This is a genomic window from Massilia sp. Se16.2.3, assembly GCF_014171595.1.
In the GTDB taxonomy this organism is placed as follows: Bacteria; Pseudomonadota; Gammaproteobacteria; order Burkholderiales; family Burkholderiaceae_D; genus Telluria.
The window spans coordinates 3,188,767-3,641,338 of the sequence record NZ_CP050451.1; the positions used below are offsets into that span (position 1 = coordinate 3,188,767).

Consider the following 452,572-nt stretch of genomic DNA (forward strand, 5'->3'; position numbering starts at 1 on the left):
TGGCCTGGCCGCTGTCGGCCGGGCGCGATCCTGGTACTGTCGGCAGACGTGCCATGCAGCTCGCCCGTTTGCCATGGATGCAGGGTAAGCGCGCGTGCGACGTATTGCGTCGCACCGCGCTTCCGGCGACGGCCGGTACGACGGCGGGCAATGGGATACTCAACCGTTGAGATACATTTCCGCCGCAATCCTCGCGTATTGCGCGATCTCGCTCCTGGCGAAATAGGTGGTCGACCCGCCGATCCAGTTGGTGAGGACGTCTTCGTTCCCGGTCGTCATCTCGAGCATCGCCGGTCGAGTGCCATCCGAAATGCGCACACCCAGGCGCGACCGGGCGTTGACCAGCATGACGCTGCAGCGCTGTCCTTCCAGGGTCAGCGGAACGACCCGAGTCAACTCGGGACTTTGCAAAAACGGCAGCACCGCGCGCGCGAATGCGAATCCGGACTGCAGCCCGGGTGCGTCGCTCAGCGGTGAGGAGCATGCTTCACTCGCTTCCCGCAGGCTCTTCGCGCTCAGGCTGTGGCGCCCGCCCTCCGGTAGCGGTTGCGCCCTTCCGCCTTTGCCTGGTAGAGCAGGGCGTCGGCGGCACGGATGAGGGTGGCGCTGGCCTCGCGGGCATCGGGCACCATGGCGGCGATGCCCATGCTGAGGGTGAGCACTGGCGCGGTGGGCGAGACCGCGTGCGCAATCGCCAGCGCGTCCAGTTCGGCGAGCAGGCGCCGGGCCACGCCCTCGGCGCCGAACGCATCGACCTGGGGCAGCAGGATGGCGAATTCCTCGCCGCCGTAGCGCGCCACCATGTCCCTGGGCGCGGGCGGCGGCGTCGGTCATCGCGCGTGCCACCTGTTCCGTGCAGAGGTCCCCGCCTGGTGGCCGTAGCGGTCGTTGTAGAGTTTGAAGTGGTCGATGTCGGCCAGGATCAGTGCCACCGGCAGCCCTGCCCGGCGCAGCGGCGCCATTCGGATTCGATGCGCTCGCTGAAGGCGCGCCGGTTGGCGACGCCCGTCAGGCTGTCGGTCAGGGTCAGGGCGCGCAGGGCGTCGGCCTGGCGCTTCACCGTCAGCTGGGTGCGCACGCGGGCGCGCACGACGGCGGCGTTCACGGGTTTACCGATGAAGTCGGCGGCACCGGCTTCGAGCGCCCGGGTTTCGTCCTCGGGCCGCCTCAAGGCGGTCACGAAGATGACCGGCAGGTCCGAGGTGTCGGGATTCTCGCGCAGCGCGCGCAGCACGGCGTAGCCGTCCATGCCGGGCATGGCGGCGTCGAGCAGGACGAGGTCGGGCCGGGCCGTGGCGGCCAGCTCGAGCGCGCGCGGGCCGTCGAGCGCGAACAGCACCTCGTGCTCGTCCTGCAGCGCGCCGTGCAGGATCTGGACGTTCTCCATCGCGTCGTCGACGACCAGGATGCGTCCACTCTGTGCGAGGTCGGTCCAGCTCATGCTTCTCCCTTTGGCTCCAGTATAGCCCGCACCAGCGCGGCCGCGCGCTCGAAACGCAGGCTGCCGACCGCGTCCGCCAGTTCGGTGGCATCGCCGGCATCGAGCCTTGCCGCCAGCGGCGCGCGCAGGGCTTCCCAGGCCGCGACCGCTTTCATGTTGTTATTCTGGGTAGTTCGCAGAGTTGCGCCAACGCGTCCTGCGTCGCCTCGGCGCGGCCGGCGGGCGCCGCCGACTGCGCGGGCGCCAGCGTGCGCGCCACATCCGCCATCGTCGCCAGCGCGGCCTCCAGCGCCGCCAGGTGGGCATCGAGGGCGGCACCGTCCGTGTGCGGCAGGGCCAGCTCGGGGCCAGCGCCACCGCTGCCACATCGACCGCGCCGAGGTTGGCGGCCACGCCGCGCAGGCGGTGCAGGTCTTGCGCGGCCTCGCCACGCTCGCCCCGGTCCAGGCGCGCGCGCAGGGCGGCGGCCGTGCCTTCCTGGCCAGCGGCGAAGCGCTGGAACACGGCGGTGAAACGGGCCAGGTCGCCGCCGAAGCGCGGCAGGGCCTCGGCCAGGGCGATGCCGGGCACGACATCGTCGCGCGCCGCAGGGAGCTGCGCGGACGGCAGGCTTGCGGCCTGCGCCGCGCGCCCGGACACGCGTGCCAGCGTCGCAACCAGGTCGTCGACATCGACCGGCTTGGCCAGGTGCGCGTCCATGCCGGCGGCCAGCGCGGCGCGCCGGTCCTCGTCCATGGCGTTGGCCGTCATCGCCACCACGGGCAGCGTCAAGCCGCGGGCGCGGATCGCGGCGGTGGCGTCGAAACCGTTCATGACCGGCATCTGCAAGTCCATCAGCACGACATCGAAGTCCGCGCCGCGCTCGCCCAGCAGTTCCAGCGCGGCGCGCCCGTCGCCTGCAAAGCTCGGCTGGGCGCCCGCGTGCAGCAGGATGTGGCGCGCCACTTCCTGGTTGACGGGGTTGTCTTCGGCCACCAGCACGCGCAGGCCGGCCAGGCGCGCCGCCAGGGGCGGGGCCGGCAGCGCTTGGGCGGGCGCGGCGCCGGCCAGTTCGGAAAGCAGGGCGTGCAGCGCCGACGGCGTGAAGGGCTTGGCGAGGGTGCCGGCTACTTCCAGCCCTGCCACCGACGCGACATGGCGCGCACATTGCGGCTCGGCGGCGACGAGCACGACCGGTGGCAGCCCGGCCGCGCTTGCCAGCTGCGTGCAGGACGCCGAGGCAGGGGCGGCGAACACCAGGTCGAAGCCCGTCGTCTCGCGCACCAGTGACAGCGCTTCGTCCACGCTGGCGGCGCAGGCCGTCTCCCAGCCGTAGCCTTGCAATGCCGCGCACAGGGCGGCGGCGGCGCTGTCGTTGGCCTCGATCACCGGGGCGCGGCGCGGCGCGGCTGGCGCCAGCCGGCCCTCGATCTCCGCAGCGGCCAGGCCGAACGCGAGCTCGAAATGGAAGGTCGACCCCGCGCCGGGACGGCTGTCGACGGCGAGCGTGCCGCCCATCAGGCCGACCAGGCGGCGCGCGATCGACAGCCCCAGGCCGGCACCGCCGTACTTGCGGCGGGTCGAACTGTCGCCCCGGGTAAAGGCTTCGAAGAGGCGCGCCTGTTCGCCCGCGGCGATGCCGATGCCGGTGTCGCGCACGGCAAAGCGCAGGCGTACTTCAGTTGCCGAGCGCGCCGCGACCTCTACTGCCAGCACGACTTCGCCCTGCTGCGTGAACTTGACGGCATTGCCGACCAGGTTCAGCAGGATCTGCTCGAGGCGGCCCGGGTCGCCGCGCAGCGTGGCGGGCACGCCCGGCGCGACGGCGAAGACCGGCTCGACGCCCTTGTTCCGGGCGCCGGGTGCGCTGAGAATCGCAATGCTCTGCAGCGTGGCGTCGAGACGGAAGGGCACTTGTTCCAGTCCGATCCGGCCGGACTCGATACGCGAATAATCGAGCAGGTCGTTGAGCAGGCCCAGCAGGGATTTGGAAGCGGCCGCGATATGGGCGACGTGGCCGCGCTCGCGGGGAGCGAGCGGCGCTTCCTGCAGCAGGCGCGCCAGGCCGACGATGGCATTCATCGGCGTGCGGATCTCGTGGCTCATGTTGGCGAGGAATTCGCTTTTCGCCCGGCTGGCGGTCTCGGCTTCGCGCAGGGCCTGCACCAGGCGGTCCTCGGTACGCTTCAGGTCGGTGATGTCCAGGTGCAGCTTGTAGGAACCGCGCACGCGCCCGTCCTTGTCGATGTCGGGCAAATAGTTGCCCCAGATGTGGACCGGTTCGCCCGCGGCGTTGCGCAATTCGCACTCGAAACGCTGGGGCTCGCCCGCCATCACGCCGCTGGCATAGGGTGCGAAGGGCAGGCGTACGCGCTCGGGCACGAGCTCGTCGGAGGATCGGCCAAGCGCCTCCTCCTCGCTATGGCCCATCCACTCGAGCAGGGGCCGGTTGGCAAAGCGCAGGCGCTCGTCGGCGTCCCAGTAGCTGACCGGGGCCGGCAGGTTGTCGGTGACGGTGCGAATGAAACGTTCGCGCCGGCGCAACCGGGCACTCGTGGCGCGCAGGGCGGCGTCGGCAGCCACGCGGGCGCTGATGTCGCGCATCGTCACCTGCATCATGCCGGGCCCGCCGATGTTCAGGCTGGAGAGCTTGACGTCGGCGTGGAAGGGGCTGCCGTCGGCGCGCTGGTGCACCCACTCGAACTGGACACCGCCTTCGTCCGGGGCGCGGCGCATGTACTGGGCCGCCAGTTCCGCCGTGGGGGTGCCGCAGGGCTGGAACGGGGGCGAGGCGCTGGCGGGCGAGAGCATCAGCAAGTCCTCGACGCGCGCATAGCCGAACAGCGCGGCCGCTGCCGGGTTGGCGCTGACGAAGTTGGCCTTGTAGGCCAGCAGTGCCTGGGCATCGCGCGAGGCCTCGAACAGTACGCGGAACATCTCCTGGTTGTCGCGGTTCTGCTGCTCGAGGAGCTTGCGCTCGGTAATGTCGATCACGACCGCGTTGATGCCGACCAGCTCGTTCCCGGGGCCGAACACGGGATAGTAGCTCGACAGCCAGTGGCGCATCACGCCCGGGCGCGCCGGCACGTCGCCGGACGCTTCCAGGTCGAGCAGGGGCCGGCCCGTCTCGAGCACCTGCCGGTAGGGCGCCTCGAAGGCGGTGCCGGGCTCGCCCAGCAGTTCGGGCAGGGTGCGGCCGATGTGGCTGCGCGCCGGCACCGCGTTGATCGCCGCCAGGTAGTCGTTGATCATCACGAAGCGCAGCGCCCGGTCGACGAAACAGAGGCCCACCGGCGCCGTTGCATAAACGGTTTCCACGCGCGCATTGAGTTGCTCGAGCTCGGCGGTGCGGGCATCGACCAGCGACTCGAGGCGGCCGCGGTAACCCACCAGCTCGGCTTCGACCTGGCGCAGGGCGTCGCCGACGACGGCTGCCTCGCGGATGGCCGCGGGCGGCAGGACCAGGGCCTCGCCGCGCCCGAGCGCGACGGCCGGTGCGCCGAGCGCGCCCACCGCGCGTGCGATGGCCCCGCCGATGTGCCAGGCCAGCACCAGGCCAAGGGCCAGCAGGGCGCTAGACGCGGCGATCGTCGCCGGCAGCGTGTTGCCAAGCAGCGTGCGGGCCGCATCGTCGGGGTAGCCCGGGGCCACCGTCCAGCCGTGCCGCTGCGATTGCGACCAGGCCGTGTGCCATGGCGCCCCGTTGTCGCCGCCAGGACGGAGCAGGGCGCCCTCGGCCGCGCCGGGAATCGCGGCGGCCAGCCCGGCGTTCATGCCTGCGCCGACCTCGAATAGTCCGTCGTTGCGGGCGACCATGCGCCCTTTGCGGTCGAATACCTCGGCACTCCAGCCCGGCGGCAGCTGTTGCGCCGCCAGCAAGTCGGCCACGCGCCTGGGCCGCTGCTGGACCGACAGCACGTAGGCCACCTTGCCGCCTTGCCATACCGGCACGTCGCTCGATACCACCCGGGGCTGATCGGGACTGCTGCGATACAGGCTGGACGTGCGGCCGTCGCCGTGGCGCAGCACCGCCGCCACCTCTTCGGCATTGCCGGGCGCCGGCACCGCGCTGCCGTAGGGATAGCGCGTGTGCAGCAGGGTTGCACCGTCCCCTGCCGCTGAGGACGAAGGCATGGCCGGTGAATTCCGGCCGCAGCAGCTGGCGTGCGTGTTCATGGAAGCGATCGAGCGAATCCGGCGCCGGGGTCGGCCAGGCGGCGGCGACGCGTGCGGCCGATTCGGCACTGTCGAGTTCCCGGTCGAGGGCGGCCACCGGGGGGCGCGCGTGACGGTGGCGGCATCGCGTGCCACGTGTTCCTGTTCGCGCTGCCCGGCGTCGCGCACGAGGGCGATCGCCCCCAGCATGATCGGCAACATGCTGGCCGGGACAAGGGTGATCAGCTTCGAACGGATCGAAGGCAGGGCAGGGCGGCGGAAGGAAAACAAAGAGGATCCAGACAGGATGGACGACCGAAGGGGGGCGGGCGGCCGGCGTCCATGGTAATGGACGCGGCCGCCCACGGGAAAGCGGCCGGGCCGCGCCGGGCCGCTTTCCTTCCTATCTGTAGACCCTCAGCAACAGGTCATGACGGATGGTCAAGCCGGTTTGGCAAGGTATTTGGCCAGTTCCAGTTTGGCGATGGCATTGCGGTGCACCTCGTCCGGGCCGTCGGCCAGGCGCAGGGTGCGGTTGCCGGCCCACTGGTAAGCCAGCGGGAAGTCGTCCGAGACGCCGGCGGCGCCGTGGGCCTGGATCGCCCAGTCCAGCACCTGCTGGGCCACCGTCGGCGCCAGCACCTTGATCATCGCGATCTCGGCCTGCGCGCCCTTGTTGCCGACCGTGTCCATCATGTAGGCCGTTTTCAGGGTCAGCAGGCGCGCCGCGTCGATGCGGATGCGCGACTCGGCGATGCGCTCGCGCCAGACGCCCTGTTCGGAGACCTTGCGTCCGAAGGCGACGCGGGCCTCCAGCCGCTTGCACATCAATTCGAGGGCGCGCTCGGCCACGCCGATGGCGCGCATGCAGTGGTGGATGCGGCCAGGTCCCAGGCGGCCCTGGGCGATCTCGAAGCCGCGTCCTTCGCCGAGCAGGATGTTCGAGGCCGGCACACGCACGTTCTCGAACAGGATTTCGCAGTGGCCGTGCGGCGCGTCGTCGTAGCCGAACACGGGCAGCGGACGCTTGATGGTGATGCCCGGCGTGTCGCTTGGCACGAGGATCATCGACTGCTGCTGGTGGCGCGCCGCGTTCGGATCGGTCTTGCCCATGACGATGAAGATCCGGCAGCGCGGATCGCCCGCGCCCGAGATCCACCACTTGTGGCCATTGATGACGTATTCATCGCCGTCCTTTTCGATGCGGGTGGCGATATTGGTCGCGTCCGACGAGGCGACGTCAGGCTCGGTCATGGCAAAGGCCGAGCGCATCTCGCCGCGCAGCAGGGGTTCGAGCCACTGCTGCTTGTGTTCTTCCAGGCCGTAGCGTTCCAGGGTCTCCATGTTGCCGGTGTCCGGTGCCGAGCAGTTGAACACCTCCGGCGCCCAGCCGACGCGGCCCATGATTTCGCACAGGGGGGCGTAGTCCAGGTTGGACAGGCCTTCGGGCGCCCGCCGGGACTTCGGCAGGAACAGGTTCCACAGGCCCTGTTCACGCGCGATCGGTTTCAGGCGCTCGATGATCTGCGTCGGTACCCAGCGGTTGCCGGCCGCGCCATTGCGGTCGACTTCTTCCTTGTAGGCCTTTTCGTTCGGATAGATGTGCTCGTCCATGAAGGCGAGCAGTGTGCTGCGGAGTTCCTTGCAGCGGTCGGAGTAGTCGAAATCCATGCTGTCCTCTTATTGGTTGGCGAACTTCCAGGCCATCTCGGCCATGGGACGCGCGGCCTTGCCGTTTTCCAGGGCCTGGGCGCTGGCGGCGGTGCCGTCGACATAGCGCTTCATGATGCCCTGCATGATGCCGGCGAGGCGGAACATGTTGTAGGCCAGGTAGAAATTGAAATCTTCCGGGCGGATCGTCTTGCCGGTGCGTGCGCAGTAACGGGCGATATAGTCCTGCTGCTCGGGAATGCCGAGTGCTTGCAGGTCGAGCCCGCCGATGCCGCGGAACTTGCCTGGCGGGATGTGCCAGCTCATGCAATGGTAAGAGAAGTCGGCCAGCGGATGGCCCAGGGTGGAGAGCTCCCAGTCGAGCACGGCCAGGATGCGCGGTTCGCTCGGATGGAAGATGATGTTGTCCAGCCGGAAGTCGCCATGCACGATGGACGTATCTTCGCCCGGCGGGATGTTTTTCGGCAGCCATTCGATGAGCTGGTCCATTGCCGGGATCGGCTCGGTGATCGAGGCCTGGTACTGCTTCGTCCAACGCTCGATCTGGCGCGCAAAGTAATTGCCGGGCTTGCCGTAGTCGGCCAGACCAATGGCGGCATAGTCCGTCGTGTGCAGCAGCGCGATCACGCGGTTCATCTCGTCATAGATGGCGCCGCGCTCGGCTGGCGTCATGCCCGGCAGGGACTGGTCCCACAGCACCCGGCCTTCGACGAAATCCATCAGGAAGAAAGCGCGGCCGATCACCGATTCGTCGGTGCAGAGCGCAATCTGGCGCGGCACCGGGAAGCCGGCGCCATGCAGCGCGTTCATGACGCGGTATTCGCGGTCGATCGCGTGCGCGGAGGGCAGCAGTTTTGCCGCCGGGCCGGGCTTGGTGCGCAGCACGTACTGGCGCTCGCCCTTCTTCAGCTTGAAAGTGGGGTTGGACTGGCCACCCTTGAACTGCTCGACCTGCAGCGGGCCGCGGCCGATGTCCGGCACATTCGCGTTCAGCCAGGCGTCGAGTGCGTCGACGTCGAATTTCTGGCGCTCGGACACCGGCTTGGTGCCCATCATTTCTTCATACACTGGCGTCTCCTCCTCGTGTGTTGGTCGAATGATTGTAGCCGATGAAACGAACGACCGTACTATTAAATTGGCAGCCAAAACGGCTGGGGTCAGGTCTGACAAATGGACACGGACTCAGCCTTTGTGACCAAAACGGCTGGGGTCAGGTCTGACAAATGGACACGGACTCAGCCTTTGTAAGCTTCCACAGTGGCGAACGGCTGGGCTCGTGTCCGAATGTCAGACCTGACCCCCGCCTTTCAGCGGGTCTGACAAATGGACACGGACTCAGTCTTTGTAAGCTTCCACAGTGGCGAACGGCTGGGCTCGTGTCCGAATGTCAGACCTGACCCCAGCCTTTCAGCGCGAGCGGCGATATTGCGCGAACAGCTCTTCCATGGTCGTACTGCGCACGCCCGGCTGCAGCGGAGCGGGGGGCACGTGGTTGACGAAGCGCACCACCCAGTCGGCCGGCTCCTGCCCGACGTCGAGTGCGTTGATGCAGCCCGCGGACTGGACCAGGCCGCCGAGGAAGGTGCGTTGCCCCGTCAGCGCCAGCGACAGGATGGCGCAGTTGACGCCGCCGTGCAGCACCAGCAGCACCGTGTCCCAGTCAGGGTCGGCGCGCAGGCGGGCGATTTCCGGGTGGACGCGGTCCATCAGTTCGCCGACGGATTCGCCCGCCGGGAAGCGCTGGTCCGGGGACGACGACACCCTCGAAGGCGCCGGTGAAGGCGCGTTTCAGTTCGTCGGTCGGGATGGCGGAGAGGCGGCCTCCCTTGATTTCATGGAGCGCTGGCCAGGTGTCGACGGCGATCTGCTGCCCGGTCGCGGCCAGCACCCGGGCCGCCGTCTCCACGGTACGGGGCAAGCCGGAGACGATCACGCGGTCGAAGCGCACGCCGGCGGCGGCGAAGGCGGCCCCGGCGGCATCGGCCTGGGCGCGGCCGTCGGCGTTCAGGGGCACCTGTTCGGGCAGCTGCGGCTTGCCGGCGGCGTCGAAGTAGGTCACGCTGCCGTGGCGCATCAGGTAGATGCGGCGGCGCGCCGGTGTTTGATCATGCATGGGGTCCTTGCTTGGAAGCCTCGGGTTTCTTATTTATCTTACACGGAAGCCATTGCTGAGCGCGGCCAATCAGCCACATTCGGCGCCAACTTCGGGCCAACAAGTAATGCCGTTGGTCAATATTTGGACTATCTGCCTTAGAATGGATCGCATTTTCACGTCGATTGGCAAGGGGAAGCATGGCAAGGCCAGAAAAAGTCCGGCTCGGGGAAGTGCTGATGCAACAGAAGCTGCTCTCGGAAGAGCAGCTGAACCAGGCGCTCGCCGAGCAAAAGCGCAGCGGGCGCAAGCTCGGGCGGGTGTTCGTCGAGAACGGTTTCGTCACCGAAGACCAGATCTCGGGCGCGCTCGCACGCCAGCTGAACATCCCCTACATCAACCTCAAGTTCTACAACATCAGCGACGCACTCGTGCGCATGCTGCCGGAAACGGCCGCGCGGCGCTTTCGCGCGCTGGTGCTGGAAGACCGCCGCGAGACCCTGCTCGTGGGCGTGTCCGATCCGACCGACCTGTTCGCCTACGACGAGATCGCGCGCCTGCTGAAGAAGACCGTCGAGCTGGCCGTGGTCAACGAGACCGAGGTGCTGCACACGATCGACCGCATCTACCGCCGCACCGGCGACATCACCGACTTCGCCAAGGAAGTGGAAGCCGACATCGGCGACGCTTTCGTCGACTTCGGCGCCATGACGGCCAATCCGGGCCTGGAAGAAGCGCCGGTGGTGAAGCTGTTGCAGTCGGTGTTCGACGACGCCGCCCAGGTGCGCGCGTCCGACATCCACATCGAGCCGCAAGAAGGGCGCCTGCAGATCCGCTTCCGTATCGACGGCGTGCTGCACCTGCAGACCGAAGCCGATATCAAGGTCGCCACGCCCCTGGCCCTGCGCCTGAAGCTGATGGCCGACCTGGATATCTCGGAAAAGCGTTTGCCGCAGGATGGCCGCTTCGCCGTCAAGGTGAAGAACCAGCGCATCGACGTGCGTATCTCGACCATGCCGACGGCCTATGGCGAATCGGTCGTCATGCGACTCCTGAACCAGGGCAATACGACGCTGCGCCTGGAAGCGATCGGCATGCCGCACCGGCTGCTGGAACGCTTCCGCGCCATGGTGCAGCGTCCGAACGGCCTGGTGCTGGTGACCGGCCCCACGGGTAGTGGCAAGACCACCACCCTGTACAGCGCCCTGGCCGAGCTCAATTCGGTGGAAAAGAAGCTGATCACGGTCGAAGACCCGGTCGAATACCGCCTGAAGGGCATCAACCAGGTGCAGGTGAACGACAAGATCGAGCTGTCCTTTGCCCGCGTGCTGCGTTCAGCCCTGCGCCAGGATCCGGACATCGTGCTGGTCGGCGAGATGCGCGACCAGGAAACCGCCCAGATCGGCCTGCGCGCCGCGATGACGGGTCACCTGGTGCTCTCCACCCTGCACACGAACGACGCGGCGTCGACGCCGCTGCGCCTGATGGACATGGGCGTGCCGCGCTACATGGTCGGCGGCTCGCTCCAGGCCGTGCTGGCCCAGCGCCTGGTGCGCGTGATCTGCGAAAGCTGCAGCACGCCGCACGCGGCGACGCCGGCCGAACAGACCTGGCTGCGAGCCGAACTGGGCGACCTGGTCGGCCAGCAGCAGTTCTTCATTGGCAAGGGCTGCTCTCATTGCAACGGTACCGGCTACCGCGGGCGTACCGGTGTCTACGAATTGCTGGAAATGACGCGCGCCGTGACGGATGCGGCGAACCACCCGGACCCGGCCCACTTCCTGAAGGTGGCCCACGCCGAGATGAAGGGCGAAACGCTGCGCCGCCACGGCGTTGCACTGGCCGTGCAGGGCCGCACGACGATCTCCGAAGCGATGCGCATCAGTAACCAGGTCGAGGAATAATGCCCTTCTTTGCCTACAAGGGCCGCAATTCGCGCGGCGAACTGATGCACGGTGTGCTCGAGGGGCTTGACGCCGGCGCGATTGCCGACCAGCTGTTCGGCACGGGCGTGACGCCTGTCGAAATCGTCGCCACCCGGCGCGACCCGGCCGACGTGGCCGCCGGCGGCGGCATGCAGGCCACCCGGGATCGCCTGCGCGAGAAGAAAGTCACGTCGATGGACGTGCAGCTCTTCAGCCGCCAGATGCACACCCTGTTGAAGTCGGGCGTGCCGATCATGCGCGGCCTGAACGGCCTGCAGGAATCGAGCACCAGCCCGGCTTTTGCGCGCGTGATCAAGGACTTGCGCGAGTCGCTCGATTCGGGCCGCGAACTGTCGGCCGCGATGCGCCGCCACAACGACATCTTCTCGAATTTCTACCTGTCGATGATACGGGTGGGCGAAATGACGGGCCGGCTGGAAGAAGTGTTCCTGCGCCTGTTCGACCACCTGGAATTCGACCGCGACATGCGCGACCGCGTGAAGGCGGCGCTGCGCTACCCCAGTTTCGTGATGATCGCCATGGTCGTCGCCATGCTGGTGGTGAACATGTTCGTGATCCCGCAGTTCGCCAAGGTGTTCGACAGCTTCCACGCGACGCTGCCCCTGATGACACGCATCCTGATGGCGACCTCGCGCTTCACGGTCGACTACTGGGGGCTGCTGGCGGGCCTCGGCATCGGCGCCTGGCTGGGCTTTCGCTCCTGGGTGAACACGCCGAAAGGGCGCTATGCCTGGGACCAGCGCAAGCTGCGTTTCCCGATCGCCGGCAAGATCATGCTGAAAGCGACCATGGCCCGTTTCGCGCGCAGCTTCGCGCTGTCGATGCGCAGCGGCGTGCCGGTGGTGCAGGTGCTGACGGTGGTGTCGCAGACGGCCGACAATGCCTACCTGTCCGCCCGCATCGAACAGATGCGCGACGGCGTCGAACGCGGCGAAAGCATCCTGCGTACCTCGACCGCGGCGAACGTGTTCACTCCGATCGTGCTGCAGATGATTGCCGTGGGCGAGGAAACCGGCTCGCTCGACGACCTGATGGACGAGATCGCCCTGATGTACGAGCGCGAGGTCGACTACGAACTGAAAACCCTGTCGAGCCAGATCGAGCCGATCCTGATTACCTTCCTCGGCGTGATGGTGCTGGTGATGGCGCTCGGCATTTTCCTGCCGATCTGGGACCTGGGCCAGGCGGCCCTGCACCGTTGATGCGGACCCTGCGCAGCGACAAGCAGCGTGGCGCCAGCCTGTTCGAGCTGGCGCTGGGCGCCATCGCGGCCTCGCTGCTGGCTGGAGTGTTGTTGAACAGCATCATCACCTACATCGGCGAAAGCGAGCGCGTCGCAGTAAAACAACTCATCGGTTCGCTGCGCACGGCGCTGGCGGTGCGCTCCGCCCAAGTCATTTCGACAAGGGGCGAGGACGGTTTGATAGCACTTGCATATCAAAATCCGATGGATTGGCTCATGAAGCGCCCGCAAAACTACCTCGGCGAGTACTATGCACCCGAAAAGGATGAACTTCCGACAGGGAATTGGTACTTCGACAAGGTGGATCACACCCTTGTCTATCTGCCTAGCGTGGCAAAATCTTTTTCTTGGGAAACATCAAAATTTCTCATGTTCAAGGTAAAATTCATTCGCGTGCCCAGTCCGGTCGATAGCAGTGGACGGAACAAGGTCACCACCGGCCTGGTACTCGATCAGATCCCTGATCAGACAGCCACAACACCTAACCAAGCGGCATCTGATCCGCACTTATCCCTCTCGGAGAACAATCAATGAACAAGAGCATCAAAGCGTCGCAAGGCGGTTTCACCCTGATCGAACTGATCGTCGTCATCGTCATCCTGGGCATCCTGGCCGCGACCGCGCTGCCGAAGTTCACCAACCTGAGCGGTGAAGCCCGCCTGGCCAGCATCAACGCCGCCCGCGGCTCCCTGCTGTCGACCTCGGCCATGATTCACGGCAAAGTGCTGGTCAGCCCGACCGCGATGACCGGTGGCAACGTGACCGTCGAAGGCGTCGTAGTTCCGATGGACACCACCGGTTCGCAATACCCGACCGCATCGGCCAAGCTGGCTGAAGCGGCCGGCCTGGGCGCTGCCGACTACACGATCTATACCAAGGATTCGCCTGCCGGCACCGGCGTTCCAAGCATCTCGGGCGCCAACCAGTTCGCCCTGGTCCCGAACAGCCTGGTGGGCACCACTGCCGCCACCACCTGCTACGTGCTGTACACCGCTGCCCTGGGTGCCAACACCGCACCGACCGCGACCCTGGTCGGCACCGGCACTACCGCAGCAACCGCTGCTTCGTGCCAGTAATTAGTACCTGAGCTAGCGTGGCCGGCCTGCAACTTCGACCCTTCCGTCGCGTTCCCGGCCACCTGGCTCGCCTCCACCATGGCTTCACCATGGTGGAACTCATCGTCGTCCTCATCCTCGTCGGTATTGTCGGCGCCATTGCCGCCAACCGCTTCTTCGAACGCTCCTCCTACGACACCGCCGCCTGGACTGAACAGGTGCGCGCCGTTCTGCGCTACGGCCAGAAGGTGGCGATCGCCCGCAACCGCCAGGTCCATGTCTTCCTTACCGCCGATCGCATCGCCCTGTGCCAGACCGACGTCAGCGGAGCCGGCGGGACCTGCGATGCCGCCGACCGGGTGCTCGCGCCCGGCGGCGGCAACAGCGACAGCACGGCGACCCGCACGGCCTGCGCCTCGACCACATGGATGTGCGAAGGACGCCCGGCGGGCGTTACCATGACGGTGCCGGTCGCCAGCTTCCGCTTCGACGCCCTCGGTCGTGCCATCGGCATCGGCAACACGCGCGCCGCCATCACCATCACCGGCAATGGCACGACAAACGAGATCGGCATCGAACCGGAGACCGGCTATGTCAACTGAATCGACTGTGCGCGCCGCGGCCCCTGGCCCCTGGCGACAGGCCGGCGTCACCATGGTCGAGCTGATCATGTTCATGGTCATCATCGGCATCGCGCTGGCTGGCATCATCCGCGTCATTACCATGACCACCGCCAACAGCGCCGACCCGCTGGTGCGCAAGCAGGCCCTGATGATTGCCGAAGGCCTGCTCGAGGAAGTGCGCCTGGCCCAGTTCACCTATTGCGATCCGACCTCGGCCCAGGCCGATACGGCAACGAGCGCGGCCGATTGCACCGCGGGCAAGGAGCTGTGGGGCAGGGAAGCGGGCACCTCCGCCGTGCGCCCGTATGACAACGTCAACGACTACGTCACCGAGCCGAATACCCCACAAGCCTCATTCAACTTCAACAATGTGCTGACCGACGCCGCCGGCCGTGCGATCGACGTGCGCGGCTATTCGGCCACGGTCAGCATCATCCCCGCCGCCATCGGTGCCGGCGGCATTGCCGCCGCCAACGCGGCCGGTGCCGCCGACGCCGACGCGCTGCGCATCCGCATCACCGTCAGCGGGCCCAGCGGCGACCCCGTCGTCCTCGACGGCTACCGTGCGCGCTACGCGCCGAATTTCCGATGAGCGCGCGCACCATTCGCCGCGCACAGCACGGCTTCACCCTGGTCGAGGCGGTGCTCGTCATCGCCATCATCGGCATCCTCGGCGCCATCGTCGCCGTCTTCCTGCGCGCCCCGATCCAGGGCTATGTGGATTCCGTAGCGCGCGCCGAAACCACCGACGACGCCGACCTGGCGCTGCGCCGCATGGCGCGCGACATTCGCCTGGCCCTGCCCAACAGCGTGCGCGTGAACGCGAACGGCGATGCCATCGAATTCTTGATGACGAGCACCGGCGGGCGCTATCTGGCCGCCGACGAAGGGGCTGCGGGCACCAATCCGCTCGACTTCGAGAACAGCGCCAACCGTGCCTTCGACGTCGTCGGCTGGGTCAGGGCCGATATCAATGTGGGCGACCTGGTCGTCGTCTACAACCTGGGGCCCGGCATCGAGCCGGTCGATGCCTATCAGATCAACGCGGCGGGCGCTTTTCGCAACGCCGCACGCGTCGCCGCTCGTGTCACCAAAAACAGCGACATCGATACCGCGACACGCACTATCCTGCTGGCGGATAACCCATTCGCGCAGCAAAGCGAACCCATGCCTTCGCCCAGCCGGCGCTTCCAGGTCGTCAGCGGTGCGGTGTCCTACCGCTGCGAGGGAACGCCCGGCAACTTCGTGCTGCGGCGCTACGAGGGCTATACGATCACGCCTGCCATGTCCGCGGCGGCGCCAACTGGTGGCCGCGTGGCGACCATGGCCACGCGCGTTTCCACCTGCGCCAACCTGTTCCGCTACGATAACGCCCTCGACAACGCCGACAACCTGCAGGTGCGCGCCAGCGCGCTCGTCATCCTGACGCTGGCCCTGCGTACCCGTAACGGCACCGACCCGGCGGTGCGCCTCGTCCACCAGGTTCACGTCGACAATACGCCATGATCCAGCGCTTTCCATCCCTCATGCGGCGCCGCGCCCTTGGTTCCGGCCTGGTGACCGCCATCTTCCTGCTGGTGGTGCTGGCCGGCCTGGGCGTGGCCCTGGTGTCGGTGTTCACCACCCAGCAGCAAAGCTCGCTGCTGGACGAAAGCGGTGCGCGTGCCTACCAGGCCGCCCGTGCCGGCATCGAATGGGGTCTGTTTCGCAAGCGGATCAACGGCGCCTGCGTGCAGAAATTCTCGTTCAGGCCGCCAGCCGGCTCGGTGCTGAACAACTACACCGTCACCGTCGAGTGCAGGGACGTCGGGGCGGCGCCCTTGCTCCAGACGATCATCACCGCCACGGCCTGCCCGGCGACCTACGCCGAATGCCCGACCGAGCAGAACCCGCTGATCCAGCCCAACAACAGCGCCGACTACGTTCAGCGCGTGATCGAGGTGCAGCTGTGATGTCCATCCTGCGCTCCCTTTCCCGGCGCCTCGGCGCGCTGCTGGCGCTTGCGTTGCTGGCGCTGCTTGTCAGGCCGGCGCATGCCGACACGCCGATCGCCCTGTATGCCGCCTATGACGGCCGCATGAACTTCACCGGCACCCAGGTGAGCTGGCGCGCCTACGCCAACAGCACCCGGGATGCCACGGCCGCCTGCGTGGTCTATACGCCCACTTCCACGCTCACCGCCAACCTGACGATCCCACTCGGGGCGACTATCGTGGCCGCCCACCTGTACTGGGCCGGCTCGGGCACGGGCGACTACAACGTCACCCTGCAGGGCACAGCCGTGAGCGCCACTCGCCGCCACACCTCCACGACCGTCGGGGGAGGACTCAATTACTACGGCGCGGCCGCTGACGTCACCAGCATCGTCAAGGCCAAGGGCAGCGGCACTTACTCCTTTTCGGGCTTGTCGGTGTCCAACGGCGATCCGTGGTGCGGCTCGCAGGCGGTGCTGGGCGGTTTTTCGCTGCTGGTCGTGTATTCGCACCCGCTCGAGCCGGAACGCGTGCTGAACCTGTACGAAGGCTTCCGCTACGTCCAGAACAGCACCGTGAACGTGTCGGCATCGAACTTCCGCTGGGCCTCGCCGGCGATCGCGGTCAAGGAAAAGGCGCGCGTCGGCCACATCACCTGGGAAGGCGACACCACCCTGTCCGGAGGCGGCGAGCGTCTGCTGTTCGAAGGCACCGAGCTGACCGATTCGATGAACCCGGCCGGCAACCAGTTCAACTCGCGCAGCAACATCAACGGCGACAATAATTCCTACGGCGTGGACTTCGACGCCTACGACACGACCGTGACCATCTGGGCCGGCTACGACGCCGTGGTCGACACCTCTTACCAGACTGGGCAGGACCTGGTGCTGCTGGGCGCGGAGGTGCTGCTGGTGCCGACCTTGCCGGTATCGGACATGACGGTGGCACTGACCGGCCCGACGGAGCTGCAGGTGACGGTGCCGGCGAACTACAAGATCGTCCTGTCGAACAACGGGCCGTACACGGCGCCGGGACCGCTGACCGCCACCACCGTGTTGCCGGTCGGCGTCAGCTACACCAGCGCCAGCGGCACCAACTGGTCCTGCTCGGCCGGCGCGCAGACGAGCACCGGCCAGACCGTGATCTGCACCTATACAGGGGCGGTGGCGCCGGGAAGCAGTTCCTCTGAACTGACACTGACGACGGCCGTGACCTCCACGGGCGAAAAGACGACCAAGGTGACCGTCGGCGGTGCGGACGACGACAAGCCCGCCAACAACAGCGCCACGCACACGATTGTCGCCAAGGCGGCGCCGCCGCCCCCATCGACACCGGCCGCGGCGTATGTGTTCACGAAGGGCGTTTGTCCGATCGGGTCGGCGATCGGTGCGGCTACGGACAGTGGACCGTGCTCCATCTATGCCGGGCCGCGCATCGCGGGCGAAACACCGCTGACGTCCCAGCCGATCTACGTGACGGCCGTCGATACCGCCAACCGTGCCGTCGCGCAGAGCAAGACCGTTGCGACGCCGGTGACGATGAAATTTTCGCTGAGCTGCATCGAACCGGTCGCGAATGCCGGTGTACGAGCCAGCTATGCGGGCACCCTGTTACCGCGGTGCACATCCAATGGCCAAATGCCGGCGACGGGCAGCGCGACCGACTGGTCGTCCGACGTCCAGGTCAACTTCCCGATGAACGTGGCATCGGTTCCCTTCAGCTTCACCTATGACGATGTCGGTTCGGTGCAACTGAACCTGTTGCAAGGGACAAAAACGGCCTCGGCCAGCTTCGTCTCGCGTCCGTGGAAGCTGGGCTTCCGGAGCATTCGACGCGAGAGCGACGGCGTGGAAGACCCGGTCGACCATGCGCCAACCGATCCCGGCTTCGCCATGGCCGGCGAACCCTTGTCGGTCGAGATTGGTGTGCTGCTCTACGGTAAGACCGAGAAGGATGCGAACCCGTGGGCACCGAACTTCGGCAACGAAAAGCGCAACGCGGACACCACCTGCAAGCTCGCGCCGACGCTCGCGAGCGTCCAGCAGAACAAGCTCGACACCGCAACGACCTTCCAGCCCAGCGCCGGCGAGGTGCGCGAGAGCGATATCACTCAATGCGGCGGCGGGTCGGCGGTGATGAGCCAGGCCTGGACCGAAGTCGGCATCACGAATTTCATTGCCAAGCTGGACAATTATCTCGGTGTCGGCGATATCGGGCCTACGGCCGAGCGGACGGTCGGCCGCTTCTATCCAGCCTACTACACGACGAATCTGTTCGGTCCTTTCGCCTGTCCTCTCGACGACGGCAATACTTCGACGGAAAAGAAATGCCTGTTCGACTGGAACAGCGAGGCGCCGATGCCGGCAGTGTACGCGGGACAGGACTTCAGGGGCGAAGTCTATGCGCAGAACGTGGATGGCGACCCGGTCAAGAACTTCGTTGGCGACTGGTACAAGCCGGTGACCCTCACGGCCGTGGCGGCCTCGGGCGGCGCAGTACTGCCGAAGAACTTCGCGTCCGCGACCTCGTTCGCCCCGCTGAAGATGACTGACCCGAACACCAAGCTTGTTTCCTATGGCGAGATCGCCGGCACCTTGACCTATGCACTCGACAAGCCCTACACGGCCGGAGATGCGCGGACCACCATCTGGACCGCGCCGAGCCTGGTGTTCCTGCGCGCCAACTCCGACGAGGTACGCCTGACCGGAACGGGCACCAGTGCCAGGGTACAGATCAAGTCCATGCGTGCGCCTGAAGCGGTGAGCGAGGGCGGCATCAACGTCCTCAACGGCCGTACCAGAGTCGCGAACGCGCTCGGCACCGATATCCTGCCGACGCCGCTGGCGGTCCAGGTCGAATATTGGGACGGCAGCACCTGGCGTGCCCACCCCGGCTTCGTGGACCCGACCGGGAGCGCCATGAACAGCAACACCGCAAGCTTTATCGACTGCACCTATGGCCTGGCCAGCGCGGCGTCCAGGCCGAACAACTGCCTCGACGTGCTTGCAGGCGACGGCAAGCCGGTCGACCTCACGCAGGGTAAAGGCACCCTCTGGCTGAAGCGGACCGGCAAGCTGACAAGCGGCCGCAGCCGCGATGGCCAGGTCAGCGTGCAGTTCAAGCTGCGCAGCTGGCTGCCGAGCACCAACGGCCGCGTCACCTTCGGCCGCTACCGCAGCCCTGTGATCTACATGCGCGAAGTGTACTGAGTCAGCATTTGATGCCTCTAAGCATCACTTAATCCAGCAAATCCGGTATTTTTTGTTGCCGACAGGATTTATTCGTCCGTTTTTGCGTGAGCTTGAATATAATCAAGCGCTACGGTGCACATTCCTGTCACCCCACGGAAATCTCGATACGGTCCGCATGCATTTTTTCAGAAAAGCCAAGAAAAGAGAAGGGTGGCTCGCGATCGCGCTGCAGCGCGATGGTCTTTCCGCCGTGAGCATGCAGACCGCGCCGGACGTCCGGCCCCAGGTGCGCCAGGCCGTGTTCTATGCCGGCACCGACCATGCCGAGCTGCTGGAAAAGGCCGGACGCGACCTGCATGCCCATGCCTACCGCGCGATCACCGTGCTCTCGCCCGGCGAATACCAGATCCTGCTCGTCGACGCCCCCAACGTGGCCGTCGACGAATTGAAAACCGCGGTGCGCTGGCGCCTGAAGGACCTGCTCGACTTCCACGTGGACGACGCGACCATCGACGTGGCAGACCTGCCGGTCGACGCCAACGCCGCCGTGCGTGCCCAGCATTCGATGTTCGCCGTTGCCGCGCGCAACAGCGTGATCGGCGCGCGCCAGAAGCTGTTTTCGGCCGCCAAGGTCGACCTGTCCGTCATCGACATTCCTGAAATGGCCCAGCGCAATATCTCGGCGCTGGTCGAACCGGCCGGGCGCGGCGTCGCCATGCTGTCGTTCGGCGAGGACGGCGGCCTGCTGACGGTGTCGTACCGGGGCGAACTGTACCTGGCCCGCCGTATCGACATCGCGCTGGCCCAGCTGCTCGACGAGGACCACGACCGCAAGAACGCCTCCTTCGACCGCGTCACGCTGGAACTGCAGCGCTCGCTCGACAACTTCGAGCGCCAGTATTCCTTCATCAGCGTGGCGAAACTCGTGCTGGCGCCGTCGCCGATCACCGGGCTCGACGAATACTTGTCCAGCAACCTGTACACCCCGGTCGAGACGCTCGACCTGGCCACCGTGTTCGATTTCGCGCGCGCGCCGGAACTGGCGGACGTGGGGCTGCAACAACGCTTCCTGGTGCCGCTCGGCGCGGCCCTGCGCCACGAGGAGACGGTGCTGTGACCCAGCAGATCAACCTGTTCAATCCGATCTTCCTGCAGCAGAAGAAGATCTTTTCGGCGCGTACGATGGCGCTGGCGCTCGCCGTGCTGTTCGTCGGCACCGCGGGTCTCAACGCCTACGGTAACTGGCGCGTGACGAACATGCAGAAGGAAGCCGACGTCGGCGCGGCCCTGCTCGAAGGGCGCAAGGCGCGCCTCGCGAGCGTGACGGCGGAATTCCCGCCGCGCCAGAAGAACCCGGCCGTCGACGCCGAACTGGCGGAAGCCGAAGGCCAGCTGGCCGCGCTGCGCCAGGTCTCGGGTGTGCTCGAACGCGGCGAGCTGGGCAATACCCGGGGCTATGCCGAATACTTCCGCGCACTGGCACGCCAGCACGTCGATGGCCTGTGGCTGAGCTCGGTACAGATCAATGGCGCGGGCATCGACATCGGCGTGCGCGGCCGCGCCCTCGACCCCGAGCGCGTCCCGGGCTACCTGAACCGCCTGACGCGTGAACCCGTCCTGCGGGGCAAGGCCTTCGGCAGCCTGCAGATCGTGCAGGGCGCGCCTACTTCCCGCAGCGACGCCAGCGGCGCCGTTACCAGCGTGCCGGCACCGTACGTCGAGTTCAGCCTGCAGTCGACCCCGGAGGCGCCCAAGCCATGAAAGAACGCCTGATTGCCCTGGGCGCGCGCATCGACGCGCTGACGCTGCGCGAACGCGTGCTGCTGTTCGCGGCGGTGGCCGCCAGTGTCGTCTTCCTGATGTATTTCTTCGGCCTGAAACCCATGTTCGCCAGGCAGGAACAGCTGCGCGGTCAGATCGTCCAGCAGCAGAACAACATCGAAGGCATCGACAACGAGATCCGCCAGAAGATCGAAGCGGCCCAGGTCGACCCGGACGCGCCCACGCGCACCCGCATCGCCACCGTGCGCGCCCAGACGATCGCGCTGGCCGAGGCCCTGCGCGCGATGCAGAACGGCCTGGTGGCGCCCGAGCGCATGGCGCCGCTGCTGGACCAGATCCTGCGTGCCAACGGCAGGCTGCAGCTGGTGTCGATGCGCACCTTGCCGGTGGAGTCGGTGCTGCACGCGGCCCGGGTGTTGCACCGGCCGCAGCCGCGGCCCCTGTCGATGCGAATGCGGTAACGGCGCCGAACGCGGCGGCCAAGCCTGCGGACTTGTTGTATCGTCATGGCGTCGAGGTGACGGTACGCGGCAACTACCTCGACATGATCGGCTACATGGCCGCACTCGAGGCGATGCCGACCCAGTTGTTCTGGGGCCGTGCGCAGCTGGAAGCGGAAACCTGGCCGGATTCGCGCCTGACGCTGACCCTGTACACCCTGAGCCTGGATGCGAAATGGATGAAGCTGTGAAGACCATTGCCCGACACGGTGCGGCGCTGTCGCTCGCGCTCCTGGCCGGCCATGCCGCGGCCCAGCCGCTGCAGGATCCGACCCGGCCGCCGGCCAGCCTGATGGCGGGGCAGGGTACGGCGCGGGCGATAGCCGCCGCGCCCGTCCAGCGCGCGCCGCAGCTGCAATCGGTGCTGATCGCGCGCCAGCCCGGCGGGCGCCATGTCGCCGTGATCGACGGCGAGACCGTGCGCGTGGGCGACCTGGTGCGCGGCGCCCGCGTGGCGCGCATCGATGCGAACGAAGTGGAACTTAGGCGCGGACGTGCGCGCCAGGTCCTCACACTGCACGCGCCGGCCGCGGGAGCTGCACGCTCCGCCGGCGTCGAACGAGTACGACACGAATGACGGGAACGAGAACAACGATGCGACAACCCACCCTCCTGGCGCTGGCCGCAAGCACGGCGCTGTTGCTGTCCGGCTGCCAGAGCACGCCGCCGCATGCCACCTACGACAAGATCAAGCAGGAAGTGGCCACCGCAGGCGCGGCCGGCCGTGGCGCCGCACCCGCCGACGATGCCGTCGCCAATGCGCTGCTGCCGCCCGCCGCCGCGCTGGCGGGGAATTACCGAAGGCCCGCCCGGCCCTGGAGGAGCGCTTCAACGTCGCCTTCAACAACGTGCCGGCGCAGCACTTCTTCCGCTCGATCGTGGCCGGCACCCGCTACAACATGCTGGTCCATCCCGACGTGGCCGGCACCATCAGCGCCAACCTGAAGGACGTGACCCTGGTCGAGGCGCTCGATGCCGTGCGCGACATGTACGGCTACGACTACCGCATCGACGGCACCCGGATCACCATCCGTCCGCTGACCATGCAGACGCGCATGTTCCACGTGAACTACCTGATCGGCAGCCGCCGCGGCAGCTCGAACCTGCGCGTGAGCTCGACCACGGTCGCCAGTGTCGGCACCACCGGCAGCGGCAGCAACAGTGGCGGCGGCAGCGGCCAGGGCAACCAGCCGAACGGAAACCAGAATAGTCCGGGCGGCCAGAACGGCGGCAACCAGACCCAGGTGGACAGCACCGACGTCAACACGCTGTCGAACAACGAATTCTGGACCGACCTGAAATCGTCGATCGAAGCCATCGTCGGTTCGAAAGAGGGCGGGCGCAGCGTCGTCGTCAGCCCGCAGTCGGGCGTGCTCGTGATCCGCGCCATGCCGGAAGAACTGCGCAACGTCGACATGTACCTGAAGGCCACCCAGCTGGCGGTGGACCGCCAGGTGATCCTGGAAGCGAAAATCCTCGAAGTCGAACTCAACGACCAGTTCCAGAGCGGCATCAACTGGGCCAGTTTCTCGTCGATCGGCCACTCCAACAGCAACCGCGTTGCTACCGGCCTGATCGCGCCGGGCGCCGGCCTGCAGCCGCTGCCCTTCAACGGTGGCCAGCCGCCCGTGATCAGCAACGGCAGCGGCCTGGCGGCCAGCACCGGCTTCTCGCTGTCGAACGCGGCCAATGCTGCCGGCGCGCTGTTCGGTTTCGCCTTCCAGTCGAATAATTTTGCAGCGCTGATCTCGCTGCTGGAAGCGCAGGGCACCGTGCACGTGCTCTCGAGCCCGCGCATCGCCGCCGTCAACAACCAGAAGGCGGTGCTGAAGATCGGGACCGACGAATTCTTCGTGACCGGCGTGACGACGACCACCAACACCACGGCCGCCGGCAACACGGTGACCCCGAGCGTGACCCTGACCCCGTTCTTCTCCGGCGTGGTGCTGGACGTGACGCCGCAGATCGATGACCGCGGCAACATCCTGCTGCACGTGCACCCATCGGTCAGCCAGGTGACGACGATCACCAAGGGCATCAACCTCGGCTCGGCCGGCTCGCTGACGCTGCCGCTGGCCGCATCGGCGACCTCGGAACTGGACAGCATTGTCCGCGGCCAGGACGGCCAGGTGGTTGCCATCGGCGGCCTGATGCGCCAGGCCTCGACCGACGACACCAGCCAGCTGCCGGGCGTGGGCCGCGTGCCGGTGCTGGGTAGCCTGTTCCGCAACAAGAACAAGGTCAACCAGAAGCGCGAGCTGGTGGTGCTGATCAAGCCGACCATCGTCGACAGCGCCAACAACTGGAGCCAGGACCTGCTCGACACCAGCCGCCGCATCGAAGAGCTCGATCCGCGCACGCTCGATACCCGCAGCGGGGAGCGCAAGTAATGTACGCAGCGCACTTCGGCCTGCGCGAACTGCCGTTCGGCATCACGCCGGACACGAGCTTCTTTTTCGGCAGTCCGCGCTCGCAGGAGGCGCTCAACACCCTGCTGGTGGCCGCGCGCAGCGGCGAGGGCTTCATCAAGATCACGGGCGAAGTCGGCACCGGCAAGACGCTGCTGTGCCGCAAATTCATGGCGACCCTGGGCGACGATTTCGTCACCGCCTACATCCCCAACCCCTTGCTCGAGCCGCGCACGCTGATGCTGGCGCTCGCCGACGAGCTGGGCCTGGTGCTCGAGCGCGAGGTCGACCAGCACCAGCTGCTGAAATCGATCACCCATCGGCTCGTGGCCCTGGCTGGCCAGGACAAGCGCGTGCTGCTCTGCCTGGACGAAGCGCAGGCGATCCCCGTGGAAAGCCTGGAGGCGCTGCGCCTCCTGACCAACCTGGAAACCGAAAAGCGCAAGCTGCTGCAGATCGTCCTGTTCGGCCAGCCGGAACTGAACCGCAAGCTGGCACTGCAATCGATCCGCCAGCTGGCCCAGCGCATCACCTTTCACTACCACCTGGGTCCGCTTGGCCGCGATGACCTCGACTTTTATGTGGCCCACCGCCTGCGCGTGGCCGGTTACCCCGGCGCGCGCCTGTTTTCGCGCCGCGCCATCGATCGCCTGTACCGCGCCAGCGGCGGCATTCCGCGCCTGGTGAACATCCTCGCGCACAAAGCGCTGATGCTCTGCTATGGCCAGGGCCGGCAGCAGGTGGAAGCGGCACACGTCAACGCGGCGGCGCGCGACACCATCGCGACCCAGCGTTCCTTCTGGCGCTGGCTGGTCGGCGCCGCGATGGCCAGCACCGCGGCCGGCATAGCCTGGACTTTTTGTACGATGAGCCTGATAAACAAGATGCTGCAGGACCTCGATGCGCGCGGCAAGGCGCGCAGCGAGGAGATGCCCCACGAGATCCAGCCTGTACCGCGGGGCGGCGCCCCCATGCCCGCACTGCGGGTCGCCGCGATCGCGGCGGCGGTCATGGTGCTGGCCATGGGTGCCACCGCCCGGTATGTGCTACCGCTCAAAGGCAAGACGTATGACGTGCAGCCCTTGCCGCCGTCACAACCTGTTCCGCAGGCACCGGTGACGGTCGCCGAGGTGGCGCCGCCAGCCGCGCCGGCGGCCGCAACCGAACCTGTCGCAGCCGATACCGCGCCAGCGGCGACTGCTTCAACGGGCGACACCGCGGCGGCGCCCGCGACGACGAGCAAGCCTCCCCGGACGGCCAGCGCTCACCGTGGCGCGGCAAAACCGGCCGCAGGCACGCGCCTCCCGGCCACCCCACGCGCCGTGACGCCCGCCGCCAGCGGACCGGCGCTTGCAGGCGAGGGCCGCATCGAAACGAGCAACCAGGCCAGCGAGAATGCTTACCGCCGCGCCCTTGGCAGCTTGCAGGATGGGCGCGTCAGCGAAGCCATCGCCGGCCTCCAGGCCGTGCTCCGCAACAATCCGAAGCACGAGGCGGCGCGCCAGACCCTGGTAGGCCTCCTGATCGAAGCCAAGCGCGAGGACGAAGCGATGGTCCAGCTGCAGCAGGCCCTGACGCTGGACCCGCGCCAGCCGGCCATGGCCATGCTGCTGGCACGCCTGCAGATCGAGCGTGGCCAGCCAGGCATCGACACGCTGCTGCGCACGCTCCCTTACGCGTCGGGCAAGGGCGAGTACCACGCCTTCCTGGGCGGCGCCCTGCAGCGCCAGGGACGCTACCGCGAAGCGGCCGATCAGTACCAGACCGCCTTGCGTAGCGCGCCGGACAATGCCGTGTGGTGGATGGGCCTGGGGCTGGCACTGCAGGCCGAGAAGCGCAACGCCGAGGCAGCCGACGCCTTGCGGCGCGCGAGCAGCCTGGGTACCCTGAACCCCGAGCTGCAAGCGTTCGTCGAGCGCAAGCTTGCACAGGTAAGCCCCCAATAAGACCTCCGGCGAAGTCGCCCCGTCCCGCCTGGCGTCTTGCGGTTGGGCGCACGCCGTCCCTGGGGGCCTGGCGGCCGCCCAGGGTAGAGGTCAGCGAACGCCGACCCTCAGATCTTCACCAGCTCGACCCTGCGGTTCTTCGCACGGCCCGCTTCCTCCTTGTTGTCGGCCAGCGGCTTCGTAGCGCCATGTCCGGCGGCGCGCAGGCGCCTGGCGTCGATGCCGGCCGCCACCAGGCTCTGCACCACACTGTCGGCGCGCTGGCGCGACAGATCCAGGTTGCGCGCGGCGTTGCCACTGTCGTCGGTGTGGCCTTCGATGGCCAGCTTCAGGCTCGGGTCGCCTTTCAACAGTTTCGCGATTTCATCGACGGTCGGCTTGCCGTCCGGGCGGATGCTCGCCTTGTCGGTATCGAAGTTGACGTAGAGGGCGATCTTGCCTTTCGCGGCGAGCTCCTTGCCCATGGTGTCGGCCGTCACCAGCGACACGCTCTGCTGCATCGCCTTTTCCTCCACCGCCAGCAGGCGGGTATCGCTCTCGCCCGTCATCAAGACCAGCCAGACGTTTTTCTCGGGCGTGCGCACCAGGTAGCTGTCGTAGGACATGCTGAAGTCGTCGACCCGCAGCTTGTCCTGGCGCAGCGTGGTTTCGCTGACTTCCTTGCTGGTGTTCGCTGCAAGCAGGGCCTTGTCCCTGTGGTCGACCGCGTTCACCTTGACGCCGCCCAGGCCCTTGATGGCCGCTTCGTAGTTGCGGCGTACGGCCATCTGCGACATCTTCGCGTGGCGGTTCGAGAAGCTGCGTGTCTCGACCTGGCCTTCGACCGTACGGAGTTCCTTGCCGACGATGATGCCGACGGCGTCGAAACGGCTGTTTCTGGTGCTCTGGAAGGCCTGGTTCAATTCCGGCGGGTAGGCCAGGTAAGGGAAGGACGGCAACGCGGCGGTGGTGACTGGGATGGCGTTGATGTCGACCGGCTGCGCGGCGGTCGGGGGCGTGCCGCTTGCCGTCACCGGCGTCGCCGCCCCGTTGGCGCCGACATAGCCGACCGTCTGGGCGAACGGCTTTTCCTCGATGGCCAGCAGGCGCACCGTGCTGTCGTTGGCCATGACGACGATCCAGTGGCGCGCATCGCCCTTGCGCGCGAGGTAGACGTCGTAGGACATGCGCAGGTCCGGCACGAGCAGCTTGGCCCTGCGGATCTTGTACTCGTAGTCGTCTCCGCGTCCGCCATAGAGCGCTTCCTCGTAGGGGCCCACGGTATTGACCTTGGTTGCGCCCAGCTCGCGCATCGCGTTCTCGTAGTTGCGGCGGATCTCCAGCTCCGACATCTTGGCGTGGCTTGGCGAGAAGCTGCGGGTCGCAACGCGCCCTTCGACCGCATGCAGGTGGTCGCCCAGGATGACCATGACCCGGTCCATCGGCAACTCTTCGGTGCTCTGGAAGGCCTGGTGCACGGTCGGCGGGTAGTCGACATACGGGAAGGGCGCGATCTTCCCGCCCGCCTCGGGCACGGTGTTGAAGTCGAAAGGTGGGTTCTCGCCGCCGTCGGCGAGGTCCGGCGTGGTGGGCTGGGCGGCGGCAGGGGCCGGCGCGGCAGGCGCTGGGGCCGGTGCCTGGCTCGCGGTGTCGACCGCGGCCGGCGTGCTGCCCGCCGCGTCGGCTGCGGGCGCGGTCTTCTTGCAGGCCGCCAGCGGCAAGCTGAGGGCGACGAGTAGCGGAAGGAGGCGCAGTGATGTGGTTTTCATGGGTCCTGGTCGGGAAGTTGAACCAGGAATTCTAGCAGCGCATGTTGATAGAAAGCTATCCGATTCTCACGACGGTTCATGCGCTGGCCCATCCAGGCTTGCTGCCTTGCCGGGGGAGCGGCAACTGCCCTTGTACGGCGTGCGGAGATGCTCCAGGCATCCTTCTATATGTAGTCGCTGCGCGGATTGTAGCCAATCGCCGCGCGCGCGATGGCCGCATCGCCCGGCGATACGCGTGCGAGAACGGGAATCAGCAGATCGAAAGTCTCCTGCCAAAGCGCGGTCCGGTATGTTTCATCGGCCACCTGGCGGGAGCTTTGATACATGGCCGCGGCTTTCAGCGCCTTTCCGGCGGCAGCCAGAGAAGCCGGCATGTGATACGCGAATCGATCGCGCAGGATGCCATGCAGTTTGCGGGTCAGCGCTTCGTTCCAGTGCATGGCGGTGAAGGAAACGAGAAAGCCAAGGGCGTCGTGGGACGTACGCGCCATTGCCCGGTCGAGCGCCGCCTGGACGCAGCGCTCGAGAATCTGCTGCAGCGGGTGGCTTGGATTGACCGTCATCCGGACGTTTCTGAGCGAAATGGCCTTGTCTTCCAGGACTGTCGAGGCATACGCCAGCGCGGAACACATTTCCTGGAGGGCGAAGGACCATTCCTCCGAGACCGCAAGCGCCTCCGTTGCGCAGGCTTCGAACAAAGCGAGCGCTTCCGCTTCCTGTGGCGACCCGCTGGGTGAATATGCCGCCACCTGGGCCATGACGCCGATATTCACGTGTGTCCGCCGGCCATCCGGAGCGAGGCCTTGCAAGATGTCGAGCGCGAAACGGCCGAGTTGGGGCCAATAGTCGTCTTCCGGGTTGCCATGCCTCAGCAGGCAGCGAATGGCCTGCAGCGCAGCGGCCGCGCTCCCGGACCGGAGCATGTCAGTCCAGGAAGCCAGCGTGCGGCAGGATGCATCGATCGACTGGGCAAGCGGGTCGCGCTCGGCGGCCGTGCATTTCGCGAGCATGAAGACCGATTCCTGGATGGATGTCTCCATCATGTCGGCGGCGAATTCGGGACGGTGGGCCTGGAAAGCGAGGGCGAGGCACAGCGCGAGCCCTGGGTTCCCGTGCAGATGCAGCGTCATGAGGACGGGGAGGGAGTCTTTCGATTGCCAGTGGGTGTCGACCAACCGTGCGGCTGCCGCCAGATCCTGTTCGGCCACCTCGAGCAGGATCTTCCAGACGTGGGCACGCAGTTCCCCGTCGAACCCGATGGACCTTGCCTGCAGAGTGCGGATCAGGCTGGCAATGCGTTTTTTCGGGTCGACGGTCGCATCCTGCGCACAGCTGTTGACCATTTCCTCCAGCTGCCTCGCCAGGGAAGGAGAGCCGTTCGTATTGAACTCGACCGGCAGGGAACGGAGATAGTTGGCGACCCCCATGACGACTTCGTGCTCGCCACGACGGCGCATGGCTTCCAGCTGGGCGACGAAGGCAGCCTGCAGTCTCTGGCCATGCCACTTTTCCATGGCCGCGATCTTTACAGACGTTGCCGCAAGTACGCGCACGCCGATGCGTGGCTTGATTCCCGACCAGGGAAAATGACGGCGCTTGAATTCGGTGAGATAGCTCTCGCTGAAGATGTTCGGCGTCGCAAGCAAGCGCTGGCGCCTCCCGCACCACCATTGGCCCAGACTGACCAGGCAATACTGCTCGGCGGGTGTGCAGGAAGCGAACAGCCGGTCCCGTTTCGCGATAAATGCCTGGCGTTCTTGTGCCGACAGGTGACGTTGGGGGACAAATGCTTCGACAGGCAGGGTCAACATGGCGGTTCTCGCGGGTGGCAGGGTTCCGACATCGGAAATTGCTGCACGTCACGAGTATACCCTGCGCGGATCTTGTCAGGCCGCCATGTCAAGAGGATGCTTCCGCGTCAAGGCACCCGGATGTCTGCGAGCCGCATCAATGCCTCGTGCAGCGTATCGTCGTTCTTGGCAAAGCAGAAGCGCACGATGCCCGACTCGCGTGCGCTGCTGTAGAAAGCCGAGACGGGAATCGCAGCGACTTTCGCTTCCGCCGCCAGCCACTGCGCGAACTGCGCTTCCGGCAGGCTCGATATGGCGTCATAGCGCACGCACTGGAAATAGGTCCCGTCAGCCGGCAGCAGGGTGAAGCGGGTCGTGGCCAGGCCGGCGCGGAACAGGTCGCGCTTCTTCTGGTAAAACGCGGCCAGGCCAAGGTAAGGCTCGGGGTCGGCCATGTAGTGCGCCAGGCCGTGCTGCATCGGCGTATTCACCGTGAACACGTTGTACTGGTGCACCTTGCGGAATTCAAGCATGAGCGCGCGCGGCGCGGCCACGTAGCCGACCTTCCAGCCCGTGACATGATAAGTCTTGCCGAAGCTCGAGACGACAAACGCCCGTTCGGCCAGTTGCGGGTGGCCCGCCACCGACAGGTGCTGCTCGCCGTCGTAGACCATGTGCTCGTAGACTTCGTCCGAGAGCAGCAGGATCCTGGTGCCGTCGACGATGGCGGCCAGGCGGTCGAGGTCGGCGCGGCGCAGGATGGAGCCGGTCGGGTTATGCGGCGAGTTGATCACGATCAGCCGCGTGCGGGCGGTGACTGCCGCTGCCACCTTGTCCCGGGGCACGCTGTAGCCGGCCTCCCCGACTTCCATTTCCACCGGCACCACGGTGCCGCCGGCGAGCGCGACCGCGGGCGCGTAGCTGTCGTAGGCCGGCTCGATGACGATCGCCTCGTCGCCCGGGTGCACGCAGCAGAGGATGGCGGTCGTCAGCGCCTGGGTGGCGCCGGCGGTGATGGTGATCTCGCTGCCCGGGTCGTAGCTGTGCTTGTGGAGGGTGGCGATCTTGGCGGCGATCGCCTCGCGCAGGGAACCGGCACGCCGGGCATGACCGGATACTGGTTGTGACCGGCCCGCATCGCCTCGGCGACGTGCTCGACCAGGCGCGGATCGCAGCCGAAATCCGGGAAACCCTGGCCAAGGTTGACGGCGCCGTGCTGGACGGCAAGCGCCGACATGGTCGAGAAGATGGTGGTGCCTACCTGGGGCAGGCGCGATTGCAGTTCGGGAGTGCTCATGGGGCGGCCGTGGCATGAGAGGTGGACGATTCCAACGCGGCCGCTGCGCGCGCCTTGACCCAGGCCTCGGGAAGCATGATGCGGAACAGACCGGCCTGCAGGGTCTTGCGTCCGAGTTTCAGCAAGGCCTTGTCCTTGGTAACCAGTATGGCGGCGCCGGCATCGCGCGCGAGTTCGAGGAATTTCTGGTCGTCGCGGTCGCTGCAGACGGGCAGCCGGATCGGCTTGCTGTCGGGGGCAACGAGGGCGACGAGCGCATCGAAGCGTTCGGCGGCATGCGCGCGGCTGGCCTCGTCGAGCGGCAGGTGCGGGTAGTGCAGCACGATGCGGTATTCATCGCGGCAGTCGGCGCGGGTCACGGCCGCGACTTCGCCGCGCTCGAGCGCGGCCAGCAGCGGCGCCCAGCGCGGGTCGTGGAAGACGAAGAGGTCGAGGCAGACATTGGTGTCGAGGACGATGGGTGGGGCGGAAGCGGGTATCATGTGGGAATTATTGCTCAGTTCTAAATTCAGCGTGCGACGGCGGCCTTACCGCGGTCGCGCCGCTTGGTTGTACTGCCTGTTTGCGCTACCGTCACGCCTTCACGTTTTTATGCTCATCGTCTTATCGCCCGCCAAATCCCTCGACCTCGATACCCCCAGCCCGACCACGCAGCACACGCTTCCGGATTTCGTCGACCGCGCCGCCCAGCTGATCGGCGTACTGCGCGACCTGTCGCCCGGCCAGGTAGGCGACCTGATGCACATCTCGGACCAGCTCGCTAGTCTGAATGTGGCGCGCTATGCCAGCTGGACGCGCGACCATGACGACGGCTACCAGGCTGCCATGGCTTTCAATGGCGACGTCTATGCCGGACTGGACGCGCGCAGCCTGCGGCCGGAGGCGGTTGCTTTTGCCCAGCGCCACCTGCGCATTCTGTCGGGCCTGTACGGCTTGCTGCGCCCGCTCGACCTGATTCATCCCTATCGCCTGGAAATGGGCACGAAGCTGACCAACCCGGGTGGCAAGGATTTGTACACCTTCTGGGGCGAAACCATCACCGCCGCGCTGAATGCGGAACTGGCACGGCTTGGGTCCAGCGCGCTGGTGAACCTGGCTTCGGAAGAATACTTCAAGGCGGTCAAGCCGAAGCTCCTGAACGTGCCCGTGGTCACGCCGGTGTTCGAGGATTGGAAGAACGGCAAGTACAAGATCATCTCGTTCTACGCCAAGCGCGCACGGGGCATGATGGCGCGCTACGCGATCGAGAACGGCATCCTTGAGGTGGAAGCGCTGAAGGCGTTCGACGTCGACGGGTATGCGTTCGTGCCGGAGGCATCGAGCGGGCGCAGCTGGATGTTCCGCCGCAAGGTCGAGGCGTAGGGACACAAAAAACCCGCGCCAGGCGCGGGTATTTGTTTATTGCACCGCATCCTTCGGCGCCGCCTTCGGCCCGGACTTCGCCCAGAACTGCCACCACGGTGCTTCGCCCCGGGCGTTCGGATTGATGAAGCGGCTGTCCGGGTAGTTGCGCTGGAAGACGCGCTGGGTGTCGTCGCGCAGCTCGAACATGCCGAGCTTGTCGTAGGAACGCATCATGATGAACAGCGCTTCCTCGCGTGCCGGCGATTCGCTGTAGTCGGCGACGGTATTCTGCGCACGGTTGAGGGCTGCCAGGTAGGCGCCGCGGCGATAGTAGTAATTCGCCACGTGCACCTCATACGAAGCCATCGCATTGATCAGGTAATTCATGCGCGCGACGGAATCGGGCACGTATTTGCTGTTCGGGAACTTGTCGACCAGGGCCTTGAACGCTGCGAAGGCTTCGCGGGTCGCTTTCGGGTCGCGCTCGGTCGGGTCCTGCGAATAGATCACGGAGAGGAAGCCGATCTGGTCGTTGAAATTGATCAGGCCGCGCAGGTAGTACATGTAGTCCACCTGCGGATGATTCGGGTGCAGCTTGATGAAGCGCTCCACGGCCGCGAGGGCCTCCGCCTGGTCCTGGGCCTTGTAATGGGCATAGGCAATTTCCATCTGCGCCTGAGTGGCGTAGGTGCCGAACGGATAGTTCGATTCGAGGCGCTGGAACAGTTTGATTGCGCTCTCGTATTGGCCGGCGCCCATCTCGTCGCGTGCCTCAGCGTATAATTTCTCCGCCGACCACTTCTTGGTCTCGTCAGACGCCTCCGGCAAAATGCCGCAACCCGACAGACCCAGCAAGACACTCGTAGCCACTACCACCAACAGTTTTTTTTGCATAGCTTTTTGCAGAAAAGTTTTACCGAGATTCAACGAACGGCTGATTATAGCCGATGGGACTGACGTGATATTAACTCCTGCGCCGAATTCGGCGGATTTGCCCCTCGACCCTGATTTCGACGATGAAATCGATGTCGAGTTTCCTGAAGTCGCCGCCCTTGCCAGCGGCATCGACCTGTCTCCGATCAGCCTGCACCTGGACGCCTCCGCCTGCGGCCAGCGTCTGGACAAAGTGGTCGCCGGCCTCGTGCCGCAGTTCTCGCGCAGCCGCCTGCAGCTGTGGTTCGACGGCGGCCACGTGCTGGTCGACGGCAAGCCGGCGCGCGGCAAGGATACCGCCTATGGCGACGAAACGATCGTCGTCACGCCGCAGCCGGCGCCCGAGGACACGGCGTTTGCCCCGGAAACCATCGACCTGAACATCGTCTACGAGGACGATCACATCCTCGTGATCAACAAGCCGGCCGGCCTGGTCGTGCATCCAGGCGCCGGCAACTGGTCCGGCACGCTGCTCAACGGCCTGCTGCACCACGCGCCGCAGCTGGGTTCCGTGCCGCGCGCCGGCATCGTGCACCGCCTGGACAAGGATACCAGCGGCCTGATGGTGGTGGGCAAGACCCTGGCGGCCCAGACCGACCTGGTGCGCCAGCTGCAGGCGCGCACCGTCAAGCGCGAGTACTTCGCGCTGGTATGGGGTACGCCACAGCTGTCGGGCACGATCGACGCGCCGATGGGACGGCATCCGAAGGAGCGCACCAAGATGGCGGTCTCGACCAGCCTGGGCGCGAAGCCGGCCATCACGCATTACACGCGCATCGCCGAAGGCATGCTCGATCGCCGTCCGGTGAGCCTGGTGCAGTGCCGCCTGGAGACGGGCCGCACCCACCAGATCCGCGTCCACATGCTGTCGATCGGCTTCGGCCTGGTGGGCGACTCGGTGTACGGCAAGACGCACCTGAGCCCGGTGTTCCACCGCCGGGCACTGCAGGCCCGCCGCCTCGGGCTGGTGCATCCGGCCACCGGCGAGCAATGCGAGTGGGTGGTGCCGCTGGCCCAGGACTTCGCCGAGCTGATCGCCCGCGCCGGCATCGCCGAGCCGGAAGCGGCGTGATGGAGCAGACCCCGGACGCGGCGCAGCTGATCGTGCCGGACTGGCCCGACGCCCCCGGCAACATCGGCGCGCTGGCCACCACGCGCTGCGGCGGGGTTTCGCTCGGCCCCTACGGCGACGGCCTTGGCGGCGGAGGGCTGAACCTCGGCCTGCACGTCGGCGACGACCCGGCGCTGGTCCAGAAAACCGCGCCCGCCTGCAAGCCTGGTTGCCGGGCCGGCCGGCCTGGATCGCCCAGGTGCACGGCGCCGACGTGGTCGATGCATCGACGGTCGGGCCCGGCCAGCCGACCCGCACCGGTGACGCCAGCATCGCCACCACGCCAGGCGTGGTCTGCGCGATCCTGACGGCGGACTGCCTGCCGGTGCTGTTCGCCGACCGGGCGGGGGGCGCGTGGTGGGTGCGGCCCATGCCGGCTGGCGCGGCCTGGCGGGCGGCGTGCTGGGCCAGACAGTGGCGGCGATGCGCGCGGCCGGGGCGGAAGAGATTACCGCGTGGATGGGGCCGGCCATCGGTCCGCTCGCCTTTGAAGTGGGCCAGGACGTGTTCGATGCCTTTGCCGCGGCGCTGCCCGGCCAGGACGTCGGTTTTGCCTTCCGGCGCCACCCCGGGAACGCGCACAAGTACCTGGCGGACATGTTCGCGCTGGCACGCCTGATGCTGGCGCGCGACGGGGTAATGAGCGTGGCTGGTGGCGTGCACTGTACCGCCACGGAAACGAGCCGCTTTTACTCGTACCGGCGCGATGGCGTGACTGGCCGCCAGGCGAGTTTGATCTGGCTCAAATAGGCCTGCATTCCAGGGCTGCATTCGCACGCGAATACTGTCTAGTTCGCGGTATTGCCTGGCGCTTGCGGGCCCGTCTCGGCGGCCGCTGGAGCGGTGTCGCCAGCCTCGGCAGCCAGCTGCTGGCGCGCCGCCATCTCGTGCCGCGCACGCCGGCGCGCGCCGCCGGTGAGGTAAAAAAGTATAGACAAGGGCAACACGCCATAGCCGAAAAAAGTCATAATTCCGGCAATTATCGAGCTTTCCGTGGCCGCCATCAGGATCACGACATAGCCCCAGCCGATTGCGACGATCCACATGCGTTTCTCCGGTTGCTCGTTTCAAGTAACTATTTCAGCTAGCATTTCAGCTCATAACCGATTCTAACGGATGCCGACATGAACATGCCCGACCCCCAAGCTGTTGCCGCCACCTGGATGAACCAGTTCACCGATCCCGCCGCCTGGCAAGGCTGGCTGAAGATGCCGGCCGTGGAAGGCTTCAACGGCACCGCGGCCAATCCGCTCGCGGGCGTCCTGAAGGACTTCAACGTCGGCATCGCGCCGCAACGCGTGGAAGAACTGCGCAATGACTACCTGCAGAAGGCTGCGCGCCTGTGGCAGGACCTGATGTCCGGCAAGACGCCGGCCTTGCACGACAAGCGTTTTTCGTCCTCGGAGTGGACCGCCAACCCGTTCCCGGCCTTTACGGCCGCATCCTACCTGCTCAACGCCGACTTCCTGCTGGCATTGAGCGACGCCGTCGAGGCGGGCCCGCGCGAACGCCAGAAGATCCGTTTCGCCGTGCAGCAAATGGTCGACGCGATGTCGCCGGCGAACTTCCTGGCGACCAATCCCGAAGTCCAGGCCAAGATCCTCGAGACCAAGGGCGAAAGCCTGACGAAGGGCTTGCAGAACATGCTGGCGGACATGCAGAAGGGCCGTATTTCCCAGTCCGACGAGTCGGCCTTCGAGGTGGGGGTGAATGTCGGCACGACGCCCGGTCAGGTGGTCTACGAGAACGAGCTGTTCCAGCTGATCCAGTACAGCCCGGCCACGCCGACCGTGCGCGCCGTGCCGCTGCTGATGATTCCGCCTTGCATCAACAAGTTCTACATCCTCGACCTGCAGCCGGACAACTCGCTGGTGCGCTACGTGGTCGAGCAGGGCAATACCGTCTTCATGGTGTCCTGGCGTAACCCGGACAAGTCGATGGGCGCGCTGACCTGGGACGACTATGTCGAGCGCGGCGCCATCGAGGCGATCGGCGTGGTGCGCGAGATCAGCGGCCAGGACAAGGCGCACGTGTTCGGCTTCTGCGTCGGCGGCACCATCGCCGCGACCGCGCTGTCGGTATTGGCCGCGCGCGGCCAGCAGCCGGCGGCCAGCCTGTCGCTGCTGACGACCCTGCTGGACTTTTCCGACACGGGTGTGCTCGAGGTCTTCGTCGACGAAGCACAGGTGGCGCTGCGCGAGCAGAATCTGGCTAAGGGCGGCATCATGCCGGGACGCGACCTCGCAACCACCTTCTCGGCCCTGCGTCCGAACGACCTGGTGTGGAATTACGTGCAGCAGAACTACCTCAAGGGCAAGACGCCGCCGGCCTTCGATTTGCTGTACTGGAATGCCGACAGCACCAACCTGCCAGGACCGATGTTCTGCTGGTACCTGCGCAACACCTATCTCGAGAACAAGCTGAAAGTGCCGGGGAAGCTGACGGTCTGCGGCGTGCCGGTGGACCTGGGCCGCATCGATTGCCCGGTCTTCATCTACGGCTCGAAAGAAGACCACATCGTGCCGTGGCAGGCCGCGTTCGCGTCGATGAACCTGCTCAACCCGAAGAAGGCCAAGGCCAACCGCTTCGTGCTGGGCGCATCCGGCCACATTGCGGGCGTCATCAACCCGGCCGCGAAAAACAAGCGCAGCTATTGGGTCAATGACAAGAACGGCAAGAGCCGCGCGCGTACGGCCGAAGACTGGTTCGCCGGCGCCGTCGAGCAGAAGGGCAGCTGGTGGCCGGAATGGGCGCGCTTCCTGCAGGAGAACGGCGGCGCCGAGGTGCCGGCACCGAGCCAGCCGGGCAACGAGCAGTACCTGCCGTCGGAGCCGGCGCCGGGGCGCTACGTCAAGGCGCGTGCCGACTGAGGGCGGCTGCACGCGTGCTGATCTTGCTTGAAAATAAAATGGGTGGTAAAACCGATAATTGCTGCACCTGCACTGCCGACATGGTATTTTCCGCCTTGCCGGTGCTGTAGGGCAGCATTGGAGACCGCAGGAGCCTGGCGCGCCTGCATCGAATCATGTACAAAGCGCGTGCCCACGAAGCCTCGCGCAACCTATGGAACTTGAGATGAGTAGTGCAAAAAACAGTACCGAGCGCCTGATCAAGAAGTACCCGAACCGTCGTCTCTACGACACCCAGACCAGTTCCTACATCACCCTGACGGACGTCAAGCAACTGGTCCTTGACGCCGACGAGTTCACCGTGGTCGACGCCAAGTCCAACGAGGACCTGACCCGCAGCATCCTGCTGCAGATCATCCTGGAAGAAGAGGCGAACGGTGCGCCGATGTTCTCGAGCGCGGTGCTGGCGCAGATCATCCGCTACTACGGCCATGCCATGCAGGGCATGATGGGTTCTTACCTGGAAAAGAACGTGCAGGCGTTCACCGATATCCAGAACAAGTTCACCAGCAATGCCGCCGGTGCCCTTGAAGGCAAGCCCTTCAGCCCGGAAATGTGGACCCAGTTCATGAATGTCCAGGGCCCGATGATGCAGGGCATGATGAACAACTACATCGACCAGAGCAAGAACCTGTTCATGCAGATGCAGGAGCAGATGCAGAACCAGAGCAAGGTGCTGTTTTCCGCCTTCCCGTTCCCGCCTGCGCCGACCGACAAGAAGTAAGGGCAGGGTGGCCGGCGGCAGCGCCTGCCGCTGCTCCCGGCGCGGTTGTCGCAGCTGTATTTCCGAGGCATTTCCTGCGGCCCTAGGGTGGAGTCCCCGACTCCACGCGGTCATGCGCTCGCGGACCGCTCACTTTCCCGTGTTCCCCACCGTGCGAATCCGTTGTGGATTCGCCCAGTGCGGGCGCCAAACCGCCCCCACTGGTGTCTTGCCCGCCCCGCTTCGGGTACAATCGCGGATTGCCCAGAATCTTTTGACGCTCTCCGCCCATGCTCGAACTCCGCCGCAATCCCGCTCCTGTCGCATCCGCCGACGCTCCCGCAGCAGTCCCGGCCGCCGCTTCGGCCGCGCCGCTGGTCCTCCCCGCCGTCGCGCCGGGCGCAGCGCCCAAGGTCGGGTTCGTCTCGCTCGGCTGCCCGAAGGCGCTGGTCGACTCCGAACAGATCCTGACCCAGCTGCGCGCCGAAGGCTACCAGACCGCCAAGTCCTACGATGGCGCGGACCTGGTGATCGTCAACACCTGCGGCTTCATCGATGCCGCGGTGCAGGAGTCGCTCGATGCCATTGGCGAGGCGCTGGCCGAGAACGGCCGGGTGATCGTTACCGGCTGCCTGGGCGCCAAGAAGGACGCCTCGGGCCAGGACATCATCACCAAGGTGCACCCGAAGGTGCTGGCCGTGACCGGTCCGCACGCGGTCGCCGAAGTCATGGACTCGGTGCACCTGCACCTGCCCAAGCCGCACGATCCCTTCATCGACCTGGTTCCCGACCACGGCGTGAAGCTCACGCCCAAGCACTACGCCTACCTGAAGATTTCCGAGGGCTGCAACCACCGCTGCAGCTTCTGCATCATCCCGTCGATGCGCGGCGATCTGGTATCGCGCCCGATCCACGAGGTGCTCATCGAGGCCGAGAACCTGTTCAAGGCCGGCGTCAAGGAACTGCTGGTCATTTCGCAGGACACCAGTGCCTACGGCGTGGACGTGAAATTCCGCACCGGTTTCTGGAACGGCCGCCCGATCAAGACGCACATGACCCAGCTCACCGAAGCCCTGGGCCAGCTGGCGCGCCAGTACGACGCCTGGGTGCGCATGCACTACGTCTATCCATACCCGCACGTCGACCAGGTCATCCCATTGATGGGCGACGGCCACGTGCTGCCTTACCTCGACATCCCGATGCAGCACGCCCATCCGGATGTGCTCAAGCGCATGAAGCGTCCGGCCAGTGGCGAGAAAAACCTCGACCGCATCCTGGCATGGCGCAAGATGAATCCGGACCTCACCATCCGTTCGACCTTCATCGCCGGTTTCCCCGGGGAGACGGAAGAAGAATTCGAATACCTGCTGGACTTCCTGCGTGAAGCGCAGATCGACCGGCTGGGCTGCTTCGCTTACTCGCCAGTCGAAGGCGCGACCGCCAACGAGCTGGCCAATCCGGTGCCGCAGGAAGTGCGCGAAGAACGCCGCGCCCGCGTCATGCTGCTGCAGGAAGAAATTTCGCTCAAGCGCCTGCAGGCCAAGGTCGGCAAGACGATTCGCGTGCTGATCGACGAAGTCAACGCGCGCGAGGCGATCGGACGCTCGGCCGCGGACGCGCCGGAAATCGACGGCGTCGTCCACATCAAGCGCTCGCTCGTTCCCGGCAAGGCCAAGCTGGCGGTCGGCCAGTTCGCCGATGTTGTCGTCACCAAGGCGGACGCGCACGACCTCTGGGCCAGCCTGGCGTGATGCTGTAGGCTTGCGTGCTCGTTGAGGCCGCGCCTCGACGGGCAGCCGAGGCGGGAACGGGTAAAACCGAAATCAAGGGGTGGCGTGGGCTTGCGGCCTGACGCGGTATAGTACGGCTACAGGCTTCCCGGGCCGCTGCGTCACGCAGTGGTCGAGCCGCCTGTTTGCTCGCCACCTTCCGCCCGACATCGCCATGCCCAAGAAATCCCTCCAGACCACCCTCGTCCACACGGACTACACGCCCCCCACCGGCTTCGACGCCTATCCACCTGCCATCCACCACGCCTCCACGGTGCTGTTCAAGGACATGGCGGACCTGCGCTCCGGCCAGTGGAAGGACAAGAGCGCCTACACCTACGGCCTGCACGGCACCCCGACCACGTTCACGCTGGAAGCGCGGCTGGCGGAGATCGAAGGCGGCAGCCACTGCCTGCTGGCGCCCTCGGGGCTGGCGGCCATCTCGATGGTGGACTTCGGCCTGTTGAAGAGCGGCGACGATGTCCTGCTGCCCGATAACGTCTACAACCCGAACCGCGAATTGGGGCGCTGGCTGTCGAACGACTTCGGCATCAGTGCGCGCTACTACGATCCGCTGGTGGGCGCCGGCATTGCCGAATTGATCCAGCCGAACACCAAACTCATCTGGACCGAGGCGCCGGGATCGGTATCGATGGAAGTGCCGGACTTGCCGGCGATCTGCGCGGCAGCCCATGCGCGCGGCGTGCTGGTGGCGCTCGACAATACCTGGTCCGCGGGCATCGCGCTGCGCGGCTTCGACCTCGGCGTCGACATCGTCATGACGGCGCTGACGAAATACCAGTCGGGCGGCTCCGACGTGCTGATGGGGGCCGTCGTCACCCGCGACAAGGCCATCAATGACCGCATCGCCATGGCGCACATGCGCCTGGGAATGGGCGTGAGCGCGGACGACGCCTACGGTCATGCGCGGCCTGCCGACGATGAAGCTGCGCTTCGAGGCCCACGACGCCTCGGCACGCAAGGTGGCCGCATGGCTGCAGGCGCGTCCCGAGATCCGCCGCGTGCTGCACCCGGCCTTTCCGGATTGCCCCGGGCACGAGCACTGGCGCCGCGATTTCACCGGGGCGGGCGGTTTGTTCTCGGTGATTTTTGATGCACGCTACACGGAGGCGCAGACCGACCGCTTTGTCGACGCCCTTGAACTTTTTGGACTAGGCTACAGCTGGGGCGGCGCCAATAGCCTGGTGGTGCCTTATCGGATGGGGACGATCCGGCGCGACTGGCAGGAGCAGGGCACGCTGGTGCGCTTCAATATCGGGCTGGAAGACACATCCGACCTGATCGCCGATATCGAGCAGGCGCTGGGCAAGCTCGGCGCGTAGGCGTACGGGCGGGCGCCCTGGTGCCATGCGGACCGGGACACGAAACGACAAGGCCGCGAGCGTATCGCGGCCTTGTCGTTTTGCCGGTATTAGCCTGCCGGACTTACTGCTTCAGCACGCGGCGCAGCGTAGCGGCCAGGTCCTCGGCCGAGAACTTGGCGACATAGGCGTCGGCGCCGATCTTCTTCACGTGCTCTTCATTGGTCGTGCCCGACAGCGAGGAGTGGATGACGACCGGCAGGTTGGCGAAGCGCGCGTTCTTCTTGACGTTGCGGGTAAGCGTAAAACCATCCATCTCGGGCATCTCGAGGTCGGTCAGCACGAGGGCAACCTTGTCGTAGACGCTCTTGCCTTCGGACTCGGCGGCGTCGGCGATGTGGTGCAGCTGCTCCCAGGCTTCCTTGCCGCTCTTCGTCATCACGAAAGGCAGGCCCATGACCTCCAGGCCCTGTTCGATCAGGGCGCGTGCGACGACGGAATCGTCGGCGGCCAGGATGACCGAGCCCGGCTTGATCGCGATCTTCGCGCCCACGGTCTGGGCGCTGATCTCGGGGCCGGTATCCGGATTCATGTTACGCAGGATGGTCTCGACGTCGAGCACCTGGGCCAGGCGGGCGGGCGCGCCGTTCTCGCCTTCCAGGCGGGCGATGCTGGTGACCATGCCGCTGCCGGCGCTTTTCTCGGCCGACATCACCTGGCTCCAGTCCAGGCGCACGATCTCTTCGACGCTCTCGACGGCGAAGGCCTGGGTAGTGCGGGCGAACTCGGTGACGAGCATGATGTTCAGTCCGGTCTTCGGGATCACACCAGCAATCGCCGGCAGGTCCAGCACCTGGATGATCTGTCCGCGCAGGTTGACCACGCCCAGCACATGCGGCGGCGATCCGGCCACGGCGGTTACCGACGGCATCGCAACGATCTCACGGATCTTGAACACGTTAATGCCGAACAATTCATTGCGCTCGCCGTTGGCGTCGCCGCCGAGGCGGAACAACAGAAGCTCGAATTTGTTGGTGCCGGTGAGGTTGCTGCGCTCGTCGACTTCCTGCTGAACTGATTTCATATTCCATCCCGAAAAGTGATAATGCCATCAGGAAAGTATTCTAGCCGCTAAAATGCCGAAATGCGCAAAAACGTCGTCAAATCGGCATGGCTTTGTTGTTGTTGAGATCCAAAAAACCACGAATTAGACGATACGCCTTCCAGACGATGGCCAGCGGGAACACCGCCCAGGCAAACAGGAGGCCGATGATCGAGAAGATCAGGATCCAGCCGATGACGACCCAGAGCACGTAGTACCAGAAGGAGCGGATCATCCAGCTGTGGTGGGTCTGGACCATGGTGCCTGCCGTCTCTCCGCGCTTGATGTAGTTGAAGATGAGCGGAAGGAAGGAGAGCATGCCAAGCGACAGCACGAGACAGGCCCCGTGTACCAGGTAGAGGATGCGCGCCATCTGCTTGGCGTCATCAAGTTCGCGATCCAGGACGAGCTGCTGCGACATGCGCTTCTCCTTGCGGGACGACCCCGCTTCGGTCCGATTGTAGCAGCGATTCCCGAGCAGTTCCGCTCCCCTGCGTGCTTGCGCGCGGCCCCTGGGCGCGCGGGCAAGGGCGCGGATGTCAGCGCCGATTCCGCCACACTTCTATAGCTGGGAGCGCACCCAGGCTGCGATGCCGCCGGCGTCCATGGCCCCAGCCTGGCGCGCGACTTCGCGCCCGCCTCTGAACAGCGCCAGCGTCGGAATGCTGCGGATGGCAAAGCGCGCGGACAATTCCTGGGCGCGTTCCGTATCGACTTTCAACAGGCGTACATGCGGCTCGAGTGCGCTTGCGGCCCGCGCATAGTGCGGCGCCATCATCTTGCACGGCCCGCACCACTCGGCCCAGAAGTCGACCAGTACGGGAATGTCGTTGCGAGCGATATGACGCTCGAAGCTGGCTGCGGAAACGTCGAGCGGATGTCCCGCAAACAACGGCTTGGCGCACTTGCCGCAGACGGGGGCGTCGGTCAAACGGGCCGGCGCCATGCGATTGACGGCTTCGCATTGAGGGCAGACGATGTGGATGGGGTCGGTCACGTGAATCTCCTCGCACAGTCGATTGTGTTGACCGTATTGTATGTCGTCGGCGCATGCTATCGTCCAGCGCGTGCTCCGTGCGCCTGCGCGTTGACGAGATAGGTCTGGCTGGTGCGCAGTAGTGAGCGTCGGAGTGGTCCTCGTCGGCAGCGATCAGATGAATAGCTAGACCGCGATAGGCTGGCAGGCGCACATCACTGTTCCTCGACGGGCGCGCGACGCACTGGCTTCGGGACCAGGGATGCGCACTTCGCCGCAGTGTGGCAACTGATAGACATCATAATAATACGACCGTCGTCACTGCCGCGATCGAGCCGGAAGTCGACTCTGGCTGCCTTGCTAAATATTCCAACTAGATGGCTTTACGAGCGGCTTCCGAGGGTCATTTCGCGTTTTCTGCTGACGTGTACACCGACATCGCGAAAAGCAGTCATCGCGTTGAACTGGAACCCATCCAGGTCTAGTTGACCGGTGAAAAAAGCGATTGGGATGGTCGTTTCTACTCAGCCGAAGAAGAGTAAGGTGTCGTTCAAGGGGATAGATCTAGAAGGGATGAGGGAACGCGCAAAGCAGATGGACGGCAACGTTGCAATGCCGCCTTTAACGAAACCGTATCCAATTCAGTACCTTTTAGTGGGGCCGCAGTGTGGTTTTTGGTATCAGTGCTCTGCAAGCATCAGTATCCACGCAACTGATCGAAAGTTCCGTCACATGGCCGAGATCATCCCCGCTATCCAACCAGAAGGATAAGTTCGCAGCACTGCTGAAACGCCCCCACGGATGACCACAGTAATGACCCCCACATCGTAACTCTCTTCGTTTATCGGCGCGCATCCCAATATCCCGAAATGAAGTTGTAGAATCGAATGTAAAGCCGTCGAGCGTCAAACGGCCTTGAAACAGTTTCGCAGGAGATGACGATGAGCGCCCCAGCATTTGATCGGACTCATCCCATCCCAATTGGATGTTGACGAACTTCACCTTCGTCAGGTCCCTCCTGTCACTGCCCACTGTTATGCCGAATTCATCCCAAATACAGGTAGTTATGCTTGTGCCTGCCTTGGTGCATCGCGGCTCGCTGGGCAGTACTTTCATCCATGATGAGATTGTGCCGCCAAGCCAGACTGTTGTGCCATTTATCGACAACGATGCGCCGCTTATCGCAACAGAGGGGCCACCCCTGCCCGCAATACTGTTGGCTACGTTGTGCAGTCGTTCTGTTTTCTCAGTGGGTGTGGAAACATGCGCTGCAGCGGAAAAAGGCGGGAAGAATAACAAAAGGATTATCAATGATTGACGAAGGCGCATAGCGTTAGATCCTGCCAAAAATGTCATTGAAGTTTTTCCTTAAATAGATCAGTGACTGTTCCTTAGCCGCGACCAATGTCTTGATCGTCTCCTTGCGGACCTTAGCGGTCTCTTCCATGAAATGCTCTACTTCGGTCGCTGATTCTCCGCGGCGCACCTTTGTCGGGTTTGCTTTGGCCCACGCCAGCACATAGCTGTCCTGCCAACTGCATGCCTTCGGATGGATCAAAAATGCTCTCGCAACGTTCGCTGGGTCAGCGGTCAGATCGCCATTCCAACGGCGCGCGATCGATTTGCCTACCGATTGCACTGCCACTTGTGCGAGCAATGCTGCGAGAGTGTGAAAGTGATGAGTATCGTGGTCTTTGGCCAGCTGGACCAGGACGGGTCACTTCGTCGGCGGCAACCCATGCTTCGACGAGCAAGTCCGAGGCAGCGCCGTTGCTGTCTTCATCGTCCACGCTGATCGCGTACAAGCGGGAATGACTCGAAAACTGCATCAAAGCGGTGCTGACCTGTTGCGTCAGGGAGGGACTCATAGTGGCCTGCACTATCCGGAAAAGAAGAGACGGTTGGGAATGATGCATGCGCCCCGCCGAAGTCCTTGCGCGAGCACAACTTGAACACTGTACGATCCCGCTCGTGCGTACTGTTGTGCCATATCAAGTCTTGAAGTAAAGCAGCGCCGAAGCGCACGCATCGCTGTCGACCCCAAGCATGCGCCGCAGCAAGCGCCGCGGGCGTACAATCGGCCCGACCCTACTTGCCACTTCGTCAATGAGAAAAGCACATGCCGGTAGCGCGCCGCTGATCGGTTGCGCGGGCTGGAATATCCCGAAAGAGGCCGCTGCCGCCTTTCCCGAAGCGGGCAGCCATCTGGAGCGTTATGCCGCCGTGTTCCCGGTGGTGGAAATCAATTCGTCCTTCTACAAGCCGCACCGGCCGCAGACCTATGCGCGCTGGGCCGAGAGCGTGCCGCGCGACTTTCGCTTCTCCGTGAAGGTGCCGCGCGCGATCACCCACGATGCGGCCCTGCGCGATATCGACGAGCCGCTGGCGCGTTTCGCCGGCGAGGTGGGCGAGCTGGGCGACAAGCTCGGCTGCCTGCTGGTCCAGCTGCCGCCCAAGCTCGGTTTCCACGACGAGAGCGCGCGCGAGTTCTTCGTGCGCCTGCAGGAGCGCTTTGCCTGCATGGTCGCCTGTGAAGGGCGCCACCCGAGCTGGTTCAGCGACAACGCCACCGAGTTGCTGCGCGAGCGCGGCGTTACCCGCGTGATCGCCGACCCGGCGGCCGGCCAGCCCGGCCCGCACGTGCCGACGACGAGCGACATCTACCTGCGCCTGCATGGCGGGCCGCGCATCTATTATTCGTCGTATCCGGACGACTACCTGGCCGCGCTGGTGCGCGACCTGCGCGTGCACGGCGCTGCCGGCCGCAAGGTCTGGTGCATCTTCGATAACACCGCGGCCGGCGCGGCCGTGCCGAACGCGCTCGCCGTGCTGGACGCGTGCCGGGACGCGGCGCCACAGGCCGTGTAATACTGCCTCCATGGACACGGCCCCGATGCAAGCCCCGTCCAGGGTGACGGCGACATTTCGTTTCTACGACGAACTGGGCAATTTCCTGCCACGGGAGCGCCGCGGACATGCATTCGCGGCGCCGTGCGCGCGTGCGGGGACGACCAAGCACATGATCGAGGCACTGGGCGTGCCGCATACCGAGGTTGCGCTGATCCTGGTCAACGGCGAGTCGAGCGGACTGGACCGGCTGCTTGCCGACGGCGACCAGGTGTCCGTGTATCCGCGGTTTTCCCGCTTCGACGTGGGGCCGGTCCAGCGTGTGCGGACGCCGCCTCCGGCGCCGCTGCGTTTCGTCGCCGACGCCCACCTTGGCGCGCTGGCGCGCCTCCTGCGCATGACCGGCTTCGACACCCTGTACGACAATGCCTACCAGGACGACACGATCGTCGCGATTGCAGCCGGATCAGGCCGGGTGATACTGACGCGCGATCGCGAACTGCTCAAGCGCCGTGGCGTGCAGCACGGCTGCTACCTGCATGCAATCGCGCCCGACGAACAACTGCGGGAATTGTTCGCGCGCTTCGACCTGGCTGAAACCGCCCGCCCGTTCACGCTCTGCCTGCACTGCAACCTGCCGCTACGCGCGGTCGACAAGGCCAGCGTCCTCGATCGCCTGCCGGAATCGGTGCGCGCGCTGCACCACGAGTTCACGCTGTGCGACGCTTGCGGGCGGGTGTTCTGGAAGGGGTCGCACCACCGGCGCATGGCCGCGATGCTGGCCGGCCTCGCAGCCGACCCGCCGCCCGGGGGAGAGGGAGCATGAGTGAGCTCGCGCCGAACCTGCCGTTTCCGATCCGCACCGAGTGTCCGCCCGGTGCCTGCGTGTGCGAGCGCGCGCGCCTGCTGGCCGATCCGGGCGGCGACTTCCGTCCGCTGGCAATCGACCGCAAGCAGGAGCAGAAGCTGCTGGCACGAATCGAACGCATCGACAGTTATGCCGACCTGCAGCATGTGCAGGACTTGATCCGCAAGAACGTCGGGGCCGAACTGCGCATCGCACCGGGGCCGAACGAAGTGCGGTCGATGCGCGGCATCATCATCGTTCTCGAAGAGAAGCCCGGGCTATGCAAGAAAGTGCGCCAGTCGGTGGCGGCCGCAGTGCGCAAGCGCCTCCAGGAAAAGCCGGAAATTGCCTACGCCATCCTCGATGCGGGCACGCTGTTCGGCGGCACCTAGCGAACCGCGTCCGGCCGACGCTTCGCGCGGCGTGCGACCATCGCCACCATGGCGACAGCCATCAGCCAGGCGGTGGTGGGTTCCGGCAGGTCCGTCCCCGGCGGCGGGTCGAGCGGCGGATTCGACGGCGGGCCTGGCCGGCCGGGATCGGGAACCGGCACGAACGGGCTTGGCTCGGGGAGCGGCGGCTCGCCCTTGTCCAGCGCCGGGGGCGGCATGAAGGCCACGGGCGGCTCGACCGTGACTGCCCCGGATAGCGGCGGCGCGCTGACCGAGGCCAGCAACTGGATGTCCGGCGGGTAACCGTGGATCGGCGGCGGCGCCGGGCGGTCGAAGCCGCCTGCAGGCGGCAGTGACAGGCGTGGCGCCGGCCTGCCGACGACACGGGCCGGAACGGGCTTTGGCGTCGGCGTGCGGACACGGGCAATGAGGCCGGCTTCCCGGGCGGCCCCTTCGAAGACCGGGACGTCGAGCGACTCGGGCTTGGGTGCATCCGGCTCGACCGGCAGGCGCGGAACGGCCGAGATGCGGTTCGCGCAGCGCGCGCGCATCTCGCTACGGCCATCGCTGAGAAGCATTTCGCCCGGCCGCAGCATGACCTTCCTGGCCGTCCAGTACACCTGGTCGCCTTTTCGATAGGAGACATAGACGGCGCGCGCGGCCGAGACCGTCACCGGCTGCGCGCGTCCCGTGTCGAAGCCCGCATAGTGCAGCGCAACGACCTTGTCGCTCCGGACGATTTCCGCAAGTTCGGCCGCATCCGCCACGCCGCCGGGTACGACCGAGTAGCGATACACGGGCCGCCTGGCCGCTGGGGTGCCGGCGGGAGCTACCGGCGTCTCCACGGCCGGGCCTGCGCCGATACTCACCATCGACAACTGCGGCACCTGCGCGGGCATCAGGCCAAACGCGAGGGCACAGCAGGCGGCGCACGCGGACACGAGCTTCATGACGCGCTGCCGCAGCTGGAGTCGTTGCATGTTGCGTCGAACTGATGGGTAGCTGCGGTCCATGTATGCCTTTGGGTAAGATATGTCCCACAGGGTAGAGGAGGCACAAAGGGGAAGCTATTTTTTGAGCGGCAATTTCGTCAAATTTTGCGATAACGCAAACGATCCGTTGGGCATCTGCGACGTAATTCTTTGAGGAAATTGAGTCCTGGAAAAACCCGGTGTATGTTGTGCAAGGGCTTTGAAAGGTGAGGAAGCGCGGTCATTCCAGCTTGTGGCGGCGCGACACTGCCCCTACGCTTTTCGACGCCAGGGGGCCGGGCATCGCCGCGCGGCGAGCCGTTCGGCGCACGGCCTGCAGGCTCATTTGTGCGCGCGAGCGCGTGCAACCTGCAGCCAGGCATAGCCGGCGAAGGAGAAAAAATGAAGCGCTGGCGGACCGTTTTCACCGTGACCATACTCGCGGCCATGGCAACGCTGGCCAGCAGTTCCGTCGGGGCGGTAGTGCTCGCTATCTATCCCGACATCATGGGATGCGAAGCCGGCTGCCCGACCGTCGCTGGCGGCTGGCCGGCGCCTTACCTGATCGACTATCCCGCCATCTCGCCGGTCGGCTCGGTCGCCCTGACCGAAGCGCTGCTGGGCGACGACAAGATCTGGCCGCGCGAGCTGGCCCTGAGCTTCGCTTTCTGGCTGGCCGCCAGCGCGGTGGCGCTATGGATAGGCAGGCGTCTCGCCGCCGCGTCGAGATCCGCACCAGGGAGCTGAGGGCGCCCGGTGGTTGCCCTTTCATCCTGACAAGGGTTTTCAGCACGATCCCGACAAGAAGGCAGCCCGCCATCGCCAGCGACCAGGCGCCGTGCAGCGTGTTCTATCCGATCGACACCCCGCGTGCCATCTCTTCCTTGCCGATCTTCCCGACGCGGCTCGGTAGGACAGGACGCAGCAGGCCCTGGACGCCGAGCAGGAGCAGCCCGCAGCCGATCACCGATTCGCCCACCAGGTCGCCCTGCAGGCCGCCCACAGACTCATCGCACCAGGCCCGCCGCCGAAGAGGAGCCAGAAAACGCGAGAGACGGGGTAGCGCGAGCGTTTCGATGTGCTCATGGCAAGGATGAACTGCTTGAGCCGGCGATGATCGTGTGCATACCCGCGTGGCGGGGGCGCAGCCGGCGGAGGCGAACGAAAAAAAGGCCGCACATGGATGCGGCCTCCCTGCTTGCCTGCGCGCGCGCGGCTCAACGGCGGCGGAAATGCCCGCGATGACGGTGACCACCCCAGCTGCGGCCGAAACTCAGGCCCAGCCCGATCGACACCGGCGGGTACCAATACGGTTCGTAGACCGGCGCGGGATAGACTGGCTGAGGCACATATACCGGCACGCCGACGACCGGCGCCGGTGCCGGGTTGACGAAGACATTCGAGCTGGTGACGACGCCGGCATCGCCGGCACGCGCACCGGTACCGAGCGGCACGGGCGTCACGGACACGACCTGCCAGCCGTTCGGATCGGCGGCCTGGGCGTAGCCGCGGGTGCCGTAGTTGGCGGGACCGGGCCAGGGGCGGCGCAGCCTGCGAGGGTGGCAAGTGCGCCCATAATAACGAGTAGTTTTTTTCATGACGGTCCTCCTGATCCCGCCATGATAGTTTTTCCGTGTCCATGCGACGCCTGCAATTACAGCTTGTTACACCTGCGCTCGCGCCCGTGCATTCGCAGGCCGCGACAGTCGGCGTTCGGCGGCGCAGGGCACCAGACCCCGCACCGTCCCACGGTGGCAAGGGTGCCCTCAGAAGGCTTGTTCGCCGGCGACAAGGCCGCTTGCGACGAAGGGGGCCAGCGGCACCGCGTTGGCGATCGCCAGGTAGCCGGCATCGTTCGGATGCAGGTGGTCGCCGCTGTCGTAGGCGGCCAGGAGCCGCGTACGCCGTGCCGGATCGCGCAATGCCGCTTCCGTATCGAGCAGCGCGTCGAATTCGCCGCTCGCGCGCATCCAGTCGTTCACGCTGCGCCGTACCGCCTCGCGCGCGGCCGTGTAATAGACGAAACCCTCGAAGGGCGGCAGGGTAGCGCCGATGATGGCAACGCCGCGTGCGTGCGCGCGCGCAATCAGTTGGCGGTAGCCGGCGATGAGCTCGCTCGCCGGGATCGGGTTGGACCCGGAGCTGTAGCAAATGTCGTTGATGCCGATGAGGGTGACGAGATAGCGTACGCCGCTCGTCGCGAGGACGTCGCGGTCGAAGCGCTCGAGCGCGGCGCGGCCTGCGAGCAAGGCTGTGGGGTAGTCCTTCAGCATCGAGTTGCCGCTGATTCCACGGTTGACGACGCCGATGCGTCCTGCCGACCCGAGCGAGGCCTGCAGGCGCCGGGCGAGGTAGTCCGGCCAGCGCCGGTTCGTGTTGGCGGGGCTGCCCTGGCCGTCGACCAGCGAGTCGCCCGGGGCGACCAAGCACGGCAGGCTTCCCTCGACATCGACCTCGGTGAGGAAGGGCCAGGAGGCCAGCGTCCGTGCCACCGGCATGGTGGCGGTCGTGCTGTAGTCGCCGCCGGGCGAGAGATAGTTGCTCTGGAGCGCAACGTTGTGCAGCGTCGTGCCTGGCGCGCTGCCGGGCAGGTAGAGGCTGACGGCGAGGTCGGCCTGGGCGGGCACGGCAAGGTCGACGGGATCGGACATGGCCGGCGTACCGGCCGGAATGGTGATTGCCGCCGCGCCACCGAAGCGCAGTTCGCGCAGGCTGCCCGCGTTCACCGAGGCCCCGCTTGCGCGCAGGCCGATGCTGGCGCGGCCGATGCGCAGGGCCGTACTGCCCATTTCGTTCGAAACGCGGATGCGGACCCGCGCGCCACCGATGCTGGCGCGCACGACCAGCCTGAGCGTCGACCCCGAGAAGTTCTGGACGCTGGCCGCGGGGGAGGGCCGGCCGGTGCCGTGCCCCGGTGGCGCACCAGCCTGCGCCGCTTGCGAGCTGGGCGCGTGCGGACAAGGCCGGGGTCGCCAGGGTCAGCGCCGGGGCAGGCCCTGCACGCAGGACGCCACGGCGGGCCGGCGATGGGAGAACGGATGACGCGTGAAGACAAGGCAGCTGCTTGACCATGGCGGAGTTCCTCTCTCGGTGAGCGTCGTCAACGATGGGTTGACGTGACCAATCTAAAGCGCCGCCGCCATGGTGCTCAAGAGCCGCACTGTCATGCATTTGCGCTGGCGCAGACGGTGACGATATTTCGCTTGACCTTGAGAAATTGCTCAGTGCTGGCAGGCCGGCCGCCTCGCCGCGGGGCCAGGGCGGGGCGCCAATCCGCGGGCTCCAGGCGCGCGCATCGAGCAGGGAGGGCATCGCGTCGCCAAACGAGACCGGTCCCGCCGCGATAGCTCGCGCCGGGACCGGAAAGGGTGGTGCTGGACCGCCGCCGGGGCCGAAGGCCGCGTGCGCTAGCCGCCCGGTGTGTGGCGGCGGCCCGGTGCGCGTTTATTTGCGCAGGTTGCGGCGGCGCAGGGCGCCGACACCCAGCATACCGGCGCCGAGCAGGGCCAGCGAACCCGGTTCAGGTACTTCGCCGCCCGGGTTGCCCGAACCGCCCCGTTCGAAGGCGCCCACGTACAGGGTTTCCGGCGTGGCGCCGGTGCTGCCGTTCAGGAACTGGATACCCCCGCCGACGATGCATTGCGACAGGGTCGGGCAGAAAGCCAGCGCCGCGGCGGCCTGGGCATCGTCCAGCACGAAGCGGTGCGTGCCCGACTGGCCGATGCCGCCCGTATCGCTCAGCACCATGTCGAGTCCGACGTAAGCGAAGGTTTCGATCGTATTGCTCACGGTGCTGTACAGGCTGAGGTAGAGGTCGGTCAGGGTAGCGTCATTGCCGGGCCCTCCTTCGCTGATGTTGACCACGAAGCCGAGCTCGGCGGCGCTGGTGATGCCGTCGATATCGGTGAGCAGATAGGTGTTGTTGCCGGCGTTGCCCGCGGTGTTGTCGCCCCCCTCCAGGCCCATCTGGCAGGTCGTCGTCGGCGTTGCAGGATTGCCGCCGAAGGTATGGGTGACGCAACCGGACTCGGTGCCGTTCCGTCGGCGGCCGTTGCCGTTGTCCTGGACGGTGACGACCGTCGAGACATTGCCCAGGCCGGTACCCGTGTTCTGGGTTCCATTGACGTAGACGAGATTGGCGAATGCAGGTGAAGCACCAGTCAGGACTGCCGCGCCGAGCGCGAGTTTCAGGATGGTTCGTTTCATCGCTAGCTCCCTTGTTGAACTTTCGTTCTTATGCGCCTTGGGTTAAGGCGTGACCGAGTTCAAGCAAGTAACAAGCCAGTGTCAATACATTGAGGGATATCAGCTACTTATGGTAAACAAGCAGGCGCCCTCGGCTGGAGGTGTAAAGTTTCTCGACTGCGTGGAAGATGCCAGAAGATAGCGTATGGATGAGCGCATGTTCTCATCAGTTAGGTGCGGATCTCGGCAGTCCTTGCCATCCGCCAGCGCCCGGCACGGAAGACGCGTGACGGCAGCCGCATCCAGGATGACCAATAGTGGCTGCCCATGAAAAGGCGCCAGCTGCTCAAGGCAAGCTGGCGCCCAGGCCGGCCGCGCAGGCGGTCGGCAGCCCGATACGGGATCAGCGCACGCTTACGCTGACGCTACGCGTGCTGGTGTTGCCGGCCGCGTCGCGCGCGGTGGCGCTGATCGTATGCGTCCCTTTGGCGATCTTGCGCGTGTTCCAGCTGTACGACAGCGCGCTGCCGCTACCGCTGGCAACGACGGCGCCGTCGATCGCCAGGCTGTGGCGAATGCCGGCTGCGCCGCTGTTGTCCGATGCGCTGACGGACACCGAGACCGTTCCCGCGACCGTGCCGGTGGTGGGGTTGTCCACGCTCAGCGCAGGTGCCGTCGTATCCTGGGCGACAACGGTCGTGCCGTTGGCAACGTTGACGGACACCGCCGCCGAGCTCCCGGCATTACCGGCGGCGTCGTAGGCGACGGCAACGAGCGAGGCCATGCCATTGGCGACCCCGGCCGAATTCCAGCTGAAGCTGTACGGGGCGGCGGAGTCGGTAGCGACGACGGTACCGTTCACTTTCAGGTCGACCCGGGCCACGCCGACATTGTCGGAAGCATTGACGCTGACGGGAACCAGACCGCTGACCGAACTGCTGTCAAGCGGTGCGCTGATCGCGGCCACTGGAAGCGTCGCGTCGACGGCGCTGGCATAGGCGCGTGCGGCGCTGACGGCGGCGGCTGCATTGACACGGCCATGGCCGAACACGGGATCGCGGCCGGCCGCCCCCAGGTCGACAGCTGTCTTGAACAGCAGGGCTTCGATCTGCTCGCCGCTCAGGTCGGGGCGGGCAGCCATCATCAGCGCGGCAACGCCTGCGCTCACCGGGCTGGAAAAGGAAGTGCCGTTCCACGACGAGTAGCCGAGAGAATTGTTTGTGGTCCAGATGCCGCTGCCGGGCGCTGCCAGGGACACGAAGCTGCCCCAGCTCGAGAAGCTGGACTTGGTATCGCTGCTCGTCGTCGAGGAGACGATGATGTAGGCCGTGTCGGGCGTCACGTTCTCGTTGACGTTGGCGTTGCCGGCGGAAATGAATACCAGGCCGCCCTTGCTCTTCATGTAACGGGCCGCGCTTTTTACGGACGAGCTGGCTGCAATACCCGTATAGCTGACGTTCGCCACGCGTGCGCCGTGGTCGGCAGCGTAGGTGATGCCGTTGGCGATCGTGCTGAAGTAGGCCGGGCAGCCGGTACCGTCCTTGTAGGCAATCCTCACCGGCATGATTCTGGCGGAGCCGGCGACGCCCGCGACGCCAATGGCGTTGTTGGTGCTTGCTGCCGCCGTACCCGCGACGGCGGTGCCGTGGCCGCACAGGTCGCTCGTATCGGTGTTGTTGTTGTACACGTTATAGCCCGGAACGAGGCGCTCCTTCAGGTCCGGGTGCGAGGCGTTGACGCCGGTATCGAGCACGGCGATCGTGACGCCGCCGCCCTGGGTGCTGTCCCATGCCGTCGGCGCGCCGATCTTGTTGATGTGCCAGGCGCTGCCGATATACGGGTCGTTCACCGCCATCGCGAGCTCGACCTTGCGATCCAGTTCCGCGAACTTCAGCTCCGGACGGCGCGACAGCCTGGCGACCGCTTCCTCTTCGGACAGGCCGGGCGGCAGGTCGACGATGTGCATGCGGCTCTGGCCGAGCTTGCGACGCTTGCCGCCATGGGCCTTGATGAGCTGATCGAGGTCGGCGTCGGACAGGCCGGCGCGGGCTTCGATCAGGATGCGGCCGCGAGCGAACTCGCCGGCCGGTTCGGCACTGGCGGCGGCACTGAACGACAGGCTCAGTGCGGCAGCGGCCAATGCGGCGGAGGTTTTACGGAAGGTAAGAGCGGAGAATGCATGCGAAGCGATGTTCATGAGAGCGAGTCCTGCGTAGGGGTAGAGAGCACAGGACTGCCGGCGAGCAGGGACACGCGAAGGCGTGCTCGCAGCTCAGTGGATGTTTGGCAGTCCTGCCGTCATCGAGCCGGGTGGCTCATTAGACCGTTGACTTTGCGTCCTCCGCTTTCGCGAAGTTTGCCCTGTTCAATATCTGAGCCCAGTGTAGAACGTGAATTTCCCCATGGCAACCAAAGCCCGCCAAAAAAACAGGCATTTGTCTCGTTTACGGGAAACTTTGACACAAAGCAAAGACTCGTTTGTTTAGCGTCCGGCAACGCGGCAGGGCTCGAACCGGGGGTGGCGCGTCAATGCGCCGACGGGCGGATCAGGCGGGAAAGCCGACGCAGCGGCGTCGGATTCGCGGTCTGGAGCGGGAAGAATGGGGCGGGAGGAAGAGCTGGTGAAGCGCAAAGGACAAACAAAAAAGGCGGGCAAGCCCGCCTTTGTCGATTTCTGCCGAACCGATCAGCGGCCGTTGCGGCGGCGGGCGGCGAAGCCTGCGCCCAGCATGGCGATTCCGAAGAGCGCCAGCGAACCCGGCTCGGGCACTTCGCTATCAACGGTGCCCAGCTTGATCTGGCCGTTGCCGGAAATGAAGAAGTACTCGCCGGGGGCGTTGGCGTAAGCAGTGCCGTTGCAGCCCGCACCCGTGAAGCCGGCGTACTGGCAGGCGACTTCATCGACGAGCGTCGCGCTTGGGCGGCCCACGGTATTCGCGTTGGTAAAGGCGAAGCCCATGATGGACTCCATCGACAGGTCGTTGCCCTCGCTGTCGAAGAAGTAGCCCGAGGCCAATGCGCCGGCATCGGCGCGGGCGAACACGCTCACTTCGCCATTCCTGATCGGGCTGCCATTCGAGTCGACCTGTCCGCCGCCGCCCGCCAGCACGTCGAACGAAGCGATCAGGTTGCCCAGGTTGGCGCCATAGATGCCGTCCGTGGAGCCGTATTGGCCGTTCGTCGGATTCTGGTACATCCGGATCGTGCCGCCTGCAAAGGTGAACTCACCGCCGAAAGTACCGGTGCCGTTCGCCTCGAACACGGCGGTGATATTGCCCCCAGGGTATTTCACCGGGAAGAGCTGCCCATTCGAGTCCGCCTGGGTGATGTTGAACACCGCGTTCTCGGTAAACGTGAAGCTGCCGTCGCCCGTCGGATTGAGCTTGATGAAGGCGTTCCCGTTCACATCCAGGTATTCGCCGATGGTCTGGCCACCCTCGAAGCCGCCACCTGTCGGGTTGAATACCCAGTCATTCAGGATCGGCTCGGCTTGGGCAAGGCCCATGGCCATGGCAACAGCGCTGGCAACAGCAAATTTCTTCAAAACATTCATGATCATTTTCCTTATTGGCGGTTGATCGGATTGGATACGACCTCCGCATAGTGAGCAAGGTGCGTGCCAGTGCCGCCGATCCTCGTAAAATCAAGGACTTGCATTTTTTTGTTAACTCAGCAGTAAGGAAAATGTAAAGATTGGCGACGCGCGGATCGCTCGGGCGCCTACTTGAAGTTGCAGGGAATCATGCTGCGGACGAGCAAAAGGCCGGCCGGACGGCCCGGAGTCCGGCGGCACGACTGCCGTCGCGCGCCGGATTAGGCAGGCAACAGAGCGGGCAAGCCCGCTCTGTTCCTGACGCGGCGATCAGCGTCCGTTGCGGCGACGGGTCACGAGTCCGGCACCGAGCATCGCGATGCCAAACAGCGCCAGGGACCCGGGCTCGGGCACTTCGCCCAGCTTCAGCTGCCCGTTGTTGGACACGAAGAAGTACTGGCCCGGTTGATTGGTATAGGCGCTGCCGTTGCAGCCTGGACCGGTGAACCCGGCGTATTCGCAGGCCACTTCGTCGACCAGCGTGCTGCCCGGCCTGCCGACGGTATTGGCATTCGTGAAGGCAAAGGCCAGGATCGACTCCATCGACAGGTCATCGCCATTGCCTCGATAGAAATAGCCCGGTGCCAGGTCGCCTTCGCCGGCGCGCGCGAAGACGCTGATCTCGCCGTTTCTCAGCGGGCTACCGTTGGCATCGACCTCGCCGCCGCCGCCGGCGAGCACGTCGAAGGTGGCGATCAGGTTACCCAGGTTGGCGCCATACACCCCGTTAGTGCCGCCGTACTGGCCGTCGGTCGGGTTCTGGTACATCCGGATCGTCCCGCCGCTGAAGGTGAAGTTGCCGCTGAACTGGCCTGTGCCGCTGGCCTCGAAGACGGCCGTGATATTACCGCCGTTGTAATTTATCGGGAACAATTTCCCATTCGAGTCCGCTTGCGAGATGTTAAATACCGCGTGCTCGACGAACGAGAAGCTATTGCCACCCGTCGGCGTCAGCTGAATGAAGGAATTCCCATTCACATCCAGATATTCACCGATCTCCTGACCCGCTTCAAAGCCTCCTCCATTAGGATTGAACACCCAGTCATTCAGGATCGCAGCAGCTTGGACACTGCCCACGGACATTGCGACAGCCGCAGCACAGGCTAGTTTCTTGACTAGTTTCATGATTCTCATCCCCTCGTGTGGTGGTGAATCGATAGGTACAGCGCTGCAAAGCTAAGCAAACTGCATACCAGCGTATTTACACGACTGGTAAACAAGCACTTGTGACTTATCGTTTCCTCAGCAGTCGTGCGAAGTGTAAGTAATCCCGACAGCGAAAACCGTGACTGGAGAGTGAGCGGGAGCGAACTGGCGTGCTGCCGGGGCAGCCCGAGTGTTGCATGTCCTTGAAATTGCTGGGGTTTAGCGTTGCAGGGCGCCGACATGCGCGCCCTTCGGGTGAATACTGCTGAGCGGAAGATTTCTCGACAAACGTCTTGCACTGGCGGCGCGGGCAGGCGGGTACGACCGTCGAGCTGCCTTATGCCAATACCGACAAGATGCCATCCAAGCCACTGAAATTGAGCGCCACATCGGCCCTGGCCTGTACCACCGGCTTGGCACGGAAGGCCACCGACAGTCCGGCGATGCTCATCATCTTCAGGTCGTTGGCGCCGTCGCCCATGACGATCGCCTGGGCGGGATCGCAACCCAGATCCTGGCATACGCGCGCGACCGTACGCATCTTTTCCTCGGCGTCGACGATGCCCCCGACGACGCGTCCGGTCAGCCGGCCTTCCACGACTTCGAGCACGTTGGCGTGGGCGACGTCCAGCCCCAGGCGCGCCTGCAGGCGCTCGGTGAAGAAGGTGAAGCCGCCCGACACCAGCAGCGTCCTCAGCCCGGCGGCCTTGACCGCGGCCAGCATCGCCTCGGCACCCGGCGACAGGCGCAGCCGTTCCTCGTACACGCGCGCGAGCGCCGCCGCATCCAGCCCGGCCAGCAGCGCCACGCGGCGCGTGAGGCTTTCGGAAAATTCCAGCTCGCCGCGCATGGCCGCTTCGGTGATCTCCGCCACCGGGGTTTCAGGCCCTGCATGTCGGCGATTTCGTCGATGCACTCGATGGTGATCAGGGTCGAGTCCATGTCCATCGCCACCAGGCGGAAGTCGGCCAGACTGCGGCCTGCCGCGATGAAGGTCGCGTCGACGCCGGCCTCGAACGCGGCAGCGGCGACGGCCGCGCGCACGTCCGCCGTGGCGCCGACGTCCTCGCAGCGCAGCGCATGCGCGGACAGCCGGTGCACGCGCGCGGGCTTGGCCAGCGCGCCGATTGCGCCGAGTCGTTCGGGCGAGGCGCCGGGCCCCTGCAGTACCAGGTTCATCGTCATCGTTCAGGCCAGCAGTTGTTTGATGGTTTGCTTCACCTGCAGCACGCGGCTGGCGAGGTCCGGCATGCTGGCCGTAAGGCGCAGCTTGTCCTGGCCGGCCAGCTTCACGTGGCGGTTCTTCTGGATCAGCGTGATGATCCTGATCGGGTCGATCGGCGGTTTTTCCATGAACTGCAGGCTGGCCGCTTCGCTGTGGGCGTCGATCTTGACGATGCCGACCTGTTTCGCCGCGATGCGCAGGCGGTGCGTCTCGACCAGGGCCTTCACCTGCTCGGGCAGCTTGCCGAAGCGGTCGATCAGTTCTTCCTGCATGTCGTCGATCTTGTCCTGGCTTTCGCAATTGGCCAGGCGCTTGTAGATCGACAGGCGCTCGTTGACGTCGCCGCAGAAGTCGACCGGCAGCAGTGCCGGAACGTGCAGGTTGATTTCGGTGGTGCTCGACAGCGGGGCCGCCAGGTCCGGCTCCTTGCCGGCCTTGAGCGAGCGGACCGCTTCGCTCAGCATGTCCGAATACAGCTGGAAGCCGATTTCGAGCATCTCGCCGGACTGGTTCTCGCCCAGCACTTCGCCGGCGCCGCGGATTTCCAGGTCGTGCATGGCGAGATAGAAGCCGCTGCCCAGTTCTTCCATCGCCTGGATCGCGTCCAGCCGGCGCTGCGCCTGCTTGGTCAGGTTCTGCACGTCGGAGACCAGCAGGTAGGCATAGGCCTGGTGGTGCGAGCGGCCGACCCGCCCGCGCAGCTGGTGCAGCTGGGCCAGGCCGAATTTGTCCGCCCGGTGCATGATGATCGTGTTCGCGGTCGGCACGTCGATGCCGGTCTCGATGATGGTCGTGCAGAGCAGGATGTTGAAGCGCTGCGCGACGAAATCGCGCATCACCTTTTCCAGGTCGCGCTCGTGCATCTGGCCGTGGGCGACGCCAATGCGCGCCTCGGGTAGCAGCTCCCGCAGCATGGCCAGGCGGTTCTCGATGGTGTCGACCTCGTTGTGCAGGAAGTAGATCTGGCCGCCGCGTTTCAGTTCGCGCAGGCAGGCTTCGCGGATAATCGAGCCGTCTTCGCTGCGGACAAAGGTCTTGATCGCCAGGCGCTTCTGCGGCGCGGTGGCGATGATCGAAAAGTCGCGCAGGCCTTCGAGCGCCATGCCCAGCGTGCGCGGGATCGGCGTGGCGGTGAGCGTGAGCACGTCGACTTCGGCGCGCAGGGCTTTGAGCGCTTCCTTCTGGCGCACGCCGAAACGGTGTTCCTCGTCGATGATGACGAGCCCCAGGCGCGTGAACTTCACGTCCGGCGAGAGCAGTTTATGGGTGCCGATCACGATGTCGAGCGTGCCGTCGGCCATGCCCTTGATCGCGTTGTTGATCTCCTTGCCGGTACGGAAACGCGAGAGCTCGGCGATTTTCACCGGCCAGTCGGCGAAGCGGTCGGCGAAGGTTTGCGCGTGCTGTTCGGCCAGCAGCGTGGTGGGCGCGAGGATCGCCACCTGCTTGCCGCCCATGACGGCGATGAAAGCCGCGCGCAGGGCCACTTCGGTCTTGCCGAAGCCGACGTCGCCGCAGACCAGGCGGTCCATCGGCCGGCCCGAGGTCATGTCCTTGATGACGTTATGGATTGCCTCGGCCTGGTCGGGCGTCTCGTCGAAGCCGAAGCTCTGGGCGAAGTTCTCGTAGTCGATGCTGGAGTATTCGAAGGCGTGGCCCTGGCGCGCGGCGCGGCGCGCGTACAGGTTCAGGAGTTCGGCGGCGGTGTCGCGCACCTGTTCGGCGGCTTTTCGCTTGGCCTTGTCCCACTGGCCGGAGCCAAGCGAGTGCAGCGGCGCATCCTCGGGCGAGGTGCCGGAATAACGCGAAATGACATGTAACTGGGATACGGGAACGTAGAGTTTGGTGTCCTTGGCGTACTCGAGGTGCAGGAACTCGGTCTCGCCTTCGCCCAGGTCCATCGAGATCAAGCCCATGTAGCGGCCGATGCCGTGGTTGATGTGCACCACCGGGTCGCCGATCTTCAGCTCCGACAGGTCGCGCACCATCGATTCGACCTGGCTGGTCGCTTCCTGCTTTTTCTTGCCCGCGCGCCTGCCGGAACCGGCATACAGCTCGGTTTCAGTGATAAAGGCAATGCAGCCGCTGGCTTCCTCGTAGAGCTCGAAGCCCGCCTGCAGCGGCGCCACGCCCAGCGCAAGCCTGGCGCTGCTCGTGCGCATGCCCTCGAAGCCTTCGACCGGCGTCACCGCAAGCCCGTATTCGTTGAAGTACTGCTGCAGGGTTTCGCGGCGGCCGTTCGAGTCGGCGCAGATCATCACGCGGCAAGCGGTCTTCGCGATGAAGGCGCGCAGGTGGGCCAGCGGGTCTTCCAGGCGGCGGTTGACGGCAACGTCGGGGATCGGGCCGGAGAGTTCCGAGGTCGGTGCCTGGGCGTCGCGCGCGATGTTCCAGCGTCCGTGCGGCTTGGCGCAGGTGAAGAATTGTTCGCTCGAGAGGAAGAGTTCGCGCGGCTCCAGCAAGGGGCGCTCGCGGTCGCTCTTGAGGAAGCGGTAGCGCGATTCGGTGTCCATCCAGAAGCGCTGCACGGCCGCCTCGATGTCGCCCACCAGGGCCAGCGGGCCCTCTTTCGGCAGGTAGTCGAACAGCGTCGCCGTCTCGTCGAAAAAGAGCGGCAGGTAGTATTCGATGCCGGCCGAGGCGATGCCGTTGCCGATGTCTTTATACACTGGAGACCTCGACGGGTCACCTTCGAATCTTTCGCGCCAGCGGCGGCGAAAACTCGTCCGGGCCGCCTCGTCCATCGGGAATTCGCGTCCCGGCAGCAGGCGCACTTCCCGGACCGGATACAGCGAGCGCTGGGTGTCGGCGTCGAAGGTGCGGATGGTGTCGATCTCGTCGCCGAACAAGTCCAGGCGGTAGGGCAGTGCGGAACCCATCGGGAACAAATCGATCAGGCCGCCGCGCACCGAGTATTCGCCAGGGGACATCACCTGCGAGACGTGGGTATAACCCGCGAGGGTCAGCTGGGCCTTGAGTTTGGCTTCGTCGAGCTTTTCGCCCTGGCGGAAGAAGAAGGTGTAGGCCGCCAGGAAAGAGGGCGGCGCCAGGCGCACCAGGGCCGTGGTCGCGGGCACCACCAGCACGTCGCACTGGCCATTCTGGATTTCATGCAGGGTCGCCAGGCGTTCGGACACCAGGTCCTGGTGCGGCGAAAACGCGTCGTAGGGCAGGGTTTCCCAGTCGGGCAGCAGGTGGCAGGACAAGGTGCCGCCGGCGAACCAGGCGATTTCGTCGAGCAGGCGCTGGCCATCGCTGGCATTGGCAACGACGACGGTGAGCATTTGCTTGCCGGCCTTGAAGGCAAGGCCGGCAACGGCCAGCGCATAGGCGTCGGAAGAGCCGGCAAGCGCAGGCAGGACGAAGCGTTGGCCGGGTTTGGGGAGGTGCTTGTTGAGATCGAAAGGCATGCAGGCGTGCGTTCGGTGTCTGGCCAAAAGGGTTGTTCATTATAGACGAACGGTCCCTTCCACGCCCCGACGCCACGCGCCCGCGGCCGCTCTCAGCGCCGGCGCATCGAAGAGACGGCCACGCCGGCCAGGATGACGCCGAAGCCGGCCGCATGGTACAGGTGCGGCGCTTCGCCAAGCAGCGGCCAGGCGGCCAGCGTGGCGAACAGCGGAATCAGGTACAGCGACATGCTGGCGCGCGAGGGACCGGCCAGGGCCACCAGGCGGTCGAAGCAGAAGTAGGCGCCCAGGCTGGGCACGACTGCCAGGAAACCGAGGGCCAGGTAGAGCCGGCCGTCGGCGAAATTGGCCACGCTGCCGCCCACCGCTTCCGGGGCGGCGAAGGGCGCCAGCACCAGCGCGCCGCCGCCGCACAGCGCGGCCAGCTTGACCGTGCCGGGCAGTGGCGGCAAGGGCAGGCGCCGTCCCGCCACCGTGTAGAGCACCCAGCCGCAGGCGGCCAGCAGTACCCACAGGTCACCGGTGCCGAAATGCAGCTGGCCCAGTGCCGTGACCTCGCCTTTCGACAGCACGACCAGCACGCCGAGGATGGCCAGCAGCATGCCGCCGGCCTGGCGGCGCGACAGCGGCACTTTCCAGACGACGGTCTCGAGCAGCGTGACCAGTGCCGGGCAGGCGGCGAAGATGATGGCGATGTTGGCCGCGCCCGTTTCGCGCGCGCCGATGTATTGCGGTCCGACGGCCAGGCCCATGCCCAGGCCGGCGAGCAGCAGGATGCGCGGCCAGGCGGCAAGCAGGACCTGGCGCCGTACCCACAGGCGCGGGCCGACGGCGGGCAGCAGCAGGAGGAAGGCCAGCAGCCAGCGTCCAAAAGCAAGGAAGAGCGGGGGAATGGCTGCGCTCTCGGCCCAGCGCGCCACGACCAGGTTGGCGGCGAACAGCAGGGGGGCGATGACCATGAGGGGCAGTTCGGCTTCCAGCGGCGCTGCGCGGTAGCCAAGTCCTGCCCGTGAAACTGCTTCTGACACGGGAACTCCGGATAAGACAATGAAAGATTGCGGATGAAACGGGGTGCGGTTCAGTGAACGCTGCACCGCGCCGCTGTGCTGGGAGGCGCCCAAAGATTTTAATGCGCTGCACAAAAAATATTCTTTCGTTATCGCGAGCGCATAACTGATATTCACGAAGGAATCTCTGTATTTCGATTAAAATGAAGAAGAAATATCTACGCGCACCAATTATGGGAGGAGAAGCACCAAATGAGGGATGGCGAACTGGACGAGATCGATCGCAGGATCCTGCGCACGCTCAGCCGCGACGGCAGGATCAGCAACCAGAAACTGGCCGAGACGGTGAACCTGTCGCCCACGCCATGCTGGAACCGGGTGCGCGCGCTGGAGGAATCGGGCCACATCAGCGGCTACGCGGCCGTGCTCGACCAGCGCACGCTCGGCGTGCCCGACACCGTGATCATCGAGGTGACGGTCGACCGTCACGACGACGATATTTTCCAGCGTTTTTCGGATGCCCTGGCGGAGTTGCCCGAGGTGATGGAGGCCTACCTGCTGTCGGGGGAATACGACTACCTGATCAAGGTGGCGGTGGCCGGCACCGAAGGGTACGAGCGTTTCCTGCGCCAGAAGTTGTACCGGCTGCCCGGCGTGCGCCATACGCGCTCGACCTTCACGCTGCGCTGCCTGAAGCGCATGCCCTCGGTCAGCCTGTAGCGCGGGCGAAGGGGATCAGTTGGACTGGAGCAGGCGGCCGACGCCGGGCTGCTTCGCCAGGTCCATGCCGCCGCCGCCGATCTCGCCGGCCGTGGCCTCGCACCAGGCGCTCTGGCGCGCCGGCGTGGCCGTGCGTACCTGCTGCAGCAGCTGGCGCGCATCGTTGATGGCGCCGTTCCTGATCTGGGCGCGCGCATCGTGGGTCACGCTCGCGGCCAGCACCTGCTCGGCGCGCTCGGTCACTTCGCGGTTGCGCGACTTCCAGCCGTCGAGCGTGTCGCCATAGCGCCGCATCGAGGCCGGCAGGACCTGCATGCACAGGTGCAGCCCCTCGAGCGCGAGCGCATTGTTGTTGAGTACATTGCGCACGGTCGGCAACAGTGGCGCGTTGGCCCGCCGTGCGGCGTCGGCACCCTCGTCGCCGGCCGCCGGCCTGCCGCGGCCGTGCTTGAACAGCTGGACATTGGGCGTGGTGACGCTGGGCGGCTGGTCGGTATAGCTGACCCTGCCACCAGGGCCGATGACCTTGTAGATCTCGGCGCTGGCGGCATGGGCTAGCAATAACAACAGCAGGGCGGCAATCGAACGCGGGTGCATTTCAGGTATTTCTGGTTAGAAATTATCATCATCTTAGCGCAATATATTGACGGGGTCACGTGCCTTTTGCGACCGGCTGTCGCTAAAAGTGCGCGGCTGTGGTAGTCGGGTGATCCGTCCTCACCCCGGGCAAGCGGCTGGGCAGGCGCCGCCAGCGGGCGCTTTGCAGAAGATTCTGCGCCGCGTCACTACAGCGGGCAGGCCCGCAGCGTGTTGCCGGGATTCTATGCTGCGCCGCACCATATCCGATCCCGCTAGACTGCCATTTTGGCGTGCCGACCATGGCGCGCAGTCAATGGAGGTTCAATTGGATATCAGGACGATCATGACACCGAAACCTGTCAGCCTCGGGCTGCAAGGTGGCGGCACCTATGGCGCCTTCACCTGGGGCGTACTCGACCGCTTGCTCGACGAGGAAGCCTTCCGCTTCGACAGCCTCTCCGGCAGCAGCTCGGGCGCCGTCAATGCGGTGGTACTGGCCGACGGCTATGCCGAGGGCGGTGACCGGCGCGGCGCCCAGGCCGCGCTGCGGCGCTTCTGGACCACGCTCGGCACCCTGGCCAGCGTCAGCCCGATGCAGCGCACGCCGCTCGACCGGCTGGCCGGCAACTGGACGATGGAACACTCGCCCGCCTACCAGATGCTCGAGATGCTCGGCGCCCTGGCTGGTCCCGTCATGGAAACGGCGCTTTCCCTTAACCCGCTGCGCAATCTGCTCTCCAGCCTGGTCAACTTCGAACGGGTGCGCCATTGCGAGGAGCTGGAACTGTTCGTCGCCGCCACCAATGTGCGCACCGGCACCGGCAGGATCTTCCGCCGCGCCGAACTCGACGTGCAGAAAGTGCTGGCGTCGGCCTGCCTGCCGACCGTCTTCGCCGCCGTCGAGGTCGAGGGCGAGAGCTACTGGGACGGCAGCTATGTCGCCAACCCGCCGCTCGCGCCACTGGTGGAACGGCCGCCGCGCGACCTGATCGTGGTACAGAACAACCCGGTCGCACGCGCCCGCATGCCCCGCAGCATGGCCGACATCAGCAACCGCTCCAACGAGATCGCCTTCAACATCAGCTTCGTGCGCGAGATCAGCACCCTGCAGTATGTGAACGGCTTGCCGGACGAAAGCCGTGGCGCGCAGATGGCCTTCGCGCCGATGCGCCTGCACCTGATCAGCGGCACGGACACGCTGGGGAGCTACGACATCTCCAGCAAGTTCAACCCCGAACTGGCCTTCCTGAACCACCTGCACGACTGCGGCGTCGCCGCCGCGGAAAGCTGGCTGCGCGAACACGGCAGCAGCGTCGGCGTGCGGTCCACGATGGACACGACGCCCGTCTTTTTCGCCGACCAGGCGCTGCGCGCCTAGGCGGCCGCGCTGTCAGGTGCCGGCGCGGGCACCCTGCGGTTAGCCACCCCGAAGGGCACATGCACCATCGGAATCGTTCCGCCGGGTGTGCTGCGCAGGTGCGACATCTGGTCGTCGAAGAAGATGTGCGGCTTGAACACGGACAGCACGCGCGACTTCTCCATGCCGCCCAGGAAGAAGGTTTCGTCGGCCGAGACGCCCCAGCTTTTCAGGGTGGTCACCACGCGCTCGTGCGACGGCGCGCTGCGGGCGGTGATGATGGCGATGCGCACGATGCGGCGATACTGGGGATCGCGCCGCTGGGCGGCTTCCTCCAGGCGCTGCATCATCGCCAGTTGCTGGAACAGCTTCGCCAGCGGGCCCGGGCTGTGTGGCCGGTCCATGTGCAGGGTCTCGTGGGCGTGGAATTCGTCCAGGTCGTTATTGCGCTTGAAGACGGTTTCCGACTCGTCGTCGGCCAGCACGCCGTCGAAGTCGAAGGCCACGCGCAGCTCGAGGTCGTCGTCCTCGTCGGAGATCCGCGAGGGCAGCACCAGGCCGGCGGGGTAATCGATGGCAATCGCGCTGCTGACGTCTTCCGCGTTGGCGCTCAGGAACAGCGACGCGTTGAAGGCCGGCAGATACGGGTAGGGCGGCTTGCCGGCCATGAAGGCGGCGCGCGAGATATCCAGGCCATAGTGGGCGATCGAGCGCAGCACGCGCAGTCCCGTTTCCGGCGAATTGCGTGAAAACAGCACCACTTCGACCGGCGACTGCTCGGGGAAGCACTTGTTGATGTTGAGGAAGCGCCGGATGAAGGGGAAGGCGACGCCCTTGCCGAGCAGGGTATCGAGGTGCTGCTCCTGGTAGGCGCGGTATTCTTCCGGGCCGCGCTCGAGATAGACCTGGTGCGATTCGGACAGGTCGAACAGGGCGCTCGACGCGACGCCGATTACCAGCTTTTGTTCAATCGGAAATGGCATGGGTCTCCTGGCGATGCGTTGGCGCCACGAGCCCGGTGGGCGCGCGTGGCTGTTCGGTTCAATTCTACCGGACAACAATGCAGGAGAGGAAGCAGGGCGGGGGAGCGCGGCTCGGGCGGGAACAGCAGATGCAGGAAAAGGAAGGCCGGGAAAAATCCCGGCCCCTGCGGCACGCCGGGGCGTGCCGCGCAATGGGTGGCTGGCTTAGCGGCCGGTACCGCCGGTGGTGCCGGTGGTGGTGCCGGTTGCGGTGCCCGAGGTGCCGGTCGTGCCGGTCGTGCCCGTGGTGCCGGTCGTGCCCGTCGTACCGGTGGTGCCGGTGGTGCCGGTCGCGCCCGAGGTGCCGAGGTGCCCGTGCCCCAGCTGCCCGAGGTGCCGCCGGTGGTGCCCGAGGTACCCGAAGCGGCGCCGCTGGTGCCCGTGGAGCCCGATGCGCTCGAACCGGTCGACGAGTCGGTGCTGGTGCCGGTCGAGCTGCATGCTGCCAGGCCCAAGCCCATCACGCCGGCCAGGATAATGCTCAGAGTGGTGCGTTTCATGTTTTTCCTCCTTGGTTTGTAAAGGCCTTCATGATGCGAGCGCTCTCTTCAGTCCACCATAGGGAAGGACGCGATAGCGCGTGTAGGACCAACCGGACAGTTAATGAAGAGTTAAGCCGGCGCGGCCGTGAAAATCAGCGCTGGTCGCCACGGGTCGCGGTGCTTGCGCCCTCGGCCGGGCCGCTCGCGCTATCGACCGCACCGGTGGTGCCGGAGGTGGCGGTGGCGCCGGCCGATCCGGTGCTGCCGCTCGTCATCGAGCCGCTGCGCGCGCCGGAAACGCTGGCATCGACGGGGGTGCTGGTGCCGGTATTGTCGCCCGCGTTGCCGCTCATGCCGGCGCAGGCAGCCAGGCCCGGGGCGGCGGTGGCGCCGACCAGCAGGTTCGAAAGAGTGCGCTTCATGGTCAACCTCGCAAAGTGATGGGAGGTTTCCATGATGTGGCGGCGGCGGGCGCCGCGCCATAGGAAGGCCACCAGCATGGCTGTGGGACATGCCGGACAGCGGCCGTGCGCCGCTTGCAGGCCGCGCCTGGCAGCTCAGCCCGCGCGCACCTGCTCGAGCCAGTCGACCAGCGCGCTCGACACCAGCGGCCGGCTGTAGAAATACCCCTGCCCCTTGGCGCAGCGCAGCGCGCGCACGGCCTCGGCCTGGCCCGCCGTCTCGATGCCTTCGGCCACGGTGTTCATCCCGAGGCTCTGCGCCACCTTGACCGTCGCTTCGATCAGCACGCGGTGGTGGTGGCTGGTGTCGGCCTGGCAGACGAAGGAGCGGTCGATCTTGACCGTGTCCACCGGCAGCAGGTGCAGGCTCGACAGCGACGAGTAACCGGTGCCGAAGTCGTCGAGGGCGAGCTTGATGCCCAGCGCCTTCAGTTCGTGCAGGCGCGTCTGGATCTGTTCGTCCTGGGCCGCCAGGCTTTCCGTCACTTCCAGCTGCAGGCTGGCCGCCGGCATGCCGGTGCGCTCGAGGATGGCGGCCACCTTCGCCGTCCAGTCGGCCTGGGCCAGCTGGGCGCGCGACAGGTTCACCGCGATCAGGCGCGGGGCTGACACTCCCAGCTGGCCGCGCCAGGCCATGAAGTCGCGGCAGGCGCGTTCGAGCACGAAGTCGCCGATCTGGTCGATCAGGCCGCATTCCTCGGCCACGCCGATGAAGTCGAATGGCGGCACCAGGCCGCGCGTCGGATGCTGCCAGCGCACCAGTGCCTCGACACCGGCCGCGTGGTCAGTCGTGCCGGCCGGATCCAGGCCCACGACCGGCTGGTACATCACGAACAGCTGCTCTTCGCGCAGCGCCAGGCGCAACTGCGCTTCGATGTCGGCACGCCGCGCGGCCCGTTCGCGCATCGCCGCCTCGAACAGCACATGGCGGGCGCCGCCGGCGCGCTTGGCTTCGAGCATGGCGATACCGGCGTCGCGGATGGCTTCGTCGGCGTCGACGGCCGCTGCACTGCCGGCCGTGGCGCCGCTCCAGAACACCCCGATACTGGCGCGGCAGGCGAGCTGGTGGCCGTCGACATCGTGCGGCCGCGCGAGCGCGTCGAGCAGGCGCAGCGCCAGGCGTTCGGCTTCTTCGGGGTGGCGCAGGCCGCCCAGCAGGACGATGAATTCGTCGCCGCCGACGCGTGCCACCAGGCCGGCGCCGCCCACACCCGGATCGACCCGGCCGCCCACGGGGGCAGGCCGCCGGCGCGCATGCGGTCGGCGAGCGCCTCCAGCAGGCGCTCGCCGACCGAAGTAAGCAGACGGTCGCCGGCCGCCTGGCCGAGCGTGTCGTTCACCTGGCGGAAGCGGTCGCAGTTCAGGAACAGCAGGGCGAGACCATGTCCGCGCGCGCTGTCCTGGGCGGCACGGTCGAGCAGCAGTTGCACCTGCTCGCGCGCGGCGCCGCGGTTCGGCAGGCGCGTGAGGGCGTCGGTGCGGGCCGCGCTGCGCAGGCGGCGGCGCAGGGTTTCCTGCTCGCGCTCGATTTCGAGGGTGGCGTCGGTAATGGCTACCATCAAGCGCTGCTGGTCGAGCTTCAGGAGGCTGATCGACAGCACTTGCGGCGCACCCGGCGCCCGGGTGCTGCCTACCGGGACGCGCAGCGCCTCGCAGACCACGCCGGAGGGCGCATCGAAGCCGGCGGCCAGCTGGCGTAACTGGGGCGCGTTCGGCTCGAGCAGGGCGAACAGGTTGTCGAGGTCGCCGTTCGGCGCGAGCGGCATCAGCAGGTTCGAGGCCATCGGGTTGAGCATTTCCACCACCCCGTCCAGGCCCGTCTGGACGAGCCCGATCGGCGCCCGGTACAGGAACTGGACGAGCGTTTCGTAGGCATCGATATGGTCAACCTGCATGGCGGCTTCGCTGTGGCGTGTTTTCATGGAAGGTCAGGTCGGCGTGCCAGGCGGCGACGCGGTTGCGTCCGCCGGACTTGGCGTGATACAGGGCCTGGTCGGCCCGCTTGAGGAGGGCGTCGATGCTGCGGGCATCGCTGGCCGCGGCGCCGACAGGGACGGCGTCGAGGACGGCCACGCCGGCGCTGACCGTGTAGGCGATCTCGACGCCGTCGGCCAGTACCAGGCGCGTCGCCACGGCCGCGCGCAGACGCTCGGCAATCGCCAGCGCCTGGGCCAGGCCGGTCGAGGGCAGCAGCACCGCGAACTCTTCGCCGCCCAGGCGCGCCACGGTGTCGACCGCGCGGAAGGTCTCGCGCAGGGCACCCGCCAGGTCGCACAGGACGCGGTCGCCGGCCGGGTGGCCGTAGCGGTCGTTGATCTGCTTGAAGTGGTCGGCATCGAAGACCACCGGGGCCAGCGAACGCGGGTGTGCGTCGCCCGTTCCACTTCGAGCTCGGCGGCTTCGAAGAAGGCACGGCGGTTCGCCAGGCTGGTCAAGTGGTCGCAATAGGCGGCCTGGCGCCGCTTCTCGCTGGCCGCGCGCTTGTCGCTGATGTCGCGCAGGATCAGGCAGTAGGCGGGCGCGGATGGCAGGCCCGCCTCGGCGTCTTCACCGCCGGCGAAGTCCTCGCGCTCCGGCAGCGGCGCAATCAGGGCGCTGCACCAGAACTGGCTGCCGTCGGCGCGCAGGCGCAGGCCTTCGTCCATGCTCCAGCCATTGGCGTCGGCTTCGCGCAGGCGGTCGCGCAGGTGTTCGGCGGTCATGGCGTCGGGCGGATAGAAAATCGAGTAGGGCGCGCCGACCACGTGCTCGCCGAAGCCGGTGACGCGGGCGATGCTGTCGTTCCAGTCGCACAGGCGGCCGTCGCGGTCGAGGGCGGCCAGCGCGTAGTCGCTGATGCGGGAGAGGATGGCATTCAGCCAGGCGTCGCTCTGGCGCAGCTGGCGTTCGCGCCGCACTTCGGCGGTCACGTCCTGGATCACGGCCATGAAGCGCGCGGCGTCGAGCTTGAGCAGGGTGAAGGCGAGGATCTGGGGCGCGCCGCGCTTGCCCCGGGCCGCACGCAGGTGGATGTGCAGGCCCTCGAAGACCATGCCCCGGCGCTCGGGGAAGGCCGCGCACTGGGCGCGCAGGCCGGGCGCCACGCCGTCCGGGACGTCGAACAGGTTGGCCAGGTCACCGTCGGGCGACAGCGGCATCAGGAGCTGGGCCGCGATCGGGTTGATGATGGCGATCTCGCCCTCGGTCCCGGCCTGTACCAGCCCCACCGGGGCCAGGTACAGGAACTGCATCAGGGCCTCGTGTTCGGCACGCAGCTCGTCCACGCCCAAGCCATCCGCCATTGCCGTCACCGCCGCTGCACCAGCACGTAGCGGGTGGCGCTGGCGGTGCTGGCCAGCAGGCGCAGCTTGACTTTCACGGGGCGCATGCGCAGGGTCAGGACGTAGTCGATCGTGTCGTCCAGTTCGCTGGCGTCGTCCGCGGCATCCTCGAAGCGCTGGGCCACCATGAAGTTGTTCAGGCAGGGTGCGACATTGGTGAACAGCGGCTCGCCCAGCACCCGCTGAGGGGACAGTCCGGCGGCCTGCGACTCGAAGGCGTTGTAGCGCTGGACGATGGCGTCGGCATCGAAGCCGATCACGCCGAAGTCGAGCGCATCGAGCTGCTCCTGGCTGCTCGCTTCGAGGGTGGAGGCCAGATCGCGGTCGTCAAAGGATGGGGTGGTCATAAGGGAAAGCCTCCAAACGAAGGACTTGCAATAAAAATTTACACAAAGAAACAAATGGTGGCAGGTGCTGGCGCCGAAGTCAATTGTGAGCAGGGTTTTGCCGGCCATTACGTTACAAATTCTACCGTCTGGTTGACAATCGTGGCCCACGGCTGGCACCATCGCCCGCCTCGATTGCCAAAACTGAAATAATGGACCCAGTTGCGCCTTCTCCGTGGTGGCAGGACGCGCCGGCGCTGGCCCGCGTGGTGCGCGACCTGCTCGCGGCCGAGCTGTCGCTGGCCCGACCCGGGCGGGTGCTGCCGCCCGCGCCCTGGCCGGGCTCGATCGACCTCGGCGCCGATCTCGGCGCCGATTCGCTCGACCTGATGGCGGCTGCCACGGCGCTGGGCGATTTGTTCGGGATGACGAACGATGCCGGCGGAGGCCTGCTGGCCGCGCGCACGCTCGACGGCTGGATCGCCGCGCGCGCGCCGCCCTGTCCGGGGACGATACCCGGCTGACCTTCCGTACCTCGGGCAGCAGCGGCACGCCCAAGCGCTGCACGCACCGTCTGGCCGCACTATGGGAAGAGGTGAACGAACTGGCGCTGCTCGTCCCGGGGCGGCGGCGCGTCCTGTCCGCGGTCCCGGCACACCATGTCTACGGCTTCCTGTTCACGGTGCTGCTGCCCCGGGCGGGTGCCGCCCTGCCCGTGACCGACCTGCGCGCCGCGGCGCCCGGTGCGGTCGTGGCGCAACTGCTGCCGGGCGACCTGATGGTGGCGCACCCCGACTTCTGGGACCTGGCGGCGTCAAGCGAACCGCGCTTCCCCGCGGACGTCGTCGGCATCAGTTCGACCGCGCCGCTGCGCGATGCGAGCGCACGCGCGCTGGCATCGGGCGGCCTGCGGCTGCTGCAGGTGTATGGCAGTTCGGAGACGGCCGGCGTTGGGTGGCGCGACACGGCCGACGCTCCCTATCGCCTGTTCTCGTACTGGCGCCGTGGGGAGGAAGAGGGAACGATCGAGCGCGAGACCGGTGGCGAAGGCGAGCGCTTTGCCTTGCAGGACCGGCTGTCCTGGAGCGGGCCTGACACCTTCCTCCCGGAGGGCCGCATCGACGCGGCGGTACAGGTGGGCGGCACGAATGTGTTCCCGGCTTATGTGGCCGAGGTACTGGCACTGCACCCGCAGGTGGCGCAGTGCGCGGTGCGGCCGATGCGGCTCGACGAGGGCAGGCGCCTGAAGGCTTTCGTGGTGCCGCACCCCGGGAACGATCCGGCAGCGCTGCGGGCCGGCCTGTCGACGTGGATCGGCGCGCGCCTGACGCCTGCCGAATGCCCGGCCGCGTATTCCTTCGGCCCCGACCTGCCGCGCCAGCCGAACGGCAAGCCGGCGGACTGGATCATCGACGCCCGGGATTGAGCCTACTGCTTCGGCACGAACACCGGCGCACCCTCGGGCGTGACCACCGTGTCGGCGCGCGGATGCGCGTCGCCCTCGGGTTCGTCGTCGGTGATCGGCTCGGCGTCGAGCGTCGGCTCGGCACCCGTGCCGCCCAGCGTGGCCGGATCGATGTCGATCGCGCGCAGCTGCGGCATTTCCGCGAACTCCGTGTAGACCCAGTCGTCGTTCTCGCGCAGGATGCCTTCCGGTTCGGGGCGCTCCACCACCGGGCGCCTGGCCGGGGCCACGTCCATGTAGTCGAGCCAGATCGGCAGCGCCGGGGTGGCGCCGAATTCCTTGCCGCCGAGCGAGCGCGGATCATCATAGCCCATCCAGGCCACCGCCACCAGGCCGCCGCCATAGCCGGCGAACCAGCCATCGAAGGCATCGCTGGTGGTGCCGGTCTTGCCGGCGATGTCGGCCCGGCCGAGGCGCTTCGATGCGGCGGCGCCGGTGCCGTAGCGGGTCACGTCGCGCAGCATGCTGTCGCTGACCCAGGCGTTGCGGGCGTCGAGCACGCGGGCGCTTTCCTGGTTGGCCGCCGGCGCTTTTTCCTCGAACAGGGCGCTGCCGTTGCCGTCTTCGATCTTTGAAATCAAATAGGGCTTGACCGCATAGCCGCCGTTGGCGAACACGGCATAGGCGCCGGCCATCTGCAGGGGCGTGACGGCACCGGTGCCGAGGGCCAGCGTCAGGTTCTGCGGGTGGCGCGCCAGGTCGAAACCGAACTTGCCGAGGTAGTCGCGGGTATAGCCCACTTCCAGCGCGCGCAGCAGGCGCACGGTCGGCACGTTCTTCGAGTGCGCCAGCGAATAGCGCATGGTGATGGGGCCGTCGAATTTGCCGTCGTCGTTCTGCGGCGACCAGGTCGCGCCCGCGTTCTCGCCCGGCATGTCGAGGGGCTCGTCGAGGATCAGGGTGCCCGGCGAATAGCCCCTGGCCAGCGCGGCCGAGTACACGAAGGGCTTGATCGCCGAGCCGGGCTGGCGCCAGGCTTGCGTGACGTGGTTGAACTTCTGCAGGTTGTAGTCGAAGCCGCCGACCAGGGCCTGGTAGGCGCCGGTGTTGGCGTCCAGCGCGACAAAGGCGGCAGCCACCTGCGGCACCTGGCTGATGCTCCATGTATCCTTGCCCAGCCTGGTGATGCGGACGACTGCGCCCGGGCGGATGCGCTGCGTCTCTTTCGCCTTGTCCGACAGTCCCGCCGCGGCGAACTTCAGGCCGGCGCCGCTGATGGTGATGGTGTCGCCGTCGATGGTCTCGACCTTCACCGATTTGCCGGAGGCGGACAGCACGACCGCCGGCTCGAGGCCGTCGCTCGACGGCCGCTTCTGCAGGGCTTCGACGATGGCTTCCTCGCGTTCCTCGTCGTTCTCGGGCAGCTCGATGCGCGCTTCCGGGCCGCGGTAGCCGTGACGGCTGTCGTAGGCCAGCACGTTGCGGCGCACCGAGGCATAGGCCGCTTCCTGGGCCTTCGAATCGATGGTGGTGTAGACGCGGATGCCGCGCGTGTACGACTCCTCGGCGTACTGGGCGAACACGACCTGGCGGGCCAGTTCGGCCACGTACTGGGCATGGGCGCCGAATTCCTGTGGGCGCGCATGCACGCGCATCGGTTCGGCAACGGCCTGTGCGTACTGGGCTTCGCTGATGTGGCCCAGGTCGCGCAGGCGCCGCAGCACCTGTTCCTGGCGCAGCTTGGCGCGTTTCGGGTTCACCGCCGGGTTGTGGCGCGCGGGGTTTTGCGGCAGGCCGGCCAGCATCGCCGTCTCGGCAATCGTCAGCTGGTCGAGCTTCTTGCCGAAGTAGCTGCGCGCGGCGCTGGCAAAGCCGTAGGAGCGCTGGCCCAGATAGATCTGGTTCATGTACAGCTCGAGGATCTGGTCCTTGGTCAATGCGTCCTCGATTTTCTTGGCAAGCATGACTTCGTTGAGCTTCCTCGACAGGACCTTCTCGCGCGACAGGAAGAAGTTGCGCGCCACCTGCATCGTGATGGTGGACGCGCCGCCCGAGCCGAAGCCGCCGCGCACGTTCGACAGGAGTGCGCGCGCCGCGCCCGTCCAGTCGATGCCCTTGTGTTCGTAAAAGCGCGCGTCCTCGATGGCCAGCACCGCCTGTTTCATCATCGGCGGAATCTGGGCAATCGGCACGAAGTCGCGGTGTTCCTCGCCGAATTCGCCGATCAGGACTTTATCGGCCGTGTAGATCCGCAGCGGGATCTTCGGCTTGTAGTCGGTAACGGCGTCGATCGAAGGCACCTTGGGCACGATCGCCATCAGGAACCATGCGGCCACGCCGGCGATGACGAGGACGATGGCGGCGAGGATGAAGAAGATGAAACCTTGCTGCTTCTTCATGAGACGGCGGGGCGGCGGCGAGGCGTGGCAGGACGTGTTCAACGGGTGTTCTCCAGCTGGGGGCCGCGCAAAAGGCAGGCCCGGGCGGGGCATTATAATCCTCTTTCATTCCCTGAAAGCATGTGCGATAGTCACGCTTTCAGCCCCTCTTGAGTGAGTATCGCCACCTTGCCCTGCCAAGGGCGCCAGGCAGTACCGAAAGAATCCCTATGCCTTACGATCCGCATCCAGCCGGCGTCAAGCCGTATATCCCGGCGTCGAGCCAGCTCCCAGAAATGACCATCCGCGCCCTCGTCATGGGCGTGGTGCTCGGCATGATCTTCGGCGCCTCCTCGCTCTACCTCGTGCTCAAGGTCGGCCTGACGGTGAGCGCCTCGATTCCGGTGGCGGTGATCGCCATCACCCTGTTCGGCATGTTCAAGAAGATGGGCGGGCGCGAATCGACCATCCTCGAAAACAGCATCACCCAAACGGCCGGTTCGGCGGGCGAGTCGCTCGCCTTCGGCCTGGGCGTGACGATGCCGGCCATCATGATCCTCGGCTTCGACCTGGAGATCTCGCGCTTGATGCTGGTGGGCGTGCTCGGCGGCCTGCTCGGCATCCTGATGATGATCCCGATGCGCCGCACCATGATCGTCGACGCCCACCGCGAACTGAAGTACCCGGAAGGCACGGCCTGCGCCGAGGTACTGAAAGCGGCCGCCACCGAAACCTCGCGCGAAGCGGCCGGCGAGGAGCGCATGCCCGGTTCGGATGCGGCGCGGGATGCCAAGCGCCGCGCGGCCATCATCTTCGGCGGCTTCGGCCTGGGCCTCCTGTACAAGGTGGCGAACGTGTCGCTCAAGGGCTGGAAGGACGTGGCCAACTTCGAATTCGGCGCGCCGTTAAAGGCGGGTTCCGCCGGTGCCGAGATTTCGCCGGAACTGGTCGGCGTCGGCTACATCATCGGCCCGCGCATCGCCTTCACGATGGCGGCCGGCGGCGTGCTGTCCTATCTGCTCCTGATCCCGATGATCAAGTTCTTCGGCGAGCTGCTAACGGTTCCGGTGTCCCCGGGCACGATGCTGATCAAGGATATGTCCCCCGACGACATCCGCGACGCCTATGTGCTCTACATCGGCGCCGGCGCCGTCGCCGCGGGCGGCCTGATTTCGCTGGTGCGCTCGCTGCCGTCGATCTGGCGTGGCCTGAAGGGCGGCCTGGCCGGCATGGGCGCGGCACGTGCTGCCAAAGGTGGCGCGCCAGGCGCGGCGCCGTTGCGCACCGACCAGGACATCCCCTTCAAATGGGTGGCGATCGGCTGCCTGGCCATCATCGCCATCATCACCTTCGCCACGCCCCTGCACATGAACCTGCTGGGTGCGCTGCTGATCCTGGTCTTTGGCTTCCTGTTCGCCACCGTGTCGTCGCGCCTGACGGGCGAAGTGGGTTCCTCGTCGAACCCGATCTCGGGCATGGCGGTGGCCACGCTGCTCTTCACCTGCCTGATCTTCCTCGTGATGGGCTGGACCGGCGGGCGCTACTACGTCACCGCGCTGTCGGTCGGGGCGATTGTCTGCATCGCGGCCAGCAATGCAGGCACCACCTCGCAGGATTTGAAGACGGGCTTCCTGGTCGGTTCGACCCCGCGCCTGCAGCAGTACGCCATCCTGTGCGGCGCCTTTGCCTCGGCGCTCATCCTCGGGCCGATTTTGCTGAAACTGAACGACGCCGGCACCGTGTACGTGCCTGCCGCCCAGGTCGCGCCCGGCATCACGGTCGATGCCGCGACATTGACGGAGACCGCCCAGCTGCAGGGCCCGCAAGCGGCGGGCGACAGCAAGACCTATAAAGTCTGGCGCAAGGTCGGTACCGCCGGCGGCCCGGAAGGCAAGTACCTGGTGGGCGAGGACGGCAAGCTGGCCTACCTGGTCGACCCGGGCATCAACGGCCACTACCACCAGCGTCCGGACGGCACCGAGGTCAAGAAATACGACGCGCCGAAGGCCGTGCTGATGTCCTACATCATCAAGGGCATCCTCGACCAGCAACTGCCGTGGACACTGGTGCTGTTCGGCGTGATGATTTCGGTGGTGCTGGAAATGGCCGGCATCCAGGCGCTGGCCTTCTCGGTGGGCGTCTACCTGCCGCTGGTGTCGACGCTGCCGATCGCGGTGGGCGGCGCGGTGCGCTGGCTGGTCGACCGCCGCAACAACAAGCTGCCGCAGTATGCCTCGCTTAACGAGGAAGAGAAGGTGGCCGCGGGCGACCGCAGCTCGGGCACCTTGCTGGCTTCGGGCTATATCGCCGGCGGCGCGCTGGCCGGCATCGTGATCGCCATCACGGCGGGCGTGATGACCAATTTCGACAGCATGATGGCGAAGTGGGCAGAGACGTCGAATCCGTTCTTTGCGGGGCCGGATGCGGATCTGCTGTCCTTGATACCGTATGCGGCGATCATCCTGCTGCTGTATTGGGTGGCGCGCGAAAAAGCGCAGCAGTAGAAGGAACGGGCGCATTGGGCGCCCGTTTTTTTGCACGCGGCGCATGCTCATCGACTGTGATACAGCGTGGGCTCGAGAGCCCACCCTACGTGTGCGGACGTTCGTAGGGTGGGCACTTGTGCCCACGCGGTTTCACCGTTTGCACGGACGCGGCGGCAAAATCCAGCCGGTTGCCCTCACACAAACGCCAGATCATGCTGGCGTATCACATCGTCGAGCCACTCGTCCGAATGGCTGAACCGATACCCCAGCCCCGCCGCGCGTCCCGTGTCCAGCACCATCGGCTCCGCAAAATCGAAAGGCGACAATACCCCCGGCGCGGCCTGTTCGGTCACGCGGCGGGTCGGCGCAGGCGCGCCCAGTACGCCCGCCACCCGCTGATACAGCCCATGCGCCGACAGCGCACCGCCTGACGCCGCATTCACCGGCCCGGTAAAGTCCTGCGCGCCCACCCAGTCGAGAAAGGCCGCGGCCTCCTGCGTGCCGATGAACGACAGCTTCGCCGCGGCATCGGTATAGGGCAGCGCGCGGCCCGGCGCAGCAGCTCGACATACCAGGCCAGGCGCCCGGTGAATTCCTCAGGGCCGCCCAGCACGTGCGCCAGGCGCACCGCGACCAGGGGCAGGGAGCCGTCGCGGCCGAAATAGGCTTCCGCCTGCAGCTTGCCGGCGACATAGCTCTCGACCGCGCGCGCCGGGTCATGCCGGGGTAGCCGGTGTCGATGCGCTGGGCCAGCACCGGCAGGTCGGTTTCGCGCACCGCGGGGCCGCTGGCATGGATCCCGCGGTAGACGTCGATCGTCGAAGTCAGCACATAGCGCGCCACCTTGCCGGCGAAGGTGCGCACGGCGATCGCCGCATCAAGCGGGCTGTAGCACATCTGGTCGAAGACGAGGTCGTAGCGCGCGCCAAGGAAGGCCGCGCGCATCGCCGTCTCGTTGCGGCGGTCGACGCGGATGCGTTCGATGCGCGGCCCGAAGGGATCGGGCGCGTAGCCGCGGGTGGCGATCGTCACGCGGTGTCCCGCGCGCACCAGGCGCTGCACCAGCAGCTTGCCGAAATAACGGGTACCGCCTATCACCAAAATATTCTTGTGCATGGCTTCTCCTTGACGAATCGCGTATATTTTCTGCTCAGCTGTGCAAACGCACAAACGAGAAAAAACAGGCACTATGAACAAGAAAAACTTAAGCATGGTGAGGCCATGAAACCCCTGCGCAGCCTGTCCGGGCTGATCGACTTCGACTGCGCCGCGCGCTGGGGCAGCTTCAAGCTGGCCGCGCGCGAACTGCACAAGACGCCGGCGGCGGTGAGCCTGCAGGTCAAGCAGCTCGAGGAAACGATCGGCTTTCCGCTGTTCGTGCGCCACCCGCGCCATATCGCGCTCACCGAAAAGGGTGAGGAACTCGCCATTGCCATCGGCCGCATGCTGGGCGACCTGCGCGCGAAAGTGGCGGCGCTGCAGCGCGGCGACGAGGAATCGGTGCTGCGCATCTCGACGACCCATTCGTTTGCCATCAAGTGGCTGGTGCCGCGCATGCACCGGTTTACGAAGCTGTACCCGGAACTGGATATCCGCATCGATTCGAACGACGCGCCGGTCGACCTGGAAGCGGACAGCACGGACGTGGCCATCCGCTACGGCCCGGTGCGCGAGGGCGACCCGTCGACCCTGCTGCGCGAGCGCCTGGTGCCGGTCTACAGTCCCGAGCTGCTGGCCCCCGGCCAGGCCGAGCTGACCCTGGCCGACCTGGCCAGCCAGCCGCTCCTGTGCGAGAAGTCGCCCGAGAGCTGGCTGCAGCTGCTCAACGAGAACCGCGCCCTCAAGGGCAGGCATGCCCACCCCTACGATTTCTCGCGCGGCTACAGCCACTGGGGCGTGCTGGTCCAGGCGGCGGTAGCAGGGCAGGGCGTGGCCCTGGTGCCCTACGGGATTGCCTGCCAGGACATCGCCTCCGGGTCCTTGCTCCGCATTCCCTGCCGCAGCGCCCGGTTCGACAACGGCTACCGCTTCCTCGCCAACCCGCACAAGGAACACATGGGCAAGATACAGCGTTTCCGCGCCTGGATGGACGCCGAGATGGAGGCAATGCGGCGCGAGATCGACGACATCGCCGAACCCGACGCCGCGTGAGTCCGCAGGCCGGGGATGGACATAGCCACCGCCGCCGCGACGATCACGCCTGCGGTGCCATCCAGACCAGGTTCCACAGGTGCCCGTCCAGGTCCTCGAAACCCTGGTCGGCCATGAAACCGTGGTCCTCCAGGGGATGCGGGGTGCGTCCGCCGGCGGCGACGGCTTTCTCGATCAGCCCAAGCAGCTCTTCGCGGCTGTCGCAGTTCAGGCAAACGATGACTTCGTTGGCCTCGCGGGCGCGCACGACGGGCTTGTCGATCAGCGAGGCGAAGAAGGGCTCGCTCGTCAGCATGACGCGGACCGTGCCGTCGGCGATCAGCATGCAGGCGGCGTGCTCGTTGCCGAAAGCGGAATCGAAGCGCATGCCGAGCGCGGAAAAGAAGCCGCGCGAGCGCTCCAGGTCCTTGACCGGCAGGTTGATGAAGATCTCGTTTTTCATGTTGTCCTCGTAGATGCATGGAGAGGTGGATCGGGTCCTGCCTCCCACGACGAAGGGCGCGCCGGAAATTCGACAGCAGGGCGAAAAAAAACGGCAGCCGCGGCTGCCGTTTTCATGAGCGTGTGCGAATTACTTCACGCCGTGCATCAGTTTCTGGATGAGCGGTGCCAGCAGGAACAGGATGCCGCCGCCGATGACCAGGATCCAGAAGCCCGAGGTGTAGCCGGACAGGGCCGAACCGACCGACATGCCGGTGTCGCCCGAGACGTGCGAGGCGAAGATGCCCGACAGGTTGTTGCCGATACCGGTGGACAGGAACCAGCCGCCCATGCCCAGGCCGACCAGGCGGGTCGGTGCCAGCTTGGTCACCATCGACAGGCCGATCGGCGACAGGCACAGCTCGCCGATCGACTGGATCGTGTACACGGCCAGCAGGGTCCAGGCCGGGATGTGGTTCTGGTCGTCCAGCAGCTGCGACAGCGCGTACATCAGGAGGCCGAATGCCAGGCCGTTGAAGATGATGCCCAGGCCAAACTTGCGCGGGATTGACGGGTTGACGTTGCGCTTGCCCATGGCCACCCAGACGGCGGCGATGATCGGTGCGAAGACGATGATGGCCACCGAGTTCACCGACTGGAAGTAGGCCACCGGCATGTCCCAGCCGCCGATGTTGCGGTTCACGATCTCGGACGCGAGGAAGGTGAAGGAGCTGCCGGCCTGCTCGAAGAAGCACCAGAACAGGATGTTGAATGCGAAGATGATCATCATGGCGATGGTCTTGTCGCGCGAGACTTTACCTTCGCGCACGCCTTCGACGATCAGCATCAGCGCCAGGATCACGAACAGGATCGACAGCACGATCTGCAGGTTGCCGGCGCCGGCGGCGAGCAGCAGGTAGAAGACCGGAATCACGACCAGCGAGCCGACGATCACGCCGAGGAGGCGCTTCGGGCTGGCCAGCTCGCCGATAGGCGCGCCGATGCCCTTCAACTGCTTGCGGCCGATGAAGAACCAGACCAGGGCGACCAGCATGCCGATGGCGGCGGCGATGAACACCACCTTGTAGGCCGGGGTGCTGCCGTCGCCGTAAAGCTGGGCGAGCCAGGTCGTCACGATCGGCGCGAAGAAGGCGCCGGCGTTGATGCCCATGTAGAAGATGGTGAAGCCGGAATCGCGGCGGGTGTCATGGATGCTGTACAGCTGGCCGACCATGGCCGAGATGTTCGGCTTGAACATGCCGTTGCCGACGATGATGGTTGCCAGGCCGAGCTTGAAGATGTCCGGGTCGGGCAGGGTGATCATGAACAGGCCTGCCGCCATGAAGACGGCCCCGACAAGGATCGAGCGCTGGTAGCCGATGACGCGGTCGGCCACGTAGCCGCCGAAGACCGCGGCGGCATACACCAGCGCGAGATAGGAGCCATAGGTCAGGTTGGCATCGGCCTGGCCGGCGGCGTTACCCTCGTGGAACTGGGCAACGATGTAGAGCACGAGGGCCCAACGAATGCCGTAGAAAGCGAAACGTTCCCAGAATTCGGTCATGAACAGCATCCACAGCGGTGCTGGGTGGCCCATGATCTGTTTGAATTCCGGTGGTGTCCCCTTGTCGGTTGTAGTAGCTGCACCGCTCATGCGGTTCCTCCCGAAGTATTTTAGAAAAAAGCTGTTTTGTTGGAAGCTTGGGTCGTGCCCGAATTTCCAGTTGCGACGCATTTTAGTGGAAATTGCTGAGCGCAAGAAATTTATTTGCCAATGTGGTAAATAGCCGCGCCGGTCGCACTTGCAGCCGTGCCGGCGCTTCCGGGCACGCATGTCCTCGCCAGTTGTCGTATATTGGCGAAACAGCCAGTCATATTACCGGGAGGTTCCATCCCGGCGTACTTAGAAAAGGACATCCTGCATGAACTACGAAGTCGTCGATACGCTCATTTCTCCAGAAGGCCGGCTGGAAGTCCTGTCCAAGGCCGAGGTGGCCAAGCTGCTCGACACCAGCCAGGGCGGCCTCTACAACATATTCCGCAAGTGCGCGCTCGCGGTCCTGAACTGCGGCAGCTCCATCGACGATGGCAAGGAACTGCTCGAGCGCTACAGCAGCTTCGACATCAAGGTGATCCAGCGCGAACGCGGGATCAAGCTTGACATCCGCGGCGCACCGGCCATCGCCTTTGTCGACGGCAAGATGATCAAGGGCATCCACGAGCACCTGTTTGCCGTGCTGCGCGACATCGTCTACGTCCACTTCGAAGTCACCGACAACCCGCGTTTCGACCTGTTGCGCCCGGAAGGCATCACCGACGCGGTGTTCCACATCCTGCGCAATGCCAACGTGCTGCAGCCTCAGCGCAACCCGAACCTGGTGGTCTGCTGGGGCGGCCACTCGATCAACCGCGTCGAGTACAACTACTCGAAAGAGGTCGGCTACGCGCTCGGCCTGCGCGAACTCGACATCTGCACCGGCTGCGGCCCGGGCGCGATGAAGGGCCCGATGAAGGGCGCGGCCATCGGTCACTCGAAGCAGCGCCTGCACGGCGGGCGCTACCTCGGCATTTCCGAACCCGGCATCATCGCCGCCGAGTCGCCCAATCCGATCGTCAACGACCTGGTCATCATGCCGGACATCGAAAAGCGCCTGGAAGCGTTCGTGCGTACCGGTCACGGCATCTGCGTGTTCCCGGGCGGTGCCGGTACCGCCGAGGAGATCCTGTACATCCTCGGCATCCTGCTGCACCCGGACAATGCCGAGATGCCGTTCCCGCTCGTGTTCACGGGGCCGGCGACGGCGCGCGAATACTTCGAGCAGATCGACGGCTTCATCGCCCAGACGCTCGGGCCGCAGGCGCAGGCGCGCTACAAGATCATCATCGACGACCCGGACGCGGTGGCACGCGAGATGCAGGAAGGGATCAGGAAGGTGCGCGAGTTCCGCAAGGCCAGGAGCGACGCCTATTACTTCAACTGGCTGCTCAAGATCGACCAGGAATTCCAGAAGCCCTTCAAGCCGACCCACGAGAACGTGCGCAACCTGAAGCTGCACAAGAACCAGGAAACCCACCTGCTGGCGGCCAATTTGCGCCGCGCCTTCTCGGCGGTGGTGGCCGGGAACGTCAAGGAAGAGGGTATCCGCGCGATCGAGGAGCACGGCAAGTACGAGATCCATGGCGAGAGCACGATCATGGAGCCGATGGACGCTTTGCTCGCCTCGTTCGTCGAGCAGAGCCGCATGAAGTTGCCGGGCAAGGCGTACACGCCGTGCTATACGGTGGTGCTGTAGGGTAGGCGGGTTCCCCGCCTACGCGTCCAACCGGCGTTGGCACAGGACCTAGGGTGGGCTCCTGAGCCCACGCGGTAGGGCGCCTGCGTGTCGAAACGCTGATGCGGCCGTGCTGCATGACGGTTCCGAACGCTGTCAGGCGGCCTGGGTACGCCGCGGCCGTACCGCGTGGGCACGAGTGCCCACCCTACGCCTGCTGACGGTTCCGGACGCCGTCTGGCGGCCTGGGCGCGCCCCGGCCGTACTACGCGGTATGCGAAGGCAGGACCGCGTGGAGTCGGGACTCCACCCTACGCCACTTCCGAAGCCAACAACGAAAAACGGGGCGCATCGAGCGCCCCGTTTTCCATTCGACCAAGCGAAGGATCAATCTTCCTTGCGCAGGTGCGGGAACAGCAGCACGTCGCGGATGTTCGGCGAGTCGGTCAGGATCATGATCAGGCGGTCGATGCCGATCCCGCAGCCGCCGGCCGGCGGCATGCCGTATTCGAGCGCGCGGATGTAGTCGGCGTCGTAGTACATCGCCTCTTCGTCACCCGCATCCTTGGCTTCCACCTGCGCCAGGAAACGCGCTGCCTGGTCTTCCGGATCGTTCAGCTCCGAAAAACCGTTGGCGATCTCGCGGCCGACCATGAACAGCTCGAAACGCTCGGTGATGCCCGGACGGGTGTCCGAGGCACGTGCCAGCGGCGACACTTCGACCGGATAGTCGATGATGTAGGTCGGCTCCCAGAGCTGGGCTTCGGCCGTTTCTTCGAACAGGGCCAGCTGCAGCGCGCCCAGGCCCGCGTTGGCGAAGGGCTTGACGCCGAACTTCTTCAACTCAAGCTTGATGAATTCCGCGTCCGCCAGCTGCTCGGCAGTGTACTCGGGCGCGAACTTGTTGATGGCCTGGACGATGGTCAGGCGGTGGAAGGGCTTCGACAGGTCCAGCTCGCGCCCGCCGTAGGACAGCACGGCCGTGCCTTGCGCGTCGATCGCAGCCTGGCGGATGACGGCTTCGGTGAAGTCCATCAGCCAGGTGTAGTCGGTATAGGCCGCGTAGAACTCCATCATCGTGAACTCGGGGTTGTGACGGATCGACACGCCCTCGTTACGGAAGTTGCGGTTCACTTCGAACACGCGGTCGAAGCCGCCCACGACCAAACGCTTCAAATACAGCTCGGGCGCGATACGCAGGAACATCTGCATGTCGAGCGCGTTGTGGTGGGTGATGAAGGGTTTCGCCGCCGCGCCGCCCGGGATCGGGTGCAGCATCGGCGTCTCGACTTCCATGAAGCCGTTCTTTTCCATGAAGCGGCGCATCGACGACAGCGCGGCGGTACGCGCCTTGAAGGTGCGGCGCGTCTCTTCGTTCATGATCAGGTCGACGTAGCGCTGGCGGTACCTGGTTTCCTGGTCCGCCAGGCCATGGAACTTGTCCGGCAGCGGGCGCAGCGACTTGGTCACCAGGCGCAGTTTGCTCACCTTGATGGTCAGCTCGTCGACCTTGGTCTTGAAGAGCGTGCCCTCGACACCCAGGATGTCGCCCAGGTCATAGGTACGGAAGGCTTCCATTGCCGCTTCGCCGGTCGCGTCCAGGGTCACGTAGATCTGGATGCGGCCGTCGGCGCGTGGGCCCGAGGCATCCTGCAGGGTCGCGAACGCAGCCTTCTTGCCGGCTTCGCGCTTGAGCATCATGCGGCCGGCCAGCACCACGGGAATCGCTTTCTCTTCCAGCTCTTCACGGGTCAGGCTGCCGTATTGCTCGATGAGCTCGGCAGCCTTGTGCTCCGGCTTGAAATCGTTCGGGAAGGCGACGCCCCCTTCGCGGATCGCAGCCAGCTTGGCGCGGCGCTCGGTCATGATCTTGTTCTCGTCGGCGGCGGGCGCTCCCTGTGCCGGGGCGTTGTTCTCTTGGTTTTCCGTAGTCATGGTTGGTACTCGTTTGATTATTCAGTAGGGCTGCGCAGCGTTCAGGCGAACAGTTCGTCGACCGTCAGTTCGGAGAAATCGGACACGATCTTGACGACGTTGTCGAATTCGGCAAACGCGTCGGCCGGCAGGGTAGTGGTGATCACCACGCAGCGCATGCCGGCGCGGCGGGCCGCTTCCACGCCCAGCGGCGCATCTTCGAAGACGATGCAGTTCGACGGCTCGGCGCCGCAGCGCCTGGCCGCTTCCAGGAAGACGTCCGGATGCGGCTTGCCACGGGCAACATCGGTGGCACCGACGACGGTGTCGAAATGGCGGCGCAGGTCCAGGCCGTCCAGGGTGAACTCGACGTTCGCCGGCGGCGCGGCGGTGCCGACGGCCAGCGCGATGTCCTGCGATTGCGCGTCCGCGATCAGGTCTTCGAAGCCTGCCACCGCTTTCAGGTGCGGCGCATACAGTTCGCGGTAGACCGATTCCTTTTCGCGGTTGAGCGTGGCGACTTCCTCGTCGGCCAGGTGCTCGCCCATATGGGAACGGATGATCTCCTTGCCCTGGCGGCCCGCCGTCGTGCGGAAGAACTCGTCCGCATCGATGTCGCGCCCGCGGCGGGCGAAGAAGGTGATCCACGACCGGGTATGGAAGCCCATGTTGTCGACGATGGTGCCGTCCATGTCGAAGATGAAAGCGCGTTTCGGCAAGCCCATTACACGCCCTGTTTCAGCGAAGCGGAGATGAATTCGTCCAGGTCGCCGTCCAGCACGTTCTTGGTGTTGCCGGTCTCGAAACCGGTACGCAGGTCCTTGATGCGCGACTGGTCGAGCACGTAGGAACGGATCTGGTGGCCCCAGCCGACATCGGTCTTCGAGTCTTCCAGCTTCTGCTGCTCGGCCATGCGTTTGCGCATCTCGAGCTCGAACAGCTTCGCGCGCAGCATGTCGAAGGCCTCGGCCTTGTTGCGGTGCTGGGAACGGTCGTTCTGGCACTGCACGACGATGCCCGACGGGCCGTGCGTCAGGCGCACCGCGGAGTCGGTCTTGTTGATGTGCTGCCCGCCCGCGCCCGATGCGCGATAGGTATCGATGCGCACGTCGGCCGGGTTGATCTCGATTTCGAAGGATTCGTCCACTTCCGGGTACACGAACAGCGAGGTGAACGAGGTGTGGCGGCCATTGGCCGAGTCGAACGGCGACTTGCGCACCAGGCGGTGCACGCCCGTTTCAGTCCGGAGGTGGCCATAGGCGTACTCGCCCTCGACCTTGATGGTCGCGGTCTTGATGCCGGCGACCTCGCCGTCGGACTGTTCCAGGATCTCGGCCTTGAAACCCTTGCGTTCGCAATAGCGCAGGTACTGGCGCAGCAGCATCGAGGCCCAGTCCTGGGCTTCGGTGCCGCCGGCGCCGGCCTGGATGTCGATGAAGCAGCTCGCATGGTCCATCGGGTTGCTGAACATGCGGCGAAATTCCATGCCCTCGATGACGGTCTTGATGCCATCGAGGTCGGCACTGACCGCCTCGATGGTGTCGTCGTCGCCTTCTTCGCGGCCCATCTCGAACAGATCGGCGCAGTCGGCGAGATCCGCTTTCGCTTTCTCGAGCGTCAGCACGACGCCTTCGAGCGCTTTTTTCTCTTTACCGAGGTCGAGCGCCCGCTTCTGGTCGTTCCAGACGGTCGGGTCTTCCAGTTCTTCGTTGACCTGCTCTAGTTTCTCTGCCTTCCGATCGAAGTCAAAGATACCTCCGAAGTTCGGCTTCACGGCTGGTCAGGTCGTTCAGCAGGGCGGAGATGGCGTTGATGCGTTCAGCTTCCATGGTCGTGGCGTCGTGTTTGAGTTGAATCGAACCTTCGATTATACCCCAGTCAGCCTTCCAGGCGGCGCCGATCGCGTACCCGCGGGGGGCGCTCGGCGGTGCGTGGTTGCGGTGCGTCGCGCCACTGCCGTATTATCCCCCGGTTCCCATCCGAAGACTTCCCATGCGCCATTCGATCCCTTGCCAAATCGGCATCGTCCTTCTTCCCGCCGTGCTGGCCGCGCCCGCGCTTGCCGCCAGGCCTGCCGCCCCGAAGGGCGCCAGCACCACCCTTGCCGTGCTCGAGACCACCGACCTGCATTCGAACGTGGTCGGCTACGACTATTTCAAGCTGGCGCCCGAGCCTTCGATTGGCCTGGACCGTACCGCCACCCTGATCGCCCAGGCGCGCGCCGAGTTTCCCAATACCGTCCTGCTCGACAACGGCGACACCATCCAGGGCAACGCGCTGGCCGATTACCAGGCGCTGGTGAACCCCGTGCGCTGCGACCAGACCCTGAGCATCTACAAGGTCATGAACGCACTGAAGGTGGACGGCGCGGCAATCGGCAACCATGAATTCAACTATGGCCTGGGCTTCCTTGGCCAGGTCACCGGCCAGCGCTTCAAGGTGGCGGGCGTCGACCAGCCGAAGCGCTGCGCCGGCCCGGCCTTCCCGCAGGTGCTGGCCAATGTCTACAGCGTCCGGACGAAACAGCCCCTGTTCGCGCCCTGGCGCATCATCGAGAAGCGCGTGCAGGCGCAGGACGCGCGCGGCCGCGCCATCACGGCCGTCGTCAAGGTCGGCATCATCGGCTTCACGCCCCCGGCCATCATGTCCTGGGACAAGCGCTGGCTCGAGGGCAAGGTCTACACGACAGGCGTGGTGGAAGCCGCCGAAAAGTACATCCCCGAGATGCGCCGCAAGGGGGCCGATATCGTGGTGGCCATTTCGCACGGCGGCCTGGACGACAGCCCGTATTCGCCGGCGATGGAAAACGCCAACTGGTACCTGGCGCGTGTGCCGGGTGTGGACGCGATGCTGCTCGGGCACTCGCACCAGCTCTTCCCGAACGCGGCCAGCACGGCGCCCCAGTTCAACCTGGCGGGCGTGGACAAGGCCAGGGGCACGGTGCATGGCGTGCCGACGGTAATGGCCAACCTGTGGGGCAAGCACCTGGGCGTGGTCCAGCTGCACCTGCGTGCCGACGGCAAGCGCTGGACGGTCGAGAAGGACAAGACCGTGGTCGAGGCGCGCGCGGCGCAGGCGGCCGACAAATCGTTTGTGGCAGCCGACCTGCAGGTCCTGGCGCTGATCCGCGCCGAGCACGAGGCGACGATTGCCTATGTGAAGACGCCGGTCGGCAGCACCGAATTTCGCATGGCGACCTATTTTGCCGATGTCGGCGACACCTCGGCGATCGCGGTGGTCAACGCGGCGCAGACGGCCTATGTGAAGAAGTATGTCGCAGCCAACCTGCCGCAGTATGCGAAGCTGCCGGTGCTGTCGATGTCGGCCCCCTTCAAGAGCGGCAACGCCGGCGCCTTCGACTACACCGACGTGGCCGCCGGTGCGCTGGCGCTGAACAACGCGGCGGACCTGTATCTCTACCCGAACGCGCTGTATGCGGTGAAGGTGGACGGCGCCGGGCTGAAGGCCTGGCTGGAGACGGCGGCGCGCCGCTTCAACACGATCGACCCGAAGCAGACGGCCCCGCAGGAACTGGTCGACGCGAGCTTCCCCAGCTATAACTTCGATACGCCGACCTCGCTTGACATCAGCTACGAGATCGACCTGACCCGCGCGCCGGGCGAGCGCATCGTCAACCTGCGCCTGCGCGGCGAGCCGGTGAATGCGCAGCAGGAGTTCATCGTGGCGACGAACAACTACCGCGCCAGCGGCGGCGGCAATTTCCCTGGCCTCGACGGCAGCAAGACCGTGCTGGCTTCGCCCGACACCAGCCGCGACGTGCTGATCGCCCACATCCGCGCGACGAAACAGCTCACGCGCGCCGAACATGGCAGCGTGCGCAGCTGGCGCTTCGCGCGCGTGGCAACGGCGGGACCGGTGGTCTTCCATTCCGCGCCCGGCATGCTGAAGCTGGCGCGCGAGGCGGGGCTGGACAATGTCAGCCTGCTGCGCGAGGACGACGGGGCGGGCAAGGGCTTCGCGCTGTACGCGCTGGACCTGGCGAAATGAAGACCATCGCGCTCGCACTGGCGTGGCTGCTCGGTGCGGGCAGCCACCTGGCGCATGCGCAGGCCGGGATGCCGACGCAGGCGACCGACCAGTCACGGATGGACAACGCGCGTGCGGCCTGGCGCCTGGGGCTTGCCCTCAGGAATGGCGAAGGGATGGCGCGCGATCCGGGCGTGCGGCGGCCTTGATCAGGCAGGCGGCCGAGGGCGGCGTGCCGGCGGCGATGTTCGTGCTGGCGAACATGCTGGCGGCGGGCGAGGGCACATCGCGCGACGAGGCCGCATCGCGGCGCTGGCTGGAAGCGGCCGCGGCGCGCGATTATCCGGAGGCGCTGCAGGGCTTGGCCATGCTGGAACCGGATCCGCGCAAGGCGGAGCTCCTGATGCGGCAGGCGGCGCATGCGATGACACATCGGGGGGCGGATTGACCGTCTTGAGGCGCGTGGTTGCCGGCGTGGTTTGAACGCGTGGGCGGCGCCGGAGCCGCGTTGGTACAGACGGTCGGGTGGAGCCGCTCACCCTACGTTACTGTGACGCTGTGGCTGGGCCGGGCGTGGTTTGAACGCGTGCGCGGCGACGGTGCGGGCGGTCGGGTGAAGCCGACCACCCCGCATCCGTCATCCTTAGGGTGGACGGCTCCACCCGAAACGGTGCGTCATCGAGGCGTGTGCGCCGCTGAGCGTTCGCCGGGCATTCAGCCCGGCTCACCCACGCGTCCAGGCGCAGAGTGCGCGTCCGGCGGCGGGCCGGAGACGCGCTGGCGCTCCGCTTCAGCCTTCGTTCTTCGCGATCTCTTCCGCCGCAATCGCCGCCAGGTCGGTCAAGGCCTGCAGTTCCGACGAGCGCAGCTTGCGCGGCTCGCGGTCGATCACGCACAGCGTGCCCATTGCCTGGCCGGCGCGGTCGCGCAGCGGTACGCCGGCATAGAAACGGATGTGCGGGTCGGCCAGCACCAGCGGGTTGTTGGCGAAGCGCTCGTCGCTCATCGCATCTTCCACGACAAAAGGACCGTCCTGGAGGATCGCGTGGCTGCAGAATGCCCATTCGCGCGGCGTCTGCTGCGGCTGCAGGCCGACGCGGGCCTTGAACCACTGGCGCTTGGCAGTCAGGATCGAGATCAGGGCGATCGGCGACTCGGTCACTTTCGAGGCCAGGCGCACGATGCGGTCATAGCGCTCTTCGGCAGGCGTGTCGACCAGGTGCGCCGCTGCGACCGCCGCCAGGCGCTGGCCTTCGTCGGCCGGCACCGGGAAACGCGCATCGGGATCGGGCAGGTATTCGGGATCGGTCGGCGTCGGCGGAACGCGGCGCTCTTCGAAGCCGGCCTGGCCGGAGACCTTGTTCATCAGGGCCCGGATATGGCTCTCGCGCGTGCGGCGGTGGCCTCCGGGCGTTTTCCACGATTCGATCGCGCCACTTTCCATCCAGAGCTGGACGGTGCTAGTGGCGACGCCGAGCAGCCGGGCGGCCGCGCTCGTGGTCAGGATTGGATCCTCTTCCATCAGATTGCTGTTCATCAATATTCCTACTGTTTAACGAAGTATAGCCGATTTGATGAATCTAGCTAAGCACTGGACTTTCGAAACAAGGAGTTACAGCAAACCGACAGTTCAGGCAAATTGTATTGCCTGTCAGAAAGTTTTAGTGCACAATGCCGTCGATTTCATCAATATGTCACCTTTTGTGTAACTATCTCTTCGATCAGGACCGTCATGCCGCTTTCATCAGTCAGTCTCGCAGCCCGTCTGGGCGCCGCCTTTGCGCTCGTTCTCCTCGTGACCCTGACCCTGGCCATGTTCGCAGTGACGCGTGTCGACAGCATCGAGGCCAGCTTACGTAATGCCGAGCAATTTCGCTCCGGCCAGCTCGAGCCTCTGTACGCGGCACGCGAGGCGCTGGCCCAGACCGGTATCGCAGCGCGCAATGCCTACATTTTCCAGGACGCCACCGCGGCGAGCCGCGAGCTCGACCTGGTCGACGCACGCAAGGCCGAGTACCTGGCGGCACTCGGCCGCCTCGATCCGCTGCTGCGCGGCGACCCCCATTACGACCGCGTCCGCGCGGGAATGGACAGCATGGCGACCGAACTCGAACGCCCGCGGCGTTTTCGCGCGGCGGGCGAAATGGACGCCTTCGGTCGCTTCCTGGTCGAGGAGTGCAGCCCCCTGCGACGCCGTATCGTTGCCGACATCGACGTGCTGTTGACGGAGCTGCAGGCGCGCAGTACCCGCGCGGGCGCTGCAGCCGCCGCCGAGGCAACCGGCGCGCGCTGGTGGATCAGCGGCCTCGCCGCGCTGTCCGCCCTGCTGTGCGCCGTCATCGGCCTGGCGATCGTGCGCAGCCTGACTGGCCAGCTCGGCGGCGAACCGGCCTATGCCACCGCCGTCGCCCAAGCGATCGCCAGGGGCGAACTGCAGCACCGGGTCGAGATCGGCCGCGCCCGCCCGGCCAGCCTGTTGCATGCGATGAGCACGATGCGCGACAGCCTCGGCGGCATCGTCGCCCGCGTGCGCGGCGGCACCGACGCGATCGCCGCAGCGTCGGCCGAGATCGCTACCGGCAATCTCGATCTTTCGCGGCGCACGGAGACCCAGGCGGCTGCGCTGGCGCAGGTCGCCGGCTCGATGAAGGACCTGATCGGCTCGGTACGCGAAAACGCCGGCTACGCCGCCCAGGCCAGCACGCTGGCCGAGGATGCTGCGCGGATTTCGGTGCAGGGTGGCGCCGCCGTCGACGGCGTGGTCGCGACCATGAACCTGATCCAGATTCCTCGCGCCGCATCGAGGAAATCATCGGCGTCATCGACGGCATCGCCTTCCAGACCAATATATCCGCCCTGAATGCCGCCGTCGAGGCGGCGCGCGCCGGCGAGCAGGGGCGCGGTTTCGCGGTCGTGGCCAGCGAAGTGCGCAACCTGGCGCACCGCTCGGCTGCGGCGGCGAAAGAAATCAAGCTGCTGATCGAGGACTCGGTCGGGAAAGTGGACGCTGGCACCGCGCTCGTCGGTGAAGCCGGCGACACGATGCGCCGCGTCGTCGACGGCGTCGGCCGGGTGTCGGCAATCATGGGCAGCATTTCCGCCGCCACCCGCGGCCAGGGCGAAGGCATCGAGCGGGTCGATGCGGCGATCGTGCGCCTGGACGAGATGACCCTGCAGAATGCCGCCCCGGTCGAGGAAGCCTCGGCCGCGGCGCAGTCGCTGCGCCTGCAGGCGGACGAGCTGGCGGCCGTCGTTGGCACCTTCCAGCTGGAAGAAACGGGTGGCGCACGCCGGCCGGCTGCACGGCCCGTCGCGTCGGCGCAGCGCCTGGCCGCCTGATCCGGCACGAAGGGAGGCCAGGTCCGTGGCTGGAGTGGATTGCCGGCCAGGGCCGGCGCGAACCCTCAGTGCAGGGCTTTTTTCTCCGGCTGCACCAGGATGAAGGGGTGCACCACCGAGGCCCAGAGGGCGGCGTCGGCGGCGGTCCAGGTACTTGCCTGCAGGTCCGACACCTTGGCCACCTTGCCCTCGGCCATCCAGCGCGAAATGCTGTCCTTGTCGTCGTGCGAGACGCGCAGGGCGACCTCGATCAGGTCGAGTTCTTCGCTGACGTAGATCACGTTGCCCTGGGCGAAATGGCGCTCCAGCTCGCTCCACTGGATGCGGCCGGTCTCGCGGTTGATCTTGTCATGCAGTTCGGTATCGTTCTCGGGCTTGGTTTTCATGTGTGGCTCGTGTGCTGCAATGTTCAGATGATCTCGACCGTGGGAAGCGGCGAACCCGCCCATGTTAACCGATAGGCCTGCGCCTTGCGTACATTGCCGACCAGCGCGGGCCGGAAGCAGGCGAGGTTGGTGCCGCTGGATGCGCGCACGCTCGGGTAGATGATGCCCATGGAGCCGGCCTCCAGCAGCTCGGCCGCCAGCGCCTGGGAAGCCACGTAGCTTTGCGGGTCGAGGCAGGCGGCCAGGCTGCGTACGCCGCGAATGTCGTGGAAGCTGCCGGAAAAATCGGCCAGCATCGCCTGGTAGGTGACGCTGTCGTCGAAGCGCTTGATTTCCTGGTATTCGACGGCCTTGTGGAAGCTGACCTCGGCCAGGGCCGTCTCTGCCTCGAAGGCGCAGTACCACGCGCCGCGGCTGCCATCGTTGAAACGGCTGCCTTCCGGGCGCGCGTAGGTATAGGCGGCGTTGATGATGCGGAACTGCGGCACGCCGAACACCAGCTCGTCGACGCCGATACCTGGCAGCAGGCCGCTCTCGCCGCGCAGGCGCTCGTTGGTGGCGTTGTCGAGATCGAAGAGGTCGCGCAGGGTGGCGTCGTCGTCGGCCAGCGGCGCCAGCACCGAATCCTCGACGTCGGCAAAGCGCGACGGGATCAGGCGGCAGGTGTCGAACTGGCGCAGGCTCGTCAGTTTGGGAACGACGGCCAAGGTCAGAGGCCTCCGCGGCGCGCGTCGAGTAGCTGGCGCACCGTCTGCATGGCCAGCAGGCCGCCGCCCAGCATGTGGGCCAGCGGGGTGCGACCGCCGAAAATCATGTTGCTGTTCGGGAGCATTACCCACTCGTCGGCGAGCTTGTCGCCATACAGGATGTGCAGGGCCTTGTAGATGCCGAGCAGGTAGGAGATGCGCGTGATGCGGTCGACCTCCAGCACGCGGTCGCTGTTCTTCTTCCAGTCGTAGAAGCTTGATCCGGACAAGCCGCCGAGGAGTTCGCGCGCATCGTCGTCGCGCAGCTGCCAGGCGGCGGCCAGCTTGAAGAAGCCCGTCAGGGCGGATTTCGACAGGCGCTCGCGCTCGGCGCGGGAATTCAGGTCGATCAGCACCGCCGGTTCGAAGCGGCTCCTGGGATAAGAGTAGGCGTGGGCGGGTTTCATCAGGTTCCTCCGATAATGGAGTCGTTATACTCCGTTTTCGTACCTGATGCAACTGATAGTTGTCAAGCCGGCAGCGCCGTGACAGAATCGCTGTCGACTTGTCAATAGGAAATTATTCTATGCGTTGGCGTTCGGCGGGGCTTCTTCTGGTGGCAGCGGTCGTGATAGCGGTGGCCGCGGCGGGCTTGGCACGTGGTTCGCGGGTGCCCGCGGACGCGCTCAGGCAGCAGGTCTTCCAGGCCGAGCGCGGCTTTGCCGCAACGATGAAGGCGCGCGATTTCGACGCCTTCACCGGCTACCTGTCGCGCGAGGCCGTGTTCATGAGCCCCGCGGGCCGCAGCGCGGCAAGGAAGCCGTCGCCGTCGCCTGGCGGCCGTATTTCGACAAGCCGGATGCGCCGTTCTCGTGGGAGCCGGACCAGGTCGAGGTGCTCGATTCGGGCACGCTCGCTTTCAGCAGCGGTCCGGTGCGCGATCCGTCGGGCAAGCAGGTCGGGCGCTTCAATTCCGTCTGGCGGCTGGAAGGGCCGGGAACCTGGCGGGTGGTGTTCGATCGCGGGTGCGATTGCGGGCGCTAGCGGGGGCAGCAGCGAAACGAGGCGCACGGCGAGCAGACGCGTGGTTTCCGCTGCCGGTTGGACGCGTGGGCGGCGCGAGCGTCGCGTGGACGTCGCGGTCGCGGTGGAGCCGACCACCCTACGGTTATGCCGGTTCGGCGTGCTCCACCAGCAGCTGCACTTTAGTGACCCCGTTGTACTCGTTGGCGTCCAGCCTGAACGCCACGCGCGCACGGTCTCCCAGCCCCTCGGTGCGGCCGAACCAGATGGCGTCGTAGCGGCGGCCATTCTTCTCCAGCAGCAGTTTCAGGTGCTTTTCCTTCAGGATGCGCTGGCTCAGCACGCGGAATTCGTCGCAGAACACGGGCGGCGCAAAGCCCTGGCCCCAGACCTGGCCATCGCACAGCTCGATGAAGGCGGTGGAGTAGAACTCGTCCTCGAGCGGGCCGTCGGTCTCGACCACGCGCTCGAGCTGGGCTTCGGTCAGCCAGGCGCGGCCCACGGCCTCGAAGGCCTGGCAGAAGGTGTCGAAGGATTCGTGGCGGATGGTGAGGCCGGCCGCCATCGCGTGGCCGCCGAACTTGTCGATCAGGCCTGGCACGCGTTTGGATACCAGGTCGAGCGCGTCGCGCATGTGAAAGCCGGGGATCGAGCGGCCCGAACCCTTGATGAGGCCCGCGCCGCCCGGCGCGAAGGTGATCGTCGGCCGGAAGAACTTTTCCTTCAGGCGCGAGGCGACGATGCCGATCACGCCCTGGTGCCAGCCTTCGTCGAACACGGCAATCGTGCTGCTGTCCTGGGGCGCGAAGCTGTCCAGGTGCAGCAGGGCGGTATCCTGCATCTCGGCTTCGATTTCGCGGCGCTTGAGGTTGATTTCGTTGAGCTGCTGGGCGATCGCCCAGGCGCGGCCCTCGTCGTCGGTGGTGAGGCACTCGATCCCGAGCGACATGTCTTCCAGCCTTCCGGCGGCGTTCAGGCGCGGACCGAGCGCAAAACCCAGGTCGAACGGCGAGGCGCAGCGCGCTTCGCGGCCTGCGACCCGGAACAGCGCCGCGACGCCCGCATGCATGCGCCCGGCGCGCATGCGTTTGATGCCCGGGCGACCAGGATGCGGTTGTTGGCGTCCAGGCGCACCACGTCGGCCACCGTGCCCAGCGCGACCAGGTCGAGCAGGTTGTCCAGCTTCGGCTGGTTCTGCGCATCGAACACGCCGCGCCGGCGCAGTTCCGCGCGCAGGGCCAGCAGCACGTAGAAGACGACGCCGACGCCGGCCAGGTGCTTGCTCGGAAAGCCGCACTCGGGCTGGTTCGGGTTGACGATCACGCGCGCCGGCGGCAAGGCGTCGCCCGGCAGGTGGTGGTCGGTGACGACGACTTCGATGCCGCGCCGGTTCGCCTCCAGCACGCCCTCGATGCTGGCGATGCCGTTGTCGACCGTGATGATGATGTCCGGGGACTTTTCGCGCGCGGTCAGTTCGACGATCTCGGGCGTGAGGCCATAGCCGTACTCGAAGCGGTTCGGCACGATGTAGTCGACCTGCGCGCCCATCGCGCGCAGCCCGCGCAGGGCCACGGCGCAGGCGGTGGCGCCGTCGCAGTCGTAGTCGGCGACGATGGTCATCTTCTTGCCGGCGCCAATCGAGTCGGCCAGGAACACGGCCGCGGCATCGATATGGCGCAGCGCGTTCGGCGGCACCGGGGCCGCCAGTTCGCTCGCCAGTTCGCGCGGGTCGGTCGGCCGCGCGCGGCGTAGATGCGCGCCAGCACGGGGTGCACGCCGCCCTGGCGCAGCATTTCGGAATGGCGCACGGGGCAGGGGCGGGTGGAGAGTCGGGTTTTCACAGCAGTCGGTCCAGGGTGGGGCGGCGCCAGAACTTGCGTTGCGCCAGGGCGTTGGTGGTGAATTCGGCCAGGGCCTCGCGGTGCCCGAGCACGAGCGACACGCCGCGCAGGCGTCCCTTCATCAAGGCTGCCAGGATGGGTGCGAACAGCCCGGCTTCAAGCATCTGCATCTGCGCGACCCAGCCGCCCCAGTCGGCGGCGCGGGCATAGGGCGCCACGCTGCCGCACACAAGCACGGTGTCGGTTGCGAAGCCGGTCGACAGCGCGGCGATGAGCGCGGCGGGATCGTCGATGCGGACGTCGCTGAGTGCGGCCAGCCATGGCGGCGTGTCGAGCGCTGCCAGGCGCAGGCCAGGTGCGCGCTGGCGCGTGGCCTCGGCGCCGCCCCAGAGCCAGAAGCCGTTCACGGCCGGCAGCCGGCGCGCTTCGCGGGCAGCGTTGACCGGGTGCGCATGCCATTCGATCTGCACCTCGTTCTGCAGGCGCCTGAAGGCGGCAGCCTGGGCGCCTATCGGCATCCAGTCGGTCAGGTCCATGCCCGGGGCCGCGTCGACGGTCGCCGTGTCGAGTTCGCCCCAGCCGTCGGCACGCATGAACCAGGTGGCCGCGTCGCCATACACCAGCGCATGGCCGCGCTCCTCGAACAGGGGGCGTGCGGCGTCGAACAGGGCGCGGCTCTCAGGCTCGGGCCAGGCCAAGGGCGCCGGGGTCGCCCATCATCAGGTGGGTGCGGGCAATCTCGATGTGCACCGGCTGCACGACGAACCAGGTGCCTGCTGCCTGCTCCACCCCGTAGGCGCGCATCGCCGCTGCCGCGACCGCCGGGCGTCCAGCATCCTGCAGGCCGAGGAAGCGCGCCAGCCATGTTTCGTGCGGCAGGGCGCGTACCGCGTCGTCGCCCGGCAGGCGCGCATGGTGCGCGGTCTTCGAGGTCAAGGCGGCGAGGGCGGGAGCCTGCAGGGCACGCACCAGGTCGGGCGCGAATTCGGTGACGGGGAGGGCGTACGGAAGGACGATCGTGAGCTGGGACATCCCATGATTGTAAGTCAAAAGCGCGGCTGGAGCCCGGGCAATGGGCGGTGTTGACGCGTTGGCAAGCGGCCGGGCGTGCGTTCGCTTGCGCGTTTCGCAAGGGCGGCAAACGGTCGCCACGAGTCTGGCTTCCCGGCACGAATGGCGGCGCGCCCTGTCATGGATGAGCTTTGTGTGGCAAACTGCGGGGTCAAAGTTGTCAAACACTAAAATACATGAGCATCATCCACAAGCTGCCGTACGAATGGCTGGTCGGCCTGCGCTACACGCGCGCCGGCAAGCGCAGCGGCCGTAACCGGTTCATTTCCTTCATTTCGCTCATTTCCGTGGCCGGCATCGCCCTCGGCGTGGCCGCGCTGATCGTGGTGCTGTCGGTCATGAACGGCTTCCAGAAGGAAGTCACCGACCGCATGCTGTCGGTGCTGGCCCATGTCGAGATCTACGACCTGCGCGGCGCCATGCCGAACTGGCAGCAAGTCGAGCGTGACGCCCGCCGCAATCCGCAGGTGGCCGCGGCCGCACCCTTTGTCGAGCTCCAGGGCATGCTGCTGCGCGACGGCGTGATGAAGCCGGTGCTGATGCGTGGGGTGCTGCCTTCGGCCGAAGTCACCGTCTCCGACGTCGCGAAGCAGATGCGCCAGGGTAGCCTGGCCAGCCTGCGGCCCGGTTCCATGAATGTTGTGCTGGGCAGTGCGCTGGCGAAGAACCTGGGCGTGCAGCCGGGCGAGCGCATCACGATGCTGCTCGCGAGCGGTTCCGGCAGCGGCGGAGGGACGCAGAACGCGCTGCCGCGTACCCGGACCTTCGTCGTTTCCGGCATCTTCGAGGCCGGCCACTACGAATTCGATTCCGCGCTCGCGTTTGCCCACCTCGACGACGCCGCCATGGCCGCCCAGGTGAATGGCCCGTCCGGCCTGCGCCTGCGCCTGCACGACATGCACCAGGCGCCCCGCGTGGCGGCCGAGCTGCGCCGCAGCATGGGGGGCGAACTGGTGATGCGCGACTGGTCGCAGGTAAACAGCATCTGGTTTGCCGCGGTCGGCTCGCAAAAGCGCATGATGTTCATCATCCTGGCGATGATCATCGCCGTGGCCGCCTTCAACCTCGTGTCGACGCTGGTGATGACAGTAAAGGACAAGCAGGCCGACATCGCCATCCTGCGCACGCTGGGCGCCTCGCCGCGCTCGATCATGAAGATCTTTGTCGTGCAGGGGACGCTGGTGGGCATCCTTGGCGCCGCTCTCGGCGTGGCGATGGGCGTGCTGGTGGCGCTGAACGTCGACGTCATCGTTCCCCTCATCGAACGCGTGCTCGGGGTGCAGTTCCTGTCGAAAGAGATCTACCTGATCAGCGAAATTCCTTCCGATCTGCGCTGGCCCGACGTGCTCGCCATCGGCGGCTTCGCGGTACTGCTGGCCTTCCTGGCGACGCTCTACCCCAGCTGGGCTGCCGCACGCGTCAAGCCGGCCGAAGCGCTGCGCTACGAATGAGCCGCGATCACGAACCTGTTGCAAGAATCGACGAACCATGAGCTTCATCCAGAAACTTCCCTCGCATTTGCCCTATGAGTGGCTGGTCGGCCTGCGCTACACGCGTGCCGGCAGGGGCGCCGCCAACAACGGCTTCATCTCCTTCATCTCGCTGATCTCGGTGGCCGGCATCGCGCTCGGCGTGGCGGCCCTCATCATCGTGCTGTCGGTGATGAACGGCTTCCAGAAGCAGGTGACCGACCGCATGCTGCAGGTGCTGGCCCATATCGAGGTGTTCGACCCGCGCGGCGACATGCCGCAGTGGCGCGAGGCCGAAACCCAGGCACTGCGCCATCCTTCCGTGCGCGCCGCCGCGCCCTTCGTCGAGTCGCAAGGCCTGCTGCAGCAGGGCAGCGTAATGCGCCCGGCCAGCATTCGCGGGGTACTGCCCGAGGCCGAGCGCAAGGTGTCGGATGTGGCAAACACCATGCGCCAGGGCCGTTTCGAGTCGCTCACGCCCGGCAGCTTCCACATCGTGCTCGGCTACGCGCTGGCGGGCGGGCTGGGTGTGCAGACGGGCGACAAGGTCACCATGCTGCTGGCCCAGGCGCAGACGACGCCCGCCGGCATGCTGCCGCGCATGCGCACCTTCACCGTCTCGGGCATTTTTCGAATCCGGCCACGCCGAGTTCGACGCCAGCCTGGCCTTCATCAACATCGAGGATGCCGAGCGCATGGAGCGCCTGTCGGCACCGGCCGGCCTGCGCCTGCGCATCGCCGACATGCGCCAGGCGCCGCAGGTGGCGGCTGAACTGGAAAAATCGATGCCGGGCGACCTGGTCATGCGCGACTGGTCGGCGCTCAACGCGGTCTGGTTCGGCGCCGTACAGACCGAAAAAAAGATGATGTTCATTATCCTCACCCTGATCATCACGGTGGCTGTCTTCAACCTGGTCTCGACCCTGGTGATGACGGTCACCGACAAGCAGGCCGACATCGCCATCCTGCGCACGCTCGGTGCGTCGCCAGGCTCGATCATGAAGATCTTCATGGTGCAGGGGGCGCTGGTCGGCCTGCTCGGCACCGCGCTGGGCGTGGGCGGCGGCGTGCTCGTCGCCCTGAACATCGATGTCATCGTTCCATTCATTGAACATTTGTTGGGAGTGCAGTTCTTGTCGAAGGATATCTATCAATACAGCGCCGTCCCCTCGGACATGCAGTGGCCGGACGTCGTCACCATCGGCCTGGTCGCCGTCGTGCTGGCCTTCCTGGCCACGCTCTACCCGAGCTGGTCGGCCTCGCGCGTGAAACCCGCGGAGGCGCTGCGCTATGAGTGACGCAATGAATACCCCGGTGCTGGCCTGCCGCGGCCTGGGCAAGACCTTCAGGCAGGGCGACTACGAAGTGCAGGTGCTCGATGCGATCGACTTCGCGGTCCACCGCGGCGAGCGCGTGGCCATCGTCGGCGCCTCCGGCTCGGGCAAGTCGACGCTGCTGCACCTGCTGGGCGGCCTGGACACCCCGACCACGGGCTCGGTCACGCTGATGGGCGAGGACTTCGCCACCCTGTCCGAAGCGCGCCGGGGCGACCTGCGCAACTCGCGCCTCGGCTTCGTCTACCAGTTCCATCACCTGCTGCCCGAGTTCTCGGCGCTCGACAACGTGGCCATGCCGCTGATGATCCGGCGCGAGAAGCGCGCGGTAGCGAAGCAAAAGGCGCAGGCCATCCTCGAACGCGTGGGGCTGGGCAAGCGCGTCGTGCACCGTCCGGGCGAACTGTCGGGCGGCGAGCGCCAGCGCGTGGCGCTGGCGCGTGCACTCGTCACCGGCCCCGCCTGCGTACTGGCCGACGAGCCGACCGGTAACCTCGACCAGAGCACGGCCCACAATGTGTTCGACCTGATGCTGGAACTGTCGCGCACCCTCGGCACCGCGTTCGTGATCGTCACGCACGACATGGAACTGGCACGCCGCTGCGACCGCGCGCTGCGCATGACGGAACACGGGCTGCAGCCGCTGGAGGCTTGAGGGCCCCCATGTGGATCGACACCCACTGCCACCTGGACGCACGCGAATTCGGCACCGAGGCCCCGCGGTGGCCGCGCGTGCGGCGGCGGGCGGGGTGGCGATGATCGTGCTGCCCGCTGTCGAACGCGGCAACTTCGCCGCGGTGGCGCAGCTGGCCCACACCCAGCCGAACGCCTGCTATGCGCTGGGCATCCACCCGATCTGCGTGCCCCAGGCGCTTGACGAAGACCTGGATGCCTTGCGCGCGGCGGTACAGGGGGCGATGGGCGATCCGCGCTTCGTGGCGATCGGCGAGATCGGTCTCGATTTCTTCATCCCGCACCTGTGCGAGCCGGCCATGCGCGAGAAGCAGGAGCGCTTCCTGCGCGCCCAGCTGCGTATCGCGCGCGACTTCGGCCTGCCGGTGCTGACCCACGTGCGCCGCTCGCAGGACCAGGTGCTGAAACACCTGCGCCAGATCACGCCGCCGTCCGGCATCGCCCATGCATTCAACGGCTCCTTCCAGCAGGCCGGGAGCTTCATCAAACTGGGCATGCACCTCGGCTTTGGCGGCGCCATGACCTTTACGCGCGCGCTGCAGATCCGGCGCCTGGCGGCCGAGCTGCCGCTCGCTTCCATCGTGCTCGAGACCGACGCGCCCGACATTGCCCCGACGGGTGCACCGGGCCGCAACAGTCCGGAACAGCTGCCGGCCATCGGTGCCGCACTGGCTGCCATTCGCGGCATCCCGGTCGACGAGTTGCGGCCGGCGGCATGGGAGGCCTCGCTGACCGCGATCCCGCGCCTGGCGCCACTGCTGGCGGCTGCGGCGGCTTCCTGAATCGAGGGCAGGCGGGTAGCCGGGCTCTACTGGTCATACATACAGTCGACGCGGTCCTGCGTGCGAAGTTCGCGACAAGCGGCCTGAGCCCGATGACACGGCGCAACTGTGTAATGTCGGGTTCGTGCGACCATGGCGTTTTGGGGTCGGGGAGACGGCATTGGACAGCGCGAGCGCATTCCTGCGGGTGCTACAGCACGAGAAATCGCTCACTACCGCGCACCGCGTCCTGCGCCTGCGCCTGGCCCGGGGCGAAGCCGCCAGCGACGCCGCGGCCGACCGGCTCGACGACATCCTGCTACCGCAGCGCATCGCCGGCAGCGAGTCGATTTGCGGCGGCATCGAGTATCGCGTCTCCTGCGTCGCCAGCGACGCGTCGCTGCCGCTGAAGGAACTGATCGCGCTGCCGGCCGAAATCCAGGTCGTCACCGATCGCGGCGGCCTGCGCAGCATCTGTGGCATCGTCACCGAAGCCCGTTCGGGCGACAGCGACGGCAGCCTGGCCACCTATCAGCTGGTGCTGCGCGACGCGCTCGCCGTGATGGAAAAGCGCGTCAACAGCCGCATCTTCCGCAACCTGAACGAACTGCAGATCGTCCAAGTGCTGTTCGACGAGTGGCGCCATGCCAACGCGGTGCTGGCGGGCGCTTTTGAATACGAGTTTGACGCGCTGCTCGACCTGCGCCAGTATCCCGCGCGCGAGCAGACCATGCAGTACAACGAATCGGACGCCGCTTTCGTGCGTCGCCTGCTGCGCCGGCGCGGCATCTGCTGGTGCGTGCGTCCTGGCCGCGCACGCACCAGCAGCGTGGAGCCGGATCGCGACGCGGTGCCGGCGCACACCCCGGTGCTGTTTGCCGATGCCAGCCACCTGCCGCAGAGCGCGGCCGGCAGCCTGCGCTATCACCGCGATGACGCGACCGGCGAGCGCGATGTCGTCACCACCGGGGCGGCGCGCGCCGCCTGAGCGCGGGCAGCGCCGGCCGCCATAGCTGGGATTACAAGGGCGCCGGTGGCGGCGCCTTCATGGCCAGCACCGCCCGCAGCGCAGTCGACCAGGGCAATCACGGCAATGCCCTGGCCGCCACGCTCGACGACTACCAGGTCGAGGCACCGCACACCGGCAACGACAGCGACGACCACTGGCGGCTTGGCGAACTGCGCATGCGGCGCCACGAGTTCGAATCGAAGTGCTTCCATGGCGAGGGCACGGTGCGCGACCTGCGCGCCGGCGAATACTTCGCGCTGGAAGACCATCCCGAGATCGACACCCATGCGCCCAGCGAACGCGAGTTCGTCGTCACCGAACTGCGGGCGCAGGTGCGCAACAACCTGCCGGGCGAGCTGTCGGCGCGCGTCGAGCGACTGCTGGCGCGGAGCAGCTGGGCCGAGGCCGGCGACGACGATGCCAATGTCCGTATCGGCTTCACCGCGGTGCGCCGCGGCGTGCCGGTGGTGCCGGCTTTCGACGCGCGCACCGACCTGCCGCATCCGCCGCTGCAAAGCGCACTCGTGGTCGGCCCCGAGCACGAAGAGGTGCATTGCGATGCGCTCGGTCGCGTCAAGATCCGCTTTCCCGGCATGCGCAGCGGCGACCACGAACACGCGGGCGGCGCTGGTGCCTCGGATTCCGCGCGCGATTCGGCCTGGGTGCGCGTCGCCTCGAACTGGGCCGGCAACGGTCCCGGCGCCCAGCAGTGCGGCGCACTGTCGCTGCCGCGCGTCGGCAGCGAGGTCCTGGTGGCCTTCCTCGGGGCGATCCCGACAAGCCGGTCGTGCTCTCGCAGCTGTTCAACGGCCGCGCGGTGCCGCCTGCGCTCAGCGCGAACGGCGCGCTGCCGGGCAACCGCTACCTGTCCGGCCTGCGCAGCCGCGAGATCGGCGGACGGCGCGGCAGCCAGCTGCGTTTCGACGACACCCGCGGCCAGATCAGCGCCCAGCTGGCGAGCGACCACGCCGGCACCGAGCTCAATCTCGGCTGGCTGACGCGCGCGCGCGCCGACGGCGAGGGCGAGCCCGGGGGCGAGGGCGCCGAGCTGCGCACCGACAAGGCCGTCGCCGTGCGCGGGGGGCAGGGCGTGCTGATCAGCGCAGAAGCGGGCGAGGGCGGCCAGCTGGAACGCGAGGCCCTGGTTGGCCTGGCCGAGGTCATGCAGGGCGTGCTCGACGAAATGGCGCGCCAGGCGATCGACCACAACGAGGACGAGGAAGCGAAACCGCGCCTGGCCGAACTGGTTGAAAAACTGAAGCGCTGGCATGAAGGCTCGAACCTCGCCGAAGGCAAGGGCGGCGCGCCCATCGTCGCCGCCAGCGGCCCGGCCGGGGTACTCGTCGCCAGCGAAGACAATGTCGCCATCGGCGCCCAGTCGAAGATCGACCTGGTGTCGGCGGCCGACACCGAGCTCTCTGCCGGCCGCAATATTTTTGTGCGCGCCGCCCGCAGCCTCAGCCTGTTCGCCTATTCGCTCGGCATGAAGCTCGTCGCCGGCCGCGGCAACCTGGTCCTGCAGACGCATGAAGGACATATCGAGATCAAATCGTCCGGCCGCATCAGCCTGATCGCCGCCGAAGGCATCGACCTGCAGGCGCCGCATGTGAAGGTGGTGTCCGAGGGTGCGCAGACGGAGTGGCGCGGCGGTGTGATTACCCAGCAAAGCAGCGGCGAGCAGGTGGTCAAGGCAACGCGAGTCGTGCACGGCGGCCCGGGCGGCGCCACGCCGACAGGCCTCGACCTGGCCAATGGCGACCTCGTCGCCGACGAGCGCTTCCTCGTGATCGACCGCCAGACCGGCAAGCCCGCCAAGGGCCAGCGCTACGTCGCCCGGCACCAGGACGGCACCACCATCGAAGGCGTGACGGACGATGAAGGCTTTACGGCGGTGTTGCAGACCTACGCCCTGGGGGATGCGGAGATCCGGTTGCTGGCCGATGAGGATGAGGCGTCGGCTAGCGCGGGCGCGGCATGAGGGCGGCCCGCGTGACAACGGACCTCGGTTATGGTGGCGGCAAACCGCGCGATGCAGTTCGTGTAATCATTTTTTGCGCAGGTGAACATTGATGCTTCGAGTTCGCATGATCGCACCGTGGCTGCTTGCACTTGTTGTGACCGCAAGTGTACTTACGGTAGCCGCCAGGACGTCCCGGACCGCCGAAGACGTGGCGGAGGTATCGGCGCTGACCCGACAGACCAAAACAGTCTGCGTTGGCCGGTTCCTGATCGACGTGCCGGAGCAGGCGCAGGTACGCATCGAACCGGCGATGGTGAGTGGTTTCGACATCACTCGCTCGAATGAAGTAGCGCGGAGTTTCGCTGCCAATCTAGCTGACAGAGAGCAGGTGTTGGCGGCAAAACCCAATATGCTGGGCAAACGGAACATCGAATCCGTGACCGATGTACGTGGCGGCGAATTCACTGGCAAGGTATTTGTTCACAGCCGCTACCGCAGCTACAGTATCGAGAGCGAAAAGCGTGTCTACAGCGACAGCGTTTCTGTGGAAGGGCATGTCCACAAGGACGGCGTGACGCTCAGCTTTGCAGCTGACACTTTCGATCCGGCGCAGACAGACCTCTTACCCCAACTGCTTGCCCGGCTTGTCAGCCGCGGCGACGAGGAAAACCCGGACGCTCGCGGATTTTGTATCAGCGGTGCATTTATCCAGGACAGTAATAAAGAAAGCCGTTCCGAAAGCATATCGATGTCTGCAAGGCTGTCTGGCCATCCCGATGTCGACATGGTTTTGTGGACGAATGCAGCCAGCATAAAAGGACCGATGCTGCTTGCGCGAAATGCTGCGGCAATGGACTTGCTAACGCGGGCACGCTCGCGCACTTTGCGTGAGGGTAGCCGCGTGATCCATCGCATGGCCGGTGAGGAGGTCGCGCTGAAAGTGGCTGAAATGAACCTCGCCACGGTGTACGGCTTCGCGTGGGAGACCCGAGGGACAGATGACAACGTCGCCGTTCCGCATCTGTCATTTGAAATGGATTCTGGTGTCAATCCGCGCGCGGGCGGCAAACCGGTGTCGTCCAGCTTGAGCGAAGATGCCATGCTCATGCTTTGGGGCGCGATTTCATCCAGCATCCGCCCGCGAGCGCAACATGACTGAGCCGACGCGACCGATTCGCCAACCGACAGTCGACGCCGACGGGAGCCTGGTTGCCCGTAGTGTCGTCACGCCCAAGGCCTTTAAGGTTCGCGCGAAGGTGACGGTAGGCTCGCGCAGGGTCATCCCGGTCATCTTCGTTCCCGGAATCATGGGTAGCAATCTACGCGTGCGCGTGGACGCTGATGCAAAGCGCGACGATTCCCGCACGGAGCTGCCGTCAACCGGCCGACCGGGCAAAGGAGCTGCAGACCGAGCGAACAACGACTACGCAAAGGATAAGACGGATCTAACCCAGCCAGGCGCGCCTGCCTGGCGTCCCCCTAACGGTTACATCGACGGTTTATTCGAAGCGTTCGCGTGGAAGCAGCGCAAACCCGACCTGCGTCAGAAGATTCTCCATCCGTCGTCACTCGAGGTCGATGACGATGGCGAGCTCGGCGACGCGCCGCCCGGATTGAGCCAGGAAGAGATGCGCGCGCGCGGCTGGGGTGAAGTGCACCAGGATTCATACGGCGCGGTCCTGATCGAACTGCAGAAGTATTTGGATACTACCTTTCGCCTGAATGTGCGCCGGGAGCGCGAAATCCGGGACCATTGGAAGCGGGTAATGCAATGCGACCCGGCACGCTGGGGCGTGCGCAAGATAGCGCGCATTACCGAGTCCGAACTCGAACACTACGCCGCTTTCCAGTATCCCGTCTACGCCGTCGGCTACAACTGGCTCGAATCATGTGCGGCCTCGGCACAACGCTTAAGCCAACGGATTGACGAGATCAAGCATTTCTGGAATTCACGCAAACATGAGTGCGAACGAGTCATTATTGTTACGCATTCCATGGGTGGCCTGGTCGCACGTGCTTGTGCGCGCAGTCGCGCAAAAGATCGGGATGACCCAGCGGATATCGCCGGCATAATCCACGGCGTGATGCCGGCCTTGGGCGCTCCGGTCGCTTATCGGCGAATTGCAGGCGGCACTGAAGGCGAACGCTACAGCAATGGCTTTATCGATAACCTCAAAGCCAACAGGTTCGTTGATATTGCCGGTACAACGCCAGAGCAGACGACTGCGGTCATGGCGACGTCGCCCGGCGTGCTCGAATTGCTTCCGAACCACCTCTACCCGAGGCCCTGGCTGCTGGTGAAAACCCTCAGTCGTGTAAATAACGAAGATAAAGAGCAACAAGTTTTGGCTTTACCAGCCGGCGACCCGTATGAGATGTATCGCGATACCGAATCTTGGTACCGCGTGATCAATCCCCATTTGGCTGATCCCGCAGGACTTTTCAAGAACCAGCCGGGCGGGGTAGCGGGTGTCATTCGTAAGGCAATCGATGCTGCAGAGCACATGCATCGTGAAATCCTGACCGTCGCCGAAAGTGAAGAGAAAGGCACGGCCGGGTCGCCCTATTACCACCCTAATACCTATGCGTTTTATGGCTCCGATGCCGATCGGCGCGCATACGGCACGGTGTCATGGGCGGCTCGGGTGCCCCCGGCAAACGGAACGGCACTGACGTCTGCCAACACCGCCAACGCGCGCCCGGCCGGATACACACCCAAGGGGGGGCGCGAGGTCGTGATCGAAGGACGGACAAAACTGCGATTCCACATGTGGGGGCAGGATGCGCCCGGTGACGATACAGTGCCACGGCAGTCCGCTTCCGGCGTCGACCAGCACGTGCGCGCCACATTTGCCGCGACTGGATTCGGTCACCAGGAGTGTTTCACAAATGGCGCAATGCTACTGCTTACGCGCCACTTGATCGTCAAGATTGTTCAAGGCATCAAATGATGCGGATCGTCCGGCGTTGTACGAAATGGCTGCTCGCGCTGGCGGTCGTGGCTATTGGCGGGTTAGCCGGCATTCGGGCAGTACACAGCGGTGAAGACATGAAGAAGGTGGCAACCATGACAGAGCGCATGAAAACCGTGTGCGTAGGGCGATTTCTCGTCGATGTTCCGGAGGATGCGCAGGTATCGCTAAAGCCCGCGCGAGTGGGTGGGTTCGACATCACGCGTAACGAAGAGTCAGTGGATCAGTTCACAAACTGGCTGTCCACCCGTGAGGCAAAACTTGTCTCAGCTGCGAATATGCTTGGCCGGAAAAATGTCGAGTCCAGTAAGGAAATCCGCGGCGAGGGCTTCGTCGGAAAAATTCTGGTTCATAGCCGGTACCGCAGCTACAGTGTGGAAAAAGCTGAGCGCAAATATTATGAAACCGTTTCAATAGAGGGCCATGTAAACAAGGGCGGGGCGACATTTAGTTTCAACAGCGAGGGCGACGATCCTTCGCGTGTTCCAGTCGTCGCTGCGCTGATGACCCAGTTGCTCAGTCGAGCCAATGATGAAATTCCAGCCACGCCGGGATTTTGCATTAACCGAGCAGTGCTTGCCGACCCCTCTCAAAAAGAGTTAATTGAAAGCGTACCGATGTTTGCGAGCTTTCCTGGGCATCCTGACCTAGTAATGGCGTTCTGGTCGAATTCAGGTGCGAGTCCCGGCCCGGGTCTATTGGAACGTAGTGCCGCCGCACTCGACGACACGCCGTTCATGCGTGCGCGTTCACGGATATTGCGTGAAAAGGGGCGGATCATTAACGGGCTAGCGGGCGAAGAATTTGCCGTCAAAGGGACGGAATTGAATTTTGCAACGGGCTACAGCTTTAACTGGGAAATGGCTGGAAAAGAAGGTGATCCATACCTGCCGTCCCTGTCGCTTGAATTACGTGCCGGCGTAAACCCCCGCGCCGGCGGCAAACCCGTCCAGTCCAGCCTGAGCGAAGACGCCATGCTCAAGCTCTGGGACAAGATCTCCTCCAGTATCCGCCTGCGCCCGACCAGCGTCGAAAAAGTCGCGAAGGCCGAAGCGCCAGCGATGCCGCTGGGTGCCTATGCCGAAGCAGGGGAACGCTGCCCGCAAAGCGGGTGGTGGTTGTGCACCGATGCCGGCAGGGACGTCGGGGTACTGGGCGGCCAGCGCCAGTACCTGCGCGCCGGCCAGAAGATGCCGCAGGCGCTGTTGCTGCCGCCGCAGACCCTGTGGCAGAAGGTGCGCGGGCTGCAGCCGAGTTACGAAAGCCGCACCCGCACCGCCCGGAAGCTGGTCGACAAGCGCGAGCGCGCACGGGTCGATCCCGTGGTGCCGCTGGCGCAGGCGACGCTGGCGGCGCAGGCCGATGCAGGCAATGCCATCGGCAGCCCGTTTTCGCTGGCGCAGCCGGGTGCGCCCATTGGCTGCTGCGCCAAGACCGGCATGCAGTGCCCGGCGAGCGGCTGGTGGCGCTGCGAGGAATCGAGTGCGCTCGACGGCACGCGCTGGTTCGCCGCCGGCAGCCTGCTGCCTGCGGCAACCTTCACGCTGCCGTCCAGTGGCTTCGGACGCGGGTTCGGCAAGCCCGAGTCGATCCAGCGCCGCAGCCTCTGGCAGCTGGTGCGGCACGCCACGCAGCCGGGGTACGACACCGGCGATCCCGAGCCGGACAGCGAATTCCCGGACAGCGGGTTGCCCGACGCCGGCGACGCGCCCGGCAACGCCTGACGCCAGCAGCGGACAGGCTGACAGCGCGCGATGCGTTCGGCGATCCTCGGCTTCGTCGCCGGCGTGGCGGTCCTGCAAACGCGCGCAAACCTGCCCGAGCTTCCGACGATGCTCGGCTGTGCCGCCGCAGCGCTCCTTCTGCTGTTCGCCGCCCGTGGACGCCTGCGCATCGCCGGCGCGGCCTGCGCAGGCGCTGTTCGGCTTTTTGCTGGGCGGCGCTGCTTGCCCACCATGCGCTACGACCCAGCCTCGACCGGGCTGACGAAGGTCGCGACATCGCACTGGTCGGCACGGTCGAAGCGCTGCCCCACGATTTCGGCCAGGGCGTGCGCTTCCATTTCGCCGTCGAGAAGCTGTTGACCACCACCGCCCGGGTGCCGCCGCTGCTGGCCCTGTCCCGGTACCGCGCGGAAGGAAGCGAGGTGGCACTGCGCCCCGGCGAGCGCTGGCGGCTCAACGTACGGCTGCAGCGCCCGCATGGCAACGCCAATCCGCACGGCTTCGACTACGAAGCCTGGCTGCTGGGGCAGGGCGTGCGCGCCACCGGTTACGTACGCGCAGGCGGCAATCGCCGCCTCGACGACTTCGTCGCCACCCCAGGCCATATCGTCGAGCGCTGCCGCGACGCGCTGCGCAGCCGCATCCTCGCCAGCCTGGACGGGGCGCCCTATGCCGGCGTCATCGTCGCCCGGTGGTGGGCGACCAGCGCGGCATCGGCCAGCCCGAATGGGATGTGTTCAACCGCACGGGCGTAAGCCACCTGGTGGCCATCTCGGGCCTGCACATTACGATGATCGCCGGCCTGGCGGCGCTTGGCGCCTCCTTCCTGTGGCGCCGCTCCTTCTTCAGCCGGGCGCAGTTGCCGCTGCTGCTGGCCGCGCCCAAGGTGGCGGCACTAAGCGGTGCGGGCGCGGCGCTGCTGTACGTGGTACTGGCCGGCTTCGGCGTACCGGCGCAGCGCACCCTCTACATGCTGGCCGTCGTCGCCTGGGGCCATGTGGACGGGGCGGCTGGCAAGCGTCTTCACCGTGCTGTGCCTGGCCCTCGGCCTGGTGGTGCTGCTCGACCCCCGGGCCGTGCTGTGGCCGGGCTTCTGGCTGTCCTTCGTGGCGGTGGCATCCATCCTGTATGCCGGTGTCGGCCGGGCCGGACGCGAGCCGCATGGCTGGCGCGGCGCCTTGCGCACGGCGGCGCGCACCCAATATGCGGTGACGCTGGCGCTCGTGCCCTTCACGCTGCTGCTGTTCGCCCGGTATCGCTCGCCAGCCCCTGGCCAACGCCATCGCCATACCCGTGGTGAGCTTCATCGTGACGCCGCTTGCGCTCGCCGGCAGCCTGCTGCCGGCGCCACTCTGCACGCCGGTGCTGGAACTGGCCCACCTGGCGCTGGCCACGCTGGCGCGCGGGCTCGACTGGCTGGCGGCCACGCCGATCGCCGTCTGGAGCGTGCCGATGCCGCCGCCCGCGCTGTTCCTGCTTGCTTGCCCGGGAACGGCCTGGATGCTCGCACCGCGCGGCTGGCCGCATCGCTGGGCGGGCGCGGCGCCCTGGCTGCCCCTGTTCACGCTGCTGCCCACCCATCCCGAGCAGGGAGACCTGCGCGTCACCGCCTTCGACGTCGGCCAGGGCATGGCGCTGCTGGTGGAAACGGCCAACCACCGGCTGCTGTACGACACCGGCCCGCAATATGCGCCGGGCCAGGATGCCGGCAGCCGCGTCCTGCTGCCGTACTTCCGCGCGCGCGGGATCAAAACCCTGGACGGCCTGGTCGTCAGCCACAGCGACCTCGATCACGTCGGCGGCGCGCAAACCCTGATGCGCTCGCTGCAGGTCGGCTGGGTCGCCAGTTCGCTCGGCCTCGGCCATCCGGTGGTGCGCGCCGCCAAACGCCACACGCGCTGCAGCGCCGGCCAGGCCTGGGACTGGGACGGCGTGCACTTCGAGATGCTGCAGCCGGCGCCGGCCAGCTATGCCGACATGGGCATGAAGTCCAACGCACGCAGCTGCACGCTGCGCATTTCCGCGCGCGGCCATGCGATCCTGCTCGCTGCCGACATCGAAGCGGACCAGGAAGCGCAGCTGGTGCTGGCCGATGCCGGCAAGCTGCGCGCCGATGTGCTGCTGGCGCCCCACCACGGCAGCGGCACCTCGTCCACGCCGGCTTTTCTCGCCGCGGTGGCGCCCTCGATCGGCGTCTTCCAGGTCGGTTATCGCAACCGCTATCGCCACCCCAAGCGCGAGGTCTTCGAGCGCTACGGCGCGCTCGGCATCGCGCGCCTGCGCACCGACGAATCGGGCGCGATCGAGTTTGCGTTCGGCAGCACGATCGGGGTGAGCGAATACCGGCGCACGCATATGCGCTACTGGTACGACCGGTAGCGGGCGTACCGCGCGGCCCGCGGCAATAGGGGTTTCCCTCTAAAGAAGGAACGGACGCGGGCATGTGACATTACAATCGGAGTCCCTTGTCGATGCCCGCGCGCCGTATGACCAAGCCACTCCTGCACTTCTGCCACGGTAACAGTTTCCCGTCCGGTACCTATCGCCAGCTGCTCGACGCCCTCGGCGCGCACTACGAGGTGCGCAGTACCGACATGGTGGGGCATGACCCGCGCTTCCCGGTAGGCGACGGCTGGAGCGGCCTGGTCGACGAGTTGATCAGCGAGCTCGAAGGCTACGGGCGGCCCGTGATCCTGGTCGGCCACTCGCTCGGCGGCATGCTCAGCACGATGGCGGCCGAGCGCCGTCCCGAGCTGGCGCGCTGCGTGGTGATGCTCGATTCACCGGTAGTGGCCGGCTGGCGTGCCCTGGCGTGGCGCCTGATCAAATTGCTGGGCAAGGGCTCGCGCTTTTCGCCGGCGCGCTTTTCCGAGCGCCGCCGCAACGTCTGGCCCGACCGCGAGACCGCCTATCGTCACTTCATGTCGAAGGACATCTTCGCCGCCTGGGCGCCGGGCGTGCTCGACGACTACCTCGACGTCGGCCTGAAGCCGCATCCGAACGGCGTCCAGCTGCGCTTCGACCGCGCGGTCGAGACCACCATCTACAACTCGTTGCCGCACCACATGGGCGAGGTGATCCGGCGCGACTTTCCGGTGCCCGTCGGCTTCATCGGGGCGACGAATTCCGAAGAGCTGCGCCAGGCTGGCCTGGCATCGACGAGAAAGCTCGTCGGCGAGAACTTCGTGATGACGGAAGGCGGCCATTTGTACCCAATGGAGGACCCGGCCCGGGCCGCGCAACTGACCCACGCGATGATCCAGCGTTTGCTCGGCAGCACTGTCAATAGCGGCGAAACGCTGACGGAAGGACAAGTTTGACGGCGACCGGCGCCGCCTTTTCGCGTAAAATCGCGGGAATTTGCAGACTCCCTGACAGCATTCCCTGAAAGAACTCAGCATGGCAATCAAAAGCGATAAATGGATCCGCCGCATGGCGCAGGAAACCGGCATGATCGAACCCTTCGCGCCGGGACAGGTCCGCGAGGCCGACGGCCGCCGCATCATTTCCTACGGCACTTCTTCGTACGGCTACGACATCCGCTGCGCCGACGAGTTCAAGGTGTTCACCAACATCAACAGCACGATCGTCGACCCGAAGAACTTCGACGAGAAGTCCTTTGTCGATATCAAGAGCGATGTCTGCATCATTCCGCCGAATTCCTTCGCGCTGGCACGCACCCTCGAATACTTCCGCATTCCGCGCAATGTGCTCACCGTCTGCCTGGGCAAGTCGACCTATGCACGCTGCGGCATCATCGTCAACGTCACGCCCTTCGAGCCCGAGTGGGAAGGCTATGTGACGCTGGAATTTTCGAACACGACGCCGCTGCCGGCCAAGATCTACGCGGGCGAGGGTTGCGCACAGGTGCTCTTCTTCGAATCCGACGAGGTCTGCGAAACGTCCTACAAGGACCGCGGCGGCAAATACCAGGGCCAGCATGGCGTGACGTTGCCGAAGACCTGATACGGTTTTCGGCACCTGCCCCTGTAATTCGTATCATGTTAGGCGAGGCCAGGCATGGCAGATTGTTGCAGCGGCGGCTGTTCCGCCAATAAGCCACCCGTCGATCCCGCCTACCGCCGGGTGCTCTGGATTGCGCTCGTCGTCAACGCCGCCATGTTCGGCGTCGAACTCGCCGGCGGCTGGGCGGCGGGCTCGGTCTCGCTGCTGGCCGACGCGGTCGACTTCTTCGGCGACGCCGCCAACTACGGCATCTCGCTGTTCGTGCTGGGCCTGGCGCCCCTGTGGCGCTCGCGTACCGCGCTGGTGAAAGGCGCGACCATGGGCGCCTATGGCGTCTTCGTGATCGCATCCGCCCTGTGGCACCTGGCCGCCGGCGTCGTGCCGGTGGCGCAGACCATGGGCACGATCGGTTTCGCGGCGCTTGCCGCCAACCTGCTGGTGGCCGCGCTGCTGTTCGCATTCCGCAACGGCGACGCCAACATGCGCTCGGTCTGGCTGTGCACGCGCAACGACGCAATCGGCAATGTCGCCGTGCTGCTGGCCGCCTTCGGGGTCTGGCAGTCCGGCAGCGGCTTGCCCGACCTGTTCGTGGCTGGCGTGATGGGCCTGCTGGGCCTGAGTGCCGCGCGCAGCGTCATCCTGCAGGCGCGCGCCGAAATGAACGCCGCTCCGCCCACCGTCCCGGCGCCCACCATCGAGTTGAAGCGCAGGTGAAACCCCGCGCGGCGCTCCTCCTCTTCGCGCTGCTCGCAGGCGCCCCGATGCTTCGCTGCCGAGCGCGAACGGACGCAGACCGGAGCGCGGCCTGGCACGTCCATCTCGGGTTCGGCGCGCCTGCGGGCCCATGACGAAGACGCGGGCTTATCGCGAGGCGCATGGCGTCGTGTCCGGCGCGGTGAACGAGCTCCGGCTGGGCGGCGTGCTGTTTCGCTTTCCGCCCGACTCCACCCCGGAACCGTACAGCGCCGGCCCCATCGTCCGTGGCGAGGCCGACAGCGTGCACACCCACCTGGACCTGAGCGGGTGGATCGCACCGCGGCCGCGGATCAGGTCCGAGGCGAACGGCATGGCGGCGGGTGGATGCGTTGATCGTGAAATAAGCCGTAGCGCATCCTGAACTGGATGCAACCGATCGGTCAGCACAAAAAAAGAGGAGCCGGCGGCTCCTCTCTTCACATTGGCGCGGCGCCGATCAGTCCTGGCGCACGCAGTCCACGAAGTAATCGCGCCGGCCATTGACTTCGCGCTTGACCAGGCCGTGCACGTCCGTCTCGAAGCCGGGGAAGCGCTCGTTGAAGTCGCGTGCAAAGCGCAGGTAGTCGACGATGGTCTTGTTGAAGCGCTCGCCCGGGATCAGGAGCGGAATGCCCGGCGGGTAAGGCGTCAGCAGGATCGCCGTGGTGCGGCCTTCCAGGTCCTCGATGGCCACGCGCTCGATGGCGCGGCGCGCCATCTTGGCAAAGGCGTCAGACGGCTTCATCGCAGGCACCATGTCCGACAGGTACATCTCGGTCGTCAGGCGCGCCACGTCGTACTGCTTGTAGAAGTCGTGGATCGAGTTGCACAGGTCGCGCAGGCCGCGGTTTTCGTAGCGCGGATTGGCCGCGGCGAACTGCGGCATCACCTGCCACATCTGCTTGTTGCGGTCGTAGTCGTCCTTGAACTGCTGCAGCGCCGTCACCAGCGTATTCCAGCGGCCCTTGGTGATACCGATGGTGAACATGATGAAGAAGGAGTACAGGCCGCACTTCTCGATGATGACGCCGTGTTCGGCCAGGTACTTGGTGACGATCGAGGCCGGGATGCCGGTTTCGCCGAACTTGCCGTCCAGGGACAGGCCCGGCGTGACGATGGTCGACTTGATCGGGTCGAGCATGTTGAAGCCTTCGGCCAGGTTGCCGAAGCCGTGCCAGTCGTCCTCGGCGCGGATCATCCAGTCCTTCTGCTCGCCGATGCCTTCCTCGCCTTCGACGTCCGGGCCCCAGACCTTGAACCACCAGTCTTCGCCGAACTCGAGGTCCACCTTCTTCATGGCGCGGCGGAAGTCCAGCGCTTCCAGGATCGATTCTTCCACCAGGGCGGTGCCGCCCGGCGCTTCCATCATGGCCGCGGCCACGTCGCAGGAGGCGATGATCGAGTATTGCGGCGAGGTCGAGGTATGCATCAGGAAGGCTTCGTTGAAGGCGTCCTGGTCGAGCTGCACCGATTCCGATTCGCGTACCAGCACCTGCGAGGCCTGCGACAGGCCGGCCAGCAGCTTGTGGGTCGACTGGGTCGAGAAGATCATCGACTGCTTGGCGCGCGGGCGGTCGCGGCCGATCGCGTGCATGTTCTTGTAGAAATCGTGGAAGGTGGCGTGCGGCAGCCAGGCTTCGTCGAAGTGCAGGGTGTCGATCTTCCCGTCCAGCATTTCGCGCAGGACTTCCACGTTATAGACGACGCCGTCGTAGGTCGACTGGGTGATCGTCAGGATGCGCGGCTTCTTGTCCTTGGCTTCACGGGCGAAGGGGTTGGCTTCGATCTTGCGCGCGATCGATTCTTCCGTGAATTCCTCGAGCGGGATCGGACCGATGATGCCGAGGTTGTTCCGGGTCGGCATCAGGAACACGGGGATCGCGCCGCACATGATGATCGAGTGCAGGATGGACTTGTGGCAGTTGCGGTCGACGACGACGATATCGCCCGGCGCGACCGTGCTGTGCCAGACCATCTTGTTCGAGGTCGAGGTGCCGTTGGTGACGAAATAGCAGTGGTCGGCGCCGTAGATGCGCGCGGCGTTGCGCTCGGACTTGGCGACCGGACCGGTGTGATCTAACAGCTGGCCGAGTTCCTCGACCGCGTTGCAGACGTCGGCGCGCAGCATGTTCTCGCCGAAGAACTGGTGGAACATCTGGCCGACGGGGCTCTTCAGGAAGGCGACGCCGCCCGAGTGGCCCGGGCAGTGCCAGGAATAGGAGCCATCGTAGGCATAGTTCACCAGCGCGCGGAAGAAGGGTGGCGCCAGCGAATCGAGGTAGGCCTTGGCTTCACGGATGATGTGGCGCGCGACGAATTCCGGCGTGTCCTCGAACATGTGAATGAAGCCGTGCAGCTCCTTGAGGATATCGTTCGGGATATGGCGGCTGGTGCGCGTCTCGCCGTAAATATAGATCGGTATGTTCGAATTCTTGTGGCGGATCTCCTGCACGAAGGCGCGCAGGCGGGTCAGCGCATGGTCGGTCTCTTCGATCGAGCCGCCGCCGAATTCCTCATCGTCGATCGACAGCACGAAGGCCGAAGCGCGCGACTGCTGCTGCGCGAACTGCGACAGGTCGCCATAGCTGGTCAGGCCCAGCACCTCCATGCCTTCCTTTTCCATTGCGGCGGCCAGGGCGCGGATACCGAGGCCCGAGGTGTTCTCGGAACGGAAGTCCTCGTCAATAATGATGATGGGGAAACGAAATTTCATTGACAGCTCCAATGCGAAGCGCCGTGGGGGCCAGCCGCATCCTGTTGGGGAAGGGCTGGCCTCGCACGGCACCGAAAAATAAGAAGCGGATTTTCGCAGAAATTCCGCTGCCCGGTGAACATTTTTTTATTAGGGTAACGAGTTGGGCACGGGAGCGGCGCGCCGTAGGGTAGGCGGCAGGGCCCGGGCGGCAGAGCGACCCGCGGCAGGCGCGCCGTCCACCCTACGGTTTGCGCAGGTAGGTCACGTAGGCGTAATCGAAGCCATTCGTCTCCGAACGATGCTGCTCGCGCGCCAATTCCGTCCACACGGCCGGGTCGATCGCCGGGAAGAAGGTATCGCAGGCGAAGGTGTGCGCGATCTCGGTAACGATCATGCGGTCGGCCAGGCTTATTGCCGCCTCGAAGATCTGCGCGCCGCCGATGATGCTGGCCGGCTCTTCGCCCACGAGCCCGATCGCCGCTTCCAGCGAGCTCACGGCATCCACACCATCATGGCGCCAGTCGCCGTTGCGGGTGACGACGATATTGCGCCGTCCCGGCAAGGGCCGCCCGATCGACTCGAAGGTCTTGCGGCCCATGATGATCGGCTGGCCCATCGTCACGCGTTTGAAGTGCGCCAGGTCTTCCGGCAGGTGCCAGGGAAGCTGGTTGTCGATGCCGATGCCGCGTTGCGCGTCGATGGCGACCACGAGCGTCAGCCGGGTCATGGCGTCACCACGCGCAAGAGAAGGGTAGAGCAGGGAAGAGCGCGCATGTCGTGGTCCTTGTCACTTGGATAATCGTAAGCCGCGATGGTGTCGCCAGTGAATCTTCCTGTCAAGCCTGCGGGATGAGCAGCCTTCGCTCCTGTGTTATCTCAGCACGCCCGATGGGGCTCCGTGGAAAGCTTACTGCCGGGCTGGCGGCGGTGCCGGCTGGCGCAAAACGGAGGCATGATGGAATCGACGGAAAAGGCGCTGAGCTTTACGAGTGTGCATGAAGAGCACGCGCTATTGCTCGCGGCGGGTGGTCAGCTGCTCTTCGCTGTTCTGGTGGACTGGGAATGGATATCGCTCGAGTCAGCGTTCGCTCCGGTGCTGCCGGCGATTTTTGCGACGCTGATCGTGCGCGAGCTGGTGAAGACCTTGCAGCGGGTGCAGTTCAATGGCAGCACGGTGCGGGTACTCGACGTGACGAGCTGGTATCGCTGGCGCGGTTTCGATCTGGCCGAGGTACAAAGGATCGAGTATTGCCAGGCTCCGTCGGATAAGGGCGGCGCCTACCTGAAGCTGTGCTTGAAGCCGAGCAGCCACCGCCGCTGGGATACGGTCCGTCTTGTCCGCGTCGGCTTGAGCGGCGATGGCCGGCTGCTCGCCGCCCTCAGGGCGCGCCTCCAGGCGCTGCGGCCGGATCTGGAGGTGCACAAGCTGCCGTCGCACTATCGCGACGGGCCCGGGCCGGCGAGTAAACCTGCGAAAGCGGCGAGGAAATCCGCCAGGCGTCGCAAGCCTCCGAAAGCGGGCCGGGCGACGAGGCCCGAGGCTGCTGCAACGACCTGCAACGAGGCGGAGATTGAGTCCTTCTTTGACAGCAGATCGGATGATGACGATTAGGCCTGGTCGAATAATCCACGGCCATCCCATCTTTCCATGACGCTGGCTGACTGCGCGGTGACTGCCTTGCCCGCATACGCTGGCCCCAGTTTCTCCAGCAGCCGCGGGAACGCGCGGCAGTAGCTGGACTGGATACCGGCCAGGCGCGCCAGCTGCGCATACCCGACGACGGCATCGGGCGGCACCGCGCCCAGCACGCGCCGCACCCGCTCACGCCAGTCGTCCGGCCACGTTGGCTGCAGTATGCCGAGGTCCTGTACGGCGTCGCCGCGGCGCAGGAGTCCACCCGACAGTACGCGCGCCAGCACACCACGCCGGGCCCCGATCCTGCGCGCAAGGCCCGGCTGCATGAGGTCGAGCTGGCCGCAGGCTTCGCACTGGAACATCAGGCGCAGGCGCACGTCCGCGCCGACCTGCAGCACGGTGCCGGACGCGAGCGACGCGATGTCGACCAGCAGGTTTTCGCGCAGCGCGTGCGGCGGCAGGGCATAGTCTGCGTAGACGGCGGCATCGGCCAGCAGCAGCTGGCGCGGAGAGTGGACATCCGCGTGGACGTCGCCCTCCAGCCCGAACCCGGCGATCGCATGTGCGCTGTCAGCCTGCTGGGGCGCGCGCTTGCGCGTCGGCCGCAGCGAAATCGCCTGGAGGGTGCCGATGCGCATCCGGACAGGCGGAATCAGGACGCCAGGCCGTCGATGGCGGGAAAGACCTGGAATACATGGCCGGCCTTCTCCCAGGCCGCGTCGCCTTCCATGCGGAAGCTCCACTCGCGCTCCCAGGCGCGGCTGTCGATCAGCGACTGCAGCGCGGCGTGGGCCAGCTCCGGATCGTGCACATAGTAGATCAGTTCACGCTGGCCATTCCAGGTGCTGCGTGCCAGGAACAGCACGTTGGGCGCGTCGTTGTTGGTGCGCGCCGCATGCAGGGCCGCATCGATCTCGTCGCCAATCTCGAACAGCAGCGCGCTGTCGGCCGGACTGGGCATGCCACTGTCGATCAGGTCGACAGCATCCAGCGTCACCACAAGGTGCCAGCAGAATACCTCGGTATGGGGGAAGGCGAGCAGCGCCTTGTTGATCACGATGATCTCCGGCAGGCCACTCCTGGTTGCGTGCACCAGGACCTCCCGCGGCTCGGGGATATCGATCGTGATATCGGCGCCGGCTTCTGGCGCGGTCATACCGCCACCGGCGCCTTGATCCCTGCATGCGACACGTAGTCGACGACCTCGAAATCCTCGAAACGGTAGTCGAACAGCGAATCGGGCTTGCGCCGGATAGCGAGTTTCGGCAGCGGGTGCGGTTCGCGCGACAGCTGCAGCTCCGCCTGTTCGAGATGGTTCGAATACAGGTGGCAGTCGCCCCCGGTCCAGACGAAGTCGCCCACCTCCAGGCCTGCCTGCTGCGCCATCATGTGGGTCAGCAGCGCATACGACGCGATGTTGAAGGGCACGCCGAGGAAGATGTCGGCGCTGCGCTGGTAGAGCTGGCAGGACAGCTTGCCGTCGGCCACATAGAACTGGAAGAAGGCGTGGCAGGGCGGCAGCTTCATCTGCGGGATGTCGGCCACGTTCCAGCTTGACACAATCATGCGGCGCGAGTCCGGGGTGCCGCGGATCTGTTCGAGCACCTGGCTGATCTGGTCGATGTGGCCACCGTCCGGGGTCGGCCAGTTGCGCCACTGGTAGCCGTAGATCGGGCCGAGGTCGCCGTTGGCGTCGGCCCATTCGTCCCAGATCGAAACGCCGTTTTCCTTCAGGTAGGCGATGTTGGTCGAGCCTTGCAGGAACCAGATCAGTTCATGGATGATGGACTTCAGGTGCACCTTCTTGGTGGTCACCAGCGGAAAGCCCTGCTGCAGGTCGAAGCGCATCTGGTGCCCGAACACGGACAGCGTGCCGGTGCCGGTGCGGTCGGTCTTGAGTGTGCCGTGCTCTTTCACATGGCGCATGAAGTCGAGGTATTGGCGCATCGCGAGCCCTTCAGGATAAACGCGCCATTGTAGCCGATGTCAGGGCACCGGCGAATGTCGCGAGGGCCTCGACCAGCCGCGCCTCGGGCATGTCCAGCAGGTTGTCGCCGACGTACAGCTCGAAGTAACTCGTGTCCGGCAGCACGCCGTGACTGACGCGGTTGAACATCCAGATGCCGTGGCGTTCGGCGAGTTCCGCACGGATCGCCAGCGCGCGCTCGCGCGAGACAGGCAGGTGCAGGTGGAGCATGTTGGCGGCAGGCAGAGCCGGGTTGACGCGGATGACCGGATGCGCGCGCAGCGCCTCGTACAGGAACTGGGTGCGGCGGAAGTAGTCGGGCATTGCCGCCAGGCGCGCGTCGAACTGCATCGCGGCGGCAACGACGTAGGGCGAGCGGTGGATCACGTTGCCACCCTGGCGCCGGAACCACTCGGCCGATCGATCGACGAACTCGCGGCTGCCGGCGAGCATGGCGCCACCCAAGCCGCCAATGCCCTTGTAGAGCGACACATACACCGAGTCGAAACCGGCGGCGATCTCCTGCACGCTCTTGCCATAGCCGGCGGCTGCTTCCCAGAGGCGCGCACCGTCCATGTGCAGGTGGGCGCCGCGTGCCCTGACATGGGCCTTGATCGCTTCCAGTTCAATCCAGGGCGTCACCTGGCCGCCGATTTCCCGCATCGGAATCTCGATGCCCACGGCCCCCAGCCGGTCCGGCACGGCTGCGAGGTCGGCGACCATCCATGGCCGCGTGCGCTCGCCCACCTGCAGCGCGTCGAAGTGGCCGAGCAGCTGGTAGTTGGAACGTTCGTGGACGAAGATGTGCGAGGTCGGATGCAGCGCCGCCGGGGCGTTTGCGCGGTCCTGGCAGGCCAGGCGCAGGGCCGTCACCTGCGCCATGGTGCCGCTGACGCAGAACACGGCCGCCTCCATGCCGAGCAGCGCGGCGACCTTGTCCTCGAAGGACTCGATCAGCGCGCCGCTGCCGTAGACGTCGTGCTCGACGCCGTGGCGTTCGCACCAGTCGGCCATGGCGGCGAAGGTCTCGGCGGGGGTGCGGGCGCGATGGCCGGGGAAGACGGTGTGGCAGCGGCGGATCAGTTCAGCATCAAGCAAGATGGGCTCCTCGTGAGGGCTGCAACTCTACACCGAACGCATCGTCTTTGGAATGGTGTGGCATGTGGCATTCGTATGGCCCGGCACGGTTGCATCCGAACGGCCCGCGGCGTGGCGTAGGGTGGGCACCCGTGCCCACGCGGTATCACCGGCCGATCTGCCAATGCCATCGTTGCGGGCCTTGCACCAGGCATGCGCACGACCGCGTGGGCACGAGTGCCGCCGCGGGTTGTGCGAGCAAGGCGGGCGCCGGCCCGGATGTGCGAGGCGCAGCACGCGTGGAGTCAGGACTCCACCCTTCGGTGCGCGATCGATTCTCCTAGTGCTCCACGTGCACGTTATGGAACTGCAGCGCCGCCAGGTTGGCATAGATGCCGCCCTGCGCCACCAGCGATGCATGCGTACCCGTCTCGACCACGCGGCCGTCTTCCATGACGACGATGCGGTCGGCGCGCTGCACGGTCGCCAGGCGGTGCGCGATGATGACGGTGGTGCGCCCCAGCATGGCCGCTTCCAGCGCGCCCTGCACCAGGCGTTCGGACTCGGCATCGAGCGCGCTGGTCGCTTCGTCCAGCAGCAGCAGCGGCGGGTTCTTCAGCAGCGCCCGCGCGATCGCGATGCGCTGGCGCTGGCCGCCCGACAGGCGCACGCCGCGCTCGCCCAGGAAGGAGCGGTAGCCCAGGGGCAGGCGTTCGATGAATTCGTGGGCGGCGGCCATGCGTGCCGCCGCAATCACTTCCTCGTCGCTCGCTTCCGGCCGGCCGTAGCGGATGTTTTCCATCGCGTCGTTTGAAAAGATCACCGTGTCCTGGGGGACGATGCCGATCGCGCCGCGCAGCGTGTGCAGGTCGAGGTCGCGCACGTCGACGCCATCGAGCAGGATGGCGCCCGCCTGCGGGTCGTAGTAGCGCAGCAGCAGCTGGAACAGGGTCGTCTTGCCGGCGCCGGACGGGCCGACGACGGCCACGGTCTCGCCTGGGCTGATATCGAGCGACACGTGCGACAGCGCGGCCGTGTCCTGGCGCGAGGGGTAAGCGAAGGTGACGTCGTTCAGCGCGAGTGCCGCGCCGTTCGACGAACGTGCCGGCAGCGGGCGCGGGTGCGCAGGGTTGCGAATGTCGGAGCGTGCGGCCAGCAGTTCCAGCAGGCGCTCGGTGGCGCCGGCGGCGCGTTGCGCTTCGCCCAGCACCTCGGAGAGGGCGCCGATCGAACAAACCACGATCGAGGCATACAGGATGAACTGGCCCAGGTCGCCGGTGGTCATGCTGCCGCGCAGGACCGCGTGCGCGCCCAGCCACAGCACGAAGACGATGCTGCCGAAGACCAGCACGATGGCGATCATGGTCAGCAGCGAGCGCGCGCGGATGCGCTGCATGGCGGCGCTGAACGCGCCTTCGACGGAATGGCCGAAGCGTTGCGCCTCGATGCCCTCGTGGGTATAGGCCTGCACGGTCGGCATGGCGTTCAGGATTTCGCCGGCGAGCGCCGAGGCGTCGGCGATGCGGTCCTGCGAATCGCGCGAGAGTTTGCGTACGCGGCGGCCGAACAGCACGATCGGCACGATCACGCCGACCAGGAGGCCCAGGATGATGGCGGTCAGCTTGGCGCTGGTCACGAACAGCATCGCCAGGCCGCCGACGAACAGCAGCGTATTGCGCAGGGCCAGCGAGATGCTGGTGCCGACCACGGTCTGGATCAGCGTCGTGTCGGTGGTCAGGCGCGAGAGCACTTCGCCCGTTTGCGTGGTCTCGAAAAAGGCGGGGCTCTGGTGCACCACGTGGCGGTAGACGGCGCTGCGGATGTCGGCGGTGACGCGCTCGCCCAGCCACGACACCATGTAGAAGCGCGCGGCCGTGGCCACGCCCAGCACCGCGGCCACGGCGAACAGGCCCGGGAAGGCGGCGTCGATATGGTGGATGCCGCTACCGGTGGCGGCCCCGCCGAAGCCGAGGTCGATCATGCGCTTGAAGGCGGCCGGAATGGCGAGGGTGGCGCCGGCCGCGAACAGCAGGGCGATCCCGGCCAGGATGAATTGGCGGCGGTAGGGAAGCAGGAAGGGCAGGAGCCCCTTGAAGGCAGCCAGGCTGCCCTTTTCCGGGCCGGCCTTGGCGGGAGCCTTGCTGCCGCCGGCGGCATGTGCCGCTGTGCTGGCAGCCGGGCTTGCTGGAATGGTGGTGCTGTCGGAACGCTTGTTCATCGTGTCGCTGGTTGTCGCGCGCTTGTCGTGTTGCAGTGATATTCGCGTCGCTTGCTTGTTAGTGTTTCAGTCGCTCGGTTCAAAGTTTCATCGGCCGCACATAGCCCGTCATCTCGAGGTAGCCGCGGCCGGCCGGTACGCCCTCGCGCCGCACCGCCACGGCGCCTTCCCAGTAGACGGCGCCGGTCGAGCGGCGCGAGTCGAGTTCCTGGTCCGGCTGCAGCGGGTCGATCTGCCAGCGCGTGCCGCCGAGGGTAATCGTCGTCGCCACCGGATACTCGGCATTGGTGCGCGGGGAGCGCCAGAGTGTGCGTGGCGCGAAGCGCACCGCCTCCGGCGCGTAGCGCGTCACCTTGCCGCCCTTCGTGCGCAGCATGCCCCGGGCCCATAGTTTAGCACCGTCCCCGGCGCGGACCTGGAAAGCCATCAGCGCCGAGCCGTCGTCCAGGTTCGCCCCGATCCAGTCCCAGCCGCTGGCTTCGGGCTGCAGCGCTTCGCTCGACCATTCGTGGTCGAACCAGGCGCTGCCCGTCACGTCCTGTACCTTGCCCGCGCGCCCGGCCTTGCCGCTGACACGCAGCTGCGGCAGGCTGTAATAGTAACTGGCATGCTGCGCGGCCGGCCCCTTGCGCGAGTAGCCGCCTTCGCCCTGTGCCAGCGGCGGCTGGGTCGGCGCCAGCGTGAGTTCCAGCGTCAGTTCCGCCGAGCCCACGCTGACGCGGTAGTTGCCGTCGGCGCCGCGCAGCATGCGCCAGTCGTCCAGCTTCACATCGAGGTCGCCCGGTTTGGCCCAGGCGAGGTTGAAGCCGGCGCGGGCGCTGCGCTGGTCGTGCACGAGGTGCCCCAGCGCGGGGTCGGAAATGGCCGCGTGGCCGATCACCAGCTGGTGCGGCGCAAACGCACTCGGATTGGCCGGGTCGTGTTCGGTGCGGCTGCGGAAGAAGGTCACCTGGAAGCCGAGTGGCTTGCCGCTGGCGGTGGTGAGCCAGCCGGTGACGTACCACCACTCGGTACGAAAGTCCGGATGGGCGCCGAAGTCGCGCGGATAGGCCAGCGCGACACCCGGCTTGACCGGAGCGAAGACCGGCGGCGCGGCCAGGCAGGCTTGCGCCAGCAGGAGCAGCAAAACGAGAACGAAGCGCATCACCAATCCTCCCTGACGGCGCGCACCGGCCCGCCGGACAATGCATAGCGCCCGGAGACGAGCGCAGTCGCCACCGAGGCCCCGACCAATATCGCCGCCACGGTGCCGAGCAGGCCCCGGGGCAGGTGCAGGCTCATGGTCCAGTGGAAGGACTGCGGGTTGACGACGAAGACGAGGATCAGGCTGATGACCAGGCCCAGCGCGAAGCCGCAGGCCACGCCCAGGCTGGTGAGCAGGCCGCCCTCGCAGGCAAGGATGCCCAGCACCTGGCCGCGGGTGACGCCCACGTGGCGCAGCATGCCGAATTCGCGTGCGCGGGCCAGCGTTTGCGCCGAGAAGGTCGCGGCCACGCCCGACAGGCCGATGACGATGGCGATCGCTTCCAGCAGGTAAGTGACGGCAAAGCTGCGGTCGAAGATCTGCAGGCTGGCGGCGCGGATTTCGCCGGGGCGCGCCAGCTGCAGCGCCGGGCCGAACGGCAGGCGGCGCAGCTCGCGCTCGATGCGCGCCAGCGCCGCGTCATTCTCCGCATGGATGGCGGCGTCCGTGACTTCCCGGGCGCCGGTGACGGCGCGGTAGTCCGACAGGCGCACCACGATCGATCCGGTCTGGTTGGCGTAGTCGCGCCAGACGCCGGCGACAAGGAAGGGCGTGGGCTTCCCGCCCAGCGGCACCGTCAGCGGCTGGCCGACGCGCACGCCATACAGGTCGAGCATCGCCTCCGAGACCCAGGCCGGGCGCGCCCCAGGCGGCACCGGCTGCGATTCGCCGACCAGGTAGAGCAGCTTGCCGGGGTCCGTCGCATCGATGTCGCGAGCGATCAGGACCACGTCGGGCCGGTCCGCCGCCAGCGAGACCGGCCGCGTGCGCAGGAACTGCACCGCGCCGCCCCCGGCCACGCGCCGGATCGCTTCCTGTTCGGCGCTGCCGAGGAAACCGGAGCTGCCCGCGGCGGCCGTGCGCACATACAGGTCGGCCGGCAGGATGTGGCGGATCCAATCGTCCACCGACACGCGGAAGCTGGCGACCATGATCCCCATCGCGACCATCAGGCTGAAGCTGGCCAGCACGCCGCCGAGCGCGATCGAGGCCTGGCCAGGAGCATTCGCCAGGCGCGCCAGCGTCAGGGCCAGCACCGGCGAGATGCGCCGGCCCGGTCGCAGGAACAGGCGCTCGAGCAGGCGGAAGCTGCTGCCGGCCAGGCGCGGCATGAGGCCGATGCCACCGATCAGGAGCAGGCCGATGGCGAAGTAGCCAAAGGGGCAGCTCGAATACCGGCGGCGCGAAGGCGCAGGCGGCAGCGGCCAGCAGGCACACCACCGAGGGCCAGGCCCGCGCCAGGCGCGCCAGCGCCACCTCGTCGTTGCCCGACTTGAGGGCGACGGCGGGGCGGGCGCGGGCAGCCTCCAGGGCCGGCACCAGGCAGCCCAGCAGCGCGACACCCAGTCCCAGGCCGAAGAACACGCAGGCGGCCAGCGGCGTGAACACCACCTGCGGCTTGATGCCCGGGAAGTAGCCGGCCCCGAGGTCGCCGCCGAAAAAGCGCAGGGCCAGCGCCGCCAGCGCATAGCCGCCCGCGACGCCGAGGAGTGCGCCGATGATGCCCAGGCTGGCGCCTTCCAGCAGCACCTGGCGCAGCAGGCCGCCGCGTTCGACGCCGAGCACGCGCAGGAGCGCGAACTGGCTGCGGCGGCGCATCACCGACAGCGCCTGGGTCGAAAACACGAGGAAGGCGCCGGTGAACAGGGCCACCAGGGCCAGCACGGTGAGGTTGACGCGGTAGGCGCGGCTCAGGTTGTTGTTGCGGCTTTGCTGTTCGCTGTCGTTCGGCTGGCCGACGCGGAAGCGCCCGGGAAAATCCCGCCCAGGTCGGCGGCCAGGCGGGCCTGGAACTGCCCGCGGTTCACGCCCGGTCGTAGTTTGAGGTCCACGCGCGAGAGCTTGCCCAGCTGGCCGAAGCGCCATTGGAGGGCGCCGATGTCCATCACGCCGAAACGCTGCCCTGGCCGGGCGCGCTGCACGGGGCCGGCCACGCGCAGGGCGAAGTCGCGGGTGCCGGCACGCAGCACCAGCTCGCCCCCGGAGCGGGTGCCGAGCCAGGCCTGGGCGGCCGGCGACAGGAAGACGCTGCGGTCGTCCAGCAAATCGCCGGCGCGCCCGTCGCTCGGTACGCCCAGCAGGTCCGGCGCAATGTAGGGTGCGCGCAGGGCGTCGATGCCGACCAGGCGCAGCGCACCCCGGGCTTTCGGCACCGCCGCCTGCAGTTCGAGCACGGGCGAGGCGATCGCCACGCCCTCGTATCGGGCCAGGCGCGGATAGACGGTTTCGTCGAACAGGGCTTCGCGTCCATGCACCTGGACGTCGGCCTGGCCCGACAGGCTCTTGATCGCGCTGGAGAATTCGTTGAAGGCGGCGGCATTGATCAGGTGGATGGCAAAGCCCATCGCCACGCCGACGGCGATGGCGACCACGGCCAGCAGCGCGCGCACCGGATGCGCACGCCACTCGCCGAGCAGCAGCCAGCGTGAGAGCGGATTCAGCCCGGACATTCCACCGCCAGTGCTTCGGCCTGCCGCCGTGCTTTCAGGCTGAGGACCTGGCCGGCCTGGCCGCCCGTCCGGGCCTGGTCTTCGCGGGCCCAGCGCTGCTTCAGGCGCAGGTGTTCGCACTTCTTGCGCGCCGCCGCATCGGCACGCTGCATCTTCAGGCGCTCGCGCATCTCCTTCTCGAGGCGCACCAGCCGCACCTGTTCCTGCTTGTCGACCTCTTCCAGTACGGCCTTCTGGCGTGCAAGGCGTGCCGCCGCCGCGGCCGGGTCGCCGGGCGTTGGCGACGGCACGACTGCCGTCGTGCCGGCGGCGCAGGGCCGTTCGCCGTAGCTGACCTTGCCGTCAGAGGTGCACTTGTACACCGTCTGCGCCGCCGCGCCGCTACCGAACGCGCACAAAACCAATACCGTCATGAAATTCTTCATCAATGTTCTCCCGGGTTCAAAGGATTTTGCCGGGGTTCATGATGCCGAGCGGGTCGAGCGCGGCTTTGATGGCACGCATCATCTCCAGTTCGACCGGGTCCTTGTAGCGCTTCAGGTCTTCGCGCTTGAGCGCGCCGATCCCGTGCTCGGCCGAAATCGAGCCGCCGAAGGCAACCACGCTGTCGTGGACGATGCGGTTGATATCTGACTGATGGGCAAGAAAAGCGTCGTGCGCCACGCCCTCGCCCGGGGCGACGTTGTAATGCAGGTTGCCGTCGCCGAGGTGGCCGAAGCAGACCACCTGGCAACCGGGAAAGGCGTCCGCGAGTTTTGCATCGGTGGTCGCGATGAATTCGGCGATGCGCGAGATCGGCAGCGACACGTCGTGCTTGATGTTCTTGCCGGCACTGGCCTGGGCCAGCGGAATGTGTTCGCGCAGCTGCCAGAGGCCGCCCGACTGCGCCATCGAGGTGGCCACCACCGCGTCGCCGGCAATCGCGGTCTCGAGCGCCGCTTCGATCGCGTTTTCCAGCATTCCGACCGCATGGCTTTCCGATTCGCTGCTCGACACTTCCAGCAGGGCGTATTGCGGATGGCGCCCGTCGAAGGGGCGCGGCAGGTGGGGAAAGTGGGTGGCGACCAGGTGCAGGCAGAAGTCCGACATCAGTTCGAAACCCGTCAGGCTGGAAGCGCAGCGCTCCTGCATCAGCGACAGCAGGGCCAGCGCATCCTCGGCCGATTCCAGTGCCACCAGGGCGACGGTCGAGGCCTTCGGTTGCGGATGCAGCTTCAGGACGGCGCCGGTGATGATGCCGAGCGTGCCTTCGGCGCCGATGAAGAGTTCGCGCAGCGCGTAGCCGGTATTGTCCTTGCGCAGGCCGCGCAGGCCGTCCCAGACCTCGCCTTTCGGCGTGACGACTTCCAGGCCCAGGCAGAGTTCGCGCGTATTGCCGTAGCGGAGCACCGCGGTGCCGCCGGCATTCGTCGACAGATTGCCGCCGATGGTGCAGCTGCCTTCGGCCGCCAGCGACAGCGGGAACAGCATGCCGGCGGCGGCCGCGGCGTCTGGATGCTTTGCAGGATGGCGCCGGCTTCGACGGTGATGGTGCGGTTGGTGGCGTCCACGGCCCGCACCCGGTTCAAGCGCCGCAGCGACAGCACCACGGCCGCGCCGCTGGCATCTGGCACGCTGCCCAGCACCAGGCCGGTGCGCCCGCCCCGGGGCACGATGGGCACGCGATGTTCCGCGCAGGCGCGCACCAGTTGCGCGACCTCGGCGGTGTTCGATGGCAGCAGGACGGCCCGCGCGCGGCCGGTGAAGCGGCCGCGCCAGTCGGTGAGGTGGGGCGCCATCGCCGCCTCGTCGGCCAGCACCCAGGACGCGCCGACGATGTCGCGGCAGCGCTTGAGCAATTCATCCGTCATGCGTCCTCAGTCATGCGGTACTTTCACCTTGTCGAGCAACTCCTTGGCCAGCTTTTGCGCCGCCTTCTTGTAGGGGCGCAGGTAGAGCAGGGCGCAGGCGAAATAGATGCAGACCAGCGCCACCTCGCCCATCGCCATCATGCGCGAGAGCTCGGTCCTGTCGCTCCAGGCGCGGACGGCGCCTTCCGCGAAATACAGGAGGATGACCATCGACGACCATTGCAGCGTGTAGAGGTCGCGCTTGAAGACACCGCGCAGGGGAACGAGCAGCGGCAAGGCCTTCAGTGCCAGCAGCGAGCCGCCCGGATGCAGCGGGGCGACCCACATTTCCCAGGCCACCAGCCAGCCGATCAGCCAGAGCAGGCTGGCAATGGCACCACCAAGGAAGATCTTCGGGGTTTGCATCAGCGTGGTCCGTGGGGTTGTGGTTGCGATGCGCCTTGCAGGCGCGCGGCGGCGTCGGCCAGGCGGCGTCCAAGCGCGATCGCCAGGCGCTTCTCGTCTTCCGTGACCGGCTTGTCGCCATCGATGCCGGCCCAGTGGGTGGCGCCGTAGGGACTGCCGCCGCTGGAAGTATTCATCAGTTCCGGATGGGTGTAGGGCAGGCCCATCACCATCATGCCGTGGTGTAGCAGCGGAATCATCATCGACAGCAGGGTGGCTTCCTGGCCGCCGTGCAGGCTGCCCGTGGAGGCGAACACGACCGCCGGTTTGCCCGACAGGGTGCCGGCCAGCCATTCGGCCGCGGTACCGTCGAGGAAGTATTTCATGGCCGCCGCCATGTTGCCGAAGCGCGTGGGCGAACCCAGGGCCAGTCCGGCGCATTCGGCCAGGTCGGACAGTTCGACACAGGGGGCGCCGCCGTCGGGAATGCTCGGGGCGGTCGCCTCGGTCACGGTCGAGACCGCGGGCACGGTGCGCAGGCGCGCTTCCGCGCCGGGCACGCTTTCGATGCCCTGCGCGACCAGTTCGGCCAGCTTGCGGGTAGCGCCGTGGCGCGAGTAGTACAACACGAGGATGGTCAGGGTAGTCGGGTTCATCGTTGATATTATAGAATGCTTTGCTTGATGAATCAGGGTGCGCGCCTTGGGTCCAGCGTCGGGGCACGATCAGGCCATCGACGGATCGAACGCGCGGCACTCGCCAAGCTGTATCCGTAAGCCGCATGCACAAGCGGCACGCATAAGCGACCCTGCCGAGGCACATGCTGGAGCACCCCCCGGACACGGGCCCGCACGAATCCTGAAAACGACATGCTTTCCAAAACCGTCAACGCGATATCCCGTTCCACAGCCGGCCTCTTCAAGGGCGTGGATGCCAGCAGCGTCGAGCGCGTACGCGGCCTGAGCGCTCACGAGGCACTCGACCTGGTCCGCTTCGCCCGGCGCCGCCTGCGCGAAGAAATGCTGCCGCAAGTGGCTGGCAGCCTGACCTTTACCACCACCCTTGCGCTGGTCCCGCTGCTGACGATCGTACTGGCCATTTTTACCACGTTTCCGATTTTCGGTCAGCTCCGCACGGCCCTGGAGACGTATTTCGCCCAGGCCCTGATTCCGAAGGCGATCTCGAGCACGATCATCTCGAATTTGACCCAGTTCGCCAGCAAGGCCAAGGGCCTCTCGCTGCTCGGCGCCATCGTCCTGCTGTTCACCACGACGACGATGATGGGCATGATCGAACGGGTGTTCAACCGCATCTGGCGCGTGCGCCGCCCCCGTCCGCTGACCCAGCGCGTGCTGGTGTACTGGGCCCTGATCACGCTGGGGCCGCTGCTGTTCGGCCTGTCGATCACCCTTACCGCCCAGCTGTTCACGGCCACCGACGGCATCACGCGCGCCGCGCCGATGGTTGGCGCCTTCTTCTCGATGCTCGCTTCGGTGGCGCTCACCACGGGCGCCTACACGCTGCTGTACGTGACGGTGCCGAACCGACGCGTGGGTTGGCGCGACGCGCTGTGCGGCGCGCTGGCTGCGGCACTTGCGTTTGAACTGGCCAAGCGCCTCTTCGCGCTCTTCATCCGCCAGTTCCCCACCTACGCCATCATCTACGGCGCGCTGGCGGCGCTGCCGCTGTTCCTGGTGTGGATGTACCTCTCCTGGCTGATCACGCTGGTGGGCGCCGTGCTGGCGGCGGCCCTGCCGATCGTCAAGTACGAGCGCTGGTGGCACGTGCCGGCGCCGGGCGGCGAATTCATCGACGCAATGGCGGTGCTCAAGGTGCTGCATGGCGGCGCGCATGCGACCGGCTCCGCGCTGGTCACGAGCAGCGCCTTGCGCGCGCATACGCGGATCGGCTACGACGAGCTGAGCCTGCTGCTGGAGCAGATGGTTGGTGCAGGCTGGGTCGGCCGGGTGCAGGTCGAGGCGTCCAGCCAGGGCATCTGGCGCGCGACCGCCCGCAGCGGGCAGGATGCCTGGGTGCTGCTGGCCGATCCGGAAAAATTGCGTGTGGCCGAGGTGTATCGCCTGTTCGTGTTCGGTGGGGCGGAAGCAGCGCTGTCGCCGGCGGCCCGGCCGGTGGCGGGTTCGAACCTGTCGCTCGATACGGCGGCGCTGGCACGCCAGGTGGAAACCGCAGTGGAGGAGGGGCTGGAGGAGCCGATTGCCGCCTATTTCGCCCGTGCTTGATGCATGGCCCGGATGATTGTTCGAAACGCCTGATGGTAAGCGCAGGGCCCGACGTTCGTAGGGTGGGCACTTGTGCCCACGCGGGATGGCACGGGTGAGCAATCGAACGGCCCGATCCCGGTCGCGATGCACCCCGACGTCGCTCGCGGCCCGAATTCTCATCGGTACCATGCCGCGTGGGCACGAGTGCCCACCCTACGGTGAACCAGATCGCCGCAAGCCACCCCTACCAGCTCAACTTCCCCGTCAGCATCTCCCAATACATCACCCAATCCGCCTTGAACGACAACCACGGCTGCGCAAACGTCGCGGGCCGGTTGTGCTCGTAGAAGAAATGGCCGACCCAGGCGCCGCCATAGCCGAAGACGAGCGCAGCCAGGATCCACCAGGCGTTGCCGCTCACAGCGGCCGTGACCAGCGCCACCAAGGCGCTGGTGGTGCCGATGAAGTGGGCGCGGCGGCAGCGGCGGTCGGCATGCTGGGTCAGGTAGTAGGGATAGAACTCGGCGAAATTCATGCTGTCGTCTCCTGGGGGCGTGTCGTCGCAAATGCGGCCAGTGCGTCGAGCACGGCATCGGGCTGCTCGCTCATCAACGAGTGGCCGGCGTCGACCTGCACGATGGTGCCACGGGCGACGGCACCCGTGAGCAGCCTGGTCGAGCGGGCCGGGGTCATCATGTCCTTGCGTCCGAAGATGAACAGGACCGGGCAGGCCAGGGCGCGCGCCGCCGCTTCGCCGTTGGCATAGCTGTTGCAGGCGGCAAAGTCGGTATGGAACAGGCCCTCGGGATTGAGCGCCGACATGCGCTGCATCAGCCGGCGCGCGCCGCCCAGCACTGAAAAGCCCGGAGCCGGGCTCGACGGCTTGTGCGCGATGCTCGAGTGCGACCAGATGTTGACCATGTCGATCGCCGCCGGCTCGTCGTCGCGGGCGGTGGCGAGCAGGGCGTCGGACACCTTCATCGGGTAGGTCGTGCCGAGCATGGCCAGGGCCGATGCGCGCGCCGGCTGGCGATGCGCGGCCTCCAGCGCGATGAGCGAGCCCATGCTGTGGCCGACGAGGAGGGCACGCGCCACGCCCGCCGCGTCGAGAAGCGCCAGCAGCCAGTCCGCCATCTCCTCGACGCTGCCAAGTGCCGGCCCGGCACTGCGTCCGTGCCCCGGCAGGTCGACGGCCAGCACGCCATGGCCGTGGTGTGCGAACCAGCGCGATTGCAGGCCCCAGACCGAGTGGTCGTTCTGGGCGCCGTGGATGAAGACGACGGTCGGCAGCGCCGCGTCGAAGGCCCTGCCGCCCGTGTAGCAATAGGCGGCCTTGCCATGGATGTCGAGGATCATGCTCAAGCTCCTTTCTGCGCCGCCTTGAGCGCGCGTGCCAGGTCGTCGATCAGGTCGTCCGCATCTTCCAGTCCGACCGAGAGGCGCATCGTGCCCTCCGTGACGCCGCTCGCGGCCAGCTGGTCAGAGGGGACGCGGAAGTGGGTCGTCGAGGCAGGGTGGATCACGAGCGACTTGGCATCGCCCACGTTGGCCAGGTGCGAGAACACCTGGAGGCTGTCGACGAAACGGCGGCCCGCGGCGCGGTCGCCCTTCAGGTTGAAGGTAAAGACGGCGCCGCAACCCTTGGGCAGCAGTGTCTTTGCCAGCGCGTGGTCCGGGTGGCTGCCTAGCTCCGGGTAGGAGACCGAGTCGACCATCGGGTGGCTCAGCAGGAACTCGACGATGCGGCGCGTGTTGGCGACGTGGCGCTCCATACGCAGGCCCAGCGTCTCGATGCCCTGCAGGATGGCAAACGCATTATGCGGGCTCATGGTTGCGCCGAAGTCGCGCAGGCCCTCGCGGCGCGCGCGCAGGGCGAAGGCGCCGACCGTGGATTCTTCCGTGAACACCATGCCGTGGAAGCCCTCGTAGGGCGCGCACAGTTCGGCGAAGCGCCCGCTGCGTTCGAACGCGCGTTGCCAGTCGAAGGTGCCGCCGTCGACCAGCAGGCCGCCGATCGCGGTACCGTGCCCGCACAGGAACTTGGTAGCCGAGTGGAAGACCAGGTCGGCGCCGAGATCGAAGGGCTTCATCAGCCAGGGCGTGGTGAAGGTGGCGTCGACCATCAGCGGCAGGTCGTGTTCATGGGCGAGCGCGCCGATGCGCGGGATGTCGAGCACGTCCAGGCCGGGGTTGCCGAGCGTTTCGCCAAACAGGACTTTCGTCTCCGGCCGGATCGCCGCGCGCCAGGCATCGATGTCGCGCGGGTCGACAAAGGTCGTTTCGATGCCGAAGCGTTTCAGGGTATAGGCCAGCAGGTTGTGCGAGCCGCCGTACAGGGCTTTCGAGGCGACGATGTGCGAGCCGGCTCCGGCGATCGTGCACAAGCCCAGGTGCATCGCCGCCTGGCCGCTGGCCGTGGCGATGCCGGCGACACCGCCTTCGAGCGCGGCGATGCGTTCCTCGAGCACGGCATTGGTCGGGTTCGAGATGCGCGAGTAGACGTGGCCGCTGCGTTCCATGTTGAACAGGGAAGCGGCATGGTCGGAATCGCGGAAAGCGAACGAGGAGGTGAAGTGGATCGGGGTGGCGCGCGCGCCGGTTGCCGGATCGGGCGAGGCGCCTGCGTGCAGCGACAGCGTATCGAAGCCGGGATATCGTGGACCGCTCATGGATGGCTCATCTAGGCAATAATGATGGCCGGCATCGTAGCATTCTTTCATCTGGCGGCGACAGCTCGCGCTATCCCGGCGCAGGCTGTTCCCTCGCAAACCTGGATTTTCTGCTAGGCTTAGGCTACATTCGTGTTATGCCTTAGACAAAAGTAGATAGAACAACTTACAGTGAATATTCCAACAGAAATGCCAACTGACGCCGGGGTGGCCAATATGAAAGTTTCAGAGATCCTGCAGGTGAAGGGCAACATCCTTTACACGGTGACGCCCGAGACGCTCCTGGCCGATGCCGTGAACACGATGTCCGAGAAGGACATCGGTTCCCTGGTGGTGATGGAGTATGGCGACCTGGTCGGGATGCTGACCTTCCGCGAAGTCATCAAGGTGCTGCACGCGAATGGCGGCGCCCTCGGTGCCGGCACGGTGCGCAAGCACATGGACGACAGCCCGATCACCGTCACGCCCGACACCGAAGTGAACGAAGTGCGGCGCATGATGCTGGAAAAGCATGCGCGCTACCTGCCGGTAATGAATGCCAAGACCCTGCTGGGCGTGATCTCGTTCTACGACGTCGCACGTGCGGTGCTGGAAGCGCAAAGCTTCGAGAACCGCATGCTCAAGGCCTATATCCGCGACTGGCCGGCCGAGCAGGCTGCCGAAGACTGAGGCAAGCCAGGGTGGGCTGCTCGTCAATCAGGCCCGCGCCTGGTTGACTCGACGCGGTCGAACGCCGTTTGCCTCGCCGCGGCTCGCATGCGCGCCGCGGCCACCCGTCCCCATCAAGCCGCGCGCTCCACAGGCTGCTGTCCCAGCCACGCCAGCAAGTCCTGCGGCGCCAGCGGCCGCGCGAACAGGTAGCCCTGCGCCAGCGGGCAGCCCAGCGCATGCAGGATCTGCGCCTGGCGCTCGTCCTCGACCCCTTCGGCAACGATCGACAAGCCCAGGTTGCGGCCCAGCTGGATCACCATCTCGGCAATGCTGCTGCCGCGTGCCGAGCCCGTGATTTCGGTGACAAAAGCGCGGTCGATCTTCAGGCGGTCGACCTGCAGGCGCTGCAGGTGCGACAGCGACGAGAAGCCCGTGCCGAAATCGTCGATCGCGATCGACACGCCGGTGCGCTTGACCTGGGCGAGCAGGTCGGCGAGCTGCTGCGGCTCTTCCATCGCCATCGATTCCGTGATCTCGAGCTCGACGTATTCCGGCGGCGCGCCGGTCTCGTCGAGGGCGCGGCGCAGCACCTCGACGAAGTGCGGATGGCGGAACTGCACCTGCGAGACGTTGATCGACATCGTGAACGCCTCATGGCCTGCCTGGTGCAGGCGCACCAGTTCGGCGCAGGCTTCGCGCAGCACCCAGGCGCCGATCTCGACGATCATGCCGGAGTACTCGGCAATCGGAATGAAACGGTCGGGCGGAATCATCCGGCCGTCGGCCGTGCGCCAGCGCAGCAGCGCCTCGGCGCCGAAAGGACGATGGGTGGCCAGGTCCACCTGGGGCTGGTAAGCCAGGTAGAGCTCGCCGCCCTTGAAGCCGCTGCGCAGCGCATGCATCAGGCGCACGCGTTCGCGGATCTCCACGCCCATGCCGCGCGAAAAATAGAAGTGGCCGCCGCGCTGCTGGGTCTTGGCACGCTTGAGCGCAATATCGGCGTCCTTCAGGGCGTCGGCGCCGCTGCCGTCATGTTCAGCCAGGCGCACCAGGCCGAAGGTGCCCGAGACCTGGACGTCCTGGCCGTCGATCGAGAAGGGGACAGCGAACAGGGCGTCCAGCGCTTCCGGGGTGTTGAGGGCGCTGTCGCCGAGCACGGCGAAGATGTCGCCGCCGATGCGCGCCACCGTCAGGCGAGGGTCGAGCTGCTGCTGCAGGCGCTGGGCCACCGCCACCAGCAGCAGGTCGCCGAAGCCATGGCCGAGGGCGTCGTTGGTTTCGGCGAAATGGTCGAGGTCGACCAGGGCCAGCGTGGCGTCGTGTTCGCCCGCGGCGGCGACGGCGGCGTCGAGCGCCTCGACCAGGCGCGTGCGGTTCGGCAGGCGCGTCAAAGGGTCGGTAAAGGCGGCCGCGTTCAGGCGGCCCACCAGTTCGACGTTGTCCAGGCCCACCGAGACGACGCTGGCAAACACGTTCAGGAGGCGCCTGGCGCCTTCGCTTGCCGGTGCGGCGAGGTCGACGGCGGCAACGAACTCGCGTCCCGACTTGCCGGCGAAGTAGAGTGCCGGGCAATCCGGCGCGAAGCGAGCCTTGCGCGCCGCCAGCGCTTGCTGCGCAAGCGCGGCCAGGCGGGGTGGGCGTGGGCCGCGAGCGTCGTTCCTTCCAGCGAACGGGCCTCGCCCGCCGCGCCGATCACGCGCAGCTGGCCGGCGTCGTCGAAGCACAGCACGCCACCGGGCTCCTGGCCGAGCAGGGCCGCGGCCTGGGCCAGCACCGAGCGCGCCACGTCGCGGGCGCCGTGCAGCGTCATCAGCTCGGCCCCGGCATGGACGATGCGTTCGAGCCCGGCACGGCCATAGCCGAGCGCCTGCAGTTGCTGGTAGCAGCGCACGGCCGCGGCCACGGTCGTATAGAGCTTGGTGCGGGTGAGTTCGGACTTGGTGCGGTAGTCGTTGATGTCGAGGTCGCGGATCGCGTCCATCTCCGGCGCGTACCCGGGTTGCCCGGTGCGCAGGATGATGCGCACGTCGGCGAGGCCCGTGGCTTGGCGCACGTGACGGACCAGGTGCAGGCCGGCGTCGGGCTGTTCCATCACGACGTCGAGCAGGATCACCGCGATGTCGGACTCGCGTTCGAGCAGGGAGCGCGCCGCGCGGGCCGAATAGGCGTGCAGGAATTCGAGCGTGCGGCCCTGTACCTCCAGGCCCGCGAGGGCGAAGGTGGTGGTCGAGTGCACGTCGGCGTCGTCGTCGACGATCAGGATGCGCCATGCCGGCCGTTTGCCGGCCACGGGCATGCCTTCTTGTGGCTCGTCCAGGAATACCAGGTGGTCGTGCGCGGCGGCGTCACCCGGCGGTATCGATGCGGGCATTGTTCTTGCGTCTCCAGGATGGGCTCGACATACTTTACTGATCCAGTATAGCCGGAATTGCCGAGTTGATAGGTCGAATATTGCGCTACGGCAAAAATATGCCGGATTTCGGCAACAGCCCCGCTTGCCAGCCCGGCGAGCGGCCCCCATACCAAGCCCCGCGCCGGCTGGTAAAATGGATTTTTTCACCCTACTGCGCCTACCATGTCCGGCAATACTTTCGGCAAGCTGTTTTCCGTTACCACCTTCGGCGAATCGCATGGTCCCGCGATCGGCTGCGTCATCGACGGCTGCCCGCCGGGCCTGGCCCTGTCCGAGGCGGACATCCAGCCGGAGCTCGACCGCCGCAAGCCCGGTACCTCGCGCCACGTGACCCAGCGCCGGGAAGCGGACCGGGTGCAGATCCTGTCGGGTGTCTACGAAGGCGTCACCACGGGCACCCCGATCGCGCTCCTGATTGCCAACGAAGACCAGCGCAGCAAGGACTACGGCAACATCGTCGAGACCTTCCGTCCCGGCCACGCCGACTACACCTACTGGCACAAGTACGGCGTGCGTGACCCGCGCGGCGGCGGCCGTTCGTCGGCGCGCCTGACGGCACCGGTCGTCGGCGCCGGCGCGGTGGCCAGGAAATGGCTGCGCGAGCGCCATGGCGTCGCCTTCATGGGCTGCATGCGCCAGCTCGGCGAGATCGAGGTGCCCTTTCGCGGGTGGGAGCACGTGGCCCATAACCCGTTCTTCGCCGCGACGGACGACGCGGCGCTGCTGGCGCGGATGGAAGCCTATATGGATGACCTGCGCCGCGCCGGCGACTCGATCGGCGCGCGCATCGACGTCGTGGCATCGAACCTGCCGGTGGGCTGGGGTCAGCCGATCTACGACAAGCTCGATGCCGACATCGCCTACGCGATGATGGGGATCAATGCGGTCAAGGGCGTCGAGATCGGCGCCGGCTTCGCCTCGGTCGCGCAAAAGGGTTCCGAGCATGGCGACGAACTCACGCCCGAAGGCTTTGTCGGCAACCATGCCGGCGGCGTGCTGGGCGGGATCTCGACCGGCCAGGACATCACGGTCTCGCTGGCGATCAAGCCGACCTCCTCGATCCGGGTGCCGCGCCGCTCGATCGACAAGGCCGGCGTGCCAGGCCTGGTGGAAACCTTCGGCCGCCACGACCCTTGCGTGGGCATTCGCGCCACGCCGATTGCCGAGGCCATGCTGGCCCGGTGCTGATCGACCACGCGCTGATGCATCGCGCCCAGTGCGGGGACGTGGTGGTGGACACGCCGCGCATCGGGCCGCACGGCGCCTGATCCGACAAGGAAGCGGCGCGGGTCCTGTCGGGGGCTTGAGCGCCGCGACCTCGACCTGGGTACGGCGCTCGACCGCGCGCACCACCAGTGCACGCAGGTCGTTCAGCAGCGAGAACTCGGCCTGGCTCAGGCTGACCGACGGGAAGCTGTCGTCCCAGTCGCCATAGATGAAGCCGACCGGCTGGCCACCCATGCACAAGGGGATGACGACGAAGCAGCGCGCGCCCGTCAGACCGGTCTTCCACCACGCCGGCAGCTTGGCGGCGAATGTGGGATCGCGCGCGTTCTCGATGAAGATCACGCGGTCGCTGGCAAGGGCCGCGTGGAAGACGTCGGCCGCATAGCCGTCCGCGAAACCGAGTTGCGGCATCAATGCCCGTGCGCCTTCGCCGAAACCCATCTTGGCCAGATACTTGCCCTCGCGGCGGTTGCGCAGGAAGGCAAAGGCACGCGTGAACGACAGGCCCCGGTAGATCGTCTCCAGCGCCATCGATGTCATCTGGCCGGGCGTGACGTCGATGCCGGCGTCGCGCATGTCGGCCACGCCGCTCATCAGGATGCGGTTGCCCGCTTCGCGCTTGCGCGTCACGGCCTCGGCCTGCGCGCGCTTCACGGAAGGCCTGGCCAGCGGCGCGATCGTCAGGTCGGCGGCCGCCTCGGTCTTGGCCTGGTTGACCGCGTCGAGGATGGCGTCAAGCTCCACGCCCAGCATCGGCGCGAATGCGCTTGCCAGGTCGCGCACGCGCGCGGCGCCAGGCGCGTCGTCGTGCCACAGCGAGTCGGCGCAGCGCGTGGACATCGTTCCCAGCGCCGCCAGCCAGTCGTCGTGGCGGAATGCGGCATTGCGCTCGCCGGGTTCGAGCGTGCGCATGCTCGCGACCAGGTTGCGCGGCAGCCCCAGTGTTCGGCGGCGGCCCGTCCCAGCTCCCTCCAGGCTCAGGCCCAGCACGCTGCGTTCGCCGCCCCCAGCGCCGGGCGCCTGCAGGCGCGCCCACGCTTCCGGCAGGTAGAAGGTCACCATCATGCGTCCCAGGGAATGCAGGATGGAGCAGACCACGGCTTCCTCGGGGTCGCGGGTGGCCGCGCGCGCCGCCACCTGGTGTGCCACCATTCCGGCCAGCACGGCTTTTTCCATCTCGACGTGGGCCGGCGCGGAGTCCGGCCTGTTCCTGGACAGTTCCTCGATCAGCTTCAGGCCCAGCGCGAGGTGGCCGATGGCCTCGGTACCCAGCACCAGCACCGCCTTCGAGACGGTATTGACCCGCTGGCCGAAGGCCGAGTACATGCCGCTGTTGGCAAGGCGCAGCACCTTCTGGGTGAGCACCGGGTCCGACAGCACGGTCTGGGCCATCGAGAATTCCTGCTCGTCCTCGCCGCGCATCGACGCCAGGATGGCATTGATCGCACGCGCAAAGCCCGGCATGTCGCCCTGGCGGCGGGTGCGCTCCCACAGCAGGGCGAGGGTGGCGTCGGCCGTGGCCGGACGGTCGGTGGAGGGCGAGATGCCTGGTTGCGTCATGGTGTGCTTGCCCGTGGTTCGGACGGCGGCAATGCCGTGTAATGCTTGTCTTCGAGGGCCGCGAGCGCGACATCCGCCGGCATCGGCTTCCCGGTGAGGTAGCCCTGCACGTAGCGGCAGTCGCGGCCCTGCAACCAGGCCAGCTGCTCCTCGGTCTCCACGCCTTCCGCGACGACCGCGAGGTCGAGGTGGCGCGCCATGTCGAGCACGGCGCTGCAGATGGCCGCTTCCTTGTGCGCGCCCGGCAGGTCCTTGACGAAAGCGCGGTCCACTTTCAGCACCGAGATCGGGAAGCGCTTGAGGTAGGCCAGCGAAGAATAGCCGGTGCCGAAATCGTCGATCGCGATGCGCGCGCCGCGCGCGGCCATGCGTTCGAGGATGGTCTCGGCATGCACCGGGTCGACCATCAGGGTGCCCTCGGTGATCTCGAGCACGAGGCGGTCACCCGGCAACTCCGAGAAGGCCAGCGCCTCGTCGAGCACGTCGAGGAATTTGTCGTTGCGGAACTGGCGCGGGCTGATGTTGACCGAGATGTAGAGCGGCCGCCCCGCCGCTTCCTCGAACTGGCGGATCTGGGTGCAGGCCGCCTTCAGGGCCCAGGCTCCCAGCAGGGTGATCAGGCCGTTGGTCTCGGCGATCGGGATGAAGCGCACCGGCGGCACCATGCCCAGGGTCGGGTGCTTCCAGCGCATCAGCGTCTCGAAGCCCTCGATCAGGCGTGTGCGCGCGTCGACGATGGGCTGGTAGTAAAGCAGGAATTCCCCTTCGCGCACGGCGCTGAACATGGCCGCCTCGAGCGAGATGTCGTGCTGGGGCGCGCCGCCTTCGCGCGCGCTGTAGACGAGGGCGCGGCCCTTGCCGGTTTCCTTGGCGCGGGCCAGCGCCGCACCGGCCAGGGCCAGCAGGGTGTTGTCGTCCTCGGCATGCCCGGGACAGAGCGCGATGCCGATCGAGGCGCCCAGATGGATCGTATGGCCGTCGACCTCGAAGGGCGTTTGCAGGGCCGCGAGCAGGCGTCCGGTCACGAGCTTGATCTGCGCCTGGCTGACCGTGCCGGGCAGGATGGCGACGAACTCGTCGCCGCCCAGGCGCCCTGTGGTATCGCTGTCGCGCAGGGTCTTGCGCAGGCGCGCCGCGGCCTGGCGCAGCACGGCGTCGCCCACCGGATGGCCGGCGCCGTCGTTGACTTTCCTGAAGCCGTCCAGGCCGACGGTGGCGAGCGCGAAACCCTGGCCGGAACGGCGCGCGTTGGCAACGACCACGCGGATGCGGTCGCCCAGCAGCAGCCTGTTCGGCAAATCGGTGAGCGCGTCGTGGGTCGCCATGTGGCGCAGGCGCTCTTCGGTGGCGAACTGCGCACTCATGTCGCGCCCGACGACGAGCAGGCTGGCGTCAAGCTCGCCGGTCGCCGCGATGCGCAGCTCGAAAGGTAATTCGCGCCCCGGGCAGCGCAGGCGTACGCGCAGCTGCACCGGTTCAGAAGTGGCGCAGGCGTCGACGATGGCGGTGCGCAGCGCCGCGCTGTCGGTCTCGGCGACCAGGCTGGCAAGCGGCAGGTCTTGGAGCCTGCCTTCCAGCCCCAAGAGGCGGGCAGCGCGGCGGCTGGCCGTGCGGATCTGGCCCGAGGGCGCGAGACGAAAGACGGCGTCGCCCGCCGCTTCCATCAGGCCGTCCAGGCAGGTGGCGCCGTGCGCCTGGGCTGGCAGAGCGGACGGCAGGGCGGTAGGGGAACGCATTGTCGAATATCTGCCTTCTTGCTGGCTTGGGAGCGAAAACCGCGCGACTTGTGCAAGCGCAGGGAACTGTATCACCGAAAAATTCTGAAGGGCATTGCAACGCGCCCCGCGTGGACATCGTTTGCGCTAGCGCAGGGTTGCCTTGCTTGACGCCGCGCTTTGCGCTAGCCTGTTGCCGAAACGAGTTGTCGATCGATCAACTGCGCTGCGTCTGGTTGCCCATCAGCATTGTCGCCGATGGAAGCGAGTGGAACCAGCCGCTTGGCTCGTTTTCGATGCTTTTGCGCAACATAATCACGAAATATCACATCTGGAGCGCCGCGTGCGCGAGGAACCGCGATGAATCCCTTCGACACCCATGAAGTCCTGAACCAGGCGCCGCCCTTTGGCGACATCAACCTGTTCCGCTGCGACCCGGCCCTGCAGGAAGCCCTGGCGCGCGAGGGTGCAGGCTGGGCGCTCGACGCCCTGGCTTCGCTGGGCGAGCGGCTCGGACGCGCCGAGGTGCTCGACCCGGCCCGGCTGGCCAATGCGAACGGCCCGCGCCTGGTCAGTTTCGACCGCAGCGGACGCCGTGTCGACGAGGTGGAGTTCCATCCGGCCTGGCACAACCTGATGAGCCTGATGATCGGGGCCGGCGCGCACTCGGCGCCCCTGGCGCGACCCACGTCCCGGTGCCCAGGTCGCGCGCGCCGGCGCCTACCTGCTGTTCGGCCAGGTCGAGAACGGAGCGCAGTGTCCGGTGACGATGACCTATGCCTCGGTGCCCGCCCTGCGCCGCGCCGGCCGCCTGGGCGAGCGCTGGCTGCCGAAGATCCTGTCGAACGAATACGACCCGCGCTCGCTGCCGGTCGAGCAGAAGCGCGGGGCCCTGATCGGCATGGGCATGACCGAAAAGCAGGGCGGCACCGACGTGCGCGCCAACACGACGCGGGCGCGGGAGATCGCCCCGGTGACGCGCGGGCGCGCTTCGGCGAAGAAGGCGAGGGCGCCTGGCAGATCGTCGGCCACAAGTGGTTCTTTTCGGCGCCGCAGTCGGACGCCCACCTGATCCTGGCGCAAACCGGCGAGGGCGGCAGCGCCGACGGGTCGCCGCCCGGACTCTCATGCTTCTTCGTGCCGCGCTACCTGCCGGACGGCAGCCGCAACGCCATCCGCGTGCAGCGTTTGAAGGACAAGCTCGGCAACCGTTCGAACGCCTCCTCGGAAGTCGAGTTCTGCGACGCGGTCGGCTGGCTGGTGGGGCCCGTCGGGCGCGGCATCCCGACCATTCTCGAGATGGGCGGCTACACGCGCCTGGACTGCGTGGTCGGCACGGCCGGCATCATGCGCGCGGCGCTCTGCCACGCGCTGCACCACGCGCGCGGGCGCAGCGCCTTCGGCAGGCCGCTGGCGCAGCAGCCCCTCATGCAGAACGTGCTGGCCGACCTTGCCCTCGAATCGGAGGCGGCCACCGCTTTCGCGCTGCGCCTGGCGCGCTGCTTCGACAGCCTGGACGATCCGATGGAAGCGGCGCTGGCCCGCATCCTGACTCCGGCCGGCAAGTACTGGCTGTGCAAGCGCGGCCCGGCTTTTGGGGCCGAGGCGATGGAGGTCATGGGCGGCAACGGCTATGTCGAGGACGGGCCGCTGGCGCGCCTGTACCGCGAGTTCCCCGTCAACTCGATCTGGGAAGGCTCGGGCAACGTGATGTGCTGGATGTGCTGCGCGCGCTGGCCAAGTCGCCGGAGAGTGCGCGCGCCGCGCTGGAGGCGGAACTGGCCCCGACCGCCGCGCTCGACCCGCGTTTTGGCGCCTACGTGGCGCGCCTCGGCCAGGACATGGCCCGGGCTGGCGAACTCGACGGTCGGCGCCTCGCCGAGCGCCTGGTCATCGCGGTCCAGGGCGCCTGCCTGCTACGCCATGCGCCGGCGTTTGTCGCCGAGGCCTTCGTCGCATCGCGCATCGCGCAAGACGTCGGCGGCGCCTTTGGCCGGCTGCCGGCAGGGCTCGACCTGGACGCCATCCTGGGGCGGGCTTTGGCGGTTTAGGGTGAAATTTCTACAGCGGGGCGCGACAAACCTGCGCGCTACTGGGATAATGGCGGGTTACGATCCACAGGCAGCCTGGCAACAGTCCATCGTAGCGGTGCATGCGCCGTCCCGTACCCGCGTACGGCACGGCGAGGCACCGGCGATGCGGCCGCAGTCCGGCGCTCCACACACCAGAACAATTCCATGTCGATAATGAAACAAGACCCGCGCTTTCCCAGCCTCTTCATCCTGAATCACCCGCTGATCCAGCACAAGCTGTCGCACATGCGCGAGCACGACACCTCGACCCGCACCTTCCGCGAACTGCTCAAGGAAATCACGCTGCTGATGGGCTACGAGATCACGCGCGACCTGCCGCTGACGACGCGCCCGGTCCAGACCCCGCTGGTCACGATCGACGCACCCGTCATCGCCGGCAAGAAGCTGGCGATCGTGCCGATCCTGCGCGCCGGCATCGGCATGAGCGACGGCCTGCTGGAACTGGTGCCCTCGGCACGTGTGGGCCACATCGGCGTATTCCGCGACCCCGAGACCCACGAGCCGGTCGAGTACCTGGTGCGCCTGCCCGACACCACCGACCGTACCTTCATCCTCTGCGATCCGATGGTCGCTACCGGCAACTCGGCGGTGCACGCGATCGACGTGCTGAAAAAGCGCGGCGTGCCGGACGAGCAGATCCTGTTCCTGGCCCTGGTTGCCGCGCCCGAGGGCGTGAAGGTCTTCCATGACGCCCACCCGAACGTGAAGCTGTATGTGGCCTCGCTCGATTCGCACCTGGACGCGCACGCCTACATCGTCCCTGGCCTGGGCGACGCCGGCGACCGCATCTTCGGCACCAAGTAAGCGGTGGCGGGAGCGATGCAAGCGGGCTTCTTTGCCCGCCTGATGCAGGCGAACGAGACGTTCCGCGCCGGCCTGCCGGGCACGTTGCGCAGGCTGCAGGACGTGCGGGCCGGTCTCGATCCGGCGGCGCCCGCGGCCGACCTGGTGGCCGAGCTGGGTGCGCTGCTGCACACGCTTGCCGGCGCGGCCGCGACCTTCGGTTTTTCGCGAGATGGGGCAGGGTGCGCGCAGCCTGGAGCAGCGCCTGCGCGTGCTCACCGCATTCGATCACGTCGGTGCAGGCGACTGGTCGGCCTGGCTGGCGGGCGTGGAGCAATTCGCACAGGCGGGCCTGGCAGGCTCGCGCTCTGCGTAGCACGGCCCGCCTCCGGGCGTGTTGCCTTGAGCAAAAAATCTTGCATGAAGCCGTTTGATCCACCGCAAACTTGCCACCCTTCGATCGCCTATATTCTCCTTACTGCCGACGTAAAACCGTTAGCGTGAAAGTTGGCTAGCAGAAGCACCTTATACCGGGTCAATACTGCCTTCAAGCAATGTTATTCGACATCCTCAGGTACTGCTTTCCAGCAATGTAACGCGCCTTGTTTTTTTATTTTGCGAAAATTGGGTGCACGCGGTTTTATTCGGTATAATACGGGATCGTTGGGTTCGAGCTAGTAGTGCAGTCTGTCTGTCATTTCTTTCTTGCTACTTCAAACGATCATAAACGGGCGTAAGCCCACTTAACTGAAATAGGAAATTGTAATGGCAACTGGCATCGTTAAATGGTTCAATGACTCCAAGGGTTTCGGCTTCATCACCCCTGATGAAGGCGGCGAAGATCTGTTCGCGCACTTCTCGGCTATCCAGAGCCAAGGCTTCAAGTCCCTGCAAGAGAACCAGCGCGTCTCGTTCGACGTGACCTCGGGTCCTAAGGGCAAACAAGCATCGAACATTCAGCCGATCTAATCGTCGCTGAGTTACGATGAAAAATCCTCGGCACTGCCGGGGATTTTTTTCGTCTGTTGGTTTCAAAAGATTGTTGACGGAAGTTAATAAGCTGGGCCGCCCTGCTGTTTAATTTCCGTTCGCCAATAATCAGGCTGGGCATAGGCCCGCCGGAGAAAGTCGACGAAGGCGCGGATACGCAGCGGCAGGTGGCGCCGCTGGGCAAATACGGCATGGATGTCGTTGCCTGGCGCCGCGTATCCGTCGAGCACCGTCACCAGTTCGCCCGACTCGATTTGCGCGGCGACTTCCCACATCGAACGCCATGCCAGGCCGCGGCCCCTCAAAGCCCATTCGTGCAGCACGGCGCCGTCGTTGCACACCATATTGCCGGCCACCCGCAGCGTCACCGTCTTGTTATTCTCGCGAAAGGTCCAGCCGCGCTGGCTGCCTTCGCTGCTGATCGCCAGGCAATTGTGGCGCGCCAGGTCGGCCAGCGTGACGGGCGTGCCATGACGCTTCAGGTAGCCCGGCGCTGCCACCACCACCCGCGCATTGTCGGCGAGCTTGACGCCGACCAGGTTCGAGTCGCCCAGGCTGGCGATGCGAATCGCCACATCGATGCCTTCACCGACGACGTCGACGACGCGGTCGTTCAGGTTGAGGTTGACGGTCACGTCGCGATGTTCGGCAAGGAAGGAGGGCAGCAGGGGTGCCACATGCTGGCGCCCGAACCCGGCCGGAGCCGATACGAGCAGGTGGCCACGTGCATGGGCGCTGCGTTCCGACACTGCGGTTTCGGCGTCTTCCAGTTCGCCCAGGATGCGCTGGCAATCCTCGAGAAAGGCCGCGCCTTCATCGGTCAGTACCAGGCGCCGGGTCGTTCGCTGCAGCAGCTTGACGCCGAGCCTGCTCTCGAGGGAGTCGAGGCGCCGGCCGATCATTGCCGGGGCGATGCCTTCAGCCCGTGCCGCGGCCGACAAGCTGCCGCGCGCCGCCACCTCGACGAAGGTGGAGATCTCCTTGAACTTGCCCATGGTCTTGCCTCATCTGTGACAAATACGCACAGATGATGTGCATAAATGTATCGTTTAGCTACTTTCTGTTGACTATACTTGATGATATGACAAACGCCAAGCTTGCCTCTGCCCGGCGTTCGCGACACGATTTTTGACATCACAGCAAGGAGTTTCACCATGACCATCGCTCTCCCACCAGGACTCGACATCCGCGCCGAGATCAAGCCAGGCTACGAACAGATCCTCACGCCCGAAGCGCTCGCGCTTGTCGCCAGCCTGACGCGCCAGTTCGAGCCTCGCCGCCAGGAACTGCTCGCCGCCCGCGTCGAACGCGCGCGCCGGCTCGATGCCGGTGAGCGTCCGGATTTTCTGCCGGAAACCGCGCACATCCGCGCCGGCGACTGGACCATCGCGCCCATCCCGCAGGCACTGGAATGCCGCCGCGTCGAGATTACCGGACCGGTCGAGCGCAAGATGGTCATCAATGCGCTGAACTCCGGTGCCGACAGCTACATGACGGACTTCGAGGATTCGAATTCGCCCAACTGGGACAACCAGATCACGGGCCAGATCAACATGGTCGATGCCGTGCGCCGCACGATTTCGCTCGAGCAGAACGGCAAGACCTACAAGCTGGGCGACAAGGTCGCGACACTGGTCGTGCGTCCGCGCGGCTGGCACCTGGACGAAAAGCACGTGCTGGTCGACGGCAAGCGCGTCTCGGGCGGCATCTTCGACTTCGCGCTGTTCATGTTCCATAACGCAAAGGAACAGCTGGCGCGGGGCGCCGGGCCATACTTCTACCTGCCGAAGATGGAATCGCACCTGGAAGCGCGCCTGTGGAACGACATCTTCATCGCCACCCAGGAAGCGCTCGGCCTGCCGCGCGGAACGATCAAGGCAACGGTGCTGATCGAAACCATCCTGGCCGCCTTCGAGATGGACGAGATCCTGTACGAGCTGCGTGAACACAGCGCTGGCCTGAACGCGGGCCGCTGGGATTACATCTTCTCGTGCATCAAGAAGTTCAAGCTGGACAAGGACTTCTGCCTGGCCGACCGCCCGAAGGTGACGATGACCTCGCCCTTCATGCGCGCCTACGCCCTGTTGCTGCTCAAGACATGCCACAAGCGCGGTGCGCCGGCCATCGGCGGCATGTCGGCCCTGATTCCGATCAAGAACGATCCGGAGAAAAATGAGGTCGCGATGGGTGGCGTGCGTAACGACAAGGCGCGTGACGCCAGCGACGGTTACGACGGCGGCTGGGTTGCGCATCCCGGCCTGGTCGAACTGGCGATGACGGAATTCAAGAAGGTGCTGGGCGACAAGCCGAACCAGATCGAGAAACAGCGTCCGGACGTGGAGGTGACTGCCGAGCAGCTGCTCGACTTCAAGCCGGAGACGCCGATCACCGAAGCGGGACTGCGCTACAACATTAACGTCGGCATCCATTACCTTGGCGCCTGGCTGGCAGGCAATGGCTGCGTGCCGATCCACAACCTGATGGAAGACGCGGCGACCGCGGAGATCAGCCGCTCCCAGGTCTGGCAATGGATCCGCTCGCCGAAGGGCGTGCTCGAGGACGGCCGCAAGGTCACGGCCGAGATGGTGCGGGCGATGATCGGGGAAGAGCTGGTCAAGGTGAAGGGGGACGCGCCGAACGGCGACAACCCGAGCTACGCGCGCGCGGCCGTCATCTTCGAGGAAATGTCGACGTCCGAGCAGTTTGCCGAGTTCCTGACGCTGCCGCTGTACGAAGAAATCTGAGTCGCCCCCTTGGCGCGAAATGACGCCGTCCTCCGGGCGGCGTTTTTTTTGCTGCGCCATTGGGCTCGACCAGCCTGCTGCGCCCGGGCGCCAGGATACCCGGCAGTTCCGTAAAAACGTAACTAACCAACGGGAAGCGCACTGCGACAAGCAATGCGCGGCTGCGCACGCGCCAGGGCGAGGCCAGCAAAATGGGGGGGCAGGGTATTCGCGCGAGCCTGGCGCTGCTGGTTCAGAACACGTTTTTCCACTCGCGCAGGACGGCAAACGCCTCTACCGGCGCGGCGCCTTCGCCTAGCTTGCCGGCCGCCACCAGCGATGCCACGATCGCAGGATCGCGGTAGCGCAGGAAGGGATTCGTGCTGCGTTCCAGGCCGATGCTCGAGGGCACCGTCGGCAGGCCTGCCGCACGTTTCGCGCTCTCGTCGCGCATGCGTAGCGCCAGCGCCGCGTTGTCCGGATCCACGGCCTGGGCAAATCGCAGGTTGGACAAGGTGTATTCGTGTGCGCAGTAGACTTCAGTATCGCCGGGCAGGCGTGCGAGCTTGTCCAGCGACGCCGCCATCTGCGCCGGCGTGCCTTCGAACAGGCGGCCGCAGCCGCCGGCGAACAGCGTATCCCCGCAGAACAGCCAATGCAGCCCTGGCGTGCGCCGCACATAGGCGATATGGCCCAGGGTATGTCCAGGCACCTCGAGCACTTCCAGTTCCAGGTCCAGCCCCGGCACGACCACGCGGTCGCCTTCGCCCAGCGGGTGCTTCACTTCGTCGATGCCATCGTTGCGGGGGCCGTACACCGGAACCGGAAAGCGCGCCAGCAGATCGCGCACGCCCCCGATATGGTCAGCATGATGATGGGTGAGTAGAATGGCGGTGAGGCGCAGGCCGTGGTCGGCGAGGCTGGCAAGGATGGGGCCGCTGTCGCCGGGGTCGACCGCCGCGGCATGCACGCCGTCGTGGATCAGCCAAAGGTAATTATCCTTGAACGCAGGTACGGTCAGGACAGTCAAATCGTTACGACTGCCGGCAGGGAGGGCGTCGCGTCCAGCTGCGTTGCCTGGGGGAGGGGTCATGGGTTCCACGCAAAAGGAGTGTGATGGATAGCGCTGCATCGGAAAAATCCATTATAGCGCTCGACGAATGGCTGCTTTCGCCGGCGGGTGCCTACGTGCGCGCTTTCGAACAAGCCTGCCTCGACGAGCTGACGGCCGACATCTTCGGCTTCAATGCCGTGCAAATCGGCGTGCCGCAAATCGATGCGCTTGCCGCCAACCGCATGCCCAACAAATGGCAGGCGGCCACGCGCACGTCCACCTTCGACGAACTCGAATTTGCCGCCAGCGGCAAGCAGATCGCGGTCGCACTGGATTTCTCGGAATTGCCATTTGCCTCGCAAAGCCTGGATTTGGTGGTGCTGCCGCACGTCCTGGAATTTGCGGCCGAGCCCCACCAGGTACTGCGCGAGGTCGAACGCGTGCTCATCCCCGAAGGGCAAGTCATCATTTGCGGCTTCAATCCGGCCAGCCTGTGGGGCATGCGCCAGGGGCTGGGCAAGGTAACGCGCAGCGGCTACCTGCCGTCGGCGGGCGAATTCATCTCTATGCCGCGCATGAAAGACTGGTTAAAATTGTTGAATCTTGGCGTAACGCGCAGCCATTTCGGCTGCTACGCGCCACCGTTTCGCACGGCACAGTGGCTCAACCGTTTCACCATGATGGAAGGGGCGGGTCAACGCTGGTGGCCCTATCTCGGTGCCGTCTACATCGTGCACGCGATCAAGCGCGTGAAAGGCATGCACCTGATCGGGCCGGCGTGGAACAAGAAAACAAGCCGGGCGCCGCAGGCGGTGCCGGCGACGAATCGGCATCATCGAAAATAATTGGAACAGGAAAGACCAGGCGGCATGACGAAAGTGGAAATTTTTACCGATGGCGCTTGCAAGGGCAATCCCGGCGCCGGCGGTTGGGGCGCGCTGCTGGTCGCTGATGGACACGAGAAAGAAATTTTTGGTGGGGAACCGAACACCACCAATAACCGCATGGAACTGAAGGCCGTGATCGAGGCTCTTGGCGTGCTGAACCGTCCGTGCGAAGTCGTACTGCACACCGACAGCCAGTATGTGCAGAAGGGGATCTCGGAATGGATCCACGGCTGGAAGGCGCGCGGCTGGAAGACGGCCGCCAAGGAACCGGTCAAGAACGACGACCTGTGGAAGGCGCTCGACCTGGCCCAGCAGCAGCACGCGGTCGAATGGCGCTGGGTGCGCGGCCACAACGGCCACCCCGGCAACGAGCGCGCCGACGTCCTGGCGAACCGGGGTGTGGCGACCTTGCGTCGTTGATTGTCGCATGCATGCGCTATACTGCTGACTTGCCGCGATTCAATAATTTCGCTCAACTCAGACCACAGTAGACCCCATGCGCCAGATTGTCCTCGATACCGAAACCACCGGCCTGAACCCACGAACCGGCGACCGCGTCATCGAAATCGGCTGCGTCGAGCTGGTCAATCGCACGCTGACCGGCAATAATTTTCACCGCTACATCAATCCCGAGCGCGACTCTGACGAGGCCGCGCTCGCGGTCCACGGCCTGACCACAGAATTCCTGAGCGACAAGCCGAAGTTCCACGAAATCGTCGAGGAACTACGCGAGTACATTCAGGGCGCAGAAGTCATCATCCACAACGCGCCCTTCGACCTGGGCTTCCTGAACCACGAGTTCCAGCGCCTCGGCCTGCCGCCTTTTGTCGAGCATTGCAGCGGTGTGATCGACACCCTGGTCAACGCCAAGGAAATGCACCCAGGTAAGCGTAACTCGCTGGACGCGCTGTGCGACCGTTACGGCGTCTCGAACGCCCACCGCAAGCTGCACGGCGCGCTGCTCGACTCCGAGCTGCTGGCGGATGTGTACCTCGCGATGACGCGCGGCCAGAACTCGCTGTCGATGGATGTCGAAGTGGAAGTCAGCGATGGCGGTGTGCTGCTCGATGCCGTGCCGCTGGGTGATATCCTTGTCCTGCCTGCCGGCCCTGATGAACTGGCGGCGCACGACGAGGTGCTGGCTGGGCTCGACAAGGGTGTCAAAGGACAGTGTGTTTGGAGAAATTATTCTCTTCAGGGGTGACGGTAGAGAAATCTTGTGGCATAATACGCCTCGTTGTCAGGGAGGTTAGCTCAGGGGTAGAGCACTGCATTCACACTGCAGGGGTCGCAAGTTCGAAACTTGCACTTCCCACCAGAATTGAGTTTTTCTACACAAGCGCATGCGCGCACCAGATCACCGCGGCAAAAAGCTCGCAGGGATGGGGAAAGAAAAGCGAACACAAGAGGCCAGCTGGCAAAGCTGGCCTTTTTTGTTTTCGTCGCCATAAAAAATGGAACCGGTCGCTCGAGCCCCATGTCCACGCTTGCGAATCGTCAATGGCCCGCCGCGTCACGACCAGCTCCGCCACTACTGTTCGCAGCAAGGCTCTGGCGTCACATAAACCTCATCCAGACGTGGTCGAGAGACCTTCCAGAGCCCGGAGACACCGCCACAGAGGAGGGCAGCTGCGGCGAGATGCCCGACGGCAGGGACGAGGGCACTGGCCATTGCCGAGCAGACGCGGGGGGAATCGCGATTGTCCGACAGGGCGAGATGCCCTGTCGTTGACGATTAGCCGGCCAAATCTTTCAGGACACCGGTTACGGCGCTTCTCCAGGCATATATCCGAGCGACTCTGCGGTCGTCGTGGTTCTTGCGCGCGGCAGGGGCAGCTTGACGCTGATCAGTGGGAACATCATCTGGTACTCAACCGGTTCGCACGCGATCGCGGTTCCCGGATTGCAAACCTGTGCCCGGACCAGTCTGATACACGTCGACGCATTCGGGTTTGCATCGCAGGTATGGCGGTTTGCCGCGGGATCCGCCGGCAGGAGGCCGGGTTCGATTCTCGTCTCCGTCAGGCTTCCGTCGGCATTGCGTACGAGCGCGAGGTAATCGATCCGTACATGCAGGTCGGTAATCGGCGCACCCAGCGGCAGCTCGCCAGGCGCATTACGAAGTACCGAAAAGTAGCGTAGGCGATCGAGCTCTGCCGGGTCGCGGAAGTTTGTCGATGCTGCCGCGGTCGCCGCCCGCCGTGTTACCTCCTGGAGCGTGTTGTAGAGATACATGATGCGGGCGAGCTCGATAATGCCGAACACGAAGGCAAGGAACACGATGACGAGAAGCGCGAATTCAACGGCGGCGACACCGCGCTGGCGCTTCGGCGACGGCATTGTGCCGAAAGAGCGCTTAGTTACTGACATAGGGCACCGTGGCGACTGCAGAAACAGACCAGCCATATCGGCCGGTGTCGACAAATCCGAACAGCTGGTCTTTCAGGCGGAATTGAATGCCGACATCGACGGACTCGGGCAGCGGACCGTCTTCGACGCCGGTGCAGAGGTTGATCATGCCGGTCCCTGAGGTACCACAATGCAAAATCACCGTGATGCTGCCTTGATCGGGAATGAGTTCGACGAGCTCCCCCCTGATGATTTCCCGGGCGGTGTTTGCGGCCGCTAGCGCCAGGGCTGGGTCACGCATTTCCTGTTCGGACACGGTCGACAGGTAGCGTGCGCCGTCCTGTGCGGCTTTCTGGACCACCGTGTAGTGCCAAAAAAAGATGGCAAAGAATAGCGGGGCCGTAAAAAAGACGACCAGGATCGGCAGCACAAGGGCAAGCTCGACCGCAGCGGCACCATGTTGCCGGTGCGATGGCTTGTTGAGGTATCCGCTCATAGGAAGAGCTCCACTTTGCCGACCAGTGCCGACTCGGGAACCACGCCCGCGAATTCCGCACTGATCTTCGTATTGGTGGCCGGTACGGTCATGAAGAAACGCCCTATGCCCAGGACCGTGGCGGTCACATCGGTTCCCGCCGGAACAGGACAGGCGAGCAAGGGGATGTTCAGGACGCGGCGTCCCGTTTGCGATATCGCCAGGTGGGCGGAAGACGGAGCGCTGTAGTTGCTGCCGCCCGTTGCCTGGTAAGGGGTCGCCGATCCGCCCGGATAGCTGGAAACACCCGGCTTTGGCTTGTACAAGCTTGCCCAGTCGCCGGTGCCGAATGTGGCGTAGCCCTCCTTCGGTTCCCTGGCGCCGGGCGCGTAAGCGTCATACCTCGCGGCCTTGGCGTACGACCACAACACGCCGTAATTGTCGGCGGTCGTGCCGCTAGGCGCCGTGAGCGGATCGGCCACCGTTTCCGCGCGCCCTGCGTCGGTATAGGGCTTGGCCGTCTGTTCGCCGGTATGGCCCATCCAGGCAACGGTGGCCCGGGCGAAGGACTTGACGTTGTAGTCAGGGGGTGCCCCGTTTGCGTTGCAGTTGCCTGTTGTGTAGTCATCGAAACGCGAGTTCAGATGATTGAAGAGGGACGCAAGCGGGAATGGCCGGGAAACATGGATCGGCGCGCCCATGACGCCCGGCGCCCAGATTTTTCCTGCGCACACTGAAGGGCCCACTTTCGAGACGGTCGTGTTCGCGCTCGAGTAGGGCTTTCCAGGCAAGGTGAAGGGGTCGACAACAAAGGTTTCGCCAGCTGTGCCGTTCGGGTTCAGTGCCATCAGGTCATAGCTGACACCGCGGCGGAATCCGAATTCGACCAGTTCGGCTACCGCGGGGGGACCTGGATTCGTCCGCAGCGCGCCGGCCGCCGGCGACATCGCGCAAATGGCCAGCGGCGTAAGCTTCAGATTTGCGCGTCCTGCTATTGCACGGTCGGCGATGGTGAAGGACGCAAGCGCAGGGGAAATCACCCCGGCCATGAAGGTGGTACCGCTCCCTGAGCCGTCCTCGAGGCGGGTCGTGTCGACTTCGACGTAGTAAACACCTGCGGGCTGGGCTTTTGCGCCTTCGGCGCTGGTCCAGTCGCTGGCGAGAGCCGGCGATTTGCTGAACCGAATCGCCGAGTTCGACCATGTGTACGAACGGCCGTAGGTGTGACGATAGGTATTTGCGATTGCGGCAGCCTTCGCCATCGCATTGGTCACCCCCGCAGCGGTCCCATCAAGTTGGCCAGCGGCCGCCAGCGCCACCGCTTTCGCCATGCCATGCAGTTCGGCCTTTCGGTTATACATTTGCCCAAGGTCGATGGCGACAGCGCACATACCGAGCATCACGACCAGGGCACCGCCACACATGATGGCGAAGGCGCCATCCTGCCGGCGTGGGGGCAGCCGAAGTGAACCCGGGTGCCACCGCCCGGCGCTGTCGATATGACTAGGTCTTGCCCTTGCCTGCCCACGCGTGAACATATGCCTGCCTCTCGGTCGCACAACTGGAGCGTCGTCTTGACCGATTTTAGGGGCATCAACTGCTGTGGGATTGATCATGAGCAACGACATCGCGTAAGGCGGGCGTTGGCCGATTCAAATTGGCGGGAATTGCTACCGCCAGGATGAACGAGCAACCGCAGCCTCGCCGGAGCGGTGGCCGCCACCGCAATGGTGTCGTCATTGACGCCGTGTTGTTGCATACTGAAATGCATACGACACGGCGCCGAGCCGATGCCTCCAGTGCTTACCCGACCATCACCTCGCTGATCTGCATGACCGGCGTCTGGTTCGTGTAGTTGGGGATGTCGGCCATGATGGCCTTCGAGTGCGGACCAAAGCCAGCCTGGAACGCATCGAGCGAATCGCAGTACAGGTGGCCCATGGCTATGTAGGGCGTGTTCGCGCCCGGCGCGCCGCCCGGGAGCGCCCTGTCAACCGTGTAGAACTTGCAAGAGTCGCCCATCAATTCCTTCACCATCGGCATGTGCCGGTCCCGGTAATAGGTGTCGTCGAAGCGGGCGTCCGGGCCGTTCGGGTACATCACGCTTACTTTGATCATCGATTGTCTCCCTGTCCTGGTTGGCGCGAGAATGCAGCCTCATCCTGCGCCGGGGGACGGCGCTTTGCAAGTCGGCGTGGGTAAGTCGAAGATGCCTGCGCATGCGCCGGCTGAGCCGTGGCGCGAGCCGCGCGAGCACCGATGGGCGATCGGCGTAGCATGGGCGCGACCCGCCGCGCAGCAGGCGCGGCGGCGCATCCCCTACCGCTTCCACCCCATTGTCAAAGGAGAATCGCATGGCGAAAGTACTGGTTCTGTATTACTCCACCTACGGTCACATCGAACAGATGGCGAACGCCATTGCAGAAGGCGCCCGGAGCGGCGGTGCCGAGGTGGTGATCAAGCGCGTGCCGGAGACGGTGCCCGAGGAGGTGGCACGCAACGCCCACTTCAAGCTGGACCAGGGGGCGCCCATCGCCACCGTCGACGAACTGCCCGGCTACGACGCCATCGTCATCGGTGCGCCCACCCGCTACGGCCGCATGCCTTCGCAGATGGCGGCCTTTCTCGACCAGACGGGCGGCCTCTGGGCGCGCGGCGCCCTGCACGGCAAGGTCGGCGCGGCGTTCACCTCGACGGCGACCCAGCATGGCGGCCAGGAGACGACGCTGTTCTCGATCATCACCAACCTGTTGCACTTCGGCATGGTCGTGGTCGGCCTGCCGTACAGCTTCGCGGGGCAGATGACGCTCGATGAGATCACCGGCGCCAGCCCCTACGGCGCCAGCACCATCGCCGGTGGCCAGGGGCAACGCCAGCCCAGCCAGAACGAACTGGAGGGCGCGCGCCACCAGGGCGAGCTGGTGGCAAGGACAGCGGCCAAGCTGTTCGGCTGAGTTGTCCGGGTCCCAGGCCCCGAACCCCGACCCGTCCACCATGGGAGCCGTCAGGAGCTTGACGGGATTGAGGATGGTCCAGTAACTGCTGCCGACGCCGCGGGTCGAAGGCTTGTCGGTGACGTGGAAGCCCGTCATTCCAGATGCTGCACCCACGCGTCCATACGGTAGCAGTACCCGGCAATACCGGCCACGCGCTTGCGGAACTGTTGCGGGAGTGTCGCGGCAACCATGGCGGGCGTCTTCGCATCCGGCGAACGGCTTCCCGGCAGGCAGCGCCGGTCAACCGTGCCACCCTCGGCCGGGAATATCTCTATCATCGAGCGGACCCCGGCCCGGCCGGACTCTTCCCTGGGCCGCCGATGCGGCCGGTTTTGCAGAAGGCTTGACGATATGGACGACCTGAGCGACCTGAAACTATCGCGGCGCGACCTGTTGAAGAGCGGTGCCGCCGCCGCGACCAGCGTCGCGCTCCCGGCACGGCCGCCGGGACTGCGGCCGACGCCGCGGACGCAGTCCCGGCGGCCAGCACGCCGCCGCCCCAGCATGCCAGGTGCACGCTGCGGGTCAACGGCCGCACCCACGCGCTGACCCTCGACACCCGCACCACGCTGCTCGACGCACTGCGCGAACACCTGCAGATGACCGGCACCAAGAAGGGCTGCGACCAGGGGCAGTGCGGGGCCTGCACCGTGATCGTGGCGGGGCGGCGCATCAATTCCTGCCTGAGCCTGGCGGTCATGCACGACGGGGACGAGATCACCACCATCGAAGGCCTCGGCAGGCCGGGCAAGCTGCACCCGATGCAGGCCGCTTTCGTCAAGCACGACGGCTACCAGTGCGGCTACTGCACCCCGGGCCAGGTCTGCTCGGCCGTGTCGGTGCTCGAGGAAATACGCCAGGGCATCCCCAGCCACGTCAGCGCCGACCTGAACGTGCGCCCGCTGCTCAGTGCCGAGGAGATCCGCGAACGCATGAGCGGCAACCTCTGCCGCTGCGGCGCCTACTCGAACATCCTCGACGCCATCGTCGAGGTCGCCGGAGGCAAGGCATGAAGGCATTCACCTACCAGCGCGCCCGTACGCCCGCCGAAGCGGCCGCAGCGGCAGTCAGCCACCCGGGCGCACGCTTCGTTGCCGGCGGCACCAACCTGCTCGACCTGATGAAGCTGGAGATCGAAACGCCGCCGCACCTGATCGACATCAACCACCTTGGCCTGGACCGCATCGAGGCCGCGCCAGGCGGCGGCCTGCGCATCGGCGCCCTCGTGCGCAATGTCGACCTCGCGGCGAACATGGCAGTGCGGCGCGACTATCCGGTGCTGGCCGGGGCATTGCTCGCGGGCGCCTCGGCCCAACTGCGCAACAAGGCCACCACCGCCGGCAACCTGCTGCAGCGCACCCGCTGCCCCTATTTCTATGACCCCGACCAGCCCTGCAACAAGCGGGTGCCAGGCAGCGGCTGTTCGGCCATCGGCGGCTACAACCGCAACCACGCCATCGTCGGCACAAGCGAGGCCTGCATCGCCACCCACCCGAGCGACATGGCCGTGGCGATGCAATTGCTCGACGCCGGCGTTGAAACCGTGCGCGCAGACGGTGCCACCCGCGTCATCCCGATCGCCGACTTCTACCGCCTGCCGGGCAAGACGCCCCACATCGAGCATGCGCTGCACAGCGGTGAACTGATCACGGCGGTAACGCTGCCGCCGCCGCTGGGCGGCTACCAGACCTACCGCAAGGTGCGCGACCGCGCCTCCTATGCGTTCGCCCCGGTGTCCGTGGCGGCGGTGGTGCAGCGCGACGGCAGCGGCCGCGTGGCCCTCGGCGGGGTCGCCCACAAGCCCCGGCGCACGGCTGCGGCCGACGCCGCCTTGCCGCGCGGCGCACGCGCTGCAGTCGACAGCCTGCTGGCGGGCGCCACGCCGACGCAGCAGAACGCTTTCAAGATTCCGCTGGTCCAGCGTACGTTGGAAGCGGTACTGGCCGACGCCAGGAAAGGCCAGGCATGAAATTCACTACACCCGCCACCACCAACCCGATCGACCGGGGCAAAATCGTCGGACGGCCGCACGACCGCATCGACGGCCCGTTCAAGACGACCGGCACCGCCACCTATGCCTACGAGCAGCACGCGGCCGCGCCGAACGCGGCCTACGGCTATGTCGTCGGAGCGGCAATTGCCAAGGGACGCATCGCCGCCATCGACCTGGCCGCTGCCAAGCGCGCGCCCGGCGTGATCGCCATCGTCACCGCCGATAACGCCGGCAAGCTCACCAAGGGCAAGTTCAACACGGCACGCCTGCTGGCCGGCCCCGAGGTGCAGCACTACCACCAGGCCGTGGCAGTGGTCGTGGCCGAGACCTTCGAGCAGGCGCGCGCCGCGGCGCGCCTGGTGCGCGTCGACTATGTCAAGGCGCAGGGCCAGTACGACCTGATGCAGGCCAAGAACACGGCCCAGGTGCCGAAGAAGGAAGAAAAGCCGGAAACGCGCGCGGGCGACTTCGACAAGGCTTTCGCCGGGGCGCCGGTCAAGCTGGACGCCACCTACACCACGCCCGACCAGTCGCACGCGATGATGGAACCGCATGCCTCGGTGGCGGCCTGGGAAGGCGGCAAGCTGACGCTCTGGACCTCGAACCAGATGATCAACTGGGGCCGCGAGGACATGGCGCGCACCCTCGGCATCCCGAAGGAAAACGTGCGCCTGGTGTCGCCCTACATCGGCGGCGGCTTCGGCGGCAAGCTGTTCCTGCGTTCGGAGGCATTGCTGGCGGCGCTGGGCGCACGCGCGGCCGGACGTCCTGTGAAGGTGGCGCTGCAGCGGGCCCTGATGTTCAACAACACCACGCACCGCCCGGCCACGATCCAGCACATCCGCATCGGCGCCACGCGCGAAGGGCGCATCACGGCCATTTCCCACGTCAGCACATCCGGCGACCTGCCGGGCGGCCAGCCGGAGACGGCGGTACAGCAGACCCGTCTGCTGTACGCGGGAGCGAACCGCTTCACCCAGCTGCGCCTGGCCACCCTCGACCTGCCCGAGGCGAACGCGATGCGCGCGCCCGGCGAGGCGCCCGGCATGATGGCGCTCGAGATCGCGATCGACGAGCTGGCGGAAAAGCTGAAGATGGACCCGGTCACCTTCCGCATCGTCAACGACACGACAGTCGACCCGGAGAACCGCACGCGGCCGTTCTCGCAGCGGCGCTTCGTGGAATGCATGCGCCAGGGCGCCGAGCGCTTCGGCTGGAAGGGTCGCAAGGCCCAGCCGGGAAGCGTGCGCGAGGGGCGCTGGCTGGTCGGCATGGGTGTGGCCTCGGCCTTCCGCAACAACATGCTGATGAAGTCGGCGGCGCGCGCGCGCCTGGAAACCGATGGCACGGTGACGATCGAAACGGACATGACCGACATCGGCACCGGCAGCTATACCATCATCGCCCAGACCGCGGCTGAGATGATGGGCTTGCCGATCGAACGGATCGCCGTGCGCCTGGGCGACTCCCGCTTCCCCGCCTCGAGCGGATCCGGTGGGCAGTGGGGCGGCAACAGTTCCACGGCCGGCGTGTATGCCGCCTGCGTCAAGCTGCGCGAGAGCGTCGCGACCAGGCTCGGGCTGGACGCGGCCAGCGCCGAGTTCAGCGACGGCCAGGTGCGTGCAGGCGGACGGGCGCTGCCGCTGGTCCAGGCCGCGGCGGGCGGCGCGATCGAGGTCGAGGACATCATGGAATACGGCGACCTGGAAAAGAAATACCAGCAGTCGACCTTCGGCGCGCATTTCGTGGAAGTGGGCGTCGACGCCGCCACCGGCGAGACCCGCGTGCGGCGCATGCTGGCCGTGTGCGCGGCAGGGCGCATCCTCAACCCGAAAACGGCGCGCAGCCAGGTGATCGGGGCGATGACGATGGGGGTGGGCGCGGCGCTGATGGAAGACCTGGTGGTCGACAAGCGGCGCGGTTTCTTCGTGAACCACGACCTGGCCGGCTACGAGGTGCCGACCCATGCCGACATCCCGCACCAGGAAGTGGTGTTCCTCGACGAACTCGACCCGATGTCGTCGCCGATGAAGGCCAAGGGTGTGGGCGAGCTGGGCATTTGCGGGGTGGCGGCCGCGGTGGCCAATGCCATCTACAACGCGACGGGCGTGCGCGTGCGCGACTATCCGGTCACGCTCGACAAGCTGTTGCCGGGCATGCCGCCCCTCGTTTGACCCGGACAGGCGTGCCGGGAGCCCGGCGCGCCACCGCGCCGGCTGGCACCCGTGCGCCGCGCAAGTGCGCGCGGCCTTATCTTGTCGATAACAATTAGCTCTACTCGAGGCACGACAATGGAATGGTTATCCGATCCGGGCATCTGGATAGGCTTCTTCACGCTGGTCGTGCTGGAGATCGTTCTCGGCATCGATAACCTGATCTTCATCGCCATCCTGGCCGAAAAGCTGCCGCCCGAGCAGCGCGACCGCGCGCGCCTGCTCGGCCTGTCGCTGGCGATGCTGATGCGCATCGGCCTCTTGACGATGATCGCCTGGATCGTCTCCCTGACCGAGCCCCTGTTTTCGATCGGCAGCCTGTCCCTGTCCGGGCGCGACCTGATCCTGCTGCTGGGCGGCCTGTTCCTGCTCTTCAAGGCGACGATGGAACTGCACGAGCGGGTCGAAGGCGCCACCCACACGGGGGGCGGGCAGGTGGCCTACGCGGGTTTCGGCGTCGTCGTGGCCCAGATCATCGCGCTTGACGCCGTGTTTTCGCTCGATTCCGTCATCACGGCGGTCGGCATGGTCGACGAACTGGGCGTCATGATGGCGGCCGTGGTCGTCTCGATGGGCGTGATGCTGTTCGCTTCGAAGTCGCTCACCCGCTTCGTGAACGCCCACCCGACCGTGGTGGTGCTGTGCCTGGGCTTCCTCCTGATGATCGGCCTGTCGCTGATTGCCGAGGCCTTCGGCTTTCATATTCCGAAGAGCTACCTGTACGCGGCGATCGGCTTCTCGGTGATCATCGAAGCCCTGAACCAGCTGGCCAGGCGCAACCTGGCGCGCGAGGAGGCGCTGGTGCCCCTGCGCGAACGCACTGCCGACGCGGTGCTGCGCATGCTCGGCGCCAAAGGGAGCGAGCGAGGGGCGCGGTGCTTGCGCCCAGTTCGTCGCGCCAGCCTCCCGAGCCGGCCTTCGATCCGGCCGAGCGCAATATGGTCAGCGGCGTACTGAGCCTGTCGCAGCGCTCGATCCGCTCGATCATGACCAACCGCTCGGACATTTCATGGATCGACATCGACGCCGACGCCGACACCATCCGCGGCCAGATCATGGAAACCCCGCACAGCTTCTTCCCCGTGTGCAAAGGGCAGCTTGACGAAATCCTCGGCGTGGTGCGGGCGCGCGACCTGATGGCCGACCTGGCCCTGGGCGGGCGCATCGACCCGGCCCACCTGCGCAGTCCCATCATCCTGCCCGAGTCGGGCGACGTATTGAAGGTCATGGAAACGCTGAAGCGCTCGCATGGCCAGCTGGTGATGATCGCCGACGAATACGGCACCCTGCAGGGCCTGGTCACGCCGATCGACATCCTGGAAGCCATTGCCGGCGACTTCCCCGACGAGGACGAGCAGCCGGCCGTGGTGCAGGAAGGCCCGGGCCGCTGGCGCATCGACGGCGGCGCCGACCTGCATTACCTCGAGCAGGTGCTGGAAACGGATGCCCGGTGAGCGAAAGCGACGACTACACCTCGCTGGCCGGCTTCATGCTCGAGCGCTTCGGCACGCTGCCGGCCGCCGGGCAGGCTGTCGAGCTCGACGGCCTGCGCTTCGAGGTGCTGCGGGTGGCGGACCGGCGCATCGCCGAGGTGCTGGTGACGCGCGCCGCATCCGGCAGCGCGCGCGCCCGCAGCGCCTGAATGTCGCCCGCGGCAAATGCGCCAGGCCGCGACCCTGCGCCAGCGTGCCGCCCGGTGCCGCTGGCGGCCGCTTCTCAGACCGGGATCGACGAATTGCCGCCCGCGGAGGAACCGTAGTTCTGCAGCTCGCCGAAGGGCAGGCGGCGGTCGTTCAGGGCCGCGAGGATGGCCTGCAACTGCGCTTCGTCCGGATGGATGTAGACCATGACCTGTTCCACCTGGTTCTCGAAGTAGGGGGTGTAGGGCACGTCGGTCTCGGGCATGACCTTGGCCGCGAAGCTGCCGTCCTGCAGTTCGCCGAAGAGGGTGACGATGGTGGCTGGTGGTGCGCTGTTCTTGACTGTCAGTTCCATGATGCTCCGATGGTGAGATGGATGAGCGCGCGCCCGGTGCGCGCGGTTCGGGAACATGATCGCGCGAAATCGGCTGAGGCGGCGCAGCCTTGCGGTGCGCGAGTGCGCGAGTACGCGGCAAGGACTGCGCGATCCGTGCGGGGCGCCTCGCGCGCCCGCCGGCATGCTTGCGCACTAGCGCGCGCCGCCCTCCGGCACTGCAATGTTAGCTTGATCGCCACGCGAGCCCGTCGTTGGGCTCCGGCGCGCCGCGCTCCAAGGCCGCGCTGTTCGAGCAGGGCTCACGCCCCGCATGCCCGTCCACGCGGGCCGGGGCTGCACATTCCACCACACAGGAGGTCATCATGCCGCAGGGAGACAAGTCGTCGTATACCGACAAGCAGAAGCGCCAGGCCAAGCATATCGAGCAAAGCTACGAGAAGCGCGGCACGCCGCCGGCGGAAGCGAAACGGCGCGCCTGGGCCACCGAGAACAAGGTGTCCGGCGGGGGCAAGAAGCATTGAACGGCCCGCTAGCGGCGCGCCGTCTCAAGGCTGGAGCGTCAGCCCGTTGAGCCGCAGGTAGTCGTCGAGCAGGGCCGCGCTCGGCGTGCCTGCCGCCAGGCCGACATAGGTGTCCGGTCGCAGCAGGTAGAGGGCGTCGCGCGCCAGGCCGGCACCCAGGCAGGCTTCGCTCCAGTCGAAGCGGCGCAGCGGCACGCCGTGCAGCGCGCACCAGGTGGCCAGTTCCGCGCCGGGCGTGCCATACACGTGCGCCTGCCAGCCCGGCCTGGGCAGCGGTGCGTAGTTGTCCGCGCCCCGTCCGTTGCCCGTGTCCGCCGTGGCCGCTGACCCGCTGGCAATCACGCTGGCTACCGCATCGTCGGCGGCGCGGACCGCCGCCTCCTCGTGTCGCTCGCTGCGCTTGCCGGCGCGCCGCCCGGGAACCTCGACACCGCTACCCATGGCCACCCGGGGTAGCCGGTCTCCCCATGCACCTTGCCCGCGCTGCCCATGTTGAGGGGTGCATGGCGGTAGCGCAGCGCCGTCTGCGACACGACGCGGAAAAATCCCCGGCGCGCACGCGGAAAGCGTGCCAGCAGCGGCAGCACGCGCGGCACCAGGCCGGTGCGCACGACCTCGGCCAAGGGGCCATCGGCCGTGATCACGCTGAAGGCGCGGTCGGTGGTATCGACCAGGCGCCGGGCGAAGGGCAGGCGCTCGGCCTCGTAGCTGTCGAGCAAGGCCTCGCCCGCCTGCCGCCGCAGCACGGCCGCCAGCTTCCAGGCCAGGTTGAAGGCGTCGCCGATGCCGGTGTTCATGCCCTGGCCGCCGGCCGGGCTGTGGATATGCCCGGCGTCGCCGACGAGGAAGGCGCGCCCGCGGCGGAAACGGCTGGCTACCCGGTGGTGCACGTGGTAGGTCGAGAACCAGTTGAGGCGGCGCACGTTGATCAGGAGGTTGTCGATGGCGCGCTGGCTCACGTCCGCGACCAACCCAGCGTGTCGGCGCGCCCGGCCCGTTCGTCGCGCACGGTGCCCACCAGGCGCGCGGCGCCGCTCGGCCCCAGCGCGAACACGGCCAGGATGTCGGACTCGTCGAGGTCGATGTGCAGCTCGCCGTTCAGGGCCGGGCTGTCGCCCTCGATGTCGGCCACGTAGAACACCGGCGATAGGTCCCGCCCGGAAAGCCGGCGTCGATCAGGTGGCGCACCACGGAGCGCGCGCCGTCGCAGCCGACCAGCCAGAGCGCGCCGCAGGTTTCGGTTTCGCCCGATGCCCGGCGCAGGCGGGCCAGCACCTCGCCGCCGTGCTCCTCGAAGCCGAGCAGGGTGCAGTTGCGTTCTACCTCGATGCCGGCTTCGCGCAGGCGCTCGACCAGCATCGCTTCATGGCGGTCCTGGGGGTAGACGTGGACGAAGGGGTGGGGCGTGAGGCCGCCTCCGAGCGCGCCAAGTTCCACGCGGGCCCGGTGTTCGCCCTCGGCCCAGAGATTCAGGGCCAGGATGGGATGGCCGGCGTCCAGCACCTGCCGGTCCAGCCCAAGGGTGCGGTAGAGTTCGAGCGTGCGGGCCTGCACCACCAGCGCGCGCGAGGTGGTACCGGGCCCGCTTGCCGCGTCGACGATGCGCACGGCCACGCCCAGCCGGTGCAGGCACAGGGCCAGCACCAGGCCACTGGGGCCAGCGCCGACGATCAGTACCTCGGTTTGCGCCATCGGTCACTCCGGCTCGTCATGCGTCAGCCCCCATCCTACGCCAGTCTGGCGCCCGACCGCCAGCGGTCAATCGTGTCGCCGCCAGCGGCGCGCCCAGGCCGCGAAGCTGTGGCGGCGCCGACATTCGTGCGCCGTGCACGCCCCCCGCGCTTGCATCATGAGAGAACAGGCGAACAGGGAGGACGGCCATGGAGACTAGCGGCACGGACGCGCCAATCCGGCGCATCGGCATCCTGACCGGCGGGGGCGACGCGCCCGGCCTGAACGCGGTCATCCGCTCCTGCGTCCTCGCGGCGAATGGCCTCGGCTGGGAGTGCCACGGTATCCGCGACGGTTTCGATGGCCTGCTTGCGCCTGAACGCTGCGCCGGCGAGCCGGTCTGGCGCCTGGAGAGCGAGGACGTTCAGTCCATCGGCCACCTGGGCGGCACCATTCTCGGCAGCACCAACCGCGGCAATCCGCTGCATTACCCGGTGCGCCTGGCCGATGGCAGCATCGGCGAACGCGACCGGATCGGCGAGGTGGTCAGCCTGTGCCGGGAGCGCGGGTTCGACGCCCTCGTCATCGTCGGCGGCGACGGCTCGATGGGCATTGCCCAGGCCCTGCATCTGGCGGGGCTGCGCGTGGTCGGGGTGCCGAAGACCATCGACAACGACCTGGCGCATACCTTTTCCACCTTCGGTTTCGATAGCGCCGTCGGCTTTGCGACCGAGTGCATCGACCGCCTGCACACGACGGCGCACAGCCAGCACCGGGTGATGGTGGTCGAGGTGATGGGGCGCTACGCCGGCTGGATCGCGCTCCATGCCGGTATCGCGGGCGGCGCCCACGCGATCCTGCTGCCGGAAATCCCATACCGGCTGGAAGCGGTGGCGGCAGCGATCGCCCGGCGCGACGCCGCCGGCCACCACCATTCGGTGCTGGTCGCGACCGAAGGCGCGGCGCCGCTGGCGGGCAGCTTGGCGTTGCGCGCAGGGGCCGAGCCGGGCCGCGCCGAACGCCTGGGCGGCATCGGCGCGCGCCTGGAGCACGAACTGGCGGCGCTCACGGGCAAGGAATGCCGCGCGGTGGTCCTGGGCCACCTGCTGCGCGGCGGCAGCCCGTCGGCCTTCGACCGTGTCTGCGCCTCGCGCTTCGGCGCGGCCGCGGTGCGCGCCCTGGCCGGCGGACGCGCCGGCGTGATGGTTGCGCTCGGCTGGCAGGCGATCGAACTCGTGCCGCTGGACCAGATCGCCGGTCGCACCAGGAGCGTGCCCGTCGATGGCGACACGGTGGCGACGGCGCGCGAACTGGGCATCTGCCTCGGCGACAGCTGAGCATGGGCATCGCGTCCCCGATGCGCCCGTCAATAACAGTGCATTTTTGTAATCCCTGTCCGACATGCTGTGAGGGTGCGTGCCGATGGGCGCGGCTGTGCCCAGGTTGGATAATTCTGGTAATCAATCAACAATAAACCGACACGTTCATGACGCCACCGCTCGTTACCGCTGTTCCCGCAGTCGCCCAGGCAGAAGTTGCCGGGGGTGCCGCGGCCACACGCCCTTCCGCCCCGCCTCCCGCGCCCGCCCGCAACCTGTACTTCGCGCTGTACGCCGACCCGCTGGGCAATGCCAGAGCCGGCGAGGAATTCCTGCGCCAGCAAATCGCCGCCGTGCAGGGCATCCCGGCCGACCTGCCGCCCACGCTTGCGCAGCTGGAGGACTGGATGGAAGCGCGCACCGACGCGGTCGGCGCCGAGTACCGCGATTACCTGGCCGCGCGCAAGAGCGGTGCGCCGCGCCGCTATTTCCAGAACCAGGCGCATGCGCTGTATTTCCTCAAGGCCGCCGCGCCCACCAAGCTGGTCGACGGCGCCTGGCTCTACGGCATGCTCAAGCACTGGGACAGCCCGGATTTCCACCCGCTGATCAAGACCTACCTCGAAGAGCTGGGTGGGGGCGCACCAAGCAAGAACCACGTGACGATCTACCGCAAGCTGCTTGCCACCCATGGCGTCGAGGGCTGGGAGAGCCTGAGCGACGACCATTACCTGCAGGGCGCGATCCAGCTGGCGCTTGGCCACAATGCCGAACGCTTCCTGCCGGAGATCATCGGCTACAACCTTGGCTACGAGCAGCTGCCTCTGCACCTCCTGATCACGTCGTATGAACTGAACGAGTTCGGCATCGATCCGTATTATTTCACGCTGCACGTCACGGTCGACAACGCCGCCAGCGGCCATGCGCGCAAGGCCGTGCAGGCCCTGCGCGACCTGATGCCGCGCGTGGGCGACCGCGCCGCCTTCTACCGCCGCGTGCTCGACGGCTACAAGCTGAACGAACTGGGCGCGAGCACCAATTCCGTGATCGCCGAATTCGACCTCGAGACCGAACTGGTCGACATCCTTGCCCGGAAGAGCGGCGTCGGCAAGAACATGCACTCGGATTACTGCCGCGTGGCGGGGCGCTCCGTCAACGACTGGCTGGGCGACCCGGCGCAGATTCCGGGCTTCCTCGGCGCGCTGGAAAGCGCGGGCTGGATCAAACGCGGCGAAGATGTCGAGCACAGCCGTTTTTGGCGCCTGATCCACGGAGAGCGTGCCGAGATGTTCGGCGTCTTCTCGGCCTATGAGCAGCAGGTGCTGCGCGACTGGATCCTGCACCCGCCGGGGGCACCCGCGCGCCAGGAACGGGTGCTGACCCACCGCGCGCGCCAGCGCACGCTCGACAACCTGGGCCAGCATGCGGACCGCAGCAGCAGCTTCCCGGGCGGGGCCTGATTCGCCGCCGCGCCGCCCGCGACACCGAGAACGACAACGAACTTGGCCTGCTGGAGCGCCGTGTCGCAGCGGCGGCCGGCAAGCCGGACGCGATGGCGCTGCTGGCCGAACTGATGGGACCCGGCGGCCACCACAGCGCGACAGGCCTGATGGCCACCCGCATGTACACGCAACTACTGGATATCTGAACGCGTTGGAATCAGGGCAAGCTTCGGCGGCGCCTGCCGCTGTCGCCGTTTGCCGTTCCGAGCACGACCAGCCAGACCATACCAATTCCAACGATAGGGACTTCTGTGTATATCCTCGAACAACGTTTTTTGCGCGGCCCGAACATCCACGCCGACACGCCCTGCATCCTGAGCGTGATCGACCTGGAAGACCTCTACGGCATCTCCTCGAAAGACTTGCCCGGCTTTAACGACGCCCTGCTGGCGGCGCTGCCATCCCTGCAACAGCAACTGCTGCCGACCGGGCAGCCCGGCGGCTTCGCCCAGCGCCTGCGCGCCGGCACCTATCTCGCGCGCGTGGTCGAACACGTGACGCTGGCGCTGCAGTCGCTAGCCGGTCCCACCGTCGGCTATGGCCGCACCCGCCCGGCCACGGGCCGGCCCGGGAGTACCGCATCGTCTGCCAGTACGCCATCGAAAAGCTGGCCGAACCGGCATTCCGGATGGCGGTGGACCTGGTCACCGCGCTTGCCCATGGCGAAGAATTCGACGTCGACGCGCGCCTGGAGGAACTCCGTTCGCTGGGGCACCGCTATGCCATCGGCACCAGCACCGCCGCCGTGCTGGCCGCCGCCCACGAGCGCGGCATCCCGAGCATGCGCATCACCGAAGAAGCGAACCTGTTCCAGCTGGGCTGGGGCTCGAAGCAGAAGCGCCTGCAGGCCACGACCACGGGCGACACCAGCTATGTCGCGGTGAAGATCGCCAGCGACAAGCAGCTGACCAAGGCGCTGCTGCAGGAAGCGGGCGTGCCCGTGCCCGAAGGCGGCACCGTCACGACAAGCGAGGAAGCCCAGCGCGTCGCGCGGCGCCTGCGCGTGCCCGTCACCGTCAAGCCGCTCGACGGCAACCGGGGCAAGGGTGTCACCACCCGCTGCAGCACGCCCGAGGAAGTCGCGCGCGCCTTCGAGTTCGCGCGCGAGTACGGTCGCCGCATCATCGTCGAGCGTTTCGTGGAAGGGCGCGACTACCGCGTGCTGGTGGCCGGCGGCCGCGTGGCGGCGGCCTCGTTCCGCCGTCCCGCGCACGTGATCGGCGACGGCGTCAGCACGATTGCCGAACTGGTCGAACGCGAAAACGGCAACCCGGCGCGCGGCAGCGGCCACACCAACATCCTGACGCGCATCGCGCTCGACGCCCATGCCGAAGACATGCTGCGCCGCCAGGGCTACATGCCCGACTCGGTCCCCGCCGCCGGCGTCGCCATCGAGTTGCGCAGCAATGCCAACCTGTCCACCGGCGGCACCGCCGAGGACGTGACGGACCTGCTGCCCGAGACCACGCGCGCCCTGCGTGCGCGCGCGGCCAGCAAGATCGGCCTGGACGTGGCGGGCATCGACATCGTCTGCCAGGACATTGCGGTGCCGCTGATCGAGCAGGGCGGTGCCGTCATCGAAGTCAACGCCGCGCCGGGCATCCGCATGCACCAGCATCCAAGCAAGGGCGAAGCGCGCGACGCGGGCGAAGCCATCATCGACGGCCTGATGGGGTCTTCGAACGGCCGCATTCCGGTCGTTGCCGTTACCGGCACCAACGGCAAGACCACCACCACCCTGATGATCGGGCATACGGCGCGCGTCGCCGGACTGGGCACTGGCGTCACCACCACCGAGGGCGTCTTCGTCGACGGCCGCCGCCTGGTGCAGGGCGACTGCACCGGCTACTGGTCGGCGCGCACGGTGCTCACCGCGCCGGACGTCGACTTCGCGGTGCTGGAAACGGCGCGCGGCGGCATCCTGAAGCGCGGCCTCGCCTTCGACTACTGCGACGTCGGCGTCGTGCTGAACGTCTCGCCCGACCACCTGGGCCTCGATGGCATCGACACCATCGAGGACCTCGCCCAGGTCAAGGCCGTGGTGGCCCAGTCGGCCGCCCGTGCGGTGGTCCTGAACGCCGAGGATGCGCTGTGCGTCTCGATGGTGCGCCGTGCCAAGCCGGGCGCGGAAGTCATCTTCTTCTCGATGAACCCGGACAACCCGATCCTGCTCAAGCACCTGGAGGACGGCGGCCGCGGCACCTATGTGCAGGACAACGCGATCGTGATCGCCGACGGCACGCGCCAGCAGGAACTGATGCGGGTCGAAGCCATGCCGGCTTCGTACAACGGGCTGGCGCGCTACAACATCGCCAACGCCCTGGCCGCGGCGGCCGCGCTGATGGCTGCGGGTTTTTCGAATGTCCAGATCGCGGACGGGCTGTCGACCTTTGTCTCCGACAGCAAGACCAATCCGCTGCGCACGAATGTTTTCGACGTGCGCGGCGTGACCGTCATCGTCGACTACGCCCACAACCCGGCGGCCTATGCGGCCCTGGCGGAGATGGCGCGCGCGCTGCTGCCGGGTCAACTGGTCGGCATCGTCACCGCGCCTGGCGACCGCCGCGACAGCGATTTGATCCAGGTGGGCGAAATCTGCGGCGAGCGCTTCGACGAGCTGGTGGTCTACGAGTCGCAGAGCCGTGGCCGGCCGACGGGCGGCGCGGTCGACCTGATCCTGGAAGGGGCGGAGAACGTCGTCGGACCGTCGGATACGCTGCACCGCGAGATCGAGGTCGACAAGGCAATCCGCCTCGGCCTGTCGCTGTGCAGCCCGGGCGACGTGCTGGTATTTGCATGCGGTACCTCGCTGCAAACCTTCATCGACGCGCTGCGCGTGGACGATCCGGAGAGCGCGGCGAAGATCGAGGCGCAGACGGCGTAAGCCAATCGCACTTCGAGATACAGCCCCGCCAGGTGCGGGGCTTTTTGTTTCTGGTAGGGTGGGCGCCCCGTGCCCACGCGGTGACAGGTTCCGCACCGCCTCATGGCTCGGTCCCGCGTCGCACGGGCGCCCACCCTACGGTTGCCCGCGCCGATGCGCACACCGCGGGACCGCGTGGAGTCGGGACTCCACCCTACCGTTGCGGTGCGGATGCTCACATGGTGATCCCGCGTGGGGTCAAGACCCCACCCTGCGGTGCGCCGCCGCTGCTGGCCCGTGCATGAGGATCGGCCAGCTGCCCCAACCGGCCGCATGGCCTCGGCGGCCCCGATGTATCGCAGGGTGGGCACCTGTGCCCACGCGGACTCGCCATTGGTTCATATGCACCGCTATCGCAAGCCCGAAAAGCAAAGCGGCCCCGCAGGGCCGCTCGCGAACACACGACGCGAAAACTTACGCCGCTTCCATCTCGATCCGCTGCGCGATCTCCGGCTTGGTCGGACGCAGCGCCTCGGTCAGTTCCGAAATCGACGAACCGCAGCCGAACACCAGCACGTCGCCGGGCTGGCAGAGCGCGAGGCCGGCGCGGATCGCGCTGTGCACGTCCAGCTCGGTCTGCAGGTGCTCGCCCGGGAAGCGGCCCAGGCGCGCGCCTTGCACCAGCAGGGCGGCGACGCTGCCGGACACGCGGCCGCGGTTCTCGGTCTCGTAGACCACCAGGTCGTCGAAACCGGCGGCGCAGGTGCGGCCGATGTCGACCAGGTCGGCGTCGCGGCGGTCGCCCGGCGCGGCCACCACGCCGACCACGCGTCCCGGCGTCATCGCGCGCGCCGTTTCTGCCAGGGCCGCATAGGCGGCGCAGTTGTGGGCATAGTCGACGATCACCGTCACGCCTTCGACGTCGAACACGTTCGAGCGCAGCGGGTTGTGCTTGCTGTCGGAAACGAAGCTGCGCAGGCCGGCGCCGATCTCGTCGTTGCCGAAGCCGCTCGCGGCCAGGGGCCGCGGCCGCCGCCAGCGCGTTGGCGATGTTGTAGCGCGCGCAGCCGCCGAGCGACACCGGCATCTGGCGCACGTCCAGCAGCGCTTCATGGCGGGCGCCCGTGGCCAGCACCAGGGTGTTGTCCTGCAGGTAGGCACCTCGCCCGCCCCGTTCCAGGTGGCGCAGCAGGACGGGGTTGTCGGCATCGAGGGCGAAGTACAGCACTTCGACGGTGTCCTGCAAATCCTTCGCCATCGCCACGCAGTAGTCGTCCTCGGCGTTGAGCACCACGGCGCGCGAGGCACGCTGGGCCACCACCGCCTTGACCTTCGCCAGTTCCTCGACGGTTTCGATGCCGTCCAGGCCCAGGTGGTCGGAGGACACGTTCAGCACCACCGACACGTCGCAGCGGTCGTAGGCCAGGCCGCGCTTGAGGATGCCGCCGCGGGCCGTTTCCAGCACGGCGAAGTCGACTTCCGGCGAGGTGAGGAGGGTGCGCGCCGAGCGGTAGCCGGTGCAGTCGCCTTCCATCACGCGCTGCCCGTTCATGTAGACGCCCTCGGTGGTGGTCACGCCCGTGCGCAGGCCGGTCTGGCGGACCGCGTGCTCGATCAGCAGCGAAGTCGTGGTCTTGCCGTTCGTTCCCGTGATCGCCACCGTCGGGATGCGGCCATCGTCCTGGCCGAACAAGGCCTCGACAATGGCGGCGCCGGCGTCGCGCGGGGTGCCGCGGCTTGGATACTGGTGCATGCGGATGCCCGGCGCGGCATTGACCTCGATGATGCCGCCGCCCTGTTCGCGCAATGGCTGCGCGATGTCCTCGCAGATCACGTCGATGCCGGCCACGTCCAGGCCGATCGTGCGCGCGGCGCGGATGCAGATGGCGCGGGTTTCCTCGGGCAGCAGGTCAGTGACGTCTTCCGCGGTGCCGCCGGTGGACAGGTTGGCGTTGCCGCGCAGGTCGACACTGACGCCGGCCGGCAGCACGGAGTCGAAGCCGTAGCCCTGTTTCGCCAGGACGTCTTCGGCGATCGCATCCATCGGGATCCTGGTCAGGATATTTGGTGTGGCCGTCGCCGCGCGCCGGGTTGCGGTTCTCGATCTCGACCAGCTCGCGCACGGTCGACCTGCCATCGCCCGTGACGCAGGGCGGACGTCGCCAGGAGGCGGCGGCGATCTTGCTGCCGGTGACGAGCACGCGGTAGTCGCGCCCGCGCAGGTATTCCTCGACGATCACGTGGCGGCCGTACTTGCGCGCGTGGTTGAACGCGGCTTCGACTTCCTCCGGCGTGGTGCAGACCGTGGTCACGCCCTTGCCCCGGTTGGCGTCGAGCGGCTTGATGGTCGCCGGGCCTTTCAGGCGGCGTGCCACGCGCTGCGCGTCTTCGAGCTTGCTGACGGTGGCGCCGCCCGGCACCGGCACGCCGGCCTGCTCGAGCAGGGTCTTGGTCAGCTGCTTGTCGCTGGCGATGCCCACCGCGATCGAATTGGTCGCGCCGGTAATGGTCGCCTGCAGGCGTTTCTGGCGGCTGCCCCAGCCCAGCTGGAACAGGTTCGCCTCGTCGGTGATGCGCAGCGCCGGGATGCCGCGGCGCAGGGCCGCGTTCACCACGGCGCCGGTGCTGGTGCCGATCGCATAGTCTTCCGCCGTCTCGTGCAGGGCCGCCACCGCGGCATCGAGGTCGAAGGCGTCGCCGCGGCCGAGCGCGGCGATCATCTCGAGGGCGACGTCCGGGGCCTGTCCCGCCACCTGTTCGGTGCGGTAGCCGCACACGGCACGGCGCGCGTGTGGCTTGCGCGGAATGTCGATCGTCGTGCTGAAGTCGCCGGCGGCACCCGCCAGGCGCTGCAGCTCCATCACGACCGGTTCGACGGCGTCAACGGCGCAGGCCAGGTTGGCCAGCCGCGCGGACACCTGCGGCGCCAGGCCGGGCAGCAGGGCGACCAGGCGCGAGCCCGGGTGCGGCGCCACGGCCACGCCTTCGGTATCGATGACTGCCATCAGGCAGGGGGCTGCGCTGTAGAGGTTGGGGCCGCGCAGGAAGCGTTTTTCGATGGTTCTCATGAGATCGGGTTCCGTTTCGTTACATTTTCCAAAAATTCGCGCAGCGAGGAAGACATCGCTTTTGCATTCGGGTCCTCGTCGGTCGGCAGGTACCAGCGGCTGCCGGCCGGCAGCAGGTGCAGGCGCACGTCGATCAGTTCGGGAGTGGCGCGCTCGCGGATGTCGGCCATGTTGGTGTCCATCGTGCGGCCATCGACCACGGTGACCGAGCCTTCGCCCAGCACCTCGATGCCGCGCCCGCGCTCCACCACCGGGGCCGTGTCCTCGTCGATGCCGATGCCCATCAGGTAGGGGTTCTGCGCCACCACCGAGAGCAGCCGCGCCAGGCGCTGGCGCTCGGAGAAGTGCTGGTCGATCACGACCTTGTGCAGGAAGCCGAGGCCCGCGCCCAGGCTGACCGCGCCCTTTTCCGGCAGCAGGTCGGTCTTGCCCGGGCCAGCATGTGCCCCGACATGGCCGAGGCGCCGGCGCTGGTGCCGCCGATGCAGGCGCCGCGCACCTTGAGCGCCGTGTGCATCTCGGCGTCGAGCGCCGTACCGCCGATGATGGCCAGCAGGCGCTTCTGGTCGCCGCCGGTCATGAAGATGCCGTCGGCCTCGGACACCATGCGCAGCTTTTCTTCGTCGTTGGCGTCCTGGCGGCTCTCCAGGCGCAGGTGGGCGCGCTGTTTCACACCCAGGTCCCCGAAGGCCTTGTCGTAGACTTCCCACATTTCGTCGGCGATCTGGCTGGCGGCCGTGATGACGACGATGCGGGCATGCGCGCCGCCGGCAAGTTCCACGAAACGGGTCAGGATGGCCTTGTCGTGCTTGCGGTCTTCGCCTCCGCCGATGATGACGAGGTGGCCGTGCGATGCGGTCCGGTGCGGTTCGGTTTTCATTTTTCTTCGATGGTTGCAGTTGGCATCTGGGTATTGCTGCACGAGGCAGCTTCGGTTTTGGTGACGGCAATGAGGCCCGTGTCCACGTCCTTGTCGATCAGGTCGATGCCGCGCTGCAGCGCGGCCGAGAGCGGCATGCCCTGTTCGAGATAGCCATAGACGGTGCGCGCCAGCATGGTGCGCACGATGTGCTCGCCGACGCCGGTAGCGGCGATCGCGCCCAGCGGTCCGGCATAGAAGCCGCTGCCCATGACGGCGGTGTCGCCCACGCGCCCCAGCAGCGAGGGTGCCGAGCCGCCGGTGGAGCCAGCCACGGCAAAGTGGCCGTCCGGGCCGCGCACGACGGCGCCGACGGTGTCGTGGGCGGCGTTCGGCGGCAGTTGCAAAGGGCGTCTTGTAGTTCCAGAAGCGTTCGAACATGCGGTTGTCGATACCGGGCATGGCGGGCACCGAGCCGGCCAGCTGCTTGAGCAGCTTCTCGTGCTTCTCGCGCTGGCTGGGCAGGATGGGTTTTGCCGGTTCCAGGCCGAGGGCGCGCGCCAGGCGGTCGGCGCCTTCGCCGGCGATGAACACGTGCGGGGTGTCGGCAATGGCGCGTGCCAGCAGGATCGGGTTGCGCACGTCGCGTACGCCCGCAACGGCGCCGAGGCGTCCGCGCGTATCCATGACCGAGGCGTCCATTTCGATCGTGGCGCCGTCCAGGCACAGGACCGAGCCGGTGCCGGCGTTGAAGCGTTCGTCTTCTTCGAACACCATGACGGCGGCGATGGCGGCATCGAGGGCGTCGCCTGTTTCGAGCATGTGCTCGCGGCCGCGGCGGGCGGCGGCTTCGCAACCGTCGGTGTAGTCCAGCGGTTCGCCGGCACCACCATGGGTGACAATCGCAAAACCTTTTAACGTGTTACTCAAAGCAATTCCCCTCGAAATGTTCTTGCCATCGCGCTCGTGACGTGTGGCATATCTGATAGAGGATTATGCAAAATGAGATAGAGAACACCTATCGGTACAGCCGCTGTGCCAATGTAAGAAGAAACTTACATCGGAGACAACTTTTCTTAAGGCAGCAGTTTGGCTGGATGATGGCGAATGGCGCGCAGCAGTTCCTGCGCTACCTGCAGGCGGATGGGTTCCGAGACATAGCTGCCGATGTCGACCGTGCGGTCCGGCGCTTCCAGCCGGATCAGCTTGCGTTCGCGCGGGCGCGGCGGCAGCACGCGCGTGCGTACCGGGTCGAGCCGGATCTGTTCGCGCCGCCCGCAATCGATGCGCTCGACCAGCAGCCAGCGTTCGGTCAGCGCGATGTGTTCCACGTCGAGCGCATGGCGGGCGTAGTGCAGCAGCGCCCAGCCCACAGCGGTCATTTCGAGCAGGGCGAATGCGAGCACGATCCAGATACCCTGCAGCAGGAAGACAAGGGCGATGCCGAAGGAGCCGCAGCACAGCAGCGCATAGACGAGCAGCGACTGGCGCGGCGTCAGCGAGCAGTTGCGCTTCAGTGTCCAGGTGCGTGGCATCGTGCGGCCGTGGGGGAAAGGGCAGAACCCGATGGATGCATTATAGATAAGAGCACGCCCAGGGCCCGCGCGGGTTCGCGCACTCCTGTCGGGCAGCGGACGTGACTGCCATGCAACGCTGCGGCGGCAGGGATCGCCTGCCTGAGGGGATTCTGGTACTATTTCGCCCCTTCAACGAAAGGCTCACATGACGAAGGCTTGCGGCGTCGACTTCGGTACGTCAAATTCAACGGTCGGCTGGCTGGGACAATCCGCCGGCGGGGGCGGGGCGGCGCACAGCCTGCTGGCCCTGGAGGATGGCAAGGCAACGCTGCCTTCGGTCGTCTTCTTCAATGCCGACGACGACGAGGTGCGCTATGGCCGCGCCGCGCTGGCCGACTACCTGGCCGGCTACGAGGGCCGCCTGATGCGCTCCCTCAAAAGCCTGCTCGGCACCAGCCTGATGGACGGCCAGACGGAAGTCGCGGGGCGGTCATTGCCGTTCCGGCTGCTGCTGGCCCAGTTCATCGGCGAACTCAAGCGTCGCGCCGAAAGCCAGGCAGGGCGCCGCTTCGAGCACGCTGTCTTCGGCCGTCCGGTCTTCTTCATCGACGACAACCCCCAGGCCGACCGCCTGGCCGAGGATACCCTCGCCGAAGTGGCGCGCAGCGTGGGTTTCCGCGAAGTCGCCTTCCAGTACGAACCGATCGCCGCCGCCTTCGATTATGAATCGACCATCGCCCGCGAGGAACTGGTCCTCATCGTCGACATCGGCGGCGGTACCTCGGACTTCTCGCTGGTGCGCCTCGGTCCCGAGCGCGCCGGCAAGCCCGAGCGCCGCGATGACATCCTGGCAACCGGTGGCGTGCACATCGGCGGTACCGACTTCGACAAATACCTGAGCCTGGCCGCAGCCATGCCGCTGCTCGGCTACCGCGGCCTGTTGCGCTCCGGTGCCGAGATCCCGTCGAGCTATTACTTCAACCTGGCGACCTGGCATACCATCAACCAGGCCTATACCCGCAAGAGCATCGCCCAGCTGGAAGACCTGGTGCGCGACGCCAGCGAGCCGGGGCCGCTGAGGCGCCTGCAGGGCCTGATCGACGAACGCGCCGGCCACTGGCTGGCAATGCAGGTCGAGGGCGCGAAGATCGGGCTCTCGTCGGAGGAAACGGTGGTGCTCGACCTCGACCGCCTGCGCCCGCCCGAGAAGCTCGTCGTGACGCGCCCGCGCTTCGAGGAAGCGATCGGGCCGCTCTGGACAGCATCGACGCCACCGTGCTACGGTTGCTGGCGGACGCCGGCGTGACGGCGAGCGCTGTCGATACCGTCTTCTTCACCGGCGGCTCGAGCGGCGTGGGCCTGCTGCGGGCACGCGTCGGCGCCCCGGTGCCGGATGCGCGCAAGGTCGAGGGCGACCTCTTCGGCAGCATCGGCGCCGGCCTGGCGCTCGACGCCCGGCGCAAATTCGGCTGACCCGGTCGGCACACCCCAGTTTCCACACCAAGGACCGCCATGTTCGAACGCCCCATCGTGATGCTCGACTTCGAGACCACCGGCCTGTCGCCCGACATGGGCGACCGCATTACCGAAGTCGCCGCCCTGCGCATCGAGGACGGGCGCGTGACCGAGCGCTATGTCTCGCTGGTCAACTGCGGCGCCCGCATCCCGGCCTTCATCACCGGCCTGACCGGCATCACCGGGGACATGGTCGACAGCGCGCCGCCGGCCCGTCAGGTGGTGCCGGAGCTGCTCGACTTCATCGGCGCCGATACCCTGTCGGCCCACAACGCCAGCTTCGACGAGAAATTCCTGGCGGCCGAGAGTGCGCGCCTGGGGCAGCAATGCCGCCACGTGGGCCTGGTCTGTTCGCTCAAGCTGTCGCGCCGCGTGTTTCCCGGCATGGCCAGCTACAAGCTCGGGCAGCTCTCGCGCCAGCTCGGCATTGCCTTTCGCAGCGCCGCGCACCGCGCCGAGGCCGACGCCGAAGTGGCCGCCGAGGTGCTGATCCACATCGGCCGCCACCTGGGACGCTCCTACGACCTCAAGTTCATGACGCCCGAACTGCTGGTGGCGATCAACAAGCTGGCCGCGGCCAAGGTACCGGGCTGGTTAAGCAAGAACGCCAACCAATTCTCAACGGAAAAAGGTGCGACAGCCCTGCCTTGAAAAGCATTACAATGCCGCCATCATGATGCGTCGTTGTATTGTCCACGTCCTGCTGTCGCTGCTTCTGCTGGTCTCCCAGCAGATGGCGCTCGTGCATGCGATGTCGCACTGGACCGGCAAGCTGGGCGCAGGCAACCCGGCGGCGCAGCAACTGGAACGCGACGCCGACCTGTCGAGTGCCGTCGCCCAGGACCAGAGCTGCAGCCAGTGCCTGGCGTTCGCCCAGATGGCCGGCGCCATCGGCAGCAGCACCCGCAGTTTCGTCCCCCTCGACCTGCGCACCGAGCGCGTCACCGCGTTCGCCTTCGTCGAAGCTTCCCCCAGCACTGTTCCCGTCTTCCATTCGCGCGCACCGCCGCGCTTCGTCTAGGTCCACGTCGTCCGCCATGGCCTGCCGTCCCCGACGGCAGCTGCCCTGTATTCCCTATTCGAACTGGAAGAACACGATGTCGAAACACACCGTCCTGGCCGCGGCGATTGCCGCCGCCTTTGCTTTGCCCCTGTCCGCCCACGCGGCCACCAACACCGCGACTCCGGCCGAACTGGATGCCATCCGCGCCCAGATCGCCGAGATGAAGCAGTCCTACGAAGCGCGCCTGCAGGCGCTCGAACAACGCCTGCAGGATGCCCAGGCCGCCGTGGCCGAGGCCCAGAACGCGGCGGCCGCCGCCCAGCAGGCCTCGAGCCAGCCGGCACCAGGCCCGGCCGCCGTCCCGGCGCCGGATGCCCAGGCTGCACCAGGCGCCCGCGCCGCAGGCGACAACAGCTTCAACCCGAGCATCTCGCTGGTCCTCGGCGGCACTTTCAGCAAGCTGTCGCAGGATCCCGAGACTTACCGCTTCGGTGGCTTCATGCCGCCAGGCGGCGAAGTCGGCCCCGGCAGCCGCAGCTTCAACCTGGGCGAGTCGGAACTGACGATGTCGGCCAATATCGACCCCCTGTTTGCCGGCCAGCTGACCTTTGCCCTCAGCGGCGAGAACGAAGCCGAGGTCGAGGAAGCTTTCGTGCGTACCCGCGAACTGGGCGGCGGCTGGAACCTCAAGGCAGGGCGCTTCCTCTCAAGCGTCGGTTACCTGAATGGCCAGCACAGCCACACCTGGGACTTCGTCGACGCGCCGCTGGCCTATGGCGCCTTCCTCGGCGGCCAATACAAGCCGGACGGCGTCCAGGCGCGCTGGCTGGCGCCGCTCAACACCTTCCTGGAAGTGGGCGCGGAACTGGGCAGCGGGCGCAGCTTCCCAGGCAGCGACCGCAACAAGAACGGCTTCAACGCCACCAGCGTGTTCGCCCACCTGGGCGACGACATCGGCGATTCGGGCAGCTGGCGTGCCGGCCTGTCCTGGCTGCGTACGGGTGCGGCCGGCCGCGCGTACGAGGACATGGAAAGCGGCATCCCGACCGCGTTTGGCGGCCGTTCGACGCTGTGGATCGCGGACGCCGTCTACAAATGGGCGCCGAACGGCAATCCGACGCGGCAGAATGTCAAGCTGCAGGGCGAGTACTTCCGCCGCAAGGAGAGCGGCAGCCTGTCGGTCGAGGACCTGTCCGACCGCTATGCGAGTTCGCAGTCGGGCTGGTACCTGCAGGGCGTCTACCAGTTCATGCCGAACTGGCGCGCGGGCCTGCGCTACGATCGCCTGGCGTCGGGCACGCCATCCATCGGCCTGGTCGACGACGGCGCTTTCGGATCGGACGCGTTCCCGGCCCTGGCACGCTACAACCCGAAGCGCGCGAGCGTGATGCTCGACTGGAGCCCGTCCGAATTCTCGCGCCTGCGCCTGCAGTTCGCGCGCGACGAGGCCCGTCCCGGCGCGCTTGATAACCAGCTCTTCCTGCAATACATCATGAGCCTCGGCGCCCACGCCGGCCACACGTTCTAAGGAGTACGACATGACACCCATCTCTACCAGACTGCTCGCCCTCTGCACGCTGGCCCTCGGCATGCTCGCCCTGCCTGCGCAGGCTGCGCTGAACGTGCTCGCCTGCGAGCCCGAATGGGCCGCGCTCACACAGGAAATCGGCGGCGACAAGGTCAGCGTCTCGAGCGCGACGAATGCGCTGCAGGACCCGCACCGCGTCGAAGCCCGCCCCGACCTGATCGCCCGCACCCGCAATGCCGACCTGCTGGTCTGCACGGGCCTGGACCTGGAAGCGGGCTGGCTGCCGCTGCTGGTCCAGCAATCGGGCAATGCGAAGATTGCCAAGGGCCAGCCGGGCTATTTCGAAGCGGGCAGTTTCGTGCCGCGCCTGGAGGTGCCGGCGAAACTCGACCGCGCCGAGGGGGACGTGCATGCCTTCGGCAATCCGCACGTGCACTTGAACCCGCACAACATCGCCCTGGTCGGCAGCCAGCTGGCCAGGCGCCTGGCCAGCATCGACCCGGCGAACGCCGCGCTGTACGCATCGCGCCAGGCTGACTTCAGCGCGCGCTGGGCCCAGGCCATGCGCAAGTGGGAAGCCCGGGCGGCGCCCCTGCGTGGCCTGACGGTGGTCGAGCATCATCGCAACATGGAATACCTGCTGGCCTGGCTGGGCATGCGCCAGGTCGGCACGCTGGAACCGAAGCCGGGGATCGAACCCTCCGCCGCCCAGCTGGGGCAATTGCTGGCAGGGCTCGAGCGCCAGCCGGCGAAGATGGTGCTGCGCGCGGCCTACCGGGACGAACGCGCCTCGCAGTGGCTGTCGCAGCGCGCACGCATCCCCGCGGTGGTGATTCCCTTCACCGTGGGAGCGGACGCCCGGAGCGGCAACCTGTTCGCCCTGTTCGACACGACCGTGCAACGCCTGGCGGAAGCGGCCAAGTGAACACCGAGACCTTCGACTTCCTGATCGTCCTCCCGGCCTTCGTTGCCGGCCTGCTGGTACTGGCGACCCACATTCCCCTCGGCGCCCAGGTACTGCGCCGCGGGATCGTCTTCATCGACCTGGCGATCGCCCAGATCGCCGCGCTGGGGGTGATCCTGGCCAGCACCGTCGACCTCGACCCGCATGGCTGGACCATCCAGCTGGCGGCCGGCGGCGCCGCGGTGCTGGGCGCCTTGCTGCTGACCTGGACCGAGAAGCGCTGGCCGGACGTGCAGGAAGCGCAGATCGGCGTGCTGTTCGTGCTGGCTGCCACCGCCGGCCTGCTGCTGGTTGCCCACAACCCGCACGGCGGCGAGCACCTGCAGGACCTGCTGGCCGGCCAGATTCTCTGGGTCAGCTACGACCAGCTGGTCATCCCCGCGCTGGGCACGGTGCTGATCCCGGGGCTGTTGGCAGCCTTCCGCAACCGCTTGCGGCGCCCGGGCTTCTACCCGGTGTTCGCGCTGGCGGTGACGGCCTCGGTGCAGCTGGTCGGCGTCTACACCGGTCTTTGCCAGCCTGATCGTGCCGAGCCTGGCGGTGCGCCATTATCCCGAGTCGCGCAAGCTGCCGGTGGCCTACCTGGTCGGCGTGGCCGGCTACGCGGTCGGCCTGGTGCTGTCGGTGGTGCTCGACCTGCCGTCCGGCGCGCTCATCGTCTGGTGCCTCGCGCTGCTGGCGATGCTGGTGTACGCGCTCGGACCGAAACGGGCCATGCAGGCCTGAACCGCCGAACAGCACGCGCGGTCCGGCCGCACCAACCACCCGCCCGGCAGCGCCGCGGCGGGTTTTTTCATGCCCGCGCCACCGGCACGATTGTGCCCAGTCAAACGGATGCAGACTCAATTCATTAAAATTTTGTTAATACTTATGAGGCCGCTTGTCCGCCTTATTCATGATCGCCGGCGCTGCGGAGCTGCGGCCCATCCTTGAGAGCATCCGCGCGCCTACACGGGGGAACAGCATGAACCGGCAGAAGCTCGGGCAGGAAAACCAGCAAACCTACCTGTGGTTCCGCGAAGCCGCTGAACGCGGCAATGCCTACGCCCAGTTCAACCTCGCATTGCTCTACAAAAAGGGTGAAGGCGTCCCCCGCGACGACACGCGTGCCGTGGCCTGGCTGCGCCTGGCCGCCATGCAGGGCCTGGCTTTTGCCCAGAACCACCTGGGCGCGATGTATTACCACGGGCGCGGCGTGGCACGCTGCGATACCGAAGCCGCGCGCTGGTTTCGCCGCGCCGCCGAGCAGGGCGATGCGTCGGCCCAGCAGAACCTCGGCCACATGTGCCGCCAGGGCCGCGGCGTCGCCCACGATCCCGAACGGGCCCTGTCCCGGTATTACCGGGCGGCCGAGCAGGGCATGCCGGGCGCCCAGAACCAGCTCGGCGAATGCTACCTGGAAGGCATCGGCACCGCCGTCAACCATCCGCTGGCAATGGCCTGGTTCCGCAAGGCGGCACTGCAGGGCGATGCCCCCGCGCAGCTGAACCTGGGCCTGATGTACCAGCGCGGCCAGGGCGTGGACGCGAACGACAAGCAGGCCCTGTACTGGTTCCGCAAAGCCGCAGCCGCCGGCGAGCGCGGCGCCCAGCGCCAGCTCGGCATCGCCTACGCGGAGGGGCGCGGCGTGCGCGCCGACCCGCGCCGCGCCTGCGCCTGGTTGACGCGCGCGGCCGACCATGGCGACCGCGAAGCCCAGTTCCTGCTCGGGAACATGTACGCCAGCGGCGCGGGCATCGAAACCGACGAGCGGCGTGCGCTCGACTTGTACACCGGGGCGGCGCGCCTGGGCCACGTGGCGGCCCAGTACAACCTGGCCAACATGCATGCCCACGGCCGCGGCACCGAGCGCGACCCGAAGCAGGCCTTCGAGTGGTACCGGCGCGCCGCCGAGCAGGGCGCGGCGAATGCGCAGTTCAACCTGGGCGTGAGCTTTGCCAACGGCCAGGGCGTCGAACGCGACGAGGCGCGCGCCGCGCACTGGTACCGGCTGGCGGCCGAGCAGGGCGATGCCAGCGCCCAGAACAACCTGGGCGTCATGTACGCCAGCGGCCGGGGCCTGCCGCACGACGACCGCCTGGCCGTGTACTGGTACGAGCAGGCGGCCGAGCAGGGCCATGCGCTGGCCCAGTACAACCTGGGCGGCATGATCGGCAGCGGGCTGGGAGTTGCGCGCGATCCGGTGCGTGCCTACATGTGGATGCTGCTGGCGGCCGAGGGCGGAGACGCCACCGCCAACGTCAACAAGTCCATCGTCGCGCGGCGCCTGTCTCCCTCCGAGATCGGGCGCGCGCTCGACCTGTCGCACAAGTGGCAGCTGAGCCACCGCGAAGGGCGCAACCGGCAGGAGTGACCGGTGTATTGCCCCGTATTGACGCGCGCACCGATGTCGCTTACGGCCGGGTTTCGCGTTATGATGCCTTTCGGCACATTTCGCCTACCACGACTTTTCGTCCCGAGAACAATATGCACATGAGACACGCAACACTGGTCGCCGTCCTGGCGACGCTGTTCGGCGCCGCCCACGCCGCCCCACCGGCAAGCTGCCCGGCCGGCACCCCGACCTATCCGCTCACCCAGAAGGTCGACCAGGTCGACAATTACCACGGCACCACGGTCGCCGACCCCTACCGCTGGCTGGAAGACGCCAACAGCGCCGACACCAAAGCCTGGGTCGATGCCCAGAATGTCGTCACGCAAGCTTACCTGGGCCAGATCCCCCAGCGCGAGGCGATCCGCCAGCGCCTGACGAAACTCTGGAACTACGAGCGCTACTCGGTGCCTTCAAAAGACGGCGGCCGCTACTTCTACACCCGTAACGACGGCTTGCAGAACCAGTCGGTGCTGTTCACGATGAAACAGCTCGGCGACGCGCCGCGCATGCTGCTCGACCCGAACACCCTGGCCGCCGACGGTACCGTCGCCCTGGCAGGCGCGGAGGTCAGCCCGGACGGCAAGCTGTTGGCCTACAGCACGGCCGCGTCCGGTTCGGACTGGAACGAGATCCGCGTGCGCGACATCGACACCGGCAAGGACCTCGACGACCACGTCAAGTTCGTCAAGTTCTCGAACACGTCCTGGACGAAGGATGGCAAGGGCTTCTTCTACAGCCGCTACGACGAGCCCAAGGAAGCGACCAGGCTGGCCGACGTCAACTACTTCCAGAAGCTGTACTACCACCGCATCGGCACCCCGCAAAGTGCGGACACCCTGGTCTACGACCGTCCCGACCAGAAGGAATGGGGCTTCGGTGGCCAGACCACCGACGACGGCCGCTACCTGGTCATCACGACGACCAAGGGCACGGCGCCCAAGTACCGCGTGTCGTACAAGGACCTGTCGACACCCGATTCCAAGGTCGTCGACCTGATCGACAACTTCGACGCCGGCTACACCTTCATCGACAATGTCGGCAGCGTCTTCTACTTCAGCACCGACCGCAACGCGCCGAAGAAACGCATCGTCGCCATCGACGTCAGTAAACCAGGCGAGTCGAACTGGAAGGAAATCGTCGCCGAGGGCGCCGACACCCTGGCCGGCGCCGACATCATCAACAACCAGCTGGTGCTGGAATACCTGAAGGATGCGAAGAGCGTCGTGCGCGTGCATGACCTGAAGGGCAAACCCGTGCGCGAGATCGCCTTGCCGGGCATCGGCACCGTGGGCGGCCTGTCGGGCAAGCGCGGCGAAACCGAGACCTTCTATTCGTTCACCGGCTTCACCACGCCGACCACGATCTACCGCCTCGACATGAAGACGGGCAAGAGCAGCGTGTTCCGCCAGCCGAAGGTCGATTTCGACCCGAACGCCTATGAAACGCGCCAGCAGTTCTTCACCAGCCGCGACGGTACCAAGGTGCCGATGTTCATCGTCTCGAAAAAGGGCCTGAAACTGGACGGCAGCAACCCGACCTACCTGTACGGCTACGGCGGCTTCAACATCTCGATGACCCCGGGCTTCTCGCCGGCCAACCTGGCCTGGATGGAGATGGGCGGCGTGTATGTGGTGGCCAACCTGCGCGGCGGTGGCGAGTACGGCGAAGCCTGGCACCAGGCCGGCACCAAGCTGCAGAAGCAGAACGTGTTCGACGACTTCATCGGCGCCGCCGAATGGCTGGTCGCGAACAAGGTGACCTCCCCAAGCAAGCTGGCGATCGGCGGCGGCAGCAACGGCGGCCTGCTGGTGGGCGCGGCGATGACCCAGCGTCCGGACCTGTTCGGCGCCGCCATCCCGATGGTCGGCGTGCTCGACATGCTGCGCTTCCACAAGTTCACCATCGGCTGGGCATGGACCTCGGACTACGGTTCGGCCGACAACGCGGACGAGTTCAAGGCGCTGGTGAAGTATTCGCCGCTGCATAACCTGAAAGCGGGCACGCAGTATCCGGCGACGATGGTCACCACCGCCGACCACGATGACCGCGTGGTGCCGGCGCACAGCTTCAAGTTCGCCGCCGCGGCGCAGGTCGCGCAGGCGGGCTGCGCACCCGTCATCATCCGCATCGACACCAAGGCCGGCCACGGTGCCGGCAAGCCGACCGCGAAGCAGATCGAGGAGGTGGCGGATCGCTGGGGCTTCCTGGCGAAGGCGCTGAAGATGTAAGGGAAGGGCGGGCGGACTCCGCCCGCGTTGCACGGACGTCGGGCCAGCGAATCAATCGATTCGGCTGGCCCGATTTGTTTTCAATGCCAGTTGTTCGGCGCCGCGCATGAGTTCCACGCCGCCGCTGCACATGTTCTCTACCGCGTGGAGTCAGGACTCCACCCTACGAACCGCGGCTCACGTAGGGTGGAGTCCTGACTCCACGCGGTACGGCGCCTCCATGCCGAGGCGTAGCGTGGGCACCCCATGCCCACGCGGAAGTCAGCGCCGTGTTTGCAGATCAGATCGTGACCCGTTTGCTCATCGTTCCGCGCGGGCGCGGGGTGCCTCGGCGGCCCGCCCCTACCGATGCACGACAACGAGCAAGGCCTTCGCCTCGGTCTTGCCCAGATTGCGAATCACGTGATCCTGGTCCGCCGGATACCGCGCCGTCCCGCCCGCCTTCACCTTGCGCTTTTCCAGCCCGACCTCCACTTCCAGCGTCCCATTAATCACCGTCATGTGCTCCTTGGTGCCCGGATCATGCGCCTGCGAAGCGAGCGCGCCGCCCGGCGCGAGCGTCAGCTCATACCATTCATACTGCCCGGCCAGCTCCATCGGGCCCAGGATGCGCAGGATATAGCCGGCATGGTTGCCCGGCAGGGTAGGCGTCTCGTGGGCGTCGACGACGCGGATCGCTTCGACATCCCGGGTTTCGGAAGCCAGCAGTTCGCCGATCTGCACGCCGAGCGCGTTGGCGAGGCGCCAGGTGATGGCGATGGTAGGATTGGCCTTTTCGCGCTCGATCTGCGACAGCATCGATTTCGAGACCCCCGCGATACGCGACAGGTCCTCCAGCGTCAGGCCGCGCGCCAGGCGCAGGCGCTGCAGGGTGGCGCCGACTTCGGGCGGGGCATTGTTGGTCATGACCGGGGTTTTCATCTCGATAAAGGCAGCACTGGTGTTGGAGTCGGCCGCAGCTTGCCAAGTTCGACAGGTGGGCGTAATATTCATTATATTGAATTTTAGTTCGAGATAGCGAAAAAGCAGCAGGGCACTGAAATCGAACGGGTTCGGAACAACGGTACAGCATAGTCCGGCGGACGGTCAAGCCGCCGCCAGTCATTCGCACAGACAGCACAGACAGGGAAATCACATGAGCGATCAAGGGAAAAACGCGTTTTACACGGGGCTGCAGCAGAATTTGTCGACGCTGCGCGAACAGGGCCTGTTCAAGCCCGAGCGCGTACTGGCCTCGCGCCAGGGCGCGCAAGTGCAGTCCGATGACGGCCGCACCCTGATCAACATGTGCGCGAACAACTACCTGGGCCTGTCGGGCGACCCCGAGACGCAAAAAGCGGCGGAAAGCGCGCTGGCGAAATATGGCTACGGGCTGTCCTCGGTGCGCTTCATCTGCGGCACCCAAACCGTGCACAAGGAGCTCGAACAAGCCCTGTCGACCTTCCTCGGTACCGAAGACACCATCCTGTATGCCGCGGCGTTCGACGCCAACGGCGGCGTGTTCGAGCCGCTGTTCGACGAGAACGACGCCATCATCTCGGACGCCCTGAACCACGCGTCGATCATCGACGGCATTCGCCTGTGCAAGGCGGCGCGCTACCGTTATGCCAATAACGACATGGCGGACCTGGAAAAGCAGCTGATCGCCGCCACTGAAGCCGGCAAGCGCCACAAGGTCATCGTCACCGACGGCGTGTTCTCGATGGACGGCACGATCGCCCAGCTCGATAAAATCGTCGCGCTGGCCGAAAAGTACGGCGCGCTCACGCTCATCGACGAATCGCATGCCTCGGGTTTCATGGGCGCGACCGGCCGCGGCACCCACGAGCACTGTGGTGTCATCGGCAAGATCGACATCATCACCGGCACCCTGGGCAAGGCCCTGGGCGGCGCGATGGGCGGCTTCACTTCCGGCCGCAAGGAAGTCATCGAGACCCTGCGCCAGAAGTCGCGTCCTTACCTGTTCTCGAACACCCTGGCGCCGATGATCGCCGGCGCGTCGCTGTCGGTGCTGGAACGGATCAGCAAATCGACCGAACTGCGCGACCGCCTGCATGAAAATACCGCCTACTTCCGCAAGGAGATCGAGCGCATCGGCTTCACCATCAAGCCGGGCACCCACCCGGTGGTGCCGGTGATGCTGTTCGACGCCCCGGTGGCGCAGAAATTCGCCGCGCGCATGTTCGAACTGGGCGTGCTGCTGTCGGGCTTCTTCTATCCGGTCGTGCCGATGGGGCAGGCGCGCGTGCGCGTCCAGATATCGAGCGCGCACACCCGCGAGCAGCTCGACACCGTGCTGAAGGCCTTCGAGCAGGCCGGGCGCGAGCTGGGCATCATCAAGAATAACTAATCAGGCATTACGACAGGAATACAAGAATATGGAACGCATCCTCATCATCGGCGCCAACGGCCAGATCGGCAGTGAACTGGTCTCCGCACTGGCGCAGCAGCACGGCGCGGACAACGTGCTCGCCACCGACATCGGCGCCACCAACGTGTACGGCGCGGCGCGCTACGCCCAGCTCGACGTGCTCGACAAGGCGCGCCTGGCGGCCGTGATTGCCGACGAGGGTGTGACCCAGGTCTACCAGCTGGCCGCGCTGCTGTCGGCCACGGGCGAAAAGGCGCCACTGAAGGCCTGGACGCTGAACATGGATGGTTTGCTCAACATCCTGGAAGTCGCCCGCGAACGCCTGGAAGCGGGCAAACCGCTGAAGGTGTTCTGGCCTTCGTCGATCGCCGCATTCGGCCCGAACACGCCGAGCGAGAACACGCCCCAGTACACGGTCATGGACCCGACCACGATCTACGGCATCAGCAAACTGGCCGGCGAGCGCCTGTGCGAGTACTACCACAGCAAGTACGGCGTGGACGTGCGCTCGATCCGCTACCCGGGCATCATCAGCTTCAAGTCGCCTCCGGGCGGCGGCACGACCGATTACGCGATCGCCATCTTCCACGCGGCGCTCAAGGGCGAGACCTACGAGTGCTTCCTCGGCCCGGAAACGACGCTGCCGATGATCTACATGCCCGATGCCATTCGCGCAACGATCGAATTAATGGACGCGCCGAGCGAGAAAGTGGCGATCCGTTCGTCGTACAATGTGGCGGGCGTCTCGTTCAACCCGCGCGAACTGGCCAGCGCCATCAAGCGCGCCGTGCCGCATTTCGAGATCGCCTACAAGCCCGACAGCCGCCAGGCGATTGCGGACAGCTGGCCGAAGAGCCTGGACGACAGCCGCGCCAGCGCCGACTGGGGCTGGAAAGCCAGCATCGGCATCGAGGAAATGGTGGCGAGCATGCTCGAGAATATCGACATCAAGGCCGCTGCCTGATCCGACCCTTTTATCACCATAATAATAAAAACGCGCAGAGAGACAAATCCAGATGGACATGAGTGTTTTCGATCTGTTCAAGATCGGTATCGGGCCATCGAGCTCGCATACGGTGGGCCCGATGGTGGCGGCACGCCGCTTCCTGCTCGAATGCGGTTCGCTCGAGGAAGCGGTCGGCGTCGAAGCCCACCTGTACGGGTCGCTGGCCCTGACCGGCGTCGGCCACGCGACCGACAAGGCCGTCATTCTCGGCCTGATGGGCGAGACCCCGCAGGACATCGCTCCTGATACGGTCGAGGACAAGCTCGCGGAAGCGGAACTGGACGGCGTGCTGCGCCTGCTGGGGACAAAAGAAGTGCCGTTTTCCGCCAAGACGGGCCTGGCCTGGCACATGGCCTCCACGCTGCCGGAACACCCGAACGGCATGCGCTTCGTGTTGAAACTGCGTGACGGCAGCCATATCGAACGCATCTATTATTCGGTCGGCGGCGGCTTCATCACCGCGGCCGGCGAAGCCCAGGTGCGCGCGTCCGAGCCTCCTGGCACCCAGGCCGTGTCCGTGCCGTTCCCCTTCGACACCATGGTGCAGTTGCTCGAGCAGGGCAAGCGCCACGGCCTGTCGATCCCGCACATGCTGCGCGCGAACGAACTGGTGCGCATGACCGAGGCCGAGCTGGACGCTGGCCTGGACCGGATCTGGAACGTGATGCACGACTGTATCGCGCACGGCCTGGTCACCGAAGGCCAGCTGCCCGGCGGCCTGAACGTCAAGCGGCGCGCGGCCAAGCTGTGGAAGCAGGCGCATTGCGTCGAAGGCAAGCGCGTCAACGAATTGCCCCACGATTCGACCCACCACGTCACCTTGTACGCGATGGCCGTGAACGAGGAAAACGCGGCCGGCGGACGCGTCGTCACGGCGCCGACGAATGGCGCGGCCGGTATCATCCCGGCGGTGCTGCGCTACTACGCCGAGGACTGCCGCCCGAGCAACGCCGCGCGCGGCATCCGCGATTTCCTGCTGACCTCCAGCGCGATCGGCATGCTGTGCAAGAAGAATGCCTCGATTTCCGGTGCCGAAGTCGGCTGCCGGGGCGAGGTCGGCGTCGCTTGCGCGATGGCGGCGGCCGGCCTGGTGGCGGCGCTCGGCGGCAGCAACGAACAGATCGAGAACGCCGCCGAAATCGGCATCGAGCACCACCTCGGCATGACCTGCGACCCGATCGGCGGGCTGGTGCAGATCCCCTGTATCGAGCGCAACGGCATGGGCGCGATCAAGGCCATCACTGCCGCTTCGCTGGCACTCAAGGGCGACGGTACCCACTTCGTCAGCCTCGACAACGTCATCGAGACGATGCGCCAGACCGGGGCGGACATGCAGGCGAAGTACAAGGAGACCTCGCTTGGCGGGCTGGCGGTGCACGTGGTAACGGTGAATCACGCGGCTTGCTGAGCTAAATATCGTCGCTTTCAGGGTGGGCGGGGCCGCCGAGGCGCCCCGTGCCACGCGGTGGGGACATGCCATCCCCGCTGCACCAATCTCGACCGCATCCGCAGGATTCCCCGGCCCGCACTATAATAAAAGAATCAACGCGAGCCCAACCGGATCATCCTACGTATGCACTATGTCTCCACCCGCGCGACGAGCGCGTCCGCTTCCCGCAATCCGGAAACCTTCTCGACCATCCTGCTGGGCGGCCTGGCCCCTGACGGCGGCCTGTACATGCCGGCCGAGTACCCGCGTGTGACAAGCGAGGAGCTCGACGCCTGGCGCCGCCTTTCCTACGCCGAGCTGGCCTTCGAGGTGCTGCGCAAATTCGCCACCGACATCCCTGACGACGACCTGCGCGCGCTCACCCGCAAAACCTATACGCCCGAGGTTTACCGCAACGCTAGAAACGACGAGTCCGCGGAAGACATCACGCCCCTGCGCACGCTGGAGGACGAGGGCGGGCGCAAGCTGATGTTGCAATCGCTGTCGAACGGCCCGACCCTGGCCTTCAAGGACATGGCGATGCAGTTGCTGGGCAACCTGTTCGAGTATGCACTGGCGAAGAATGGCGATGAGCTCAACATCTTCGGGGCCACCTCGGGCGACACCGGCAGCGCCGCCGAATACGCGATGCGCGGCAAGCGCGGCGTCAAGGTGTTCATGCTCTCGCCGAGCGGGAAGATGAGCGCCTTCCAGACCGCGCAGATGTTCAGCCTGCAGGACCCGAACATCTTCAACATCGCCGTCGACGGCGTGTTCGACGACTGCCAGGACCTCGTGAAAGCCGTGTCGAACGACCTGGCCTTCAAGGCGCGCCACAAGATCGGCACCGTCAATTCGATCAACTGGGCGCGCGTGGTGGCCCAGGTTGTCTACTACTTCCGCGGCTATCTCGCGGCCACGGCGAACAACGAGCAGAAGGTCTCGTTCACGGTCCCCTCGGGGAACTTCGGGAATGTCTGCGCCGGCCATATCGCGCGCATGATGGGCCTGCCCATCGACCGACTGGTGGTGGCCACCAACGAGAACGACGTGCTCGACGAGTTCTTCCGCACCGGCGTCTACCGCGTGCGCAAAAGCGCGGAGACTCTCCACACCAGCAGCCCGTCGATGGACATCTCCAAGGCGTCGAACTTCGAGCGCTTTGTCTACGACCTGGTCGGGCGCGACAGCGAGCGTACCCACGCCCTGTTCCGCAAGGTCGACACCCACGGCGGCTTCGACCTGTCGGGCAGGCCCGGCGCGGACGGCGACGAGTTCGCGCGCGTGGGCGAGTACGGCTTCGCTTCCGGCAAGTCGACCCATGCCGACCGCCTGGAGACGATCCGCATGGCTTTTGATGACTACGGCATCGTGGTCGACACCCACACCGCCGACGGCATCAAGGTCGCGCGCGAGCACCTCGAACCGGGCGTGCCGATGATCGTGCTGGAAACCGCGCTCGCGGCCAAGTTCAACGAGACCATCCTCGACGCATTGGGCGAGGACGCCCCGCGTCCCGCCGGCTTCGAGGACATCGAGTCGCTGCCGCAGAAGTTCGTGCTGATGCGCCCGAACGTCGACGAGATGAAGACCTTCATCGCCGCGCATACCGGACTATGAGGGGACTGTGAACATGGGTCCGAACGACAAAGCCGCAGCGCGGCCGATGCTGAGCGTGCGCGAAGCCCTCGATACGCTGCTGGCCGCGGCGCGTCCGGTAGCGGAGGTGGAACAGGTGCCGACATTGGCGGCGAACGGCCGCGTGCTGGCGCAGGACGCCGCATCGACCATCGCGGTGCCGTCCGCCGATAACACCCAGATGGATGGCTACGCCGTGCGCGCGGCCGACTGCATCGATGGCGCCGCCACCCTGAAGGTAAGCCAGCGCATCCCCGCCGGCACCGTCGGCGAGCCGCTCGAACCCGGTACGGCAGCGCGCATCTTCACCGGCGCCCTGATTCCGCCGGGTGCCGATGCGGTAGTGATGCAGGAGCAGTGCGAAGCCGCCGGCGACATGGTGACGATCCGCCATGCGCCAAAGGCCGGCGAATGGATCCGCCGCGCCGGCGAAGACATCCGCGCCGGTGCGACCATCCTGTCGGCGGGCACGCGCCTGCGCAGCCAGGAGCTGGGCCTGGCCGCATCGGTTGGACTGGCGACGCTGCCCGTGCACAGGCGCCTGCGCGTGGCGGTCTTCTTCACTGGCGACGAACTGACCATGCCGGGCGAAGCACCCGGCGGGCAGCTGCCGCCGGGCGCGATCTACAACTCGAACCGCTTCACCCTGCGCGGCCTGCTGGAGAACTTCGGTTGCGAGATCGCGGACCTCGGCATCGTGCCCGACACGCTGGACGCCACCCGCGCGGCGCTGCGCGAAGCGGCGCGCACGAACGACCTGATCATCACCTCGGGCGGCGTGTCCGTCGGCGAGGAAGACCACATCAAGCCTGCAGTGGAAGCGGAAGGGTCGCTGAACATGTGGCAGATCGCCGTCAAGCCGGGCAAGCCGCTCGCGTTCGGCGAGGTGCGCAAGGAAGGCGGCGATACCGCGTTCTTCCTCGGCCTGCCGGGCAATCCCGTCTCGAGCTTCGTCACCTTCCTGCTGTTCGTGCGTCCCTTCCTGCTGCGCCTGCAGGGCGTGAGCGGGCCGGTCGAGCCGCGCGCCTGGATGGTGCGCGCAGACTTCAACCTGCCCAGGGCCGATCGCCGCAACGAATTCCTGCGCGCGCGCATCAATGCCGGAGGAGGCCTGGACCTGTTCCCGAATCAGGGCTCGGGGGTACTGAGCTCGACCGTCTGGGGCGATGGCCTGGTCGACAATCCGGCCGGACGCACTATTCAAGAGGGCGACATGGTGCGCTTCATTCCCTTCAGCGAACTGCAGCACTAAGAGCGAGAGCATGGACATCGAATTGCGGTTTTTCGCCTCCGTGCGCGAGGCGCTCGGCACCAGCAACGAAAAGGTGGCGCTGCCGGAAGGCGTGGAGACGGTGGGCGCCGTGCGCGCGCACCTGGTCGAGCGTGGCGGCGCCTGGGCGGCGGCGCTCGGGCCGGAGCGCGCACTGCGCATGGCCTTCAATCATGTGATGTGCGGGCCGGAGACGGTAATCGAGGAGGGCGGGGAAGTGGCCTTCTTCCCGCCTGTGACCGGGGGGTAGACCCGACGCCGCTTGCGGACAGGGTTTGATCCCGCAGGGTGGACGGCTCGCCATTCAGGCCCACGGCCTGAATGGCTCCACGCGGTCAACGCACGGGTGCAGGCCGACATCCGAGGGGAAGCGCGATGCGTACGCGTGGACGGGAAACCCGTCCACGCTACGGCCATGCCTACAGCGCTGCGATCGACTTTTCGGCCAGCGCCAGCAGTTTGGCGCAATTGTCGCTGCGCGCACCGAAGTCGCGCCAGGCCGTCGTGCGCGCCATCTCCTGCCACTTCTTCAGCGTTTCAAGGTCCATGTCGACCACGCGCGCCCCGACGCGCGAGTAGACGCTGGCGACCGCCGCATCGTCGGCCTGCGCCATGCGCAGCGCGAACTTTTCCAGGTCCGCACCCACCTTCAGGATGGCCGCCTGCTGGTCCTTGTGGAGGCGGTCGAACACCGTCTTCGACATCAGGAGCGGCTCGAGCATGAACCAGTAGCCGCCGCGCGGCGTGGTCAGCGCGCCCGACACGTCCTGCAGGCGGAACGAGATCAGCGAGGTCGAGGACGTGAAGGCGGCGTCGAGCGCGCCGCTTTTCATGGCGTTGTGGATTTCGTTGGACGGCACGTTGACCACCACGCCGCCGGCTTCCTGCAGGACCAGGTCCATCTCGCGCGAGCCGCCGCGCACCTTCAGGCCGCGCACGTCTTCCGGTGCCGGGATGGGCGCGCCGCGCGACGCGACGCCGCCGGCCGCCAGATCCAGCTGACGATGACGAGGCCCTGGTCGGCCAGGATGCGGGTCAGCTCGCGCCCGACCTCGGCGTTCTTCCAGCCATAGCCCTGGGAGTACGAGGTGACCAGGCCCGGCATCAGGCCGATGTTCGCTTCCGGCGCCTCGGCGGCGGCATATGACAGCGGCACCAGGGCCAGGTCGAGGCCGCCCTTGCGCAGTGCGCTGAACTGGCTGTTGGCCGGCATCAGGGCAGAATTCGGATAAATGGAAAACTTCAGGCCGCCGCGGGTGTGCTTCTCGACCTCGGTGGCGAACATGCGGCAGAGGCGGTCGCGGAAGTCGCCTTCCGTGATGCTACCGCCGGGGAACTGGTGCGAGATCTTCATCGATTGCGAAGCAGCCCAGGCGCTTTGCAACCAAAAGGGGCTGGACGCGATCGCGCCCAGCACGGTCCTGCGGGCCAGGAGCGGCCCTGTCTTCAACGACATATTCATCCTCCAAGATGAGCAAACGAACTACCGGGCGAATCGTGGGCACATCGGGGTGCCCATCGTTCACATGTGTGCAGAGTACAGACTGATCTTATGCACTTTGGTGCATATAAGAATATTCTTTCGAGAATGCTTGTCAAGCAGAATATTGTTGTCTTAACAAATGCACCGTGAATAACTCGGCAGTATCGGGCCTGTCGCACCCGCCACGCTTAAGACCCGTCAAGGAGGAGGGCTTCCTACTTCTTGTCGAGGCGATCGCACACACCGCAGGCGATGCCGCGCCTCATGTTGCGGTAGCGCGTGCCGACAAACAGGGCCGAGGCGACGAGGGCCCAGGCCAATGCATAGGGCCAGGCGCGCGCGAAGAGCTCGCCGCGCGCCATGTCGACGCCGAGCAACAGGCCGAACATCGAGCAGGCAGCGGCACAGTACTGGACGATCCAGTGCGAGAGTGGGGGCATGGCGGACTCCTTCACAGTTTGTCCAGGAAGCGGCGCAGGACGGCGTTCGTCGCCTGCGGCTGGTCGATCATGGCGAAGTGGCGGGCGTTGTCGACGGGCTCGACCTGGAGCCGCTGCGTGCCCGTCATCAGCTCCCGATAGTAGGCCAGCTTGTCGGCAGCAAGCATGCCGCCCGCCGTGGCGGCGTCGGGGCCGTACCGGGCGCCAGCACCAGCACCGGCGCCGTGATCCGCGGCAGGCCTGGACGCAGGTCGCGCGCCAGCACGGCACCGACCCAGCTTGCCACGGCCGCCGGGTCGCTGCGCGCGGTGAGCTGGGCCAGGTCGTCGGCCTTGCCCATGTCGACCGCGCCGATGCTGCGCATGTACTGGCGTTGCTGGGCCGCGAAGGCGGGCGGCGGCGTGGCAGCCATGCGCTGGCGCATGTTCTCCGCCATGGCCGCGCGTTGTTCGGGCGGCGTATCTTCGCTGCGCGGCATCACCGGCAAGCCATCGATGCTGACCACGCCACCAATGCGCGCGCCCATGTCCTCGGCCAGCGCAATGGCCAGGGTGCCGCCCAGGCTGTGGCCGACAAGTACCGGCCTGGACAGCTTGCGCGAATCGATCAGTTCCGCGAGCGCGGCCCTGGCCGCATCGAACGGTCGCCATTGACGCCCGGGCGGCCGTCGAAGCCCGGCAGCGTCACGACGTAGAGGGCGCGGGTGGGTGCGAATTCGCGCACCACTTCCTGCCACACCCATCCGCCGGTCGCCAGGCCGGGAATCAGGATCATGGCCGGTCCGTTGGCGCGGCCGTGGCGCTCGACCAGCATGCCCGGAGCTCGAACTGTTCGGCGGGTGCGGGGGCTGCTGCAAAGCGGTTCGGCGCGGTCGCGGAAGCTGCGGGAGCGAGGGCTGAGGCAACCGGGGCGGCGGATGCGCTTGCAAGGCCGAGGACAACTGCGAACGACAAGACTGCTTTCATGCTGGCTCCTGGTCGGGGTGGAAGATGGTTTCGATCGGTTGCTGGAACAATGTGGAAATCGCGAAGGCAAAGGGGCAGGCTGGGGTCGTAGCGCCCGGTCTCGATGGCGATCACGGTCTGGCGCGACACGTCGAGCAGCTCGGCCAGGTGGGCCTGGCTCCAGCCCCGTTCGGCGCGCAGGTCGCGGATCAGGTTCTTCATCGGCCTGCCAGCTTGCGTACGATGCCGACGACGCCGGTGCCTCCGCAGAGCACGCACCAGACGCTGAACATCGAGAGTTTCGGATAGCCGGCGATTTCGAGAAAGCCGTAGCTGAAGGTGAGCCCGGCCGTCAGCGCCGCGCTGAGGGCCACGTTCTCCAGCAGGCGCATGCGCACGAATTCGTCCACGCGTCCCACCTGGCGCACGATGGCCCAGATGGCGGCGGCGAAGCCGATCATGGGGCTGAGGAGGATGAGCGTGCGCAGGGCGCCGGGCGCCATCGGGCGGCCGACGTGGATGGCCACTCCCAGGATCAGCGCATACAGCGCAATGGCGCCGAACAGTTCGCGATGATAGATCCGGGCAACGCGTTTTTCGTGCATGTCGAACTCCGTGGTGTAAAGGATGCTTTACATCGTAGGCGCACCGGCGCCCGATGTCAAGCGACCTTTACATCTGTCTCGCACACCGCAAACTCGTCTACAATGCGCCTCCGATTCCCGCGCACCAGCCAGCATGCCAGCTTCCTCGCCACCTCCACCCCGCGTCGCCATCGTCGGCGCAAACCCCGCCGGCCTGATGGCGGCCGAAGTCCTTGCCGCGGGCGGCGCCACGGTCGACGTCTACGATGCGATGGCCTCGAGCGCGCGCAAGTTCCTCCTGGCCGGGAAGGGCGGCATGAACATCACCCATTCCGAACCGCTGCCCGATTTCACGGGGCGCTACGGGTCGCGCACGGGCGAAGTGGCGCGCTGGCTGGAGGGCTTTGGCCCGGCCGAGGTGCGCGCCTGGATCCATGCGCTCGGCATCGATACCTTCGTCGGCAGCTCCGGCCGCGTCTTCCCGGCCGACATGAAGGCGGCGCCGCTGCTGCGCGCCTGGCTGCACCGCCTGCGCGAAGCGGGCGTGCGCTTCCATACGCGCCACCGCTGGCAGGGGGCTGGCGCGAGGGCCAGCTCGTCTTCGCAACGCCCGAGGGCGAACGGCTCGAGAAGGCCGACGCGACGGTTCTTGCGCTTGGCGGCGCCAGCTGGGCGCGCCTCGGTTCGGACGGGGCCTGGGTCCCGCTGCTGGCCGAACGCGGCGTGGAAGTTGCGCCGCTCGTGCCCAGCAACTGCGGCTTCGACACCGACTGGAGCGCGCATTTCAGCGAGAAGCACGCCGGCAGCCCGCTCACGACGGTGGCGATCGCCCATGAGGATGCGCATGGCGCACGGGCGCGCCGCCAGGGCCAGTTCGTGGTGACGGCGACCGGCATCGAGGGCAGCCTGGTGTATGCCTTATCGGCGCCGCTACGCGAGCAGATCGCCGCACGCGGCAGTGCCACGATCTGGCTCGACCTGCTGCCGGACCTGGCGGCCGCACGCGTGATGGATGAGGTGACGCGCCCGCGCGGCTCTCGCTCGATGGCGAGCCACCTGCAAAGCCGCCTCGGCATCAAGGGCGTGAAAGCGGGCCTGCTGCACGAATGCCTGACGCGCGAGCAATACGCCGACCCGACCCGGCTGGCGCAGGCGCTCAAGGCGCTGCCGCTGGTATTGAAACGCACGCGCCCGATCGACGAAGCCATCAGCAGTGCGGGCGGCGTGCGTTTCGAGGCGCTCGACCCCAACGGCATGCTGCGCGCGCTGCCTGGCGTATTCGTGGCCGGCGAAATGCTCGACTGGGAGGCACCGACCGGCGGCTACCTGCTGACCGCCTGTTTCGCCAGCGGCCGCGCGGCCGGCAGGGGTGTGTTGGAATGGATGGGCGCCTGAGCGGCATCAAGCCGGCTCACTGCTCGAAGCGCACGTCCCCGCTGCCGGTGCGGCTGACGCTGCGCTGGGACGGCTCGCCATACACTTCCACATCGCCGCTGCCGCTGACCGAGGCGGCCAGGGGTTTCGCGCGCGGTGACACTGGTGTTGCCCGATCCCGTCTGGCGCACCTTCACGCGTTCGGCGCGCAGGCGCTGGGCATCGAGGGTGCCGGAACCGTCCGATTCGACCGAGACGCTGCGTGCGGCGCCGGCCAGCGTGAGCGAGCCTGAACCGGAGAGCCTCGCCTCGATCTCGTCGCCGTTGCCGGCGTCGAGTGTCAGGTCGCCGCTGCCCTGCACCGCGGCGTGGGCCTGGCGGTAGCGGCCATTGAAGACGATGCTGCCCGAGCCATTGAGCTCGACCTCTATGCGTTCTCCAGAGAAGCCGTTGACGACAGTGTCGCTGCTGCCGTCGACGGCCACGCGGTCCAGCGCCGGCAGCGTCAGTTCCACCGCCAAGGGGCCCGCGATGGCGCAGCACGATGCCGCGCGTGCCGATATGCAGCACCCGGCCGTCCTGCACCGTCTCGATATTGGCCAGCAGGCGTTCTTCGCCGCGCACGACCAGCTGCGGCTGGGCGCCATAGCGCAGGGTCAGGTCGATCGGGCCGGACAGCTCGACCGCGCGCACGTCGTGCCCGACCGTGCGGGTCTGTTCGTCCATCATGCGGCCTTCGAGGCGTGCCGGGCCGCCGTGCGTGCGCAGGGCGCCGAAGGCGAGGCCGATCAGCACGAAAGCCAGCAGTAGCAGGCCCAGGCCCACCCGTAACAAGGCGCGCATCGATTTTCCTTATCCGCCCCGCAGCAGGGCCATGTTCATTTGCAGGTAGCGTTTCGCGCCCAGCCCCGCGTAGCGGGTGATCACGATCGACAGCAGGAACAGCAGGATGCCGCCGACGACCATGGCCAGCCCGAGCGCGGCCTGGGTCATGCGCGACTCTTCGTCCATGTCGGTCGAAATCTCGATGGCGCTGCCGGCCACGCGCTCCGCGCCACGCACCACGCGCGAGGGCGACACGGCGCCGTCTTCGGCCTTCTCGTCGACCACCTCGATGCCGTGCTCGCCGATCGTCACCCGGGTGCGCGCGCTCGGTGCCGACTCGACGGCGACCCGCGCAGCGGGCCGTCCAGCACGAGTTCGTTGGCACCGGCCAGGCCGCTGGCCGTGAGGGCGATGCCGCCGATATAGAAACCGAAAGCGCCCACGTACAGCGCGGCCAGGAGCGCACCGAACACCGCGGCGGGAATGACCATGAACAGATTGAAGATCAGGAGTCCGACGACCGACACGAGCATGCGCAGCAGGTTGGCCGGGTTCTTCTGCTCGGCGAAGGCGTTCATGTGGGTGTTGGCGCGCAGCGTCAGCGCGACCTTCTTCGGGTCGTCGAGTTCGCGGCCAATCTCGTCTTCGCGGCGGCCGCTATTGACGCCGTCGACGAAACGCTGCTCGTACCAGGCCAGGGTCTTGGCCTGCAGCTCGGGCGGCAGGCCGAGCATGGCGCGCTTGAGCTGGTCGAGGTATTCCAGTTTGCCCATGGGTGCTGTGGTCTCGTCAGGCGTGGCCGAGGGCGAACATCGAGAGCAGGGCGGGCGTATGCGCGCCAGCGCGGCCGCCGAACAGTTCCGGCAGCACGAGCGCCGCCGTACTGGCCGCAACCGGGGCGAGGGACGGCGATGGCCGAGAGGCCCAATCTGTAGTGCAGGTTCCAGCGCATGTGTGTGTCTCGCGTGTGCCGCGTGCGGCGAAGTGGGGTAGTGCTATCGGATGCTGCTACTGTACGGATCCGGCCGGCCCCTGGCCAGGGGCGTGCGACAAACTGTCGTTTTGAGGGGCCGGGCTGCGCCCTTCGATGATGACCGCGGCGGCGTCCTGGCCGCTGCGCACCGCCGACTCGAGGGTGGCGGGGTAGTCGCCGGCCGTGTAATCGCCCGCCAGGGCGAGCCGGGAAGTGGCGTGGCGTTCGGCGGACGCACCAGGCCAGGCGTGCAGGCGAAGGTCGCGCGCTTTTCGGTGATCACGCGGGTCCACAGCGGCTCGGCCAGCGCCGGGTTGCCGAAGGCCTCGGCCAGCTGGGCGGCGACCAGGCGTGCCAGCGCTTCCTGCGGCAGCGCGGCGGCAGCTGCCGCGGCGCTGATCACGACGGCGACCAGGCCGGCCTGGCTGGCATCGAGCTGGCCGCGGTCGAACGCGAACTGGCCATGGCGGCCTTGCGCGGCATCGTCGAGCAGGGCGCAGAAGGGCAGCGGCAGGCGCAGCGCCGTATCGTATTGCAGGTAGCAGGTGGCGATCGGCTGGTAGTCGAAAGCCTGCAGCTGGCCAGTCAGCGTGGCGGCTTCGGGGAAGGGGACCAGCAGCGCCGCGGCCCCCGTGGGCGGCAAGGCCAGCACGACGGCATCGAACACAGCGGCGCCCTGGCGCTCGACCCGCAGCTCCCAGCCGGCGGCCAGCCGTGCCAGCCCCGCGACCTTGGCGCCATGGTGCACGACGCCGCCCGGGCCGCCAGGTGGCGCGCCGCCGCCTGCGGGAACAGGGCGCCCAGTTCCACGCGCGGGATCAGCATGTCGGACGCGGCGCGGCGCGCGCCCAGGCTGTCGCGCAGCACCGCCGGGAACACGTTGGCCGAGGCCTCCTCGAGCGGGGTATTGAGTGCGGCCAGGCACAGCGGGCGCCACATCAGCGCAACCAGGCGCGGCGTCTGCTCGAAGCGCTCCAGCAGCTCGGCGACGGGAACATCCGTGTTCAGGCGCCAGCCCATCCAGCGTGCGCTGGTGGAAAAGCGGCCCAGTGCCAGCTTGTCTTCGCGGCCCAGGCCTTTGGCGCGCAGCAGCCCGACGATCATGTGCCAGGGCGCCGGCAGGCGCGGGGCGACCAGGTCCATGCCGCCGCTGCCCTGTGGGTAGCGCATCTGCAGCGGCAGGCGCAGCAGGGCCCGGTCCCGGTCGACCTCGAGGCGCTTCAGGAGGCGCAGGGTCTGGTCGTAGGCGCCGAGCAGGATGTGCTGGCCGTTGTCCAGCATGCGGCCTTGCAGTTCGACGCCGCGCGCGCGTCCGCCCAGGGTGCGGCTGGCTTCGAACAGCGTGACGCGCTGGCCCTCGCGCGCGAGCGCCAAAGCCGCCGCGCAGCCAGCCCAGCCGCCGCCGACGACGGCGACCGAGCGGGCGCCAGCCGTCTTTCTAGTTGCGAACATAGGTCTTCCACGCCAGCCAGAGTTTCCTCAGCGGGGTGAGCGAGATGCGCTGGTTCAGCACGTGGAAACCGTCGCGCGCGATCTCGTCGAGCAGCGTGCGGTAGATGGCCGACATCATCAGCCCCGGACGCTGGGCGCGCCGGTCTTCCTTCGGCAGCAGCGCCAGCGCCTCGTCATACATCTTCTGCGCGCGCTCGGTCTGGAAACGCATCAGCGCCTCGAATTTGTCGCTGTGGCGCGCGTTCAGCAAATCGGCCGCCGTCACGCCGAACTGCTGCAGCTCGTTCACCGGCAGGTAGATGCGGCCCTTGCGCGCATCTTCGCCGACGTCGCGGATGATATTGGTCAGCTGGAAGGCCAGGCCCAGCTTCTCGGCGTACTGCAGGGTTTGGGGATTGGTGACCCCGAAAATGCTGGCCGAGAGGATGCCGACCACGCCGGCCACGTGCCAGCAGTACTTGCGCAGGCCCGCATAGTCCAGGTAGCGGCTCTGGTCGAGGTCCATCTCCATGCCGTCGATGATCGCCTGCAGGTGCTGCTCTTCCAGGTGATAGACCTCCAGGTGGGGCTTGAGGGCCTGGGTCACCGGATGCGTCGGCGTGCCTTTGACCATGCTCGACACTTCCGTGCGCCACCAGGCCAGCTTGATGCGTGCCAGCGACGCGTCGGTCGCCTCGTCGACCGTGTCGTCGACCTCGCGGCAAAAGGCGTACAGGGCCGTGATGGCGCGCCGGCGCTCCGGGGCGAGGAACAGGAAACTGTAATAGAAGCTGGAGCCGCTCTGGACCGTCTTTTGCTGGCAGTATTCGTCAGGAGACATGTAAAAATGACAATGTTAGGCGTTGCGAATGCGCTATCTTAGCCGATGGCGGGCTCCGCGCGGGCGGCGCGCCGGCTTTTTCGCGGGTGTTCAGCGCATGCGCAGGGCGCGCCACAGCATGACGAGGTAGTCCGCCTTGCCCAGTACGGGGCGCTGGCGGTAGACGTCGAAGCCGGCGCGCTCGATGCGTTCGAGGATACGCAGGCCGCCCTGCACGACCAGGCGCAGCTCCCAGCCGATGCGCCCGGGCAGGCGCGCGGCGAGGGGCGCCCCCCAGCATCAGGGCGCGGGCGCGCTCGACCTCGAAGGCCATCAGGGCGCGAAAGGCCGGCGTGTCGGCCTGCGCCAGGATATCCGCCTCGTCTACCCTGAAGCGCGCCAGGTCTTCCCGCGGCAGGTAGATGCGCCCCTTGGCGATGTCGACGCCGACGTCCTGCCAGAAGTTGATCAGCTGGAGGGCGCTGCAGATGGCATCCGAGTCCTGCAAGTCGCGCTCGTCCTGGATGCCATACAGGGCCAGCATCAGGCGCCCGACCGGGTTGGCCGAGCGCCGGCAATAGTCGAGGAGCAGCGGATAGTCGGCGTAGCGCGTGGTGACCACGTCCTGGCGGAAGGCCGACAGCAGGTCGCGCAGCGGCTGCAGCGGCAGCCTGAATGCGGCGACGGCAGCGGCCAGGCGCGCGAATACCGGATCGGAAGGGACCGCGCCGGCAGCGATCTCGTCGAGCCCGGCCTCGTAACGGACCAGGCCGGCCAGCCGTTCGGCGGGCGTTGCGTCGCCTTCGTCGGCGACGTCGTCGGCGCCGCGCGCGAACGCATAGATGGCCTCGACGGCAGGCACGAGGCGGCGCGGCAGCAGGATGGAAGCGACAGGGAAGTTTTCGTAGTGGTCGACGGGCATGGGGTGGCGCGACGCATTTGCGAGCGTCGCGTCATATGAAATGCGGGTTTGCATGAATATCATGATTATAATTGTCGGCTTGGCAGTATGCGGACCCGGCTTGCAGCTTTGCTGCTGATCATCCTTATGCAAGCTGCTGCCAGCGAACGTTTCAAGACCGAACAATAAAGGATACGCCCCGTGAGCATGCCGACCCACTCTTCCGCCCGCCTTCCGGTTCGTGGGCCTCGCCCGATCACCGTCCTGGCCATGGCGCTGAGCCTGCTGCTGGCCGCCTGCTCGAAGGACGAGCCGCCGCCACCGCTGCGCCCGGTACGCGCCGCCGTGCTGACGCCCGCTGCGGGTGGTGCCAGCACCGAGTTTTCCGGCGAGGTGCGCCCACGCATCGAGTCGCGCCCGGGCTTTCGGGTCGCCGGCAAGATCACCGCGCGCAAGGTGGATGTCGGCGCCCCGGTGAAAAAAAGGGGGACGTGCTGATGCAGCTCGATCCGCAAGACCTGCGGCTGGCGGCGGCGGGCGCCCAGGCCAGCCTGCGCGCGGCCGAGACCAACCGCGACCTGGCCAGCGCCGACTTCAAGCGCTACCAGGAATTGCGTGCCAAGAACTTCGTCAGCCAGTCCGTGCTCGACTCGAAGCGGGCCGCCCTGCGCGCCGCCCAGGCCGAAGCCGACGCCGCCCGCGCCGCCTACCGCGGCCAGTCGAACCAGGCGGGATATGCCAGCCTGGTGGCCGACATCGACGGCGTGGTCACCGGCATCGACGCCGAGGTCGGCCAGGTGGTGAACGCCGGCACGCCGGTGGTGCGCGTGGCCCGGACCGACGAGATGGAGGTCGTGATCGGGATCCCCGAGGACCAGGTCGGCGGGCTGCGCAATGTGACGGCCGTGCTGGTGCGCCTGTGGGCGAACGGGGCCAGGCGATTCCCTGGCCGGGTGCGCGAGGTGTCGCCGGTGGCCGACCCCGCTACCCGCACCTATGCGGCGCGCATCGCGATCCCGCCGCGTGCGGACGTACGCCCGGGAATGACAGCCACGGTGCAGTTTGCTTCCAGCAGCGGGGGCAGCGGCCTGCGCGCGCCCCCTGACCGCGCTGTACCACGAAAAGGGTGCGACGAGCGTCTGGGTGGTGGAGAACGGCGCCGTGCGCCTGGTTCCGGTACAGGTCAATGCCCTGGTCGGCGGCAACGACGTGCTGCTCGGCGGCGGCGTCAAGGCCGGCCAGACCGTGGTCACGGCCGGCGTCAACATGCTGCGCAATGGCCAGAAGGTGCGCATCCTCAGCGCCGATGTCGCCCGCCGCGGCGACACCGAGGCGGCCGCCACGGGTGGCGCGGCCGCGGGCGGGGCCGCAAGCGGGGACGCAAATGAGGGGCTTCAACCTGTCGCGCTGGGCGCTCGAGAACATCCCGCTGACGCGCTACCTGATCGCGGCGCTGCTCATCGGCGGTATCCTCAGCTACGGCCAGCTCGGCCAGGACGAGGATCCCCCCTTCACCTTCCGCGCCATGGTCGTGCGTGCCGTCTGGCCGGGCGCGACCGCGGTGCAGATGGCCGAGCAGGTGACCGACAAGCTCGAGAGGAAGCTGCAGGAAACGCCCTATATCGACCGCATCCGCAGTTTTTCGAAACCCGGCGAGACGACCATCATCCTCGAGCTGCGCGAGTCGACGCCGCCGAAGGACGTGCCCGACTCCTGGTACCAGGTACGCAAGAAAATCGGCGATATCCAGGGGACGCTGCCGGCCGGCGTCATCGGTCCCTTCTTCAACGACGAGTTCGGCGACACCTACGGCTCCATCTTCGCGCTTTCGGGCGACGGCTTCACCTATGCCGAAATGAAGGATTACGCCGATTTCGTGCGCCAGCAGCTGCTTGGCGTGCCGCTGGTGGCCAAGGTCGAACAGTTCGGCGTGCAGAACGAAAAGGTCAACATCCTGTTCTCGAACAAGAAATTCGCCCAGCTCGGCGTGCCCTTCGAGCAGATCGTCAACCAGCTGGCGACGCAGAACGGGATCGAACCGGCGGGCGTGCTGGTCACGCCCACCGACAACCTGCAGGTACGCGTGACCGGCGCGATCCGCAGCGTGCGCGAGCTGGAAGACCTGCAGCTGCGCGCCGGCTCGACCACATTCCGCCTGGGCGATTTTGCGGTCGTCAAGCGCGCCTACCAGGATCCTCCCGTCGAGAAGATGCGCTATAACGGCAAGGAGGTGATCGGCCTGGGTGTGTCGATGGAGAAGGGCGGCAATATCATCAAGCTGGGCAAGTCGCTCGACGAAACGGCGGAGCGCATCCGCGAGCAGCTGCCGGTAGGTATCGAGCTGGAACGGGTGTCGAACCAGCCGCTGGCGGTGACGAGTTCGGTGAACGAATTCATCCGCACCCTGATCGAGGCGGTGTTCATCGTGCTGGCCGTCAGTTTCGTGGCGCTGGGCCTGCATACCAGGCCCAAGCTGTCGATCGATGTGCGCCCAGGGCTGGTGGTGGCGCTGACCATCCCCCTGGTGCTGGCGATCACCTTCCTCTTCATGCGCATGCTCGACATCTCGCTGCACAAGGTGTCGCTGGGCGCGCTGATCATCGCGCTCGGCTTGCTGGTGGACGACGCGATCATCGCCGTCGAGATGATGGTGCGCAAGATGGAGGAGGGCTTGTCGCGCTTCGAGGCGGCCACCTATGCCTACACCTCGACCGCGATGCCGATGCTGACCGGCACCCTGATCACGGCCGCCGGTTTCCTGCCGATCGGGTTGGCCAAGTCGGCCGCAGGCGAATACACCTTCTCGATGTTCTCGGTGAATGCCATTGCCCTGCTGGTGTCGTGGATTGTTGCCGTCACGTTCACGCCCTACATCGGCTTCATCCTGCTGAAAGTGAAGCCACACGCGCCCGGCCACTCGCACCACGACGTGTTCGATACGCCGATGTTCCAGCGCTTCCGCCGCCTGGTTACCTGGTGCGTGGAATTTCGCATGATGACGATTGCCTTGAGCCTGGCCGTGTTCGCGCTGGGCGTGTTCGGCTTCAAGTTCATCGAGAAGCAGTTCTTCCCGGACTCGAGCCGGCCGGAACTGATGGTCGAGATGTGGCTGCCGGAGGGCACGAGCTTCGCCGCCAACGAAGTGCTGGTGAAGAAGTTCGAGGCTTTCGTGCGCAAGCAGGAGGGCGTGGAGAGCATCACGAGCTATGTCGGCACCGGCAGCCCGCGCTTCTACCTGCCGCTCGACCAGATCTTCCCGCAGTCGAACGTGTCGCAGTTCGTCGTGCTGCCGGTTGACGCCGCCGCGCGCGACCGACTGAAGGCCAGAATCGAAGACGTGTTCCGCAACGACTTCCCGGAAGCACGTGGGCGCGTCAAACTGCTGCCGAACGGGCCCCCGGTGCCGTATCCGGTGCAGTTCCAGGTGGCCGGTCCCGATATCGGCGTCGTGCGCGGCCTGGCCGACCAGGTGAAGGACGTCCTGCGCGCCAATCCGAATGCGGTGGGCGTGAACGACAACTGGAACGAATCGGTCAAGGTGTTGCGCCTCGACCTGGACCAGGACAAGTTGCGCGCGCTCGGCGTTACCTCGCAATCGGTGCGGCGGGCGATTGCCACCGTGCTGTCGGGCACGACCATCGGCCAGTTCCGCGAGACTAACGAGCTGATCGACATCGTCGTGCGCCAGCCGGTCGAGGAGCGTTCGACGATCTCGGTGTTGCAGGAAACGAATATCCCGACTGCTTCGGGGCGCTCGGTGACGCTCGGCCAGGTGGCACGCGTCGAATTCGTCTGGGAGCCGGGCGTGATCTGGCGCGAAGGGCGCGAGTGGGCGATCATGGTGCAGTCGGATGTGGTGGCCGGTATCCAGGGGCCGACCGTTTCCGGGCAAGTGAGCGACAAGCTGGCCGGCATCCGCGAGAAACTGCCGGCGGGTTACCGCGTGACGCTGGAGGGCGCGGCGGCCGACAGCTCGGAAGCGGAAGCATCGATTTCCGCCAACGTGCCGCTGGTATTGTTCATCGTCTTCACGCTGCTGATGCTGCAACTGCACAGCTTCTCGCGCGCGCTGCTGGTGTTCCTGACCGGGCCGCTGGGCGTGGCGGGGGCGGCGATGGCGCTCCTGATCCTGAACCGTCCTTTCGGCTTCGTCGCCAACCTGGGCGTGATCGCCCTGTTCGGCATGATCATCCGCAACTCCGTCATTCTGGTCGACCAGATCGAGCAGGACATCAAGGCCGGCGCCGAGCCCTGGGACGCGATCGTCGAGGCCGCGGTGCGCCGCTGCAGGTCGATCCTGCTGACGGCCGCCGCCGCCGCGCTGGCCATGATCCCGCTGTCGCGCTCGGTGTTCTGGGGGCCGATGGCGGTGGCGATCATGGGGGGCTTGCTGGTGGCGACGGCCTTGACGCTGCTGTTCCTGCCTGCGCTGTATGCGGCGTGGTTCAGGGTGAAGAAGCCGGTGCGTTGACGGCGGGTGCATGAATGCGCGTTAGTGGCCGGCGTCGGTGCCAATTCGCGTGGGCTCGAGAGCCCACCCTACGAAACCAGCGATACGTAGGGTGGAGTCCTGACTCCACGCGGTCCACCGGTCGAGTTGACGCGCCATCGTTGGCAACGTGATTTCGTAGGGTGGGCTTTCAAGCCCACGCGGTCTCACCGCCGGATTCCGCGCGGCGACTGACGGCAACCGGGCCGTCCGCACGCCCCGCCATATATGCACACCACCTACGCCCCGCACTCCATCAAATTTCATACTGTAGTGTCAGAAAATCCAGTAAAATACCGGGTTGAAGTTGTAGCCCCTAAACAATGGAGTGCAAGGGCGGCCGGTTTGACTCTCGGGCGCCCTTTGTTTTTGTGGCAATATGCAATCCTGCGCGAGGATGGCGAAATTGGTAGACGCACCAGGTTTAGGTCCTGACGCCAGCAATGGTGTGGGGGTTCGAGTCCCCCTCCTCGCACCACGAATAATTATTTTTTTGGACGATTTTTACGATGGCAACTGCAGTCGAAACCCTGGGTAAACTCGAGCGTCGCTTGACGATCACTTTTCCGCTGAGCGACGTCCGTACGGAAGTTGAGAAACGCCTCAAGAAGCAGGCCAAGACCGCCAAGGCACCTGGTTTCCGTCCAGGCAAAGTGCCGCTGAAGATGGTCGCTGCCCAGTACGGCTACCAGATCGAATCCGACGTGCTCAACGACCGCGTCGGCCGCGCCTTCAACGACGCCGCCAACGAGAACGGCCTGCGCGTTGCCGGTTTCCCGAAAATCGAGCCGAAGCAGGACGCACCGGAAGGCATGCTGGCCTTCGACGCGACCTTCGAAGTTTTCCCTGAAGTCAAAATCGGCGACCTCGCCGGCGTCGACATCGAAACCGTGTCGGCCGAAGTCACCGACGTCGAGATCGACAAGACCATCGACATCCTGCGCAAGCAGCGCGTGCACTACCACACCAAGGGCGAGGCAGGCGAGCACGGCGACGGCGGCGAAGCCGTGGCTGCCAATGGCGACCGCGTGACGGTCGACTTCGTCGGCGTCATCGATGGCGTGGAATTCCCAGGCGGCAAGGCTGACGACTACGCCTTCGTGCTCGGCGAAGGCCGCATGCTGCCGGAATTCGAAGCCGCGACCGTCGGCCTGAAAGTGGGCGAGAGCCGCACCTTCCCGCTGGCTTTCCCTGAGGATTACCATGGCAAGGACGTGGCCGGCAAGACCGCTGAGTTCACCATCACTTTGACCAAGCTGGAATGGGCGCACATGCCCGAAGTCGACGCCGAATTCGCACGTTCGCTGGGCATCGAAGACGGCTCGATCGAAAAAATGCGCGCCGACATCAAGACCAACCTGGAGCGTGAAGTCAACGCCCGCGTCAAGGCCCGCAACAAGGAAGCCGTGATGGACGCGCTGGTGAAGGTCACCGAGATGGACGTTCCGACCGTCATGATCCAGCAGGATTCCGAGCGCCTGGCCGAGCAGACCCGCCAGGACATGGCCCAGCGCGGCATGGACGTCAAGAACATGCCGTTCCCGACCGAACTGTTCGCCGAGAAGGCCGAGCGCCGCGTGCGCCTGGGCCTGATCCTGTCGCAGCTGGTGAGCGAAAACAGCCTGGAAGCAACGCAAGAGCAGGTGAAGGCGCAGATCGAAGACTTCGCACAGAGCTACGAAGATCCGAAGGAAGTGCTGAAGTACTACTACAGCGACCGTCGTCGCCTGGGTGAAGTCGAAGCCCTTGTATTGGAAGAAAACGTCGTTAACTATGTACTTGGCAAGGCGAAGGTCAGTAGCAAGGCCGTCGCTTTCGATGAATTGATGGGCAGCAACCCACAAGCTTGAGCGAAGTCGTAAGCTCGGCGACTGGACCCTCAGGGGACGGTCGCCCGGCCGCTTCACCAGGCACCACTTACAAGGAACGAGACAGGTATGAACCGTAATCCGGCATTGGACACCCAAGCACTCGGCCTCGTGCCGATGGTAGTTGAGCAAAGCGGGCGCGGCGAGCGCGCGTACGACATCTACTCGCGCCTGCTGAAGGAACGCGTGATTTTCCTCGTCGGTCCTGTCAACGACCAGATGGCGAACCTGATCGTGGCCCAGATGCTCTTCCTGGAAAGCGAGAATCCGGACAAGGATATTTCGCTGTACATCAACTCGCCGGGCGGTTCGGTGTCTGCGGGTCTGGCGATCTTCGACACGATGAACTTCATCAAGCCGGACGTCTCGACCCTGTGCACGGGCCTGGCCGCGTCGATGGGCGCCTTCCTGCTGGCCGCTGGCGCCAAGGGCAAGCGTTTCTCGCTGCCGAACTCGCGCGTCATGATCCACCAGCCTTCGGGCGGCTCGCAGGGCATGGCGTCCGACATCGAGATCCAGGCCAAGGAAATCCTGTACCTGCGCGAGCGCCTTGCGCGCATCATGGCCGACAACACCGGCCAGACGATCGAACAGATCCACAAGGATACCGACCGCGACCGCTTCATGTCGGCCGAGGAATCGGTCGATTATGGCCTGATCGACAAGGTGTTGACCAACCGAGCTTGATGCAACCCACAAGGTGTTGCTGAAAAACGCCCGGGCGCCAACACGTTCGGGCGTTTGTTTTTTATTTCGGGTAGCATGGCGGTGTACGTGAGCTCTTGTTGCGTGCTCCGTGATCGCACTATATTGGGGAAGTTCGAGGCGAGCTTCCCATCCATAGCAATTCATTAGAAACCTGCCCCATGTCTGACAAAAAATCTTCCAGCGGCGAAAAGCTTCTGTACTGCTCGTTCTGCGGCAAGAGCCAGCACGAGGTCAAGAAACTGATTGCGGGACCCTCGGTCTTCATCTGCGACGAGTGCATCGACCTGTGCAACGACATCATCCGCGACGAGACCTCGAACGTGGAATCGGTGAGCGGCGCCAAGTCCGACCTGCCGACGCCGCACGAGATCGCCGAGCTGCTCGACCAGTACGTCATCGGCCAGCAGACCGCCAAGCGCATCCTGTCGGTGGCTGTCTACAACCACTACAAGCGCCTCAAGCACCTGGGCAAGAAAGACGACGTCGAGCTGGCCAAGAGCAACATCCTGCTTGTCGGCCCGACCGGCTCGGGCAAGACGCTGCTGGCGCAGACGCTGGCGCGCATGCTCAACGTGCCTTTCGTGATTGCCGACGCGACCACGCTGACCGAAGCCGGTTATGTGGGCGAAGACGTCGAGAACATCATCCAGAAGCTGCTGCAGAGCTGCAACTACGAGGTCGAGAAGGCCCAGCGCGGCATCGTCTACATCGATGAGATCGACAAGATTTCGCGCAAGTCCGACAACCCGTCGATCACCCGCGACGTGTCCGGCGAAGGCGTGCAGCAGGCGTTGCTGAAACTCATCGAAGGCACGATGGCCTCGGTGCCGCCACAAGGCGGGCGCAAGCACCCGAACCAGGATTTCGTCCAGATCGACACGACCAACATCATGTTCATCTGCGGTGGCGCTTTCGATGGCCTGGCGAAGATCGTGCAGAACCGTTCGGAAAAGGGCGGCATCGGTTTCGCAGCCAGCGTGAAAAGCAGCACCCAGCGTTCGAACAGCGAAATCATGATGGAAGCCGAGCCGGAAGACCTGATCAAGTTCGGTCTGATTCCGGAACTCGTTGGCCGTCTGCCTGTCGTTGCTACGCTGAATGAATTGACGGAAGAAGCACTGATCCAGATTCTGATCGAGCCGAAGAATGCGCTGATCAAGCAGTATTCGAAACTGCTGGAAATGGAAGGCGCGGAACTCGAAATTCGCCCAGCCGCATTGCACGCGATTGCCAAGAAAGCATTGGCACGCAAGACCGGCGCACGCGGTCTGCGTTCCATTCTGGAACACGCGCTGCTCGACGTGATGTACGAATTGCCTAATCAGCAAAACGTCGTCAAGGTCGTGATCGATGAAAATACGATCACAAATGGTGCCAAACCTTTGCTGATTTACAGCGAAACCGCAAAAGCCTCCGGAGAAAATTAAAAAATTCCGCGCGGAAACCACAAAAAGGCTTGTGCGCGGGATGCTTGGCGGTACAATTTACCTCAATAAAAGCATCCGGCTTCAACCGAAAAGCCACTCGTGACGCCGCGTCACGCAGTGGCTTTTTTATTTCAGAACGGGGCTTTTATTGGAACGACCAGATTGCATTTGCGACTTAAGTTTTTTACTCGCAGAAAATATCTTTGGCCGGTCTTGAGATTTAACCGTGTACGCCCAACATCCGTTACACGATTTTTATAAGGTATGCCATGACAACTTCGAAATTAACCGAGCAAACGACGCTGCCCCTCCTGCCGTTGCGCGACGTGGTCGTGTTTCCCCATATGGTGATACCGCTGTTCGTTGGCCGCCCGAAATCGATCAAGGCGCTTGAAGCTGCGATGGAGCAGGGCAAGAGCATTATGCTGGCCGCCCAAAAAGCTGCCGCCAAGGACGAACCTTCCGCCGCGGATATTTACGAAATCGGCTGTGTCGCGAACATCCTGCAAATGCTGAAGCTGCCCGACGGCACCGTGAAGGTGCTCGTGGAAGGCGCCCAGCGTGCCCGAATTGACAGCATCAGCGATGGTGCCACGCACTTCGTCGCCGAGCTGACCCCGCTGCATTCGGAAATCGGTGACGATTCCGAAGTCGAGGCGATGCGCCGTGCGATCGTCCAGCAGTTCGACCAATACGTCAAACTGAACAAGAAGATCCCGCCCGAGATCCTCGCTTCGCTCGCTGGCATCGACGACGCCGGCCGCCTGGCCGATACCGTTGCGGCGCACCTGCCTCTGAAGCTCGAGCAAAAACAGGTCATCCTGGAAATCTTCAACGTCGCCAAGCGCCTCGAGCACCTGCTCGGCCAGCTGGAAGGCGAACTCGACATCCTGCAAGTGGAAAAGCGCATCCGTGGCCGCGTCAAGCGCCAGATGGAGAAGTCGCAGCGCGAGTATTACCTGAACGAACAGGTCAAGGCGATCCAGAAGGAACTGGGCGAAGGCGAAGACGGTGCCGATATCGACGAGCTCGAGAAGAAGGTCATCGCCGCCAAGATGCCGAAGGAAGCCCTTGACAAGGCCACCGCCGAAATCAAGAAGCTGAAACTGATGTCGCCGATGTCGGCGGAAGCCACCGTCGTGCGCAACTACATCGACACCCTGGTGTCGCTGCCATGGAAGAAGAAGTCGAAGGTCGTCAACGACCTGTCGAACGCCGAAAAAGTGCTCGAAGCCGAGCACTATGGCCTGGACAAGATCAAGGAACGCATCCTCGAGTATCTCGCGGTGCAACAGCGCGTCGACAAGCTCAAGGCCCCGATCCTGTGCTTCGTCGGCCCTCCGGGCGTGGGTAAGACCTCGCTCGGCCAGTCCATCGCCCGCGCGACGAACCGCAAGTTCGTGCGCATGGCGCTGGGCGGCGTACGCGACGAAGCCGAGATCCGCGGCCACCGTCGTACCTACATCGGCTCGATGCCGGGCAAGGTGCTGCAGTCCCTGGCCAAGGTAGGCGTGCGCAATCCGCTGTTCCTGCTGGATGAAATCGACAAGATGGGTGCGGACTTCCGCGGCGACCCGTCGTCGGCCCTGCTCGAGGTGCTGGACCCGGAACAGAACCACACGTTCTCGGACCACTACTTGGAAGTGGACTTCGACCTGTCGGACGTGATGTTCGTGGCCACCTCGAACTCGTTCAACATCCCGCCGGCACTGCTGGACCGGATGGAAGTCATTCGCCTGTCGGGTTACACCGAAGACGAGAAGACCAACATCGCCCAGCGCTACCTGCTGCCGAAGCAGGTCAAGGCGAACGGCCTGAAGGAAGGCGAGATCAAGGTGGAAGAGTCGGCCATCCGCGACATCATCCGCTACTACACCCGCGAAGCCGGCGTTCGTTCGCTCGAGCGTGAAATCTCGAAGATCTGCCGCAAGGTCGTCAAGATGCTGCTCCTGAAGAAGAGCGAAAAGGCGGTGGTCGTCAACGGCAAGAACCTGGACAAGTTCCTGGGCGTGCGCCGCTACGACTTCGGCGTGGCCGAGAAGGATAACCAGGTCGGCCAGGTGGTCGGTCTGGCGTGGACGGAAGTCGGCGGCGACCTGCTGACGATCGAAGCCGTGAACGTGCCTGGCAAGGGCGCCATCATCCGCACCGGTACCCTGGGCGACGTGATGAAGGAGTCGATCGAAGCGGCACGCACCGTGGTTCGCAGCCGCGCCCAGCGTTTCGGCATCAAGGCGGAAGCCTTCGAGAAGAGCGATATCCACATCCACGTGCCGGAAGGCGCGACGCCGAAGGACGGTCCGTCCGCCGGTATCGGCATGACGACGGCGCTGGTCTCGGCCTTCACCGGTATCCCGGTGCGCGCCGACGTGGCGATGACGGGGGAGATCACGCTGCGCGGTGAAGTGCTGCCGATCGGCGGCCTGAAGGAGAAACTGCTGGCGGCGCATCGCGGCGGCATCAAGACGGTCTTGATCCCCGAGCAGAACGTGAAGGACCTGGCCGAGATTCCGGACAACGTCAAGAACAAGCTCGAGATCGTGCCGGTGCGCTGGATCGAGAAGGTGCTGGAAGTGGCTCTGGAACGGCAGCCGCAAGCGCTGGTCGAGGTACCGGCCGTATCCGTTGCCCCAGCGCCTTCGAGCGAAGGGCAGGGCGACGTCGTCAAGCACTAATCGACGTTGGTACCAGGAATGGAAAGGCGCCTTCGGGCGCCTTTTTTTGTCTCTCCCGTTTGGAAAACCTGGGGTCAGGTCTGACATTCGGACACAGACTCGACATTAGGGGCATGACAACGGATCACGACAGTGCGTGACGGCTCGCGTGCCGTTCGCAAGACGCTTTGATAACTGGTCGCCAGGCATCGACGAAAGCGTGCAATAGCAGAGTTCGTGTCCAAATGTCAGACCTGACCCCAGCTTTTCTTGCATGCCAATTGCCAATTATTTGGCCTGCATGGAGTACCAGAGCCGCAACGTGTAAGCAGATCGGTAACAATGTTGCTTGACAGAAGCAAATCGCCCTTGTTTAATACGCCGTTGCAGTTTTTTGCAGGAAGGCGCAGCGCCGCCGCGCCAGAACGACAAGAGGATACGAGTGAACAAGACAGAACTGATCGAAGAAATCGCGAAGTCCGCGGACATTACCAAGGCGTCGGCGACGCGCGCCCTGGACGCGATGATCGAAGCGGTGACGAACACCCTGAAGAACAATGACAGCGTGACCCTGGTCGGTTTCGGCACGTTCACTGTTGGCGAACGCGCTGCCCGTACCGGCCGCGATCCGCGCACCAAGGAACCAATCAAGATCAAGGCAGCAAAGGTTCCAAAATTTAAGGCTGGTAAAGCGTTAAAAGATGCTGTAAACTAATGCCTTCTCTGCGATGACACGCAGAGGAAACATCCTGGAAGCGTATGCCGCCAGGATGAGGTAATACCAAGTATTTGTGGAGCGGTAGTTCAGTTGGTTAGAATACCGGCCTGTCACGCCGGGGGTCGCGGGTTCGAGCCCCGTCCGCTCCGCCACCGATTTGGAAAGACATGTGTTCCCGTGCAGGGTGCTTTGTCCGCTCCGTCGAAAAATACACAGAATTTGGAGCGGTAGTTCAGTTGGTTAGAATACCGGCCTGTCACGCCGGGGGTCGCGGGTTCGAGCCCCGTCCGCTCCGCCAGATTCAAAGTGATAAGCATGTTGTCCCGGCGGAAGGTCGGCGAGTCCATCTTATCGCTTCCGGAATAGTAGTGTGTGGCGCCAGTGTGGCGCCTCAGAGAAGAGGCGAACGCGAGTTCGCCTTTTTTTTTAACTTGTGCTTTGTAGCCATTGCCAAAGTGATTGGTTGACCATGTTTGATTTCGTACGTAATAACAAGCGCGTGTTGCAGCTCCTGCTTCTGCTGCTGATCATTCCCTCGTTCGTGCTGGTCGGCGTCGAGAGCTACCAGAACCGCGGCGACAGCGCTGCCGGCGTCGCCACCGTGGAAGGCCGCAATATCACCCAGCAGGAGTGGGACGAGGCCCAGCGCGCGCAGATCGACCAGGCGCGCGCCCAGATGGGCGCGCAGTTCGACCAGAAGAAGTTCGACACCCCGCAAGCCAAGCGCGACGTACTCGAAAACCTGGTGGCCGAGCGTGCCGTCGGCGCCGAGCTGGCCCGTAGTCACCTGACCGTGACGGACCAGGCCCTGGCGAAGCGCATCATGGACTTGACCGGATTCCGCAAGCCTGACGGCAGCTTCGACACCGACCAGTACAAGGCGGCACTGGCCGCCCAGAACATGAATCCGGTCGTGTTCGAAGAGCGCATGCGCCGCGACATGGCGATCCAGCAGCTTGCCGGCTCCGTTCAGTCCACGGCCTTCGCGCCACGCTCGGTTGCCGCGCGCGTCTCGAGTATCAACGACCAGGAACGGGAAGTCCAGGAACTGATGTTCCCGATCGCGCAGTTCCTGCCGCAGGTGAAAGTCACCGACGCCATGGTCAAGGCCTTCTACGACAAGAACGCCAACCTGTTCGCCATTCCCGAGCAGGTGAAGGCCGAATACGTCGTGCTCGACGCGGCCGCCGTCGAAAGCCAGGTCGCCGTCACCGACGCCGAAGTGGCCCAGTTCTACAAGGCCAACCAGAAGCGTTTCACGACGCCTGAAGAGCGTACCGCCAGCCACATCCTGATTACCAAGGCACAGGGTGCCAAGCCCGCCGAAGAAGCCGCTGCCCGTGCACGCGCCGAAACCGTGCTGGCCGAGGTGCGCAAGAACCCGGCCGACTTCGCCGCCATCGCCGCGAAACAGTCGCAGGATCCCGAGTCGGCAGCCCAGGGCGGCAACATCGGCGTCGTGAAACCTGGCGAAGGCGTCTTCGGCAAGGCCGTCGAAGAAGCGATCTATGGCCTGAAAGAAGGCGAAGTCAGCGGCATCGTCGCTTCCGAATTCGGTTTCCACATCCTGAAGGTCACCGCCATCAAGCCGGCCGCGCAGAAGCCCCTCGAGGCGGCACGCGAAGAAATCGCCGGCGAACTCAAGAAAGCCAGGCTGTCGAAGAAATATGGCGAACTGGCCGAGCAGTTGAACGACATCGTCTACGAGCAGTCCGATAGCCTCAAGCCGGCGGCGGACAAGCTGGGCCTGAAGATCCAGACCGTCGAGAACCTGACCCGCAAGCCGAATCCGGCCCTGGGCGAGGCGCCGTACAACAACGAGAAGTTCCTGAACGCGCTGTACTCGGCCGATTCGATCAAGAACAAGCGCAATACCGAAGCCGTCGAAGTGGCGCCGGCTGTGCTGATCGCCGGCCGCGTGGCCGAATTCAAGCCGGCGACGAAGCGTCCGCTCGCCGAAGTCGAGCCTGCAATCCGCCAGCGCGTGACCATGGAAGAAGCGCTGCGCCTGGCCCGCCAGGCAGGCGAAGCGAAAATGGCTGCCGCCAAGGCGTCCGGCGACGCAGCCGGCTTCGGCGAGGTCAAGGTCGTGTCGCGCACCAAGGAGCCGACGATCAACCCGGCAGGCGCCATGGCCGTCTTCAAGGCCGACGTGACGAAGCTGCCGGCCTATGTCGGTGTCGACGTGCCGGGTAGCGGCTACGCCGTCTACCGCATCGGCAAGGTGTCGCAGCCGGCCCAGCCAGACCAGGCCCGCCGCGCCCAGGAAGCCGAGCAGATCGGCCGCCTGATCGGCGAAGCCGAGCTGTACAACTTCGTGGAAGCGATCAAGGCCAAGTCCAAGGCGAAGATCAATGTCGCTGCCGGCCAGGAAGCGGCGAAGACCGAGTAAGCCCAGGCCCGCTCGAAGAAAAACCCGGTTGCGCGAGCTGCCGGGTTTTTTTACGTTCTACAGCGCCATGATGGACAGCGACCTGCCGCAGGGTGGACGGCGAAACCGCCATCAGCTGCGTAGAGCAGACGCTTGCGCCGTCCACGCGTTCAATCGGGCCCGATGGGCTGCGCGGCGCGCGACGGGGATTGCCGGAGAGGGAGAGCAGGGAGGAAGGCCGCTATTGCGGCCCGGCTTGCCTACGCGGCATCCTTGACGCCGATGGTTTCAATCAGGACCGGTTATCCAGGGCGAGCGCGCAGGGACGGCGCCGGCGGCCTGCGCCGACGCCGTTTTAACCGGCGTGCAGCGTTCTTGCAGCCGCAAGAAAATCCGCGGGCGCGATGTCCGCCAGCGCGAGCACCTGCGCGCGCCCAACCTGCACGAAATTGCGGTCGATCGAGCGCAGGTAGGCCGGATCGTAGTGCTCCACCAGCAGCTGGTCCACCAGTTCCGGCATGGCGCCGCTGTTGGCGAGCGCATGCCAGGCGTCGATGCGGGCGCGGACCATGCAGCTGCACCGGTGATCGAGCTGGCCATTGAGCGCCCGGGCGTCGCCCGCGAAGTGGCTGTAGTCTTCCATCAGCAGCCGCACGCGGTTCGGGCGTGACAGCTGCAGGGCGATGCAGGGAGAGGCGCGCATGCGTTCCATCACGGCGTCGGGCACGCGCAGGTTGCCGACCTTCTTGCTCTCGGACTCCACGAACACGGGCTTTGCCGGATCGAAGTGGCGCAGCTTGTCCCAGATGCGCGTTTCGAACATCTTCTGGCCAGGTTGCGGCTCGTTCGGCAGGTGTCCCAGCACCGAGCCGCGGTGGGCCGCCAGCCGCTCGAGGTCGAGCACCCGGGCGCCGATGCCGTCCGGGGTCTCGAGCAGCCGGCTCTTGCCGCTGCCGGTGGTACCGCAGATGACGCGGTAATGCAGCGCCGGCGGGTTCTCCAGGGCGCCGCTGACGTGGGCCCGGTAGGCCTTGTAGCCGCCATCGAGCTGCACCACCGGCCAGCCGATTTTCGCGAGGATATGCGCCAGCGAGCCGCTGCGGTTGCCCCCGCGCCAGCAATACACCAGTGGCTTCCAGTCGCGCGGCTTGTCGGCGAACTCGGTCTCGAGGTGGCGCGCGATGTTGCGTGCCACCAGTGCCGCGCCGAGCTTTTTCGCCTCGAAGGATCCAACCTGCTTGTAGAGGGTGCCGACGCGAATGCGCTCCTCGTTGTCGAGGACCGGGCAATTGATCGCGCCGGGCAGGTGGTCGAGGGCGAACTCGCCTTCGCTGCGGGCATCGATGATGGTATCGAACGTGCCCAGGTCGGGCAGGATGTCGGCGAAGCTCAGTACGGCAGGGTATTTCATCGTGATTTGATCAGGTTCGAGAAGGTCGGCCAGATGTTATTGAGGATAATCGGGTGCGCCTGCGCGGTCGGGTGCAGGCGGTCGGCCTGGAACAGCGCCGGCTTGTCGGCCACGCCTTCGAGCATGAAGGGCACCAGCGGCGCCTTGTATTCGGTGGCCAGCACCTTGTACATGCCGAAGAAGCGTTCGGTGTATGCGCGGCCATAGTTCGGCGGCATGCGCATGCCAACCAACATGACTTTCGCCTCCTTCTTCTGCGACAGATTGATCATCTGGCGCAGGTTGTTTTCTGCCGCCGCCACGGCCAGGCCGCGCAGGCCATCGTTCGCCCCGAGTTCGATGACGACGATCTGTGGCTTGTGCTGATCGAGCAGGGCCGGCAGGCGTGCGCGTCCGCCGCTGGTGGTTTCGCCGCTGATGCTGGCGTTGACGATGCGCGCGTCGATCTTCTCGCGCTGCAGCTTCTGTTCGAGCAGGGCGACCCAGCCCGCGCCCCGTGCAAGGCCATATTCGGCCGAGAGGCTATCGCCCAACACCAATACGGTTTTTGGTGCAGAATAAGCGCTCGCCGACGCGGCCAACATGAGCGCACCGACAGACAATTTCTTGAAAATGGCAAGCATGCGTGATAATCCCGAGGGCTATAAAAATACGACCACCGCCGCGGCGGGCCAACCGGCCGCGATCGAGGTGGCGGGGCTGTCGAAGCGGGTGGCGGACGCCAGCGGCGAACTCACCATCCTGCACAGTGTCGATTTTACCGTGCAACCGGCCGAGACGCTTGCCATCGTGGGCGCGTCCGGTTCCGGCAAGTCGACGCTGCTCGGTTTGCTGGCCGGGCTCGACACGCCCAGCAGCGGCCGTGTGCTGCTCGATGGCACCGACATCTTCGCGCTCGACGAAGACGACCGCGCCGCCTTCCGCATGGCCAAGCTCGGCTTCGTGTTCCAGTCCTTCCAGCTGCTGCCGCACCTGACCGCGGTTGAGAACGTGATGCTGCCGCTTGAACTGCGTGGCGACGGCGAGGCGCGCGCCAAGGCCGAAGCGATGCTCGGCCGGGTGGGGCTTGCCAGCCGCCTGCGCCACTATCCGAAATACCTGTCCGGCGGCGAGCAGCAGCGCGTGGCCCTGGCGCGTGCTTTTGTTACCGAGCCACCCTTGCTGTTTGCGGACGAGCCGACGGGCAGCCTGGATGCCACCACCGGCGAAGCGGTCATCGGGCTGATGTTCGAGCTCAATCGCGAGCGTGGGTCGACCCTTGTGCTGGTGACGCACGATCCGGCGATGGCGGCACGCTGCGGGCGGACGATTACGATTGCGGCGGGGCGCCTCGTCTGAAGATGGTGGTGCCGGGTTGTTCCACCCGGCGTCGTGACAGGGCGCCGTAGCGCGGGCCGTATTGAACGCGTGAGCGGCGCGTACGGTGCGTAGATGCGGACGGCCGGGTGGAGCCGCGCACCCTACGCCACCGGCAAGCGGCCTGCCACGAGGTCGTTCAGGGTCTGCCTGACGGCGGCGGGCAATTCGCCGGCCGTCATCCCGATCGGGCCGACGCCGGCGTCCACCAGGCGGTCAGCCGCCGCGCCATGCATCCAGACCGCACCCATTGCCGCCTCCCAGGCGGGCCACCCTGCGCCAGCAGGGCGCCGCAGACGCCTGCCAGTACGTCGCCGCTGCCGCCGGTCGCCAGGCCGGGGTTGCCGGTCGGGTTGATCACGACTTCGCCATCCGGCCGCGCCAGCACCGTTCCCGCACCCTTGAGCACGACGACGGCCTGCATGCGCCGCGCCAGGTCGCGCGCCGCGGCCAGGCGGTCGGCCTGCACCTCGGCGGCGCTGCTGCCGAGCAGGCGCGCCGCTTCCAGCGGATGGGGCGTGAGGATGGTCTCGGCGCGGCGGCGCGACACGCGCGTTCCCAGCTCGGCGCTGGCGGCGATCAGGTTCAGGCCATCGGCGTCGACGACGATCGGCTGCGCGGCATCGATGCCGTGGCCCAGCACGCGCATCGCTTCGTTCGAATCTCCCATGCCCGGCCCGAGTACCAGCACGCGGCCGCCGATGTCGAAAGGAGCCCGAGGGACGGAACATCAGTTCGGGCTGGCTGCTGTCCCAGAGCGGCATTGGCACCGGGTCTGCAGCATCGATCGTCACCGCGAACACGCGGCCGGCGCCGCCGTACAGCGCGCCGCGCGCGGCCAGCACCGCCGCGCCGACCATGCCATGCGCGCCGCCAAGCACGGCGACGTCGCCATACTCGCCCTTGTGCGCGTTGCTCCGGCGCGGCACCAGCTGCGCTGCAAAGAGGCCAGGGCTGGCCAGGCGCGCGCGCGGCAGCTCGAACGCTTCCGGGTCCGTCCCCAGTGCATCGACCACGACCGCGCCCGCGTGCTCGCGTCCTTCAGCCGTGTGCAGGCCAGGCTTGTCGGCGATGAAGGTGATGGTGTGGGTCGCGCGCACGGCCACGCCTGCGGGGCCGACCACGGCGCCGGTATCGGCATCGAGCCCGCTCGGCACGTCCAGCGCCAGCACCGGGCAGCGCAGGAAGGCGACCGCGAGCACCAGCTCGCGGTAGCGGCCTTCCAGCGGACGCGCCAGGCCGATGCCGAACAGGCCGTCGACCACCAGCGCCCAGTCGCGCACGTCGGGCGCCACGTCGGCGAAGTTGGAATTGCTGGCGCGGGCGCGCGTCAAGGCCTGCGCCGCTTCGGGAGTCGGCGTGCCGCTGCCGGCCAGGTGCAGCACCACGACGTCGACCCCGGCTTCGCTCAGGTTGGCCGCCAGCTCGAGGGCGTCGCCGCCGTTGTTGCCGGGACCGGCCAGCACCAGCACCGGTTTGCTCTTCACGTCCCCGAAGCGTTCCAGCACGAGGCTTGCTGCGGCGCGCCCGGCCTGGCGCATCAGGCTCCCCTGTTCGACCTGGGGCGCGAGGCCCGCTTCGATTGCGCGCACCTGGGCCACGCTGTATAGACTACTTCCCATCCTCACTCCGATTCACATGGCTAGGCATGCATTCTCGCCAATTTTGGGCCTCAGCGTGAATACAATTGGCAAAAACTTCAGGCCCGGGCAACGAATGCGGAAGCGGACGCATACAATAAGCGCACGCAATTTCTACTTTCCACCAGCACGAGGATACACAATGGATTGGCAGTTCTGGATCGACCGCGGCGGCACCTTTACCGACATCGTGGGCCGGCGCCCCGACGGGCAGCTCGTGACGCACAAGTTGCTGTCGGAAAATCCGGAACAGTACCGCGACGCGGCCGTCGCCGGCATCCGCCACCTGCTGGGGGTGTCCGAGCAAGAGCCCGTGCCTGTGGCCCGCATCGAGGCCGTCAAGATGGGGACCACCGTGGCGACGAATGCGCTCCTCGAGCGCAAGGGCGAGCGCACGGCGCTGGCGATCACGCGCGGCTTTCGCGACGCGCTGCGCATCGCCTACCAGAACCGCCCGCGCCTGTTCGACCGCCACATCGTGCTGCCCGAATTGCTTTACGGCGAGGTAGTGGAAGTCGACGAGCGCGTCGGCGCCCATGGCGAGGTCGTGCAGGCACTCGATGCCGCCGCCGCGCGCCGCGCTGCAGGCGGTGTACGACGGCGGCACGCGCAGCCTGGCCATCGTGCTGATGCACGGCTACCGCTACACCGCCCACGAAAGGGCGCTGGCGCAGATCGCGCGCACGATCGGCTTTACGCAGGTCTCGACTTCGCACGAGGCGAGTCCCCTGATGAAGCTGGTCGCCCGCGGCGACACCACCGTGGTGGACGCCTACCTGTCGCCCATCCTGCGCCGCTACGTCGACCAGGTGGCGCTTGAACTGCCCGGGGTGCGCCTGCAGTTCATGCAGTCGAACGGCGGCCTGACCGACGCGCGCGCCTTCCGGGGCAAGGACAGCATCCTGTCCGGCCCCGCCGGCGGTATCGTCGGCATGGTGCGCACGGCGCGCCTGGCGGGCTTCGAGCGCGTGATCGGCTTCGACATGGGCGGTACCTCGACCGACGTCTCGCATTTTGCGGGTGCGCATTTGTCAGACTATGAACGGGTGTTCGAGACCCAGGTGGCGGGCGTGCGCATGCGCGCGCCGATGATGAGCATCCACACGGTAGCGGCCGGCGGCGGCTCGATCCTCCACTTCGACGGCAGCCGTTATCGGGTCGGCCCCGACAGCGCCGGCGCCAACCCGGGGCCGGCCTGCTACCGCCGCGGCGGCCCGCTGACCGTCACCGACTGCAATGTCATGTTGGGCAAGATCCAGCCGCGGCACTTCCCGCACCTGTTCGGACCGAACGGGGACGAACCCCTTGATGTCGCCGTGGTGCGCGAGCGTTTCGCCGCCCTGGCGCGCGAAATCGAAGCGGCCACCGGCGACGTACGCTCGCCCGAGCAGGTGGCCGAGGGCTACATCCAGATCGCCGTCGGCAACATGGCCAACGCCATCAAGCAGATTTCGGTCCAGCGCGGCCACGACGTCACCGACTATGCGCTCACCAGCTTCGGCGGCGCCGGCGGCCAGCATGCCTGCCTGGTGGCCGACGCCCTCGGCATGAAGACCGTGTTCGTCCACAGCCTGGCCGGCGTGCTGTCGGCCTACGGCATGGGCCTGGCCGACCAGGGCGCGATGCGCGAACAGGCGGTGGAGGAGACGCTGGGCGAGGACACCGTCGCGTCGCTGGCACGCCGCCTCGATGCGCTTGCCGCGGGCGCGCGCGAGGAACTCCTCCAGCAGGGGGTGGACGCCGCCCGCATCGAGGTCCTGAGGCGCGCGCACCTGCGCTACCGGGGCACCGACTCGGCGCTCATCGTGGACTTCGGCAGCGCGGCTGCGATGGCGGCGCAATTCGAAGAGGCTTACCGGCGCCGCTTCTCTTTCCTGATGCCGGGACGGGCATTGATCGTGGAGGCGGTATCGGTGGAAGCCACGGGCCGCTCGGATGCGCCACCGGAGGGCGTCGCCCCGGCGTCCCGACGCAGCGCCGCGCCGCAGGCAGCCGAGCGGGTGCCGATGTTCGGCGCCGGCGCCTGGCAGGGCACCGCCATCTACCGCCGTGCCGACCTGCGGCCGGGCGATTGTGTCAAGGGACCGGCCATCGTCGCCGAGAAGAACGCCACCACCGTGGTGGAGGCGGGTTGGCAGGCGCAAGTCACGCCCTACGACCACCTCGTGCTCACGCGCGTGGAAGCGCTGCCGGCAAGGCAGGCCATGGGCACTACGGCCGATCCGGTCATGCTGGAGATCTTCAACAACCTGTTCATGTCGATTGCCGAGCAGATGGGCCTGCGCCTGCAGAACACGGCCTACTCGGTCAACATCAAGGAGCGCCTGGACTTCAGCTGCGCGATCTTCGATGCGGCCGGCAGCCTGGTCGCGAATGCCCCGCACATGCCGGTGCACCTGGGCTCGATGGGCGAGAGCATCAAATCCGTGATGCGGGCGAATGCCGGCCGTATGCGCGCCGGCGACGTCTATGTGCTCAACGACCCCTACAACGGCGGCACCCACCTGCCCGACGTGACGGTAATCTCGCCCGTGTTCGACGAGGCCGGACAGGAAATCCTGTTCTACGTCGGCTCGCGCGGCCACCACGCCGATATCGGCGGCACCACCCCCGGTTCGATGCCGCCCGATTCCACCCACATCGAGGAAGAGGGCGTTTTGCTGGACAACGTCAAGCTGGTCGATGGTGTCGACGGCGTGCTGAAGGAAGACGAGATGCGCGCGCTGTTGACGGGCGCGCGCTACCCGGCGCGCAACCCGGACCAGAACCTGGCGGACCTGCGCGCCCAGGCGGCGGCCAACCAGAAGGGCGTCGAAGAGCTGCGGCGCATGGTCGCGCATTTCGGCCTGGACGTGGTGCGCGCCTACATGGGCCACGTGCAGGACAATGCCGAGGAGGCGGTGCGGCGCGTGATCACGGCACTGCAGGACGGCGCCTATACGGTGGAACTCGACAACGGCGCGCGCATTGTGGTCGCCATCACGGTAGACCGGGAAGCGCGCAGCGCCCGCATCGATTTCACGGGCACGTCAAGCCAGCTGCCGAACAACTTCAACGCGCCCTCGAGCGTGTGCATGGCGGCGGTCCTGTACGTGTTCCGCACGCTCGTCGACGACGAGATCCCGCTCAACGCCGGCTGCCTGAAACCCCTGGAAGTGATCATCCCGCCCGGCTCGATGCTCAACCCCCATTATCCGGCCTCGGTGGTGTCGGGCAACGTGGAGACCTCGACCTGCATCACCAACGCCCTGTACGGCGCGCTCGGCGTGCTGGCCGCGTCCCAGGGCACGATGAACAACTTCACCTTCGGGAACGCGCGCTATCAGTACTACGAGACCATCTCCGGCGGCAGCGGTGCGGGACCAGGCTTTCACGGCACCGACGTCGTGCAGACCAACATGACCAATTCGCGCCTGACCGACCCGGAAATCCTCGAGTTCCGCTTCCCCGTGCGCCTGGAGAGCTACGCGATTCGCGAAGGCTCGGGCGGCGCCGGGCGCTGGCATGGGGGCAATGGCGGCGTGCGCGCATTGCGCTTCCTGGAACCGATGACGGCGGCCATCCTGTCGAACAACCGCATTCACGCGCCCTTCGGCATGGCCGGCGGCGCGCCGGGTGCGCGTGGCGTGAACAGGGTCGAGCGCGCGGATGGCCGGGTCGAGCAGGTGGACCACATTGGCAAGGTCGAGATGGCGGCGGGCGATGTGTTCGTCATCGAGACGCCGGGCGGGGAGGATACGGAGAGCCCTGAGGGGGCGCCGCAGGGGGAGCCCGCCCCTGCCCCAACGGGGGATGGGCGCCCCGTGCCCCGCGCCGTGCCGGCGTCGCCGCCAACGCCGTTCAGCGCTTCGCCGCCGCGCAGCTCATCTGCGTCACCTTGTCGACGCAGGCGCCGTACTGGTTGATCCCGCTGAAACCATACACCGTCACCCCGGGCGCGGCGGGCGGGGCGGCGAACGCAGCCTTGCCCTCGGCCACGCGCTGCTGCGCCCCGGTATCGACCCGCTGCACGCACACGAGCTTCGCCGGCAGCCTGGCCAGGAGGATGCTGCCATTGCTGCCGACCGTGCATTGTGCGGACGCGGGCGGCGCACTGCAGCTGTCGGCGACGGTCTGCCAGCTGCCCACGATCCAGCCGCTGCCGACGCAGCTGGCACGCCGTTCTGGGCGATGCCGCCGGCCTGTCCCGCCGGGCAGGCCAGCTGGCGCGTCTGCGCCGCCGGCGCGCTGCCCGTGCATTCGCCCGGCAGCAGGCGGGCATTCGGGTCCTTGCCGGCGTCGTACAGGAAGCCGTGCATCGCCACGTTCCAGACCATCGTTTCCCAGGTGCTGAACTCGTTGCCGTTGATGAGGGACCAGCCATCGGCCCAGCGTCGCAGCCCGGGCAGCGATTCCCAGCGCGGATAGACCTTGTTGCTCACCGCCGTCTGGTAGGCGGCGCCGCTGCGCCCTTCGGTCGGGCCGAACACGACGATGCCCGGCACGTTGCCGATCGGTTTGCCCACATGCTCGGACGAGACGCCATCGGACAGGCCGGCCTTCGTGAAATAAGAGTCGAGGTGGGTCGGGCTTTGCACGACGTCGGCGCCCAGGCCGGTGACAAAGGAGCGGCCCAGGGGATTGAGGCCCAGCGCGAAGTCGGCGTACTGGCTGACCGCGTCGAGGTAAGCCTGGCGCTTCGCCGCGTCGTTCGTCAACAGCGAGGCGAACGCATACACGTCGGCATACTTGCCCTGCGTCGTCGCCGCGCCCCAGGCGATGAAGCGGGTCGCGCCCTGCGGATAGGCCTGGGTCTCCGGTGCCGGCCCCGCGTAGCTGCCGCTATCGGCGAAGTGGAGGACGCGCCCCTTGAGCGCTGCCGCCGGGGACGCGTCGACCGGCCTGCCTTGCTGCAGGGAGGTAGCTGCTGAAGTGCGCGGTCTGCGCGCTGGCCGAGCTGTTGCCGGGCAGGTACTGCTCGGGCCATGCCCCGGTGCCGGCGACGATGGCTTGCGCTGAGGCCTTGAACAGCGTGTGGTAGCCGGTCTCTCCCGTGGCCAGGTAGAGCTGCAGCGCCGGGTACATGAAGCGCGTGCGCGCCGCCTTGACGTCGGCCGTCCTTGCCAGGTAAGTCCAGGCGGCGCGGGCGCGCGCCAGCAGGGCATCGGCACGCGCGGGGTCATACGGGCGCAGCATGCGTGAGGCGTGCGCGAAGATCCCCGCCGACAGTGCCGTCACTTCCTCGGTCACGCCCCGGTGCCGTAGCGGCCCGGGTCGTTCGCGGCGCTGTGCAGGCCATAGGCCGGATGCCCGTTGGTCTCGGTGCCGGCGCGTACGCCGCCGTATTGCGGATCGCGCGGGTCCGACACCTGCAGGTTTTCCCAGCCCAGCACGGCCCACAGGGCTTCGTCGAGGAAGTCGGGGATGCCGTTGCCCGATTCCGGGATGTTGTACTGGCGGTCGATGAAGTGGCCAGGCACCGCTTCGAAATACGACAGCATCAGGATGGGGATGATGGTGTGCATTGGCCGCCGGTCGAAGTCGCCGGCGTCGTGGTGTCCGCCCTTTATCGGCGCCATCGCCATCGCCGGCGGCACCGAAATCGACGGCGTCGCCACCCACGGCGTGCGGGTATCGGCCACCTGCGCATGGCAGAGCGCGCGCGTGAACCGGGTGTAGGGCGCGGTCAGCGCCATACCGCAGCGCTGGTGGTACATCCCGCGCGCCATCACATAGGCGATCTTGCGGCTGGCCTCGTCGCCGACGGCGAAGGGGCGCGAACGTCCGCAGCCCGGCACCGCGACGAAATAGGGGCCGCCCTCCGGCACGGCGTCCAGGCGCAGGCGATACACGTGCTCGCCCGAGCTGGCCGGCGTCACGGCGGTGTCGTCCTTCATGTAGACGCCCTGCGCGCCGAGGATCACCCGTCCGCTGCCCTCGTCGACCACCTCGTAGCCGGGTGCGCTCGGCAGGCGCAGCCCACCGGCGTCGCCCAGCCAGGCGCCGAAGTTGGCGAAGCGCGAAGTGGCCAGCCGGCTGTAGCCGACCTGGTTGACCTTGATCGATTCGCAGAAGGTGCTGCGCTTGCCGAACACGAAGCCGGTGCTGCCGTAGGGCGTGAGGATGCTGGCCTGCTGGCCTTCCCGGAGGGCCTTGGCGATCCGCAGGTAGACCTTGTGGCGCACCGTCACCGGATACAGGTTCGGGCTGGACTTGGCGAGCGCCGCCGCCTCGTCGTGGGGCGCGGAGCCGTGGCTGATGGCGAGCGGCGCCTCGGCGTTCACGCGCCAGTGCGCCGGCGCCAGGTCCAGGCTGTCGGGCCCGGTCGCGGCGCCGCCGGCCTCGTTGGCGGGACCGGTCTGCAGTTCGACCACGAGCACGCCGGGGGCGGCCATGTGCGCGCCGACGATGGCGGGGGGGCGGCCTGTACGGCTGCGGCGAACAGGAACGCCACGCCCGCTGCGGCGAGGCGCCTGGCGGAAGGGAAGGTCATCGGTATCCTTTGCTTGTGAGACCGCGGGCAGCGGGGCCGCGGCGCGCCGGGACGCAGGGCGGGAGCCCGCTCCATACGCTCGGCCCGCACTCTACCGGGGCCTGGCTTACACAAAGGATTACGGATCGGGAAACGGGGTTTCTCCGGCGTTCACTGCCGCCGCGGCAGGCCATCCGTGGGGAGCAGGGCCTCGGCCTCGAGCGCAGCCAGTCGTTGCCGGGCCGCTTCGGCCTGCGTCAGCAGGGTAGCGATCGCCTCGGGCAGCGTCGCAATGGCGGCGCGCAGCGCTGCCTGGTAGGCCGCCCGGCAGCGCTCTTCCTCGAAGGCGGCCACCGCGCAGCGCACTGCCAGCAGGAAGTCGCCGGCATCGAAAGGCTTGGCGATGAAGCGGTAGATGGCACCCCTGTTGATCGCGTCGACGATGGCGTCGACATCCATATAGGCGGTCACCAGCACGCGCCGGGTGGCCGGCTGCAGCGCGAGCGTGCGCTCGAACAGCTGCACGCCCGACATGCGCGGCATGCGGTGGTCGCTGACGATGCAGGCGAGCTGCTCCCCGGCCGGCAGCTGCTGCACCAGGCGCAGCGCTTCTTCGCCATCGCCGGCTTCGACGACGTGGAACCAGGGACGCAGGATCGCCGTCATGACCGAGACGTTGGCCCCCATGTCGTCCACCACCATGACGGTGTGCCGCTCGTCCTGGGCGTGGTCATCCTTGCCCGCGCGGGCCAGGTTCTCTTTCTTGAAAATTGCCATAGGTTCCGTCAATACAATGGTGCGAGGGTGGCCCTGCATCGTGTATTGTATACACAACTTTCGCAAGACTATCCCACGCAGGTACGCATACCTCCCAGTATGCATGACCCGATCCGACGGAGCGACAGAGGCAAACATGGACAGGCGCGCGACCCTCACGACAGCCAGGCCGCGGCATCAGGACACGAGGCAGGACACGCGGCAGCAGCGCCTGCCGGCCTACGCCAAGCTGACGCCGCCGCGCCTGCACGCGGCGCTGCCGCGCCCACGCCTGTTCGCCCTCCTCGACGACTTGCGCCGCGACCATCCGGTGATCTGGCTGGCCGCGCCGCCCGGCGCCGGCAAGACCACGCTCGCCGCCAGCTACCTGGCGCGCATCGCGGCACCTGCGATCTGGCTCCAGGTCGACGCCGGCGACGCCGATCCCGCCACGCTGTTCTTCTTCCTCGACGAAGCAGCGCGCGGCCTGGCGCTGGCGGGACCGGTCCGGACGTACGGCCATCGTGCGGACAAGGGCGGGAGCCTCGCACGCGCGTACTTCCGCACTTTCTATGCGCGCCTGCCGCCCGGCACCGTGCTGGTGCTCGACAATCTGCACGAGGCGGACTGGGACCGCGCCGGCGAACTGCTCGCATCCGCCCTCGCCGAAGTGCCGGCGCAGGTGACGGTGCTCGCGCTCGGGCGCGAGGCGCCGCCGGCACGCCTGGCGCGCATGGAACTCGAAGGACGTCTTGCGCGGCTGGGCTGGGACGCCTTGCGCCTGGACGAGGACGAAGCGCGTGCGCTGGCGGGGCTGGGCGCGCACGAATCGGCCCCCGCACAGGAATGGCTGCGGCTCGCCGACGGCTGGGCGACCGGCATCGCCATGCTGCGCAGCCTGGGCGCCAGCGGCTGCGAGCCGGGCCTGCCGCTTGATGGACGCGATGCGCTGTTTCGCTACTTTGCCGGCGAAATCGTCGATCGCCTGCCGGCCCGATCCCAGCACCTGCTGCTGCAGCTGTCCTGCCTGCCCAACTGCCCGGGAAGCGATGCCGCGCAGTTGACCGGCGACCCGCCGCCGCGCGCTTGCTGGAAGACCTGTACCGCCGCAACCTGTTCGTCGAGCGGCGCGGCGCCGATGGAGGCTATGTGTTCCACCCCTTGTTCGGCGAATTCCTCCAGCACCGGGCACGGGCGCTGCTGGGCGAGGCCGAACGCCGCGCGCTGATCGAACGCGCCGCCGGCATCGCCGAGGGGCACGGCCGGTACGACGAGGCCGCCGCGCTGTACCGCGATGCCGATGCCCATGCGCCGCTCGCCCGGCTGCTGCTGCGCAGCGCTCCCGCCATGATGCGGTGCGGGCGCGCGCAAGCCTGGCGCCTCTGGATGAGCTGGCTGCCCACCGGCCTGGTCGACGCCGAGCCCCTGGCTCTGGTACTGGCATGGCATATCGCTGCGCGAGGTGCGGCCCCTGCATGCGCGCAGGATGCTGGCGCGGGCCGAACGTGTCTTCGAGGAGGCCGGCGCCCGCGAGGCCTGCCTGCTGGCGCTGGCGGCAATCCTCGACAGCTACGAGGACGAATGGTCGGACTGCAGCGCGTTGCCGCACTGGGTGGCCCGCATGGTGGACAGCCTGGAGCGGATCGACCTCGGCTGCCTCGACCCGGGCATCGATCTGACCCTCCATTCGCGCCTGCTGGCGGCGCTCCTGCACGCGGACCCCGCCTCGGCGCTGCTGCCCCCTTGCGCGCGCCGTGTCGAAGCGACCCTGCCGCTGGTCGAGGATGCGTCCACGCGGCTGGCGGCAGCGGCCTGCCTGCTGCGCTATTTCGATGCCGAAGGCGGCAGCGCGCGCGCGCATGCGCTGGTTGCCGCGATGAGCGGGCCGGCGGAGGACGCGGGCGTCAGTCCGCTGGAGCAGGCGCGCTGGTACGCGCGGGTGGCGCGCTGGTACGGCCGGGCGGGCGACATTGACCAGGCCCGGCAGGCGGCCGGCAGCGCGCGGCGCATCGTAACCGAGGGCAGCGTCGACCCGCTGCTATGCCAGGCGCTCGAGATGCACCACCTGCTGGGCACAGGCGAACTGGCGGCCGCGCGCGCCCCCGGTGGACGCCGTGCGGCCCGCGCTGGCAGCGGCGCACCTTTCCGATCGCGTGGAGTGGAGCGCGCTCGACGCCCGGTGGCATGCGCTCTCCGGCGACCTCGCGGGTGCGCAGCACAGCGCGCGCGATACCTTGCGCCTGAGCGTGGACGCGGGCTTGCCGGCCGCGCAGCGTGCACGCTTCGAGTCCTTCCGGGGGGCTGCCATGCCGCCGCCGGGGAGTTCGCCGAAGCGGCGCAATGCTACGAGCGCGCCCCCGGGCGCCGCCATCGGCCTGCACGGCCTGCTGCTGCGCGAGGAGCGCGGGTTCATCGACGCCTGCGCCGCCGACGCGCAGGAGCAGGCCGACCAAGCGCGCGCGCGCACATGGCCGCGGCCATGCGCCAGCACCGCACGCGTGCGGCGACGGCGCTGTTTCCGATGTTTGCGGGCCTGGCTGCCCGGGTGGCAGCGCTGGCACTGGAACACGGCATCGAGCCTGCACACGTGCGCGCCATCGTCACGCGCCAGCGCCTGGCCGCGCCGCGGCGCGCGCCGGCAAGCTGGCCCTGGCCTGTCACGGTACGCACGCTCGGCCCCTTCGAACTGGCGCTGCACGGGACACCCGTGGCGTCCGGAGGCAAGGCCCAGCAGCGGCCGCTGGCACTGCTGAAGAACCTGGTGGCGGCCGGCGAGGGCGGCAAGGCCCGGGCGCGCTGGTAGCGCAGTTGTGGGGCAATGCCGACATCGCCAGGTCGGCACTGAACGTCACCGTGCACCGGCTGCGCAGGCTGCTGCAAAGCGACGAGGCGGTCGTGGTGTCGGGCGGGCGCATCGTGCTGGCGCAAACGCAGGTGTGGTCCGACCTGGCGGCGCTGGCCCGCCTGTGCGAGGAGCTTCCCGCGCTCGGGGCCGCGACCCCGCCCGCCGACCTGCGGCAGCGTGCCCGCGCACTGCTCGACCTGTACCGCGGCCCCTTCTGCGAAGGAATCGACGACGCCTGGACCCTGGTGCCGCGCGAGCGGGCGCGCAGCCTGTTCCCGGGTGCCGTCGCCAGGCTCGGGCAGCAGCTGGAAGGGGCGCGCGAATGGGAGCTGGCACAGGACCTGTACGCGCGCGCGCTGGCGGCGGAGCCCCTGGCCGAAGCGAATTATCGGGGCGCGATGCGCTGCGCCCATGCCTGCGACGGCGCCGCCGCCGCGTTCGGCGTCTACCGGCGCTGCCGGGAAACGCTGTCGATCGTGCTGGGACTGGCGCCGGCGGCGGAGACGGAACAGCTTGCCGTCTCCCCGGGACTGAAGGGGGCGCGCGCCGGCTAGCTTCAGGCCGCGTTCTTCAGGCCCAGCACCTCGAGTGCCTCGATCTGCGGCAGGCGCATGAACAGCGTCTCGGCCTGTGCCATCAAGGCCTGGGCGATCGGGCCGTTCAGGTGGGCCTGGCGCGCGCCTTCCGTTTCGAATGCGTCGAATACGCCGAAGGCGCTGTCCGACATTCGGAGGGCGAACCAGACCGGCGTGCCGGCCTCGGCGTTGGCCATCTCCAGCGCCTTGCGGAGGAAGGCGGCCACCTCCGCTTCCTTGCCGGGACGTGCTTCGAGGCGGGCGAACAGTGCGTGCTTGATCATGCTTGTTTCCTTTCTTGTAGGCTCATCGCGAAGTGCGATGTGTGCACTGTACTGGCCCAGCGCTCCCCGCGATATTGGCATGATTGACATCTTCGGTAGCGATCCGGCCACGGCCCTCTGGAGTGGCGGCGCGGCGCGCCAGTCATCGTGCGCGCCGCAAGGCAGCCGCTTACCAGGAAGCCCGGTAGGAGTTCACGTTGAAGTTCGGATTGCCCGTGATGGTGCGCGTGTCGACGAACTCGAAGGACGCCATCTGGATGCGTTGCAACTGCGCGATCGTGTCCTGGCTCCAGTTTGCACTCGGCTCGCCCGTCAGGTAGGCATTGCTGCCGATGTCGGCCACGTACACGCCATAGCGCTTCATCGCCGTGGCGATGGCGCGCGCCTGGGCGGTCCAGGTGGCGGGAATGGCGAAGTCGCTGCGCAGGCGCATGACGGCGCCGAAGGGAATGCCGCCCGCGGTCGGCCCACCGGCGGCGTGGGTGGCCGGCCATACGAAGGATTTGTCGAGCACGCTGTCGCGGAAAGTCACGCGCAAGGCATGGCGGATTTCGCCGGTACTGGCTTCGTCGGCGCGCATCAGGAGCGGCAGGATCGGCAGGCCGGCGGCGTCGGCCGAGGTCCAGGTCTTCGGACGCATGGCGTTCGAGCGAAGGTCCCAGGCGGCGGTGGAGTAGGCATGCCACTGGCCGTTCACCTTGTAGGTGAAATAGCTTTCCCACAGGCGGCAGGCGTTCTTCTCCACGACCAGCACGTGGCGGTCGCCGCACTGGCTCGGGTCATTGCAGCTGCCGTATTCGGCCTTGACGATGCTGTCGTTGGGGTAGGGGAAGCGCCTGTCGGCGGCGGCCAGCTTGCCGCACGAACGCGTGATCGCATGGCTGGCGTCGGGCGTTGCGCAATCGCTTTCGGCTGGTACGCCGGCGCCATTGCCGGAATTCGGGTCGACGATGGCGAACGACACGGCCGGCCAGCGCGTTGTCGTGCTTGTGCCGTCGACGACATTGTAGGGAATCCCGTAGTAGGTCGTGTAGTCGGCCTGGTTGACGTTGCGGCCGAAGTCCATGTGCAGGGCGCGCGTGCCGCCGATGCTGGCAATCCAGGTGCTGCTGCGCGGGTGCGCCGGGAAGCGGTTCAGGTCGTCAATGCGGGTATTGAAGACTGCGTTCGAAGGAAAGACCGGGCAGGCGGCGATTTCCGGGCTCGTGCCAGGCGGCGGCGGGGTGGTGCTGGCAGCGACGAACGGCACGGTGACGCTGCCGGATTGCGGCGGGTCGCCCGCCCAGGTGGCGCTGATCGTCACGGCATTACCTGCCGGCATGGTCGTGGGCGCGTGGTATTCGCCGTTTTGCGAGTTGATCGTGCCCACGGTCTCGTTCCCGCCCGGGATGCCGTTGACCGAGAACTTCATCGACTTGCCGACGCCGTCGAGTTTGCCGACGAAATAGATCCTGCTGCCAAGTAGAAAGGGCGCGCGGCCGCTGTATTCGACCGTGACGGTGGCGAACGCGGGCGCGGCCACTACCGTCGTACAGAGCGCTGCCAGGATGATGGTGTGCGAAAGACGCATGGATTCTCCGTTCATTTGTTGTGGTTGAGGGGCATGCCGGGTGCGCGAAAGCGCAGCCCGGCAGGCCGTGCCCGGGCACCGCTGGCCGGGGCGGGCGCCACGATAAGCCAGCCGCGCTTACGGATCGGTTACGGATACGGGTGCCGTGCGCGCCTGCGCCAGCTGCGCCCGCGCCCGGCTGCAGACCCGGCGCGGGCGGCGGTGTACTATCCGGGGTTGTCGTCGAACCCTGCTGTTTCCGCAGCGCCCGCGAAGGACCGTTCATGGATTTGCCCACGCTTTCCCGTGCACCGGCACCGCGGATTGCCACTTTGTGCCAGCTGCTGGCCTGCCTGTTCCTGCTGCTTTCCAGCCTCGTGCATGCGGCGGCGCCCGGGCAGCTGCGCTTCGAGCAGCTCGGTGTCGAACGCGGCCTGCCCCATCCATCGGTGAGCGCGATTCTCCAGGACCGTGCCGGCTTCATGTGGTTTGCCGGGCAGGGCGGCCTCTCCCGCTACGATGGCTACCGCTTCGTCACCTACAAGCACGATCCGCTCGACCCGCGCAGCCTGGCCGACGATTCGGTGCAGGCGCTCATCGAGGACCGTACCGGCCAGCTGTGGGTCGGCACCCGCAACGGCCTGCAGCGCTTCGACCGCCAGCGCGAGGATTTCACGCCCTACCGGGCGCCGCGCCCGGACTGCAGCCGGGCGACTACCTCGACGTGCGCGCCATCGCAGCCGACCGTTCAGGACAGCTATGGCTGGCCACGCGCACCGGACTGGTGCGTTTCGACCCGGCCAGCAAGCGCGTCGAGCTCCTGCGCCACCGGGAAACGGACCCAAGCTCGCTGGCGTCCGACGAGGTATATGCGCTCGCCTTCGACGCGGCGGGGGGACTCTGGGCCGGTACCGCCGCCGGCGTCGACTACCTGGCGCCCGGCAGCCGCCGCCTCGCCCACTTTCCGGTGGAGGCATCGGCGCAGGCCGATCCCCAGCGCAAGCAGGTGCGCGCGCTGGCCTTCGACGCCGCGACGCTCTGGGTCGGCACCGCGCGCGGGCTGGAAGCATGGAAGGCCGGCGGCGGCCAGCCGCGTGCGCGCCGTCATTTCGGCGCGAAAGAGGGCATCGGCCAGGGCGCGGTCACCACGCTGTACCGCGACGGGCAAGGCAGGCTCTGGGCAGGCACCCAGAACGAAGGCCTGAAACGCTGGGACGAGGCCACCGGCCGCTTCGACGGCTTCGCGCACGCGGCCGGCAATCCGGCCACGCTGGCCGACGACCATGTCTCCAGCCTGTACCAGGACCGGTCCGGCAGCCTGTGGGTCGGCACCTGGTTTGCCGGCATCAGCCGCGTCGACCTGCGGGGCAGCGGCTTTGCGCACGTGGCCGCGGCGCAGCCGGGCGCGCCGGGTAGCCTCAGCAGCAACAAGATCACGGGCATCCTCGGCGACGGCGTCGACGGCCTGTGGCTGTCCACCTACGGCGGCGGCCTGAACCGCCTGGACCTGCGCGACGGCAGCGTGCGCGTGGTGAGGCACCGGGCCGGCGTGCCGTCCAGCCTGAACGACGACCTGGTCAGCTGCCTGGCGCGCGACCGCACCGGGCAGCTCTGGGTGGGCACGCGCAGCGGCGGCTTCGGCCGTTTCGATCCGGCCAGCGGGCGCTTTACCGCGCGCGCCCTCGGCGGCGGTGGTGCCGATTTCGTCCAGGCCATCGTGCCGGACCGCGAGAACATCCTGTGGATCGCCACCCGCGGCGGACCTGTACCGCTTCGACCCGGCGACAGGCGCGCTGCGCAGCTACCGTCACGATCCGTCCGACCCGGCCAGCCTGGCAGACGACTTCGTCTGGAGCGTGCTGGAAGACCGCGCAGGCAGGCTCTGGGTCGGCACCTCGAACGGCCTGGACCTGCTGGATCGGGCCAGCGGCCGCTTCAGTCACGCGCGCCACGATCCGCGCGATCCCGCAAGCCTCAGCCACAACCGGATCTCCTACCTGCTGGAAGCGCGCGTCGGCACGCTGTGGGTGGGCACCGGCGCCGGGCTGAACCGGTTGACGCTGGACGCCTCCGGCATGCCGAGCTTCCGGGTGGTCGGCGCACGCGAGGGGCCTGGACAACCCCACCGTCAACGCCATGCTGGAAGACGGGGCGGGGCACCTGTGGATCAGCACCGGTGCCGGCATCAGCGACTTCGACCCGGGCAGCGGGCGCTTTCGCCACTACACGGCGCGCGACGGCATGGCCGAGGGCGACTATTTTGTCGGCTCTGCCTATCAGTCGCCGGATGGCAGCATGTATTTCGGCAGCTTCAACAGCGGCCTGACGATGTTCCATCCGGCGACGGTACGCGGCGACCCCCACCCGCCCCGGTGGCGCTGACCGGCCTCATGGTCGACAACGTCCCGGTGCGGGCCGGCAGGCTGCCGGCGGGCGTCGGCCTGGACGGGCCCATCTCGCAAGCGCGTGAGCTGATTCTGCCCTGGCGGCACGCGGTGTTTTCGCTCGAGTTCGCGGCCCTGCATTTCGCCGATCCGGCCCGTAACCGCTATGCCTACCGCCTCGAGGGTTTCGACCGCGGCTGGGTCGAGACCGGCGCGGACAAGCGCTTCGCCACGTACACGAACCTCGACCCGGGCCGCTACACCTTCCGCGTCAAGGCCAGCAACAAGGACGGCGTCTGGAACGGGGAAGGCGTGGCGCTGGCGATCACGATCACGCCGCCGTACTGGAAGACATGGTGGTTCCGGGTGACGGCGGCGGCGCTCCTGCTGGCCATGGGCGCGGCGGCCTACCGCCTGCGTGTTCGCAGCCTGGTGCGGCGCCAGGTCCTGCTCGAGCGCGAAGTGGTCCAGCGCACGGCCGAGGTGGTGCGCCAGAAGGAGCAACTGGCCGAAGCGCTGGGTGAATTGCGCCGGGCGCAGGACCAGCTGGTGCTGAACGAAAAGATGGCCTCGCTCGGCACGCTCAGCGCCGGCGTTGCCCACGAGATCAACAACCCGACCAATTTCGCCCACGCCGGCGCCCGGGTGCTCGAGATCGAGCTCGAAGCCTTCCGTGCCTACCTGGCCGCGCTGGCGGGCCCGGATGCCGACGGCGACGTGATGGGCGGCCTGCACGCGCAGATCGACGCGCTGCGCGAGCGTGCCGCCACCATCCTCGAGGGTACGACGCGTATCCGCACGCTGGTGGCCGACCTGCGCACGTTTTCGCGTCCCGATGCAGCGCAACGCAGGACCATGCCGGTCGGCGCGATCCTGCGTTCCACCGTGCAGCTGGTACGCACCCGCTATGCGCAGGCCGCCGTCATCGAATGCGACCTGACGGCCGACCCGCCGCTTGCCTGCTGGCCGGCGCAGCTGGGCCAGGTCTTCATGAACCTGGTCGTCAACGCCTGCCAGGCGATCGAGGCACGCCGGGCGGGTGGCGACGACCCGGGCCCGGGCCTGCTGGCGATCCGCAGCCGCGCCGACGCGCAGTTCCTGTACCGGAATTCGAGGACAGCGGCTGTGGCATCCCCGAGGCTGCCGTCGGCAGGATCTACGACCCCTTCTTCAGCACCAAGCCGCCCGGCGAAGGCACCGGGCTCGGACTGTCGATTTCGTTCGGGATCGTCGAGCGCCACGGCGGCAGCCTGCGCGTGCGCTCGACGGTGGGCGCGGGTACCTGCTTCACGGTGCAGCTGCCGCTGGCGGCGCCTGGAGGGGCCTGACGCCGCGCCCTGTGCCTATTGCAGCGTGTAGGGCGACAGGCTGATCACGGCGTTGCCGGCGGCGCCGCCGTAGTTCGTGTAGGTGCGGCCTTTTTCCAGCGTGTAGAACGAGTCGACGTAGTCGTCGTCGTTCGAAAACCAGCCGGCCGGCATGACCTTCAGGATGGCCGTGGCCACCTGGCCGATCACCGCGTACTGGGGCGCGAAGGCACCGAGCAGCGTCGTCACGCCCTGTGACAGGGCCACGGCAAGTTCCTGGTAATTGGTGCTGTCGTCATGCTCGAACAGCTGGATGTTGGCCGCGCCATAGCGGTAGCTGCTCCAGAAAATCATGATCTGGTTGGGCGCATAGGTGGTGCCGTCGTTGTCGAGGTAAGGCATGTCGACCACCGTCAGCTCGGCCTTGGCCTGGTCGGGCTGGACGCCGGAGACGACGGCGAAGATTTCCGCGCCGCCGGACACCCAGGGCTCCTGGTCGTTCTTCAGGGAGACGTGGGTCAGCTTGCTGGTCTCGATACCGCCGGCCATGGCCTGGACGCCACCGGCCAGGCTGTGTCCTGCGATCGCCGGTGCCGACTGCATGCCGGCCGCGCGCAGGCGGCGGTTCAGGTAGGCGATGCCGGCGCGCATGTCTTCACGGCCGTTGATGCCGGCGATGAGCACCGGATACGCGGGGGCGACGCGGGCGTCGAGGCGATGGCTGCGGCCCAGCTTGTCGAAGGCTTCCACCTCCATCCATTCGCGGCGCTTGCCGGCGGGCGCATACGCGACGAGCAGCTTGTCCCAGTCGACGTGTCCGCTGTAGCCTGCCGGTGTGTAGAGGCGTAGCTGCATCAGGCTCCTGCTGTCGGCGCCGATGCCCTTGTGCTCGCGCAGGCGCTGGTCCACGACGCGCAGCTGCTCGGCATCCGCGCGCACGCTGGCGGACATGCCAGCGACGCTGCCGCCGGCAGCGTTGGCCGCACCAGCGCGACGGGTCAGGTCGCTGACGATGGTGTCGAGCATGACCGGCTTGCCATCCAGGCTCACGCGCCGGGCCAGCACGCTTGTGGCCTGCGGGTCGGCAAGGAGGCGCGCCACACTCCAGGCGCCCAGGCGCTTGGCCTGGTCGACCACGGCGGCCTGCTGGCCGGGCACTTGCCGGGTGCCGGGCCCGCCGGCGCCGTGGGCGGTGGCCATCATCGCGCCGCCGATCGCCAGTGCCAGCACCAGCTTGTTCAGTACTTTCATGTTTTTCTCCGTTCTTGTTGTGGGCACGGTCCGGCCGCGCCGCGGGCGCGATGGACGTATTCCGGGGACGGAAACGGTCCACCCGCGCCGTACTGGCGGTCGCGCCAGTGGACACTGGTGCCCGGGCGCGGCCAGAGCGTGGTTCTCGGTGATGGAAAGAATGCGCCGGCGGCGGCCGCGTCTTGCGGCCACTACCGACGAGTTCAACGGTAGCACCCGGAGCAGGGTGGGCTGTACTAGTATTTCTGATATGTATGCGATGTGTAAGCACACGCGATGCGCCCGCCGGGCAGGGGACGGGCGGTCAGCGAAACGACAGTTGCGGCACTGCCGCGGGCTATCCCTGGCAGAGCCGCCAGGGATAGCCGCCGCGCAGGCGCTAGGTGGAAATACCGTACTTGCGGCGCAGGCCCCGGTATTCGTCCGTCAGCGGCCCCAGCCGCGGGTGCTGCGGGTCGAGCGCGCGGATTTTATCGAGCTGGGCAACGCACACTTCGCCCAGCGGGTGATCCCAGCCGAGCTCGCCGATCTGGCGCAGCACGCCGCCGGCCGCGGCGATCATCATCACCTGCAGGTCGTTCGGCGCCAGGTGCAGCGCCTCCAACAGGCTCTGCACGGCGCCGCGCACGTCGCCCATGTTGCGCTTCTCGTCGGCCACGCCCAGCAGGATGCGCGCCTGTTCCCTGAGCTGCTTGTGGACGCCGTCGGCCAGTTCGCGCCGGCCGGCCTCGGCGAAGACGCGCTCGGCGTCCTCCGGGGTGACGCCGCTGCCGGCATCGTTCATCACCGCCAGCATCACTTCCGGGCCTGCGCGTCGAGCCGGTGGGCCAGGCAGGAGCGCACCAGGCCCAGTTTCAGCCCGGTCGACAGCGTCGTGGCACTGCGCACGGCGGCGACGGCCGCCTGCAGGCCGGCGAGTGCCGCGCCCTTGTTGCCGGCGGCCTCGTGCAGGGCCGCGTTGGCGATGTTCAGGCAGGCGTCGAGCTCGGGCCCGGCGCGCAGCGAGCGCTCCAGGTCGCGCACGACGCCGGACGCCTGCACCGCGTCGCCGCGCCGGACGAGGGCCTGCACCAGGCGCAGGTGGTCTTCCGGATCGCGAAATTCCGAATAGCGCGCGCGAGCGACGACCTGCTTGAAGGATTTTTCGGCGCTTGCCGCGTCGCCCGCCGCCAGCGCCACTTCACCGAGTTTGCGCAGGCGCCGTACCAGGTGGGGCGAAATTGCCACCGCTTCCTCGAGCACCTTCTGGGCGCCGGCGGCGTCGCCCGCGGCCTCGTGGCAGCGCGCCAGCAGGTCGTAGGCAGCCATCAGGCGCGGATTGGCGCCGATCAGCGCCCCAGCGTCGCGCGGGCCGCATCGAGACGGCCCCTGGGCGAACTCGGCGCGTGCCAGGCCCAGCCCCGCCCAGCCGAGGCTGCGGTGGGCCAGCACCTTGCGATAGGTTTCCTCGGCCTGGGCGTGCTCGTCCAGGCTGGCGTGCAGCTCGGCGCGCAGGCGTGCCAGGTCGAGCGCATGGCGCGGATGCGCGATCTCGGCCGCGGTGGCCGAGCGGATCGCCTCGCGCAGCTTGCCACCTGCTACCAGCTGGTAGGTGGGCAGCAGCACCGCGCGCCGCTCGAGCGCGCGCCCGATGCGGGCGCCGAGGGTGTCGGCCGTGAAGGGTTTCAGGACATAGTCGGTCGGCGCCAGCTCGGCCGCGCCGATCACCTTGCCGTAGACGGCTTCGGAGGTCAGCATGATGAAGATCGTCCAGGGGCTCAGCAGCCGATGGTGGCGCAGGTCTTCGAGCAGCTGCTGGCCGTCCTGGCCGTCGCTGCCGCCGACACCGCCGCCGAGGTCGTATTCGCACAGCACGATGTCGTAGGCGCGCCGCGCCAGCTGGCGGATCGCGGTGCCGGCATTCACGGCGAACTCGATCTTGTGAATGCCGGACAGGTTCAGCATGTTCTGCAGGTTGCTGCGCATGCCGGGATTCGGGTCGATCACCAGTACCGACAGCTTGCCATGTTCTTCCATCGTTTCTCTCGTCTGCCCGAGGCCAGCCGGCCCTCTCGTCACGCTACGATACCGCCAAGCGTGGCGCTGGGCAACAACTGCCCGCCTCCGGCGAGGGCAATATTGTCAACCCTGTATAATAGCGGGCTATCTTCCACCCGCAGCCACGCTGCATCAACCGACTTCAAAGCCATGTTGATTCTGCCGGGTTCCAACGCCCTGTCCGTATTTCGTAGCCAACGCCTCCTGAGCCAGCTGCAAGCCGCCGCGCCGGCCATTGCCGGGGTCCAGGCCCGCTTCTACCACTTCATCGATACCAGCGCACCGCTGTCGACGAGCGACACCGAGCGCCTCGGCGCGATGCTGACCTACGGCGAACCGGTGCCGGAAACGCTGTACGAAGGGGCGACGGAGGAATTCTTCGTCATCCCGCGCCTGGGCACGATCTCCCCCTGGGCATCGAAGGCGACCGACATCGCCCACAACTGCGGCATGACGCATGTGCACCGCATCGAGCGCGGCGTGGCCTACAAGGTGGTCCTCAAGAGCGGCATCCTGGGCAGCAGCATTGGCGCACCGAAGAAGCTGTCGAACGAGGAAACCGAGGCGGTAGCGGCCTTGCTGCACGACCGCATGACGGAAACGGTGCTGCGCAGCGCCGAAGGAGCGGGCGCGCTCTTCGACGAGCTCGCGGGCAAGGGGCTGGAATCGGTCGACGTGCTGGGGCAGGGCCGCGAAGCGCTGCTGCGCGCGAACAAGGAACTCGGCCTGGCGATGTCGATCGACGAGATCGATTACCTGTTCGAGGCCTTCACCAGGGCGGGACGCAACCCGACCGACGTCGAGCTGATGATGTTCGCCCAGGCGAACTCGGAACACTGCCGCCACAAGATCTTCAACGCCGACTGGATCATCGATGGCGTGAAGCAGGAGCGCTCGCTGTTCCAGATGATCAAGAACACCCACCAGCTGCAGCCCAAGGGCACGATCGTCGCCTACAGCGACAATTCCTCGATCATGGAAGGGGCGCTTGTTACCCGCTTCTATCCGCAAGGCGCGAACCAGGAATATGCGCCAAGTACGCAGCTGACCCACACCCTGATGAAGGTCGAGACCCATAACCACCCGACCGCGATTTCCCCGTTCCCGGGCGCCTCCACCGGCGCCGGCGGCGAGATCCGCGACGAGGGCGCGACCGGCCGCGGCGCCAAGCCGAAGGCGGGCCTGACCGGTTTCACGGTGTCGAACCTCATGCTGCCGGGCGCGCAGCAGCCCCGGGAGAACGCGGCCGACGTCACCGCCACGGGCGACAAGGGCACGGCCGCCGTCTACGGCAAGCCGGAGCGCATCGCTTCGCCCCTGCAGATCATGATCGATGGCCCGCTCGGCGGCGCCGCCTTCAGCAACGAATTCGGCCGTCCCGTGCTGGGCGGCTACTTCCGCACCTATGAACAGAACGCGGGCGCCGCGGGCGGCGTCTACGGCTACCACAAGCCGATCATGATCGCCGGCGGCATCGGCAACATCGCGGACGAACACACCTTCAAGAACGATATCCCGCCAGGCAGCCTCCTGATCCAGCTGGGCGGACCGGGCATGCGCATCGGCATGGGCGGCTCGGCCGCGTCCTCGATGGCAACCGGCACCAACACGGCCGACCTCGATTTTGACTCGGTCCAGCGCGGCAACCCGGAGATGGAACGCCGCGCCCAGGAAGTCATCAACGGCTGCTGGCAGCTGGGAGCTAGCAACCCCATCATCTCGATCCACGACGTCGGCGCCGGCGGCCTGTCGAACGCCTTCCCCGAGATCGTCAACGATTCCAGGCGCGGTGCGATCTTCGACCTGCGCAAGATCCAGCTCGAGGAAAGCGGCATGGCGCCGAAAGAAATCTGGTCGAACGAATCGCAGGAACGCTATGTTCTCGCGATCGCGCCGGAAAGCCTGGACGTGTTCAAGGCCCTGTGCGAGCGCGAGCGGTCGCCCTTTGCCGTGATCGGCGTGGCGACCGAGGAACGCCAGCTGAAGCTGGTCGACCCACAGAACGGCAACAACCCGGTCGACATGCCGATGGACGTCCTGCTCGGCAAACCGCCGAAGATGCTGCGCGACGTAGCGCACGTCGAGCGTACGCTGCCGGCCGTCGACCTCACCGGCATCGAACTGGCGGAAGCGGCGCGCCGCGTGCTGCTGCTACCGACCGTGGCCGACAAATCCTTCCTGATCACCATCGGCGACCGCTCGGTCGGCGCCATGACTGCGCGCGACCAGATGGTCGGCCCCCGGCAGGTGCCGGTGGCCGATTGCGCCGTCACCACCATGAGCCATGAAGGCTACCGGGGCGAAGCGATGGCGATGGGCGAGCGCACCCCGCTGGCCACCATCGACGCCGCCGCTTCGGGCCGCATGGCCGTCGGCGAGGCGATCACCAACATCGCAGCCGCGTCCATCGCCAGTATCGAAGACATCAAGCTGTCGGCGAACTGGATGGCCGCCTGCGGCCAGCCTGGCCAGGACGCCGCCCTGTTCGATACCGTCCGGGCCGTCGGCATGGAACTGTGCCCGGCGCTGGGCATCAGCATCCCGGTCGGCAAGGATTCGCTGTCGATGCGCACGACCTGGCGCGACGAGGGCCAGGACAAGTCGGTGATCTCGCCGGTGTCCCTGATCGTCTCGGCTTTCGCGCCGGTCCCGGACGCGCGCCGCGTGCTCACGCCGCAGCTGCGCCTGGACAAGGGCGAGACCGTGCTGGTGCTGATCGACCTGGGCCGCGGCAAGAACCGCATGGGTGCATCGGCGCTCGCACAGGTCACCCAGCAGCTCGGCGACAGCGTGCCCGACGTCGATTCGCCCGATGACCTGAAGGCCTTCTTCGCCGCCATCGGGCGCCTGAACCTGGACGGCAAGCTGCTGGCCTACCACGATCGCTCGGACGGCGGCCTGTTCGCCACCCTGTGCGAGATGGCTTTTGCCGGCCGCGCCGGCGTATCGGTCAACCTCGACATCCTGGCGATGGAAGGCGAGCATGCCTCCGACTGGGGCGATGCCAAGAACTGGGCCAGCCAGGTGGGCGAGCGCCGCAATGAGCTGACCCTGCGCGCACTGTTCAACGAGGAACTGGGCGCTGTCGTGCAGGTGCGCCAGGAAGACAAGAGCCTGGTGATGAACGTGCTGCGCGAGCTGAACCTCGGCGCCTGCAGCCACATCATCGGCAAGGTCAACGACCGTGGCACGATCGAGTTCACGCGCGACGCGAAGGTCATCTACAGCGAGCGCCGCAGCAGCCTGCACCGCCTCTGGTCCGAGACCAGCTGGCGCATTGCGCGCCTGCGCGACAACCCGGACTGCGCCGACCAGGAATACGAGCGCCTGCTCGACGAAAGCGATCCGGGCCTGTCGCCCAAGCTCAGCTTTGATCCGGAAATCGACGTGGCCGCGCCCTTCATCGCGCTTGGGGTGCGTCCGCGCGTGGCCATCCTGCGCGAACAGGGCGTCAACTCGCACGTCGAGACGGCCTGGGCGATGCACCGCGCCGGCTTTGCGGCGGTGGACGTGCACATGAGCGACCTGATCGCCGGCCGCGCCACATTGGCCGACTTCCACGGCGTGATCGCGGTGGGCGGCTTCTCCTACGGCGACGTGCTGGGCGCCGGCGAGGGCTGGGCCAAGACCATCCTGTTCAACAATCAGCTGGCCGACCAGTTCGCGGCCTTCTTCGCGCGCCAGGATACGTTCGGGCTTGGCGTATGCAACGGCTGCCAGATGCTCGCCAACCTGAAGCCCATCATCCCGGGCGCCCATGCCTGGCCGAAGTTCACGCGCAACAAGTCCGAGCAATTCGAAGCGCGCTTCGGCATGGTCGAAGTGCTGGACTCGCCGTCGATTTTCTTCGAGGGGATGGCCGGGACCCAGGCACCGCTGGCGATCGCGCACGGCGAGGGCTACGCCGACTTCTCGCTCACCGGCGACCTCAACCAGGTGGTGCAGTCGCTGCGCTACGTCGACAACCGCGGGCAAGCCACCGAGACCTATCCGTTCAACCCGAATGGTTCGCCTGGCGGACTCACCGCGGTGACCACGCCGGACGGGCGCTTCACCGCCATGATGCCGCACGCCGAGCGCGTGCTGCGCACCGTCGTCCATTCCTGGGCGCCGGAAGGCTGGGGCGAAGACGGTCCGTGGATGCGCATGTTCCGCAACGCGCGCAAGTGGGTAGGCTGAGGCCGCCCGCGACCAGGTAGTTTCCCGGCAAAAAAGCGCTTCGTCCCGAAGCGCTTTTTTTTGTTCAAAAATTTCCTGGCTCAGATTCAGCGGCTTACGCGGCTGAACTCGCACAAGCGGGCGCCGCGCGTCACCGACACGATCGGGCTTTTACCACGGGAGACGCATCGTGAAGACCGGCACCTGGCCCCTCCAGGCACCGCCACGGGCAAGACTCGCAGGCACCCTGGCGCGCCTGGACATTGCAAGCAAGGGAAGGGTGCCGCTGCCCGGTACGATGCGCAGTGCCGGGCGAGGGCCCGCTGCGGACGTAAAAAAGGCGCTTCCGGGGAAGCGCCTTCGTTCCGGTGGCACGGTGCGGAAGATCCGCGCGTCGCCGCCGCCGGGCCCGCGTGATTACTGAATCTTGGCCTTCTTCATCAGCGACTGCTGGAATTCTGCCACTTTACGCTGCGCCACCTGTTCGCCGAGCTGACGCTTGACCTGTTCGAGCGGCGGCAGGGTCGGCACGCGGCTGTCTTCCAGCTTGATCACGTGGTAGCCGTGTTCGGTCTTCACCGGCGTGTCGGTGATCGCGCCTTTTTGCAGCGCAAACAGCGCCTTGTTGAATTCCGCCGCGAAAGGACGCACGTCGACCCAGCCACCGCTCTGCGGCGAACCCAGGTCGCCGCCCTGGGCTGCGGAGCCCTTGTCCTTGCTCTGCTTGGCCAGTTCCTCGAAACGGGCGCCGCCCTTGAGCTTCGCGATGATGGCCTTGGCATCGGCTTCGTTTTCGACCAGGATATGGCGCACGCGATATTCCTTCTCAGGCGCACCGGCCTTGATCCGGTCGTACGCGGCCTTGATCTCGGCGTCCTTGACCGGATTCTTCTTCAGGAAGTCGCTCACCATTGCGTCGAACATGATCTTCAGGCGCATGTTCTCCAGGGCAGACTTCACATCAGGGCGGGTAGCCAGTTTCTGCTTCTCGGCTTCCTGTATCAGTACTTCGGCGCTGATCAGGTCCTGCTTGATCGCCTGGCGCACTTGCGGCGAGTCTTCGGCACCCGAAGCGACTGCGCGCTTGACTTCCTGATCCAGCCGCGATGCCGGGATCGGCTTGCCATTGACGGTCGCGACATTTTGCGCGAATACGGGCGCAGCCAGCATGACGGTCATGGCGAGCAGGAGGCGGGTTGGCTTCAACATCATCGTTCAGATCCTATAAAAACTCAAAAGTTGCCCGAGGGCGAGGCTCCCGGCACCGCGAAGATGCCGGCAGACATTAATTTTACTGCACCTTTGCCTTCTTGATCAGCTCGCCGTAGTAGGCAGCGACTTTCTGCTGCACCAGCTGGTTGCCAAGTTCCTGCTGCTTTTCCTCGAACTTGCGCACCACGGTCGGGCGCGAGTCGTCGACCTTGAACACATGGAAGCCATAGGGGCCGCGTACGGGCGTATCGAGGAAGCCGCCTTTTGGCAGCTTGGCCATCGCGGCAGCGGTTTCAGGTGGAAGGAAGCTGCTTTCCTGCCAGTCGAGATCGCCGCCTTTGCCGGCAGTGCCGGTATCCTTGCTTTGCTTGACGAGGTCCTCGAATTTCGCGCCGCCCTTGAGCTTGGCGATGACGGCCTTGGCTTCGTCTTCGGTGGCGAGCAGGATATGACGGAGGTGGAAATCCTTCGATGCCGCCGTTTCTTTCGCGTAACGGTCGTAGGCTGCCTTGACATCGGCCTCGGAGACCGGATTCTTCGTCAGGTAGTCGCGTCCGAGCGCCTGGATGAGAATCGCGCGGCGCGCGTCGTCGACTGCGGCCTTGACCTGGGGCTTCTTGTCGTAGCCGCCCTTGAGCGCTTCCTGCATGACCACTTCGCGGAAGATCAGCTGTTGCTTGATGTCTTCGCGCAGTTCCGGGCTGTCCGGGGCGCGGCCGCCGGCCACGATCTGCTTGACGGCTTCCTCGACGCGGGCGCTCGGGATGGCCTTGCCGTTGACAACGGCAGCGTTCTGGGCAAATGCGGGTGCTGCGACCACAGCGGTCAGGGCTAACAGCAGGCTGGCTGGCTTCAAAGTCATTATGTGTTCCTGTGGAGGAGTTGCTAAGTTACGTGTTAATTATTGTGTAGAGCAATTCGATTGTGCGACAGAATTCTTAAGCGAGCCTGATAGAGGCGCACCGGCGGCAAGGCAGCCGTGCCGCTTGCCGCCGACTGCGCGCCTCGATCATCCCGCCTGCGCTTTCGAACCGGCCTCAGTCCAGTTCCGAAGGCGCCAGCGCCGTGATCGCAAGCGCATGGATCTCGGCTGCCATCATATCGGCCACGGCATCATACACCAGACGATGTCGCATGACGAGCCTCTGGCCGGCGAAGCGGTCGGACACGATCTTGACGCTGTAATGGCCCCCGCCCGAGGCAGCGCCGGCATGGCCCGCGTGCAGGTGGGAATCGTCGCCGACCTCGAGCAGGGTGGGCGCGAGCGCCGCCTGCAGGCGTTCGCGGATGCGTGCGGGACGAGAGTCGACAGAAATGTCCGGGTTCATGCTTCCTCCTGCGGAACGTGTTTGACGAGCAGCAGCGAGAGTGCCACCGTGAAGATGAAGAAGATCGCGGTCATGCCGTACATCTTGAAGTTGACCCAGGCATTGGTGTCGTCCTTCAGGACCACGAAGGCCATCAGGAGGTTGAGCGCGCCCAGCAGGATGAAGAAGCCGATCCAGATGAAGCCGACGCGCGGCCACAGCGCGTCCGGCAGGGGCAGGGCTTCTTCCATGGCCTTGCGCATCAGGTTCTTGCCGAAGAAAACCTGGCTGACGAACAGGATCACGGCCGAGGCCCAGTACAGGATGGTGGGCTTCCACAGCATGAAGGTCTTGTCGTGGAAATAGATGGTGGCACCGCCGAAGACGACGATGACGACGAAGGAGACCCAGAGCATGCCATCGACCTTGCGCCGGCGCGCCACCAGGTAGCCGATCTGCAGGACGGTGGCGAGGATGCCGACGGCGGTGGCCAGCATGATGGCGGCCTGGTCGGCGGCGACGGTACCCCCCGATACCAGGCCGCCCAGGTATTGCTGCACGAGCGCGGCGGCGGCCGCCTCGTTTCCGTTCCCCCATTTATAGGCGATGAAGAAGAGAATCAGGGGAAAAAGGTCGAACAGGAATTTCATGTCGCTCCAGGTGCGGGCAAATAAAGTGGGAAATCAGATTGCCTCGAACCGCAGCGCGGCCGAGTTGATGCAGTAGCGCAGCCCGGTCGGCGGCGGGCCGTCGGGGAACACGTGGCCGAGATGGGCGTCGCAGACGGCGCAGATGATCTCGGTGCGCACCATGCCGTGGGTACGGTCGGTCTTTTCGATCACGTTCTCGGGGTCGAGCGCCTTGAAATAGCTGGGCCAGCCGCAGCCGGACTCGAACTTGGCGTCCGACTCGAACAGGGGCGTATCGCAGCAGACGCAGCGATAAATGCCGTGCTCGTGGTGGTCCCAGAACTTGCCGGTGAAGGCGCGTTCGGTGGCCGCATGGCGCGTTACCTGGTATTCCATCGGGTCGAGCTGGGCACGCCACTCGGCGTCGGTCTTGGTCAGTTTTTCGGTCATGATGGTTTTTCCTGAATGATTCAATCGAGCGGCTCACGGCGCACGAAGCAGGGCTCACGAAGAGCAGCTTACCTCGAGGTGCGTAGCCCAGTCCGGCGGCAGCGCGGCGTAGGCCTCGCGCCCCGGCTGCTCGTCGAACGGTTGTTCCAGCACGGCGAGCAAGTCGCGCACGCCGGTATAGTCGCCGTTCTGCGCCTGTTCGATGGCTTGCTGGGCCAGATAGTTTCGCAGAACGTACTTGGGATTGACGCGGTTCATGGCCTCGCGCCGGCTTGCATCCTGGCTGTTTTCCTGGCGCAGGCGTTCGCGGTAGCGCAGCGCCCATTCGTCGAAGGCGGGGCGGTCGATGAACAGGTCGCGCAGGGGCGCGTCGCTCTGGGCAAGGTCACCGTCGGGCGCGATGCGCAGGTCTCCCAGGCGCCGGAACAGCTGCGTGAAGTCGACGTGGCTCGCCTGCATGATGGTGAACAGGCTGTCGAAGAGAAGCCGGTCGCCTTCCTGATGCGTTGCCAGGCCCAGCTTGGCATGCAGGCGCTCGTCCAGGGCACGCTCGAATTCCGGCATGTAGACGTCGAGCGCGTCCTGGGCAGCGTCGACGCTGTCGATCAGCGGCAGCAGGGCATTGCCCAGCGCATAGCAGTTCCAGTGGCCCACCGGCACCTGGTTGGCATACGAATAGCGCCCGCCCTGGTCGGTGTGGTTGCAGATGTGGTTGACATCGAAAGCTTCCATGAAGCCGAAGGGGCCATAGTCGAGCGTCAGGCCGAGGATGGACATATTGTCGGTGTTCATCACGCCATGCATGAAGCCGACCGACTGCCAGCCGGCGATCATGCGCGCCGTGCGGCGGGTGACTTCCTTCAACAGCGCGGCATAGGGATTGGCATCAAGACGCAGCGCCGGATAGAAGGTCGCGATGACGTAGTCGGCCAGCTGGCGCAATTGCTCAGGCTGGTCGCGGTAGTGCCAGTGCTCGAAGGAGCCGAAGCGCACAAAACTGGGCGCCATGCGCGTGACCACGGCAGCCGATTCGACCGACTCGCGCATCACGCGCTGGTTCGATCCCGTCACCACCAGCGCACGCGTCGTCGGGATGCCGAGCGCGGCCATCGCTTCGGAACAGAGGAATTCGCGGATCGAGGAACGCAGCACGGCGCGGCCATCTCCCATGCGCGAATACGGGGTCTTGCCGGCGCCTTTCAGCTGCAGTTCCATGCGCCCCTCGGGGCCGTCGAGGTCGCCGATCAGGATGGCGCGGCCGTCGCCGAGCTGGCCAGCCCAGACGCCGAACTGGTGGCCCGAATACACGGCCGACAGCGGCAGCGATCCGCTCGGCACCCGGTTGCCGGTAAAGGCGGCCACGTAATCCTCGCGCTCGAGCAGCTGCGGATCGATGCCCACGAGCGCGGCCGCGCGGCTGCTGGCGGCCACGAAATAGGGCGCGGACAGCGGCGTCGGCATCAGGCGCGTGTAGAACGCGGGCGGCAGCTCGGCAAACGCGTTGCCGAATGGGAGTTCGTCGGGCGTAATGGCAGCTCCAGTCAGGGTAGATATGGCTTGGACAGCGATTCTACCGTACCGGGCCAATTCTATCGGCGCACGCCTGCAGCGCAACCGCGCTTGCACCCGGTAAGCGAAGGCCTGGGCGATCATGCTGCACTGCGACATCGAAACATGTTGACGCGCTGCATTACGGCGTTTCACACTCGTTGCGACAGTTGACAATTCGATTACAGGAGACCTCCATGACGCCGTATCCGCAGAGCCCCGTGATGGGCCAGATGATGGACCAGCCCCTGCTCATTTCCAGCATCATCAGCTTCGCCGCGCGCCACTACGGCAACGGCGAGATCGTGTCGCGCCGCGTCGAAGGCGACATGCACCGCTACACCTACCGCGACTGCGAAGCGCGTGCGCGCCGCATGGCGAATTGCCTGCAAGGCCTGGGCGTGGCCATGGGCGACCGCGTCGCCACGCTGGCCTGGAACGGCTACCGCCACATGGAGCTGTATTACGCCGTCTCGGGTTCGGGCGCCGTGCTCCACACGATCAACCCACGCCTGCACCCGGAGCAGATCGCCTACATCGTCAACCATGCCGAGGACCAGTACCTGTTCTTCGACCTGACTTTCCTGCCGCTGATCGAAGCGGTGGCGCCGCACTGCAGGAGCGTGAAGAGTTTCGTCCTGATGAGCGACCGTGCCCACATGCCGGCGGAAACAAAAATCCCGAGCCTGCTGTGCTACGAAGACCTGGTCGCCTCGAGCAGCGACGATTACGCCTGGCCGCAGTTCGACGAGAACTCGGCCGCCTCGCTCTGCTACACCTCGGGCACGACCGGCAACCCGAAGGGTGCGCTGTATTCGCACCGCTCGACCATCCTGCATGCCTATGCCTCCTCGATGCCGGGTGCGCTGAACGTGTCCTCGCGCGACGTCGTCGTGCCGGTGGTGCCGATGTTCCATGTGAATGCCTGGGGCCTGCCGTATTCGGTGCCGCTGTCCGGCGCCAAGATGGTGTTCCCGGGCGCGGCCCTGGACGGCAAGTCGCTCTACGAGCTGTTCGAGGAGGAAAAAGTGACCTTCTCGGCCGGTGTGCCGACGGTCTGGCTGGGCCTGATCAACCACGCGCTGCAGAACAATCTGCGGTTCTCGACCTTCCGCCGCACGGTGATTGGCGGCTCGGCCTGCCCGCCGGCCATGATGGATACGCTGATCGACAAGCTCGACGTGCACGTCATCCACGGCTGGGGCATGACGGAAATGTCGCCGCTCGGCACCACTGGTGGCCTGCAATCCAAGCACCTGGCCATGTCGAAGGAAGCGCAGCGCAAGATCCTGCAGAAGCAGGGCCACGCCATTTTCGGTGTCGACATGAAGATCGTGGACGACGACGGCAAGGAGCTTCCCTGGGACGGCCAGACCTATGGACACCTGTATGTAAAAGGGCCGTGGATCGTCTCGGGCTACTTCCGCGGCGAGGGCGGCGATGTGCTGCAGGACGGCTGGTTCCCGACAGGCGACGTCGCCACCATCGACGCCGACGGCTACATGCAGATCACCGACCGCAGCAAGGACGTCATCAAATCCGGCGGCGAGTGGATCGGCAGCATCGACATCGAGAATATCGCGATGGCGCACCCGGCCGTGCTGCAGGCGGCCTGCATTGGCGTGGCGCACCCGAAATGGGACGAGCGGCCGATGCTGGTGGTGGTGCGCCGTCCGGGCCAGGAAGTCACGCGCGAGGAGCTGCTCGCCTTCTTCGAAGGGAAGATCGCGAAATGGTGGCTGCCGGACGACGTCGTGTTCACCGAGGCGCTGCCGATGGGCGCGACCGGCAAGATCCAGAAGAACCGGCTGCGCGAGCAGTATCGCGAGCACAGGCTGCCGACGGCGTGACCGCGGGCTGATAGCGCGACCTGGCGCCGCCGGCTGTGGCGGCCAGGCGTGGGGCGTCAATGCCGAACGGACTCGAGCGGCAACAGGTGGCGGAAGGTCGGCTCGATCCCGCGTGCATGCAAGTGGCGCACGATATCTTCCAGGGTGGCGTCGCGCAGCAGCAGGCTGTCGTTCGGGCTTGCCCCAGGAGCGGCCTGCGTCGGGAAGGACGCGGCCTTCGGCTCCGGCGCGCTCGTCGCCGCGATGGCCGGCCCTGGGGCGCGCAGCGCACCCTCGAACTGCGCGGGGCGATGCATTCGAGGCCCTCCGGGAAAGCGGCCTGCGCGCTTGGGGGCGGCGCCATCTCCAGTCCCGTGTCGTCGATGAAGGAAGCGCCCATGCCGGGATGGATAAAGGCGGCCCAGCGCCCGTTCGCCGTGTTCAGGCAGGGCGGCAGTTCGACCGGCGCGGCGGCGGCGCCGGGCGCGACGACGAGATCCGGAAGCACGCTGTCGCGCAGTCCTTCGAGGAAGGCCTGCGCAGCCTCGAGCGTGACCGGTGCGGCCAGCGATAGCCACAGGCGAAATCCTCCGTTGGCGGAAATGCTGACCGCCGGCGCGGGAAATCGTACCGCGCTTGCAGCAGGTTGGCCGCTTCGCACAAACGGCGCCAGTGCGCACCGGCGTCGCCGGCGCGGTCGTCGGCCCTGTTGCGCGCGAACGGCAGGACGATGGCACGCGTGCGGCCGGCCTCGTGCAGGGCCAGGGGCTCGCCATGGGCTCCGGCAATGCGTGGACCGAGCAGCGCGGCCGACAGGCCGGCCGGGAAGTACAAGCGCATCAGTTCGTGAATCAGTTTTTCCATCATGGTCCTCGTTGGCACTTCGCAGCCGTTCCGCCGGCCAGGCAGGAGCGCGCCGTCGTGTGACGGGCGGCGCCTGCACGCTAACCCGGTATTCTGGCACAGCGCCTGCCTATCGTGTGGGGTACCCGGTCAGCCGCCGCCTCGGGTGAAGGAAATAAGACGATCGTACTTTTTTCGGTTATAGTTGAAAGAGCCAACCCAACTACTACAAGGAAGAGACATGAGCGCAGACTACGTCGTGCATGGCAGCGTTGCCGTCGTCACCCTGAACAATCCGCCGGTCAACGGCCTGGGTCTCGTGACCCGTACGGCGGCGGTCGAGGCCCTGCGCCGCGCCGAGAGCGACGAGGCCGTGAAAGCCATCGTCATCACGGGCGCCGGCAAGGTGTTTTCGGGCGGCGCGGACATCCGCGAATTCAATTCGCCCAAGGCACTGACCGAGCCGACCCTGCACACCCTGATCGCCACCGCCGAGAATTGCAGCAAACCGGTGGTGGCCGCCATCCACGGCGTCTGCATGGGCGGCGGCCTGGAAACTCGCTCGGCTGCCACTACCGCGTCGCGCTGCCGGGCGCGCAGATCGGCCTGCCGGAAGTCAAAATTGGGCTGGTGCCGGGCGCCGGCGGTACCCAGCGCCTGCCGCGCGTGGTCGGGCTGGAGCAGGGCCTGAACATGATCGTCTCGGGCAACCCGGTGCTGTCCGAGCAGCTGGCGCAGACTGCGCTGTTCGACAAGGTGTTCGACGCCGGCGCCGACCTGGTGGCATCGAGCGTCTCCTTCGCCGAAGGCATCGCCGACGCCCGTCCGCTCCCCAAAGTGCGCGAGCGCAAAATCGACTACCCGAACCACGAGGCCTTCCTGCAATTCTCGCGCAACACCGTGAAAGCCGCTGCCGGCGCTTTCCCGGCGCCGCTGGCCTGCGTCGAATGCGTGGCCGCCGCCGTCACCGAGAAGTTCGAGGATGGCCTGAAGTTCGAACGCGAGCGCTTCCTGGCGCTGGCCCAGACGACCGAATCGAAAGCCCTGCGCCACGCCTTCTTTGCCGAGCGCGCCGCCAGCAAGGTACCGGACGTGCCGGCCGACACGCCGACGCGCAGCATCGCTTCGGCGGCAGTGATCGGCGCCGGCACCATGGGCGGCGGCATCGCGATGAACTTCGCCAACGCCGGCATTCCTGTCACCATCCTGGAAACGAAGCAGGAAGCGCTCGACAAGGGCCTGGCGACGATCCAGAAGAACTACGAAAACACGGTCAAGAAGGGCAAGCTGAGCCCCGAAAAGGCCGGCCAGCGTATCGGACTGATCAAAGGCACGCTGTCCTATGAGGAGATCGCGCAGGCGGACATCGTCATCGAGGCCGTGTTCGAGGACATCAGCGTGAAGGAAACCGTGTTCCGCCAGCTGGACGCGGTGATGAAGCCGGGCGCGATCCTGGCCTCGAACACCTCGACGCTGGACCTGGACAAGATCGCCGCCTTCACGCAGCGCCCGCAGGACGTCATCGGCCTGCACTTCTTCAGCCCGGCGAACGTGATGAAGCTGCTCGAGATCGTGCGCGGCAAGGAAACCGGCAAGGACGTGCTGGCCACCGCGCTGGCGCTGTCGAAAAAGATCAAGAAGACCGGCGTGGTCTCGGGCGTGTGCGACGGCTTCATCGGCAACCGCATGCTGGAACAATACCTGCGCCAGGCCTTCTTCCTGCTGGAAGAGGGCGTGCTGCCCGAGCAGGTCGACAAGGCGATCGAAAGCTTCGGCTTTGCGATGGGCCCGTTCCGCATGAGCGACCTGGCCGGCAACGACATCGGCTGGTACATCCGCAAGCGCCGCTATGTCGAGTCGCCGGAGATCGAATACTCGAAAGTGCCGGACCTGCTGTGCGAACAGGGCCGCTTCGGCCAGAAGACGGGCGCCGGCTGGTACGACTACAAGCCGGGCGACCGCACCGCCTACCCGGCACCGAGCGTGCACGAACTGATCGCGCAGAACCTGGCCGCTACCGGTGTGGAGCGCCGTACCGTGCCGGAACAGGAGATCGTCGAGCGCCTGGTGTACGCGCTGGTGAACGAGGGCGCGCGCATCCTGGAAGAGGGCATCGCCCTGCGCGCGTCCGACATCGACATGGTCTACCTGACCGGCTACGGCTTCCCGCTGCACCGCGGCGGCCCGATGCTGTATGCGGACACGGTGGGACTGGCGAACGTGCTCGAGCGCATCCGCGGCTTCGCGCGCGGCCGCCATGGCGACGCCTGGCAAGCGGCGCCGCTGCTGGAGCGCCTGGCGGGCGAGGGCAAGGGTTTCAACGGCTGAAGTAGCGGCCGGGGGGATGGTGCGGGGCCTCGCTCGCCGCACGGGAAGGCCTGTCGGTGGTGCCGGGCTCCGCCCGCCAGGTCGCCCGCTGTCCGTCGCCCCGCCAGGATAGCCTTGCAAGACGACACGACGCCGCTGGTTTCAGCGGCGTTTTTTTTCGTGGCTCAGGCTGAAGGAAGGGGTTTCAAGGCTGTCCGCCGGGGCGTGTGGAATAAATAAACATTTTGGTTTACTTATTGTCGAGCCGCTTTTAGGATGCTGGTAGTGCTTCCTTCGGACTCGCCATGAAACACGCCTTGCTGATCGCCAGTGCCTGCCTGCTCGCCTTGTTGTCGACCGTCGGTGCTTCGCTGCCGTATCCGATTCTCGCGCCCCTGTTCGGTGCCGGGGGCGCGAACGGCTTGACGGGCTTTCTCGGCCTGCCGCCGGAACTGCTGCTGGGCCTGGCCCTGATGGTCAATCCGCTGGGACTGCTGCTCGGCAGCGCCGTGCTGGGGCCGGTGTCGGACCGCCTCGGGCGCCGCCGGGTGCTGCTGGCAACGGCCATTGGCGGCGCAATCGGCCACGCCCTGACCGCGGCGGCGCTGGCACTCGAGTCCCTATCCGCTGTTCCCGGCGGCGCGCTTCGTCACGGGTTTGCTCGAAGGGAACGGCGCGATCATGCGGGCGATGCTCGCCGAGCGCATCGAGGGGCCCTTGCGCAACCATGCGCTGTCCTGGCTGAACGGCGCCTTCAACCCGGGCTGGCTGGTCGGGCCACTGCTGGCGGGCCTGACGGTGGATGCCGGCATCACGCTGCCGTTCTACATCGCCGCCGGTGCGCTGGTGCTGGGTGCGGCGCTGGCGGCCCGGGCACTCGAACGCGAGCCCGTGCGGGGCGGGGGCGGCAGCTGGTGGGCGCATGCACGCGAACGCCACGCGCTCACGCTCTTGCGCCAGGCCCCGCTGCGCATGCTGTTCGGCGTGCATTTCGCGTATGCCTGCGGGGTTGCCGCCTTCTACGAATTCTTCCCGCTGTGGCTGGTGGACGTGGGCCGCTACGGCACCCGCGACATCGCTTTCGTGAACATGGGCATGTGCGCACTGATGACCTGCGCCGCGCTGTTTGCCGGCCGGGCCAGCCGCCACGAGCCGCGCCGTAGAGCCGCCGCCCAGGCCGCGCTGGCGGCGCTGGCGATCCTGGCGGTCGGTTTCGGCAGCCCGGGAATCGGCCTGGTCGCGATCGTGCTGTTCGGCCTGCCGCATGCCTACTACAACGCCACCATCCGGGGCTGGGCAGCCGACCAGTTTGCCGCCTACGGGCAGGGGGCGCAGTCATGGGCTTGCTCTCGACCACCTTTTGCCTGGCCAATATCGTGATGGCGCTCGCGGGCGGGGCGCTCTCGGTGATCGACACGCGCATCGTGCTGGTCGTCGGCGGCTTGCTGGCAATCACGGCGGCGCTGGCGCTGCGGCGCTGGAGCGGCCAGGCGGTCACGGCGCCCGCCAATGCGGCATCCGCCGCCGCTGAGGAGAGACGATGAATACCCATGACCGGTGCTGATGTTGCTCAAGACCCGCGGGCCGCAGACGGCGCAGGTCCTGGCCAGCCTGCTGGGCCTGACCGCGATGGGCGTACGGCGCCAGCTGGAAGCGGCCGTCGACGCGGGCCTGGTGAGCTACCAGGACAGTCCGGGCAAGGTCGGGCGGCCGGTGCGGCGCTGGCTGCTGACGGAAGCCGGCAATGCGCGCTTCCCCGACCGGCACGCGGAGCTCACGCTGGACCTGATTGCCGGCGTGCGCACGCTGTTCGGCGAATCGGGCCTGGAAAAACTGATTGCCGCGCGCGAGGAAAGCAGCGAGCGCGCCTACCGCGAACGCATCGGCCCCCATGCGACGCTCGACGACAAGGTGGCGGCCCTGGCCGCGGCACGCTCGCTGGAAGGCTATATGGCCGAGACCGAGCCGCGCATCGACGGCAGTGTGCTCCTGCTCGAGAACCATTGTCCGATTTGCACGGCGGCGCGGGCCTGCCAGCAATTCTGCCGCTCGGAGCTGGAAGTATTCCGCCGCGTTCTCGGCACCGGCGTGAGCGTCGTGCGCATCGAGCACCAGCTCGAGGGGCGCGCGCCGCTGCGCCTACCTGGTCAGCGAGCCGCCTGCCTCGCTCCCCTAGGCCAGGCGCAGGCGCCTTGGCTCGCCGCCGGCGGCCATGCCGGATCAGTCACCATGTCAGAGCGACCCCAGATCACTGCGCCGTCGATGCCCGGAGCCCTGCTGCCGGCCCATCTGCCGGCTCGGCTGGACGCGCGCTTTGCCTCCCAGTTCGGCGCCCAGTACGCCGGGCCGTTCGCGGCGGAGGGCGCCGGCACCGATGGCGGGCTGGCACTCTACCGGGCGATTGCCGAACAGTTGCCGCATGGCGCGCTGTTCGCGGTCGACCGCGACCTGCGCTACCTGCTCGCGCGCGGCGCCAGCCTGCGCGAAGCTGGCCACGAGCCGGCCGACTTCGAGGGGCCGGCTGCTGCACGAAGCGCTGCCGCCGGAGCTGGTCGCGCACTACGAACCTGACTACCGCAGCCTCCTCGCGGGCATGCCCCTGGAGCGCGAGCATGGCGTCAACGGCCGCGCATTCGCCTCGCAGGGCATCCCGATCGCCGCCAGCGACGGCACGGTGCATGCGGCGCTCGTGGTGTCCCTACGATGTTACCGAGCGCCGCCTCGTCGAGAACGCCTGGCCCTCCTCGATGCATTCGCCGACGCCCCGGGCGTGGCACACGAGGCGGTGGACGTGGAACGCGCCGCCACGGCCATGCTGGAGGAATACCTCGGCGCGGTCTGCTGCCGCATCGCCCACGACCCGTCCCGGCCTTTCGTGATCGGCAAGGCCACGCTGACCCTCGACGATGTCGGTGCGGACAGCCTGACCCGCCTGGCCCAGGCCATCGGCAACATCCCGGCAAATGCGGTCAAGTACACGCCGCCGGCGGGCACCATCCGCGTGCGCGTGGCGCGCGAAGATGGCCACGCGCTGGTGCACGTCGACGACGACGGCCCCGGGATGTCGGCCGGGACGCTGGCGCAGCTGTTCGCGCTGTTCGTGCGCGGCAGCGAGCGTGCCGCGGATGCGCCGGGCCGGCTCGGCGTGGGCATGTGGATCACGCGCCAGCTCGTCGAGGCGCATGGCGGCTCCGTGCGCGCGGCCATGGGCGGCCCCGGACCGGGAAGCGCGTTCACCATCGTCTTGCCGCTGGCGCCCGGCGCCCGGCGCCTGGGCCGTGCCGGGACGGCGCCTGGACGGCGCCTGGTGAGGTCCGTCCGCGCCGCTGCCCTGTTCAACAGCGACCCGCTTTGCTTCCAGCGTCCGGTACGCATGGCCTGCAAAAGAACATGCCGCCCTCTCGGGCGGCATCGTCATGCGGACGGAGAACGCCGCGCAGCAGCGCCTCCGGGGTGGGGCAGGCCGTCTCAGTCGGCGGCGTAGATGTTGTTGTCTTTCGTTTCGCGGACGAACAGTCCACCGATGACCACCGTAATCAGCGCGATGATGATCGGGTACCACAGGCCATAGTAGATGTTGCCGTTTGCCGCCACCAGCGCGAAGGAAATCGTCGGCAGCAGGCCGCCGAACCAGCCGTTACCGATGTGGTAGGGCAGGGACATCGAGCTGTAGCGGATGCGGGTCGGGAACATCTCGACCAGCATCGCGGCGACCGGACCATAGACCATGGTCACATACAGCACCAGGATGAACAGCAGCAGTACCACCATTGGCTTGTTGATGCGCGCCGGGTCGGCTTTTTCCGGGTAGCCGGCCGTCTTCAGGGCGCCGACGACTTCCTTGTTGAGGGCAGTCTGGCGTGCCTTGTCGGCGGCGACGAAGTCCAGGCCGTCAGGCGTCATGGTCGCGTTGAACGAGCTGATCACCTTGTCGCCCACCTTCACCTGGGCTACCGATCCGGCCGGGGCGTCCACGGTGGTGTAGTTCACCGAGGCGGTGGTCAGCATGCGGGTGGCGATGTCGCAGGACGAGGGAAACTTCTTGGTGCCGGTCGGGTCGACCTGGAAATTGCAGGTGGCCGGGTCGGCGACGACGACGACAGGCGAGTTGTTGATGGCGGCCTCGAGCGCCGGGTTGCCGTAGTGGGTGATCGCCTTGAAGATCGGGAAGTAGGTCGCGGCGGCGATCACGCAGCCGCCGAGGATGATCCACTTGCGGCCGATTCTGTCGGACAGCGAGCCGAAGATCAGGAAGAAGGGCGTGGCCAAGGCCAGCGCGATGGCGATCAGGATGTTGGCGGTAGGGCCGTCGATCTTCAGGATCTTCTCGAGGAAGAACAGGGCATAGAACTGGCCCGTGTACCAGACCACGGCCTGGCCCATCGTCAGGCCGAACAGGGCCAGGATGACGATTTTCGCGTTCTTCCAGTTGAGGAAGGCTTCCGACAGCGGCGCCTTCGAGGTCTTGCCCTCGGCTTTCATCTTGGCGAACGCGGGCGACTCGGCCATCGACATCCGGATCCAGACGGAGACGCCCAGCAGGATCACCGACAGCAGGAAGGGAATGCGCCAGCCCCAGGCCGTGAAGGCTTCTTCGCCGACGGCGGTGCGGGTGCCCAGGATGACGAGCAGCGACAGGAACAGGCCCATGGTGGCGGTGGTCTGGATCCAGGCGGTGAAGGCGCCGCGCTTGCCCTCGGGAGCGTGCTCGGCCACATAGGTGGCTGCGCCGCCGTATTCGCCGCCCAGCGCCAGGCCCTGGAGGATGCGCAGGGTGACGAGGATGATCGGCGCCGCGATGCCGATCGAGGCATGGCCCGGCAGCAGGCCGACGATGAAGGTCGAGCCGCCCATGATGAGGATGGTGACCAGGAAGGTGTACTTGCGGCCGATCATGTCGCCGAGGCGGCCGAACACGAGCGCGCCGAAGGGGCGCACGATGAAGCCGGCGGCAAAGGTGAGCAGGGCGAAGATGAAGGAGGTCGTGGGGTCGCCGAGGAAGAACTGCTTGCCGATGATGGCGGCGAGCGAACCGTAGAGGTAGAAGTCGTACCATTCGAAAACGGTGCCGAGGGAAGAGGCGAAGATGACCTTGCGTTCCTCTTTCGTCATTCCCGAGGAGGCAGGCGCCGCCTTGCCCCCCGCGGCCATGCCGGGTGTGATAGCCATGTGTGTGTCTCCGTATAGTCTAGTTTATGTCGTCGGATAGCCGCTCCACGCCCATGCAGGGCGAGTAGTTGGCTCGGACGCAGTGTGGACCGTTAAACTTACGTCATGCTTGCTCCAAACTTACCCGAAACTTACTGACCCTTGCCACGACGGGTTGCGCGCGCACGCCGTCTTTCACGCTACAGGTTTCGACAGCGTCCTCCACCGGAAAATCCCGGACGCATATGAGCGGGCGCAAGCGCCAGGTTTTGCGAACGACCGTTCTTATCTTGTGCTATTCTCGATCGATACCAATGAAAAAGGGGGAGACACCATGCAGGATGCCGTCATCGTATCCACCGCCCGTACGGGCCTGGCCAAGTCGTGGAAGGGTGCCTTCAACATGACCCATGGCGCCACGCTCGGCGGTCATGTGCTCGCGGCCGCCATTAGCCGTGCCGGCATCGAGCCGGGCGAGGTCGAGGATGTCGTCATCGGCTGCGCCAATCCGGAAGGCGCCACCGGTGCGAACATCGCGCGCCAGATCGCGCTGCGCGCCGGCTGCCCCGTCACCGTCCCTGGCATGACCGTCAACCGTTTCTGTTCGTCGGGGCTGCAGACCATTGCGACCGCGGCCCAGCGCGTGCTGGCCGGCGAAGGCGAGATTTTCGCCGCCGGCGGCGTCGAGTCGATCTCCTGCGTGCAGCAGGAAATGAACACCCACATGCTGCGCGACCCCTGGCTGCGCGCGCACAAGCCGGAAATCTACTGGTCGATGCTGCAGACGGCCGAAATGGTGGCCAAGCGCTACGGCATCGGCCGCGATCGCCAGGATGCCTACGGCGCCGCGAGCCAGCAGCGCGCGTTTGCTGCCCGCGAAGCCGGCCGCTTCGACGCCGAGATCGTGCCGATGACGACCGTCATGGGCGTGGCCGACAAGGCGTCGGGGCGCCTGCTGACGCGCGAAGTGACGATTGCCGCCGACGAGGGCATCCGCGCCGATACGACCCTGGAGGGCGTGGCGAAGATCCGCAGCGCGCTGCCGGGCGGCGTGATCACGGCCGGTAACGCCAGCCAGTTCTCGGACGGCGCCTCGGTGGCGGTCGTGATGAGCGCGCGCATGGCGCAGGCGAAGAACCTGGCCCCGCTGGGCGTGTTCCGCGGCTTTGCCGTGGCCGGCTGCGAGCCCGACGAGATGGGCATCGGCCCGGTATTTGCGGTGCCGAAACTGCTGCGGAAGGCCGGCCTCACGGTCGACGACATCGGCCTGTGGGAACTGAACGAAGCCTTTGCCGTGCAGGTGCTGTACTGCGCCGACCGGCTCGGCATCCCGATGGAACGCCTGAACGTGAACGGCGGCGCGATTGCCGTCGGCCATCCGTATGGCGTGTCCGGCGCGCGCCTGGTGGGCCACGCGCTCATCGAGGGCAAGCGCCGCGGCGTCAGGTATGTCGTGGTGACGATGTGCATCGGCGGCGGCCAGGGCGCGGCCGGGCTGTTCGAAGTGCTGTGATTCGCAAACGCACTCACAGCCATCCCTGTCATTCGAGAACCATATGATCAAGCACATCGTGATGTGGAAGTTGAAGGAACACGCCGAGGGCGCCGACCGCCTGAGCAATGCCCGCGAGATGAAGCGCCGCCTCGACGAGTGTGCCGACATCGTCCCCGGCATCCGCACTTTCGAGGTCACCCTGGCCCAGCCCGGCCTGGAGGCGACCTGCGACCTCATCCTGTATTCGGAGTTCGACAGCCGCGAAGCGCTCGCCGCCTACGCCAGCCACCCGACGCACAAGGCACTGGTGCCCTTCATCGGCGCCATCCGCGAAGGGCGCCAGTGCATGGACTACGAAGTCTGAACCCACGCCAACCACCCATCAATAACAACGGAGACAGCATGCGTACGACCCAGGAACTCTTTTCATTGCAGGGCAAGACCGCACTCGTGACGGGCGGCTCGCGCGGCCTCGGGCTGCAGATGGCCGAGGCGCTCGGCGAACAGGGCGCGCGCCTCGTCATTTCCTCGCGCAAGCAGGAAGAACTCGACGCGGCGGTCGCCCACCTGGCGGCGCGGGGCATCGAGGCCAGCAGCATCGCCGTCGACCTGTCGATCGAGGCGAACGTGCAGCCTTTCGTCGAGGAAGCGCTGCGCCGCCTCGGGCAGATCGACATCCTGGTCAACAATGCCGGCGCCAGCTGGGGCGCCCCGGCCGAGGACCATCCGCTGGAAGCCTGGGACAAGGTCATGAACCTGAACGTGCGCAGCATTTTCCTGGTGTCGCAGGCCGTCGGCAAGCTGTCGATGATTCCGCGCCGCTATGGGCGCATCGTCAACATTTCCTCGATCGCGGGCCTGGCCGGCAACCCGCCCGGCACCATGAGCACCATCGCCTACAACACTTCGAAGGGTGCGCTGGTCAATTTCACGCGCGCACTGGCTGGCGAATGGGGCCGCCACGGCATCACCGTCAATTCCATCGCGCCGGGCTTCTTTCCGTCTAAAATGACCAAGGGCGTGCTGGCGACGATCGGCGCCGAGAACCTGGCCAAGGATGCGCCGCTCGCGCGCCTGGGCGACGACGAGGACCTGAAGGGTGCCGTCGTGCTGTTCGCCTCGGACGCCGGCAAGCACATCACTGGCCAGATCCTGGCCGTCGACGGCGGCGTGTCCGCGGTCTGAAGGGGAGAAGCGCATGAAGGATTTCAGCGGCAAGGTGGCCGTCATCACCGGCGCGGCCAGTGGCCTGGGGCGCGAATTCGCCGACATCGCGGCCGGCCTGGGCATGAAGCTGGTGCTGGCCGACGTGCAGGCCGACGCGCTCGAGCGCACCACCGACGACATGCTGGCCAAGGGCTGCGAAGTGCTGGCCATGGTCTGCGACGTCAGCAAGGGTGCGCATGTGCAGGAATTGGCGGACGCGGCGATGGCGCGCTTTCACGCCATCCACCTGGTATTCAACAATGCCGGCGTCGGTTCGGGCGGCCTGATCTGGGAAAACAGCGAGGCCGACTGGGAATGGGTGCTGGGCGTGAACCTCTGGGGCGTGATCCACGGCGTGCGCGTGTTCACCCGCGCGATGCTCGACTGCGCCAGGCGCGACCCGGCCTACCAAGGACATATCGTGAACACCGCCTCGATGGCGGGGCTGCTCAATGCCCCGGCGATGGGCGTCTACAACGTCTCCAAGCACGCCGTGGTGTCGCTCTCGGAAACCCTGTACCACGACCTGCAGCTGGTCGATGCGCCGATCGGCACCTCGGTACTGTGCCCTTACTTCGTTCCGACCGGCATCAGCCAGTCGCACCGCAACCGTCCTGACGAACTGAAACCCGACGGCGGCCCGACCCCGAGCCAGATGGCGGCCCAGGTGCTGACCCACAAGGCGGTAGAGTCCGGCAAGGTGTCGGCGGCGGACGTCGCACGCATCACATTCGACGCGATCCGCAACAAGCAGTTCTACATCTTCTCGCACCCGCATGCGCTGGGCGGCGTGGCCGAGCAGATGGACGCTATCCTGCACGGCAAGAACCCGCCGGATCCGTACGCGGCGACGCCGCACATCCGCGAGATGCTGCGCTCGCGGCTGTAAGACCGCTACTTGCCGTCGGCCAGGCCGGTGCTGGCCGCCGTCGGATCGTTGCGGGGCAGCTCATCGGTCGAGCTGCCGCGGTTCGGGGTCTCGCAGCCGAGCAGGGCGCCGGCAAGTCCGGCGGCGAGCAAAAGTCGGGAGAAGCGCATGGGAGCCTCCGTGCGGTGATCGAGTCGCGATGGTGGCGCTGTGGTGCGGGGCAGGTTTGATCTCGCTCAAACCGTTCGATGGAACGCAAACCGTAGCGTGGGCACCCCGTGCCCACGCGCTAGAACGGTCGCTTTCGTAGGGTGGGCTCTCGAGCCCACGCGGTCACCCGGTAGCGAGCCGCTGCGCTCGATCTCGCCTGGGGCGAGCTCCACACTGGACTTCCAAAGGCCGTTTCGACCATCATGCGCTCTACAGCGTGGGCTCGAGAGCCCACCCTACGAAGAGCCACGGCCAGCACAACCTCAGGGCTGCACCGTCCGCTCCTGCAACTCCGGCGGCGCATGCTCATACAGCTTCACCACCGTCGACGTGCGCGTGCCGTACCCGGGCGTCTCGATGCACACGGCCGACAGCACCCGCTCGAGGTCAATTGGCACACCGGTTTCCGGCAAACGCGTATCGGGCGCGCGGGTAGTGTCGGCCAGCATCTCGAAATAGGCGTCGTCCGGCGCGCCCTGGCACAGCAGGCTGGCGAACTGGGCCTTGGTGCGGGTCACCTTTGGCCAGGGCGCGTCCAGCAGCCCGTTCGAGACACCATAGATGCGGCCCGGTTCCAGAGGCTTGCCGTTGCGCTCGTCGCCCCCGGCGCGGTTCGAATACCAGTACAGGGCGCTGGCGTCGCCCAGCACCAGGTTGTAGCCATTGTAGACATCGCCGCGCGCGGCCACCAGATCCAGGTAGTCGGCTGCCGACAGCGAACCCTTCAGGAAGTCCGCCACCAGTTCTCCCCGCGACGGCGCATTCGCCCGGCCTTCGCCGGGCGCGCGGATATTGGTCAGGGGCGGCGAAACGGGGGCCGTTCGGCCCCTCGCGCGTGATGCCCATCCAGCTGCCGCCGTGCTCGAGGTCGCGCCCGGCGATGACGTTCGGCTGATCAAGCCAGGGTGCGGCGGGCGCGCTGGGACGGTCATAGAATTCGTCGCGGTTGGCGCAGGCGACCACGGGCACGCCGGGGATGACCCGCCAGGCAAAAACGATCAGGCACATGTGGTCAGCTCCATGAAGACTTCGGCGCGGCGCGGACCGGCGATCAGGCCGCCGAACCCGTCGGCCACGGCGGCCGCTTCCAGGCGGGCGGCGAAGGATTGGAGCACGCCGGGATAGACTTCCATCCAGGTCTGGAGGCCATCCTTGCTGCCAGGACGGCGCATGAGCTGCCTGCCGGCGACGTCCGCCGCGGCGGCCGCCGGGAAAGCGCGCACCAGCGGCGCCAGACGCGCGGCATCCTCGTCGCGCACCTTGTAGTACACGTAAAGATCGATCATCAGAGATCGAGCGCGTCGAGGGAATACGGCAGCGGCGCGAACCGCAGCACCGCGCCGGCGGCCGAACCCAGGCGCACGTCTTCCTCGAGCGCGCCCAGCTTGACCTCGACCAGGGCGTCGGCCCCGCCCAGGCCATTCGGCGCGGCGTTCACGACCATGCCGCAGGGCTGGTCCGGGTCGTTTGTCGAAAACACCTCGTCGCCGGCGCGGGCAGCGGCGTTCTCGATGCTTGCCAGCGCGGTGCGGCGCTTGAGCTTGCCCAGATACTGGCTACGCGCGACGATTTCCTGGCCCGGATAGCAGCCTTTTTTGAAATTCACGCCGCCCAGCAACTCCAGGTTGACCATTTGCGGCACGAACTGTTCCTGGGTGGCAGGGAGGATCTGCGGCACGCCGGCGTGGATGGCCGCCAGCTGCCAGGCGGCATTCCCGCCCAGTGCCAGGTTCGCCCCCAGGCCCGGCAGGGCGGCGATCGCCCGCTCGCTTGACGTCAGCCAGAGGTAGCGCGGCGCGCCAAAGGCGTCGTGCAGGCGGACCAGGGTGCCGTCCGCGCCGCTTGTCATGCCCAGCGTCGCGCCCGGCAAGGCCAGCCCGGCCGCGCGCAGGGGCCGCTTCGCCGGCCGCGCCGCCGACACCGAGCACCGCGGTGACTGGCGCCTCGTCGGTGGCGTCGCGCAGCTTGGCCCCGGCACGCAGCACGAACATCGACAGGCGCTTTTGCAGGGGGCGCCTGCAGCGCGCGCGGCAGCTGCAGCCAGACCGTGCCTTCGCTATCGCGCCAGATCAGGAAGGTGGCCTGCAGCCGGCCCTTCGGGGTGCAGAAGCCGGCGAGGCGCGCTTCACCCGTGCCCAGGTGCTCGACGTCGTTGGTGAGCTGCTTGTGCAGGAAGGAGGCCGCGTCCTCGCCGGCGACGGCGATCAGGCCAAGATCGGTGACGGGTGCGACGAATCCGGCCGAAAGGTCGGCAGTGGTGAGCGTGCGGCCGAAATCCTCGACCTGGCTCGCTTCGTCGATATGGAAACGGGCGCCGTGCGACGCCAGATATTCTGTCCAGTTGCTCATAAATGGAATATGCTTTGCGGTTTAGGCTTTAGAATGACGGCCTCATTATAGAGTTGTCGAGCATTTCGCGCCGGAGACGGCGCGGACGCGGCGAAAACCCGCGCGCGCCCTCGGGGCGATCAGGGTCGCCACCGCGTCCATAACCAGAAAAAAGAGAATGGCACTGATTAAAAAAACCATCGTTGTCGGCGTGATCGTGTCAATCGCGGCCGTCGGCGGCTTTTCCTGGTGGTCCAGGCTGCCGCTGACCACGACCGAGCCGCCCATCGACTTCACCATCGCCCCAGGCAGCGGCGTGAATGCCGCGGCCCAGCAGATGGCCAAGGCAGGCGTACCCATCAATCCCTTCCTGTTCCAGGTGCTGGCGCGCCTGACCGGCGACAGCGCACGCATCAAGGCCGGCAGCTACGAGTTGAAACCCAACACCTCGCCGCGCGGCCTGCTGCGGCAACTGGTGCGCGGGGAATTCGCCCAGGAAGCGCTCACCATCATCGAAGGCTGGACCTTCCGCCAGATGCGCGAAGCCATCGCCGGGGCCAAGACCCTGCGCCACGACACCGACAAGCTGTCCGATGCCGAGCTGATGGCGAAGGTGTCGCCTGACTTCAAGCAGCCGGAAGGACTGTTCTTCCCGGATACCTATCTGTTCGCCAAGGGCGCCAGCGACCTGCAGATTTATAAACAGGCGCACCAGATGATGCTGGCGCGCCTGAACGCGGCCTGGGAAAAGCGCGCGGCCGACCTGCCTTACAAGACCCCCTACGAAGCCCTGATCATGGCCTCGATCGTCGAAAAGGAAACCGGCCAGAAGAGCGAACGGGGAATGATCGCCGGCGTGTTCGTGAACCGCCTGCGCACCGGCATGATGCTGCAGACCGACCCAAGCGTGATCTATGGCATGGGTGCGCGCTACGAGGGCAAGATCGCCAAGAAGGATTTGCTCACCGACACCCCGTACAATACCTACACCCGCTACGGCCTGCCGCCGACGCCGATTTCGCTGCCGGGCCTGCAGTCGCTGAGCGCGGCCCTGGCGCCGGCAAAGACCGAGGCCCTGTATTTCGTCTCGCGCAACGACGGCACCAGCCAGTTTTCGGATAACCTGAACGACCACAACCGCGCCGTGAACCAGTTCCAGCGCGGCATGGCCGGTAATGCCAGCAAACCATGACCGAGCGCGGTAAATTCATCACCTTCGAGGGCATCGACGGGGCCGGCAAGTCGACCCATATCGGTTTCGTCGGCGAGTTTCTGTCCTCGAAGGGCAAGACCATCGTTTCCTCGCGCGAGCCGGGCGGCACGCCGCTGGGCGAAAAGCTGCGCGACCTGCTGCTGCACGAAAAGATGCACCTGGAAACGGAAGCGCTGCTGATGTTCGCCAGCCGGCGCGAGCACATCGCCCAGGTCATCGAACCCGGCCTGGCCGCGGGCAACTGGGTGCTGTCCGACCGTTTCAGCGACGCCAGCTTCGCCTACCAGAGCGGCGGACGCGGCATGGACCGGGTCAAGATGGAAGCCCTGGAAGCCTGGGTGCACCCGGCGCTGCAGCCGGACCTGACCCTGCTCTTCGACGTGCCCCTGGAAGTGGCGCGCGAGCGCCTGGACGCGACGCGCACGCTCGACAAGTTCGAACGCGAACAGGAAAGCTTTTTCGAACGCTGCCGCGCCGAATACCTGCGCCGCGCCGCCCAGCATCCCGGCCGCTTCGCCGTCATCGACTCGACGCGCTCGATCGAGGAAACCCGGCATACGATCGCCGCCGCCCTGGAGACCCTGTTGTGACGATTTACCCCTGGCAACAATCGGCATGGGAGCAATTGCAGCAGATGCGCGCGCGCCTGCCCCATGCGATCCTGTTCCATGGCCCGGCCGGCATCGGCAAGGCCGATTTCATCGAATCCTTTGCCCAGGCGCTGCTGTGCGAGCGCGTCCAGCCCGACGGCCGCGCCTGCAGCAGCTGCGCCTCCTGCGGCTGGTTCCTCCAGCACAATCATCCGGATTACCGCCGCGTGCGGCCGGAAGCGCTCGAAGACGAGGCGCCAGATGAAGAGGGCGAGGGCGAGAAGAAGGCCAAGGCCAGCAAGACGCCTTCGAAAGAGATCAAGATCGAGCAGATCCGGTCGCTGGCCGACTTCATGAACATCTCGACCCACCGCCAGGGCCTGCGCGTGGTGGTGCTGTACCCGGCCGAGGCGCTGAACATGCCGGCCTCGAACGCCCTGCTGAAAACCCTGGAAGAGCCGCCGCCGGGCACCGTGTTCCTGCTGGCCTCGAACGGCCTGGACCGGCTGCTGCCGACGATCCTGTCGCGCTGCCGCAAGTTCGCGCTACCCATGCCCGACCATGCCGCGGCGCTCGCCTGGCTTGCCGGGCAGGGCGTGCAGGATGCGGACAGCTGGCTGCGCGAGGAGGGCGGCGCACCGCTCGCCGCGCTGGCCCAGTCGCAAGGCGGCAGCCGCGAGGAACTCGACACGCTGCTGCAATTCACGGCACGGCCCAGCGTCGAGGGCGCCCTGCGCCAGGCCGAAAAACTGGCCAAGGGTGCGCTGGCGCCGCTGGTGGCCTGGCAGCAGCGCTGGCTCTACGACCTGCTGGCGATGAAGCTGGCCGGCAGCCTGCGCTACTATCCACGTTACCAGAAGGAACTTGCAGCCTTGGCCGCCAAGGTGCACACTGCGAATCTGTTACGTGCAATCAAGTCGACCAACGAACGGCGCGCTGTCGCGGACCATCCGCTGTCAAGCAAGCTGTTCATCGAGGACATGCTGCTCGACTATACGGCTTGTTGCAGCCCCGCTTGAAAGGATTACGATGTCCGGCAATATTCCCGACCCCAACTCCGTGCTCGTTCCCAGGCCGTCGGTCCTGTCGCTCGCCATCAAGGAAAAGGCCGCTCTGTACGCGGCCTACATGCCCTTCCTGAAGAACGGCGGCATGTTCGTGCCGAGCACCAGGCAGTACAAGATCGGCGACGATATCTACCTGATCCTGTCGCTGATGGACGACCCGAACAAGTATCCGATCGCCGGCAAGGTGGCCTGGATCACCCCGGCGGGCGCCAACAACAGCAAGGCGCAGGGCATCGGCGTGCATTTCCCGTCCGACGAAACCGGCCAGCGCGCGCGCGCCCGCATCGAGGAAATCCTGGGTGCGGCGCTGCGTTCCTCGCGTGCCACCCATACCCTGTAATCCGCCTATCTCCCGCTTGCGTTCCATGCCGTCCTACGTCCACCGTCTTGCCCGCCGCGTCGACTTGCCCGTCATCGTCGACATCTACAATTCGACCGTCGCCTCGCGCGAAGTCACCGCCGACACCGAGCCGGTCTCGGTCGCCTCGCGCGAAGCCTGGTTCGACGAGCACACGCCCGAGCGCCGTCCGCTGTGGGTCATTCATGATGCCGAGGATCGCTCGGACAATCCGGCAGTCATTGGCTGGATGTCGTACTCGAATTTCTATGGCCGCCCGGCCTATTCTGGCACGGCCGAGCTGTCGATCTATATTGCGGAGAACTGGCGCGGCCGCGGGATCGGGAAGTATTGCCTGGAGCAGGCGATCGCGTTTGCGCCGGAAATCCGTGTCCACACCCTGCTCGGCTTCATCTTTGGCCACAATGGGGCAAGCCTGGCACTGTTCCGCAAGTTCGGCTTCGATACCTGGGCGCATTTCCCGCGCGTGGCGAACCTGGACGGGGTCGAGCGCGATCTGATTATCCTGGGCAAGCGCGTCGTCGATTGACGTGGCTGTGAACAGTCGAGCGTCCGCTGCGTTCACAATTGCCTCCGTGATACCTCGCATGTGTGCCCGCACGGATTGAACGCGTGGGCGGCGTACCCGCAGCGTCTGCTCATCCCGTAGGGTCCAGCCGCACACCCTACGTGACGCATCGAGGCGCATGCCCGTACAATATCGGCATGTACATCGATTCCCATTGCCACATCAACTTCCCCGAGCTGGCCGCACGCATGCCCGAGGTGCTCGCCAAAATGGCCGAGAACCGCGTCACCCACGCGCTCTGCGTCTCGGTCGACCTGCCGGACTTTCCTTCGGTGCTCGCGCTGGCCGAGCAGTATCCGCACATTTACGCCTCGGTCGGGGTCCACCCGGACTACGAGGACACACCCGAGCCGACGGTCCAGCAGCTGGTCGACCTGGCCCGGCACCCGAAGATCGTCGCCATCGGCGAGACCGGGCTGGACTACTACCGGCTGCAGGGCGACCTGGAATGGCAGCGCGAGCGCTTCCGCACGCACATCCGCGCCTCGCGCGAGAGCCGCAAGCCCCTGATCATCCACACCCGCGCCGCCAGCGAAGACACCATCCGCATCATGCGCGAAGAGGGCGCGGGAACGGGCGACGGCGGCGTCGCCGGCGTCATGCACTGCTTCACCGAGTCGCTGGCGGTGGCCGAGGCCGCCATCGAAATGGGCTTCTATATCTCGTTTTCCGGCATCGTCACCTTCAAGAGCGCAAAGGAGCTGCAGGCGGTGGCGCGCGCCGTGCCGCTCGAGCGCATCCTGATCGAGACCGATTCGCCCTACCTGGCGCCGGTGCCTTACCGCGGCAAGATGAACGAGCCGGGCTACGTGGCCCACGTGGCCGAGTTCATCGCGACCCTGAAGGACCTGCCGCTGCGCGAAGTGGCCGACCGTACGACGGAAAACTTCTTCAACCTGTTCCAGCACGCGCGCGCCTAGCATGGATCCACGCCGCCGCATCGTCCTGCTTCGTCTCCTGCAAGGCTCCCTGCTGGTCCTCGGCGCCCGCGCCGGGCTGCTGCAGGCGGCGCCCGCTGCGCCGACCGCCGAACAACTCACCACCTTCTTCCGCGCAGTGCAGCTGGACGACGCCAGGACCGTGCAGGCCATGATCGGCAAGGTGGTCAACGCCAACCAGCGTAACCCCCTCGGCGGCGAGCCGGGCCTGGTGCTGGCCCTGCGCGAGGACGCGATGCGGGTGTTCCAGGTCTTTCTCGACCATCCCGGCACCGACCTGGAAACCCGTGCGGCCAACGGCAATACCGCCCTGATGATGGCGGCGTTCAAGCGCCAGCGTGCGGCCGTGGATGCGCTGCTGGCCAGGGGGGCGAAGGTCAACGGCGCCGGCTGGACCGCCCTGCATTATGCCGCTGCCGCCGGCGACGACGGGATCGTCGAACTGCTGCTGGCCAGAGGGGCAAAGATCGACGCCGTTTCGTCCCTCAAGAGCGGTGCCTACACGCCGTTGATGATGGCCGCGCGCGAAGGCCAGGACGGCACGGCGCTGCTGCTGCTGAAAAAGGGTGCCAACGCAGGCCTGAAGAACAGCGAAGGCTTGAGCGCGGTGCAGATCGCGGAACGGGCCGGCAAGTCGCGCGTGGCCGAGGCGATCGCCCGCGCCCTGCGCTGATTCTCCGATCGCCGCATGGGCAGTCCCGCGGCCGCGTCGTCGGGCGAACTGACAGGTGTTCCCCGCCTTGCTCTTCATTTCGTTTGAGCAACTCGCACAGCATAATCTCCTTACCGTATCGCTGACTCTATCGATTTGCGGCCGGGCGTCGATCGCCAACCGGCCGCCTACCAAGGACATCCCATGCTGAACGAACGCGAAATCGAAAGCTGCTACCTCGGGCAATTCATCCCGGTCCACTATCACCACAACATGCTGATGGACCCGAAGCGCATGGATGCCTTCCAGGCAGCCATCGCCCACGCCGTGCGTCCCGGCATGAAAGTGCTGGAACTGGGCGGCGGCACCGGGGTGCTCTCGTACTTCGCGGCCCAGCAGGCCGACAAGGTGTATTGCGTCGAGTTCAACCCCGACCTGGTCGTCGAGGCGCGCCGTTTCCTGGCGAAGAACCCGAACGGGCACAAGGTCGAGGTCATCCACGCCGACGCCTTCGACTACCTGCCGCCGGAGCCGGTCGACATCGTCATCTGCGAAATGATCCACGTCGCCATGCTGCGCGAAAAGCAGGTGGCCGTGATCGAAGCCTTCAAACAGCGCTACCTCGCACGTTTCGGCGGCCCGCTGCCGGTCTTCATGCCCGAAGCCGTGGTGATGGCGGTGCAGCCCATGCAGCAGGACTACAGTTTCCACGGTTACTACGCGCCGATCGTGCAGTTCCACGACACCGAGACCGCCTATCCGGGCACGGTCGGGCTGGCCCAGCCGGCCGTCTACAGCGTGCTCGACTTCGCCGGGCCGGTCGACAGCCTGATCGCCTGGCGCGGCAGCTTCACGGTCGAGCAGGACGGCGTGCTCAATGCGCTGCGCTTCGTTACCAAGAACGTACTGTCCATCGTGCAGGAGCAGGGCGGCACGATCGACTGGCTGAACCATTACATGAGCCTGCCTTTGGTGCGCGAGCTCGAGGTGGTGGCCGGCGACGTCGTCGAGGTGGCGTTCCAGTACCGTGCCGGAGCCTCGATCCCCAGCCTGCAGGCCTCGCTGCGCGCGACGCTTGCCTGCGAGGACGATTTCGCGGCCGAGGCCGTGGCCACCGCGCCGGCGCGCACGCTCGCCTTCGCCTGAAGGGCGAGGCGCAATCCCTCATCGGCACATTGCGCATCCTGGCCCCGCCAGGATGCCATTCGTCGCATCCGGCTGGAAACGGGGCAGGGAGACGCCCTAGACTGGCGCTTCATCTTCAACGTGGAGCGCATCATGTTCGGTTTTCCTGCTCTGGCTGCTGCTATTGTTCCTGTGCTGGCCCATCGCGCTGCTGGCCCTGGTGCTGTACCCGCTGGTCTGGCTCTTGCTGCTGCCGCTGCGGCTGCTGGGCATCGCCGTCGACGGGGTGTTCGAGCTGCTGCGCGCCGTCCTGATGCTGCCGGCCCGGGTACTGGGAAGGAATCCGCGCTAGCGATGCCCTGGCCAGCTCTGCCCGGCAGAGTGTGGGGCAATTAACAGACGCGGGGCGCATGATCCCCTACTGTGGAGTCGAACGCTTTCACCCGAAAGCGCGCTTTGACTGTAAGGAAAAGATTATGCGCCTGGACATTTACCGCAGAGCCGAAAGCGACGGCAAGTTCTCCTACTTGGTCGTTCCGGAAACCCGCAATATCCCCGAAGAAGCGACGAATACCGACTGGGAAGTGGAGGCCCGCGCCTTCGAGATCGACGACAATGCCGACCAGCTCCCCGACTACGACATCGCCAACCTGAGCGGACAGCTGGCCGAAAAGGGCTATGCGATGACGGCATTGCACTGATGCGGCGCTGACACCGCATTACCACCGCGCCGGCGCCATGCTGCCGGCGGCGAACTTCGGCATGCGCGCGACATCCTGCCGGGTTTTCGCCGGGGGCACCGACGAGTCCCTGGCGGATATGCTATTCTTGCGCCCTATGTAAATCGACGACGGCCTGCGGGCGCGTTCGGGGGAGGGCGACATGAAGTGGACAGTGGTGGGTTTCTATTTCCTGACGGTTCTCCACATTCACTTCCGCGGCAAGGTGCGCCTGCCATTCGGCCGCCAGTTGTTCGACCACTCGTCGTTCATGGCCCCCATCAATTTTTTCATGCACCTGTTTTCGCGGGTGCCGAGCACGCCCTACATTCCCGTACAGGATTTCGCCGAGCTCGCGCCACTGCAGCAGAACTGGCAGATCATCCGCGCCGAGGCCGAGCAATTGTTGGCCATGAAGAAGATCAAGGCCGCCGAAAAGAACGACGACGCCGGCTTCAATTCCTTCTTCAAGACAGGCTGGAAACGGTTTTACCTGAAATGGTATGACGCCAGCCATCCTTCGGCCGAGCGCCTCTGCCCCCAGACCTACCGCCTGCTGCAGTCGATTCCCTCGGTGAAGGCCGCCATGTTCGCCGAGCTGCCCCCGGGCGCCAGGCTCAACCCGCACCGCGATCCCTTCGCCGGATCGATGCGCTACCACCTGGGCCTGGCCACGCCGAACGACGACCGCTGCTTCATCGAGGTCGACGGCGAGCGCCACAGCTGGCGCGATGGCCAGGGCGTCATCTTCGATGAAACCTTCATCCACTGGGCCGTGAACGGCAGCGAAACCGACCGCATCATCCTGTTCTGCGACGTCGAACGTCCGCTGCGCTTCCGCTGGATGGGGGCGATCAACCGCTGGCTGGGTCGCACCATGATGACGGCGGCGAGCTCGCCCAACGAAACCGGCGACCAGACTGGCCTGGTGAGCAAACTGTTCCGCATCTCACACGTGATGGGCGGCTACCGCCGGCGCTACAAGGCCTGGAACAAGACGGCCTATAAGGTGACGAAGGTCGCGCTGATCGCCGGCCTGGCGGCGCTCATCTACTGGATCTGAGCGGCGGATTGTCGTCATCGGCACCCGGACTTTCGGGATCCGCGCTGTCGGGATCCGGTATGACGCGGGTGAGCTTGTAGTCCTCGACGGAGCGGGCCAAAGCCAGGCCGAGCACGTCCTTTAACTCCTCGGGCTGGGTGCCCTTGTCGAGCTGCTGCCTCGCGAAGGTGTTGCGCAAGGTCCGGCCCCCGGAGCGCGCCAGGTCCATGCCCGCGCGTTCGAAGGTCGCACGCATCTGCATGTAGACGGTCTTGCGCGTCATCCGGCCGCCGCTCAGGTTGGCCGGGAACACGAACTGCCCAGGAATCGCCATCGCTTCGCGCTCGGCAAGCCAGGCGCGAAGCTCCTCGGCCCCACGACGGGGGAGATTCACCTCGTGTTCATGGCTGGTATCGTGCTTTTCCTCTGGGGTGATCGCCAGCATGATCGACCCGTCGAGCGCGGCCTGCCTGCCCACTTCGGGTACGAGCAGGCCGACCGCTTCCGACACCCGCAAGCCCGCCAGCGCGATGACGACCTGCATGACCCGGTCGCGCCGGCGCTTCCAGCCAGCGAACGCGCTGGTGCGTCCCGGGTGGGGAGCCTGCGCCGTCAGGGCGGCGAAAAAGCGCTCCAGTTGTTCGTCGGACAGGGTACGCCCGGCCTCGTCCTTCGTCATGTGGGCGCGGTCGATGGCGAGGATCGCCTGCTGTGCCGGGTTGGGCGTCACTTCCAGATGTTCATAACACCGTTCCAGCAGGCGAAGGTAGCGATAGGCGATCTTGCTGTTGAGGACACGCTTGCCCTTGACGGTACGGTTCACGAAGCGTTCCAGGTCAGCCTGGGTGAGGGTGGAGAAGCTGAGCCTTTGTTCGGCCATCCAGTCCGCGAAACTGCCGAACATGAAGACATAGATCTTCGCCGACGCGGCCGAGAGCAAGCGCAGGGTGCCGTCGGCGCGCGTACGGCGGCCAGTCTCGGCAAAGGCCTCGGAGGTAAGGAACTGCTTGAATGACCGGATCGGGTCGGCATTCCACGACGTCAGGGTGCGCATGGCGAAATGTGTCGGATGGGGATGGCATACCTTAACATAAAATGGTAACTAACCCACGAGACGCCCGATACACACCTATATCCTGACGGATGCGGACTACCGGATAAACTGACTCTACACAAGGCAGGCCAGCAAAAGCGGGGGCGGCCATTCGTCGACCCGAACCAGGAGCGGAAACGCAAGGAACGCAACCTTCGCAGACGTGTAACACTGGCGTCTCTGCAGCGGCAAGGCTTGACGGGAGACGGGCAGGGCTGTGCAAATCGAGGAGGGTGGTCGACCGGCGCAATGCGGCTCGGTCAGTCTGCACGGCCCGTCTCCTGGCAGGCATGTTCGCCGAAACGCCTCCGATCCCAGCCGCAACCGGCGCCGCGCCGCCACGGCCGGACTGCCTGAAGTTGAGAGGAAGGGTACAGCGCCTGTCAGCGGTACACCAGCACCGGAATGGCGCTGTGCACCAGAACCTTCTGCGTCTCGCTGCCGAGCAGCATGGCGCCAACCCCGTGACGCCCGTGCGAGGCCATGATGATCAGGTCGCAGGCGCGTTCGCGCGCAACGCGCAGGATTTCCTCGTAAGGCCGGTCCGACCGGGCGAGCAGCGTGCTGCACGGCACATCAACGGCGCGCGCCGCGTCGGCCAGGACCGCCAGGTAGCCGGCACCGCGCCGTTCGCTGTTTGCGAGGTAATCCGTTTCGGTCATCTCGATCGATTCGGCGTCGAAAGTGAAGGTGCGAAATGCCGGCAGCACTGTGATGCCGGTGAGCTCGGCACCGACCTCCTTCGCAAAACTCACGCCCGCGAGCAGGGCGCGCTGGGACAGTTCCGACCCGTCCGTCGGTAGCAGGATGTGCTTGAACATGGCCGCTCCTCAGTGGCTGCGGCGGCGGGCGCCGCGTCGTCGCCAGTCTCGCGCCGGTCGGTGCTCCCGGTTTGATCGCGCTCAATCGAGTGCGCATGGGGGCGTCAGCTTGTGTTGACGAAACATCAAGGATATCCTGTAGCGCTGCCTGCTGTGATGCGTCGGACTTGCCTGCGCCGCGCGCGCAAGTCCACAGTCACCGCCATTTCACAGGGTCCCATGTTCATCCTGAACCGCTCTCATGCCGACGACATCGACCAGGTGCTCTTCGAACTCCACCGGAACCCCGCGGCGACGACCGAGCTGGAGCGGCTCGGCAACCTGTTCGCCCAGCGTGCTTTCCTGCGCAAACTGGCAGCCATCCTGCGCGCCGCCTCGCAAGCGCACCGCACGCCCGGGACGAGGGTCACGGTCCAGCTTGACTGGATCGACAAGCGTCCTTACCTGGCTTCCATATCGACGCCAAAGGTCTGGCACAACAAGGTGGAAGTAGGGGACGCGGCGGTATTTTTCATCGATGAAATCCGCGCAAGGCCATCGTCGCCCGTGCCCCGTACCGCAGTGGCGGCGTCCGGCCTGATCCTGCAGGCCAAGCGGACGACAGCCTTCAGTGCGCAGCTCCCGACTGTGCACGTCCACAATAACGCGTCCTCGCGCAAGGAATACGCGCTGCTGTCGGCCTGGCCGCCGGCGGATTTGTACCTGTCGACGCATCAGTCGAGTCTGCTGCTGTCGGGCCTCGACTTCCAGACAGGTTATCCTGCGCTGGACCAGGCCAACACCCGTGCCCGGGGCTGGTACGTCGTCACACCGAATTCGCAGCCTGCGCAGATCGTCGGGACCGCCGGCAGCTACGGGTTTGTCCCTCCGTATGACCGCGACTGGCGTTCGCCATGGATGGGGGCACCGTCCGTGTTCGGCCGGCGCTGCGGCCTGACGCTGGGAAGGATGCTCGTCGGATTCTTCACGCGCGCGGCAGCCCATGCACGGCCCCAGCCTGGCGCCATGTTATTTCCGCGCATTGGGCAGGCGTTCGATCTCGTGCGTGGTTGGACGCCGGCCCAGGCCACCGGTTCGGGTTGGGACGACCTGTGCAACGCCTTGCTGTCCTTGAAGAACAAGCGGATCGGAGGACACGGCGGCCCCGGCGCGCGCAGCCATCGCAGCCAGCGCATCCTGGCGTTCTGTTACGAACCGTCCAGGCACGAGGGCTTCGTTGGCGGCATTGCGAAGGCGGCGGACATGGACGAGGAATCAGGCGGCGAGCACGCATATCCGATCCTGACTGTCAGGCGCACGGGATTCTCGGACTGGACGCCCAATGCCCGTGATCGTGACAGGTTTGCGGATGCACGCCATGCCGACGGCGATGGTTGAGGGAAAAGCCGGGAGTATCTCCAGCCTGCCATAACAGCGCATAATCTATATTATGTTAAATGCGCTATGCGGGCGTGGGACTGGTTATGCCCTGTTCGCCAAGACGGGACGCTTGCCGCGAGTGGCGCCTTGCAGGGATGGACGCCGGGCCGCTTCCAGGCCTGGTCTCGACCTGGCAGTCGGCCGATCCCTCGGGTGTTCCCGTCCGCCGCCGTGGACGTGCCCCGCCTTCCCGATTTCGCCTGGCGTTCGCCTGCGGATGAACTCCCCGGGACGATCCACCAGCGCGTGTCGCACCTGTCTTCTGCGCGGACTCGCGAGCGCAACGGGCTGCACACGGGTCGATGCTCGCGTTCGCCACCAGAGGTGGTCGTTACCGCGACAGCCCGGCGTGCATCACAAGACACGGTCCCTGGCGACGCGATCGACGACGCAAGTCGTGCTCGCGTTGCGTGCCGACCGTCCCGTGGGCACGCCGTGGTGGCCAGGTTTCGCGGCGTTCGCGCCGGCGCACGCGGCCGAAGCGATCGGCCGCCGAGGCGCTGCGCCGCCCGACAAGGGAACCACAATGCGCCCGCCGCGTAGCATGGGCCCGGCTGCAAGGACATGATCGCTTGCGCGCACCAGGGAGCACTGACATCCGCCACCAGCCTGGACCGCACGGCTCCCTCGACGACCGAACCGGAGCGCTAGTGACTCATCGGGCCCCGCCCGATGCGCGGCAAGGCGTTTCCGCCAGCCTGACTTGCAGCCATTCCGAGAGGACGATAAGCGTTGTCGTCGCGGCCCGGAGGACCGAACACCGGGCAAAGCGGGTGCCAAGGAGTTGCCGCAGGCTGGATCGACCCGCCAGATCAGGGTGACGGCAGCGCCTGCATGGCGGATCGACGCACACACCCAGTTCTGAACGCGGCTGCTTCACGTCCGGCCCAGGCAAGCGGGAAGGTCGAGCGAACCTCGCCTTCCTGGCACCATTCCGGGCGCCGCTACAAAACTCGACAATATATTTGCTAATGTCGAGTTGGAGAAACCGGTTTCACAAGCGCGGTGGCTGGAACGGTCGCCCGGTGTTCAACGAGCACGAATGTCAGCGCTATTTGCGAAGCGGATGTCCGGACCTCAAGCAGTGCCGACGCGACGCACGCAATGCAGCCGCGATTCCATGCCGCGTACCCGGATCTTCCGGGCACTTCCGTCCGCTCCTGCGGCGATGGGATGGGGTATCCGCAGGGAGCCGCACACCGGCAGACGCCCTGCTGCGCGCATAGGTTCCTCGTCCAGGGACGCTAGCAAACCAGGCCGGTCCGCGCGTGCGCAGCCGGGACATCGATGCAATCGCGCCGCCCTGCCCGCCGCTCACGCAATCCTGCGCACCGACTCCCGCACCACCAGGCTCAGCGACGGCAATTCCACTTCTCCGCCCTTCTGCCCCACCATCCCCAGCATCATCCTGCCGATCCCCATTCCTACGTCGTAGAGGGGCTGGCGCACGGTCGTCAGTGGCGGCGTCGTGTACATCGAGCTGTGCAGATCGTCGAAGCCGACGATGGAAATGTCTTCCGGCACGCGGATGTTGCGGCGGTACAGGGCCAGGCGCGCGCCATAGGCACTCAGGTCGTTGCTGGCGAAGATGGCGGTGAAGCGCTGCTGCGAGGCCAGCAGGCCATTCACGGCCAGCAGCCCGCCGGACTCGTGGAAGTCGCCCGGCACGATCAGGTTCGGATCGATATCGATCTTGTGGCGCGCCAGCGTGTCGCGGTAGCCGGCCAGGCGTGCACGCGCGTCCTCGTGGTCTTCCGGACCGGCAATGAAGGCGATGCGGCGGTGGCCCTGCTCCACCAGGTGTTCGACGGCGTCGCAGGCGCCGCGGTAGTTATCGAGGGAAAAGCCCATCAGGCGCTCGCCCGCAAGCTTGCGGCCGAAAGCGACAATCGGCACGCGCTGCGAATAGCTGCGGATCTGCTCGTCGCTGAGTTTGCCGGTGAGGATGACCACGCCATCGACGCGGCGGCCGATCAGCAATTCGACCCGCTCGGCCTCCTCGTCCGCATGCCAGTGGCCGCTCATGATCAGGAGCGCGTAGCCGGAGCCCTTGACGGCATCCTCGATGCCGATCATCGCCTGGTTGAAGTAGCCACTCTCGAGCGACTGCGTCAGCACGCCAATGGTGCGGGTACTGCCCATCTTCAGGCTCTGGGCCAGGCGGTTCGGCTTGTAGTTCAGTTCCTCGATGACGCGTTCGATGGTACGGCGCTTGTCGTCCGAGACCTTGGCCGTGCCATTGAGGAAGCGCGATACGGTGGCGGGCGACACGCCGGCAATGCTGGCGACTTCGTACAGGGTGGTGGTGCTGTCGTCGGTTTTCATGGGGCTGTAAGCGGCGCCTTCAGGGGTAGGTCGAGTATAGCACGCAGGGTTTTATCACTTTGCCATCACGGCGACGGCTGCGGTCGACACCGGAGCAGCCGACACGCCGGGCCGCATCTCGGCACAAGCAACATGAAAGCGTTTCATAACGGGGTCGGGATAACCTGCCGAAAATTCGTTGTAAAAATTGTTTGACTTCCAAACGAGACGAAATGTACCATGAAATCGTTTTCACGGCCAATGAAACCGATTTCTTAGAAAAGTGGCCGGTCAACCAGTCATTCAATAATTCCAATCGGAGACACGCATGGAAACCTCTGCACCGCAACGCGGGCGGCACGCCAACGCCCAGATCCAGTTCGCCATCCTCACTCTGCTGGCCGGTATCGGCAGCGCCCAGGCACAAAACGCCGACACGCAAGCCGCTGCCCAGTCCCCGGCGGCAGGCAACGCCCAGCCAGCGGTGGCCAGCTCCGATTCGAAGGTCATTCCCGAAGTACGCGTTACCGCGACCAAGCGCAGCACCCCGCTGCAGAAAACGCCGATCGCCATCACGGCGCTTTCCGCCGCTAACCTGGCCGACAACCACGTCCAGACCATGCTCGACGTCGTCGCGCTGGTGCCGGGTTTCCAGGCCACGGCCCAGGGCGACCATGGCGTCACCACCATGACGCTGCGCGGCATCGGCAACGACAGTGCCAAGACCCAGTACGCCGATCCGGAAGTGGCCTCCTTTGTCGACAACGTCTATTCGCCGCGTGCGGAAGGCGCCACCGCGCTGATGTTCGACGTCGCGGGCATCGAGGTGCTGCGCGGCCCGCAGGGCACGCTCTGGGGCCGCAACTCCACGGTCGGCGCGGTCAACATCCAGACGGTCAAGCCGGAACTGAACAGCCGCAGCGGCTACGTCGAGGGCGGCATCGGCGACTACCACCGCTTCGGCGCGCGCGGCGCCGTCAACGTGCCGCTGTCCGATACCGCCGCGCTGCGCTTCGCGATCGTCCACGAGCAGCACGACGGCTATGTCGATTACCAGAACTTCCCGGGCGTGCCGATCGAGAGCCAGCGCGCCGCTTTCGTGGCCGCCGGCGGCGACCCGGCCGCCTTCCGCCCCATCAACGGGAACAACTACGTCATCGGCGGCGACAAGTACAACGCCCAGAACCAGACCGCTGCGCGCGTCAGCCTTCTGTGGAACATCACGCCCAGCGTGCACTGGAACGTCGCCTACGAAAACTTCGCCGACCGCGGCACGCCGAGCGCGAACCTGATGCAGCAGCCGCGTCCCGGCCAGGACCACTGGTCGATGCTCTCCGATAGCGCGCCCTGGATCAAGCGCGACAGCCATAACATCCGCAGCCGCCTGAGCTATGACCTGAGCCCGGACCTGGCGCTGCATTATATTGCCGGCGTCTCGGCCTACCGCGGCTCGATGCGCTTCGACCAGGATGGCGGCTCCGTGCTGCCGACTTCCATCCGCTCGGGCGGGGTCTGGCAGGAGCACACCACGACCGACTCGCATTACCGCAGCCACAGCCACGAACTGGAACTGCAGTCGCTGGGCGCGCGCACCGTCGACTGGCAGGCGGGCCTGTACTACGCCGCGGAAAAGAACGACATCCGCTTCGACATCCCGATCATGAACGGCACCGAGGACGGCACCGTCGTCTGGCAGGGTTCCTTCATCCAGCCGAAGGAGACCGTGGCATCACGCGCTGCCTTCGGCCAGGCCACCTGGAACGTGAGCGATGCCCTGCACCTGACGGGCGGCCTGCGCTACACCCACGACCGCCGCGAAAACGTCGGCGGGCGTGCCTATACCTGGGCCTACGATGCGACGGCGCCGCAGCTGCCGCTCAACCCGTCGATGGACCCGCGCCTGCCGGGCCAGGGTTTCAAGGAAGACGTCCCCGGCAACGATGGCGTGTTCAAGGGCAGCAAGGTGACCGGCCTGGTGCGCGTGAACTACGACCTGGACCGCAACAACATGGTCTATGCCAGCGTCGCCACCGGCTACAAGTCGGGCGGCACCCAGGACCGCGGCCTGACCTACCAGCCCGAGACCCTGACCAACTACGAGATCGGCTCGAAGAGCACCTTCATGGGCGGCGCCGTGCGGGTCAATAACGCCCTCTTCTACTCGAACTTCAAGGACTTCCAGTTCAACTCGCCCGTCAACTTCTCCGACGGCAGCCGCGGCCTGGCGATCGAGAATGCCGAAGGCGCCAAGGTCTACGGACTGGAATCGGAAATCGCGGCGCGCCTGTCCCCAAGCGACCGCCTCTCCATCACGCTCGCCTTCCTCAAGGCGGAGCTGGGCCGCCTGGTCGCCGGCTCGAACGACTACGCACTGCCGCCCTGCACGGTCGACACCCGCATCGCCACCTGCCTGGACGTCAGCGGCAACAAGATGCCGCATGCGCCGCGCTTTTCCACCACCATCCAGTACCAGCACACCTTCCGCCTGGCCGACGGCGCCAACCTGGTCCCGCGCATCACGGCGCACTACGAGACCGATGCGGAACTGTCGGTGTTCAACCTGGGGCCGGAAGACCGCCAGGAAGCCTATGCGACGGGCGACATCGGCCTGCGCTACCAGAACGGCAAGGGATGGTGGATCGATGCCTGGGTGCGCAACGTCAACGACAAGAAGATCAAGACCAGCGCCTTCAACGGCTTCGGTCCCTGGCTGGCGCAGTACAAGCCGCCGCGCACGATCGGCCTGAACACCGGCTTCGATTTCTGACGCCGCGGGCCAGTCACCTGCACCACGCTTGCCCCGTCCATGCCTCGCGCCATGGACGCGGGCCGGCACCCGCCTTCACCAACCAGAGCATTCATGAATACCATATCTGCCTCAAGCCGCGCCGTCGCGGCCAGCGCTTTTCCGCCGGGTTTCACATGGGGCGTGGCCACGAGCGCCTTCCAGATCGAGGGGGCGGCAAGGAGCGACGGCAAGGGCCCGTCGATCTGGGACACCTTCTGCGCCAACCCCGCGAATATCCTCGACCGCAGCGACGGCAGCGTCGCCTGCGACCACTATCACCGCTACCGCGAAGACGTGGGGCTGCTGGCCGGCCTTGGCGTGGATGCCTACCGCTTCTCGATGGCCTGGCCGCGCGTGCAGCCGGCCGGCAAAGGCGCGTGGAATCCGGCCGGCTTCGGTTTCTACGACCGCCTGCTCGACGAACTGGCGCGCCACGAGATCCAGGCCCACCTCACCCTGTACCACTGGGACCTTCCCCAGGGCCTGCAGGATGAAGGCGGCTGGCTCAATCGCGATACCTGCGCACGTTTTGCCGACTATGCCCAGGAGGTGATGCGCCGCTTCGGCGACCGTATCGCGACGATCGCGACCCACAACGAACCCTGGTGCACGGCCAACCTCGGCTACGGCAATGCCCAGTTCGCGCCGGGCGTGGCGGACCTCAAGCAGAGCGTGCAGGTGTCGCACCACCTGCTGCTCTCGCACGGCCTGGCGATGCAGGCGATGCGGGCCGCCGGCGGCAAGGCGAAGCTGGGCATCGTGCTGAACCAGTGGACCGCCGACCCGGCCACCGATTCCGCAGCCGACCGCGCGCTGGCCGAATGGGAGTATGCCCGCTCGGTGCAGTGGTTCATGGATCCGATCTTCAAGGGCCGCTATCCGGAACTGGCCCTGCGCGGCCACGGCGCCAACGCCCCCGTCGTGCACGCGGGCGACTTCGAGACCATTGCCCAGCCGCTCGATTTCCTGGGCTGTAACTACTACTTCCGCAGCTGGTGCAGCGCCGAGGGGCTGCCCCCGCCGGCGCCGCACGGCACCACCGACATGGGTTGGGAAGTCTACCCGCAGGGCCTGACCGAGCTGCTGCTCAAGCTGCGGGGCGAATACGACCTGCCGCCCATGTACATCACCGAGAACGGCATGGCCAGCGCCGATAGCGTGGTCGGCGGCAGCGTCGATGACGCGGCGCGCATCGCCTTCCTGGAAGCACACCTGGACGCGCTGCGCGCAGCCATCGATGCCGGCGTCGACGTGCGTGGCTACTTCCTCTGGAGCCTGCTCGACAATTTCGAATGGAATTCCGGTTACAGCAAGCGTTTCGGCATCGTCCACGTCGACTATGCCACCCAGCAGCGCACGCTGAAGGCGAGTGCCCACTGGTACCGCGATTTCCTGGCCGCGCGCAGCCGCGCCTAGACATGGAGGAAGCATGGATACGCTGATGGACTCTATCTACACGGACGGACCGCGCCTGGTGGCCGACATCGGCGGCACCAACGCCCGGTTCGCGCTGGAGCGCGCGCCGGGCAAGCTGTCGCTGGCGCGCACGCTGGCCTGCGCCAATTATCCGCGCTTCGAAGACGCCGCCGCGGCCTACCTGGCCGGCGCCGGCGCCGGCTTGCAGCGCGTGCGCCACGCGGTGGTGGCCATTGCCAACCCGGTCGATGGCGACGCGGTCCGCATGACCAATCACGACTGGGCGTTTTCCACCCGGCTCGCGGCGCGCGAACTGGGCCTGGACACGCTGCTGGTGGTGAACGACTTCACGGCCCCTGGCGATGAGCCTGCCGCGCCTGTCCGGCGCCGAGCTGGCCCGGTGGGCGGCGGCGTGGCCCGTCCCGGCTGCGCAATCGGGCTGGTCGGCGCCGGCACAGGGCTCGGTGTCTCGGGCCTGGTCCCGGCGACGGACGGCTCGTGGACGCCGCTGCACAGCGAGGGCGGGCACGTCTCCTTCGCGCCGGCCGACGAGCGCGAAGTGGCGGTGCTGCGCCATTGCTGGGAGCGTTACGAGCACGTGTCGGCCGAGCGCCTCGTGTCGGGGCCGGGCATTGCCCTGATCCACGAGGGCCCTTGCGGCCGGCCGCCCCGGCAAGCCCGCACTCCCGCTCGACACGCCGACGATCGTCGCCCATGCACTCGACGGGCGCGACCCGCTCTGCCTCGAGACCCTCGAATGCTTTGCCGGCATGCTCGGCACGGTGGCGGCCAACCTGGCGGTGACCCAGGGGGGCACGCGGCGGCATCTATATCGGCGGCGGCGTGGTGCCGCGCCTGGGTACCTGGTTCGCGCGTTCCCCTTTTCGCGCGCGCTTCGAGCACAAGGGGCGTTTCACCGGCTTCACCGCCGCCATCCCTACCTGGGTGGTGACGGCGCCCTACCCTGCACTGACTGGCGCGGCCGCCCTGCTGGCGGCCACACTGGAAACCAGCGCCACGCGGGAGATCGCACATGCAGGCTAAGCCCATGCGCTCGCCCTTGCTGTGGGTACCGAGCGGCTACTTCACGATGGCGCTCGGCTATGTGATGCTCACCAGCGTGACCGCCATCATGTTCAAGAACCTGGGCATGGACAACGGCCGCGCAGCAGGGTATTCGAGCCTGCTGATCCTGGCCTACACGATCAAGCCGCTGTTCGCGCCTTTCGTGGAGATGTACCGCACCAAGAAGTTTTTCGTGCTGTGGGCCCAGGTGCTGATCGGGGCCGGTTTCGCCGGCGTCGCCCTGGCCTTCAGCCTGCCGGGATACATGACTGTGCTGATGGCGGCCTTCTTCGCGCTGTCCTTCGTCGGCGCCACCCAGGACGTCGCCAGCGACGGCGTGTATGTCACCTCGCTCGATGCCCGCGCCCAGTCGCTGTACTGCGGCATCCAGAGCCTGTCCTGGAACATCGGTCCGATCGTCGCTTCCGGCGGCATGGTCTACCTGAGCGGCTACCTGCACAGCCATGTCTACGGCCACGACGCCAGGGTGTTCGGACCGGACTGGATCGATGCCTGGCGCGTGATCTTCCTGCTGGTGGCGGGCGTCACGCTGCTGATGGCGGCCTGGCATGCGCGCACCATGCCCGATGGCGCGCGTGCTGCCGACACGCCATCTTCCGTGCGCGACGCCGGGCGCATCCTGCTCGACGCTTTCGTCACGCTGTTCAGGAAGCGCGGGATCTGGCGCATGCTGGCCTTCGCCTTCCTGTTCCGCCTCAGTATCGGGCTGCTGGAAAAGATCGGGCCCTTCTTCATGGTCGACCCGGCTTCGAAAGGCGGACTCGGCATGTCGAACGAGTTGCTTGGCCTCGTCTATGGCACCTACGGGCTGGCCGCCGTGCTGGTCGGCTCGCTGCTGGGTGGCTGGTACGTGGCCCGGCGCGGCCTGAAAGCCACGCTCTTCGTGCTCTGCTGCGCAGTGAACATTCCGAACGTGACTTTCCTCCTGATGAGCATTTACCTGCCATCGAGCCTGTTCGTCATCGCGGCCGGCGTCGTCATCGAGAAGTTCTTCTTCGGCTTCGGTGCGGTCGGCTTCATGATCTACCTGATGCAGCAGCTCGCGCCGGGCAAATACACGACCACGCACTATGCCTTCGGTACCGGGGTGATGGGCCTGTGCGGCATGGTCACGGGCGTCGTCAGCGGCCACCTGCAGGAGATGCTGGGCTATGTCAGCTACTTCGCTTTCGTCATGGTGGCGACCATTCCCTCGTTTATCGCCACCTGGTGTGCGCCTTTCCATCAGGCCGATCCGGGCGCGGTCGCGATCGACGCCGACGGCAAAGCGGTGGCGGCATGAGGCGCTTCCTCTGCCTGCTGTCGCTGGTGGCCGGACCAGCTGCCGCCGCGCCGACGGTCGCGCCGATCAAGGTGAACGGGCTGGGCTTCCTGCCTGGCGCGCAGAAGCTGGCGGTGCTGCCGGCCGGCGCGGGCGACCGGTTCGAGGTCGTCGGCGAAGACGGCAAGCGCGTGTTTGCGGCCGCCTTGTCCGCGCCGGTGTCGTGGGCGCCCTCCGCCGAGCGGGTACGCGTGGCCGACTTCAGCGGGCTCGCGGCGTCGGGCAGTTACCGGCTGCGCGTGCCCGGGCTGCCGCTGTCGGACCGGTTCGTCGTCGCCCCCGATGCCTATCGTTCGCTTGGCGCGGCGGCCCTGAAAGCCTTCTACTTCAACCGCAGCGGCATCGCGCTGGACGTCCGGCATGCCGGGGCATACGCGCGCGCGGCCGGGCACCCTGACGACACCGTGCTGGTGCACGCCTCGGCGGCCTCGCCAGGCCGCCCGGCCGGCACCGTCATTGCCGCGCCGCGCGGCTGGTACGATGCAGGCGACTACAACAAGTACGTCCCGAGCGCCGCCATCTCGACCTGGACGCTGCTGGCCTTGCTCGAGCATTTCCCGGACGCCTACCGCGGCGAGGACGTCAACATCCCTGAATCCGGCGACGCCGTGCCCGACCTGCTGGATGAGGCCATGTGGAACCTCGACTGGATGCTGGCGATGCAGGATCCGCAGGATGGCGGCGTCTACCACAAGCTCACCAACCTGCGCTTCGACGCCATGGTGCTGCCGCACGAAGCGATGCGCGAACCGCGCCATGTGGTGGCCAAGAGCACGGCGGCGGCGCTCGACTTTGCCGCGACGATGGCGGTGGCCAGCCGTGTCGTGGCCGCTTACGAGGGGCGCTGGCCGGGGCTGTCGCAGCGCATGCTGGCCGCTGCCGAAGCGGCATGGCGCTGGGCGCAGGCGCATCCCGCCGTCCATTTCAAGAATCCTCCCGACGTGCTGACCGGCGAGTACGGCGACACGCAGCTGGCCGATGAACGCGCATGGGCGGCGGCCGAGCTCTACATCACGACCGGGAAGGACAGCTATGGCGCGGCGATGCAGCTGGACCCCCTCCCACCACCGTGCCGACCTGGGACGACGTGCGCGCGCTAGCGTGGATGTCGCTCGCCCACCACCGCGCGCGCCTGGGCCGTGCGGAGGACCGCGCCCTGGTCGCCCGCGGCGTCGATGCGCTGGCGGCGCGCCTGGCACGGCAGTCCAAGGCTGCCGGCTACCGGGTCTGGATGGAAGGACCGGACTTTGTCTGGGGCAGCAATGCCGTGATGCTTAACGGAGCGATGCTGCTGTTGCAGGGCTACCGCCTGAATCCGAAGCCGGAATACTTGGCGGCGGCCCAGTCCGGCCTCGACTGGGTCCTGGGACGCAATCCGACGGCCCGTTCCTTCGTCACCGGCTTCGGTGCGCGCCCCTCGCTGCATCCGCATCACCGGCCCTCGATCGGCTACAAGCTGGCGGCGCCCGTGCCCGGCTTCGTCACCGGCGGACCCAATCCCCTCCAGCAGGACAAGGCGGAGTGCCCGCCCTATCCATCGCGCCTGCCGGCACTGTCCTATCTCGACCACGCCTGCAGCTATGCCAGCAACGAGGTCGCCATCAACTGGAACGCGCCGCTCGTCTACGTGACGGCGGCCCTGCGGGCCCTGACGCCGAAGGAAACCACGATGAAGCCACCCCTCGCGAACCTCGACGACCTGCTGCGCGAAGAAGAACAGCTGCGCTTCGAACGCTTCAGCAATGCCGACGCGCTCGACATCGGCATGCGCCTGGTGGCCCTGGCGCGAGAGGCGGGCAAACCGGTCACGATCGAAATCCGCCGCAACGGCGCGCTGCTGTTCGCGCACGCGACGGACGGCGCGCCGCCCGACCACGCCGAGTGGATCCGCCGCAAGGCCAACCTGGCGAACCGGCTCGGACACAGTTCGTATTACGTGCATACGGAGGTGCTGGCGCGCGGCGGCGACATCGATGCGATGCCGGGGTTCGATGCGCGCGACTATGCCGCCCACGGCGGGGCGTTCCCGATCGTCGTGGAGGGCAGCGGGCAGATCGGCACGATCACGGTCTCCGGTCTGCCGGGGCCGCAGGACCATGCACTGGTCGTGTGCGCCCTGCGTGCCTGGTTCAAGCGCGGCGCCTGAGGAGATGCACATGGACACACTGGTACATTGGGGCATCCTCGGCACGGGCGGCATCGCCCGCGCCTTCGCGCTGGCCCTGCGCGATACGCCGGGTGCGTGCCTGGCGGCGGTGGGTTCGCGCACACTCGCCTCGAGCACGGCATTCGTCGCCGAACTGGGCGCCCCGGCTGGCGCGCGTGCCTGCGGCTCGTATGAGGAGCTGGTCGCCACACCTGATGTGGACATCGTCTACATCGCGACCCCGCATCCGCTGCACGCCGTGAATGCCTTGATGGCCCTGGACGCAGGCAAGCCGGTGCTGGTCGAAAAACCGTTCGCGATGAGCCTGCGCGAGGCCGAGGCGGTGGTTGCCAAGGCGCGGGACAAGAAGCTCTTTCTAATGGAAGCAATGTGGACGCGGTTCATGCCGGCCTTGGAGGCGCTCAAACGCGTCGTCGACGCTGGCGAAATCGGCACGCCGACCCTGCTGCAAGCGGACTTCGGCTTCTCTGCCCCGCTCGACCCCGAGCACCGCGTCAACAAGCGCGCACTGGGCGGCGGCGCCTTGCTCGACCTCGGCATCTATCCGCTGTCGATCGCCAGCGCCATCCTGGCCAGCCCGCGGATATCACGGCGCAGGCGACATTCGGTCCGACCGGCGTCGACCTCACCACGGTATTCAGCCTGCGCCACCCGGGCGGCGCGCTCTCGAGCTGCAGCTGTTCGCTGCGCGCGCAGCCCGTCCGAGCTGACGGTGTCCGGCTCGCTGGGGAGCGTGCGCCTGGAATCGATGTTCCACATGGCGCAGGCGGTCGTCGTCGCCAACGCAAGCGGCGCCACGCGGCGCATCGACGCGCCCTTCCTCGGCAATGGCTACGTGCACGAGGCGCTGGCGGCGGGCGAAGCGCTGCGTGCGGGTCTGCTCGAACATCCTGTCATGACCCACGCCGATACCCTGGCTACCATGCGCGGGCTCGACACGATCCGCGCGCGCATCGGGCTGCGCTATCCGGGCGACTGAGAGCGCCTGACCAAACCTCCGGGCGTATCCCTGGCAGTGCAACCGGAGACCTTCGTTGAGACCCCGAGGACTATCTGATGAACGTCCGCAGTCGACCCGAAGCGGACGGTCACCTTCTAGCTTCGAAGCTTAGTTCTCCGTCAAGGTCAACGCCATAGTGGCCAAGCGGAGTTCCAAAGGAATAGCAATCTTCGTAGTCCCTTCCAATCGCGCTACAGTGGATGACGAGTGAGTGCTTGTTTTCGAAGTCGAGGCGCAGATCAAACGCCGGAATGGAACAGTTCACTGCCGTGATCCGTTGTCCACAAACGGTTTGGCTGCCGTTGACCATCGGGCCATCATTGGCGTTTGACATATGGCTTCCTGCAATGACTTCTGATTCAGCGTCGATTCGCCATGGGCACCAGATCAGCATTGAAAAGGCACCGTCATATAGCCGGACTAGCTCACTCAAACAAGGATTGTTCGTAGGCTTTCGTTTGAGCGTCCGAACGCCAATGCTTAGGCCGAGGACAGACCCTGAACCTTCACCGCAAACGGCGCCCCAACATTCTTCGCCGACCAATGCTGACAGATCGCGCAGGAGCGCATCGCGTAAGGACATGCTGACTTCCTAGTTAATTGTTGAGGTGTCTGTTGTCACAGTCCGCTCTTGGCCGAAAGCGGCCGGTCGTCAGGCGGTCAGTGTACCGGATCAGTTGTCAGTCAGGAATTTTTTTGAGGTCCGGCTTGCGTTTGGCGAGCGTCCGCTGCCGCCTCTCAGCGCACGGTCGAGTGCCGACTGCGTGCTTCTCAAAGAATTGATCCTAGCTAGTTATTCGCGTCGGATATGCTCGTCATCAGAAGATACATTTGGACTTATATTTGGGTAGCGACTAGAGTACAACGGAATTCGGGCAATATTGCTGCGACTCGGCTTGTAAGAATTTCCTCAGCTTGTTCTATCGAAGAGCGGCAAATATGCGCACTCCACTCCCAGATAACACTAGTCGTAGAGTGATCTCATCCTATGAAAACAATGGGCTGTTGTATGGCACTCTGCTCGGTGTTCTTGTAGGCGTTCTGATAGCGGGACCGCACTTCAACGACTGGGCGATTGAAAAAATCCTGGCAGCTATCGCTGTGTCATCGGCTGTGATCGGGAGTGTAGGCCATTTTGTGATTTGGATTGTCTACGTCGCTATGAGTGAAGGACCAGGTTCCGATGATGATAGTGAGGTGCAGGATGGTTCCTCGACGAATGGCACTTACCAAATCGAAGACTGACAAACGGCGCCGCGTCAGAGAAGGTAGGGTGAAGGACTGCTCCTGGCCGATTGCAATGGGATGGACTCCTCCTCCCCCTGAGGGCACGTTAGTGCCAAACTGGAGTTTCCACACAACCGGTTTGGAAAGAAGGAGTCCGCCATGAAGATTATGCGCGTTGGGGTCGATTTGGCAAAGAATGTCTTTCAGTTGCACGGTGTAGACCGCTCGGAAAAGCTGGTCTGGCGGTGCAAGCTGGCCCGGGGTGACTGGATCAAGGTACTGCTCGCGAGGATTGAGCCGGGCTGCGAGATCGGTATGGAAGCGTGTAGCGGCGCGCACCACTGGGCTCGACTATTGCAGGCAGAAGGTTTTACGGTGAAGCTAATTGCTCCGCAGTTCGTAAAACCCTATGTCAAGAGCAACAAGAACGACGCCAACGACGCCGAGGCAATATGCGAGGCGATGAGCCGGCCGAGCATGCGTTTCGTAGCCGTCAAAACCGTCGAGCAGCAGGATATCCAAGCTACACACCGGGTGCGCTCGGGTTTGATGGATCAGCGCAAAGCGAAAGCCAACCAGCTGCGAGGTCTGGCGTCTGAATATGGGTTGGTAGCGCCGAAAGAACTGGTGCACTTGAGGTCGGCAATCCCGCGCTGGCTTGAGGATCAGGAAAACGGGCTAAGCGAACGCTTTCGTCGGCTGTTGCGTGGCCTGTGGCGAGATCTGCTCACTTTCGACGAGCGTATCGAAGAACTCGACCGGGAGATAGAACAGCTTGCTCGGCAAGACCCAGCAGCTGTACGTTTGCAGCAAGTGCGTGGCATCGGGCCGCTTACCGCGACGGCATTGCTGGCAACGGTTGGAGACGCGAGTCAGTTTTCCAACGGTCGAGAGATGGCTGCTTCGTTTGGGCTGACGCCCAAACAAAACAGCTCTGGAGGAAAGGAGAGATTGCTCGGCATTAGCAAGCGAGGCGACGCTTATCTGCGCAGTTTGCTCGTGCATGGCGCCCGAGCGGTTATCCGAACGGCTCAAGCGAAAACGGATCGTTTGAGCACACGGGTAATGCGCATCGCGACGACGCGACACCCGAATATTGCCGCGGTAGCGTTGGCGAACAAGATGGCTCGCATAGCCCGGGCAATGCTCACTAAAGGAACCGATTATCAACCTCAAACCGCGTAAGCACAGCACTAGAAGTACCTGAAGAAGTCTCTGAACCACGATTGCATGACAAGCCGCGTGATGGCCAACAGGTCGAACCGGCGCTGGCGAAACCCGATAACGTCTGAGGCCTTCGAGCCCGTGATAGCAATAGGGAGTCAGCGCGCGAATAGCCCATCAGGGTCTAGCACCTGTGACAGGTGCAGCGTTACGAGACCGGATATACGTGAGCAGTCGTACCTCACGGCCTGAAGACGGATTGTTTGCAAACGAGGAGGAGTCCATATACAGACGTTCAGAATGACCCAGTGTATGGCGTTGTCTTAAGGACAAGCAAGGGTTTTTACTAGGATTCCAAGTCCCTATTCGGTCAACTTGCGATTCCCCGCCGACGAGACGATCTCGTCGTGCCGCTCGTTGTCGGTCTTGTGCAGGTAGGCCGCCGTGGTGGCGATGTTGGCGTGGCCAGCCGTGTCCTGCAGGGTTTTCAGCTGCACGCCATTGTTGGCGTGGTTGGTCAGCATACTGTGGCGCAGCCAGTGGGCCGAGGCGTGGCGCAGCACGGCGGCCGTGTCGCCGTCGCCCGCTGCTGCGGCCACGGCGGCCGCCTCGGCGAAGATGCCTTTCAGCGCTTCCGAGGCGGCTTCGTCGGTCAGGCGGGTGATCGCCCGGCTGCGGCTCGACAGCACCAGCGGCGTGCGGTCGGCGCGCGCAACCTCCGGCGGAAACCCGAAGGCGACGCGGTAGCTGCGAAAGGCGTCGAGCATCTCCCCCGGCACCGGCAGGCGGCGCGGCTTGTTGCCCTTGCCGACCACGTCGAGCCACCAGCGCTCGTTGCCTTCCGTGTAGATCGAGCCCATGCTGGCGCCGACGATCTCGTTCAGGCGGGCACCCGTGTGGGCGAAAGCGATCAGGAGGAAGCGGTCGCGCTCGCGCCGGCGCAGTGCGGCAGGCGTGTCGGCGGGCCGGCGCGTGGCGGTGGCAATGGCCAGCGCGATCGCGTCCAGCGTCAGGTAGCGCGTGATGCGGCTGGCGGCCGGGGTACGCACATTGCGCACCAGCGCGCCGGGATTGCGGCGCAGGTAGCCGGTCTGCTCGGCAAAGGCCATCAGCCCCTTGACCGCGATCATCGCCTGGCGCCGGCTCGGATCGGACAAGGGCCCGGTGAAGGGCCGGTAGCGCGGGTCGTTGCGCGGCCATTTGGTCGTCGAGATCCAGTCCGCCGGGGGATTCCTGAGGAACTCCTTGTAGGCATTCAGGTCGGCCACGTTCAGGCTCGCCAGGGACTTCTTCGCCTCTTCCCGGCACCAGGTGAGGAAGCGGTAGAGTTCCTTCTGGGTGTTGGCGACGGACTTGGGACTCAATTCGCCGTTGGCGATGAATTCCCTGGCGATCTCGGCATCGGTCTGGGCCTCGGTGATGGGATCGTCGGCCACGCGGAACATCTTGACGCCGAGGCGGCCGCTGGGCGCGGCTGCGCCGGCGTCTGCCGGGGTAGGACCGAGGTCGATGGGAATGAACTTCGTCATGCTGCATGGATTGATACTGTATGGGCATACAGTATATCATGGCAATCGGTCCGGGTTGCAGCATTCGCAACTGCCCCATGCTAAGCTGTTCGCATTCGATCCAGATCAACAGGAAGACCATGAATGCGATTCAACTCGACACCGGCGACGCCCTCATCGTCGTGGACCTGCAAGTCGATTTCCTCCCTGGCGGCGCGCTTGGCGTGCCGCGCGGCGACGAGGTGATCGAACCAATCACGCGCTTGATCAACCTGTTTCGCCAGCAAGGCTTGCCCATCTACGCCTCGCGCGACTGGCACCCCGAGAACCATGTCTCCTTTGCCGAGCGCGGCGGGCCGTGGCCGCCCCACTGCGTGGCCGGCACCGCAGGCGCGGCCTTTTCCGACCGGCTCGACTTTCCGCCGGAGACCGTGATCGTGTCCAAGGCCGATACGGCCGACGCCGATGCCTATTCCGCCTTCAACGGTACCGGGCTCGCTGCGAAGCTGCGCGAGCGCGGCGTGGAACGCGTCGTGGTCTGCGGGCTGGCGACTGACTATTGCGTGCTGAACACGGCGAACGACGCGCTGGAAAACGGCTTCGCCGTGCTGGTCGTGCCGGAGGCCGTGCGCGCGGTGGATGTGCAACCGGGCGACGGCGAGCGGGCGCTTGCCGCGATGGTGGCGCGTGGCGCGCAGCAAGTAGGCCTGGACGCACTGGCAACGGCCGCCACGCCGGCTTGAGTTCAGCCGGCCGCGCGGCCGCCAGCAATGAAAAACCCGGTCACGGCATCCGCCGGACCGGGTTTTTTCATGGGCGCCCGCCGGCGCCCTGCCGTGCAATCAGGATTGCACGCCGTTCAGTTTCGAACGCGAACGGGCGTAGCCGAAGTAGACAACCAGGCCGAGCACGAGCCAGACCAGGAAGGCGACCCAGGTGGTGAGGCTGAGGAAGGACATCAGCGCGAAGCAGAAGATGATCGCCAGTGCCGGGATGACCGGCACGCCCGGGCAGCGGAAGGCGCGGTGCAGGTCCGGGCGCTTCTTGCGCAGGATGATGACGGCCAGCGACACCAGCGAGAAGGCTGCCAGCGTGCCGATGTTGACCAGCTCGGCCAGCACGTCCAGCGGCACGACCGCGGCGATCAGGCCGAAGATGATGCCGACCATCCAGGTGGCGAAGAACGGGGTGCCGTATTTCGGATGCACGGTCGACAGGCGTGCCGGCAGCAGGCCGTCGCGCGACATCGCGTACAGGATGCGGGTCTGGCCGTAGGCCATCACCAGGATCACCGTGCTCATGCCCAGGATCGCCGCCAGGTCGACGAAGCCGGCGACCCAGTCTTGTCCGGCGAACTGCAGGGCCAGCGACACGGGGTGATCGACGCCCTTGAACTGCATGAAGGGCACGATGCCGGTCATGATGGCCGCAACGACCACGTACAGCACGGTGCAGATGCCGAGCGAGCCGATGATGCCGATCGGCAGGTCCTTCGCTGGATTCTTGACTTCCTCGGCGGCCGAGGTGACGGCATCGAAACCGATGAACGCGAAGAACACCAGGGCGGCCGCGCTCATCACGCTACCCATGCCAAACGGCATGAACGGCTGCCAGTTGTCCGGTTTGACATACTGCACGCCGACGAAAATGAACAGCAGCACGACGCCAGTCTTGATCAGCACCATGATGTTGTTGATGCGGGCCGACTCGCGCACGCCCAGCGAGAGCATGAAGGTCAGCACCATCATGATCAGGAAGGCCGGCAGATTGAACACCGTCTGCACGCCCGGAATGGCACCGGGCGCGGCGCGCAGGGCTTCCGGCAGGACGACCCCGATGCCCTTGAGCAGCGACTGGAAATAGCCCGACCAGCCGACAGCAACGGTCGACGTCGCCAGGCCGTATTCGAGCAGCAGGTCCCAGCCGATCATCCAGGCGACGATTTCGCCCAGGGTGGCGTAGGAATAGGTATAGATGGAACCGGCGACCGGCACGGTCGAGGCAAATTCGGCATAGCACAAGGCGGCGAAACCGCAGGCGATGGCAGCGATGACGAAGGACAGGGTCAGCGCCGGGCCCGCGGTGACGGCGCCGGTGCCGGTCAACACGAAGATACCCGTGCCGACGATTGCTCCGATACCCATCAGGATCAGGTCCATTGGACCGAGCACCTTTTTAAGGCCGCCAGGCTTGTTGCTGGCCGCGACCATGGTATCGAGATTTTTCGTTCTAAAAAGACTCACTGCGTGTTCTCCTGTTTTTCATTATCTTTCTCCTCCAGGAACGGCGCCGTTGCCGGCTCCCCTCCCCGCTTTCCCGCTTTGCTACTTGCTGCCGGCCCTGCCGCTGGCTTGCATGCGACCGCGAGGCGGCAACATCGTTCAACGCCGACGGAATCGGGTAGGAGCTGCACGAAGGTATGCACTACCAGGGGAAACACGCCCGTGTTCGCAGACAGGAACGCGCTCGACCGCGCTGACAGCGCCGGGCAGCGATACGCCTGCGCTGCCCGCCGTAAATACGCGATAACAAAAAGCCAGCACGGTATTATTGCTCCGGCAACCCCTGTTGAGCAAGCGCCCGTCATCGCGCGCCGCCCCACCGGAGCGCTTTTTTCCGTTCCGCGTCGTATTTTTCGCTCTCCGGCGGGAAGCGGAGACGGCCGCGGCGCCCTTACGCCCGCTGCCGACGCCTTCGCTGCGACCACAGGCGCCAGTACAGCGCGCCGTTCACGGCCAGCACCAGCGCCGCCAGGACCAGCTGGTGCGTGCGCGTCAAGCCGCCCGGGTACAGCAGGGACAGCAGGTAATGTTCGACAAAGCCGCCACCGTAGCCGTCCAGGCCCGCACGCAGGCGCAAGTCGTTTTCAATCGTGGTCAGCGGACAGATCCACCCGTTCAACTCGATCAGCACGCCCCACGCCGCTGCCGGCAGGTGCAGCCGGGCCAGGTGCGGGCGGCGCAAGACCAGGAAGGCGCCGAGGGCCACGAACAGCACGAAGGCGGCGTGCAGCACCGGGACCAGCGCGGCGCCCGGGGCGGCCATCATGGCGCCGGCACCTCGGCCGGGGATGTCGCCGCCGCCGCCGCCGGGGCAGGCGCTGCGCCATCGACGCACTCGCGCGCGAAACTGCCCAGCATCGCGATCGCCGTGGCCGCCGTGCGCAGGTAGAAGGCCTGCAGGTGGAACACGTGCCAGCGGCGCCGGTGCACCTCCAGGCGCGCGTTCACCCCGCAGGCGCGGGCGTGCGCTGCCAGCCGGGTGGCGTCGGCCAGCATGATTTCCTCGTCACCGACCTGCACCGGGAACGGCGGCAGCCCGGCCAGGCTGGCCTGTAGCGGCCGATGGGCGTCGATGCCCGGCGGGCAGGCATACCAGTCGATGCCCCGGCGCACCCAGCCGGCGCGCACCATCGGGTCGCGCGCGGCATTCCCCCCTCACGCAGGGGTCGCCCAGCGTGGGGTCGGTCACCGGGGAGATCAGTGCCAGGCCCGCGGGAAGCGGCGATCCGCCGTCGCGCAGGCGGATCGCCACGGCCAGCGCCGGGGCCGCGCCGGCCGAGTCGCCGGCCAGGACGATCTGGTGCGCCGCCAGGCCACGCGCGCGCATGGCGCCGTAGCAGGCCAGCGCGTCTTCCGGGCTGCGGGATAGGGGTGCTCGGGCGCGAGGCGGTAATCCGGCACCCAGACCGGCAGGCCGGCGCTTCTCGCCAGCCGCGTGGTGATGCTGCTGTGGGTCGCCGGGTTGCCCGGGCAGAAGGCACCGCCGTGCAGGTAGAGGATGGCGCCGGCGCCAGGCTGCGCGCCCTGGGGTGACGATCTCGGTCGGCACCCCGCCTGTCCGCGCACGGCGGCGCATGACGCCGCCCACGCCCGGCATCAGCGGCGCCAGCAGGTTCACAGCGAAGCGCTGGGCGCGCGCGCCGAACGGCGGCCCGATCAGCGGCTTGAAGCAGGCGCGCAGGAAGCCGCGCTGGAATGCGGCGGCGAAGCGTTCGCGCCGGGACGGGTGGTCGGCCACGGCGAGCGCACCGGGCTGCCCGGGCAGCGGCAGGGTAAAACGGTAGGCGAGCAGGCTCGCATGGCGGGTCAGCCAGCGGTAGCTGAAGGTAAACCCTGGCCAGTTGGCGCTGTTGTGGCCGTTGCGGTCGAGATACCAGCTGCGGCAGCCGTTCCAGACGCTGCGGCCCAGGCGCCGGCGCAGGCCGGCGTTGAAGCGGAAATGCACGCTCGGGTCGACCTCGATCGCGCTGGCACCGGCACGGCGCAGCGCATTCATGCAGCGCACCACGTGTTCGGCCTGGCTCTCGAGCATGTAGACGATGGAGTTGTGGCCGAGGTTCGTGTTCGGGCCATACAGCATGAAGAAGTTCGGAAAACCCGGCACCGTCATGCCCGGGTAGGCGCTCGCGCCGTCCCGCCAGGCGGCGTTCAGGTCGCGCCCGCCCCGCCCGCGAATCGTCATGGGCGCGAGGAATTCGGTGGCGGCAAAGCCGGTGCCGTAGATGATGGCGTCGACTTCGACGTGGTGCCCGGCCGCGGTCTCGATGCCGGACGGCGTAATGCGGACGATCGGGTCGGTGACCAGTTCCACGTTGGGGCGCGCGAAGCAGCCGAGGTAGTCGTCCGACAGCAGGATGCGCTTGCAGCCGACCGGGTAGTCGGGCTGCAGCTGCGCCCGCAGCGCCCCGATTCCACCTGCCGTTCCAGCATGCGCCGGAATGGCAGGCCGACCGCGAACCACATCAGGCGTTGCAGGCGCGTGAAGGCCAGCGCGCGCGCCTCGTATTTCGCGTAGATCAGGCCTCGGTGCAGGCGCATCAGCACAGGCAGGCGGCGAAACAGCGTACGCCGCCAGGCCGGATAGGGGCCGGTCGGCGCGCGCTTTCAGCCAGGAGGCCGAACGCTGGAACACGGCCAGCCGGGCGACTTGCCCGGCAATTGCCGGGATGAACTGGGTGGCCGAGGCGCCGGTCCCGATGACGGCGACGCGCTTGCCCGCGAGCGCGTAGCCATGGTCCCACTCGGCCGAGTGGAAGGCGCGGCCGCGGAAACTGCCGGCACCGGGGATGTGCGGCAGCGCCGGACGGGAAAGGAGCCCCGTGGCGCTGACCAGGATGCGCGTGCGGAGTTGCCCGCCGCCGGCCAGGGTGATGCTCCACAGGTCATGTTCGTCGTCGAAGGAGGCGTTTTCGACCGCGGCGGCGTAGCGGATGTGTCGTTCGACATCGAAGCGCCGGGCGCAGTCGCGCAGGTAGGCGTGGATCTCGGCCTGGCCTGCGAAGTGGTGCGACCAGTCGGGATTGGGCGCGAACGAAAAGGAATACAGGTGCGAGGGCACGTCGCAGGCGGCGCCGGGGTAGGCATTGTCGCGCCAGACGCCGCCCAGGTCCGCTTTCTTTTCCAGCAGCAGCAGGCGTTCGATGCCGGCGCGTTTCAGCGCGACCGCCATGGCGATGCCGCCGAAACCCGCGCCGATCACGACCGCTTCCAGCGGTGGGTCGGCCTCGCTGGTTTCGCGGGCGGCGGGTCGATCGGGCGCGCTGGTCATCTGGGCTTCCTCCCGGGGGAGACGGGTAAGCGAATGATTCTCGCATGCAACAATCACGGCGACAATGCGCTGGGCATGGATTCGTGGATCGGGCCCGGCACTGCATCGTCCCCTTGCCCGCTGTTCGCCGCTGTGGCGTGTCGATGCCGCGTGCATGACGCCGGTCCATGCGGCGCTGGTGTAGCATGCGCGGACGCACGCGGCTCGGCAAGCGCGGCACACGTACAGGGAGAAGCACATGGCGGGACCATCGAAGTGGCTGGCTGCGGGACTGTTCGCGTTCCCGCTGCTGGCGGGCGCGGCGCAGCCGATCGTCGAGGTATACAAGAGCGCCAGCTGCGGCTGCTGCAAGGGCTGGATCAGGCATCTGGAGGAAAACGGCTTGAGCGTGCGCGCGCATGACGTGCCCGACACAAGCGAATACCGGGCGAAGTTCGGCATCCCGCAGGCGCTCGGCTCCTGCCACAGTGCGCGCGTCGGTGCCTATGCCATCGAAGGACACGTGCCTGCGAGCGAGATCAAGCGCCTCCTGGCGACAAAACCGAAGGCGGCCGGGCTGGCGGTGCCGGCGATGCCGCTCGGCTCGCCCGGCATGGAGGGACCGCGCAACGATCCCTACGACGTGCTGCTCGTGGCGAAAGACGGCAAGACGAGCGTGTACAGACACTACGACTAGGGTCGCAGGCCAGGCGTGCTCCTACAAGGTCTTGCCAGTGCTGCCGATGGCGCGTCCGGCGCGGCCAGGCGACAATCGCGCCATCGATATCGACAACGCAGACAGGAGAGCACCATGGGGACGGAAGCATCGAGTACCTCCGGCAACGCGCCGGGACCATCGGCGACGCTTGGCGTCGGCGGCGCGACGAGCGGCCAGGAAGGAGCGACGCCCACGCACGAAACGCAAGCCGAGACCGGCGGCAGCGGCGGCGCGCAACTGACCCAAAGCCAGGGCGAAGGCATCGGCGCGCCTGCCGGCCAGGCCGGCGTCACGGCAGGGAACCCAGCCCCTTCAAAGGACAGCGCGATGCAGAGCGGCGCGACGGGCGCGCAGGATACGCGCGCGCGGCAAGCCGGCGGCACCGGCACCGGGCTCGGCTCGCCCGAATCCGGTGCCAACCAGTCGGAAGACGATTTGCCGCCGACGCCGTAACGGGTGCCGCGGGCGGATCGGTTCAGCCCACCCGCCCGCTGCTGCCGCCATCGAGCGTGATCGTGCCGTGCTCGCCGGGGTCGACGTCCGGCGTGGTGCCGGTCATGGCCGCTTTTGCCATCTGGAACAGGCGCACCATCTTGCTGTCGTTCGAGTCCCAGTACTCGGCGCTGTGCGGCGCCACGCGCACCAGCACGACGTGCTCGTCGTCCGGGCCGTGCGGGAACCAGGCCTGCACCATCGGGTTCCACAGGGCGCGGATGCGCTCGCGGTCGACCACGCGCTCGGCGGTGCCGCTGATCGATACATACAGGCTGTCGTCCGGCTGGGCAAAGCTGACGTTCACCTCCGGCTGCATCGCGATGTTCTGCCACAACGGTGTGTGGATCGAGGTGTAGAACCACAGGCCGCCCTCGGTGTCGGTTTCCTGGTTGGTCATCGGGTGGCTGATCAGGTGGCCGTGCTCGTCGACGGTGGTAAACATCGCGAAGCGCATCGAGCGGATCTTGTCGGCCAGCGCGGCCGCCTGGGCGGTAGCGTTCGTCGTGGACATGTTGAATCCTTCTTCGTACGTTGATCGAAGCGCCAGCCTAGCGCGAACTGTCGCGCGGCTCGGTGCGGCGCCGAACCGAGTCCGCGCCGAACTCGGAATCAGCCGCCGGCGCGCGCCGGCTCGTAGCGACCAGGCGCGAGCGTGCCCAGCGGATCGAGCGCCCCCTGATGATGCGCGCGACCGTGCGCCAGTAGCTGTCGCTGCCGGGGTCCAGCCTGCCCATGGCGTGGTTGCCGACACGGTAGGGAATGTAGCCGGCGTCGAACATCCGGCCGAAGACCTCGTCGTGGCAGGCGCGTGCACGCGCCGCTTCGTGCGGGTCGTGCTTGTCGTAGGCGACCGTGAGCACACCGCCCAGCGTACGCTCGTTGATCATGCTGAAGGTGGCGAACAGGTCGAAGCCGTGGCGCTCGAAGCTGGGGCGCGCCAGTTCGTGCACGGCCAGCATGTCGGCGCCGCGCAGCGGCAGCACCGGCGACACCCACAGCAGGCCGCAGCCGTCGCGTGCGGGGTCGGCGGCCTCGGGAAAGGCGGCCGGCAGCCCGGCCAGGCGGCGCCAGTAGGCACCTGCCGGGAAGCGCCCGTCGGGCACGCCCCGGTTCATGGCGAACAGCGATTCGCCGAGCGCCACGCGGGCACGCAGGCGGCGCCCGGCGCGGCTTTCGCCCAGGCAGCGGCCGACCAGGGCGCCAAGGCGCAGGCTGCGCTCGCTGACGAAACGCAGCCGTCCCGGCAGGCCGCGTAGCGCGCGCCGCAGCGCCGCACGCGCGGCCGCCACCGGGCATCCGATCCATAGAGCGCGCCGGACACGGTCCAGGGGGCGATGTCGCCGCCGGCGCAGAGCGCGGCGCGCGCGGCCTCCGGCAGGCGCGATCCCTGCGGCACCTGTGCGCGCGGGAATACCATGCCGCCCGAGATCACCCGCATGTCGTTGCCAATGTGGACGATGCTGCGCAGGGTACCGTCCAGGCGCAGCGGGCGCAGCGCGTCGACGACGGCGGCAATGTCGGCGTGCTCAGGCACGCTGTAGAGGAAATGGTTGACGCACGCCGCCTTCGGCATCAGCCAGATGCCCAGGCGCGTGACCACGCCCAGATTCGACTGGGTGAACAGGCCGTCGAGGAAAGGCCCGACGCCGTAGGGGAACAGATGGGTGGTTTTCGCTCCGTGATAGTGGCCGAAACCGGTTTCCAGCAGCTCGCCGTCGGCCATCACGATCTGCATGCCGGCCACGTGCTGCAGGCGATTCCCATGGGGGGAATGGCCGAAGCCGCGCTCCATGATGTTGCCGATGTAGCTGGTGTCGGGGCCGGCGCCGGTGCAATCGGCCCACAGCAGGTCGCCATGCTCGCGCAGGTAGCTTGAAAGCTGGCGCTGGGTGACGCCGGGCTCGATGACGGCATAGGCCAGCTCGGTGTCGACGTGGTGGATGCGGTTCATCCGCGACAGGTCGAGCAGCACCTGGCCGGCGCCGACGGCGCAGGCGTCGCCATAGCCCCAGTTCTTGCCGGTGCTGATCGGATAGACAGCCAGGCCGTGCTGCGCGGCGAGGCGCACGACCCCGGCCACCTGGCCGGCATCGGCAGGGCGCACCACGGCCAGGGGGCCGCATCGGACGCCCAGCGGTGCTGCGCGCATAGCGCTCGCGCGTGGCATCGTCGCGCAGCACGTGCTCGTGGCCGACCAGGTCTGCCATCGCCGCGAGGGGCCAGGTCGGCGCCGGCGCGCAGGTCGGAAAGGTTGGTCATGCCGCCTCCTCCATGCCGCACAGGCGCGCCAGGCGGCGCGCGATGCCGGGCTCGTCCTCCCGGGCGAAGAAATAGGGATAGAAGGAACGTTCGGCGCCGTCGGCGAGAACACCGCCGCCCCAGCGCGCGATCTGCGTCGCCATGTGGTCGAGCGGCAGGCGCAGCAGGACGGCCGGCGCGCCGACCCGGCTGCAGGGCCGTTCGCCGCCGAAATCGGCGAAGCCGAGCATGCGCTGGTAGAAGGCGACATGGCGCGGATTGACCTCGATGACGTAGTCGGTATAGCCGTGCAGCCGGTTCGCGTACAGGTAGGAGATATGGATCAGGGCGGCGAACACGCGCCTGGACATGCCTGGGTCGATCGCCAGCCGCGAAGGCTCGCACAGGCGCCGTCCCCTGGCGCCGCAGGAGCACAAGGCGGTCGCCAAAGTTCTCGTCCGCCGGCAAGCGGCCGCGCATGTCCAGGCACAGGCTCATGGTGCCGACCAGTTCGCCGGCGGTTTCGGCGTACAGCGTGATCCTGTCGCCCGTATCGGGATCGAGGCCGTCGCCCCCTCGCTGGCATAGCCGCGCCAGGCGTACATGCGATCGAGCAGGACGCGCGCCTGGCCGCGGTCGCGCGGCGAGTCGGCCAGGCGGACGTTGAAGACCTGGTCGTCGGCGGGAATGCCGCCAGGGCGTGGGGCGGTAGCCGCGCTGGCACGGGCGCGGGCTGCCGCATGGAAGCTTGCGATGGGCATGTCGTCTGCTACAGGTGTTTCATCTACCAGCATGCTTGTTCTCCAGTGATATCGTCCCGCCCCCGGCGGAAACGTGGCGAAAATGTGGCAAAGCGTGCGGCTCAGCCACGGGACTGCCAATGAGACAAGGTCAGCAGTAGGCAGGTTCCCGGCTTTGCGGCAACTTCTTTGCGGTATGAACATGCATCAAGCTTCGGAGCAATTTGCCACAAGCATGCGCTGGATGGTTTCGTGGCCTCGCTGGGGGATGCCGCGACGCATTTTTGAGCGGCATCAAGGGCAAAAAGGGGTGGCGAAACGGGCGTCGTACGCGGCCATATAATCGCTGGGCGGCCTGCCGGTCCGTGCCGTCCGCCAGTTCACATCGAGGACTCCCGAATGCCGCTCGCTCACCGCCGCCTGTCGCCCCGGCCGCATGCTCCCCTGCCCTGTCGCGCGTCGCCATGAGGGCGCATCCTGTATGCGTTTCCGGTGCTCGCCCGCTGCCGCCCGGCGAACGCGAACCTGCGCCGTGCGGCCCTTCGTGTGCGCTCTGGCCTGCAACACTCGGCACCGCGCAGCGGTGCAAGCGCCATGGGTAGCCGGCCCTGCCCAGGCGGGCCGCCTTCGGGTGCCGCACCGCGGCTGGTCGCCCATGTGGTCAGCCGGCTCGATTCTGGGGGAGCGGCCTGCTCGACCTGATCGCCCACCTGCCGGGCGACCGTTATCGCCACGCCGTACTGTGCCTGCGCGACCACGGGGTCCTGCACGCCCAGCTGCGCGAGCGCGGCGTCAACGTGATCGACCTGAACCGCAGCGAAGGCGCCTATCCCGGCCATTTCCTGCGCCTGGTGCGCGCCCTGCGCGGCCTGCGTCCGCACCTCGTGCATACGCGCAACCTGGGCGGCCTGGAAGGCCAGCTGGCAGCGTTTCTCGCCGGCGTGCGCCTCCGGGTGCATGGCGAGTACGGCCGCGAACCGGCCGAGCCCTGCCGTTCGCGCCCGCCCAGCCTCGTGCGGCGCGCCATGCGCCCGCTGGTCGGCCACTACGTTGCGAGCAGCATCGAACAGGAGCGCTGGCTGATCGAGCAGGTCGGGGCCGAGCCCGCGCGCGTCTCGCACATCTCGAACGGGGTCGACAGCCTCGAATTCCATCCGCGCCACGGGGCCGCACGCCGCCATCGGTCCCGAGGGTTTCATGTGCCATGACGCGTTTGTCATCGGCAGCGTCGGGCGCATGGACGATGTCCAGAACGATACGACCCTGGTCGAGGCATTCCTGCGCCTGATCGCTTCGCCCCACCCGGCGCATGCGCGCCTGCGCCTGCTGATCGTGGGCGACGGTCCGACGCGCGCCGAATGCCAGTCCATGCTCGACCGCGCAGGCGCCGCCGGACGCGCCTGGCTGCCGGGCGAGCGCGCCGACCGCGCGCGCCTGATGCGGGCGATGGACCTGATGGTCTTGCCGGCGCTGGCCGAAAGCAGCGGCAACGTGCTGCTCGAAGCCATGGCCAGCGGCCTGCCCGTCGTCGCCACCGCCGTCGGTGCGCACAAGGAACTGGTGCAGCCGGGGCTGACCGGCATCCTGGTGCCGCCGATGTCGCCCGACGTGATGGCCGCCGCGATTGCCGATTACTGCCGCATCCCCGACATGGTGGCGCGCCATGGCGCCCGCGCCCGCGGCAACGTCATCGCCCACCACAGCCTGCCGGCGATGGCGCGCGGCTACCTGGCGGTGTACGACGCGCTGGCCGGCGCGGGCGCCGGCTCCTGAGACGCCCTGGCTTGCCCCGTGTTCAGGCGGGCAGGACGAGCGCCTCGTGCGGCGGTTCGATCCGCGCCCGGGTGTCCCCGGAGCGTTGCGCCAGCCACCGTTCCAGCATCATGAGCTGCCAGACGGTCTCGCCGTGCAGGCGCGGATCCTCGGGCACGCGGCGTGCGAGCAGCAGGTCGAGGAAGTCGCGGCGCAGGATGCGGCGCCGCGCCAGGTCCGACAGGCTGTCGCCGGCCAGTGCGCGCAGGCGCGGTTCTTCCTGCAGCCAGCGGCCGAACGGCAAGACCGGTGCGCTCTCGTGGGCAGTGCCACGTCCTGCCTTGAGCGCACGCAAGGCCTGGTCGAAGAGACGCCGCGCGCCCGCCTCGCCTTTGTGTCGCGGGCCCAGCCGCGCCGCCATCGACAGCAACGCGTCATCGAGATAGGGCAGCACCGGCCGCAGTCCAGCCGCGGCGCATGCCGCGCTGAACGCGGGCAGTACCCGCAGCGGCAGATCGCCCTGCAGTTCCAGCTCGATCGCGCGGTTGACCGGGCTGCGTGCCTGGGCCGACCACCATGCCTGGTCCAGCGCGGCGGCCGGCGCTTCCGGGTCGACCAGTTCCGGGAAGGCCGGGTCGACGACGCCCGCCGCGCCCTGCCGGAGCAGGCGGTTGCGGCGGCGCAGGCGTACCGGCGCCGGCGCCAGCGAAGCCTCGATGCGCTCGCGCATCCGTGCAAAAGGCGCCCGGCAGCCGGCCGCCAAGGCCGAACAGCACCGGCTCGACCAGCAACTGGCGCAACGCGCCTGGCAGGCGCTCGTAACGGCTGACTTGCGCCAGGGCGCCGTAGCGGCGCCCGCGTCCAAAGAGCGCGGCGGCACCCATGGCGCCATGCAGGCTGCGCAGGCCATCCTCGCGCGCCATCTGCGCGCCCAGCAGCATGGTGATCGCACGGGGGGTCGGCACAGGGGCCCGTCGCCCGTGCGCGCAAGGGCGACGACGCCTGCTTCGATGTCGTCCGGGCCGACCTCGCGTTCGCGGTGGTGGCTGCCCAGCCGGCGCGAGGCGGCGCGGACCTGGGCAAGGATATCGCGGTCATGTGCGCCGAAGCCGAGTGCGTAGGTGCGCACGGGTGCCGCGCCGACCCGCGCCAGCATGGCCGCCAGCAGCGCACTGGCCGGACCGCCGGCGCAGAGCAGGCCTGCGCCATCGTCCCCGGAGGTTGCCAGCGCGCTGGACAGGCCGTCGATGAGCCGCTCGTGCGGATCGCTCGCGCTTGCGTGTTCGGCGAAGCGCATGCGCCAGTAGCGCACCCGCTCCACGCGTCCGCCGCGCAGGTGCAGGCATTCGCCCGGTGCCAGCCGGCGCTGGCCGGAAAACATGGGGCGGGCGCCACAGCCGCCCAGGTAGAGGTAGTCGAAGATGGCTTGCGGATCGATTGCGCCGGCCGCTGCGGGATGGCGGGCCAGCGCCGCGCTGCTGCTGGCAAAGAGCAGCGCGCGCCCCGCGCCCCGGTAGAACAGGGGCCGGCTGGCGCACCGGTCGACCGCCAGCAAGGCTTCGCCACGGACCGCGTCGAACAGCGCGAAGGCAAATTGCCCGGCGAGCGCGGCGCAGGCCTGCGCCCCCTGGCTGTGCCACAGGCGCGCGAGTCCGTCGGGACGGGGACCCCAGCAGGCGATCAGGAGCCCGTCCTCCTCATGGAGACTGCCTTCGTCGGCCGCGGCAACCAGGGCGACCGCGCCGAGCGCGTGCGCCGTGCTGCGCATCGGCTCCCCCTTCCCCGAGGGCCCCGGCCATGGCGGCAATCGGCCAGCCGTTCGGTTCGTGCGAGAACCAGCCGCACAGGCCGCTCACGGCGCCACCTCGGCAAACACGGGTGCCAGCTCGCCTGCCAGGCGGGCGCGGTCGATCTGGCCGTCGCCGGCACGCGGCAGCGGCGCGCGCGCGGCGCACGTCGATCATGGCCGGTAGCATGTGCCGGGGCAAACGGGCGCGGCAGGCGCCGAACAGGATGTTCGAATCGAGCCGGGCACCCGGGCGCGATGTGGCGAGGAGCGCGATCACCTGGCCCAGCACTGGATGGGCGATACCGACGGCAGCCGCCTCGAGGACCAGGCCGGTGCCGACGACGATCTTTTCGACCTCGCGCGGGCTGACGCGATAGCCGCCCGTCAGGATGGTGTCGCCCCGCACATCGGCCGGATACAGGTAGCCGTCGGCATCCCTGCGCGCGCTTGCGCCCGGAAAATGCCCGGTCTCGCGGTTCGACAGTCCCGCCATCGACGGCAGCAGGCGCAGCTGGCGGGCGCTGGCGCGGGCATCGTTCCAGTAGCCGAGCGGCACGAGGTCGCCGCGCCGCACCAGCTCGCCGGTTTCGCCCGGCGCACATTCGCGTCCGTCCGGGCGCACGACGCGCAGGTCGGCATACGGCAGCGCGCGGCCGATGGAGCCGGGGTGCGCGTCGAGCTGGGACGGCATCAGGCTGGTCGCGCGGCAGGCGTCACCGATATCATGGAGCAGGTGGATGCGCGTGCGCGGCAGTGCGGCCCGCAGCAAGTCCAGGCTGGGACGATCGAGTCCGCCGCCGGCGCAGGCGAGAAAGCGCAGGCGGTCCGATGCACCGCGCGGCATCGCACCCGAGAGCGTGCGCAGGGTGTCGGCGGCGGCCAGCAGGCCGGTTGCCTCGCCCCGCTCGAGCAGCCGGGTCAGCGCGGCCGGGCCGGATCCGCTGTCGAGCACCGCGGTGGCGCCGGCGGCCAGGGTGGCCAGGAGCGCGTTCAGGCCGTAATCGCGGTGCAGGCCGATGGTGCAATGGATTCGGTCGCCGGGCGCCATGCCGAGGCAGCGCGCGCTGGAAGCGGCGCCCGCGACGAGGTTGCGGTGCGAGAGCGCCACGCCGCGCGGTTCGCCGGCGTCGCCGGCACCGGAGTACGAGCGCGGCCAGCGAGGAACTGCCGGGAAGCGCCGCCGGGGCGGCCGACAGCCCGGCAAAGGCGTCCCAGGACAGCACCCGCAGCGCGCCCGCGGCCGGTGTCGCGGGAACGGTATGCTCGACGTCCGCGCCGCCGAGCACGACCACGGTGCGCAAGGAGGGGCAGCCGCGTACGATCTGCTCGAAACGGGCGGAGTCGGCCTGGTCGCTGCTGGCAGTGACGAGGATGCGCGCGCCGCAGTCGCGCAGCAGCGCGGCGCATTGTGGCGGCGCCATGGCGGGGTCGACGAGCACGAAAGCGCAGCCGGCCGCGCCGGCACCGAACAGCGCCGTCACCGCCTCGATGCTCGCCGGCAGGCGCACCGCGACGCGCTCGTCCGGTCCGCAGCCGCAGGCGCGAAGGGCCGCACCGAAGCCGGCGACGGCCGCAGCCAGCGCCGCGTAGCTGAGCCGGTCGGCCCCGTGGCGCAGTGCGGTTGCGGTCGGCAGGCGGGCCGCGGCCTCTTCTACCAGTTCATGGGCCAGTTGGGCCATCGTGTTCTCCGATCATGCTCAAGAGCGCCGGACAAGGTGTCGATAGCCGGGTTTGCGGCTCTTCCTCGTACCGGCGTACTGCCTTCGTCGCCGCGCCTTGTGCTGAAACGCCGACAGGCGCGCTGAGGTAAAGAGCCATGATTGAGAAAAACTGACAGCGGGTTATTGATAACGATCAATAGTTCCGGAGAGCTTCACCCTGTGGGCGCGCAAGACGGGCCCAGCGGACGCGGGTCTAATTGACATAAATACATGATCGTGCCAACGATTAACCGGGTTCGACACGCCAGCAACGCGGGGCGAGCCCTCGGGCCCTCGAGCCCGATTACGCAGGAGATGCCCGCGCCATGAATGCTCCGCTGCTGACCACGCCCCGCGTGGAGCCCTTCTTCTTCGATGCCGCGCCGGGCACGCGCTTCAGCCTGTATCACGCCCCCAACCCCCAGGTGGCGCCACGCGGTGCCATCCTCTATGTCCATCCCTTCGCGGAAGAACTCAACCGTACCCGGCGCATGGCGGCATTGCAGTCGCGCGCTTTCGCCGAACTCGGCTACGCGGTCCTGCAGATCGACCTCTTTGCCTGCGGCGACAGCTGTGGCGAATTCAACGCGGGCCGCTGGGAAATCTGGCACGAGGACCTGGCCCTGGCCGCCAACTGGCTGGCGGAGCGCGATACGGGCCCCCTGACCCTGTGGGGCCTGCGCCTCGGCGGCCTGCTCGCGCTCGACGCCGCGGCGCGACTGCGTCCGCGCCGGGTGCTGCTGTGGGAGCCGTTCATGAGCGGACGCGCCTGCATGAACGGTTTCCTGCGCCTGTCCGAACAGCTGCGCGACCCGGCCCCCGGCGCCCCGCGCAGCACCGCGGCGCTGCGCGCGCAGCTGGCCGTGCATGGCGCCATCGAGGTCGGCGGCTACGAGGTGGCGGTGCCGCTCGTCAAAGCGGTGGATGCCTGCGACGCCGCCCACGTCCAGCTGCCGCCCTGCGCGGTGCACTGGTTCGCCCTCGGCGGGGCAACCCCGGCAAGGTGGCCGCCAGCGCGGCGCGCCTGGCGCAGCGCTGGGCCGGCGACGGCGTGGCGCTGCACTTCCATCCGGTCGACGGCGCCCTGGCCTGGAATGGGCAAGGGCCGCTCGATTGTCCCGTCTTGCGCGAAGCGACCTGCGATGTGTTTTCTGGAGACCCGGCATGAAACTCGAACAGCGCGCACTGCGCTTTCCCTCCGGCGGCAACGCCCTGATCGGCATCGTCGACGTGCCGGAACGCCCGCTGGCGCGCGGGATGCTGCTGCTCCACGACAGCCTGCAGTACCGGGCTGGCAGCCATCGCCAGTTCACCCTGCTGTCGCGGCTGCTGGCCGCACGCGGCGTAGCCGTGATGCGCTTCGATCGCGGCGCCAGCGGCGACAGCGCCGGGGGAGCCGATGCCGGCGCACTGGAAGAGCGCGCCGACGTGTCGGCGGCAATGAAAGAATTTTTCACGCATGTGCCGGAGATGAAAGAATCTGTCATCCCGGCGACGGGCGACGCGGCTGCCTGCGCGCTCGGCTACGCCGCGAGCGATGCCCGGATCACCGGCCTGGCCCTGCTCGAGCCGGAATGGGATGCCGCATCGCCCGGTGCGGCGCCTGCGTCCAAGCCGCCCTATTCCGCCGCCGACCGCCTGTTTCGCCGCGCCGCCGCCTTTCGCCATGCCGCCACCCGCGCCCGTGCGCCGGCAGAGCCCGCGCCGCCCGCTGCTTCCGTGCTCGACGGGGCGCTGCGCGACTACGAAGGCCAGGTGCTCGTCGTCGGCAGCTCCCGCGCCGGCCGGCGAGCCGGCGCGTGCCCGCACCCGCCATGTCGAACTGACGGGCAGCGAGCTGCGCCTGCGCCGCAGCGCCTGGCGCGACGCCGTCGCCTTTGCCTGCGCAAGCTGGCTGACGTCCTGGTAGCGCGCCATCCCGCCCACGCGGGATAAAGCCGGCAGCAAGCCCGGCGGCAGCGGACGCATCGGGCCCAAATCGTCTATAGTGATGCCTCTTTGAAAATTTTAGGGCGCCCAACAAGCGCTCCATGCAGTCGCAGCGTGCGAACCGGTCCATTCCGGCTCCAGGCTGCAAGCGGCCATGGAGCGCCTGGCTGGCGCCCGTAGACTTGCCATGAAATTTGACGTCGCAATCGTCGGCAGCGGTCTGGCCGGCCTCTCGGTGGCCCTGCATCTTGCCCAGACGCGCAAGGTCGCCATCATCTCGAAACGCGCGCTGCAGGATGGCGCCAGCAACTGGGCGCAGGGCGGCATCGCCGCCGTCCTCGATTCCGGCGACAGCCACGACCAGCACATCGCCGACACCCTCGTCGCCGGCGCCGGCCTGTGCGACGAGGCGGCCACCCGCTACATCGTCGAACACGGCCGCGCCGCCATCGAATGGCTGATCGAGCAGGGCGTGCCCTTCACGCGCGACGCCTCGGCCGAACTGGGCTTCCACCTGACGCGCGAGGGCGGCCACAGCCAGCGGCGCATCATCCACGCGGCCGACGCCACCGGCCACGCGGTGCAGGTCACGCTCGAACAAAAGGTACGCGCCCATCCGAACATCTCGCTGTTCGAACACCACTGCGCCATCGACGTCATCACTTCCGACAAGCTGACCGGCAAGGGCGTGCACAGTGGCGCTCCCCACCTCGTCGGCCAGCCGCGCTGCCACGGCCTCTACGTGCAGGACGAAGCGAGCGGCAAGGTACTCACCTTCGAAGCCGAGCACACCGTGCTGGCCACCGGCGGCGCCGGCAAGGTCTACCTGTACACCACCAATCCCGACACCGCCACCGGCGACGGCATCGCCATGGCCTGGCGCGCCGGCTGCCGCGTGTCGAACATGGAATTCATCCAGTTCCACCCGACCTGCCTCTACCACCCGTACGCGAAATCGTTTCTCATCACCGAGGCGATCCGCGGCGAAGGCGGCTTGCTGAAGCTCCCTCCGGAAGCGGGCGTGGCCGCCGGCACGCGCTTCATGCCGGCCCATGACGAGCGCGGCGAACTGGCCCCCGCGCGACGTGGTGGCGCGGGCGATCGACTTCGAGATGAAAAAGCGTGGCCTCGATTACGTCCACCTCGACATCAGCCACCAGAGCCCGGAATTCCTGAAGGAGCACTTCCCGACCATCTACGCGCGTTGCCCGGAACTGGGCATCGACATCACGAAGGAACCAATTCCCGTCGTGCCGGCCGTGCACTTCACCTGCGGCGGCGTGGTCACGGACCTCGCCGGCCGCACCGACATTCCGGGCCTGTACGCCGTGGGCGAAACCACCTGCACCGGCCTGCACGGCGCGAACCGCCTGGCCAGCAACTCGCTGCTCGAATGCGTGGTCGTCGGCCGTGCCTGCGCCAGCCAGATCGCCGCCGCGCCGCGCATCGAGAACCCGCCGCTGCCGCCCTGGGACGAAAGCCGCGTCACCAACGCCGACGAGGAAGTGGTCATCGCCCACAACTGGGACGAACTGCGCCGCTTCATGTGGAACTACGTCGGCATCGTGCGCACCACCAAGCGCCTGGAGCGCGCGCAGCACCGCATCGCGCTCTTGAAGGAAGAGATCGACGAGTACTACCGCAACTTCCGCATCACGCACGACCTGCTGGAGCTGCGCAACCTGGTCGACGTGGCCTCGCTCATCGTCAACAGCGCGTTGTCGCGCCACGAGAGCCGGGGGCTGCATTACTCGCGCGATTATCCGGACACGCTGCCCAAGGCCCTGCCGAGCGTGCTGACACCGGCGCGCCGCTAGGCCCAGGCGCGCGCGGGACACGCTCCCGATTGCGCTATCCTGTGACCGTCATCGCAGCCCGCCCGTCCGGCGGGCTGCTGTTCATTCCAGCCCATGAAAACGAAGCTGTCCTTTTCCACCGCCCTGCTGCTGACCGTACCGCCCGTGCTCTGGGCGGGGAACGCCATCGTCGGGCGCATGGTGCGCGATGCCGTCCCGCCCATGACCCTGAACCTGCTGCGCTGGGCCATCGCGCTGCTGATCCTGCTGCCGCTCGGGCGCGCGGCCCTGCGCCCCGGCTCCGGAGTGCTCGCCAACTGGCGCCGCTACAGCCTGCTCGGGCTGTTCGGCATCGGCCTGTACAACTCGCTGCAATACCTGGCCCTGCAAAGCTCCACGCCGATCAACGTGACCCCGGTGGCCGCGGGCATGCCGGTCTGGATGCTGCTGGTGGGCCGGCTGTTCTTCGGGGCCAGGGTCAGGCGCAAGCAAATCGCCGGCGCGCTGCTGTCGATCGCCGGCGTGCTGGTGGTGCTGTGCCGGGGCGACCTCGGGCAGCTGGCGGCGCTGCGCCCGGTGGCGGGCGACCTCTATATGATCCTGGCGACAATTGCCTGGTCCTTCTATAGCTGGCTGCTGATGCAGCAGGGATGTGCCCGGCTTGCGCGCGGACTGGGCCGCTTTCCTGCTGGCCCAGGTCGGCTACGGCGTATTGTGGTGCGCCGCGCTGAGCGGCGCCGAAGCGGCCAGCGCCGGTATCGACGTCGCCCGGAGCTGGCCGCTCGCCGCGGCCCTCCTCTACGTGGCGATTGGGCCGGCCATCGTCGCCATGCGCTGCTGGGGCGCCGGAGTCATGCGCGCCGGCCCCACGCTGGGTTCCTTCTTCATCAACCTGACGCCCCTGTTCACCGCACTGCTATCCTCGAGCTTCCTGGGCGAGCCGCCCCACCTGTATCACGCGCTCGCCTTCCTGCTGATCGTGGGCGGCATCGCCGTCTCGGCGCGCTGAGTCGGCCACACACCAACGAAAGGCCACAACAAAGCGCTGTGCCACGCCGTCGCGGTCGGTCGGCGGTGCTCGCCCTGTTTTTTCGCCGAGGCGCGGCAAGACGCGCGGGATGCTCCCGTCCCGCTGTACAATCAGTATTTCCTTTTGGTAAGTTGTACACGTGCCCGGCGCCGCCTCCACGACGCGCTTGCCGGCGTCGCCCTCCTGACATCCGCTCACAACATCATGAAAAAAACGATCACGAGACTTGCCCTCACCCTCAGCATCGCCGCCGCCATGTCGGCATGCGGCACCACCGCGCCGGTGCAGCAGTCCGCCGCGCAGATGCGACAAACCCACGGCTACGTCGCCGTTGCGCTGCCGCGCCTGCTCGGCGTCGGCGCACCCGAGATCACGCTGCGTCCCGTCGGCGGAGGCGCCGAGTACGTCCTTGCGCCAACGGCAACGGACAGCGAAGTGCTCGGGCTGTGGGTGCCGCCGGGCCAGTACGAGATCGTGCAAATGCGCGGGTCAAACAAGGACAGCTACACACCGGTCGAGGTCAAGGCCGGCCACGTGACGGACATGGGCGGTATCGCATGGGCAGGCATTGGCGACAATGAACAGGTGCTCCTGCCGCTGCGGCACAAGGACTTGAGCGCCGCGGTCGATGCGGCAACCCGCTCCTTCGACGGCTTGGGCCTGGGCGAGCGGATCGAATGGAAGCCGACGGCGCCACCGCCGGTCCAGCACGTACCGACGGCGAACAACCTGCCGGCTGGCGGCATGCTGGTCCAGGCGATCGCGGCTCACGTCGACTACGCGAACAGGACGCCTCTACGCACGCAACTGCGCAGCGCGAAGAGCCTCGAGGAATTCACGAAGCTGTATCTGCCGTCGGCGGCGCCCGTCATGGGCGGTTCCAGCGCCGACGCCGGGGGGGCAGTCTACCGGGCGGCAACTTCGGCCAGCTTCGGCGCCGCGACGCCGCCGGCAGCTGGCGCGTGATCGACACGGGCACCATCTCGCCGCTGACCGCCGTCGAAGCGGCCGGGCCGAGGGTGCTGGCCGGTACCCACGACGGCGTGCTGCTCGCCAGCGCCGACAAGGGACAGACCTGGTCCCGGGTGCATGGCTTCGATAAAAAAGAAAACGTCATCAACATTCACTTTGCGGGCAATGGGTACTTCGTCCTCACCGGCAAGTTTGCCGGAGCGGCGACGGGACGCACGGCCGAGATCGAAAGCCTGCAGGTGTATGTCCTCGACCCGTCGACCATGGCACCGACACTGTTGCGCAAGATCGATTTGCCGAAAAAGCTGAACTGGTTCCAGATGGGTTCGCTTGGAGCCAGCGTGGCCGGCAATTACTATCTGGTCAATACGCTGGCGAGCATCGAACGTTACGACCTGGGCGCGCGCACCTGGAAAACCGTGTCGGCACCGCATGACGTGACCCATCTGCGCAGTGCGAAGAACGGCGCGATCCTGACCGCCTTCAAGGCGCAGGGCGGTTTCTCGAAGCTGAGCGTGTCCCTTGATGCCGGCAACTCGTGGAAAGCCATGGAAACCCCGCCCTATCCGGTCAACGACATCCAGATGGAAAGCCTGGAGGCCGGCCACGCCTCGCGCTGGGATACCGGCGCCTTCACCTCCGCCATGCAGTTGACGCAGTACGACCCTTCCTCCAAATCATGGAAGGCGACCTGGACCGCACCGCCGGCGACCTGCACGAGGACGGTGCGCGATGCCAGCGGCAAGGAACAGCTGTGCGTGACGGGCGGCGGCAGCATCTTCCGCATCGGCGCGGGCAAGATGGTGCCGGAGTTGCTGGCGGAGTGATGCGCCGCTGATCGCTGCTCGCCTCCCCCGAAAAGCCCGCTCCCGAGCGGGCTTTTTTACGCCCATGCCCGACAGCCGGGCCAGCCCCGGTAGCGCCGACGCCGCATGACCGCCCGGAATCGTGTGTTGGCCGCCCCGGCAAGAATGCTACGATCCCATCCGAATGGAGGATGGAACACGATGGCTGAAGGATTCACGCAACACGACGGGGCGGTGCAACTTGCCGATTTCCTCGAACGCCATCCGAAAACGCTCGTGCTGACCGGCGCGGGTTTGTCGACGGCATCTGGCATTCCCGACTACCGCGATCGCGATGGCGTACGGCGCGGCAAGCTCCCGATCCAGGGACCCGAATTCCGGCGCTCGCAAGCGGTCCAGCGGCGCTACTGGGCCCGCAGCATGGTCGGCTGGCCGACCCTGGCCAAGGCTTGCCCGAATGCCGGGCACGCAGCGCTGGCTGCGCTGGAAGCGGCGGGACGCATCGGTTCGCTCCTGACGCAGAACGTCGACGGCTTGCACCAGCAGGCCGGCAGCCACGCCGTGCTCGAGCTGCATGGCAACATCCACTCGGTCATCTGTCTCGACTGCGGGGCCCGCATGCCGCGCGCCTTCGTACAGACCCAGCTGGTGGAGACGAACCCGGCGCTTGCCGGCGCGATGGCGAGGCCCTTGCCCGACGGCGACGCCCAGCTGGAACCCGGCGCGCTCGAAGGTTTCCAGCTGCCCCGGTGCGATCACTGTGGCGGCACCCTGATGCCGGACGTCGTCTTTTTTGGTGACAACGTTCCGGCGGCACGCACAGCGCTCGCCGTGGCGCAAATGGAGGCGGCCGATGCGCTGCTGGTGGTGGGTTCGTCGCTGATGGTGTTTTCCGGTTTCCGCTTCTGCCGCATGGCACGCGCCGCCGGCAAGCCCATCGCCGCCGTGAACCTCGGCATCACCCGTGCCGACGAACTGCTGAGCCTGAAAATCGAGGAATCGGCCGAAAGGCTGCTGCCCGCGGCGGCAACCCTGCTGGGCGCCGACGCGGCGCCGGTTCCCATCGACCTCATCAAGGAAAGGGGAATACTTTGACGATACAACGCGATTCATTCGGCCGCACCTCCAGTGGCGCCGGCTCCGGCTTGCCCCGCGCCGCGCTGCTGGCAGGCATCGGCCTGGCCGCTTCCTCGGCTCTACGTGCGCAGCAAGACCAAACAGGCCGAGACCGACAATCCGCCACACGGCAAGTTCGTCGACGTCGACGGCGTACGCCTGCATTACCCGGAACGGGGCAGCGGCCCGGCGCTGGTGCTCCTGCACGGCAACGGCGTGTATGCGAGCGACTTCGAATACAGCGGGCTGGTCGGCCAGCTGAGCGAGCGCTACCGGGTGATCGCCTTCGACCGCCCCGGCTACGGCTACAGCGCGCGTCCGCGCTCCACGGTCTGGACACCCGACGCCGGGCACGCCTGCTGCACCATGCGCTGCAGGAAATCGGCGTCGATTCCGCGATCGTGGTTGGCCACTCCTGGGGCACGATGGTCGCGCTGGCGATGGGCTTGCAGGTGCCCGACGTGGTCCGCGGCCTGGTGCTGCTGTCGGGCTATTACTATCCGACGCTGCGGTTGGACGTGACGGTCCAGGCGCAGCCGGCGATTCCGCTTATTGGCGACCTGATGCGCTACACGGTGTCGCCGCTCATCGGGCGTCTGCTGTGGCCGCTGCTAGCGAAGCGGGTGTTCTCGCCGCAGCCGGTGTCCGAGCGCTTCCGCCGCCTCGACCCGTGGATGGCACTGCGGCCCGGCCAGCTGCGCGCCGCCGCGGCCGAAGCGGTTCCGATGGTGCCCGCGGCCGCCTCGCTATCGAAGCGCATCGGGCGCCTGCGGGTGCCGGTGCAGATCGTCACGGGGACCCGGGACAAGATCGTCTGGCCGGGCAACGAGTCCGAGCGCTTGCACGAAACGCTGCGGGAAGGCGAGCAGTCGAGCGAGCTGCACCTGATGCCCGGTGTGGGGCACATGGTGCATTACGCGCATCCCGAGCAGGTGGTGACGGCGGTCGACGCGATCGCCGCCCAGGTGGGCGAGCCGCCGGCGCTGCGCAGCCCACGGGCGGAAGCCCCGGCACGGGCCAGCGAAAGCGGCGTGTAACAGCAAGGTGGAATGGACGGGCCGCCGAGGCGTCGACGTTGACGGCGTGGGCACGGGGCGCCCACCCTACGACACAACGGTAGGGTGGGTGCTCCGTGCCCACGCGGGAAAACCGCGTTACCCGACAATCCGCAACGAATAATCCGTCGCCCGCACGTCCTTCGTCAGGCTGCCGATCGAGATCCGGTCGACACCCGTCTCGGCAATCGCCCGCACGGTACCCATGTTGATGCCGCCGGACGCTTCCAGCAGCGCACGCCCGGCATTCACCCGGACTGCCTCGCGCATCATGTCCAGATTGAAGTTGTCGAGCAAGACCGACTTGACCCCGGCCGCCAGCGCTTCCTCCAGCTGGGCGATCGTTTCGACCTCGATCTGCACCGGGACGCTGGCAGCCCGGCTCGCATTGAGCGCCGTCGCATTCGCCAACGCCTGGGTCACGCCGCCAGCCGCCGCGATATGGTTTTCCTTGATCAGGATCCCGTCATACAAGGCCATGCGCTGGTTCTTGCCGCCGCCAACGCGCACCGCGTACTTCTGCGCCAGGCGCAGGCCCGGCAGCGTCTTGCGGGTATCGAGAATCGCGGCCTGCGTGCCCGCGATCACGTCGACGTACTTGCGCGTCGCGCTGGCCACGCCCGAGAGCAGCTGCATGAAGTTCAGCGCGGCGCGCTCGGCGGTGAGCAGGGAGCGTGGCGAACCTTCGATCGTGCAGACCACGGAATCGGCGCTCATCAGGTCGCCCTCGGCATATTGCCAGTCGATCTCGATGTCCTGGTCCACCGCCAGCATCACGCCCTCGAACCAGGGCGCGCCGCAAAGCACGGCTTCTTCGCGCACGATCACGCGTGCCCTGGCGCGCGGCGCTTCCGGTACCAGCTTGCCGGTCAGGTCGCCGCTGCCGACGTCTTCCAGCAGCGCAGCCAGGATGTTCTGCTCGAAAGCGGCTTGCAGCTTGTCGTCGAAAGCGGCGTGAGGGTTCTTCGGAGTCGTCATGCGGGTCCCACGTTCGAATACAGGTTGGCGTTCTGCTCGAGCGCGCCGCTCGGCAGCGCTTTTGCCTTCTTGGCGGCGGCGAAATCGAGCATGCGGTCGATCGCGCGCACGGCTTCGCGGCCGATGGCGGGGTCGACAAACACTTCGTTGGCGCCAGACTCGAGCACCTCGGCCAGATTGCGCAGGCCGTTCATCGCCATCCACGGGCAATGCGCGCAGCTCTTGCAGGTGGCGCTGTTGCCGGCGGTCGGCGCTTCGATGAAGTGCTTGCCCGGGGCAGCCGCGCGCATCTTGTGCAGGATGCCGTTGTCGGTCGCGACGATGAAGTGGGTGGCGTCGAGCGTGACGGCGGCGTTGATCAGCTGGGTGGTCGAGCCGACCACGTCGGCCTGGGCCACGACGTTGGCCGGGGACTCGGGGTGCACCAGCACCTTGGCATGCGGGTACTCGGCCTTGAGCAGGTCGAGTTCGATGCCCTTGAACTCGTCGTGCACGAGGCAGGAGCCCTGCCACAGCAGCATGTCGGCACCGGTCTGCTTCTGGATCCAGGAACCGAGGTGACGGTCCGGCGCCCACAGGATCTTCTTGCCCTCTTCGTGCAGGTGCTTGACGATATCGAGGCCAATCGAGGAGGTCACCATCCAGTCGGCGCGTGCCTTGACGGCGGCGCTGGTGTTGGCGTAGACGACGACGGTGCGGTCCGGGTGCTGGTCGCAGAAGGCCGCGAATTCGTCGGCCGGGCAGCCCAGGTCGAGCGAACAGGTCGCTTCCAGGTCCGGCATCAGGATGGTTTTCTCGGGGCTGAGGATTTTCGCCGTCTCGCCCATGAAGCGCACGCCGGCCACCACCAGGGTCCTGGCCGGATGGTCGCGACCGAAACGGGCCATCTCCAGCGAGTCGGAGACGCAGCCGCCGGTTTCCTCGGCCAGGTCCTGCAGTTCGGGATCGACGTAGTAGTGGGCGACCAGGACCGCTTCCTTTTCCTTCAGCAGGCGGCGGATGCGCTCTTTCAGGACGAGCTTTTCGTCGGGCGACGGTTGCTCGGGGATGCGGGCCCAGGCGCGCGCGGTGCAGGCGGCGCCGTCTTGCGGGTGGTCGTATTCGTAGGTCTGGATGGGCAGGATGTTCATGCGCTGTCGATTCACGTTAATGGCGGAATACCGGCGCGCTTGTGCCGCAGCCGGTTGAACGCGTGGGCGGGAGACCCGCCCACCCTACGGGGTCATGCCGGCGAACTGTCCGCGCGATGCCCCGTACAATCAGACGACATCAGGCGATGCCCTGGCTCGTCAGGTACTCTTCGTAGGTGCCGCGGAAGTCGACGACTTCGTTCGGCTTCACTTCGAGCACGCGCGTGGCCAGCGAGGACACGAACTCGCGGTCGTGCGAGACGAAGATCAGGGTGCCTTCGTATTTGTCGAGCGCGATGTTGAGCGACTCGATCGATTCCATGTCCATGTGGTTGGTCGGTTCGTCCAGCAGCAGCACGTTGTGGCGGCCCAGCATCAGCTTGCCGTACATCATGCGACCCTTTTCACCACCGGAGAGCACCTTCACCGACTTCTTGACCTCGTCGCCGCCGAACAGCAGGCGGCCCAGGATCGAGCGCACCGCCAGGTCGTCGTCGCCCTCTTTGGTCCAGCGTCCCATCCAGTCGGTCAGCACGTCGTCCTTCTGGAATTCTTCGGTTGGATCCTGCGGCATGTAGCCGACATTGGCGTTCTCGGCCCACTTCACGCGGCCCTGGTCGGCCGACAGGCCGGTGATGTCTTCGCCGCCGATGCAGCGCAGCAGCGTGGTCTTGCCGGCACCGTTGGCACCGATGATCGCGATGCGCTCGCCCGCCTCGACCATGATCGAGAAGTTGCGGAACAGCGTACGGTCGTAGGATTTCGTCAGGCCCTCGGTCTCGACTGCCAGGCGGTGCAGCTTCTTCTCGCCTTCGAAGCGCACGAACGGGTAGGCGCGCGAGGACGGCTTGAATTCCTCGATCTTGATCTTCTCGATCTGCTTGGCACGCGACGTCGCCTGGCGTGCCTTGGACTTGTTGGCCGAGAAGCGGCGCACGAAGTCCTGGAGTTCGGCGACCTTTTCCTTGGCCTTGGCATTATTTGCCAGCTGCTGGTTGCGCGCCTGGGTGGAGGCGAGCATGTAGTCGTCGTAGGAACCCGGGTACACCTTCAGGGTGCCGTAGTCCATGTCCGCGATGTGGGTGCAGACCTGGTTCAGGAAGTGGCGATCGTGCGAGATGATGATCATCGTCGAGTTGCGCTGGTTCAGGACGTCTTCCAGCCAGCGGATCGTGTTGATGTCGAGGTTGTTGGTCGGTTCGTCGAGCAGCAGGATGTCCGGATTCGAGAACAGGGCCTGGGCCAGCAGCACGCGCAGCTTCCAGCCTGGCGCCACGGCGCTCATCGGGCCCTGGTGCAGGTCGCTGGCAATGTCCAGGCCCAGCAGCAGTTCGCCGGCGCGCGCTTCGGCCGAGTAGCCGTCGTATTCCGCGACCTTGCCTTCCAACTCGGCGGCGCGCATGTAGTCGTCGTCGGTCGCTTCCGGATTGGCGTAGATGGCGTCGCGCTGGGCGATCGCCTCCCACAGCTCGGTGTGGCCCATCATGACGACGTCGAGCACGCGCACGTCTTCATACGCGAACTGGTCCTGGCGCAGCTTACCCAGGCGCTCGCCCGGGTCGAGGCTGACGTTGCCTGCCGATGGTTCGAGGTCGCCACCGAGGATCTTCATGAAGGTCGACTTGCCGCAGCCATTCGCGCCGATCAGGCCGTAACGATTTCCTTCGCCGAACTTGACGGAAATGTTTTCGAACAGCGGCTTGGCGCCGAATTGCATCGTGATATTTGCTGTAGATAGCATGCTGGAATGGCTGTTTAGGCCAGGAAATCAGAGGTTTATCGAATGGCGGGCATTATACAGCACGCCTTGGCGGCGGGAGGCGAATCGCCCTCTGCCCGGGGCCCGCCCTAGCCGGCGCCGCCGCGCAACCGGCGGGGTCGCCTCCGCTTAACAAATTCGTAACAAATTGCAATTTCGAATAGAAACTCAAACAAGCCCTGCCTACACTGGCGGTGTTCGTGACTCCTGTCCCTGCCGCCTTGACGCCATCCACACCGCCCCTTCGCCGCCCCCTTCGCCGCCCGCCCCGCATGCGCCGCGCCACGTTCCCGCCCTCGACGGCTGGCGTGGCCTGGCCATCGTCTGCCTGCTGCTCGGGCACTTCTTCCCTGTGCCGGGCATCAACCTCGGCCTGGTCGGCGTGCATCTGTTCTTCGTGCTGTCGGGCCTCCTGATGACGCGCATCCTGTTCCTGCAAAAGGCGCCGCTGCCGCTGTTCTACCGGCGCCGCATCGCCCGCATTTTCCCATCGGTCTATTTCTACCTGCCCGTCGTGACCGCTGTGTACCTTGCCTGCGGGCGTCCCGTCGACCTCTTCGAGCTGGCCACCGCCGCCAGTTTCACCAACAATTACCTGACAAACGGCACGCCCTGGACCATGCCCTTCGGCCATATCTGGTCGCTCAGCGTGGAAGAGCACGCCTACGTGCTGCTGTCGATCGTCGCCATCGCCAGCCGCGCCACGCTGGCGGGCGGCATCCGCGCCGTCGGCATCGCGACCGCCGCCATCGTCCTGGTCGCCTGCGTGTACGCCACCGTGTTCGCCGGGCGCTGGACTGGCCTGTGGGACAACTCGGAAGTGGCTGCCTTCGGCATCTTCGCTTCAGGACTGCTGCTGTTGCTGGGTGCCCGCGGCCGCCCCGGTCCATCGTCCCGGGTGCTGCCCGCCATGCTTGTCCCGGGCCTGATGCTGCTCGGCCTGGCGGCACACTGGTGGTCGCTGCCGCGCGTGGTGCACCTGCTCGCCGGCTGCGGCGCGTTCGCGCTGGCCGTCAATGCACTCGATCGCGCCCCTTCCTTCCTGCGCAGCGTCCTCGAATGGCCGCCCTTGCGCCAGCTCGGCACCTGGTCGTTCTCGCTCTACCTGTGGCAGCAACCTTTCTACCAGCTGGTGCGCCACGAAGGCCTGCATCCTGCCCCGGGCCTGGGTCTTTCCCTAATCGTTGGCGTGGCCGCCTTCCACCTGGTCGAGCAGCCTGCCCGCGACTACCTCAACCGGCGCTGGTCCGCCTCGGCGCGCCGCAGCGATGACGCGCAAGCCAGCCCGCTGGCCTGAGCTGGGCGCGCGGCTCAAGGAAAACGCAAGGTGGGGTAATCGCTCAACAGGAGCGTGAAGCCCTCTTCGTTGCTGCGCAGGCGCGCCTGCGCGCCGAACGGAATCGTCACCCGGCGCGGCACGTGGCCGAAGCGCAAGCCGGTCAGCACGGGAACGGGGAGCACTTCCCGCAGATAGGCGAGCATGGTGTCGAAATCGTAGCCATTGTCCAGGTGCCCCAGCCTGTATCCGGAAAAGTCGCCCAGGATCACGGCCTGCTGGCGCGCCAGGACGCCGGCCTGGTGCAGCTGCAACAGCATGCGCTCGACCCGGTAGGGGTGCTCGCTGATGTCCTCGACAAACAGGATGCCACCGTCGACGCGCGGGAACCAGGGCGTGCCGATGAGCGAGGCCAGCATCGCCAGGTTGCCGCCCCAGATCGGGCCGCTGGCATCGAGCACCGGGTTGCCCGGGGCCTGCTCGGTGATCAGGTGGGTGGGCCCGGCCAGGCAGCGCCAGAAACTCTCGATGGTGAAGGCGTCTGGCTCCGGCGCGCCGAAGTCGCCCGCGAGCAGCGGCCCGGCGTAGCTCGGCGCGCCCGCCTTCGCCATCAAGCCCATGTGCAGCGCCGTGATGTCGGAATAGCCGACGAAAATCTTGCCGCTGGCCGCCAGGCGCTCGAAGTCGAGCGCGGGCAGCAGGCGGGTCAGGCCGTAGCCGCCGCGTACCGCCAGCACGAGCTGGACGTCCGGATTGTCGCTGGCGGCATAGAGCTGCTCCAGGCGCGCGGCGTCGGTGCCGCCGAAGCGCTCGTGCACCGCATCGGGATCGTAATAATTGAAGACGCGGCAGCCGCGTGCGGCGAGACGGGAAATGCCGCGCTCGACGGCAAGCCGGTCCGGCGTATAACCGGCGGGGGCGACGATGGCGACGCCAAGGGGGGAAGTGCTCACTGTCTGACGAAAAGGCGCGGTGTTGAGTCCGGCGCCATCTTACCCCGCGCATGGAAGTCGATCAAGGTAAGCAAGCGTTCGTTCAGCTGGGCTGGCAGGTCGTGCCCCATGCCTTCGATGACCTCGAGACGCGCTCCCGGCACCGGGCCGCGACGTCCTCGCCGCAGGCCAGCGGCACCAGGGGGTCGCTGGCGCCGTGGATGACCGGGGTCGGCACCGTAATCGACTGCAGCAAGGCGCTGCGGTCGCTTGCCGCGGCCACCGCCAGCATCTGGCGCATGGTCCCGGCCGGACAATGGCTGCGCCGCAGGGCCCGTGCCGCGCGCCGTCGCAGGTGCTTTTCCGGAGTCGGATAGGCCGGGCTGCCGATGGCCTGCTGCAGGGCGACCGCCTGGTCGATGAGCGACTCGATATCGTTCGGGCTGGCGGGACGCCGCAGCAGCGCCTGGCGCGCGGCATGGCTCGGGCCCGGCAGGCCCCGGCGGCCGCTGCTGGACATGATGGAAGTGAGGCTGAGCACGCGCTGCGGGTGCTGCGCGGCCAGGATCTGGGCGACCATGCCGCCCATCGAGACGCCGACCACGTGGGCCTTGGCCACGCCGAGCGCGGAAAGCACGCCGAGCGCGTCCTCGGCCAGGTCTTCGAGGCGGTAGGCCGGGCGCAGCGGGAGCTTCAGGCGCGATTTGAGCCAGCTCCACCACAGGTTGGGCTTGCCGGCACGGTCGAACTTGGTCGACAGGCCGCAGTCGCGGTGATCGAAGCGGATGACATAGAAACCGAGCTCCACCAGTCCTTCGACGAATTCGTCGGGCCAGCTGGTCAATTGCATGCCGAGGCCGTGCAGCAGCAACACCGGCGTCGACTTGGCGTCTCCGGCGGTGTCGAAGGCGATGCGGAGTCCGTTGGCGGTCAGGGTCGGCATGGCGACTGGACCGGCTGCGCGGGGCGGCATCGATGTGTGGATGGGTACGGCAAGAGAGGCCTCCTGTACGGTGAAGGCCAGCATAGCATTTTCGCAGCGTCTGCGGCGCCGCCCCGGCGTGCGTGCGGCTAGCCGGCCACGCTTCGGCGGGCAGCCTGCCGGCGCTCGGCAAAAAAAAGCCCTTGAGCATGCTGCTGGCTTCCTCGGCCAGTACGCCGCCGCTCACTTCGGCATGGTGGTTCAGCACGGTGTGCGCGAACAGGTCGAGCACCGAGCCGCAGACACCGGTCTTCGGGTCGCGCGCCGCGAACACGACGCGCTGCAATCGTGCATGCATCATCGCGCCCGAGCACATCGCGCAGGGTTCCAGCGTCACGTACAGGGCGCAGCCCGGCAGGCGGTAGTTGCCGAGCTTTTTTCGGCGGCGGCGCGCAGGGCGACGATTTCGGCATGCGCCGTCGGGTCGTGGCGGCCGATCGGCTGGTTGAAGCCGGTGGCGATGACTTCGCCGTCCTTGACGACGACCGCTCCCACCGGCACTTCGCCGGCCGCCCGCGCCAGTTCGGCCTGGGCCAGCGCCAGGCGCATGAAGTGTTCGTCCTCTGGCGTGGCGGCCGTGGCGCCAGCCGCCGTGCCCATGTCGTCCGCCACGGGCGCCAGCTCGGGGAACTGACCCGGCATCGTCTCAGTCATCCGTGATTTCGGCCCAGCAGTTCGGCGTTTCGTGCAGCACCAGCTTGTGCAGGTGCAGGCCGGTGCCGAAGCGGTCGGTGTAGGCCGCTTTCAGGATGCCGAAAGCGACGCGCGCCAGGTTCTCCACCGTCGGGATGCGGTCGATGACGACGGTCTTGTGGCCGGGCAGGCTGGCGAGGAATTCGCGCACCTTGTCGTCCTTCTCGTAGACGAGGAAGGCGTGATCCCAGACGTCGACCAGGTGCTCCTTGGCGAGCGCCTTGATATCGGAAAAGTCCATGATCATGCCGTTGTCCGAGTTGCCCTCGGCTTCGATGACGGCGCCGACCAGGGTGATCTCCAGGGTGTAGCGGTGCCCGTGCAGGTTGCGGCACTGGCTTTTGTGGTCGGGAATCCGGTGGCCGGCATCGAATTCGAGTTTGCGGGTAATGGTCAACATCTGCGTAATTGGAAATTGCTGCTCAGGGAATCTGGAGCAGTTTGTGGGTCTGGAGGCTGAGCTTCCATTTCGGGTTGTTGCGGCAGGTTTCGATCGCCAGGCGCGTGTTGTGCGCGGCCAGCGGACCATCCATCGGCTGCACGAAAAAGTTCTCGAAGTCGAGGTGCTCGTAATGGGACAGGTCCTGCAGCGCCTGCGGAATCACGACCTTGATTTCGTTGCCCTTCTCGACCACCAGCTTCGAGCCCATCTTCGGGCTGACGCAGATCCAGTCGACGCCGGCCGGCACCGGCAGGGTGCCGTTGGTTTCGATGGCGATCGTGAAGCCGTGCGCATGCATGGCCTCGATCAGGGCGGCGTCGAGCTGCAGCAGTGGCTCGCCGCCGGTGAAGACGACGTACTTGCTCGCGGCGTAGCTTGCCGGCCACAGGCCATTGATCTCCGCCGCCAGGCTGGCCGCGTCGCGGAACTTGCCGCCACGCTCGCCGTCGGTGCCGACGAAATCGGTGTCGCAGAACTGGCAGACCGAGGTGGCGCGGTCGGCCTCGCGTCCGCTCCACAGGTTGCAGCCGGAAAAGCGGCAAAACACCGCCGGCCGTCCGGCATGGGCGCCTTCGCCCTGCAAGGTGTAGAAGATCTCTTTGATGCTATAGGTCACGGTAAGCCTCTCGTCAACCTTCCATTATAACCGCCCTGCACCACCTTGCCGACCCGTGGCTGGTCGCGGGCCGCCATTCCTAGCAATTGCCACGCGGCATAGTTGTTGACTCCCAACAAGAACCCCCCCTTGGTCCTGGGCTAACTTTACTGGAGGAAATTTCTTATATCCGTAAGAAGGAGCGACATGACGACCGCACTGGCCCGCACTACCGGCAGCATCCTGGCGCTCGCGATCCTGCTTGCCTGCATGCTCGGCGCTCTCGGCGCGATGGCTCCCGAAGGCGGTGCCGGCGCCCCCGGCCTGGGCATGCTGGCGACGATCCTGTCGCTGCTCGGCGCCGGCGGCGCAGTCTGCCTGTTACTGCGCCGGGTGATCGACGCCGACGACTGCGCACGCGAGATCGGCACGCGCCTCGCGCGCGAAAGCACGGCGCGCCAGCAGCTCGAAAACATGCTCGCCGAAACCCAGGCCGTACTCTCGCGGGTGGTGCGCCAGCAGGAAAACGCGCGCGACGGCGAGCGCGGCCGCATTGCGCACGAGATCCGGGACGAACTCGGCCAGATGCTGCTGTCCCTGCGCATCGAACTGTCGCTGCTGCAGGTCTCGAGCAACGGCATCCATCCTGCCGTGCACCAGAAGAGCACGGCGATGATCGTCACCCTCGACCTGGCACTGCGCTCCCTGCGCGCGGTCGTCAGCCAATTGCGCCCCCTGCCCCCGGGCGAAGGCCTGGACGCGGCGCTGGCACGGCTGCTGGCCGAGTTCACCGACAACAGCGGTATCGCCCATTATTTCGACGCGGCGCCCCTGCCCGTCGGTGCGCCGGGCACGGGGCCCGATGAAGACGCCCTGCTCTACCGCGTACTGCAGGAAGCGCTCGCCGACGTCGCCCGCCAGGCCAGTGCCACCGAAGTGCACGTTTGCCTCGGCCGCGGCGGCGAGCGCCTCAGCCTGCGACTGGACGACAACGGCGTCGTGGCGCCCGACGGCCGCAGCATGGCTTGCGGTTGCGGAATCGAGAGCCTGCGCGAGCGGATCGACGCGCTGGGCGGACAGCTGCGTATGAGCAACACTCCGGGTGCGGGAAATGCCCTGCTGCTCAGCCTTCCAGCGCCCCGTGGGCTGGTAGCCGGCTGAGAAGTCAATCCTGTGACGTTTGCTGCAAATCAATAGCGAGCACCCCTCGCGGTTGCAGAATCGGGCCTTGTCAGCAATCAATAGATTGCTCCACGGATAGTAAAGGCCCCTCGATGACCAGCACAAGCACGCAGTGTTCCTCCCATCCGGTGCCGGATGCCCCTGCCGCCAGCACGGGCGCGGCCGGGATGCGCGAACTCGCCGCCTCGGTCACGGCGCCGCTGGCCGGCATGGGTGCCAGCCTCGGCTTTGCCCACCAGCTGATGGAAATGCTCGCCATTCCCGTCTTCGTGCTCGACAGCCAGGGCCAGGTCCTGATCTGGAACCGCGCCTGCGCGCGCCTGACGGGTGTGCCGGCGGGCGAAATCATCGGGACCGACAACCACTGGCACAGTTTCTACGAGGAGCCGCGCCCGACGCTGGCCGACCTGGTCATCCAGAACCGCACCGACGAGATCCGCCACATGTATCCGCGCCATGGCAAGCCGCAGCCGGCCTGCGGCCACTTGTCGGTAGAGACCTGGTGCGACATGCCGCGCGTCGGCAAGCGCCGCTATCTCGGCGTCGACGCCAGCCCCATCTTCGACGAGCACGGCCACCTGAAGGCCGTCATCGAGAGCCTGCGCGACCTCACCGACGAAAAGATGGCGCAGATCGCCCTCGAAAAGCTGGCCACCCGCGATGGCCTGACCGGCCTGGCGAACCGGCGCTGCTTCGACGACACGCTTGCCGCCGAGTGGACGCGCGCGCTGCGCCAGTGCCAGCCGCTGTCGCTGCTGATGGTCGACGTCGACAACTTCAAGGCCTATAACGACGCCAACGGCCACCTCGGCGGCGACGAATGCCTGAAACGCATCGCCACCGCCGTGGCCAGCGAAATGCGTGCCAACGACCTCGTGGCCCGCTACGGCGGCGAGGAATTCGCCGTGATCCTGCCGAACCAGTCGCTCAAGGGCGCCGCCATCGTCGCCGAACGCATCCGCCGTCGCGTGGAAAGCCTGGAGCTGCCGAATGGCCTGGCGCCGGCGAAGCGGGTGACGGTGTCGATCGGCGCCGCCACCGCCATTGCCGGCCCGGACAACAACGCGAGCGAACTCGTCGCCATTGCCGATGCCGCCCTGTACCGGGCCAAGCATCTCGGCCGCAACCGCATCAGCCTGCCGTCCGCGGAGGGCTGACGGCCGGCCTGCCGTCAGCCGGGCCGCTGCGTCCGAAAGTACCTACATTTCCGCGCTGTTCATTCCCTGGGGAATATCTTATGCTTCGCGCTAGAATTTTTCCCAAGGAGACAGTGTGTCCAAACTCATCCCGACGGCGCTCCTCGCGCTGTCCGCGCCGATCCTGGCCCTCCCGGCGACCGCCGCCCCGCGCCAGGCTGCGTCCGCCGCGTCCGCTTCCAGCAGCGACGTGTTGCCATTCAAGGCGACCGAGAAAACCCTGGCAAACGGACTGAAGGTCATCGTCGTTCCGACCGGCTTTCCCAATCTGGTGTCGGTGACGATTCCGGTGCAGACCGGTTCGCGCAACGAAGTCGAGCCCGGCAAGTCGGGCTTTGCCCACTTCTTCGAGCACATGATGTTCCGCGGGACGAAAGCCTACCCGCCCGAGAAATACCAGGAAATCATCACGAAGTCGGGCGCGCGACAGAACGCCTACACCAGCGACGACCTCACCAATTACTACACCACCTTCGCCAAGGAAGACCTGGAGACGGTGCTCAAGGTCGAGGCCGACCGCTTCCAGCACCTGGACTATCCGGTCGAGGCCTTCAAGACCGAGTCGCGCGCCGTCCTCGGCGAGTACAACAAGAACAGCGCGAACCCGATGCAGAAGCTGTTCGAGGTCCAGCGCGACGCGGCGTTTACGACCCACACCTACAAGCACACGACGATGGGCTTCCTGAAGGACATCGAGGACATGCCCAACCAGTACGAGTACTCGAAGGTGTTCTTCGACCGCTGGTACCGGCCGGAGCGCACCACGGTCATCGTGGCCGGCGACGTCGACCCGAAACGCGCCATCGCGCTGGTCGAAAAGTACTGGGCCGGCTGGCAAAAGGGCAGTTACAAGGCGCCGGTGCCGCTTGAACCTGCCGCGCGCGGCGCCCAGTACCGCCACGTGCCATGGCCGACGCCGACCCTGCCGCTGGTGACAGTGGGCTTCCGTGCCCCCGCCTTCTCCGACAGGCAGAAGGACCAGGCGGCGCTGTCGATGGCGCTGTCGCTGGCCTTCGGCCATACTTCGCCCCTGTACAAGCGCCTGGTGCAGGACGAACAGAAAGTCGACCAGCTGTTCAACTACGCGCCGACCCGGGTCGATCCGAACCTGGCGACCATCGGTGCGCGTGTGAAGAACCCGGCGGACGCGCTCTACGTGCGCGATGCCATCCTGCAGGCGGTCGCCAGGCTGCGCGACACGCCGGTCTCGAAACAGCAACTGGCTGACGCCAAGTCGGCCAACAAGTATGGCCTGATCCGCTCGCTCGACAACACCGAACAGATCGCCTCGACCCTGGCCTCCTACGTCCATTTCGAGCGTTCCTACGGCACCCTGAACCGCTACTACCGCCTGGTCGACAGCCTGACCCCAGCCGACCTGCAGGCGGCCGCGCGCAAGTACCTGGTCGACGACAGCATGATCGTCACGACGCTGGCAAATGGCGCGCTCCCTAGCGGGATCGAGACCCTGCCGAAGGTCGCCAGCCTGGCGCCGCAGGCAGCCAGCGCGAACATCGACATGCTGGTGCAGAAGTCGGCGCTGCCGCTGGTGCGCTTCAAGCTGCTCTTTGCCGCTGGTTCCGCGCACGACCCGAAAGGCAAGGAAGGCCTGGCCGCGCTGACGGCGTCGATGGTTTCCGAAGGAGGCTCGCGCGAGCGCAAGCTCGACGAGATCGACAAGGTCCTGTTCCCGCTTGCGGGCGGCTTCAGCGACCAGGTCGACAAGGAAATGACGACCTTCACCGGCTCGATCCACAAGGACAAATGGGATGAATTCCTGGACATCGCGCTGCCAATGCTGCTCGAGCCGGGCTTTCGGGAAGAGGACTTCCGCCGCGTGAAAGACGGGCAGAAGAACGCCCTGCTGCTCGACCTCAAGGACAACAACGAGGAAGAGTTCGCCAAGGAGCGCCTGCAGGCGAATGTGTTCGTCGGTACCGGCTATGCGCATCCCGTCCTCGGCACCGTCAAGGGCATCGAATCGATCACGCTCGACGACGTCAAGGCCTTCTACCGCCAGGCCTACACCACGGGCGCGCTCAAGGTCGGTATCTCGGGCGACGTCAGCGACGCGATGACCGCTTCCTTGAAAGCGGCGCTCGCGCGCCTGCCGACCGGGCCGGGCCTGGCGGCGACGGGCGTGCCGCAAGCGCGCAAGCCGAACGGACTGGAAGTGGAAATCATCGAGAAGAACACGCGTGCGACCGCGATCTCGTTCGGCCTGCCGATCGAGGTGACCCGTTCCCATCCCGACTTCCCGGCCCTGTGGCTGGCCAAGACCTGGCTGGGCGAGCACCGTGCGTCGAGTGCGCGCCTGTACCAGCGCATCCGCGAACTGCGCGGCCTGAACTACGGCGACTATGCTTACATCGAGGCCTTCCCGCGCGGGATGAACGGCTTCTTCCCGAGCCCGAACCTGGGCCGCAAGGCGCAGCTGTTCGAAGTCTGGATCCGTCCGGTGGCACCGCAGAACGCCCATTTCGCCCTGCGTCTCGCGCTGTCTGAACTGGGCAAGATGGTCGACGGCGGCATCAGCGAGCAGGACTTCGAGACGACCCGCGGCTACCTGATGAAGAACGTCTTCGTGATGACCGCGACCCAGGACCAGCGCCTCGGCTACGCCCTCGATTCGCAGTGGTACGGCACGCCGGAATTCACGAAAATGATGCGCGACGGGCTGTCGAAGCTGACCGCGGCCGATGTCAATGCCGCGATCAGGAAGCACCTGTCGGCGCGCAAGCTGTCGGTCGTGATGATCACCAGGGATGCGGCGGCTTTGCGGGAAGCGCTGGTAACGGATGCCTTCTCGCCGATCAAGTACGACGCGGCCAAGCCGCAGGCCGTACTCGACGAGGACGCTATGATCGGCAACATGAAGCTGGGTATCAAGGCGGAGAACATCAGGATCACGCCGGCGGCGCAAGCCTTCGCCGAGTGAGGGACGCGAACGCCGCAAGCGCGGCACCCGCGAAGCACGCAGCGTCCGGATTTCCCGGCGTTGCGGCTTGACAGTAGAACGGGCGCCCGAGGGCGCCCGTTGTCATTGCGCGGCCGGCAAACATCGCCGGCTCATGCAAGTGCGCTTACTTGGTCATCTTGTCCCAGCCGTGACGCACGGCGGCCTTCATGCTGTCCCAGGTACCGCCGACGCCGCCGGTGCTGCCAGTGCTGCCGGCATTGCGCGATTCCCAGCTGCTGCGCAGTTCGGGCTCGACGTCGTCCCAGGGGCGGTTACGGTACAGTTCGCTCTGGCGCATCTGCGTGCCATAGCTGTAGGCCGGGGCGTAGTCGTCGTACTTGCCGCCGGTGCTGCCGTAGGTGCTGGTGAAGTGGTTGCGGTAGTACTCGTCGTCGCCCATCATGCTCGACTGCGCGCCGCCGAGCTGCTCGACTTCCACTTCGGTGTGGCGCACCGTGTCGTGGATCTGCTGTTCGCGCTGGGTGACTTCCTTGTTGATCGTCACTTCCTCGACCACGCGCGCCGATTTCTGCACGACGGCTTCCTCGGCCGTTTCGCGCATCTCGATCGACTGCTCCTTGAAGGCGGTGGCATCCAGGCCGCTGATCGGTTCGTTGACCGGACGGCGCTCGACGTTCACGTGCTCTTCGCGCAGGCCGATGCTTTCGTTGACCGGGGTTTCGACGATGCGCGAGTAGATGCGCACGCCGCCGCGCTGGACTTCACGCTTGCCCACTTTCAGCTGCTCTTCCACTACCGGAATGGCGGCGGTATCGCGCATCGTGGCGGTGTCGCGCTGCTGCGAACCGAGGGTCGACGAGCCCTGCAGGCTGCCGGACGAGGATGCCGAGCCTTCCAGCGAGGAACCGGTCAGCGAAGAGCTCGACAGCGACGATGCGGCCTCGGTACGTCCGCCCATGCCGGCCGAGGTGCCCGTGGTGTTCTGCTGCAGGTTGCCGCTGCCCGAGCCGTAGCTGCCCACGCTCAGTTCGTCGCGCGATCCGAGCGGCTCCTGGTAGGTGGTGCCCATCGGATTCGGATCGTTGAGCGACTGCTGGTTCAGCGGCAGGCGGTCGGTGTCGGACTGCAGCGACATCGACTGGCCACCCATGCTCGAGCCTGCGCCGCCCATCATGGCGCCCGAACTCATGCCGGTGCCCATGCCTGCGCCGCTTGCCCATTTTTCCGACTGCTCGTCGATGTCGATCGGGCCGTAGCGCTCGACGATGTCGGCGGCGCGCTCGACTTCCGGCTCGCTGTCGGTGTTCACGGTCAGCACGTGGTTGCCGCGCTCGACGGCGGTCGAGTACTTGGTGCTGTGTTCGCTGTTATCGGTACCGAAGATATCGCTGAAGAAGTTCTTGATGCTGGCGCCGATGCCCGGCTCGGTGCCGGCGGCGTCGGTCGAGGACCCCAGGCTGGAATCGGTGCCCGAACCGGTGAGCGAAGGTGCATTCGTGCTCTCGTTCCCATGCGAGAGGCGCACATCGGCGCTCGAGAAGCCCGAGGACAGCAATTCGTTCTGGGCGTTGGTGGCGTCGTTGTGGTTATCGAAGACAGCTATCAGAGTATGTTGCATGATCATTCCTCCAGATACATTGGTTACTTCGTTGGCGGGGGCCCGGAATCGTCGAAACGTTCGACATTGACCTGCTCTGCCTTGAGGACGACTTCCTGCTGGTGCCGTTCCTCGCGGCGTGTCCGGGTGATGTGGAGCTCTTCCTTGATGCGCACGCGGCGCTCCACCACCAGCACTTCCTCGAGGATCGGCACGACCAGCGTGTCCCCCTCCTGGCGGGTGGTGGGTACCTCGTCGGGCGCGACGATCCGATCGACCGCGACATGCCGGACTTCCACCTCGTCGTGCCCGAGGGCTTCGTCGATGGTGACCGGCTGTTCGACCACGGTTTTGTGGATCCGCACGCCGCGCCCCGTGTCCACCGTACGGGTGCCGATGGCAAGCTCCTCCGCGGCGACGGGGATCCGCAAGGGGTCCGGTGCTGTGGGTTCCAGGGGCCTGCCTGTCATGTTATCTGCCATGAATACGACTCCGTTCGGTTGCTGGCGCGAGACGAAATCAGGTTACCCCAAACCGTTGGGGCATGCCGCACCATTGACCCCTGTAAATGTTGAGGTCAGTCGGCAGTGCGTGCTTGCGGGAGAAAGGGGTGGCGCGCAAGGGCGCCCGTGAGTAAGGGCGCGCTGGCAAAGGCGGGTCGCGACGCAGGGGCGCCGCGGGGTTCAGTTGAACGGGTTGTCGACGGTCTTGATATCGGGCGGAGGAAGCCGTGCCGGCAGGTCCTGTCCCTCGAGTTTTTCCACGACCGCCGACAGGATCGCGTGCAAGCGGCGCGCATGCGCGAGACCGGCCTGGTCGAGCGTGATGTCGACGTCGCCGGAGATGGTGATGCGGTCGAGGCGGTTCTCGAGCATCAGGTCGCCGACGTGCAGCACGTCGGCTTCGTTAGCGAAGGGCACGAAGCCGGCCTTCTTGGTGGGCATGGGTTTCCTCTCGGCGTCAGGGTTGAATCGGGGTCAGGAAAAACGGAAGGACTTCTTCTGGCGGATCCTCGGCAGGTTCAGCATGCGCTCCTTCTGCGCACGCGTCAGCGAAGGCAGGAACTCGATGCCGACGATGCGTTCGAGCTCGGCCACCGGAATCACCTGGATGTCGGCGTTGGCGCGGTTCTCGGTAAACCAGGCGGCCGCCGCCCTCTGGCGCGGGCTGTACACGACCTTGTACAGATGGGTCGGCACCAGCACCTTGCCGACCTTGCGCAGGTTCGTGCCGAGGAAGGCCGGCCCGGTGATGACGTACAGCTGTCCTTCCTTCTTGGCCATCTTGCGCACCGCGCCCTCGATCGGCGCCCAGATGTGGCGGTTATGGTCGCCGTCCTGGGGCACCATGTTGGCCAGCGTGAAGCTTTCGCGCTGGGTCTGGCGGTCGGGCATGTCGCCGTTCGGGGTCATGTGGCCGCGGTCGAAGCCGCTGCGCGCGTAATCGTCGAGCTCGGCGCGTTGCGAACGCGGCAAGCGCGGTTCCGGATGGAAGGCGTTGTCGCGCTTGAGGCCCTGGGCCGAGGCGACGTTTTCGGCGCGCAGATTTTCGGCCGACCACAAGGGCGTACGCGTCACGCCCGAATGCATCACGCTGAATACGCCGTAGCACAGCTCGCGCGTGGCCGCGGCCAGTTTCGGGTTGCGGATTTCCGGCGCGCGGCCGTCGGCATAGTGGTCGGGGCAGCCGCTGGCCAGGGCCAGTGCGGGTGCCAGCAGCGTACCGGCGAAGGCAAGCCCGGCAAGTAGTTTCTGGAACATGTATCGATCGAATGTGTGTGACAAACGCGCATTGTAGCCGACACACATTAGCGACGCGAGAAAGGCAGCCGCCCCTGTCAATACCCGCGCACGGCTGAGAGCGACGGGTGCATTGACCGAAAGAATCGTCTAGAATTGCCGCTCTTTCGATAACATTCCATCCGGAAATAGATACCGTCAATGGAAAAGGCTCCGTTCCCGGAGGACCTGCGGCGTTTCGTGCTCACCAGCATCCCGTCCGTACCCTTCCTTGAAGCCCTGCTGCTGCTGCGCGCCAATCCGGCCCAGCAATGGCATGGCGACAACCTGGCCCAGCGCCTCTACGTAGGCGAGCGCAGCGCGCAGGCATTGCTGCAGGACCTGTGCCGTGCCGGCATGGTCGCGCCCTGTCCCGAGCCTGCGCAGCGGTGCTACCAGTACCAGCCCGCTACCAGCGACCTGCGCGAGCGCATCGACGCGCTGGCCGACTTCTACGCGCGCCACCTCGTCGAAGTCACCATCCTCATCCACTCTTCCCTCGACCGCAAGGCGCAGCAATTCGCCGATGCCTTTAAATTGCGTAAGGATTCCTAAGTGGCGCAAACCATCTATATTCTTTGCATCCTTACCTCGCTGGCCTGCGCCTGGCTGCTTTTTGCCAGTTACCGCCGCACCGGGTACCGCCTGCTGTTCTGGAGCGGCTCGTGCTTTGCCGTGATGACCTTGAATAATTTGTTCCTGCTGCTCGACAAGATCGTTTTCCCGAACGTCGACTTCCTGCCCGCGCGGCTGGTGAGTGCGCTGGTGGCAATCTCGCTGCTGCTGTATGGCCTGATCTACGAAAAGGAATGAGCATGACCGACCTGTTCACCGGCGCGATTTGCATGGGCTCGCTCGTCATCGCCCTGTTTTTCCTGCGCTTCTGGCGCAATTCCGGCGACCGCTTCTTCCTGTACTTCGCCCTGTCCTTCTTCATCGAAGGCATGCACCGGCTGTACTCGGCCGTGCACGATGCCGGTGGCGAGGATTCGCCCCTGCACTACCTGATCCGCCTGCTCGCCTATGGCTTGATCCTGTGGGCCATTTTCGAGAAGAACCTGCCGCGCGAGAAGAACGGGCGGTAGCGTGCGCCCGCCCCCGCCGCCAGGGCCGATAATGGTGTCATGACATTATCTTGAACGGAGGACAGCATGGCGACAAACGACCCGCGCGACCAGCCACAGGCACCGCAGACCCAGACCGACGAATTCAACCGTTCGGAAAACCTGCTGCCAGGCGAAGAAGGCGCCGAGGATGGCCGCTTCGAGGTGGCCGAGGAAGTCAACCTGGACATGCAGGCCGACGACACCCGCCGGGTAGGCCAGCTGCCCGAAGACCTGCCCGGCAGCGTGACCGAATCGATGCCGGACACCGTCAAGACGGAGCCCGAGGACGAGAACAAGGGCACGCCCTGAAACTCACCGGACCGGGCAGCGCAATGGAAAAGGGCACCGCTGGTGCCCTTTTTTACGCCTGCGCGCCCCGTCTGGTTCGCTCGGAGCCCTGCCTGGCTACATCGTCAAGCCCATGCGCAGTCCCTCGATAGTATGGGCCTGCACGATCGGCTCGAGGCGCTCGACAAGGCGGCAGGTGATGTGGCGGCGCAGTTCGGGCGCCAGCGTCTCGTAGTAGGCGTGGGTCAGCTGCAGGTCGTGCTTGGCGGCGTTCCCCGCGTCCGGCGCGTCGACGCCGAGCACGAACACCGGGCGCGACTTGTTCGAGCGGTTGGCCGTGCCGCGGTGGATGGTGAGGGCCGAGCGCGCGGAAATGTCGCCCATGCGCGGCAGCTTGCGCTGGCGGCGCTCGTCGTAGCGCGCCCACTTGTCCTGGGCCGGGAACATCGGGTCGTCCCCAAGCAGGTCGTCCCATTGGGTGCCCGGCGCGATCTCGAACGGCCCCATGTCCTCCTCGACGTCGACGGTGGTGATGTTGAAGGCGAGGGAGTTCAGGCGGCGGCCGACCAGGGTCGCTTCCGGTGCGGGGAAATCGCGGTGCCGGGGCTGGTGCAGCGCGCCCGGGCCGGGCACGTCGAAGCCGGCTTCGACCACGCGGTAATCGGGGCCGAGCACGGCGCGGCACACCGCCACCACCCAGGGATGGGCGATGATGTCGGCAAAGCCCGAGATGCGCTCGGGGTGCACTTCCACGTAGTAGCGGCTGGGTCCGCGTTCCAGGACGCCGCCCGGCTGACGCTTCGCTTCGTCGAACAGCGTGGCGATATCGGCCCCCAGGCGCTCGACCCAGGCGCGCTCGAATGCGCCCTTGCAGGCAATGATGCCGTCGCCGTACAGGCCGCCCATGATGGCGGACACGTCGTACTGGTCGGCAGCGGGTGTTGCAATGCTCATCCTCGTTCTCCTTCGCGTATTTCCTGTGGCATGGCGCCGCGGCGCACAGCCATGTTACTGCGAAAAACCGGGGGCGGCGCGAAAACGCCGCCGCAAATCCTGACTTGTTGAAACAATCCGACAGGGATCGCGCGGCCTCACCAGTCCAGCGTGAGCAGCAAGGCGCCCATGCGCGGCCAGCACAACTGGCTCAGTTCATCGCGCGCGGCCCAGCGGAATGCGTCCATCTCCGGGGTCGGCAAGCCGGTGGCGTGGTGCGGGAAAAAGCTGGTACAGACGAGCTGCGACAGGTCGCCCAGCTCCTCGCCGGCTTCGACCCGGAACAGGTGCAGCCGCTTGTCGCGGCGGTAGTCGAACTCGCCGAGGTCCTGGAAGCGGTTCGCATCGAAGACGACGCCGGTCTCCTCGCGCAATTCGCGCATGGCCGACGCCAACGGTGTCTCGCCGGGGTCCTGCATCCCCTTCGGGATGTCCCAGGCGGCGGTACCCGTCACGTGGCAGAGCAACAGGCGGCCGCGGGTATCGCACACCAGGGTGCCGCAGGAAATGGTGTGCTTGCTCATGCGGCCCCGCCCCCGCATCCGGCGCCGGCTACGCCCCGGCCGGCTGCGTCATTCGATCTTGTCGTTGGTGTCCGCATTCATGTCCTTTGTCGGTGTTGGTTTGGCGTGACCGCCCATGCGCGGCGCGCGCGCCCTCCCCTCGATCGCCGTAGCCAGCGCCTGTTCCAGTGCCTCCATGCTCACCGGCTTGGTCAGGTGCTGGTCGAATCCCGCTTGCTGCGACAGGTTCATGTCGCTTGCCGCACCCCAGCCGGTCAGGGCGACGAGCACGGTGCCTTTGAAGTCGTCGCTGGCGCGGATCGCGCGCGCCAGTTCGTGGCCGTTCATCCCGGGCAGGCCGATGTCGAGCAGGGCGAGGTCGGGCTTGACGTCGCGCGCCGCCGCCAGTCCCGCCACCCCGTCGTTGGCCATCCGCGTCTGGTGCCCCAGCGCGCCGAGCAAGGCGACCAGGCTCTCGGCAGCGTCGAGGTTGTCGTCCACGACCAGCACCCGCAAAGGGCGCATCAGTGCCGCCGCCTGGGGTACCGCCTCGCCCGAGCTGCCCGGTGCGCCGCCTTCGCGCCGCAGCGGCAGGCGCACCGTGAAAGTGCTGCCGCGCCCGCGTCCGGCACTATAGGCCTGCACCCGCCCGCCGTGCAGCTCCACCAGCCGGCGCACCAGCGAGCCCGATCCCGAGCCCGCCCGGGCCCGGTCCAGGCTGCTGCGCACCGGGTGAACATGTCGAACACCGAGCCGATGGCGTCCGGCGCGATGCCGATCCCGCTGTCGGTCACGGCCACCACTGCCGCTTCATCCTCGCGCCAGGCCGCCAGCCGGATGCGCCCGCCGCCGGGCGTGTACTTGGCCGCGTTGTTGAGCAGGTTCGACAGGATCTGCACCAGCCGGGTCAGGTCGGCGTCGAGCGGCAGCGGTTCGCTCGGCAGTTCCACCGCCAGCACATGGCCGCCTGCCTGGATCAGCGCCGTGCTCGTCTCGACCGCCATGTGCACGGCCTGGCGCAGGTCGACCGGCTCCTTTTTCAGCTCGATGCGCCCGCGCGTGATGCGGGCGATGTCGAGCAAATCATCCACCAGGTGGATCAGGTGGCCCAACTGGCGGTCCATCATCTCGTGCACGCGCGCCGCCGTGGCCGGGTCGCCCGGCGCCATGCGCATCAGGTCGAGACCCGTGCGGATCGGCGCCAGCGGGTTGCGCAATTCGTGCGCCAGCGTCGCCAGAAACTCGCTCTTGCGGTGGTCGGCCTCGGACAGGTCGGAGGCGATGCGGCGCAGTTCGTCCTCGGCGCGCTTCTGTTCGGTGATGTCGCGCGTGATCGTCGCCAGGCCCAGATGGCTGCCATCGGCGCCGTGGACGGCGAAGCCCTTGAAGTAGACGGGCCTGCCGTCGCCGCTGCCACGCGCTGCGAACTGCAGCTCGCCCTCCCACTTGCCCTGCGGGCCGGACAGTGAAGGCAAGACTTCGGCCCGGACGAAAGCGCGGCAGCTTTCGGCGACGAAGTCGAGCAGGCGCGCGCCGCGGATGTCGGCCCCGGGGCCGAGGCCGGCCATGGCGCGCCCCGCCAGGTTCAGGTAGACGCCGCTGCCGTCGCCGGCGAAGATGCCGATGAAGTCCGAAGACTGCTCGGCCACGGCGGCCAGGCGCCGCACTTCCTCCTCGGCCTGGCGCCGCTCGCTCTGGTCGCGCAGGTAAATGGCGATGCCGCCGCCGGGGTGGCAAAGCAGTTGATCTCGTACCAGCGCCCCCAGGCCGACAGCCAGGCCTCGAGCCGGGCCGGCACGCGCTCGCTGCGGCAGCGGCGGCAGGCGCGCTCATGCTCGCTGCCTATCCATTCCGGGAACAGGTCCCAGAACACGGCGCCGAGCAGTTCGGCGCGGGCATAGCCGCTCACGCGCTCGGCCGCGCCGTTGGCATAGGCGATGCGCCAGCCCGCGTCGAGCGCGCGAAAGCCGTCGCTCATGCTCTCGAGGATCGCATGCGAGTGCTCCTCGGCCGCCTGGCGTCCGGCCGCCTCGTGGCGCTGGCCGATCACGAGGGACGCCGTGTTCGCCAGCAGCGCCATGGCCGCGTCGTCGCGCGCGTCCCTGGCGGCACCCTCGCGGTAGTACCAGGAAAAGGCGCCCAGCACGGCACCTGCGGGTGACAGTATGGGCAGCGCGCGGCTGGCGCGGACGCCGGCTTCCAGCGCGGCGGCGCGGCAGCGCGCCCACAGCGGATCGGTGGCGATCGCGGCCGACTCGACCGCTTCGGCGCGCCAGGCCGCGGTGCCGCCGGCCGCGCCCAGCGGCGCCATGCCAAGCGCGTCGAGCTCCTCGCGCAGCCCCTGAGGCAGGCTGGGAGCGGCGGCGTGGCGCAAGCTGTCGCCGGCGCCGGCAGACTGGATCCCGGCCAGCACGGTGCCGCCAGCGTACTCCTCGGCGGTGCGCGCCAGCACGTCGAGCACGTCTTCCAGCGGCGCGTTCGCGACCGCCAGTTCCAGCGCGCCGCGCTGGCCCAGCGCCAGCAGGTTGGCGCGCGTGCGCTCGGTGACGTCGACGCCGTGCACCAGCACTCCCGACACGCTGCCGTCGGCCTCGCGCAGTGCCATGTAGACGAAGTCCACGTAGTAGGTCTGCAATGCGCCCGCGCCCGGGCCGGACAAGAGCAGCAGGCGCACATTGCTGCCCTCGTGCGCTTCGCCGCTGCGGTAGACCTCTTCGAGCAACTCGACAAAGCCCTGGCCGGCCATTTCCGGCAGCGCCGTGCGCAGCGCCCGTCCCAGCAGCGGCCGGCGTCCGACCAGGGTGGCGAAACGGTCGTTGGCGATGTCGAACACCAGTTCCGGGCCGCGCATCACGGCCATGAAGGCGGGCGCACGATAGAAGATGTCGCGCATGCGCTCGTGCGCCGCGCGCAGTTCGGCATACAGGCGTTCGCGTTCCTCGCCGGCCTGGCGGCGCGCGCTGTCGTCGGCGAAGGTCAGTACGGCGCCGGGAGGGCCCGCGCCGTCGGCCATCGGATGCAGCGAAAACCTCACCGCCAGCGCGCTGCCGTCGCGCCGCAGGAAGCGTGCCTCGTCTTCGCGCAGCGCGGCGCCGGTGCGCACCGCCTGCGCCAGCCTGTCGCCCTCGCCGGAAGCGCACAGCTGCGCCGCAATGTCGCGCCCGACCATCTCGGCCGGCGCATGGCCGAGCAATGCCGCACCTGACGCGTTCATGAAGGTGCAGCGCGCCTGCGCATCGAGCCCGATGATGCCTTCGCCCGAGGACTCGAGCAGCAGCGCGAAGCGTTCGGTACTGGCGCCCAGCGCCTCTTCGCTGACGGCGAGGCGGTCGGTGGCCACGCGCTCGGCGGTGGCGTCGCGCACGATTTTTTGCATAGCCGCGCAGCGTGTCGCCGTCGCGCAGCGGGATCGTCACCCCGTCGGCGAAAAAGCGGCGGCCGTCGCGGCGCAGGTGCCAGCGCCGGTCCTCCGCGCGGCCGGTCTCGCGCGCGCGCCATCTCGCTGCGCGGCACGCCGGCGGCGCGGTCTTCAGGCAGGAAAATCATGTCGGACGGCTGGCCGATGGCCTCATTCGCGCTCCAGCCGAGGATGCTCTGCGCGCCCGCTTCCCAATCGGTGATGCGGCCTTCGGCATCGGTGCCGATGAAGGCGTAGTCGCGCAGGTTGTCGAGGATCAGGTGCAGGCGCTCGTCGCGCGGCGCCGGCAGTCTTCCCGGATCCGCCAAGCCCTGCCTGGCGGCGGCCAGTTCGGCGTCCTTGCGGTAGAGATCGACGAAAACCCCTACCTTGGCGCGCAGCGCCGCCGCATGCTGGGGGCTTGGCCAGGTAGTCGGCGGCACCCAGCGCATAGGCGCGCTCGAGCGTGGCGTCATCGGGGTCGCCGGCACTCAGGAAGATGATCGGCACGGCTTGCGAACGCGGATGCTGGCGCATCAGTTCGGCCGTCTGGAAGCCGTCCAGTGTCGGCATCTGCACGTCCAGCAGGACCAGGGCGAACGCATGCTCGAGCAGCTCCCGCAGCGCCGCCTCGCCCGACCGCACCGCGACGAGCACCGCGCCGACGCCGGCCAGTATCGCTTCCAGCACCGCCAGGTTGGCGCTCTGGTCATCCACGAGCAGGATGCGGGGTTGGACGGTGCAATTCATCTAGGGATGGTCGCTCGGGCGCCGCACCGGCGCGGGGTGGTTGCAAAGAAGGCAATGTATGCCTACCCCTTATGAATGTCAATTGTGCGCGCTCGCCAGGCCGGGCACCGCACACTAGCGGATCGCGTGACCATAGCCTGGACGGAGCCGTAATGGATTTTGACATCAGTTTCATGAACAACGACCTCGAGCACTGGGCGATCGCCATCGCGATCACGCTCGCTTCCACCGTCGCGATGCACTGGACGCGGCAATTCATCCTGCACCGCATGGAGCAGCGGGCCGCGCGTACCGCGACCATGGCGGACGACCTGGTCGCCAAGATGCTGCGCAAGACCTATATCGTCATCATGCTGGCGCTGTCGGCGCACCTGGGCGGCATGGCGCTCGACCTGACGGCCAGGCAGCGCACGGTCAGCTCGCACGCCGCCATTGTCGCGCTGATCCTGCAGCTGGCCATCTGGGGCGATACCCTGCTGCGCGCCTGGCGCGACCATACCCGGGTCGGCGACGGGCGCAAGGCCTCGCGCACCATCGTCTGCTTCCTGCTGCGCCTGACCCTGTGGGTCGTCGCCTTCCTGATGGTCCTGGATAATTTCGGTTTCAATATCACCGCGCTGGTGGCCAGCCTCGGCATCGGCGGCATCGCGGTGGCACTGGCCGTGCAGAATATCCTCGGCGACCTCTTCGCCTCGCTGTCGATCATGCTCGACAAGCCCTTCGAGATCGGCGACTTCATCATCGTCGGCGACGTGCTCGGCTCGGTCGAGCACATCGGCCTGAAGACCACGCGCCTGCGCGGCCTGGGCGGCGAACAGGTGATCTTCTCGAACGGCGACCTGCTGAAAAGCCGCATCCACAACCATAAACGCATGGAATCGCGCCGCGTCGCCTTCATCCTGCGCGTCGCCTATGGTGCCAGCGAGAGCCAGCTGGCGCGCGTGCCGGTCATGATCCGCGAGGTGGTCGAGTCCCAGGGCAGCGTCGCCTTCGAGCGCGCGCACTTCTTCAACTACGGCGAATGGTCGCTCGACTTCGAGGTGGTGTACCACTTCCAGAGCCCGGACTACATCGCCCACATGGACACCCAGCAGGCCATCCTGCTCGAGATCTACCGCCGCTTCGAACGCGAGCGCATCCGCTTCGCGCACCCGCTGTCGATCGTGCGCCTGGCCGATACCGAGGGCGATGCCGCCATGCCGGCGCGGACGTATGCGCCCTCGCCGGCCGCTTCCTACCGGGGGTAATCCGGACGGCTTTGCCGCTCGCCGCCATGGACTGGGCGGTTCCGCCAGCCATGTGTCGACCGCCAGGGCCGGTGCTGGCACGGGCGAGGATCGTGCCACCGACCATCTATCGACGGCACACGCCCGCAAAAAAGCCCGCCGGGCGCAAGCCGGGCGGGCTGGATTCGGGGCGCAGGAAGCGCCCTGGCGGGCTTGTTGCCGCGTGTGATCAGGCAGCCTGGACCGGCAGCACCTGCGCGCGGGCGGCGGCGCCGACGGCGGCGTCGATCTCGGTGTCGACGGTCGTCGTCGCTGGACGCGCCTTGTTCGACGGCGGCGTGGTGCTGATCAGTTCGTGCATGCGGCCCGCGGTCTTGTCCCACGAGGTGTTGGCGACGACGTCGCGCATGCGCTCGACCAGGGCTGCCTTTTCCGATTCGCTGGCGGCCAGCATCTTCTCGCAGGCGGCGATGAACTCTTCCGGCGTCGAAGCGATGGCCACCACGTCGCCGTAAGGCACCTTGACGTCGGTGATGGGCGTGGAGACGCTGAGCTTCTCGGCAGCCATGTATTCCAGCACCTTGGTCGGGCTGATGAACTTGGTCGAGTCGTTCATGGCGAACGGCAGCAGGCAGACATCCCAGCCGGCCAGGAATTTCGGCAGCTCGTCGTAGTTGCGCTGGCCCATGTAGTGGACATTCGATGCGCGCGGCAGCTCGGCCGGGTCGATCTTCACGACCGGGCCGACCAGCACGATCTGCCACTCGGGATGGGCTTCGGCCATGCGGCGCACCAGTTCGGTGTCGAAGCGCTCGTCGATGACGCCGTAGAAGCCCAGGCGCGGACCGGCGATGTTCTGCTGCTCAGGGTGCGAAATGGCGCTGTCGAGGGCCTGGCGGAAGTGTTTGGCGTCGACGCTGCTCGAGAAGCAATGGGCGTTGGCGTGGCGGTCTTTCTTCGCTTCGTACAGGCTCGGGCCGCCGGTGAAGACCAGGTCGGCGATACCGAGCAGGGCCGATTCGCGCTGCAGCAGCTGCTTCGGCGGATTCTTGAAGGCGGCCAGTTCGTCCATGCAGTCATAGACGACGAGTGCCGGGTCGAGGCCTTGCAGCAGCGGCAGGGCCATCGGGGTGTAGAACCAGACCACGGGGCGCTCGCCCTCGGGCACCAGGTCGGCCAGCAGCGCTTGCAGGGCCGGCAGCTGGTCGTCATGGAAGCCAGGTGCATGGATCGCGGTATGCGGACGGCACACCGTGATGTTCGGCGCGACGGCCGTTTTCTTCAGGTGTGCCTGACCTTCTTCGTAGACGGGTTCCTCGACGAAGAGAATATTGTAGTGTTCCGCCAGGCGCGTCATCAGGTGCTGGGGACGCTGAAATACGAAATCCCAGCGCAGATGGCAAAACACGATCAGGGTCGGCATGTTGATTTCCTTTCGCCTTTGTGGCGCTTTAGTTGATCTTGGGTCCCGGGTCTGGCGACTGTCGCGCTTGTCTCTTCACGCAGCCTTCTTCCAGCCGGACCCCGCAATCGTAACATGCAATTTTTATATTATTTTCATTTATGCAAGGCAAGATTAATGTCGAGAACGGATTTTTCCGCTGAGCGCCGCCAGCCTCCATAGGAGAGCTTGGTGCTGCACCGCCACTCTCGTCAGTTCAGTCCTACATCGAGACAGGAAAATCCACTACGAAAACTGATCTATACAGGAGGCATGCCCAAGCGTGCGCGCGCGTGCGAGGCACTGCCGGCGCGGCTTCCGAGGGTTTTTGCCCGCCGTGGGGGAGCTGCCCGGTGTTACCAGGACCGTGGGCCTGGAACCAGCTTTGCGCAGTGCGCATGGCGGACGAGCGCGCCGCCGCCAGGGATGGCGGCAGCATTTTTGCTGCACTGCGGTAGCAGGCTCAGCCTGGCGGATAGGGCTGGGCGCCCTCCGCGTGGCCGTGCTCGTCGAAGCCGTCGGCCGTGTAGACGTCGTCAATGCCGAGGGTGCCGAGGGCGTCGCAGAGTTCGTCCACTTCGGCGCCAAGGTCGGCCGCCAGGTCGGTCGCCTTGACGACGCCGCCCCAGGGCGGTCCGCCGTCGAGCGCATACAGGTTCACACGCAGCGCGATATGGTCGCCGGCATCCTGGGGCGCCACCACGGCGCGCACGCGGTCGGCGGCGAGCTCCTTGGCGTTCAGCAAGGTGTTGATTTCGGATAGAGTGCCCAGCATCGTCAGCTCGGACACCCCCTGCTCCTTGGCACCAAAGAACAGGTCCTGGTAGAGGAAGTCCACGCTCAGCCGCTCGGGATCGGCCGCCAGCGAGCGCCTGACCAGGGGCGCGACGCGTTCGGTCCAGGCGCGGTAGCGGCGCATGCGGTCGGCAAAGTAGACGTCGGCGCCGATCTCGTCCTTCGGCACCGCATAAAATGGATCGCCGCCCTTCTTGAGCGAAAAGCCCAGCAGGAAGCGCAGCTCCATCGCCGTTTCGTCGGGCGCGACCGGTTCGCCGGTCCAGCCACGAATGCTCGCTTCCAGCAGCGGCGCGGCGAGCGGCTTCCTGCTCGACAGGCCCGCGGCCGCCTCGCGCAGCAGTTCCTGCAGGCCGCTGTAGCTGACATGGTCGATTTCGGCCAGGTCGTAGGCATGGCGCACCAGCGCGACCTTCGCCTGCGGGCTGTCGAGCTCATGCGCCTTGAAGCTGGCTGCGAGGGCCTCGTAGGCCTCGTCGTCGACGAAGTTTTCCTGGGCCACCAGCCCGCCCGTGCTCTGCACGAACAGAGGGATCAGGAAGGCGTCGATTTCCAGTTCGGGCTCGCCTTCGCGGCGGATGTGCAGCGTGGCCGCCTGTTCGCCCACGTGAGCGCGCAGCAGGCGGCAGGCCTGCGGGTCGGTAAAGCGGGCCAGCTCGATGGCGCCATACAGCACTTCGTCGCGCTTCTTGCGCAGCGCCTTGCGCACCGCGACGAGCAGCTCTTCCTCGCGCGCGGCGGCGGTTTCGGGATCGCCCTCCCCGCCTTCGGCAACCTCGAGTGCCAGGTCGGCCAGTGCACGGGCCAGCGCGTCGCTGTCGGGTTCGTTATCTGGCGTCGGCTTGCGCGGCACGGGCTTCTTGTTTTTCGGCATGACAGGCTTCGTTGAATGGTGGAGCCGCCATGGTAGCAAATTGCCCGCCGGGCGCGTCGCGGGGCAGGCCGCCGGCACCCCGGGTGCTTGCCTGCGTCTAGCTCGCGCGCTCGGCTTCGGCGACCACCCGCACCGACGCCAGGGCGTTGAGGATCTCTTCCGGTTCGGCCGGCTTGGCGATGTGGATGTCGAAACCGGCCTCGCGCGCACGCACCTTGTCGGCCAGCTGGCCATAGCCCGTGAGCGCGATCAGCAGCGTGGCGGCGAACTGCGGCATCGCGCGCAGGCGCCGCGCCAGTTCGTAGCCGTTCATGTCGGGCAGGCCGATGTCGAGGATGAAGACGTCGGGCCGCTCGAAGGCCGCCCATTCGAGCGCGCTGGTGGCGTCGTAGTAGGTCGACACCAGATGGTCGCCGGCGGCTTCGAGCAGCAGCGACAGGCTGACGGCGGCGTCGATGTTGTCGTCCACCAGCATCACGCGCAGCGCCGTCGGCATCTTGCCCCGGGCGCGGCCGGCCGGGGCGCCCGGCGTGGCCAGCGCCGCCAGCTCGTGCTTGAGCGGCAGCTTGACGGTGAAGATGCTGCCGGCGCCGCGCCCCGGGCTGCTGGCCTCGACGCTGCCGCCGTGCAGCTGGATCAGGCTGCGCACCGGGGCCAGCCCGAGGCCGAGCCCGCCCCGGGCGCGGTCGGCCTTGCGTTCGCCCTGCGAGAACAGGTCGAACACGCGCGGCAGCAGTTCGGCGGTAATGCCTTCGCCGTCGTCGGCCACGGTCAGCGTCGCTTCCATGCCGGCGCTGATCAGGTCGAGCTGGATGTCCCCCGTGCGGCGGCGTGTACTTGGCCGAATTGGTCAGGAGGTTGGCCACGACCTGGGTGAGGCGGGTCTGGTCGCCCCGCACCATCACCGGATTGGGCGGCAGGCGCAGCTCGAGCCGGTGCTGGCGTTCTTCCAGCAGCGGGCGGGTCTGCTCGACCGCGCGCTCCACCACATCGCGCAGGTCGACGTCCTCCAGGCTGAGCGTCACCAGCCCGCGCGTGACGCGCGAGACGTCCAGCATGTCCGACAGCAGCCGGTTCATGTGCTCGACCTGGCGGCCGATGACGTCGCCGGCATAGCGCGCCCGGTGGCCGTCGACGTCGGGCATCTTCAGCAGCTGGGCGGCGGTGCCGATGGGCGCGAGCGGGTTGCGCAGTTCGTGCCCGAGCATGGCCGGGAACTGGTCCTTGGCGCGGTTTTCCTCCTCGGCCATGTGGCGCGCATGCTGTTCGCGCTCGAGCAGGGACTGGCGCTCGTTGCCCGCGCTCTCGCGCGAGGTCTGGGCGCGGCGCAGTTCGCCGCCCGCCTGGCGCAGCGCGGCCAGCAGGCGGTCGATCTCGACGATGCGCGAGGCCCGCACGGGCACGGCCTCGCCGCGGCCCAGCGCGCCGACGGCTTCGCGTACCGGGGCGATGGCGGCAGCGTAGTTGTGCACGAACCAGGCGGCAACGATGGCGGCGCAGGCCAGCGCGGCCACGAAGGCCAGGGCCGCATCGCGCCGTGCCGGTGGCACATCGGTAGCCAGCGCCGCAGGCGGCGCGCTGACGGCCACCAGCCAGCCCGAGCGCGGTGCCCGGCTGAAGCCCGCGAGGGCGCGCGCGCCGCTGCGCATAGGCAGGCCAAGCGCGCCGGAACGCAGGGCACCCGCGCCGGCGGTGGCCGCGGCAGCGGCGGCCAGCAGCGCCGGCGGGGCATCCTGGCCGATGGTCTCAGCGCTGCCCGTGCTCGACGCGATCAGCTTGCCGCCGCGGTCGACCAGGTCGATCTGCCAGTCGCGCGGCAGGCCGGCCTCCGCCAGCATGCGGCGGAAATGGTCGCTGCCGAAGCCGGCCGCGACGACGTAGCGTTGCGCGCCGGATGCGGCAGGCAGGGGCGACGGCCGTGATCAGGCGCCCGGCCACGCGGCCCGGGACCACGTCGATGACGGTCGGGCGCGTACTTTGCGGGACGTCCTGCAGGTAGGTGGGAGCCGGCGCTTGCGCCGGGGCGTGCCAGCGGGGCCAGCGTGTTGACGATTTCCTCGCCATCGAGGCCGATCAGCATGGCCCAGCTCGAGGCGCCGCCAACGGCAAGCCCCGCTTCGCGGTGGAAGGCGGCCAGGTCGCCGCGCGCCAGCGAAGGCGACGCGGCCAGCACGCGCAGCGCCGCGCCGGCGTCGGACAGCTCGTCGTCCACCAGCAGCGCGATGCGCTCGGCCTTGCGCGCCAGGCCGTCGCGGGCACGGGCGCTGTCGCCGTCGTCGAGCAGGCGCAGTGTGAAGCCGGCGAAGAGGATCACCGGGACGAGGATTGCTGCGGCCATCAAGTACAGGTAGGCACGGATTTGCATCGCGGGCTCACAGGTAGACGGCCGTCGACATGACAGCCAGCAAAATCGATGATACCAATCTGCCATCGTAAAGCAAGAAGAGACTGAGAATTCCGGCGCCAGCGTTCAAAATCGGCGCCGGCCCCTGTTCCCCTGCCCCAGCGGCGCTACGATGCGCGGCGCGCGATGTTATGCTTCGGTCATCCCAGCCGGTCGCGCAGCCGGCCCCGTGCCCTGCGCCACCGCCCAACCTGCCCATTGCCGAAAGTCCGTCCGATGCTCGACAACTATTTCAAACTCAGCGCCAGCGGCACCACCGTCCGGACCGAACTCCTGGCCGGCCTGACGACCTTCCTGACGATGGCCTACATCATCTTCGTGAACCCATCGATCCTGGGCGACGCCGGCATGCCCAAGGAGTCCGTGTTCGTCGCCACCTGCCTGGTCGCCGCGCTCGGCAGCGCGGTCATGGGCCTGTACGCCAATTACCCGATCGGGATGGCGCCGGGCATGGGGCTGAACGCCTACTTCGCCTATGCCGTCGTGCTCGGGATGGGCGTGGCCTGGCCGGCGGCGCTGGGGGCCGTGTTCATCTCGGGTTGCCTCTTCATCCTGGTGTCGGTGCTGGGCCTGCGCGGCATGATTGTCAACGGCATCCCGCATTCGCTGCGCACGGCGATTACCGTCGGCCTGGGCATGTTCCTGGCCCTCATCGCCCTGAAGAACGCCGGCATCGTGGTCGGCAGCGAGCCGACCCTGGTCAAGGCGGGCGACCTGCACAAGCCCGAAGCGATCATGGCGATTGCCGGTTTCCTGCTGATCGTCACGCTCGACCGCCTGCGCGTGCGCGGCGCCATCCTGATCGGCATCGTCGCCGTCACCGTGCTCTCCTTCTTCTTCGGCGGGAACACCTTCCATGGCGTGTTTTCCGCGCCCCCGTCGATCGCGCCGACGCTGTTCAAACTGGACATTCCGGGCGCGCTGTCGGTCGGCATCCTCAACGTGGTGCTGGTATTCTTCCTCGTCGAACTGTTCGACGCCACCGGCACCCTCATGGGCGTGGCCAGCCGCGCCGGGCTGCTGGTGGAGGGCAAGATGGAGCGCCTGAACCGCGCCCTGCTGGCCGACTCCGGCGCCATCGTCGCCGGTGCCGCGCTCGGTACCTCGAGCACCACCGCCTACATCGAAAGCGCAGCCGGGGTGCAGGCCGGCGGGCGCACGGGCCTGACTGCCCTTGCCGTGGCCGTGCTGTTCCCGGCATGCCTCTTCATCGCCCCGCTGGCGGGCGTGGTGCCGGCCTACGCCACCGCGCCGGCGCTGCTATTCGTCGCCTGCCTGATGCTGCGCGACCTGGGCGACATCGAATGGGGCGACACCACCGAGAGCATCCCGGCCGCGATCACGGCCCTGGTCATCCCCTTCACCTACTCGATCGCCGAAGGCATCGCCTTCGGCTTCATCACCTACGCCGCACTGAAGCTCACCACCGGCCGCGCGCGCGAGGTCAAGCCGGTGGTGTGGGTGATCGCCGCCCTGTTTGTTTTCAAGATCGTCCACATCGGTACCTGAGAGCGAAGTCGCTCTGGCAAGAACACGGCCGGCTTGCTGAACGGCTGAGTCGTTTCCACGCCGCACTTGGGAGAAATTGCGGGGTGAACGCCCCGTGCGCCGATTTATCCCGGCGCCAGAGGCGCACCCGTGCTGCTTCTGGGATACAATCTGGCCCGAGCCCCACTGCCGCCGAACGCGTGCACCGGCGCTCCTTCCTCGAACGACAGGCCAGCCGGCGGCAGCATCAGCCGGCGCGGCCGCAGCCGCACAGATTGCTTATGAAATCATTCTCTTCCCTCGCGCTGGCCCTGTTCGGCCTCGCGCACGGCACCGCTTTCGCTTCCGGCGGCGCCGCCGACGAATTGCCGCAGATCGGTACCATCCACAGCGCCCTGGTCGTGACCCGGCCCGACACGATCCCCGAAGGCAGCTGGTTCACCTCGGCCGAACTGGGCGCGATCAGCACCTCCGGCAATACCACCGGCACCTCGGTCAGCGGCAAGATCGATGCCCGCCACGAGACCGCCGACTGGAGCAACGAGTACATCGTCTCGGGCTTTTTCAAGGAAGACGAGATCACCGACGACGAGGGCGAGCGCGAGCGACAGCGCTCGGCCCAGCGCTGGGCCCTGTCGGCCAAGGCCGCCTACAAGCTGATGAACGAAGGCAGCCGCGCCTTCGTCCTCGGCTCGCACGTGAACGACCGCTTCGGCGCCTATACCCGCTACACCTCGTTTGCCGTCGGACATGGTTCCCAGCTCTACAATACCGACACCAAGGCGCTCGACGTCGAGATCGGTCCGGGCTATTTCAGCGGCGAGCGCGAAAACGGCGAGATCGAGAACGGCATGACCGTGCGTGGCGCCGCGCGTTTCCGCTGGCAGGTGAGCGAGGCGGCCGCCTTCGTGCAGACGGTGAGCGTCGAGCGCGGTACCTCGAACGTGCACTCGATCGCGGAATCGGCCCTCTCGACCAAGATCAACGACACCATGCAGATGAAGGCCGCCTTCAGCGCCCGCAATGACACGAACGTGCCGGCGGAAAAGAAGAACACCGATACCCAGACCTCGCTCACGCTGGTGTATTCGTTCTGAGTGGTATGGCGCCAGGCGCGTGCCGGGCCCGTGGCCCCGCATGCGAGAATGGCGCCATGGAGCGACGAAACGACTACAAGACGGCCCTGCTGATCGACGCCGTCATCCACCGGCCGGAGCCGGCGCGTGCGCTGGCGGGCATGGGCGTCCCCCTTCGACGTGGCGCGGCGCGTGCTGACCAAACCCGATGAACGGCGCCATCCGACGCCACCGCCGACCCTACCGGCGCGGCTGAAGGCGGCCTGGCGTCCGGGCCGACACCATCCCGGCGAACATTCGGGGGGCAATCCGGGCTGGACCGCTGGCCGTCGCGCGTGCCGGCAAAGGACACGCGCGGCATGGCAGCCCGGGCGTCAGTGGGGCGGACGGGCGGACTTGCGCCGCTCGCGCTGGCGATACAGCTCGGGCGAGCACAACACCCGCAGCGCCACCCGGCGCGGCACACCTACCTGTTCCAGAAATTGCAGGGCGGGATGGAGTCCGTGCTCGGAACAGATGTGCAACCCGGCGTCGACACGGGCCGCCATCACGCGGTCCCTGCGCACATCGTTCTTGTCGAATTCCGTCATCTCCGTCCTCCGTCTTGACATTGTAATATGGTAACACCAGCCGTTACCAACTTAAAGTAGTTTCTCAAGAGTCTGACGTAAGCGCTTGAAGAGCTGGTTGTTTCACAACGATAGATTTTTTCTTCTTGCCAATAAACTGTCTTTACAGTTAGGCGCACGAATCCGCCGATTCCGCGGATTCCGTTAACGCGTCAGGCCTGCGGTTCGTGCACATCGTCCACCTCGACCGGCTCGGCCGCGATCTTCTGCTCGGCCAGCGCCAGGTCGTCCTCGTCCGCCGCCAGTCCTTCCTGCGCAGCGCCGCGCACCCGGTCGTAGGCCAGTTCCACCAGCACCGGGAAGTGATCGGAACCGAAGTGCGGGAGGCGGCGAATGAAGGAGAGCGTGAAATGCCGGCTGTGGAACAGGTGGTCGAGCGGCCAGCGCAGGAACCAGTGGTCGGCGTGGAAGGTATTGAACATGCCGCGGCCGATGCGCGGGTCGAGCAGGCCGCTGATCTTGCGGAACAGCCGCGTCGTGGTCGACCAGGCCACGTCGTTCAGGTCGCCGGCGACGATCACCGGCGTGTCGACCTCGGCCACGCTCTTGGCCACCACCAGCAGTTCGGCATCGCGCTCGGTCGACTCGTCGTGCTCGGTCGGGCTGGGCGGTGCCGGATGCAGGAAATGCATGCGCACCTTGCGTCCGCTCGGCAGGATCGCCAGCGCATGCATCGAGGGAATGTCGTCCTCGACCAGGAACTGGATCGCCGCGTCCTCGAGCGGCAGACGCGAATACACGTGCATGCCATACAGGTTGTCGAGCGGGCATTTCAGCGCATGCGGGTAATCGGTTTCCAGCACGTCGAGCCGCTCCTGCCACCAGGCGTCGGTCTCGAGGGTGACGAACACGTCCGGCTGGTGTTCGCGGATGAGGGCGATCAGGCCGTCGGTATTGCGGTTGGGGGTGAGCACGTTGGCCGTCAGGATGCGGATCCGTTCGGCTTCGCTCACGCCCAGCGCCGCCTTCACTTCGCGCGGGTAGATGCGCGTGTAGGGAATGATCCACCAGGCCTGGTAGCCCAGGCAGAGCGCATTCACCGCGATCAGGCCTTGCGAGACTGGGTCGGCGAGGTCGTCGACCAGCAGCTGCGCCGCCAGCACGACCAGCGCGACGATCGTGATCTGCAGGCGCGGGAAATCGAGGTCGCGGATCCACCACTGGGTGGCGCGCGAAAAGGGCACCAGGGTGGCGATCAGGATCAGGGCTACCAGGGTCGCAAACAGGGCCAGGTGCATGGTCGGGTACATCCTCTGAGGCAGTTTCGTGTTGGAAATTTGACAAGGAATGCCGACAGTATGCCCGTTTTTGACGGAACGGCCTGTGCGCTAGCGTCCAGAGTGTGCGCACCCGGCGGCCCGGCCCTCCCCGCGCTGGCGTGCGTTGACGATTTGGCCGCTGGGCGATACTGGTCACCCCGACAACTCCCGATGCTCCGCTCATGGCCCACCGCCCGCCTTTCGTGATCCTGACCCGCCAGGGATTCGACGACCTGCTGTCCCGTCTCGCGCCAGCCGGGTCCGTGCTCTACCTGAACCCGGGGTGGCCAGCCTCGATGAGATCGCCGCGCTGCAGGCGGCCGGGGCGCGCGTCGAGCAACTCGACGCGGACCTGGCGCCGCCGCCCCTGCCGCCGCTGGCGGCATTGGACGAGCCGGCAGCGTGGATCGAACACGCGGCATCTTCCGATACGGCGTCCGATACGGCGTCCGGTACGGCGCCCGGTACGGCGTCCCGTACGGCGCCCACCACGGGATCGGCCCGGCCGTCCGCTGCGGCATCCACCGCGCTGCCTGATGCGCCCCCTTCCCCGGCTGCGGCAGCGTCACCGTCCACCTCATCCACGGCGCGCAGCACCCCTCCCCGCTACCTGCGCCTGGCGCGCTCGGCGCGCATGTTCGCCGGCCAGGCCCTGCGCCGCCTGCGCGATGCCAGCGGCCGCAACCTGATGGTGCTGCCCTACCTCGGCTTCGGCAACGGCCGGCGGGTGTGGATCAAGGGACGGGTGCTGGACGAGCACAGCTTCCGCGAACAGACGGACAGCGACAGCGGCTGGAGCAACCTGGTCGCCCTCTACCGGCGCCTGGAGGCCGACGAGGTGGCGAACGCACGGGTGCTGGTCCATCTCGGCGGGCAGACCGGGAAACCGTGACGGACGCCGGCGGCTATTTTTCCTTCGACCTGCGTTTGCCGGCGCCGCTCGCGGGCGGCATCCACACGGTGGAACTGGACCTGCCGGACGAGCGCCACCCGGACGGCAGTCCGGTGGCCGCCAGCGCCGAGGTGATGGTGCCGCAGGCCGGCGCGCGCTACGGCATCATCAGCGACATCGACGACACCGTGCTCTGGACCAATGTCACCAACAAGCTGAACATGGCACTGATGCTGGCGCGTTCGAATGCGCACACGCGCAAACCCTTCAAAGGGGTGGCCGCCTTCTATCGGGCCTTGCACGGCGGCGTGTCGGGAAGCGATGGCAATCCACTGTTCTACGTCTCGAGCAGCCCCTGGCACCTGTACGGTCCGCTACTCGACTTCCTGCGCCTGCAGGGCATCCCGGTGGGCCCGCTGCTGCTGCGCGAGCTGAACGTGCGCGACGTCCTGAAGCTCACCCAGCACGGCAGCCACAAGCTCGACAAGATCGAGCTGATCCTGAGCTTCTATCCGGACATGCAGTTCGTGCTGATCGGCGACAGCGGCGAGCAGGACCCCGAGATCTACGCCGAAGTCGTGCGCCGCCACCCGGAATCGGTGCGGATGATCTACATCCGCAACGTCAACCCGGATCCGGCGCGCATCGAGGCACTCGACCGCCTCATCGACGAAGTCAGCACGACCGGCACCCAGCTGGTACTGGCGCCCGACAGCGTGTTTGCCGCCTCGCACGCCGCCGCCGAGGGCCTGATCAAGGTCGACCGCCTGCCTGCGGTGCGGTCGAGCAAGAAGGACGACGACGGCGTCCTTCCCGATCTCTGAGCGCCTGGCCGTACCAGCTCAGGCCGAGGCGCGCGCCGCCTCCGGGCGTGACGGCGCGCGGCGCATCAGCATCAGGGCGATCAGGCTCAGCAGACAAGCCGCCGACAGGTAGTAGCCCACGTAGTTCAGGCCATACTTCGTCGCCAGCGAGGTCGCGACATACGGCGCCAGCGAGGCGCCGAGGATGCCGGCGAGGTTGAAGGTGAGCGACGAACCCGTGTAGCGCACTTCCGGTGGGAACAGTTCGGCCAGCAGCGTGCCGAGCGGGCCGTAGGTGAGCCCGGTCAGGCTCAGGCCGAGCACCATGAACAGCCCCACCAGCACGATGCTGCCGGAACCGAACAGCGGGCCATAGGCGAGGCCGAACAGGATGATCGCCACCGTCACCCCGATCATCGCCGCGCGGCGGCCGTAGCGGTCGGCGATCAGCGCCGAAGGCGGGATCAGGAGGCCGAAGAAGATCACGGAACCCAGCTGCATCAGCAGGAACTGCGTACGCGAGTAGCCGAGCGCGGTCGTGCCCCAGCTGAGCGCGAACACCGTCATCAGGTAGAACACGACAAAGGTGGAGGTCGCCATGAGGGTGCCGAGGACCAGCGCGCGGCCATGCTGGCGCAGCACCGCCACCACCGGCACGCGCACGCGCTCGTTGCGCGCGATGACGGCCTGGAAGTCCGGCGTCTCGGTGATTTTCAAGCGTACGTACAGACCCACGCCCACCAGCAACGCGCTGGCCAGGAAAGGCACGCGCCAGCCCCGGGCGAAGAACTGATCGTCCGACAGCGTCTGCGTCAGCAGCAGGAACACGCCGCCCGAGAGGAAGAAGCCGATCGGCGCGCCCAGCTGCGGGAACATGCCGTACCAGGCGCGCTTGCCCGGCGGTGCGTTCTCGGTGGCCAGCAGCACGGCGCCGCCCCACTCGCCGCCCAGGCCCAGGCCCTGGCCGAAGCGGCACAGCGCCAGCAACAATGCCGCCATCGTACCCAGGGTTTCATAGGTCGGCAGCAGGCCGATGACGATGGTCGAGATCCCCATGGTCAGGAGTGCGGCGACGAGCGTCGCCTTGCGGCCGATGCGGTCGCCGAAGTGGCCGAACAGGGCCGAGCCGATCGGACGGGCAAAGAAGGCAATCGCAAAGGTGGCGAAGGACTGCAGGGTGGCGGCGGCCGGGTCGGCGGCCGGGAAGAACAGCTTCGGAAACACCAGCACGGCAGCCGTGGCGTAGATGTAGAAGTCGAAGAATTCGATGGTGGTGCCGATCAGGCTCGCGAAGAGGACGGTGCGGGCGCTGTTCGGATTGCTGCCTTTGGAAACCGTCATGCTCCAGTCCCTTCATCGTTGGCGGCCTGCGCCAGGGCCGCGCGCACTTCCTCGGCATCGTCTGGGCGGGTGACGCGCGCCACCTCGACGCCGTCCTTGAGCACCACCACCGTGGGCCAGAGCTTGATGCGGAACGAGCGTCCCAGCGGGCGGCCAGGGCCGTCCTCCACCTTCAGGTGCCGGGCGGCGGGAAAGTCCTTCAGCGCACGCGCGATCAGCGGCTCGCCGGCGCGGCAATAGCCGCACCAGTTGGTACCGAAGTCGAGGGCGACGAGGCCCGGCAGCGCGTCGACGGCGCTGCGTTCGGGCTGGGCGGTTTCGTAGGTCATTGCTAGCTCCTCAATAGTGCCAATAGGTCAAGCCTACCTGAAACACCGTCGAGGAGCCAGCACCTTATTGCGCTATCTCAATGCGCACCAGCGCCGCCATTCAATGCGCATGGCCGCCCTCCTCCGCGCAATGCGCCGGCTGCTCGCGGCACAGCCTTTCCCGGGCCTCCAGTGCCGGGCGCCGCGCGGCCATCTGCGCCGGGGTGCGCGCCGGCGCCAGGATCTCGTCCTGGGTGAAGACGCGCCCGTTCTTGATCACCAGGCGCACATCGGCGGCGGCGCGCAAGTCCGTCAAGGGGTCGCCGCGCACGGCGATCAGGTCGGCCAGCTTGCCCTTCTCGACCGTGCCGAGGTCCTTGTCGACGAAGGCCATGCGCGCCGCGTCGCGCGTCACCGAATACAGCGCCGCCAGGTTGCCCTGCACCGGGGCCGCGCCGCGCATGTTCAGGTGCAGCGAAATGCCCGGCACCACCAGCGGCGAATCGGTGCCGTTGGCCACCAGCGCGCCCGCCGCCTTGACCTTTGCCTGCTGGGTGGCGTCGTTGACGATGGCGGCCAGTTGGGTGGCGGTCGGCGGCTGCGCCGTTTGCAGTCCGGTGACGAAATTCGGCGGCACCGGGATGAAGCGCGGGTCCGTCACGATGCCGGGGTCGAGCCCTGCCGGGGCGCTGGCGGAGAACAGCGTATCGATCAGGTGGAAGTTGCCCTTGCCGTAGACATCGGCCGCATCCTGGTAGGTGATCGCACGCGCGAACGACTTCGACCAGCCATAGCCCATGCGCTGGGTGGCCGACAGGTGGGTGGTGCCGGCAAGGCCGGTGGCCGCGCCCGGCTGCACCATGTGGGTCCCGCTCGGCACGCCGAGGTCGAGCGCGCCCTGGGCGATGCGTTCCATGATCGGAATCGGCGCGCGCACATAGCTCTTCAGGAAGTCCGCGTCCATGCGCTTGGCCTTGTCGATCTCGATCTGGGCGATCTGGGGCGTGCGCAGGGTGCGGGCAAAGCTGTAGAACAGGCGGTTGCCTTCCCACAGCGGCGGCGAGATGAAGAGGCGCGGCCCGATCAGGTTGCCCGCTTCCAGGGCCTCGCGCATTTCCACGCTCTGGTGCAGCGGGCCGGCCACCGACTGCGCGGTCGTGATGCCGTAGGACAGCATCAGCTGGGCGATCTGGCCGAACTGGCCGCCCTGGTACAGGGTCAGCGGGTGCAGGTGGGTTTCGACCAGGCCCGGCATGACGGTCAGGCCGCCCGCGTCGACGACGCGCGTCGCGCTGCCGTGGTCCGCATGCGGTGCCACCGAAACGATCCGGTTGCCCTCGACCACGATATCCACGTCGCGCCGCAGCGCCGTGCCGACGCCGTCCCACAGCGCGCCGGCATGGATCAGGGTGCGGCCTTCGGGCACGGCCTGGCGCCAGCTCAGCTCGACCGGTACATCGCGCGTGCCGCTGCCGTCGGCGCGCACGGTGCGCACGCGCTCGGCCGACTTGTAGAGGATGGTCTGGGAGTCGCCGCCCCAGGCCGGCAGGTCGGCCGGGTCGTCCGTGACCTGCCGCGCCGGGCCGGTGGGGGCGCCGTCCGGACCGAGGGGCATCACGTGCAGGCGCGAATCCATGATGAAGGCGACCTTGCTGCCGTCCGGCGCAAGCGCCGCCGCGCCTTCGTCGCGCTCGGAGATCTGGCGCGGTGCCGCGGCGACCGGGTAGAAGACCGCCGTGCGGGTGGCCAGGTCGATCACGCGCAGCTTGTTATAGCCCTCGCGGAAGCGGTTGTTGATGCGCTCGTTGTCGACCAGGAGGATGCGCTGGCCGTCGGGCGTCCATTGCGGCGTGCTGACCTGGGTGCTGTTCGAGGCGATGATGACTTCCGATGTGCCCGTCGCGCGGTTCCAGATCTCGAGCTGGCCCGACAGGCTGGTGTAGGCGATGCGCGTGCCGTCCGGCGACAGCTTGGGTGTGACCAGCGAACGCCCGGGAATCGCCGCCAGCCGGGTGCGCGCGCCAGTCGCGAGCGTCACCTGGTCGATGGCCAGCTGCCCCGCATTGCCGCGCTCGGAGGAAAAGTACACGGCGCTGCCGTCACTCGTCCATTGCGGGTTGGCGTCGCGGTCCGGGTCGTTCGTGAGCCGCACGGGATCCTCGCCGATGCGCATGGTCCAGACGTCGTTCAGGGCGACGAAGGCGATGCTGCGCCCATCCGGCGACAGGACCGGGGCGCTGATCCCGCGCACCGGCCGCGTCCTGAAGTTGTCGAACTGGCGGTCTTTCTTCCTGGCAAAGGTCGGGCGGCGTAGCTTCAGCTCGGCCGTGAAGCCGATGTCGCGCAGGTCCCCGCCCGCGACCGCGCGGGTGCGGATCTTGCCGTCGGCCGTGTAGAGGAAGCGCCCGTCGGCCTGGAAGCGCACCGGGAAGGGAAAGATGTCCTCGTCGTTCGTTACCTGCGTGGTACCGACGACCAGCTGGCGCGCCGCGTTCTGGTAGACCAGTGCGCTGCCGTCGGGCAGCCAGGCCGGCGCCGTGCCGGGTGCCACGACGGCCGGCGCGCCGCCTGCGAGCGGCGCCGTCATGACGTTCGTACCGTCGACATAGGCCAGGGTCGTGCCGTCGGGCGACACGACCGGGTTGCTCTCGGCCCCGGGTCCGGTCGTCACCGGGTCGGCGCCCCGCCCAGGTCCAGGCGCCAGATCTTGTACTGGCCATCCATGCCGCGGTCGGACGAAAACACCAGGCCGCTGCCGTCGGGCAGCCAGGCCGGTTCGCGGTCGTCAAAGGGTCCGCTCGTCAGTTCGCGCGCGCCGCTGCCATCGGGGCGGATCGTCCAGATATGGAAGTTTCCTTCCGGCGCATAGTTCTGGAAGGCGATGCTGCGTCCGTCGGGCGACCACACCGGCGCTGTCGGCTCGAGGCGGTAGTCGGTAATGCGCACGGCGCGCCCGCCGGCGGACGGCATGATCCACAAGGCCCCCGGGCGGAGAACACGATGCGTTTGCCGTCGGGCGAGGGAGCGGCGGCCATGTTGGTGCCTTCGCGCAGCTCGACGGTGAAGACGCGCGTCGGGCCACGCAGGTCGTTGAGCTGGTCGACGCCGCCCTGCCACTGGCAGGCGCCGAGCAGGGCCGCGCCGATGGCGGCAGCCAGGATGCTGCGGACGAGCGGTCGGGTGGGCTGGATGTACTTGCAGGTCTTCATGTCGTGCCTCCGGATGGATTGCCGAAATGCACCGAAACGGTGCGTGTTGACCTGCCCATCATGGAAGCCGTGCCTGACGAATTGCTGACTGTTGAGTCCGCTTAGAAACAGCCGGGCCGGGTTCGAACGATTTCCTGCGCTGTCTCAAGCTCAGCCGCTGATCCGTGGGAACTTTCTTGCTGTCCGGCTGCAAAAAAAGAAATGCCGAGCAAGGTGAAATGCTTAACGGACGCATCCTTCTCCGGATGGCATATTTGTTTCAAACTCGTCAATAGGAGGACACCATGTCTGACAATCTGCAAAAAGCCGGCGCCCAGGACCGCAGCCGCATCAACGTGCACGAGGAATGGGAAGTGCGCCACTGGACCGAAGCGCTGGGCGTGTCGCGCGAAGAACTCGAGCGCGCCGTCGCCGCCGTCGGACCGGCCGTGAGCGCCGTGCGCGAACACCTCAAGCGTCGCTGATCCGCCTTCCTTGTCGTCGTACCCCGGGCCGGATACCGCGTGTCCAGCCCGGGCGCCGATCTTGCGGCCGGGCCTCCGGCACCGCCTGGCAGCCCGCTTCGCCCGTCGCCCTCACCGGCGTCGTGACCCGGCCCTTCGGCCAGCCCGTCAGGCAGCCCTGGCGATCACCTCCGGCCCCACCGGGGACATCCGTGCGCCCTTGCGCGCCTTCGTGCGCGCCCCCGCGCGCCTTCGTGCGCGCCCGCACGCCTTCGTGCGTGCCCCGCACGCACTCATCCCTATACAAGGAGCCCAATGTGGATATCCGCGGCTATATTGCATCCCTGAACATTACCCTGCCGAACGCGCTGTTCGCCCTTGCGCTTGCCGTCGTCAGCTTCCTCGTCATCCACGGCGCCCTGGCCCTGTTCCGGCGCCGGCTCGACCAGCTCAGCGACGAGTGGGCGCACCGTCCTGTCGCCGAAATTCTGCGCAGAACCCTGGCGCGCACCAGCAACCTGGTGGTGTTCGCCACCAGCATCCTGATCGGCCTGTCGGCGCTCGACCTTCCCCCACCCTGGAACGCGCGCGTCAGCCACCTGTGGTTCGTTACCGTCGGCCTGCAGCTGGCCATCTACCTGCACAGTGCCATCAAGGTCACGGCCAAGCGCTATTTCCTGACCCACGACCGCGGCCACGGCGGCGTCGACGCCCAGGTGACGGTCGCGCACACCCTGATCATCTGGGTGCTGCAGACGAGCGTGTGGGTCATCTTCGCGCTGGCGCTGCTGGCGAACCTGGGCGTGAACATCACGACCTTTGTCGCCAGCCTCGGCATTGGCGGTATCGCCATCGCACTGGCCGTGCAGAACGTGCTGGGCGACCTGTTCGCCTCGCTCTCGATCGCGCTCGACAAGCCCTTCGAGGTGGGCGACTTCATCGCCATGGGCGACATCTCGGGTACCGTGGAAAAGGTGGGGCTGAAGACGACGCGCATCCGCGCCCAGAGCGGCGAGCAGATCGTGATCTCGAACGCCGAACTGTTGAAGAACACGGTGGCGAACTACAAGCGCATGGTCACCCGGCGCATCGTCTACAACCTGCGCGCCCACCCGGACACGCCGCCGGCGGCAGCCTCGCGCGTCCCGACGGCGATCGCGGGTATCATCGGCAAGCACGAAAAGGTGCGCTTCGACCGCGCCCACCTGTCCAAGTACACCCAGGACTATATCGAGTACGAAATCGTCTACACGATGCTCGACGCCGACTACGACCTGTTCATGAATACCCAGCAGGCGATCATCCTGGCGTCGATGCAGATGTTTGCCGACCTCGGCATCTCGACCGCGCCGCGTGCCCAGCAGCTCCTGCTGCAGGAAGCGGCCGAGCCGGGTGCGGCGGAGTTGCCGAACGACCCGCGGGCGCGCCACCCCGCGGCCTTGCGCAGCCTGCCGAAAGGCGCCTGAGGCGCCAGGCGGCGGCTGCTTTTCCAGACACGCTATCGACAGGAGAATCTGCATGAACCAGCCACCGCAACAGCAACAGCCACCCGGTACCGAGTCCCAGCTCACACCCGCCGCCGACCACGGCGAAACCAGCTACGAAGGCTCGGGCAAGCTCACCGGCAAGGCCACCGTCATCACCGGCGGCGACAGCGGCATCGGCCGCGCCGTCGCACTGGCATTCGCGCGGGAGGGGGCCGATGTCCTGATCGCCTACCTGAACGAGCATGAGGACGCGCAGGAGACGGCGCGCCTGGTGGAAGCGGCCGGCCGCCGGGCCGTGCTGATGCCGGGCGACCTGGCCGAGCCGGCACACTGCCGCGCGATCGTCCAGCGCGCCGTGCAGGAATTCGGGCGCATCGACGTGCTGGTGAACAATGCCGCCTTCCAGATGACCCACGATTCGATCGAGGAGATTCCCGATGAGGAATGGGACTACACCTTCAAGGTGAACATCACCGCCATGTTCCACATCTGCAAGGCCGCGGTGAAGCACATGCCGGCGGGCTCCTCGATCATCAACACCACCTCGATCAATTCCGACAACCCGAAGCCGACGCTGCTGGCCTACGCTGCTACCAAGGGCGCGATCGCCAACTTCACGGCCGGGTTGGCGCAGCTGCTGGCCGAAAAAGGCATCCGGGTGAACTCGGTGGCGCCTGGGCCGATCTGGACGCCGCTGATCCCGGCAACGATGCCACCCGACCAGGTGGAAAGTTTCGGCCAGCAGGTGCCGATGAAGCGCCCTGGCCAGCCGGCGGAAGTCGCGCCCGTGTACGTGCTGCTGGCGTCGAACCAGGCCAGCTATATTTCCGGTGCGCGCATCGCGGTGACCGGGGGCACGCCGATTCTGTAGCGCGGGTTCGTCGTGCGCAGCAGCGCGTTCGCCGGCGCCGCGCGCGCCGTAGGGTGGCGTCCTGACTCCACGCGGTAGTACGCATCCGATGCGCACCGCGAAACTGACCCGGGTGCTCGCGATTCGAGGGCGTGAACAGCTTTGCGGCGCCTGGCGGTACGACCGCGTGGGCTCGAGAGCCCACCCTACGCCCCCCTGCGATTGGTAGGGTGGGCTCTCGAGCCCACGCGGTCCAGCCATCGCGCATGGCGCACTCACGCTCGGGCACCCATGGCGCTCAGGCGTTTTCCGGATCGCCCTGCGCCACCACCCGATCACGCCCACCGCGCTTGGCCGCATACAGCGCCCGGTCGGCCGCTTCCACCAGGCCGGCGGCGTCCAGTTGTCGCCCGGGCGCGCTGCTCGCCACCCCGATGCTCAGGGTCACCTGCGGATGCAGCGCAGCGGGCGCGTGCGCCATCTTCAAGCCGGCCACGTGCTCGCGCAGGCCGTTCGCCAGCATGCGCGCCTGCTCGAGCGTGGTGTCGGGCAGGATGGCCGCGAACTCCTCGCCGCCGTAGCGCGCCGCCACGTCCGCCGGGCGCTTGAGCATGCTTGAGAACGCCTGGGCGACGGTGACGAGGCAGGCGTCGCCGGCCTGGTGGCCGTAATAGTCGTTGTAGGCCTTGAACGAATCGATATCGAGGAGCAGCAGCGACAGTGCACTGCCGCCACGCTGTGCGCGCCGCAGTTCGCGGTCCAGCGCCAGGTTGAAGTAGCCGCGGTTGTGGATGCCGGTCAGCGCGTCGACATGCGAACGGGCCCGCATCGCCTCGGCATGATCGAGCAGCTGGCGCTCACGCACGTTGACGCCGCTGACGTCGCGGATCTCGACCAGGCAGTAGCTGTCCTTGCCCTGCCTGAAAGGCGTGACCGCGATCGCCTGGTCGATGCGCGCGCCGTCGAAGCTGCCGGCCTCGCGCAGCGGGAACGGCGCGCGGCCCTGCGACGGGGGGAACGTTCGCGGCCGTGCCGTGCTCGAGCGCGGCCAGCACGGCCTCCTCGACGCGCGAACTGCGCAGCTCGGGGAAGACGTCGAACAGGATGTCGCCCTCCACGCGCGCGGCCGAGCGGCCGGAACGCGCCACCATCCAGCGGTTCCAGTGGACGATGACGGAGCGGGAGTCGAGGACGACGAGGCCGCAGTTGACGAGGTTGAGGGCGGCGGAGGCGAGATCGCCGGTCTGGTCGGGGAAAGCGTTCAGCATGGATGGGCTTGGAGCAGGGATGGGGGATGATACTGCATGCGTGGGGGCATGCCAGGGAGGAGTCCGGGCATTAAATCCCATCGCGCGAGGCAACAATGCGCAAGTTTTCGCGTGGGCACGGGGTGCCCACGCTACGGTTGCGGTGCCACGACGGCGTCCGCCAACATGCTGCCGCATCCGCAGCCGTCACGGTCTTCTATCAATATAGTGGGGTCGGCACCGGCGTCGGTGGCGGGGGCGGCGGCTCGGTCTCCGGCGCCGGCTCGATCACCTCGACGGCCTCGTCCTCCGGCGCAGGTTCGGCCGGCTGGCCTCGTCGGACGGCACGCCCTCGACCAGGTCGCCCGGCTCGATGAATTCCTCCTCGGGCTCGGACTGCTCGATGCGCGGTGCGGCCGCGGGGCGCCCGCCGGGGAAGATGGCCTCGCGATCGAGCTTGCCCGCGTCAAAGGCGCTCTTGAAGAAATCGCCAACGAGCAGGATGGCATTGTGGCCGCCCTGCCCCCAATAGCTGCTGCGCATCGTCACGCGGTTGTCGTTGAAACCGACCCAGGAGCCGGCCACCAGGTTCGGGTGCATCAGGATGAACCAGCCGTCGGCATTGTTCTGGGTGGTGCCGGTCTTGCCGGCGACATCGCCGTAGATGCCGAAGCGCGAGCGCACGGCGGTGCCGGTGCCGCGGTTGACCACCCCGCGCAGCATGTCGATCAGGGTCGTGCTGGCCGCCTGCGACATCGCCCGCTCGGGCGCGATGTTGGCGAAGTCCGCAACCACCTTGCCGTCGCGGTCGAGGATGCGGCGCACGAACACGGGTTTGCGGTATTCGCCCTGCGCCGCGATGGTGGCATAGCTGCTCACCATTTCCAGCAGGGTCACGGGGCTGGTGCCGAGCGCCAGCGAAGGCACCTGGGCGAGTTTACTCTGGCGAATACCGAGGTTGCGCGCCAGCTTGACGATCGGCGGCAGGCCGACGTCCTGCATCACCTGCGCCGTGATCGTGTTCTTCGAATACACCAGGCCGTCGCGCATCGTCATGCGGCGCCCGCTGGTACCGGACATGTCGGTCGGACGCCAGACGGTGCCGTCCGCGGCGCGGATGTCCATCACGGCATCCACGTAAGGGTGTTCGGGTGCCAGGCCGCTTTCCAGCGCGGCGCCATACACGAAGGGCTTGAAGGTGGAACCGGGCTGGCGCGCGGCCTGGGCCACGTGGTCGAACTGGTCGCGCGCAAAATCGCGGCTTCCCACCCAGGCCTTCACCTCGCCCGTGGTCGGGTCGATGGCGACGAAGCCGGCCTCCAGGCGCGTCTTGGCATCTTTGAGCGTGCGCAGCCAGTCGCGGTCGGCCTTGACGCGCTTGAGCGCGGCCGTCGGCGCCTCGCCGCCCTCCACCGCGCGGCGGTAGGCGCTGCTTTCGCGGATGAAGGCATCGAGCTGGGCTGGATGGGTTTGCCAGTAGTATTCGAAGGGCGTGACGTCCTCGCGCATCGACGTGAAAGTGGAGGTCGAGGTCGACCCCGGCACCCAGGAATGGGCCCACTCGACGTCGGCCACCGCCTGCAGGGCAGCTGCCTGGCGCTCGACCGCGCGCGTGGCGGCGGCCTGCAAATCGGGGTCGAGCGTCGTCTCCACCTTCAGGCCGTCCAGGGCCAGGTCGTAGTCGTTCCCGTCGGCCCACTCCAGCAGCCACTTGCGCACATAGGCCGTGAAGTGGTTGTCGCGCCCGCTGCGCTCGACCTGGCGCTCGAAGTGCAGCTTCATCGGCCGTTTTTTCAGCGCTTCGAAGCGCGCGCTGTTGAAGGCCCCGTGCTTGAACATCTGGCCCAGTACCACGTTGCGGCGCGCCAGCGAGCGCTCGGGATTGGTCACGGGGTTGTAGTAATAGGTGCCCTTCAACATGCCGACCAGGGTCGCCGCCTCGAGCACGTCGAGCTTCGCTGCCGGTTTGTCGAAATAGGTGCGGGCTGCCATCTCGATGCCGCGCGCGTTGTACAGGAAAGGCACCGTGTTCAGGTAGGCTTCCAGGATCTCGGTCTTGCTATAGGTGTTCTCGATCTTGACCGCGGTGATCAGTTCCTTCAGCTTGCGGTTGATGCTGCGCGCGCGCCCGATCTCCTCGGGGAACATGTTGCGCGCCAGCTGCTGGGTGATGGTCGAGCCGCCCTGGGCATCGCCCTTCAGGCTGGCCACCAGGGCCCCGGCGATGCGGGTGAAGTCGACGCCATGGTGGTCGTAGAAGCGGTGGTCCTCGGTGGCGATCAGGGCGCTGACCACGTGCGGCGACACCTGCGAGAGCTTGACGCGCTCCTGCAGGCCCTGCTCGAAGGTGCCGAGCTCCTTGCCGTCGCTCGAGAGGATCACGCTCGGGCGTGCGCTGCTGACCTGCTTGAGGTCGGCGATGCCGGGCGTGAGCGGGATCAGGATCAGGAGGTAGGCCAGCAGGAGGAGCAACAGGCCCGCCATGCTCCCCAGGCCGACCAGCAGCACCTGTTCCCAGCGGGGACGCCCGGCCAGGAAACCGTGGGCCTGGCCGACACCTTGCCGCGCCCGGTTGCTGGCGCTGCCGAACAATTCCTTTGCCTGCTGGCGGATGCCGTTCTCGGTCTTTTCGTCCTGGTCCACTGGTTTCCTTGCTTGCGAATCAATCTCCGGGACGCAGTATAGCCGACGGCGGGTCGCGTCACGGTTGGGCGCCGGCGGACGGAGGGCGCCCGCGGCCGGCGCAGGGGGCCCTGCCGGCGCGCCTGCTTTCGGCTATCATGTCAGGATGTCTTTACGAAATCCCATTGCCGGGGCCGCTGATCTGCCGCCGGCGACGCGCGTGCTGCGCCAGTTCCGCGTCGTCTTCAATTCGGTCAAAACCCATTTTCGCCAGGTCGAACGCGAAGCCGGACTCGGCGGCGCGCAGGTCTGGGCCCTGTCCGTCATCGCCGAAACGCCCGGGATCGGCGTCACCGAACTGGCGCGCGCGCTCGATATCCACCAGTCCACCGCCAGCAACCTGGTGCGCACGCTCGCGACGCGCGGCCTGGTCGCGACCAGCCGCGAGGGCAGCGACCGCCGCGGCGTGGCGCTGCGCGCCCTTCCCGCCGCCGAGGCCCTGCTGGCGCGCGCCCCGGCGCCTTTGCCGGCGTGCTGCCCGACGCCCTCGCCAGCCTCGACCGCGAAACACTCGAGCGCCCGGAACAGGACCTGGCATGCCTGATCGCGCGCCTGGCCGTCGATGGCGACGGTGCGCAGGTGCCGCTGTCGCAGATTTGAGCGGCGCGCCGGGCTAGCCCGGGTCACCTGCCCGCAGCCGGCCCAGCGCGGCGTCGACGATGCCTTCGACGCTGCCCGCCCCGGCGCGTGCATTGCGCAGGAAATGGGCGTCGCTGCCGGTATGCGTCACCTGGTACAGATGTTCGAGCGCAGCTTCGCTGCCCAGCGCCTGCGCGTGCGGCTGCAGCAGGCGCAGCGTGGTCAGGATGTCCTCGCGCAGCGAGATCGATTCGTGCCGCTGTGGATGGACCAGGGTGCCGTCCAGGCCGAAGCGGCAGGCCTGGAAGCGGTTGTAGTTGTAGACCAGGTAGTCGTCCTCGCAGGGCGCCGGCTCGCTGCCCTCCAGCAGATAACGGCACAGCGCCTGCAGGTAGCAGGCCAGGGCGGCGGCCCGTTCGACCGTCAGCGGCGTGTCGCAGACGCGCAATTCGATGGTGCCGTACTCCGGTTTCGGGCGCAGGTCCCAGTAGAAGTCCTTCATGCTGCGCACGATGCCGGTATGTTCCATGCGCCTGAAATAGTCGCGCTCGAAGGCCTCCCACTCGAGGATGAAGGGCGCCCTGCCCGACAGCGGGAAGGCGAACACGGAATTGAGGCGCGCCGACTGGAACTGGGTGTCGCTCCCCTGCAGGAAGGGTGACGAGGCCGACATTGCGATAAAGTGCGGCACATAGCGGTTCAGGGCGTGCAGCAGGAACAGCGCCTCGTCGCCCGAACCGCAGCCGATGTGCACGTGCTGGCCGAACACGGTGAACTGCTTGGCCAGGTACCCGTACAGGCTCGATACCTCGCGAAAGCGCGGCCTGGCGAAAATCTTGCGCTGGGACCACTGCTGGAAAGGGTGGGTGCCACCGCCGCAGACGCCCACATTCAGGCGGTCGCCCGCGCGCAGCAGGGTGTCGCGGATCTGGCGCAGCTCGCCCAGCAATTCGCCATGGTGGGTGTGCACGCTCGAGTTAATCTCGATCATGCTCTCGGTGATCTCCGGCGTCACATTCCCGGGGAACGGCGCGCGCCCCAGCAGTTCGAGCATATCGGGCGAAGCCGGTACCAGGTCGAAGTCCGACAGGCTGACGAGCTGCAGTTCCAGTTCGACGCCCATGGTCAGCGACTGCGATTGGCTGAATGGGGGTAGCGCCATGATCAAGCCTCCTTGGCAATACGGTGTTCATTCGCCCAGACCACGGCGCGCTGGGTCAGCACCGGTCCAAGCACGTCGAGCAGCAGCATGACCACCGCCAGCGGCGCCAGGCTGTCGAACAGGTCGACGCCGATCCAGCGCGTCTGCTCCATCAACAGGATCGCGAATACCGCCATCGGCGTGAGCGCCATGCCCGACAGCGCCCCTTTCCGTGCCGTGATGCCGGACACGCGGGCGAAGGCCGTGCATACGCCGATCTTGACGACCGCCCGCACCAGCACCAGCAGCAGGCCCAGGGCCAGGCCGCCGCCGAGGTGCTCGAGCTCGACCCTGGTGGCGACAAAGAAGAACATCAGCACGGCCAGCAGATCGCCGAGCACGCCGAAGTTGCGTTGCGCGGGACTGAGCGCGATGCGCCGGTGGCGCGCCACCAGGCCGAAGGTCAGCGCCGCCAGCACCGGCGAGAACTGCAGCACGTGGGTGACGGCCACCAGCAGCACGACCGCCAGCGCAAAGGCCAGCGTGGCGCCTTCGGCGGCCCCGATCAGGCGCAGCCATAGCGGGACCGGGGCGCCGAACAGCGCGCCGAGTCCGCTCGACACGGCCAGCACCAGCAGGCTCCTGGCGGCGGCGTGGGCCAGGTCGCCCGAGGTCTGGAACAGACCGATGCCGACGACGACGTTAAAGGTGAAGACCGCCATCACGCAGTTCAGCGCCGTCAGGTGCAGGGCACGCTCGGTGACCTGGCCGGCGGCACCCTGTTCGTTGAGCACGCGCAGCAGGCCAGCGGGCGAACTCGACATCGCAAGCGCGGCCGTCAGCGCGGCCGGCAGCCGCTCCATGCCGCACTGCCCCGCGACCAGGAACACGGCGGCGAAAGTACAGGCTGCCTCGAGCACCGAGGTGACGACGATCCAGGGGTTGTTGCGCAGCCAGCGCAGGTTGATGCGGTAGCCCAGTTCGAACAGGATCAGGCCGAAGCCCAGGTTCGCCAGCAGCATGAAGTTCCTGGACTCGGACGGCGGCAGGTAGCCGGCGGCCAGGTTACCGAAGACGAAGCCCGCCAGGCCATACACGGCGATGCGCGGCAGCGCGGTCCAGCGGTAGATCAGTTCGCCAGCCATCCAGGCCAGCGTCATGGCCAGTGGCCAGGCAAGTTGCAATCCAAGATCGGCATAGTCAGGCATGGGCTCTCCTTGACGCGCGGAAGCGGGAGCATCTGGACGGGGCCGGGCCGGCTCGCGTCGACGATGGCGACGGGCGTGCGCCGCCGGCCGGGTACGATGCTCAGGATGTGCGCCACCGGGCGGTGGGCCTCCCGCAAAAAACCGCCCCCGGTGGCCCGGGGGCATCGAAAAAGAAGCGCACGCAGCCTGTGCACACGCCTCCTCGCTGATCGACAGCAGCGCCGTAGCGGCGACCCTGTGACTCAGCCATATTGCCTGACTTTTAGTTCGATAGCAACTACATTTGTCCGAATGTATGGACGCTAGCGCACCTGGCTGATCGCGCAAACGGAGTTGCGACCCTCCACCCGGCAGCTGTTACGCTCGCGCCCGTCACGGTCCCATACCTTCACCAGCCAGGCCTCGGTCCCGGTGCGTTCCATCGTCATGTAGCCGAAGCCGTCGATCCAGGAACTCATGTGGGCGACGACCGCGCCCGGGGCCGGCGACTGGCCCGGTGGCGGCATCGCCGGCAGCGGCACGATGTCTTCCGCCGTCCCCGAAAAGCCCGACACGAACTGGGTCGGATGGCGGCTGGCGAAGCTGACCTGCTCCCACAGGTGCACGTGGCCCGACAGCAGCATCTGCACCGACTCCGGCAGATAGCCCGGCTCGACGTCGCCGAACGCGTCCAGCAAGCCCCGGTCGCCGCCGAACAGCGTGACCGCGCCGCTCTTCGGGTCGCGGTTGGCACCGAAGGCGAACAGGGGATGGTGGTCGACCGCGATGTTGTAGCGCGCGGCGCCGGCCAGCTGCGCCACCTTGCGGGCGGTGTCGGCATAGCGGGCGCGGCGCGGGTCGGATGGCGGCAAGCCCTTGTAGCTGGTGTTCGCGCTGTCGAACACGATCAGCTGGGCGCCGGCGCCAAGGGGCACCGCATACGGGTCGCTGTGGTCGCCGAGGGCATCGTTGGCCGGCAGGTCGCAGTCGCGTCCGGTCTCGAAGGGACGGGGGTCGAGGTAGCGCCACCAGCCCTGCCCGGCGCGGGCACAGCTTTCGTGGTTGCCGCGCGCGAGCACCCAGGGCGCGGCGGCGAGGAGCTTGCCCGCCGGGGTAAAGAAGTCGGCGGCCCAGGCGTCGAAACCGTAGCCGTAGGGGCTGCCGGCGCAGCCCGCCCGGCCGGCGGGGCACGGGTCTTCGCGGTAGTGGTAGTCGCCCACGTGGACCACCAGGTCGGGCTCGAAAGCGGCTGCACTGGCCGCCACGCGCGCGAACGGATAAGCCCCCTCGGGTCGTTGCAATCACGGGCCTCGCGCCCTTTCAGGCGGCAGCCGGTGTCGCCAATGACGACGATGCGTTCTGGTGCCGCTTTTGGCACCGGCAAGGCCTTGCCGAAGACGGACGCGGTGGCGGCGCCAGCCGCGATGGGCGCTTCGCAGGTCAGCACGACCTTCGTCGCCGGCGCGTGGGGCTGGCCAGGGCGAACCGGAATGCCCGCATGCGGCACGCGCACACGCATCGGCAGCAGGTGGCCGTCCACGCTCAGCGGCGGACAGGCGGGCGCATCGAGGATGACGCGCGCGGTGGCGGCGCCGTGCGGGCCGATGACGACAAAGGCTGCCGCCTCTTGCCTGGGGTCGGGGGCAGGCTGGCGCAGGCGGCCAGCGCCAGGGTCGGCAACAGGCAGGCGGCTCGCCGTGGCAGGAAGGATGGCATTCGGGACCTCCGGCAAAAAGTGCAAATGTATCACGGCAATATCGTGGGCGAGCGATGCCGCCGGTGGCCGCAGCCGGGCGCGGCCGCCGTCAAGCTTGCGTTAGCATATTGGCAAAAGGAGTACGGAGAAAAGGACGCACAATGGAGATTGCGCCGTGGCTGCAGGCGGGTTTTTGGGGCACCGTTGCCGGTGCGGCGCTGCTGCTGGGCGCCGCGGCCGGCTACTGGTTCCGGGTGCCGCCGCGCCTGGTCGCCGCCATCATGGCGTTCGGCAGCGGCGTGCTGATTTCGGCGCTCTCGTTCGAACTGATGGACGAGGCCTTCCGCACCGGCGGCTTCGGCGCGACCGCGCTGGGTTTCCCTGGCCGGCGCCCCGGTCACCACACCCCGGCCAACTGGTGGCTGGCGCACGGCGGCGCCAGACACGAAAAAAACGTTCATGCAAGCAGCCGAGCGAAGCCGAGCACGGCGGCAGCGGGGTGGCGATCGCGGTCGGCGCCCTGCTCGACGGGATTCCCGAGTCGATCGTGATCGGCCTGTCGATGCTTGGCGGCGGCAAGGTCAGCCTGGTCGCGGTGTCGGCCATTTTCCTGTCGAACGTGCCCGAGGGCTTGTCGAGCGCGGCCGGCATGAAGAAGGCGGACCGCCCAGCCCTGTACATCTTCGGCATCTGGGGCGGCATCGCCCTTGCCTCGGCCTGGCGGCGCTGGCCGGGTTCACCCTGTTCGAAGGCGTCGCCCCCGCCACGGTGGCCGCGACCACGGCGGTAGCGGCCGGCGCCATCCTTGCCATGCTGGTCGACACCATGATTCCGGAAGCGTTCGAGGAAGCACACGACTTTGCCGGGCTCATCACGGTGGCCGGCTTCCTCGCAGCCTTCGCACTGAGCAAGCTGGGCGGGTGAACGGACGACTGCGCCCCTGGCTACCTTGCCGCCGTCGCCGGACGTATCGCAGCACGGATCTTGCGCCCCAGCTCCGCGTCGTCGATCGGCGGGTACATCTCGATTTTCCCGACGTTGTTGGCGATGATGCCGGCGACCAGTGCGCCGCCAATCACGGTGCCCACGATGTTCGGCCCCGCTCCCGGCGCCAGCGCGACCTGGTCGGCACGCTGCTGCACCACCTTGTCGAGGCTGTCGACCACGTGCGCTTCCTGCTCGAAGATATAGAAGAAGCGCGGCGGCTTCGCGCCGTTTTTCGGGACGTAGATCCCGCCCATCTGTAACCGTGGTTTTGGCTGGACCATGGCATTGGTCATCCAGATCGTCCGGTCTTTTCCGAAGTAATAGACGCCCTCGGCATCCTCCCTGGCGGCGACGTACACGCCGGGCAGCGCGCCCTCTTCGCAGCGGACATTCAAGCCCCGATAGGACACCGTCGAGATCTTCTCCTGCAAGGCGATCTCTTCGTGGCGATCGGAGACCGCGAAGTCTTCCGGGCGCGTACTTGCACAGCCTGCAATGACGAGCGACAGCATGGCGGCACCGACTAGTTTGACTGGATTCATTGGACTTTCTTTTTCCTTAATTGAAGACACCGGTGGGCGCACCGGAGCGTACAAGCTTCCCTGTCCGAACGGCCGCTTGCCGGCAAGCTTGCCGCAGGGTGAAGAAACCGAGGTGGGCAGAGTAGCAACTATTGCACCGCCTGTCACCCGGCAGCGCGCCGCCCTGCGACATGGTCGCCCAACCAGCTAACCTGCCAGACCGCGCAACATAAGTGGTCTTGCCAATTCCGCTTCTCGGCGATACCATGGACTTCGGCAAAGCCAGCGCTGAGCAGCCGGCAGGAGAGCTTGCGACCGATATCCGGCGGGCGCCCATCCACCATAAAAGACACGGAGACAAATCGATGAACGACGAAAACGGCCGCCTCGCGGGCCGCCGCAGCATATTGAAAGCGGCCGGCGCGACCGGCCTGTTGCTGGCAAGCGGCGGCGCTGCGCACGCCGCCCTCTCGAGCGCGCGCAAGCGCTATGCCGTAGTCGGCGTCGGCTCGCGCGCACGCATGTTCACGAATGCGATGACGGGCCCATTTCGCGACACGAGCGAAATCGTCGCCGTCTGCGACACCAACAAGGGCCGCCTGGCGCGCGCCGTCAAAACGATTTCGGACACGAAGGCCAGCGCGCCGGCCGCCTACCTCGCCGCCGACTTCGACCGCATGCTGCGCGAAACGAAGCCGGAATTCGTGATCGTCACCACGCCCGACGCGCGCCACGACGACTACATCGTGCGCGCGCTCGACGCCGGCTGCGACGTCATCACCGAAAAGCCGATGGCGACGACCGCCGAGAAGACCCAGCGCATCCTCGATGCCGTCAAGCGCAGCGGCCGCCACATCCGCGTCACTTTCAACTACCGCTATTCGCCGCCGCGCAGCCAGGTGAAGGACATCCTGATGTCAGGCGAGATCGGCGACATCATCTCCGTCGACTTCACCTGGCTGCTCAACACCGTGCACGGCGCCGACTACTTCCGCCGCTGGCACAGCAACAAGGCCAATTCGGGCGGACTGATGGTGCACAAGTCCACCCACCACTTCGACCTGGTCAACTGGTGGCTGGGCGCCCAGCCGGAGACCGTGCATGCCTTCGGCTCGCGCCAGTTCTACACGCCCGAGACGGCGCGCCGCATGGGCCTGGCGAGCCACCACGAGCGCTGCCTGACCTGCCCGGAAAAGCAGAAGTGCAGCTTCTATTTCGACCTGGCGGCCGACCCGGGCCTGAAGTCGCTTTACCTCGACAACGAGCAGTACGATGGCTACTTCCGCGACCAGTGCGTGTGGCGTCCGGAAATCAACATCGAGGACACCATGAACGTGATGGTCCGCTACGACAATGGCACGCACCTGAATTATGCGCTGCAGGCCTATGATGCCTGGGAGGGCTACCACGTCGCCTTCAACGGCACCAAGGGCCGCCTGGAACACCGCATCGTCGAGTCCGGCGGCGCGGCGGGCGCGGCCAAGGTGCAGAGCGGCAGCGAGAACGTCTCGATCCGGGTGATCCCAATTCGCGGCCAGGCCCGCGACATCACGCCTTGGACCGGGGTGGGCAGCCACGGCGGCGGCGACAACGTCATGCTCACCGAGATCTTCGGCAACTCCCCTCCGGACAAGTACAGGCGCGCCTCCGACGAGCGCGCCGGCGCCTGGTCGGCGCTGGTCGGGATCGCGACGAACAAGTGCTTCGAGACGGGGCAGACGGTGCGTGTGGCCGACCTGGTCACGGGCTTGACGCCGCCGGACCGCGCGCCGATGCCGACGCGCGCGACCCCGGTGCCGATGCCGATCCGGATCAAGATTCCTTGAACAGTCGGGTGGCCGCGCGCGCTTCGAAGCGTGCATAGTGCCCACGCATGTAGCCGTCGAACCTGGCCGCGTGCTGGCCAAGGTGCGATGCGTCAAGCAGTGCTCCGTTGGTCACGCCGAGCTTTGCGGCCTGCTCGCGCACGTCGGGGTGCAGCTGCACAGTGTAGGTGTAGTTCGGGCCAGGCTTGAAACCGAGCAGGCAGCGATCAAACAACTTGTCGACGTGGCTGGCAAGCAGCAGGCCATTTGCCCCGTCGAGACGCTCATCGTCGCTGTCGCAGTCGCTCCATGGTTTGATGTGAGAAGCCACCAGAAGCTCGGGAATCGTCGTTTTGGTCAGGGCGCACGTTTCTCCCTGTTGCCAAGCCCTGATGACACGCGACCTGAATTTGCCTTGGCCAATGCGCGCCGCAACGAGCACCTCGCGCGTAGTCGGGCCAGACGGAGCCTCGAGCGCAAGCAGGTCGCCCAGCAAACCGGCCGGAGGCAGTTCGGTCACTTCGACCTCGGAGGTCCCGTCGTAGGCAGGGTTTGGCGGGCTGTTTGCCCATTCGGCTACGGCCCTGAGTCGCTTCTTGCCGGGTCTGAGCGTGATCGTGGATGTCCCCCAGGGATAGTCAACGCCCGCCAATGCCGGATTCAGTTCTTTTGTATAGCGGAGTACGATGTCCGTCCGGCCAGCGCCTGCTGTCACTCGAACCACCTCGACGTAGTACTTGACCGGATCATGCCCTTCCCACCTTTCCCACGTCGTCATCAGGTCTCCGGCTTCGGGCAAGTCGGCGTCATCGATCGTGACTGTTTCGACCGAATGCATCCAAGCAATGCTGAGCGAGTATTTCGCCATTCAACTCTCCTTTCGATACGGCAGCCGGGAACGGACGGCGTGCGCCGCAGGCTTTACAATAGCAGCAGGCCCGGCAAGCGGGCATACGGATGACGCCACACAAGGTAAAAATGATAGTTCTTAAAGTTCCATACGCCGAAAAGGACGAAGCCAAAGCACTGGGCGCGCGCTGGAATCCCACGCGCAAATGCTGGTACATCCCCGATGGCAAGGACGCCGCCCCATTCGCAAAGTGGGTCACGGCAGGTGCCGAGGCGGCGGCCGGGCCGGCCTCGCCATCCTCGCGCGATGCGTTCGGGGCCAAGCCGGTCGTCGGATCGAAATACGTCGAACTGGCCCATGCCTGCAACCCCTTCGAGGAATGCCCGGAGTGCAAACCGCGCCTGATCGAGAGCGGCTGGCTGGAAGCGCACCAGGCGGTGCGCAGGCTGCTGGCCGGGCTTTGAGCCCGAGCGGGCGCTCCCTACTTGACCCGCTGCTTCTCCAGCTTCCTCGCCAGCGTGCGCCGGTGCAGCCCCAGGCGGCGCGCCGCCTCCGAGATATTGAAGTCCGTCTCCGCCAGCACCGCGTGGATGCGCTCCCACTCCAGCGTCTTGATCGAGGTCGAGCGGTTCGTCAGCTCGATGTCGGTCGTGCCGGCCACGTGGCCGAAGGCGGCCTCGATATCGTCGGTGTTCGAGGGTTTCGCCAGGTACTGGCAGGCGCCGAGCTTGATCGCCTCGACCGCGGTGCCGATGCTGGCGAATCCGGTCAGCACGACAATCAGCATGGTCGGGTCGTGCGCATGCAGCAGCTGTACGCAGGACAAGCCGGATGAATTGCCCTTGAGCTTGAGGTCGACCACGGCGTAGCCGGGGTCGTGTTCCTTCAGGATCTCGGCCGCCTCGTCATGGCCAGGGGCGTGCAGCACGCGGTAGCCGCGCCGCTCGAAGGAGCGGCCGAGCGTACGGGCAAAGGCTTCGTCGTCCTCGACGATGAGGAGCAAAGGCGTAGCGGCATCGATACCAGTCTCGACGCTGTTGTCCACGATCTCAGACATGCTCGCCCTCCCCCTGCAAGGCGATCGCAGCCAGCGGAATGCTGAGCACAAGCTGCGCCCCGCCCTCGTCGCGGTTGCGCGCCGTGACACCGCCGCCCAGGGTGCGGGCGACGTTCACCACCAGGAACAGGCCGACCCCGGCGCCGGCCCGGCTCTTGGTCGACTGGTAGGGTTTGCCGAACTGGGTCAGCATGGCGGGCGCAAAGCCCGGGCCGCGGTCCGTCACCACCAGGGTCAGGATGCCGTCCTCCACCGCCGCTTCCAGCCCCACCCAGTGCGGCGAAGCCTCCAGCGCGTTGTCGAGCAGGTTGTCGATGGTCTGCTTCAGGGCCGAATCGAAAGCGACCGGGACATCGTCGACGATGCGGTTGTCGTAGGCGAAGACGGCGGGCTTGCGGCTGTCTTCCCACTCCTCGGCCAGGCCGTCGAGGAAGGTCTGGATGGTGGTGCGCACGGCCGACTCGCCACGGGCGCTGCCGGCCGACAGCAGGATGCCGCTGACGATGGCCTTGCAGCGCGCCAGCTGGGTCTGCATCTCGCCGATTTCTTCCTTCAAATCCGGATTGTCGCGGAAGGCCGGCATGCGCTTCCAGTCGCCCAGGATGACCGACAGGGTGGCCAGGGGCGTACCGAGTTCGTGGGCGGCGCCGGAAGCGAGCAGGCCCATGCGAACGATATGGTCTTCCTCGGCGGCGCGCTGGCGCAGGTCGGCCAGTTGCGCAGCCTTGGCGCGCAGGGTGCCGCTGATGCGCGAAACGAAGATCACCAGCAGCGCGGCGTTCAGGGCGAAGCAGATCAGCATGCCCTGCACGTACAGGCTGGCGATGCCGCGCGCATGGTCGAAGGGCAAGGCCAGCGGCTGGGCATATACGGCCAGCAGACCCAGGCAGACCAGGGTGACCCCGACGATGGTCCAGGTCGACCAGGCTTCCAGCAGGACGGCCGAGATGATGATCTGCAGCAGGAAGAGGAAGGCGAAGGGGTTGGTAGTGCCACCGGACAGGTAGAGCTGCACCGTGAGCGTGGCCACGTCCACCAGCAGTGCCATGAACAGCTCGGCGTTGGCGACCGGACGGCGCTCGTGCCAGCGCAGGTGGCTGGCAATGTTGAAGGCGATCAGGCAGGCCAGTACCTGCAGCATGTGCACCAGCGGCAGGTTGATGTCGAAAACCAGGATGGCGGCGGCGATCGTCGTGATCTGGCCGATGACCGCGATCCAGCGCAGCTCGATGAGCTGCAGCATGTTCTTGTGCCCGGCGGCGTATTCGACGTTCGCCTCGGCGGCCGAGGCACTCGAGGGAGCGATTCTTGTTAGTAGATCAAGCTTTACTGCCATTGTTCCTTGCCTTCGCGGCTTCCTTGTGCGCGGAGCGCGCGACCAACCACCACGCCCCGGCCACCATCAAAGCCAGAGCATACCAAGTGATGGCATACACGAGGTGATTGTTTTGAAAGGAAATCACGGTCAGCCCGCCGACCGGCTGCCCCGGCGCGCCCGCCGGATCCTGGCCGCGGGCGGCGTCGACAAAGTACGGCGCCAGCGCCGCCGGTGGCAGTCCGCGCGCGGCGCCGATCGCGGCGACGTCGCGCGAGAACCAGCGGTTCTTCACGGGGTCGTTTTCGCGCAGGAAGCCGCCGCCCGGCTCGCTGATGCGCAGCAGGGCGGTGAACGTGTGCATCCCTTGCTCCCTGTTGCAGGGATTGCCCGCGGCACGCCGTGCCGGGTAGCGCGCGCCGATGTTGGGGACGATGGGAATGAAGCCGCGGTTGACGAGGACGATCGTCCCGTCAGCCGTGCACAGCGGCGTGAGCAGCCAGAAGCCCGCGCCCAGGTCGGATACGGCCTGGACGGGCGTCGTGTATTCGTAGAGGAAGTGTCCGACGAGACGTACATGCCGGTATTCGTCGGATTCCTTGCCGACCTGCCCCCAGCGAGCCCGAGGCGGTGGCGCGGCGGGATCGGCCTTGACGCGCGATTCCACCCGTTCGATCAGGGCCAGTTTCCATTGCAGGCGCATTACCTGCCAGGTTCCCAGCCCTGCGAACAGCACGATCAGGAGCAGCCCGAGGATCGCGATGATCGCCCGGCCAGATGCTGGCCGGGCAGCTGCCGCCTGACCGTGCGGCGACATCATTTCATGTCGTGCATGCCATGGCCGGTGACGCTTGCGGCGTCGCCCATGCCGGGCATCATGTTGGCGTTCATGTGGTACATGACCCAGATCGACCCCGAGAGCACGATGCCCAGCAGGACCAGGGTCAGGATCAGCGCCATCATGTTCCAGCCGCCTTCCGACTTCGAGTTCATGTGCAGGAAGTACACCATGTGCACGACCAGCTGGACAGCGGCAAAGCCCATGATGACGAACTTCGTCATCGCCGGGTCGAGCACGTTGTTCATGACCAGCCAGAACGGAATCGCGGTCAGGATCACGGCCAGCACGAAGCCGATCGTGTAGTCCTTCAGGCTGTAGTGCACGCCCGGCTCGTCGCCATGGGTATGGCCGTGCAGGGCGTCGTGGGCGCCGTGGGCGTGGTGATTGTGATGTTCGCTCATGGCAGCGTTCCCATCAGGTAGACAAAGGTGAAGACGAAGATCCAGACGACGTCCAGGAAGTGCCAGAACAGCGACAGGCAGGACAGGCGGCGGAAGTTTTCCGGGGTCAAGCCGTGCTTGCCCAGCTGGACCATCAGCGTGACCAGCCAGACGATACCGAACAGCACGTGCAGGCCGTGGGTGCCGACCAGCGAGAAGAAGGCGGTCAGGAAGCCGCTGCGCGACGGGCCGGCGCCTTCATGGATCAGTTCGACGAACTCATAGATTTCCAGGCCCAGGAAGCAGGCGCCGAGCAGGCCGGTGATGGCCAGCCATACCTGGGCACGCTTCAAGTTCTTCGCCTGCGCCGCGATCATCGCGAAGCCGAAGGTGATCGACGACACCAGCAGGAAGGCCGTGTTGACGCCGACGATCTTCAGGTTGAACAGCTCGGCGCCCGACGGGCCGCCCGCATAGTTGCGGCCCAGGACTGCATAGGTCGCGAACAGGCTGGCGAAGATGAGGCAGTCGCTCATCAGGTAAATCCAGAAACCCAGCATCGTGCCGTGTTCCGGGTGGTGCTCGCGCACGTGGAATTCGCGCGCGGCGGCGCCGCCAGCGGCGCCGTTCAAGGTTGCATTGACGTTAGACATGGTGTTAGACATGGGCTTCCAGCAGTTTCGTACGTGCATTCTCGGTACGGGTCACTTCGTCCGCCGGAATGTAGTAGTCACGCTTGTAGTTGAAGGTATGGACGATGGTCGCGACGATCGTTGCCACGAAGGCCAGGCCCGTCAGCAGCCACATGTGCCAGATGATCGCGAAACCCACCACCGCCGACAGCGCCGAAATCACGAAGCCGGCCCAGGTGTTCTTCGGCATGTGGATCGCGACATAGTCGTTCAGCGGACGCTTCCAGCCGTTCTTCTTCATGTCGGCGAAGGTGTCGTTGTCGTGCACCATCGGCGTGAAGGCGAAGTTGTAGTCAGGCGGTGGCGACGAGGTCGACCATTCCAGCGTACGGCCATCCCATGGGTCGCCCGTCACGTCCGCATTGATCTTGCGATCGCGCCAGCTGACGAAGATCTGCATCAAGAGCGCCGCGATACCACCAGCAATCATCAGGGTACCGATGAACGAGATCACGAACAGCCATTGCAGCTCGGGGTCTTCGAAGTGGCTCGAACGACGGGTAACGCCCATGAAGCCGAGGATATAGCCCGGGGTAAAGGCAACCCAGAAGCCGATCGACCACAGCCAGAACGAGACCACGCCCCAGAAGCGGTTCAGCTTGAAGCCGAACATTTTCGGGAACCAGTAGTTGAAGCCCGCGAACAGGCCGAACAGCACGCCGCCGATGATCACGTTGTGGAAGTGCGAGGTCAGGAACAGCGAGTTGTGCAGCACGAAGTCGGCCGCCGGCACCGCCAGCATCACGCCGGTCATGCCGCCGATAACAAACGTCAGCATGAACGACACGGTCCACATCATCGGCAGCTCGAAGCGGATACGGCCGCGGTACATCGTGAAGAGCCAGTTGAAGATCTTCGCGCCCGTCGGGATCGAGATGATCATCGTCGTGATGCCGAAGAACGAGTTCACGCTCGCACCCGAACCCATGGTGAAGAAGTGGTGCAGCCACACGAGGTAGGACAGGACCATGATGACGCAGGTCGCGTACACCATCGAGGTGTAGCCGAACAGGCGCTTGCTCGAGAAGGTCGAGACGACTTCCGAGAAGATACCGAAGGCCGGCAGGATCAGGATGTAGACCTCGGGGTGGCCCCAGATCCAGATCAGGTTCACGTACATCATGGCATTGCCGCCACGGTCGTTCGTGAAGAAGGCGGTATCGAACAGGCGGTCCATGCCCAGCATGGCCAGCGTCGCGGTCAGGATCGGGAACGAGACGACGATCAGGATGTTGGTGCACAGCGAAGTCCAGGTGAAGACTGGCATCTTCATCAGGTCCATGCCCGGCGCGCGCATCTTGACGATGGTGACAATGAGATTAACCCCCGATAACAGCGTACCGACACCCGCAATTTGCAGAGACCATATGTAATAGTCGACGCCGACACCCGGACTGGCCAGGATGCCCGACAGCGGCGGGAAGGCCAGCCAGCCGGTACGTGCGAATTCACCGACGAAGAGCGAGGCCATGACCAGCACGGCGCCCATGGTCGTCATCCAGAACGAGAAGTTGTTCAGGAACGGGAAGGCCACGTCGCGCGCGCCGATCTGCAGCGGCACGACATAGTTCATCAGGCCCGTCACGAAGGGCATCGCCACGAAGAAGATCATGATCACGCCGTGGGCGGTGAAGACCTGGTCGTAGTGGTGCGGCGGCAGGAAGCCGGCATTCTCGCCGAAGGAGATGGCCTGCTGGGCGCGCATCATGAGCGCATCGGCAAAGCCGCGCAGGAACATCACCAGGCCCAGCACCATGTACATGATGCCGATTTTCTTGTGGTCGATGCTGGTGAACCAGTCGTGCCACAGGGTGCCCCACAGGCGGAAGTAGGAGATCAGCGCGATCAGCGCCGCACCGCCCACCAGCACGCCTGCGAAGGTAGCGATCAGGATCGGCTCATGGAAGGGAATCGCATCCCAGGTGAGCCGTCCGAAGATTAGCTTCGTCAAGTCAAAAGAGTCTTGCATGGTTACTTCTTCACAGAATTGGTTGGGGTTTCGCAGACCTCGCCATCGGCCTTGGCAACCTGGCGCTTCGCATCCTTCGGCAGCTGCTTCAGTGCGATGTCGTTACGCACGCGCTGCATGTCGAGCGCCATCTGGTGGTTGGCGCAAGTCGTGCCTTCGGCCACGCAGCGGTTCACGACGGCATTGAACAGCGCCGACTGCACCGTGCCGTAGTAGCGCACGGGCTCCTTTTCCGACGGCTTTTCCAGCGCCAGGTAGTCGGCGCGGCCCAGCGTGTTGCCGCTGGCCTTGACCTTCTGTACCCAGGCGTCGAAATCGGCGGCGGTGGTGCCGCGGTAGGCGAACTTCATGTGCGAGAAACCGTCGCCGCTGAAGTTCGAGGACATGCCCTTGTAGTCGCCCGGCTTGTTGACGACGGCGTTGAGCGTCGTCTCCATGCCCGGCATCGTGTAGATCATGCCGGCCAGGGTCGGGATGTAGAACGCGTTCATCACGGTCGACGAGGTCAGCTTGAAGCGGATCGGGGTATCGACCGGGGTGACCAGTTCGTTGACCGTCGCGATGCCCTGCTCCGGATAAATGAACAGCCACTTCCAGTCGAGCGACACCACCTGCACTTCGAGCACCTTGGCGCCGGCCGGCATCGGACGGGTTTCGTCGATGCGGTCGAGCGGACGGTAAGGGTCGAGCTTGTGGGTGCTGATCCAGGTGATCAGGCCGAGCGCGATGATGATCAGGAGCGGCGCGCCCCAGATCACGAGTTCGAGCTTGGTGGAGTGGTCCCAATCGGGCTCGTACCTGGCGTTGGCGCCCTGGCGGTATTTCCAGGCAAAGACAACGGTCAGGATCATCACCGGAATGATGATGATTAACATCAGCCAGACCGACACCTTGATCAGGTCGGCCTGCTGCCTCGCGATATCACCGGCGGCATTCATCGTCACCGTATTGCAGCCGGACAGCAGCGCAAGCAGGAGGATCGACAGCCCGGGACGGACAATTTTAGGAATCATGCTAGGTATCTAACGTTACATGGGAATGAGAACATGCTACTGTACTGCCATCGGCCTTAGCTGCACATTGGACGTTTTGTCCCACCCTTGCCCAGGCCAGGGGACCAAAAAGCGGGGCCGGAATCAAACCTGGAGACCGAGATTATGCAAAGCACGAATACGTACGGCGGCGCAGGTGCCGCTCCCGTAACCGCTCCCTGCAGTGGAGCACGCAATATCAATGCCCGGGACGGCCATATCTCCCCGAGCGAAATCGCTGTCGGCGTGGTCATCGGCCGCGCTTCCGAGTATTTCGACTTCTTCGTCTACGCGATCGCCTCCGTGCTCGTCTTTCCACAGGTATTTTTCCCGTTTGCGGACCGGCTTGAAGGCACACTATACGCATTTACCATTTTTGCGTTCGCATTCATCGCGCGCCCCTTCGGCACCGTGATCTCGATGATCATCCAGCAGCGTTTTAGCAGGGAAATCAAGCTGACCATCGCCCTCTTCCTGCTGGGCACCTCCACCGTCGTGATTTCCTTCCTGCCCACCTATGCGCAGATCGGCACCACTTCCATCATCCTGCTGTCCCTGATGCGCATCGCCCAGGGCCTGGCCCAGGGCGGCTCCTGGGACGGCCTGCCCTCGCTCCTGGCCCTGAACGCGCCCGAGCACAAGCGCGGCTGGTACGCGATGCTCGGCCAGCTGTCGGCCCCGCTCGGCTTCCTGATCGCCGCCGGCATGTTCGCTTACCTGCTCGATAACCTGCAGAGCGACGACTTCCTGATCTGGGGCTGGCGTTTCCCCTTCTTCGTCGCCTTCGCGATCAACGTCGTCGCCCTGTTCGCGCGCCTGCGCCTGGTCTCCACCTCGGAATACTCGCGCCTGCTCGACGCCCATGAACTCGATCCGGCACCGGTCGGCGAACTGGTGCGCAACCAGGGCAGCAACATCGTCATCGGCGCCCTCGCCGCGCTGGCCAGCTATGCGCTCTTCCACCTGGTCACCGTGTTCCCGCTGTCGTGGATGCAGCTCTACGACACCCGTCCGATCAGCGGCTTCCTCTACATCCAGATGTGGGGCGCGGCCGTCGCCGCCGTCGGCATCCTGATTTCCGGCCTGGTTGCCGACAAGGTCGGGCGCCGCACGACGCTCGGCACCCTCGCCGCCCTGATCGCCATCTTCTCGGCCTTCGTGCCGATGCTGATCGACGGCGGCGAATCGGGCCAGAATGCCTTCATCCTGATCGGCTTCGGCCTGCTCGGCCTGTCCTACGGCCAGGCTGCCGGCGCGGTCACCTCGAACTTCGAACAGCGTTTCCGCTACACCGGCGCGGCCCTGACCAGCGACCTGGCCTGGCTGGTCGGCGCGGCATTCGCTCCGCTGGTTGCGCTTGGCCTGTCGGCCAACTTCGGCCTCGGTTATGTCAGCCTGTATCTGCTCTCGGGTGCGGTCGGCTCGCTGGCGGCGCTGTCGCTGAACCGCAAGCTGGAGATTCGCGACTAAGCTGCGTTCCCTGCATGTGAAGACGGCCGGACTGCGTGTCCGGCCGTTTTTGTTTGGCGCTTCCCTGCAGCCGGGCGAGCGTCGGTGCTGCTTGCGGAACCCCTCTGCCAGGCCAACGCCGTATTCCTGCGCACCGAATCGTCGCCTGTGCGCGACGGATTTTTTCGTTGGCGCGAGCGTCCAGGCAGTGTTGAGGGAGCGTGCACCATGCGCAAGGTACTGGCCAACATCCCGGCGGGCACGGCAGTGCTCGAAGGCGTGCTCGAGCTGCCTGCCAGGCCGGCCGGGGTTGTCCTGTTCGCCCACGGCAATGGCAGCAGCCGTTTCAGTCCGCGCAACAACATGGTGGCGGCGGCCTTGCGCGCCGCAGGCATTGCCACCCTGCTGCCCGATTTGCTGACGCGCGAGGAAGACGCGCATCGCTCCAGCCGTTTCGACATCGACCTGCTCACCGCCCGCCTGCACGCGGCCGCGGCCTGGCTGTCTACCGAGCCCTTGAGCGCACCGCTGCCCCCGGGCGTCTTTGGCGCGAGCACCGGGGCCGCCGCTGCCCTGCGGCTGGCGGCCGATAGCGGAAGCAGCGTGGCGGCCGTCGTCTCGCGGCGCGGCCGGCCCGACCTGGGGGGCGCCGCGCTGGAACAGGTGCTGGCGCCGACGCTGCTGGTCGTGGGCGGCGCAGATACCGCGGTGATCGAACTGAACCGACTGGCCCTTGCTGCCTTGCAGTGCGAGAAGGCGCTGGAAATCGTGCCGGGGGCGACGCATTTGTTCGAGGAAGAAGGCGCGCTCGAGCGTGTGGCCGAGCTGGCGTGCGCGTGGTTCATACGGCACTTCCCGTAAGGTTGGCGCAGCCGGCGACCCGGCATGGCCGCCGACGCGGCGGTAAGGGCAGCTAGCGCTCCACCAAGCGCAGCTTGGGCGTGTCACGCTTGTCCACGGTCCGGAGCGCGTCCAGAAACGGGAGATGTCGCGATCCCCGCGCCGGCAGCTCCGCCGCCCCCTTAAGCCAACGCCGTATCGAGCACGGTCATCAGCACGAAGCCGAAGATGACCGCAATGGTCGCGGTGGTGCCGTTGCCGTTCTCGCGCATCTCGGGGATCACGTCGTGGACAATCACGAACAGCATCGCCCCGCCGGCCGCGGCCAGCGCCACCGGCAGCATGCCGGCCGAAATGCCGATCAGGGCGACGCCCGGGGCCGCCGCGACCGGTTCGATCAGCCCCGACAGCACACCGAAGCCGACGGCCGCCAATCGGCCGTAACCGACCGTGCGCAGGGCCAGGGCCACGACCAGGCCTTCCGGCACGTCCCTGGATCGACACGCCGGTCATGAGGGAGTTCGCCTTTTCCATGTCGATGCCGGCGTAGGCGACGCCGATGGCCAGGCCCTCGGGCAGGTTGTGCAGGGCCACGGCCGTGACGAACAGCCAGGCGCGGCGCAGCGAACTGGCACCGGCGCTCCCGTTGAGCACTTCGGCCGGTTCGATCGCGTGGCTCATGAGGAGGATGGCACCGGCGCCACCCATCAGGCCGACGCCGGCCAGCAGGCTCGCTTCCCACGGGCCGGCGCCCGACGAGCGAGCCGCCGCCAGCGCGGGAATGACGAGCGAAAAAGCAGTCGCACCGAGCATCACCCCGGCGCCGAAGCCAAGAAAACTGTCGTAGGTGCGTTTCGAAAAATTCTGGGAAAACAGGACAGGCAAGGTGCCCAGTGCGGTGGCCGCGGCAGCGATCCCGCCGCCGAGCAGGGCCGCATGCATTTTCGCGTTCGCGTGCATGACCTGGTCGACGAGGCTGCCGAGCAGCAGCAGGCAGCCGACCGCGCAGATCAACAGGCCGATCACGCGCCGCACGGTCAGCGTGCGCGCCAGGGCGCCGCCCAGGCGCAGCTTATGGATATTCGTATTCATCCGGATTCCTTTCCGTTCGCCTTGCGTTACCATCCTGCCATCTCAGGGGAAAAAGCGGCGCAAGATGAAGGTACAGCCGCGGCGCGCGAGGGCGCGCCGCAGCTGCGGTCATGCCTGTTTGCCTGCCGATCTACTCAATCGTCCGCCGTTCAAGGCTTGCTGACAGCCGACGCGCCTTTCGGCGTGGCCGGGTCGAGGCCGAGCTCGGCGCCCGTGACCGGATCCTTGGACGGATCGGACATGGTGCGCATCTGCATCTGCTTGAGCGTCTCGATGTCCTTGGCCGGCAGTTTGACCTCGGCTTCGCCGGAGCCGCCGTCGACCGCCATCTGCTTTTCGCGGTCGGTGACGAAGTCCCACTTCTCGCCCTGGTTCCACGGGCCGCGCATCTCGCCGGGACCCTGCGACATGTTGAAGTAGACGCTGGAGAAGCGCGGATCGACCGGCATTTTGCCTGGAGGGAAATTCGACTCCATCGAATACAGGGCTTTTTCGAAGGATTTCTGGTGCGCGACTTCGCGCGTCATGAGGAAGCCCAGCGCTTCCTTCACACCCGGGTCGTCGGTCAGCGCGATCAGGCGCTCGTAGACGATCTTGGCGCGCGCTTCGGCGGCGATGTTCGAGCGCAGGTCGGCGGTCGGCTCGGTAATCGAGTCGATGTAGGCCGCGGTCCAGGGCACGCCAGCGGAATTGACCAGCGGCGTGCCGGCGCCGTACAGCACCTGGGTCACGTGGCTGTCGTTGCCGGCGCCGGTGATCTTGCGATACATCTCGGCTTCGGTGTCGACCGCTTCGGCCAGTTCACCCTTGGCACCCTTGTTCAGCATGGCGACGATGTGGCCGATCACCTCCAGGTGGCTCAGCTCTTCGGTCGCGATGTCCATCAGCATGTCCTTGCGGCCTGGATCGTCTTCCGATACGGCCTGCGTGAAGTAACGCATCGCTGCGGCAAGCTCGCCCTGCGGGCCGCCGAACTGCTCCAGCATCAAATTGGCCAGGCCCGGATTGGGACCACTGACCCGGACGGTGTACTGGAGGCGCTTGTTATGTGCAAACATATTCACTCCTTCGATAGATTAAGACTAAGCGTTCACGCGAATGCGTGCAACGCTATCGCTACACGGCTGAACGCGCTTTCAGCGCCAGCCGGACGTGAGGCTCATCATCGCAGCGTTCGCTGCATGCGTAATCAGCAGCGCCGCCGTGTCGATGTAGGACAAGGGTGACAAACTGTTAAAGCCGATAAAGCGCGGAAAGCAAGGTTTCCCTATGGCGAGAGGGACCGACAGTTACAGCTGAGCTGAACACCCGGGCTGCCCCTGCTCCAGCCGGCCGGGGCCGTCGTTGCTAATGAAATACCCCGGCGGATGACGCGGCATATGCCGACAAGGGCTTGCGTCGGGCTCCTACGCCGTGCGCCCAACGGCAGCGCTAGCATGTTGGTTATTCGTCAATCCGGAGGGATGCCAAATGTTTTCACTGAACAAATTGAGCCCGACCATCACCGACATGATCCGCTTCGATCACTCGCACGTGATGGTAACGTTCCACCAGTACACGAAGGACAAGGCGCCAAGCGTCAAGAAGGCGCTGGCCGAAACGATCTGCACCGCCCTGGAAATCCACGCGACGCTGGAAGAAGAAGTGTTCTATCCAGTCATGCGCCAGCTCGACAAGGGCGAACCCTTCGTCCACAAGGCCGAGCCCGAGCACAACGACATGCGCCGCATCATTTCGGAACTGCGCCGCACGAGCGGTTCCGATCCGCGCCACGACAAGCTGCTGCTGGAACTCATGCGCGACGTGATCCACCACGTGGCAGACGAGGAAACGACGCTGCTGCCGCAGGCTGAAATGCTGATGAGCAAAGCCCGCCTGTCGGACCTGGGTGCGCAAATGACCAAGCGCCGCATGGAACTCATCGCGCCGAAAGCCGGGCAGCTGGCGAAGAACCACGCCGTTGGCTTCTCGGGCAGCACCGCCGCCGTGGTCGTCGGCGTTGCCAGCGCCCTGTTCGCGATGCGCACCCTGGTCAAGAAACCAGGCGGGGGCGAGAGCAACAACCGCACCTGGGCCAACGCCAACTCGATGCCGCACGGGAGCTGATATCGGGCAGGTCCGGACGCAGGCCGGGCCCTGCCCGGCGAATTTCCAGGCGGTGCGCACTGCATCCCCGGCTTGGGCACGCGACGGACACTGTCCGTCGTGTGCCTTTGTCCTTTTCACCCCAGCCAACGCACCATCCACGGCACCAGCACCGGCGCCAATACCGCCGTCAGGATGCCATTGAGTCCCATCCCCAGTCCCGCGAACGCGCCCATCTCGGCGCTGACCTGGAAGGCGCGCGCCGTGCCGATGCCATGCGCCGCCACGCCGAGCGCAAAGCCGCGCGCCGCATGCGACTCGATTTTCAAGGCATTGAACAGGAAGCGCGCGGTGATGGCGCAAAAATCCCGGTGCCGATCACCAGCACGGCAGTGAGCGCAGGCACCCCGGCCAGACGTTCCGACACGGCCATCGCAATCGGCGTGGTCGCCGACTTCGGTCCCACGGTGCGCGCCAGGAGCGGCGAGCCGCCCAGCAGCAAGACCACCGCGACGCTGCTGACGATGGCCGTCACGCAGCCGGCGACAAGGGCGCCAAGGAGGGGCAGGAAGGCGCGGCGCATGCGCGGCAACTGGCGTGCGAGCGGCACCGCCAGCGCCACCGTTGCCGGACCCAGCAGGAAGTGCACGAACTGGGCGCCGGCGAAATAGCGTTCGTAGGACATGTTCGACAGCAGCAGCGCCAGGCTGACCAGGCCGATCGCGATCGCCACCGGATTGGCCAGCGGCGAAAACCGGCAGCGCGCATGGATGGCCTGGGCGAGGATGTAGGCGCAGAGCGTGATCGTCAGTCCCAGTAGCGGCGAGGCCGACAGGTAGACCCAGAAGTGGCTGAGGTTGGCGAAGCTAGGCATCGTCGGACGCCTTCGTTTGCGGGTCCGGTGTCATGCTCTTCAGCACGAGGGCGGTGACAGCCAGGGTGGCCAGCGTGCTCACAGCCAGCGAAGCGACGATCGCAATCCAGTGCCCGCTGCCGCTGCCGGCCGCGGCGACGATGCCTACGCCGGCGGGGACGAACAGCAGCGACAGGTGGCGCAGCAGCTCGTTGGCGGCGGCTTCGATACGGGTTTGCAGGGACGGCCAGATGAGCAAGGCGGCAAACAGCAGCACCATGCCGGCGACCGGGCCCGGCACGGGAAGCTTGAACAGGAAGACGATGCCTTCGCCGAGGCATTGGAACAGAAGGAGGATGGCGAAGGCGGGGAGCAAGCGGGACTCCGGTCGGGGTGAGGTGGATATGAAGATTCCGATACGTCGATGAGGCGACGCCTTCGCATTGTGCCATCAGCCGGGGTGGCGCTACGCGCGCTAGCGTGGCGCGGACGAGGCGCCTGCGTCGTCATGGGGCGCGTGCGTTCGGAGTGGCTCACGCAATGGTTGCAGGCGGGATCGCGTGGTATGGGCGGGTAAGACGGCGTGGACAGGGGAGTCCACCTCAGGTTCATTCGCGGCAGTCTCCGCGGGGGGATGCGGCGGGCGTCACGGGGTGGACAGCGTGGGCACGAGTGCCCACCCTACGCACGACAGGGGCTGCGCGCGGCCGACGTGCGCGCAGCGTCCTGTCGCTTTATGCCATCTCGGCGGCTTGTCCGATCGCGCCGCGCTTGATCTGGTCGCGCTCGATCGATTCGAACAGGGCCTTGAAGTTGCCTTCGCCGAAACCGTCGTCGCCCTTGCGCTGGATGAACTCGAAGAACACCGGGCCCAGCTGCGGCTCGCCGAAGATCTGCAGCAGGAGGCGCGGCTTGCCGTCCTGGACCGCGCCATCGAGCAGCAGGCCGCGTGCCTGCAGTTCGGCGGCGTTCTCGCCGTGGCCCGGGATGCGGCCGTCGAGCATCTCGTAATAGGTGGCAGGCGGCGCGCTCATCAGGGGCACACCGGCCGCGCGCAGGGCGTCGACGGTCGTGATCAGGTCATCGGTCAGCAGCGCGATGTGCTGGATGCCCTCGCCGTTGAACTGCATCAGGAATTCCTCGATCTGGCCCCCGCCCGCCTTGCCTTCTTCATTGAGCGGAATGCGGATCTTGCCGTCCGGCGCCGTCATCGCCTTCGAGGTCAGGCCGGTGTACTCGCCCTTGATGTCGAAGTAGCGGATTTCGCGGAAGTTGAACAGCTTCTCGTAGAAGCCGGCCCAGAAGGCCATGCGGCCGCGGTAGACGTTGTGGGTCAGGTGGTCGATGATCTTCAGGCCATGTCCGGCCGGGCGGCGGTCGACGCCCTCGATGAATTCGAAATCGATGTCATAGATCGACTTGCCGTCTTCGAAGCGGTCGATCAGGTACAGCGGCGCGCCGCCGATGCCCTTGATGGCCGGCAGGCGCAGCTCCATCGGTCCGGTCGGGATCTCGATGGCCTGGGCACCGAGTTCCAGCGCGCGCTTGTAGGCCTTGTGCGAATCCTTGACGCGGAAAGCCATGCCGCAGGCCGATGGGCCATGCTCGGCGGCGAAATAGGCGGCGTAGCTCTTCGGCTCGTTGTTGACGATGAAGTTGATGTCGCCCTGGCGGTAAAGGACAACGTTCTTCGAGCGGTGCACCGCGACCTTCGTAAAGCCCAGCGTCTCGAAGATCGGCTCGAGCAGGCCCGGCGTTGGCGAAGCGAACTCGACGAACTCGAAGCCCATCAGCCCCATTGGATTCTCAAACAGGTCAGCCATCTTGTTTTCCTTTTGATGCAAAATAGTCTCCTCCAGACGGCGAGCAGGCCGGGTAGGCCCTCCCGCGCCGGGCGGAATATCCAGGCCGGTGCTCATGGCGCCGGCCACCCCTTCGTATGTACGAGGCGCCGCGCTGGCATGGCCGGGCGGCGTCAACGACCGGAATGATACGCTAGTTGGGCCTTGCCTTCCTGCCCCATGATGTCGAAAACTTACGCCCGCGCCACGCGCACGCGGTCAAACGTCCCAGGCTGCGGGCAGTTTTTCTGCGGCCATGTCGATCTGGTTCAGCGGCGCCCCTGCTCCATCAGCAGGGTACGGATGTCGCCGAGCAGCACGGCCGGATGCAGGTAGGACGTCGAATAGATTTCGCGCACCTCGCCGCGCGGATCGAGCAGGTAGACCTTCAGCATGTGACTCAGCACCGGGATACGCGTGCCCGGCGCCTTGGGCGCGGCCACCGAGACGTCCTGGCCGAAACCGCCCAGCAGCGGCGCCAGTTCCCTGCCATTGCGGGTGGTGAGGAAATGCCAGTCCAGGCCGCGCCGGTCACGCGCCTCCTGCCCGCCGTAGCTGCGCATCGCCACCGGCGTGTCGTATTCCGGATCGAAACTCATACTCACGAAGCGCACCTTGCCGCGCAGGGCGGGGGTGCGCTCGATCGTGTTTTTCAGCTCATGCAGGGTGGCATACGCCAGCGGGCATCCCTTGGGATCGCTGCAATAGGTGTAGATGAAGGAGAACAGCGTGACCTTCCCCGTCGTGAACTCCGACAGGCGGTGCACGCTGGCGTCGCTATCGAGCACGACACCGTCGGGTGCCTTCATGATGCGTTCCAGGCGGTAGCTGCCGGGCGCGGGCGGGGTAAAGCCGAGCGGCGGGACGCTTGACGTGGCGCTTGCTGCCGCCATACCGGGCGGGCCGGCGGCCAGTACGAGCGCCAGCAGGACGCCCCGCCCGGCCGCTACGCCCCGCCGCGCCAGGCTGCGGCCCCGGACGCAACCAGCTCGCGCGCTCGCGCCGCTCACCGCGCCGCAAGCCCGGCGGCGCTGCCGGCGTCGCCGCCGTAGGCCGTTTGCATCCCGGTCTGGGCGCCGAATTTCATGTGGTGCGGGCGGCCGAGTTTCAGCTTGTAGAAGTCGACCGTCCACTTTTCGTTGAGCTCCTTGCCGTCCCAGGCGAACAGCTTGACGAACTGCTCGTCATCGAGACCGCCCTTGTCCCACTTGGCCAGGAGCGACGAGCTGACGTACACGCGCTTGCCATCCCAGCTTTGCGAAATCATGTTCACCTGCGAGCCGGTTTTCTTCGCATAGGTCTGGCGCGGCGCTTCCGGGTTGCTGATGTCGAAGTAGCGGGTGGTGCCGTCCATGAAGGTGTTCACCCACAGCCCCTTGCCGTCGGCCCGCATTGAGATATCGACCGGCAGCGGCGTCTTCGCCGGGTCGCCGATGGCGGCCACGTCCTTCGCCTGCCACTGGCCCTTGGCATCCTTTTTCACCAGCCAGAGTTTGGAGGTAAGTGCCGTGGCCGTGATCGCCCAGTCCTCGCCGCCGGCGAGCGACCAGCGGATTTCCAGCGGCGCGCCCGGCACGTTCAGTACCTGCTCGGGCTGCATGGATTTCAGGTTCCACACCACCATCGTGTTGCCGAACTGCTTCATTGCGCCCCCGTCCTTGACCAGGGTACCCAGCGGCGTCATGTAATTCTTCTTGCCGGTGAAGCTGGAACTGAGCATCACGTTTTTCGCCGGGTTGATGGCCAGGTCGTAGCCATAGCCGTCGCCGCCCTTCAGCGCCTGCGCGGCCGGGATGTCGTACTTGCGGATGAACTCGCCCTTGTTGTTGTACAGGGCCATGCCGGTGGCGCCGCCGCCGTCCTTCGTGTTCGACAGCGCGCCGATCAGCATCCGGCCGGGCAGCGCATAGAAGGTATGCGGGCCGACCAGGCCGGATTTCTGGGCGAAGTCGGCGATGGTGTTGACCAGGCGTGGCTTGGCGGGGTCGGTATGCACGTCGAAGACATGGATCTTGCTGTCGTCCAGGCCGCCGGCCCAGAGGAAGCGGCGGTCGTCGGTGAAGCCGGCATGGTGGGCCTCGCCGCGCCCGCCCACCGAGATCTGGGTGATTACCTGGCCAAAGCGGGGCGACTTCGGATTGACGTCGAGGGTCACGAGCTTGTCGGAGCCGTCGCCCATGCCGGGCACGCCCAGCGTCCACACGTAGAGGTAGTCCTCCTGCCCCTTGATGAGGTTCGACAGGTAGGGCGAGTTGCAGGTTTCGTCGGCAAACACGGGAGTGCTGCCGAGGCCGAGCATGAGGGCGGCAAACAATGCCGCGCGCGTGAAACGAGTGGTTCGCATCTTGATCTCCTGTGGGTGGCTATCCGGTTCGACGCGCGGGCGGCATTGCGCCATTCCCGGCCGCTGTATGTACAGCAGGATCAGCATACTCTTGCCGAACGCAAAGATGGTAATGTTTTAGCATCGCTCGCCCGCGGTGTTGGGGTTTGCGCCACATCAAAGTCGATGGGGAACGGGAACCAGCGCGCGGGACCGCAAGAGACCCTTGCACCTGAAAGAGCCTGACGAAACCTCGGCGGTGTGCGTCGCTAGCGAACCTGTGGCTGCGTCCGCTTGACTGCGCGACCTAAGCGGGCTTCAGCGTTTTTGTCCGGGCATCAGAAAAGTACCCGACCTTGTCTCCCTGAAGTTCCTGGGCAAGACGCTCGCATAACGCCAGCCCGATAGCATCAAGGGCTTCCACCTCTCGTGGATCGTTAAACTGCCGGTAGTGTGCTGTTTCGTAGCGGGCTAGCCAGCTAGCGATCGCCTCTACGACATCTGGCGAAAGGCCTAACTCGCCAAGTTCGACATACTCGCCCCTCATAGGGTCACGGACACCGGTCCCAGAGAACATTCCATCGACAATCAGGTAGCGCATCTCACTGCCTTCTCAGCTGTTTCGTCCGCTTTTGGCCGTTTGCGGACGTTCAGAATTGATCAGTGTACGGTGTTGTTGCTATCACGACAAGCAGGAGGTTTAGTCCGGCGCTCTTACTCTCCGAACGCCGCGACAACCAGTTCACGCAGCCACGCATTGCCCGGGTCCTGGTTGTAGCGCCGGTGCCAGAACACCTTGGTCTGCAGGGTCGGCAAGCTTAAGGGCGGAGTAATCGCCACCAGCCCAAAAGGCGCGGCAGCCTGCTCGGCGAGCTTCTGCGGCACCGTCACCACCAGTTCGCTGGCGCTGACGATATACGGCACCGCCGTGAAGTGCGGCACGCGAAAGCGCGTCGACGGGCCGATGCCCGCTTTCTCCAGCAGCGCGTTGACCCGTTCGTAGGGGCTGTCGGCCGAATCGACCAGCAGGTGTTCGCAGGCGAGGAAGCGCGCAAGCGTCACCTCGCCACTCGCCAGCGGATGGGCGTGGCGGACCATGCTGACGTACGGCTGGCGAAACAGCAGGCGTCCGTACAAGGCTTCCGACACGTCGTCGAAGGCGCCGACGGCCAGGTCGACGCGGCCGCTTTCCATTTCTTCCTTCAGGGCGATCGCGCCGGCGCGCACCGAGCTGATGCGCACCCCGGGGGCCAGGCTGCGGCAGCGTTCGATCAGCGCGGGCATGAAATAGACTTCGCCGACATCGCTCATCGCCACGGTGAAGCCGCGCGTGCTCGTCGCGGGATCAAACCCGCTGCGCTGGTTGAGCGCCAGTTCCACCTGCGCCAGCGCCGCACCCACGGGTTCGGCCAGCTGCTCGGCATAGGGCGTCGGCTGCATGCCTTGCGCGGTGCGCACGAAGAGTTCGTCGCCAAACGTGCGGCGCAGCCGGGCCAGCGCATTGCTCACGGCGGACTGCGTCAGGCCCAGCCTCCTGGCCGCGCTGGAGATATTGCGCGCGCGGTAGACCTCCTGGAACACCAGCAGCAAGTTCAGGTCGATACTGTTCGGCTCGATCACCGGATGCCCCCGCTATTTACGATGTGAATAGTCTACATTTTTCTATTGATATCGTAAAACTCCTTGGCATCTTGTACAGTGACCGTTCGAAGCGGCGCCTTCACCGCCGCCATGGAGACCGCCATGTCCTACCAATCCGGATTCGGCAACGAATTTGCCACCGAGGCCCTGCCGGGCGCCCTGCCCCAGCACCGCAATTCGCCGCAGCGCGTCGCCTACGGCCTGTATGCCGAGCAGATTTCCGGCACCGCCTTCACGGCGCCGCGCAGCCATAACCGCCGCTCCTGGCTCTACCGCATCCGCCCGGCCGCGATGCACGGCAGCTTTAGCCAGATCGATGGCGCCCGCATCGTCGGCGACTTCACGCGTGTACCACCGCCGCCGAACCAGATGCGCTGGAGCCCGCTGCCGATGCCCGATGCGCCCACCGACTTCATCGACGGCTGGGTGACCATGGCCGGCAACGGCTCGGCAGAGAGCATGACGGGCTGCGCGATCCACCTGTACGCGGCCAACCGCTCGATGACGGAGCGCTTTTTCTATTCCGCCGACGGCGAACTGCTGATCGTGCCGCAGGAAGGCCGCCTGGAAATCGCCACCGAACTGGGCACCATCGAGCTCGAACCGCAGGAAATTGCCGTGGTCCCGCGTGGGATCCGCTTCCAGGTAAGGCTGCCCGACGGCCAGGCGCGCGGCTACATCTGCGAGAACTTCGGCGCCCTGCTGCGCCTGCCGGACCTGGGTCCGATCGGTTCGAACGGCCTGGCCAACCCGCGCGACTTCCTGACGCCAGTCGCCCGTTTCGAGGACCGCGAGGGCGAGTTCGAGCTGGTGGCGAAATTCTGCGGTAACCTGTGGCGCGCGAAGATCGGGCACTCGCCACTGGACGTGGTCGCCTGGCACGGCAACTACGCGCCGTATAAATACGACCTGCGCCACTTCAATACCATCGGCTCGATCAGCTACGACCATCCCGATCCGTCGATCTTCCTGGTCCTGCAGGCGCCCTCGGATACCCCGGGCGTGGACACGCTCGATTTCGTGATCTTCCCGCCACGCTGGCTCGCCGGCGAAAACACCTTCCGCCCGCCCTGGTTCCACCGCAACGTGGCCAGCGAGTTCATGGGCCTGGTGCACGGCGCCTACGATGCGAAGGCCGAGGGCTTCCATCCCGGCGGCGCCAGCCTGCACAACTGCATGAGCGGGCACGGCCCGGACGCCGCGACCTTCGACAAGGCCAGCAATGCCGACACCAGCCGGCCCGTCAAGGTGGCCGACACGATGGCCTTCATGTTCGAGACCCGTAACGTGCTGTGCCCGACGGTCCATGCGCTGGAATCGCCCCAGTTGCAGGCGAACTACCAGGACTGCTGGGCCGGCATCCAGAAGCATTTCCGGGCCACGCCGTAAGCGCGCCATGGCACACCAGGCCATCCTGCACTTCACCACCCGTGGGCGCGGCACGCTCGACATCACGCGCGAGGTCGAACAGGCGGTTGCAGCCGCGAACGTCGCCTGCGGCCTGGCCCACGTGTTCGTCCAGCACACCAGCTGTTCGCTGACCATCACCGAGAACGCCGACCCGGACGTGCGGCGCGACCTGGAGACGGTACTGGCGCGCCTCGCGCCGGATGGCGATCCGGCTTACCGCCATCGCGACGAAGGGCTGGACGACATGTCGGCGCATGTGCGCACCGTGCTCACCGATACGGCGGTCACGGTGCCGGTCGGCGACGGCCGGCTGCTGCTGGGCACCTGGCAGGGCATTTACCTGTGGGAGCACCGCACCGGCGGGCACCGGCGCACGGTGGTCGTGACGGTGATCGGCTGAAGCCGGCAGGCACGCCACCGGCCTGGACTAGTTTGCCGGGGTCCCCGCTGCCGGTTCTTCCGGCCTGAAGTAAGGCGCCACATTCCCGGCGACCTGGGCAAATTCCTTCCCGCTCAGCGGCAGGCGCTGGAAGGCAGCCCAGGCTGCGCGCGGCCGCAGGTTCTCGCCCCGGGCGGAATCGGTCCCGTACAGCACCCGGTCCAGCCCGATCTGGCGCAGGCGCCGCGCCAGCAGCGCGGCCTCCTCCGGCTTGATATCCGGCTGCACCATCGAGGCGACATCGAACCACAGCCCGCGCGTGGCCGGATGGCGCTGCTGCACCGCCTCGGCCAGCGTTGCCAGCACTTCCTGCGCGGGCGGATCGTCGAAGCCGGGCCCGGTGCCGCCCAGGTGCGCCACCTGCACCGGTACGTCCGGCGCGGACGGCAGCACCTTGTCGAGGAAGGCGCGTGCCTCGTTGGCACCGTAGGGACGCTTGTTGCGGATGCTGGCGCGCATGTGCACGACAATCGCCATCCCTTCCCGGTTGGCTGCCGCGAACACCTGCGCCAGGCGCGCCACATGCTCGGGCTGGTCCAGTTGCACATCCGAATTGCCGAGATGGAGCTTGATGCCATGCTTCAGGCCAGGCTGGCCCGCGCAGCGGCGGATTTCCTCGAGCGCATACGCCTTCAGCGGTGCGATGCCGCAGAAGGCAATCAGGCGGCCGGGAAACTGCGCCGCCTGGGCCGCCGTCCAGTCGTTCTCGCGCCTGACCTGCGCGTACTCGTCGGCCACCCGGTGCCGCGGGCTGCCGTACATGTAAGCGGTGGAGAGCAGCACCGCGCGGCGGATGCCGGCCGCGTCGAGAAGCGGCACCAGTTCCTTTGCCGGCAGCGGCTTGATGCCCGCCTCCGGCCCGAGCAGCTTGACGATACCGTCGCTGAAGACATGCTGGTGATGGTCGACGTCGGGCGCCGGGGCAGCCATGGCGGCCGGCGTGCAGAACGCCGCGATGGCGGCCATCAGTAAGTACTGGACACGGCGCATTCTGCTCTCCCGGCAATGGTGGACGGCACAGTGTAGCGCGTGCGCCCGGCGCGTCAATACGGGGGCGGCCTCTTATTTGAGGGCGTCGGCGCGGCACATCATCGCGTACTTCCCCTTCAGCTTGAGATTCATGTAGCCGTGGCGGCCGGGTTCAAGGCGCGCCGCGATGAGCGGATAATACGCCGCCAGGTGCGCGCGGGCGCGCTCGAGGTCATCGGGCGTAGTCACGACCATGCCGCCGCGCGGATCGCGCATGCGCACGTCGCCGACGTAGACCACCTTGCCGCGGGCGGCTTCGAAGGTGACCACCGGGTCGCCATCGCAGGGAAGGAAAATATAGGGTTGCCGGCCGAAGCGCGCGACCAGCCCCGCGATGCCGTAGCGCCGCGCGCCCTCGACCGCGTCGACCCTGGCGACGATATACCCGCCCCGCGGCGTGGTGATGAGCGAGGCGGCCCAGGCGTCGCGCACCCATTGTTCGGGCGTGACATCGCCCTTGAAGATCTGCAGCTCGACTTGCGGGCTCACGCCCATCACGATGATCGCGTCGTCGCCGAAGTCGGCGTAGTTGGAACGCGGGTCGAGCCCGGGCGACACGGCGCAGCCGCCGAGCAGGGTTGCACCAAGTAGCATGACAAGGAAGATCGCGCGCATGGGAAGCCTTATTGTTCAGAGAGAAACAATTGTAGCGCAGTCTGCTGATCGATACGTCGTCAACGGGGAAGGCGCCATGTGCGGCGCCGAACGAACTGGCGCGCTTGTCCTAGAATGGAGGCGAACCGGGCAGCTGCCCGACCGCGGGAACCACGCATTGACCACGACCACCACGACCGTCGCCCCCATCGCGCTCGACGCTGCCACCCTGGACGCCGCGCGCAGCTTCAACCGCAAGCTGGCACGCGCGCCGCGTTTCAAGGCGCGCTCCCGCCTCATGCCAATCCTGGCGCAGGCCCTGCTGCGCCTGTCCCAGGTCGGCGCCGACCGCAGGCTGGCACGGCGCGGCATCGGGGTCGAGACCCGCGTCGCCACGCACGCGGGCCTGCGCGTGCCGGTACGCGTGCTCCGTCCGGCAGCGCATTCAGCCAGCCCGCCGCGTGGCGTCGTGCTCGACATCCACGGCGGCGGCTGGGTCATCGGTAACGCGCGCATGAACGACAAGCACAATGCGGCGCTGGTCGAACGCTGCGGCGTGGCGGTGGTCTCGGTCGACTACCGGCTCGCGACCTTCACGCCGATGGCGGGTTTGATGGACGACTGCCTCGCTGCCAGCCGCTGGCTGCTGGAGGGCGGCATGCCGGAACTGGCCGGGTTACCGCTGATCGTGCGCGGCGAATCGGCCGGCGCCCACCTGGCCGCGGCCACCCTGCTGCGGCTGCAAGCCTGGCCCCGCCTGCTGGAACGCATCGATGGCGCCCTGCTCTACTACGGCGTGTATGACATGGCGGGAACGCCGAGCGTGCGCGCGGCCGGAGCGGAGACCCCGGTGCTGGACGGGCCCGGGATGACGGACGCGCTGCGCCTGCTCACGCCAGGCCTGGACGATACGGCACGGCGCGCGCCGCCCCGCTCGCCGCTGTACGGCAGCCTCGAAGGCATGCCGCCGGCACTGATGTTCGCAGGTAGTATCGATCCGCTGCGCGACGATTCGATCCTGCTGGCCGGGCGCTGGCGCGCGGTCAACGCGGTCGATCTGCAGCTGCTGCCGGAGGCGCCGCACGGCTTCCTCCATTTTCCGACGCCGCTGGCGGACATCGCGCTGGAATACAGCCATGCACGGGTGCGCGCGCGGCTGGACGACTGGCACCGGCACCATGGAGACAAAGCGGTGGCCGCCAGCCTGGCCGCCGGCCGCGCCCTCGAATAAGACCTACTTCTTGCGCAGCGCCGCGATCTGGGCACGCAGGTCCCTGACCTCGTTGGCGAGGCTGTCGCGCGCGGTGGCGGCGCCGACCAGTTCCATCTCGGCCGCCAGGCGCGCATCCGATTGGGTGGCGGTAGCGGCAAGGTTGCGCTCGAGCTGCTGGCGCAGGTCGGCCAGCTGCGCGTCCTGCCTTCGATCGCCAGCTGGTCCTTCGCCTTGCCGACCAGGGCATCCATTGCCACCTGGCGCGCGTTGCGCAGCTCGGCGTTCAGGCGCTCGATTTCCTCCTCGCGCTCGGCAATCGTCGCCAGCGCCTCGTCGCGCGCGCGGCCCGCATCGTCCAGGTCCCGCTGCAAGTCGTCGCGCTCGGCCTCGAGTGCTTCGCCGGCTTCGCGCAGTGCCGCCATGTCGCTTTCGTGCCGGGCCAGGGCCTCGCGCGCCGGCGAGCCGGCCTCCTCGGCGAACTGCTGCGCCCAGCGCGCCAGGTCGGCCAGCAAGGCCTCGGGCAGCTGCGCCTGCGGCGGGGCTGGTGGCGCCGCGTGTTCGGCGCGCCACGCCGCCAGGTGGCGGTGAATCGCGGTCGGCGTCCCGCTGCCCAGCGCATCGCGTACGGTGTCGATAGTGACCTGCCGGCCCTCCCCCTGCAGGCGGCTTGCCGCCGCCGCCACTTCCTCGTATGTCAATTCCTGGCGCGCCATGTCCATGATCGTGTAGTGAGATTGGATGCTGTCCGGGTCGATCATACGTTACCGGCCCACATTACCGGCGCCGCCGACGTCCCCGTGGCGTTGCATGTCAGTCAAGCCGATCCTATACTCGTGCGGTCGCGCCGCCGGCGCATCACCAGGACCCCGTCATGAAACTCGGCTATACCATCATCTATGTACCCGACGTCGCGGCCGCGCTCGCGTTTTTCGAGACCGCCTTCGGGCTGACGCGCCGATTCCTGCACGAAAGCGGCGCCTATGGCGAGCTCGAGACGGGTGCCACCACGCTGAGCTTCGCCGCGCACGAACTGGGCGAAATGAATTTCCCGGGCGGCCACGTGGCTGCGCACAGCTCGCCCCAGCCGCTGGGCTTCGAGATCGCCCTCGTGACCGGCGACGTGCCGGCCGCGCATGCGCGGGCCCTTGCGGCCGGAGCGCGCGAAATGGCGCCGCCGACCCACAAGCCCCGGGGCCAGACGGTGTCACGGGTACGCACGCCGGACGGCGTGCTGGTGGAGCTGTGCACGCCGGTCACCGGCTGAGAGGGCGCGCCTGCGGCCCCTCAGTCGCCGGGCCCTTCGCCAGGCATCGTATCGGCCATCAGGCGGAGTTCCTCCGGCGTGAGTTCTTCCGGCTTCTTGTCGGCCAGGCCGTCGGTAGCGTCGTGGCTTTGTGGGGCGGACTGCTGGCTGCCTTGCTGACTTCCTTGCTGGTTGCCCTGCTGCTGGTTTTGCAGCTGCGTTTGCTGTTGATTCGCTGCGTCGCCTGATTGCTGCTGGCTGCCAGATCCATTCTGCGATTCGTTCGTCATCATGCCCTCCCTGCGATTCGGTTCGAGATGACGCCAGTGTGACATGTCCTTGGCGGCGCTGGCGTCCGCATGAATCGCAGCTGCCGGCGCCCCGGTGTAGCGCCCGGAGTGCCGGCAGACCCGGACAGCCTTACTTCATCGTATAACTCTGCTGCGCCGTATCGACCGCGAAGTTACGCGTCGTGTCCCAGTAGGTGAAACTGTAGCGCACCACGTCGCCGATCTTCAGGCCGCCCGCCACATAGGTGTTCACGCTGCCATCGAGGCGCATGCGCACGTTCTGCTGGGCACCGTTGTTGACCGTGTAGTGCACGTCGGCCCAACTGCCGGTGGTGGTATTGAACTGCAGCATGGTGCTCGAGGTCTGCGTCACCGAGGTCGGGCCGCTCGGCGTGGTCGGCGGCGGGGTAACCGTGCTGCCGGAATCCCAGACGATGTCGTCGATCGCGAACTGGAAGGTCGAGGCAGGCAAGCGGTTGGCGTCGCTCGAGATCATGAACACGTCCAGCAGCGACTGCGCCGCCACCTTCGGCCCCAGCAGGGTCGATACCGGCACCGTGGCCTGCGCCCAGTCGCCATTGCGCACCAGGCCGTAAGCCGTGGTGTTGGCCGGGAAGTTGACCCAATTCTGGTTCGTGTAGGTGTCGCCCACGCCGATGTTGAACGAGACATTCGCCGGAATCTTGATGCGGAACTTCACTGTGCCATTGCGGAAGTTCGACAGGTCGCGCGCCTGGCGGGCCTGGACGCCGCCGCCGAACCACTGGCCGGGCGCCGTGTAGTTCCAGGCGATGACGTTGCTGCCCTCGAAGGGTGCCGTGTTCCCTGCGCCGGATGACGCGCCGTTCCACAGGAAGATGTCGGAACTGGTCCCCGCAACGAGTTTGCTGTTCACGGCCGTGGTGTCGGTGAACACGCCAAACTTGCCCACCTCCGGCACGGTCTGGTTGCCCAGCTTGACGCTGCCCTTGCCATCGAGCTGGTAGACGCGGACATAGTCCACATACATCGTGCCCGGCAGCGGCGCCGTCACCTGGCCGGGGCTGGCCGCGTCAGTGAAGTTGCCGCCGACGGCCAGGTTCAGCAGCAGGTAGAACGGCGCCTGCAGCGCGGTGGAATTGACCGGCAGCGGCGCATCGTACATGTTGCGCTCGACGCCGTTGTCGACGACCGTAAAGCGCATCTGGTTATCAAGCCAGTACATCCGGTAGGTGACGAAGCGGTTCGCCAGCGAGGTCGCGGGAACGTACCAGTTCTTGGTCTGCCAGGCGGTCGAGGCCGCGCAACTCTCGTTGCCGGGCACGCAGGCGGCCTGCTGCCAGGTGATGACGTTCGAGCCGGTGAAACGGTCGGTCGAGGGCGATCCGGCGGCGGCGCGCACGGAGGCCCTGTGGCCCATTTCCATGATGTCGATCTCGCCGTTGCGCGGCCAGGTCTGCGGGCTCACGCCCAGCATCCAGGCGGCCGGCCACAGGCCAGTGCCCAGGGGCGGGGTGCTGAGGCGGATCTCGATCATGCCGTACTGCACCTGCACCTTGCCCTTGCTGTCCACCTTGCCCGAGGTGAAGACGTTGCTGCCGACGGTCTGGCTGCGTGCCTGGATGGCCAGTGCGCGCGTGCCCGACTCGAAGGGCACGTTGGTGATCGACAGGTTGTTCGGGCTGTAGTATTCCAGCTCGGCATTGCCGTAGCCGCACAGGTTGATCTGGCAGCCATTGCCGTCATAGGTGTTCCAGACGGAGGTGTTCAGGCTGGTGCCGTTGAATTCCTCGGACCACAGCAGCTGGCCGATCTGGGGGTTGTCGACGCTGGCCGTGGCATGCGCGCCGCAGGCCAGCAGCAGCGACGCCGCCAACGTTCGGGAAAGCGCGTGGAAAGGTTTCCAATTCCGTGTGTGTTCTGGGTGACGGTGTTCGTTCTGGTTATTCACTTCGACTCCTCGGTTAACTCCAAAAGAAAGCGGGCCGGATGTGCCGGCGCCGCGGCCTGCCAACTTGCTTGCGTTGGTCTCGAATTGAATGGGGTCGGGAGAGATCCCGGTAGCGCGAATGGAAACGTTTCCAAAGGATGGAGGAGAATATATGCCGAATTCGAACGAGCGTCAAACGGCACGCATGATGCGTGCGGGCTTACCCGGCGGGCATGGCGACATGCTGGTGTAGTCGGGAGTTGCCCGTCAATGGCCTCGAGCATGGCAAGGCGGACCAGGCAGCGGCGCGCAACGCAGTCCACCACCATGGTGCGGCAGCGCCCGCACCGCCCGTCCCCGTGTCGGCCGCGGCGCCTGCCCTATTCGTCCTCGTCCTGCAGCTGCGCGAAACAGGCCAGCGCCGCCTTGCCGAGGCCGTCGACAACGAAGGGTTCGTCGGCGGCGAAGCGGGCGCCGTCCACCAGCAGGCGCAGCTTGCCGAGGCGGTCGGCCAGCGCCAGCACGCGGGCGAGCGGCGGCGCGTCCGTGCTGCCCGGGTCGAGCGGGTCGAGCCCCGCCGACGCGTTGATCGCCGCGCTGACGGACTCGGGAAAATCCCACAGCGTCGCGATCTGCGCCGACAACAGGCGCGACCGCATCAGGAGCGCCTCGACGAACGCGGGCGACTGCGGCACCGTGCCCTCCTCCGCCAGGCCGTCGATCAGGCGAAAGGCCACCACGAGCCCGATGTTGGCCATCAGCCCCGCCAGATAGGCTTCGAAAGCGTGGGCGCGCATGGCGGGCGCGAGCCGGGCGGCGGCCTGGGCGCACTTTTCCGACTGGCGCCAGATGAGCGGGGCCACCCGCCGCGCCAGGCGCCCGCTCTGCATGCTCATGACCGGGCGGAAGGCCACGCGCGCGAGCAGCATGCGCATGCCGTTCTGGCCCAGCAGCATGACGGCGGCGTCGATGCTGCTGACCGGCGGCCCGGCGTGGTAGCGCGGCCGGTAGCATGGCCGGTTCGCTTCGCGGTAGACCTCCGCCACCAGCACCGGGTCCTGCGACAGGTGGCGCGACAGCGCGGACACGTTCATGTCCTCGTCGCGCAGCAGGCGCATCAGTTCAGGGATGATTTCGGGAACGCGCGGCACCAGCGCGGCGCCGCTCTCGGGCGCGGCCGTCAGCGCGGCCAGGCGCGCGAGCACCTCGCCTTCCGGGGTCGCGGCCGCGGGCAAGGCGCCGCCCGCGGCCAGCCAGCGGTACCAGGCGGCGTCGACCTCGGCGGCGCTTGCCGCCGGCGCGGTGTCCTCCTCGCGCTCGTCCTCGTGCGCCGCCGGCGCGCGTGCAGCATCCCCGCCGCCTTGCCCGTGCCCTCGCCGCCGCCCAACAACTTGCCTATCCAGCCCATGTGCGTCCTGCCCGCCAAAGAATCGTTCCGCCCCGATTCTAACCCGTGGGCGCGGCGCGCACGGGCACGGGCACGGCCCTACCGTTGACGACCTGACAATTCACCGGTGCGCGCCCGCATCCGGCTCGCATGCGATGATTGCGCCAGGGCGCCCATGACAAAGGCGTCCCGCATCCGGCCCCGGCGCCGGCTGGAACTTCGCCGGAGCACATCGTCGTACCATGACAGACATCCTGATCATCCTCTTTCTGATCCTCCTGAATGGCGTCTTCGCCATGTCGGAACTGGCGCTGGTGTCGGCCAAGCGCATGCGGCTCGAAAAACAGGCCCAGGAAGGCAGCCGCGGCGCCCGTACCGCGCTCGACCTGGCGGACGAGCCGAGCAACTTCCTTTCCACCGTCCAGGTCGGCATCACCGTGATCAGCATCTTCAACGGTGCCTTCGGCGAAGCCTCGCTGGTCGCGCGCCTGACCCCATGGTTCAAGGAGATGCCCCTCACCGCGCCCTACGCCTACCAGCTGGCCCTGGGGCTGGTGGTCATCTGCATCACCTTTGTCTCGATCATCCTTGGCGAGCTGGTGCCGAAACGCATCGCCATGCAGTACCCGGAGGCGATGGCGACCTGGATCGCCCCGCCCCTGCGCACCCTGTCGATCGTGATGAAGCCCTTCGTGAAAATCCTGTCGCTCACGACCGAGGCCATCGTGCGCCTGCTCGGCATCGGCCGCCACAAGGAGGAGGCGCCGACCGAGGAAGACATCACCGGCATGATCAAGGAGAGCACCGATGCCGGCGTGTTCGAGAAGACCGAATTCGACATCGTCTCGCGCGCCCTGCGCCTGGACGACCAGCACCTGAAAGCCCTCATGACGCCGCGCGTGGACGTCAGCTTCGTCGACCTGGAAGCCACGCGCGAGGACAACCTCGAACGCATCGCCAACAGCCGCTACAGCCGCATGCCGGTCTGCCGCGGCGACCGTTCGCAGATCGCCGGTTTCGTCCATACGCGCGACCTGCTGGCCCAGGCGGTGCGGGCCGGCACCCTGGACGCCATCGACATCGCCGGCGCGGTGCAGGAAATCCTGTATGTGCCCGAGACCGTGAGCGGCATGGCCCTGCTGGAACTGTTCAAGAAGAATAATGCGGAACTCGCGCTGATCGTCGACGAGTACGGCGACATCCAGGGCATGGTCACGCTGACCGACGTGATGAGCGCCCTGGTCGGCGACGTCACCGTCATCGGCGAGGAGCACGATCCCGACGCGGTCCAGCGCGAGGACGGCAGCTGGCTGCTCGACGGCGGCATGGCGCTCGACCGCTTCCGCGACCTGATGGCAACGAACGAACGTTTCCCCGGCGAGGACGCCAGTGCCTACCACACCCTGGCCGGCTTCGTCCTCTACCAGCTCGGCTACATCCCCCAGGCCTCGGAAACCGTGCAGTGGGGCGACTACCGCTTCGAGGTCGTCGACATGGACGGCAACCGCATCGACCGCCTGCTGGTCGTGCACGCGCCGGCGCCACCCGAACCCGTCGAGGGCGAGGCAGTGCCGGAAGACCGCGTCGGCTGAGCATGCCCGGCCGTCCTGCGGCCGCTATTAACGTCGCCTGTTCCTGTCCACGATACCGCTCCTGGGCGGCACCCTCAGCGGCTGCCTGCAGCAAGCGACACGCGCACCCGCGCATGCCCGTGCCAGCATCGCCGACTTCGACGCCGCGCTCGCGCAAGCCCTGCGCGATGCCGAGCTCGATTCCGCACGGGCCTGGCGGGAGCTCGAGTTCCGCGACGACGCCCTGACCGAAACCCAGACCAGCATGGCAGGGCGCCGCTCCGAACGCCGCATCCACCCGCGTGCCATCGAGCTCATCGTCAGCGCCGAAATCTCGAATCGCGCCAGGTACGAGAAATCCTATCGGCAGCCGACCTGGCCGGGCGGCAGGTCGGGCGTGACCATCGGCTTCGGCTACGACCTCGGCTTCGTCAAGCCGAAGGCCTTCGCCGATCACTGGAAGGACCTGTTGACGCCTGCCCAGATCGCCGACCTCAGCCCGGTATGCAGGGTGCAGGGCGCCGCCGCGGCGCCACGGGTGGCTTCGGTCGGGCACGTACACGTGGAATGGGATGTCGCGCAGCAGCAGTTCCAGCGCTTCCTGCCCTTCGTGGTCGCGGAAACCGAGGACGCCTTCCCGCATTGTGCCGAGCTGTCCGACATGAGCCTGGGCGCGCTCGTGTCCCTCGTCTACAACCGCGGCAGCGACACCGATCCGGACAACCCGCGCCGCATTCACATGCACCAGTGCCGGGTCGCCATGCAGAACCGCGAGTTCGACACGATTCCGCGCTACCTGCGCGACATGAAGGTCATCTGGGCTAACGAAAGGAATGCGCGCGGCCTGCTGGTGCGGCGCGAACTGGAAGCAAAACTGTTCGAAGCGGGCTTGTCGTGAACCCGCGCGCGCATTGCGCCGTCCTCGGCGCCCTCCTCGGCGCGGCCCTGGCGCTCCTTCCCTGCGGGGTGGCGCTGGGCCAGGCCGGCGCGTCGGTCGGCGCCGGCATGGCCGCGGCCGAACGGATCGGCCAGGAGCAGTCCATCCTCAAGGACAAGTCCGCGGCCGGGTCGCTGGGCCGGCTCGGCAAGTTGCCGGAACTGGAACAGGGCAGCGGCCTCGATACGACCGACAAATGGATACTTGAGGGCAGCCGCGGCTACCCCGCCTGGAACGGGAAGATCGATCCCGCACTCCTGAACGGAATGAAGGGCAAATTGCCACCAGGCTGGCGGCAGGGACGCGCGTTCCCGGACAAATTCGATTCGTCCACCGAGGACCCGAGGGTCTCGGCCATCATCAAGGCCGGGAAGATGCAGAAATACACCTTCGACGACCTCGTGCGCGACTCGAAGGAACTGGACGTCCCGCGCGAATGGGGTCTCGCGCCCGGCACCATCAAGCGTCCCCGCGGGTCCTGCCCCCAATGCCAGGAAGTGGACCCGGGGCCGGCGGGCGTGGTGCTGACCCAGGTGCACAAGCTGCCCCTGCCTTCCAGTACGGCGGAAATCGCCGCGCTGGGGCTGGCGAAGCAGGACAGCGCCGCGTGCAGCAGCGCAGTGAAAGAGATGCGCCTGCAGGACGCCTCGGGTTACAGCCTGGTCGACGACGAACGCTTCCAGGTGCAATGCCTGGCTGCGGGCGGCGATGGGCGCCCTGGCGCCCCGGGTGCGGACAGGAAGCCGGAGGTGGCGGCCTGCTTCGCCCTGTATGCGCAGTTCGACGAGAAGTGCCTGGAGACGGCGGCCAGCAAGCGCGACGAGGCCCTGCTCCAGCAGGCCGGCATCCTGGTGCGGGTGGTGCCTGGCCTGCCGATGAAGATCCTGTGTTCGGCCTGGAGGGCGAGCCCGGCAAGCGTGCTCACCGCCCGTCACTGCCTGGCGCGCGAACAGCTGCTCGCCCCCGGCCAGGACGCGGTCGCTCCCGGGGCGCTGACCTTCGTCCCCTACGCCCAGGCCACGTCGGTGCGCTTCGATCCGAAACAGCGCCGCTTCGGCTACGTCGTCAGCGGCGAGATCGCCAGGGACGGCGCCGTACTGCCCCTGTCCTACCCCACCTCGCGGCCCAGGATCGACGAGGACCTGGTGCTGCTGTCGGTCGAGGCGGCGGACGCCACGCGTGCCGTTCCGGACGATACGGCCAGGCCGGCGGTGGCGGTGCCGCCGCAGAGCCGCCAGGGCAGCTACATGACCGTCATCGGATTTCAGGAATTCGTCTACCGCGCCTATCTGCTGAGCGCGCGCCTGAAGGAGGAAACGCTGCCCACCGACGAAGCCCGGTGGCCAGCGGCGAGTGGCGCAAGTTCGTGCGGGTGCATCGCAGCCCCATCTGCCGCAGCCTCGTCAGCGACCGCGGCAGCCTGCGTCACTTCTGCCAGACCTTCGGGCGCACCAGCGGCGCCCCGCTTTTCACCTTCGACAGTACGCCGGGAACGCGTCCGGCCACCTATCTCGTCGGGGTGCAGTCGCGCGGCCTGTCGGGCGTCGAGGGAACGCGGGCCAACAACGAGGCGGTCGCGGTGCGCCAGGGAGTCCACCCCTACCTCGACAAGCTGCTGGGCGGCGCCACCCCATGAGCGGGAAGCCGGCGCCCCCCTGCATGCGGGATTTGCCGCATGCAGGGGGGCGGTGGAATATTGCATGTTTGCATGTCGGAACTGCATTAGAATCCTATTCCTTTGCACTTACCGGCGCAGGCAGCAATGGCAGAACCCACCCAGCATGACCTTTCCCAGCGGCAGCTTCCCAAACAAAAGGAAGCGGCCCAGCAGTTGCGGCGCGGCCTGAAGAGCCGCCATATCCAGCTGATCGCCCTCGGCGGCGCCATCGGCACCGGCCTCTTCCTCGGCATCGGCCAGACCATCCCGATGGCCGGGCCGGCCGCCCTGCTCGGCTACGGCATCGCCGGCATCATCGCCTTCCTCATCATGCGCCAGCTGGCCGAACTGGTGGTCGATGAGCCGGTCGCGGGGTCGGTCAGCCATTTTGCCGACAAGTACGGCGGCCACATGGCCGGTTTCGTGGCCGGCTGGAACTACTGGGTCATGTACGTGCTCGTCAGCATGGCCGAACTGTCGGCCGTCGGTATCTACGTCCAGTACTGGTTCCCGCAGGTCCCCGCCTGGGAATCCGCGCTGATCTTCTTCGTGCTCGTCAATTCGCTGAGCCTCCTCAACGTGCGCGCGTTCGGCGAACTGGAGTTCTGGTTCGCCGTCATCAAGGTGGTGGCGGTGGTCGGCATGATCCTGTTCGGCATCTACCTGCTGGCCTCCGGCACGGGCGGACCGCAGGCCGGCGTAGCCAACCTGTGGCGCAACGGCGGCTTCTTCCCGAATGGCGCGGCCGGGCTGGCGATGTCGATGGCGGTCATCATGTTCTCCTTCGGCGGACTGGAACTGATCGGCATCACCGCGGCCGAGGCGGACGATCCGGCGCGCTCGATCCCGCGCGCTACCAACCAGGCCCTCTACCGCGTGCTGATCTTCTATATCGGCGCCCTGTTCGTGCTGCTCTCCCTCTATCCCTGGCAGCGGGTCGGCGCCGAAGGCAGTCCTTTCGTCCTGATCTTCGATGCCCTCGACAGCAAGTTCGTCGCCCATGCGCTGAACTTCGTCGTGCTCACCGCCGCACTGTCGGTCTACAACAGCGCGGTCTACGCCAACACGCGCATGCTCTACGGCCTGGCGGTCCAGGGCAATGCGCCGCGCGCGCTTTTGAAACTGAGCCGTAACGGCGCGCCGGTCGTCGCGCTGGCTGTCTCCGCCTTTGCCACGCTGGTCTGCATCAGCGTGAACTACTTCATGCCGCGCGAGGCCTTCGGCCTGATGATGGGCCTGGCGGTGGCGGGACTGATCATCAACTGGGCCACGATTTCCATCGTACACATGCGTTTTCGCACGCTGCGCGCCGGCAAGCCGACGGGCTTTCCGAGTCCCCTGCATCCGTTCTCGAACTGGCTGTGCCTGGCTTTCCTGGCCGGCATCCTGGCGGTCATGTACCTGACGCCCGGCCTGCGCGTATCGGTGTACCTGATTCCGGCCTGGCTGCTGCTACTCTGCGCCGGCTACGCCCTGCGCCGGCGCGGCGCCCGCACGGCCTAGCCGCTCGCTCGTGCCGGGGCGGCGCCGGTTTCGTTAGACTGGGCGCTGGATTTATCTTCACGGCGCGCATGAAATCGTTCGAACAACCCCCGGCGCCGGGTGACGCGGCGCCGCAAGGTGGCGCGCAGCTGACTGGTACCGATGGCCAACCCGGCGCCGACACCCTCCTGGCCGGGGCCCGTGCGCCGGCACGCGGGGCCGGTGCCGATGAGCGAGTTCGAGGCGCGCTGGCGAGCGGTGGCGCCGCCGCCCGCCTCCTGATTGGTCCCCGGCGCAGGGGTTCACTGCGCCCCCTGCAGCCTGAGGCAGGAGCTAGCCGCAAACGGTAGGGTGGGCGCCCCGTGCCCACGCCGTCCGCACCTTGCCCCGTCCCGTGCGCTCGCCGCCGCCGCAACCCAGTATTCTGGTAGCAAACCGACAACGCCGGCCTGGGCTGGCCTGTCGTCCACTGACCCAAGCGGACAAGCCTGTCCAGAACCGAATGACCACGCTCCGATCCGATGCCGCGCTGCGGCGCGAGCAGATCCTCGATGCGGCCGACGCGGTGTTCGCCGCCCACGGCATCACGGCGCCGCTCGACCTGGTGGTGGCGCAAGCCGGCGTCGGCCGCGCCACGCTGTACCGTAACTTCCCCGAGCGCGCCGCCCTGGTCGAGGCCCTGTTCGACCGCGCGCTCGCGCAACTCGAGCTTGAACATGGCGGCGCCGACTTCTTTGTCCTCCCTCGAAGCGGTGGCGCTGCGCATCGTCGCCGCGCCCGCGCTGGCGGACTACTGGCGTGCCCTCGATGCGGTGTCGACCGCGCGCGGGCCCGGCGAGCGTATAGCGCGGCTGTTCCGCGCGCCGCTGGCCAAAGCCGTGCGCAGCGGGTCCTGCCGCGCCGACCTCAAGCCCGCCGATATGCCCCTGGTCTGCGGCATGCTGGGCGCGACCCTGCGCGGCAGCTCGCCGGCGCGGCGGCGCGCGCTCGTCAAGCGCACGCTCGACCTGCTGGCGGCCGGCGTCGCAGCGTGGCCGGAGCGCTAGATGGTCGTGCTGCTAAAGCCCACGCCGAACTGGGAAGAGCACGAAAAGCCGGGGCTGCCCGGCTCCCCCGCGATGCCCCGGCACCCGCCGCTGGTGCGCCTGGCGTATGCGCTCGTCGCCCTCCTGGTGGGCCTCACCGGTGGCCTGGGCAATGCGCTCGTCTCGGCCAACCTGGCCACCATCCAGGGCCAGCTCGGCCTGACCCCGTCGGAAGGCACCTGGCTGCCGGCCGCCTACGTGATGGTCAACATCACGGTGAACCTGCTGGTCTTCAAGTTCCGCCAGCAGTACGGCATGCGCATCTTCACCGAGATCGGCCTTGGACTGTACGCGGCCGTCACGCTGCTGCACCTGCTGGTGGGCGGCTTCGCGATGGCCGTTGCCGTGCGCGCCGTCAGCGGCTTCGCCGGCGCGGCCGCCACCACGCTGTCGATGCTCTACATGCTGCAGGCCATGCCGCGCGCCTACACCGGCAAGATGGTCGTACTCGGGGTCGGCATCCCCAGCCTGGCCACGCCGCTGGCCTGGCTGCTCTCGCCCACGCTGCTGGTGTATGGCCAGTGGCACAACCTGTATCTGTTCGAAGCCGGCCTCGCACTGTGCTCGCTGGCGGCCGTGGTGATCCTCAAACTCCCGCCGGGCATGCACATCAAGGTCTTCGAAAAACTCGACTTCCTCACCTTTGCCCTCATGGCGCCGGGCGCGGCGATGCTGGTCGCCGCGCTGGCCCAGGGCTACAGCCAATGGTGGTTCGACGAGCCCTGGCTGGCCTACCTGCTCATTGGCGCGGTGGTCCTGATCAGCACTGCCTTCTACATCGAGCACCACCGCGCCAACCCGCTGATCCAGACCCGCTGGCTGATGACGCCCACCATGTTGCGCTTCATCGTCGGCGCCTTCCTGATCCGCTTCCTGACCTCGGAGCAGACTTTCGGCGCGGTCGGCCTGCTGCGCACCCTCGGCATGGGCCCGGATCAGATGCAGCCCCTGTTTGCCGTGATCCTGGCCGGCACCGTGCTCGGCATCGCCGCCAGCTCGCTCAGCTTCAGCCCGAAGACGCTGATCCCGCAGATCATCGTCGCCATCGTGCTGCTGGGGTCCGCGGCGGTGCTGGACTACGGCCGCACCAGCCTGGACCGCCCGCAGGACTTCTTCTTCAGCCAGTTCCTGATGGCGGTCGGCAGCGGCATGTTCCTCGGCCCCCTGGTCCTGCTGGGCATCACCCAGGCATTGAAGTTCGGCCCCAACTATGTCATCACCTTCACGGTGGTGCTGTCGATGACGCAGACCCTGGGTGCGATGACCGGCTCGGCTCTGCTCAGCACTTACCAGCTGCATCGCGAGCAGGTGTATTCGAGCGAACTGGTCGCGCAGATCAACCCGGCCGACCCGCAGGTGGCGCAGCGCCTGCAGCAGCAAACGGGCGTGTATCGCGCCACGGTCCTCGATCCGGTCCAGCGCGCGGCGCAGGGCACGGCGCTGCTGGCCCAGATCGCCCGGCGCGAAGCGAACGTGCGGGCCTTTAACGACGTGTTTGCCTTGAGCGGCGTACTGGCCCTGCTGTTCCTGTTCTGGTCCCTGTTCGTGGCGATCCGCGCCGCGATCCGCAACCGCAGGCTCGATGCGGCCGCCGCCGCTCCAGCCAACCCGGCGCCCGCGCGCGCCGTCAACACCTGAGATTCCATGAACCAGCCTTCCCGTCCCACCCGCGAAGAACTCGACGAAGCGGCCGCCAACCCGCCCGCCCCGACCGACTCCGACGACAGCGCCACCAACGGCGCTGCCGGCACCCCGGCAGCCATGCCAGCCGGCCGCAGGGCGACCGATCCGCCGGTGGTGCCGGTCACGCCCGCCGCGACATCGGCAGCGGCGCCCGCCGCGCCGCCAAAGATCATCAAGGCCAGTGCGCGCTCGATCGCGCTGATGGCGGTGGTGGCGGCAATCGGCATCGCCCTGATCATGTGGGCCTGGCACCTGGGTCCCTTCAACACGGCGCGGGTGAGCACCGACAACGCCTACGTGCGCGGCGCCATCACCGTGCTCTCGCCGCAGGTCAACGGCTATGTCACCGAGGTGCTGGTGAAGGACTACCAGTACGTCAAGGCCGGCCAGGAATTGCTGCGCATCGACGACCGCGTGTATGCCGAGCGGGTGCGCCAGGCCGAAGGCCAGCTGGCCAATGCCGTCGCCCAGTTGAACAACGCCGAGCAGACCCAGGCCCAGAACACGGCGTCGCGCGGCTCGGCGCGTGCCAACCTGGCCGCGGCCGAAGCGGAACTGGCGCGTGCGCGCGCAGAACAGGCCCGGGTCGACGAGCTGGCCGAGCGCGGATCCGTGTCGCTGAGCGAACGCGACCGCGTGCGCACCTCGGCGCGGGTGGCCGCGGCAAACGTCCTGAAAGCGCGGGCCGACATCGACATCGCCGGCCAGCGCATCAAGTCCACGACCGTTTCGCGTGGCGGCTTGCAGGCCCAGGTCAGCATGGCCGAGGCAGCCCTCGCGCTGGCGAAGATCGACCTGTCCAACACGGTGATCAAGGCGCCGCGCGACGGCCAGGTCAGCGAGGCGACCGTGCGCCGCGGCCAGTACGTGACGGCCGGCTCGCAGCTGCTGTTCCCGGTGCCCGACCAGCTGTGGGTGGTAGCCAACTTCAAGGAGGGCCAGACCTGGCGCATGCGCGTCGGCCAGCCGGCGCGCTTCACGGTCGACGCCTTCGAAGGCGCCTCCCTCACCGGCCACGTCGAGCAGATCGCGCCAGCGACGGGTTCGAGTTCTCGGTGCTGCGCCCCGACAACGCTTCGGGCAACTTCACCAAGGTCGTGCAGCGCCTGCCGGTGCGCATCGCCATCGACCCGAGCCAGGAGCTGGCGCGGCGGCTGCGGCCGGGCATGTCGGTGACGGCCGAAGTCGATACAGGCGCGGTGCCGCGCCAGGACGCTCGGGCCGGTGCGGCGGGTGGCCGATGAGGAGCCGGCGCGCGTTCACGGGTTTGCTGGCGGCGCTGGGCGCGGCCAGCCTGTCGGGCTGCCTGCCGGCCTGGCGTGCGGCGCCGGCGGGCTCGCAGGTAACGCCACCGGCCGCCTGGCGCGAGCCTGCCGAAGGCAACGCAAGCGTCGAGCCGCGCTGGTGGCGTGCCTTTGGCGACCCGAGGCTCGATGAGCTGGTAGCGGCGGCACTTGCCCGCAACAGCGATGTCCTGATCGCCGTGGCGCGGGTCGACGAAGCGCGCGCCCAGGCCGAGCTGGCGGAAGCGGCGCGCCTGCCAGCCGTGAACGGCGCACTGGGCGTACAGGCCGGCCGGGCGCTGCAGGCCACCGGCATCAGCGACAGCAAGACGATCCAGCCGGCGCTCCAGGCCAGCTGGGAGCCGGACCTGTTCGGGCGCATCCGCAACCAGGTGCGCGCGGCCACGCTGCAGTACCGCGCCAGCCAGGCCGAGCGCGATGCCGTGCTGCTGGCCGTGGCCTCGACCACCGCCCAGAATTACATCGCCCTGCTGGCGCTCGATGCCCAGCTCTTCATCACCCATGAAACCGTGGCCTCGCGCGCGGAAGCTTTGCGCCTGGCGACCGACCAGGCGCGGGTCGGCTATATCTCGCAGCTGCAGCTGACCCAGGCCCAGTCGGAATACCAGTCGGTGTTGCAGGCCATTCCGGAACTGGAACTGGCCGTGCGGCGCCAGGAAAACGCCGTGCGCCTGCTCGCGGGCGAGCTCCCCGGGCCGCTCGAGCGCGGCAAGGCCTTCGATGCCCTGCTGCTGCCGCCCGTGCCCCAGGCCCTGCCCTCGCAGCTGCTCGCGCGCCGGCCCGACATTGCCCAGCGCGCGCTGCTGCTGGCGGCCAGCGACACGGCGCTCGCGCTGCGCCGCCAGGCCTTCCTGCCCCAGGTGTCGCTCAGCGCCCAGCTGGGCAGCCTGTTCGTCAATGCGCTGGATTACGATCCGGTCACGGTCTGGAGCATTGGTGGCAGCGTGCTGGCGCCGCTGTTCTCCGGCGGGCGCCTGCGCGCCGGATACGCGGCGGCTGCTTCCCAGCGCGACCAGGCAGCATTCGCCTACCGGCGCGCCGTGCTCACCGCCTTTTCGGAGGTGGAAAATGCGCTTGCGGGTGTGCCGCGGCTTTCGGCACAGGTAGGCCACGCGCAGCAAAGGCGCGAGATCCTGGCGCGCTCGCTCGGCTATGCGCGCGACCGCTACCAGGCCGGCTACGCCTCTTATCTCGAGCAACTCGACGCCCAGCGCAATTTATTCCAGGTAGAGCTGAACCTGGTGACGTTGCGGCGCACACAAATCGATAACCTGGTCGCGCTGTACCGGGCGCTGGGGGGTGGCTGGGCGGCGCTGTAGTATCCTCGAGGTGCACACCTTTGGCTGGGATCTCGTCGCACAATAGCGAACACGCTAGGTTTGTGCTGCTGCGGCCGAGCGCCAGCGTGTCGTCCATACCAGCGCTGTACCGCGTGGGCTCGAGAGCCCACCCTACCACGTCAACACCGTCAGCAGATCGTAGGGTGGGCTCTTGAGCCCACGCTGTCTTTCGTGTCAGTGCGCACCGTACGGCTTCATGCGACCCGGAGGGAAACCGCATCCCACGTGCATGAATCCCGCGCATTTTTCATCAGCCATGCTGCATCGCACCACGAAAATACTTCGCTGCAGAGTTCGCGCGGGGTCTTGCAGGATTTATCATTTCAGCTTGCCGCACATCACCTCACAAAGGAAACGCGCATTATGAGCCAGGGTAACCCTCTGTCGCTGCATGTCCCGGAGCCAACCGGCCGTCCGGGTTGCAAGACCGATTTTTCATATTTACAGTTGAGCAAGGCCGGCGAAGTCCGCCGGCCACCGGTGGATGCACAGTTCGGCGATACCGCCGACCTCGTCTCCTCCCTGATCCGCGTGCTGGACGAAGACGGCAATGCCGTCGGTCCCTGGGCGCCGGACCTCTCCCCCGAACAACTGCGCTTCGGCCTGCGCACGATGATGAAGACGCGTATCTTCGATGCGCGCATGGTCATCGGCCAGCGCCAGAAGAAAATGTCCTTCTACATGACCTCGCTCGGCGAGGAAGCCATCGGCACCGCGCATTCGCTGGCCCTGAAGGACGGCGACATGTGCTTCCCGACCTATCGCCAGCAAAGCCTCCTGATGGCGCGCGAATACCCGATGGTCGACATGATCTGCCAGCTGCTCTCGAACGAGCGCGACCCGATGAAGGGACGCCAGCTGCCGGTCATGTATTCGGTACGCGAAAAAGGCTTCTTCTCGATTTCCGGCAACCTGGCGACGCAGGTGCCGCAGGCGGTCGGCTGGGCCATGGCCTCGGCCATCAAGGGCGACACGAAAATCGCCTCGGCCTGGATCGGCGACGGCGCCACCGCGGAAAGCGACTTCCATACCGCGCTGACCTTCGCCCACGTCTACCGCGCCCCCTGCATCATCAACGTGGTGAACAACCAGTGGGCCATCTCGACCTTCCAGGCAATCGCCGGCGGCGAGAGCGTCACCTTTGCCGCCCGTGGCGTCGGGGCCGGCATCGCATCGCTGCGCGTGGACGGCAACGACTTCCTGGCCGTGTACGCGGCCTCGTGCTGGGCGGCGGAACGCGCCCGCAACAACCTCGGTCCCACCCTGATCGAATGGGTGACCTACCGGGCCGGCCCCCACTCCACCTCCGACGATCCGTCGCGCTACCGCCCGGCGGACGATTATTCCCGCTTCCCGCTCGGCGACCCGATCAATCGCCTGCGCCAGCACCTGACGAAAATCGGTGCCTGGTCCGACGACGAACACGAGCGCGTGCAGGCCGACCTCGAAGCCGAGGTCATCGCCGCGCAGAAGGAAGCGGAACAATTCGGTACGCTGGCCGATGGGCGCGTACCGAGCGCCGCGTCGATGTTCGAGGATGTCTACAAGGACATGCCCGAGCACCTGCGCCGCCAACGTCAACAACTGGGGGTATGAAAATGGCACGCGACAAAGATCCGGTCACCACGCAGATGACCATGATCCAGGCCCTGCGTTCGGCCATGGATGTCATGCTCGGCCGTGACGACAATGTAGTGATTTACGGCCAGGACGTCGGCTACTTCGGCGGCGTCTTCCGCGCCACCGACGGCCTGCAGGCCAAGTATGGCAAGAGCCGGGTGTTCGACGCGCCGATTTCCGAAGGCGGCATCGTCGGTACCGCCGTCGGCATGGGCGCCTACGGTTTGCGTCCGGTCGTGGAAATCCAGTTCGCCGATTATTTCTACCCGGCGTCCGACCAGATCGTCTCCGAGGCGGCGCGCCTGCGCTACCGCTCGGCCGGCGACTTCACCGCACCGATGACGATCCGCATGCCCTGCGGCGGCGGCATCTACGGCGGCCAGACCCATAGCCAGAGCCCGGAGGCCCTGTTCACCCACGTCTGCGGCCTGCGCACGGTGATGCCGTCCAATCCCTACGACGCCAAGGGTTTGCTCATCGCCTCGATCGAGAACGACGATCCGGTGATCTTCCTGGAACCGAAGCGACTGTATAACGGCCCCTTCGACGGCCACCACGACCGTCCGGTGGTGTCGTGGTCCAAGCACCCGCTGGGCGAAGTCCCGGAAGGCTATTACACCGTCCCGCTGGACAAGGCGGCGATTTTCAGGCCGGGCAACGACCTGACCGTGCTCACCTACGGCACCATGGTCTGGGTCTCGGAAGCTGCCGCCATGGAATCGGGCGTGGACGCCGAGATCATCGACCTGCGCACCCTGTGGCCGCTGGACCTGGACACCATCGTCGAGTCGGTGAAAAAGACCGGCCGCTGCGTGGTCGTGCACGAAGCGACGCGCACCAGCGGTTTTGGCGCGGAACTGGCTGCACTCGTGCAGGAGCACTGCTTCTATCACCTGGAAGCGCCGATCGAGCGCGTCACCGGATGGGATACTCCCTATCCGCACGCGCAGGAATGGGCGTATTTCCCGGGGCCCGACCGTGTCGGCGCCGCGTTCAAACGTGCGATGGAGGCGAAATAAATGGGTATTCACGTCATCAAGATGCCGGACCTGGGTGAAGGCATCGCCGAGGTCGAAGTCGTGGCATGGCATGTCAAGCCGGGCGACACGGTCAAGGAAGACCAGGTGCTGGCCGACGTCATGACCGATAAAGCCACCGTCGAGATTCCCTCGCCGGTGCACGGCGTCGTCACCTCGCTGGGCGGCAAGCTCGGCGAAGCCATGGCCGTCGGCGCCGAGCTGATCCGCCTCGAGGTCGAAGGCGCAGGCAACTTCAAGGGCGATGCGAAAACGCCGGCCGAAGCAGTCAAGCAGGCCTTTGTCGCCGCGGCGGAAAGCGCCGGCACCACCGCGGCGCGCGCCGGCGGTGGCGCCACCGTCGACGAATTCATCCCGATCACCGTGGCACAGCCGGAAACGGTCGTCACCAGCGTGACCAGCGCCGAGACCGCGGCGCCGGCGGGGGCCGCGCCACCGGCGAAACCGGCCCCGGCCTACACGCAAGCCGGCGGCGGCGCAGCGAGCCCGGCCCACCACGGCCGCGCTGCCGGCGAAAAAGCCGCTGGCCGCTCCCGCCGTGCGCCAGCGCGCACGGGACATGGGCATCGAGCTGCAGTTCGTCACCGGCAGCGGTCCCGCGGGCCGCATCCAGCATGCCGACCTCGACGCATTTGTCGCACGCGGCCAGAAGAAGGCCGCGGAAGGCGACCGCCGCTATGCCGTGCTCGAGGGCGAACAGGCCATGCCGGTCATCGGCATGCGCCGCAAGATCGCCGAGAAGATGCAGGAAGCGAAACGCCGCATCCCGCACTTCACCTATGTGGAAGAAATCGACGTCACCGAACTGGAAGCGCTGCGCGTGCAACTGAACGCACGCTATGCCGGCCAGCGTCCGAAGCTCACACTGCTGCCGCTGATCATGCGCGCCACCGTGCTCGCGATCCGCAAGTACCCGTCCGTCAACGCCCGCTTCGACGACGACGCCAATATCGTCACCACCTACAATCCGGTCCACCTGGGCATCGCTGCCCAGACCGACGCCGGCCTGATGGTACCGGTAGTGCGCAACGCCGAGGCACGCGACCCCTGGTCGGCCGCCGCCGAAGTGGCACGCCTGGCCGAGGCCGCGCGCAGCGGCAAGGCCCTGCGCGAAGAGCTCAGCGGTTCCACCATCACCATCACCAGCCTGGGCGCCCTGGGCGGCATCGTCACCACGCCGGTCATCAACCGGCCGGAAGTGGCGATCATCGGCGTGAACCGTATCATCGACAAGCCGGTGATCCTGAATGGCGCCATGGTCGCGCGCAAGACAATGAACCTGTCGTCCTCCTTCGACCATCGCGTGATCGACGGCATGGTGGCGGCCGAGTTCATCCAGACCATCCGCGGCTACCTCGAGTGCCCGGCAACCCTGTTCGTGGAGTGAAGCGATGAACCAGATTACGACGAAACTCCTCGTCATCGGCGGCGGCCCCGGCGGCTATGTCGCCGCCATCCGCGCCGGCCAGCTCGGCATCCCGACGATCCTGGTCGACGCCGGCCAGCTCGGCGGCACCTGCCTGAACATCGGCTGCATTCCCTCGAAGGCCCTGATCCACGCGGCAGAGGAATTCGAAAAGGCCGGCCACTATGCCAGCGGCTCGGCCATCGGCATCTCCGCCGCCGCGCCATCGATCGACATCGCCCGCACCGTGGCATGGAAGGACGGCATCGTCAAGCGCCTGACCGGCGGTGTCGGCACGCTGCTGAAGAAAAACGACGTCCAGGTGATCCAGGGCTTCGCCCGCATCCTCGACGGCAAGACGGTCGAGGTCAAGGGCGCCGACGGCGAAATCCAGCGCATCGGCTGCGAGCACCTGCTGCTGGCCGCCGGCTCGGAAGCGGTGGAACTGCCCTTCATGCCCTTCGGCGGCATGGTCGTCTCGTCCACCGAAGCGCTCTCGCCGTCCGGCATTCCGAAGCAGCTGGTGGTGGTCGGCGCCGGCTATATCGGCCTCGAACTCGGCACCGCCTACCGCAAGCTGGGTGCCGAAGTCACGGTTGTCGAAGCCGCGCCGCGCATCCTGCCCGCCTATGACGCAGAACTCACCAAGCCGGTCGGCGCTGCCTTGAAGCGCCTCGGCATCGACCTGCGCCCGGAAACGAAGGTGCTCGGCCTGAACGCGGCCGGCGACGGCGTGCGCGTGCAAACGGCCAACGGCGAGGAACTGACGCTGTCGGCCGATAACGTGCTGGTGGCCGTCGGCCGCCGTCCGCGCACGGGCGGCTGGGGCCTCGAGTCGCTTCAGCTCGACATGAACGGCCGGGCGGTGAAGATCGACGACCAGTGCCGCACCTCGATGCGCAACGTCTGGGCCATCGGCGACATCGCCGGCGAGCCGATGCTGGCGCACCGCGCAATGGCCCGGGCGAAATGGCGGCCGAGATCATCTCGGGCAAGCGCCGCCACTTCACCCCGGCAGCGATGCCGGCCGTGTGCTTCACCGATCCGGAAGTGGTCGTGGTCGGCATGACGCCGCAGGAGGCCGACGCCGCCGGCGTCGAGGTCATCAGCGCGAACTTCCCGTTCGCCGCCAATGGCCGCGCGATGACGATCGAATCGACCGACGGGTTTGTGCGCGTGGTGGCCCGGCGCGACAACCACCTGATCCTCGGCTGGCAGGCGGTCGGGCGCGGCGTGTCCGAGCTGTCCACGGCCTTCAGCCATTCGATCGAGCTCGGCGCCCGCCTGGAAGACGTGGGTGGCACCATCCATGCCCATCCGACCCTGGGCGAAGCGGTGCAGGAAGCAGCCCTGCGGGCATTGGGGCATGCCTTGCATATCTGATTCCTGGCGCCTGCTCCTGCGGGCGGAAACATAATTACCAACGGGAATCAAGTGTTGGTGTAAAAGCGCGGAAACTCATTTCCGCGCTTTTTTTTAACCCGACCAGATTTCCGTTTCCCGCACTTCACAAGCTTATGTGTGAGCGCCAGATAATCAGCCTGAGATGAATACGAGCCAGTGAGAATGCGTGAGAATCCCAATCGGCAAGTTTCTGGGAATATCTATCAAGCCTGGCATATGCATTGATAAAATCTGCGAATGCGGATAAAACCTGCGATAATTGCGGCCGTGCGGCGATAGGGCCGCATGCACATAATAGTCAGAATAAGGTTCCTGGAAAATGTTCAAGAAAATCGCAGTTGCAGCAGCACTCGTTATCGCTTCCTCGTCGGCGCTGGCCCAGCAATCCCCGGAGTGGTATGTCGGCGCCGATGTCGGCTCGACCAAGATCGACGGCGCGGACCGTGAAACCGGCCTCGGCGGCTTCTTCGGCTACAAGATCAACAAGAACTTCGCAGTCGAAGCCGGCTACCACCGCCTGGCGAAGGCCGATGTGGCCTACTACGATCCGGAATTCGATGCCGACGTGCGCGCCAGCGCCAAATTCGACCAGATCGACTTCTCCGTCATCGGCACGCTGCCACTGAGCGAAGGCTTCAACCTGTACGGCCGCCTGGGCTACAACCGCCTGGAAATCAAGAGCACTGCGACGGCGACCATCGGTAGCGAGACCGGTAGCGCGCGGGAATCGCAACACGAGAACAAGGTCCTGTACGGCCTGGGCCTGTCGTATGACTTCGCTCCGAACGTCACCGGCCGCCTCGAAGTGCAAAAGCCGCACAGCGACATCACCAAGATCGCCGTCGGCGTCGCGCTGGGCTTCTGATCGTCATTCTCCACCGTGACCGGCTGCGCCGGCACCGTGCAGAATCCCGGAATGCGCAGGCATTCCGGGATTTTGTTTTTCATGCGGTTTAGCGGGCGATCGCCGCTCCGCACTGCCCGCTCCGTCAAACGATCGCGTAAATGGGAACAGGATGCCGCATAAGCGGCTCGGCAGCGAGTGACTCGCGACGGCTTCCATCGACATTTTATTCCAGCAGCATAGCCGAGTGGTGTTCTCGTCTGCCCTGGTGGTCATGCAAGGCCTGTCGAATATCTGCTTGATACCACGAAAATGTAAGGGCGGTATCCATGCCGATTGGGCTGACGTGTTTCCCCGATCGGTCGCGGGATGGAAAAGCGGTCGAAATTAGTTCAATGCAGAAATATTCTCGTAAGACAATAATAGGTTTTAATAAGGTCCTGAAAATGTACAAGCAACTTGCAGTTGCGGCGGCGTTCGCCATCGCTTCCTCATCGGTTCTTGCTCAGCAAGCACCGCAGTTCTACGCCGGAGCCGACTTCAGCTCCATCAAGTCCGACGACGTGCCGCATGAAAACGGTTACGGCGCGTTCGGCGGCTACAGGATCAACGAGCACTTCGCGGTGGAAGCGGGCTACCACCGCCTTGCCAAGACGACGACGTCGTACGACTATGAGTCTGACTCATTCAGTTTCCACAGCTCGGGCCACTCCAAGCTGTACCAGGCAGACGTCTCGCTCATCGGCACCCTCCCCTTGGGCAAGGGCATCAGCGCCTACGCTCGCCTTGGCGTCGATCATCTCAAATCCAAGGGCAGCGGCACCGTCACGATCAATGGAGTGACGACGGACATTACAGGCTCCGTCTCGGCCACGCGTGGCCTGTACGGTATCGGTCTGTCCTATGCCTTCAGCCCGACGATCGCAGCCCGCATCGAAGTGCAGAAACCGCACAGCGAGATCGTCAGGACTGCCGCCGGCGTCGCTTACAGCTTCTGATCCTGTCGTGCCATGGCCGTGGCCGACGATCGACCCGGAACTGCGGGCATGCAGCTCCGGTCTATTTTTTCCCGTATCGCTGCCGCCAGCGGACTGATTTAACAATTCAGCGGATTAATTGACCGATCGGTTAGAAAGCGTGAGATTCCAAGCGCCTGAATCGATGAGGATATTCTCCATTGAAGCGCTCACAGCGGGCGAATATGTGCGGCCGAATTGTAAAATTGGCCAAATTGAGCGATAATAATGAGCGACGGCAATAACTCCGTTCGCTAAAAATAATCGCATTAGGAAATTCAGAAATGTTCAAGCAAATCGCAGCTGCTGCGGCACTCGTCATCGCCTCCTCCTCGGCTTTCGCCCAACAGGCACCGAAATTCTACGTCGGCGCCGACGTCACCTCGACCAAAGCCAAAGATACCGACGGTAACGAGACCGGCTACGGCGCGTTCGCCGGCTACAAGTTCAACGAGAACTTCGCCATCGAAGGCGGCCTGCGCCGCCTGGCCGATATCAGCGACACGTACTACGACGACTACTATGACGTCGACATGAACGAGAAGGTCAAGCTCAACCAGACCAGCATTGCCGTCATCGGCACCCTGCCACTGAGCAGCGGCTTCGGCATCTACGGTCGCCTCGGCTACAACCATGTGAAAGCCAAGTACCGCGTCACCGCAAGTTCGGGCGGTTTCAGCGCATCGGAAGCGGATTCGTACTCGGAAAACAAGGTCGTCTACGGCGCCGGCCTGACCTATTCCTTCACCCCTGCCATCGTCGGCCGCCTGGAAGTGCAAAAGCCGGTCAGCGACCTGACCACCGTCGTTGCCGGCGTGTCGTTCGGCTTCTAAGCGCACGACCTTCCGGCAGCGCCGGATTGCCTGTCGAAACCCGGACCGCGCAGGCGGCCCGGGTTTTTCTTTTTCCGGAATATGGTGCGGGCCGTGCCGCGCGCCCCGCCTGTACAATTACACAACACTTTCGCACAGGCTCCCATGGCGACCGCCCCCCGCATCCTCGTGATCTACGCCCACCCGGCGCCACACCGCTCGCGCATCAACCGCCGGCTGGCCACGGCTGCCGCAGCGCTCGACGGTGTGCTGGTGCACGACCTGTACGAGACCTACCCCGATTTCTTCATCGACGTGGCGCGCGAACAGGCGCTCCTGGAAGCAGCCGAACTGGTCGTGTTCCTGCATCCGATCCGCTGGTACAGCATGCCCTCGCTGCTCAAGGAATGGGTCGACAGCGTGCTGCTGCCCGGCTGGGCCTACGGCCCCGGCGCCGCCGCACTGCGCGGCAAGGTCTACTGGCTGGCCGTCACCACCGGCAGCCCGGAAGCGAGCTACGGTCCAGGCGAACGCCACGGCCGGCCCTTCGCCGACTTCCTGCCGCCTTTCGAACAGACCGCCCTGCTGTGCGGGATGACATGGTGGCCGCCGCACATCCTGCACGGCACCAACAGCACGGACGACCAGGCGATCGATGCCCACGTTGCCGCCTTCCGCGACCGCCTCCAGGCGTTCCTGCGGACCCCACGGACGGGAGCCGCCCATGGAACATAGCCTGCTGACCAACGCCCTCGTCTACCTGGCCGCGGCCGTCCTCGCCGTGCCGCTCGCCAAGCGGCTGGGACTGGGGGCCGTGCTCGGCTACCTGCTGGCCGGGATGGCCATCGGTCCCTGGGGCCTGGGACTGATCCGCGAAGTGGAAGACATCCTGCACTTTTCCGAATTCGGCGTCGTGCTGCTGCTCTTCCTGATCGGCCTCGAGCTCGAGCCCGAGCGCCTGTGGACCATGCGCGGACCCATCTTCGGCTGGGGCAGCGCGCAGGTAGCGCTGGTGGCCGGGGCCCTGTTCGGCGCGGCCGTGCTGGCAGGCGTCGACTGGCGCGTGGCGCTCGTGGCCGCGCTCGGGCTGTCGCTGTCATCAACCGCCATTGCCCTGGCGACCCGGGCGAACGCAACCTGATGGCCACGCCCGCCGGCCAGGCCGGGTTCGCCCTGCTGCTGTTCCGGGACATCGCGGCCATTCCGATGATTGCGCTCGTGCCGGTCCTTGGCGTGGCCGCGCGCGACGCCGCCGGCGGCATCGATGCCCTGCGCCTCCTTGGCGTGGTCGTCGGGGTCGTGCTGGCGGGCCGCTACCTGGTGCGCCCGGCGCTACGCATCATCGCCAAGTCGGGCATGCGCGAGATCTTCACGGCCTTTGCGCTGTTACTGGTGATTGCCATTTCGCTGCTGATGCAGTGGGCCGGCATGTCGATGGCGCTGGGCGCCTTCATGGCAGGGGTGCTACTGGCCGACTCGGAATACCGCCATGCGCTGGAAACCGACCTGGAGCCCTTCAAGGGTCTGCTGCTGGGGCTGTTTTTCATTGCGGTCGGGATGTCGGTCGACTTCGGGGTGTTCCTGTCGCGCCCCTGGCTGGTCCTGGGCCTGGTCGTCGCTTTCCTGGCGATCAAGCTGGCGGTGCTGTTCGGGCTGTCCTTCGTTTGCCGGATCGCGCGCGGCCAGCGCTGGCTGTTCGCCTTCCTCCTCTCGCAAGGCGGCGAATTCGCCTTCGTCGTGTTCGGCGCGGCGGGCACGGCGGGCGTCTTCACGCCGGAGACGGGATCGGTCCTGGTCGCGGTGGTGGCACTGTCGATGGTGGCCACGCCGCTGCTGCTCCTGCTGCACGACAAGCTGCTGGAACCGCGCTACCGCGGCCAGAACCGGCGCGAGGCCGATGCCATCGAGGACAACGAGGGCCATGTGATCGTCGCCGGCTTTGGGCGTTTCGGCCAGATCGTCGGCCGCCTGCTGCGCGCGAACGGGATCAGGCTGACCGTGCTCGATCACGATCCCGACCAGATCGAACTGCTGCGCCGCTTCGGCTTCAAGGTCTTCTATGGCGACGCCACCCGGAGCGACCTGCTGCATGCCGCCGGCGCCGCCAAGGCGCGCGCACTGGTGCTGGCGATCGACGACATCGACGACAGCCTCGCCCTGGCCGACGCCGTGCGCGAACAGTTCCCCGATTTGCCCATCCTCGCGCGCGCCCGCAACGTCACCCATTACTACCAGCTGATGGACCGCGGCGTGACCATCATCGAACGGGAAACCTTCGAATCGGCCCTGCAGCTGGGCCGCCGTACGCTGCGCCAGCTCGGCTACGGCGCCTACCGCGCGCGCCAGGCGACCCTCAAATTCCGCGAGCACAACCGCGCCAGCGTCGACGCCGTCTATCCGTATTACAAAGACCGCGAGCAGTACGTGTCGATGGCCAAACGCGCCAGGGATGAGCTCAACGAGATGTTCGCGCGCGATCTGAAGAATTACGAGAACGAGACCGATCGCGGCTGGGACTAGGCGAACCTGGAAAGCACCTTGCCCGGGGCTCCGGCCGCTCCACCGCACGGGCCAACCCCGCCTCGCGCTTTCGGCCGGAAGCGCATCGGCAGCGGGACCGCGGCACGCCTGGCGCGGTCCCGCGGGCGCTTCCACGCCCGGTTGCACCGCCCAGACCCGCCCGATCGTCTTAAGGCTGGGTTACCAGGGGATCGTCTCCCTTCCCGATTTCGCTTGGTGTAAACGCAAATTCAGGCGCTTTGACCATGCCATACGAGGTAAAGGACACCTCGTGCCCCAGTTTGCCACTGAAGGTGACTTCGTCGCCGCGCTTGAGCGAACTTGCAAGCTTCTTGCCTTCGTCCGTCACCATGACCATCTTGAATTTCACGTCGCCATGCTGGGCAACGACCAGGGTGCCGAAGGTATCGCCGATCTCTTTCACGGACGCCTTCCATTTGACGACATCCTGTCCGGCCGCATACATGGCGTTCTTGTATTTGTCGGCGACTTCCTTTTCAAGAATGGCGTTGTCCTTGGAATCGGCTTCGCTGTAATCGTCTTGCATCTGGTCAACCAGCTTCATGAACTCCTGCTGCGCAGGGGGCAGTTTCGACGAACACCCGGCAAGCTGCACTACGGCCGCCGCCGCAGCGACGAGAAAAATTGCTGACCTCATTACTTCTCCTGTTAAGAACCCACTCCACCCGATAACGCTACAGAATTTGTAGCGATAATCAGGATAACACTCATTGTTTCTTTTAATCAACTCGAATGATGTTGAGCCGGAAAAGGGAGGCGATTCAGTGCATTCCGTGTAGAAACACGGGCGTCAGTTCGCAATGTATCCTGACAGCAACAAAAACGGCGATAATGGCAGCGCAAGTCGGCAGTTGCCGCAGGCGCCATCTCATTAATCCGGAAAAAGTGATAGCCTGTGCGAGTGGCAAACTGCGCTTCGCCGGTGCATTGCCACTGGCGCCGCGGCGAGTCCGCCGCCGTGGCGATTTCGCTAATATGTGTAGAATACCAAGTTTTCCCACCGGATACTAAGTGAACAAACGAGATCCCAGCAGCGCATTCCTTGCCACCGGCGGGGCGGTCGGCGCGCGCATCGCGGCCATGGACTGGTCCGCGCACGCGCTCGGCCCGGTGTCGGGCTGGGATCCGGCCTTGCGCACGGGCCTGGGCATCGTGCTCAGTTCCTCGTTTCCGGCCTTCCTGGCCTGGGGCGAGGAAATGTCGCTGTTCCATAACGACCCCTACCGCCCCATGCTCGGCAAGAAAGACAATGTGCTCGGGCGTCCGTATTCCGAGGTCTGGCACGAAGTCTGGGATACGCTGGGCTCGTACGCACGGCGCGTGCTCGCGGGCGAGTCCTTCTTCTTCGAGGACTATGCCACCACGCTCGAGCGCAACGGCTTCCCGGAACCGGCCTGGTTCACGTTTTCCTACAGCCCCCTGCGCGATGAAGCGGGCGAGGTCCGCGGCCTGATCTGCACCGTGGTCGAGACGACCGGCAAGGTCACCGCACTCGCGCGCCACAGGGAAGCCGAGGAGCGGCTCGCGCTCTCGCTCGAGGCCTCGGGCAATATCGGCACCTGGTCGTATGGGCTGGACGACGGCCTGACGACGGTCGACGAACGCTTCGCACGTCTGTTCCAGGTCGATGCCGCGCTGGCGCGCAGTGGCACCGAGCTGACGCGCTTTACCGACGTGGTGCATCCTGACGACCGCGCGCGCGTCGTGGCGGCGATCGCGGCGGCCGTGCGCGACGGCACCCTCTACGATATCGAATACCGCATTCCGCAGAAGCGCGGAGTCGACACCTGGGTCAACGCCCGCGGCAAGGTGTTCACCGACCCCGGCGGCGGCCAGCGCCGCTTCGCCGGCATCGCCGTCGACATCACCGCGCGCAAGGCCGCCGAACAGGCCCTGCGCGACACCGAGCGCGCCGCCTTGCGCGCTACGGCCCGCGCCGACGAGAGCCGGCGCCGCCTCGACGCCCTGCTCGACGCCGCCCCTGTGGGCATTGTCTATGTCGACGCGGCCGGCGGCCTGCTGGCGGCAAACGCCACCAACCGCGTGATCTGGGGCGAACACCCGGCGCCGGCGGCGACCGACGAGTATGCCGCCTGGCGCGGCTGGTGGCCTACCGGCAGCGAGCGTGCCGGCCAGGTCGTCGGCGCCCACGAATGGCCGCTCGCCCTTGCCCTGGCCGGTGCCGACACCGCCGAGGCGACGGTCGAGATCGAACCCTTCGGCCGGCCGGGCGTGCGCAAGACCATCCTGGTGCGGGCGCAAGCCCTGCGCGACGAGCATGGCCTGGTGGCCGGCGCCGTCGCCGCCAACATGGACGTCACCGCCCAGGTCGCGGCCGAACGCGCGCTCCAGGCCAGCGAACAGAAATTCCGCAACATCACCAACCTGATGCCGCAAATGGTCTGGTCGTCGGGCGTCGACGGCCGCGACCAGTACGTGAACCGGCGCTGGCATGAATTTACCGGCCTCGAGCGACTGGGCGACGCGCGCAACGGCTGGCGCGCGCTGGTCCATCCCGACGACCTGCCTGAATTGCTCGGGCGCTGGCGCGAGAGCTTCACGCGACACCAGCCCCTTTGAACTCGAGCACCGGCTGGCGCACCGCGATGGCGGCTACCGCTGGGTCATCAGCCACGCCCTGCCCTTTGCGCTCGATGGCGGCCCCGTCACCCACTGGATGGGCACGCTGACGGACATCCACGACCAGAGGGCGAGCGAAGAGGAACTGCGCGCCGCCGCGCGCCGCAAGGACGAGTTCGGCGATGCTGGCGCACGAGCTGCGCAATCCGCTCGCGCCGATCAGCAATGCCGCCCAGCTCCCGGCCATGGCCGGCCTGGATGCGGCGCGGGTACGCCAGTCGAGCGAGGTGATCACCCGCCAGGTACGCCACATGACGGCCCTGGTCGACGACCTGCTCGACGTTTCCCGGGTCACGCGCGGCCTGGTTGCGCTCGAACGCGTGCCCCTCGACCTGGGTACGGTGGTGCGCGGCGCAATCGAGCAGGCGCGCCCGCTGATCGACGCTCGCGGCCACCAGCTGTCCGTCGCCTTCGACGGCAGCGGCCTGATCGTGGACGGCGACCGCACGCGCCTGGTGCAGGTGCTGTCGAACCTGCTCAACAACGCCGCCAAGTACACGCCCCCCGGCGGGCGCATCGCGCTGGTCGTCACCGCCAACGGCGACGCCAGCGTCACCGTCGCCGTGCGCGACAGCGGCATCGGCATCGCGCCCGACATGCTGCCGCACGTGTTCGACCTGTTCACCCAGGCCGAGCGCACGCCCGACCGCTCGCAGGGCGGATTGGGACTGGGCCTGGCGCTGGTGCGCAGCCTGGTGCAACTGCACGGCGGCGCCGTCGAGGCCAGCAGCCCCGGCCTTGGCCAGGGCAGCACCTTCAGCCTGACCCTGGCCGGCACGTCGGCCTCCCCCGCGTCCGGCGCGCTGCCCGCTGGCGCGCCTGCCGCACGGGCAGCAGCCGTGGCACGCCGGGTACTGATCGTCGACGACAATGTCGACGCCGCCGCATCGCTGGCCGCGGTGCTCGGCGAACTTGGCCATGCCGTCGCCTGCGCCGGCAGTTCGCGCGAAGCGCTGCTGCTGGCCGACGGCGACTGGCCCGAGATATTCATCCTCGACATCGGCCTGCCCGACATCGACGGTTACGAACTGGTGCGCCGCCTGCGCACCGCCCAGGCCAGCGCCCGGCGTGCTTCGTCGCGCTGACCGGCTATGGCCAGGCACGGGACAAGGTGCTGGCCCACGGCGCGGGTTTCGACCACCATTTCGTGAAACCGGTCGAACTGGCGGCGCTGCGGGCCGCCATCGATGCCGAGATCACGCTTTCCCCCCTCGCGGGCACAGCCGGCCATCACCGAAGCGTCCAGGCCGACGAACCAGAAGTTGAAGATTATGCGAAAAACTGACGACGACAAACAGGACCTGGCCTACAACGCCGCCGAGTTCTGCTCCACCAAAGACGCCGCGCGCCTGCTGGGCGTGTCGCACCGCACCGTCCAGCTGTGGGTCGAAAACGGCGCGCTGCAGGCATGGAAGACCGCGGGCGGGCACCGCCGCATCACGATCGCGTCGGTCAACCGCCTGGTCGAGGCGCGTCGCCAGGCCACGGTGGCCCCGCCGACCGGCCCCGCCAGGGGGCCGCGCAAGCTGCTGCTGGTCGACGACGACCGCACCATGCTGCGCCTCTACGAGCTCGAGATCGCCGGCTGGGGCCTGCCGGTGACGGTGCTGAAGGCGCACGACGGCTTCGAGGCGCTGCTGCGCATCGGCGAACAGCGCCCGGACATCCTGGTGAGCGACCTTTCCATGCCCGGCATGGACGGCTTTCGCATGATCCGCACGCTGCGCGCCGATCCCGCCTGCGCCGAGATGGCCATCATCGTCGTCAGCGGCCTGGACCGTCCGACGATCGAATCGATGGGCCTGCCCCGCGAAATCCCGGTCTCCCCAAGCCCGTGCCCTTCACCCAGCTGCGCGCGGCGGTCGAGCATGCCCTCGCCGGCGCGCCCGTTGCGGCCTGACGCCGGGCCACGCTAGCGCCATGCCTGACCCGCTGCTGCCCACCGACGTAGCGCTGCTACCGCCGGCCCTGTTCGACGCGCTCTCCGACAGTCTGCTCGTCCTTGGGGCCGACGGACGGGTGCTGCTCGCGAACCGCGCCGCGGGCGCCCTGTTCGGCTCGACCCGGCCGAGCTGGCCGGACGGCAGGCGCAGGAACTGGCCGTCGAGGCCCTGCCCGGCTCGGCCGAGGTGGCGGCCGCCGGCCCCCTGCTGCGGCGCCAGCTGAACGGGCGCCGCCCCGACGGCACCAGCTTTCCGCTGGAACTGGCGGCCAGCATGATGACGGTCGGGGGCGAACGGCGCCTGGCCCTGCTGCTGCTGCGCGATGCCGCGCCGGCGATCGAAGCGGCCTGGCGCGACCGCGCCGCCGGCGAGCGCCGCCACAAGACCTTCCAGCTGGCCTCGCACGAGCTGCGCACGCCGCTGGCGAGCATCGTCGGCTTTTCCGAACTGCTCATCAAACGCGACTTCGACCAGGCCAGCGCGCGCGAACTGCTCGAGATCGTGCATGCCCAGGCAGGCCTGCTCTCGACCGTCGTCACCCGGGTGCTCGACCTGGCGCGCATCGAGGCCGGCGGGCGCCATCTGCTCCGCTGCGCGGCCGAACCGATCGAGGGCGTCCTGACCCGGGCACTGGGCAGCGTCGCGCCGCTCGGCCAGAACGGGCGCATCCGCCTCGAACTCGCACCGGGCCTGCCGCCCGTCGCCGCCGACGCGCACCGCCTGCAACAGGCGTTCGCCAACGTCCTCGCCAACAGCATCGCCTACTCGGACCCGCCCACGCCGATCACTGTCAGTGCCTGGCTCGACACCGGCGCGGTTGCCGTGCGGGTGGCGGACGCGGGACGCGGCATGAGCCTTGACGAGCGCGAGCGGCTGTTCGAAGCGTTCTACCGGGGCCCGCATGCGCACGGCCCCGGCACCGGCCTGGGCATGGCGATCTTCAAGGAGATCATCGACCTGCATGGCGGAAGCATCGAGGTCGAGTCGAACCCGGGCCGCGGCACCGCCGTCACGGTGCGCCTGCCCCTTGCCGGAGCCTTGCACCATGGGTGATGCCATCCTGGTCGTGGACGACCAGCGCGAACTGCGCCTCCTGATCCGCCTGAGCCTCCGGCACTGGGACGGGTCGAGACCGCCGGATCGGTGGGGAAACGATGGACAAGGTGCGCAGCGACCGGCCGCGCCTGATCGTGCTCGACGTCTCGCTCGGCACCGAGAGCGGCCTGGAGCTATGCCGGGCGCTCAAGTCGGATCCGGCAACGCGGGAGATCCGCATCATGCTGCTGTCGGCCCACGGCCAGCAGGCCGATATCGCGGCCGGCATGGCCGCCGGCGCCGACCGCTACATGCTCAAGCCGTTCAGCCCGCGCGACCTGCTGGCGGCCGCCGCCGAACTGATGACCTAAGTACTCGACCGGAAATAAATGTGAATTTTGGCAAACAGAACCGGATGCGGTGCAAGGCGGCGGCGAGCGCGCCGCAGTGCGAGCACTGCAAGCACGAGCCAACGCAGCAACGCGCCGGTTATGGAAGCCAAAAACACATTTATTTTTGGTCGAGTACTTAGACCCGCCAGGGGCGGCTACGCCCCCGGGCAATGCGTGGCGCCAGCGCGGGCGCGGCCACCGCCTCGTTGTAGCGCCCCGGTGCCCGCGGCAGCGTGACGTGGAAGACGGCGCCGCCACCGGGCGCGTCGCCGATCGCGATGCCGCCGCCGTGCTCCTCGACGATGCGCTTGCAGATCGCCAGGCCCAGGCCGGTGCCGCCGCTGCGCCCGTCCTGCGGGACCGATCTGGACAAAGGGTTTGAATACGCGCTCGCGCTGGTCCGGCGCGATGCCGGGGCCGCGGTCGGACACCGACAGGCGCGCACCACCCCTCGAGCGGTGCCGGGGAACAGCATCACCGCGCTGCCCGGCGGCGCCACCTTGATCGCGTTCGACAGCAGATTCGTCAGCACTGGGTCATGCGGTCGGCGTCGAAGGTGGCCGCCAGCCCGGGGTCGGCGCCGGCATCGAGCACCAGTTCGACCTGGCGCGCCGTGGCCATCGCGCGCATGGTGCGCATTGCTTCGCGTGCCAGCGGCAGCAGGAGCTGGGTGCGCGGCGCGAAAGACATCATGCCGGCCTCGATCTTCTGGATGTCGAGCATGTCGTCAACGAGGCGGTTCAGGCGCAGGCAGTTGGCGTTGCAGATCTCGATCACCTCCTGCACATCGAGCGGCAACTGGCCCAGCGCGCCCTCGGCGAGCAGCGCCAGCGAGGCGCGGATCGAGGTCAGCGGCGTGCGCAATTCGTGCGAGACGGTGCCGACGAACTCGTTCTTCATCTGGTCGATCCGTTTGCGTTCGGTGATATCGCGCAGGAAGATGCTGAAGACCGCCGCCGCGCCCGCCCCGGTCAGGCTGGTGCTCATTTCCACCGGAATTTCCAGGCCGTGGCGGTCGGTGACGACGCGCTCGATACGCTCGCCCAGCATGCCCTGCTGCCCGTTTTCCACGAACGCCAGCATGGGCGCCGATTCAGGCGGGCGGAAGCGTTCCGGCAGCATCAATTCCACCAGGTCATGCCCGATCGCCTCGTGGCGGCGCCAGCCCAGCAGGGCTTCGGCCTGGCTGTTCCATTCCTTGATGCGGCCCTCGAGGTCGGCGGCGATGAAGGCATCCTGCGAGGCGTCGACGATGGCGCGGATGCGCGCTTCGCTGGCCTGCACTTTCTCCGGGGCGCCGCGCAGTTCGTGGGTGCGCGCCTCGACCAGCACCTCGAGCGTGCCGTTCAGTTGCTGCAACTGGCTGCGGCGCGCCTCGAGGTCCGTCACCGTGGTGTTGAGCGACTCGCGCAGCGCGCGCACCTCGGCATAGCCGCCGGCCTGCGGCACCAGCGGCGCCGCCCCGTCCTTGAGCGCGCTGGCCGCGCTGGCCAGGCGCTCGAGCGGGCGCGTGATGCGGCGCGCCAGCGCCACGCCGGCCAGCGAAAACACCAGCGCCAGGGCGACCCCGCACCAGAGCATGTAGCGGCGCATGGCGCGCACCGGCGCATAGGCGCTGTCGACGTCCTGGCGCACCAGCACGGTCCAGCCCAGTCCGCGGTAATTGGCATAGCCATTGCCCCGGTGGTAGCCGACCACGTAGTCGCGCCCGTCGCGCCAGCGCTCGAGCACGAACCCGCCCTGGCGCTCGGTGGCGGCGCGGTACAGGCTGCCCCGGGTGAGGCGGCGATCGAGCAGGTTCGACGGTCCCAGCAGCACGCGCCCGGTGCGGTCGAGGATCAGGGTATCGACCGGGCTGCGGCGCGCGACCGAACCCACCACCGAACGCTCGACTTCGCGCGCCCAGTTCCACGACAGGTGGGTGCCGAGCACGCCGCGGATCTTGCCGCTCGCATCAGCGAAGGGAAAGGACAGGTCGACGAAGCGGCGCGGCTCGGCCTGGGTCGGCAGCAGCCTGGCCAGCAGCACCGCCTCGTGGACGTCGCCGACATAGCCGTCGAGCAAGCCTTCGCGGAACCACGGGCGTGCCGACACATCCGCGCCGACCAGCAGGCCGTTGCCGGTAGCGCGCACCTTGCCGTCGACGCCGACCACGCCGATCCATTCGTAGTAGCTGTAGCTCTGCTGCACGCGCGCCAGCGCGCGTGATGTGGCGGCGCCGTCGGTGTTCGGGTCGGTGAGCGCGGGCTGCGCGGCCATCAGCGCCACTTCGCGGTAGCGCTCGAACATGCCGCGCTCGAGCTTGTCGGAGGTCTGGGCGGCCAGGTCGGCGAGACCCTGGCCGATCGCGTTCTCGGCGTCCAGGATCGCGCGCCGCTCGACGAGCGTGACCAGCGCCACCGTCAGGACGATCGACAGCAGCGAGAACGCCAGGGCGAGCTGGGTGGCGAGGCCGCCTGGCAGGAATTTGTTCAGTTTGCTGTACAAGTCACCCTCATATTGCTTTTTGACCAACAATTGCACCCCTAGCACGGGGGAGCGCGCCACCGGCGCACCCGGGCGCATGTGGAATGAAGGCGTGCCCGGCCGCTCATGCCGGCGCCCTCCCCGCCGCCGGCGATGGCCGGGCAAGCACCATGCCCGGGCGCAGCGCGGTTTCGGTGACCTCGGCCAGCGGCGGCTGGTAGCCGTCGTCGATCCAGTGCAGGGCAATGTGCATGACACCGCCGACCACGCCGGCCTGCAGCAGGGAGTCGGCGGGGCTCGCCGGCGGGCCAGGCGCGTCCGTCCCCCCTTGCCGGTGCGGCAAGCTCGCGCGCGACGGCGGCGCCGATCGCCCGCAAGGCCGCGTCGAAGGCCCTGTCCACTTCCCGGCTCACGCCGCGGATCTCGACCAGGAAGACGCGCGCCGAAGCCGGATCGCGCTGCAGCGCCGCGAAGTAGGCCGCGAGCATGGCGCGGGCGCGGGCCACGCGGCCGCGGCCCGCGGCCCGCGCTGCCGCGGTGATCTCGCCGAAGACGCCATAGGTGACGGTATTGAAGCAGGTGACCAGCAGCGCTTCGCTGTTGTCGAAAGACTCATAGAAATAGCGTTCGGTCAGCCCTGCCGCTTCGCACACGGCCTTGACGGTGGCCTGGCGATAGCCGCGTGCGCCATACACGGCCAGCGCGGCGGCGATCAGCCGGGCGCGGCGCTGGGCACGGCGCTCCTCGGGGAGACGCCGCGGTAGGCGCGCGCAACAGGTGTGTCAGGAGTCATGGCCCCATTTTGACACATTTGCTTGTCAGTCAGAAAGTGACAATGTACAGTGTCACTTCATTAAAAATACAATTCGAGACACCATGTTGACCCCGCAATCCTCCGGCACTGCGACCCAGGCCGGATTGCATCACGACGCGCCCCTCGACGTGCTGATCGTCGGCGCCGGGCTGTCGGGCATCGGCGCCGCGGCCATGCTGCAGGAACGCTGCCCCGGCAAGCGCTACGCCATCCTCGAGGCGCGCGGCGCCATCGGCGGCACCGGGACCTGTTCCGCTACCCCGGCATCCGCTCCGACTCCGACATGTACACGCTCGGCTACGGCTTCAAGCCCCGGCTGGACGCGAAAGCCATCGCCGACGGCCCGGCGATCCGCGCCTACATCCGCGAGACCGCCGCCAGCCACGGCATCGAGCCGCACATCCGCTTCCACCACAAGGTGGTGCGCGTGGCCTGGTCGAGCGCAGATGCCTGCTGGACGGTCGACGCCGAGCATGGTCCGAGCGGCGAAACGCGCCGGCTGCGTACCCGTTTTCTCCACATGTGCAGCGGCTACTACGACTACGACCAGGCCTACCGGCCGCGTTTCGAGGGTGAAGAGGCTTACCGCGGACGCATCGTGCAGCCGCAGTTCTGGCCCGGGGACCTGGACTACGCCGGCAAGCGCGTGGTCGTGATCGGCAGCGGCGCCACCGCCGTCACGCTGGTGCCGGCGATGGCCGCACAGGGCGCACACGTGACGATGCTCCAGCGTACGCCCACCTATGTGGTGGCGCGCCCGTCGGAATACCGTTTTGCGCAGCGCCTGCAGCGGCACCTGCCGCCGAAACTGGCCTACTGGGCCACGCGCTGGCGCGTGATCCTGGAAAGCATGCTGCTGTACCGCCTCGCCCGCAGCAAACCGGAGCTGGCGAAGAAGAAGATCGTCGAGATGGCGCGCCACCAGCTGGGGCCCGACTTCGATGTCGCCACCCATTTCACCCCAAGCTACAAGCCCTGGGACCAGCGCGTCTGCGTGGTACCGGACGGCGACCTGTTCCGGGCGATTCGCCGCGGCCAGGCTGAAGTCGTGACCGACCACATCGCCCGCTTCAATGAAAGCGGCATCGTGCTCGCTTCGGGGCGCGTGCTCGAAGCCGACGTGGTGGTGCTGGCAACCGGCCTGTCGCTGAGAGTGCTGGGCGGCGCGACGATCACGGTCGACGGCCTGCCCTTCGACCCAAGTGCCGCCATGTCGTACAAGGGCATGATGCTGAGCGACATGCCCAACAGCGTCATGACCTTTGGCTACACGAACGCTTCCTGGACCCTGAAGGCCGACCTGACGGCCGGCTACGTCTGCCGCCTGCTGAAGTACATGGACAAGCATCGCGTGGACATCGCCGTGGTGCGGCGCGAAGCGGGCGTGCAGCCGGAACCCTTCCTCAGCTTCACCTCGGGCTACGTGCAGCGGGCGGCAAGCCTGCTGCCGAAGCAGGGTTCGCGCCGGCCCTGGCAGGTCTACCAGAACTACCTGCAAGACATGTTCACCATCCGCTTCGGGCGGATTGCCGACGGCGTCATGCGCTTCGGTGCGAAAGGAGGCATGCCGTGAACCTCACGAACCGTGTCGCCCCGGTCACCGGTGCCGGCAGCGGCATCGGCCGCGCCACCGCCGTCGCCCTCGCCCGCCGCGGCTGCCACCTGGCGCTATGCGACATCGACGCCGCCGGCCTGGAGGAGAGTGCCTGGATGCTCGGCACCCGGGGCGTGCGCGTGACCACCCATGTGCTGGACGTGGCCGACCGCGAGGCCGTGCGCGCCCTGCCGCCCGCCATCCACGCCGCCCACAAGCGCCTCGACGTCCTGGTCAACAATGCCGGCGTCGCCCGGGCGGCAGCTTCGAACAGGTGAGCGAGGCCGATTTCGACTGGCTCATGGAGATCAATTTCGGCGGCGTGGTGCGCATGACGCGCGCCTTCCCGCCGCTGCTGCGCGCCAGCGACGAGGCCCGCATCGTCAACGTGTCGAGCATCTATGGCATCGTCTCGCCGCCGGGCCAGGTGGCCTATTCGAGCAGCAAGTTCGCGGTGCGCGCTTTTTTCCAACGCGCTGCGCCACGAGCTTGAAGGCAGCACCGTCGGCGTCAGCGTCGTCCATCCGGGCGGCGTGACCACGGCGATCGCGCGCAGCGCCCGGTGCCCGCTGGCACCCCGCTTGAAGATGTCGAACGCGGACGCCGCCTGGCCGAGCGACTGCTGCGGTTGCCACCCGAGGCCGCCGGAGAAATCATCGCCCGCGGCATCGAGGCGCGCGCCGCGCGCATCCTCGTCGGCACCGACGCCAAAATCGTCTCCCTCCTCGAACGCCTGGCGCCCGTGCACTACTGGCGCCTACTCAAGAAAGCCGCTTCCCGATGAACGTACTCCTGTTTGCCCTCGGCCTGACCCTGTTGATCTTGCTGGGCCTGGCCTTCTTCAGCGCCCGCACCGCACGCCGCATCGAAGGCTTCCTGCCGCCGCGCGGGCGCTTCGTCGAGGTGCCGGGCGCGCGCCTGCACGTTCGCGAACTGGGCGAGACTGACGCCGACCGCCCGGCGATCCTGCTGGTGCACGGGCTGGGCGGCCAGGGTGCCCACTTCGACTACGGCGTGGCGCAGCAACTGGCCGCGCATTTCCGCGTGATCGTGGTCGACCGCCCGGGCTCGGGCCACTCGCTGCGGGGCCCCGGTGCCGGCGCCGACGTCTCGGCCCAGGCCGCGGCGCTGGCCGCCCTCATTGCCCAGCTGAAGCTGGTGCGTCCGGTCGTTGCCGGCCACTCGCTGGGCGGCGCGATCGCGCTGGCGCTGGCGCTCGAGCATCCGGCGTCGGTCGGCGCGCTGGCGCTGGTGGCGCCGCTGTCGCACGCGCCCGAAACGGCGCCGGCAGCGTTCCGCGCCCTGACGATCGAGACCGGATGGCTGCGCAGCCTGTTCGCCTGGACCCTGGCCACCCCAGCCTCGATTGCCGGCAGCAAGAAGGTGTTGGCCGCCGTGTTTTCCCCGGAAGCGGCGCCGCGCGACTTCGCCGTCAAGGGCGGCGGCCTGCTGGGCCTGCGTCCGCGCGCCTTTCTGGCAGCGTCGAGCGACATGCAAGCGATACGCTGCGCCTGCCGCAGCTTGAGGCGCGCTATGGCGAACTGGCGCTGCCGGTGGCGGTGCTCTACGGCCGCCAGGACGCCATCCTCGACTGGCGCAAGAATGGCCAGGCGCTCGCCGAGAAGATTCCCGGTGCGCGGCTGGAACTGGTCGAAGGCGGCCATATGCTGCCGGTGACCCAGCCGGAGCACACGGCCGACTTCGTTGCCCGCGTCGCCGGTTCCGTCCCGGTCGCGGCTGGCCACTGAGCCACTTTCCCCGCCAGCCGGACTGGCGCGCGTCGCAAGCGCGCCGCGGATGCTATCGTAGGCGATGGGCACGGCACGGTGCCGCACCCGGCAATCTGATATTGGAGCACGTATGCTGGTAGTAACTCATGGAGGCAAGTTCCATGCGGATGATGCCTGGGCGGTCGCGGTACTGGCCATCCTGTTTCCCGACTGCGAGATCGTGCGCACACGCGACCCCGCCATCATCGGGTCGGCCGACTTCGCCATCGACGTCGGCGGCATCTGGGACCCGGCCACGGGCCGCTTCGACCATCACCAGAAGGGCTTTGCAGGCGCGCGCCCGAGCGGCGTGCCCTACGCCAGCGCCGGCCTGGTCTGGCGCGAGTACGGGGCGCGCTGCGTCGCTGCGCTCGCAAGCAGCCACGCGGGCACCACGCTGAGCCCGGAGACAGCCCAGCAGATTGCCTATGCCATCGACGCCGACATCGTCCAGTACCTCGATTTGTCCGACGTCGGCGCGGCCAAGAACGCTCCCGGCGGCTATGGACTCTCGGCCGTCGTTTCGGGCTTCAACCCGAACTGGCTCGACGAAGAACGCCTGGGCCATGGCGAGCCGACGGAAGCCTACCGCCTCGGCCAGTTCAGGAAGGCGATGACCCTGCTCACCGACATCATCGTCAATTCGGTGAAATACCGCGTCGGCGCCATCCTCGCGCTCGACCAGGTGCGCGGCGCCGAGCCCCTCGAAGGCGGCCGCGTCCTGTTCCTCAAGAACGCCGCCCTGCCCTGGACCGCCGTCGTGCGCAAGGAAATGCCGAAGGTGCTGTTCGTGATCAGCCACAGCATCGCCGAAAGCCGCTACCTGATCCACACGGTGCCGGTCAGCGCTGAAAGTTTCGAGGCGCGTGCCGACCTGCCCGAGCCACGGGCCGGTTTGCGCGACGCCGACCTGGCCGCGGTCACCGGCGTGCCGGACGCGACCTTCTGCCACAACGGCCGCTTCATCGCGGCCGCCAAATCCTACGAAGGCATCCGCACCCTGGCGCGCCAGGCGCTCGATGCGGTCGACTCGGGCGCGACCACGCTGGCCGAGGCGCTGGCGCGCTGAGCGGGCGCGCCCGGGCGGCGTGGCCTGGCGCGCCAGCAGGATCCCGCATGGACGGGCCGCCCGGCAATGCCGCGCCGCCCGTCCATGCCGACACGGGAATCCCGGATGAGTTAAGATCGGTGCCGCAGCGGCCGCCGCACGCGTGCGCCGGCCACTTTCCGTCGACCTCCCCCTTGCGCTGACCGCCCTGTTCCCATGTTCTCCATCGTCCTCAACATCGTCGGTACCCTGATGCATTTCTATGTGGCGCACCGGCTGCAGCGCATTGCGTTTGTGCGCGCCAACGTCGCGCCGGGGAGTTGGTGGCTGGCCGCCCTCGCCGTCTGGCTGGTCTACCTGGCGGGCATCCACCGGGCGCGGGCGCCATCGACTGGCGTTGGCTGCCGGGGCAGTTCGCGCTGACCTGGCTGGGCATCCTGTTCCTGATGACCCTGTGCCTGCTGGTGGTCGACCTGGCGACCGGCTTCGGCCTCTGGTGGCGCACGCGCGTTTCGCACCTGCTGGGCGGTGCGGCGCTGGCGGGCGTGGTGCTGAGCGGATTCGCCATCTACCAGGCCGTGCGCGCGCCTGCCGTGGTCGAATACGAGGTGGTGATGAAGGATTTGCCGCTCGGGCTCGACGGCACGGTGCTGGTGGCGCTGTCGGATCTGCACGGGCGCGCAGCGCCGCTCAGGCTGGATGCAGGCGCGCGTGGCGCAGGTCAACGCGCTGCAGCCTTCGGCGGTGCTGCTGCTGGGCGACCAGGTCGACGATGCACCGCTGGGCGAAGCGCGCCTGGCCGAGGTGCTGCACGGGATCACCGCGCCACGGGGCGTCTGGGCCGTGACGGGCAACCACGAATACTACGGCGATGCCGCCACCACGATGGCCGAGTTCAAGGCCGGCGGCGTGCACTGGCTGCGCGACGAGGCGGTGACGCTGGTACCGGGGCTGCGCCTGGCCGGCATCGACGATATCGGCCGCACGATGCATGCCGGGGGCGACGTCACCGCCGGCCTCGTGCGCACGCTGGCGCAGCCGCTGCCCGACGTGGCCAGCGGCGCTGCCAGCGGCGCCACCATCCTGCTGTCGCATATTCCGGCCGACGCGGTGATACGGGAAGCTGCCGCGCACGGCGTCGGCCTGATGCTGTCCGGGCACACCCACGGCGGCCAGGTCTGGCCCTTCAACTATCTCGTGGCGCAGCGCTTCCCGCAAGTCGTGGGGCGGCACCTCGTGGGCGACATGACGCTCGTGATCAGCCGCGGCGCCGGCAGTTGGGGGGCCGCGCATGCGCCTGTGGCGGCCGGGCGAGATCGTCAAGCTGACCTTGCGCGCGCCGCACTGAGGGATAGTCCCGGACTTCGTCGCCGCACCATGCCCTGAAGCCCGGGCCGGCGCTGCCTGGGCGCGCCAGCCCGGGTGTCGTCAGCGGTTGCCGTCCTCACGTGCCGAGTTGCCCTCGTCGCGATCGGTCTCGGTGCTGCGCATGCCGCCAGCGCCCTGCTGGTTCAGGCCGCCGGATTGCCCCGCGGACTGGCGGTTGCCGGCGCCCTTGCCGATGCCTTCCATGCCAGTCTGCACCTGGCCGCCCATCGTGCCGGCGTAACCCTGCTGGTCCCCTTCCTGCGCCGAGCCGTCGTCGAGCAGGTCGTCGGTACGGGTGGCGGACTGCTGGCTGGCGTCGCCCCGGTCCAGCTTGCCGCTGTCGCCGGTTCCGCCTACCCCCATGCTGCCGGCACTGCTGGTGCCGTTCTTCGTGATCTGGTCCCAGGATCGGCCGCTGACATCCTTCTTGTCGGTACTCGTGGACATGTTCATCTCCTCGTTCAATGGTGTGGGCGATGATAGCTTTCTGGCACGACGCCGCAATAGGCACACCGGCGACGCCGCTGTAGGACTCGGCGCACGGGCAAAAAAAGCGGCGCCTGATGGCACCGCTATCGCTCGGCCGGGCACACAGCCCGCGCCGATTACTTCTTGAAGTACAGGGCGCGGCCCGACAGCTTGATGGTGCCGGTGCCGGTGGCCATGTCTTCGCCGCCGGTCAGCAGGCCGCCGCCGGTCGATTTCGCGAACTTGCCGGTGCCGCCGGTGATCTGGAAGGTGGCGCCCGAGAACACATACTTGGTGCCTTCGCCGGTCGGCACCATCTGGCCGCTGTAGTTGGCGAAGATCTGGTCGCCGCTGGTGGTCATGACGATGAACTTGCCATTGCTGAAGTTAAACAGTGGCGGGATCGGCGTGATGCAGTCGGTCGCGATGAAGACAACCTTGCCGCCCATCAGCTTGCTCTCGCCATGGCCGCTGATGGTGCCGCCGAACTGCGACAGGCAGCGGCTGGCGGGTCCTACGGCTTCGACGAGCACGCCCTCGACATCGAGCGGCTCCAGTACCCATTCGCCTGCCGATGCGGTAGCCGAGGCGGCCAGCAACAGGGAAGCGATGGCTGGGGCGACGTACGCGCGCAGGGAAGATTTGAACATGTGTTTCTCCGGTATTGATGGTGGGTTTGATGAAGATCAAATAGTATCTATTTTGCAAAAATCCTCGCGCACAATCACTCAGCCGTGTCGCAACCAAGATACATTTATTCGCGGTAACAAAAGATGCTGCGCACGTGCATTTTCCTAGCCGTGCGCCGCCATCGGACAGGCTGCGTTACAAAACCTGCAAGCTCATCGATTGGAGAAACCATGCGTGTCGCCACTTTCAACGTGAATGGCATCGGCAGCCGGCTCGGCGCCCTGTTGCAATGGCTGGAAGAGACCCGGCCGGACGTGGCCTGCCTGCAGGAATTGAAGGCGCCGCAGGAGCGCTTCCCGCTGGCCGAGATCAATGCCGCCGGCTACGGGGCGATCTGGCAGGGGCAAAAAAGCTGGAACGGGGTGGCGATCCTGGCGCGCGGCACCGAACCGGTCGAGGTCACGCGTGGCCTGCCGGGCGACGACAGCGACGAGCAGAGCCGCTACCTGGAGGCCGTGGTCGGGGAAGTGGTCATTGCCTGCCTGTATCTACCGAACGGGAATCCGGCGCCGGGCCCGAAGTTCGACTACAAGCTGGCCTGGTTCGAGCGCTTCATTGCGCGCGCCGCCCAGCTGGTCGAGACCGGTGCGCCGGTCGTGCTGGCCGGCGACTACAACGTCATCCCGACCGAGCGCGATGCGTACAAACCCGAGCGCTGGGTGACGGATGCCCTGTTTCGGCCCGAGTCGCGCGCCGCCTTCGAGCGCCTGCTGGCCGTGGCTGGCTGGACGGACGCGCTGCGCGCCACCCATCCGGACGAAGTGATCTACACCTTCTGGGATTACTTCCGCGATGCCTACGGCCGCAATGCCGGCCTGCGCATCGACCACCTGCTGCTCAGCCCTGCGCTGGCGCCGGCCCTGCGCAGCGCCGGCGTCGACCGCGACGTGCGCGGCCGCGAAAAGCCGAGCGACCACGCGCCGACCTGGGTGGAACTGGACCTGTAGGCAGACCCGGCTCAGCGCCCGCTGCGATCGGCCAGGAACTGCTGCGCGCGCGGGTGCGTCGGATTGCCGAAGAAAGCGTCGGGCGTGCCCGTCTCCGGGATGCGCCCCTCGCTCATGAACCAGACGCGGTCGGCCACGTCGCGCGCAAAGCCCATCTCGTGGGTCACGCACACCATCGTCATGCCCCCGTGCGCCAGGCGGCGCATCACCTGCAGCACCTCGCCCACCATTTCCGGGTCGAGCGCGCTGGTGGGCTCGTCGAACAGCATGACCGGCGGGCGCATCGCCAGCGCGCGCGCGATGGCCACGCGCTGTTGCTGCCCGCCCGACAGCTCGTGCGGATAGGCGCCCGCCTTGTGGACCAGGCCCACCTGCTCCAGCAATTCCATGGCGTCGGCACGGGCTTGCCCCTTGCCGGCGCGCTTCAGGCTCACGGGAGCAAGGGTGCAGTTCTCCAGCGCCGTCAGGTGCGGAAACAGGTTGAAGTGCTGGAACACGAAGCCGATGCCGGCGCGCAGCGCGTTGACGTCGACCCCGCGGCCGTGGATGCCGCGCCCGTCGACCTCGATGCGCCCGTCGTCGATTTCCTCGAGGCGGTTCAGGGTACGGATCAGGGTCGACTTGCCCGAACCGGAGGGGCCGCACACGACCACCACCTCGTTCTTCGCAACGCGCCCGGTGACGTCCCTCAGCGCGTGGTAATCGCCGTACCACTTGTTCACGCCCGTGAGGGCAATCATCGTGTCAGTCTCTGGTGTCATAGTCAATGTAAAGCGGGTGCGGCGCGGCTGCCCAGGCGCCGCTCGAGCAGGAAGGCCAGGCGCGACAGGCCAAAGCACAGCACGAAGTAGGTCAGGGCCAGCACCAGGTAGACCTCCACCGCCTTGGTGAATACCAGCGTGTTGACCTGGGTGGCAATGAAGGAGACTTCCGACAAGCCGATGATATAGCCCAGCGAGGTGGCCTTGATCGTGGCCACCAGCTGGCTGACGAGCGACGGCAGCACGTGGCGCAGCGCCTGCGGCAGCACCACCAGGCGCAGTGCGGCGCCATAGCCCAGGCCCAGCGAACGCGCGCTTTCCATCTGTCCTTTCGGCAGCGAACGGATGCCGGCCGCGACGATTTCGGCGAGGTAGACGGCGTCGAACAGCACCAGCGTCATGAGCATGGTCGTGACCTGCCCGGTTTTCACACCCGTGACGGCCGGCAGGAAGAAGTAGGCCCAGAACACCACCAGCAGCAGCGGCAGCGCACGTACGACCTGCACCAGCGCCGCAACCGGCCAGCGCACGGCGCGCCATGGACTGACGCGCGCCACGCCCAGCAGGAGGCCGAGCGGCATGGCGAGGAGCAGCGCCGCGCCTGAGAGCAGCACGGTCAGCGTCAAGCCGCCGAGCGGCCCGTTCGGATACTGCCCGATGAGGAAATACAGCCAGTAATCCTGGATCAGTTCAATCATCTTCACACCGTCCTGACCGGGAAGCGGCGCGCATACAGCTGCGCGGCCAGCGAAATCAGCAGCGACACCGTCAGGTAAGCGAGCGTGGCAAACGTGAAAGCCTCGGCGCTGCGGAAGGTCGCCGTCTCCACGCGCGCGGCCTGGTACATCATCTCGGCCGCGCCAATGACGGTGGCGACGCTGGTGTCCTTCCACAAATTCACCGTTTGCGACAGCAGCGGCGGCACGGCGATGCGGATCGCCTGCGGCATCAGCACCAGGCGCACGCTGGCGAAGCGGCCCAGGCCCAGCGAGCGGGCCGCTTCCAGCTGCGCGGCGGGGACGGCGCGGATGCCACTGCGAATATCCTCGGCCATGTGCACCCCGCTGTAGAGCGCCAGGGCGATGGTGGCGCAGATGGCTTCGGGATTGCTGTCGTAGAGCGCCATCTTCACCGGCTCGGGCAGCAGCTCGGGAAAGGCGAAATACCAGAACAGCAGGTGTGCCAGCAGCGGCACGTTGCGGACGCCCTCCACCACCGACGCGCCGATGGCGCGCAGCGCGCGGCTCTGCGACGTGCGCATCAGCGCGAGCGCGGCGCGCCAGCGGCAGCGCCAGCACGAAGCTGGCGGCAAGCAGTTGGAGGGATAGGAAGAAGCCTTGCAGCAGCCAGTCATGGTACTGGCCGGACTGCAGGATGGCGGGGTCGAAAAACGTCAACGGCTGTTACTCGGCAGGCTTGGCTGGGCGTCAGATCTTGTCGGTGCTGATCGCGAAGGCGCGCCTGGCGATGTTCGGGCGGGTACCCGGGCCATACCATTTGTTGAACAGGGTAGTGGCCGCACCCGAGCTTTCCAGTTCGCGCAGGGTGGCGTCAACCACCGCCTTCAGGCTTTTTTCGCCCTTGCGCAGGCCGAGCGCGATCGACTCGACACCGATGCTGTTCGGCAGGATGACGAAATTCTTCGCATTCGGGCCGAGCTTGCCGTAGTCGGCCAGCAGCGAGGACTCGTCGTTCACATAGGCGATGCCCTTGCCCTGCTGCAGGGCCTGGAAGGCCTGCTGGGTATTCTCGAAGGTGACGATGGTGGCCGTCGGCACGGCCGCGCGGATGTTCGATTCCTGGGTGCCGCCGCGCACGGTGACAACCTTCTTGCCGGCCAGCTGAGGCAGCGCGTTCACGCCGCTGGCGGCGCGCACCATGACTTTCGAGCCGGTGACGAAATGGGTCAGCGCGAAATCGACCTGGGACTCGCGCTCCTTGTTATGGGTCAGCGTGGCCGCCAGCACATCGACATGGCCCTGCTGCAGCTCGGGAATGCGCGCGGCTACCGACATCTGCTTGAAGACCGGCTTGACGCCGATCTTTTTCGCCACTGCTTTGGCGATATCGATCTCGTAGCCGACCAGTTCGCGCGTCTTCGGATCGATGAAGCTGTTCGGCTCATCGGTGCCGAGCACGCCGAAGACGATCTCGCCCTTCTTCCTGATATCGGCCAGCTGGTCGGCCCGGGCGGCGCCGGCAAAGGCAAACTGGACGGACAGCGCGAGGGCGCAGGCGAGAACGGTGCGGCGGGATGACATGTGCTTCTCCAACAGGGACGTATGCGAGCCGTGGAGTATATGGCATGTGCTTTCATGCAAGAACGACTGAATTCCCATATGAACATTCGCTGCGGGCATAAGCAATCCAGCCAGTCTGCCCTTTTCACCAAGCTTGCGATCTAGGCTATAGTAATTGACATGTCCAACATGTCCGCCCTCACCAGGCGGACGATTATGTGAGCCCAGACCGTGACCCAAACGACCGCGCCCGATACCGACCTCCCACTCGACATGACCATCTTCGGCGGCATGGGCGACCTGGCCATGCGCAAGCTGCTGCCGGCCTTGTACATGGCTTACCTGCATGGCAACCTGCCGCCCTCGACCCGCATCCTGTCGACCGGCCGCCAGCCGTTGGCGCGCGAGGCCTACCTCGCCCACGTCGAAGAAAATTCGCGCGACTTCATCGCGAAGGAAAACTTCAACGACAAGACCTGGGACGGCTTCCTGCAGCTGCTCGAGTATGTCGTGCTCGACGTGCAGGCCGCGCCCGACTTTTCCAGCCTGGCCGCCGCGTCGCGCCCCGGTGCCCAGCGCGTGTTCTACCTGGCCACCGCGCCTTCGCTGTTCACGCTCATCTGCGAGAAGCTCGCCGGCGCCGGCCTGGTCGACGCCCACGCGCGCGTGGTGCTGGAAAAGCCGCTCGGGCGCGACCTGGCCTCGGCCCGCGAGATCAACGAAGCCGTCGGCCGCCATTTCGCCGAGTCGCAGATCTACCGCATCGACCATTACCTGGGCAAGGAGACCGTGCAGAACCTGATGGTGCTGCGCTTCGGGAATTCGATCCTGGAACCGATCTGGCGCGCGCCGAATATCTCGAGCGTGCAGATCACGGTGGCCGAGGAAGTCGGCGTGGGCAGCCGCGCGGGCTTTTATGACAGCACCGGCGCGATGCGCGACATGGTGCAGAACCACCTGCTGCAGCTCTTGTGCATCGTCGCCATGGAGCCGCCGACTTCGCTCTCGCCGGACGCGGTGCGCGACGAGAAGCTGAAGGTGCTGCGCTCGCTGCGGCGCTTTCGCCTGGCCGACATCGCGCGCGACACCGTGCGCGGCCAGTACGGCCACGGCGTCTCCGGCAACCAGGAAGTGCCGGGTTACCTGGAAGAGCGCAACGTGCCGGCGGGTTCGAACACCGAGACTTTCGTCGCCCTGCGCGCCCACATCGACACCTGGCGCTGGTCGAAAGTGCCCTTCTACCTGCGCACCGGCAAGCGCATGGCGCGCCGCTCGTCGAAGATCGTCATCGAATTCGCCAACCCGCCCTTCCCGCTCTTCCCTGGCGCCTCGGGCAGCGCGCCTGGTTCGGCATCGGTTACCGTGGCCAACCGCCTCGTGATCGAGCTCCAGCCTGAGGAAGCGATCAAGCTGCAGATCATGGCCAAGGAGCCGGGCAGCGGCATGCAGATGCAGCAGGTGGCGCTCAACCTCGACCTGCAATCGGCCTTCCAGCAGCGCCGCGCCGAAGCCTACGAACGCCTGCTGATCGACGTCGTGCGCGGCCGCCTGACCCACTTCATGCGCCGCGACGAACTGGAGGCGGCCTGGGAATGGGCCGACCCGATCATCGACGGCTGGGCAACGCTGGCCGAGAAGCCGCATGCCTATGCGGCGGGGTCGTGGGGGCCGCCGGAGTCGTTCGCGCTGCTGGCGCGGGATGGGTTCAGCTGGGTGGAGTGAAGACCAGGGAAACACCAGATTCGATGCCTGGCTGCCGTCCTGCTGGCCAGCCTCTCGACAGCATGAAAAACACGCCCGGCCAACAAGCCGGGCGCGAGTTCAATGCCGGTTTGACGATACCTTAGTTCGAGCCGGAGCCGCTTGCATTGCCGCCTGCGGCCACGGAACCGCCCGCATCGACGCCCACCGGCAGCCTGGTCGACGCCGCACGGTTCGCCACACCCTTGGCTGCGCCGACAGCCGAGCCGGCAGCGGTACTGCCGGTGGCACGGGCGTTGGCAGCGGTGGCCGCGGCGTAGTGGCGGGTTGCGCCGGCCTGGCTACGGACGCCGTCCACGACCGGTGCCGCCGAGGCGCGTGCGCTGCCCACTGCCGAACCTGCCGCACTGCGCACCTGGCCTGCCGACACGCCCGGCTCGAGCGCGACCGAGGCGCTGCCGCTGCCGCTGCCGCCGCCCGTCACGCTACCGCTCGCACCGTTGCGGCTGCCCGTCACGGCGACGTCGCGGCTGCCGCTGGCCTGGCCGGCGGCGGCGCCCGAGCCGCTGGCTGCGCCATTGCCCGTTGCCGTGGCGCCGCCGAGGACAGAGCCGCCGCGGCCAAGACCACCGGCCAGGCTGGGCGTGCCCCCCTTCGCGCCCTCGGCTGAGGCACCGTTACCCGCTGCGGCACCATTGCCTGCTCCTCCGGCATTGCCCGCCAGGTCGGCACCTGCACGGCCGAGCTTGCCTGTCAGGCCGGCGTTGCCCGCGGCGTCGCCGCCTCCCGTGACGCTGCCGTTCACAAGCGATCCCGCACGGTCCAGGCTACCGGCCAGGCCCGTTGGCGCGCCGGCCGCGCCGGACGAGGAAGCGTTGGCCGAGCCATTGCCGCTACCCGTCGCCGAGCCGGCAAGTCCGCCGGCGGAGCGGTTGATGCCGCCGCCCACCACCGTCACGCCGTTCACCGAAGTGACTGCGTCGCCGGCGGCGTTGCCACCGACCAGGCCGCCTGCCTTGGCACCGCCATTCGCGCTGCCGTTGCCGCGTGCATCGGCGCCAGCCTGGCGCTGCGCTGCGCGCCCTTCCAGCAGCGAACCGGTGCCGCGGGTGACGGTCTCGACGCCGCCCATGCGGCCACCCATATTGCCCGCGCCGCCGAGCATGCCGCCGACCGAGCCGCCCAGGCCGCCGCCGAGGTCACCGCCACCCAGCAACTGGGCGTGGGCGGAAGCGGCGAAGCTCAAGGACAGGGCGAGGGCAAGGTGACGGACGATGTTCTTGGTTTGCATGATGGTTTCTCCTGAAAGTGGCGCGGACAATCCGGCGCCGATATCAGGAAAACGAACGGGCTCGGCGGTTTATTCCGTCACCGCGAAAATATTTGCACATATTTTTTCAGCGCAGGCGCGCCGGGTCGATGCGCAGCCCGGCACCGACGACGCCATGGCCGACAATATTGCTGACCGCAGCGTTGTCGGGGCGCGTTGCCGCCTTCGCCAGCGCCTCGACCGCGCGCGCCGCCTCCGGCCTGCCGGGCGTGGGCAGCGACGGCGCCAGCAGCGCCGCCACCAGCGGTGCGGCGAACGAGGTGCCGCGCACCTGCCGGTACGGCGGAGAGCCGATGGCGGCGCTCACCATCTGGCTGCCCGGGGCGGCAAACATCACTTGCGGGCCGCGTCCTGCTTCGGGCAAGGGCCGCCCGCGCGCATCGACGCCGGTGACGCCGACGACACCCGGGTAGCTTGCCGGGTACAGCGGCGGCGCGGCCGGGCCGTCGTTGCCAACGGCCGCCACCAGCAGGTGCCCGCGCCCGACCATGGCCGCGACGACACGCTCGAGGGTCGCGTTGGCAGGCCCGACCAGACTGATGTTGATGACCCCTATCTTTTGTTTGGCCATCCACCCGAGCGCATCGGCGATGGTCGCCGCCGAGCCGCCGGTCGGGCTGTCGCAATAGATATCGGCTGCGTACAGGCGCGCTCCCGGCGCGGCCCCGCGAAAGCGCCCAGATTCGCCCACCATCAGCGCCGCCACGGCGGTGCCGTGCGGTGCCGGATGACTGGCGCCGCCGCAGCCATGGCGCTCGATGGCGCTGCCGGCGAATACTTCGTGCGCCACGTCGACGCCGCTGTCGACCAGGCCGAGCGCCAGGCCGCGTTGGGCGCCCGGACGCGAAGCCGCTGCATCGACGCCGGCGCTGGCGCTGGCGCTGCCAGCGGGCGCCATGCCGGACGCGCTGCCCGTATAAATATGGTTGAAGTCATAGGAGCCGGCGGGGTCGAGTGCGCGCAGGCGCTCGAGTGCCGACGCCGTCGACACGCCGGCCGGCACCCGCAGCGTCACCAGCGTCTCGCCGAGCTCCTCGAAGCGCTCCTGGCGCGCCACGACCAGACCCATTCCCGCCGCGGCACGCAGGGCGGCATCGGAGGGGGAATTGGCGAGGATTTCGCCGCGCACGGCCGGCTCGCCGCGCGGGTCGGCTTCCAGCAAGTCGGGGTGGCGCTGCAGCAGGGTCTCTAGCTGACCCGGGCGCAGCGCGCGCAGGTCGCCCGGCACGACGCGGTCGAGCAGGCGCTCGGCCGGACGCGCCAGGCCGTTCAGGCCGCCCTGGCCCAGCGGCTGCGGCAGGTTCAGCGACGGCAGGCGCAACTGGGCATGGGCCGCCGGCCAGCCGAGCAGGCAGGCGGCGAAGAGCGCGGGAGGGAGGAAATGGTTCGGTTTCATGGTAACGATCATAAAGTAGACAGCATGTCTTGAAGAAAAACGTTTGAGAGATGGAATAAAATCCCCCGCTTCCTCGTTTAATTCATGTGAGCCACACCAAACCCATGTTTGCCACCGAAATAGCCGCCCTCCTGCCTCGGCTGCGCCGTTTCGCGCGCTCGATCACCTTCCACCGGGAAGATGCCGACGACCTGGTCCAGATCGCCGTCGAACGCGCCCTCGGCCGCAGCGAGCAGTATGCCGAAGGCACGCGCCTGGACAGCTGGATGTTCAGGATCGTCAGGAATGCCTGGATCGACGAGGTGCGCAGCCGCACGCGGCGCGACCAGGTGTTCGCACCCGAGGAAGAAGGCGAGCATGTCGGCGACGATTTCGCCGAGGCCCACCAGCAGCGCCTGGCGATCCAGAAGGCGATGAGCCTGCTGCCCGAGGAGCACCGCGTCGTCATCGCGCTGGTGCTGGTCGACGGCCTGCCCTACAAGGAGGCGGCCGAGGTGCTGGACATCCCGATGGGCACGCTCACGAGCCGGCTGGCACGGGCGCGCGAGGCCTTGCAAAAACTGTTGTCCGATCAAACGAGGACCGTGAAATGAATTTTTCCGACGAAATCCTGATGGCCTATGCCGATGGCGAACTGGCCGAACCCGAGCGCAGCGCCGTCGAACGCGCCCTACGCGAAGACCCGGCCGTCGCCGCCGCCGTCGAACGCCACCGCGCCCTGCGCGCCGACGTGTTCGCCGCCTTTGCCGGGGTGCTCGATGAGCCGGTGCCCGAGCGCCTGGTGCCGCCGCGGCCGGCCCCCGTGCATTCGCTCGAGGGAAGCCCGCGCCGCGCGGGCCAGCCAGGCGGCCCAGCCTGCGGCCAGGCAGGCAACCGTGTCCGCGCCACGCTCGAGCTGGGCGCAATGGGGCGGCATGGCCGCCGCACTGGTGATCGGCGTCCTCGCCGGCAGCATCATGCTGGGCGGCCGCTCCGACGGCCAGTTTGTTGCCGATGCCGGTGGCCGCCTCGTCGCCCGGGGCCCGCTGGCGACGGCCTTGACGCAGCAACTGGCGAGCGAACAGGGCAGCGCGCAGGTGCGCATCGGCACCAGCTTCGCCAGCAAGGACGGCAGCTATTGCCGCAGCTTCCAGCTGCCCGGCAGCGCGGACCTGGCCTGCCGCGAGGGCGACGCCTGGCGCATCCCGGTGCTGAAGGAAACCGGCGGCACCGGCAGCGGGGGAGTACCGCCAGGCCGCCAGCCAGACCCCGGCCGCCGTGCTGGAAGCGATCGACGAACGCATCGCGGGCGAGGCGCTGGACGCGCAGGCCGAACGCGCCGCGCGCGGGCGCGGCTGGCAGCGTTAATGCACGAGGCATGCAGGACGGGAACGGCCAACGCTTCCGTCTTGCGTGACATGGCAGCCATCCGGCAGCACCTGGGTCGCCCGCTTGTCGTTCGAACCTGCTCCCTGGCATGCAACGTCCGGCGCGCTGCAATCGAGCGGCTTGCCCGGACTGGCTGTGCGCCCGCGCCTAGTCGATCAGGCGGATCGCCGGCCTTCCATCATCACTCTTGCCGATCACCTCGTGGACCGAGGTTCCTCGCTCCACGTACCCGTCTTCACTTGTTGCGATCTGCCCATCAGGGAAACGCGCTTCGATCTCGTACCCGACTTCGCCTGCGACAACAAAGTAGAGCCTGGTGGACTGCCCCGCTTTCAGGGCCGGCAGGGTAACCGTGCTACTGTTGCTGCTCGACGCGTGCTTCAGTATCAGTCCGCTCAGATCGTTGCCGCTGTCATTCTCGATGGCCACGTGCACGAGCGGCTGATCCCAATGCTTGACCACCGCCGTGATCGCGCCCACAGCGAAACAGATTGCTGCCAGCAGGAGTATCCCAATACCTTTCGCGAAGCGCGCCATCCTT

The 452,572-nt window shown here is 66.8% G+C and carries 396 protein-coding genes, 4 tRNA genes, 63 pseudogenes and 1 riboswitch; of the genes and pseudogenes, 236 read left to right on the forward strand and 227 right to left on the reverse strand.

The genetic code is table 11. The features are described 5' to 3' along the window. Positions 1-159: 159 nt before the first annotated feature. From G4G31_RS14590 to G4G31_RS14620, 8 genes and pseudogenes are all read right to left on the reverse strand, one after another. Positions 160-396, reverse strand: a complete 237-nt coding sequence (locus G4G31_RS14590) for a hypothetical protein (RefSeq protein ID WP_182988289.1) — start codon at positions 394-396, stop codon at positions 160-162. Positions 397-515: 119 nt separating this feature from the next. Beyond that, a pseudogene (locus tag G4G31_RS26250) lies at positions 516-962 on the reverse strand (diguanylate cyclase domain-containing protein). Further along, entirely contained in the window at positions 923-1,441 is a 519-nt protein-coding gene (locus G4G31_RS26255; RefSeq protein ID WP_229425001.1) for a response regulator, read from the reverse strand. The pseudogene G4G31_RS26250 and the gene G4G31_RS26255 overlap by 40 nt, the downstream one beginning before the upstream one ends. Continuing rightward, entirely contained in the window at positions 1,438-1,596 is a 159-nt protein-coding gene (locus G4G31_RS14600) for a hypothetical protein (protein ID WP_182988290.1), read from the reverse strand. The genes G4G31_RS26255 and G4G31_RS14600 overlap by 4 nt, the downstream gene beginning before the upstream one ends. A 4-nt stretch (positions 1,597-1,600) precedes the next feature. Further along, positions 1,601-5,866, reverse strand: coding sequence for a PAS domain-containing protein (locus tag G4G31_RS14605; RefSeq protein WP_182988291.1), 4,266 nt, complete (start codon positions 5,864-5,866; stop codon positions 1,601-1,603). A 150-nt stretch (positions 5,867-6,016) separates the two neighbouring features. Continuing rightward, positions 6,017-7,246, reverse strand: a complete 1,230-nt coding sequence (locus G4G31_RS14610) for an acyl-CoA dehydrogenase family protein (protein ID WP_182988292.1) — start codon at positions 7,244-7,246, stop codon at positions 6,017-6,019. A 9-nt stretch (positions 7,247-7,255) separates the two neighbouring features. Then, the gene (locus G4G31_RS14615) at positions 7,256-8,299 is read right to left on the reverse strand and encodes a phosphotransferase (protein WP_182991795.1); all 1,044 of its coding nucleotides are present in this window, start codon (positions 8,297-8,299) and stop codon (positions 7,256-7,258) included. A gap of 354 nt (positions 8,300-8,653) precedes the next feature. Then, positions 8,654-9,359, reverse strand: a pseudogene (locus G4G31_RS14620) (histidine phosphatase family protein). 179 nt (positions 9,360-9,538) lie between these two features. Here G4G31_RS14620 and G4G31_RS14625 point away from each other — a divergent pair. The 18 genes and pseudogenes from G4G31_RS14625 to G4G31_RS26275 all read left to right on the forward strand — a co-directional run bounded on the left by G4G31_RS14625 (position 9,539) and on the right by G4G31_RS26275 (position 26,005). Next, positions 9,539-11,242 carry a GspE/PulE family protein gene (locus G4G31_RS14625; protein ID WP_182988293.1) on the forward strand — a complete coding sequence of 568 codons (1,704 nt, stop codon included), beginning with the start codon at positions 9,539-9,541 and terminating at the stop codon, positions 11,240-11,242. Beyond that, positions 11,242-12,486, forward strand: a complete 1,245-nt coding sequence (locus tag G4G31_RS14630; protein WP_182988294.1) for a type II secretion system F family protein — start codon at positions 11,242-11,244, stop codon at positions 12,484-12,486. The genes G4G31_RS14625 and G4G31_RS14630 overlap by 1 nt, the downstream gene beginning before the upstream one ends. Next, positions 12,483-13,061 carry a hypothetical protein gene (locus G4G31_RS14635; protein WP_182988295.1) on the forward strand — a complete coding sequence of 193 codons (579 nt, stop codon included), beginning with the start codon at positions 12,483-12,485 and terminating at the stop codon, positions 13,059-13,061. The genes G4G31_RS14630 and G4G31_RS14635 overlap by 4 nt, the downstream gene beginning before the upstream one ends. Further along, positions 13,058-13,603, forward strand: a complete 546-nt coding sequence (locus tag G4G31_RS27885) for a type II secretion system protein (protein WP_182988296.1) — start codon at positions 13,058-13,060, stop codon at positions 13,601-13,603. The genes G4G31_RS14635 and G4G31_RS27885 overlap by 4 nt, the downstream gene beginning before the upstream one ends. A gap of 89 nt (positions 13,604-13,692) precedes the next feature. Continuing rightward, entirely contained in the window at positions 13,693-14,184 is a 492-nt protein-coding gene (locus G4G31_RS14645) for a Tfp pilus assembly protein FimT/FimU (RefSeq protein ID WP_182988297.1), read from the forward strand. Continuing rightward, on the forward strand, positions 14,174-14,797 hold the full coding sequence (locus G4G31_RS14650) for a type II secretion system protein (protein WP_182988298.1): 624 nt from the start codon (positions 14,174-14,176) through the stop codon (positions 14,795-14,797). The genes G4G31_RS14645 and G4G31_RS14650 overlap by 11 nt, the downstream gene beginning before the upstream one ends. Further along, positions 14,794-15,711, forward strand: a complete 918-nt coding sequence (locus G4G31_RS14655) for a prepilin-type N-terminal cleavage/methylation domain-containing protein (protein ID WP_182988299.1) — start codon at positions 14,794-14,796, stop codon at positions 15,709-15,711. Before G4G31_RS14650 ends, G4G31_RS14655 begins: the two co-directional genes overlap by 4 nt. Next, positions 15,708-16,157, forward strand: coding sequence for an agglutinin biogenesis protein MshP (locus G4G31_RS14660; RefSeq protein ID WP_182988300.1), 450 nt, complete (start codon positions 15,708-15,710; stop codon positions 16,155-16,157). Before G4G31_RS14655 ends, G4G31_RS14660 begins: the two co-directional genes overlap by 4 nt. After that, positions 16,157-19,387 (forward strand): DUF11 domain-containing protein, encoded by a 3,231-nt coding sequence (locus tag G4G31_RS14665; protein WP_183108368.1) that lies wholly within the window; start codon positions 16,157-16,159, stop codon positions 19,385-19,387. The genes G4G31_RS14660 and G4G31_RS14665 overlap by 1 nt, the downstream gene beginning before the upstream one ends. A 238-nt stretch (positions 19,388-19,625) precedes the next feature. Beyond that, a complete protein-coding gene (locus tag G4G31_RS14670; RefSeq protein WP_308602476.1) occupies positions 19,626-20,486 on the forward strand; it encodes an agglutinin biogenesis protein MshI in 861 nt (286 codons plus the stop codon). Beyond that, positions 20,483-21,130 (forward strand): PilN domain-containing protein, encoded by a 648-nt coding sequence (locus tag G4G31_RS14675; RefSeq protein WP_182988303.1) that lies wholly within the window; start codon positions 20,483-20,485, stop codon positions 21,128-21,130. The genes G4G31_RS14670 and G4G31_RS14675 overlap by 4 nt, the downstream gene beginning before the upstream one ends. Further along, on the forward strand, positions 21,127-21,612 hold the full coding sequence (gene gspM, locus G4G31_RS14680) for a type II secretion system protein GspM (protein ID WP_229425002.1): 486 nt from the start codon (positions 21,127-21,129) through the stop codon (positions 21,610-21,612). The genes G4G31_RS14675 and gspM overlap by 4 nt, the downstream gene beginning before the upstream one ends. Before the next feature lie 32 nt (positions 21,613-21,644). After that, a complete protein-coding gene (locus G4G31_RS26265) occupies positions 21,645-21,842 on the forward strand; it encodes a hypothetical protein (RefSeq protein ID WP_229425003.1) in 198 nt (65 codons plus the stop codon). Next, the gene (locus G4G31_RS14685) at positions 21,839-22,228 is read left to right on the forward strand and encodes a hypothetical protein (RefSeq protein WP_229425004.1); all 390 of its coding nucleotides are present in this window, start codon (positions 21,839-21,841) and stop codon (positions 22,226-22,228) included. Before G4G31_RS26265 ends, G4G31_RS14685 begins: the two co-directional genes overlap by 4 nt. A gap of 17 nt (positions 22,229-22,245) precedes the next feature. Then, entirely contained in the window at positions 22,246-22,596 is a 351-nt protein-coding gene (locus tag G4G31_RS28445; protein ID WP_308621522.1) for a hypothetical protein, read from the forward strand. Further along, a complete protein-coding gene (gene mshL / locus G4G31_RS14690; protein ID WP_308621524.1) occupies positions 22,500-24,041 on the forward strand; it encodes a pilus (MSHA type) biogenesis protein MshL in 1,542 nt (513 codons plus the stop codon). The genes G4G31_RS28445 and mshL overlap by 97 nt, the downstream gene beginning before the upstream one ends. Continuing rightward, positions 24,041-24,916, forward strand: a pseudogene (locus G4G31_RS26270) (ExeA family protein); the annotation flags it as partial. The gene mshL and the pseudogene G4G31_RS26270, both read left to right, overlap by 1 nt. 165 nt (positions 24,917-25,081) lie before the next feature. Continuing rightward, entirely contained in the window at positions 25,082-26,005 is a 924-nt protein-coding gene (locus tag G4G31_RS26275) for a tetratricopeptide repeat protein (RefSeq protein ID WP_229425608.1), read from the forward strand. Positions 26,006-26,112: 107 nt separating this feature from the next. Here the strand turns inward: G4G31_RS26275 and G4G31_RS14700 are convergent, their stop codons facing one another. The 4 genes and pseudogenes from G4G31_RS14700 to G4G31_RS14715 all read right to left on the reverse strand — a co-directional run bounded on the left by G4G31_RS14700 (position 26,113) and on the right by G4G31_RS14715 (position 31,322). Next, positions 26,113-27,753, reverse strand: coding sequence for an OmpA family protein (locus G4G31_RS14700; protein ID WP_182988306.1), 1,641 nt, complete (start codon positions 27,751-27,753; stop codon positions 26,113-26,115). Positions 27,754-27,917: 164 nt separating this feature from the next. After that, the gene (locus G4G31_RS14705; protein ID WP_182988307.1) at positions 27,918-29,564 is read right to left on the reverse strand and encodes a hypothetical protein; all 1,647 of its coding nucleotides are present in this window, start codon (positions 29,562-29,564) and stop codon (positions 27,918-27,920) included. Between the two features lie 107 nt (positions 29,565-29,671). Then, a pseudogene (locus G4G31_RS14710) lies at positions 29,672-30,840 on the reverse strand (pyridoxal phosphate-dependent aminotransferase). Next, the gene (locus G4G31_RS14715; protein WP_182988308.1) at positions 30,837-31,322 is read right to left on the reverse strand and encodes a putative toxin-antitoxin system toxin component, PIN family; all 486 of its coding nucleotides are present in this window, start codon (positions 31,320-31,322) and stop codon (positions 30,837-30,839) included. Before G4G31_RS14715 ends, G4G31_RS14710 begins: the two are co-directional and overlap by 4 nt. Before the next feature lie 109 nt (positions 31,323-31,431). On the opposite strand from G4G31_RS14715, the gene yaaA reads away from it, so the two are divergent. After that, positions 31,432-32,202: a peroxide stress protein YaaA gene (yaaA, locus tag G4G31_RS14720; RefSeq protein WP_182988309.1), complete on the forward strand. Its 771-nt coding sequence runs from the start codon at positions 31,432-31,434 to the stop codon at positions 32,200-32,202. Between the two features lie 36 nt (positions 32,203-32,238). Here the strand turns inward: yaaA and G4G31_RS14725 are convergent, their stop codons facing one another. Beyond that, the gene (locus G4G31_RS14725) at positions 32,239-33,078 is read right to left on the reverse strand and encodes an outer membrane protein assembly factor BamD (protein WP_182988310.1); all 840 of its coding nucleotides are present in this window, start codon (positions 33,076-33,078) and stop codon (positions 32,239-32,241) included. 64 nt (positions 33,079-33,142) lie between these two features. Here G4G31_RS14725 and G4G31_RS14730 point away from each other — a divergent pair, with 64 nt between their 5' ends. Next, positions 33,143-34,189, forward strand: a complete 1,047-nt coding sequence (locus G4G31_RS14730) for an RluA family pseudouridine synthase (RefSeq protein WP_182988311.1) — start codon at positions 33,143-33,145, stop codon at positions 34,187-34,189. Continuing rightward, a pseudogene (pgeF, locus tag G4G31_RS14735) lies at positions 34,189-34,978 on the forward strand (peptidoglycan editing factor PgeF). The gene G4G31_RS14730 and the pseudogene pgeF overlap by 1 nt, the downstream one beginning before the upstream one ends. A 38-nt stretch (positions 34,979-35,016) precedes the next feature. Here pgeF and G4G31_RS14740 read toward each other — a convergent pair. Beyond that, positions 35,017-35,274 carry a hypothetical protein gene (locus tag G4G31_RS14740; protein ID WP_182988312.1) on the reverse strand — a complete coding sequence of 86 codons (258 nt, stop codon included), beginning with the start codon at positions 35,272-35,274 and terminating at the stop codon, positions 35,017-35,019. Positions 35,275-35,352: 78 nt separating this feature from the next. Between G4G31_RS14740 and phaC the strand changes: the two genes are divergently transcribed. From phaC to G4G31_RS14760, 4 genes and pseudogenes are all read left to right on the forward strand, one after another. Beyond that, positions 35,353-37,098: a class I poly(R)-hydroxyalkanoic acid synthase gene (gene phaC / locus G4G31_RS14745; protein ID WP_182988313.1), complete on the forward strand. Its 1,746-nt coding sequence runs from the start codon at positions 35,353-35,355 to the stop codon at positions 37,096-37,098. A gap of 205 nt (positions 37,099-37,303) precedes the next feature. Then, positions 37,304-37,861, forward strand: coding sequence for a polyhydroxyalkanoate synthesis repressor PhaR (gene phaR / locus G4G31_RS14750; protein ID WP_182988314.1), 558 nt, complete (start codon positions 37,304-37,306; stop codon positions 37,859-37,861). Positions 37,862-38,130: 269 nt separating this feature from the next. Beyond that, on the forward strand, positions 38,131-39,591 hold the full coding sequence (rimO, locus tag G4G31_RS14755) for a 30S ribosomal protein S12 methylthiotransferase RimO (protein ID WP_229425005.1): 1,461 nt from the start codon (positions 38,131-38,133) through the stop codon (positions 39,589-39,591). 193 nt (positions 39,592-39,784) lie between these two features. Continuing rightward, positions 39,785-40,952 (forward strand): annotated as a pseudogene (locus G4G31_RS14760) (cystathionine beta-lyase). Between the two features lie 103 nt (positions 40,953-41,055). Here G4G31_RS14760 and G4G31_RS14765 read toward each other — a convergent pair. The 5 genes from G4G31_RS14765 to G4G31_RS14785 form a co-directional block, all read right to left on the reverse strand. Further along, on the reverse strand, positions 41,056-42,015 hold the full coding sequence (locus tag G4G31_RS14765; protein ID WP_182988315.1) for a chemotaxis protein: 960 nt from the start codon (positions 42,013-42,015) through the stop codon (positions 41,056-41,058). 76 nt (positions 42,016-42,091) lie between these two features. After that, on the reverse strand, positions 42,092-42,454 hold the full coding sequence (locus tag G4G31_RS14770; protein ID WP_182988316.1) for a hypothetical protein: 363 nt from the start codon (positions 42,452-42,454) through the stop codon (positions 42,092-42,094). 141 nt (positions 42,455-42,595) lie between these two features. Further along, positions 42,596-43,030 carry a thioredoxin TrxC gene (gene trxC, locus G4G31_RS14775; RefSeq protein ID WP_182988317.1) on the reverse strand — a complete coding sequence of 145 codons (435 nt, stop codon included), beginning with the start codon at positions 43,028-43,030 and terminating at the stop codon, positions 42,596-42,598. Positions 43,031-43,660: 630 nt separating this feature from the next. Next, positions 43,661-44,365: a hypothetical protein gene (locus tag G4G31_RS14780; protein WP_182988318.1), complete on the reverse strand. Its 705-nt coding sequence runs from the start codon at positions 44,363-44,365 to the stop codon at positions 43,661-43,663. Next, entirely contained in the window at positions 44,343-44,666 is a 324-nt protein-coding gene (locus G4G31_RS14785) for a hypothetical protein (protein ID WP_182988319.1), read from the reverse strand. Before G4G31_RS14785 ends, G4G31_RS14780 begins: the two co-directional genes overlap by 23 nt. Before the next feature lie 449 nt (positions 44,667-45,115). Between G4G31_RS14785 and G4G31_RS14790 the strand changes: the two genes are divergently transcribed. Genes G4G31_RS14790 through G4G31_RS14800 form a run of 3 tightly spaced genes read left to right on the forward strand, consistent with a single transcriptional unit; the run spans position 45,116 to position 47,095 of the window. After that, positions 45,116-45,877, forward strand: coding sequence for a DUF72 domain-containing protein (locus G4G31_RS14790; protein ID WP_182988320.1), 762 nt, complete (start codon positions 45,116-45,118; stop codon positions 45,875-45,877). A 10-nt stretch (positions 45,878-45,887) separates the two neighbouring features. Next, the gene (locus tag G4G31_RS14795; protein WP_229425006.1) at positions 45,888-46,682 is read left to right on the forward strand and encodes a Mut7-C RNAse domain-containing protein; all 795 of its coding nucleotides are present in this window, start codon (positions 45,888-45,890) and stop codon (positions 46,680-46,682) included. Then, positions 46,679-47,095 carry a hypothetical protein gene (locus G4G31_RS14800; protein WP_182988321.1) on the forward strand — a complete coding sequence of 139 codons (417 nt, stop codon included), beginning with the start codon at positions 46,679-46,681 and terminating at the stop codon, positions 47,093-47,095. Before G4G31_RS14795 ends, G4G31_RS14800 begins: the two co-directional genes overlap by 4 nt. Here the strand turns inward: G4G31_RS14800 and G4G31_RS14805 are convergent. Further along, entirely contained in the window at positions 47,092-48,075 is a 984-nt protein-coding gene (locus tag G4G31_RS14805) for a PEP-CTERM sorting domain-containing protein (RefSeq protein ID WP_182988322.1), read from the reverse strand. The genes G4G31_RS14800 and G4G31_RS14805 overlap by 4 nt on opposite strands. A 393-nt stretch (positions 48,076-48,468) precedes the next feature. Between G4G31_RS14805 and G4G31_RS14810 the strand changes: the two genes are divergently transcribed. Beyond that, positions 48,469-48,813 carry a hypothetical protein gene (locus tag G4G31_RS14810; protein ID WP_182988323.1) on the forward strand — a complete coding sequence of 115 codons (345 nt, stop codon included), beginning with the start codon at positions 48,469-48,471 and terminating at the stop codon, positions 48,811-48,813. A 103-nt stretch (positions 48,814-48,916) separates the two neighbouring features. Here G4G31_RS14810 and G4G31_RS14815 read toward each other — a convergent pair whose 3' ends face one another. The 10 genes and pseudogenes from G4G31_RS14815 to G4G31_RS14860 all read right to left on the reverse strand — a co-directional run bounded on the left by G4G31_RS14815 (position 48,917) and on the right by G4G31_RS14860 (position 62,652). Beyond that, positions 48,917-49,069 carry a hypothetical protein gene (locus tag G4G31_RS14815; protein WP_182988324.1) on the reverse strand — a complete coding sequence of 51 codons (153 nt, stop codon included), beginning with the start codon at positions 49,067-49,069 and terminating at the stop codon, positions 48,917-48,919. A 214-nt stretch (positions 49,070-49,283) separates the two neighbouring features. Continuing rightward, on the reverse strand, positions 49,284-49,664 hold the full coding sequence (locus G4G31_RS14820) for a hypothetical protein (RefSeq protein ID WP_182988325.1): 381 nt from the start codon (positions 49,662-49,664) through the stop codon (positions 49,284-49,286). Between the two features lie 168 nt (positions 49,665-49,832). Then, positions 49,833-50,906, reverse strand: coding sequence for an SGNH/GDSL hydrolase family protein (locus G4G31_RS14825; protein ID WP_182988326.1), 1,074 nt, complete (start codon positions 50,904-50,906; stop codon positions 49,833-49,835). A gap of 604 nt (positions 50,907-51,510) precedes the next feature. Continuing rightward, positions 51,511-52,272: a PEP-CTERM sorting domain-containing protein gene (locus G4G31_RS14830; RefSeq protein WP_182988327.1), complete on the reverse strand. Its 762-nt coding sequence runs from the start codon at positions 52,270-52,272 to the stop codon at positions 51,511-51,513. Between the two features lie 382 nt (positions 52,273-52,654). Continuing rightward, on the reverse strand, positions 52,655-54,448 hold the full coding sequence (locus G4G31_RS14835) for a S8 family serine peptidase (protein WP_182988328.1): 1,794 nt from the start codon (positions 54,446-54,448) through the stop codon (positions 52,655-52,657). Positions 54,449-54,533: 85 nt separating this feature from the next. Further along, positions 54,534-54,622: riboswitch (cyclic di-GMP riboswitch) on the reverse strand. Positions 54,623-54,937: 315 nt separating this feature from the next. Next, a complete protein-coding gene (gene pepA, locus G4G31_RS14840; RefSeq protein WP_182988329.1) occupies positions 54,938-55,804 on the reverse strand; it encodes a flocculation-associated PEP-CTERM protein PepA in 867 nt (288 codons plus the stop codon). A 309-nt stretch (positions 55,805-56,113) separates the two neighbouring features. After that, positions 56,114-56,968: a flocculation-associated PEP-CTERM protein PepA gene (gene pepA / locus G4G31_RS14845; RefSeq protein WP_182988330.1), complete on the reverse strand. Its 855-nt coding sequence runs from the start codon at positions 56,966-56,968 to the stop codon at positions 56,114-56,116. 358 nt (positions 56,969-57,326) lie between these two features. After that, positions 57,327-58,168: pseudogene (serB, locus tag G4G31_RS14850) on the reverse strand (phosphoserine phosphatase SerB). A 9-nt stretch (positions 58,169-58,177) separates the two neighbouring features. Next, complete coding sequence (gene mfd / locus G4G31_RS14855; RefSeq protein WP_182988331.1) at positions 58,178-61,624, reverse strand: transcription-repair coupling factor; 3,447 nt, start codon at positions 61,622-61,624, stop codon at positions 58,178-58,180. A gap of 92 nt (positions 61,625-61,716) precedes the next feature. After that, positions 61,717-62,652, reverse strand: a complete 936-nt coding sequence (locus tag G4G31_RS14860) for a DMT family transporter (protein WP_229425007.1) — start codon at positions 62,650-62,652, stop codon at positions 61,717-61,719. A gap of 231 nt (positions 62,653-62,883) precedes the next feature. On the opposite strand from G4G31_RS14860, the gene G4G31_RS14865 reads away from it, so the two are divergent. Further along, positions 62,884-63,351 (forward strand): Lrp/AsnC family transcriptional regulator, encoded by a 468-nt coding sequence (locus G4G31_RS14865; protein WP_182988332.1) that lies wholly within the window; start codon positions 62,884-62,886, stop codon positions 63,349-63,351. A 15-nt stretch (positions 63,352-63,366) separates the two neighbouring features. Here G4G31_RS14865 and G4G31_RS14870 read toward each other — a convergent pair whose 3' ends face one another. Continuing rightward, positions 63,367-63,948 carry a DUF4124 domain-containing protein gene (locus tag G4G31_RS14870; RefSeq protein WP_182988333.1) on the reverse strand — a complete coding sequence of 194 codons (582 nt, stop codon included), beginning with the start codon at positions 63,946-63,948 and terminating at the stop codon, positions 63,367-63,369. A gap of 325 nt (positions 63,949-64,273) precedes the next feature. Between G4G31_RS14870 and G4G31_RS14875 the strand changes: the two genes are divergently transcribed. Next, a complete protein-coding gene (locus tag G4G31_RS14875; protein ID WP_229425008.1) occupies positions 64,274-65,308 on the forward strand; it encodes a patatin-like phospholipase family protein in 1,035 nt (344 codons plus the stop codon). Here G4G31_RS14875 and G4G31_RS14880 read toward each other — a convergent pair. Beyond that, positions 65,305-66,270 (reverse strand): 5'-nucleotidase, encoded by a 966-nt coding sequence (locus tag G4G31_RS14880; protein WP_182988334.1) that lies wholly within the window; start codon positions 66,268-66,270, stop codon positions 65,305-65,307. The two genes, G4G31_RS14875 and G4G31_RS14880, sit on opposite strands and share 4 nt — an antisense overlap. Positions 66,271-66,618: 348 nt before the next feature. Here G4G31_RS14880 and G4G31_RS27590 point away from each other — a divergent pair, with 348 nt between their 5' ends. Beyond that, a complete protein-coding gene (locus G4G31_RS27590) occupies positions 66,619-66,831 on the forward strand; it encodes a hypothetical protein (protein ID WP_182988335.1) in 213 nt (70 codons plus the stop codon). Between the two features lie 112 nt (positions 66,832-66,943). On the opposite strand, the gene G4G31_RS14890 is transcribed toward G4G31_RS27590, so the two are convergent. The 6 genes and pseudogenes from G4G31_RS14890 to G4G31_RS14905 all read right to left on the reverse strand — a co-directional run bounded on the left by G4G31_RS14890 (position 66,944) and on the right by G4G31_RS14905 (position 70,919). Continuing rightward, positions 66,944-67,213: a hypothetical protein gene (locus G4G31_RS14890; protein ID WP_182988336.1), complete on the reverse strand. Its 270-nt coding sequence runs from the start codon at positions 67,211-67,213 to the stop codon at positions 66,944-66,946. Positions 67,214-67,348: 135 nt separating this feature from the next. Next, the gene (locus tag G4G31_RS14895) at positions 67,349-68,461 is read right to left on the reverse strand and encodes a bifunctional diguanylate cyclase/phosphodiesterase (RefSeq protein WP_267873616.1); all 1,113 of its coding nucleotides are present in this window, start codon (positions 68,459-68,461) and stop codon (positions 67,349-67,351) included. Positions 68,462-68,574: 113 nt separating this feature from the next. Then, positions 68,575-69,174 (reverse strand): annotated as a pseudogene (locus G4G31_RS28450) (diguanylate cyclase domain-containing protein); the annotation flags it as partial. After that, positions 69,137-69,598: a GGDEF domain-containing protein gene (locus G4G31_RS26285; protein ID WP_229425009.1), complete on the reverse strand. Its 462-nt coding sequence runs from the start codon at positions 69,596-69,598 to the stop codon at positions 69,137-69,139. The gene G4G31_RS26285 and the pseudogene G4G31_RS28450, both read right to left, overlap by 38 nt. A 284-nt stretch (positions 69,599-69,882) precedes the next feature. Next, positions 69,883-70,533 (reverse strand): annotated as a pseudogene (locus G4G31_RS28455) (sensor domain-containing diguanylate cyclase); the annotation flags it as partial. A 5-nt stretch (positions 70,534-70,538) separates the two neighbouring features. Beyond that, the gene (locus G4G31_RS14905; RefSeq protein ID WP_182988337.1) at positions 70,539-70,919 is read right to left on the reverse strand and encodes a phosphonate transporter; all 381 of its coding nucleotides are present in this window, start codon (positions 70,917-70,919) and stop codon (positions 70,539-70,541) included. A 191-nt stretch (positions 70,920-71,110) separates the two neighbouring features. Here G4G31_RS14905 and G4G31_RS26295 point away from each other — a divergent pair, with 191 nt between their 5' ends. Further along, positions 71,111-71,422, forward strand: coding sequence for a hypothetical protein (locus G4G31_RS26295; RefSeq protein ID WP_229425694.1), 312 nt, complete (start codon positions 71,111-71,113; stop codon positions 71,420-71,422). Continuing rightward, positions 71,419-72,324 (forward strand): AMP-binding protein, encoded by a 906-nt coding sequence (locus G4G31_RS14910; protein WP_229425610.1) that lies wholly within the window; start codon positions 71,419-71,421, stop codon positions 72,322-72,324. The genes G4G31_RS26295 and G4G31_RS14910 overlap by 4 nt, the downstream gene beginning before the upstream one ends. Before the next feature lie 2 nt (positions 72,325-72,326). Here the strand turns inward: G4G31_RS14910 and G4G31_RS14915 are convergent, their stop codons facing one another. Next, positions 72,327-74,702, reverse strand: coding sequence for a penicillin-binding protein 1A (locus G4G31_RS14915; RefSeq protein ID WP_182988338.1), 2,376 nt, complete (start codon positions 74,700-74,702; stop codon positions 72,327-72,329). A gap of 209 nt (positions 74,703-74,911) precedes the next feature. Here G4G31_RS14915 and G4G31_RS14920 point away from each other — a divergent pair, with 209 nt between their 5' ends. Next, the gene (locus G4G31_RS14920) at positions 74,912-77,185 is read left to right on the forward strand and encodes an OPT family oligopeptide transporter (protein ID WP_182988339.1); all 2,274 of its coding nucleotides are present in this window, start codon (positions 74,912-74,914) and stop codon (positions 77,183-77,185) included. Positions 77,186-77,377: 192 nt separating this feature from the next. Here G4G31_RS14920 and G4G31_RS14925 read toward each other — a convergent pair whose 3' ends face one another. Continuing rightward, complete coding sequence (locus tag G4G31_RS14925) at positions 77,378-78,283, reverse strand: NAD-dependent epimerase/dehydratase family protein (RefSeq protein ID WP_229425010.1); 906 nt, start codon at positions 78,281-78,283, stop codon at positions 77,378-77,380. A gap of 105 nt (positions 78,284-78,388) precedes the next feature. On the opposite strand from G4G31_RS14925, the gene G4G31_RS14930 reads away from it, so the two are divergent. Further along, positions 78,389-79,318: a LysR substrate-binding domain-containing protein gene (locus G4G31_RS14930; protein ID WP_182988340.1), complete on the forward strand. Its 930-nt coding sequence runs from the start codon at positions 78,389-78,391 to the stop codon at positions 79,316-79,318. Between the two features lie 43 nt (positions 79,319-79,361). On the opposite strand, the gene G4G31_RS14935 is transcribed toward G4G31_RS14930, so the two are convergent. Both G4G31_RS14935 and G4G31_RS14940 read right to left on the reverse strand, forming a co-directional pair. Further along, on the reverse strand, positions 79,362-79,760 hold the full coding sequence (locus tag G4G31_RS14935; RefSeq protein ID WP_182988341.1) for a VOC family protein: 399 nt from the start codon (positions 79,758-79,760) through the stop codon (positions 79,362-79,364). 129 nt (positions 79,761-79,889) lie between these two features. Beyond that, positions 79,890-81,392: a peptide MFS transporter gene (locus G4G31_RS14940; RefSeq protein WP_182988342.1), complete on the reverse strand. Its 1,503-nt coding sequence runs from the start codon at positions 81,390-81,392 to the stop codon at positions 79,890-79,892. Positions 81,393-81,660: 268 nt separating this feature from the next. Here G4G31_RS14940 and ppnN point away from each other — a divergent pair, with 268 nt between their 5' ends. Continuing rightward, complete coding sequence (gene ppnN, locus G4G31_RS14945) at positions 81,661-83,031, forward strand: nucleotide 5'-monophosphate nucleosidase PpnN (protein ID WP_182988343.1); 1,371 nt, start codon at positions 81,661-81,663, stop codon at positions 83,029-83,031. Between the two features lie 366 nt (positions 83,032-83,397). Here ppnN and lysS read toward each other — a convergent pair whose 3' ends face one another. The 3 genes from lysS to prfB all read right to left on the reverse strand — a co-directional run bounded on the left by lysS (position 83,398) and on the right by prfB (position 86,753). Next, complete coding sequence (lysS, locus tag G4G31_RS14950; RefSeq protein WP_182988344.1) at positions 83,398-84,945, reverse strand: lysine--tRNA ligase; 1,548 nt, start codon at positions 84,943-84,945, stop codon at positions 83,398-83,400. Positions 84,946-84,986: 41 nt separating this feature from the next. Further along, positions 84,987-85,649 carry an HAD family phosphatase gene (locus tag G4G31_RS14955; RefSeq protein WP_182988345.1) on the reverse strand — a complete coding sequence of 221 codons (663 nt, stop codon included), beginning with the start codon at positions 85,647-85,649 and terminating at the stop codon, positions 84,987-84,989. Beyond that, a protein-coding gene (gene prfB, locus G4G31_RS14960) for a peptide chain release factor 2 (protein WP_182988346.1) occupies positions 85,649-86,753 on the reverse strand; the annotation gives its coding sequence in 2 pieces (ribosomal slippage) (positions 85,649-86,671 and positions 86,673-86,753; 1,104 coding nt in all). Before prfB ends, G4G31_RS14955 begins: the two co-directional genes overlap by 1 nt. Positions 86,754-86,916: 163 nt before the next feature. Between prfB and G4G31_RS14965 the strand changes: the two genes are divergently transcribed. The 3 genes from G4G31_RS14965 to G4G31_RS14975 are packed head-to-tail and all read left to right on the forward strand — an operon-like array spanning position 86,917 to position 89,359. After that, positions 86,917-88,932, forward strand: a complete 2,016-nt coding sequence (locus G4G31_RS14965; RefSeq protein WP_182988347.1) for a bifunctional 2',3'-cyclic-nucleotide 2'-phosphodiesterase/3'-nucleotidase — start codon at positions 86,917-86,919, stop codon at positions 88,930-88,932. After that, entirely contained in the window at positions 88,929-89,120 is a 192-nt protein-coding gene (locus G4G31_RS14970) for a hypothetical protein (protein ID WP_182988348.1), read from the forward strand. Before G4G31_RS14965 ends, G4G31_RS14970 begins: the two co-directional genes overlap by 4 nt. Beyond that, positions 89,117-89,359, forward strand: coding sequence for an SEL1-like repeat protein (locus tag G4G31_RS14975; RefSeq protein ID WP_182988349.1), 243 nt, complete (start codon positions 89,117-89,119; stop codon positions 89,357-89,359). Before G4G31_RS14970 ends, G4G31_RS14975 begins: the two co-directional genes overlap by 4 nt. Before the next feature lie 342 nt (positions 89,360-89,701). On the opposite strand, the gene G4G31_RS14980 is transcribed toward G4G31_RS14975, so the two are convergent. Further along, a complete protein-coding gene (locus tag G4G31_RS14980; protein WP_182988350.1) occupies positions 89,702-90,448 on the reverse strand; it encodes a GAF domain-containing protein in 747 nt (248 codons plus the stop codon). Positions 90,449-90,643: 195 nt separating this feature from the next. Here G4G31_RS14980 and G4G31_RS14985 point away from each other — a divergent pair, with 195 nt between their 5' ends. Both G4G31_RS14985 and G4G31_RS28460 read left to right on the forward strand, forming a co-directional pair. After that, positions 90,644-91,771, forward strand: a complete 1,128-nt coding sequence (locus tag G4G31_RS14985) for a hypothetical protein (protein ID WP_308622194.1) — start codon at positions 90,644-90,646, stop codon at positions 91,769-91,771. After that, positions 91,741-92,250, forward strand: coding sequence for a methyl-accepting chemotaxis protein (locus G4G31_RS28460; RefSeq protein ID WP_308622172.1), 510 nt, complete (start codon positions 91,741-91,743; stop codon positions 92,248-92,250). The genes G4G31_RS14985 and G4G31_RS28460 overlap by 31 nt, the downstream gene beginning before the upstream one ends. Before the next feature lie 65 nt (positions 92,251-92,315). Here the strand turns inward: G4G31_RS28460 and G4G31_RS14990 are convergent, their stop codons facing one another. From G4G31_RS14990 to G4G31_RS15000, 3 genes are read right to left on the reverse strand one after another with little or no spacing between them, the layout of a single operon-like run. Continuing rightward, complete coding sequence (locus G4G31_RS14990; protein WP_182988351.1) at positions 92,316-92,636, reverse strand: DUF2288 domain-containing protein; 321 nt, start codon at positions 92,634-92,636, stop codon at positions 92,316-92,318. A 23-nt stretch (positions 92,637-92,659) separates the two neighbouring features. Beyond that, entirely contained in the window at positions 92,660-93,343 is a 684-nt protein-coding gene (locus G4G31_RS14995) for an RES family NAD+ phosphorylase (RefSeq protein WP_374011241.1), read from the reverse strand. 2 nt (positions 93,344-93,345) lie between these two features. After that, entirely contained in the window at positions 93,346-93,789 is a 444-nt protein-coding gene (locus tag G4G31_RS15000; protein ID WP_182988352.1) for an antitoxin Xre-like helix-turn-helix domain-containing protein, read from the reverse strand. 124 nt (positions 93,790-93,913) lie between these two features. On the opposite strand from G4G31_RS15000, the gene G4G31_RS15005 reads away from it, so the two are divergent. Further along, positions 93,914-94,366, forward strand: a complete 453-nt coding sequence (locus G4G31_RS15005; protein ID WP_229425011.1) for a hypothetical protein — start codon at positions 93,914-93,916, stop codon at positions 94,364-94,366. A gap of 124 nt (positions 94,367-94,490) precedes the next feature. Here the strand turns inward: G4G31_RS15005 and recJ are convergent. The 3 genes and pseudogenes from recJ to G4G31_RS26300 form a co-directional block, all read right to left on the reverse strand. Continuing rightward, a pseudogene (recJ, locus tag G4G31_RS15010) lies at positions 94,491-96,138 on the reverse strand (single-stranded-DNA-specific exonuclease RecJ). Positions 96,139-96,182: 44 nt separating this feature from the next. Further along, positions 96,183-96,884, reverse strand: a complete 702-nt coding sequence (locus tag G4G31_RS15015; protein ID WP_229425012.1) for a hypothetical protein — start codon at positions 96,882-96,884, stop codon at positions 96,183-96,185. After that, a complete protein-coding gene (locus tag G4G31_RS26300; RefSeq protein ID WP_229425013.1) occupies positions 96,865-97,218 on the reverse strand; it encodes a hypothetical protein in 354 nt (117 codons plus the stop codon). The genes G4G31_RS15015 and G4G31_RS26300 overlap by 20 nt, the downstream gene beginning before the upstream one ends. 215 nt (positions 97,219-97,433) lie before the next feature. Here G4G31_RS26300 and G4G31_RS15020 point away from each other — a divergent pair, with 215 nt between their 5' ends. The 17 genes and pseudogenes from G4G31_RS15020 to G4G31_RS15080 all read left to right on the forward strand — a co-directional run bounded on the left by G4G31_RS15020 (position 97,434) and on the right by G4G31_RS15080 (position 114,262). Further along, complete coding sequence (locus G4G31_RS15020) at positions 97,434-98,708, forward strand: lipoprotein-releasing ABC transporter permease subunit (RefSeq protein ID WP_182988353.1); 1,275 nt, start codon at positions 97,434-97,436, stop codon at positions 98,706-98,708. Positions 98,709-98,745: 37 nt separating this feature from the next. After that, positions 98,746-100,024, forward strand: a pseudogene (locus G4G31_RS15025) (lipoprotein-releasing ABC transporter permease subunit). Next, positions 100,017-100,715, forward strand: coding sequence for a lipoprotein-releasing ABC transporter ATP-binding protein LolD (lolD, locus tag G4G31_RS15030; RefSeq protein WP_182988354.1), 699 nt, complete (start codon positions 100,017-100,019; stop codon positions 100,713-100,715). Before G4G31_RS15025 ends, lolD begins: the two are co-directional and overlap by 8 nt. Positions 100,716-100,723: 8 nt before the next feature. Further along, positions 100,724-101,535, forward strand: a pseudogene (locus G4G31_RS15035) (TatD family hydrolase). 187 nt (positions 101,536-101,722) lie between these two features. After that, positions 101,723-102,807: pseudogene (locus G4G31_RS26305) on the forward strand (type VI secretion system Vgr family protein); the annotation flags it as partial. A gap of 503 nt (positions 102,808-103,310) precedes the next feature. Beyond that, positions 103,311-104,501, forward strand: a complete 1,191-nt coding sequence (locus G4G31_RS26310; protein WP_229425014.1) for a type VI secretion system Vgr family protein — start codon at positions 103,311-103,313, stop codon at positions 104,499-104,501. Positions 104,502-104,607: 106 nt separating this feature from the next. Further along, positions 104,608-105,642: a T6SS immunity protein Tli4 family protein gene (locus G4G31_RS15045; protein WP_182988355.1), complete on the forward strand. Its 1,035-nt coding sequence runs from the start codon at positions 104,608-104,610 to the stop codon at positions 105,640-105,642. Further along, entirely contained in the window at positions 105,635-107,434 is a 1,800-nt protein-coding gene (locus G4G31_RS15050; protein ID WP_182988356.1) for a triacylglycerol lipase, read from the forward strand. Before G4G31_RS15045 ends, G4G31_RS15050 begins: the two co-directional genes overlap by 8 nt. Then, entirely contained in the window at positions 107,431-109,179 is a 1,749-nt protein-coding gene (locus tag G4G31_RS15055; protein WP_182988357.1) for a T6SS immunity protein Tli4 family protein, read from the forward strand. Before G4G31_RS15050 ends, G4G31_RS15055 begins: the two co-directional genes overlap by 4 nt. Positions 109,180-109,397: 218 nt before the next feature. Then, complete coding sequence (locus tag G4G31_RS28465) at positions 109,398-109,934, forward strand: ComEC/Rec2 family competence protein (protein WP_308622173.1); 537 nt, start codon at positions 109,398-109,400, stop codon at positions 109,932-109,934. Further along, positions 109,913-110,110 (forward strand): annotated as a pseudogene (locus G4G31_RS28470) (ComEC/Rec2 family competence protein); the annotation flags it as partial. The gene G4G31_RS28465 and the pseudogene G4G31_RS28470, both read left to right, overlap by 22 nt. Positions 110,111-110,174: 64 nt before the next feature. Beyond that, a pseudogene (locus tag G4G31_RS28475) lies at positions 110,175-110,375 on the forward strand (ComEC/Rec2 family competence protein); the annotation flags it as partial. Positions 110,376-110,472: 97 nt separating this feature from the next. Further along, entirely contained in the window at positions 110,473-111,558 is a 1,086-nt protein-coding gene (locus G4G31_RS28480) for a ComEC/Rec2 family competence protein (RefSeq protein WP_308621536.1), read from the forward strand. Positions 111,559-111,665: 107 nt separating this feature from the next. Continuing rightward, positions 111,666-112,499, forward strand: coding sequence for an alpha/beta fold hydrolase (locus tag G4G31_RS15065; RefSeq protein WP_182988358.1), 834 nt, complete (start codon positions 111,666-111,668; stop codon positions 112,497-112,499). 79 nt (positions 112,500-112,578) lie between these two features. Continuing rightward, a complete protein-coding gene (dcd, locus tag G4G31_RS15070) occupies positions 112,579-113,145 on the forward strand; it encodes a dCTP deaminase (RefSeq protein WP_182988359.1) in 567 nt (188 codons plus the stop codon). A 54-nt stretch (positions 113,146-113,199) separates the two neighbouring features. After that, on the forward strand, positions 113,200-113,859 hold the full coding sequence (locus G4G31_RS15075; RefSeq protein WP_182988360.1) for a cation transporter: 660 nt from the start codon (positions 113,200-113,202) through the stop codon (positions 113,857-113,859). 130 nt (positions 113,860-113,989) lie between these two features. Continuing rightward, a complete protein-coding gene (locus G4G31_RS15080; protein ID WP_182988361.1) occupies positions 113,990-114,262 on the forward strand; it encodes a hypothetical protein in 273 nt (90 codons plus the stop codon). A gap of 75 nt (positions 114,263-114,337) precedes the next feature. Here G4G31_RS15080 and G4G31_RS15085 read toward each other — a convergent pair whose 3' ends face one another. Continuing rightward, entirely contained in the window at positions 114,338-116,593 is a 2,256-nt protein-coding gene (locus G4G31_RS15085) for an arginine/lysine/ornithine decarboxylase (RefSeq protein WP_182988362.1), read from the reverse strand. A 223-nt stretch (positions 116,594-116,816) separates the two neighbouring features. Next, positions 116,817-117,302: a dihydrofolate reductase gene (locus tag G4G31_RS15090; RefSeq protein WP_182988363.1), complete on the reverse strand. Its 486-nt coding sequence runs from the start codon at positions 117,300-117,302 to the stop codon at positions 116,817-116,819. Between the two features lie 228 nt (positions 117,303-117,530). Here G4G31_RS15090 and G4G31_RS15095 point away from each other — a divergent pair, with 228 nt between their 5' ends. Further along, complete coding sequence (locus G4G31_RS15095; RefSeq protein ID WP_182988364.1) at positions 117,531-118,187, forward strand: hypothetical protein; 657 nt, start codon at positions 117,531-117,533, stop codon at positions 118,185-118,187. Here G4G31_RS15095 and G4G31_RS15100 read toward each other — a convergent pair. From G4G31_RS15100 to wrbA (G4G31_RS15150), 13 genes and pseudogenes are all read right to left on the reverse strand, one after another. Then, a complete protein-coding gene (locus G4G31_RS15100; protein WP_229425015.1) occupies positions 118,184-118,849 on the reverse strand; it encodes an MOSC domain-containing protein in 666 nt (221 codons plus the stop codon). The two genes, G4G31_RS15095 and G4G31_RS15100, sit on opposite strands and share 4 nt — an antisense overlap. Before the next feature lie 14 nt (positions 118,850-118,863). Beyond that, a complete protein-coding gene (locus G4G31_RS15105) occupies positions 118,864-119,367 on the reverse strand; it encodes a DUF695 domain-containing protein (protein WP_182988365.1) in 504 nt (167 codons plus the stop codon). Beyond that, positions 119,364-120,158: a thymidylate synthase gene (gene thyA, locus G4G31_RS15110; protein WP_182988366.1), complete on the reverse strand. Its 795-nt coding sequence runs from the start codon at positions 120,156-120,158 to the stop codon at positions 119,364-119,366. Before thyA ends, G4G31_RS15105 begins: the two co-directional genes overlap by 4 nt. A 10-nt stretch (positions 120,159-120,168) precedes the next feature. Next, entirely contained in the window at positions 120,169-121,275 is a 1,107-nt protein-coding gene (locus G4G31_RS15115; RefSeq protein ID WP_182988367.1) for a low specificity L-threonine aldolase, read from the reverse strand. A gap of 319 nt (positions 121,276-121,594) precedes the next feature. Continuing rightward, complete coding sequence (locus tag G4G31_RS15120; RefSeq protein WP_182988368.1) at positions 121,595-123,472, reverse strand: ABC transporter transmembrane domain-containing protein; 1,878 nt, start codon at positions 123,470-123,472, stop codon at positions 121,595-121,597. Between the two features lie 79 nt (positions 123,473-123,551). Continuing rightward, positions 123,552-124,616, reverse strand: coding sequence for a lipocalin-like domain-containing protein (locus G4G31_RS15125; RefSeq protein WP_182988369.1), 1,065 nt, complete (start codon positions 124,614-124,616; stop codon positions 123,552-123,554). Next, on the reverse strand, positions 124,616-125,827 hold the full coding sequence (locus tag G4G31_RS29175) for an ABC transporter permease (protein WP_374011242.1): 1,212 nt from the start codon (positions 125,825-125,827) through the stop codon (positions 124,616-124,618). Before G4G31_RS29175 ends, G4G31_RS15125 begins: the two co-directional genes overlap by 1 nt. Positions 125,828-126,068: 241 nt before the next feature. After that, positions 126,069-126,380: pseudogene (locus G4G31_RS29180) on the reverse strand (FtsX-like permease family protein); the annotation flags it as partial. A gap of 26 nt (positions 126,381-126,406) precedes the next feature. Continuing rightward, positions 126,407-127,165, reverse strand: coding sequence for a hypothetical protein (locus tag G4G31_RS29185; protein ID WP_374011243.1), 759 nt, complete (start codon positions 127,163-127,165; stop codon positions 126,407-126,409). Then, on the reverse strand, positions 127,153-127,590 hold the full coding sequence (locus tag G4G31_RS15135) for a DUF4124 domain-containing protein (protein WP_210283910.1): 438 nt from the start codon (positions 127,588-127,590) through the stop codon (positions 127,153-127,155). The genes G4G31_RS29185 and G4G31_RS15135 overlap by 13 nt, the downstream gene beginning before the upstream one ends. Positions 127,591-127,606: 16 nt before the next feature. Further along, positions 127,607-129,015: pseudogene (locus G4G31_RS15140) on the reverse strand (FAD-binding oxidoreductase). Between the two features lie 6 nt (positions 129,016-129,021). Continuing rightward, positions 129,022-129,420 carry a DUF2069 domain-containing protein gene (locus G4G31_RS15145; RefSeq protein WP_182988371.1) on the reverse strand — a complete coding sequence of 133 codons (399 nt, stop codon included), beginning with the start codon at positions 129,418-129,420 and terminating at the stop codon, positions 129,022-129,024. After that, positions 129,420-130,055 carry an NAD(P)H:quinone oxidoreductase gene (gene wrbA, locus G4G31_RS15150; RefSeq protein WP_182988372.1) on the reverse strand — a complete coding sequence of 212 codons (636 nt, stop codon included), beginning with the start codon at positions 130,053-130,055 and terminating at the stop codon, positions 129,420-129,422. Before wrbA (G4G31_RS15150) ends, G4G31_RS15145 begins: the two co-directional genes overlap by 1 nt. Before the next feature lie 213 nt (positions 130,056-130,268). Between wrbA (G4G31_RS15150) and G4G31_RS15155 the strand changes: the two genes are divergently transcribed. After that, positions 130,269-131,642 carry a YihY family inner membrane protein gene (locus tag G4G31_RS15155; protein ID WP_182988373.1) on the forward strand — a complete coding sequence of 458 codons (1,374 nt, stop codon included), beginning with the start codon at positions 130,269-130,271 and terminating at the stop codon, positions 131,640-131,642. 226 nt (positions 131,643-131,868) lie between these two features. Here G4G31_RS15155 and G4G31_RS15160 read toward each other — a convergent pair whose 3' ends face one another. The 3 genes from G4G31_RS15160 to G4G31_RS15170 are packed head-to-tail and all read right to left on the reverse strand — an operon-like array spanning position 131,869 to position 134,293. Continuing rightward, on the reverse strand, positions 131,869-132,159 hold the full coding sequence (locus G4G31_RS15160; protein WP_182988374.1) for a DUF962 domain-containing protein: 291 nt from the start codon (positions 132,157-132,159) through the stop codon (positions 131,869-131,871). Next, positions 132,156-132,980, reverse strand: a complete 825-nt coding sequence (locus G4G31_RS15165) for an alpha/beta fold hydrolase (RefSeq protein ID WP_182988375.1) — start codon at positions 132,978-132,980, stop codon at positions 132,156-132,158. The genes G4G31_RS15160 and G4G31_RS15165 overlap by 4 nt, the downstream gene beginning before the upstream one ends. A gap of 2 nt (positions 132,981-132,982) precedes the next feature. Further along, positions 132,983-134,293, reverse strand: a complete 1,311-nt coding sequence (locus G4G31_RS15170) for an O-acetylhomoserine aminocarboxypropyltransferase (protein ID WP_182988376.1) — start codon at positions 134,291-134,293, stop codon at positions 132,983-132,985. 216 nt (positions 134,294-134,509) lie between these two features. Between G4G31_RS15170 and G4G31_RS15175 the strand changes: the two genes are divergently transcribed. Beyond that, the gene (locus G4G31_RS15175; protein WP_182988377.1) at positions 134,510-134,962 is read left to right on the forward strand and encodes a CBS domain-containing protein; all 453 of its coding nucleotides are present in this window, start codon (positions 134,510-134,512) and stop codon (positions 134,960-134,962) included. 113 nt (positions 134,963-135,075) lie between these two features. Here G4G31_RS15175 and G4G31_RS28485 read toward each other — a convergent pair whose 3' ends face one another. Further along, positions 135,076-136,416 (reverse strand): bifunctional diguanylate cyclase/phosphodiesterase, encoded by a 1,341-nt coding sequence (locus G4G31_RS28485; RefSeq protein ID WP_308622174.1) that lies wholly within the window; start codon positions 136,414-136,416, stop codon positions 135,076-135,078. Positions 136,417-136,425: 9 nt separating this feature from the next. Continuing rightward, a pseudogene (locus G4G31_RS28495) lies at positions 136,426-137,576 on the reverse strand (DUF3369 domain-containing protein); the annotation flags it as partial. On the opposite strand from G4G31_RS28495, the pseudogene aroC reads away from it, so the two are divergent. Continuing rightward, a pseudogene (gene aroC, locus G4G31_RS15185) lies at positions 137,520-138,625 on the forward strand (chorismate synthase). The pseudogenes G4G31_RS28495 and aroC overlap by 57 nt on opposite strands. Positions 138,626-139,661: 1,036 nt before the next feature. Here aroC and G4G31_RS28500 read toward each other — a convergent pair. Together G4G31_RS28500 and G4G31_RS15195 are read right to left on the reverse strand one after the other, a co-directional pair. Beyond that, positions 139,662-140,144: pseudogene (locus G4G31_RS28500) on the reverse strand (HDOD domain-containing protein); the annotation flags it as partial. Then, on the reverse strand, positions 140,141-141,808 hold the full coding sequence (locus G4G31_RS15195) for a bifunctional diguanylate cyclase/phosphodiesterase (protein WP_182991803.1): 1,668 nt from the start codon (positions 141,806-141,808) through the stop codon (positions 140,141-140,143). The gene G4G31_RS15195 and the pseudogene G4G31_RS28500, both read right to left, overlap by 4 nt. Before the next feature lie 411 nt (positions 141,809-142,219). Between G4G31_RS15195 and G4G31_RS15200 the strand changes: the two are divergent. The 4 genes and pseudogenes from G4G31_RS15200 (at position 142,220) to G4G31_RS15215 (ending at position 145,704) form a co-directional block, all read left to right on the forward strand. Next, a pseudogene (locus G4G31_RS15200) lies at positions 142,220-143,910 on the forward strand (isovaleryl-CoA dehydrogenase). Positions 143,911-144,105: 195 nt separating this feature from the next. After that, a complete protein-coding gene (gene upp / locus G4G31_RS15205; protein ID WP_182988378.1) occupies positions 144,106-144,756 on the forward strand; it encodes a uracil phosphoribosyltransferase in 651 nt (216 codons plus the stop codon). Positions 144,757-144,771: 15 nt separating this feature from the next. Further along, positions 144,772-145,239 (forward strand): Hpt domain-containing protein, encoded by a 468-nt coding sequence (locus G4G31_RS15210; RefSeq protein WP_229425016.1) that lies wholly within the window; start codon positions 144,772-144,774, stop codon positions 145,237-145,239. A 261-nt stretch (positions 145,240-145,500) separates the two neighbouring features. Beyond that, positions 145,501-145,704, forward strand: a complete 204-nt coding sequence (locus G4G31_RS15215; protein WP_182988379.1) for a cold-shock protein — start codon at positions 145,501-145,503, stop codon at positions 145,702-145,704. A gap of 83 nt (positions 145,705-145,787) precedes the next feature. Here the strand turns inward: G4G31_RS15215 and G4G31_RS15220 are convergent, their stop codons facing one another. Then, entirely contained in the window at positions 145,788-146,720 is a 933-nt protein-coding gene (locus G4G31_RS15220) for a LysR family transcriptional regulator (protein WP_182988380.1), read from the reverse strand. Positions 146,721-146,879: 159 nt separating this feature from the next. On the opposite strand from G4G31_RS15220, the gene aceB reads away from it, so the two are divergent. Continuing rightward, positions 146,880-148,469, forward strand: a complete 1,590-nt coding sequence (aceB, locus tag G4G31_RS15225) for a malate synthase A (protein WP_182988381.1) — start codon at positions 146,880-146,882, stop codon at positions 148,467-148,469. A gap of 232 nt (positions 148,470-148,701) precedes the next feature. Here aceB and gloB read toward each other — a convergent pair whose 3' ends face one another. Further along, positions 148,702-149,541, reverse strand: a complete 840-nt coding sequence (gloB, locus tag G4G31_RS15230; RefSeq protein ID WP_182988382.1) for a hydroxyacylglutathione hydrolase — start codon at positions 149,539-149,541, stop codon at positions 148,702-148,704. Positions 149,542-149,564: 23 nt separating this feature from the next. On the opposite strand from gloB, the gene G4G31_RS15235 reads away from it, so the two are divergent. From G4G31_RS15235 to G4G31_RS15250, 4 genes are all read left to right on the forward strand, one after another. Further along, a complete protein-coding gene (locus G4G31_RS15235) occupies positions 149,565-150,347 on the forward strand; it encodes a class I SAM-dependent methyltransferase (protein ID WP_182988383.1) in 783 nt (260 codons plus the stop codon). Between the two features lie 24 nt (positions 150,348-150,371). Next, positions 150,372-150,809 (forward strand): ribonuclease HI, encoded by a 438-nt coding sequence (rnhA, locus tag G4G31_RS15240; RefSeq protein WP_056336018.1) that lies wholly within the window; start codon positions 150,372-150,374, stop codon positions 150,807-150,809. Positions 150,810-150,885: 76 nt separating this feature from the next. Further along, positions 150,886-151,593 (forward strand): DNA polymerase III subunit epsilon, encoded by a 708-nt coding sequence (dnaQ, locus tag G4G31_RS15245; protein ID WP_182988384.1) that lies wholly within the window; start codon positions 150,886-150,888, stop codon positions 151,591-151,593. 39 nt (positions 151,594-151,632) lie between these two features. Then, positions 151,633-151,707 (forward strand) — tRNA-Val (locus G4G31_RS15250). A gap of 446 nt (positions 151,708-152,153) precedes the next feature. On the opposite strand, the gene G4G31_RS15255 is transcribed toward G4G31_RS15250, so the two are convergent. From G4G31_RS15255 to G4G31_RS15270, 4 genes are all read right to left on the reverse strand, one after another. Further along, the gene (locus G4G31_RS15255; protein WP_183108389.1) at positions 152,154-152,729 is read right to left on the reverse strand and encodes a TadE/TadG family type IV pilus assembly protein; all 576 of its coding nucleotides are present in this window, start codon (positions 152,727-152,729) and stop codon (positions 152,154-152,156) included. Between the two features lie 16 nt (positions 152,730-152,745). Next, entirely contained in the window at positions 152,746-153,234 is a 489-nt protein-coding gene (locus G4G31_RS15260; RefSeq protein ID WP_182988386.1) for a TadE family protein, read from the reverse strand. Next, positions 153,231-154,637 carry a pilus assembly protein TadE gene (locus tag G4G31_RS15265; protein ID WP_182988387.1) on the reverse strand — a complete coding sequence of 469 codons (1,407 nt, stop codon included), beginning with the start codon at positions 154,635-154,637 and terminating at the stop codon, positions 153,231-153,233. The genes G4G31_RS15260 and G4G31_RS15265 overlap by 4 nt, the downstream gene beginning before the upstream one ends. A 379-nt stretch (positions 154,638-155,016) precedes the next feature. Further along, on the reverse strand, positions 155,017-155,331 hold the full coding sequence (locus G4G31_RS15270; RefSeq protein ID WP_182988388.1) for an EthD family reductase: 315 nt from the start codon (positions 155,329-155,331) through the stop codon (positions 155,017-155,019). Positions 155,332-155,567: 236 nt separating this feature from the next. Between G4G31_RS15270 and wrbA (G4G31_RS15275) the strand changes: the two genes are divergently transcribed. Next, positions 155,568-156,167 carry an NAD(P)H:quinone oxidoreductase gene (gene wrbA / locus G4G31_RS15275; RefSeq protein WP_182988389.1) on the forward strand — a complete coding sequence of 200 codons (600 nt, stop codon included), beginning with the start codon at positions 155,568-155,570 and terminating at the stop codon, positions 156,165-156,167. A 134-nt stretch (positions 156,168-156,301) separates the two neighbouring features. Here the strand turns inward: wrbA (G4G31_RS15275) and G4G31_RS15280 are convergent, their stop codons facing one another. Continuing rightward, entirely contained in the window at positions 156,302-156,487 is a 186-nt protein-coding gene (locus G4G31_RS15280; protein WP_182988390.1) for a hypothetical protein, read from the reverse strand. A gap of 73 nt (positions 156,488-156,560) precedes the next feature. Between G4G31_RS15280 and paoA the strand changes: the two are divergent. The 4 genes and pseudogenes from paoA (at position 156,561) to G4G31_RS15300 (ending at position 162,057) form a co-directional block, all read left to right on the forward strand. Further along, a pseudogene (gene paoA / locus G4G31_RS15285) lies at positions 156,561-157,222 on the forward strand (aldehyde dehydrogenase iron-sulfur subunit PaoA). Further along, complete coding sequence (locus G4G31_RS15290) at positions 157,219-158,178, forward strand: xanthine dehydrogenase family protein subunit M (RefSeq protein WP_182988391.1); 960 nt, start codon at positions 157,219-157,221, stop codon at positions 158,176-158,178. The pseudogene paoA and the gene G4G31_RS15290 overlap by 4 nt, the downstream one beginning before the upstream one ends. Beyond that, on the forward strand, positions 158,175-160,376 hold the full coding sequence (gene paoC / locus G4G31_RS15295) for an aldehyde oxidoreductase molybdenum-binding subunit PaoC (RefSeq protein WP_182988392.1): 2,202 nt from the start codon (positions 158,175-158,177) through the stop codon (positions 160,374-160,376). Before G4G31_RS15290 ends, paoC begins: the two co-directional genes overlap by 4 nt. A gap of 117 nt (positions 160,377-160,493) precedes the next feature. Further along, positions 160,494-162,057, forward strand: a pseudogene (locus G4G31_RS15300) (TerC family protein). Between the two features lie 74 nt (positions 162,058-162,131). Here the strand turns inward: G4G31_RS15300 and G4G31_RS15305 are convergent. Continuing rightward, positions 162,132-162,410, reverse strand: coding sequence for a hypothetical protein (locus G4G31_RS15305; RefSeq protein ID WP_182988393.1), 279 nt, complete (start codon positions 162,408-162,410; stop codon positions 162,132-162,134). A 344-nt stretch (positions 162,411-162,754) separates the two neighbouring features. Between G4G31_RS15305 and G4G31_RS15310 the strand changes: the two genes are divergently transcribed. After that, the gene (locus tag G4G31_RS15310; RefSeq protein ID WP_182988394.1) at positions 162,755-162,913 is read left to right on the forward strand and encodes a hypothetical protein; all 159 of its coding nucleotides are present in this window, start codon (positions 162,755-162,757) and stop codon (positions 162,911-162,913) included. Positions 162,914-162,937: 24 nt separating this feature from the next. Here G4G31_RS15310 and G4G31_RS15315 read toward each other — a convergent pair whose 3' ends face one another. The 4 genes from G4G31_RS15315 to G4G31_RS15325 are packed head-to-tail and all read right to left on the reverse strand — an operon-like array spanning position 162,938 to position 164,605. Then, positions 162,938-163,354, reverse strand: coding sequence for a hypothetical protein (locus G4G31_RS15315; protein ID WP_182988395.1), 417 nt, complete (start codon positions 163,352-163,354; stop codon positions 162,938-162,940). Then, positions 163,261-163,872, reverse strand: coding sequence for an FAD-dependent monooxygenase (locus G4G31_RS27890; protein WP_275944530.1), 612 nt, complete (start codon positions 163,870-163,872; stop codon positions 163,261-163,263). Before G4G31_RS27890 ends, G4G31_RS15315 begins: the two co-directional genes overlap by 94 nt. Then, entirely contained in the window at positions 163,869-164,045 is a 177-nt protein-coding gene (locus G4G31_RS26320) for a hypothetical protein (RefSeq protein WP_229425017.1), read from the reverse strand. The genes G4G31_RS27890 and G4G31_RS26320 overlap by 4 nt, the downstream gene beginning before the upstream one ends. Continuing rightward, a complete protein-coding gene (locus G4G31_RS15325) occupies positions 164,012-164,605 on the reverse strand; it encodes an FAD-dependent monooxygenase (protein WP_182988396.1) in 594 nt (197 codons plus the stop codon). The genes G4G31_RS26320 and G4G31_RS15325 overlap by 34 nt, the downstream gene beginning before the upstream one ends. A 188-nt stretch (positions 164,606-164,793) precedes the next feature. On the opposite strand from G4G31_RS15325, the gene G4G31_RS15330 reads away from it, so the two are divergent. From G4G31_RS15330 to cphA, 4 genes and pseudogenes are all read left to right on the forward strand, one after another. Beyond that, positions 164,794-165,921 (forward strand): 6-phosphofructokinase, encoded by a 1,128-nt coding sequence (locus tag G4G31_RS15330; RefSeq protein ID WP_182988397.1) that lies wholly within the window; start codon positions 164,794-164,796, stop codon positions 165,919-165,921. Positions 165,922-166,070: 149 nt separating this feature from the next. Continuing rightward, a complete protein-coding gene (locus tag G4G31_RS15335) occupies positions 166,071-167,363 on the forward strand; it encodes an iron-containing redox enzyme family protein (protein ID WP_182988398.1) in 1,293 nt (430 codons plus the stop codon). A 362-nt stretch (positions 167,364-167,725) separates the two neighbouring features. Continuing rightward, positions 167,726-167,914, forward strand: a pseudogene (locus G4G31_RS26325) (hypothetical protein); the annotation flags it as partial. 119 nt (positions 167,915-168,033) lie between these two features. After that, the gene (cphA, locus tag G4G31_RS15340; protein WP_229425018.1) at positions 168,034-170,289 is read left to right on the forward strand and encodes a cyanophycin synthetase; all 2,256 of its coding nucleotides are present in this window, start codon (positions 168,034-168,036) and stop codon (positions 170,287-170,289) included. Positions 170,290-170,742: 453 nt separating this feature from the next. On the opposite strand, the gene G4G31_RS26330 is transcribed toward cphA, so the two are convergent. The 8 genes and pseudogenes from G4G31_RS26330 to G4G31_RS15360 all read right to left on the reverse strand — a co-directional run bounded on the left by G4G31_RS26330 (position 170,743) and on the right by G4G31_RS15360 (position 175,730). Continuing rightward, on the reverse strand, positions 170,743-171,381 hold the full coding sequence (locus tag G4G31_RS26330; protein WP_229425612.1) for a glutamate ligase domain-containing protein: 639 nt from the start codon (positions 171,379-171,381) through the stop codon (positions 170,743-170,745). Beyond that, positions 171,350-172,258 (reverse strand): annotated as a pseudogene (locus tag G4G31_RS26335) (Mur ligase family protein); the annotation flags it as partial. The pseudogene G4G31_RS26335 and the gene G4G31_RS26330, both read right to left, overlap by 32 nt. After that, positions 172,179-173,336: a hypothetical protein gene (locus G4G31_RS26340; protein WP_229425019.1), complete on the reverse strand. Its 1,158-nt coding sequence runs from the start codon at positions 173,334-173,336 to the stop codon at positions 172,179-172,181. The gene G4G31_RS26340 and the pseudogene G4G31_RS26335, both read right to left, overlap by 80 nt. Continuing rightward, positions 173,333-173,695, reverse strand: a complete 363-nt coding sequence (locus G4G31_RS26345) for a hypothetical protein (RefSeq protein WP_229425020.1) — start codon at positions 173,693-173,695, stop codon at positions 173,333-173,335. Before G4G31_RS26345 ends, G4G31_RS26340 begins: the two co-directional genes overlap by 4 nt. Beyond that, on the reverse strand, positions 173,692-174,216 hold the full coding sequence (locus G4G31_RS26350) for a cyanophycinase (protein WP_229425021.1): 525 nt from the start codon (positions 174,214-174,216) through the stop codon (positions 173,692-173,694). Before G4G31_RS26350 ends, G4G31_RS26345 begins: the two co-directional genes overlap by 4 nt. After that, complete coding sequence (locus tag G4G31_RS27600; protein WP_267873673.1) at positions 174,213-174,602, reverse strand: isoaspartyl peptidase/L-asparaginase; 390 nt, start codon at positions 174,600-174,602, stop codon at positions 174,213-174,215. Before G4G31_RS27600 ends, G4G31_RS26350 begins: the two co-directional genes overlap by 4 nt. Before the next feature lie 136 nt (positions 174,603-174,738). Continuing rightward, positions 174,739-175,125, reverse strand: a pseudogene (locus tag G4G31_RS27605) (isoaspartyl peptidase/L-asparaginase); the annotation flags it as partial. 146 nt (positions 175,126-175,271) lie between these two features. Then, the gene (locus G4G31_RS15360; protein ID WP_182988399.1) at positions 175,272-175,730 is read right to left on the reverse strand and encodes a DUF2244 domain-containing protein; all 459 of its coding nucleotides are present in this window, start codon (positions 175,728-175,730) and stop codon (positions 175,272-175,274) included. 187 nt (positions 175,731-175,917) lie between these two features. On the opposite strand from G4G31_RS15360, the pseudogene G4G31_RS15365 reads away from it, so the two are divergent. The 9 genes and pseudogenes from G4G31_RS15365 to G4G31_RS15400 all read left to right on the forward strand — a co-directional run bounded on the left by G4G31_RS15365 (position 175,918) and on the right by G4G31_RS15400 (position 185,324). After that, positions 175,918-177,185: pseudogene (locus tag G4G31_RS15365) on the forward strand (Hsp70 family protein). Positions 177,186-177,224: 39 nt separating this feature from the next. Beyond that, positions 177,225-177,878 carry a PolC-type DNA polymerase III gene (locus tag G4G31_RS15370; RefSeq protein ID WP_182988400.1) on the forward strand — a complete coding sequence of 218 codons (654 nt, stop codon included), beginning with the start codon at positions 177,225-177,227 and terminating at the stop codon, positions 177,876-177,878. A 22-nt stretch (positions 177,879-177,900) separates the two neighbouring features. Continuing rightward, positions 177,901-178,248 carry a hypothetical protein gene (locus G4G31_RS15375; RefSeq protein WP_182988401.1) on the forward strand — a complete coding sequence of 116 codons (348 nt, stop codon included), beginning with the start codon at positions 177,901-177,903 and terminating at the stop codon, positions 178,246-178,248. Between the two features lie 76 nt (positions 178,249-178,324). Further along, positions 178,325-179,758: a hypothetical protein gene (locus G4G31_RS15380; RefSeq protein ID WP_182988402.1), complete on the forward strand. Its 1,434-nt coding sequence runs from the start codon at positions 178,325-178,327 to the stop codon at positions 179,756-179,758. Between the two features lie 10 nt (positions 179,759-179,768). Next, a complete protein-coding gene (locus G4G31_RS15385) occupies positions 179,769-180,683 on the forward strand; it encodes a metal ABC transporter solute-binding protein, Zn/Mn family (RefSeq protein ID WP_182988403.1) in 915 nt (304 codons plus the stop codon). Next, positions 180,680-181,156, forward strand: a pseudogene (locus tag G4G31_RS27610) (metal ABC transporter permease); the annotation flags it as partial. The gene G4G31_RS15385 and the pseudogene G4G31_RS27610, both read left to right, overlap by 4 nt. Before the next feature lie 106 nt (positions 181,157-181,262). After that, on the forward strand, positions 181,263-181,448 hold the full coding sequence (locus G4G31_RS27615; RefSeq protein WP_267873674.1) for a metal ABC transporter permease: 186 nt from the start codon (positions 181,263-181,265) through the stop codon (positions 181,446-181,448). A 238-nt stretch (positions 181,449-181,686) separates the two neighbouring features. Further along, positions 181,687-183,075: a tetratricopeptide repeat protein gene (locus tag G4G31_RS15395; RefSeq protein WP_182988404.1), complete on the forward strand. Its 1,389-nt coding sequence runs from the start codon at positions 181,687-181,689 to the stop codon at positions 183,073-183,075. Between the two features lie 113 nt (positions 183,076-183,188). After that, a complete protein-coding gene (locus tag G4G31_RS15400) occupies positions 183,189-185,324 on the forward strand; it encodes a prolyl oligopeptidase family protein (protein WP_182988405.1) in 2,136 nt (711 codons plus the stop codon). A gap of 342 nt (positions 185,325-185,666) precedes the next feature. Here G4G31_RS15400 and G4G31_RS15405 read toward each other — a convergent pair whose 3' ends face one another. After that, a complete protein-coding gene (locus G4G31_RS15405) occupies positions 185,667-186,245 on the reverse strand; it encodes a helix-turn-helix domain-containing protein (protein WP_182988406.1) in 579 nt (192 codons plus the stop codon). 214 nt (positions 186,246-186,459) lie between these two features. Between G4G31_RS15405 and kbl the strand changes: the two genes are divergently transcribed. From kbl to moaD, 6 genes are all read left to right on the forward strand, one after another. Beyond that, complete coding sequence (kbl, locus tag G4G31_RS15410) at positions 186,460-187,674, forward strand: glycine C-acetyltransferase (protein ID WP_182988407.1); 1,215 nt, start codon at positions 186,460-186,462, stop codon at positions 187,672-187,674. Between the two features lie 28 nt (positions 187,675-187,702). Further along, positions 187,703-188,659, forward strand: coding sequence for an NAD-dependent epimerase/dehydratase family protein (locus G4G31_RS15415; RefSeq protein ID WP_182988408.1), 957 nt, complete (start codon positions 187,703-187,705; stop codon positions 188,657-188,659). A 52-nt stretch (positions 188,660-188,711) separates the two neighbouring features. Next, on the forward strand, positions 188,712-190,109 hold the full coding sequence (locus tag G4G31_RS15420) for an L-serine ammonia-lyase (RefSeq protein WP_182988409.1): 1,398 nt from the start codon (positions 188,712-188,714) through the stop codon (positions 190,107-190,109). Between the two features lie 165 nt (positions 190,110-190,274). Beyond that, the gene (thrC, locus tag G4G31_RS15425; protein ID WP_182988410.1) at positions 190,275-191,750 is read left to right on the forward strand and encodes a threonine synthase; all 1,476 of its coding nucleotides are present in this window, start codon (positions 190,275-190,277) and stop codon (positions 191,748-191,750) included. A gap of 46 nt (positions 191,751-191,796) precedes the next feature. Then, entirely contained in the window at positions 191,797-193,020 is a 1,224-nt protein-coding gene (gene glp / locus G4G31_RS15430) for a gephyrin-like molybdotransferase Glp (RefSeq protein WP_182991805.1), read from the forward strand. Positions 193,021-193,030: 10 nt separating this feature from the next. Continuing rightward, a complete protein-coding gene (moaD, locus tag G4G31_RS15435) occupies positions 193,031-193,288 on the forward strand; it encodes a molybdopterin converting factor subunit 1 (protein WP_182988411.1) in 258 nt (85 codons plus the stop codon). Between the two features lie 169 nt (positions 193,289-193,457). On the opposite strand, the pseudogene dctP reads toward moaD, so the two are convergent. From dctP to G4G31_RS15460, 7 genes and pseudogenes are all read right to left on the reverse strand, one after another. Further along, positions 193,458-194,494, reverse strand: a pseudogene (dctP, locus tag G4G31_RS15440) (TRAP transporter substrate-binding protein DctP). Between the two features lie 242 nt (positions 194,495-194,736). Beyond that, the gene (locus G4G31_RS15445) at positions 194,737-194,961 is read right to left on the reverse strand and encodes a hypothetical protein (protein WP_182988412.1); all 225 of its coding nucleotides are present in this window, start codon (positions 194,959-194,961) and stop codon (positions 194,737-194,739) included. An 11-nt stretch (positions 194,962-194,972) separates the two neighbouring features. Then, positions 194,973-195,128, reverse strand: coding sequence for an alpha/beta fold hydrolase (locus tag G4G31_RS24580; protein WP_202033623.1), 156 nt, complete (start codon positions 195,126-195,128; stop codon positions 194,973-194,975). Further along, on the reverse strand, positions 195,089-195,571 hold the full coding sequence (locus G4G31_RS24585; RefSeq protein WP_374011314.1) for an alpha/beta fold hydrolase: 483 nt from the start codon (positions 195,569-195,571) through the stop codon (positions 195,089-195,091). Before G4G31_RS24585 ends, G4G31_RS24580 begins: the two co-directional genes overlap by 40 nt. Next, positions 195,568-195,735, reverse strand: coding sequence for an alpha/beta fold hydrolase (locus G4G31_RS29190; RefSeq protein ID WP_374011345.1), 168 nt, complete (start codon positions 195,733-195,735; stop codon positions 195,568-195,570). The genes G4G31_RS24585 and G4G31_RS29190 overlap by 4 nt, the downstream gene beginning before the upstream one ends. A gap of 187 nt (positions 195,736-195,922) precedes the next feature. Continuing rightward, positions 195,923-196,127: pseudogene (locus G4G31_RS15455) on the reverse strand (helix-turn-helix transcriptional regulator). Further along, complete coding sequence (locus tag G4G31_RS15460) at positions 196,124-196,510, reverse strand: hypothetical protein (RefSeq protein ID WP_182988413.1); 387 nt, start codon at positions 196,508-196,510, stop codon at positions 196,124-196,126. Before G4G31_RS15460 ends, G4G31_RS15455 begins: the two are co-directional and overlap by 4 nt. Before the next feature lie 196 nt (positions 196,511-196,706). Between G4G31_RS15460 and G4G31_RS15465 the strand changes: the two are divergent. Next, positions 196,707-197,884: pseudogene (locus tag G4G31_RS15465) on the forward strand (TIGR03862 family flavoprotein). On the opposite strand, the gene G4G31_RS26355 reads toward G4G31_RS15465, so the two are convergent. Next, positions 197,812-198,378, reverse strand: a complete 567-nt coding sequence (locus G4G31_RS26355) for a GIN domain-containing protein (RefSeq protein ID WP_229425613.1) — start codon at positions 198,376-198,378, stop codon at positions 197,812-197,814. The pseudogene G4G31_RS15465 and the gene G4G31_RS26355 overlap by 73 nt on opposite strands. A gap of 16 nt (positions 198,379-198,394) precedes the next feature. Between G4G31_RS26355 and G4G31_RS26360 the strand changes: the two genes are divergently transcribed. Further along, complete coding sequence (locus tag G4G31_RS26360) at positions 198,395-198,673, forward strand: hypothetical protein (RefSeq protein WP_229425023.1); 279 nt, start codon at positions 198,395-198,397, stop codon at positions 198,671-198,673. Positions 198,674-198,715: 42 nt separating this feature from the next. Here the strand turns inward: G4G31_RS26360 and G4G31_RS26365 are convergent, their stop codons facing one another. The 5 genes and pseudogenes from G4G31_RS26365 to hpnC all read right to left on the reverse strand — a co-directional run bounded on the left by G4G31_RS26365 (position 198,716) and on the right by hpnC (position 202,834). After that, positions 198,716-199,000 (reverse strand): hypothetical protein, encoded by a 285-nt coding sequence (locus G4G31_RS26365; protein WP_229425024.1) that lies wholly within the window; start codon positions 198,998-199,000, stop codon positions 198,716-198,718. Beyond that, positions 198,997-199,461, reverse strand: coding sequence for a DUF1700 domain-containing protein (locus tag G4G31_RS26370; RefSeq protein WP_229425025.1), 465 nt, complete (start codon positions 199,459-199,461; stop codon positions 198,997-198,999). The genes G4G31_RS26365 and G4G31_RS26370 overlap by 4 nt, the downstream gene beginning before the upstream one ends. Positions 199,462-199,696: 235 nt before the next feature. Continuing rightward, positions 199,697-201,113 (reverse strand): annotated as a pseudogene (hpnE, locus tag G4G31_RS15480) (hydroxysqualene dehydroxylase HpnE). Beyond that, on the reverse strand, positions 201,100-201,933 hold the full coding sequence (hpnD, locus tag G4G31_RS15485; protein WP_182988414.1) for a presqualene diphosphate synthase HpnD: 834 nt from the start codon (positions 201,931-201,933) through the stop codon (positions 201,100-201,102). Before hpnD ends, hpnE begins: the two are co-directional and overlap by 14 nt. 90 nt (positions 201,934-202,023) lie before the next feature. After that, positions 202,024-202,834, reverse strand: a pseudogene (gene hpnC / locus G4G31_RS15490) (squalene synthase HpnC). A 180-nt stretch (positions 202,835-203,014) separates the two neighbouring features. On the opposite strand from hpnC, the gene G4G31_RS26375 reads away from it, so the two are divergent. The 12 genes from G4G31_RS26375 to G4G31_RS15545 all read left to right on the forward strand — a co-directional run bounded on the left by G4G31_RS26375 (position 203,015) and on the right by G4G31_RS15545 (position 217,069). Then, on the forward strand, positions 203,015-203,311 hold the full coding sequence (locus tag G4G31_RS26375) for a hypothetical protein (RefSeq protein ID WP_229425026.1): 297 nt from the start codon (positions 203,015-203,017) through the stop codon (positions 203,309-203,311). Then, entirely contained in the window at positions 203,311-204,201 is an 891-nt protein-coding gene (locus tag G4G31_RS15495) for an efflux RND transporter periplasmic adaptor subunit (protein WP_229425614.1), read from the forward strand. The genes G4G31_RS26375 and G4G31_RS15495 overlap by 1 nt, the downstream gene beginning before the upstream one ends. Beyond that, complete coding sequence (locus G4G31_RS15500; protein WP_182988415.1) at positions 204,198-207,284, forward strand: efflux RND transporter permease subunit; 3,087 nt, start codon at positions 204,198-204,200, stop codon at positions 207,282-207,284. Before G4G31_RS15495 ends, G4G31_RS15500 begins: the two co-directional genes overlap by 4 nt. Before the next feature lie 409 nt (positions 207,285-207,693). Beyond that, positions 207,694-207,780 (forward strand) — tRNA-Leu (locus tag G4G31_RS15505). 31 nt (positions 207,781-207,811) lie between these two features. Beyond that, positions 207,812-209,152, forward strand: a complete 1,341-nt coding sequence (tig, locus tag G4G31_RS15510; RefSeq protein WP_182988416.1) for a trigger factor — start codon at positions 207,812-207,814, stop codon at positions 209,150-209,152. An 87-nt stretch (positions 209,153-209,239) separates the two neighbouring features. Then, positions 209,240-209,857 carry an ATP-dependent Clp endopeptidase proteolytic subunit ClpP gene (clpP, locus tag G4G31_RS15515; protein ID WP_182988417.1) on the forward strand — a complete coding sequence of 206 codons (618 nt, stop codon included), beginning with the start codon at positions 209,240-209,242 and terminating at the stop codon, positions 209,855-209,857. Positions 209,858-210,036: 179 nt separating this feature from the next. Further along, complete coding sequence (clpX, locus tag G4G31_RS15520; protein WP_182988418.1) at positions 210,037-211,305, forward strand: ATP-dependent Clp protease ATP-binding subunit ClpX; 1,269 nt, start codon at positions 210,037-210,039, stop codon at positions 211,303-211,305. 269 nt (positions 211,306-211,574) lie between these two features. Next, complete coding sequence (lon, locus tag G4G31_RS15525) at positions 211,575-213,980, forward strand: endopeptidase La (RefSeq protein WP_182988419.1); 2,406 nt, start codon at positions 211,575-211,577, stop codon at positions 213,978-213,980. 421 nt (positions 213,981-214,401) lie between these two features. Then, positions 214,402-214,674 (forward strand): HU family DNA-binding protein, encoded by a 273-nt coding sequence (locus G4G31_RS15530; protein ID WP_182988420.1) that lies wholly within the window; start codon positions 214,402-214,404, stop codon positions 214,672-214,674. Between the two features lie 78 nt (positions 214,675-214,752). Next, positions 214,753-214,829: transfer RNA gene (locus tag G4G31_RS15535), tRNA-Asp, on the forward strand. Between the two features lie 69 nt (positions 214,830-214,898). Beyond that, positions 214,899-214,975 (forward strand) — tRNA-Asp (locus G4G31_RS15540). 201 nt (positions 214,976-215,176) lie between these two features. After that, complete coding sequence (locus G4G31_RS15545) at positions 215,177-217,069, forward strand: SurA N-terminal domain-containing protein (RefSeq protein ID WP_308602328.1); 1,893 nt, start codon at positions 215,177-215,179, stop codon at positions 217,067-217,069. A gap of 334 nt (positions 217,070-217,403) precedes the next feature. Here G4G31_RS15545 and mnmH read toward each other — a convergent pair whose 3' ends face one another. Then, entirely contained in the window at positions 217,404-218,459 is a 1,056-nt protein-coding gene (gene mnmH, locus G4G31_RS15550) for a tRNA 2-selenouridine(34) synthase MnmH (RefSeq protein ID WP_182988422.1), read from the reverse strand. After that, entirely contained in the window at positions 218,456-219,082 is a 627-nt protein-coding gene (locus G4G31_RS15555) for an arylesterase (RefSeq protein ID WP_182988423.1), read from the reverse strand. Before G4G31_RS15555 ends, mnmH begins: the two co-directional genes overlap by 4 nt. On the opposite strand from G4G31_RS15555, the gene G4G31_RS15560 reads away from it, so the two are divergent. Beyond that, positions 219,081-219,797, forward strand: a complete 717-nt coding sequence (locus G4G31_RS15560) for an ABC transporter ATP-binding protein (RefSeq protein WP_182988424.1) — start codon at positions 219,081-219,083, stop codon at positions 219,795-219,797. The two genes, G4G31_RS15555 and G4G31_RS15560, sit on opposite strands and share 2 nt — an antisense overlap. A 196-nt stretch (positions 219,798-219,993) precedes the next feature. On the opposite strand, the gene G4G31_RS28505 is transcribed toward G4G31_RS15560, so the two are convergent. Beyond that, positions 219,994-220,485 carry an ADP/ATP-dependent (S)-NAD(P)H-hydrate dehydratase gene (locus G4G31_RS28505; protein WP_308622175.1) on the reverse strand — a complete coding sequence of 164 codons (492 nt, stop codon included), beginning with the start codon at positions 220,483-220,485 and terminating at the stop codon, positions 219,994-219,996. A gap of 385 nt (positions 220,486-220,870) precedes the next feature. Further along, positions 220,871-221,437 (reverse strand): annotated as a pseudogene (locus G4G31_RS28510) (NAD(P)H-hydrate epimerase); the annotation flags it as partial. Positions 221,438-221,597: 160 nt separating this feature from the next. Here G4G31_RS28510 and G4G31_RS15570 point away from each other — a divergent pair. Continuing rightward, positions 221,598-225,186: pseudogene (locus G4G31_RS15570) on the forward strand (hydantoinase B/oxoprolinase family protein); the annotation flags it as partial. Between the two features lie 195 nt (positions 225,187-225,381). On the opposite strand, the gene G4G31_RS15575 reads toward G4G31_RS15570, so the two are convergent. The 4 genes from G4G31_RS15575 to G4G31_RS15590 all read right to left on the reverse strand — a co-directional run bounded on the left by G4G31_RS15575 (position 225,382) and on the right by G4G31_RS15590 (position 228,683). Further along, positions 225,382-226,173, reverse strand: a complete 792-nt coding sequence (locus G4G31_RS15575) for a glycoside hydrolase family 9 protein (protein ID WP_182988425.1) — start codon at positions 226,171-226,173, stop codon at positions 225,382-225,384. A gap of 103 nt (positions 226,174-226,276) precedes the next feature. Next, positions 226,277-226,684: a glycoside hydrolase family 9 protein gene (locus G4G31_RS15580; RefSeq protein ID WP_182988426.1), complete on the reverse strand. Its 408-nt coding sequence runs from the start codon at positions 226,682-226,684 to the stop codon at positions 226,277-226,279. Continuing rightward, the gene (locus tag G4G31_RS15585) at positions 226,681-227,829 is read right to left on the reverse strand and encodes a cellulase N-terminal Ig-like domain-containing protein (RefSeq protein WP_182988427.1); all 1,149 of its coding nucleotides are present in this window, start codon (positions 227,827-227,829) and stop codon (positions 226,681-226,683) included. Before G4G31_RS15585 ends, G4G31_RS15580 begins: the two co-directional genes overlap by 4 nt. A 248-nt stretch (positions 227,830-228,077) precedes the next feature. Beyond that, a complete protein-coding gene (locus G4G31_RS15590; protein WP_182988428.1) occupies positions 228,078-228,683 on the reverse strand; it encodes a response regulator in 606 nt (201 codons plus the stop codon). Between the two features lie 136 nt (positions 228,684-228,819). Here G4G31_RS15590 and G4G31_RS15595 point away from each other — a divergent pair, with 136 nt between their 5' ends. From G4G31_RS15595 to G4G31_RS15605, 3 genes are all read left to right on the forward strand, one after another. Further along, entirely contained in the window at positions 228,820-229,890 is a 1,071-nt protein-coding gene (locus tag G4G31_RS15595; protein ID WP_182988429.1) for a hypothetical protein, read from the forward strand. A 234-nt stretch (positions 229,891-230,124) separates the two neighbouring features. Further along, a complete protein-coding gene (locus G4G31_RS15600) occupies positions 230,125-231,465 on the forward strand; it encodes a hypothetical protein (RefSeq protein ID WP_210283911.1) in 1,341 nt (446 codons plus the stop codon). A gap of 5 nt (positions 231,466-231,470) precedes the next feature. Further along, complete coding sequence (locus tag G4G31_RS15605; protein ID WP_182988431.1) at positions 231,471-232,061, forward strand: bacterial transcriptional activator domain-containing protein; 591 nt, start codon at positions 231,471-231,473, stop codon at positions 232,059-232,061. A 2-nt stretch (positions 232,062-232,063) separates the two neighbouring features. Here the strand turns inward: G4G31_RS15605 and G4G31_RS15610 are convergent, their stop codons facing one another. The 3 genes from G4G31_RS15610 to G4G31_RS26380 form a co-directional block, all read right to left on the reverse strand. Further along, positions 232,064-232,366, reverse strand: a complete 303-nt coding sequence (locus tag G4G31_RS15610) for a putative quinol monooxygenase (RefSeq protein ID WP_182988432.1) — start codon at positions 232,364-232,366, stop codon at positions 232,064-232,066. A gap of 169 nt (positions 232,367-232,535) precedes the next feature. Then, positions 232,536-233,936, reverse strand: a complete 1,401-nt coding sequence (locus G4G31_RS15615; protein ID WP_182988433.1) for a hypothetical protein — start codon at positions 233,934-233,936, stop codon at positions 232,536-232,538. A 206-nt stretch (positions 233,937-234,142) separates the two neighbouring features. Then, complete coding sequence (locus G4G31_RS26380; protein WP_229425028.1) at positions 234,143-234,463, reverse strand: hypothetical protein; 321 nt, start codon at positions 234,461-234,463, stop codon at positions 234,143-234,145. Between G4G31_RS26380 and G4G31_RS29195 the strand changes: the two genes are divergently transcribed. The 6 genes and pseudogenes from G4G31_RS29195 to G4G31_RS29220 all read left to right on the forward strand — a co-directional run bounded on the left by G4G31_RS29195 (position 234,365) and on the right by G4G31_RS29220 (position 237,627). Further along, positions 234,365-235,120, forward strand: coding sequence for a two-component regulator propeller domain-containing protein (locus tag G4G31_RS29195; RefSeq protein ID WP_374011315.1), 756 nt, complete (start codon positions 234,365-234,367; stop codon positions 235,118-235,120). The two genes, G4G31_RS26380 and G4G31_RS29195, sit on opposite strands and share 99 nt — an antisense overlap. Beyond that, a pseudogene (locus G4G31_RS29200) lies at positions 235,066-235,512 on the forward strand (two-component regulator propeller domain-containing protein); the annotation flags it as partial. The gene G4G31_RS29195 and the pseudogene G4G31_RS29200, both read left to right, overlap by 55 nt. Positions 235,513-235,771: 259 nt before the next feature. Continuing rightward, positions 235,772-235,924, forward strand: a pseudogene (locus tag G4G31_RS29205) (two-component regulator propeller domain-containing protein); the annotation flags it as partial. A gap of 127 nt (positions 235,925-236,051) precedes the next feature. Beyond that, a complete protein-coding gene (locus G4G31_RS29210; protein WP_374011316.1) occupies positions 236,052-236,297 on the forward strand; it encodes a hypothetical protein in 246 nt (81 codons plus the stop codon). A gap of 203 nt (positions 236,298-236,500) precedes the next feature. After that, positions 236,501-236,572 (forward strand): annotated as a pseudogene (locus G4G31_RS29215) (hypothetical protein); the annotation flags it as partial. Positions 236,573-237,228: 656 nt separating this feature from the next. Beyond that, complete coding sequence (locus tag G4G31_RS29220; RefSeq protein WP_374011317.1) at positions 237,229-237,627, forward strand: sensor histidine kinase; 399 nt, start codon at positions 237,229-237,231, stop codon at positions 237,625-237,627. A gap of 15 nt (positions 237,628-237,642) precedes the next feature. Here G4G31_RS29220 and G4G31_RS15635 read toward each other — a convergent pair whose 3' ends face one another. The 3 genes from G4G31_RS15635 to G4G31_RS15640 form a co-directional block, all read right to left on the reverse strand. After that, positions 237,643-238,857, reverse strand: a complete 1,215-nt coding sequence (locus tag G4G31_RS15635) for a DUF3103 family protein (protein WP_182988436.1) — start codon at positions 238,855-238,857, stop codon at positions 237,643-237,645. Positions 238,858-239,236: 379 nt separating this feature from the next. Then, a complete protein-coding gene (locus G4G31_RS28515) occupies positions 239,237-239,653 on the reverse strand; it encodes a hypothetical protein (RefSeq protein WP_308621556.1) in 417 nt (138 codons plus the stop codon). Further along, positions 239,653-240,873, reverse strand: a complete 1,221-nt coding sequence (locus tag G4G31_RS15640) for a response regulator (protein WP_308621559.1) — start codon at positions 240,871-240,873, stop codon at positions 239,653-239,655. Before G4G31_RS15640 ends, G4G31_RS28515 begins: the two co-directional genes overlap by 1 nt. Before the next feature lie 171 nt (positions 240,874-241,044). Here G4G31_RS15640 and purL point away from each other — a divergent pair, with 171 nt between their 5' ends. After that, the gene (gene purL, locus G4G31_RS15645; protein WP_182988437.1) at positions 241,045-245,073 is read left to right on the forward strand and encodes a phosphoribosylformylglycinamidine synthase; all 4,029 of its coding nucleotides are present in this window, start codon (positions 241,045-241,047) and stop codon (positions 245,071-245,073) included. A gap of 396 nt (positions 245,074-245,469) precedes the next feature. Here purL and G4G31_RS15650 read toward each other — a convergent pair whose 3' ends face one another. The 6 genes from G4G31_RS15650 to G4G31_RS15675 form a co-directional block, all read right to left on the reverse strand. Further along, the gene (locus G4G31_RS15650) at positions 245,470-246,264 is read right to left on the reverse strand and encodes a peptidyl-prolyl cis-trans isomerase (protein WP_182988438.1); all 795 of its coding nucleotides are present in this window, start codon (positions 246,262-246,264) and stop codon (positions 245,470-245,472) included. 79 nt (positions 246,265-246,343) lie between these two features. Next, entirely contained in the window at positions 246,344-247,126 is a 783-nt protein-coding gene (locus tag G4G31_RS15655; protein ID WP_182988439.1) for a peptidyl-prolyl cis-trans isomerase, read from the reverse strand. A 175-nt stretch (positions 247,127-247,301) separates the two neighbouring features. After that, positions 247,302-247,592 (reverse strand): BolA family transcriptional regulator, encoded by a 291-nt coding sequence (locus G4G31_RS15660; protein ID WP_182988440.1) that lies wholly within the window; start codon positions 247,590-247,592, stop codon positions 247,302-247,304. Next, a complete protein-coding gene (locus G4G31_RS15665) occupies positions 247,589-248,221 on the reverse strand; it encodes a septation protein A (RefSeq protein WP_182988441.1) in 633 nt (210 codons plus the stop codon). Before G4G31_RS15665 ends, G4G31_RS15660 begins: the two co-directional genes overlap by 4 nt. A 33-nt stretch (positions 248,222-248,254) precedes the next feature. After that, positions 248,255-248,650, reverse strand: coding sequence for a peptide-methionine (R)-S-oxide reductase MsrB (msrB, locus tag G4G31_RS15670; RefSeq protein WP_182988442.1), 396 nt, complete (start codon positions 248,648-248,650; stop codon positions 248,255-248,257). Positions 248,651-248,704: 54 nt separating this feature from the next. After that, positions 248,705-250,111, reverse strand: a complete 1,407-nt coding sequence (locus tag G4G31_RS15675; protein ID WP_374011246.1) for a YdiU family protein — start codon at positions 250,109-250,111, stop codon at positions 248,705-248,707. A 284-nt stretch (positions 250,112-250,395) separates the two neighbouring features. On the opposite strand from G4G31_RS15675, the gene G4G31_RS15680 reads away from it, so the two are divergent. Then, the gene (locus G4G31_RS15680; RefSeq protein ID WP_182988444.1) at positions 250,396-252,048 is read left to right on the forward strand and encodes a 3-(methylthio)propionyl-CoA ligase; all 1,653 of its coding nucleotides are present in this window, start codon (positions 250,396-250,398) and stop codon (positions 252,046-252,048) included. Between the two features lie 56 nt (positions 252,049-252,104). Here G4G31_RS15680 and G4G31_RS26390 read toward each other — a convergent pair whose 3' ends face one another. Further along, entirely contained in the window at positions 252,105-252,344 is a 240-nt protein-coding gene (locus G4G31_RS26390) for a hypothetical protein (protein ID WP_229425031.1), read from the reverse strand. Positions 252,345-252,468: 124 nt separating this feature from the next. After that, positions 252,469-252,891 (reverse strand): hypothetical protein, encoded by a 423-nt coding sequence (locus G4G31_RS26395; protein ID WP_229425032.1) that lies wholly within the window; start codon positions 252,889-252,891, stop codon positions 252,469-252,471. A gap of 220 nt (positions 252,892-253,111) precedes the next feature. On the opposite strand from G4G31_RS26395, the pseudogene G4G31_RS15690 reads away from it, so the two are divergent. The 5 genes and pseudogenes from G4G31_RS15690 (at position 253,112) to G4G31_RS15705 (ending at position 258,661) form a co-directional block, all read left to right on the forward strand. Beyond that, positions 253,112-255,198 (forward strand): annotated as a pseudogene (locus G4G31_RS15690) (3-hydroxyacyl-CoA dehydrogenase NAD-binding domain-containing protein). A gap of 636 nt (positions 255,199-255,834) precedes the next feature. Beyond that, a complete protein-coding gene (locus G4G31_RS28520) occupies positions 255,835-256,557 on the forward strand; it encodes an MFS transporter (protein WP_308621563.1) in 723 nt (240 codons plus the stop codon). Then, positions 256,515-256,721, forward strand: a complete 207-nt coding sequence (locus tag G4G31_RS28525) for a hypothetical protein (RefSeq protein ID WP_308621565.1) — start codon at positions 256,515-256,517, stop codon at positions 256,719-256,721. The genes G4G31_RS28520 and G4G31_RS28525 overlap by 43 nt, the downstream gene beginning before the upstream one ends. Before the next feature lie 19 nt (positions 256,722-256,740). Then, the gene (locus G4G31_RS15700) at positions 256,741-257,748 is read left to right on the forward strand and encodes a metalloregulator ArsR/SmtB family transcription factor (protein WP_210283912.1); all 1,008 of its coding nucleotides are present in this window, start codon (positions 256,741-256,743) and stop codon (positions 257,746-257,748) included. Positions 257,749-257,770: 22 nt separating this feature from the next. Beyond that, positions 257,771-258,661 carry a sensor histidine kinase KdpD gene (locus G4G31_RS15705; protein ID WP_182988446.1) on the forward strand — a complete coding sequence of 297 codons (891 nt, stop codon included), beginning with the start codon at positions 257,771-257,773 and terminating at the stop codon, positions 258,659-258,661. Here the strand turns inward: G4G31_RS15705 and G4G31_RS15710 are convergent. Continuing rightward, positions 258,646-260,346, reverse strand: a complete 1,701-nt coding sequence (locus tag G4G31_RS15710; protein WP_229425033.1) for an MFS transporter — start codon at positions 260,344-260,346, stop codon at positions 258,646-258,648. The two genes, G4G31_RS15705 and G4G31_RS15710, sit on opposite strands and share 16 nt — an antisense overlap. 313 nt (positions 260,347-260,659) lie before the next feature. Between G4G31_RS15710 and G4G31_RS15715 the strand changes: the two genes are divergently transcribed. The 4 genes from G4G31_RS15715 to G4G31_RS15730 are packed head-to-tail and all read left to right on the forward strand — an operon-like array spanning position 260,660 to position 263,915. Then, entirely contained in the window at positions 260,660-261,838 is a 1,179-nt protein-coding gene (locus G4G31_RS15715; protein WP_182988447.1) for an acetyl-CoA C-acyltransferase, read from the forward strand. Between the two features lie 43 nt (positions 261,839-261,881). Beyond that, entirely contained in the window at positions 261,882-262,184 is a 303-nt protein-coding gene (locus G4G31_RS15720) for a Dabb family protein (protein WP_182988448.1), read from the forward strand. 38 nt (positions 262,185-262,222) lie between these two features. Further along, complete coding sequence (locus tag G4G31_RS15725; RefSeq protein ID WP_182988449.1) at positions 262,223-263,005, forward strand: SDR family oxidoreductase; 783 nt, start codon at positions 262,223-262,225, stop codon at positions 263,003-263,005. A gap of 13 nt (positions 263,006-263,018) precedes the next feature. Further along, positions 263,019-263,915, forward strand: a complete 897-nt coding sequence (locus G4G31_RS15730; protein ID WP_182988450.1) for an SDR family oxidoreductase — start codon at positions 263,019-263,021, stop codon at positions 263,913-263,915. Between the two features lie 5 nt (positions 263,916-263,920). Here the strand turns inward: G4G31_RS15730 and G4G31_RS15735 are convergent, their stop codons facing one another. The 4 genes and pseudogenes from G4G31_RS15735 to G4G31_RS15750 all read right to left on the reverse strand — a co-directional run bounded on the left by G4G31_RS15735 (position 263,921) and on the right by G4G31_RS15750 (position 266,453). Further along, the gene (locus tag G4G31_RS15735) at positions 263,921-264,064 is read right to left on the reverse strand and encodes a hypothetical protein (protein WP_182988451.1); all 144 of its coding nucleotides are present in this window, start codon (positions 264,062-264,064) and stop codon (positions 263,921-263,923) included. Between the two features lie 303 nt (positions 264,065-264,367). Then, positions 264,368-265,112 (reverse strand): annotated as a pseudogene (locus G4G31_RS15740) (NRDE family protein). Continuing rightward, the gene (locus G4G31_RS15745) at positions 265,103-265,390 is read right to left on the reverse strand and encodes a DUF4936 family protein (RefSeq protein ID WP_182988452.1); all 288 of its coding nucleotides are present in this window, start codon (positions 265,388-265,390) and stop codon (positions 265,103-265,105) included. The pseudogene G4G31_RS15740 and the gene G4G31_RS15745 overlap by 10 nt, the downstream one beginning before the upstream one ends. Continuing rightward, positions 265,390-266,453: pseudogene (locus G4G31_RS15750) on the reverse strand (folate-binding protein YgfZ). The gene G4G31_RS15745 and the pseudogene G4G31_RS15750 overlap by 1 nt, the downstream one beginning before the upstream one ends. A gap of 157 nt (positions 266,454-266,610) precedes the next feature. On the opposite strand from G4G31_RS15750, the gene mltG reads away from it, so the two are divergent. From mltG to lpxO, 11 genes are all read left to right on the forward strand, one after another. Further along, positions 266,611-267,624, forward strand: coding sequence for an endolytic transglycosylase MltG (gene mltG / locus G4G31_RS15755; protein ID WP_182988453.1), 1,014 nt, complete (start codon positions 266,611-266,613; stop codon positions 267,622-267,624). Continuing rightward, on the forward strand, positions 267,621-268,235 hold the full coding sequence (gene tmk, locus G4G31_RS15760; protein ID WP_182988454.1) for a dTMP kinase: 615 nt from the start codon (positions 267,621-267,623) through the stop codon (positions 268,233-268,235). Before mltG ends, tmk begins: the two co-directional genes overlap by 4 nt. 44 nt (positions 268,236-268,279) lie before the next feature. Continuing rightward, the gene (gene holB / locus G4G31_RS15765) at positions 268,280-269,254 is read left to right on the forward strand and encodes a DNA polymerase III subunit delta' (protein ID WP_229425617.1); all 975 of its coding nucleotides are present in this window, start codon (positions 268,280-268,282) and stop codon (positions 269,252-269,254) included. Positions 269,255-269,264: 10 nt separating this feature from the next. Beyond that, positions 269,265-269,642 (forward strand): PilZ domain-containing protein, encoded by a 378-nt coding sequence (locus G4G31_RS15770; protein WP_182988456.1) that lies wholly within the window; start codon positions 269,265-269,267, stop codon positions 269,640-269,642. A gap of 25 nt (positions 269,643-269,667) precedes the next feature. Further along, positions 269,668-270,189, forward strand: a complete 522-nt coding sequence (locus G4G31_RS15775) for a GNAT family N-acetyltransferase (protein ID WP_182988457.1) — start codon at positions 269,668-269,670, stop codon at positions 270,187-270,189. Positions 270,190-270,365: 176 nt separating this feature from the next. After that, complete coding sequence (locus G4G31_RS15780; RefSeq protein WP_182988458.1) at positions 270,366-271,148, forward strand: TatD family hydrolase; 783 nt, start codon at positions 270,366-270,368, stop codon at positions 271,146-271,148. Between the two features lies 1 nt (position 271,149). After that, positions 271,150-271,839, forward strand: a complete 690-nt coding sequence (locus G4G31_RS15785) for an ankyrin repeat domain-containing protein (protein ID WP_182988459.1) — start codon at positions 271,150-271,152, stop codon at positions 271,837-271,839. A 183-nt stretch (positions 271,840-272,022) separates the two neighbouring features. Further along, positions 272,023-272,964 (forward strand): methyltransferase domain-containing protein, encoded by a 942-nt coding sequence (locus tag G4G31_RS15790; RefSeq protein ID WP_182988460.1) that lies wholly within the window; start codon positions 272,023-272,025, stop codon positions 272,962-272,964. 163 nt (positions 272,965-273,127) lie between these two features. Then, a complete protein-coding gene (locus tag G4G31_RS15795) occupies positions 273,128-273,295 on the forward strand; it encodes a hypothetical protein (RefSeq protein WP_229425034.1) in 168 nt (55 codons plus the stop codon). 124 nt (positions 273,296-273,419) lie between these two features. Next, positions 273,420-273,644, forward strand: coding sequence for a DUF6139 family protein (locus tag G4G31_RS15800; protein ID WP_182988461.1), 225 nt, complete (start codon positions 273,420-273,422; stop codon positions 273,642-273,644). Between the two features lie 181 nt (positions 273,645-273,825). After that, the gene (gene lpxO / locus G4G31_RS15805; protein WP_182988462.1) at positions 273,826-274,725 is read left to right on the forward strand and encodes a lipid A hydroxylase LpxO; all 900 of its coding nucleotides are present in this window, start codon (positions 273,826-273,828) and stop codon (positions 274,723-274,725) included. On the opposite strand, the gene G4G31_RS15810 is transcribed toward lpxO, so the two are convergent. Both G4G31_RS15810 and G4G31_RS15815 read right to left on the reverse strand, forming a co-directional pair. Beyond that, the gene (locus tag G4G31_RS15810; protein ID WP_182988463.1) at positions 274,709-275,758 is read right to left on the reverse strand and encodes a site-specific integrase; all 1,050 of its coding nucleotides are present in this window, start codon (positions 275,756-275,758) and stop codon (positions 274,709-274,711) included. The two genes, lpxO and G4G31_RS15810, sit on opposite strands and share 17 nt — an antisense overlap. Positions 275,759-276,180: 422 nt before the next feature. After that, positions 276,181-276,618: a universal stress protein gene (locus G4G31_RS15815; protein ID WP_182988464.1), complete on the reverse strand. Its 438-nt coding sequence runs from the start codon at positions 276,616-276,618 to the stop codon at positions 276,181-276,183. 219 nt (positions 276,619-276,837) lie between these two features. On the opposite strand from G4G31_RS15815, the gene G4G31_RS15820 reads away from it, so the two are divergent. After that, entirely contained in the window at positions 276,838-277,995 is a 1,158-nt protein-coding gene (locus G4G31_RS15820) for a hypothetical protein (RefSeq protein WP_182988465.1), read from the forward strand. 1,356 nt (positions 277,996-279,351) lie between these two features. On the opposite strand, the gene G4G31_RS15825 is transcribed toward G4G31_RS15820, so the two are convergent. After that, positions 279,352-280,362 carry a LacI family DNA-binding transcriptional regulator gene (locus tag G4G31_RS15825; RefSeq protein ID WP_182988466.1) on the reverse strand — a complete coding sequence of 337 codons (1,011 nt, stop codon included), beginning with the start codon at positions 280,360-280,362 and terminating at the stop codon, positions 279,352-279,354. Between the two features lie 307 nt (positions 280,363-280,669). Here G4G31_RS15825 and G4G31_RS15830 point away from each other — a divergent pair, with 307 nt between their 5' ends. The 9 genes and pseudogenes from G4G31_RS15830 (at position 280,670) to G4G31_RS15855 (ending at position 290,098) form a co-directional block, all read left to right on the forward strand. Further along, entirely contained in the window at positions 280,670-283,108 is a 2,439-nt protein-coding gene (locus G4G31_RS15830) for a TonB-dependent receptor (protein ID WP_182988467.1), read from the forward strand. A 93-nt stretch (positions 283,109-283,201) separates the two neighbouring features. Next, positions 283,202-284,545 carry a GH1 family beta-glucosidase gene (locus G4G31_RS15835; protein ID WP_182988468.1) on the forward strand — a complete coding sequence of 448 codons (1,344 nt, stop codon included), beginning with the start codon at positions 283,202-283,204 and terminating at the stop codon, positions 284,543-284,545. Between the two features lie 25 nt (positions 284,546-284,570). Continuing rightward, a pseudogene (locus G4G31_RS28530) lies at positions 284,571-285,158 on the forward strand (glucokinase); the annotation flags it as partial. Positions 285,159-285,249: 91 nt separating this feature from the next. Then, a pseudogene (locus tag G4G31_RS28535) lies at positions 285,250-285,297 on the forward strand (hypothetical protein); the annotation flags it as partial. Positions 285,298-285,391: 94 nt separating this feature from the next. After that, the gene (locus G4G31_RS28540; RefSeq protein ID WP_308622176.1) at positions 285,392-285,589 is read left to right on the forward strand and encodes a glucokinase; all 198 of its coding nucleotides are present in this window, start codon (positions 285,392-285,394) and stop codon (positions 285,587-285,589) included. Beyond that, positions 285,579-286,913 carry an MFS transporter gene (locus G4G31_RS15845; RefSeq protein WP_182988469.1) on the forward strand — a complete coding sequence of 445 codons (1,335 nt, stop codon included), beginning with the start codon at positions 285,579-285,581 and terminating at the stop codon, positions 286,911-286,913. Before G4G31_RS28540 ends, G4G31_RS15845 begins: the two co-directional genes overlap by 11 nt. After that, positions 286,910-288,052 (forward strand): glycoside hydrolase family 9 protein, encoded by a 1,143-nt coding sequence (locus tag G4G31_RS15850; RefSeq protein WP_267873617.1) that lies wholly within the window; start codon positions 286,910-286,912, stop codon positions 288,050-288,052. Before G4G31_RS15845 ends, G4G31_RS15850 begins: the two co-directional genes overlap by 4 nt. Then, a complete protein-coding gene (locus tag G4G31_RS27620; RefSeq protein WP_267873618.1) occupies positions 288,022-289,098 on the forward strand; it encodes a heme-degrading domain-containing protein in 1,077 nt (358 codons plus the stop codon). The genes G4G31_RS15850 and G4G31_RS27620 overlap by 31 nt, the downstream gene beginning before the upstream one ends. A 10-nt stretch (positions 289,099-289,108) precedes the next feature. Then, positions 289,109-290,098 carry a Gfo/Idh/MocA family oxidoreductase gene (locus G4G31_RS15855; protein WP_308621573.1) on the forward strand — a complete coding sequence of 330 codons (990 nt, stop codon included), beginning with the start codon at positions 289,109-289,111 and terminating at the stop codon, positions 290,096-290,098. A gap of 109 nt (positions 290,099-290,207) precedes the next feature. On the opposite strand, the gene G4G31_RS15860 is transcribed toward G4G31_RS15855, so the two are convergent. Next, positions 290,208-290,702, reverse strand: a complete 495-nt coding sequence (locus G4G31_RS15860; protein ID WP_182988470.1) for a hypothetical protein — start codon at positions 290,700-290,702, stop codon at positions 290,208-290,210. Between the two features lie 356 nt (positions 290,703-291,058). Here G4G31_RS15860 and G4G31_RS15865 point away from each other — a divergent pair, with 356 nt between their 5' ends. Beyond that, positions 291,059-291,364, forward strand: coding sequence for a hypothetical protein (locus tag G4G31_RS15865; protein WP_182988471.1), 306 nt, complete (start codon positions 291,059-291,061; stop codon positions 291,362-291,364). A 141-nt stretch (positions 291,365-291,505) separates the two neighbouring features. Further along, on the forward strand, positions 291,506-292,531 hold the full coding sequence (locus G4G31_RS15870) for an IS110 family transposase (protein ID WP_182988472.1): 1,026 nt from the start codon (positions 291,506-291,508) through the stop codon (positions 292,529-292,531). A 341-nt stretch (positions 292,532-292,872) separates the two neighbouring features. Here G4G31_RS15870 and G4G31_RS15875 read toward each other — a convergent pair whose 3' ends face one another. Next, complete coding sequence (locus G4G31_RS15875) at positions 292,873-294,039, reverse strand: tyrosine-type recombinase/integrase (protein ID WP_182988473.1); 1,167 nt, start codon at positions 294,037-294,039, stop codon at positions 292,873-292,875. A 119-nt stretch (positions 294,040-294,158) separates the two neighbouring features. On the opposite strand from G4G31_RS15875, the gene G4G31_RS15880 reads away from it, so the two are divergent. Next, on the forward strand, positions 294,159-294,761 hold the full coding sequence (locus tag G4G31_RS15880) for a nicotinamidase (RefSeq protein WP_182988474.1): 603 nt from the start codon (positions 294,159-294,161) through the stop codon (positions 294,759-294,761). A 99-nt stretch (positions 294,762-294,860) separates the two neighbouring features. Here G4G31_RS15880 and G4G31_RS15885 read toward each other — a convergent pair whose 3' ends face one another. From G4G31_RS15885 to G4G31_RS29235, 5 genes and pseudogenes are all read right to left on the reverse strand, one after another. Next, positions 294,861-296,261 (reverse strand): amino acid permease, encoded by a 1,401-nt coding sequence (locus tag G4G31_RS15885; protein ID WP_275944325.1) that lies wholly within the window; start codon positions 296,259-296,261, stop codon positions 294,861-294,863. A gap of 430 nt (positions 296,262-296,691) precedes the next feature. Then, on the reverse strand, positions 296,692-297,066 hold the full coding sequence (locus G4G31_RS15890; RefSeq protein WP_182988475.1) for a DUF2784 domain-containing protein: 375 nt from the start codon (positions 297,064-297,066) through the stop codon (positions 296,692-296,694). Next, positions 297,063-297,413: an alpha/beta hydrolase fold domain-containing protein gene (locus G4G31_RS29225; protein ID WP_374011249.1), complete on the reverse strand. Its 351-nt coding sequence runs from the start codon at positions 297,411-297,413 to the stop codon at positions 297,063-297,065. The genes G4G31_RS15890 and G4G31_RS29225 overlap by 4 nt, the downstream gene beginning before the upstream one ends. After that, a pseudogene (locus tag G4G31_RS29230) lies at positions 297,307-297,866 on the reverse strand (alpha/beta hydrolase fold domain-containing protein). The gene G4G31_RS29225 and the pseudogene G4G31_RS29230 overlap by 107 nt, the downstream one beginning before the upstream one ends. A 1,084-nt stretch (positions 297,867-298,950) precedes the next feature. Further along, positions 298,951-299,808 (reverse strand): annotated as a pseudogene (locus G4G31_RS29235) (flavin-containing monooxygenase); the annotation flags it as partial. On the opposite strand from G4G31_RS29235, the gene G4G31_RS15900 reads away from it, so the two are divergent. Continuing rightward, positions 299,807-300,244, forward strand: a complete 438-nt coding sequence (locus tag G4G31_RS15900; RefSeq protein WP_182988476.1) for a DUF411 domain-containing protein — start codon at positions 299,807-299,809, stop codon at positions 300,242-300,244. The pseudogene G4G31_RS29235 and the gene G4G31_RS15900 overlap by 2 nt on opposite strands. A gap of 114 nt (positions 300,245-300,358) precedes the next feature. Beyond that, positions 300,359-300,718 (forward strand): hypothetical protein, encoded by a 360-nt coding sequence (locus G4G31_RS15905; RefSeq protein ID WP_182988477.1) that lies wholly within the window; start codon positions 300,359-300,361, stop codon positions 300,716-300,718. A 22-nt stretch (positions 300,719-300,740) separates the two neighbouring features. On the opposite strand, the gene G4G31_RS15910 is transcribed toward G4G31_RS15905, so the two are convergent. The 5 genes from G4G31_RS15910 to G4G31_RS26410 form a co-directional block, all read right to left on the reverse strand. Next, positions 300,741-301,271 carry a pyridoxamine 5'-phosphate oxidase family protein gene (locus G4G31_RS15910; protein ID WP_182988478.1) on the reverse strand — a complete coding sequence of 177 codons (531 nt, stop codon included), beginning with the start codon at positions 301,269-301,271 and terminating at the stop codon, positions 300,741-300,743. 37 nt (positions 301,272-301,308) lie between these two features. Continuing rightward, complete coding sequence (locus G4G31_RS15915) at positions 301,309-301,902, reverse strand: hypothetical protein (RefSeq protein WP_182988479.1); 594 nt, start codon at positions 301,900-301,902, stop codon at positions 301,309-301,311. After that, a complete protein-coding gene (locus G4G31_RS15920) occupies positions 301,872-302,909 on the reverse strand; it encodes an FAD-dependent oxidoreductase (RefSeq protein ID WP_182988480.1) in 1,038 nt (345 codons plus the stop codon). Before G4G31_RS15920 ends, G4G31_RS15915 begins: the two co-directional genes overlap by 31 nt. A gap of 106 nt (positions 302,910-303,015) precedes the next feature. Continuing rightward, positions 303,016-303,447, reverse strand: coding sequence for a hypothetical protein (locus G4G31_RS26405; RefSeq protein ID WP_229425035.1), 432 nt, complete (start codon positions 303,445-303,447; stop codon positions 303,016-303,018). Positions 303,448-303,492: 45 nt separating this feature from the next. Further along, the gene (locus tag G4G31_RS26410) at positions 303,493-303,792 is read right to left on the reverse strand and encodes a hypothetical protein (RefSeq protein ID WP_210283257.1); all 300 of its coding nucleotides are present in this window, start codon (positions 303,790-303,792) and stop codon (positions 303,493-303,495) included. Between the two features lie 692 nt (positions 303,793-304,484). Here G4G31_RS26410 and G4G31_RS26415 point away from each other — a divergent pair. Then, positions 304,485-304,946, forward strand: coding sequence for a glycosyltransferase (locus G4G31_RS26415; protein ID WP_229425619.1), 462 nt, complete (start codon positions 304,485-304,487; stop codon positions 304,944-304,946). After that, entirely contained in the window at positions 304,936-305,511 is a 576-nt protein-coding gene (locus G4G31_RS26420) for a glycosyltransferase (protein WP_229425036.1), read from the forward strand. Before G4G31_RS26415 ends, G4G31_RS26420 begins: the two co-directional genes overlap by 11 nt. 22 nt (positions 305,512-305,533) lie before the next feature. Here G4G31_RS26420 and G4G31_RS15935 read toward each other — a convergent pair whose 3' ends face one another. The 3 genes and pseudogenes from G4G31_RS15935 to G4G31_RS29240 form a co-directional block, all read right to left on the reverse strand. Continuing rightward, a complete protein-coding gene (locus G4G31_RS15935; RefSeq protein ID WP_182988481.1) occupies positions 305,534-307,258 on the reverse strand; it encodes an asparagine synthase-related protein in 1,725 nt (574 codons plus the stop codon). Then, on the reverse strand, positions 307,188-308,483 hold the full coding sequence (locus G4G31_RS15940) for an AMP-binding protein (RefSeq protein ID WP_267873619.1): 1,296 nt from the start codon (positions 308,481-308,483) through the stop codon (positions 307,188-307,190). The genes G4G31_RS15935 and G4G31_RS15940 overlap by 71 nt, the downstream gene beginning before the upstream one ends. A 115-nt stretch (positions 308,484-308,598) precedes the next feature. Then, positions 308,599-308,958: pseudogene (locus G4G31_RS29240) on the reverse strand (AMP-binding protein); the annotation flags it as partial. Between the two features lie 347 nt (positions 308,959-309,305). On the opposite strand from G4G31_RS29240, the pseudogene G4G31_RS29245 reads away from it, so the two are divergent. The 9 genes and pseudogenes from G4G31_RS29245 to G4G31_RS15980 form a co-directional block, all read left to right on the forward strand. Further along, positions 309,306-309,959 (forward strand): annotated as a pseudogene (locus G4G31_RS29245) (hydrolase 2, exosortase A system-associated); the annotation flags it as partial. Between the two features lie 23 nt (positions 309,960-309,982). Next, positions 309,983-310,147, forward strand: a complete 165-nt coding sequence (locus G4G31_RS26430) for a hypothetical protein (protein WP_229425038.1) — start codon at positions 309,983-309,985, stop codon at positions 310,145-310,147. Then, on the forward strand, positions 310,144-310,914 hold the full coding sequence (locus tag G4G31_RS26435; protein WP_229425039.1) for a hydrolase 1, exosortase A system-associated: 771 nt from the start codon (positions 310,144-310,146) through the stop codon (positions 310,912-310,914). The genes G4G31_RS26430 and G4G31_RS26435 overlap by 4 nt, the downstream gene beginning before the upstream one ends. Positions 310,915-311,095: 181 nt before the next feature. After that, positions 311,096-312,725 (forward strand): annotated as a pseudogene (nadB, locus tag G4G31_RS15955) (L-aspartate oxidase). 93 nt (positions 312,726-312,818) lie between these two features. Beyond that, a pseudogene (locus tag G4G31_RS15960) lies at positions 312,819-313,713 on the forward strand (DMT family transporter). Between the two features lie 225 nt (positions 313,714-313,938). Continuing rightward, complete coding sequence (locus tag G4G31_RS15965; RefSeq protein WP_182988484.1) at positions 313,939-314,700, forward strand: hypothetical protein; 762 nt, start codon at positions 313,939-313,941, stop codon at positions 314,698-314,700. Further along, positions 314,697-315,533, forward strand: a complete 837-nt coding sequence (locus G4G31_RS15970; protein WP_182988485.1) for a hypothetical protein — start codon at positions 314,697-314,699, stop codon at positions 315,531-315,533. The genes G4G31_RS15965 and G4G31_RS15970 overlap by 4 nt, the downstream gene beginning before the upstream one ends. 180 nt (positions 315,534-315,713) lie before the next feature. Then, on the forward strand, positions 315,714-316,607 hold the full coding sequence (locus tag G4G31_RS15975; protein ID WP_182988486.1) for an NAD-dependent protein deacetylase: 894 nt from the start codon (positions 315,714-315,716) through the stop codon (positions 316,605-316,607). Positions 316,608-316,844: 237 nt separating this feature from the next. Then, positions 316,845-317,665: pseudogene (locus tag G4G31_RS15980) on the forward strand (alpha/beta fold hydrolase). A 117-nt stretch (positions 317,666-317,782) separates the two neighbouring features. Here G4G31_RS15980 and nadC read toward each other — a convergent pair. The 3 genes from nadC to G4G31_RS15995 all read right to left on the reverse strand — a co-directional run bounded on the left by nadC (position 317,783) and on the right by G4G31_RS15995 (position 321,532). Next, complete coding sequence (gene nadC / locus G4G31_RS15985; protein WP_182988487.1) at positions 317,783-318,661, reverse strand: carboxylating nicotinate-nucleotide diphosphorylase; 879 nt, start codon at positions 318,659-318,661, stop codon at positions 317,783-317,785. Next, complete coding sequence (gene nadA / locus G4G31_RS15990; protein WP_182988488.1) at positions 318,658-319,791, reverse strand: quinolinate synthase NadA; 1,134 nt, start codon at positions 319,789-319,791, stop codon at positions 318,658-318,660. Before nadA ends, nadC begins: the two co-directional genes overlap by 4 nt. A gap of 139 nt (positions 319,792-319,930) precedes the next feature. Continuing rightward, positions 319,931-321,532, reverse strand: a complete 1,602-nt coding sequence (locus tag G4G31_RS15995) for an ABC-F family ATPase (protein ID WP_182988489.1) — start codon at positions 321,530-321,532, stop codon at positions 319,931-319,933. Between the two features lie 166 nt (positions 321,533-321,698). Between G4G31_RS15995 and G4G31_RS16000 the strand changes: the two genes are divergently transcribed. Beyond that, the gene (locus G4G31_RS16000; protein WP_182988490.1) at positions 321,699-322,847 is read left to right on the forward strand and encodes an acyltransferase; all 1,149 of its coding nucleotides are present in this window, start codon (positions 321,699-321,701) and stop codon (positions 322,845-322,847) included. A gap of 14 nt (positions 322,848-322,861) precedes the next feature. Here G4G31_RS16000 and ldcA read toward each other — a convergent pair whose 3' ends face one another. From ldcA to queE, 5 genes and pseudogenes are all read right to left on the reverse strand, one after another. Then, entirely contained in the window at positions 322,862-323,779 is a 918-nt protein-coding gene (gene ldcA, locus G4G31_RS16005; protein ID WP_182988491.1) for a muramoyltetrapeptide carboxypeptidase, read from the reverse strand. A gap of 82 nt (positions 323,780-323,861) precedes the next feature. Then, positions 323,862-324,701, reverse strand: coding sequence for an alpha/beta fold hydrolase (locus G4G31_RS16010; protein ID WP_229425040.1), 840 nt, complete (start codon positions 324,699-324,701; stop codon positions 323,862-323,864). A 128-nt stretch (positions 324,702-324,829) separates the two neighbouring features. After that, a pseudogene (tadA, locus tag G4G31_RS16015) lies at positions 324,830-325,340 on the reverse strand (tRNA adenosine(34) deaminase TadA). A 46-nt stretch (positions 325,341-325,386) separates the two neighbouring features. After that, the gene (queD, locus tag G4G31_RS16020; protein WP_182988492.1) at positions 325,387-325,833 is read right to left on the reverse strand and encodes a 6-carboxytetrahydropterin synthase QueD; all 447 of its coding nucleotides are present in this window, start codon (positions 325,831-325,833) and stop codon (positions 325,387-325,389) included. A gap of 22 nt (positions 325,834-325,855) precedes the next feature. Continuing rightward, on the reverse strand, positions 325,856-326,491 hold the full coding sequence (gene queE, locus G4G31_RS16025; RefSeq protein WP_182988493.1) for a 7-carboxy-7-deazaguanine synthase: 636 nt from the start codon (positions 326,489-326,491) through the stop codon (positions 325,856-325,858). Between the two features lie 186 nt (positions 326,492-326,677). Between queE and G4G31_RS16030 the strand changes: the two genes are divergently transcribed. From G4G31_RS16030 to G4G31_RS16040, 3 genes are all read left to right on the forward strand, one after another. Then, complete coding sequence (locus G4G31_RS16030) at positions 326,678-327,631, forward strand: sensor histidine kinase (protein WP_182988494.1); 954 nt, start codon at positions 326,678-326,680, stop codon at positions 327,629-327,631. A 263-nt stretch (positions 327,632-327,894) separates the two neighbouring features. After that, the gene (locus tag G4G31_RS16035; protein ID WP_182991809.1) at positions 327,895-328,809 is read left to right on the forward strand and encodes a sensor domain-containing diguanylate cyclase; all 915 of its coding nucleotides are present in this window, start codon (positions 327,895-327,897) and stop codon (positions 328,807-328,809) included. Positions 328,810-328,924: 115 nt separating this feature from the next. Continuing rightward, positions 328,925-331,786: a pitrilysin family protein gene (locus G4G31_RS16040; RefSeq protein WP_182988495.1), complete on the forward strand. Its 2,862-nt coding sequence runs from the start codon at positions 328,925-328,927 to the stop codon at positions 331,784-331,786. A gap of 145 nt (positions 331,787-331,931) precedes the next feature. Here the strand turns inward: G4G31_RS16040 and G4G31_RS16045 are convergent, their stop codons facing one another. The 4 genes from G4G31_RS16045 to G4G31_RS16060 all read right to left on the reverse strand — a co-directional run bounded on the left by G4G31_RS16045 (position 331,932) and on the right by G4G31_RS16060 (position 335,125). Beyond that, the gene (locus G4G31_RS16045) at positions 331,932-333,386 is read right to left on the reverse strand and encodes a YsnF/AvaK domain-containing protein (RefSeq protein ID WP_182988496.1); all 1,455 of its coding nucleotides are present in this window, start codon (positions 333,384-333,386) and stop codon (positions 331,932-331,934) included. A 23-nt stretch (positions 333,387-333,409) separates the two neighbouring features. Further along, on the reverse strand, positions 333,410-333,847 hold the full coding sequence (locus tag G4G31_RS16050; RefSeq protein WP_229425041.1) for a YsnF/AvaK domain-containing protein: 438 nt from the start codon (positions 333,845-333,847) through the stop codon (positions 333,410-333,412). A 201-nt stretch (positions 333,848-334,048) separates the two neighbouring features. Further along, positions 334,049-334,309 carry a hypothetical protein gene (locus tag G4G31_RS16055; RefSeq protein WP_182988497.1) on the reverse strand — a complete coding sequence of 87 codons (261 nt, stop codon included), beginning with the start codon at positions 334,307-334,309 and terminating at the stop codon, positions 334,049-334,051. A gap of 33 nt (positions 334,310-334,342) precedes the next feature. Continuing rightward, entirely contained in the window at positions 334,343-335,125 is a 783-nt protein-coding gene (locus tag G4G31_RS16060) for a DNA/RNA non-specific endonuclease (RefSeq protein ID WP_182988498.1), read from the reverse strand. A 180-nt stretch (positions 335,126-335,305) separates the two neighbouring features. Here G4G31_RS16060 and G4G31_RS16065 point away from each other — a divergent pair, with 180 nt between their 5' ends. The 4 genes from G4G31_RS16065 (at position 335,306) to G4G31_RS16080 (ending at position 336,558) form a co-directional block, all read left to right on the forward strand. After that, positions 335,306-335,698 (forward strand): hypothetical protein, encoded by a 393-nt coding sequence (locus G4G31_RS16065; RefSeq protein WP_182988499.1) that lies wholly within the window; start codon positions 335,306-335,308, stop codon positions 335,696-335,698. After that, complete coding sequence (locus G4G31_RS16070) at positions 335,699-335,956, forward strand: DUF5985 family protein (RefSeq protein ID WP_182988500.1); 258 nt, start codon at positions 335,699-335,701, stop codon at positions 335,954-335,956. Between the two features lie 2 nt (positions 335,957-335,958). Next, on the forward strand, positions 335,959-336,228 hold the full coding sequence (locus tag G4G31_RS16075) for a DUF5985 family protein (protein ID WP_182988501.1): 270 nt from the start codon (positions 335,959-335,961) through the stop codon (positions 336,226-336,228). A gap of 66 nt (positions 336,229-336,294) precedes the next feature. Beyond that, complete coding sequence (locus tag G4G31_RS16080) at positions 336,295-336,558, forward strand: hypothetical protein (RefSeq protein ID WP_182988502.1); 264 nt, start codon at positions 336,295-336,297, stop codon at positions 336,556-336,558. A gap of 96 nt (positions 336,559-336,654) precedes the next feature. Here G4G31_RS16080 and G4G31_RS16085 read toward each other — a convergent pair whose 3' ends face one another. The 7 genes from G4G31_RS16085 to G4G31_RS16110 all read right to left on the reverse strand — a co-directional run bounded on the left by G4G31_RS16085 (position 336,655) and on the right by G4G31_RS16110 (position 342,180). Then, a complete protein-coding gene (locus G4G31_RS16085) occupies positions 336,655-337,491 on the reverse strand; it encodes a phytanoyl-CoA dioxygenase family protein (RefSeq protein ID WP_182988503.1) in 837 nt (278 codons plus the stop codon). A gap of 137 nt (positions 337,492-337,628) precedes the next feature. Beyond that, positions 337,629-338,054, reverse strand: a complete 426-nt coding sequence (locus G4G31_RS16090; protein WP_182988504.1) for an NUDIX hydrolase — start codon at positions 338,052-338,054, stop codon at positions 337,629-337,631. A 48-nt stretch (positions 338,055-338,102) separates the two neighbouring features. Continuing rightward, positions 338,103-338,558 carry a response regulator gene (locus G4G31_RS16095; protein WP_182988505.1) on the reverse strand — a complete coding sequence of 152 codons (456 nt, stop codon included), beginning with the start codon at positions 338,556-338,558 and terminating at the stop codon, positions 338,103-338,105. Further along, the gene (locus G4G31_RS16100; RefSeq protein WP_182988506.1) at positions 338,558-339,700 is read right to left on the reverse strand and encodes a PAS domain-containing sensor histidine kinase; all 1,143 of its coding nucleotides are present in this window, start codon (positions 339,698-339,700) and stop codon (positions 338,558-338,560) included. The genes G4G31_RS16095 and G4G31_RS16100 overlap by 1 nt, the downstream gene beginning before the upstream one ends. Further along, positions 339,619-341,337 carry a PAS domain-containing protein gene (locus G4G31_RS16105; RefSeq protein ID WP_374011318.1) on the reverse strand — a complete coding sequence of 573 codons (1,719 nt, stop codon included), beginning with the start codon at positions 341,335-341,337 and terminating at the stop codon, positions 339,619-339,621. The genes G4G31_RS16100 and G4G31_RS16105 overlap by 82 nt, the downstream gene beginning before the upstream one ends. Further along, the gene (locus G4G31_RS29250) at positions 341,244-341,717 is read right to left on the reverse strand and encodes a PAS domain-containing protein (RefSeq protein ID WP_374011319.1); all 474 of its coding nucleotides are present in this window, start codon (positions 341,715-341,717) and stop codon (positions 341,244-341,246) included. Before G4G31_RS29250 ends, G4G31_RS16105 begins: the two co-directional genes overlap by 94 nt. After that, positions 341,602-342,180, reverse strand: a complete 579-nt coding sequence (locus tag G4G31_RS16110) for a two-component system response regulator (RefSeq protein ID WP_182988508.1) — start codon at positions 342,178-342,180, stop codon at positions 341,602-341,604. The genes G4G31_RS29250 and G4G31_RS16110 overlap by 116 nt, the downstream gene beginning before the upstream one ends. A gap of 152 nt (positions 342,181-342,332) precedes the next feature. On the opposite strand from G4G31_RS16110, the gene G4G31_RS16115 reads away from it, so the two are divergent. Then, positions 342,333-343,427, forward strand: coding sequence for a mechanosensitive ion channel family protein (locus tag G4G31_RS16115; RefSeq protein ID WP_182988509.1), 1,095 nt, complete (start codon positions 342,333-342,335; stop codon positions 343,425-343,427). Between the two features lie 208 nt (positions 343,428-343,635). Here G4G31_RS16115 and G4G31_RS16120 read toward each other — a convergent pair whose 3' ends face one another. The 5 genes and pseudogenes from G4G31_RS16120 to G4G31_RS29260 form a co-directional block, all read right to left on the reverse strand. Beyond that, complete coding sequence (locus tag G4G31_RS16120) at positions 343,636-344,829, reverse strand: glycosyltransferase family 1 protein (protein ID WP_182988510.1); 1,194 nt, start codon at positions 344,827-344,829, stop codon at positions 343,636-343,638. A 481-nt stretch (positions 344,830-345,310) separates the two neighbouring features. Further along, complete coding sequence (locus G4G31_RS16125) at positions 345,311-346,516, reverse strand: hypothetical protein (RefSeq protein WP_182988511.1); 1,206 nt, start codon at positions 346,514-346,516, stop codon at positions 345,311-345,313. A gap of 97 nt (positions 346,517-346,613) precedes the next feature. Next, the gene (locus tag G4G31_RS16130; RefSeq protein WP_182988512.1) at positions 346,614-347,303 is read right to left on the reverse strand and encodes a response regulator; all 690 of its coding nucleotides are present in this window, start codon (positions 347,301-347,303) and stop codon (positions 346,614-346,616) included. Positions 347,304-347,607: 304 nt separating this feature from the next. Continuing rightward, a pseudogene (locus G4G31_RS29255) lies at positions 347,608-348,354 on the reverse strand (hypothetical protein); the annotation flags it as partial. Next, the gene (locus G4G31_RS29260) at positions 348,288-348,881 is read right to left on the reverse strand and encodes a hypothetical protein (protein ID WP_182988513.1); all 594 of its coding nucleotides are present in this window, start codon (positions 348,879-348,881) and stop codon (positions 348,288-348,290) included. The pseudogene G4G31_RS29255 and the gene G4G31_RS29260, both read right to left, overlap by 67 nt. 255 nt (positions 348,882-349,136) lie before the next feature. Between G4G31_RS29260 and G4G31_RS16145 the strand changes: the two genes are divergently transcribed. From G4G31_RS16145 to G4G31_RS27630, 3 genes are all read left to right on the forward strand, one after another. Then, positions 349,137-350,429 carry an NCS2 family permease gene (locus tag G4G31_RS16145; protein WP_182988514.1) on the forward strand — a complete coding sequence of 431 codons (1,293 nt, stop codon included), beginning with the start codon at positions 349,137-349,139 and terminating at the stop codon, positions 350,427-350,429. A gap of 260 nt (positions 350,430-350,689) precedes the next feature. Then, a complete protein-coding gene (locus tag G4G31_RS16150; protein ID WP_182988515.1) occupies positions 350,690-351,505 on the forward strand; it encodes a YdiY family protein in 816 nt (271 codons plus the stop codon). A 56-nt stretch (positions 351,506-351,561) separates the two neighbouring features. Beyond that, positions 351,562-351,696 (forward strand): hypothetical protein, encoded by a 135-nt coding sequence (locus G4G31_RS27630; protein ID WP_267873620.1) that lies wholly within the window; start codon positions 351,562-351,564, stop codon positions 351,694-351,696. A gap of 162 nt (positions 351,697-351,858) precedes the next feature. On the opposite strand, the gene G4G31_RS16155 is transcribed toward G4G31_RS27630, so the two are convergent. Together G4G31_RS16155 and G4G31_RS16160 are read right to left on the reverse strand one after the other, a co-directional pair. Next, positions 351,859-352,074 (reverse strand): hypothetical protein, encoded by a 216-nt coding sequence (locus G4G31_RS16155; RefSeq protein ID WP_182988516.1) that lies wholly within the window; start codon positions 352,072-352,074, stop codon positions 351,859-351,861. 191 nt (positions 352,075-352,265) lie between these two features. Continuing rightward, on the reverse strand, positions 352,266-353,351 hold the full coding sequence (locus G4G31_RS16160; protein ID WP_182988517.1) for an endonuclease/exonuclease/phosphatase family protein: 1,086 nt from the start codon (positions 353,349-353,351) through the stop codon (positions 352,266-352,268). A gap of 304 nt (positions 353,352-353,655) precedes the next feature. On the opposite strand from G4G31_RS16160, the gene G4G31_RS16165 reads away from it, so the two are divergent. Beyond that, positions 353,656-354,264, forward strand: a complete 609-nt coding sequence (locus G4G31_RS16165; protein WP_182988518.1) for a hypothetical protein — start codon at positions 353,656-353,658, stop codon at positions 354,262-354,264. Next, positions 354,261-355,088, forward strand: a complete 828-nt coding sequence (locus G4G31_RS16170) for an App1 family protein (RefSeq protein ID WP_182988519.1) — start codon at positions 354,261-354,263, stop codon at positions 355,086-355,088. Before G4G31_RS16165 ends, G4G31_RS16170 begins: the two co-directional genes overlap by 4 nt. Before the next feature lie 18 nt (positions 355,089-355,106). Here G4G31_RS16170 and G4G31_RS16175 read toward each other — a convergent pair whose 3' ends face one another. From G4G31_RS16175 to G4G31_RS16190, 4 genes are all read right to left on the reverse strand, one after another. After that, complete coding sequence (locus G4G31_RS16175) at positions 355,107-356,408, reverse strand: MFS transporter (RefSeq protein WP_182988520.1); 1,302 nt, start codon at positions 356,406-356,408, stop codon at positions 355,107-355,109. After that, positions 356,405-356,737, reverse strand: a complete 333-nt coding sequence (locus G4G31_RS16180; protein WP_182988521.1) for a thioredoxin family protein — start codon at positions 356,735-356,737, stop codon at positions 356,405-356,407. Before G4G31_RS16180 ends, G4G31_RS16175 begins: the two co-directional genes overlap by 4 nt. Positions 356,738-356,837: 100 nt before the next feature. Next, positions 356,838-359,387 (reverse strand): amidohydrolase family protein, encoded by a 2,550-nt coding sequence (locus tag G4G31_RS16185; RefSeq protein ID WP_182988522.1) that lies wholly within the window; start codon positions 359,385-359,387, stop codon positions 356,838-356,840. Continuing rightward, on the reverse strand, positions 359,384-359,686 hold the full coding sequence (locus tag G4G31_RS16190; protein ID WP_182988523.1) for a PD40 domain-containing protein: 303 nt from the start codon (positions 359,684-359,686) through the stop codon (positions 359,384-359,386). Before G4G31_RS16190 ends, G4G31_RS16185 begins: the two co-directional genes overlap by 4 nt. Positions 359,687-360,209: 523 nt before the next feature. Here G4G31_RS16190 and G4G31_RS16195 point away from each other — a divergent pair. The 3 genes from G4G31_RS16195 (at position 360,210) to G4G31_RS16205 (ending at position 362,726) form a co-directional block, all read left to right on the forward strand. Next, complete coding sequence (locus G4G31_RS16195; protein WP_182988524.1) at positions 360,210-360,389, forward strand: DUF3606 domain-containing protein; 180 nt, start codon at positions 360,210-360,212, stop codon at positions 360,387-360,389. A 296-nt stretch (positions 360,390-360,685) separates the two neighbouring features. Further along, positions 360,686-361,834: a mechanosensitive ion channel family protein gene (locus G4G31_RS16200; RefSeq protein WP_182988525.1), complete on the forward strand. Its 1,149-nt coding sequence runs from the start codon at positions 360,686-360,688 to the stop codon at positions 361,832-361,834. Positions 361,835-361,886: 52 nt separating this feature from the next. After that, entirely contained in the window at positions 361,887-362,726 is an 840-nt protein-coding gene (locus tag G4G31_RS16205; RefSeq protein ID WP_182988526.1) for a glucose 1-dehydrogenase, read from the forward strand. A 277-nt stretch (positions 362,727-363,003) separates the two neighbouring features. Here the strand turns inward: G4G31_RS16205 and G4G31_RS26445 are convergent, their stop codons facing one another. The 3 genes from G4G31_RS26445 to G4G31_RS16215 all read right to left on the reverse strand — a co-directional run bounded on the left by G4G31_RS26445 (position 363,004) and on the right by G4G31_RS16215 (position 366,595). Beyond that, positions 363,004-363,570 (reverse strand): diguanylate cyclase, encoded by a 567-nt coding sequence (locus G4G31_RS26445; protein WP_229425043.1) that lies wholly within the window; start codon positions 363,568-363,570, stop codon positions 363,004-363,006. After that, positions 363,563-363,973, reverse strand: coding sequence for a PAS domain-containing protein (locus G4G31_RS26450; RefSeq protein ID WP_229425044.1), 411 nt, complete (start codon positions 363,971-363,973; stop codon positions 363,563-363,565). The genes G4G31_RS26445 and G4G31_RS26450 overlap by 8 nt, the downstream gene beginning before the upstream one ends. 267 nt (positions 363,974-364,240) lie before the next feature. Further along, on the reverse strand, positions 364,241-366,595 hold the full coding sequence (locus tag G4G31_RS16215; protein ID WP_229425045.1) for a penicillin-binding protein 1A: 2,355 nt from the start codon (positions 366,593-366,595) through the stop codon (positions 364,241-364,243). A 145-nt stretch (positions 366,596-366,740) separates the two neighbouring features. Here G4G31_RS16215 and G4G31_RS16220 point away from each other — a divergent pair, with 145 nt between their 5' ends. Then, a complete protein-coding gene (locus tag G4G31_RS16220) occupies positions 366,741-367,178 on the forward strand; it encodes a MarR family winged helix-turn-helix transcriptional regulator (protein ID WP_229425046.1) in 438 nt (145 codons plus the stop codon). 69 nt (positions 367,179-367,247) lie between these two features. Here the strand turns inward: G4G31_RS16220 and G4G31_RS16225 are convergent, their stop codons facing one another. From G4G31_RS16225 to G4G31_RS16235, 3 genes are all read right to left on the reverse strand, one after another. Further along, on the reverse strand, positions 367,248-368,375 hold the full coding sequence (locus G4G31_RS16225) for a YbdK family carboxylate-amine ligase (RefSeq protein ID WP_182988527.1): 1,128 nt from the start codon (positions 368,373-368,375) through the stop codon (positions 367,248-367,250). 2 nt (positions 368,376-368,377) lie between these two features. Next, complete coding sequence (locus tag G4G31_RS16230; protein ID WP_182988528.1) at positions 368,378-369,562, reverse strand: cation:proton antiporter; 1,185 nt, start codon at positions 369,560-369,562, stop codon at positions 368,378-368,380. 302 nt (positions 369,563-369,864) lie between these two features. Continuing rightward, entirely contained in the window at positions 369,865-370,842 is a 978-nt protein-coding gene (locus tag G4G31_RS16235; protein WP_182988529.1) for a metallophosphoesterase, read from the reverse strand. A 556-nt stretch (positions 370,843-371,398) separates the two neighbouring features. On the opposite strand from G4G31_RS16235, the gene G4G31_RS26455 reads away from it, so the two are divergent. Genes G4G31_RS26455 through G4G31_RS26465 form a run of 3 tightly spaced genes read left to right on the forward strand, consistent with a single transcriptional unit; the run spans position 371,399 to position 372,161 of the window. Beyond that, positions 371,399-371,788, forward strand: coding sequence for a hypothetical protein (locus G4G31_RS26455; protein WP_229425047.1), 390 nt, complete (start codon positions 371,399-371,401; stop codon positions 371,786-371,788). After that, positions 371,737-372,027: a hypothetical protein gene (locus G4G31_RS26460; RefSeq protein ID WP_229425048.1), complete on the forward strand. Its 291-nt coding sequence runs from the start codon at positions 371,737-371,739 to the stop codon at positions 372,025-372,027. The genes G4G31_RS26455 and G4G31_RS26460 overlap by 52 nt, the downstream gene beginning before the upstream one ends. Further along, the gene (locus G4G31_RS26465) at positions 372,006-372,161 is read left to right on the forward strand and encodes a hypothetical protein (protein ID WP_229425049.1); all 156 of its coding nucleotides are present in this window, start codon (positions 372,006-372,008) and stop codon (positions 372,159-372,161) included. The genes G4G31_RS26460 and G4G31_RS26465 overlap by 22 nt, the downstream gene beginning before the upstream one ends. A 20-nt stretch (positions 372,162-372,181) precedes the next feature. Here G4G31_RS26465 and G4G31_RS16245 read toward each other — a convergent pair whose 3' ends face one another. Beyond that, positions 372,182-372,736 carry a hypothetical protein gene (locus G4G31_RS16245; RefSeq protein WP_182988530.1) on the reverse strand — a complete coding sequence of 185 codons (555 nt, stop codon included), beginning with the start codon at positions 372,734-372,736 and terminating at the stop codon, positions 372,182-372,184. A 374-nt stretch (positions 372,737-373,110) separates the two neighbouring features. On the opposite strand from G4G31_RS16245, the gene G4G31_RS16250 reads away from it, so the two are divergent. Then, positions 373,111-374,571, forward strand: a complete 1,461-nt coding sequence (locus tag G4G31_RS16250; RefSeq protein WP_182988531.1) for a Gfo/Idh/MocA family protein — start codon at positions 373,111-373,113, stop codon at positions 374,569-374,571. Here G4G31_RS16250 and G4G31_RS16255 read toward each other — a convergent pair. Further along, positions 374,558-375,418: an HNH endonuclease gene (locus tag G4G31_RS16255; RefSeq protein ID WP_182988532.1), complete on the reverse strand. Its 861-nt coding sequence runs from the start codon at positions 375,416-375,418 to the stop codon at positions 374,558-374,560. The genes G4G31_RS16250 and G4G31_RS16255 overlap by 14 nt on opposite strands. A gap of 110 nt (positions 375,419-375,528) precedes the next feature. Between G4G31_RS16255 and G4G31_RS16260 the strand changes: the two genes are divergently transcribed. Further along, positions 375,529-375,864, forward strand: coding sequence for a DUF5710 domain-containing protein (locus G4G31_RS16260; RefSeq protein ID WP_182988533.1), 336 nt, complete (start codon positions 375,529-375,531; stop codon positions 375,862-375,864). A gap of 17 nt (positions 375,865-375,881) precedes the next feature. On the opposite strand, the gene G4G31_RS16265 is transcribed toward G4G31_RS16260, so the two are convergent. From G4G31_RS16265 to cyoA, 7 genes are read right to left on the reverse strand one after another with little or no spacing between them, the layout of a single operon-like run. After that, positions 375,882-376,457, reverse strand: a complete 576-nt coding sequence (locus G4G31_RS16265) for a response regulator transcription factor (protein WP_182988534.1) — start codon at positions 376,455-376,457, stop codon at positions 375,882-375,884. Then, the gene (locus tag G4G31_RS16270) at positions 376,450-377,793 is read right to left on the reverse strand and encodes an ATP-binding protein (protein WP_182988535.1); all 1,344 of its coding nucleotides are present in this window, start codon (positions 377,791-377,793) and stop codon (positions 376,450-376,452) included. The genes G4G31_RS16265 and G4G31_RS16270 overlap by 8 nt, the downstream gene beginning before the upstream one ends. Continuing rightward, positions 377,777-378,592 carry an SURF1 family protein gene (locus tag G4G31_RS16275; RefSeq protein WP_182988536.1) on the reverse strand — a complete coding sequence of 272 codons (816 nt, stop codon included), beginning with the start codon at positions 378,590-378,592 and terminating at the stop codon, positions 377,777-377,779. Before G4G31_RS16275 ends, G4G31_RS16270 begins: the two co-directional genes overlap by 17 nt. Continuing rightward, positions 378,589-379,014, reverse strand: coding sequence for a cytochrome o ubiquinol oxidase subunit IV (gene cyoD / locus G4G31_RS16280; protein ID WP_182988537.1), 426 nt, complete (start codon positions 379,012-379,014; stop codon positions 378,589-378,591). Before cyoD ends, G4G31_RS16275 begins: the two co-directional genes overlap by 4 nt. Next, positions 379,011-379,646: a cytochrome o ubiquinol oxidase subunit III gene (gene cyoC / locus G4G31_RS16285; RefSeq protein ID WP_182988538.1), complete on the reverse strand. Its 636-nt coding sequence runs from the start codon at positions 379,644-379,646 to the stop codon at positions 379,011-379,013. The genes cyoD and cyoC overlap by 4 nt, the downstream gene beginning before the upstream one ends. Positions 379,647-379,650: 4 nt before the next feature. Further along, a complete protein-coding gene (cyoB, locus tag G4G31_RS16290) occupies positions 379,651-381,654 on the reverse strand; it encodes a cytochrome o ubiquinol oxidase subunit I (RefSeq protein WP_182988539.1) in 2,004 nt (667 codons plus the stop codon). A gap of 2 nt (positions 381,655-381,656) precedes the next feature. Beyond that, the gene (cyoA, locus tag G4G31_RS16295; protein WP_182988540.1) at positions 381,657-382,667 is read right to left on the reverse strand and encodes a ubiquinol oxidase subunit II; all 1,011 of its coding nucleotides are present in this window, start codon (positions 382,665-382,667) and stop codon (positions 381,657-381,659) included. A gap of 144 nt (positions 382,668-382,811) precedes the next feature. Between cyoA and G4G31_RS16300 the strand changes: the two genes are divergently transcribed. Both G4G31_RS16300 and G4G31_RS16305 read left to right on the forward strand, forming a co-directional pair. Next, on the forward strand, positions 382,812-384,155 hold the full coding sequence (locus G4G31_RS16300; protein WP_182988541.1) for an MFS transporter: 1,344 nt from the start codon (positions 382,812-382,814) through the stop codon (positions 384,153-384,155). Between the two features lie 207 nt (positions 384,156-384,362). Next, a complete protein-coding gene (locus tag G4G31_RS16305) occupies positions 384,363-384,995 on the forward strand; it encodes a dienelactone hydrolase family protein (RefSeq protein WP_182988542.1) in 633 nt (210 codons plus the stop codon). 161 nt (positions 384,996-385,156) lie between these two features. Here the strand turns inward: G4G31_RS16305 and G4G31_RS29265 are convergent. Then, positions 385,157-386,066: pseudogene (locus tag G4G31_RS29265) on the reverse strand (ZIP family metal transporter). A 149-nt stretch (positions 386,067-386,215) separates the two neighbouring features. Next, positions 386,216-387,124, reverse strand: a complete 909-nt coding sequence (locus tag G4G31_RS16315; protein WP_182988543.1) for a manganese catalase family protein — start codon at positions 387,122-387,124, stop codon at positions 386,216-386,218. A 412-nt stretch (positions 387,125-387,536) separates the two neighbouring features. Here G4G31_RS16315 and G4G31_RS16320 point away from each other — a divergent pair, with 412 nt between their 5' ends. Next, positions 387,537-388,172 carry a hemerythrin domain-containing protein gene (locus tag G4G31_RS16320; protein WP_182988544.1) on the forward strand — a complete coding sequence of 212 codons (636 nt, stop codon included), beginning with the start codon at positions 387,537-387,539 and terminating at the stop codon, positions 388,170-388,172. A gap of 116 nt (positions 388,173-388,288) precedes the next feature. Here G4G31_RS16320 and G4G31_RS16325 read toward each other — a convergent pair. The 7 genes and pseudogenes from G4G31_RS16325 to G4G31_RS16355 all read right to left on the reverse strand — a co-directional run bounded on the left by G4G31_RS16325 (position 388,289) and on the right by G4G31_RS16355 (position 394,788). Beyond that, positions 388,289-389,025: pseudogene (locus G4G31_RS16325) on the reverse strand (LrgB family protein). Continuing rightward, complete coding sequence (locus G4G31_RS16330) at positions 389,018-389,380, reverse strand: CidA/LrgA family protein (protein WP_182988545.1); 363 nt, start codon at positions 389,378-389,380, stop codon at positions 389,018-389,020. Before G4G31_RS16330 ends, G4G31_RS16325 begins: the two are co-directional and overlap by 8 nt. Positions 389,381-389,738: 358 nt before the next feature. After that, complete coding sequence (gene hppD, locus G4G31_RS16335; protein WP_182988546.1) at positions 389,739-390,827, reverse strand: 4-hydroxyphenylpyruvate dioxygenase; 1,089 nt, start codon at positions 390,825-390,827, stop codon at positions 389,739-389,741. 287 nt (positions 390,828-391,114) lie between these two features. Beyond that, positions 391,115-391,738, reverse strand: coding sequence for an SCO family protein (locus G4G31_RS16340; protein WP_182988547.1), 624 nt, complete (start codon positions 391,736-391,738; stop codon positions 391,115-391,117). A gap of 113 nt (positions 391,739-391,851) precedes the next feature. Then, positions 391,852-393,189 (reverse strand): selenium-binding protein SBP56-related protein, encoded by a 1,338-nt coding sequence (locus tag G4G31_RS16345; protein WP_182988548.1) that lies wholly within the window; start codon positions 393,187-393,189, stop codon positions 391,852-391,854. Between the two features lie 286 nt (positions 393,190-393,475). Continuing rightward, positions 393,476-393,769: a hypothetical protein gene (locus G4G31_RS16350; RefSeq protein WP_182988549.1), complete on the reverse strand. Its 294-nt coding sequence runs from the start codon at positions 393,767-393,769 to the stop codon at positions 393,476-393,478. Between the two features lie 113 nt (positions 393,770-393,882). Then, positions 393,883-394,788 (reverse strand): LysR family transcriptional regulator, encoded by a 906-nt coding sequence (locus tag G4G31_RS16355; RefSeq protein WP_182988550.1) that lies wholly within the window; start codon positions 394,786-394,788, stop codon positions 393,883-393,885. A 123-nt stretch (positions 394,789-394,911) separates the two neighbouring features. On the opposite strand from G4G31_RS16355, the gene hmgA reads away from it, so the two are divergent. Both hmgA and G4G31_RS16365 read left to right on the forward strand, forming a co-directional pair. After that, a complete protein-coding gene (gene hmgA / locus G4G31_RS16360; protein ID WP_229425051.1) occupies positions 394,912-396,198 on the forward strand; it encodes a homogentisate 1,2-dioxygenase in 1,287 nt (428 codons plus the stop codon). Positions 396,199-396,205: 7 nt separating this feature from the next. Beyond that, positions 396,206-396,619, forward strand: a complete 414-nt coding sequence (locus tag G4G31_RS16365) for a secondary thiamine-phosphate synthase enzyme YjbQ (RefSeq protein ID WP_182988551.1) — start codon at positions 396,206-396,208, stop codon at positions 396,617-396,619. A gap of 27 nt (positions 396,620-396,646) precedes the next feature. Here the strand turns inward: G4G31_RS16365 and G4G31_RS16370 are convergent, their stop codons facing one another. Beyond that, entirely contained in the window at positions 396,647-397,648 is a 1,002-nt protein-coding gene (locus G4G31_RS16370) for an amidohydrolase family protein (protein ID WP_182988552.1), read from the reverse strand. A gap of 72 nt (positions 397,649-397,720) precedes the next feature. Next, complete coding sequence (locus tag G4G31_RS16375; RefSeq protein ID WP_182988553.1) at positions 397,721-398,302, reverse strand: hypothetical protein; 582 nt, start codon at positions 398,300-398,302, stop codon at positions 397,721-397,723. A gap of 157 nt (positions 398,303-398,459) precedes the next feature. Here G4G31_RS16375 and G4G31_RS16380 point away from each other — a divergent pair, with 157 nt between their 5' ends. Then, positions 398,460-399,512, forward strand: coding sequence for an alpha/beta hydrolase fold domain-containing protein (locus G4G31_RS16380; RefSeq protein WP_229425052.1), 1,053 nt, complete (start codon positions 398,460-398,462; stop codon positions 399,510-399,512). A 404-nt stretch (positions 399,513-399,916) separates the two neighbouring features. Here G4G31_RS16380 and G4G31_RS26475 read toward each other — a convergent pair. Next, a pseudogene (locus tag G4G31_RS26475) lies at positions 399,917-400,252 on the reverse strand (DNA-binding protein); the annotation flags it as partial. 113 nt (positions 400,253-400,365) lie between these two features. Between G4G31_RS26475 and G4G31_RS16390 the strand changes: the two are divergent. After that, a complete protein-coding gene (locus G4G31_RS16390; protein WP_182988555.1) occupies positions 400,366-400,758 on the forward strand; it encodes a VOC family protein in 393 nt (130 codons plus the stop codon). Positions 400,759-400,778: 20 nt separating this feature from the next. Here G4G31_RS16390 and G4G31_RS16395 read toward each other — a convergent pair whose 3' ends face one another. The 3 genes from G4G31_RS16395 to G4G31_RS16405 form a co-directional block, all read right to left on the reverse strand. After that, on the reverse strand, positions 400,779-401,027 hold the full coding sequence (locus G4G31_RS16395; RefSeq protein WP_182988556.1) for a hypothetical protein: 249 nt from the start codon (positions 401,025-401,027) through the stop codon (positions 400,779-400,781). A 130-nt stretch (positions 401,028-401,157) separates the two neighbouring features. After that, complete coding sequence (locus tag G4G31_RS16400; protein WP_229425053.1) at positions 401,158-402,882, reverse strand: glycoside hydrolase family 16 protein; 1,725 nt, start codon at positions 402,880-402,882, stop codon at positions 401,158-401,160. Positions 402,883-403,316: 434 nt separating this feature from the next. After that, entirely contained in the window at positions 403,317-404,171 is an 855-nt protein-coding gene (locus G4G31_RS16405) for an HDOD domain-containing protein (RefSeq protein WP_182988558.1), read from the reverse strand. A gap of 394 nt (positions 404,172-404,565) precedes the next feature. Here G4G31_RS16405 and G4G31_RS16410 point away from each other — a divergent pair, with 394 nt between their 5' ends. The 18 genes and pseudogenes from G4G31_RS16410 (at position 404,566) to kefC (ending at position 426,040) form a co-directional block, all read left to right on the forward strand. Next, entirely contained in the window at positions 404,566-405,915 is a 1,350-nt protein-coding gene (locus G4G31_RS16410; protein ID WP_182988559.1) for a hemolysin family protein, read from the forward strand. 244 nt (positions 405,916-406,159) lie between these two features. Continuing rightward, positions 406,160-406,792 carry a hypothetical protein gene (locus tag G4G31_RS16415; RefSeq protein WP_182988560.1) on the forward strand — a complete coding sequence of 211 codons (633 nt, stop codon included), beginning with the start codon at positions 406,160-406,162 and terminating at the stop codon, positions 406,790-406,792. After that, positions 406,789-408,678, forward strand: coding sequence for a hypothetical protein (locus tag G4G31_RS16420; protein ID WP_182988561.1), 1,890 nt, complete (start codon positions 406,789-406,791; stop codon positions 408,676-408,678). Before G4G31_RS16415 ends, G4G31_RS16420 begins: the two co-directional genes overlap by 4 nt. Continuing rightward, complete coding sequence (locus tag G4G31_RS16425; protein ID WP_182988562.1) at positions 408,594-409,991, forward strand: amino acid permease; 1,398 nt, start codon at positions 408,594-408,596, stop codon at positions 409,989-409,991. Before G4G31_RS16420 ends, G4G31_RS16425 begins: the two co-directional genes overlap by 85 nt. Before the next feature lie 481 nt (positions 409,992-410,472). Next, positions 410,473-410,592, forward strand: a pseudogene (locus tag G4G31_RS29270) (TetR/AcrR family transcriptional regulator); the annotation flags it as partial. A 94-nt stretch (positions 410,593-410,686) separates the two neighbouring features. Beyond that, positions 410,687-411,016, forward strand: a complete 330-nt coding sequence (locus tag G4G31_RS16435; protein ID WP_182988563.1) for a hypothetical protein — start codon at positions 410,687-410,689, stop codon at positions 411,014-411,016. Next, positions 411,017-412,693 (forward strand): MFS transporter, encoded by a 1,677-nt coding sequence (locus G4G31_RS16440; RefSeq protein WP_182988564.1) that lies wholly within the window; start codon positions 411,017-411,019, stop codon positions 412,691-412,693. A 6-nt stretch (positions 412,694-412,699) separates the two neighbouring features. Continuing rightward, positions 412,700-413,914: an HlyD family secretion protein gene (locus G4G31_RS16445; protein ID WP_374011250.1), complete on the forward strand. Its 1,215-nt coding sequence runs from the start codon at positions 412,700-412,702 to the stop codon at positions 413,912-413,914. A gap of 64 nt (positions 413,915-413,978) precedes the next feature. After that, on the forward strand, positions 413,979-415,361 hold the full coding sequence (locus G4G31_RS16450) for an efflux transporter outer membrane subunit (RefSeq protein ID WP_182988565.1): 1,383 nt from the start codon (positions 413,979-413,981) through the stop codon (positions 415,359-415,361). Between the two features lie 384 nt (positions 415,362-415,745). Beyond that, entirely contained in the window at positions 415,746-416,978 is a 1,233-nt protein-coding gene (locus G4G31_RS16455) for a 3-methyl-2-oxobutanoate dehydrogenase (2-methylpropanoyl-transferring) subunit alpha (RefSeq protein ID WP_182988566.1), read from the forward strand. Positions 416,979-416,980: 2 nt separating this feature from the next. After that, positions 416,981-418,021, forward strand: a complete 1,041-nt coding sequence (locus tag G4G31_RS16460; protein ID WP_202033627.1) for an alpha-ketoacid dehydrogenase subunit beta — start codon at positions 416,981-416,983, stop codon at positions 418,019-418,021. After that, a pseudogene (locus G4G31_RS26480) lies at positions 418,022-419,426 on the forward strand (dihydrolipoamide acetyltransferase family protein). Positions 419,427-419,430: 4 nt separating this feature from the next. Next, positions 419,431-420,827: pseudogene (gene lpdA, locus G4G31_RS16470) on the forward strand (dihydrolipoyl dehydrogenase). A gap of 340 nt (positions 420,828-421,167) precedes the next feature. Further along, on the forward strand, positions 421,168-421,713 hold the full coding sequence (locus G4G31_RS16475) for an outer membrane beta-barrel protein (RefSeq protein ID WP_182988568.1): 546 nt from the start codon (positions 421,168-421,170) through the stop codon (positions 421,711-421,713). A 425-nt stretch (positions 421,714-422,138) separates the two neighbouring features. Next, complete coding sequence (locus G4G31_RS16480; RefSeq protein WP_182988569.1) at positions 422,139-422,690, forward strand: outer membrane beta-barrel protein; 552 nt, start codon at positions 422,139-422,141, stop codon at positions 422,688-422,690. Positions 422,691-422,992: 302 nt separating this feature from the next. Next, entirely contained in the window at positions 422,993-423,541 is a 549-nt protein-coding gene (locus G4G31_RS16485) for an outer membrane beta-barrel protein (protein ID WP_182988570.1), read from the forward strand. A gap of 144 nt (positions 423,542-423,685) precedes the next feature. Next, positions 423,686-424,255, forward strand: a complete 570-nt coding sequence (locus G4G31_RS16490; RefSeq protein WP_182988571.1) for an NAD(P)H-dependent oxidoreductase — start codon at positions 423,686-423,688, stop codon at positions 424,253-424,255. Then, positions 424,245-426,040, forward strand: a pseudogene (gene kefC, locus G4G31_RS16495) (glutathione-regulated potassium-efflux system protein KefC). The gene G4G31_RS16490 and the pseudogene kefC overlap by 11 nt, the downstream one beginning before the upstream one ends. Before the next feature lie 169 nt (positions 426,041-426,209). Here kefC and G4G31_RS16500 read toward each other — a convergent pair. Beyond that, positions 426,210-426,698, reverse strand: coding sequence for a hypothetical protein (locus G4G31_RS16500; protein WP_182988572.1), 489 nt, complete (start codon positions 426,696-426,698; stop codon positions 426,210-426,212). Positions 426,699-427,072: 374 nt separating this feature from the next. Here G4G31_RS16500 and G4G31_RS16505 point away from each other — a divergent pair, with 374 nt between their 5' ends. From G4G31_RS16505 to G4G31_RS16535, 7 genes are all read left to right on the forward strand, one after another. Continuing rightward, the gene (locus G4G31_RS16505) at positions 427,073-428,641 is read left to right on the forward strand and encodes a PAS domain-containing protein (protein ID WP_182988573.1); all 1,569 of its coding nucleotides are present in this window, start codon (positions 427,073-427,075) and stop codon (positions 428,639-428,641) included. Between the two features lie 182 nt (positions 428,642-428,823). After that, positions 428,824-429,786 (forward strand): hybrid sensor histidine kinase/response regulator, encoded by a 963-nt coding sequence (locus G4G31_RS16510; RefSeq protein ID WP_182988574.1) that lies wholly within the window; start codon positions 428,824-428,826, stop codon positions 429,784-429,786. 26 nt (positions 429,787-429,812) lie between these two features. After that, positions 429,813-429,986 (forward strand): hypothetical protein, encoded by a 174-nt coding sequence (locus tag G4G31_RS16515; protein ID WP_182988575.1) that lies wholly within the window; start codon positions 429,813-429,815, stop codon positions 429,984-429,986. Then, positions 429,973-430,617: a response regulator gene (locus G4G31_RS16520; RefSeq protein ID WP_229425054.1), complete on the forward strand. Its 645-nt coding sequence runs from the start codon at positions 429,973-429,975 to the stop codon at positions 430,615-430,617. Before G4G31_RS16515 ends, G4G31_RS16520 begins: the two co-directional genes overlap by 14 nt. Before the next feature lie 4 nt (positions 430,618-430,621). After that, positions 430,622-430,867, forward strand: coding sequence for a PAS domain-containing protein (locus G4G31_RS16525; RefSeq protein WP_182988576.1), 246 nt, complete (start codon positions 430,622-430,624; stop codon positions 430,865-430,867). Further along, a complete protein-coding gene (locus G4G31_RS16530; protein ID WP_182988577.1) occupies positions 430,831-431,697 on the forward strand; it encodes a sensor histidine kinase KdpD in 867 nt (288 codons plus the stop codon). The genes G4G31_RS16525 and G4G31_RS16530 overlap by 37 nt, the downstream gene beginning before the upstream one ends. Before the next feature lie 101 nt (positions 431,698-431,798). Next, positions 431,799-432,050, forward strand: coding sequence for a response regulator (locus G4G31_RS16535; protein ID WP_182988578.1), 252 nt, complete (start codon positions 431,799-431,801; stop codon positions 432,048-432,050). A gap of 157 nt (positions 432,051-432,207) precedes the next feature. Here G4G31_RS16535 and G4G31_RS16540 read toward each other — a convergent pair whose 3' ends face one another. The 3 genes from G4G31_RS16540 to G4G31_RS16550 are packed head-to-tail and all read right to left on the reverse strand — an operon-like array spanning position 432,208 to position 435,232. Beyond that, the gene (locus G4G31_RS16540; protein ID WP_182988579.1) at positions 432,208-432,603 is read right to left on the reverse strand and encodes a sensor histidine kinase KdpD; all 396 of its coding nucleotides are present in this window, start codon (positions 432,601-432,603) and stop codon (positions 432,208-432,210) included. Continuing rightward, complete coding sequence (locus tag G4G31_RS16545) at positions 432,597-434,558, reverse strand: PAS domain S-box protein (protein WP_182988580.1); 1,962 nt, start codon at positions 434,556-434,558, stop codon at positions 432,597-432,599. The genes G4G31_RS16540 and G4G31_RS16545 overlap by 7 nt, the downstream gene beginning before the upstream one ends. 38 nt (positions 434,559-434,596) lie before the next feature. Next, positions 434,597-435,232 carry a TetR family transcriptional regulator gene (locus G4G31_RS16550; RefSeq protein ID WP_308621609.1) on the reverse strand — a complete coding sequence of 212 codons (636 nt, stop codon included), beginning with the start codon at positions 435,230-435,232 and terminating at the stop codon, positions 434,597-434,599. Positions 435,233-435,413: 181 nt separating this feature from the next. On the opposite strand from G4G31_RS16550, the pseudogene G4G31_RS16555 reads away from it, so the two are divergent. From G4G31_RS16555 to G4G31_RS26500, 7 genes and pseudogenes are all read left to right on the forward strand, one after another. Further along, a pseudogene (locus tag G4G31_RS16555) lies at positions 435,414-436,924 on the forward strand (flavin-containing monooxygenase). After that, positions 436,921-437,438: pseudogene (locus G4G31_RS26485) on the forward strand (SDR family NAD(P)-dependent oxidoreductase). The pseudogenes G4G31_RS16555 and G4G31_RS26485 overlap by 4 nt, the downstream one beginning before the upstream one ends. A gap of 69 nt (positions 437,439-437,507) precedes the next feature. Further along, complete coding sequence (locus G4G31_RS26490) at positions 437,508-437,729, forward strand: hypothetical protein (RefSeq protein ID WP_229425055.1); 222 nt, start codon at positions 437,508-437,510, stop codon at positions 437,727-437,729. Then, a pseudogene (locus tag G4G31_RS16565) lies at positions 437,726-438,693 on the forward strand (alpha/beta fold hydrolase). The gene G4G31_RS26490 and the pseudogene G4G31_RS16565 overlap by 4 nt, the downstream one beginning before the upstream one ends. Positions 438,694-438,805: 112 nt before the next feature. After that, positions 438,806-439,783: an MYG1 family protein gene (locus G4G31_RS16570; protein ID WP_182988581.1), complete on the forward strand. Its 978-nt coding sequence runs from the start codon at positions 438,806-438,808 to the stop codon at positions 439,781-439,783. A 195-nt stretch (positions 439,784-439,978) separates the two neighbouring features. Continuing rightward, positions 439,979-440,185, forward strand: coding sequence for a hypothetical protein (locus G4G31_RS26495; RefSeq protein WP_229425056.1), 207 nt, complete (start codon positions 439,979-439,981; stop codon positions 440,183-440,185). Positions 440,186-440,473: 288 nt separating this feature from the next. Next, entirely contained in the window at positions 440,474-441,148 is a 675-nt protein-coding gene (locus G4G31_RS26500) for a metallophosphoesterase (RefSeq protein ID WP_229425057.1), read from the forward strand. A 42-nt stretch (positions 441,149-441,190) separates the two neighbouring features. Here G4G31_RS26500 and G4G31_RS16580 read toward each other — a convergent pair whose 3' ends face one another. Together G4G31_RS16580 and G4G31_RS16585 are read right to left on the reverse strand one after the other, a co-directional pair. After that, complete coding sequence (locus G4G31_RS16580) at positions 441,191-441,577, reverse strand: hypothetical protein (RefSeq protein WP_182988582.1); 387 nt, start codon at positions 441,575-441,577, stop codon at positions 441,191-441,193. 158 nt (positions 441,578-441,735) lie between these two features. Beyond that, positions 441,736-442,248, reverse strand: coding sequence for a hypothetical protein (locus G4G31_RS16585; RefSeq protein WP_182988583.1), 513 nt, complete (start codon positions 442,246-442,248; stop codon positions 441,736-441,738). 210 nt (positions 442,249-442,458) lie between these two features. Between G4G31_RS16585 and xth the strand changes: the two genes are divergently transcribed. Beyond that, positions 442,459-443,235 carry an exodeoxyribonuclease III gene (gene xth, locus G4G31_RS16590; protein WP_182988584.1) on the forward strand — a complete coding sequence of 259 codons (777 nt, stop codon included), beginning with the start codon at positions 442,459-442,461 and terminating at the stop codon, positions 443,233-443,235. An 11-nt stretch (positions 443,236-443,246) separates the two neighbouring features. Here xth and G4G31_RS16595 read toward each other — a convergent pair whose 3' ends face one another. The 4 genes and pseudogenes from G4G31_RS16595 to G4G31_RS16610 all read right to left on the reverse strand — a co-directional run bounded on the left by G4G31_RS16595 (position 443,247) and on the right by G4G31_RS16610 (position 446,257). Then, positions 443,247-443,975: an amino acid ABC transporter ATP-binding protein gene (locus G4G31_RS16595; RefSeq protein WP_182988585.1), complete on the reverse strand. Its 729-nt coding sequence runs from the start codon at positions 443,973-443,975 to the stop codon at positions 443,247-443,249. Positions 443,976-443,998: 23 nt separating this feature from the next. Beyond that, positions 443,999-444,694, reverse strand: a complete 696-nt coding sequence (locus G4G31_RS16600) for an amino acid ABC transporter permease (protein WP_182988586.1) — start codon at positions 444,692-444,694, stop codon at positions 443,999-444,001. Between the two features lie 2 nt (positions 444,695-444,696). After that, positions 444,697-445,393 (reverse strand): annotated as a pseudogene (locus tag G4G31_RS16605) (amino acid ABC transporter permease). A 30-nt stretch (positions 445,394-445,423) separates the two neighbouring features. Next, the gene (locus G4G31_RS16610) at positions 445,424-446,257 is read right to left on the reverse strand and encodes an ABC transporter substrate-binding protein (RefSeq protein WP_182988587.1); all 834 of its coding nucleotides are present in this window, start codon (positions 446,255-446,257) and stop codon (positions 445,424-445,426) included. Positions 446,258-446,509: 252 nt separating this feature from the next. On the opposite strand from G4G31_RS16610, the gene zwf reads away from it, so the two are divergent. Then, positions 446,510-447,958: a glucose-6-phosphate dehydrogenase gene (gene zwf, locus G4G31_RS16615; protein WP_182991814.1), complete on the forward strand. Its 1,449-nt coding sequence runs from the start codon at positions 446,510-446,512 to the stop codon at positions 447,956-447,958. Between the two features lie 121 nt (positions 447,959-448,079). Here zwf and G4G31_RS27635 read toward each other — a convergent pair whose 3' ends face one another. Together G4G31_RS27635 and G4G31_RS16625 are read right to left on the reverse strand one after the other, a co-directional pair. After that, a complete protein-coding gene (locus tag G4G31_RS27635; RefSeq protein ID WP_182988588.1) occupies positions 448,080-449,228 on the reverse strand; it encodes a hypothetical protein in 1,149 nt (382 codons plus the stop codon). A 106-nt stretch (positions 449,229-449,334) separates the two neighbouring features. Beyond that, positions 449,335-450,663 (reverse strand): S8 family serine peptidase, encoded by a 1,329-nt coding sequence (locus G4G31_RS16625; protein ID WP_182988589.1) that lies wholly within the window; start codon positions 450,661-450,663, stop codon positions 449,335-449,337. A gap of 104 nt (positions 450,664-450,767) precedes the next feature. Between G4G31_RS16625 and G4G31_RS16630 the strand changes: the two genes are divergently transcribed. Next, entirely contained in the window at positions 450,768-451,256 is a 489-nt protein-coding gene (locus tag G4G31_RS16630) for an RNA polymerase sigma factor (RefSeq protein ID WP_182988590.1), read from the forward strand. Positions 451,257-451,333: 77 nt separating this feature from the next. Here G4G31_RS16630 and G4G31_RS16635 read toward each other — a convergent pair whose 3' ends face one another. Both G4G31_RS16635 and G4G31_RS16640 read right to left on the reverse strand, forming a co-directional pair. Beyond that, complete coding sequence (locus G4G31_RS16635; protein ID WP_182988591.1) at positions 451,334-451,768, reverse strand: hypothetical protein; 435 nt, start codon at positions 451,766-451,768, stop codon at positions 451,334-451,336. Between the two features lie 410 nt (positions 451,769-452,178). Further along, complete coding sequence (locus tag G4G31_RS16640; protein ID WP_182988592.1) at positions 452,179-452,568, reverse strand: hypothetical protein; 390 nt, start codon at positions 452,566-452,568, stop codon at positions 452,179-452,181. Positions 452,569-452,572: the final 4 nt, after the last annotated feature.

Bases quoted from the DNA above. Each gene is read 5' to 3' on its own strand.
- G4G31_RS26255 (WP_229425001.1), bottom strand. From the start codon at position 1,441: ATGAGCTGGACCGACCTCGCACAGAGTGGACGCATCCTGGTCGTCGAC.
- G4G31_RS14600 (WP_182988290.1), bottom strand. From the start codon at position 1,596: ATGAAAGCGGTCGCGGCCTGGGAAGCCCTGCGCGCGCCGCTGGCGGCA.
- G4G31_RS14610 (WP_182988292.1), bottom strand. From the start codon at position 7,246: ATGGATTTCGACTACTCCGACCGCTGCAAGGAACTCCGCAGCACACTG.
- G4G31_RS14615 (WP_182991795.1), bottom strand. From the start codon at position 8,299: ATGGGCACCAAGCCGGTGTCCGAGCGCCAGAAATTCGACGTCGACGCA.
- G4G31_RS14625 (WP_182988293.1), top strand. From the start codon at position 9,539: ATGGCAAGGCCAGAAAAAGTCCGGCTCGGGGAAGTGCTGATGCAACAG.
- G4G31_RS14630 (WP_182988294.1), top strand. From the start codon at position 11,242: ATGCCCTTCTTTGCCTACAAGGGCCGCAATTCGCGCGGCGAACTGATG.
- G4G31_RS27885 (WP_182988296.1), top strand. From the start codon at position 13,058: ATGAACAAGAGCATCAAAGCGTCGCAAGGCGGTTTCACCCTGATCGAA.
- G4G31_RS14645 (WP_182988297.1), top strand. From the start codon at position 13,693: ATGGTGGAACTCATCGTCGTCCTCATCCTCGTCGGTATTGTCGGCGCC.
- G4G31_RS14650 (WP_182988298.1), top strand. From the start codon at position 14,174: ATGTCAACTGAATCGACTGTGCGCGCCGCGGCCCCTGGCCCCTGGCGA.
- G4G31_RS14655 (WP_182988299.1), top strand. From the start codon at position 14,794: ATGAGCGCGCGCACCATTCGCCGCGCACAGCACGGCTTCACCCTGGTC.
- G4G31_RS14660 (WP_182988300.1), top strand. From the start codon at position 15,708: ATGATCCAGCGCTTTCCATCCCTCATGCGGCGCCGCGCCCTTGGTTCC.
- G4G31_RS14665 (WP_183108368.1), top strand. From the start codon at position 16,157: ATGTCCATCCTGCGCTCCCTTTCCCGGCGCCTCGGCGCGCTGCTGGCG.
- G4G31_RS14670 (WP_308602476.1), top strand. From the start codon at position 19,626: ATGCAGACCGCGCCGGACGTCCGGCCCCAGGTGCGCCAGGCCGTGTTC.
- gspM (WP_229425002.1), top strand. From the start codon at position 21,127: ATGAAAGAACGCCTGATTGCCCTGGGCGCGCGCATCGACGCGCTGACG.
- G4G31_RS28445 (WP_308621522.1), top strand. From the start codon at position 22,246: ATGCGACAACCCACCCTCCTGGCGCTGGCCGCAAGCACGGCGCTGTTG.
- G4G31_RS26275 (WP_229425608.1), top strand. From the start codon at position 25,082: ATGGGTGCCACCGCCCGGTATGTGCTACCGCTCAAAGGCAAGACGTAT.
- G4G31_RS14700 (WP_182988306.1), bottom strand. From the start codon at position 27,753: ATGAAAACCACATCACTGCGCCTCCTTCCGCTACTCGTCGCCCTCAGC.
- G4G31_RS14705 (WP_182988307.1), bottom strand. From the start codon at position 29,564: ATGTTGACCCTGCCTGTCGAAGCATTTGTCCCCCAACGTCACCTGTCG.
- G4G31_RS14715 (WP_182988308.1), bottom strand. From the start codon at position 31,322: ATGATACCCGCTTCCGCCCCACCCATCGTCCTCGACACCAATGTCTGC.
- yaaA (WP_182988309.1), top strand. From the start codon at position 31,432: ATGCTCATCGTCTTATCGCCCGCCAAATCCCTCGACCTCGATACCCCC.
- G4G31_RS14725 (WP_182988310.1), bottom strand. From the start codon at position 33,078: ATGCAAAAAAAACTGTTGGTGGTAGTGGCTACGAGTGTCTTGCTGGGT.
- G4G31_RS14740 (WP_182988312.1), bottom strand. From the start codon at position 35,274: ATGTGGATCGTCGCAATCGGCTGGGGCTATGTCGTGATCCTGATGGCG.
- phaC (WP_182988313.1), top strand. From the start codon at position 35,353: ATGAACATGCCCGACCCCCAAGCTGTTGCCGCCACCTGGATGAACCAG.
- phaR (WP_182988314.1), top strand. From the start codon at position 37,304: ATGAGTAGTGCAAAAAACAGTACCGAGCGCCTGATCAAGAAGTACCCG.
- rimO (WP_229425005.1), top strand. From the start codon at position 38,131: ATGCTCGAACTCCGCCGCAATCCCGCTCCTGTCGCATCCGCCGACGCT.
- G4G31_RS14765 (WP_182988315.1), bottom strand. From the start codon at position 42,015: ATGAAATCAGTTCAGCAGGAAGTCGACGAGCGCAGCAACCTCACCGGC.
- G4G31_RS14770 (WP_182988316.1), bottom strand. From the start codon at position 42,454: ATGTCGCAGCAGCTCGTCCTGGATCGCGAACTTGATGACGCCAAGCAG.
- G4G31_RS14780 (WP_182988318.1), bottom strand. From the start codon at position 44,365: ATGACATTTTTGGCAGGATCTAACGCTATGCGCCTTCGTCAATCATTG.
- G4G31_RS14790 (WP_182988320.1), top strand. From the start codon at position 45,116: ATGAGAAAAGCACATGCCGGTAGCGCGCCGCTGATCGGTTGCGCGGGC.
- G4G31_RS14795 (WP_229425006.1), top strand. From the start codon at position 45,888: ATGGACACGGCCCCGATGCAAGCCCCGTCCAGGGTGACGGCGACATTT.
- G4G31_RS14800 (WP_182988321.1), top strand. From the start codon at position 46,679: ATGAGTGAGCTCGCGCCGAACCTGCCGTTTCCGATCCGCACCGAGTGT.
- G4G31_RS14805 (WP_182988322.1), bottom strand. From the start codon at position 48,075: ATGCAACGACTCCAGCTGCGGCAGCGCGTCATGAAGCTCGTGTCCGCG.
- G4G31_RS14810 (WP_182988323.1), top strand. From the start codon at position 48,469: ATGAAGCGCTGGCGGACCGTTTTCACCGTGACCATACTCGCGGCCATG.
- G4G31_RS14820 (WP_182988325.1), bottom strand. From the start codon at position 49,664: ATGAAAAAAACTACTCGTTATTATGGGCGCACTTGCCACCCTCGCAGG.
- G4G31_RS14830 (WP_182988327.1), bottom strand. From the start codon at position 52,272: ATGAAACGAACCATCCTGAAACTCGCGCTCGGCGCGGCAGTCCTGACT.
- G4G31_RS14835 (WP_182988328.1), bottom strand. From the start codon at position 54,448: ATGAACATCGCTTCGCATGCATTCTCCGCTCTTACCTTCCGTAAAACC.
- pepA (WP_182988329.1), bottom strand. From the start codon at position 55,804: ATGAATGTTTTGAAGAAATTTGCTGTTGCCAGCGCTGTTGCCATGGCC.
- pepA (WP_182988330.1), bottom strand. From the start codon at position 56,968: ATGAAACTAGTCAAGAAACTAGCCTGTGCTGCGGCTGTCGCAATGTCC.
- mfd (WP_182988331.1), bottom strand. From the start codon at position 61,624: ATGCCTTTCGATCTCAACAAGCACCTCCCCAAACCCGGCCAACGCTTC.
- G4G31_RS14865 (WP_182988332.1), top strand. From the start codon at position 62,884: ATGAGGGATGGCGAACTGGACGAGATCGATCGCAGGATCCTGCGCACG.
- G4G31_RS14870 (WP_182988333.1), bottom strand. From the start codon at position 63,948: ATGCACCCGCGTTCGATTGCCGCCCTGCTGTTGTTATTGCTAGCCCAT.
- G4G31_RS14875 (WP_229425008.1), top strand. From the start codon at position 64,274: ATGACACCGAAACCTGTCAGCCTCGGGCTGCAAGGTGGCGGCACCTAT.
- G4G31_RS14880 (WP_182988334.1), bottom strand. From the start codon at position 66,270: ATGCCATTTCCGATTGAACAAAAGCTGGTAATCGGCGTCGCGTCGAGC.
- G4G31_RS14890 (WP_182988336.1), bottom strand. From the start codon at position 67,213: ATGAAGCGCACTCTTTCGAACCTGCTGGTCGGCGCCACCGCCGCCCCG.
- G4G31_RS14905 (WP_182988337.1), bottom strand. From the start codon at position 70,919: ATGACCACCCCATCCTTTGACGACCGCGATCTGGCCTCCACCCTCGAA.
- G4G31_RS26295 (WP_229425694.1), top strand. From the start codon at position 71,111: ATGGACCCAGTTGCGCCTTCTCCGTGGTGGCAGGACGCGCCGGCGCTG.
- G4G31_RS14915 (WP_182988338.1), bottom strand. From the start codon at position 74,702: ATGAAGAAGCAGCAAGGTTTCATCTTCTTCATCCTCGCCGCCATCGTC.
- G4G31_RS14920 (WP_182988339.1), top strand. From the start codon at position 74,912: ATGCCTTACGATCCGCATCCAGCCGGCGTCAAGCCGTATATCCCGGCG.
- G4G31_RS14925 (WP_229425010.1), bottom strand. From the start codon at position 78,283: ATGCACAAGAATATTTTGGTGATAGGCGGTACCCGTTATTTCGGCAAG.
- G4G31_RS14930 (WP_182988340.1), top strand. From the start codon at position 78,389: ATGAAACCCCTGCGCAGCCTGTCCGGGCTGATCGACTTCGACTGCGCC.
- G4G31_RS14935 (WP_182988341.1), bottom strand. From the start codon at position 79,760: ATGAAAAACGAGATCTTCATCAACCTGCCGGTCAAGGACCTGGAGCGC.
- G4G31_RS14940 (WP_182988342.1), bottom strand. From the start codon at position 81,392: ATGAGCGGTGCAGCTACTACAACCGACAAGGGGACACCACCGGAATTC.
- ppnN (WP_182988343.1), top strand. From the start codon at position 81,661: ATGAACTACGAAGTCGTCGATACGCTCATTTCTCCAGAAGGCCGGCTG.
- lysS (WP_182988344.1), bottom strand. From the start codon at position 84,945: ATGACTACGGAAAACCAAGAGAACAACGCCCCGGCACAGGGAGCGCCC.
- G4G31_RS14955 (WP_182988345.1), bottom strand. From the start codon at position 85,649: ATGGGCTTGCCGAAACGCGCTTTCATCTTCGACATGGACGGCACCATC.
- G4G31_RS14965 (WP_182988347.1), top strand. From the start codon at position 86,917: ATGCGCCATTCGATCCCTTGCCAAATCGGCATCGTCCTTCTTCCCGCC.
- G4G31_RS14970 (WP_182988348.1), top strand. From the start codon at position 88,929: ATGAAGACCATCGCGCTCGCACTGGCGTGGCTGCTCGGTGCGGGCAGC.
- G4G31_RS14980 (WP_182988350.1), bottom strand. From the start codon at position 90,448: ATGAACAGCAATCTGATGGAAGAGGATCCAATCCTGACCACGAGCGCG.
- G4G31_RS14985 (WP_308622194.1), top strand. From the start codon at position 90,644: ATGCCGCTTTCATCAGTCAGTCTCGCAGCCCGTCTGGGCGCCGCCTTT.
- G4G31_RS14990 (WP_182988351.1), bottom strand. From the start codon at position 92,636: ATGAAAACCAAGCCCGAGAACGATACCGAACTGCATGACAAGATCAAC.
- G4G31_RS15000 (WP_182988352.1), bottom strand. From the start codon at position 93,789: ATGAAACCCGCCCACGCCTACTCTTATCCCAGGAGCCGCTTCGAACCG.
- G4G31_RS26300 (WP_229425013.1), bottom strand. From the start codon at position 97,218: ATGTCCCAGCTCACGATCGTCCTTCCGTACGCCCTCCCCGTCACCGAA.
- G4G31_RS15020 (WP_182988353.1), top strand. From the start codon at position 97,434: ATGAGCATCATCCACAAGCTGCCGTACGAATGGCTGGTCGGCCTGCGC.
- lolD (WP_182988354.1), top strand. From the start codon at position 100,017: ATGAGTGACGCAATGAATACCCCGGTGCTGGCCTGCCGCGGCCTGGGC.
- G4G31_RS15045 (WP_182988355.1), top strand. From the start codon at position 104,608: ATGATCGCACCGTGGCTGCTTGCACTTGTTGTGACCGCAAGTGTACTT.
- G4G31_RS15050 (WP_182988356.1), top strand. From the start codon at position 105,635: ATGACTGAGCCGACGCGACCGATTCGCCAACCGACAGTCGACGCCGAC.
- G4G31_RS15055 (WP_182988357.1), top strand. From the start codon at position 107,431: ATGATGCGGATCGTCCGGCGTTGTACGAAATGGCTGCTCGCGCTGGCG.
- G4G31_RS15065 (WP_182988358.1), top strand. From the start codon at position 111,666: ATGACCAAGCCACTCCTGCACTTCTGCCACGGTAACAGTTTCCCGTCC.
- dcd (WP_182988359.1), top strand. From the start codon at position 112,579: ATGGCAATCAAAAGCGATAAATGGATCCGCCGCATGGCGCAGGAAACC.
- G4G31_RS15075 (WP_182988360.1), top strand. From the start codon at position 113,200: ATGGCAGATTGTTGCAGCGGCGGCTGTTCCGCCAATAAGCCACCCGTC.
- G4G31_RS15080 (WP_182988361.1), top strand. From the start codon at position 113,990: ATGACGAAGACGCGGGCTTATCGCGAGGCGCATGGCGTCGTGTCCGGC.
- G4G31_RS15085 (WP_182988362.1), bottom strand. From the start codon at position 116,593: ATGAAATTTCGTTTCCCCATCATCATTATTGACGAGGACTTCCGTTCC.
- G4G31_RS15090 (WP_182988363.1), bottom strand. From the start codon at position 117,302: ATGACCCGGCTGACGCTCGTGGTCGCCATCGACGCGCAACGCGGCATC.
- G4G31_RS15095 (WP_182988364.1), top strand. From the start codon at position 117,531: ATGGAATCGACGGAAAAGGCGCTGAGCTTTACGAGTGTGCATGAAGAG.
- G4G31_RS15100 (WP_229425015.1), bottom strand. From the start codon at position 118,849: ATGCGCATCGGCACCCTCCAGGCGATTTCGCTGCGGCCGACGCGCAAG.
- G4G31_RS15105 (WP_182988365.1), bottom strand. From the start codon at position 119,367: ATGACCGCGCCAGAAGCCGGCGCCGATATCACGATCGATATCCCCGAG.
- thyA (WP_182988366.1), bottom strand. From the start codon at position 120,158: ATGCGCCAATACCTCGACTTCATGCGCCATGTGAAAGAGCACGGCACA.
- G4G31_RS15120 (WP_182988368.1), bottom strand. From the start codon at position 123,472: ATGAACAAGCGTTCCGACAGCACCACCATTCCAGCAAGCCCGGCTGCC.
- G4G31_RS15125 (WP_182988369.1), bottom strand. From the start codon at position 124,616: ATGCGCTTCGTTCTCGTTTTGCTGCTCCTGCTGGCGCAAGCCTGCCTG.
- G4G31_RS29175 (WP_374011242.1), bottom strand. From the start codon at position 125,827: ATGCCGCGCCTGGCCGGCAGCAGCTTCCGCCTGCTCGAGCGCCTGTTC.
- G4G31_RS29185 (WP_374011243.1), bottom strand. From the start codon at position 127,165: ATGTCCGGGCTGAATCCGCTCTCACGCTGGCTGCTGCTCGGCGAGTGG.
- G4G31_RS15135 (WP_210283910.1), bottom strand. From the start codon at position 127,590: ATGAAGAATTTCATGACGGTATTGGTTTTGTGCGCGTTCGGTAGCGGC.
- G4G31_RS15145 (WP_182988371.1), bottom strand. From the start codon at position 129,420: ATGCAAACCCCGAAGATCTTCCTTGGTGGTGCCATTGCCAGCCTGCTC.
- wrbA (WP_182988372.1), bottom strand. From the start codon at position 130,055: ATGAACCCGACTACCCTGACCATCCTCGTGTTGTACTACTCGCGCCAC.
- G4G31_RS15155 (WP_182988373.1), top strand. From the start codon at position 130,269: ATGCTTTCCAAAACCGTCAACGCGATATCCCGTTCCACAGCCGGCCTC.
- G4G31_RS15160 (WP_182988374.1), bottom strand. From the start codon at position 132,159: ATGAATTTCGCCGAGTTCTATCCCTACTACCTGACCCAGCATGCCGAC.
- G4G31_RS15165 (WP_182988375.1), bottom strand. From the start codon at position 132,980: ATGATCCTCGACATCCATGGCAAGGCCGCCTATTGCTACACGGGCGGC.
- G4G31_RS15170 (WP_182988376.1), bottom strand. From the start codon at position 134,293: ATGAGCGGTCCACGATATCCCGGCTTCGATACGCTGTCGCTGCACGCA.
- G4G31_RS15175 (WP_182988377.1), top strand. From the start codon at position 134,510: ATGAAAGTTTCAGAGATCCTGCAGGTGAAGGGCAACATCCTTTACACG.
- G4G31_RS15195 (WP_182991803.1), bottom strand. From the start codon at position 141,808: ATGGAAGCGGCGGGCGACGCCGTCTTTCGTCTCGCGCCCTCGGGCCAG.
- upp (WP_182988378.1), top strand. From the start codon at position 144,106: ATGAAACAAGACCCGCGCTTTCCCAGCCTCTTCATCCTGAATCACCCG.
- G4G31_RS15210 (WP_229425016.1), top strand. From the start codon at position 144,772: ATGCAAGCGGGCTTCTTTGCCCGCCTGATGCAGGCGAACGAGACGTTC.
- G4G31_RS15215 (WP_182988379.1), top strand. From the start codon at position 145,501: ATGGCAACTGGCATCGTTAAATGGTTCAATGACTCCAAGGGTTTCGGC.
- G4G31_RS15220 (WP_182988380.1), bottom strand. From the start codon at position 146,720: ATGGGCAAGTTCAAGGAGATCTCCACCTTCGTCGAGGTGGCGGCGCGC.
- aceB (WP_182988381.1), top strand. From the start codon at position 146,880: ATGACCATCGCTCTCCCACCAGGACTCGACATCCGCGCCGAGATCAAG.
- gloB (WP_182988382.1), bottom strand. From the start codon at position 149,541: ATGACCCCTCCCCCAGGCAACGCAGCTGGACGCGACGCCCTCCCTGCC.
- G4G31_RS15235 (WP_182988383.1), top strand. From the start codon at position 149,565: ATGGATAGCGCTGCATCGGAAAAATCCATTATAGCGCTCGACGAATGG.
- rnhA (WP_056336018.1), top strand. From the start codon at position 150,372: ATGACGAAAGTGGAAATTTTTACCGATGGCGCTTGCAAGGGCAATCCC.
- dnaQ (WP_182988384.1), top strand. From the start codon at position 150,886: ATGCGCCAGATTGTCCTCGATACCGAAACCACCGGCCTGAACCCACGA.
- G4G31_RS15255 (WP_183108389.1), bottom strand. From the start codon at position 152,729: ATGCCGTCGCCGAAGCGCCAGCGCGGTGTCGCCGCCGTTGAATTCGCG.
- G4G31_RS15260 (WP_182988386.1), bottom strand. From the start codon at position 153,234: ATGAGCGGATACCTCAACAAGCCATCGCACCGGCAACATGGTGCCGCT.
- G4G31_RS15265 (WP_182988387.1), bottom strand. From the start codon at position 154,637: ATGTGTGGCGGTGCCCTGGTCGTGATGCTCGGTATGTGCGCTGTCGCC.
- G4G31_RS15270 (WP_182988388.1), bottom strand. From the start codon at position 155,331: ATGATCAAAGTAAGCGTGATGTACCCGAACGGCCCGGACGCCCGCTTC.
- wrbA (WP_182988389.1), top strand. From the start codon at position 155,568: ATGGCGAAAGTACTGGTTCTGTATTACTCCACCTACGGTCACATCGAA.
- G4G31_RS15280 (WP_182988390.1), bottom strand. From the start codon at position 156,487: ATGATAGAGATATTCCCGGCCGAGGGTGGCACGGTTGACCGGCGCTGC.
- G4G31_RS15290 (WP_182988391.1), top strand. From the start codon at position 157,219: ATGAAGGCATTCACCTACCAGCGCGCCCGTACGCCCGCCGAAGCGGCC.
- paoC (WP_182988392.1), top strand. From the start codon at position 158,175: ATGAAATTCACTACACCCGCCACCACCAACCCGATCGACCGGGGCAAA.
- G4G31_RS15305 (WP_182988393.1), bottom strand. From the start codon at position 162,410: ATGGAACTGACAGTCAAGAACAGCGCACCACCAGCCACCATCGTCACC.
- G4G31_RS15310 (WP_182988394.1), top strand. From the start codon at position 162,755: ATGCCGCAGGGAGACAAGTCGTCGTATACCGACAAGCAGAAGCGCCAG.
- G4G31_RS15315 (WP_182988395.1), bottom strand. From the start codon at position 163,354: ATGGGTAGCGGTGTCGAGGTTCCCGGGCGGCGCGCCGGCAAGCGCAGC.
- G4G31_RS15325 (WP_182988396.1), bottom strand. From the start codon at position 164,605: ATGGCGCAAACCGAGGTACTGATCGTCGGCGCTGGCCCCAGTGGCCTG.
- G4G31_RS15330 (WP_182988397.1), top strand. From the start codon at position 164,794: ATGGAGACTAGCGGCACGGACGCGCCAATCCGGCGCATCGGCATCCTG.
- G4G31_RS15335 (WP_182988398.1), top strand. From the start codon at position 166,071: ATGACGCCACCGCTCGTTACCGCTGTTCCCGCAGTCGCCCAGGCAGAA.
- cphA (WP_229425018.1), top strand. From the start codon at position 168,034: ATGGCGGTGGACCTGGTCACCGCGCTTGCCCATGGCGAAGAATTCGAC.
- G4G31_RS26330 (WP_229425612.1), bottom strand. From the start codon at position 171,381: ATGAAGCGCTGCTGGACGTGCGCCAGATGCCGGTGTCGCTCGGCGGCT.
- G4G31_RS26340 (WP_229425019.1), bottom strand. From the start codon at position 173,336: ATGAGAACCATCGAAAAACGCTTCCTGCGCGGCCCCAACCTCTACAGC.
- G4G31_RS26350 (WP_229425021.1), bottom strand. From the start codon at position 174,216: ATGAAAACCGAACCGCACCGGACCGCATCGCACGGCCACCTCGTCATC.
- G4G31_RS15360 (WP_182988399.1), bottom strand. From the start codon at position 175,730: ATGCCACGCACCTGGACACTGAAGCGCAACTGCTCGCTGACGCCGCGC.
- G4G31_RS15370 (WP_182988400.1), top strand. From the start codon at position 177,225: ATGTTCGAACGCCCCATCGTGATGCTCGACTTCGAGACCACCGGCCTG.
- G4G31_RS15375 (WP_182988401.1), top strand. From the start codon at position 177,901: ATGATGCGTCGTTGTATTGTCCACGTCCTGCTGTCGCTGCTTCTGCTG.
- G4G31_RS15380 (WP_182988402.1), top strand. From the start codon at position 178,325: ATGTCGAAACACACCGTCCTGGCCGCGGCGATTGCCGCCGCCTTTGCT.
- G4G31_RS15385 (WP_182988403.1), top strand. From the start codon at position 179,769: ATGACACCCATCTCTACCAGACTGCTCGCCCTCTGCACGCTGGCCCTC.
- G4G31_RS15395 (WP_182988404.1), top strand. From the start codon at position 181,687: ATGAACCGGCAGAAGCTCGGGCAGGAAAACCAGCAAACCTACCTGTGG.
- G4G31_RS15400 (WP_182988405.1), top strand. From the start codon at position 183,189: ATGCACATGAGACACGCAACACTGGTCGCCGTCCTGGCGACGCTGTTC.
- G4G31_RS15405 (WP_182988406.1), bottom strand. From the start codon at position 186,245: ATGAAAACCCCGGTCATGACCAACAATGCCCCGCCCGAAGTCGGCGCC.
- kbl (WP_182988407.1), top strand. From the start codon at position 186,460: ATGAGCGATCAAGGGAAAAACGCGTTTTACACGGGGCTGCAGCAGAAT.
- G4G31_RS15415 (WP_182988408.1), top strand. From the start codon at position 187,703: ATGGAACGCATCCTCATCATCGGCGCCAACGGCCAGATCGGCAGTGAA.
- G4G31_RS15420 (WP_182988409.1), top strand. From the start codon at position 188,712: ATGGACATGAGTGTTTTCGATCTGTTCAAGATCGGTATCGGGCCATCG.
- thrC (WP_182988410.1), top strand. From the start codon at position 190,275: ATGCACTATGTCTCCACCCGCGCGACGAGCGCGTCCGCTTCCCGCAAT.
- glp (WP_182991805.1), top strand. From the start codon at position 191,797: ATGCTGAGCGTGCGCGAAGCCCTCGATACGCTGCTGGCCGCGGCGCGT.
- moaD (WP_182988411.1), top strand. From the start codon at position 193,031: ATGGACATCGAATTGCGGTTTTTCGCCTCCGTGCGCGAGGCGCTCGGC.
- G4G31_RS15445 (WP_182988412.1), bottom strand. From the start codon at position 194,961: ATGCCCCCACTCTCGCACTGGATCGTCCAGTACTGTGCCGCTGCCTGC.
- G4G31_RS24580 (WP_202033623.1), bottom strand. From the start codon at position 195,128: ATGCTTGCTGCCGACAAGCTGGCCTACTATCGGGAGCTGATGACGGGC.
- G4G31_RS29190 (WP_374011345.1), bottom strand. From the start codon at position 195,735: ATGATCCTGATTCCCGGCCTGGCGACCGGCGGATGGGTGTGGCAGGAA.
- G4G31_RS15460 (WP_182988413.1), bottom strand. From the start codon at position 196,510: ATGCACGAAAAACGCGTTGCCCGGATCTATCATCGCGAACTGTTCGGC.
- G4G31_RS26360 (WP_229425023.1), top strand. From the start codon at position 198,395: ATGGCGCAGCACGATGCCGCGCGTGCCGATATGCAGCACCCGGCCGTC.
- G4G31_RS26370 (WP_229425025.1), bottom strand. From the start codon at position 199,461: ATGGGCAAACTGGAATACCTCGACCAGCTCAAGCGCGCCATGCTCGGC.
- hpnD (WP_182988414.1), bottom strand. From the start codon at position 201,933: ATGTCTCCTGACGAATACTGCCAGCAAAAGACGGTCCAGAGCGGCTCC.
- G4G31_RS15495 (WP_229425614.1), top strand. From the start codon at position 203,311: ATGCAGCTCGATCCGCAAGACCTGCGGCTGGCGGCGGCGGGCGCCCAG.
- G4G31_RS15500 (WP_182988415.1), top strand. From the start codon at position 204,198: ATGAGGGGCTTCAACCTGTCGCGCTGGGCGCTCGAGAACATCCCGCTG.
- tig (WP_182988416.1), top strand. From the start codon at position 207,812: ATGGCAACTGCAGTCGAAACCCTGGGTAAACTCGAGCGTCGCTTGACG.
- clpP (WP_182988417.1), top strand. From the start codon at position 209,240: ATGAACCGTAATCCGGCATTGGACACCCAAGCACTCGGCCTCGTGCCG.
- clpX (WP_182988418.1), top strand. From the start codon at position 210,037: ATGTCTGACAAAAAATCTTCCAGCGGCGAAAAGCTTCTGTACTGCTCG.
- lon (WP_182988419.1), top strand. From the start codon at position 211,575: ATGACAACTTCGAAATTAACCGAGCAAACGACGCTGCCCCTCCTGCCG.
- mnmH (WP_182988422.1), bottom strand. From the start codon at position 218,459: ATGAAATACCCTGCCGTACTGAGCTTCGCCGACATCCTGCCCGACCTG.
- G4G31_RS15560 (WP_182988424.1), top strand. From the start codon at position 219,081: ATGCGTGATAATCCCGAGGGCTATAAAAATACGACCACCGCCGCGGCG.
- G4G31_RS15555 (WP_182988423.1), bottom strand. From the start codon at position 219,082: ATGCTTGCCATTTTCAAGAAATTGTCTGTCGGTGCGCTCATGTTGGCC.
- G4G31_RS28505 (WP_308622175.1), bottom strand. From the start codon at position 220,485: ATGGGAGATTCGAACGAAGCGATGCGCGTGCTGGGCCACGGCATCGAT.
- G4G31_RS15585 (WP_182988427.1), bottom strand. From the start codon at position 227,829: ATGGCCGCCCCCGGCGTGCTCGTGGTCGAACTGCAGACCGGTCCCGCC.
- G4G31_RS15590 (WP_182988428.1), bottom strand. From the start codon at position 228,683: ATGGCAATTTTCAAGAAAGAGAACCTGGCCCGCGCGGGCAAGGATGAC.
- G4G31_RS15595 (WP_182988429.1), top strand. From the start codon at position 228,820: ATGGACAGGCGCGCGACCCTCACGACAGCCAGGCCGCGGCATCAGGAC.
- G4G31_RS15610 (WP_182988432.1), bottom strand. From the start codon at position 232,366: ATGATCAAGCACGCACTGTTCGCCCGCCTCGAAGCACGTCCCGGCAAG.
- G4G31_RS15615 (WP_182988433.1), bottom strand. From the start codon at position 233,936: ATGCGTCTTTCGCACACCATCATCCTGGCAGCGCTCTGTACGACGGTA.
- G4G31_RS29210 (WP_374011316.1), top strand. From the start codon at position 236,052: ATGCTGGAAGACGGGGCGGGGCACCTGTGGATCAGCACCGGTGCCGGC.
- G4G31_RS29220 (WP_374011317.1), top strand. From the start codon at position 237,229: ATGCGACCTGACGGCCGACCCGCCGCTTGCCTGCTGGCCGGCGCAGCT.
- G4G31_RS15635 (WP_182988436.1), bottom strand. From the start codon at position 238,857: ATGAAAGTACTGAACAAGCTGGTGCTGGCACTGGCGATCGGCGGCGCG.
- G4G31_RS28515 (WP_308621556.1), bottom strand. From the start codon at position 239,653: ATGCTGGCGGTGATGAACGATGCCGGCAGCGGCGTCACCCCGGAGGAC.
- G4G31_RS15640 (WP_308621559.1), bottom strand. From the start codon at position 240,873: ATGGAAGAACATGGCAAGCTGTCGGTACTGGTGATCGACCCGAATCCC.
- purL (WP_182988437.1), top strand. From the start codon at position 241,045: ATGTTGATTCTGCCGGGTTCCAACGCCCTGTCCGTATTTCGTAGCCAA.
- G4G31_RS15650 (WP_182988438.1), bottom strand. From the start codon at position 246,264: ATGATGTTGAAGCCAACCCGCCTCCTGCTCGCCATGACCGTCATGCTG.
- G4G31_RS15655 (WP_182988439.1), bottom strand. From the start codon at position 247,126: ATGACTTTGAAGCCAGCCAGCCTGCTGTTAGCCCTGACCGCTGTGGTC.
- G4G31_RS15660 (WP_182988440.1), bottom strand. From the start codon at position 247,592: ATGAACCCGGACATTTCTGTCGACTCTCGTCCCGCACGCATCCGCGAA.
- G4G31_RS15665 (WP_182988441.1), bottom strand. From the start codon at position 248,221: ATGAAATTCCTGTTCGACCTTTTTCCCCTGATTCTCTTCTTCATCGCC.
- msrB (WP_182988442.1), bottom strand. From the start codon at position 248,650: ATGACCGAAAAACTGACCAAGACCGACGCCGAGTGGCGTGCCCAGCTC.
- G4G31_RS15675 (WP_374011246.1), bottom strand. From the start codon at position 250,111: ATGCCGACGCCGCTGTCCGCGCCCTATTTCGTGGCCGCCAGCAGCCGC.
- G4G31_RS15680 (WP_182988444.1), top strand. From the start codon at position 250,396: ATGACGCCGTATCCGCAGAGCCCCGTGATGGGCCAGATGATGGACCAG.
- G4G31_RS26390 (WP_229425031.1), bottom strand. From the start codon at position 252,344: ATGCATCGCCCCGCGCAGTTCGAGGGTGCGCTGCGCGCCCCAGGGCCG.
- G4G31_RS26395 (WP_229425032.1), bottom strand. From the start codon at position 252,891: ATGGAAAAACTGATTCACGAACTGATGCGCTTGTACTTCCCGGCCGGC.
- G4G31_RS28525 (WP_308621565.1), top strand. From the start codon at position 256,515: ATGGGCTTGCTCTCGACCACCTTTTGCCTGGCCAATATCGTGATGGCG.
- G4G31_RS15700 (WP_210283912.1), top strand. From the start codon at position 256,741: ATGTTGCTCAAGACCCGCGGGCCGCAGACGGCGCAGGTCCTGGCCAGC.
- G4G31_RS15705 (WP_182988446.1), top strand. From the start codon at position 257,771: ATGCCCCTGGAGCGCGAGCATGGCGTCAACGGCCGCGCATTCGCCTCG.
- G4G31_RS15710 (WP_229425033.1), bottom strand. From the start codon at position 260,346: ATGGCTATCACACCCGGCATGGCCGCGGGGGGCAAGGCGGCGCCTGCC.
- G4G31_RS15715 (WP_182988447.1), top strand. From the start codon at position 260,660: ATGCAGGATGCCGTCATCGTATCCACCGCCCGTACGGGCCTGGCCAAG.
- G4G31_RS15720 (WP_182988448.1), top strand. From the start codon at position 261,882: ATGATCAAGCACATCGTGATGTGGAAGTTGAAGGAACACGCCGAGGGC.
- G4G31_RS15725 (WP_182988449.1), top strand. From the start codon at position 262,223: ATGCGTACGACCCAGGAACTCTTTTCATTGCAGGGCAAGACCGCACTC.
- G4G31_RS15730 (WP_182988450.1), top strand. From the start codon at position 263,019: ATGAAGGATTTCAGCGGCAAGGTGGCCGTCATCACCGGCGCGGCCAGT.
- G4G31_RS15735 (WP_182988451.1), bottom strand. From the start codon at position 264,064: ATGCGCTTCTCCCGACTTTTGCTCGCCGCCGGACTTGCCGGCGCCCTG.
- G4G31_RS15745 (WP_182988452.1), bottom strand. From the start codon at position 265,390: ATGATCGATCTTTACGTGTACTACAAGGTGCGCGACGAGGATGCCGCG.
- mltG (WP_182988453.1), top strand. From the start codon at position 266,611: ATGGCACTGATTAAAAAAACCATCGTTGTCGGCGTGATCGTGTCAATC.
- tmk (WP_182988454.1), top strand. From the start codon at position 267,621: ATGACCGAGCGCGGTAAATTCATCACCTTCGAGGGCATCGACGGGGCC.
- holB (WP_229425617.1), top strand. From the start codon at position 268,280: ATGCGCGCGCGCCTGCCCCATGCGATCCTGTTCCATGGCCCGGCCGGC.
- G4G31_RS15770 (WP_182988456.1), top strand. From the start codon at position 269,265: ATGTCCGGCAATATTCCCGACCCCAACTCCGTGCTCGTTCCCAGGCCG.
- G4G31_RS15775 (WP_182988457.1), top strand. From the start codon at position 269,668: ATGCCGTCCTACGTCCACCGTCTTGCCCGCCGCGTCGACTTGCCCGTC.
- G4G31_RS15780 (WP_182988458.1), top strand. From the start codon at position 270,366: ATGTACATCGATTCCCATTGCCACATCAACTTCCCCGAGCTGGCCGCA.
- G4G31_RS15785 (WP_182988459.1), top strand. From the start codon at position 271,150: ATGGATCCACGCCGCCGCATCGTCCTGCTTCGTCTCCTGCAAGGCTCC.
- G4G31_RS15790 (WP_182988460.1), top strand. From the start codon at position 272,023: ATGCTGAACGAACGCGAAATCGAAAGCTGCTACCTCGGGCAATTCATC.
- G4G31_RS15800 (WP_182988461.1), top strand. From the start codon at position 273,420: ATGCGCCTGGACATTTACCGCAGAGCCGAAAGCGACGGCAAGTTCTCC.
- lpxO (WP_182988462.1), top strand. From the start codon at position 273,826: ATGAAGTGGACAGTGGTGGGTTTCTATTTCCTGACGGTTCTCCACATT.
- G4G31_RS15810 (WP_182988463.1), bottom strand. From the start codon at position 275,758: ATGCGCACCCTGACGTCGTGGAATGCCGACCCGATCCGGTCATTCAAG.
- G4G31_RS15815 (WP_182988464.1), bottom strand. From the start codon at position 276,618: ATGTTCAAGCACATCCTGCTACCGACGGACGGGTCGGAACTGTCCCAG.
- G4G31_RS15820 (WP_182988465.1), top strand. From the start codon at position 276,838: ATGTTCATCCTGAACCGCTCTCATGCCGACGACATCGACCAGGTGCTC.
- G4G31_RS15825 (WP_182988466.1), bottom strand. From the start codon at position 280,362: ATGAAAACCGACGACAGCACCACCACCCTGTACGAAGTCGCCAGCATT.
- G4G31_RS15830 (WP_182988467.1), top strand. From the start codon at position 280,670: ATGGAAACCTCTGCACCGCAACGCGGGCGGCACGCCAACGCCCAGATC.
- G4G31_RS15835 (WP_182988468.1), top strand. From the start codon at position 283,202: ATGAATACCATATCTGCCTCAAGCCGCGCCGTCGCGGCCAGCGCTTTT.
- G4G31_RS15845 (WP_182988469.1), top strand. From the start codon at position 285,579: ATGCAGGCTAAGCCCATGCGCTCGCCCTTGCTGTGGGTACCGAGCGGC.
- G4G31_RS15850 (WP_267873617.1), top strand. From the start codon at position 286,910: ATGAGGCGCTTCCTCTGCCTGCTGTCGCTGGTGGCCGGACCAGCTGCC.
- G4G31_RS15855 (WP_308621573.1), top strand. From the start codon at position 289,109: ATGGACACACTGGTACATTGGGGCATCCTCGGCACGGGCGGCATCGCC.
- G4G31_RS15860 (WP_182988470.1), bottom strand. From the start codon at position 290,702: ATGTCCTTACGCGATGCGCTCCTGCGCGATCTGTCAGCATTGGTCGGC.
- G4G31_RS15865 (WP_182988471.1), top strand. From the start codon at position 291,059: ATGCGCACTCCACTCCCAGATAACACTAGTCGTAGAGTGATCTCATCC.
- G4G31_RS15870 (WP_182988472.1), top strand. From the start codon at position 291,506: ATGAAGATTATGCGCGTTGGGGTCGATTTGGCAAAGAATGTCTTTCAG.
- G4G31_RS15875 (WP_182988473.1), bottom strand. From the start codon at position 294,039: ATGACGAAGTTCATTCCCATCGACCTCGGTCCTACCCCGGCAGACGCC.
- G4G31_RS15880 (WP_182988474.1), top strand. From the start codon at position 294,159: ATGAATGCGATTCAACTCGACACCGGCGACGCCCTCATCGTCGTGGAC.
- G4G31_RS15890 (WP_182988475.1), bottom strand. From the start codon at position 297,066: ATGATGGCCGCCCCGGGCGCCGCGCTGGTCCCGGTGCTGCACGCCGCC.
- G4G31_RS15900 (WP_182988476.1), top strand. From the start codon at position 299,807: ATGGCGGGACCATCGAAGTGGCTGGCTGCGGGACTGTTCGCGTTCCCG.
- G4G31_RS15905 (WP_182988477.1), top strand. From the start codon at position 300,359: ATGGGGACGGAAGCATCGAGTACCTCCGGCAACGCGCCGGGACCATCG.
- G4G31_RS15910 (WP_182988478.1), bottom strand. From the start codon at position 301,271: ATGTCCACGACGAACGCTACCGCCCAGGCGGCCGCGCTGGCCGACAAG.
- G4G31_RS15920 (WP_182988480.1), bottom strand. From the start codon at position 302,909: ATGCGCGCAGCACCGCTGGGCGTCCGATGCGGCCCCCTGGCCGTGGTG.
- G4G31_RS26410 (WP_210283257.1), bottom strand. From the start codon at position 303,792: ATGCTGGTAGATGAAACACCTGTAGCAGACGACATGCCCATCGCAAGC.
- G4G31_RS26420 (WP_229425036.1), top strand. From the start codon at position 304,936: ATGTGCCATGACGCGTTTGTCATCGGCAGCGTCGGGCGCATGGACGAT.
- G4G31_RS15935 (WP_182988481.1), bottom strand. From the start codon at position 307,258: ATGCGCAGCACGGCGCACGCGCTCGGCGCGGTCGCCCTGGTTGCCGCG.
- G4G31_RS26435 (WP_229425039.1), top strand. From the start codon at position 310,144: ATGAAACTCGAACAGCGCGCACTGCGCTTTCCCTCCGGCGGCAACGCC.
- G4G31_RS15965 (WP_182988484.1), top strand. From the start codon at position 313,939: ATGAAAAAAACGATCACGAGACTTGCCCTCACCCTCAGCATCGCCGCC.
- G4G31_RS15975 (WP_182988486.1), top strand. From the start codon at position 315,714: ATGGCTGAAGGATTCACGCAACACGACGGGGCGGTGCAACTTGCCGAT.
- nadC (WP_182988487.1), bottom strand. From the start codon at position 318,661: ATGACGACTCCGAAGAACCCTCACGCCGCTTTCGACGACAAGCTGCAA.
- nadA (WP_182988488.1), bottom strand. From the start codon at position 319,791: ATGAACATCCTGCCCATCCAGACCTACGAATACGACCACCCGCAAGAC.
- G4G31_RS15995 (WP_182988489.1), bottom strand. From the start codon at position 321,532: ATGCTATCTACAGCAAATATCACGATGCAATTCGGCGCCAAGCCGCTG.
- G4G31_RS16010 (WP_229425040.1), bottom strand. From the start codon at position 324,701: ATGCCGACCCTGACCGCCAACGGACTCCGCATCGCCTTCGACACCGCC.
- queD (WP_182988492.1), bottom strand. From the start codon at position 325,833: ATGTTGACCATTACCCGCAAACTCGAATTCGATGCCGGCCACCGGATT.
- G4G31_RS16030 (WP_182988494.1), top strand. From the start codon at position 326,678: ATGACGACCGCACTGGCCCGCACTACCGGCAGCATCCTGGCGCTCGCG.
- G4G31_RS16035 (WP_182991809.1), top strand. From the start codon at position 327,895: ATGGAAATGCTCGCCATTCCCGTCTTCGTGCTCGACAGCCAGGGCCAG.
- G4G31_RS16045 (WP_182988496.1), bottom strand. From the start codon at position 333,386: ATGCAACATACTCTGATAGCTGTCTTCGATAACCACAACGACGCCACC.
- G4G31_RS16050 (WP_229425041.1), bottom strand. From the start codon at position 333,847: ATGGCAGATAACATGACAGGCAGGCCCCTGGAACCCACAGCACCGGAC.
- G4G31_RS16055 (WP_182988497.1), bottom strand. From the start codon at position 334,309: ATGCCCACCAAGAAGGCCGGCTTCGTGCCCTTCGCTAACGAAGCCGAC.
- G4G31_RS16060 (WP_182988498.1), bottom strand. From the start codon at position 335,125: ATGTTCCAGAAACTACTTGCCGGGCTTGCCTTCGCCGGTACGCTGCTG.
- G4G31_RS16065 (WP_182988499.1), top strand. From the start codon at position 335,306: ATGGAAAAGGCTCCGTTCCCGGAGGACCTGCGGCGTTTCGTGCTCACC.
- G4G31_RS16075 (WP_182988501.1), top strand. From the start codon at position 335,959: ATGACCGACCTGTTCACCGGCGCGATTTGCATGGGCTCGCTCGTCATC.
- G4G31_RS16080 (WP_182988502.1), top strand. From the start codon at position 336,295: ATGGCGACAAACGACCCGCGCGACCAGCCACAGGCACCGCAGACCCAG.
- G4G31_RS16085 (WP_182988503.1), bottom strand. From the start codon at position 337,491: ATGAGCATTGCAACACCCGCTGCCGACCAGTACGACGTGTCCGCCATC.
- G4G31_RS16090 (WP_182988504.1), bottom strand. From the start codon at position 338,054: ATGAGCAAGCACACCATTTCCTGCGGCACCCTGGTGTGCGATACCCGC.
- G4G31_RS16095 (WP_182988505.1), bottom strand. From the start codon at position 338,558: ATGCGCCCTTTGCGGGTGCTGGTCGTGGACGACAACCTCGACGCTGCC.
- G4G31_RS16110 (WP_182988508.1), bottom strand. From the start codon at position 342,180: ATGAATTGCACCGTCCAACCCCGCATCCTGCTCGTGGATGACCAGAGC.
- G4G31_RS16115 (WP_182988509.1), top strand. From the start codon at position 342,333: ATGGATTTTGACATCAGTTTCATGAACAACGACCTCGAGCACTGGGCG.
- G4G31_RS16120 (WP_182988510.1), bottom strand. From the start codon at position 344,829: ATGCCGACCCTGATCGTGTTTTGCCATCTGCGCTGGGATTTCGTATTT.
- G4G31_RS16125 (WP_182988511.1), bottom strand. From the start codon at position 346,516: ATGCCGAAAAACAAGAAGCCCGTGCCGCGCAAGCCGACGCCAGATAAC.
- G4G31_RS16130 (WP_182988512.1), bottom strand. From the start codon at position 347,303: ATGGAAGCGACGCTGACCGTGGCCGACGACGGCGAAGGCATTACCGCC.
- G4G31_RS29260 (WP_182988513.1), bottom strand. From the start codon at position 348,881: ATGCAAATCCGTGCCTACCTGTACTTGATGGCCGCAGCAATCCTCGTC.
- G4G31_RS16145 (WP_182988514.1), top strand. From the start codon at position 349,137: ATGCTCGACAACTATTTCAAACTCAGCGCCAGCGGCACCACCGTCCGG.
- G4G31_RS16150 (WP_182988515.1), top strand. From the start codon at position 350,690: ATGAAATCATTCTCTTCCCTCGCGCTGGCCCTGTTCGGCCTCGCGCAC.
- G4G31_RS27630 (WP_267873620.1), top strand. From the start codon at position 351,562: ATGGAGCGACGAAACGACTACAAGACGGCCCTGCTGATCGACGCCGTC.
- G4G31_RS16155 (WP_182988516.1), bottom strand. From the start codon at position 352,074: ATGACGGAATTCGACAAGAACGATGTGCGCAGGGACCGCGTGATGGCG.
- G4G31_RS16160 (WP_182988517.1), bottom strand. From the start codon at position 353,351: ATGCACCTGGCCCTGTTTGCGACCCTGGTAGCCCTGATCCTGATCGCC.
- G4G31_RS16175 (WP_182988520.1), bottom strand. From the start codon at position 356,408: ATGACGGTTTCCAAAGGCAGCAATCCGAACAGCGCCCGCACCGTCCTC.
- G4G31_RS16180 (WP_182988521.1), bottom strand. From the start codon at position 356,737: ATGACCTACGAAACCGCCCAGCCCGAACGCAGCGCCGTCGACGCGCTG.
- G4G31_RS16190 (WP_182988523.1), bottom strand. From the start codon at position 359,686: ATGCCGTCCGCCGGCGGGCGCGCCGTGCGCATTACCGACTACCGCCTC.
- G4G31_RS16195 (WP_182988524.1), top strand. From the start codon at position 360,210: ATGTCTGACAATCTGCAAAAAGCCGGCGCCCAGGACCGCAGCCGCATC.
- G4G31_RS16205 (WP_182988526.1), top strand. From the start codon at position 361,887: ATGAACCAGCCACCGCAACAGCAACAGCCACCCGGTACCGAGTCCCAG.
- G4G31_RS26450 (WP_229425044.1), bottom strand. From the start codon at position 363,973: ATGCTGAACGCTTTCCCCGACCAGACCGGCGATCTCGCCTCCGCCGCC.
- G4G31_RS16220 (WP_229425046.1), top strand. From the start codon at position 366,741: ATGTCTTTACGAAATCCCATTGCCGGGGCCGCTGATCTGCCGCCGGCG.
- G4G31_RS16225 (WP_182988527.1), bottom strand. From the start codon at position 368,375: ATGGCGCTACCCCCATTCAGCCAATCGCAGTCGCTGACCATGGGCGTC.
- G4G31_RS16230 (WP_182988528.1), bottom strand. From the start codon at position 369,562: ATGCCTGACTATGCCGATCTTGGATTGCAACTTGCCTGGCCACTGGCC.
- G4G31_RS26455 (WP_229425047.1), top strand. From the start codon at position 371,399: ATGGAGATTGCGCCGTGGCTGCAGGCGGGTTTTTGGGGCACCGTTGCC.
- G4G31_RS16245 (WP_182988530.1), bottom strand. From the start codon at position 372,736: ATGCTGTCGCTCGTCATTGCAGGCTGTGCAAGTACGCGCCCGGAAGAC.
- G4G31_RS16250 (WP_182988531.1), top strand. From the start codon at position 373,111: ATGAACGACGAAAACGGCCGCCTCGCGGGCCGCCGCAGCATATTGAAA.
- G4G31_RS16255 (WP_182988532.1), bottom strand. From the start codon at position 375,418: ATGGCGAAATACTCGCTCAGCATTGCTTGGATGCATTCGGTCGAAACA.
- G4G31_RS16260 (WP_182988533.1), top strand. From the start codon at position 375,529: ATGATAGTTCTTAAAGTTCCATACGCCGAAAAGGACGAAGCCAAAGCA.
- G4G31_RS16265 (WP_182988534.1), bottom strand. From the start codon at position 376,457: ATGTCTGAGATCGTGGACAACAGCGTCGAGACTGGTATCGATGCCGCT.
- G4G31_RS16270 (WP_182988535.1), bottom strand. From the start codon at position 377,793: ATGGCAGTAAAGCTTGATCTACTAACAAGAATCGCTCCCTCGAGTGCC.
- G4G31_RS16275 (WP_182988536.1), bottom strand. From the start codon at position 378,592: ATGATGTCGCCGCACGGTCAGGCGGCAGCTGCCCGGCCAGCATCTGGC.
- cyoD (WP_182988537.1), bottom strand. From the start codon at position 379,014: ATGAGCGAACATCACAATCACCACGCCCACGGCGCCCACGACGCCCTG.
- cyoC (WP_182988538.1), bottom strand. From the start codon at position 379,646: ATGTCTAACGTCAATGCAACCTTGAACGGCGCCGCTGGCGGCGCCGCC.
- cyoB (WP_182988539.1), bottom strand. From the start codon at position 381,654: ATGCAAGACTCTTTTGACTTGACGAAGCTAATCTTCGGACGGCTCACC.
- cyoA (WP_182988540.1), bottom strand. From the start codon at position 382,667: ATGATTCCTAAAATTGTCCGTCCCGGGCTGTCGATCCTCCTGCTTGCG.
- G4G31_RS16300 (WP_182988541.1), top strand. From the start codon at position 382,812: ATGCAAAGCACGAATACGTACGGCGGCGCAGGTGCCGCTCCCGTAACC.
- G4G31_RS16305 (WP_182988542.1), top strand. From the start codon at position 384,363: ATGCGCAAGGTACTGGCCAACATCCCGGCGGGCACGGCAGTGCTCGAA.
- G4G31_RS16315 (WP_182988543.1), bottom strand. From the start codon at position 387,124: ATGTTTGCACATAACAAGCGCCTCCAGTACACCGTCCGGGTCAGTGGT.
- G4G31_RS16320 (WP_182988544.1), top strand. From the start codon at position 387,537: ATGTTTTCACTGAACAAATTGAGCCCGACCATCACCGACATGATCCGC.
- hppD (WP_182988546.1), bottom strand. From the start codon at position 390,827: ATGGCTGACCTGTTTGAGAATCCAATGGGGCTGATGGGCTTCGAGTTC.
- G4G31_RS16340 (WP_182988547.1), bottom strand. From the start codon at position 391,738: ATGGCGGCAGCAAGCGCCACGTCAAGCGTCCCGCCGCTCGGCTTTACC.
- G4G31_RS16345 (WP_182988548.1), bottom strand. From the start codon at position 393,189: ATGCGAACCACTCGTTTCACGCGCGCGGCATTGTTTGCCGCCCTCATG.
- G4G31_RS16350 (WP_182988549.1), bottom strand. From the start codon at position 393,769: ATGCGCTACCTGATTGTCGATGGAATGTTCTCTGGGACCGGTGTCCGT.
- hmgA (WP_229425051.1), top strand. From the start codon at position 394,912: ATGTCCTACCAATCCGGATTCGGCAACGAATTTGCCACCGAGGCCCTG.
- G4G31_RS16365 (WP_182988551.1), top strand. From the start codon at position 396,206: ATGGCACACCAGGCCATCCTGCACTTCACCACCCGTGGGCGCGGCACG.
- G4G31_RS16370 (WP_182988552.1), bottom strand. From the start codon at position 397,648: ATGCGCCGTGTCCAGTACTTACTGATGGCCGCCATCGCGGCGTTCTGC.
- G4G31_RS16375 (WP_182988553.1), bottom strand. From the start codon at position 398,302: ATGCGCGCGATCTTCCTTGTCATGCTACTTGGTGCAACCCTGCTCGGC.
- G4G31_RS16390 (WP_182988555.1), top strand. From the start codon at position 400,366: ATGAAACTCGGCTATACCATCATCTATGTACCCGACGTCGCGGCCGCG.
- G4G31_RS16395 (WP_182988556.1), bottom strand. From the start codon at position 401,027: ATGACGAACGAATCGCAGAATGGATCTGGCAGCCAGCAGCAATCAGGC.
- G4G31_RS16410 (WP_182988559.1), top strand. From the start codon at position 404,566: ATGACAGACATCCTGATCATCCTCTTTCTGATCCTCCTGAATGGCGTC.
- G4G31_RS16415 (WP_182988560.1), top strand. From the start codon at position 406,160: ATGGCAGGGCGCCGCTCCGAACGCCGCATCCACCCGCGTGCCATCGAG.
- G4G31_RS16425 (WP_182988562.1), top strand. From the start codon at position 408,594: ATGGCAGAACCCACCCAGCATGACCTTTCCCAGCGGCAGCTTCCCAAA.
- G4G31_RS16435 (WP_182988563.1), top strand. From the start codon at position 410,687: ATGGCGGCGCCGACTTCTTTGTCCTCCCTCGAAGCGGTGGCGCTGCGC.
- G4G31_RS16440 (WP_182988564.1), top strand. From the start codon at position 411,017: ATGGTCGTGCTGCTAAAGCCCACGCCGAACTGGGAAGAGCACGAAAAG.
- G4G31_RS16445 (WP_374011250.1), top strand. From the start codon at position 412,700: ATGAACCAGCCTTCCCGTCCCACCCGCGAAGAACTCGACGAAGCGGCC.
- G4G31_RS16450 (WP_182988565.1), top strand. From the start codon at position 413,979: ATGAGGAGCCGGCGCGCGTTCACGGGTTTGCTGGCGGCGCTGGGCGCG.
- G4G31_RS16455 (WP_182988566.1), top strand. From the start codon at position 415,746: ATGAGCCAGGGTAACCCTCTGTCGCTGCATGTCCCGGAGCCAACCGGC.
- G4G31_RS16460 (WP_202033627.1), top strand. From the start codon at position 416,981: ATGGCACGCGACAAAGATCCGGTCACCACGCAGATGACCATGATCCAG.
- G4G31_RS16475 (WP_182988568.1), top strand. From the start codon at position 421,168: ATGTTCAAGAAAATCGCAGTTGCAGCAGCACTCGTTATCGCTTCCTCG.
- G4G31_RS16480 (WP_182988569.1), top strand. From the start codon at position 422,139: ATGTACAAGCAACTTGCAGTTGCGGCGGCGTTCGCCATCGCTTCCTCA.
- G4G31_RS16485 (WP_182988570.1), top strand. From the start codon at position 422,993: ATGTTCAAGCAAATCGCAGCTGCTGCGGCACTCGTCATCGCCTCCTCC.
- G4G31_RS16490 (WP_182988571.1), top strand. From the start codon at position 423,686: ATGGCGACCGCCCCCCGCATCCTCGTGATCTACGCCCACCCGGCGCCA.
- G4G31_RS16500 (WP_182988572.1), bottom strand. From the start codon at position 426,698: ATGAGGTCAGCAATTTTTCTCGTCGCTGCGGCGGCGGCCGTAGTGCAG.
- G4G31_RS16510 (WP_182988574.1), top strand. From the start codon at position 428,824: ATGCTGGCGCACGAGCTGCGCAATCCGCTCGCGCCGATCAGCAATGCC.
- G4G31_RS16520 (WP_229425054.1), top strand. From the start codon at position 429,973: ATGCGAAAAACTGACGACGACAAACAGGACCTGGCCTACAACGCCGCC.
- G4G31_RS16525 (WP_182988576.1), top strand. From the start codon at position 430,622: ATGCCTGACCCGCTGCTGCCCACCGACGTAGCGCTGCTACCGCCGGCC.
- G4G31_RS16535 (WP_182988578.1), top strand. From the start codon at position 431,799: ATGGACAAGGTGCGCAGCGACCGGCCGCGCCTGATCGTGCTCGACGTC.
- G4G31_RS16570 (WP_182988581.1), top strand. From the start codon at position 438,806: ATGCTGGTAGTAACTCATGGAGGCAAGTTCCATGCGGATGATGCCTGG.
- G4G31_RS26495 (WP_229425056.1), top strand. From the start codon at position 439,979: ATGTTCTCCATCGTCCTCAACATCGTCGGTACCCTGATGCATTTCTAT.
- G4G31_RS16580 (WP_182988582.1), bottom strand. From the start codon at position 441,577: ATGTCCACGAGTACCGACAAGAAGGATGTCAGCGGCCGATCCTGGGAC.
- G4G31_RS16585 (WP_182988583.1), bottom strand. From the start codon at position 442,248: ATGTTCAAATCTTCCCTGCGCGCGTACGTCGCCCCAGCCATCGCTTCC.
- xth (WP_182988584.1), top strand. From the start codon at position 442,459: ATGCGTGTCGCCACTTTCAACGTGAATGGCATCGGCAGCCGGCTCGGC.
- G4G31_RS16595 (WP_182988585.1), bottom strand. From the start codon at position 443,975: ATGATTGCCCTCACGGGCGTGAACAAGTGGTACGGCGATTACCACGCG.
- G4G31_RS16600 (WP_182988586.1), bottom strand. From the start codon at position 444,694: ATGATTGAACTGATCCAGGATTACTGGCTGTATTTCCTCATCGGGCAG.
- G4G31_RS16610 (WP_182988587.1), bottom strand. From the start codon at position 446,257: ATGTCATCCCGCCGCACCGTTCTCGCCTGCGCCCTCGCGCTGTCCGTC.
- zwf (WP_182991814.1), top strand. From the start codon at position 446,510: ATGACCATCTTCGGCGGCATGGGCGACCTGGCCATGCGCAAGCTGCTG.
- G4G31_RS27635 (WP_182988588.1), bottom strand. From the start codon at position 449,228: ATGCAAACCAAGAACATCGTCCGTCACCTTGCCCTCGCCCTGTCCTTG.
- G4G31_RS16625 (WP_182988589.1), bottom strand. From the start codon at position 450,663: ATGAAACCGAACCATTTCCTCCCTCCCGCGCTCTTCGCCGCCTGCCTG.
- G4G31_RS16630 (WP_182988590.1), top strand. From the start codon at position 450,768: ATGTTTGCCACCGAAATAGCCGCCCTCCTGCCTCGGCTGCGCCGTTTC.
- G4G31_RS16640 (WP_182988592.1), bottom strand. From the start codon at position 452,568: ATGGCGCGCTTCGCGAAAGGTATTGGGATACTCCTGCTGGCAGCAATC.